This window comes from Pseudomonas sp. B33.4, assembly GCF_034555375.1.
Taxonomy (GTDB): Bacteria; Pseudomonadota; Gammaproteobacteria; order Pseudomonadales; family Pseudomonadaceae; genus Aquipseudomonas.
The window spans coordinates 1665091-2126463 of the sequence record NZ_CP140706.1 but is presented as its reverse complement, the minus strand read 5'-3'; the positions used below and the strand labels follow the sequence as shown (position 1 = coordinate 2126463).

Here is a 461373-nt window from a genome sequence, read left to right as displayed (position 1 = left end):
CGGCGTACGTCACGGCCACCGCTTGCGGTGCGCGGGCGGCCTGGGCTTCGATCAAGTGATGCAGGCACTGCTCGCTCGGGAAATCGGCCACGGCCGGGTTCCATTGCAGCAGGGTCGCTGCGCGTTCGGCGGCGTCGTGCAGCGGCAGTTCAGCGATACGCTGGCCGCTGTCGGTGACGATGCCTTGCAGCAGATTCGTCCAGTGTTGCGACAGGCGCTCGATGGTATCGAGGTCGAACAGGTCGGTGGCGTAAGTCAGCTCGGCCCAGACATTGTCGGTCGATTCAAAGGTGTTCAGGGTCAGATCGAACTGCGCAGTATTCGACGCCCAAGGCAAGCCTTCGATCTGCAGTTGCGGCAGGCGTGTCGCGCCCTGCGCCTGACGCGCCTGGCTCTGGTGGTTATGCATCACCTGGAACAGCGGACTGTGGCTGAGGCTGCGTTCCGGTTGCAGCGCGTCGACCAGTTGCTCGAATGGCAGATCCTGATGGGCCTGAGCGCCGAGCACGGTGCTCTTCACTTGTTGCAACAGGCTGCGGAAGGTTTGCTGACTGTCGAATTCAGCCTTGAGCACTTGGGTGTTGACGAAGAAGCCAATCAGCCCTTCAGTATCGACCCGATTACGGTTGGCCACGGGCACGCCAACACGGATGTCGGCCTGACCGCTGTAGCGGTGCAGCAAGGTCTGGAACGAGGCCAGCAGCAGCGCGAACAGGGTGACGTTTTCACGCTGCGCGACTTGCTTGAGCGCTGAAGCCAGTTCGAGGCTCAGCGGGATGTCGCGACGCGCGCCGCGATAGCTTTGCTCGGCGGGACGTGGACGGTCGGTCGGCAGCTCCAGCAACGGCTGATCACCATCGCCGAGTTGCGCGGTCCAGTAATTCAGCTGACGCTCGCGCTCACCGGCGTCCATCCACTGTTTCTGCCACACGGCGTAGTCGGCGTATTGCACCGGCAGCGCCGGCAATTGCGCGGTCTGGCCCTGGCTGTACGCGGCGTACAACGCCACCAGCTCATCGACCATGATGTTCATCGACCAGCCATCGGAGACGATGTGGTGCAAGGTAATCACCAGCGCATGGTCATCGGCGGCCAGGCGCAGCAATTTGACCCGCAACAACGGGCCTTGCTGCAGGTTGAACAGGTGCAGGGTTTCTTCGGCGACCAGCGCTTGCAACGCGGCATCGTCCAGCCCGGCAACGTCCTGCACTTGCAGATCCAGCGTGCCCTGCGTCTGAATCACTTGCAGGGTTGTGCCCTGCTCTTCGACGAAGCAGGTGCGCAGGGATTCGTGGCGCTCGATCAACGCATTGAAGCTTTGCTGCAATGCCGGCAGATTCAGCTCACCGCGCAGACGCAGCGCAGCCGGGACGTGATAGGCCGTGCTGGTCGGTTCCAGCTGCCAGAGGAACCATTGGCGTTCCTGCGCATAGGAAAGCGCCAACGGTTGCAGACGCGGCAGCGCGACAATCGGCGGTTCCTGAGTGGCCTGGTCGACACCCAATGCAGCAACGAAATCTTCCAGCGTGCTGTGCTCGAACAGCGTGCGCAGCGGCACTTGAACGTTCAGCGTCTGACGCACACGGGAGACCACTTGCGTTACCAGCAAGGAATGGCCGCCGAGTTCGAAGAAGTTGTCACTGAGGCCGACACGCTCAAGCTTGAGCACCGCTTGCCAGATCTCGGCGACGGCGTGTTGAGTAGCGGTTTGTGGCGCGATGTAAGTTGATTGCAACTGGCTGGCGTCGGGGGCCGGCAAGGCTTTGCGGTCGACTTTGCCGTTGGGGGTCAGCGGCAGCTGCGCAAGGAACAGCAGGTGCGCCGGCACCATGTATTCCGGCAGTTCAGCCTTGAGGCTGGCTTTCAATTCAGCACGCAGTTCGACTTCATCAACAGTGCTGGCGGATGGCACCACATAGCCGACCAATTGTGGTCCGGTCGGGCCGTCCTGTGCGACCACAACGGTTTCGCGCACGCTGTCGAATGCGAGCAAGCGCGCTTCGATCTCGCCAAGCTCGATACGGAAACCACGGATTTTCACTTGATGGTCGATGCGCCCGATGTACTCGATCACGCCTTCTGCGCGATAACGGGTCAGGTCGCCGGTGCGGTACAGACGCGCACCGTTTGCCGAGAACGGATCCGGCACAAACCGTTCAGCGGTCAGACTCGGGCGCTGGAAGTAACCACGGGCCAGACCGTCACCGCCAATCAGCAATTCACCGGGTGCGCCGAGCGGATTGAGCTCAAGGTCGCTGCCAAGGATGTACAGCGCGGTGTTGTCGATCGGCGTGCCGAGGAACGGCCGGCTGTGGTCCGCGCTCAGTGCGTGTTGCGCCGACCAGATCGTGGTTTCGGTCGGGCCATACAGGTTCCACACGCTCGGCGTCAGCGCCAGCATGCGCTTGGCCAGTTCCTGCGGCAGCGCTTCACCGCCACAGAGGAATGTGCGGCCATTGAGAATGGCCGAGTGCTCGTTGTCGAGCAGCATGCGCCAGGTCGATGGCGTGGCTTGCAGCACGCTGACGGCGTGACGTTCGATCAACGCCAGCACCGCTTGCGGGTCTTGATGCACGTCCTTGCCGGTCAGCACCACACAGGCGCCGGCGAGCAACGGGCCGTAGATTTCCAGGCCGAAAATATCGAAGGAGAACGTGGTCAGCGACAGCATGCGATCCGCAGCGGCAATCCCCGGCTGCTTGATCATGCTCGCGACAAAGTTGCTCAGCGCCGCGTGGCGCACCATCACGCCTTTCGGTTTGCCGGTGGAGCCGGAGGTGTAGATCGTGTACGCCAAGTGCTCGCCATTGACGGCGACGCTCGGCGCGGTCTGTGGATAAGTCGCCAGCCAGTCACCTGGCTGATCGAGCAACAGGGTTTGCACACCCGCCGGGATCGGCAGCTGCGCTTGCAAATGCGTTTGGGTCAGCAGCAATTGCAGGCCGCTGTCCTCAATCATGTAGGCCAGACGATCTTCTGGATACGCTGGGTCCAGCGGCACATAAGCACCGCCGGCCTTGAGGATCGCCAACAGGCCGACGATCATTTCAACGCTGCGCTCGACCGCGATGCCGACCAGCTGATCCGGGCCGACGCCGGCCTCGATCAGATGACGCGCCAGTTGATTGGCCCGGGCATCCAGTTCGCCATACGTCAGTACGTCGTTGCCGATGATCAGCGCCGTGGCCTGCGGGTTTCGTTGCGCCTGCAAGGCAAAGTCCTGCTGCACGCACTCGGCCTGCGCGCTGTGATCCGCCACACGCAACCAGTCCTGCAACAACACGCCGTGTTCGGCACTTTCCAGCAGCGGCAGTTCGCCAACCCGTTGAGTCGGTGCAGCCACAATACCTTGCAACAGGTTTTGCCAGTGACGCGCCAGACGCTCGACCGTTTCCGGCTTGAACAGATCGGTGGCGTAGGTCAATTCGGCGGCGAAACCGTCATTCGATTCGTAAGTATTGAGGGTCAGATCGAACTGCGCGGTGCGCCCTTCCCACTGCACATCCTCGACGCTCAGCTGCGGCAGTTGCACCGCGCTACGGCCCTGATCACGGCTGGTCTGGTGGTTGAACATCACCTGGAACACCGGGCTGTGGCTCAGGCTGCGTTCCGGTTGCAGCGCTTCGATCAACTGTTCGAACGGCAGATCCTGATGCGCCTGCGCGGCCATCGCCGCTTGCTTGACTTGGGCCAGCAATTGATTGAACGGCAGTTGCCCGTTGACCTCGGCATTGAGTACCTGGGTGTTGACGAAGAAGCCGATCAGGCCTTCGGTCTCAACCCGGTTGCGGTTGGCGGTCGGCACGCCGACACGAATCTGCGCCTGACCGCTGTAGCGATGCAGCAACGCTTGAAACGACGCCAGCAAAACCATGAACAGGCTGGCGCCTTCGCGCTGCGCCAGTTGTTTGAGCGCATCGCCGAGGGTGGCTGGCAGGTCCAGTTGCAGGCGCGCACCGCGCAGGCTTTGCACTGCCGGACGCGGAAAATCGATCGGCAGTTCCAGCACCGGCTGCTCGCCGTCCAGTGTCTTGATCCAGTAAGCCAGTTGTCGCTCACGCTCGCCTGCTTCCAGCCAGTGGCGCTGCCAGATCGCGTAGTCGGCGTATTGCACCTCCAGTTCCGGCAATGCCAGTGGCTGCCCGGCGGTGTCGGCGGCGTAATGCTGGATCAGCTCGTTGACCAGCACTTTGATCGACCAGCCATCGGCGATGATGTGGTGCTGGATCAACACCAGCACATGATCATCATCGGCGACTTTGAGTAATGCCACGCGCAGCAGCGGACCCTGTTGCAGATTGAACGGGCGCGCAGTTTCGCCTTCGACAAACGCCTTGATCGCCGCCTCTTCGCCAGCGCTGTCGAGGCCTGCCGGCAGCGGTGCCAGGGTGATCCGCAGCGGCAATTGCGGGTGAATCACCTGGCAGAAGGTTTCGCCGTGCTCGGCAAACGTGGTGCGCAAACTTTCATGACGCGCCGCCACCGCATTGAAGCTGCGTTCCAGCGCCGCCACATCCAGTTGCCCCTTGAGGCGCAAGGCGCTGGGGATGTGATACGCAGTGCTGTGCGGGTCCATTTGCCAGAGGAACAGTTGGCGTTCCTGAGCGTACGACAGAGGAATCGCTGCAAACCCGGAACGTGTTTCCGGGATCGGCAGGTTGGCCGGAGAGACGCCCTCTTCGAGCATCTTTTCCAGGTACAGCTTACGTTTGTCCAGCGGCAGAGTGATAAAGCGCTTGGCTACCCTCAAAGCAACACTCTTGTCCATCAGACTTCCTCCATATCGTCAAGCAGGGCTTCCAGCTTGCTCAGTTTCTGTTCGTTGATTGCCCCGCCTCCTGTATCGAGGCGAGCGACAAAGTCGCTCAGGACGGGGTGCTGGAATAACAGTTGCGGGGTCAGCGTCAGGCCCAGTTCGAGGGCGATGCGCGACACCACGTTGACCGCCAGCAGCGAGTGCCCGCCCAGTTCGAAGAAGTGATCGTTCAGACCAATGCGTTGAACCTCGAGCACTTGCTGCCAGATCGCCGCGACCTGCTGCTCAAGCTCACTCTGCGGCGCGACGTACGCGGCCTGCATCTGGCTGGCATCCACCGCTGGCAGGGCCTTGCGGTCGAGTTTGCCGTTGGGGGTCAGTGGCAACTGCTCAAGGAACAGCAGGTGCGCGGGAATCATGTAGTCAGGTAACGAAGACTTGAGGCCAGTCTTTAGTCCGTCGCGCAGTTGCCGTTGCGCTTCGCCGTCGTACAGATCCAGTTGCGGGGCGACCACGTAGGCCACCAGTTGCGCACCGCCCTCTCCTTCAACGGCCAGCACCGCCGCTTCGGTGACCGCCGGTTGAGCGAGCAATCGCGCCTCGATCTCGCCCAGTTCGATGCGGAATCCACGAATTTTCACCTGATGGTCGATTCGGCCCATGTACTCCAGCGCGCCCTCTTCGCGTTCACGAATCAGGTCGCCGGTGCGGTACATGCGCTCGCCATTGCCGACGAACGGGTTCGGTACAAAGCGCTCGGCGGTCATCGCCGCACGCCCCAGATAACCGCGCGTGATGCCGGCGCCGGACAAGTAAAGTTCTGCCGAAACCCCATGCGGCACCGCTTGCAGATCGGCATCCAGCAAGTGACTAGCGCTGTGATCGAGGGCACGACCGATGCGCGGCTGGCCACCGGCGATGCGGCGGGTCCAGGTCGAATAGGTGGTGTCTTCCGACGGACCGTAGAGGTCGTAGACGTGCTCTACGGTTGGCTGTTGATACAACGCGTCGACCAAGGCTTGCTTGAGCGGCTCACCGGCCAGATTGATGATGCGCACACTCGGCGGAATCTGCCCGGCGCGTTGCAGCGCAGCAATGGCCGACGGCACGGTGTTGATCAGGCGTACCTGATCACGCGCCGGCAGGTTCGCCAGCTCCAAAGCGTTACGCGCGATGATCAGCGAACCGCCATTGGCCAACGTGACAAACAGCTCCCACACCGACAGATCGAAGCACACCGAAGTCGAAGCCAATACGCCTTGAATATCGTCGCGGCTGTAGACCTTGGCCGACCAGTCGATCAGCGCCATGACATTGCGGTGAGCAATCGCCACGCCTTTCGGCTTGCCAGTGGAACCGGAGGTGTAGATCACGTAGGCGAGGTTGTCCGGCTGCACCTTCGTTTCAGGTGCGACGGCGGAATAGCCGCTCAACGACACCTGATCCATCAGCAGCACTTGCGTATCGCCCGCTACGCTCAGGGTTGCGGCGACCGCTTGCTCGGTAAGCAACACCCGCGCACGGCTGTCTTCGAGCATGTAGGCAACGCGATCCGCCGGGTAATCCGGGTCCAGCGGCACATACGCGCCGCCGGACTTGAGCACCGCCAGCAAGGCAATCAGCAGCTGTTCGGAACGCGGCATCGCCACACCCACGCGCACTTCCGGGCCGACACCCAGCTCGATCAATTTGTGCGCCAGGCGATTGGCCTGCGCATCCAGTTCGGCGTAGGTCAGTTGCGTATTGGCGAAGGTCACCGCCAGCGCATCCGGGGTCGTCGCCACTTGGCGGGCAATGCCCTGATGAATGCACAACTCGGTGACGAAGTCGGCCTCGACGCTCGTGACGTTGTCGATCAGGTTCAAGTCGCTCAACGAGCCTTCAGCCGCTTCGACCATCTGCCCGAGCAGACGCTGCAGACTTTCACCCAACTGCGCCACGCTCGCCGCCGCAAAACTGTCGCGCTGGTAGCTGAAATGCACCGACAGTTGCGCGCCCATGCTCACCAGCAGCGTCAGCGGATAGTTGGTCTGTTCCTGATTGACCACCGCACCGAAACGCAAACCCTGCGGCGCACCGCGCTCCAGCGCTTCGCCAATCGGGTAGTTCTCGAACACCATCAGGCTGTCGAACAACGCGTCACCGCCCTGCCCGGCCCAGCGCTGAATGTCCGCCAGCGGTGTGTGTTCGAACTCGCGTGAAGCGAGGTTCTGCGCCTGCACGGCTTGCAGCCAACTGGCCAGACTTTGCTGCGCTTGCGGCGCGGCCACCACTGGCAAGGTGTTGATGAACAGCCCGATCTGCTCCTCGGCACCCGGCAGATCCGCCGGACGCCCGGCCACGGTCGCGCCGAACGCCACGCAGTCCTTGCCGGTGTAGCGCTGCAACAGCAACAGCCACGCGGCTTGCACCAGGGTGTTGACGGTGACTTTCGAGGCACGGGCGAATTCACCCAGACGCAGACTCAGATCCGCGCCCAGCACTTGGTAATGGTCGCCATAACCGACACTTGGCAAACCGTCGACTGGCCGTGCGATGGCGTTGGCCAGACGCGTCGGCTCTTGCAGATTGACCAGCGTCGTCAGCCAGTAGGCTTCAGCCGCCGTTGCATCCTGACGTTGCAGCCAGCCAATGTAATCGCGATAGCGACCCGCCGAACGCGGCACCGCTTCGCCGCGATAGTGCTGCAACACTTCGCCGAGCAACTGCGCGCTGCTCCAGCCGTCCATCAAAATGTGATGGTTGGTGTAGATCAGGTGATGACGATCAGTCGCCGTGCGCACCAGCACCAGACGCAGCAGCGGCGCACAGGTCAGGTCCAGGCCCAATGCGCGTTCCTCGTCAGCGAGGGTTTGCAGCGCCGTGTCCAGATCAGCTTTGCCGTGCCAGTCGAGCACGCTGAACGGCACGTCCACCTGGCGTTGCACCACTTGCACCGGTTGCGGCAAGTCGCCCTGCCAGAAGAACCCGGTACGCAGAATGTCGTGGGCATCCACCACCGCTTGCCAGGCGGCGCGGAAACGCTGCGGCTCGACGCCCTCGACGTCCAGACGCATCTGGTTGATGTAGTCGCCGTTGCCATGTTCGAGCAGGGTGTGGAACAGCATGCCCTGCTGCATCGGCGACAGCGGGTAGATGTCATCGATGCCTTGCGGTTCCAGCACCAGTGCATCCAGTTGCGCTTGCGACAGTTGCGCCAGCGGGAAGTCCGATGGCGTCACGCCACGGTTGCCGCTGTCGCAACAGTGGCCGATCAGTGCTGTCAGCTCCTGCACATAGTCATCGGCCAGACGCTGGATAGTCGCCGCGTCGAACATGGCGCTGCTGTAGGTCCAGCTCAAATCCAGCTCGCCGCCGAAGACTTTGCCGTTCAAGGCCAGCGGATTGCCCAGCGGGCCTTGCATATTGACTTCTGCGCCGCCGGATTCGCTGGTCGGTGCGAACAACGCCTCATCCGCCTCGGCAAAACTGCCGTCGAACTGGCCTAGATAGTTAAAGGTCAGGCGCGGCGCCGGCAAGCCTTGCAGTGCCTCGCGAGACTGCGCATCGCCCAGATGTGCCAGCGCACCGAAACCGATGCCTTTGTGCGGGATTGCCCGCAGCTGCTCCTTCACTTGCTTGAGCGATGCGCCCAACTCGGTGACCGGCGACAGACGCGCCGGAAACACGCTGGTGAACCAGCCGACGGTGCGGGTCAGGTCGATGCTGTCGAAGAGGTCTTCGCGACCATGGCCCTCCAGCAAAACCAGCGCATGGTCGTCACCGGTCCAGCGCACCATCACCCGCGCCAGTGCCGTCAGCAGCAGATCGTTGACCTGTGTGCGATAGGCGGCCGGCGCATCCTGCAGCAACTGGCGGGTGAGGTTTTTGTCGAGGTTGCGGCGGATCGTCAGCGCCTGATCGTGTTGCTGCCCACCGTGCGGATGGTCATAAGGCAAGGCAGCCGAAGCGCCCTGCAACTGTTGTTGCCAGAAGCCCAGTTCGGCCTGCAATGCAGGGGTTGCTGCGTAGTCCTGCAAGGCTGCCGCCCAGGCTTTGACTGCACTGGTTTTCGCCGGCAATTGCACGGACGCGCCAGCGCTGAGCTGCCGATAAGCGTTCTGCAGATCCTCGAACAGAATCCGCCACGACACGCCATCGACCACCAGGTGATGAACGATCAGCAACAGACGCTGAGTGCCATCCGCCAGGTTCGCCAGCACCGCGCGAATCAGCGAGCCGCCGCTCAGTTGCAAGCTGCGTTGAGCCTTGTCACCCAGCGCCTCAAGAGCAGCAAGATCAGCCACCTCGACGTGCCAGAGAATGGTCTCGCCGGCTTGCGCCGCAACGTCGCGGTACTGCGCGACCCAGTCCTCTGTCTGCTCGACAAACTCCAGACGCAAGCTGTCGTGATGCAGCACCAGCGCATCCAGCGCCTGTTCCAGCCGCTGCGCGTCCAGCGCCTGCATCGGCTTGAGCATCACCGACTGGTTCCAGTGATGACGATCGGGAATCGCCTGCGCGAAAAATTCCTGATGGATCGGCAGCAGCGCCGTGCTGCCGGTGACCGGTTGCTGATCGATCAATTGCAGCGCTTCGCCGGTCTGCGCCACCAACGCCAGTGCGGCGATGGTCTGGTGCTGGAACAGGTCTTTCGGTGTAAAGCGAATCCCGGCCTGCCGCGCGCGGCTGACCACCTGAATCGAAATGATCGAGTCGCCGCCCAGTTCGAAGAAGTTGTCGCTGACGCCCACTTGCTCAAGCTTGAGCACGTCCTGCCAGATCGTCGCCAGTTGCTGTTCCAGCGCGGTTTGCGGTGCAACGTAAGTTTGCTGCAGTTGGCTGACGTCCGGTTTCGGCAGGTTCTTGCGATCCAGTTTGCCGTTCGGCGTCAGCGGCATGCGCTCCAGACGCAGCACATACGCCGGCACCATGTGCGCTGGCAACGTGGCCTTGAGTTGTGCACGCAGTTGATCGGTGAAGTCGGCACGGCTTGCATCGCCGACCACGTACGCCACCAGACGCTTGCCACTGCCGGCGCTACCTTCCTGGGCAACGACCACCGCTTCACGCACGCCGTCGAGGGCTTGCAGCGCCGCTTCGACTTCGCCCAGCTCGATGCGGAAGCCACGAATCTTCACCTGATTATCGATGCGATCCAGGTAGTCGAACGTGCCGTCGACACGCTGGCGAACGAGGTCACCGGTGCGATAGAGCAAGCCACCCGTGGTGCTGAACGGGTCAGCCACAAAACGCTCGGCAGTCAGCCCCGGACGGTTCAGATAACCCCGCGCCAGCCCTGTACCTCCGAGGTACAGCTCGCCGGCCATGCCTTGCGGCAGCAGGTTCAGATCAGCGTCGAGCACATAAGCGCTACGGTCGCCAATGCGGCTGCCGATTGGCGCATACGCGGCGCCACACGGCACCTCGCGCCCGGCCTTCCAGATCAGCGGCGTGACCACGGTTTCGGTCGGGCCGTAACCGTTGATGATGTAGTCCGGATCGAGCGCGCGTTTGACCCGCTCGAAACTGGCGTTCGGCACCGCATCACCGCCGAAGCAATAGATGCGCACTTTGGGCGGATTGCCAACGCGCTCGGCGTGTTCGGCCAGTTGTTGCAGGTACACCGGGGGGAATGCGACCACGGTCACGCCGTGTTCGATCATCGCGTTGTAGGTCTGCTCGGGTGTCCACAAGGTGTCGTCGCGAATCAGCAGCGACGCGCCGTGGGTCAGGCTGGTCAGCCAGCGCTCGTGGGCACCGTCGAAGGCGAACGACATGAAATGGAATTCACAGTCACTGTCGCGCATTTCATAGCGCTGACCGATGGCCTGGCAATGCATGGCCAACGGACCGTGGGCGACGCTGACGCCTTTCGGATTGCCGGTGGAGCCGGAGGTATAGATCACGTAGGCGAGGTTGTGCGGATCGAGTTGCACTTGCGGCGCCTTGATCGGCAACTCGCGCAAATCGAGGCGATCCAGCTCCAGCAGCGGCACCGATTCATCGACCGGCAATTGCGCCGACACCGACGAGTCGCTGATCAACAACGCCAGCCCGGAATCTCCGATCAGATAGGCCAGGCGTTCGCGTGGGTAGCTGGTGTCCAGCGGCACATAAGCGCCGCCCGCCTTGAGCACGGCCAGCAGCGCGACGATCACCGATTCACTGCGCGGCAGGGCTACGCCAACGCGGGTTTCCGCGCCGACGCCACGGGCGATCAGCGCGTGCGCCAGTTGGTTGGCGCGCTGATCGATCTCGCCGTAGCTGAAATGCTCACCGTTGAAGATCACCGCCGTGCGCTGCGGATTTTGCGCAGCCAGCGCGGCAATGCGCTGATGCACGCCGATGTCCACCGGGTAGGGCTGCGGATGGTTTTCGGCTTGCTGGCGGGTTTGTTCGTCAGCGCTGGCTAAGGCGATTTCACCGAGGTTGCGCTCAGCCGATACGGCGAACTGCTCAAGCAATTGCAGCAGGTGCCGGCTGATACCTTCGATGACATCGCCGGCGAACTGGCCGCGATCAAAGCTGTAGTGCAACGCCAGTTGCTGACCGAGGGTGACCGCCACACTCAGCGCGTAATGGGTCTGTTCGAGGTTGCCGACATCACCGAATGTCAGCCCTTGCCCGGCCTGACTCAGCGCCTGGGCAATCGGGTAGTTTTCGAACACCAGAATATTGTCGAACAGTGCTTCACCGCCCTGCCCGGCCCAACGCTGGATGTCCGCCAGTGGCGTGTGCTCGAAGTCGCGCAGGCTGAGGTTTTGCGCCTGTACCGCTTGCAGCCAGCTGCCAACGCTTTGATCCGGACGCGGCGCGCCAATCACCGGCAAGGTGTTGATGAACAGACCGACCTGTTGCTCGATGCCTGGCAGATCCGCCGGACGCCCGGCCACGGTCGCACCGAACGCCACGGTTTCGTGACCGGTATAGCGTTGCAGCAACAGCAGCCACGCCGCTTGCACCAAGGTGTTGACGGTGACTTTTTGCTGGCGGGCAAAGGTTTCCAGCGCCTGGGTGCGTTGCACGTCCAGCGTCAGGTAGTGATCGCCGTGGCCGCTGGCAATCTCGCCAGCGGTGGCCGCGCGCGCCAACCGGGTCGGCTCTTGCAGGGCAGCCAATTGGCCGCTCCAGAAATCTTCACTCAGTTGGCCGTCCTGACGTTGCAGCCAGGCGATGTAATCGCGATAACGTCCGCCGCCAGTTACCGGCGTGCGACCGCTGTAGCGCTGCAAGACTTCACCGAGCAACTGCGAATTGCTCCAGCCGTCCATGAGGATGTGGTGATGGGTGTAAATCAGGTGCCATTGCTCGGCGCCGGTCTGCACCAGCAGCAGTCGCAGCAGTGGCGCACAGGTCAGGTCAAAGCCTTGCTGACGCTCGGCATCGGCCAGCGCAGCGAGCGCTGTTGGCTGATCCTTGCGGTCGCGCCAGTCCAGCGTGCTGAACGGCAGTTGCACGTGCCTGTGGACGATCTGCAGCGGCTGCGCCAGCTCGCCCTGCCAGACGAAACCGCTGCGCAAAATGTCCTGCGCATCGACGGTGGCCTGCCACGCGGCGCGGAAACGTTCGGGATCGAGACCCTCGACGTCGACGCGCAACTGGTTGATGTACTCACCCGCCGCTTGTTCATAAAGGGTATGGAACAGCAGGCCCTGTTGCATCGGCGACAGCGGATAAACATCATCGAGTTGACCTGCCGGCACCGGCAACTCATCCAGTTGAGCCTGGGTCACGCGGGCCAGCGGGAAGTCCGATGGCGTTGCTTGCGCGGCTTGCAACGTGCAGCAATGTTCAATCAGCGCATGCAGTTCCAGCGCGTATTGATCGACCAGGTACTGCACGGTCGCGCTGTCGAACATCTCGCGGCTGAACCCCCAGTTCATCGACAGCTCACCGCCATAGACCTGGCCTTCCAGCGTCAGCCAGTTGGCCAACGGCGCTGCCGGATCCTGCGCAACGCCGCTGGTTTCAGCGGACGGCACGAACAGCGCCGCGTCGTCGAACTGACGGTCGAACTGGCCGAGGTAGTTGAAGGTAATCCGTGGCGGCGCCAACGTTGCCAGTTCGGCACGCACCGATGGCGCAGCCAGATAACGCAGCACGCCGTAGCCCAGACCTTTGTCCGGCACGGCGCGCAGTTGCTCCTTGATCGACTTGATCGACCCGTCGAGATCGTCGGCGGCCGTCAGATTGACCGCGAACAAACTGGTGAACCAGCCCACGGTGCGGGTCAGGTCGATGTCATCGAAGAGGTCTTCGCGACCATGCCCCTCTAGCTCGATCAGCGTGCCGGGCTGACGGGTCCAGCGACTGATGGTGCGCGCCAGTGCGGTCAACAACAGATCATTGACTTGCGTGCGATACGCCGCCGGCGCCTGTTGCAGCAACTGACGGGTACGCTCGGCGTCGAGGCGCCACTCGATTTTCTCGCCATGCAGGTTTTGCAGGCTGCCATCGGGACGTTCGCACGGCAGATCCTGCGCACCTTGATGCTGGGTTTTCCAGTAATCCAGTTGTTCATCGAAGCGTGCAGCAGCGCTTTCCAGACGCGCGGTCCAGCTCTGGAAGGCATTGGTTTTGGCCGGCAACTGAATGCCTCCGCCCGCCGAGCGCTGCTCGTAAGCCTGTTGCAAATCTTCCAGCAGCACGCGCCAGGAAACGCCGTCCACCGCCAAGTGGTGAATGATCAGGTTCAGGCGCTGAGTGCCATCGGTCAGCGTCACCAGCAATGCACGCAACAGCGGACCGTTCTGCAAGTCGAGGCTGCGCTGGGCTTCGTTGCACAGCGCCTGCAATTGCTCAGCAGTCTCGGCGTCACGCAGCCACAGCTCAGCACTGTCGACCAACGGGCCGTGGCTTTGCTGCCACCCTTCGGCGCTTTCGACAAAGCGCAGGCGCAAGGCGTCGTGATGATTGATCACGTGCGCCAGCGCAGCATCAAGCCACTGTGCATTCAAGGTGTCGCGCGGGGTCAGCAGCAGCGACTGGTTCCAGTGCTCACGCAGCGGCATCGCGCGGCTGAAGAAATGCTGCTGGATCGGCCCGAGCACGGCGCCGCCGGTCACCGGCCCTTGATCTACCGAGGTCTGATTATCCAGCGTGGCAACCAGCGCAAGACTGCGCACGGTCTGGTACTGGAACAGGTCGCGCGGGCTGATACGAATCCCGGCCTGTCGCGCACGGCTGACCACTTGAATCGAAATGATCGAGTCGCCGCCCAGTTCGAAAAAGTTGTCCTCCAGGCCCACGCGCTCAAGTCCCAGCACGTCTTGCCAAATCGCCGCCAGCGCTTTTTGCAGCGCATCCTGCGGCGCGACGAACGCTTGTTGTGGCGCCGCATCCGGTTGCGGCAAGGCTTTGCGATCGAGTTTGCCGTTGGCCGTTACCGGCAATTTCGGCAGAGTGATCAGGTAGGTCGGCACCATGAATTCCGGCAGGCTGCCGAGCAGCCACGCCTTGACGTCCTGTTGCCATTGCTCGTCCGGCTGAGCATTTTCCAGCACCAGATAAGCCACCAAATGCTTGCCGCCCTGCACCAGCACCACCGCTTCGCGCACCAGCGGATGCTGCATCAGGCGGGTTTCGATTTCACCCAATTCGATGCGCAGACCGCGCAGTTTCACTTGATGGTCGAGACGACCGAGGTATTCGATCACGCCATCGGCACGCTGGCGCACACGGTCACCGGTGCGGTACAGGCGCTCGCCGTCGTGGAACGGGCACGGCACAAAACGCTCGGCGGTCAGCGCCGGACGCTGGTGATAACTGCGCGCGAGACCGGCGCCGCCCAGATACAGTTCGCCAGCCACGCCACTTGGCACCGGCAGCAACTCGGCGTCGAGGACGTGGGTGCGCAGGTTGGCGATTGGCCGGCCGATCGGCACGCTGTCCGCGCCTTCGTCAACGCAGGTCCAGTGAGTTACGTCGATTGCCGCTTCGGTCGGGCCGTAGAGGTTATAGAGGCCGGCGTTCGGCAGTTTGGCGAAGACTTGCAATTGCGCATCCAGCGGCAAGGCTTCACCGCTGCAGACGATGCGCTTGAGGCCCATGCAGCTTTCGACACCCGCCTCATGAATGAACGCCTGCAACATCGACGGCACAAAGTGCAACGTACTGATGCCGTGGCGGTTGATGATGTCGATCAGTTGCAGCGGATCGCGGTGCGCACCTGGCGCGGCAACCACCAGACGCGCGCCGGTCAGCAGCGGCCAGAAGAATTCCCAGACCGACACGTCGAAGCTGAACGGGGTCTTCTGCAACACCGAATCGCTGGCGTCGATCGCGTACGCTTCCTGCATCCAGCACAAGCGGTTGACCAGCGCCGCGTGGCTGTTGCCGGCGCCTTTCGGTTTGCCGGTGGAACCCGAGGTGTAAATCACATAGGCCAGGTTCAGCGGATCGACGCTGACTTCAACACGACTGTCGCTGTAGCGGTCGAGCAGACCCGGCTGATTCAGCGTGATGACCTGCACGCCGTCAGTCGGCAGCGATGCCAGCAAAGCATCCTGGGTCAGCAGCAAGGTGATGCCGCTGTCCTCGATCATGTACGCCAGACGCTCCTGCGGGTACTCCGGATCCAGTGGCACATAAGCGCCGCCAGCCTTGAGAATCGCCAGCAGCGCGACAACCATTTCCACCGAACGCAGAGCACAAACGCCGACCAGACTGTCGGCCCGCACGCCTTGTTCACCCAGCAAATGCGCGAGGCGGTTGGCCCGCGCATCCAGTTCGGCGTAGCTCAGCGTCTGCTCACCGAACAGCAGCGCAGGCGCATTCGGCGTGCGCGCAACCTGCGCTTCGATCAACTGGTGTATCGGGGTTTGCGTCGGATAAACCGCGTGAACGTTGTTCCAGTCATGCACCAGCGTGTGCTGTTCATCAGCCTCCAGCAGCGGCAGTTCGCCGACCCGTTGCGACGGATCGGCGACCATGGCCGTGAGCAAGCGCAACCAATGGCGCGCCATGCGCTCGATGGTCGCCGGCTCGAACAAGTCGCTGGCGTACGTCAGCGCCGCATGCAGCTTGCCACCCTTCTCGTAGGTATCGAGGGTCAGGTCGAACTGGGTGGTACGGCTCTGCCAGTCGAGGCTGTTCAGCAGTAGACCGGAGGCCGTGCGGATGCTGGCGATGTCCGCCACTTGCGGCTGATGGTTGTACATCACCTGAAACAGCGGCGTGTGACTGAGGCTGCGTTCCAGCTTCAGCGCTTCGACCAGTTGCTCGAACGGCAGATCCTGATGCGCCTGAGCGCCGAGCGCGGTTTCTTTGATCGCGCGCAGCAGGTCATCGACCCGCGTCTGCCCGTCCAGTCGGGTACGCAACACCTGAGTGTTGACGAAGAAGCCGATCAGCCCTTCGATTTCGCCACGGTTGCGATTGGCAATCGGCACGCCGACACGGATGTCGGTCTGGCCGGTGTAGCGATGCAGCAGCGCGTTGAAGGCGCCGAGCAAGAGCATGAACAACGTGACTTGATGCTGCTGAGCGGTGTTGCGCAGTTGCTCGGCCAGTTGTTCATCGACAGCGAACTCATAGCGAGTGCCGCGATAGCTCGGCATCGCCGGACGCGAATGATCCAGCGGCAGCTCCAGCACCGGGTGTTCGTCGCCCAGTTGCGCCTGCCAGTAATCGAGTTGGCGCGCCTGTTCGCCCGCCTCCAGCCAGCGGCGCTGCCACAAGGCGTAGTCGCTGTACTGGATTGGCAGCGCGGCCAGTTGCGGCTGCTGGCCGGCATCGAACGCGTCGTAGCAACGAATGAATTCGTCGATCAACACGTTCATCGACCAGCCATCAGAAACGATGTGGTGCAGAGTCAGCAGCAGCACATGCTCCTGCTCGGCGAGTTTGAGCAACGTCACCCGCAGCAGCGGACCCACGGCCAGATCGAATGGAACCACCGATTGTTGCTCGGCGGCCTGCACCACAGCCTGCTCACGCTCGCTGGCCGGCAGTGTGCTGAAGTCTTCATGGCGGATCACCAACGGCGCGCTGGCCGGCACTTGCAGCAGACTGTCATCGGCCTGGCGCTGGAACACCGTACGCAGGGTTTCGTGGCGCTCGACCAGGCTGGCGAAGGCTTGCTCCAGTGCCGCCAGGTTCAAGCGGCCACTGAGCCGTACCGCGCCTGGCAAGTTATAGGCGCCACCTTGGGGATCCAGCTGCCAGAGAAACCACATGCGTTGCTGTGCGTAAGACAGCGCCTGCCGATCCTCGGCTTCGACGCCGGTCGGAATCGGAAACCGCGAAAAATCCACCCCTTCCCTCTGCAGGGCAGCGAGGAACATCTGGCGCTTTTCCAGGGGCAACCCGATAAACCGGCGAGCGAGTTTCAAGGAGTCTTCAGCATTCATTTCTTAGCATCCGGATCAGTAGGCAGGAAGCACAAAGGCACGTCGTCCCTATAAAACGAATGCAGACCGGAAAAATTAGCGAATGAGAACAACTGTCAGGTGGGAGGTATAACGAAGGTTATCTGTCGTCAACACAACCCCTGTAGGAGCTGACGAGTGAAACGAGGCTGCGATCTTTTGATCCTGTTTTAAAGCTCAGGATCAAAGGATCGCAGCCTGCGGCAGCTCCTACAGGAGGGCACCGCGTAGTGTTCAGGCAGTCGCGGCCATGGCGTGGCGGCGATGATGCACATCGAGCTGATCCTTGATCACCTTCAATACCTTCGCTTCATGCTCATGAATAAAGAAGTGCCCGCCGGCGAGCATGTCCACCGAGAAACTGCCGCGGGTTTCCTTGCTCCAGCCGATCAATTGCTCGGTGGTGGCGCGGTCAGCCTTGCCGCCGAGCACATGCACCGGGCAGTTGAGCAGCGGTCGCGCCAGCGGCTCGAACTTGCCGCACAGTTGAAAATCCGCGCGCAGGATCGGCAGGGTCAGACTCATCAGCTCTTCGTTGGCCAGCACTTCCTCGCTGGTGCCATTGAGCGTGCGCAGTTGCTCGATCAACTCGGCGTCAGTCTTGGGCTCAGCGAAGCCGCGATCGTAATCGGCTCGCAGGGTCGGCGCCGCTGTGCCGGAAGCGAACATCGCCACCGGCTCCGGACAACCCAGCGCACGCAGGGCGTGCGCCATTTCGCAGGCCAGCAACGCGCCCAGACTGTGGCCGAACAGCGCATAAGGGGGGTTGAGTGTCGGTCGCAATTCCTTGGCCAACTGCATTGCCAGCCCACGCATGTCGGTGTGCAGCGGCTCACCAAAACGTGCGCCACGCCCCGGCAGCTCAACCGGTTGCAAGTGCAGCCATTGCGGCAGCTTCGGCCGCCAGCGGCTGTAGACCATGGCACTGGCGCCGGAGTACGGCAGACACAGCAGGGTCAGCTTGGTCACCACGCTTTCCTCGAAAAATTCATCTGTAGAGATAGACGGATCCCGCGCCGGGCAAATTAGTCATCGGCCAGTAAATTCCCCTGCCAGGTGCTCGTTAACTGTTCAGGCCAAAACCAATAACGAGGGATCACCGTGGACCTGCAGAGCATCCTGGGCAAACTGTTCGCCAATGCCGGCGCTGTCGGCATCGAAGGCGTATTTCAATTCGTGTTCGGTCCGCAGCAGGCCTACTGGTCCGAGGTCAAGGCCAGCAGCCGCACCGTGCCCGGACGCCACGTCAGCCCGGACGTGACCATTGAAGTCGCCGAGCGCGATTTCCTCGGGATCATGAGCGGCATGGCCAACGTCGAAGAGCTGTTCGCCAGCGGGCGCCTGAAAATCGGCGGCAACATGGGCCTGGCAACGATGCTGCCGCAGATCATCGAACACGCGATGCACGGTGGCGCCGTGGCGGAAAAGGTCGACATGAACAAGCGCTACCCGACCCCGCCGCGCTTCAGTGAAAAACTCACCGCCAGCCTGCCGATCCAAAGCCGCATCGAACGCCTTGCCCGCAGTGAACTGTCGGTCACCGAGTTCAAAAGCCGCTATCTGCCCAACGGCATTCCCGTGGTGATCAGCAATGCGCTGCAGGACTGGCCACTGTTCAAGCTCAGCCGTGAAGAATCGCTGGTGCATTTCGCCGAACTGCAAGGCATTACCCGCCATGGCGACTACGTGAAGAAGACCTTCTCCACCGAACGTGATTTTCGTTCGACATCGATGGCCGACTTCATCGCCTCGCTGGATCAACCGGCGGTCAAAGGCGCCGATGGCGAGCCGCCAGCGTATATGGGCAACAACATTCTGCCGGCGCAGCTGATGCAGCAAATCAAGTACCCGCCCTACTTCGATACGTCGCTGTTCATCCCGCCACGCATCTGGATCGGCCCCAAAGGCACGCTCACGCCGTTGCATCGCGATGACACCGACAATCTGTTCGCACAGGTATGGGGGCAGAAGACATTCACTCTCGCCGCACCGCATCACCGTGAGGCGCTGGGTACCTGGTCGACTGCGCCCAAGGGTGGTCTGGATGGCTGTGATTTCAACCCGGATGCGCCGGACTACGAACGCTTCCCCGCCGCCCGCGACGTGACATTTCTGCGAGTGACGCTGGAGGCCGGGGATTTGCTGTTTTTGCCAGAGGGCTGGTTCCATCAGGTGGAATCGGTGTCGACTTCACTGTCAGTGAATTTCTGGGTCAACTCGGGACGGGGCTGGTAACACTGCGTCCCCTGTGGGAGCGAGCCTGCTCGCGAAGGCTATTTCACATTCACTATGAGTGTTGAATGACGGACCGCTTTCGCGAGCAGGCTCACTCCCACAATGTCCCCGCTATTTCAGATGGCGGTAGCTCTGTATCGCCGAGCCCAGCACCACCGCCCCGGCCACAATCGCCAGCCAGAACCCGCTACGAGCGCCGAAGGCATCCACCAGCCATCCTGAACCAGCCGCACCGATGGCCACGCCAATACTCAAACCGGTCACGAGCCAAGTCAGGCCCTCGGTCAACTTGGCCGGCGGCACGATGCGCTCAATCAACGCCATTGCGACAATCAGCGTCGGCGCGAAGAACAGCCCGGCGATAAACACCGCCAGCGACAAGCCCAGAATATTGCTCGCCAGCAACAGCGGTAACGTCGTCACCGCCGTCGCCACGCCGCCGTACAGGAACAACTGCGGCAATGGCAATTTCGAGCGCATCGCACCGAAGGCGATGCCGGCCAGGCACGAACCGATCGCGTAAACCGACAAGACGATACTCGCCGCCGCCGGCTGCCCTTGCTGCTGGGCAAACGCGACGCTGACCACATCAATCACACCGACGATGATGCCCATGGCAATCATCAGCGCCAGCAGCAGTTGAATGTCCGTCGAAGCAATGATCGAACCCTGATGATGCGACTCCTGTGGATGCACCGCCGGCTCGGTGCTGCGCTGGGCGACGAACGCCGTGACACCAATAGCGAGCGCCAACAAAGCCGCCAACGGCCCGGCCTCCGGGAACACTGCAACGCACAACCCCACCGACAACGGTGGGCCGACGATGAAACACACTTCATCCAGCACCGACTCCAGCGCATAAGCGGTCTGTAGTTGCGGTTGACCGCGATAGATTTCCGTCCAGCGCGCCCGCACCATCGCCGACATGCTCGGCATGCACCCGGCCAGCGCGGCGAAAATGAACAGCGTCCAGGTCGGTGCCTGCAAGCGGGTGCAGAGCAGCAACATCAACAATGCCCCGCCGCCGAGCAACGCCGATATCGGGAGAATTTTTCGCTGGCCATAACGGTCAACCAGACGCGACACCTGTGGCGCGCAAAACGCCGTGGCCAAGGCAAACGTCGCCGCCACTGCACCGGCCAGTGCATAGCCGCCTTTCAACTGCGAGAGCATGGTGATCACGCCGATACCGGTCATGGAAATCGGCATGCGCGCAATCATCCCGGCCAGCACAAAATTGCGTGCGCCAGGGGCGTTGAATAATTCGCGGTAGGGATTTGCCATGGACTGCAGCCTCATCAAGGGCCGCCAAGTTGCCATAGGGTCGGGTGGCGTGGAAGCGGGGAATTGTTGGTGGAATGTGAAGGAGTGAAGTCCAAGGGCCTTTTGATAAACAGATGACTCAGCCGCCCCGGCGAGCCTGCCGGTGTCAACTGACCAGACCGATGGAAACCTCCGTCGGATGCTGGATCGACGTTGACCATCCGTCGCAAAACGCACAGACCTGTCAGGTATGACAGGTGCCTTTTTTGGTCAATAGGGCTCTGATGACCCTGCGCTCAACCGCGAAGGAATCGTCAATGAAATCGCCCTGGACCGTCCCGCCGCTGTATGGACTTGCGCCCTTTAGAGTCGACCTCTCTCTGGCGGCAGAAGTGGATGATCGCCTCATGCCGTGGATTGAGCAGGTCGGAATTTTTCCAAGACACCATGCAAAAGTGCGCGCCATGGGCTTCGGGCGCTTCGCCATGCTGTGCCATACCGACACCGATGATCCCGATCGCCTGCTACTGGCAGCGCAATGTTTTGCCGCCCTCTTCGCTGTCGATGATTACTACTGTGATGACGAGAGAACCGGATCCGAACCGAAAATGGTCGGCCCGCGCCTGTCAGTGGCGCTGGCGGCGCTGGAACCGGTGTACTTGAGCGAACGTTTCCGCCCCGGCCTTGAACAGGCACTGAGCAGCGATCCGGTACTGGTCGCTCTGCGCGGCTATCTGGCGCGGGTGGAGGCCCTCGCCACACCAGCACAGGTCGCACGCGTACGCCATGAAATCATCGCCATGTTCGTGACCATGAGCGCCGAAGCGACCTGGCGCACCGAAGGTCTCACGCCAGCACTTTGGGAATATCTGGCCCACCGTCAGGTCAACAGTTTCCTGCCGTGCCTGTCGTTGATCGACATCATCGGAGGCTATGAACTGCCCGCGAATGTGTATAGCGCACCCGATGTGCGGCGCGTCACGACACTGGCTGCCAGCGCGACGATCATTGCCAATGATCTTTTTTCGGCGCTGAAGGAGCAGCAAGCCGGGATCGGTGATTTCAACCTGCCCTTGCTGTTGATCCGCGAACAGCAATGCTCGCCTGAACAAGCGATGGCGCAAAGTGCCGCCATTCACGACGAAATCATGCATTTGTACGAGGCGGCAGAATGCACCGTACTGCCGCAGGCCTCGCCGTTACTCAAATGCTATCTGACGGGCCTCAAGTGCTGGCTGGCCGGCAGCGTGGAGTGGCATCGCACCAGTGGGCGTTATCAGGTCTAAAGCTATCGATCTTTTCATGATCGCGAGATGAACTCTCGCCGCCGCCCGTCAGTCAGCTAAATAAGCCCACCGACCCAAGGCGCGACGCTGCATGCATATTTCCCTCGCCCGACAAACAGCCCTGATCACCGGCGCCAGCTCCGGCATCGGGCACGCCGCCGCCAAAGCCCTCGCCGCGGCCGGCGCCGCGGTTGTCATCAACTACAACCGCCAGGCGGAACCGGCCGAAGCACTGGCCCGACAGATCATCGCTGGCGGTGGCCAGGCCATCGCCATCGGCGCGGATGTGTCGAAAGAAGACGAGGTCGAGCGATTATTCGCCCAGACCCTCGACGCCTTCGGCTCGCTGGACATTCTGATCGCCAATTCCGGGATGCAAAAGGACGCCGCCGCTGTGGACATGACCTTGGACGACTGGAACGCGGTGATCGGTGTCAACCTCACCGGCCAGTTCCTCTGCGCCCGTGCCGCCCTGCGGATTTTCACTCGTCAGGGCGTTCGCGAAGGCGTGTCCCGCGCCGCCGGCAAGATCATCCACATGAGTTCGGTGCACCAGCGCATTCCCTGGGCCGGGCACGTCAACTATGCAGCGTCCAAGGGCGGCGTCGATCAGTTGATGCAAACCCTCGCGCAGGAAGTCAGCCATCAACGCATCCGCATCAACGGCATCGCGCCGGGAGCGATTCGCACCGCAATCAACAATGACGCCACCCAAGGCGCTGCCGGCGAAAAGCTGCTGGAGCTGATTCCTTACGGCCGTATCGGCGATGTCGAAGACGTCGCCAACGCGGTGGTATTTCTCGCCTCCGACTCCTCCGACTATATCGTCGGCACCACCCTGTTCATCGACGGCGGCATGAGCCTCTATCCGGAGTTTCGCGGCAATGGCTGAGCATCATCTGGAACGACAAAGCCCGATCGATGCCCACGGCATCATTGGCGATATGCGCAGTGCAGCGCTGGTCAACGATCGCGGTAGCGTGGATTTTTTCTGCTGGCCGGAGTTCGACAGTCCGTCGATTTTCTGTTCGCTGCTGGACACCCCCAACGCGGGGATTTTCCAGTTGGCCCCGGACTTGCCCGATGCGCGCCGCGAGCAGATTTACCTGCCTGACACCAACGTCCTGCAAACCCGCTGGCTGAGTGAGCGTGCGGTGGTCGAAGTCACCGATCTGTTGCCGGTGGCGGACAACGAGGACGATTTGCCGCTGCTGATGCGCCGGGTCCGCGTGGTCAGCGGTGAGGCGACCTTCCACGTGCGTTGCGCGGTGCGCCATGACTACGCGCGCGCCGACACCCGTGCACGGATGGACCAGCAAGCGGTGATTTTCAGTGCCGCTGGGCAGCCATCGATGCGTCTGACTTCGGATCAGCCGTTGCACATCGAAACCGACGCAGCGGTTGCCTCATTTACCTTGAAACAGGATCAGACTGCCGCATTCATGCTCGGTGGCGAAGACGATCCGCGTTTCGCGGCGGGTGCCGCACAACTGTGCATGGAACGCACGCTGAAGTACTGGCGCGACTGGCTCGGTCAGTCGATCTATCGCGGACGCTGGCGCGAAATGGTCAACCGCTCGGCCCTCGCCCTCAAACTGCTGACCTCGCGCAAACACGGCGCGATTCTCGCTGCCGCCACCTTCGGTCTTCCGGAAACGCCGGGCGGTGAACGCAACTGGGATTACCGCTACACGTGGATCCGCGATGCCTCGTTTACGGTGTACGCGTTCATGCGCCTGGGTTTTGTCGGCGAAGCCAACGCCTATATGGGCTGGCTGCGCGGACGGGTCAGCGACTGCCATGGGCAACCGATGAAGCTGAATATTTTGTACGCCATCGACGGGCAACAGGAATTGCCGGAAACCGAACTGACCCATCTCTCCGGACACGGCGGCGCGAAACCGGTGCGCATCGGCAATGGTGCGTACGACCAGATCCAGCTCGACATCTTCGGCGAGCTAATGGACGCGGTCTATCTGGTCAACAAGTACGGCGATGCGATTTCCCATCAAGGCTGGAAACACGTGCGCGAAGTGGTCGATCAAGTCTGTGAGACGTGGCAAACCAAGGATGTAGGCATCTGGGAAATGCGCGGTGAGCAACATCACTTTCTGCACTCGCGGCTGATGTGCTGGGTGGCGCTGGACCGGGCCATCCGACTGGCCTCGAAACGCTCGCTGCCGGCGCCCTTCGCGCAATGGGATCAGACTCGGCAGGCAATTTACGCCGACATCTGGGAGAACTTCTGGAACGAGGAACGCGGGCATTTCGTGCAGTACAAGGGTGGCACGGCGCTGGATGGCTCGATGTTGCTGATGCCGCTGGTGCGCTTTGTCAGCGCCAAGGATCCACGTTGGCTGTCGACGCTTGAGGCGATTGAAAAGCATCTGGTGCGCGACGGCATGGTGTATCGCTATCGCAACGACGACAGCAATATCGATGGTCTGGCCGGCACCGAAGGCGCTTTCGCTGCGTGTTCATTCTGGTACGTCGAATGCCTCGCCCGTGCGGGGCAGGTGGAAAAAGCGCATCTGGAGTTTGAGCAACTGCTGCGTTACGCCAACCCGTTGGGACTGTATGCCGAAGAGTTCGACAGCCATGGCCGGCATTTGGGTAATACGCCGCAAGCGCTGACGCATCTGGCGTTGATCAGCGCGGCGAGCTTTCTGGATCGACGTTTGAGCGGGGAAAAGAGTGAGTGGCAGCCTTGAGCTCGTCCGGCTCTTCGTCAGCGTCTGTCAGATAAATCGCACTTTAAACGCCTTTTGTGAGAAGCCGGCCTACACGCCAGACACATCACCCAGCGCCGAATTTCGGCGCTGCCCCCTGCACCGGTTACCTGCGGCGACACTTTGTGTAAATCAATGCCTGCAAAAAACTCACAAACGCCACGCCAAGCTCCCCTCGTAACTTGCACTTACACCCCGAAATACCTTGTTGCCAGCGGTTACATCCGCCCCTACCATCCACCGCAACGGGCACAGCGGAGCTGTCCAACAAAACCCGAATTCAAGGAACCAGAATGTCCCAGCACGTCCAGCGCAACATCGACGCCCCTCTTCGCACGGGCCTGACCCGCACCCAACTCTGGGAAGCCGCCGACCAAGGCCTGATCAAATGCTGGGAAGTCGGCCGCCAGCGCGCCACCCGTTTCCCCGACCTCGCACAAAAATGCCTCGCCGGCGAACTGCCCGTGCTTGGTTGGAAAGGTGGCGTGAGCCGCAGCCTGAAGAAAACCGAGAAATATGGCTCGTTGAAGTATCTGGCGCAGTGGCAAGGCTTGCGTGGCGAGAATCTGGATATCGATTTGAGCGAAGAGCGTTCGCTGACCTGTTCGCGGACAAAGATGCGGGTGACGTTTACGCCGGATCGGACGAAGTATTTCAATCAGGTGGCGGAAGCCGAGGCTTAGCCATGCGCAAGTCCGGTCGGCAGCAATCCGAGTACAGCGCGCATACGCCGTACCGAGCGTCCAGATCGACCATGTGTTACCTGCGCCCCATCAGTTCGGTGGCCGGCCGTGACGCTCATGGCATTGGCCCGGCGCCGAAAGAGGATGAAGACGCCCAGCACTTCAGCGGCCCTTACGAGCGGCGGGTGCTGGGGGTATCGCGCACAATATACCCAAGGAGGCGCCGAAGGGAAAAACTCAGGGCATTGGGATCTGTTGCAACGTAAATGAAGGCCTCTTGATAACGCATAGCCATGCAAGTGTTTGACTGGCATTTGTAGTAGCACATAGCTACTCTTCTTGGATCCATTCAATCAAATCTTCGCCTTCCCACCGTCGGGCAGGCGCTATGCGCATGACAAGGAACGGTTTACATGGGCGAGAATCCCGGCATCGAAATCGAACTGCCAATCGATCAAGGCGAACAGGCTCATCAGCCGACACCAAAAAACCTGTTGGCGCAGGACGTCTATAAGAAAATTGTCGAGCACCTGAACCACAGTCTGGGAAAAACACCCTCTCTCGACAGTCAGTCTGACGACCTTGATGATTATCGAAGCCATGAAGCGATCCTGATCGACGGCGGTCGAGGCACTGGCAAAAGTTCAGTTCTGGTCAATCTCACGACGTATCTCAAAGATAACAAGAATCTGCTGATCCTCAAGCCAGTGGATCCGACTCTGCTGGAAAACGGCGATGACCTTCTGCTCAACGTGATTGTGGCGGCGCTGATGCGAGACAAGACCGTTCGCGGGGCTCTGGAAAACCGTGAGAAAGAAGCCGAAGCCTTTTACGAGCAGCTGCATAAATTGGGCGCAGCACTGGAGGGTATCCAGAAACAGAAAGAGCAATATGGCTTGGATAAACTTCGAGCATTCATGGGAAACCAGTCTCTCGCAGAACATGTTCACATCCTGCTGAAAAAGACGTTGACGCTGACAGGAAGAAGGCTTGTTGTTCTACCTATTGATGATGTCGACACCTCCCTGCAACTAGCGTTTGAAAACATAGAAGTCGTTCGCAAGTACCTCACATCACCTTTTGTCGTGCCCCTGATCAGCGGCGATCTAAGCCTGTATGACGAAGTTATCTGGCGAGAATTTCACGGAAGGCTGACGCATAAAAAATCGGCCATAGAAAAAAACGCCGAAACCAGAGCAAAGGATCTGGCAGAAGAATATCAACGTAAAATTCTTCCATTGCCTCGCAGGATTAAATTACCCGCGCTGACCAGCTACCTACAAAACCAGAAAATCATACTGACAAACAATAATTCCAAGCTGTTCCCGCTCGCCACCCTCCAACATTGGCTCAACGCCCTGTTAAACGAGCGTGTGAACGGAGAAGAAAACAGTCGCCTGGAACTTCCATTGCAGACTGTACGGGAAATGACTCAGTTCATTAATGGATGCAAGCATCTAATTCCGACACTCCAAGAGCACCTGAACCTCGACCTGAATACCACGTCGCTTCAGATACTTCCGACCATGCTCAAGCGTCTGCTTTTCATGCCCTTGGACGTTGCCATGGCTGTGCAAGACTTTGAAGAGGCCTTCAACAAGGCCACCTTCAGCAGCGAACCCCATCGACGCGACGCGAGAACGGGTAAAGAGCGCGCCTATCGGGCCTTGGGGGCAAGTACTGCTGACCTACCCAACACACTCAAGAGTGACTTCCTCCCCTATATTCAGGAATGGTTCAAGGTCATTTCGGATTATTTCCAGTATCACCGCAAAGGTGGGGCTGCTTACTTCACTGCTTTCACCAATGAAAAATGGCTAACCGCAAATAACGAAAGCAAAAAGGCGTCTGTATTGGCCTATGACATGTTCCAACCTTTGGAACAGAACGTTAAAAAATACGAAAACTTTGAAAGCATCACCGGTGTCAAACAATCGTGGTCCGAAGACTATAAGTCGGTAGTTCCACAAGCCTGGATGGAGCGAATTCCGGAGTCAACGATTTTGCCTTTCCCAGTGCCAGAAAAAGGTCAAAGAATTCCAGTAAAACCATCCTCAAGTTGGTCCTTGAACGCACTTACCCCTGAGCCTCTGCACGGCAAAGCCGAGTTTGCACGACAACTGTTAGTGCACTGGAGCTTCTTTTCGCCTAACCAGCGTGCAAATCTTGTATTTCACGGCCGCATTTTTGAACTTGTGGTCGCCAGCCTGGTTCGAGATATTTCAGAAGTCGAAATCGTCGACATCATTAACCGCCCTCCATTCCACTCTATGGCGTCGCTGGCCCATACCAAGACACTGAACCTCTCGGAAGCCTTCGAAGCGTCTGAAGATGAGTCCAAAGAGGAAGTAAGCACAGAAGAGGCACTTAAGGGCGATCAGAAATCCAAGGATACGATATCCGCCTTCACCGCTGAAATAAACAACTGGCGCCGACAGAACAACATTCAAGTTCCGCACAGTTGGTTGATTTATAACGTCATGACTAAAGCGTTCAATCAAATAAGCATTTCTACGCCTACCAAGAAGCCGGCCAACTATTCCCTATTGGAGATCATCGACTCGGGCATGCGGATGTTTAATTCCGTGTGGTCTGCTTTTGGCAGCTTTGAAAAAGGTGAAACCTTTGGACTACCGAGAATCATTGCCTACATCAACATGTCGAGCTCCAGCCACAACTTCGAACAAAACATGCATTACCGACAAAATATATTGCCTTTCCTGCAAAAAATCAGTGAACGAGGACAGCATCACAACTTCAAAACCGGATCATATACTTACGCACTGGAGTCACACCCACTGCGAAAACTACTACTCGAGCTACTCAACAACGACAAATACAAACCAAAAAACAACAATACTAATAACAAAACCGCCAATTCCCCGACGGTGGAACCCGCATCAACAAGACTGAGACAGACCATCAACGTCACGGCCAAAGAACAAGGCATAACTCTAAACGTCAAAACGATAAAAACACTCGACAATACCGCGATGCTTAATTTTTTAAACGCTGTTCTTGCACGCTGTGAAAAAGCACAGGCTCTAGAGTTCCACAGAATAATAAACGGCGCGAAAGTTATTAGCGGCACCCCTGAGCGCCATCTTCAAGTCATGCATAACCATTACACTCTCGTCCGAAATAATTCTGGCGCGAGTTCCGCCTGATGCTCGACCAAACGCTATTCGAACTCGCCAGCGCCACCTGCTTCTCCAGCACATCGCTGGCGCAGACTCTGCGCGCACGACTTTTGTCCGCACCGGACCTCGGAGATCCGACCCGGCACGACTCGTTCCATGAGACCTGCCTGCGCAATCTGCGGCTTGATCTCGATGCCGACTATCCGCGCCGGTTTCGAATCAATGACATGGATCTGGCGCTCAAGACCCTGTGGCCCAGCAATATCTTTCTGGAGTCACAGAGCGGGCGTCTGGACATGCTTGATGGCTTGTTCGATCAGCTGTTTTTCGAAAACGGTGACGTCATCCAATACCGTGATGACCGTGTGCAGGCGTATGTACGTTGCGCAGCGCGCATCGATCCGGCGTTGCTGGCCGGTTGGCGGATCGCCAAACGTTTGAGAGAACAACCGAGGCTGGGTTGCAGTGATTTGTTGCGCATCGTCGAGGCTCAGCAACCGTTCTTCAGTCCCCGGCCGCAGACAGGCAAAGCCTTTGCGGAAAATCATGTGCACTTGGGGGGTGTTCATTACGACGGACTGGTGTTGATGTCGGGATTGACTGCCCCGCTCAAAGAGTTGGCAAACGAACCGGCACTCAAGGTCCTTCCATCCTTGCAGCGATTGGCGCAAAGGCTGCTGATGGATATTGGCACCACCCCTCTTGAAAACCAGGCTATTCGAAAAATCTGCACGGAGACCTTGGGTAGCGGCTGGAAAATAGAGCCGCCGATTTCCATCAACTGGCGATGGCTTGCCGAAAAACAAATGGAACCGGCAGATGTTCTACACCCGCACTGGCAACGACAAAAAATTGCCCGTGCCCTGGTCAAAGGGGACACCGGCAAGGCCTGGCTATGGTTCGTCATCTGGTGCTGGACCCGGTATCAGGATCCTGAATGCAGCAGCGAACTGCGCATGGCCCTGTTCTTCCTGCTCAACTCGTTGACTCATATGCGCCGCCAACTATTGATGGACGGTCAGGGGTTAACCCGTTTCGTCGACGTCTACAACAATCACGCACGTCGTAATCTCGGTTGGCATCAACAGTACACCGATGCCGCGCGACGGATCTTTCACGGCGATGGCGATGTGGCGGAGATCAAGGTTGTCCATCAACTGTTTACACCTCAAGCGGTTATTCAGTGGTTGAGCCACTTGGGCAAGGCCATCGGTCTTGAGGCCGCTCCGAAACTTCGGCAAGTACCCTTGGCTAAACAACTGGCCATGCGCGATTCCTTTGAGCGCTGGCACTTTTGCATTCATCTCATTCGTGACGAACTCAGCCGTGACAATCCTTCAAATGTCTGGCTGGAGGCGAGCAAGCTCGAAAGTAAGCTTTCCAGTAACGCCTCCTGGGAACGTGAAGAACTCATCAACACTTCATCACTGTGGTCCGGTCGTTTGCAGCCAGCCCGATGGATTAGAGGACTGGACGTCGCAGGTGACGAAAATGCGGTAAAAACCGAAGTGTTCGCGCCCGCTATCAGATGGCTGCGTCAGGGGCTGCAATGCAAACCTTTGCTAGCGGCGCCGACGACGGGTTTGCACCTGAGTGTTCATGCCGGGGAAGATTACGCACACCCTCTCTCGGGAATGCGCCATATCGATGAAACGGTGGTGTTCTGTGGTATGCGTTCGGGGGATCGACTCGGCCATGCCCTTGCCATCGGCGTAGAACCGAAAATGTGGCTGGAACGGCACGGTGAAGCCGTGCTGCCACTCGATGAACATGTCGACAACCTAGTCTGGGCCTGGCATCACGCTTGCGAAATGAGTCCCCACCTGGACCTGGCCGCACAGATTGTTCCGAAACTCGAACGAACGTTGCGTCGACTCATTCCCTACCTTTCCTGGCGAGGTAAAGAACAATCTCACCCGACAATGGAAGCGCTTTTTGACGCATGGCGGATGCGGCGCAACTGCTATCACTATGTGACGCGGAACAAAATTGCCCCTTTTGAAGACGCCAAATTCAACATTGCCGTGCCTGACCGACAGGAGTTCGAGCAATACGCCGAAAAAAACTCTACCCACCCCGTCAAACTCTATCTGCAGCGATGGCGAGCACTTTCGAACCGGCGAAATGGTTTGAATGACGCGCTTTGGCCGCCCATAAATCATGAACAACAAGTGCCTTGCAAGGTTCGAATTCGCCAATCGGATCATGAATTCGACAGCCACTATCGGACGGAAGCCGATTTGAACCTGATTACCGTCACCGAAACTTCGAGCGAAGTTTTGTTCATGCACGCACTTCAAGACTGGCTGTTGGACAGGTACGACCGACTTGGGTTGGTTATTGAAGCCAACCCGACATCGAACGTTTATATCGCCCGCTTGAAATGTCACAGCGAACATCCCGTTTTTCGATGGTATCCACCCGACGAAAGCACGTTGCTCAAGGGTGCCAAAAACAATCTGTTCGGTTTGCGGCGCGGCCCCATCAAGTTCTGCATCAACACCGATGATCCCGGCATCATGCCAACCACATTACGCACCGAGTTTGCACTACTGCGAGAAGCGGCACAGACGCATGATGTCTCTCGCACTCAGGCGGAGAAATGGCTGGAACGCATTCGCCTGTTCGGTCTTGAGCAGTTTCATCAAAAACATGAATCGCTGTGGGGATAGGCCGGCTCATCAACGTTTGACCCGCGTACAAAAACGATCAACAGGGACAGTAAGGACTATAAATGCCAGCGCCAGAAAACGATCAGCAGAAACCAGAGCCCTTCAAGGCATTCCTTGACGCGCTTAAATCGATCCACGGAGCGAAACAAGACAAAGCTTCTCTCAAACGCATCGTCGAAGAAATGAACACGCTCATTCATAACAATGTCGACTATTACGCCAGAGTAGGTAAAAGACATAGTTCAAGAGCAACCATAACGCGTTGGACTGCCATCGTGTTCGGCACAATCGGTGTGCTTGCCCCTTTGTTAGGCGGAATCAATGACTGCTTCAAAGGCCTGGTTGGGTGGGGCTATCCCGCCCTCGCAATCGCAGGTGCGGCAATGTTGGCAGATCGCTCTTTTGGCTACACCCGAGGCCATATTCGCTATGTGATCGCGCGCCTGGAACTAAAGCACCTGATGACCAACTTCCAAGTGCAGTGGTCGTTGTGGCTAGCCAATAACCCTCAAGAACAACTTCAGCCACACCAACTGAAGGAAGTCGAGGCACTTCTGCAAACATTCGTCGACCGTGCTCATGAGATCGTTATGGCCGAAACTGCCGTATGGGGCATCGCTGTAGTGGAAGACATGCAGGAGCTGAAAAACCTGATTGGGCAAAACTCGCAAACCAAGTCCGACGCCTCGAAGGACCCTGTTTGATTTCGCATTACCGCCAAGTACTGAACGCCCTGTTTCCGCAGAGCAAGCGTCATGCCGTAACGGCATGACGCTTTTCCGACTCGCCTCCCCTCGCGGTCTAATCTGCTGCCACAGTGACCGAAAACCGCTCCCGATACGCCTGCGGCGTCACCCCGATGGCGCGCAGGAAACTGCGCCGTAGCGTTTCTTCGCTACCAAACCCGCAATTGGCCGCGATGCGTTTGACTGGCAGGCCAGTGTCGCTGAGCAGGCGCCGCGCCGTCTCGACGCGGATCAGTTCGATCGCTCGCGCCGGGGTCTGCCCCGTGTCGGCTCGGTAGTGGCGGACGAAACTGCGTTCGCTCATGCCCGCCTGCTCGGCGAGGGTCGGAATGCCGAGGTCGCAGGTAAGATTTTCGGCGATCCACGCGTGCAACTCATCAAAGCGATTGCCCTGATTTTGCAACGACAGGGTCACGCTGAACTGCGACTGTCCGCCCGGACGTTTGAGAAACACCACAAGATGCCGGGCGACGTCCAGGGCGATGTCGCTGCCCAGATCTTCTTCAACCATCGCCAACGCCAGATCGATGCCGGCGGTGACACCCGCCGACGTCCACACCGGGCCGTCATTAATGAAAATCGGATTGGCCTCGACGTGCAAATTCGGATGTTGCTGCGCCAGTTGTTCGCAGCGGGTCCAGTGGGTGACCACGCGGCGGCCGTCGAGCCAGCCACTCGCGGCCAACAGAAACGCGCCGGTGCAGACCGAGGCTACCCGTCGACATTTGGCGGCGTGTTCGCGCACCCAATCCACCAACAACACATCTTCAGCCGCCGGATAAATGCCCCAGCCACCGGCGATGATCAAGGTGTCGCTGGGCGCTTCGGGCAACGGCTCGGCCAACACCGCCAAACCCGCCGACGACATCACCGCCCCGCCGCCGCAGGCGATCACGCTCGGCGCGTAAGGCATCGGCAAGCCGCGCTGACGGGCGAGGTCATTGGCCGAGGCAAACACCTGCAAGGGCCCGGTGACGTCGAGGATCTGCATGTTGGCGAACGCGAGTACGTGGATGGCTTTGGGCATTTGGCGTAATTCGTGGGGTGATTGGCGTATGCGCCAGAACCTACGCGCCTACAGTGAACCCGTCCACCCCTTTTCATGGAGCAAGAACGATGACGTTGCAGATCGGTTTTCTGTTGTTTCCGCAGGTTCAGCAACTCGACCTGACCGGCCCTTATGACGTGCTTGCCTCGTTGCCGGACGTACAGGTGCATCTGATCTGGAAGGATCTGATGCCGGTCACCGCCAGCACCGGGCTGCTGCTGAAACCGACCACCACGTTCGAGGATTGCCCGTGTCTGGATGTGATCTGCATCCCCGGTGGCGGTGGCGTCGGCGCGTTGATGGAAGACGAGGTAACGCTGGCCTTCATCAAGCGTCAGGCTGCGCAGGCGAAGTACGTGACATCGGTGTGCACCGGCTCGCTGGTGCTCGGCGCGGCGGGCTTGCTGCAAGGCAAGCGCGCAACCACGCATTGGGCCTATCACGATTTGCTGCCGACGCTGGGGGCGATTGCGGTAAAGGATCGGGTGGTGCGTGACGGCAATCTGTTTACCGGTGGCGGGATAACAGCGGGGATTGATTTTGCCTTGGTGCTGGCGGAAGAGTTGGTGGGTGCCGATACGGCGCAACTGATCCAGTTGCAATTGGAATACGCGCCGGCGCCGCCGTTCAATTCCGGCAGCCCGGAGACTGCGCCGGGAGCGGTTGTCGCTGAAGCCCGTTTGCGTGCAGCGCCATCGCTGAAGCTGCGCACGGAAATCACCGAGCGTGCGGCAGCGAAACTCAACTTGCACTGATTCCTCAGGCAAATACAACACCCTGTGGGAGCTGGCTTGCCAGCGATAGCGGTGGATCAGTCGATGAAGATGTCGGATGTACAGGCCTCATCGCTGGCAAGCCAGCTCCCACAGGTATCTGTGTTGACCACAGGTTTGTCCACTACCCCGATTTGCCGCCACACCTTCACTTGTCCCCACGCCTTCACCCGTGTAGAAAGCCCTTCCACAAATTTGCACAGGGACTTTCGATGAAGGCTTTGCCATGGCTCTATCTGGCGCTTCTCAGCCTCGGTTATGGATGGGCGCTGAGCTACGGCCACCTCGGCTGGCTCGCTTTGATTTCCGTGGGGCTGCTGGTGTTCGCCGGTTTTGCCGTGCGCCAGCAACAGGTGCCAGTCGCGCGTTTTCTTGGTCATGGGCTGTTCATCGTGTTGGCCGTGGCGTTGGCGCTGCACTGGTTACCGGGTTTCGCCAACGGTCGGGCTATCGATCCGCAGCGCTTCACCGACAACGCCGTGCCGTTCTCGATGTACCTGAATCTGGATAAACCGCTGATTGGTTTCTGGCTGCTGCTGGTGTGCCCGTGGATTGTCGGGCGCCGTTCGTTGCGCCTGAGCGTCTACGCCACCGCCCTCGCCCTGACGCTGAGCGCGGTTCTCGCCCTCGGCGGCGCGCTGTTGCTGGGTGTGATTGCCTGGGCGCCGAAGTGGCCGGATCAGGCGTGGCTGTGGGTGCTCAATAATCTGCTGCTGGTGACCTTGGTCGAGGAAGCGCTGTTTCGCGGCTATATACAGGGCGGCCTCAGCCAGCGCCTCAAACCCCTGCCTTACGGTGAAAACCTCGCCCTGCTGCTGGCCTCGCTGCTGTTTGGTCTGGTGCACGCCGGCGCAGGCTGGACCTGGGTGTTGCTGGCAGGGCTGGCCGGGGTCGGCTATGGTCTGGCCTACCGTTTTGGCGGACTCGGCGCGGCCATCGCCACGCATTTCGGCCTGAATCTGCTGCATTTCGGTCTGTTCACCTATCCGATGCTCGCGGGCTGAAGCAAGCGCCGTTTTGCGACGCCGTGCTGATTATTGAAAAAAAACTTCAATAAAAAGCTGTCACCGCCGACAACCTTTCAAAGCCTTGCGGATTGAAAAACCATGCGTAATAACCAGCCCATTACACAACGCGAACGGACTTTCCCGGCTCAGCAGCGGTTGATTTCCACAACCGACGCCAAGGGCGTGATCACCTACTGCAACGACGCTTTCGTCGAAATCAGCGGGTTTTCGCGTGAGGAACTGATCCGTGCGCCGCACAACCTGGTCCGTCACCCCGACGTCCCGGCTGCGGTGTTTTCGCACATGTGGGGCACACTGAAACAAGGCTTGCCATGGATGGGCATTGTCAAGAATCGCTGCAAGACCGGTGACCATTACTGGGTTAACGCCTATGTCACACCGGTGTTCGACGGCAATCAGGTGGTCGGTTACGAGTCAGTGCGGGTCAAACCCACTGCCGAACAGATCCGCCGTGCCGAAGCGCTCTACCAACGCATCAACCAGGGCAAGTCGGCGATCCCTTCCACTGATAAATGGCTGCCGGTGTTGCAGGACTGGCTGCCGTTCATTCTGGTCAGCCAGTTGAGTTTCATAATCGGCGCGACCCTGAACTCGCAGTGGGGTTTTGCCCTCGCCGCCGGTCTGTCGGTGCCATTGGGCCTGATGGGCCTGCAATGGCAGCAACGCGGGCTCAAACGCCTGCTGCGTCTGGCCGAGCAGACCACTTCCGACCCGTTGATCGCACAGATGTACACCGACAGCCGTGGCGCGCAGGCACGTCTGGAAATGTCGATCCTCAGCCAGGAAGCACGCCTGAAAACCTGCCTGACCCGCCTGCAGGACACCGCCGAACACCTGACCGATCAGGCCAAGCAGTCCGACGCCCTGGCGCACAACAGCTCCACCGGTCTGGAACGTCAGCGCGTGGAAACCGAACAGGTCGCCACCGCCGTCAACCAGATGGCCGCCACTACTCAGGAAGTGGCGAGCCACGTACAGCGCACCGCTGACGCGACACAGGAAGCCAATCGCCTGACCGGTCGCGGTCGTGACATCGCCGGGGAAACCCGCGAAGCCATTCAGCGTCTGTCCGTAGTTGTTGGGGAAACCGGTTTGACCGTCACCCAACTGGCCAAGGACAGCGACGAAATCGGCGGTGTGGTGGATGTGATCAAAGGCATCGCCGATCAGACCAACCTGCTGGCACTGAACGCTGCGATTGAAGCAGCGCGTGCCGGTGAGATGGGCCGTGGTTTCGCGGTAGTGGCCGATGAAGTTCGCCAACTGGCGCAACGCACCAGCGAATCGACCGGGCAGATTCACGCCCTGATCGCCAAGTTGCAGCAAACGGCGTCCAGCGCCGTGCAAACCATGGAAGCCGGGCATCGCCAGGCGGAAGAAGGTGTGGCGCGGGTGCTGGAGGCGGATCAGGCGCTGGTCGGGATCAGTGAAGCGGTGGCTAATATCACCGACATGACCACGCAAATCGCTGCCGCGACCGAAGAGCAAAGTGCGGTGGCTGAAGAGATCAGCCGCAACATCAGCAATATTTCGGAGCTGGCGGATCAGACTTCCGAGCAAGCGCATAACTCGGCGTTGTTGAGTGAAGAGCTGACGAAGACGGCGAATACGCAGTACTCGTTGGTGGAGCGGTTTAACCGCTGATTGAACTGGCGATAACAAAAAACCCGGAGAGCGAGAGCTTCCGGGTTTTTTGTTGTGTCAGTGAACATTTCCCCCTCACCCCAGCCCTCCCGAAACGTCGGACCGCCCCCAAGGGGCGAGGGGGAAAGGGAGTCGATCTCTGTGCATTTCAGAATTTGAGTTCGACTCGGAATCTCAAGTCGATGTACCTCGCACATTCACCTCGGTCAGTCCCCTCTACCTCTGGGAGAGGGTTAGGGTGAGGGCTGGCCCCATAACTACTGAGGCAGCTTCAATTTATCCAGCAGCCGATTGACCAACAGCTCGTTGAGCATGATCACCTGTTGCAGCGCCAGCAGCGGTTTGCGCTCCGGGCCGCCGATTGAGTTGGCGATGTTTCCGGCCATGGCATGGGCGTATGAAAGCGACTCGCTCGCCTCGACCAGCAGCGTTTCGTCATCCAGCGTGGGGTCGACGAGATAGACCGGGCGAAACTTGGGCGAGCTTGGCGGAGCACCCAGGGCTTCGGGTCGGAGGTAGTAGTCGAGGGCGCGGTCGGTTGCTTCTTTGATCTTTTGCGGGCTAATCGCGGGGTCGTGTGGGATTGGATCGGTAACGGGCGGGTTTGGTGTGATTTTGAACATAGGTGTAACTCCAGTTTCGAATATTAGGAGCCATCACCCTCGCTACCAAACGAGTGGGTGGTGGCCATACGTGGGTTGGTAGACCGGTCGAAACGGGAAACCCGGCGCTCACGAATGAGCCCCACGCATGCCCACCATAAAAATCTGAGCCCCCAAAAAGGGACTGCATACGGTGACGCCATACGGTTTCGAAGCGGGCTACCAAACCCGATCACTGCTTTTCAGTGACAGGGACACGATACAACCCACCTCATAGCCGCGTAAGCAGGCGGATTCTGGCGTACGCGTAGGTAACGGCGCAAGGTGTTGTAGGCCCCATGGCGTAACGGGCTGTGTACTTTAAACACGCTAACGGAATCATGTTTACGCACAGGAAATGCTGGGTAGTGAGGGCTTCCAGTTTTTTATCGTGTCAGCGAAATCGCCCCTCACCCTAGCCCTCTCCCAGAGGGAGAGGGGACTGATCGAGGTGTTTGGGAGAGGTACGCCGACGTGCAATAGCGCGTTGAACTCAGGCTTTGAAAAGCTCACAAATCGGCTCCCTCTCCCTCGGGAGAGGGCTGGGCGGGCGGCGTTCCGATGAGGGGCAGTCACAACACAAATTAACAGCCGAACACCGCTGGGCCCTTAACCACTCAATAGGCCGAGTGTCAGCTCGCCTGCTTTTGATCTTGATCCACAGGCGACGTCGGAAGGCTGAGTGGAGGGATTGATCCGGGCGTGGGAGCGCAGCGACCGTTTGGCGCAGCCAAACACAGCGAGAGGAGGTGCAGCGAAGCAAACCGTAGGCGCTGCGCCCGGATCGATCCCGGAGCGAAGGAACCCCGAGCTTTAGCGAGCGGGCCGGACGTAGGAGCAAGCCTTTTGGGTTACCTTTTCGGCGTTTGGAAAAGGTGACCCGCCGTAAGGGCGGAACCCTAAGTGGCCGTTACCGCAGCAATGGATATCTACCCAAAAGATATGTCGTAGCTGAAATCGATCCCCCTCACCCCAGCCCTCTCCCCCATGGGGGCGAGGGGAAAGGGAGCAGATCTTCATGCAGTTCAAAATCTCAGCCCGGCTCGGTCACTTGCTGAGAAACACGGACACTTTCTGCGCGGCGCTGGCCAAATGCTGCTCATGGGTAAACCCGGAAACCTTTAATGGCTTGAGGTCATGATCCCCGGCCGCGAGCCACGCCACCTCAATACTCGGTGACAAGGTATAAGCCTCAACCGCCTCCCGATTGCCCAGCGCATCCCGCTCCCCCTGCACAATCAACGTCCGCGCCTGCAAAGAAGCCAAATGCTCAACCCGAGGCTTCTCCGGCTTCCCCACCGCATAAAACGGATAGCCCAGACACACCACCGCATCGGCACCCAATTCGTCAGCCAAAAGACTCGCCATCCGCCCACCCATGGACTTCCCGCCAATGGCCAAAACCCCAGTGACATGACGCCGCACCTCGGCATACACCTCACGCCAACATTCCTGCGATTTCCCCGCAGGATTCGGCGGCCGCTTCACCCCATCCACCCGCCGCTGCGCCATATACGGAAACTCAAACCGCAACACATTCACCCCAAGCCCGGCAAGGCGCCGAGCCATATCGTTCATCCACTCGCTATCCATCGGCGCACCAGCACCGTGGGCAAGGATCAACGTCGCTGAAGCCTCACCACTGGCGGCGTTCCAAAGCCATCCATGATCGAGCACGCACTGCGCCCATTGATCCCCGTCAATACTGGCCTTGTGCTGTTTGTCCATGCTTGCCTCGCTTTTAGTCTGCCTATAACTCCAGACGAAGGATTCGCCGCGTGTCTTGCGCGCGCTCACTTCGGCTGAACCGTGGATGGGGAACCATGAACACTTCTATCAGTACCGCCTACAACTACAAGGTGGTCCGCCAATTCGCCATTATGACGGTGGTGTGGGGCATCGTCGGCATGGGGCTCGGGGTTTTTCTCGCGGCCCAATTGGTCTGGCCCGAACTCAACTTCAATTTGCCCTGGACCAGTTTCGGCCGTCTGCGCCCGCTGCACACCAACGCGGTGATCTTCGCGTTCGGTGGCTGTGCGCTGTTCGCCAGTTCGTTCTACTCGGTGCAACGCACCTGCCAAACCCAGTTGTTTGCACCAAAAATCGCCGCGTTCTGCTTCTGGGGCTGGCAACTGGTGATCCTGCTGGCGGCGATCAGCCTGCCACTGGGTTACACCAGCTCCAAGGAATACGCCGAGCTGGAATGGCCGATCGACATCCTGATCACCATCGTCTGGGTCGCCTACGCCATCGTGTTCTTCGGCACGATCATGCAGCGCAAGACCAAGCACATTTATGTGGGCAACTGGTTCTTCGGCGCGTTCATCATCACCGTGGCGATTCTGCACATCGTCAACAACCTTGAGTTGCCGGTGAGTTTCACCAAGTCCTACTCGGTGTACGCCGGTGCAACCGACGCGATGGTGCAATGGTGGTACGGCCACAACGCCGTAGGCTTTTTCCTCACCGCCGGTTTTCTCGGGATGATGTACTACTTCGTGCCGAAACAGGCCGAACGTCCGGTGTATTCGTATCGCCTGTCGATCGTGCACTTCTGGGCCTTGATCACCCTGTACATCTGGGCCGGCCCGCACCACTTGCACTACACCGCACTGCCGGACTGGGCACAGTCGCTGGGCATGGTGATGTCGCTGATTCTGCTGGCGCCGAGCTGGGGCGGCATGATCAACGGCATGATGACCCTCTCGGGCGCCTGGCATAAGTTGCGCAGCGACCCGATCCTGCGCTTCCTCGTGGTGTCGCTGGCGTTCTACGGCATGTCGACCTTCGAAGGTCCGATGATGGCGATCAAGACTGTAAACGCCCTCTCCCACTACACCGACTGGACCATCGGCCACGTCCACGCTGGCGCCCTCGGCTGGGTGGCGATGATTTCCATCGGTGCGCTGTACCACATGATCCCGAAAATCTTCGGCAAGGCGCAGATGCACAGCGTCGGCCTGATCAACGCGCACTTCTGGCTCGCAACCATCGGCACCGTGCTCTACATCGCCTCGATGTGGGTCAACGGCATCGCCCAGGGCCTGATGTGGCGCGCAGTCAACGAGGACGGCACGCTGACCTACTCCTTCGTCGAAACCCTGGTGGCCAGCCACCCAGGCTTCGTCGTGCGGCTGATTGGTGGGGCGATCTTCCTCAGCGGCATGTTCCTGATGGCTTACAACACCTGGCGCACCGTGCGGGCCTCGCAGCCTGCTGACGTCGTTGCCGCCGCGCAGATGGCCTGAGGAGTTCGCCATGAAACACGAAACGATTGAAAAGAACGTCGGCCTGTTGATGTTGCTCATGGTCTTTGCCGTGAGCATCGGCGGCCTGACCCAGATCGTCCCGCTGTTCTTCCAGGACGTCACCAACAAACCGGTGGAAGGCATGAAGCCCTACACCGCGCTGCAACTGGAAGGCCGCGACATCTATATCCGCGAAGGCTGCGTCGGCTGTCACTCGCAGATGATCCGCCCGTTCCGCGCCGAAACCGAGCGCTACGGGCACTACTCGGTAGCGGGCGAAAGCGTTTGGGATCACCCATTCCTCTGGGGTTCGAAACGTACCGGTCCGGACCTCGCCCGGGTCGGCGCGCGCTACTCGGATGACTGGCACCGCGCGCACTTGTACAACCCGCGCAACGTCGTACCGGAATCGAAAATGCCGGCCTACCCATGGCTGGTCACGCAGGCGGTCGACAGCAGCCACACCGAAACCAAGCTCAAAGTCATGCGCACCCTCGGCGTGCCGTACACCGACGACGACATCAGCGGCGCGGTGGCCAGCCTCAAGGGCAAGACCGAAATGGACGCCCTCGTCTCCTACCTGCAAGTGCTCGGCACTGCGATCAAGAGCAAGAGGTGAGCCATGGTCATTGAAATGAGTGCAGGCCTGATTCGCGGCCTCGGCACGGTCGTGGTGTTCGTCGCCTTCGTTGGTTTGACGCTTTGGGTGTTCAACCGCAAGCGCACCCCGGAGTTTGCCGAAGCACGTCTGCTGCCGTTCGCCGACGAACCGCAAGCCGAAACAACCCAAGCAAATGAGACAAGGAGTACCCGGCCATGACCACCTTCTGGAGTACGTGGATCTGCGTACTGACCATCGGCAGCCTGATCGGCCTGACGTGGCTGCTGATCGGCACCCGCCGGGGCGAGACCAAGGGCAGCGTCGACCAGACCATGGGCCACAGCTTCGACGGCATCGAGGAGTACGACAACCCGCTGCCACAGTGGTGGTTCATGCTGTTCGCCGGCACGCTGGTGTTTTCCGTGGGTTATCTGATCCTCTATCCGGGCCTGGGCAACTGGAAAGGCATCCTGCCGGGTTACGAGGATGGCTGGACCGGCGTGCACGAGTGGGAAAAGGAAATGAACAAGGCCGACGCCAGGTTCGGGCCGATTTTCGCCAAGTTCGCCGCCATGCCGGTGGAAGAAGTGGCGAAGGATCCGCAGGCGCTGAAAATGGGTGGCCGCTTGTTCGCCTCCAACTGCTCGGTGTGCCACGGCTCCGACGCCAAAGGTGCGTTCGGTTTCCCGAACCTCGCCGACAGTGACTGGCGCTGGGGCGGCGATGCCGAGACCATCAAGACCACTATCATGGGTGGCCGGATGGCGGCGATGCCAGCATGGGGCGAAGTGTTGGGCGAGGCCGGGGTGAAAAACGTGGCCGCTTACGTGCGTCATGAACTGGCCGGTCTGCCATTGCCCGCCGACAGCAAGGCCGACCTGCAAGCCGGACAGCAAGCGTTCAGTACCACCTGCGTAGCCTGTCATGGGGCAACCGGCCACGGCACTGAAGCCATGGGTGCGCCGAATCTGACGCACCCGGCCGGGTTTATCTATGGCACCAGCCTGACTCAACTCGAGCAGACCATTCGCCATGGTCGCCAGGGCCACATGCCGGCGCAGAACGAACTGTTGGGTAACGATAAAGTGCAATTGCTGGCCGCTTATGTGTACAGCTTGTCGCACGGATTGAATACAGAAAAACTTATTACTGAAGACAACAATAAGTAGTCATTGCGTACACCTCTGCCGCACCATTCTCGGTGCGGCAGCATCCAGCCCCTTTGCGACGCATTGTCGCACCCCTTCGCACCCTCTCCTTTCGGTTCCTCTGATTCGGGTCTACGCTTGCTCGATGCGGACTGGCTTGTGCCGGTTCCAGGTCAACGCTGACTGCTGTGTTCCGCGAACCGGCTGACTGATGTGGCCGCAAACGCCGGTAGATACCGGCTGTCGTGCCATTCACCGTCCGTCACCCGAACCGAGCGTTTGAACACACCCCGTTACAAGCGACCTGAACCCCTCGCTTTTTTCGTCCGCTGCGACATTTTGTCCGAGGCCGATTTTGTCCTTACGCGGCGCATGGAAAGGCCGCAGAATCAGCGTTGGAAAGCATTGACCCAGGTCATGGCGCGTTGCAATGACCCCCTGCTCTCTGCATACTTGCGGCCGATTTTAATCCTAATAAAACACCCAAACCGTGGAACCTTAGAATGAGCACAGCAATCAGTCCGACTGCTTATAACTATAAGGTAGTCCGCCAGTTCGCCATCATGACGGTGGTCTGGGGGATCCTTGGCATGGGGCTCGGTGTCTTCATCGCCTCGCAACTGGTCTGGCCGGAATTGAACTTCGGTCTGCCGTGGACGAGCTTTGGACGCCTGCGCCCGTTGCACACAAACCTGGTGATTTTCGCCTTCGGTGGTTGTGCACTATTTGCCACTTCCTACTATGTCGTGCAGCGAACCTGCCAGACGCGACTGATCTCCGACAGCCTCGCCGCCTTCACCTTCTGGGGCTGGCAAGCGGTGATCGTCGGCGCAATCATTACCTTGCCGCTGGGTTACACCACCACCAAGGAATACGCGGAACTGGAATGGCCGATCGCCATTTTGCTGGCCATTGTCTGGGTCACCTACGGTCTGGTGTTCTTCGGCACCATCACCAAGCGCAAAACCAAGCACATCTACGTGGGTAACTGGTTCTACGGTGCGTTCATCGTGGTCACGGCGATGCTGCACATCGTCAACCACATGTCGCTGCCGGTGAACCTGTTCAAGTCCTACTCCGCCTACTCGGGCGCGACCGATGCGATGATCCAGTGGTGGTACGGCCACAACGCCGTAGGCTTCTTCCTCACCACCGGTTTCCTCGGGATGATGTACTACTTCGTGCCGAAACAGGCCGAACGTCCGATCTACTCGTATCGCCTGTCGATCGTGCACTTCTGGGCACTGATCACCCTGTACATCTGGGCCGGCCCGCACCACTTGCACTACACCGCCCTGCCGGATTGGGCACAATCGCTGGGCATGGCGATGTCGATCATCCTCCTGGCGCCAAGCTGGGGCGGCATGATCAACGGCATGATGACCCTGTCGGGCGCCTGGCATAAGCTGCGCACCGACCCGATCCTGCGCTTCCTCGTGGTCTCGCTGGCGTTCTACGGCATGTCGACCTTCGAAGGTCCGATGATGGCGATCAAGACCGTCAACTCGCTCTCGCACTACACCGACTGGACCATCGGCCACGTACACGCCGGCGCTCTCGGTTGGGTGGCAATGATTTCGATCGGCGCGATCTACCACATGATCCCGAAACTGTTCGGCCGGGCGCAGATGCACAGTGTCGGTCTGATCAACGCACACTTCTGGCTCGCGACCATCGGCACCGTGCTGTACATCGCGTCGATGTGGGTCAACGGCATCACTCAGGGCCTGATGTGGCGTGCAATCAACGATGACGGCACCCTCACCTACTCGTTCGTTGAGGCGCTGCAAGCCAGCCACCCGGGCTACATCGTTCGTGCGCTGGGCGGTGCATTCTTCGCCAGCGGCATGTTCCTGATGGCTTACAACGTGTGGCGCACCGTGCGCGCCTCGAACCCGGTTGAAGCTGAAGCCGCTGCCCAGATCGCTGTCGTTGGAGCTCACTGATGAAGCATGAAGCTGTCGAGAAGAATATTGGCCTGCTGGCCTTCTTCATGGTCATCGCCGTCAGCGTTGGCGGCCTGACCCAAATCGTTCCGCTGTTTTTCCAGGACGTCACCAACAAGCCGGTCGAAGGCATGAAGCCGCGGTCGGCGCTGGAACTGGAAGGCCGCGACGTTTACATCGCCAACGGTTGCGTCGGCTGCCACTCGCAGATGATCCGTCCGTTCCGTGCTGAAACCGAACGCTACGGCCACTACTCGGTCGCCGGTGAAAGCGTCTGGGATCACCCGTTCCTGTGGGGTTCCAAGCGTACCGGTCCAGACCTTGCTCGCGTGGGCGGTCGTTACTCCGATGACTGGCAACGTGCGCACTTGTACAACCCGCGCAACGTGGTGCCTGAATCGAAAATGCCGGCTTACCCGTTCCTCGTGGAAAACAAGCTCGACGGCAAGGAAACCGCCAAGAAAATGGAGGTTTTGCGCACCCTTGGCGTCCCTTACACCGACGAAGACATCGCCGGTGCACAGGATGCCGTGAAGGGCAAAACCGAAATGGACGCGCTGGTGGCCTACCTGCAAGGCCTGGGCACCATCATCAAAAGCAAACGGTGAATTAGATGGATATCGGGATGATTCGTGGCCTGGGCACCGTTGTTGTGATGGTGGCCTTCATCGGTCTGGCGCTGTGGGTGTTCAGCCCCAAGCGCAAGTCGGAGTTTGAAGACGCGACCTTGCTGCCTTTCGCGGATGATCCCGAAGCCATCAAGCACGTCGAGCAAGCTTCTAGGAGTAACAAAGAATGACTACATTCTGGAGTCTGTACGTCACAGTCCTCAGTCTCGGTACGATCTTTTCCCTGACCTGGCTGCTGCTGTCGACCCGTAAGGGCCAGCGCAGCGAACAGACGGACGAGACGGTCGGGCACTCCTTCGACGGGATCGAGGAGTACGACAACCCACTGCCAAAATGGTGGTTCATGCTGTTTGTCGGCACCATCATTTTTGCCTTGGGTTACCTAGTGCTGTACCCGGGCCTGGGCAACTGGAAAGGCCTGCTGCCGGGCTACAACTACCTCGATAACGACAAGCAGACCGCGTTCGCCAACGGCCAGACCGGCTGGACCGGCGTGCACGAGTGGGAAAAGGAAATGGCTCGCTCGGACGCCAAATTCGGTCCGATCTTCGCCAAGTTCGCTGCCATGCCAATCGAAGAAGTCGCCAAAGATCCGCAAGCCCTGAAAATGGGTGGCCGCCTGTTCGCCTCCAACTGCTCGGTGTGCCACGGTTCCGACGCCAAGGGCGCTTACGGTTTCCCGAACCTGACCGACGCCGACTGGCGCTGGGGTGGCGAGCCGGAAACCATCAAGACCACGATCATGGGCGGTCGTCACGCGGTGATGCCGGCCTGGGCTGAAGTGATTGGCGAGCAAGGCGTTGCCGACGTGGCAGCGTTTGTCGTGACCAACCTGGATGGCCGCAAACTGCCGGAAGGCACCAAGGCTGATCCGGCCAACGGCGGCAAACTGTTCGCCGCCAACTGCGTGGCCTGCCACGGTCCGGCCGGCAAAGGCACTCCCGCCATGGGCGCGCCTGACCTGACCCACCCGGGTGCTTTCATCTACGGTTCGAGCTTCGCGCAACTGCAGCAGACCATCCGTTACGGCCGCCAGGGCCAGATGCCGGCGCAGGAACAACTGCAAGGCAACGACAAGGTTCACCTGCTGGCGGCGTATGTTTACAGCCTGTCCCACGGTGAAAAAGCACCGGAAGCGAACGCCGAGTAAGGCCAACGCTTGAAGCACAAAAGGCCCCGCCAATGTTGATTGGCGGGGCCTTTTTTCATGCCGGCATTCATGACTTGAAACGTTTGCCCAATAGACCTGAACAGCAGCCCCCTGTAGGTTTTTCCCACCCCGATGAGCAGCATCGGGTCAACCTTCAAGGATGAAGCCTACATGCCAAAGAATGACGAAAGCACACTGTCAAAACGTTTGCAGCCCCGCCCTGATCATGATGCGACGCCGGTAAAAACGCCTGAGGCGCCCGCACGCTCACTTTCGGCAGACACCGTGGGCCATCCAGGTAACGGGGGCGGTCTGGACGGTCTCGGCGGCGGACGATTGCCCTGACAGACAGGCCAGCAAAACACAGCGAACATTTGCCCAATACCCTGCGCCCCTGCGGTTTGGCAGGGGCGCTTTCGACGGTGCCGTTATGACAGTGATAAACCGATCGTCCGCAATCCACCTTTTCGATTGCCGCGCAAACTCCAAGGTAGTAACGTTTCTACACCCAAATATCTGGAGGCCAAACATGATGGCCATCACGACCATTTCCAGCCGCGAGTTCAATCAGGACACCAGTGCTGCCAAAAAAGCCGCGCATCAGGGTCCGGTCATCATTACCGATCGTGGCAAGCCTGCTCATGTACTGCTGAGCATCGAGGAGTACCAGAAACTGACCGGCAGCCAGACCAGCATCGTCGATCTTCTGGTCATGCCGAATGCGCCTGACATCGAATTCGAACCTGAGCGCGCCGTCATCAGCCCTCGTAGCGTGGATCTGTCTTGATGTTTCTACTTGATACCAACGTGGTTTCCGAACTGCGAAAACCCCAGGCCGACAAACAGGTGGTGACCTGGGCAAACAGCGTCGCCCCGGCCAGCCTGTATTTATCGGCTATCACCGTGCTGGAGCTGGAAATCGGCATTCTGCGTATCGAACGCCGCGACCCACCGCAAGGAGGGATGCTCCGCCACTGGCTTGAGCGTCATGTCAAACCCGCATTCTCGGGAAGAATCCTCTCGGTCGATACCGTCGTCGCGACCCGATGCGCACAGCTGCATGTGCCTGATCGCAGCAATGAATGCGACGCCTTGATTGCCGCCACCGCACTTGTCCATGGACTGACCTTGGTTACCCGTAACGTTTCGGACTTTCAACTGAGCGGCGTTCCTCTGATCAACCCATGGATCGCGGCCAATAACTGATCGTGAAAGTCCCGCCAGATCACTGACGGGGTTTTTTTATGATGGCGAGCCCCAGCGAGGTGAGCAACCCTGGATTAGCCCTCAGGCCAAAACCGTCCATACTCAACAAGTCAATTGACCTGCATCAGGCTTTGCTGCATTCGCTACACCATTCAGGTTTTTTACCCAACGCGACCAAAGGTCGCACCCTTGAGCCAGAGCGACCGGCGTATCATTGCGCCACTGCAACAGCCCTTTTTGACCTTGGTTGGCACGTATCGACCGAGGCATTTTTCCACTGCCGTGGGATGCAATGATGAGCAACCAGATTCCGGTACACGACGTCACACCACCGAGCAAAAACGCGAACAACAGCGTCGACCTTTACGCCTCTCGAGAAAAAATCTACACCCGTGCCTTCACCGGCCTGTTCCGTAATCTGCGGATGATGGGCGGTGCTGCCTTGTTCCTGCTGTATTTCGGTACGGTGTGGCTGAACTGGAGCGGCCATCAGGCCGTATGGTGGAACTTGCCAGAGCGCAAATTCTTCATTTTCGGCGCCACCTTCTGGCCGCAGGATTTCATCCTGCTTTCCGGCCTGTTGATCATTGCCGCGTTCGGCCTGTTCTTCATTACCGTGTATGCCGGCCGTGTCTGGTGTGGTTATACCTGCCCGCAAAGTGTGTGGACGTGGATTTTCATGTGGTGCGAGAAAGTCACTGAAGGCGACCGCAACCAGCGCATCAAGCTCGACAAGGCGCCGATGAGCGCCAACAAATTCCTGCGCAAAGTCGCCAAACATTCGCTGTGGCTGCTGATCGGTTTTGTCACCGGCATGACCTTTGTCGGTTATTTTTCACCGATCCGCGAACTGGTTTTCGAATTCTTCACCGGCCAGGCTGATGGCTGGTCGTACTTCTGGGTCGGTTTCTTCACCCTCGCCACCTACGGCAACGCCGGCTGGTTGCGCGAGCAAGTGTGCATTTACATGTGTCCGTACGCGCGCTTCCAGAGCGTGATGTTCGACAAGGACACGCTGATCGTTTCCTACGATCCGCGTCGCGGTGAAAGCCGTGGCCCGCGCAAGAAAGGCGTCGACTACAAGGCCCAGGGTCTCGGTGATTGCATCGATTGCACCATGTGCGTGCAGGTCTGCCCGACCGGCATCGACATCCGCGACGGCCTGCAGATCGAGTGCATCGGCTGCGCCGCGTGCATCGACGCCTGCGACAGCATCATGGACAAAATGGACTACCCGCGTGGGTTGATCAGCTACACCACCGAACACAACCTGTCGGGGCAGAAAACCCATAAACTGCGCCCGCGCCTGATCGGCTATGCCGTGGTGTTGCTGGCGATGATCAGCCTATTGGTTACCGCGTTCGTCATGCGTTCACTGGTCGGTTTCGATGTCAGCAAGGACCGTGTGCTGTACCGCGAAAACGCTGAAGGCCGGATCGAAAACGTTTACAGCCTGAAGATCATGAACAAGGACCAGCGCGATCACACTTATGTGCTGGAAGCCGCCGGGTTGCCGGATCTGCGCCTGCAAGGCAAGCGCGAGATCAAAGTCGCGGCCGGCGATATCGTCAGCATGCCGGTCGAATTGTCGAGCGCGCCGGAACAACTGCCATCGAGCACCAACGAGGTGAAATTCATCCTCAAGGATGCCGATGACGACAGCGTCCACGTTGAAGCCAAGAGCCGATTCATCGGCCCACAAATCCGTTGAGAGAACTGAACATGCCCGCAGCAAACGCCGCAAGCCCTTGGTACAAGCACCTTTGGCCATGGATCATCATCGGGATTCTGGCCTGCTCGGTGACCCTGACCCTGTCGATGGTGACCATCGCGGTGAACAACCCGGACAACCTGGTCAACGACAACTATTACGAGGCCGGCAAAGGCATCAACCGTTCGCTGGACCGTGAGCTGTTGGCGCAGAATCTGAAGATGCGTGCGGCGGTGCATCTGGATGATGTTACTGGTGAGGTTGATCTGCGTTTGAGCGGTGACAGTCAGCCGAAGACACTGGAACTGAACCTGATTTCGCCGACGCAACCAGAGAAAGATCGCAAGATTGTGCTGACCCGCAGCGAGACTGAAACGGGCCGCTACATCGGTCAATTGGGTGACAAGGTCGAAGGTCGCCGTTTTGTCGAATTGCTCGGCAGTCAGGATGATCACGTGTGGCGCATGTTCGAAGAAGAGCTGGTCAGCCATGACAAGGATCTGCTGCTCGGTGATGAACCGCTGCAAGGTGCGGAAGACCTGAAGAAGTAAACAACTTCAAAAGCCCCCTCACCCTAGCCCTCCCCCCCAGGAGAGGGAACTGATCTCGAGCGTTTGCACGTTTTGTGTATGACAGTGAAGATCCAGGCTCGCACTGATCGGCTCCCTCTCCTTCCGGGAGAGAGTTGGGGTGAGGGCAAGCGGACAACCCCAATGCAAGGGCTTACCCCCTCAACGATGCCATGACCACCCCAATCCCCTGCTACCACTGCGCCCTGCCCGTCCCGTCCGGCAGCCGCTTCACCGCCGTCGTGCTCGGGCAATCCCGCGAGTTCTGCTGCCCGGGTTGCCAGGCCGTGGCCGAAGCCATCGTCGCCGGCGGCCTGGAAAGCTACTACCAACATCGCAGCGAAGCTTCAGCCAATCCGGAAGCGCTGCCAGTGCAACTGACCGACGAATTGGCACTGTACGACCGCGCCGATGTCCAGCAACCCTTCGTCCGTCACGAAGGCGATCTGGCTGAAACCACGCTGTTGATGGAAGGCATCAGTTGCGCGGCGTGCGGCTGGCTGATCGAGAAACACCTGCGCACGCTGCCCGCCGTGGCCGAAGCACGCTTGAATCTGTCCAACCATCGCTTGCACGTGAGCTGGGCCGATGCGCAATTGCCGCTGAGCCAGATCCTCGCCGAACTGCGCCACATCGGTTACGCCGCCCATCCGTATCAGGCCGACCGTGCCAGCGAACAACTGGCCAGTGAAAACCGTCTGGCCCTGCGCCAGCTCGGCGTGGCCGGACTGCTGTGGTTCCAGGCAATGATGGCGACCATGGCCACTTGGCCGGAATTCAACATCGACCTCAGCCCCGAGCTGCACACGATCCTGCGCTGGGTCGCGCTGTTCCTGACCACGCCGATCGTGTTCTACAGCTGCGCGCCGTTCTTCAAAGGCGCGATGCGCGATCTGCGCACGCGCCACCTGACCATGGATGTCTCGGTATCACTGGCGATCGGCAGCGCTTACATCGCCGGGATCTGGACGTCGATCACCGGGGTCGGTGAGTTGTATTTCGATGCGGTCGGCATGTTTGCGCTGTTCCTGCTCGCCGGGCGTTATCTGGAGCGCCGCGCCCGCGAACGCACCGCCGCCGCCACGGCTCAGTTAGTGAATCTGTTGCCCGCTTCATGTCTGCGTCTGGACAACAACGGCCAGAGCGAGCGCATCCTGCTTAGCGAATTGCGCCTGGGCGACAAGATTCTGGTGCAAGCCGGATCGATCCTCCCGGCCGACGGCAAAATCATCGACGGCCAGTCGAGCATCGATGAATCGCTGCTCACCGGCGAGTACCTGCCGCAACCGCGGACGCGGGGCGATACGGTCACTGCCGGCACGCTCAACGTCGAAGGCGCGTTGACCGTGGAAGTTCAGGCTCTCGGACAAGACACACGCCTGTCGGCCATCGTCCGTCTGCTTGATCGTGCCCAAGCGGAAAAACCGCGCCTGGCGGAAATCGCCGACCGCGCTGCGCAATGGTTCCTGCTGTTATCACTGATCGCCGCAGCGGCCATTGGCCTGTTGTGGTGGGAACTGGATTCGTCGCGCGCGTTCTGGATCGTCCTCGCCATGCTCGTCGCGACCTGCCCGTGCGCGCTGTCGCTGGCGACGCCGACCGCGCTGACGGCCGCCACTGGCACCCTGCACAAACTCGGTTTGCTGCTGACTCGCGGTCACGTGCTGGAAGGTTTGAATCAGATCGACACGGTGATCTTCGACAAAACCGGCACGCTCACCGAAGGTCGGTTGGTGCTGCGCTCGATTCGTCCACTCGCGACGCTCGACAGTGATCAATGCCTGAGCCTCGCCGCCGCTCTGGAAAACCGTTCGGAGCACCCGATTGCCCGCGCCTTCGGCCGTGCGCCGCTGGCCGCTGAAGACGTCCACAGCACGCCGGGGCTTGGCCTCGAAGGGTTGGTCGGCGGACAGCGCTTGCGCATTGGCCAGGCAGAATTCGTCTGCGCCCTCAGCGGCGCGGCTATGCCTGCAATGCCCGACGAGGCGGGTCAATGGCTGCTGCTCGGCGACACTCAAGGGCCGCTGGCGTGGTTCGTCCTCGACGACCGTTTGCGTGACGACGCTCCCGCCCTGCTCGCCGCCTGCAAGGCACGCGGCTGGCGCACTTTGCTGTTGTCCGGCGACAGCTCGCCGATGGTCGCCAGCGTCGCCGCCGAACTCGGTATCGACGAGGCCCGTGGCGGCTTGCGTCCGGACGACAAGCTGCAAGTCTTGCAGCAACTGCACAAGGAAGGCCGTAAAGTGCTGATGCTCGGCGACGGCGTCAATGACGTGCCAGTACTGGCGGCGGCTGACATCAGCGTGGCCATGGGCTCGGCCACCGATCTGGCGAAAACCAGCGCCGATGCGGTGCTGCTGTCCAATCGCCTCGACGCCTTGGTGCAGGCTTTTACGCTGGCACGGCGCACGCGGCGGGTGATCATCGAGAACCTGCTGTGGGCGGCACTGTACAATGGCCTCATGTTGCCGTTCGCCGCGCTCGGCTGGATCACTCCGGTGTGGGCCGCCGTCGGCATGTCGATCAGTTCGTTGACCGTGGTGCTCAATGCTTTGCGCCTGACTCGCCTGCCGAGTCCGCCGCCCGCCAGCACCCGCTCGCAAACCCGTCCGCTGCCGGCCTGAGCCGCGCGGGCCTGGAGTACAGATGCCAGCTCTCTACGTGATGATCCCGGCCGCCCTGCTGATCGTGGCCATCGCCGTGTACATCTTCTTCTGGGCGGTGGACAGCGGTCAGTACGACGACCTCGACGGCCCGGCGCACAGCATCCTGTTCGATGATCAGGATCCGAACCACACCGCGGCGGTGGACGAAGCCCGCGCCAACAAACCGGACGACAAGGCGCCTCCTCATGCTTGAACTGGCGCCATTGCTGGTCTCGGCATTGATCCTCGGCCTGCTCGGTGGCGGTCATTGCCTGGGCATGTGCGGCGGTCTGATGGGCGCGCTGACTCTGGCGATTCCCAAGGAACAGCGCAGCCGACGCTTTCGTTTGCTGCTGGCGTACAACCTTGGGCGAATTCTCAGCTATGCCACGGCCGGACTGCTGATCGGCTTGGCGGGCTGGGCAGTGGCCAACAGTCCGGCGGCGCTGTTCATGCGGGTGCTGGCCGGGTTGCTGCTGATTGCCATGGGTTTGTATCTGGCCGGTTGGTGGAGCGGGCTGACGCGCATTGAACGTTTGGGTCGCGGTCTGTGGCGCTACATTCAGCCGGTGGCCAATCGCTTGTTGCCAGTGTCGAGTTTGCCTCGCGCGTTATTGCTGGGTGCGCTGTGGGGCTGGCTGCCCTGCGGACTGGTTTACAGCACGTTGCTGTGGTCGGCGAGTCAGGGCAACGCGCTGGACAGTGCGTTGTTGATGCTTGCGTTTGGCCTAGGCACCTGGCCGGTGCTGCTCGCCACGGGGCTTGCGGCAGAACGCGTCACCGCCATTTTGCGCAAACGCAGCGTGCGCATGGCCGGTGGATTGCTGGTGATCCTGTTCGGCATCTGGACATTGCCCGGGCCGCATCAACATTGGTTGATGGGCCATTAAGATCAAAAGATCGCAGCCTTCGGCTGCTCCTACAGGGAAACGCATTCCAAAGGTAGGAGCTGCCGAAGGCTGCGATCTTTTGATCTTATGCTGTTGATGCAAATCAAGAGGCCCTCAGCCGCCCCCCGATAGACTCGCCACACTGCCAGCCTATCCGGGGGAATGCCCGCATGCTCGACGCCATTCGTTGGGACTCTGATCTGATCCGCCGCTACGACCTGGCGGGGCCGCGCTACACCTCCTATCCGACGGCCGTGCAATTTCACGGTCAGGTCGGCACCTTTGACCTGTTCCATGCCCTGCGCGACAGCCGCAAGGCTCTACGCCCGCTGTCGCTGTACGTGCATGTGCCGTTCTGCGCGAACATTTGCTACTACTGCGCCTGCAACAAGGTCATCACCAAGGATCGCGGCCGCGCGCTGCCTTACTTGCAGCGGCTGGAGCAGGAAATCCAGCTGATCGCCTGTCATCTCGACCCGGCCCAGAAAGTCGAGCAACTGCACTTTGGCGGCGGCACGCCGACCTTTCTCAGTCATGACGAACTGCGGCAGTTGATGGCGCACCTGCGCAAACATTTCAATCTGCTGGATGACGACTCCGGCGATTACGGTATCGAGATCGACCCGCGCGAAGCCGACTGGTCGACCATGGGCCTGCTGCGCGAACTCGGTTTCAATCGGGTCAGCATCGGTCTGCAAGACCTCGATCCGGCGGTGCAGCGCGCGGTCAATCGCCTGCAAAGCCTGGAAGAAACCCGTGCGGTGATCGATGCCGCGCGCACCCTGCAATTTCGCTCGATCAATATCGATCTGATCTACGGTCTACCCAAGCAGACCCCGGAAAACTTCGCCCGCACCGTCGAGGAAGTCATCAGCCTGCAACCGGACCGGCTCTCGGTGTTCAACTATGCGCACCTGCCGGAACGCTTCATGCCGCAGCGGCGGATCAATGGCAATGAGTTGCCGGCGCCCGCGCAGAAACTGGAAATGCTCGAACGCACCATCGAACAGCTCACCGCCGCTGGCTATCGCTATATCGGCATGGATCACTTCGCCCTGCCCGATGATGAGTTGGCGATTGCTCAGGAAGAAGAAACCCTGCAACGCAACTTCCAGGGTTACACCACTCACGGCCATTGCGATCTGATTGGTCTGGGGGTTTCCGCGATCAGCCAGATCGGCGATCTGTACTGCCAGAACAGCAGCGATCTCAACGAGTACCAGAACACCCTGGCCGCCGCGCAACTGGCGACCAGCCGGGGTTTGCTGTGCAACGCCGATGATCGCTTGCGCCGCGCGGTGATCCAGCAACTGATCTGCAACTTCAGCCTCCAATTCGCCGAGATCGAGCAACAGTTCAACATCGATTTTCAGGGCTATTTCGGCGCGCTTTGGCCGCAGCTGCAAGGCATGGCCAACGATGGCCTGATCGAACTCGATCGTGAGCGGATTGAAGTGTTGCCGGCGGGACGTTTGCTGGTGCGCTCGGTGTGCATGGTGTTCGATGCGTACCTGGAACAGCAGAACCGCCAGCGTTTTTCGCGGGTGATCTAGTTTTTCATCAGCAGCGAACCGACCTTCATATTCTGATCCGCCGTCAGGCCCGACTGCCCCACCACTTTGGACAAGGCCAGGTTGGCGGTGATCAGACCCGTATTCAACGCGGCGATGGCGCCGCGCAGAGCGGCCACCTTGATGATCTTTTCTTCGTTGGAAAGGCGCTTGTCGGCCATGACCGTTTCGATAAGCGCCTTTTTCTCGGCAATCTGTTTTTGCAACTTGCGAATCATTTTCAGCAATTGCTGGATGTTCTCCGGCAATCCGCTGTCTTCGATGTCGCGGTTTTCGCCACCGACACTGGCGGATTTTTCAATCGATGCACCGGACAGCGACACTTTGACGCCTTCGACCAAGGTCGGGGTTGCCTCTTCGGTCAAGTCTGGGTCGCGTGCATTGCCGGACGAAGTTTTAAACGTCTCCGGCAATGCGGCAACGTCGCTGCTACCGGGGCTCAGCGTGCCAATCGAGGCCATCGATTCGTTCCTTGTATGCGTTCTGATACCTGTTTATCGGCTGCTGGCGCTGCGGCTTTATGGCTGTGGGACAAAGTCGCCACGGACTGGCCTGAATGTCCTCCTGTGGGTTACCCTTACGGCTTATGTGTGTTTTCCCACAAGGATTTAAGAAATGTCCGAGCCAGTCAAACTGCGCGCTCACAACCAGGCCCATTGCAAGGATTGCAGCCTGGCCCCTCTCTGCCTGCCACTTTCTCTGAATCTGGAAGACATGGATGCGCTGGACGAAATCGTTAAACGCGGCCGCCCGTTGAAAAAAGGCGAGTTCCTGTTCCGCCAGGGCGACACGTTCGATTCCGTTTATGCAGTACGCTCCGGCGCCCTGAAAACCTTCAGCCTGAGCGACAGCGGCGAAGAACAACTGACCGGCTTCCACCTGCCGAGCGAACTGGTCGGTCTGTCCGGCATGGACACCGAGAAACACCCGGTGTCGGCGCAGGCGCTGGAAACCACCTCGGTCTGCGAAATCCCCTTTGAACGCCTCGACGAACTGGCCCTGCAACTGCCGCAGTTGCGCCGCCAGTTGATGCGCGTGATGAGCCGTGAAATCCGCGATGACCAGCAAATGATGCTGTTGCTGTCGAAGAAAACCGCCGACGAGCGCATCGCCACGTTCCTGGTCAACCTGTCCGCACGCTTCCGCGCCCGCGGCTTCTCGGCCAACCAGTTCCGTCTGGCAATGTCGCGTAACGAAATCGGCAACTACCTCGGCCTGGCCGTGGAAACCGTGTCTCGCGTGTTCACGCGCTTCCAGCAAAACGAGCTGATCGCCGCCGAGGGCAAGGAGATTCACATCCTCGACCCGATCCAGCTCTGCGCGCTGGCCGGTGGCTCGCTCGAAGGTTAATGTCGATCCGCGGTTGAGCGAAGCGTTTCAGCCGCGGGTATACTGCGCCGTTTGCAGCCCTGCCAGGACACCTCGACGATGGTCTTCGACTCCTTCGACATCAAATCGCTTATCCGCCCAGTGATCGACTTCCCGAAACCGGGTGTGATCTTTCGCGACATCACCCCGCTGTTTCAATCGCCCAAGGCCCTGCGTCTGGTGATGGACAGCTTCGCCCACCGCTATGTGGAAGCTGATTTCACCCACATCGGTGCTATGGATGCGCGCGGTTTTCTGATCGGCTCGGTGCTGGCCTATCAGTTGAACAAGCCGCTGGTACTGTTCCGCAAACAGGGCAAGCTGCCGGCGGACGTGCTGGCCGAAGGTTACGCGACCGAGTACGGCGAAGCGTTCCTCGAAGTGCACGCCGACAGCCTGTGTGAAGGCGACTCGGTGGTGATGTTCGATGACTTGATCGCCACGGGCGGCACGCTGATCGCAGCGGCCAACCTGATTCGCCGCATGGGTGCGCGGGTGCATGAGGCAGCGGCGATTATTGACTTGCCGGAGCTGGGTGGGTCGCAGCGCCTGGAAGACATGGGTATCCCTACTTTCTGCCTGACGCAGTTTGCCCTGACTGATAAGTAAGCGGCGATTTCACTGACGCCATCGCTGGCAAGCCAGCTCCCACAGGTGTCTTTGGCGTACACAAAATTTGTGAACGACCGAAATCACTGTGGGAGCTGGCTTGCCAGCGATGACGCCAGTTGCTTCACCAATTATTTAAAGCCCCATCTGCTTGCTGATGATCTCGTTCATCACCTCCCGAGTCCCGCCGCCAATCGACAGAATACGGTTATCCCGATACAGCCGTTCCACCAGACTCTCGCGCATATAACCGAGCCCGCCAAGAATCTGCACCGCTTCGGTGGTGATTCGGTCCGAAGTGTCCGTGGCAAAGTTCTTGGCCATGGAAATCTCCTTGATCACGCTCTGCCCCGCCGCCATCTTCGCCGCTTGCCGGTAAGTGAATTCCCGCGAGACCTCCAGCGCCGTGGCCATCTCGGCGAGGCGATGTTTGATCACTTGAAACTTGCCGATCGGCTTGCCAAACGCCTCACGCTCGCGCGCCCATTTCAGGCTTTGTTCCAGCGCAAGCTGTGAGGTCATGTTGGCCATCAGTGCCAGCGCCAGTCGTTCGCTCTGAAAGTTGCCCATGATGCAGGCGAAGCCCATGTTCTCGGCGCCGATCAGGTTTCCTGCAGGCACGCGGCAATCGTCGAAGAACAATTCGGCGGTGTCCGACGCCCACCAGCCCATTTTCTTCAACTGCCGGCCCACGGTGAAACCGGGCGTGCCCTTCTCGATCAATAACAGACTGATGCCGCCGAAACCCGGCGCACCGGTGCGCACCGCGACGGTGTAGAAATCCGCGCGCACGCCACTGGTGATAAAGGTTTTGCTGCCACTGACCCGATAGAAATCGCCGTCACGCACGGCACGGGTTTGCAGGTTGGCGACGTCGGAACCGCCGCCCGACTCGGTAACCGCCAGGGCGCTGATTTTCTCGCCACTGAGCACCTGGGGCACAACACGCTCACGTACCTCGGGACGCGCCCATTTGACGATCGGCGGCAGGCCGATATCCAGCGAGCCGAGCCCCGCTACCAGCCCGCCAGAGCCACAGCGCATCAACTCCTCACTGGCGGCGACCTTGGCGAACAGATCGCCTTCATGGCTGCCACCCAGCGTTTCCGGGTAGCCAATGCCGAGGATGCCCGCCGCGCCGGCCTTCAGGTACAGCTCGCGGGGGAAGCTTTCGGCTTCTTCCCACTGATCGATGTCCGGCAGGACCTCGCGTTCGACGAAGCGTCGGACGCTGTCACGGACCAATTGGTGGCTGGGGTCGAAGTATTCCTGAAAGGCAGGCATGGGCGAGCTCCACGGAAGGGTTCGCCGAACTTAACCGAGCGCTTGCTTGGTTTTCAACTCAATTGTGTGAATCAGATTGACCGAGGTGCGCCATTCGCGAGCAGGCTCGCTCCCACAGGGGATTTGTGAACGACAAAACCAATGTGGGAGCGAGCCTGCTCGCGAAGGCGTCAGTTCAGACGCCGCAAACTCAGAGAGCGATCGGTTTACGCCCGGCAAACGAATGCGCCAGTGTGCCGCCATCGACCAGCTCCAGCTCGCCACCCAACGGCACGCCGTGGGCGATCCGCGAAGCGATCAGGCCTTTGTTGCTCAGCAATTGCGCGATGTAATGCGCCGTCGCCTCGCCTTCCACGGTCGGGTTGGTCGCAAGAATGACTTCAGCAAAAGTCCCCGCCTCCTCAATCCGTGCCATCAACTGCGGAATGCCGATCGCCTCCGGCCCCAAGCCATCGAGCGGCGACAAATGCCCCTTGAGCACAAAATAACGCCCGCGGAAACCGGTTTGCTCCACCGCATACACATCCATCGGCCCTTCGACCACGCACAGCAACGTGTCGTCGCGGCGGGTATCGGCGCATTGCGGGCACAGGTCGTCTTCGGTCAGCGTGCGGCACTGGCGACAGTGACCGACCCCTTCCATGGCCTGGCTGAGGGCCTGGGCCAGACGCAAACCGCCGCTGCGGTCACGCTCGAGCAACTGCAACGCCATGCGCTGGGCGGTTTTCTGACCCACGCCCGGCAAGGTGCGCAGCGCGTCGATCAGTTGGCGAATCAAAGGGCTGAAGCTCATGGGTAAAAAGTCCGACAAAACAACGAGACGCGGTTTATACCCGCGCCTCTGGCCAGCGTCAAATTCTCAGTCTGCTGCGACCTTAACCACCAGTTTGCCGAAGTTGCGCCCCTCCAGCAGTCCGATAAACGCCTCGGGCGCCTGCTCCAGGCCTTCCACCACGTCCTCGCGGAACTTGACCTTGCCGTCGCGCACCCACGGCACCATGTGGCTGATGAATTCCGGCTGCCGATCACCGTAATCGTCGAACACGATGAAGCCCTGAATACGCACGCGCTTGGTCAGCAATGTGCGCTGCAGCATCGGCAGGCGATCCGGGCCTTGCGGCGCTTCAGAAGCGTTGTAACCGGCGATCAGCCCGCACAGCGGGATTCGCGCCTTGGCGTTAAGCAGCGGCACTACCGCGTCGAACACATGACCACCGACATTTTCGTAATAGATGTCGATGCCGTCGGGGCAGGCCTTGGCCAATTGCTCAGCAAAATCGGGCGCCTTGTGATCGATGCAAGCGTCAAAGCCCAGTTCCTCGACCACGTATTTGCACTTTTCGGCACCGCCGGCCACACCGACCGTACGCAGGCCTTTGATCTTCGCCACTTGGCCGACCACCGAGCCCACCGCACCGGACGCAGCTGCCACCACCAGCGTCTCGCCAGATTTCGGCTGGCCGATATCCATCAAACCCATGTAGGCAGTCATCCCCGGCATGCCCAGCACACCCAGGGCCATCGACGGGCTCGGCAGCCCGGACGGGATTGGAATGATGTTGCGCCCGTCGCTGATGCTGTGGCTCTGCCAACCGGTGGCGCCGACCACCAGATCGCCTTTATGGAATTTCGGATGACGCGAATCCTCGACACGGCTGACAGCACCACCGGTCATCACTTCGCCGATTTGTACCGGGGCGGCGTAGGAAGGGGCGTCGCTCATGCGTCCGCGCATGTAGGGATCGAGGGACAGGTAGAGAGTTTTCAACAATACCTCGCCATCCTGCAGATCCGGCAGCGCTTCGCGTTCGAGGCGGAAGTTTTCCGGGGTCGGCGCGCCGACGGGGCGCGAGGCGAGGACGAAACGTTGGTTGAGCGTGAGAGGGTCGGACATGTCAGCGTCTCCTGTGAATGATGAATTCAGCGGGTATAGGGAGCAGACCGTTGTGGCTTTTGCGCGTTCGATGTTTATTCACTGCACGACCTGTAGGAGCTGCGGCACGCTGCGATCTTTTGATCTTGATTTTTGTTTTAAAGAACAGGATCAAAAGATCGCAGCCTCGTTTCACTCGACAGCTCCTACAGGGTGCGGTGTTAATGAAGCAGAAACAAAAATGCCAGGCGCAATGCCTGGCATTTTGTGTAGCTCATCTGCCGCCGATTGGCGAATCAGAATGGCAGTTTCATACCAGCTGGCAGGTTCATGCCGGCGGTCATGTTGCCCATTTTGTCCTGGCTGTTCTTTTCGATCTTGCGTACAGCGTCATTGACGGCGGAAGCGATCACCGCCTCCAGCATTTCTTTGTCGTCTTCGCTCATGCCTTCAACCAGGCTTGGGTCGATGCTCACGCTCTTGACGTCGTGACGACCGGTCATCACCACGGTGACCATATCGCCGCCGGCCTTACCGGTGACTTCGGCGTTGGCCAGTTCTTCCTGCATCTTGGCCATTTTTTCCTGCATCTGCTGCGCCTGCTTCATCAGGCCGGCCATGCCACCTTTCATCATGGGAATCACCTCAAAGTACTTGGATCAAAACAGCGCCCGGCCAATAAAGCCGAGCGCCTTCAGTTATTAGCCCTGAGTGACCAGGGCCTCGACAGGTTCAATAGTATCGTGTCGCACCACCGCGCCGAACTGCTGAACCATCTGCTGGATGAACGGATCGCCGTGGATCGACTCCTCCGCCTCGCGCTGACGATTGGCACGACGGCGGGACGCGGCCTGGGCCGGGGTTTCCTGCTCGGGCTTGATCAGTTCGATGGTCAGGCCCAGCGTGCGACCGTGGAACTGGTTCAACGCATCGTTCAGACGCCGCTGCTGCGTGGCGTTGAACAGTGCGCTGTGCGCCGGGTCGAGGTGCATCAGCCAATGGTCGCCATCCACCGCGATCAGCGTGCAGTTGGCGGCGATGCTGCCGGTCATGCCGGAGATCGGCAGTTTCGGGAACAGCTCCAGCCATTGCAACGCCAGACCTGTTGCCGGTGCCGCAGCCGGTTCTGGCTCGGGTTCCGGGGCAGGTTCGGCGGCGTGTTCGATGGCCAGTTCGTCGAGGTAGCTGTACGCCGAATCCATGTCCGGCTCGATGTAGTCCTCGTCCAGCGGCGGCTCGTCGTCCATGTCCACGCCTGGTGTAGCGGCATCGACCTCGGCGACCGATGGCTCGGGGATCGGCGCGGCAGCCCACTCAGGCGCTTCCGGGACGACGCTGTCCGGGGTCGGCAACGGCATCGGCGGCAACTCGGGTTGCTCGGCGGTGGTTTCCAGCACTGGCTCGACGGCAGGTTGCTGCGCGGGTTCGGGCTCAGGCTCCGCCTCGGGCTCCACCGGGTCATTCCACGGCAGATCGACGACGGCTTCGGCGACGACAGGCGCAGGTTCTGGTGCGGCAACAGGAGCAACCGGCACAGGCTCAGGAGCCGGTGCGGGGGTTACAGCTGCCGGAGCTGGAGCCGGCGCAGCAGCCGCAGCGACTACCGGCGCAGGCTTGGACGCGGCAGCCACGGAGTTTGCGGAATCAACTGTGGCCTGGCTGATCCCCACTGGCTTTAGCGGTTGCCTCGGGGCGTCCGCCGTATCTGCCGGCCGGAAGGCGAGCATCCGCAGCAGGACCATCTCGAAGCCACCACGCGGGTCCGGCGCCAGCGGCAAATCGCGGCGGCCGATCAGGCCCATCTGGTAATAAAACTGCACGTCTTCAGCGGGCAAAGCCTGAGCCAGCGCCAACACGCGATCGCGGTCGCCATGGCCGTTGTCGACGCCTTCCGGCAACGCCTGAGCGATGGCCACGCGGTGCAGCACGTTGAGAATTTCCGAGAGCACGCCGTTCCAGTCCGGGCCCTGCTCGGCCAGATGACGCACGGCTTCGAGCAACGCCTTCGCGTCGCCTTCGATCAACGAATGCAGGACGTCGTAGACCTGACCGTGATCCAGCGTGCCGAGCATCGCCCGCACGTCGGTAGCCAGAACCTTGCCTTCACCGAAGGCAATCGCCTGATCGGTCAGGCTCATGGCGTCACGCATCGAACCGTCAGCGGCGCGACCGAGCAGCCACAGTGCATCGTCTTCGAATGGCACGTTTTCGGCAGTGAGGACGTGGGTCAAATGCTCGACCACACGCTCGGGCGTCATGTTCTTCAGCGAGAACTGCAGGCAGCGCGACAAAATCGTTGCCGGAAGTTTCTGCGGGTCAGTCGTCGCCAGGATGAACTTGACGTAAGGAGGCGGCTCTTCGAGGGTTTTCAGCAGCGCATTGAAGGAATGGCTGGAAAGCATGTGCACTTCGTCGATCAGGTAGACCTTGAAGCGCCCACGGCTCGGGGCGTACTGCACGTTGTCGAGCAATTCGCGGGTGTCTTCGACCTTAGTGCGGCTCGCGGCGTCGATCTCGATCAGGTCGACGAAGCGCCCCTCATCAATTTCACGGCACACCGAGCACTCGCCGCACGGGCTGGAAGTGATACCTGTCTCACAGTTCAGGCATTTGGCAATAATCCGCGCAATCGTGGTTTTACCCACTCCGCGCGTACCGGTGAACAGGTACGCGTGGTGCAGCCGCTGGCTGTCCAAGGCATTGATCAGAGCTTTGAGCACATGGGTCTGGCCGACCATTTCGCGGAACGAGCGCGGACGCCATTTACGTGCAAGAACCTGATAACTCATCGAAAACCGTCGCAGCGAAGGAAGCAGAAGCGGCTAATGCTAGCGGAGCAGGGGCAAAATTGCATCCGGTGTCCTCGTCTAATATGGCTAAGCTGCATGAGCAGAGGCTTTTATCGGCTCGGGATCGGGAATTACCGGAGCGTTTATGCGGTGGGCCGTGGGGACGTTGCTGGGAATAAGCCTGAACGTGACGGCAGCGGAAACCCCGTTGCGCTTCGCCATGCCCGACAGCTGGGCGATGCCGATGGTGCAATTCGAACGCGGTCGCCCGACCCAAGGCATTCTCTACGACCTGATGCTCAGCCTGGCCACGCAGGTCGGCGTACCGGCCGAGTTTCACGTCCTGCCCCGCGCCCGTGTGCAGACGGCGATGGAGCACGGCGAGATCGACGTGCGCTGCTATGCCGCACAGTCGTGGCTGCCGAATCAGTCGGGGGATTACATCTGGAGTCTGCCGCTGTTGTTTCAGCGTGATCTGTTGATCAGCCGCCAGGATCAACCCGCCAGCGCCGACCCCGCGCTTCTGCCCCGCCAATCCATCGGCACCGTCCTCGGCTACACCTACCCCACCCTGCAACCGCTGTTCGACGCTGATCGGCTGCAACGCGAGGACGCGCGAAATCAGGAGCAGGTGCTGGAGAAACTGCTGGCCGGGCGTTATCGCTATGCGGTGAGCAATCAGTGGACGCTGGACTGGTTTAACCAGCGCTTGATGCCGGAGCAACAACTGCAAGGGGTAGCGGTGTTGCAGGAGCAGAAAGTCGGCTGCTATGTGCGGAATGACCCAAAGGTGCCAGTGCAGCGGATTTTGCGCACGTTGTTGCGGATGAAAATGTCGGGGGAGATTGATGAGATTATCCGGCTCTACACCGGCCACTCCGACAACACCCCATAACCTTGTGGGAGCTGGCTTGCCAGCGATTGCGGATTTTCAGTGAAATAGATGAACCGGACCCACCGCTATCGCTGGCAAGCCAGCTCCCACAGGATCCTCATCAGCAGTGGGATTTGTCTCGGTTTGGTAAATCGCAGGCACAAAAAAACCGCAGTGGGCGAAACCCATGCAGTTCTGGTTGAAGCGTTCGATTGTTCGTTAAGGTGGTAACCCCACCAGCCACACCCCGGCACACAATGTTCCCGCTGTGGCTGCTGCCTTCCGGCTCTGACCAGGTTCACGGGTAATCGTTGCGGGGGGACCGATGGGGTCACCATAACGACGCTTGCCTGTCGGCGAGCCGCGCCATTGTACCTATCTGAGACGAAGTTACAACCGTTGGTTTCAGATTAAAAATATGAACAAGGTCAAAGACATAAAGATCGCAGCCTGCGGCAGCGCCTACAGGGCCAGCACCTCGTCCGCCCTGCCGCCCGCTTGCTGGATCACCAGATGAATGAAGTGCAGCTTGGCAATCGCCGCCGCCGGCAGCACGAACGGGTAGAAATCCGGCTGGCCCATGCTCCGTGACAACTCATTGAGCATGCCCGCCAACTCGATCCACGCGTTGACGAACGACAGAAACGCCGCGCCGCCGGGATGCTCCGGGTCGTACAGCGTGCTGGTGGGAAACGGCTGGTAATCAAAATCCATTTCCCGAGCGCTCATGCCAAATCCCAGCGCTGTGTCCACGGCATCCATCATGTGCAGGTAATGCGCCCAGGTTTCCGCCCAGTCTTCCCACGGGTGCATGGTTGCGTAGGCGCTGACGTAGTGCTGCGGCCAATCGAGCGGTGCGCCTTGTTGGTAGTGGCGATCGAGCGCCTCGGCGTAACTGGCGCGTTCGTCGCCGAACAGGCTACGGAATGAATCGAGCCACGGGCCGTTGGCGATCAGGCGATCCCAGTAATAATGGCCGACCTCATGACGGAAATGCCCAAGCAACGTGCGATAGGGTTCGTGCATCGCCGCCCTCACCTGCTCACGGTGAGCATCGTCGGCTTCTTTGATGTCGAGGGTGATCAGGCCGTTGGCGTGGCCGGTCATCGGCGCGTTGCCTTCGAGGTCGACGCCGATGAAATCGAAAGCCAGCCCGCTGTCATCATCGACGGTTTTCGGGACGACTTGCAGGCCGAGGGTGATCAGTTGCGCGACGAGACGGCGCTTGGCGATTTCGACTTTGCGCCAGCGCTCAGGGTTGTCCGGATCAGACAGGTCGGGGATGGTCCGGTTGAGGCTGCAAGCGATGCACAGGCTGTCGTGATCGTTGGCCGGCAGCAGCCAGTTGCACGCGGCGGCTGTGTCGAGGTTGGCGCAGCGGCGGAACAATCCCGAGTCGGGATCGGCGTCGAGCGTCCAGGTGCCCGCGTATGGCCCCGGTTGCAGCGAGGTCAGGCGACTTTCCTCGGGTTGATAACCGAGCAAGGCATTGCACGCCAGGCACTGGCTGTTGCGAAAGAACAGCGACTGGCCGCAGCGGCACGGCCAGACTTTGCTGTTGCGTGAGGATTCGCCCATGAACGGCGCGATGATGCGGGAACTGAGCTGCTCGAAAAAACGGTGCATGGCGATCTCTCCCTGGGGCTTGCCAAGACTAGATCATTCCCGTGACAACATCGTTCCCGCGCTTTGCTTGGGATAAATCAAAAGATCGCAGCCTTCGGCAGCTCCTACAGGAGTTCAGTGGACACCCGCGCTATCGTGGTGGAACACTAGCCCTGTAGGAGCTGCCGCAGGCTGCGATCTTTTGATCTTAAAAGGCGACGCCGTGAGTTTTTAGGAACGCGATGAAAGTTTCTTCGTCCATCACCTTCACACCCAGCTCATTGGCCTTGGTCAATTTGGAACCGGCACCGGGGCCTGCCACAACGCAATGAGTCTTCGCCGACACCGAACCAGCGACCTTGGCGCCGAGGCTTTCCAGATGCTCCTTGGCCACATCACGGCTCATCAACTCAACTTTGCCGGTCAGCACCCAGGTCTCCCCGGACAGCGGCAAACCTTCGACGACTTTCTTTTCGCTCTGCCAGTGCATGCCGAAATCGCGCAGTTGTTTCTCGGACTCTTCAGCCAACTGTCGATGCTCAGGCAGCGCAAAAAATTCGCGAACCGAATTCGCCTGCTTCTCCGGCAACGCCTGACGCATATCCAGCCAGTCGGCATTCATCACCGCTTCGAGCGAACCAAACTTGTCCGCCAGTTTCTGCGCGCCACCGGGGCCGACCGAAGGAATGTGCAGCTTGTCGAGGAAGCCACCGAGCGTGGTGCTGGCGGCAAACTCGGCGCCCAACTCGCCCTGATCCTGAATCTGCAAACCATGGCCGAGCAACTCGGTAATCACCTGCTGGTTATGCGCATCTTCAAAGAAGCTGTGAATCTCGTGCGCCACTTCCAGCCCTACGTCCGGCAGGTAGGTCAGCACTTGCGGCAACGCCTGCTGCGCGCGCTCCAGCGAACCGAGCGAGCGCGCCAGCACCTTGGCGGTCTCTTCGCCGACATCGGGAATGCCCAGCGCATAGATAAAACGCGCGAGCCCCGGTTTCTTGCTGTCTTCGATGGCCGCGAGCAGCTTGTTGCTGGACACCTCGGCAAAACCTTCCAGATCGACGATGTCGTCAAACTTCAGCGCATACAGATCGGCCGGCGAGCTGACCAGACCTTCGTCGACCAATTGCTCGACGCTCTTGTCGCCCAGGCCTTCAATGTCCATCGCACGACGCGAGACGAAGTGGATGATCGCCTGCTTCAACTGCGCACCGCAGGCCAGACGCCCAACGCAGCGATACACCGCGCCTTCGCTGACGGTTTCCTTGCCTTTGCTGCGCTTGATCAGTTGCGTGCGCTCGACATGCGAGCCGCACACCGGGCAGCTCTCAGGAATCTGCACCGCGCGCGCGTTTTCCGGACGGCGATCCATGACCACTTGCACCACTTGCGGAATCACATCACCGGCGCGGCGGATGATCACGGTGTCGCCGATCATCAGGCCCAGACGCGCGACTTCGTCCATGTTGTGCAGCGTGGCGTTGGCCACGGTGACGCCTGCCACCTTGACCGGTTTCAGACGCGCCACTGGCGTCACGGCGCCAGTGCGGCCAACCTGGAATTCCACGTCGAGCAACTCGGTGAGTTCTTCCATCGCCGGGAATTTGTGCGCGATCGCCCAACGCGGCTCACGAGCACGGAAGCCCAGTTCACGCTGATCGGCAATGCTGTTGACCTTGAACACCACGCCATCGATTTCATACGTCAGCGCGTTACGGCGCGCGCCAATATCGCGGTAGTAATCCAGACACTCATCGATGCCTTTAGCCAATTTCAATTCATGGCTGATCGGCATGCCCCACTTCTGCAACTGCTTGAGGTTGCCGATGTGGGTGTCGGAAATATCGTGAGAAACCTGACCGATGCCGTAGCAGCAGAACTCCAGCGGACGGTTGGCGGTGATCTTCGAATCGAGCTGGCGCAAGCTGCCGGCAGCAGCGTTGCGCGGGTTGGCGAAGGTCTTGCCGCCAACTTCCAGTTGCGAGGCGTTGAGGCGTTCGAAACCTGCCTTGGACATGAACACTTCACCGCGCACCTCCAGCGTCGCCGGCCAGCCTTCGCCGTGCAGCTTCAGCGGAATATTGCGCACGGTGCGCACGTTGACGCTGATGTCTTCGCCAGTGGTGCCGTCGCCACGCGTGGCGCCGCGCACCAGCACGCCGTCCTGATAGAGCAGGCTGACCGCCAGGCCATCGAGTTTCGGCTCGCAGCTGTATTCCACCGCCGCACTGCCGCCGAACAGATCGCCGACCGGTAGATCCAGGCCTTCAGTGACGCGGCGATCGAACTCGCGCATGTCGGTTTCTTCGAAGGCGTTACCGAGGCTGAGCATCGGCACTTCGTGACGCACCTGGGTGAACGCGGTCAGCGCCACGCTGCCGACGCGCTGGGTTGGCGAGTCGCTGGTGATCAGCTCCGGATTGGCCGCTTCCAGCGCCTTGAGTTCGTGGAACAACCGGTCGTACTCAGCGTCCGGAATGCTCGGCTCGTCGAGAACGTGATAACGGTAGTTGTGTTGATCGAGTTCAGCGCGCAGTTCGAGAATGCGGTTTTTGGCGGCGGTCATGGGTGTTCTCTCATAAAGCAAAAGAGCAGCCGAGGCTGCTCTAATTCATCTATCTCTGGCAGCAGAAGCAAAAGATCGCAGCCTTCGGCAGCTCCTACAGACATCGCAATCCTGTAGGAGCTGTCGAGTGAAACGAGGCTGCGATCTTTTGATCTTGGCCTTAGCGCTTCTGGGTCAGGGCGCGACGTTCGAATTCAACGATGCGCTGACGGTAGTGCTCGATGGTCTGCGCGGTCAGAACGCTGCGCTGGTCATCTTTCAGTTCGCCATTCAATTCCTGAGACAGCTTGCGTGCTGCCGCCACCATCACGTCGAAGGCCTGCTTCGGATGACGCGGGCCTGGCAGGCCGAGGAAGAAGCTCACCGCCGGGGTGCTGAAATGGTCGATGTCGTCCAGATCGAAGATACCCGGCTTGACCGCATTGGCCATGGAGAACAGCACTTCACCGTTGCCGGCCATGCTTTCGTGACGGTGGAAAATATCCATCTCGCCAAAACGCAGACCGCTTTCCAGAATGTTCTGCAACAGTGCCGGGCCTTTGAAGCCGGCAGCGTCGCGGCAGATCACGCTGATCACCAGGACTTCTTCAGCTTGCGGCTGGTCTTTGTCGACCACCGCCGGCGAAGGCTTGGTGTCTTCGGCGAAATCGCCGTCACGGCTGCTGAAGCTCGGGCCACCGTCCAGATCCAGGTCGAGGTTCAGGTCGCCCTGAGCCGGGCCATTGCCGCCACGCTTGCCACGTTTCGAGCCGGATTCGCGAGGCTCGCGTGCTTCACGGGCCGGCATGCTCACCGACGGCAGATCGTGTTCATCCAGTTGCGGCTCTTGATGCGTATCCAGTACACGGGCCGGGCCCAACAGCTCAGCGCTGGTGTCCTCGTCCGGCAGGTTGGACAGACTTCGGTCAAGGCGGAATTTCAGTTTTCCCTTGCCGCCGCGCATACGGCGCCAGCCATCGAAAAGAATACCGGCTATCACAATGATGCCGATGACGATCAGCCACTCGCGCAGACCGATTTCCATGTAATCCCGTGCCTCTATAAAAAATGCTGAAAAATAAGGGGTTTACATTGTGCAAACCGCTTTAAAACGTGGCGCCAACTCTATGTTCTGACAGGCGTTTTGCCCACGTATACGAAAAATTGACATTAAACTAGCACGACCAAAGACAACTTTACACCGTCTGTCGAAATCACTGCGCAAATTGTGGGCTCGCTTCGCTCAGGCTTCGAGCCGTAAGCTTCTAGCTTGTAGCTCAAAGCTTGTCGCTCAAAGCTGCGCCGCTAGGCGTCCACCATCGCCATCGCCTCCTCGACATCCACGGCTACCAGTCGCGAACAACCCGGCTCATGCATCGTTACGCCCATCAACTGCTCGGCCATTTCCATGGCGATCTTGTTGTGGGTGATATAGATGAATTGCACGGTTTGCGACATCTCTTTGACCAAGCGTGCGTAGCGTCCAACGTTAGCGTCATCCAGTGGCGCGTCAACCTCATCGAGCATGCAGAACGGCGCCGGGTTCAATTTGAAGATGGCAAACACCAGTGCCAGTGCGGTCAGGGCTTTTTCCCCGCCGGAGAGCAAATGGATGGTGCTGTTCTTCTTCCCTGGCGGCTGCGCCATGATCGTTACCCCTGTATCGAGTAGATCTTCGCCCGTCAGTTCCAAATACGCGCGCCCGCCACCGAAAACTTTTGGAAAAAGTGCCTGTAAACCACCGTTGATCTGATCAAAGGTATCTTTGAAACGGTTACGGGTTTCCTTGTCGATCTTGCGGATTACGTTTTCAAGCGTTTCCAGTGCCTCGACCAGATCGGCGTCCTGGGCATCCAGATAACGTTTACGCTCGGATTGTTGCGTGTATTCGTCGATGGCCGCGAGGTTGATCGCGCCCAGGCGCTGAATCCGCGCGTTGATGCGTTCGAGTTCTTCTTCGGCTTCGCGTTCACTGGCTTGCGCAGTCAATGTCGCGAGCACGCCATTGAGATCGTAGCCATCTTCGAGCAGTTGATCCTGCAAGGCCTTGCGGCGCACGGTCAGCGCTTGCCATTCCATACGCTGCTGTTCGAGCTGACCGCGAATCAGCTGCGATTGCTGCTCGGCCTGATTGCGGCGCTTTTCTGCATCGCGCAATTCGCGGTCGGCGTCTTCGAGGGCGATCTGCGCAGTCTTCAGTTCTTCGTCGACGGTCATGCGCTTGTCGAGCAGCTCTTCGAGTTTCAGGCGCAGCTCTTCCAGCGGTGCCTCGCCCTCCTCCAGATTGAGACTCAACTGTTCGCGCTTCTCAGTGAGACGCTCGGCCTGCATTTCCAGACGCTCCAGCGCCTGACGCGTGGAATCGTGCTGCGCGCGCAACGAGCCAAGACGCACGGCCAATTGATGGGCGTGATCCTTGTGTTGCCGCGCTTCCTGACGCACCTGATCAAGGCGTTCGCGCAAACTGTCGCGCTGGGCCAACAGCAACTCGCGTTGCTCGGTGTCCAGCGCCATGGCATCCAGCGCGTCCTGCAGTTGCATGCGCGCTTCGCCGATTTGTTCGTGCTCAAGCTCGCGCTGTTCGCCGAGTTCGACCAGTTCTTCATCGAGGCGTTTGCGGCGCAAGGTCAGCTGTTCGGCCTTGGCTTTGCCGGCGGACAGCTGTGCTTTCAATTCGCCCTGCTGACGCGCTTCGTCTTGCAGCAAACGACGCAAATGCTCGCGGCCGTTTTCCTGTTGACGCTGTTGCGCGCGCAAGGTTTGCAGACGGGTTTCCATGGCCTCGACCGTGGCTTCTTTCTCTTCGCGCTCAAGGTGCAGCGCTTCGATTTCCTGACCACGAGCGAGCATGCCGCTTTCCGCTTCGCTGGCCCGACGCACACGCAAAAAGTGCCGACCGATCCAGTAACCGTCGCGGCTGATCAGGCTCTCGCCGGCGCTCAATTGCCCACGCAAGGACAACGCCTGCTCGAGGCTGTCGACCGGTTTGACCTGACCGAGCCACGGCGACAGATCGATCTGCGCGTCGACTTTATCCAGCAAGCTGCCCGCCGCTCGCACACCATCATTGCCGGGGCTGAGCAGGCGCAGATCACCTTGGGTGAAACCGGATAAATCGAAACCGCTGAAATCGTCAACCAGCACCGCTTGCAGATCGGCGCCGAGCACGGTTTCCACCGCCAGTTCCCAACCGGCTTCGACCTTCAGGCCTTCGGCCAGACGCGGACGCTCGGCGAGGTTGTGTTCCTTCAGCCATTCGGCGGTGCCGGTGCCTGGATCGAGCGCGGCTTGCTGCAAGGCTTCGAGGGATGCGAGACGACCGTTGAGGCGCTGCAAATCGCCCTGCGCCTGTTGCTGCGCGGTCAGCGCTTGCTGCAATTCCTGACGCAGTTGTTCGAGTTTTTCGACTTGGGCTTCTTCGCTGGTCTGCAAATCTTCGAGGGTCGCTTCGGACTCGGCGAGCTGCTCGTTGAGCTCCATGATCGCCGCGTCTTCCGGATCAGCCGAGAGCAACGCGCGCTCTTCGCCGAGGCGTTTCTGCCGGTCAGCGAGGCGCTCCATGCTGGTTTCCAGCTGCTGAATGCGCGACTGCTGCACTTCGGCCTGACGGCGCGGTTCGGCGGCGGTCAGGTTGAAGGCGTCCCACTGTTCCTGCCAGCCGTGCATGACGGATTCGGAGTCTTCCAGCGCAGCGGCGGCTTCTTCGGCGGCGGCGCTGGTGACTTCCTGCTCGGGGGTGAGCATGTCCAGCTCTTCACCGAGGGTCAGCAGCAAGGTGCGGTCGTGGCCCAGATGCGACTCGGTTTCGAGGCGCGCGCGTTCGGCTTCTTTCAAGTCGTCCTGCAATTGACGCAAACGTTGCTGGCCGTGCTGGATGCTCTGCTCGACCCGGGCAATGTCGCCGCCGACCGAATAGAAGCGCCCCTGCACCAGATTGAAGCGTTCGGACAGGTCATGGTGACCGTCGCGCAAGCGCTCGATGGCCGCGTCAGCGTTTCGCTGCTCGGCGACCAGCGCTTCGAAGCTGATTTCCTGAGTGCCGATGATCGACTCGCGCTGGCCGACCTGATCGTTGAGATCCTGCCAGCGCAGGGCCGACAGTTGCGCCTTGAGCTGGCGCTCTTCGGCTTTGAATTCCTGATATTTCTTCGCCGCTTCGGCCTGGCGGTGCAGCCGTTCGAGTTGCCGCTCCAGCTCTTCGCGCAGGTCGGTCAGACGGGCAAGGTTTTCATGGGTGCGGCGGATACGGTTTTCGGTCTCGCGGCGGCGCTCCTTGTACTTGGAAATGCCCGCTGCCTCTTCGATGAAGTTACGCAGGTCTTCCGGTTTGGATTCGATCAGCTTGGAGATCATCCCCTGCTCGATGATCGAATAGCTGCGCGGGCCGAGGCCGGTGCCGAGGAAGATATCGGTGATGTCGCGACGACGGCATTTGGTGCCGTTGAGGTAATAGGTGGTCTGGCTGTCGCGGGTCACTTTGCGGCGAATCGAGATCTCGGCGTAAGCCGCGTACTCGCCCAGCAGCGTGCCGTCGGAGTTGTCGAAGACCAGCTCGATGCTGGCCTGACTCACCGGTTTGCGGCTGGTCGAACCGTTGAAGATGACGTCGGTCATCGACTCGCCACGGAGGTTCTTCGCCGAACTTTCGCCCATCACCCAGCGCACGGCGTCGATGATGTTCGACTTGCCGCAACCATTCGGCCCGACGACCGCCGCCATGTTACTGGGGAAGTTCACCGTGGTCGGGTCGACGAAGGATTTGAACCCCGCCAGTTTGATGCACTTGAGCCGCACGCTTAGGCAACCGTCAGGGCGGAGACCACCAGATCGCAGCTGCGCTGGGCGTAAGCCGTCAGCACGATGCGGATCTGCGGCAAATCACGGGCGAGCACGGCGGCCAGCAGGCGTTCGAACAGTTCGAGGAACTCGCTCATTGAAGCCTTGCGCTGTTCGAGGGCGAGAAAGTAGGCGCGGCTCATGGCCGGCTGCAGGTTCTCGACGGTTTCTTGCAGGTACGGATTGTTGGCGAACGGATAAGCGGCGCGCATCACCGCGAAGCTGTCATCGACAAAGCTGCGGATGTCCTGACGCTCGAAGCTGGCGGTCAGGCGTTGCTGGATCTGCACGAACGGCGCCATGTCCGACTGCACTTGCCAGCCATTGGCCACCGAATTGCCGAGCAGGATGTACAGCTCGCTCATCAGCGTGCACAGGCTCTGCACCTTGTGCGGCGTCAGCTCGGTGACGTGCGCGCCACGACGCGGCAGGATCGCGATCAGGTGACGGCGTTCGAGGATCAGCAGGGCTTCGCGGACCGAGCCGCGGCTGACATTCAGTGCCAGCGTGACCTTCTGTTCCTGGATGCGCTCTCCCGGCTTCATTTCGCCACGAATGATGCGTTCGGCGAGGTGGTGAGCAATTTGCTCGGCGAGGCTGTCCGGCGCCTTGAACGTCATGGTTGTCCTTCAAACTCTATCGATCTGCACAAGCGGCGCAGTGTAGCGCAAATGCACGGTCATGGCGGAGTGCCCACTCAGCGGTTTTTGGCACGATTCCCGCAAAAAAGCAGGAGATCCATTGAGGGTCAATACTGAATAGACACGTTGTTGATCGACGAAATGCTTTTTCCTGACCTTTAAGTCAGAAAACCATTGACCGAAAAGTCAGACCTGCTAAATTCGGCTCAAGTCGGTTAACAACAATAATGAGTCTGCGAGGCCTTCCGTGATCCAGTTTTTACTTAACCAGGAACTCCGTAGCGAGCACGCCCTGGACCCGAATCTGACTGTGCTCAATTACCTGCGTGAACACGTGGGCAAGTCCGGCACCAAAGAAGGTTGCGCCAGCGGTGACTGCGGCGCCTGCACCGTGGTGGTCGGCGAGTTGCAAACGGATGACGCCGGCCGCGAACACATTCGCTATCGCAGCCTCAATTCGTGCCTGACCTTTGTCTCGTCGCTGCACGGCAAACAACTGATCAGCGTCGAAGACCTCAAACACCAAGGCGAACTGCACAGCGTGCAGAAAGCCATGGTCGAGTGCCATGGCTCGCAGTGCGGTTTCTGCACCCCCGGTTTCGTCATGTCGCTGTTCGCCCTGCAAAAGAACAGCGATGCACCGGATCAGGCCAAGGCCCACGAAGCGCTGGCCGGCAACCTCTGCCGATGCACCGGCTACCGCCCTATTCTGGCGGCTGCCGAGCAATCCTGCTGCGGCAAGCAACCGGATCAGTTCGATGCCCGCGAAGCGGACACCATCGCGCGCCTCAAAGCCATCGCCCCGACCGATATCGGCGAACTGAACAGCGGCGACAAGCGCTGTCTGGTACCGCTGACCGTCGCTGATCTGGCCGATCTTTATGACGCTTATCCACAAGCACGGCTTCTCGCTGGCGGTACTGACCTGGCACTGGAAGTCACCCAGTTCCACCGCACCCTGCCGGTGATGATCTACGTCGGTAACGTTGCGGAAATGAAGCGCATCGAAACCTTCGATGATCGCATCGAAATCGGTGCCGCCACTGCCCTCTCCGACTGCTACGAAGCGTTGAACGCCGAGTACCCGGACTTCGGCGAACTGCTGCACCGCTTCGCCTCGCTGCAAATCCGCAACCAGGGCACCCTCGGCGGCAACATCGGCAACGCCTCGCCGATCGGTGACTCGCCACCGCTGCTGATCGCCCTCGGCGCACAGGTTGTGCTGTGCAAAGGCGAAACCCGCCGCACCCTGAACCTCGACGATTACTTCATCGATTACAAAGTCACTGCCCGTCAGGAAAGTGAGTTCATCGAGAAGATCATCGTCCCGCGTGCCAGCGCCGAGCAGTTGTTCCGCGCCTACAAAGTCTCCAAGCGTCTGGACGACGACATCTCCGCCGTCTGCGCCGCCTTCAATCTGCGAGTGGAAAACGGTGTGATCACCGATGCGCGCATGGCGTTTGGCGGCATGGCCGCGATCCCGAAACGCGCCGCCCACTGCGAGGCTGCGCTGATCGGTGCGCCGTTCAACAACACCGTGGTCGAACGCGCTTGCGCCGCACTCGCCGAAGACTTCACGCCGCTCTCGGACTTCCGCGCCAGCAAGGAATATCGCCTGCTCAGCGCGCAAAACCTGCTGCGCAAATACTTCATCGAACTGCAAACACCGCACATCGAGACTCGGGTGACCGCTTATGTCTAACCATCACGGCGTAGAGAAAACTCAAGCTGAACTGGCTGAATTGTTCGCCCAGGACTTGACCTCCGGCGTCGGCCGCAGCGTCAAACACGACAGCGCCGCCAAGCACGTGTCCGGTGAAGCGCAGTACATCGATGATCGTCTGGAATTTCCCAACCAGTTGCACCTGTATGCACGCATGTCGGACCGCGCCCACGCGAAAATCATCAGCATCGACACTTCGCCGTGCTACGCCTTCGAAGGCGTGCGCATCGCCATCACCCACGAAGACGTGCCGGGCCTGAAAGACATCGGCCCGTTGATGCCGGGCGATCCGCTGCTGGCCATCGATGACGTACAATTCGTCGGTCAACCGGTGCTCGCCGTCGCGGCGAAAGATCTGGAAACCGCGCGCAAAGCCGCCATGGCCGCGATCATCGAATATGAAGACCTTGAGCCGGTGCTGGACGTGGTCGAAGCCCTGCGCAAACGCCACTTCGTGCTCGACAGCCACACCCATCAGCGCGGCGATTCAGTCTCTGCACTGGCGACCGCTGAACACCGCATTCAAGGCACGCTGCACATTGGCGGTCAGGAACACTTCTATCTGGAGACACAAATCTCCTCGGTGATGCCGACTGAAGACGGCGGCATGATCGTCTACTGCTCGACGCAGAACCCGACCGAAGTGCAGAAACTGGTCGCCGAAGTGCTCGACGTGTCGATGAACAAAATCGTCGTCGACATGCGCCGCATGGGCGGTGGTTTCGGCGGCAAGGAAACTCAAGCCGCGAGCCCGGCGTGCTTGTGCGCGGTAGTCGCGCACCTCACCGGCCAGCCGACCAAGATGCGCCTGCCGCGCGTCGAAGACATGCTGATGACCGGCAAGCGTCACCCGTTCTACGTCGAGTACGACGTCGGCTTCGACAGCACCGGGCGCCTGCACGGGATCAACATGGATCTGGCCGGCAACTGCGGCTGCTCGCCGGACCTGTCCGCGTCGATCGTTGACCGGGCGATGTTCCACTCGGACAACTCGTACTACCTGGGCGATGCGACCATCAATGGTCACCGCTGCAAGACCAACACCGCGTCGAACACCGCTTACCGGGGTTTCGGTGGCCCGCAAGGCATGGTCGCGATCGAAGAAGTGATGGACGCGATTGCCCGTCACCTGCAACTCGATCCTCTTGCTGTGCGCAAGGCCAACTATTACGGCAAGACCGAACGCAACGTCACCCACTACTACCAGACTGTCGAGCACAACATGCTCGAGGAAATGACCGCTGAACTGGAAGAAAGCAGCCAGTATCACGAACGCCGTGAAGCGATTCGTCGCTACAACGCCAACAGCCCGATCCTGAAAAAAGGTCTGGCGCTGACCCCGGTGAAATTCGGCATTTCCTTCACCGCGAGCTTCTTGAACCAGGCCGGCGCGCTGATCCACATCTACACCGACGGCAGCATCCACCTGAACCATGGCGGCACGGAAATGGGACAGGGCCTGAACACCAAAGTCGCGCAGGTTGTGGCTGAAGTGTTCCAAGTTGAAATGGACCGCGTGCAGATCACCGCAACCAACACCGACAAGGTGCCAAACACCTCGCCGACCGCAGCGTCCAGCGGTGCTGACCTGAACGGTAAAGCGGCGCAGAACGCGGCGGAAATCATCAAGAAACGTCTGGTCGAATTCGCTGCGCGTCACTTCAAAGTCACTGAAGAAGACGTCGAATTCCACAACGGTCACGTGCGTGTTCGCGACCATATCCTGACCTTCGAAGCGCTGATCCAGCAGGCGTATTTCAATCAGGTGTCGCTGTCGAGCACCGGCTTCTACAAGACCCCGAAAATCTACTACGACCGCAGCCAGGCGCGTGGCCGTCCGTTCTACTACTTCGCCTTCGGCGCGGCGTGCTGCGAAGTGATCGTCGACACCATGACCGGCGAATACAAAATGCTGCGCACCGACATCCTTCACGACGTCGGCGCCTCGCTGAACCCGTCCATCGACATCGGTCAGGTCGAGGGTGGTTTCATTCAGGGCATGGGCTGGCTGACCATGGAAGAGCTGGTCTGGAACAACAAAGGCAAGCTGATGACCAACGGCCCGGCGAGCTACAAGATCCCGGCCGTGGCGGACATGCCGCTCGACCTGCGGGTCAAGCTGGTGGAAAACCGCAAGAACCCGGAAGACACGGTGTTCCATTCCAAGGCTGTCGGTGAGCCGCCGTTCATGCTCGGGATTGCGTCGTGGTGTGCAATCAAGGATGCGGTGGCGAGCCTGGGTGACTACAAGCATCAGCCGCAGATCGATGCGCCGGCGACGCCGGAGCGGGTGTTGTGGGGCTGTGAGCAGATGCGTCAGCTCAAGACCGTGAAAGCGGTTGCAGCTGAAACCGAGTTGGCTCCGCTCTAGGACCGAGGCGCGGCCATCGCGAGCAGGCTCACTCCTACAGGAGAACGCATTCCAAATGTAGGAGTGAGCCTGCTCGCGATGAGGCCCGAACAGACAACGATGTTGTAGGGGTGAACTATGTACAACTGGATCGACGCCCTCGCCGACCTGCAGAACCAGGGCGAACCCTGCGTTCTGGTGACGATCATCGAAGAACTCGGCTCGACGCCACGCAACGCCGGCTCGAAAATGGTCATCAGCGCCAAGCAGAGTTTCGACACCATCGGTGGCGGGCATCTGGAATACAAAGCCATGCAGATCGCCCGCGAGATGCTCGCCAGCGGCAAGCAGGACACCCATCTGGAGCGCTTCAGCCTCGGCGCCAGCCTGGGCCAGTGCTGCGGTGGCGCCACCGTATTGCTGTTCGAACCGATGGGCCAGGTGCAGGCGCAAATCGCCGTGTTCGGTGCCGGTCACGTCGGCCGAGCTTTGGTGCCGCTGCTCGCCAGCCTGCCCTGCCGGGTGCGCTGGATCGATTCGCGCGAGGCCGAATTCCCCGAACAGATGCCCCACGGCGTGCGTAAAATCGTCGCCGAAGAGCCCGTGGATGAAATCGATGAGCTGCCCGCCGGCAGTTACTGCATCGTCATGACCCACAACCATCAGCTCGACCTTGAACTCACTGCCGCGATTCTCAAGCGCAACGACTTCGCGTACTTCGGCCTGATTGGTTCAAAGACAAAACGCGCCAAGTTCGAACACCGTTTGCGTGATCGCGGCTTCGACAGCGGCGTCGTGCAACGCATGCGCTGCCCGATGGGCATCGGCGAAGTCAAAGGCAAACTGCCTGTGGAAATTGCCATCTCCATCGCCGGCGAAATCATCGCCACCTATAACGCCAACTTCGGCCAGCAGACCGCCAGCGCCGAACCGATTGCCAAACTGCTGCCGGTTTCGCGGCGCAGTCAGGCGACCAAACTCAAAGCCTCAAACTGATTAGAGAACCCTCATGCCTCTGACTCGCAAAGCCTACCGCGCCGCCATCCTGCACAGCATCGCCGACCCCGCCGAAGTCGGCATCGAAGCCTCCTACGAGTATTTCGAGGATGGCCTGCTGGTGGTCGATGGCGGCAAGATCAGCGCCCTCGGCCACGCCAGTGATTTGCTGCCGACGCTGCCGGCGGACATCGAAATCGAGCATTACCAAGACGCGCTGATCACCCCGGGCTTCATCGACACCCACATCCACCTGCCGCAAACCGGCATGGTCGGTGCCTACGGTGAACAACTGCTCGACTGGCTCAACACCTATACCTTTCCGTGCGAAAGCCAGTTCGGCGACAAGGCCCACGCCGACGAGGTCGCGGACATCTTCATCAAGGAATTGCTACGTAACGGCACCACCACCGCGCTGGTGTTCGGCAGCGTGCACCCGCAGTCGGTGAACTCGTTCTTCGAAAAGGCCGAGCAGCTCGACCTGCGGATGATCGCCGGCAAGGTGATGATGGACCGCAACGCACCGGACTATCTGACCGATACCGCCGAATCCAGCTACGTCGAAAGCAAGGCGCTGATCGAGCGCTGGCACGGCAAGGGCCGTTTGCACTACGCAGTGACCCCGCGCTTCGCGCCGACCAGCACTCCGGAACAACTGACCCTCGCCGGGCAACTGCTGACCGAATACCCGGATCTGTACATGCAGACCCACATCAGCGAGAACCTCAAGGAAATCGAGTGGGTCAAGGAGCTGTTCCCGGAGCGCAAGGGCTACCTCGACGTTTACGATCACTACCAACTGCTCGGCGAGCGCTCGGTATTCGCTCACGGCGTGCACCTGTGCGACGACGAATGCGCGCGCCTGGCAGAAACCGGCTCGGCGATCTCGTTCTGCCCGACCTCGAACCTGTTCCTCGGCAGCGGGCTGTTCAACCTGCCGATGGCCGAGAAGCACAAGCTGAATGTCGGTCTGGGCACTGACGTCGGCGGCGGCACCAGTTTCTCGCTGCTGCAGACGCTGAACGAAGCGTACAAGGTGATGCAACTGCAAGGTGCGCGACTGAGCCCATTCAAGTCGCTGTACCTGGCGACGCTGGGTGGCGCGCGGGCGCTGCGTCTGGAAGACAAGATCGGTAACCTGCAACCGGGTTCCGACGCCGACTTCCTGGTGCTCGATTACAACGCTACGCCGCTGCTGAGCTATCGTTTGAAGCAGGCCAACAACATTGCCGAGACATTGTTTGTGTTGATGACACTGGGAGATGACCGCACGGTGCAGCAGACGTATGCGGCGGGTGCTTTGGTGCATCAGCGCTGAGTTTTTCCCAAGGCAAAAAAATCCCCCGGCACTTTTCAGTCCGGGGGATTTTTATTGCCTGTCAGATTGCTATCGCTGGCAAGCCAGCTCCCACAGGGATTTGTGGGGTTTACCAAATCTGCGATACGCCGAGAAACCTGTGGGAGCTGGCTTGCCAGCGATTGGGGCGACTCGGTCTTACTTAGAGCTTGGCGCTCGGGCGCCCAGGCTTCTTGGTCTGCAGCAAATGCGAGAACACCGCATGCAGATCATCCGACGCGCCTTCCTCGTCGAGGTTGAGCTTGCTGTCGATGTGATCCATGTGGTGCATCATCAGATTCACCGCCAATTCACCGTCACGCTTCTCGATCGCGTCGATCAACTGGGTATGTTCATCGTACGAGCAGTGCGAGCGGTTGCCGCTTTCATACTGGGCAATGATCAGCGACGTTTGCGACACGAGGCTGCGCTGGAAGCTGATCAACGGTGCGTTCATCGCCGCTTCCGCCAGTTTCAGGTGGAATTCGCCCGACAGACGAATACCGGCGCCACGATCACCACGGGAGAAGCTGTCGCGTTCGTCATTGACCATCTGCCGCAATTCGGCGATCTGCTCGGCGGTGGCGTGTTGCACCGCCAGCTCAGTGATCGCGCGTTCGACCAGACGACGGGCGAGAAACACCTGACGGGCTTCTTCAACACTCGGGCTGGCGACCACGGCGCCACGGTTCGGCCGCAACAGCACGACGCCTTCATGGGCCAGACGCGACAGCGCGCGGCGAATGATGGTGCGACTGACCCCAAAGATTTCCCCCAGCGCTTCTTCGCTCAATTTTGTGCCGGGCGCCAGACGCTGTTCGAGGATGGCCTCGAAGATATGCGCGTAGACAATATCGTCCTGGGTTCCGCTGCGGCCGGCTTTGCCTGCTCGCGGTTGTTTCTTGAGGGGTTGCAACTGTTCGTTCATGGGCACTCGAGTCGGGAGAACTGCGGCGAATAGACCGTGACTGTAATACGGCACAGTAGGTCGCTGGCAAGTATCGCGTAAAAAACAGCGCGATTGTACACAATGAAAGGTGGCAACACGACTGTACGGCTGTTTGTGACTTCGGCTGTATTGCAACGATCCGTTACGTTTGAGTTTAGGCTTGATCGCAGAATCCGCCGAATGACTGTGATCCCCTGTGGGAGCGAGCCTGCTCGCGAAAGCCATTTCACATTCAATATGAATGTTGACTGACACACCGCTTTCGCGAGCAGGCTCGCTCCCACATGGGTTCTTTGTTGTGGCGGACATCTTCATTGGTATAAGGAACACCGTTGTCATGAACGACGCCACCCACACCCGACTCCGCCCACTGGCCGACACTTCGCCTTCAGCCATCGTCGCCGGGTTCATCGCAATGATGACCGGTTACACCAGCTCGCTGGTGCTGATGTTCCAGGCCGGGCAAGCGGCAGGCCTGACCAGCGGGCAGATTTCTTCGTGGATCTGGGCGATTTCGATCGGCATGGCGGTGTGCTCGATCGGCTTGTCGTTGCGTTATCGCACGCCGATCACTATCGCCTGGTCAACACCCGGCGCGGCCTTGCTGATCACCAGTCTGGGCGGCGTCAGTTATGGCGAGGCCATCGGCGCCTACATCACTTGCGCCGTGCTGGTGACGATCTGCGGGCTGACCGGCAGCTTCGAACGGCTGGTGAAAAAGATCCCGGCGTCACTGGCGGCGGCGTTGCTGGCCGGGATTTTGTTCAAGATCGGCAGTGAAATTTTCGTCGCCGCGCAACATCGCACCGGGCTGGTGTTGGGGATGTTCTTCACTTATCTGCTGATCAAACGCCTGTCGCCGCGTTATGCGGTGCTCGCCGCGCTGCTGATCGGCACGGCACTGTCGGGCTTCATGGGGTTGCTGGATTTCAGCGGTTTTCATCTGGAAGTGGCAACACCGGTGTGGACCACGCCGCACTTCTCGCTGGCGGCGACCATCAGCATCGGCATTCCATTGTTTGTGGTGGCGATGACCTCGCAGAACATGCCCGGCATCGCCGTGTTACGCGCCGACGGCTACAACGTCCCGGCCTCGCCGCTGATCACCACCACCGGCATCGCTTCGCTGTTGCTGGCGCCGTTCGGCTCCCACGGCATCAACCTCGCGGCCATCAGCGCGGCGATCTGCACCGGGCCGCACGCCCATGAAGATCGCAACAAGCGCTACACCGCTGCGGTCTGGTGCGGGATTTTCTACGGGATTGCCGGGGTGTTCGGCGCCACGTTGGCGGCATTGTTTGCCGCGTTGCCGAAGGAACTGGTGCTATCGATTGCCGCGCTGGCGCTGTTTGGCTCGATCATCAATGGCTTGAGCATTGCCATGTCCGAGGTGAAGGAACGTGAGGCGGCGTTGATTACCTTTATGGTCACGGCGTCGGGGTTGACGTTGTTTTCCATTGGTTCGGCGTTCTGGGGGATTGTTGCGGGTGTTTTGACGCTGGTGATCTTGAATTGGCGTAAAGCTTAAGGTCAAAAGCCCCTCACCCTAACCCTCTCCCCGGGGGAGAGGGGACTGACCGAGGTGCTTGGAAGAAATACGCCGACGTGGGATACCGAGTCGAACTCAGGTATTGAATAGCTCGCAAATCGGCTCCCTCTCCTCCGGGAGAGGGCTGGGGTGAGGGGCAGACTCACCACAAATCCCAAACCGAACACCCAAACACCCAACCACCAGACGAAAAAAAACGGCGACCCTCAGGTCGCCGTTTTTTTCAGTATCACTTGGCCGCGTTGATCGGCTTTTCCGGATACCACACGTCCAGCAACGGGCTGACTTCATACTTGGTCAGCTCGGAGCGGGTTTTCAGCCAGGCTTCAACGGCAGCACGCTGCTCTTCGTTGACCGAGCCACGTTTCTGCAGGCATACCAGACCGAAGTCGTCGCCGCCAACATAACCCAGACCATTGGCTTCCATGGCTTCTTTGATGAAGGCTTCGAGGAAAGCGTCAATGGCTTCTTCGGACAAGTCTTCTTTGAAGTCCAGGTTCAGTTCGAAACCCAGCTCTTGAAATTCATCAACGCACAGTTTTTTGCGCAGACGCTGGGAACGGTTAGTCGCCATTGGAACAATCCTCTTAAGTAATAACGGCCGGCACTTTACCAGTTTAAGCAATCGATTGCCCGACTCTCTGGACACAGCGACTGACCGCCTGTAAAAAAATAACGTATTGGCCTGCCCGGACAAGGCACAACCTGTTACAGGTTGGGGCATAATGCCGACACTTTCGTGACCACTGAGGACCTTTTCATCCATGTCCTCGTCTTTTTCCCCTCGGCTGTAGGGTTTTATTTCATATGATCAAATCGTTGCGTCCACTGTTTCTCGCCGGCCTTCTTCTGCCTCTGGCCCTGCCTGTTTCCGCTGCCACCATCAATACTTCACTTACCCCGAATGTCGAAAAAGCCCTGAAAGCGAGCAAATTGCAGCCCAGCGCCTTGTCGCTGGTGATGGTGCCGCTCGACGGCCCGGGCACGCCGACCGTGTTCAACGCCGACGTGTCGGTCAACCCGGCCTCGACCATGAAACTGGTCACCACCTACGCGGCGCTGGAAATGCTCGGCCCCAACCACCAGTGGAAAACCGAGTTCTACACTGACGGCGACCTGAGCGGCGGCATCCTCAACGGCAACCTCTACCTCAAGGGGGGCGGCGATCCGAAGCTGAACATGGAGAAGCTCTGGCTGCTGATGCGCGACCTGCGCGCCAACGGCGTGACGCAGATCACCGGTGATCTGGTGCTTGATCGCAATTTCTTCGTGCAACCGGTGCTGCCGGAATTCAACGATGACGGCAATGACGAGAACAAACCGTTCCTGGTCAAACCGGACTCGCTGCTGGTCAACCTCAAGGCCCTGCGCTTCGTTGCGCGCAATGACGGCGGTCGCGTGCTGATCTCGGTAGAACCGCCGATTGCCAGCATCCACATCGAAAACACCGTCAAAGCCCTGCCCTCCAAGCAATGCACCGGTGGCGTGCGCTACAACCCGGTGGCGCAGGCCGATGGCAGCGTCAACGTGACCGTTGCCGGCCAGTTGGGCGAAGGTTGCAGCTCGCAGACGTACCTGTCGCTGCTCGACCACGCGACCTACACCGCTGGCGCCGTACGCGCGATCTGGAAAGAACTGGGCGGCAGCATTCAGGGCAAGGATCGTCTGGCCTCGACGCCAGGCAATGCCAAACTGCTGGCGCGCGCCTATTCGCCTGACTTGGCGGAGATCATCCGCGACATCAACAAGTACAGTAACAACACCATGGCCCAGCAGCTGTTCCTGAGCCTGGGGCAGAAATTCCGTAATGATGCCGACGGTGACGACGCCAAGGCTGCGCAACGCGTCGTACGCCAGTGGCTGGCCAGAAAAGGCATCACCGCGCCACATCTGGTGATGGAGAACGGCTCCGGCCTGTCCCGTGCCGAACGTGTCAGCGCCCGTGAGATGGCCGGCATGTTGCAGGCCGCCTGGCACAGCCCGTATGCCGCGGAATACATCAGCTCGCTGCCGATCGCCGGCACTGACGGCACCATGCGTAAACGCCTGAAGACCACGGCGATGCGCGGTGAAGCCCACGTCAAGACCGGCACGCTGAACACCGTGCGCGCAATTGCCGGTTTCAGCCGTGATGTGAATGGCAACACCTGGGCAGTGGTGGCGATCCTCAACGACAAGGCGCCGTTCGGAGCGTCGTCGGTGCTGGATCAGGTGCTGCTGGATCTGTACAAGCAGCCGAAACTGGCGCAGACCGCTTCGGTCCTCTGATCACCGCGCCTCCTGTAGGAGTGAGCCTGCTCGCGATAGCGTCAGTCCAGATACATCATGTGTGACTGACAGACCACAATCGCGAGCAGGCTCACTCCTACAAGGGAACCGCGTCGCGGTCTAGCTCATCTGTTCGACGCGATCGCGCCCGCGCTGCTTCGCCATATACACACCCGAGTCCGCCCGCAACAACAGCGCATCCGCGCCCTCCCCCGGCCGCCAACTGGCAATACCGAAACTCGCCGTGACCACGCCGACCACATCCACCGGCGCACCACGCAAACCCTGCCACAGCTCAACCGCCAGCATGTACGCGTGCTCGCCGTCGATGTCCGGGCACAGCACCATGAACTCCTCACCGCCCAACCGACAGAACACATCGGTGCGCCGCAAACGATGGCCGATGCGTTCGCACACCGCTTGCAGCACCCGGTCGCCCACGGCATGCCCGTACTGGTCGTTGATGCGTTTGAAATGATCAATGTCGAGCATGATCACCGACAGCTCGCCGCCGCCACGCTCAACCCGGGCCATTTCCGTGGTCAGGCGTTCCTGAAAATAGCGACGGTTATGAATGCCGGTCAGCGAATCGGTCACCGACAGCGCGCGCAGTTCTTCTTCCACGCGTTTCAGGTCGGAAATGTCCGAGATATAGCCATGCCACAGTACACCGCCGCCCGGCAGTTCCTCCGGCGTCGCCTCGCCGCGTACCCAGCGTAAACCGCGTTCGGGCAGTTGCACGCGGTATTCCTCGCGCCACGGGCTGAGGCTGTCGGCCGAGGCGCGAATGGAAGAGCGCACGCGGGTAACGTCCTGTGGATGAATGCGCGTGAAGATCGCCTCGGCGTTGAACAGCAACACGTCCGGCTCCAGCTCGTAGATCTCGCGGATACCGTCACTGGCGTAGATCACACTGAAGCGTCCGTCGAATTCCATCTTGAATTGATAAATGCCGCCGGGCACATGCGCGCTGAGCTTCTTCAGCAACACGTCCCGCGCCGCCAGCACCTCGTGCACGCGCTTGCGCTCGGTGATGTCGATGCAGATCGCCAGATGCCCGACCCACAACCCCTGCTCATCCAGTACCGGGGTGGCCAGCATGTTCACCGGAATATGGCTGCCATCGCTGCGCACCAGCGTCCACTCGCGCGCCTCGTGGCCGCCGACTTCGCCGCCCTCGACCAGCATCGCGTGGCAGGTCGGGATGCTTTTACCGTAGCGCGCACTCAATTCGGCAGCACGGGCCGTCAGCTCGCGGGGCAGGTGCAGGTTTTCCAGGGTCATGTGCCCGACCACCTCGGCGCTGCTGTAACCGAGCATTTGTTCGGCGCCGGGGTTGAAAGTGTTGATCACCCCGCGCAAGTCGGTGGCGATGATCGCCACTTGCGTCGCCGCATTCAGCACGCCGCGCAACTGCCCGTGGGTACCGCGCAGCTCCTGCTCACTGGCGTGCAGCTCCTGCGTGCGCAACTCGACCATGCGCAAAGCGCGCTGACGCTGGCTGACCAGCACGTAGAGCAAGGCGCTGAGTAGCAAACTGAGCAAGCTGCCCAGAATGATCACGCTGGCGACCGACGAATGATTGGCCTGGACGAACGCCTCGCTCGGCAGGATATCGACCTGATAATCGTGATCGGCCATGCGCACCAGGCGCGTGGCGGTCAGGTCGCTCGGCGCCGGTTCATTGGTCGACTCGAACAACACCTCGTGCTGATCATTGGTCGACATGTCGAGAATGCGCACCGACAGATAGTCATGGAAGGCATCCGGCAAACCATCGGCCAGCAGCTGGCGCATGCTGATCACCGCCATCACGTAGCCAAATGACTGGTGCTCGCCGTTGCGGCTCACCGGTGCCACCAGCAACACGCCGCGCGCGTAGGACGGCTCAATGCTGACCAGATGCATGGGTTGCGATACCGCCAGACCTCCGAGCTTGTCAGCACGTTGCAGGGTGTCGCGACGCAAAGGTTGCGCGAGCAGGTCATAACCCAACGGTGAGCCGAGCCGACTCTGCGTCTGGCTGTAGAGCACCGGCACGTAGGCATCGCGCACGCCAGCCAGTTGCAGCTCGCCTTGGGCATTCAATTCACGCAGGGTGAAGTTACTCAGGCCTTCATCACGCACCCGCTGTTCAAACGCCGCGCGCTCGGCTCCATCGACCTTGAGGGCAAACGAGTAGGCCTGGGTACGCATTAATAAGGGTTGGGTGTAACCGTCGAATTCGGCGCGGGACACCGATTCAGAGTTGGCGAAGAAACGGCGCAGCCCATCGAGGCGTTGCTCCTGATCCTGAAAGCGTTCTTCGATGCGGCTGTAACGTTCGTTGGCCAGCAGTTGAAACCGCTGACGGGTTTGTTGCTGATACTGATTGAGGGTAGCCCAGGCGAGCAGCCCCGTGAGAATCCCGCCGGCGAGCAATAACAGCATCGCGACCAGCCAGGCCGAGACGTCTTCGCTGATAAAACCCAGAATCTTTGGGCGCACGGGGTGCAACGACATAAAGACAACTCACACTACGCCAGCATTTACGGGAAAACCCCATTGACCGTGTGTGAGTTATAGCTATTAGCCACTAATTTAGCTAGCGCGGGCAGATCCACGGAGCCTTTAAAAATCAAGGCTCTGTGGATCCAATTCCGCCAAGCGTCAACGAGCCGTGATTTTCCAGGCGCGGTGAATCTTGGTGTTGCGGGCAAAATCCGGATCGATGGTTTGCGCGCTGATTTCCTCGACCGCATAACGCTCGGCGAGGTTTTCTTCCAACTGGAACTTGCGGAAGTTGTTGGAGAAATACAGCACACCACCCGGCGCCAGACGCGCCATGGCCAGGTCAATCAACTGCACCTGATCACGCTGCACGTCGAAGATGCCTTCCATGCGCTTGGAGTTGGAGAACGTCGGCGGATCGATGAAGATCAGGTCGTACTCGTCACGGCTGCTTTCCAGCCACGCCATCACATCGCCCTGCTCCAGACGGTTCTTGTCCGAGTAGCCGTTCAGCGACAGGTTGCGGCGTGCCCAATCAAGGTAGGTCTTCGACAGGTCGACGCTGGTGGTGCTGCGCGCGCCGCCCTTGGCCGCGTGCACGCTGGCGGTCGCGGTGTAGCAGAACAGATTGAGGAAGCGCTTGCCGGCGGCCTCTTTCTGAATGCGCATGCGCATCGGACGGTGATCGAGGAACAGACCGGTGTCGAGGTAGTCGGTGAGGTTGACCAGCAACTTCACGCCACCCTCGCTGACTTCATTGAACTTGCCTTGCGCAGCCTGACGCTCGTACTGCTTGGTGCCGCTCTGGCGCTCGCGGCGTTTGACCACCACGCGGCTCTTATCGACGTTCAAGGCCTGCGGAATCGCCGCCAGGGCGTCAAACATGCGCGCCGAGGCTTTTTCCGGGTCGATCGACTTCGGTGCGGCGTATTCCTGGACGTGCACCCAGTCGTGATACAGATCGATCGCCATCGCGTACTCAGGCATGTCGGCATCGTAGACACGGTAGCAATCGATGCCTTCGCGCTTGACCCACTTGCCCATGGCCTTGAGGTTCTTTTGCAGACGGTTGGCAAACATCTGCCCGCCTTCGCTCAAGCGCGGTTGCTCGATCACCGGTGCCGGGGCTGGCGTCGGCTTGATCGGGTTGCCGTTCTTGTTGAACTTGCGCTCTTGCGGCTCGTCCGGGGTTTGATCGTAAGCCGCTTGCTCGCGCTCGGCCTGACGCTGTTCCGGCGTACGCCGCTCGCCAGTGACGAACTGATCCGGCAGCACCTTGATCAACAGCAGTTTGCACGGCAACGCGCCGTTCCAGAACGAATACTGTTTGTGGCTGCGGATGCCCATGCGCTTGCCCAGATCCGGCGCGCCGGTGAACACCGCCGCTTCCCAGTTCAGGCAGGCCTGACGCAGGCGCTCGCCGAGGTTCTGGTAGAGATACAGCAGGCTGGCTTCATCGCCGAGACGCTCACCGTACGGCGGGTTGCAGATGACCAGACCTTTCTGGTTCTGATCCGGGCGCGGCTCGAAGGTCGCGACTTCGCCCTGGTAGATCTTGATCCACTCGCTCAGGCCGGCACGTTCAACGTTGTTGCGGCCCGGCTGAATCAGCCGTGGGTCGGCTTCGTAACCGCGAATCCACAGCGGTGGCCTGGCCAGACCGGCAGCGGCGCGTTCAACGGCTTCTTCGTGGAGTTTTTTCCACAACGCCGGAACATGACCGAGCCAGGCAGTGAAGCCCCACTGCTCACGACGCAGGTTCGGCGCCATATCGGCGGCGATCATCGCTGCTTCGACGAGGAACGTACCAACACCGCACATCGGGTCAGCCAGCGCGCCGCCTTCAGCGGCAATACGTGGCCAGCCGGAACGGATCAGAATCGCCGCCGCGAGGTTTTCTTTCAGCGGCGCTGCGCCTTGCTGCAAGCGATAACCGCGCTGGTGCAGGCTATGGCCGGAGAGGTCGAGGGAGAGAATCGCTTCGCCGCGATCCAGACGCAGGTGAATGCGCAGATCCGGGTTGAGTTTGTCGATCGACGGACGGTCGCCCTGCGGCGTGCGCAGTTTGTCGACGATGGCGTCTTTGACTTTCAAGGCGCCGAAGTGGGTGTTGTCGATGCCAGAACCGTGGCCACTGAATTCAACGGCCAGGGTGCCGTCGCTGAGCATGTGATCCTGCCAGTCGATGTCGAGCACGCCGTGGTACAGGTCTTCAGCGTCTTTCATCGGGAAGCGCTTGAGCACCAGCAGCACACGGTTGGCCAGACGCGACCAGAGGCACAGGCGATAAGCGGTTTCCATGGTCGCCATGCCACGCACGGCGGAAGTGTGCTCGCGCGCTTCTTCAAGGCCAAGCCCGACGGCTTCCTCGATGAGCAGGCCTTCAAGGCCTTTAGGGCAAGTGAGGAAGAGTTCGAAACGGTCGGACATGGTATTTCCAGAGCCTTTGGCTAGTGAATCGGCAACGCATTGCCGATCCGGTTTTCAATCAGGCGCTTTTCTAAAAGAACGCCCGCGTGGCACGAAGGTGTGCCGTTCCATCTCCGCTGCTCGGGTTAAAAGAGCTTAGATGCCGGAACAGATAAAAAAGTTGATGAAACAAAAAGTCTTGAAGCGACCCTTCGTCGCTTTATACCCCAGCGCAAACGTGGGTCATTCTCACTAAAGAATTAACCCCATCATGCAGCGCGGGGCCGATCATACCGGGGTTTGCTGAAAAACCGTGCATGAAACCCGTCGTTACTTATGGCTGTAGCACTAATTTCGTTACGTCCTTATGACAAAACGATCATTCCCTCGGTGTGACTCATTGGTTAGAACTGAACACAGGTTGACGTCGCAACGGCGTCAACACCTTGGCTCGCCACGCCGGCAGCGAGCCGCACCATGGCAGGTTTCTTCTGCCAGACCTCAGTTGAGGTCAACGCGACACAAAACAGTCAACAAGTGAGGGAAACACCCTATGAGAAGACTTAAGCGTGATCCGTTGGAAAGAGCATTTTTGCGCGGATATCAATATGGCGTTGGTGGCAAATCCCGTGAGCTTTGCCCATTTACTCTACCGTCGGTACGTCAAGCCTGGATTAACGGCTGGCGAGAAGGACGCGGCGACAACTGGGACGGTATGACCGGCACTGCGGGAATCCACAGACTCAACGAACTTCACGCCGTCGGCTGACACAGGGCATTAATTCCGACACGACAATCTGAATTTGTAACGACTTACCATGCACGTCCTTCCCGGACGGCGGGCTACGGCCCAGGGGCTCCTTCGAGGAGCCCTTTTTATTGCATGGATTTTTGTGCCGAGCGCATAACCTGTAGGAGTGAGCCTGCTCGCGATAGCGGTCTGTCAGTCGCTGATGAAGTGACCGAAAGAAAGCTATCGCGAGCAGGCTCACTCCTACAAGGGAACAGTGGTGTCTATGGATCAGCGCAGGGCGGCGATCGCGTCTACCGATTCACGGATCAGCGCCGGGCCTTTATAGATGAAGCCGGAATAGATCTGCACCAGGCTCGCACCGGCCAGAATCTTCTCGGCCGCATGCTTGCCTTCAGTGATGCCACCCGCTGCAATGATCGGCAACCGCCCAGCCAGCTCACCCGCCAGCACCTTCACGGTATGGGTGCTCTTCTCCCGCACCGGCGCGCCGGACAAACCGCCAGCCTCGTCGCCATGCTCCATGCCTTCAACGCCGACACGACTGAGCGTGGTGTTGGTCGCGATCACCGCGTCCATGCCGGTTTCGATCAGCGCCTGAGCCACCTGCGCGGTTTCTTCATCGGTCATGTCCGGTGCGATCTTGATCGCCAGCGGCACATGTTTGCCATGACGCAGGGCCAGTTCGGCGCGGCGAGTAGCCAGATCCGCGAGCAGTTGCTTGAGCGAGTCGCCGAACTGCAGGCTGCGCAGGCCCGGGGTGTTTGGCGAGCTGACGTTGACCGTCACATAGCTGGCGTGGGCGTAAACCTTGTCGAGGCAGATCAGGTAATCGTCGACCGCGCGCTCGACCGGCGTATCGAAGTTCTTGCCGATGTTGATGCCCAGCACGCCTTTGTACTTAGCGGCGGCAACGCGCGCCAAAAGGTTATCGACACCGAGGTTGTTGAAACCCATGCGGTTGATGATCGCTTCGGCTTCCGGCAGGCGGAAGATCCGTGGCTTTGGATTGCCCGGCTGTGGACGCGGGGTCACGGTGCCGATTTCGACAAAACCGAAACCCAGTTGCGCGAAGCCGTCGATGGCCGCGCCGTTCTTGTCCAGACCGGCCGCCAGACCCACCGGGTTAGGGAATTCCAGACCCATGACCGTCACCGGCACTTTCGCTGGCGCTTTGCACAGCAAGCCATTGAGGCCCAAACGTCCGCCCGCGCCGATCAGATCCAGCGACAGATCGTGGGAGGTTTCCGGGGAAAGTTTGAACAACAGCTGACGGGCCAGGGTGTACATGGGCGGCGATGACTCGGGCGGCGAAAAGAGGCGGCGATTATAGCCGGGCATCGACCTGCCGCGCGAGGCGCACGCGCAAATCACTGCCGCTGGCATATGCCTTGCACCTTCACCGTTATCAGCTGGCAGGCCAATGGCGGCGTGCGGGCAAGGACAATGGCGTCGTCCCGGGTTTTGCCTGTGCAAAGTCTGCGGCGGCGCTTTTTTTCGAGGTAGCGTTGGATGAATGAACCTTCGGTAGGGCCGCTGGCCTGGGTCAACGGCAGCGATGCCCCGGAAAAAACCGCGATCAACCTCGGCTTCATGGCCCTGAGCGATTGCGCCTCGGTGGTGGTCGCGGCCACGCAAGGCTTTGCTCAGCCTTACGGATTGACCCTGAACCTCAAGCGCCAGACCTCTTGGGCAGGATTGCGCGACAAACTGGTCAGCGGCGAACTCGATGCCGCGCACAGTTTGTATGGGCTGATTTACGCGGTGCATCTGGGCATCGGCGGCGTTGCCCCGACCGATATGGCAGTGCTGATGGGCCTGAATCAGAATGGCCAGAGCCTCAACCTCTCCCACGGCTTGCAGCAACTCGGCGTGACCAGTCCTGAAGCACTGGATCGGCATGTGCACCAAAGCCGCGCAAAACTCACCTTCGCCCAGACCTTTCCCACCGGCACTCACGCGATGTGGCTGTATTACTGGCTGGCGAGTCAGGGCATTCATCCGCTGCAGGACGTCGACAGCGTGGTGGTGCCGCCGCCGCAAATGGTCGCGCACTTGCAGGCCGGGCGTATCGACGGTTTTTGCGTCGGCGAGCCTTGGGCCGCCAGCGCGGTGCAGCAGGATCTCGGTTTTACTTTGGCTACCAGCCAGACCATCTGGCCCGATCACCCGGAAAAAGTCCTCGGCTGCACGCGTGAGTTTGTCGAGCAATACCCGAACACTGCGCGGGCGTTGGTGATGGCGATTCTTGAAGCCAGCCGCTTTATCGAGGAAAGCCCGGAAAACCGTCGCAGCACCGCGCAATTGCTCAGTGCGTCGGAGTATCTGGACGCGCCGCTTGCGTGCATCGAACCGCGTTTTCTCGGGGATTATGCCGATGGCCTCGGCAACCGCTGGCAGGATCCGCACGCGCTGCGCTTTCACGGCAATGGCCAAGTGAATTTGCCGTACTTGTCCGACGGCATGTGGTTCATGACCCAGTTCCGTCGCTGGGGTTTGCTGCGCGAAGACCCGGATTACCTGGCCGTCGCCCGTCAGGTTCAGCAGCTCGATCTGTATCGCGACGCCGCCACCGCAGTCGGCGTGGCCGCGTGGGGCACCGACATGCGCTGCAGCCAGTTGCTCGACGGCAAAATCTGGGACGGCAGCGATCCCGCCGCTTACGCGCGCAGTTTCAAGCTGCACGCGTTGAACGACGACACTCCCCTTCTCGCCCGCCGCTGACAGGAGACCGCGAACATGTTGCGCATTCTGTTGATCAACGACACGGCGAAAAAAGTCGGTCGCCTGAAAGCGGCACTGACTGAAGCCGGTTTCGAAGTCATCGACGAATCCGGTCTGACCATCGACCTGCCCGCGCGCGTCGAAACGGTGCGCCCGGACGTGATCCTGATCGATACCGAGTCACCGAGCCGCGATGTCATGGAACAAGTTGTGCTGGTCAGCCGCGACCAGCCACGGCCAATCGTGATGTTTACCGACGAGCATGACCCTGGCGTGATGCGTCAGGCGATCAAGTCCGGGGTCAGTGCCTACATCGTTGAAGGTATTCACGCACAGCGTTTACAGCCGATTCTCGATGTGGCGATGGCGCGATTCGAGAGTGATCAGGCGTTGCGCGCGCAGTTGCAGGCCCGTGATCAGCAGTTGGCCGAGCGCAAGCGCATCGAACTGGCCAAAGGGTTGCTGATGAAGATGAAGGACTGCAATGAGGAAGAGGCTTACACCCTGATGCGGCGCCAGGCGATGAGCCGGCAGCAGAAATTGATTCAGGTGGCGGAGCAGATTATTGCCATGAGTGAGTTGCTTGGCTGAGGTGTTCTAACCACTGAAAGCCCCTCACCCTAGCCCTCTCCCAGAGGGAGAGGGGACTGATTGGGGGATGCTCGGGAAATAGGCCGGCCTGTAGCTTTCTGCTGTGAATCCGTAATCGACTCGGTTTCTCAGGTCGATGTTTGGCGCCAGACACCTCGGTCAGTCCCCTCGCGAAGTACGCCGGCCTGTAGCTTTCTGCTGTGAATCCGTAATCGACTCGGTTTCTCAGGTCGATGTTTGGCGCCAGACACCTCGGTCAGTCCCCTCGCGAAGTACGCCGGCCTGTAGCTTTCTGCTGTGAATCCGGAATCGACTCGGTTTCCCAAGTCGATGTCTGGCGCCAGACACCTCGGTCAGTCCCCTCTCCCTCCGGGAGAGGGCTAGGGTGAGGGGCTTTTGATTTTCCGGCTGTTGGCACAAATCTCGCTAAGCATCCCCTCAGGTAACCAACGGCGGTTGCCCCACCCACGACAAAGACGTCGCTCACCCCGTTCGCCCCTCCGGCGAATCAGGTAGCGGCGTTTTTGCGTTTTGGCCCCACAGACCGGGGCCGGTGGTGCGGCCGTGGCGGCGCTCCACCTGCTGTTGCATGACTCCTTTCGAGACTCTTTTCAGCTGAGGTGCGCGATGAATTCAAGCTTCTGGAAATCCGGCCACACCCCGACATTGTTCGCGGCCTTCCTCTATTTCGACCTGAGCTTCATGGTCTGGTATCTGCTCGGCCCGCTGGCGGTGCAGATCGCTGCTGACCTGCACCTGACCACGCAACAACGTGGCCTGGTCGTCGCCACGCCGATCCTTGCTGGCGCCGTGTTGCGCTTCATCATGGGCATGCTCGCCGATCGGCTGTCGCCGAAAACCGCCGGGCTGATCGGTCAGGTCATTGTGATTTTCGCGCTGTTCGGCGCCTGGAAAATCGGCATTCATAGCTACGAGCAGGCGTTGATACTCGGCCTGTTCCTCGGCATGGCCGGCGCATCGTTTGCGGTCGCCCTGCCCTTGGCCTCGCAATGGTATCCACCGCAGCATCAGGGCAAAGCCATGGGCATTGCCGGTGCGGGCAACTCCGGCACCGTATTCGCCGCGCTGCTCGCGCCGGTACTCGCCGCCGCGTTCGGCTGGAGCAATGTGTTCGGTTTCGCTTTGATTCCGCTGATCCTGACTTTGGTGCTGTTCGCCTGGCTGGCGAAAAACGCGCCACAACGGCCGAAAGCCAAAGCCATGGCCGACTACTTCAAGGCGCTGGGCGACCGTGACAGCTGGTGGTTCATGTTTTTCTACAGCGTGACCTTCGGCGGCTTCATCGGTCTGGCCAGCGCCCTGCCCGGCTACTTCAACGATCAATACGGTTTGAGCCCGGTGACTGCCGGTTACTACACCGCTGCCTGCGTGTTCGGCGGCAGCTTGATGCGGCCGCTGGGTGGTGCGCTGGCGGATCGCTTCGGTGGCATTCGCACGCTGCTGGCGATGTACACCGTCGCCGCCGTATGCATAGCCGCGGTCGGTTTCAACTTGCCGAGTTCCTACGCGGCGCTGGCACTTTTCGTCTGCACTATGCTCGGTTTAGGGGCAGGCAACGGCGCGGTTTTCCAACTGGTACCGCAGCGTTTTCGTCTGGAGATCGGCGTGATGACCGGACTGATCGGCATGGCCGGAGGCATCGGTGGTTTTGCCTTGGCCGCCGGCATGGGCGCGATCAAACAGAGCACCGGCAGCTATCAACTGGCCCTGTGGTTGTTCGCCAGTCTCGGCGTGTTGGCATGGTTTGGCCTGCACGGCGTCAAGCGTCGCTGGAGAACCACCTGGGGTTCGGCAGCGGTGACGGCGGCGCGGGTCTGAGCCGTCGATGGCCCTGCAACTGAGCTTTGCCGAAGCCAGCGCCACCGGTCCGCGCGCGGAGAATCAGGACGCCTTGCGTTCGGTGACACCGGCTCCGGCACTGGCGGCGAGCAAAGGTTATCTGTTCGCCATCGCCGACGGCGTCAGTCAGTGCGCCGATGGCGGACTCGCCGCCCGTTCGACGGTGCAGGCCCTGGCGCTCGACTACTACGCCACGCCAGAAACCTGGAGCGTGGCGCAGGCGCTGGACCGCCTGCTGCTCGCGCAAAATCGCTGGTTGCAGGCCAATGGCGGTGGTCAACCGTTGCTCACCACGGTCAGTGCTTTGGTCATGCGCGGTCGGCGTTTCACCCTCGCCCACGTCGGCGATTGTCGGGTGTATCGCTGGCACGCCGACAGTTTGCAGCGGATCAGTGAAGATCACGTTTGGGATCAGCCGGGCATGCAGCATGTGCTCAAGCGTGCGCTGGGACTGGATCAGCATCTGGTGCTGGATTTTCTCGACGGCGAACTGCGTGACGGCGAAAGCTTTGTGCTGCTCAGTGACGGTGTCTGGTCGACATTGGGCGATACCGCGATTGCGGCAATTCTGCGTGATCAGCCGGATCTGAGCAGTACTGCTCAGACACTTGTTAACGCGGCACATCTGGCGGGCAGTCAGGACAACGCCAGCGCTTTGCTGGTGCGCGTCGATGCGGTGGGTGAAGCGAATATCGGCGATGCATTGATTCATTTGCAGCAATGGCCCTTGCCACCGCCGCTGAAACCCGGCCAGTCGTTCGAAGGCTGGCAGGTGCTGGATGTTGTCGCTCAGAGCCAGCAATCACTGCTGTATCGGGCGGTCGACGGACAAGGTCAGACGTGGTTGCTGAAAACCTTGCCCTCGCGTTCCAACGACGATTCCCACGCCGGACAGGCGTTGCTGTCCGAGGAATGGTTCCTGAAACGCGTGGCCGGCCGCCACTTTCCTGAAGTCCATGCCTGCCAACAGCGTCAGCATTTGTACTACGTGATGCGCGAATATTCCGGGACGACGCTGGCGCAACTCGGGCATCTCCCCTTGGCTCAATGGCGAGACATCGCCGAGCGTCTGCTACGCGCGGTAGGGCTGCTGCATCGTCGGCAGATCTTGCACCGGGACATCAAACCGGAAAACCTGCACATGGGCGACGACGGCGAATTGCGTCTGCTGGATTTTGGCTTGGCGTATTGCCCGGGTTTGTCCGAAGACGCGCCGTCAATGTTGCCCGGGACCCCAAGTTACATCGCCCCGGAAGCGTTTCGAGGTGCTCCGCCGAGTGCGCAGCAGGATTTGTATGCGGTCGGCGTGACCCTGTATTTCCTGCTGACCGGGCATTTTCCCTATGGCGAGATTGAAGCGTTTCAACGGCCGCGCTTTGGCCTGCCAGTGAATGCCAGTCGCTATCGGCCGGATTTGCCGGAATGGTTGGCGCAGAGTCTGGAGCGTGGCGTGGCGGCTGATCCGCAACAACGGTTTGAGACGGCTGAGGAATGGCTGCTGGTGCTGGAACAGGGCGAGCGGCGGAGTTTGAGCGTGCGGCCTCGGCCGTTACTGGAGCGTGAGCCCTTGAAGGTCTGGCGGACGATGGCGTTGGTGGCTCTGTTGGGGAATCTGTTGCTGCTGATTTTGTTGTTTCACAGTTGAACCGCATCGCGTCATTCGCGAGCAAGCTCGCGAAGGCGCCCGCCTGATCACCACAAATCTTCCTGTTTGAACGCTCCACGAACGGGCAGTCCGCTTCGATACGGTGCAGAAAAACCTTAATTAGCACTGACGAAACCCAGTAAAACCGCGCTTCTCGTAGTTGGCACAACCACTGCATTACCCCATTCAACATACACATAAAGCCCAACCTTCAACGACGAAGGCTGCGCTTCCCGAGAGAACGGGACCAGGACAAAGGCGTCCTCGCTAGGCAACTAGCGGGACGCCTTTTTTTGTTTGCGCAAAATTTCTCGAGCAAGGCCTGACTGCCCACAAGAGGCCAGCCGCAGCTCCCCGGAGAACCTGATGAAAAAACTCAAACTGGTGATGATCGGCAATGGCATGGCCGGGGTTCGTACCCTCGAAGAGCTGCTCAAACTGAGCAACGAGCTGTACGACATCACCGTCTTCGGCGCCGAACCGCACACCAACTACAACCGCATCCTGCTGTCGCCGGTGCTGGCTGGTGAGCAGACCTTCGAAGAGATCGTGCTCAACGACCTCGACTGGTACCTGGAAAACAACATCAAGTTACTGCTCAATCGCAAAGTAGTGCAGATCGACCGGGTCAAACGCCGGGTGATCGCCGAGGACGGCAGCGAAGCGGAATACGATCGCCTGCTGATCGCCACCGGTTCGACGCCATTCATCCTGCCGATCCCCGGCAACACCCTGCACGGCGTGATCGGTTACCGCGACATCGCTGACACCCAGGCGATGATCGACACCGCCAAAACCCATAAACACGCGGTGGTCATCGGCGGTGGCCTGCTCGGCCTCGAAGCCGCCAACGGCCTGATGCTTCGCGGCATGCACGTCACGGTGGTGCACATCGGCGAATGGCTGCTGGAACGGCAACTGGACAAAACCAGCGGCCAACTGCTGCAAAGCGCCCTCGAATCCCGTGGTCTGCATTTCCGTCTGTGCGAACAGACCCAGGCCTTGCATGACGCCGGCAATGGCCGGGTCGGCTCGGTGCAATTCAAGAACGGCGACATCATCCCCGCTGATCTGGTGGTGATGGCGGCCGGCATTCGCCCTAACACCGAATTGGCGGAAAAGGCCGGCATCCCGTGCAATCGCGGGATTCTGGTCAATGACACCCTGCAAACCTACGATCCGCGCATCTACGCGATCGGCGAGTGCGCCAGCCATCGCGGCATTGCCTACGGTCTGGTCGCGCCATTGTTCGAGCAGGCCAAGGTCTGCGCCAACCATCTCGCACAACTGGGGTTCGCCCGTTATCAGGGGTCGGTGACGTCGACCAAATTGAAAGTCACCGGGATCGACCTGTTTTCCGCTGGCGACTTCATGGGCGGCGAAGGCACCGAGACGATCACCCTCTCCGATCCGATTGGCGGCGTGTACAAAAAACTGGTGATCAAGGATGACGTGCTGGTCGGCGCCTGTCTGTACGGCGATACGGCAGATGGCGGTTGGTATTTCCGCCAGATTCGTGAGAATCACGCCATCGGCGAGATCCGCGATCACCTGATGTTTGGAGAAAATGCGTTAGGCGACGTAGGACATCAAGGCCAGGACAAAGCCATGGTCATGGCCGACACCGCCGAAGTCTGCGGCTGCAACGGCGTGTGCAAAGGCACCATCGTCAAAGCCATTCAGGAACACGGCCTGTTCAGCGTCGATGAAGTGAAGAAACACACCAAGGCTGCCAGCTCGTGCGGTTCCTGTGCCGGGCTGGTCGAACAGATCCTGATCAACACCGTTGGCGGCGCGGCCGACGTCAAACCGAAAAGCGAAAAAGCCATCTGCGGATGCAGCGATCTCAACCACGGGCAGATTCGCCAAGCGATTCGCGAACAGCATCTGCTGACCATCGCCGGCACCATGAGCTACCTCAACTGGCGCACGCCGAACGGCTGCGCCACCTGCCGCCCTGCCCTCAACTATTACCTGATTTCCACCTGGCCCGGCGAAGCCAAGGACGACCCGCAATCGCGCCTGATCAACGAGCGTGCGCACGCCAACATCCAGAAGGACGGTACCTATTCGGTGGTACCACGCATGTGGGGCGGCGTGACCAACCCTTCGGAACTGCGGCGAATTGCCGATGTGGCTGACAAGTATCAGGTGCCGATGGTCAAGGTCACCGGCGGCCAGCGCATCGACTTGCTCGGCATCAAGAAGCAGGACTTGCCCGGCGTCTGGAAAGACCTCGACATGCCCTCCGGCCACGCCTACGGCAAATCCATCCGCACGGTGAAAACCTGCGTCGGCAGCGAGTTCTGCCGCTTCGGCACGCAAAATTCGACACAACTGGGTATCGAACTCGAGCACGACCTGTTCAACATGTGGTCGCCGCACAAAGTGAAACTCGCGGTCTCCGGATGCCCACGCAACTGCTCGGAAGCGGGGATCAAGGACGTAGGCATTATCGGCGTCGACTCCGGCTGGGAAATGTACATCGGCGGTAACGGCGGGATCAAAACCGAAGTCGCCGAATTCTTCGTCAAGCTGAAAACCGCCGAAGAAGTGCGCGAGTACAACGGTGCCTTCCTGCAGCTCTACCGCGAAGAAGCCTTTTACCTCGAACGCACCGTGCACTACCTGCAACGGGTCGGTATGGAGCACATCAAGAAGGCTGTTCTGGAAGACCCGGAACGCCGCAAAACCCTGAACGAACGCCTGCAATTTTCCCTGTCATTCGAACAGGACCCGTGGAAAGAACGCCTGGCGCAGCCGCAACTGAAGAAAGAATTCGACGTAATCCCGGTGAAAAATCTGGAGGTGCCTGCATGAACTGGCTCGATATCTGTGCCCTCGACGAGATCAATGCCCTCGGCTCGCGGATCATTGCCGGGCCGAAAGGCGACATCGCGATTTTTCGTACAAGCGACGACGAAGTTTTCGCCCTCGACGACCGCTGCCCACACAAGGGCGGACCACTGTCACAAGGGTTGATCTACGGCAAACGCGTGGCCTGTCCCCTGCACAACTGGCAAATCGACCTCGAATCCGGCGAAGCTCAGGCGCCGGACATCGGTTGCGCGCACCATCACCCGGCGCGGGTCGAAAACGGTCGTGTGCAACTGGCCCTGCGGGACGCCGTCTGATGAACCGCCAGACGACCGCCTCGACCTGCTGTTATTGCGGGGTCGGCTGCGGCGTGCTGATCGAGCATGACGGCGAGCGCATCCTCGGCGTCAGCGGCGATCCGGCACATCCGGCCAACTTCGGCAAACTGTGCAGCAAAGGCTCGACCCTGCACCTGACCGGCGACCTCGCTGCTCGCGCGCTGTACCCGGAACTGCGCCTGGGCAAAGGCCTGGCCCGCAGCCGCACGGACTGGGACACCGCACTGGAACACGCCGCAAACGTGTTCGCCGAGACCATCGCCGAGCATGGCCCGGACAGTGTGGCGTTCTATATTTCCGGGCAGTTGCTGACCGAGGACTACTACGCCTTCAACAAACTGGCGCGGGCGCTGGTCGGCACCAACAACATCGATAGCAATTCACGCCTGTGCATGTCCTCAGCCGTGGTCGGCTACAAGCGCAGCCTTGGTGCCGACGCCCCGCCTTGCAGTTATGAGGATCTGGAACTCAGCGATTGCGTGATGATTGTCGGCAGTAACATGGCCTACGCCCACCCGGTACTTTTCCGTCGGCTGGAAGAGGCAAAATCCCGCCGCCCGCAGATGAAAGTCATCGTCATTGATCCACGGCGCACTGACACTTGCGACCTCGCCGACCTGCATCTGGCGATTCTGCCCGGCACCGACGTCGCCTTGTTCCATGGGATTTTGCATCTGTTGTTGTGGGAAGACTGGATTGATCGCGACTTCGTCAAGGCGCACACCGATGGCCTCGCCGAACTGAAAAGTCTGGTGCGTGATTACACCCCACAAATGGTTTCGCAGTTGTGCGGCATCAGCGTTGAGCAATTGCAGCAGTGCGCCGAATGGGTGGGCACTTCGCCAGGTTTTCTGTCGCTGTGGTGCATGGGGCTGAACCAGTCCACAGCCGGCAGCGCGAAGAACAGCGCGCTGATCAATCTGCACTTGGCCACCGGGCAAATTGGCCGTCCGGGTGCAGGACCTTTCTCTCTCACCGGTCAGCCAAATGCCATGGGCGGACGGGAAACTGGCAGTTTGTCGAACCTGTTGCCGGGTCATCGTGACGCGGCCAACCCGGAACACCGCGCCGAAGTTGCGGCTTATTGGGGTGTGGATCAACTGCCGGAAAGCACTGGTCTCAGCGCCATCGAACTGTTCGAGCAAGTGCGCAGCGGCAAGATCAAGGCGTTGTGGATTGCCTGCACCAACCCTGCGCAATCGATGCCGGATCAGAGTGCGGTGCGCGCGGCGCTGGAAGCTTGCCCGTTTGTGGTTCTGCAGGAAGCCTTCCGAACCACCGAAACCGCAGCATTCGCAGATCTCCTGCTACCCGCCGCCAGTTGGGGCGAGAAAGAAGGTTCAGTCACTAACTCCGAGCGACGCATTTCCCACGTGCGCAAAGCCATTCTCCCACCGGGCGAGGCACGACCGGACTGGGCGATCACGGTAGATTTCGCACAACGACTGGAGAAACGTCTGCGCCCCGCCGAGCCAAGCCTGTTTACGTTCAACCAACCTGCGCAGTTGTTCGATGAATTTAAAGGGCTAACGCATGGCCGCGATCTGGATATGTCCGGGATCAGTCACGCGCTGATCGACGAGATCGGACCGCAGCAATGGCCCTTCCCTGTCGGTGCGCGGCAAGGAACAACACGACTGTACGAAGACGGAATTTTCCCAACCGCCAACGGACGCGCGCAATTCATAGCCGACCCTTATCGCGCCGCCAAAGAACAGCGTGATGCACGCTTTCCCCTGACATTGATCACTGGCCGCCTGCGCGATCAATGGCACGGTATGAGCCGCACCGGCACGGCGGCGCAACTGTTCGGGCATGTCAGCGAAGCGGTGTTGAGCCTGCATCCGGACGAAATGCGCCGGCATCGCTTGCAGCCGGGCGATCTGGTCAATCTGAAGAGTCGTCGCGGCGCGGTAATTATTGCGGTCGGCAGTGATGACAGCGTCCGTCCAGGACAAGCGTTTCTACCGATGCACTGGGGCGACCGCTTTCTCAAGGGCGGCGTGAACAGCCTGACCCTGCCGGCCTTCGATCCGCTGTCGAAACAACCGGAACTGAAACACAGCGGTGTGCGCCTGGAGCCGGTCAATCTGCCGTGGCAGCTTTTCGCACTCATTGAGGGTGATGTTCAACGGCATTTCGAGACGCTACGACCGCTTTGCGAGGCATTTTCCTACGTGAGTCTCAGCCTTGTCGGACGTGAACGATCGGCATTGCTGATACGCGCTGCCAACAGCGAGGCACCGGATGCGCAATTGCTCGGTGAAATCGATCATTGCTTGTCGCTGATCGACGGCCCGGTTTTGGCCTACGACGATCCGCGCCGGGCCATTGGCAAGCGCGTGCGTATTGAAAATGGCCGTATCACCGCCATCCGCCTGGCCGGTGAAACCCTTGCCCAGCATTGGCTACAGGGGTTGTGGCTGGAAGGTCGTGCGGACGAACAACTGCGGCGCTGGCTTCTGGCGCCGATGAGTGCGCCGCCGGGCAGTGTCGGGGCGCAAATTGCTGCGGATAAAACCCTGTGCAACTGCAACAACGTCAGCCTCAACACGGTCTGCGCCGGCATTCGCCAGGGTCTGGATCTGCAAGGGTTGAAAAACAATTTGGGCTGCGGCACGCAATGCGGCTCGTGCGTCCCGGAAATAAAGCGTTTGCTGGCTGCCGATGTGCAGCCGGTCGCCGTTATCTGATGAGGAAAACACCATGAACGCAAAAGTCTGGCTGGTGGGTGCAGGTCCCGGTGATCCCGAATTGCTGACCCTAAAAGCGGTACGCGCCTTGCGCGAGGCCGATGTGGTGCTGATCGATGATCTGGTCAACGACGCGGTGCTGGAACACTGTCCTGGCGCCCGCATCATTGCGGTGGGTAAACGCGGTGGTTGCCGGTCGACACCACAGGCGTTCATTCATCGTCTGATGCTGCGCTACGCGCGTCACGGCAAGTGTGTGGTGCGACTCAAGGGTGGCGATCCATGCATTTTCGGCCGTGGCGGTGAAGAGGCGCAGTGGTTGCGTGAACGTGGCGTTGAAGTGGAGTTGGTCAATGGCATTACCGCCGGACTGGCCGGGGCGACGCAGTGCGATATTCCGCTGACGTTGCGCGGTGTGTCACGTGGGGTGACGTTGGTGACAGCGCACACCCAGGACGACAGCCAATTGAACTGGCAGGCGCTGGCGCAAGGCGGCACGACGCTGGTGATTTACATGGGCGTGGCGAAGCTGGGCGAGATTCGCGATCAGTTGTTGGCGGGTGGGATGGCGGCGGATACGCCGGTGGCGATGATCGAGAATGCATCGTTACCAGAGCAACGAGAATGCCGGAGCGATCTCACGGCAATGAACGAAGCAGCCTACAGATTTCAATTGAAGAGCCCTGCGATACTGGTGATCGGCGCCGTGGCTGGTTATGCGCAGGAAGCCAGCGAGACGCGTATAGCCGCCATGTAGCAGCCTGGTTTCAAAGCTTCAATCTCAAATCGCAGGCAAAGAAAAGCCCGGCCTAAGCCGGGCTTTTCTCAGAGCGGCAGCTAATTACTTAGCTTGAGCTTCAACCTGCGCTTCTACGCGACGGTTTACAGCGCGGCCAGCGTCAGTTTTGTTGTCAGCAACTGGGCGGGATTCGCCGTAGCCAACAGACTGAACGCGGGACGATTCAACACCGTACTGGTTGGTCAGAACTTGCTTAACGGCGTTTGCACGACGCTCGGACAGTTTCTGGTTGTAAGCGTCAGGACCGACGGAGTCAGTGTGACCTTCAACAGTAGTGGTGGTGGATGGGTACTGCTTCATGAAGTCAGCCAGGTTCTTGATGTCGCCGTAGCTGTTTGGCTTCACAACCGACTTGTCGAAGTCGAACTTGACGTCCAGCTCAACACGAACAACTTCAGCAACTGCTGGGCAGCCGTCAGCGTCAACAGTTACGTTGGCTGGGGTGTCCGGGCACTTGTCAACGTTGTCGCAAACGCCATCGTTGTCGCTGTCGGAGCAGACTTCAGCTGGTGCTGGAACTGGAGCAGCAGCAGGCTTGGAGCCGCCACCGAAGTTCACACCGATACCAACGCTAGGAGCCCACTCGGTGTCGCCCTGGTCGATGTTGTACTGAGCTTCAACGCCGGCACGGGCGTAGAAGTTCTCGGTGAAGTACAGCTTGGCACCGCCGCCAACGTTGGCGAAGGTGGAACGGTTACGACCGTTCGAACCGTTCTGGTCGATGCTCTGGTCAGAGAAACCGGCCGAAACGTATGGACGAATCATGTCGCCTGGGTTGTTGAAGTGGTACAGAGCGTCCAGAGCGGTGTTAGCGCCTTTAACGTTCTTGCCATCGTCGGCACGTACGTTGTGCACTTCGTCGTAGCCCAGACGCAGTTCAACGTCGTCGGTCAGGAAGTAACCGATCGAGCCGCCGAACAGGTTGCCGTTGTTCTTGAAGTTACGAGCGCTGTCGAATTGTTCTTTCTTTGCGAAGCCTTCGATTTCAACTGCGCCTTGGCCTTGTGCCAGAGCGCCGAACGAAGTGGCGGCAATCAGAGAACCAATGGCCAAGCCCAAGGTGTTTTTCAGTTTCATCCGTTAAATCCCCATCTGGTGATTGTGAAGCAGTCCCGCAAACCGGGGGACAACTCGGCGGCAAGTCTATCAGAACTTGCCTACACGTAAGAGATATTTGCGCTGAACTAAGTTTCAGCAATGCCTGCAAATTTCTCACGCAATTTATCTAGAGCACGTTTGTAACGCATTTTTGTCGCACTCAAACCCATGTGCATGATGTCTGCGATCTCCTGAAATTCCAGCTCTGCGACAAATCGTAGCACCAGAATTTCACGGTCAATCGGGTTCACATACACCAGCCAGCGATCAAGCCCGCCCTTCTCCTCGGGTTTCGGCGCCTTTTCTTCGGACGCTTCCTCGAGGGGGTCAAGACTCAATGCGTCCATCAAGCGACGCTTTCGCCGTTCCTTCCGATACTGCGTAATACATTCGTTGTACGTGATGCTGTAGAGCCACGTTTTGAACTTCGATTTCCCCTCGAAGTTCTTCAGGCCATACAGCACCTTCAACATGACTTCCTGACAGACATCGTCTGCGTCGCGATCGTTCCCAAGATATCTCGCACAAACGTTAAATAATGTTCGCTGGTAACGCCGCATCAGTTCTTCATAAGCGCGCGTTACGTGAAAAAGCTCGGTATGCGAGCGCGCGACCAACTCCTCATCAGAGAGCTCGCGGGGGTCGTAGCGCGTGGATAGCGTTTGGGCTTTATTCAAAACAAGTCGTGCCGACAGTCAGGTCAATGTCCACCGCGACCAGCATCAGCTGGCATTTTGCGGCGGCATACATTAGCAGGGTTTGCCGGATTAGCGGCTACTCACATGCTGTTCCAGCAGGATCCGATTGGAAAGAGAGACTAGCTCACCCTCATCGGTCAGCAATGTGGTTTTAACCGTGCCGATCTCCTCGATCTGGCCTTCGACCTCGCCAACACGCACTTGTTGCCCAACCTGATACAACTCACGCACATAGATTCCCGCAAGAATCTGACCGGCAATTTCCCGGCTTCCCAAACCCATGGCCAGCGCAACGGCCAGACCAACGGTAATCAAAACGATGACAATCACATGGTTCAGCAGGTCGGTCTTGACCTCGAGCTGACTGATCGCAACCGAGATACTGATGATAATCACCAGCCCCTGAGCAATTCGCCCAAGCCCCGAAGCGTAGTCCAGGCCCACACCTTCTGCCGCCCCGCGCACCAGCCCGTTGGCCAGTTGCGCCAGCAAAACACCTACCAGCAACACCAGGGCTGCGCCGAATACTTTTGGCAAATAGAGCGCCAACATATCCAGCGTAGCTGAAACTCGCTCAAGGCCAAGGGATTCTGCTGCAGAAACAAGAAAAATCAGCAGAACGAACCAGTAAACGATTTTGCCGATCAGGGTCGAGATCGGCACTTGCAGCCCGGCTCGCGACATCAATTTGGTCAGGCCGGTGCCACCCATCAGGCGATCAAGGCCCAGTTTGGCAAGCAGCTTGGACAGCAAGGTATCGAGCAACTTGGCCACGACGAAACCCAACAGCAGCACGACCAGTGCGCCGAACAGGTTCGGAATGAAGTTGGCTACTTTGGTCCACAACGCAGTCATTGCAGTGACGAGGCTCTGAGTCCAGAGGTCGAGTTCCATATTCAATCAGCCTTATCAGCAGTGCGAGCGGTAGGTTTACGAAGACGGGAAACCGGCGAGACATGGGCCGATCCGTTATTCAGGGCGATCATCAGCGCGGGCAGCCAGCGGCCCAGCAGGCTGAACAGATCACCGGCGCCAACCTGGCGGTTGGCGGTTTTGAGTACGCGGCCCAGACAGGCATCGTCGTCGCGGCTGGACGGCGAGGCGTTGAGCATGTCGCGCAAAGACTGTTCAAACGGATCGTGCATACGCACCTCTCGTGATGTCTGTGAAAGACGCGGGCAGATTTGGTCGGGTCACATGTGCCATTTTCAGACCCAGCGCAAACGACGGAATAACCACCACTGACCGAAGGCCAGAGCGAGCACCGTCAAGCAGGCGATCAGGAAGCCATAAGGGCTGCTGGAGAATGGAATTCCGCCAACGTTGATGCCCAGCAGACCGGTGATGAAACTCATCGGCAAAAAGATGCAGGTGATGATCCCGAAGCGGTACATCGTGCGATTCATACGCTCGCTGAGGCGCCGGTCTTCAGCCTCCAGCACAAGCCCCACGCGCTCTCGGGTCAATTCGAGCTCTTCGAGATAGCGGGTCAGACTGTTGTTCAGTTCGTTCCAGTAATCGGCATCGTCATCGACAAACCAAGGCAGTTTTATCCGCGTGAGTTGTCCGAAAATATCCCGCTGCGGTGCAAGAAAACGCTTTAGTCCGGCCGCCCGGCGACGGATGTGCAAAATGGCACCATGCTCGGGAGTATACCGTTCGTCGGCATCCATCTTTTCTTCTTCCTCATCGGCGATTTCCGAGAGGCAAGTGACCAGATCCTGCACCTTGTTGGTGAGGAACTGCGCCAGATAAAGGATCAGTTCGGAGGAGGTTTTCGGGCCGTTGCCGTCGGCCAATTGCGCCAGCAGCTCATCGGTGGCGCGCAACGGGCGCAAACGCAGGGAAATCACCCGTTGGGCAGAAGCGAAAATCCGCACCGAGACCATGTCTTCCGGCTCGGCGCCCGGGTTGAGATTGACCCCGCGCAGAAACAGCAGCAGTTCGGCATCCGGCAGCGGCAACAGACGCGGCCGGGTGTTCTCTTCCAGCAGCAGATCGCAGGTGAATTCATTGAGCCCGCTGGATTTGCGCAACCAGGTCTGGGTCTGCGGATGGCTGCGATCCCAATGCAGCCACAGGCTTTCATGGGCCTGCAGCTGCAAATCGTCGAGCTCAGTCCGGGCTATCGAACGCGCGCCACCTTTTCCGTCCAGCACCAGGGCATGCACCAGCCCCCATTGCGCGTTTTCTTCCTCGAACATCCGCATCCCTTTGTCGAAGCCTTATTCAGGCATTTTCAGCGGGCTCGGCGAGATGATCACGCCGTTGTTGTCCGCATAAATGTAGTGGCCCGGGTGGAACGTCACACCGGCGAACGTCACCGGGACGTTGAGGTCACCGAGACCGCGTTTTTCGGTTTTCATCGGATGACTGGCCAAGGCCTGTACGCCCAGATCAGTCTGGGCAATGACGTCGACGTCACGGATGCAACCGTAGATCACCAGCCCTTCCCAGCCGTTTTTTGCGGCCTTCTCGGCAATCATGTCACCGAGCAACGCACGGCGCAGAGAACCGCCGCCATCCACTACCAACACTTTACCGCTGCCCTTGAGCTCGGCTTGTTCCTTGACCAGCGAGTTGTCTTCGAAGCATTTGATGGTCACGATTTCGCCGCCGAATGAATCACGGCCACCGAAATTGCTGAACATCGGTTCCAGCACCTGCACCAGCTCCGGGTAGGCGTCGCACAGGTCAGGCGTAAGGTAATGGTTCATCGAAAAACTCCTGTAAAAAGCAAGACGATCAAGGATGCCGCGTTCTGAAGAGACGAGTTCCGGTGGTCGCTGTTTACCTTAGCTCATTGAATGTTCGCTGAATGAACCTGAACAAACGCTGAAACGTAATCGCTAAACTGCCACCGAATATGACCAGAACCGCACAATTCGTCATATCTTAGCCGCAAGCCGATCTGAACGAAATGCCCTTCACCCAGACCCCGTCTCAGACTGCAGCAGCCAGATCAGGCTTCTCACCCAGTAACGGCGCCTGCTGATCGTTCAACCAGCGCGCTACCAGCGGCCACACCTCAATCTGCGCCGCTTTGCTCACCAACATTTCGACATGACCGAAATTATCGGTGAAACCCTGCTCGCGCCCCAGATTGATGAACTGCTTGTGCTCGGTGCCGATCTGCTCGAACAGTTTGCGACAGGCCCACGCCGGATCCTGATGATCCCCCGCCGCCGTCACTGCCAGCACCGGCACCTTGACGTCGACAAGACCCGCCCACCAATCCTTGTCCTTGTCACCAAACCGGCCGAACAAGCCGTACCAGCGCATGCTTTCCAGCGCCAGACCGATCGGTTCATCTTCCGGGCCACGCTTGAGGCGCGAACCGGACAGTTGCGCGAAGCGCTTGAGAATGAAGCGGCTGCTCCACTCCACTGGCGGAATTTTCAGCGGCCAGTAAGTACGGCTGACCTGGGTGCCGAAAAATGCCGCCGAAGCCACCGCCGGCTCGCCCAGGTACTCGCCACCGAGCGCGGCAGCCAAGGTGATGCCGCCTAGCGAATGGCCGATCCAGTGCGGAATCTGCCCACTCTGCTCACGCACGAATGCGGCGATCGCCGGCAGATCGTAACGGGCATAGTCGGCCACGCGATTGCGCCGGTACTCCTCGTTGCGCTGCGACAGGCCGTGGCCGCGCATCTCCGGAATCCACACGTCGAAACCCAGTCGCGTCAGATACGCGCCCAGGCCCAGGCCTTTCGGTGAAAACCAGAAGCGTCGATTGGAAAAACTGCCGTGCAGCAAGATGACCGGCACACCGCGAGGCGCCGCGTCATCGGCCATGCCCAAACGGGTGACGGCGATCTCCACGGACCAGTCGGGACTGTTGCCGGGTTTGAGTCGGTAAACGTCTTCGCTCAGATCGCCGCGCCGTTCGGCGCTGATCAGGGCGACAGGAAACAGGTTGCTGCTGCTTTGCATAATGCTCTTGCACAAAAAAGGGCGGCATCTACAGGAGCCCGCCCTACTTGAATCTCAAAGCCCGCCCCCACAAAGGGAGCGGGCCGTTCACCTACTGATCAGGCCGGCGCTTGGCCTTCCGCGAGGAAGAACCAGGTTTCCAGCACGGTGTCCGGGTTCAGCGACACGCTTTCGATGCCCTGCTCCATCAGCCACTTGGCCAGATCCGGGTGGTCCGAAGGACCCTGACCGCAGATACCGATGTACTTGCCGGCCTTGTTGCACGCGGCAATCGCGTTGGCCAAGAGCTTCTTGACCGCCGGATTACGCTCGTCGAACAGGTGCGCGATGATACCGGAATCGCGGTCCAGCCCCAGGGTCAGCTGCGTCAGGTCGTTGGAACCGATCGAGAAACCGTCGAAGAATTCAAGGAACTCTTCAGCAAGAATCGCGTTGGAAGGCAGTTCGCACATCATGATCACGCGCAGACCGTTTTCGCCGCGCTTCAAGCCGTTTTCGGCGAGCAGATCGACGACCTGGCTGGCTTCGCCGAGGGTACGGACGAACGGCACCATGATTTCGACGTTGGTCAGGCCCATCTCGTTGCGCACACGTTTCAGCGCGCGGCACTCAAGTTCGAAGCAATCACGGAACGATTCGCTGATGTAACGCGAAGCGCCACGGAATCCCAGCATCGGGTTTTCTTCTTCCGGCTCGTAGAGCTTGCCGCCGATCAGGTTGGCGTATTCGTTGGACTTGAAGTCCGACAGACGCACGATGACTTTTTTCGGCGTGAACGCTGCAGCGAGGGTGCTGATGCCTTCCACCAGTTTGTCGACATAGAAACCGACCGGATCGTCGTAACCGGCGATGCGCTTGTCGACGCTGTCCTTGATTTCCTGCGGCAGACCGTCGTAGTTCAGCAGTGCTTTGGGGTGCACACCGATCATGCGGTTGATGATGAATTCCAGACGGGCCAGGCCCACACCGGCGTTCGGCAGTTGCGCGAAATCGAAAGCGCGGTCCGGGTTGCCGACGTTCATCATGATCTTGAACGGCAGCTCCGGCATGGCGTCGACGGAGTTCTTCTTGATGTCGAAGCCCAGCTCGCCTTCGAAGATGTAACCGGTATCGCCTTCGGCGCAGCTCACGGTCACACCCTGGCCATCCTTGAGCAGTTGGGTGGCGTTGCCGCAACCGACCACTGCCGGAATGCCCAGCTCACGCGCGATGATCGCCGCGTGGCAGGTACGGCCGCCACGGTTGGTGACGATGGCGCTGGCGCGTTTCATCACCGGTTCCCAGTCCGGGTCGGTCATGTCGGAAACCAGTACGTCGCCCGGCTGGACTTTGTCCATCTCAGAGACGTCCTTGATGATCCGCACTTTGCCGGCGCCGATGCGCTGGCCAATCGCGCGACCTTCAACCAGCACGGTGCCGGTTTCTTTCAACAGGTAACGTTCCATGACGTTGGCCTGGGTGCGGCTTTTCACGGTTTCCGGACGCGCCTGCACGATGTACAGCTGGCCGTCGTCACCGTCCTTGGCCCACTCGATGTCCATCGGGCAGCCGTAGTGCTTTTCGATGATCATCGCTTGCTTGGCCAGTTCGCTGACTTCAGCGTCGCTCAGGCAGAAACGCGCGCGCTCAGCCTTGTCGACATCGACGGTCTTGACCGAACGACCGGCCTTGGCCTCGTCGCCGTAGATCATCTTGATGGCTTTGCTGCCCAGGTTGCGACGCAGGATCGCCGGACGACCGGCCTCCAGCGTGCCCTTGTGCACGTAGAACTCATCCGGGTTGACCGCGCCTTGTACAACGGTTTCGCCCAGACCGTAAGCGCCGGTGATAAACACCACGTCACGGAAACCCGATTCGGTATCGAGGGTGAACATCACGCCGGCGGTGCCGGTTTCCGAACGCACCATGCGCTGCACGCCAGCCGACAGGGCGACCAGTTTGTGGTCGAAGCCCTGGTGCACGCGGTAGGAAATCGCACGGTCGTTGAACAGCGAAGCGAACACCTCTTTGGCGGCGCGGATAACGTTTTCCACACCGCGGATGTTCAGGAAGGTTTCCTGCTGACCGGCGAACGAAGCGTCCGGCAAGTCTTCGGCGGTGGCAGAAGAACGCACAGCCACGGCCACGTCAGGGTTGCCGGCCGACAGCGCGGCGAACGCGGTGCGGATCTCGGCATTCAGTTTTTCAGGGAATTCGGCTTCCATGATCCATTGACGGATCTGTGCGCCGGTTTTGGCCAGGGCGTTGACGTCGTCGACGTCGAGCGCGTCGAGGGCCGCGTGGATCTGGTCGTTGAGGCCGCTCAGTTCGAGGAAATCACGATAGGCCTGAGCCGTCGTGGCGAAGCCGCCGGGGACCGAAACACCGGCGCCTGCCAGGTTACTGATCATCTCGCCCAGGGATGCGTTCTTGCCCCCCACATGCTCAACATCGTGTTTGCCGAGCTTATCGAGGGAAACTACGTACTCTACCAAGGTGATCTCTCCACTAACTGTGTTGGAAAAGCTCAGAAACCGGCGGCCCGGGGGAGCCTCGGCCGGTTGTATGGCCTGGACCTGGAAAATAAGTGAGAATGCTGGCCAATCGCGGCCGACAAATCGCGCCTATCATATCCAGAAATGCTCATTAGCTTAAGGCCCAAGGTGCAAATGAAACGATCTGCTTTCTTCATCTCCGATGGCACCGGCATCACTGCCGAAACCCTGGGTCAAAGCCTTCTGGCGCAGTTCGAAAACATTACCTTCAGCAAATTCACGCGACCGTACATCGACAGCGTTGAAAAAGCGCGAGCCATGGTACAACAAATCAACAAAGCCGCTGAAACCGACGGCTTCCGTCCGATCATCTTCGACACCATCGTCAATCAGGACATCCGTGAGATTCTCGCAACGTCCAATGGTTTCATGATCGACATTTTCTCGACCTTCCTCGCCCCGCTGGAGCAGGAACTGACCGAGCATTCTTCCTACACCGTCGGCAAGTCGCATTCGATCGGGCACAACTCCAATTACATGGAGCGCATCGAGGCGGTCAACTTCGCTCTCGACAACGATGACGGCGCGCGCACCCACTATTACGACAAAGCCGATCTGATACTAGTGGGCGTGTCGCGATGCGGCAAAACGCCGACGTGTCTGTACATGGCCATGCAGTTCGGTATCCGCGCGGCCAACTATCCGCTGACCGAAGACGACATGGAGCGCCTGACCCTGCCGAACGCCCTGCGCGCCCATCAGCACAAGTTGTTTGGCCTGACCATCGACCCGGATCGCCTCACCGCGATCCGCAACGAGCGCAAGCCCAATAGCCGTTATTCGAGTTACGCGCAGTGCGAATTCGAAGTGCGTGAAGTAGAGAATCTGTTCCGCCGCGAGAACATCCCGCACATCAACTCCACTCATTTTTCGGTGGAAGAGATTTCGGCGAAGATTCTGGTGGAGAAAGGTGTGGAGCGGCGTTTCAAATAGTTCTGCATTGCCTGATCCGACGCCTTCGCGAGCAGGTTCGCTCCCACAGGGTTCTCGAGTGTTTGTACATTTTGCATTCACCCCTCCCTTGTGGGAGCAAGCCTGCTCGCGAAGAACGATTACACGGTCTCTGTCAGCGCCCGATTTAGAGCTTCAAAGCCTGCGAGCAGCAAGCGATCATCCCCCACCGCATTGCACACACTTACCCGAATAAATTGCGGCACTGCTGCATGTCCCACCGCAAACGCCTCAGCGGTGGCGACGAGATAGTTGTTCTCCTTCAATTCCACCGCAATCTGCGACGCCCGCCACAGCTCAGGCACTTCCACCCAGAAATGCGGACTGTAAGGGTGAGTCTTGTAGTTCAAGCCCTGCAGAACAGGCGCCACCAAGGCCTTGCGCCGAGCGATCTCGCTGATCTGTTCGTCCAGCAAACGCTCAGCCATACCGCTTTCGATCCACAGACTGGCCACTTCCATCGAGAGTGGATTGGCCATCCAGCACGTTGCGCGGATGGCGGCACTCAAACGGCCGATCAACGCTTGCGGCGCGTGCAAATAACCGATGCGCAAACCCGCTGAAACGGCCTTGCTCAGACTGCCGATCAATACCGAACGCTCCGGCGCGAAATAACTCAGCGGCAACGGGCGCTGCCGATCCAGCACTGCATGGGCTTCATCTTCAATGATCAGCAGGTTGTGCTGGCGACAGAGCTCGGCAATTGTCTCGCGCCGTGAGATCGACATGACCGCAGCCGTAGGATTCTGGATCGTCGGCGTGCAATACACGGCCGAAACCCGATGCTGACGGCAGATTTCCTCCAGTGCCGACGGCAACAGTCCTTCGTCATCCATCGCAGCGCCAACAAGTTTTATCCCAAGCTGGCGTGCGACGCCGATCAATCCCGGGTAGGACAAATGCTCGGTGACCACTGTGTCGCCGGCCTTGAGCAAGCCCATCAGCGCGCACAACAAACCATGCTGACCACCGTTGACGCACAACACCTGATCGGCATGCGGCACGAACGCCGCATGCTGCAACCAGACCGCCCCCGCCACACGATGCCGCGCCAGCCCGGCTTCGGCGGTGTAGCCGGTCAATTGCTGCAAAACGCGCGGATCGCTGGCCAGCTCCTGCAGGCTCTGGCTCATGAATGCGGCTTCCTGGCCTGGCATCGGTTGATTGCGGCTCATGTCGAAACAGGCTGACGGCTCATCGCTGACATTGCGAAAGCCTTTGTCCTGCGGCCGCTCCATCCCGCGCTGACAGGCATAAGTGCCATCTCCGACGCGGGCGACGACCAATCCCACGCGTTCCAATTCACCGTAGGCACGACTGATCGTACCGATGGTCACACCCAGGCTGTCGGCCAGCAATCGGTGCGGCGGCAACTTGCATCCCGCATCGATCACCCCTTCCTCAATGGCCTGTGCGACCGCATCGGCCAAGCGTTTGTATTTCACACCGACGCCATTGGCGAGGCCATCGCGGAGGATTGACACCATGGCAATACTTACTTTGACAGTCATTCTCGCCCCGAATAGCGTACTGAAAACAGGTTCAATCACAAATAGACTGTTTCAGCGATCAGGTCAATTCCACCGCTCGGAGAACGCACATGTCGAACGCCGTCAGCACACCGATGAATCTCAGCAAACCCTGGCTCGCCGGCCTGATCACCAGCACGCTGTTTCTGATCGTCTGTCTGAGCTGGGGCACGACGTGGCTGGGGATCAAGATTGCCGTGGAAAGCGTGCCGCCACTGACGGCCGCCGGGCTGCGTTTTCTGATTGCCTTTCCGCTGTTCCTCAGCTTCGCGCTGTTGCGCAAGGAAAGGCTGTTGTTTCCCCGGCAAAGTCGCTGGTTTTTTGTGTTCGTCACGCTGTCGTATTTCAGCCTGCCTTACTACCTGCTCAACTACGGTGAGATGCACGTATCGTCCGGCCTGACCGCACTGCTGTTCAGTTGCATGCCGGTGTTTATCCTGCTGTTTTCCGCGCTGTTTCTGCGCGAAAAAATCTATCCGTCACAAATGCTCGGCATCGCCATTGGTTTTGGCAGTCTGTTCATGATTATTCGCAGTCAGGGCCTGCATCTGGATCAGGCCGAATGGCTGGGAGTATTGGCGATTCTCTGTGCGGCGGTGATGCATGCGCTGTGCTACGTCGTGACGAAAAAACACGGCAGCGCGATCAGCGTGATCACCTACAACACGTTGCCGATCGGCATTGCCGGACTGATGTTATTTATTGTCGGACTGAGCGTCGAGACGCCGGTATTCAGTGACGTCAGCGCCCGCTCGTGGGGCGCCCTGCTGTATCTGGGACTGGTGGCATCGGTGGGCGGATTCATCGTTTACTTTTTGCTGCTTAAACGCTTGAGCCCGATCATTCTGTCGTTCGTGTTTATCATTTTCCCGGTGTTCGCCGTGATCATCGGCGCCTGGTACGAGGGGCAAACCCTGTCCCGGGAGCTGATGATCTATTCGGCGGTTTTGTTGAGCGGCTTTGCGATCACCAAATTGCCTGTGGAAAAGTGGTTCAGATAACGAACATATCCACAAAGCGGTTGACCGGGGTGGCTTCGAGCTGCGCCGGATCCTTGCACAACGCGAAGATTTCGCCGCTGCGCTGGCCGGTGAAACGTGTTGCCAGATTGGCCTTGAACTTGTCTTCCAGTAATGGAATGCCCTCGGCGCGACGTCGACGATGGCCGATCGGGTATTCCACCACGACGTTTTCAGTGCTGCTGCCGTCCTTGAAAAACACCTGCACGGCGTTGGCAATCGAGCGTTTGTCGGCCTCGAGGTATTCGCGCGTGAAACGTGGCTCTTCGACGATGACCATTTTTTCGCGCAGCACATCGATGATTGGATGCGCCCGGTGGAAATCGTCTTCGTATTGCTCGGCGACCAGATTGCCGAACGCCAGTGGCACGGCGGTCATGTACTGGATGCAGTGGTCGCGGTCGGCGGCATTGGCCAGCGGCCCGACCTTGGAAATGATGCGGATCGCCGACTCGTGGGTTGTGATGACGATTTTGTCGATTTCGTGCAAGCGATTGCGCACCTGCGGATGCAGCGTCACCGCCGCTTCGCACGCGGTTTGCGCATGAAATTCAGCGGGGAAGCTGATCTTGAACAGGACGTTTTCCATCACATAACTGCCGAATCGCCGCGAGAAACTGAAGGCGCGTTTATCTTCCGGTTTCAGCGCCAGATCGCTATTGGTATGGCTGAACAGCACGTCATAAAAGCCCCACTGTTTCGCAGTCAGCACCCCGGGAATGCCCATCTCGCCGCGCAGGGCAATGTCAGCCAGACGTACACCGCGACTCGATGCATCCCCCGCTGCCCAGGATTTTCGTGAACCGGCGTTCGGCGCATGACGATAGGTGCGCAGGGCCTGACCGTCGGCAAACGCATGGGACAACGCCGACAACAGTTGCTCGCGATTGGCGCCCATCAGTTTGGCGGTAACGGCGGTTGAGGCGACTTTCACGAGAATGACGTGATCGAGTCCTACACGGTTGAAGGAGTTTTCCAAGGCGATCACGCCTTGGATCTCGTGGGCCATGATCATCGCTTCCAGCACATCGCGAATGGTCAGCGGCGCTTCAGCGTTGGCCAGACGCTTCTGCGAAAGATGATCGGCCACCGCGAGAATCCCGCCAAGATTGTCCGAGGGATGGCCCCACTCGGCGGCGAGCCAGGTGTCGTTGTAGTCGAGCCAGCGGACGATACAGCCGATGTCCCACGCGGCTTTCACCGGGTCGAGGCGATAGGAGGTGCCGGGAACGCGTGCGCCAAACGGCACGACGGTGCCCTCGACGATTGGCCCGAGATGCTTGGTGCATTCGGGGAAACGCAGCGCCAGCAGACCGCAGCCCAGTGTGTCCATCAGGCAGTTGCGGGCGGTGTCGAGGGCTTCGGCAGAGGTGACTTTGAAGGTAAGGACGTAATCGGCGATGTCCTGCAGGACACGGTCGTAGTCGGGGCGGTTGTTCAGGTCGACGTTGGCGCTCATTGCGGTTCTCCTGTGCGGGAATGATGAGTGGGTGCGGTCTTCCTCAGAGCTTGGCGGGTTTGGATGATTGCAGGTCTGGGGTGCCTGCTCTTTTTGTGTTGTTTCAGTGAGTAGCCCCTCACCCTAGCCCTCTCCCGAGGGAGAGGGAACCGATTGGGGGATGCTGTAGAGGTTCACCGACGTGAACGATCTGCGCTGAATCCATAATCGATCTGGTCAATGCACAATCTCAAACACTTCGGTCGGCCCCTGAATCCATAATCGACTCGATCTTTCAGGTCGATGTACATCTCCAGACACCTCGGTCGGCCCCCTCTACCTCCGGGAGAGGGCTGGGGTGAGGGAAAAGGTTCGCTAGTCAGAAAGAATCTCCGGGGACGCGTACATAGCCTTCCATCAGGACACGCGCGCTACGGCTCATGATGGCTTTTTTGACGATCCACTCGCCGTTTTCCAGGCTGGCTTCGGCGCCAACGCGCAACGTCCCGGACGGATGCCCGAAGCGCACGGCATTACGTTCAACGCCACCGGCCGCGAGGTTTACCAAGGTGCCGGAGATTGCTGCAGCAGTCCCAATCGCCACCGCCGCCGTGCCCATCATCGCGTGGTGCAACTTGCCCATCGACAACGCGCGCACCAGCAAATCGACATCGCCGGCGCCAACCGCTTTGCCACTCGACGCCACGTAATCCGCAGGCCTGGCGACAAACGCGACTTTCGGCGTGTGCTGGCGTTTCGCTGCTTCATCGAGATTGGCAATCAAGCCCATGCGCAATGCGCCGTAAGCCCGAATCGTCTCAAACATCTGCAACGCTTTCGAATCACTGTTGATCGCGCTTTGCAGCTCAGTGCCGGTGTAACCGATGTCTTCGGCGTTGACGAAAATCGTCGGGATGCCGGCATTGATCATGGTTGCCTTAAAGGTGCCGATACCCGGCACTTCCAGCTCATCTACCAGGTTGCCGGTGGGGAACATCGAGCCACCGCCGCCCTCTTCCTCCGCCGCCGGATCCATGAATTCAACCTGCACTTCGGCCGCCGGAAAGGTCACGCCGTCGAGTTCGAAATCACCGGTTTCCTGCACTTCGCCGTTGGTGATCGGCACGTGGGCAATAATCGTTTTGCCGATGTTGGCCTGCCACACGCGCACCACCGCAACACCGTTGTGCGGAATGCGGCTGGCGTCGACCAGACCGTTGCTGATGGCAAACGAACCGACCGCTGCCGAGAGGTTGCCGCAATTGCCGCTCCAATCGACGAAGGGCTTGTCGATGGAGACCTGACCAAACAGGTAATCAACGTCGTGATCAGCCTTTATGCTTTTCGACAGGATCACGGTTTTGCTGGTGCTCGAAGTGGCGCCGCCCATGCCGTCGATCTGCTTGTCGTATGGATCGGGGCTGCCAATCACACGCAGCAGTAATGCGTCGCGAGCCGGGCCGGGAATCTGTGCGGCTGCGGGCAGATCCTTGAGGCTGAAAAACACGCCTTTGCTGGTACCGCCGCGCATGTAGGTGGCGGGGATCTTTATTTGTGGTGCGTGAGCCATGATGCTCCTTACCGAGGGCGCGGGACTTAAAATCCCCTGCCCACATCAGTTGATTTAAACGGCAACCGCCGACTCTTCAAGGAAGTCCTGCGCGAAGCGCTGCAACACGCCGCCGGCCTCGTAGATCGACACTTCTTCAGCGGTATCGAGACGGCAAGTCACCGGCACCTCAACGCGCTCGCCGTTCTTGCGATGGATCACCAGCGTCAGGTCCGCGCGCGGTTTGCGCTCGCCGATCACGTCGTAGGTTTCGCTGCCGTCGATGGCCAGGGTGTGACGGTCGGTGCCCGCCTTGAACTCCAGCGGCAACACGCCCATGCCCACCAGGTTGGTGCGGTGAATGCGTTCGAAACCTTCAGCGGCAATCGCTTCGACACCGGCCAGACGCACACCTTTCGCCGCCCAGTCGCGGGACGAGCCCTGACCGTAATCGGCGCCGGCGATGATGATCAGCGGCTGCTTGCGTTCCATGTAGGTTTCGATGGCTTCCCACATGCGCATCACTTTGCCTTCCGGCTCGACACGCGCCAGCGAACCCTGTTTGACCTTGCCGTTTTCCACGACCATTTCGTTGAACAGTTTCGGGTTGGCGAACGTCGCGCGTTGTGCGGTCAAGTGGTCGCCACGGTGGGTGGCGTAAGAGTTGAAGTCCTCTTCCGGCAGGCCCATTTTCGCCAGGTATTCGCCAGCGGCGCTGTCGAGCATGATCGCGTTGGATGGCGACAGGTGATCGGTGGTGATGTTGTCCGGCAGCACGGCCAGCGGGCGCATGCCTTTGAGCGGACGGGCGCCGGCCAGTGCACCTTCCCAATACGGCGGACGGCGAATGTAGGTGCTCATCTCGCGCCAGTCGTACAACGGCGTGACTTTCGGGCCGGTGTCTTCGTGGACGGCGAACATCGGAATATAGACCTGACGGAACTGCTCAGGCTTGACCGAAGACTTCACCACGGCGTCGATTTCTTCATCGCTCGGCCAGATGTCTTTGAGGCGAATTTCCTTGCCGTCGACCACGCCCAACACATCTTTTTCGATGTCGAAACGGATAGTCCCGGCGATGGCGTAGGCGACCACCAGCGGCGGCGAAGCGAGGAACGCTTGCTTGGCATACGGGTGAATGCGGCCGTCGAAGTTGCGGTTGCCCGAAAGCACGGCGGTGGCATACAGGTCGCGGTCGATGATCTCTTGCTGGATCAGCGGATCGAGCGCGCCGGACATGCCGTTGCAGGTCGTGCAGGCGAAGGCGACGACGCCGAAACCAAGCTGTTCCAGCTCTGTGGTCAGCCCCGCTTCATCGAGGTACAGCGCCACGGTTTTCGAACCCGGCGCCAGCGAAGATTTCACCCACGGCTTGCGGGTCAGACCGAGTTTGTTGGCGTTGCGCGCGAGCAGGCCGGCAGCGATGACATTGCGCGGGTTGCTGGTGTTGGTGCAACTGGTGATGGCGGCGATGATCACTGCACCGTCGGGCATTTGCCCCGGCACGTCTTCCCACTGACCGGAGATGCCTTTGGCCGCCAGATCCGCCACCGCAACGCGGGCGTGCGGGTTGCTCGGGCCGGCCATGTTGCGCACCACCGAGGACAGATCGAAGGTCAGGCCGCGCTCGTATTGCGCGCCTTTCAAGCTGTCAGCCCAGAGGCCGGTGAGCTTGGCGTATTGCTCGACCAACTGCACTTGCTGGTCTTCACGACCGGTGAGTTTCAGGTAGTCGATGGTTTGTTGGTCGATGTAGAACATCGCTGCGGTGGCGCCGTATTCCGGGGCCATGTTGGAGATGGTCGCGCGGTCGCCGAGGGTCAGCGCAGCGGCGCCTTCGCCGAAGAACTCCAGCCATGCGCCAACGACCTTTTGTTTGCGCAGGTATTCGGTCAGCGCCAGCACCATGTCGGTGGCGGTGATACCCGGTTGCAGCTTGCCGGTCAGTTCAACACCGACGCTCTCCGGCAGACGCATCCACGACGCGCGACCAAGCATTACGCTCTCGGCTTCGAGGCCGCCAACGCCGATGGCGATCACGCCCAGCGCATCGACATGCGGTGTGTGGCTGTCGGTACCAACGCAGGTGTCCGGGAACGCTACGCCTTCACGCACTTGGATCACCGGAGACATTTTCTCCAGGTTGATCTGGTGCATGATGCCGTTGCCCGGCGGTATCACATCAACGTTCTTGAAGGCCTTTTTGGTCCAGTTGATGAAGTGGAAACGGTCTTCGTTGCGCCGGTCTTCGATGGCGCGGTTTTTCTCGAATGCTTGCTTGTCGAAACCACCCGCCTCCACCGCCAGCGAGTGGTCGACGATCAGTTGCGTCGGCACCACCGGGTTGACTTGCGCCGGGTCACCGCCCTGCAAAGCGATGGCGTCGCGCAGGCCGGCGAGGTCGACCAGCGCGGTCTGGCCGAGGATGTCGTGGCAGACCACACGGGCCGGGAACCACGGGAAGTCGAGGTCGCGTTTGCGCTCGATCAATTGCTTGAGGGAGTCGGTGAGCGTGGCCGGGTCGCAGCGACGCACGAGGTTTTCCGCCAGCACGCGGGAGGTGTACGGCAGAGTGTCGTAACTGCCGGGCTGAATCGCTTCGACTGCCGCGCGGGCGTCGAAATAATCCAGAGGGCTGCCGGGCAGGGTTTTGCGGAATTCTGTGTTCATCGGGTCAGGACTCGGGTCACGATGGTTTCAAAGGGTGGGCAGACGCCAGACTCAAGATTCACACCGTCCCTTGTAGGAGTGAGCCTGCTCGCGATAGCGGTAGATCAGTCGACATCGATGGTGAATGTCAGTCCGTCATCGCGAGCAGGCTCACTCCTACAGGGATTTGCGGTGGTTTCAAGGATCGGGTCAGCTCACCATTTCAGCGACGTTCGATTGGCACGAACTTGCGCTGTTCAACGCCGATGTACTCGGCGCTCGGACGGATGATGCGGTTGTTGGCGCGCTGTTCGAACACGTGCGCAGCCCAGCCGGTCAGGCGCGAGCAGACGAAGATCGGCGTGAACAGCTTGGTCGGGATGCCCATGAAGTGGTACGCCGAGGCATGGTAGAAATCGGCGTTGGGGAACAACTTTTTCTGCTCCCACATGGTCTTGTCGATGGCTTCCGAGACCGGAAACAACACCTTGTCACCGACTTCGTCCGCGAGCTTTTTCGACCAGCCCTTGATCACCTCGTTGCGCGGATCGCTGTCCTTATAGATCGCGTGGCCGAAGCCCATGATCTTGTCCTTGCGCTCAAGCATGCCGAGGGTGCCTTTGATCGCCTCTTCCGGCGACGAGAAGCGCTCGATCATTTCCATCGCTGCTTCATTGGCGCCGCCGTGCAGCGGGCCACGCAGCGAACCGATGGCTGCGGTGACGCAGGAATACAGATCGGACAGGGTCGAAGCGCAAACGCGCGCAGTGAAGGTCGAGGCATTGAATTCGTGCTCGGCGTAAAGGATCAGCGAGACGTTCATCACTTTGACGTGCAGCTCGCTTGGCTTCTTGTCGTGCAGCAAGTGCAGGAAGTGGCCGCCGAGGGTCGGCTCGTCGCTCACGCAATTGATGCGTTTGCCATCGTGGCTGAAGCGATACCAGTAACACATGATCGCCGGGAACGCGGCGAGCAGGCGGTCAGTCTTGTCGCGCTGTTCGGAGAAATCTTTCTCCGGCTCAATGTTGCCGAGGAACGAGCAACCGGTGCGCATCACGTCCATCGGGTGGGCGTCGGCGGGGATGCGTTCGAGCACTTCTTTCAGCGCTTGCGGCAGGTCGCGCAGCTTGCTCAGTTTGCCTTGGTATTCGTCGAGTTGCGCCTTCGTCGGCAGTTCGCCGTAGAGCAGCAGGTACGCGACTTCTTCAAATTGCGCATCGGCTGCCAGTTCGCGCACGTCGTAGCCGCGATAGGTCAGCCCGGCACCGGCCTGGCCCACGGTGGACAATGCGGTTTGCCCGGCGACCTGGCCACGGAGCCCGGCGCCACTGAGTACTTTTGCTTCGGCCATTGTTTTCTCCAATCTTGAATTTATTAGGGAGTGTGGCTGCGGCTTACTTCTTCGCCGCAAACAACGCATCGAGCTTCTGCTCGAAGGTGTGGTAATCGATGCGATCGTAAAGCTCCATGCGAGTCTGCATGGTGTCGATGACATTCTGTTGCGTGCCGTCGCGGCGGATCGCGGTGTAGACGTTTTCCGCCGCCTTGTTCATCGCGCGGAACGCCGACAGTGGATAGAGCACCAGCGACACGTCAGCGCCGGCCAATTGCTCGGTGGTGTACAGCGGCGTCGCGCCGAACTCGGTGATGTTGGCCAGGATCGGCGCTTTCACACGGTTGGCGAACAGCTTGTACATCTCCAGTTCAGTGATGGCTTCCGGGAAGATCATGTCGGCGCCAGCCTCGATACACGCCGCTGCGCGATCGAGTGCCGATTCCAGACCTTCCACCGCCAGCGCATCGGTACGCGCCATGATCACGAAGCTGTCATCGGTGCGGGCATCGACGGCAGCTTTGATGCGGTCGACCATTTCCTGCTGACTGACGATCTCTTTATTAGGACGGTGGCCGCAGCGTTTGGCGCCGACCTGATCCTCGATGTGAATCGCCGCCGCGCCGAACTTGATCATCGACTTGACGGTGCGCGCCACATTGAACGCCGACGAGCCGAAACCGGTGTCGACGTCGACCAGCAACGGCAGATCGCAAACGTCAGTGATGCGGCGTACGTCGGTCAGCACGTCATCCAGACCGGTGATGCCCAGGTCCGGCACGCCGAGCGAGCCTGCGGCCACCCCGCCACCGGACAGGTAGATCGCCTTGAAACCGGCGCGCTTGGCCAGCAGCGCGTGGTTGGCGTTGATCGCGCCGACCACTTGCAATGGGTGCTCGCTGGCGACCGCATCGCGGAAACGCTGGCCTGGAGTGCTGTGCTTGGAACTCATGACTCACCTCGTTCAGTGGCTGTCTTATTGTGGGCGCCGTCCTGGTAATGACGGGCGATGTTGCGTTTCGAGGCGCCGATGTGACGGCGCATCAACAATTCCGCGAGCTCGCCGTCACGGTCGGCGATGGCATCGAGAATCCGGTGGTGTTCGGCAAACGCCTGACGCGGACGGTTCGGCGTGGTCGAGAACTGGATGCGGTACATGCGCACCAGTTGATAGAGCTCGCCGCAGAGCATCTGCGTCAGCGTGCGGTTGCCGCTGCCCTGGATGATCCGGTAGTGGAAGTCGAAATCGCCTTCCTGCTGGTAGTAGCCGACGCCGGCCTGAAACGCGGCGTCGCGCTCGTGGGTTTCCAGCACCCGGCGCAGTTCGTCGATTTCTTCGACGCTCATGCGTTCGGCTGCAAGACGGCAGGCCATGCCTTCGAGGGATTCGCGGATTTCGTAGAGCTCGAGCAATTCGGCATGGCTGAGCGAGACCACCCGCGCGCCGACGTGCGGCACGCGCACCAGCAAGCGCTGGCCTTCCAGGCGATGAATCGCCTCACGCAATGGCCCACGGCTGATGCCGTAGGTGCGCGCCAGCTCCGGCTCGGAGATTTTGCTGCCCGGGGCGATCTCGCCTTTGACGATAGCCGCCTGTATGCGCCGGAAGACGTTTTCCGAGAGTGTCTCGGAATCGTCGCCGTTGATGACCGGGGGATCGAGTTGATCCAGCATGATTGTCGACACCTTTAAATCCAATGCGGCAAAAACTAGCCAATTCGCCCGCATCAGTCAAAGGATAAATAGGTATTGTCGACAATCGTCTAATAACCTTAAAAGATCGCAGCCTTCGGCAGCTCCTACAGGGATCAGTGTAGGAGCTGCCGCAGGCTGCGATCTTCTGATCTTCTATAGACCGCCCCCAGCGCTGGCGCCATAAAACCACCGTGCTAGAATGCCGCCCGCATTTGCTGGCCATTTGTACGGCTTGTCATAAAAAGCTGATAGGCACACGAAGGGCCTTGCGCAAGTTTTGCCAAGGACCTGAACCGAAAACGGAACGCTGCGCACCAGGATTTATGAGACTCAAGCCTTTTCCCACATTCTTTGCCCTGTTTTGCCTGCCCGGCCTCGCCGCAGCGGGGGAAAAAACCGTGTACGGCCTCAACGAATACGCTTCGCTTGACGGCATCAATCTCGAAGTCGCGGCCAAACTCGATACCGGCGCGAAAACCGCCTCGCTGAGTGCCCGCGACATCAAACGCTTTAAACGCAACGGTGAGTCCTGGGTACGTTTCTACCTGGCGATCGACGCCGCGCATTCGCACCCGATCGAACGGCCGCTGGCCCGGGTCAGCAAAATCAAGCGCCGTGCCGGCGACTACGACCCGGAAGAAGGCAAGAAGTACACCGCCCGTCCGGTGATCGAGCTGGATATCTGCATGGGATCGGCAATGCGCAGCATCGAAGTGAACCTGACCGACCGAAGTGCGTTCCAATATCCGCTTTTGATTGGCTCCGAAGCGCTGAAACGCTTCGATGCGCTGGTCGATCCAAGCCTTAAATACGCTGCCGGCAAACCCGCCTGCACCATCGCCGCTCATACCGCCGAGTAATTTCCATGCGTTCTCTAACCTTCCACCTGAAAATCCTGATCACCATTCTGGTGCTCCTGGGCGTTTCGGTTACGGCCTATCAGATTTTCGTGCTCGGCATCCCGGTGACCGAAGATGCAACCGACGACTTGTGGAACATCGACGCCAAGGTCGAGTTCGTCGCCAGCACCAAGGATCCGGTGAAGATCCAGATGTTCGTGCCACCGTTGAGCCGCGATTACGTCAGCCTCAACGAAAGCTTTATCTCCAACAACTACGGCGTCGCCGTGAACCGCGTCGACGGCAACCGCAAAGTCACCTGGTCAGCGCGCCGGGCGAAGGGCAATCAGACTCTTTATTACCGCCTGGTGCTGACCAAGCGTTACACCGCTGAAAAATCCAAAGTCAAAGGCCCGACCTTCCGCGACAGCATGGCCATCGAAGGCCCTGAGAAAATCGCCGCCGAAGCCCTGCTTGCACCGATCCGCCAGCACTCGGCCGACGTCGAAACCTTTATTGGCGAGGCGATCAAACGCGTCAACAACCTCAACGATGACAACGTGAAACTGCTGCTGGCCGGCGATCCATCGACCGCGCACAAAGCCAAAATCGTCGAACTGCTGCTGTCCATCGCCCACGTCCCGGTGGAAAAAGTCCACACCATCCGCCTCGTCGCCGATCAGCCGCAAACGCCTGAACTGTGGCTGCGCAGCTTCAACGGCAACGACTGGCTGTACTTCAACCCGGAAACCGGCGAGCAAGGTCTGCCAACCGATCGCCTGCTGTGGTGGACTGGCGATGAAAACCTGATCACCGTCGACGGCGGCAAGAAAGCCAATGTGACCTTCAGCCTCAACAACAGCGAGATGAACGCCATTCGTCTGGCCAAGCTGACCGACGAAAACACCGACGCCAACTTCCTCGAATACTCGCTGTACGGCTTGCCGCTACAGACCCAGCAGACCTTCATGATCATGGTGATGATCCCGATCGGCGTGCTGGTGATCCTGATCCTGCGCAACCTGATCGGCCTGCAGACCCTCGGCACGTTTACCCCGGTACTGATCGCCCTCGCCTTCCGCGAAACGCAGCTGGGCTTCGGCATTCTGCTGTTTACCGTGATCACGGCGCTGGGCCTGTCATTACGTTCGTATCTGGAACACCTGAAGCTGCAAATGCTGCCGCGACTCTCGGTGGTGTTGACCTTTGTCGTGGTGCTGATCGCGGCGATCAGTCTGTTCAGCCATAAACTCGGTCTGGAGCGTGGCTTGTCTGTAGCGCTGTTCCCGATGGTGATTCTGACCATGACTATCGAACGCCTGTCGATCACCTGGGAAGAACGCGGCGCCAACCATGCGCTGAAAGTCGCGATCGGCACGCTGTTCGCCGCGTCCCTGGCGCACCTGATCATGACCGTGCCGGAGCTGGTTTACTTCGTGTTCACCTTCCCGGCGATCCTGCTGATTCTGGTCGGTTTCATGCTGGCGATGGGTCGCTATCGCGGCTATCGCCTGACCGAACTGGTGCGCTTCAAGGCTTTCCTGAAGAAGGCTGACGCCTGATGTTCGGTTTCTGGAAGACCTGGAAGGCGCTGGAGGCGCGGGGCATCATGGGCATCAATCGGCGTAACGCCGATTACGTGCTCAAGTACAACAAGCGCAGTCTGTACCCGATCGTCGATGACAAGATCATCACCAAGGAGCGCGCCATCGAGGCTGGCATCCATGTGCCGGAACTGTATGGCGTGATCTCCACCGAGAAGGAAATCGACAAGCTCGACGAGATCATCGGCGGGCGCAACGATTTCGTGATCAAACCGGCGCAGGGCGCGGGCGGTGACGGCATCATCGTGATTGCCGACCGCTTCGAGGGCCGCTATCGCACGGTATCGGGCAAGATCCTCGCCCACGAAGAGCTTGAGCATCACATCTCGAGCATCCTCACCGGCCTGTATTCGCTGGGTGGTCACCGTGATCGGGCGCTGATCGAATACCGCGTGACCCCGGATCAGATCTTCAAAAGCATCAGCTACGAAGGCGTGCCGGATATCCGCATCATCGTGTTGATGGGCTATCCGGTGATGGCGATGTTGCGTTTGCCGACCCGGCAGTCCGGCGGCAAGGCCAACCTGCACCAGGGCGCCATCGGTGTCGGCGTCGATCTGGCGACCGGGCTTACTTTGCGCGGCACCTGGCTGAACAACATCATCACCAAACACCCCGACACCACCAACGCGGTGGACGGCGTGCAACTGCCCTACTGGGACGGTTTCATGAAACTCGCGGCGGGCTGTTATGAGCTGTGCGGGTTGGGCTATATCGGCGTTGATATGGTGCTGGATCAGGAAAAAGGTCCGCTGATTCTTGAGTTGAATGCGCGGCCGGGGCTGAATATTCAGATCGCTAACGACTGTGGGCTGACGTTGCGTACCCATGCCGTCGAGGCGCGTCTGGAAGAGCTGAAGGCGCGTGGAGTGACGGAGTCGGTTGAAGAGCGCGTGGCGTTTACTCAGGAAATGTTTGGGCATATTCCGGCCGTCGAAGGCTAAAAGCTCAAGAGCTGAAAAGCTAAAAGCCCCTCACCCTAGCCCTCTCCCGGAGGGAGAGGGGACTGACCGAGGTGGATGTTGGAGGTACGCCGACCTGAACGTCTTGAGTCGAACTCAAGCCTTGAAAAGCATGAAGATCGGCTCCCTCCCCCAAGATATCAAGCCGAACCCTGGCCTTGAAAAGCATGCAGATCGGCTCCTCCCCCAAGATATCGAGTCGAACTCTGGCCTTGAAAAGCATGCAGATCGGCTCCTCCCCCAAGATATCGAGCCGAACCCAAGTTTTGAAAAGCCCCCGATCTGCTCCCTTTCCCCCTCGCCCCCTTGGGGGAGAGGGTTGGGGTGAGGGGGAGGCTTTTGACTTTGATCTGGCATCGGAGAGGACTACAATCCCCACCCCGCCTCAACGGCCGATCTGCCCCGCCCATGTTGACCTGTTCCGTACATCCCCTGCCCTATCGCGCCAATCCCGCCGGCTATTTCGCGGCCATCCGCAACGCGCCCGGCGCCGTGCTGCTCGACAGTGGCCGCCCGAGCGCTGACCGTGGCCGTTATGACCTGCTCAGCGCCTGGCCGCTGGAACAACTGGCGGTGTTGCCGGACGAGAGCGGCGAGCACTTCCTGCAACGTCTGCGGAACAATCTGAGTCGCCTGGGCGAGGCTGATTTGCCAGCAGGTTTCGAGCTGCCATTCGCGGGCGGCTTGATCGGCTACCTGAGCTACGACTTCGGCCGGCATCTGGAAAACCTGCCGAGCCAGTCCCGCGATGATCTGCAGCTGCCGGATGCACGTTTTGGCCTGTACCACTGGGCACTGATCAGCGATCACCAGGCGGCCACCAGCCAATTGGTCTTCCACCCGTCGGTGATCGATAGCGAGAAACAGCGGCTGATTGCGTTGTTCACGCAGCCAGTCGCCAGTGCACTGACCCCGTTCAAACTGAACCAGCCGATGGCCGCCGATCTCTCGGCCGACGATTACCGTCAGGCGTTCGAACGCATTCAGCATTACATCCAGGCCGGCGACTGCTATCAGGTCAATTTCGCTCAGCGTTTCCGTGCGTCGTGTCAGGGCGACCCGTGGCTGGCGTACTGCAAATTGCGCGAAGCCTGCCCGACGCCGTTTTCCGGTTTCCAGAGCCTGCCCGACGGCGGCGCCGTGTTGAGCCTGTCACCCGAGCGCTTCGTCAAAGTCAGCGAACGTCAGGTGGAAACCCGCCCGATCAAAGGCACCCGTCCGCGTGGCCTGACACCCGCCGAAGACGCTGCCAACGCCGCCGAACTGCTGGCCAGCCCCAAGGATCGCGCGGAAAACCTGATGATCGTTGATCTGCTGCGCAACGACCTCGGCCGCACCTGCCGCATTGGTTCGGTGCGGGTGCCGGAGTTGTTTAGCCTGGAAAGCTATCCGAACGTGCATCACCTGGTCAGCAGCGTGACCGGTGAACTGGCGGATGACCGCGACGCGCTGGATTTGATTGCCGGCAGCTTCCCCGGCGGCTCGATTACCGGCGCACCAAAGATTCGCGCAATGCAGATCATCGATGAGCTGGAACCGACCCGGCGCGGCTTGTATTGCGGTTCGTTGCTGTACCTGGACGTGCGCGGCGAAATGGACAGTTCCATCGCGATCCGCAGTCTGCTGGTCAAGGATGGTCAGGTGTGCTGCTGGGGCGGTGGCGGGATTGTTGCGGATTCGGACTGGCAGGCTGAGTATCAGGAGTCGATCACCAAAGTCAGAATCCTCCTCGACACCCTGCAGAACCTCTGAATGACACAACCCGTGTAGGAGCTGCCGAAGGCTGCGATCTTTTGATCTTGATCCTGAAAAACCAGATCAAAAGATCGCAGCCTTCGGCAGCTCCTACAGGGGTATTCATTACAAACTCAATTCTCTGTTAGAAGCTTTGATGAACTCCTGCTTCAACTCGGCAAAGGTATGCACCGCCGGGAACTGCGGAAACTCGCGAATCACATTCTCCGGCGCATGAAACAGAATCCCGGCATCCGCCTCGCCCAGCATCGTCGTGTCGTTATACGAATCCCCCGCCGCGATCACCCGGTAATACAGGCTCTTGAACGCCAGCACCGACTGGCGCTTCGGATCTTTCTGACGCAACTGATAGCTGGTCACTCGCCCGGTTTCATCCGTTATCAGACGATGGCAAAGCAAGGTCGGGAAACCCAGTTGACGCATCAGCGGCTGTGAGAACTCGTAAAACGTGTCTGACAGAATCACCACCTGAAAGCGTTCGCGCAGCCAATTGACGAACTCCACTGCGCCGTCCAGCGGCTTCAATGTGGCGATCACTTCCTGAATGTCCGACAGCTTCAAGCCGTGCTCATCGAGGATGCGCAGACGCTGCTTCATCAGCACGTCGTAATCGGGAATGTCCCGGGTGGTAGCCTTGAGGGAGTCGATTCCGGTTTTTTCGGCGAAGGCGATCCAGATTTCCGGCACCAACACCCCTTCAAGATCCAGGCAAGCAATTTCCACAAGACACTCCCGTTTGTATTGATTATTTGAGTCGAGCGAGGCCGAACTCTAGCGACTCACATCCACACGCGCAACGCACAGCGCGCCCCGAGCCTCGCAGCTTTTTGTTAACATCGGCCCCATATAGAGCGCCCAGCGCCACCGACCTGTAGGAAGCCGCCCTGATGAGCCCAACGTTCGACGTCGTGGAACTCGCCACGACCTATGCCAACAAATCCGCCCAAGACATCCTCAAACTCGCGTTTGCCGAGTTCGGCGACGATCTGTGGATATCTTTCAGCGGCGCCGAGGATGTGGTGCTGGTGGACATGGCCTGGAAGCTCAACAAGAACGTCAAGGTGTTCAGCCTCGACACCGGTCGCCTGCACCCGGAGACCTATCGCTTCATCGATCAAGTGCGCGAGCACTACAAGATCGACATCGAACTGGTGTCCCCGGACTACACGAAACTGGAACCGTTCGTGAAGGAAAAAGGCCTGTTCAGTTTCTACAAGGACGGCCACGGCGAATGCTGTGGCATCCGCAAGATCGAACCACTGCGCCGCAAGCTGTCCGGCGTCAAAGCCTGGGCCACCGGCCAGCGCCGCGACCAGAGCCCAGGCACTCGCAGCGCCGTGGCAGCGATGGAAATCGACACCGCGTTCTCCACGCCGGAGCGCACCCTGTACAAGTTCAACCCGTTGGCACAGATGACCAGCGAAGAGATCTGGGGTTACATCCGCATGCTCGAACTGCCGTACAACAGCCTGCATGAGCGCGGCTTCATCAGCATCGGCTGCGAACCATGCACCCGCCCGGTGTTGCCGAACCAACATGAGCGCGAGGGGCGTTGGTGGTGGGAAGAAGCGACGCAGAAAGAATGCGGGTTGCATGCGGGCAATATCATTAGCAAGGCCTGATCTCCAATTCCAGTGACATCCCCTGTGGGAGCGAGCCTACCCGCGAATGCGTAGTGTCAATCGACATATTCGTTGACTGACACTACGCATTCGCGAGCAGGCTCGCTCCCACATTTCGCACCTGCGCGACCTTAAAAACGTGTACACACGAATGTCACCATCGGTGCCATTTATGTGTGCACTTTTTTGTTTACGCGCCCTGAAAAGTTACATCCCGCCTGAATAATCCTCGCTCACGTCTGCCGACAAAATCCCCCGCCTAAAATAAATACCTGTTCGAACGGTCAATTTTTAACCAATTATTTTCAACCACTTAGCCTTCATCGATAACTTTTCGAAATGAACACGGCTGCGCATAGATCTCTAACTGGCACAAATCTGGCTTTAGTGCATACATGTTTTGTATACAAAACTGCAAAACATACACACTTTCGATCCGCAAGCCTGAAGCGCCCTATCCCGTACAGGCTGCAGATGCCCCGTAACCAGTGATGTTTTCACTGCCGCGACGAAGATTTGTCGAGCCTGACGGCTTATGCACAGTCATCGCGGCCTTGAACATCAGGAGCCTGCCGGAATGCGTACAAGTCTCTCCAACAACATCGCGCTGAATCTGCCCGCCTCTGCCCTCGACCAACCGTTACCCGATGACGGTCTGAGCGAACCATTACAACTCAGTCCTCGCCTGCACAACAGCGACCTCGCGCCGACCAAGGCCGAAGGTCGGCGCTGGGGCAAGTACAGCATCTTCGCCCTCTGGACAAACGATGTGCACAACATCGCCAACTATTCCTTCGCCATTGGGCTGTATGCCTTGGGCCTGGGTGGCTGGCAGATTCTGCTGTCGCTGGGGATTGGCGCGGCGCTGGTGTATTTCTTCATGAACCTGTCCGGCTACATGGGGCAGAAAACCGGTGTGCCGTTTCCTGTCATCAGCCGGATCAGTTTCGGCATCCACGGTGCGCAGATTCCCGCACTGATCCGGGCGGTTATCGCCATTGCCTGGTTCGGTATTCAGACGTATCTGGCGTCGGTAGTGTTCCGGGTTCTGCTCACCGCTGTGCATCCAGGCTTCGCCGAATACGACCACAATTCGACTCTCGGCCTGTCGACGCTGGGCTGGGTGTGCTTCGTGGCGATCTGGTTCGTGCAACTGGCGATTCTTGCCTATGGCATGGAAATGGTGCGCCGTTACGAAGCGTTTGCCGGACCAGTGATTTTGCTGACCGTGGCCGCCCTCGCTGCGTGGATGTACTTCCAGGCCAACGCGACTATCGCCTGGTCGACTCGCGAGCCGCTGACCGGTGGCGAGATGTGGCGCAACATTTTTGCCGGCGGCGCCTTGTGGCTGGCGATCTACGGCACGCTGATTCTCAACTTCTGCGATTTCGCCCGTTCTTCGCCGTGCCGCAAGACCATCAAGGTAGGAAACTTCTGGGGTTTGCCGGTGAATATTCTGGTGTTCGCCGCGATTACTGTCCTGCTCTGCGGTGCGCAATTTCAGATCAATGGCCGGATCATTGAAAGCCCGACCGAGATCATCGCTTCGATTCCCAACACCTTCTTCCTGGTGCTCGGTTGCCTGGCGTTCCTGATCGTCACCGTCGCGGTGAACATCATGGCCAACTTCGTCGCCCCGGCCTTCGTGTTGAGTAACCTGGCGCCGAAGTACCTGACCTTCCGCCGCGCCGGACTGATCAGTGCCACCATCGCGGTGCTGATCCTGCCGTGGAATCTCTACAACAGCCCTCTGGTAATCGTGTATTTCCTGTCCGGCCTCGGCGCCCTGCTCGGCCCGTTGTACGGGGTGATCATGGTCGACTACTGGCTGATCCGCAAAGGCCGGATCAACGTACCGCAACTCTACAGCGAAGATCCCAACGGCGCTTATTACTACAGCCGAGGCGTCAATTTCCGTGCGGTGGCGGCGTTTATTCCTGCGGCGCTGATCGCCATCGTCCTGGCACTGGTACCGGGTTTCCACAGCGTCTCGCCGTTCTCCTGGCTGATCGGTGCCGGCATCGCCGGAATGCTCTATCTGATCATCGCCAAGCGCCAGCCGCACTACGCCGACGTCAGCGGCGAATCGATCGCTGTCGACAACGTCTGCCATTAACTCCCTCGCGGCCCGGTTTCGGGCCGCAGAACTGCCCGCTATAAGGATTTCCCCATGCGTATTCTCGTGGTCAACGTCAACACCACCGAATCCATCACCGAGGCCATTGCCCGTTCGGCGCAGGCCGTAGCTTCACCCGGAACGGAAATCGTCGGTTTGACGCCGTACTTCGGCGCCGATTCGATTGAAGGAAATTTTGAAAGCTACCTCGCGGCCATCGCGGTGATGGATCGGGTGATGGCCTACGATCAGCCGTTCGATGCAGTGATTCAGGCCGGCTACGGCGAGCATGGCCGGGAAGGCTTGCAAGAATTGCTCAATGTGCCGGTGGTGGATATCACCGATGCGGCAGCGAGTACGGCGATGTTTCTCGGCCACGCGTATTCAGTGGTGACCACGCTGGATCGCACCGTGCCATTGATTGAGGATCGGCTGAAACTCTCCGGGCTGTGGGATCGTTGTGCATCGGTGCGAGCCAGTGGCTTGGCCGTTCTGGAGCTGGAACACGAGCCGCAGCGTGCGCTGGAAGCGATCGTGCATCAGGCTGAACTGGCGGTGACGCAGGATAAAGCCGAGGTGATCTGCCTGGGGTGCGGCGGCATGGCCGGGCTGGATGAGCAAATTCGTCGGCGTACGGGTGTGCCAGTGGTGGATGGCGTGACGGCGGCGGTGACGATTGCCGAATCGCTGGTGCGGTTGCGCTTGTCGACGTCGAAAGTACGGACTTATGCAACGCCACGGCCGAAGAACATCATTGGCTGGCCGGGGCGGTTTGCCCGGTAGACCGCGTTATCGTTCAGCGCGGGCAAGCCACGCTCCCACAGGTTCTGAGTTGCCCACAGATTTTGTGCACAACACAAAAACCTGTGGGAGCGGGCTTGCCCGCGATGGCCGCACCGCGGTCTAAAACCATACTCAAATCGCACTGAACCGTCGCGCCAACCCCTGCTCCGCAAACTGCTCAATCACAAAATCCACAAACGCCCGAGTCTTCCCCGGCAACAACTTATGTTCGGCGTAATAGATCGAGATATTTCCATCATCAACAAACCAGTCCGGCAACACCCGCTGCAATGTCCCCGCCTGCAGATAGCCCACCGCAAACGGCATACTCACCAGCGCAATCCCCAAGCCTTGTGCCGCCGTCACGCATGCCGCTTCGGAATCGCTCAGGGTCATTCGCGCCTTGAGCATCAACGGCCGACAGTTCTGTGGATTGCGCCCGGTCAATTGCCAGGAACGCACGCGTCCGGTTTGTGGCGAGCGAATCAGAATGCCGTCGTGATGGCTGAGGTCATCCGGCTCGATGATTTCGGGATTGGCCTGTAAATAGTCGGTGGACGCGACCAATATCCGGTGCGCCGGGCTCAGTTTGCGTGCGATCACGCCTTGCGGCAGTTCGAAGCCGCCACCGATGGCCGCATCAAAGCCCTGGGCGATTAGATCGACCTGTCGATTATCGAAATGCCAGTCCGGATTGATCGCCGGATATCGTCGTAGGAACTCACCGAGCATCGGCACGATATGCAGACAGCCAAATGCTGCGCCCATGCTGACTTTCAGCGTTCCCGCCGGCAGCCCTTCGACACTGGACAGATTGGCCACGGCATTTTGAATGGTGGTCAGGCTACCGCTGACTTGATCCAGAAACAGTTGTCCGGCCTCAGTCAGCGTCAGGCTGCGTGTACTACGCTGGAACAGCCGCACACCGAGCCGCACTTCGAGTTTGGCCACACTTTTGCCGACGGCTGCCGGGGTCAGGCTCAAGCGCCGTGCGGCCTCGGCAAAGCTGCCGACTTCGGCACTGCGCACGAAGCATTCAATGCTGCTGAAGGTTTCCATGATCACCACTATAAACTTCTGGTTTACACAGACTATAGCAATCATGGTCTACACAGTTGTCGATACCACGCCGATACTCGGCACCAATACCAAGGCATTCCCGCCTTGATCACTCTGGAGATCGAACATGACCACTCAACACCTCAGCGGTAAAGTTGCTCTGATTCAAGGCGGTTCCCGTGGTATCGGCGCAGCCATCGTCAAACGCCTGGCCGCTGAAGGCGCTGCAGTAGCCTTCACCTACGTCAGCTCCACCGCCAAAGCCGAAGAATTGCAGAACAGCATCACCGCCAACGGCGGCAAAGCCTTGGCGATCAAAGCTGACAGCGCTGATGCCGCCGCCATTCGCCACGCCGTCAGCGCTACCGTCGAAGCCTTTGGCCGAGTCGACATTCTGGTCAACAACGCTGGCGTACTGGCCGTCGCACCGCTGGAAGACTTCAAACTCGAAGACTTCGACCAGACCGTGGCGATCAACATTCGCAGCGTCTTCATCGCCTCGCAGGAAGCCGCCAAGCACATGGGCGAAGGCGCGCGCATCATCAACATCGGCAGCACCAACGCCGACCGCATGCCCTTCGCCGGCGGCGGTGTGTATGCGATGAGCAAATCAGCACTGGTCGGCCTGACCAAAGGCCTGGCCCGCGACCTCGGCCCACGCGGTATCACCGTCAACAACGTGCAGCCAGGCCCGGTCGACACCGACATGAACCCGGCCCACGGTGACTTCGCCGAAAGCCTGATCCCGCTGATGGCAGTGGGTCGTTACGGTAAAGCCGAAGAAATCGCCAGCTTCGTCGCTTATCTGGCAGGCCCGGAAGCCGGTTACATTACCGGTGCCAGCCTGACCATCGACGGTGGTTTCGGCGCCTGATTTATCTGAGTCGACTGAACGAAAAACGCCGCCCCTTTTTTTACAGAGAGGCGGCGTTTTTTTGTCTCAGATGTTTACGCCCAGTCCAGCGCGGGCAAGCCACAGGCACTTGGCGTGAACGCTTTCAGGGTACGAAGAATCCCGTCAGCGTGCGCGTACTTTTCATCGGCCATGGCAGCATCGGGGATGGCGATCGCGGTCATGCCTGCGGCTTTCGCTGCGGTCACGCCAAACGGCGAATCCTCGAACACCAGACAATCTTCAGGCGCGACACCCAAACGACGGGCAGCGGTCAGGAAGATATCCGGCGCCGGTTTGGCCGCGCCGACTTCCGGGTCGTCTGCCGTGACGATGAAGTCGAACAACGCAAACCAGTCGCGGTGCAGCGTGGTTTTCTGGCCGAACGATTGACGCGACGAACTGGTGCCCACTGCGATTGGAATATTGTGCGCCTTGAGGTGGCGAATCAGCTCCTCGGCACCCGGCATCGCTTGCGCTGTTGGGAAACGCTCACGCATCAGTGGTTCGCGGATCACCAGAAATTCTTCGGCGGTGATCGGCAGATCCAGCGCCTGCACCACATAGTTCGCCAGATCATTGGCGCCCCGACCAATGATGTTCTGCTTGATACTCCAGTCGAAGGTTCGCCCATAGCGCCCGGCAATCAGCGAGGTGACTTCGGTGTAAATGCCCTCGGTGTCCAGCAGCAAACCGTCCATATCGAAAATCACGGCCTTGATCGGGCCGAACGCCTTCAGCGGTGCATTCATCATCGGATCCGTTAACAAAGACATCCCAGGCGGCAGGTGATGCCGCTGCTCGGATCTGATTAAAGGGTTCAGCAGCATAACGAGCGTGACGGACATTGAGCAACGGCCAATGTTCTTTGAGCCGATGAACTACTCGCGAGCATTTAGCGAAACATCCTACAGATAACGCCTACTCGCCCGACTTCTTTCCCGATTGATCCCCCGCAAAGTCCGCGCACCTTTTTGATGTGCGCGAGAACTGCGAATGCTTCCAACCGATCGGCTTCTGGCCCTGAACAACAGCATCGGCCTGCTCGTTGTTGCTGCTTTGAATCCCGACGAGCCGGATTTTGACAACCTGATCCGCGAGTTCCGCCTGTGCCTGAACCACTACGACGCCTGGGCCGAGCAGTTCTGGACCGGGACCGCGCTGGATGTCGAGCAGGTCTTCACCATCGGCAACGACGTGCGCCTCAGCGCGCCGATCACGTCGCGCCAACTCAGTTCATCGGTGGTCATGTGCTCGGCCAGCGGGGCGTTGACGCTGGTGCACATGTTCGAGGCCGCGCGGTTCGTGCCGATCGGCGACACGCCGGTGACGCTCGAACCGGTGCTTGCCGATGTCGGCGGCGTGCTGACTTTCGGCGAAGCGCTGCATTACACCATCGGCCCCAGCGGCATTCTGCAGGTGACCGATTGCGATCGGGGCCAGCGTTATCGCATCACCTTCTTTCCCGATGTGTCCACCGACCATGTGCGCGCTCTGTATGCCTCTTATGAAGGTGTCATTGCAGGCCTGGAAGGCTGGCTGCGCGGTGAATGGCGCGAATTTCAGCCGCAGTGGACAGAGTTCTCCAGCGCCGGATTTCTCGATCGTTACGGTCAGTTGCAACAGGCCGACTGGCGCGGGTTCGAGAAAGCCCTGAACGGCGTCTGGGATGACATCAAACAGGTATTCGCGCTGCTCGCCGACTTGCAGGCCAACAGTGAAAAATTGCTGGAATACCTCAGCGAGGCCGAGCTTGAGGCGTTATTGAATGCCTCCAGCGAGGCCATCGCCAACGGTCTGCTGATCCTCAGTGACGAGCCACTGCTGTTCATTCATCTGGCCGCGTTCACCAGTTGGCTGAAGATGCTGCCGCCGCAGTATCTGGCTGAAGTGGTGGCCGAGGTGCGGGTCGAACTGCTGATCAGTTTTCTGCTGATGGGGTTGTCGGGCGGCGTCGGCGTGCCGGTGTGCTTGAGCAGCAAGGTGCTGGCGAAGGTCAAGTCGCCCCGCGCGCGGGAATGGCTGGCGGCGTCGGCGTTGCGCTTGGCCGAACTGACGTCCTCAGCGGATTTGACGCAGCATGCCAGCGCTTTGAAGCCGCTGATGCTCAATGTGCGTGACATTGAGTTGAAACCGACACCGTCGATACCGCTGAACATTCGTCAGGCTGATTCTGTGGTGTTGACGGTGCCGAATCCGGCGCCTGTTGTGCGAGACAAGTCTGGCGGTTCGAGCCGGATCGAGCGGCATGAGCCTCACGACGATTCGCCGGATCAGGCGAAAAATCCCAACGGTGACAGCGCCGATTGTGTGCCCTTTACCTGCACCAATGGTTGTCCGGTGTCGATGGTCACCGGCGAGGAACTGCTGACCCTGACTGATGCGGTGCTCGATGGGGTGTTGGCGTTTGAGTTCACCCGGTTGTATCGCTCGAGCGCCGTCGAGATTGATCTTGGGTTGGGGTTTGGCTGGAGCCATTCGCTGGCGCATCGGCTGGTCTTTGAAGGCGACTTTGTTGTCTGGGTTGACCATGAAAACCGGCGTACTCGCTTCCCGTTGCCCAGTGTTGTACGACCGGCGATTCACAACAGCCTGTCGCGGGCGGCGATTTTTCTGGGTGATGAGCCGGAAGAGCTGATCCTGGCGCTGGCCGGGGACACGGCGCGGTTTTATCACTTTCGTGCGGGACGGCTGACGGCGATCAGTGATGCGTACGACAACCGTTTGCGCGTTATTCGTGATCGGTCAGACCGCGTGCAGCGCCTGGACAACGGCGCCGGGCGTTCGCTGTTGTTGCGTTATGACCGGGCGCAGTTGCTGGGTGTCGATTATCAGGTGTTTCGCGACGGTGCCTGGGGCACCGAACAGGCGCTGGTCAGTTACCGCTACGACGCCTACCGGCACCTGATCGAAGCGACCAACGCCGTCGGTGACAGCGAGCGTTACGACTACGACGACGCCCACGTAATCCTGCAGCGGCAACTGGCCGGCGGCGCGAGTTTCTTCTGGGAGTGGGAGCGGTCAGGCAAGGCTGCCCGTTGCGTGCGCCACTGGGCGTCGTTCTCGCAGATGAACACGCGTTACGTCTGGGCGGACGACGGCAGTGTCGCGGTGCATTACGTCGATGGCACTGAAGAAACGTACGTCCACGACGAGCGTGCGCGACTCGTACGTAAAGCCTCGGCGGACGGTGGTGAGCAGCTCAAGGCGTATGACGATGCCGGGCGCTTGATCGCCGAGCAAGATGCGTTAGGCGCCGTCACCGAATACCGCTACGACGAGGTCGGACGGCTGATTGCGCTGGTTCCTGCTGCTGACGCGCCCACGTCCTACGAGTATCGCAACGGTTTCCTGCACAAACGCACTCGCGGCGACGCGGTGTGGATCTACCGGCGCAATGCCGAAGGCGATGTCACCGAAGCGGTCGACCCCGATGGCCAGGTTACGCATTACTACTACGACACCCGTGGTCAGTTGCTGTCGATTCGTTATCCGGACAGCAGCCGCCATCGTCTGGTCTGGAACAACCTCGGCCAGTTGACCGAAGAAACCTTGCCCGGCGGCGGCGTGCGGCGCTTTTCCTACGACGCGCTGGGGCGACGGACCACCACCGCCGACGAACACGCTGCAGTCACCCGTCAGCATTGGGACGCCGTCGGCCGACTGATCCAGACGACATTTCCTGACGGTGCGACCCGCGCCTACAGCTACGGCGCCTACGGTCAGGTCACCGCCGAGCGCGATGAACTGGGGCGCATCACCCGCTACGAATACGACGATGACCTGCACCTGGTCTCGCGGCGGATCAACCCCGACGGCACGCGAGTGCAGTACCGCTACGACCATGCGCAGTTATTGCTCACCGAGATTGAAAACGAATCGGGTGAAAAGTACCGGCTGGATTACACGCCGACCGGGCTGATTCGTCAGGAAAGCGGTTTTGACGGCCGGCGTACGGCGTACGCCTATGACCTCAACGGCCATCTGCTGGAGAAGACCGAGTTCGGCGATGACGGCTCGCAACTGGTCACCGCTTATGAGCGCGATGCTGCCGGCCGTCTGCTGGTCAAAAACCTGCCCGACGGCATCAAGGTCACTTACCAATACGACCGACTCGGTCGTTTGATTGGGGTCGACGACGGCCAGCAACACCCGTTGGCCTTCGAGTACGACCGTCAGGACCGCTTGATCACCGAGCATCAGGGCTGGGGCACTTTGCGTTACCGCTACGACGCCTGCGGCCAGCTCAAGCGCATGCGTCTGCCGGACAACAGCGTGCTCGACTACCACCACGCCAAGGGCGGCGCGCTGACCGGCATCGACCTCAATGGCGCGGAGCTGAGCCGTCACGTCTACCAGTCAGGTCGTGAACAACGACGTCAGCAAGGCCTGCTGCTCAGCGAATATACCTACGACGATCAGGGACGATTACTCGCTCACGCCGTAGGCCATCAGCACGATTCGCTGTATCGCCGCGATTATGCCTACAGCGCCAACGGCAATCTCGCGCACATCGCCGACAGCCGCCACGGCCAGCGCACCTACGGCTACGACGCCCTCGACCGCCTCATCCGCGTGCGCCACTCACGCGACGAACTGCCGGAAAGCTTCGCCCACGACCCGGCCGGCAACCTGCTGATGCAGGACCGCCCCGGCCCCAGCCAGATCAAAGGCAATCGCCTGCTGATGCAGGGCGACCGCCACTACGACTACGACGCCTTTGGCAACCTGATCCGCGAACGCCGTGGTCGCGCGCAAACCCTCGTCACCGAATACCGTTACGACAGCCAGCACCGCCTGATTGGCCTGACCCGCCCCGACGGCCAGACCGCCAGTTACCAATACGACGCCTTTGGCCGACGCATCCGCAAAACCGTCGGCGACGTCATCACCGAATTCTTCTGGCAAGGCGACCACCTCGTCGCCGAAAGCAGCGAACACGAATACCGCAGCTACGTCTACGAACCCGGCACCTTCCGCCCGCTGGCGCTGCTCGACGGCAAAGGCCCGAAAAAAGCCTGCCCGTTCTACTACCAACTCGATCACCTCGGCACCCCGCTGGAACTCACCGACTACAGCGGCGACATCGTCTGGTCCGCGCAATACGACGCCTACGGCAAAGTCGCCGCACTGACCCTGGCCGGCGAGGACTACCTGAACCAGCCGTTGCGCTTTCAGGGGCAGTACTTCGATGGTGAAAGCGGCCTGCATTACAACCGGCATCGGTATTACGACCCGAGGCTGGGGCGGTATCTGACGCCGGATCCGATCAAATTGGCCGGGGGGTTGAATCAGTACCAGTACGTGCCGAATCCAACGGGGTGGGTGGATCCGTTGGGGTTGAGTTCGAATTGTCCGTCGCCGAATAAGTCGGGATGTGAGGTTCCCGGTGGAAGTGATGGGGTTAAGGTTGATGAAGGAGGGCCGATCCTCCCGGCCATCGCTCACAATATAGATCCAAAAACTTTGAAGCGAGTACATACGATAGAGGGAAAGAACTCGACCAAGACAGTTGAGGATTATAAAAATAAAATGCGCAACGGGTACGATCCAACAGATCCTATCGATGTCATAGAACATAACAGCAACCTATATATTCTGGATGGGCACCATCGTGCAGCAGCTGCACGGCAAACTTCGACAAATGTGACAATCAAACTCATAACCGACCTCCAAGCGTATAACGGAGCTCTAAGAAGTATTGAAGATGTACTAGAGTCAGCAAACAACGTGGGCTTGGACAGATTGGAGCACAAGAGAAGAAGATGAGCGATCAAAATGAAACTTTGGAGACACTGATAAATGATTTTATCTCCACTGTGGAGTCCAGCACCTTGTCACTGGAGCTTAAGTTTGGCACTCGTGACATTCGAAGGCTTTGGTACACCAAGGAAATAGAGCGGTGCGGGAGAGTCACTCGAGGCGTTAAATATCAACTGCATGGTATTGGCTGCCGCATCAATTCATCGACAGGAAGCGTTGATTTTGACTATGGCCCGAACGGGGAAATTAATGGTTTTGACACTTGGCGCCTATACAACTTTGCCCGTGACAGACCATCTAAACATAAGAAATATTGCGATGAAGAAACCATTAAAAAAGAACTCGAAGAATATATAAAACTAAAAAAAATCAAAAAAATGTCAGCCATGAGGAACCTGTATGTATGGGCTGACTCAGAAGAAACCGAATAGACGCGACCACAAAAAGGGCCTGTTCACTCAGGCCCTCAAAACCAATTTCAAACTTTTAAAACACCCTAATCTCCCTCACTGCTTATCCTCATCCTCCTCATACTCCATATCCGCCTCATCCGAATCATTCAACGGCACTGTCGCATCATCCATCAGCGACCCCGGATCCTCATTCCCCGGATCATTGATAAACGGCAGTCCACTCGGGCCTTTCTCTTCCTTGCCTTCGGTTTCGGGAGTCATGGCATACCTCATCATTTCGGGGGAGTGTATGAAGTTCGAAAAGTCCAACGGCCAATCGTTCCTGAGTCTGACCGGCAAAAACGAAAAACCCGGCACGAGGCCGGGTTTCTGCTGAACCACTTGTCAATGATGGCGGTTCTTGTGTTTGTTCTTGTGTTTGTGGCCACCACCGGAGTGAGATCCGCCATCGTCGCCCAGGTTATTGCCGACCGCACCACCTGCTGCGCCGCCCAGTCCTGCACCGACGGCCGAACCGGTTGATCCGCCGAGGCTATTACCGACCACTGAGCCACCCGCAGCACCTAGACCACCACCAATGGCAGCCTCGGTGCGATTGCGCTTATTCGCACCAACAGCACTACCCGCCGCGCCACCTACACCAGCACCAACCGCTGCACCGGTGCTGCCGCCAAGCTGACCGCCGACTACGTTGCCCAGTACGCCACCCAATCCACCGCCCACGGCAGCCGAACCATCCCCGGCGGCCATCGCACCTTGGGCGACCAGCAAACCGAAAAACAGTGCAGATAATGACAAGCGCATATGAACCTCACAGTTCCCGAAGCGGGACAGTCGGCCCAGACATAGGCCTATGTGAGATTGGAGAGTCGAATGGGGAAAACGTTCAGCCATGAAAAAGCCCGACATCGAGCCGGGCTTTTTCTGACAAGGGATTAGTCTCAGTGACGCTTGTGACCTTTGGACAAGTTGCTGCCCACTGCGCCGCCAGCTGCGCCACCCAGGCCTGCACCAATCGTGGCGCCGGTTCTGCCGCCCAGGCTGTTGCCGATCACCGAACCACCGGCTGCACCGACACCGCCGCCAATCGCCGCTTTGGTCCGGCTACCCTTGCGCGCCGCCATTGCGCTGCCCGCCGCGCCTGCTACGCCGGCACCAATGGCCGCGCCAGTGCTGCCGCCCATTTTCTGGCCGACGACATTACCCAGCGCGCCACCCAGACCACCGCCCAACGCAGCAGTGCCATCACCGGCAGCCATTGCACCTTGAGCAACCAGAAGCCCCAAAACCAGAGCAGGCAGTGTTAAACGCATGACGAAAACCTCAACAATTGGGATGACAAAAGGGCCGGGATTTAATGTCGCCGCTGCGCAAAAGTCCAGTCGAAATCATAGGTCTTCGCGCACTTGGCGCCGATTGGACAGCGATTCCGGAAAAGGTTTTATGACAGGCAAAAAAAAGCCCGCTGGGGAGACGGGCTGGAGACTTGCTTTCTAACGGATGGCTTCACCCTACTGAGGTAGACGTGAAAAGTTTGTGAAAGCCCACTGCATTCATCGCCAAAATGCGTAGGACATTTCCTCAATCGATCAGCCATAAAAAACCCCGTTCAATGACGGGGTTATACAGAGGCAGATTATTTTCTGGCTCGCGTGCTGACCTTGGGCAGAAATTTTGCCTTCGGCCCTTTCGGTGCTGTGGATTTGATCTTGCCGGTCTGCACCGGATCCTCGCCAAAGCCTGCCTGGTACTCGGTCTGGCCGCACCGTACGCAGTTGTTGAAGGAAAATTCAGCGCCATCGTCTTCGATATACGGATCAGTCATACCATCGCCCCTTCGCCACTGGTCGACACCGGCAAAAACCCATTCGCCTGAAAAAATATCGACCTTCAAGGCTTTTGAGACTAGCCGGTCATTCCTGGACTTGTTATTCAGATTTCCTGACGCCCGACGAATGGCCTACAAGAAATCAACGCGATGAAGTGCCATTGGTACTCCGCCGCGAAAGAATTCCGGAGACAGGCCGTTGCCCTTTTTCATACAAATGAATCTGAAGGAGAAGATCGCTTCCGGTGAAATCACCATCAAGTATCCGGGTCCGGATACACCGGTTCTGCAACCAGGGGGCATTTACCATCCCAGCAAGCCAGTCGAACCCAACACACCTTCTGATACCCCCCTCTCGTCGCCATCGATACACCACTGACCTATGACGACAGAGGCACCGTGATCCTCAAGCCACAAGGCTGATTACACAGAAAGATTGAGCCCATTCAACCTCTGAATGGGCTCGCACACCCGTCAAGCAAATTCAGCGCAACTTCACCGCTGTACCCGTCGCAAACACCACAACCATCCCGCCCTTGCCGCCGGGCATGCTGATCTCGAAATCCACCCCGACCACCGCATCAGCCTGTAGAGCACGCGCACGCTCCCGTATTTCTTCGGTCGCCTGAATACGCGCCTCCTTCAAAGCCCGCTCCAGCGTCTGCGAACGCCCGCCGAAAAAGTCGCGCATACCGGCAAACATGTCACGGATCACATTGACGCCCTGCACCGATTCGGCACTGACGATATCCAGGTACGCAGTGATCTGTCGGCCTTCAATGGCGTGCGTGGTGGAAATGATCATGGATGTCGTCCCTATACGGATGAATAAACTCGCGATTGTAATGGCTCGAAGCGGCTTTTTCTTACAGACCCTTTCATACGTTTGCGGTAGCCTCCCCCGAACCAACACGACGCTGGTTCGTGAACAGGGATGAATGACTCAAGGATGATAAATGATTGCTTCTGCTCGCCTGGGTGACAAGCACGTCTGCCCAATGCCAGGTCACGGCACCACCCCGATTGCCTCCGCCAGTGGTGACGTAAACATCAACACGATGGGCTCTGCCCGTGTCGGTGATACCTGTGGATGTGGCGCCGTCATCACGACGGGTTTTCCCTCTATCCAGGTGAATGGCCGCCCGATGGCCCACTTGGGCAGTCCCACCAGCCATGGCGGGACGATCATCACCGGATCAGGCGATGTCGGTGGTGGCTTTGTCATGGGAGATGCTGGTGGTGCAACAATCATCAACTTCATGGCGCTCGGGGCCTTCCGCCCCGATGGCTCCGTGGACGATGAGAAGATGGCGACCTTGTTGGCCGATCCAAAGCTCACTGAAAAGGCCACTGCTGCGAATGCTCTGGTAGCACCGAAGCCCGCAGCCAAGCCACCCGTAAAAAAGCCGGAAAAGAAACCCGAGCCAAAAGCTGAACCTGCTCTCTGTAAAGACCCTGACATGATGGAAAAGCTGGCGAGCTACATCGCGGCCGAGATGAACACCAACATCAGTAGCCCAGCCGTTCGCCAGATGAAGGAATTGAACAGCTACGACGCCCATGCAAAAACCAAGGAATACATGGCGCAGCCCTTCTGGCTTCAACTCGGTCCAAAGCCTGATTTCTATAGTATGGCGCTTGGGATGAAAGCCAGAGCATTGGCCATTTGGACTGAGCGTGTCGGTCAGAATCGCCCTTGGGACCACAAACCGATCATCCGCAAGACCATCGGGGGCGTTTGGCACAAGCAAGGAAAGTACGAGTATTTCTATGACATTTGGTCGAACGTTCATTACGGCTATGTGGGCAGAGCTGGAGGTCTATCCGAGAGTGTGCTGCTGGATGGTGCCGGTGGTGAGCAAATCATTTCAGATGCCCTACGCAAAGCCCAAGAAGTCGTAACAAAGCCGAAAGAGCAATGGGAATTACCTGGCCCAAACCGCTCAGCCAATGTCGACGGTCTGAGGGCGTGGGATGATGCGCCCGATCGAATATCCATAAGTATCGGTGTGAATCTCTATCGCCAACATCCCAATGGGGGCATCACAGCCAAAATGATCATGGATCAAGTCCTTGCAGTACCACCTAAGGAATGGGGAAAAGGAATCAAACTACATGAATGCAAATAAAACCGCTCGCCGGTATGGGCGCTGGATCCTTCTGATACTCGTCGGCCTTCCAATCGCTTTTTGGTATTTCGGCTCCCCAGTCATAGCGGTGAATTTTTCCCCGAACAGCGAGGGAGAATTTCACTACGTTTGGAACACTCAAGACAGGATTCATAGAGGCGATATCAAGCACGGTGGCTCGGCCGTTGAGTTCGGCTACCTATTCCCAGATGACGACTTTTTCATGATGTTCGATTGGTGGACTGATAAAGGTTTTCAGAGGTGCATCGACATCACTCCCAAATGGGGTCGAACCATTGACATCTATCTGGATGAAACAGGCAGGATCGATATCGCTAAAACAGGCCCGGACGTTATTGCTCGATTGAAGCAATGCACCGGCGAGCCTGACCCTTTCCGGTCATAGGTGAGCTTTCACGCTTGGAATGCAGATACGATTTGGCGATCTGAGGCTTACCAACCTGAAAAAACACGCAGCCCTCGAGAAAGCTACCCAAGCCAAAAAATCAGAACATTCCCATATCGGTCCCATATGACCATTTTCCAGACGCCAAAAACCACAAACCCCCGACTTTCTCTAGGAAAATCAGGGGTTTGTGTTTACTAAATGTGGCGGTGAAGGAGAGATTCGAACTCTCGATACAGTTTCCTGTATACACACTTTCCAGGCGTGCTCCTTAAGCCACTCGGACACTTCACCGTATCTCTTCAAACATGTTCTGTCTGTCGAGGCGCGCTAATGTAGTCGAAAGCTTTTGCGATGGCAAACTTTTTTTCAGAATTTTCATGCGGTTAAGAGAAAAAGTCGTTTCGCGGCCTGTCGTGCCATGGCAAACCTGCCAATCTTCGGTGGAGGTGACCCTTCTATATAGAAGCAGAATGCCTCGCCACGCTGGCTGCGTCGGGAAACGGTGACTGGCGGGTCAGTCACGGCGCTTTACCTGGCTTGCGGCGGTGGGTAACGTCTGCCCATCTTTCTTACAAGGAATAGCGTCATGAGTGAGTTGATTTCTTACCACCTCGAAGACGGTATCGCGACCCTGACCTTGAGCAACGGCAAGGTCAATGCCATTTCCCCGGACGTGATTGCGGCATTCAACGCGGCGCTGGATCAGGCTGTGACTGATCGTGCCATAGTGATCATTACCGGCCAGCCAGGGATTCTGTCTGGCGGCTACGATCTGAAAGTGATGACCGCCGGCCCTAAAGAAGCTGTGGCGCTGGTCACCGCCGGTTCGACGTTGGCGCGTCGCCTGCTCTCTCACCCGTTCCCGGTCATCGTCGCTTGCCCGGGTCACGCTGTGGCGAAAGGCGCTTTCATTCTGTTGTCTGCCGACTACCGTATCGGTGTCGACGGCCCGTTCAGCATCGGTCTGAACGAAGTGCAGATCGGCATGACCATGCATCACGCGGGTATCGAACTGGCGCGTGATCGTCTGCGTCGTTCCGCGTTCCACCGCTCGGTGATCAATGGCGAGATGTTCGATCCGCAAAGTGCGGTGGATGCCGGTTTCCTCGACAAAGTGGTTTCCGCCGAGGAGTTGCAAGGTGCCGCCCTCGCCGCTGCGCGTCAGCTGAAGAAGATCAACATGCTCGCGCACAAAAACACCAAGTTGAAAGTGCGCAAGGCGCTGCTCGAAACCCTGGATAACGCGATCATCCAGGACCAAGAGCATCTCGGTTAACCCCAGGCACATGCAGTAAAGAAAAGCCCGACCAGCGTGTCGGGCTTTTTCCTGCACGCTCGGTTGAAAATGCCATGGCGGCTCTAGGACGGGTCTGACAAGCCATTCTGAAACATGCGCTTAAACATCGGCTATCTCCGCACTCTATAGCGGCAATTGCCGAAAACAGTGCACATCCGTACACTGCGCCACCTTTTGTCCCGGTGGGGCCTGAAAATGCTGTTCGTGTTTCGTATGTTATTGATGGGCCTGCACTTTATTCTGGCAGGCGTGCTCGGGGTGATCCTCGGGATCTGCCGCCCCTTCAATCCGGACAACAGCCGTCTGTGCGCCCGCCTCTACGCATTGCCAGCCATGTGCATTTTGCGCCTGCGGGTGAAAACGGACGTCAGCGGCCTGATGAACAAGCCTGACAGCTGCGTGATCATCGCCAACCATCAGTCCAACTACGATCTGTTCGTGTTCGGCAACGTTGTGCCCCGTCGTACCGTGTGCATCGGCAAGAAAAGCCTGAAGTGGGTGCCGTTGTTCGGGCAACTGTTCTGGCTCGCCGGCAATGTGCTGATCGATCGCGGCAATGCGCACAAGGCGCGCCAGTCGATGCTGACCACCACCAACACCCTGCAGAACGAAGACACTTCGATCTGGGTATTCCCGGAAGGTACACGCAACCTCGGCGAAGAATTGCTGCCGTTCAAAAAAGGTGCGTTCCAGATGGCGATTGCCGCCGGTGTGCCAATCGTTCCGGTTTGCGTGAGCAGTTACATCAAGCACATGCGTCTTAACCGCTGGCGCAGCGGGAAAATACTCATACGCTCGCTACCGGCGATTCCTACAACCGGACTGACCATGGACGACATGCCCATGCTCATCAATCAATGCCGTGAGCAGATGCGCGAGTGCATCGATTCGATGGATCGACAGCTACAAGCCGCGTGAGGAGCCAACCCGCCCTGTGCGGGTTTTCTTTTGCCCGGTGAACTGTGCAGATTTCACTGACTCTCAAGCAGCGACACGGCTAAGCTGAAGCCTTGCATTCCCTGCCACCTGCCAAGAAGAAGTGAATCACCACCATGGGTCGAGTTGTTGCTGCTGCGGTGTACAGCGCAGGCAAGAAAGTCACCAATATTAGCCTCGACGAAGGCGCTGCCTGGGCTGCGAAAACCGGACATTTTGTCTGGATCGGTCTGGAGGAGCCGGACGCTCAAGAGCTGTCCAACCTGCAACGTCAGTTCAACCTGCACGAACTGGCCATAGAAGATGCCCTGGAAAAACACAGCCGACCAAAGCTGGAAACCTTTGGCGACGCTTTGTTTATCGTCACCTACTCGCCCATCCGCGAAAACGGCATTCTGCAGTTCATCGAAACGCACATCTTCGCGGGCAAGGGCTACATCATCACGGCACGCAACGGTCACTCGGCGTCCTACGCCCATGTCCGCCAACGCTGCGAGGCGCGTCCGCTGTTGCTGGAGCATGGGGAGGATTTCGTACTCTATGCACTGCTCGACTTTGTCATCGAAAACTACCAGCCGGTCGGGGAAGCGATCCATGCCGAAATCGATGAACTGGAGCGCAACGTACTGTGTAGCGCGCTGAATGAGCGTGACATTCAGAAGCTGCATGGCTTGCGCCGCGATGTCGTGCGCCTGCGCCGATACGCGGCGCCGATGGTGGAAATTGGCGAGGAACTGCAGAAGCTGAGCTTCCCGTTTATCGACAAGAATATGCGCCCGTACTTCCGCGATGTGCAGATCCACGTAACGCGGCAGATGGAAGACCTGAGCACTTTGGCCGACATCGCCAGCCAGACCATCGAGATCGGTGTGTTGCTCGAGGCTTCACGGCAAAGTGTGGTACAGCGCAAGTTTGCTGCCTGGGCGGCGATCCTGGCGTTTCCGACGGCGGTGGCGGGGATTTACGGGATGAACTTCCAGAACATGCCGGAGTTGAGCTGGCACTACGGCTATTTCGGTGTACTGGGGTTTATTACGGTGGGATGTGTAAGTTTGTGGGCGAGTTTCAAAAAGTCCGGGTGGTTATAGAGCAGACCGAGTTGTCTGGAACATTCGCGAGCAGGCTCGCTCCCACATTGATCGGTGGCGCACCGAAAATTCAATGTGGGAGCGAGCCTGCTCGCGAAGCTTTTGGCCTTAGACAGTTTCTGGCTTATGCGCCACAAACCGCATCATCCATTCCGCTACCGTAGCGCCATGGTGTTCCTGCTCCAGACTCGCCACGCCTTTGCTATAGATCTGCGGCCCCAACGCTTCCTGACGCAGATCCAGCAGCGCCCGCGAATAATCGTGGATGAATTCCGGGTGGCCCTGGAAGCACAAAACCTGATCGTTGATGTGATACGCCGCGAACGGGCAGAAATCGCTGGAAGCGATGACCGTAGCGTTTTCCGGCAGCGCAGTGACCTGATCCTGGTGACTGATCAGCAGCGTCAGTTCCTCACGCACAGGACTCATCCACGGCGCCTTGGCCGCGAGTTTGTAATGGTGGGTGCCAACACCCCAACCTTGAGTGGCGCGCTCGCTCTTGCCGCCGAGCAACAGCGCCAGCAGTTGATGGCCGAAGCACACGCCGAGCAGTTTGTCGCCACGCTCGTAACGGGTCAGCAGGTATTCCTTGAGCGTCTGGATCCACGGGTCAGTGCCGAAAGAGTCGGCCTTGCTGCCGGTGACCAGGTACGCGTCGAAGCTCAGGTCGTCGGTCGGGTATTCGCCCTGCATCACGTTGTAGACGCTGAACTCGGCGGCAATCGGTTGCTGCGAGAACAGACGCTGGAACATCTGCCCGTAACCCTGATATTGATCGACCAGTTCCGGACGCAGGATGTCGGTTTCCAGAATGCAGATGCGTAGCGACATAAAAAATACCTGACACGTGATGGGAATAATGAACACCCCAGAGCCTGCCCTGAAACACCCAAGCAAGGCAAGCCCCGGAATGCTCGGCCCGTTAGAACATTTCACCTTTCGCCGCTTTATCCAGCAGCAACGCCGGCGGGGCGAAACGCTCGCCGTACTGCTCAGCCAGATACTGCGCGCGAGCGACGAAGTCCTTCACGCCATATTGATTGATGAACTGCAACGCACCGCCCGTCCACGCGGCAAAACCGATGCCGAAGATCGAACCAACGTTGGCGTCCGCCGTCGAGGTCAGCACACCCTCCTCTACGCAACGCACGGTTTCGATGGCTTGCACGAACAACAAACGGTCACGCACATCCTTGGGTGAAATCTGCCCGTCGGCTTTCTCGAAGCGCGTTTTCAGTTCCGGCCACAAATGCTTCTGGCCACCGGCCGGGTATTCATAGAAACCACCGCCAGCACCCTTGCCCGGACGCTTGTATTCATTGAGCAGCAAGTCAATCACGGCGAACGCCGGGTGCTCAATCAGCGGTTTCCCTTCTGCCTGTAGGTCCTTGGCGGTTTGCTGACGGATATGGCTCATCAGGCTGAGGGAAACTTCGTCGGAGATCGCCAGAGGCCCGACCGGCATCCCGGCCTTGCGCGCCTCGGTCTCGATCATCGGTGCGTTGACGCCTTCGCCGAGCATGGCGATGCCTTCGTTGGTGAAGGTGCCGAACACACGTGAGGTGAAGAAACCGCGGCTGTCGTTGACCACAATCGGGGTTTTCTTGATTTGCAGGACGAAATCGAACCCACGAGCCAGGGTCTCGTCACTGGTTTGCGCGCCTTTGATGATTTCCACCAGCGGCATTTTTTCTACCGGGCTGAAGAAGTGCAGACCGATGAACTTGCTTTGATCCGGCACCGCAGCCGCCAGCCCGGTGATTGGCAGAGTCGAGGTATTGGAAGCGATGACGGCCTCGGCACCCACCACCCGCTGGGCTGCAGCAGAGACCTTGGCCTTGAGTTCGCGGTCTTCGAACACCGCTTCGATGATCAGATCGCACCCTGCCAGATCGGCATCGCTCTCGGATGGCTTGATCCGCGCCAGCACAGTCTCACGCTGTAAGGCGGTCATCTGCCCACGGGCGACTTTCTTGTCCAGCAACGCCGCCGAATGCGCCTTGCCCTTCTCGGCGGCCGCGAGATTGATGTCCTTGAGCACCACTTCGATGCCCGCCGAAGCGCTGACAAACGCGATCCCGGCGCCCATCATTCCGGCACCCAGTACGCCGACCTTCTGCGTCTTGTAAGGCGCAAAACCTTGTGGCCGCGAACCACCAGCATTGATCTCGTTGAGCTGAAACCAGAATGTGCCAATCAGGTTCTTCGAGATTTGCCCGGTGGTCAGCTCGGTGAAGTAGCGGGTTTCGATCAAATGCGCGGTGTCGAAATCGACCTGAGCACCCTCCACCGCCGCGCAAAGGATCTTCTCTGGTGCCGGCATCGTCCCTTGGGTCCTGCTGCGCAGAATCGACGGCGCAATCGCCAGCATCTGCGCGACTTTCGGGTTCGACGGTGTACCGCCCGGAATCTGATAACCCTTCACATCCCAGCGCTGCACTGCCGTCGGATTGCCAACGATCCAGGCCCGTGCCTTGGCCAGCAACTCATCGCGATCTGCTGCGAGTTCATCGATCAACCCCGCTTGCAACGCCTGTTGCGGACGCACCTTCTTGCCTTCAAGCAAATACGGCAGCGCTTTTTCGATACCGAGCATGCGCACCATGCGCACCACCCCGCCGCCGCCCGGCAACAGGCCGAGGGTCACTTCCGGCAGACCGAGTTGCACCGCTGCATCATCCAAAGCCACGCGGTGATGACAGGCGAGGCAGATTTCCCACCCGCCGCCCAGTGCTGCGCCGTTGATCGCCGCGACCACCGGTTTGCCGAGGGTTTCCAGAGTGCGCAATTGCCCCTTGAGGGTCAGCACCATGTCATAGAAGGCTTTGGCTTCAGGCTTGCCGACCTTGATCAGTTCATTGAGGTCGCCGCCGGCAAAGAAGGTTTTCTTCGCCGACGTGATGATGACTCCGGCGATGTTGTCTTTATCTGCCACTAACCGGGCGACGCAAGTGGCCATGGCCTCGCGGTACACGGCGTTCATGGTGTTGGCGCTCTGGCCCGGCATATCGATGGTCAGCACGACGATAGCGTCCTGGCCTTTTTCGTAACGAATGGCTTCGCTCATAACAAGGTTCCTTGAATTCGGGGCTCAGAGGCGTTCGATGATGGTGGCAATGCCCATGCCGCCGCCGACGCACAGCGTCGCCAGGCCATAGCGCAGGCGTCGCACTTCCAATTCATCGAGCAAGGTGCCGAGGATCGCGCAGCCGGTGGCGCCCAGCGGGTGGCCCATGGCGATCGAGCCGCCATTGACGTTGACCTTGCCCGGATCGACAGCCATGTCCTTGATGAACTTCAGCACCACCGAAGCGAACGCTTCGTTGACCTCGAACAGGTCGATGTCCTCTACGCGCAATCCAGCCTTGGCCAACGCCTTGCGGGTGGCCGGCGCGGGACCGGTGAGCATGATGGTCGGGTCGGTACTGGTGACCGCTGTGGCGACAATGCGCGCCCGAGGTTGCAAGCCCAGCGCGCGGCCCTTGGCTTCGGAGCCGATCAACATCAGCGCCGCACCGTCGACAATCCCGGAACTGTTGCCCGGCGTGTGCACGTGATTGATCCTCTCGACATGGCTGTAGACCCGCAATGCCGTGGCGTCGAAGCCCATCTGGCCGATCATTTCGAAACTCGGCTTGAGCTTGCCCAAGCCTTCGAGGGTCGACTCGGCACGAATGAATTCATCGTGATCAAGGAGGAGGATGCCGTTCTGGTCCTGCACCGGCACCAGCGACTTGTTGAACGAGCCGTCAGCCCGCGCCCGTGCGGCTTTCTGTTGCGAGTGCAAGGCGTAGGTATCGACGTCCTGACGGCTGAAGCCCTCGATCGTCGCGATGAGGTCCGCGCCGACGCCCTGCGGAGTGAAATGACTGTGCAGATTGGTCTGCGGATCCAGCGCCCAGGCCCCACCATCGCTGCCCATCGGTACCCGCGACATCGACTCGACGCCGCCGACCACCACCAGATCTTCGAAACCCGAGCGCACTTTCATCGCGCCGAGGTTCACCGCTTCGAGTCCCGAGGCGCAGAAGCGGTTGATCTGCACGCCCGCGACACTGACATCCCAATCGGCCACTTGCACGGCGGTTTTGGCGATGTCCGAGCCTTGATCACCAATCGGCGTCACGCAGCCGAGCACCACGTCATCGACCTGGCTGGTATCCAGCGACGTGCGCGCTTGCAGCGCGGTCAGCAATCCCGCCAACAGATTTACCGGTTTGACACTGTGCAAGGCGCCATCGGCCTTGCCTTTGCCGCGTGGCGTGCGTAACGCATCGAATATCAAAGCTTGGGTCATGACGCCCTCGAACCTGTGCGGTGAGTGATTTCTTGTGGCCCCACTCTTGCCCCGAGCGGCCATTGGTTCAATGACCACAGCGCTCAATGCGCTTGACGTACACGCTCAGACGGACGGTCATCGGCGGCTGGGTGAACCGGTTCAGGTCGGCGAGTTGTCTAGCAAGCGGGCGACGAAGAAGCTGGCAATACGCCTCATGCCGTTTTAATCGCAAATTACAACGACTCCATATGAAATGGATCTAAGCCAAGCGTGACGCGGGCCCTAAGGTAGTACTTGTACGTCAGAGTCGTCGGGTTTTGCCGAGGCCGGCGTCCTTCAACAGGAAGTGCAGCGCTTGCCGTCATGGATATGCAGGCAGGCATCAGGAAATAACAATAAAGGCGGTCAAGCCATGTTCAAACAACCGAAAGTTCGTCAAGCAGGGCTCATTCTTTTCGCCACGACGCTGTTGTTGATTTTGCCGAATTTGACCAAGGTAATCGGCTGAATCGAGCGGCAGGTGCTATCTATCGCCACTGAAAATATGACTGGCCCGCTACCCGGGCCAGCGTGGCTGTGCCAACCTTTGCGCACTCCCACGACATGGACGGCGATCATTTTAAAGCGCTCATCGTATTCGGGGCCATGCTGCTGAGCATGCCCTTGTCTGCCGCACAGTTGGATCTGCAACTGGGCGCAAACAGCCGCACCTGGCAGACCGAGGAATTACTCAAGCATCCTCAGGTACAAACACTCACAGTCAAAAACGATGTGTCCTACAAGAAGGACATGACCTATCGCGCCGTGCCCGTGGCTGCGCTGCTGACCGGGATCAAACCGCAAGATCACCTGCAAGCGGTGGCACTGGACGGGTTTGCCGCAGAACTGGCTGCAGCACCGCTGCTCAATACACAAGGCGCACGGGCCTGGCTGGCCATTGAGGATCCGGCTCAGCCGTGGCCAGCGCTGTCAGAAGGCAAGCACAGTGCCGGGCCGTTTTATCTGGTGTGGACTGATCCGCAGGCTGGCAATATCAGCCCGGAGCAGTGGCCGTTCGAAGTCGCGAGCATCAAGCGCATGGCGCCGGTGGCCGAGCGCTTCCCTGCCCTGTTGCCAGACCCTGCGTTGAAGGCGGATGACCCGGTGAATCGCGGGTTTGCGCTGTTTCAGAAGAATTGCCTGGCGTGTCACCGCTTGAACGGCGCGGGGGATGCGCAGTTCGGACCGGATCTGAATATTCCGTACAATCCGACCGAGTATTTCGGTGCGGACTTCCTCAAGCGTTACATTCGCGATCCGCAGAGCTTGCGTCAGTGGCCGCAGGCGAAGATGCCGGGGTTTTCGGTGGAGGTGTTGCCGGATGGCGATCTGGAATTGCTGGTGGGATATCTCAAGCACATGGCCGGACGCAAAGTTAAGCCCTGAACATATTTCCTTGTAGGAGTGAGCCTGCTCGCGATAGCGGTGTATCAGTCAGGACATTTGTAACTGTCAGACCGCTATCGCGAGCAGGCTCACTCCTACAAGGGTTTTGTGTTAGCCCGTTACTGTTGTTGCACGGAGATAACCGGCGTCGGCGAGACGAACACTTTCGCATGCATCTGCTCGCACCCGCCGCCACGGCGCATGCCACGCACCGGGCAGGCGTCGAGGTAATCCAGACCCACCGCCAGCTTCAGATGCCGTTCCGGCCGTGCCAGTTCGTTGGTCACGTCAAAGCTGTACCAGGCGTCATCCAGCCAGGCTTCTGCCCACGCGTGGCTGGCCAGATGCTCGCAATCTTCGCTATACAAATAGCCCGACACATAACGCGACGGCACGCCCAGACTGCGCGCGCAGGCCAGAAACGCGTGGGCGTGATCCTGGCAAACCCCGGCGCGCCCGGCGAAAGCTTCAGCGGCGCTGGTATCAACTTCCGTCGAGCCCGGCGTGTAGGTCATGTGCTGATTCAAACCGTGCATCAAATCGATCAACGCCGTGCGATCCCGGCGCTGTTTGCAAGATTTCTCGGCGAACGCTCGCAGTGCTTCGTCGGCTTCGGTCAGCCGGGTAAAGCGCAGGAACGGCAGCGCTGACTGGCTTTCGTGTTCAGCCTCGCGCAACTCATCGATATCGACCTGTCCGCGCGCGCCAATGATGATCGCCTCGTGCGGTTCATCCATGGTCAACACGTGCAGGATATTGCCGAACGGATCGAGTTGCGCGCGCACCGGGCGCGGCAGGTCGAGCTGCCAGCTCAGTACGTGTTGGCGCTCGCTGTCGTGGGGTGTGAGTCGCAGGTACTGGATGCTCGCGCGCACCTGATCTTCGTAGTGATAGGTGGTCTCGTGGCTAATGGAGAGTCTCATGCAGCCTCCAGGTAAGAACTGTGAATGGCGTTACCCAACTGGCGCACCAGCGGGATGAATTCGGTCAGCCAGGCGTGCAGGCCTTCCTCGAGAATTTCATTGATACCGGTGTAGCGCAGACGTGCGTCCATTTCCGCCGCCAAGCGCTGTGCGGGGCGGCCGTTAGCGCCCGGCAGTTGCGCAAGAATCTGGTCGATCTCCTCAGTGCAGGCCCTTAGCGAACGCGGTACATCGGCACGCAACAACAGCAACTCGGCAACATGCCGGGCGCCGGGCGCATCGCGATAGATTTCGGTGTAAGCCTCGAATGACGACAGCGCGCGCAGCAATGCACTCCACTGGTAATAGGCGTGGGCCGTGCCATCGCTGACCGCTTCGGCCTGATCACCGGCCATCTCATAACGCGCATCAAGCAGTCGCAGCGTGTTGTCGGCGCGCTCGATAAAGGTGCCGAGGCGAATAAAGCGAAAGGCATCGTTGCGCATGATCGTGCCGTAGGACGCACCACGGAACAGGTGCGAACGTTCCTTGATCCACTCGCAGAAACGGCTCATGCCGTAGCGGCTGAGGCCCTGTTCGGCGATCCCGCGAATCTCCAGCCACGTCGAATTGATGTTTTCCCACATGTCCGCCGTGATGCGCCCGCGCACAGCGTGTGCACTGGCTCGCGCCGCGCCGAGGCAGCTGTAGATGCTCGCCGGGTTGGCCGCATCAAGGGCGAAAAAATGCAGCAGGCGCTCGGCATGCAGTGCGCCGTGACGTTCCAGATAATCGTCGAGGGTGCCGGTGATCAGCAGCGGCATGGCCAGCTCGTGCAAACCATCGCCGCGACCGTCCTGCGGCATCAGCGACAGCGAATAACTGATGTCGAGCATCCGCGCGAGGTTTTCCGCCCGCTCCAGGTAACGCGACATCCAATACAGATCCGAGGCAGTTCTACTTAACATGGCAAGCTTCCTTCAATCCTCGACCACCCAGGTGTCCTTGGTCCCACCGCCCTGTGATGAGTTCACCACCAGAGAGCCTTCACGCAGCGCCACACGGGTCAAACCGCCAGGCACCACACGGGTTTCGCGACCGGACAAGACAAACGGACGCAAGTCGATATGGCGCGGCGCGATGCCGTTTTCGACAAAGGTCGGACAGGTCGACAGCGACAGCGTCGGCTGTGCGATGTACGCGTGGGGCTTGGCCTTGATCCGCTCGCGGAACGCGTCGATTTCCGCCGTCGTCGACGCCGGACCCACCAGCATTCCGTACCCGCCGGAGCCTTGGGTTTCCTTGACCACCAGATCTGGAAGATTGGCCAGCACATGGGAAAGTTCAGACGGATTGCGGCACTGCCAGGTCGGCACGTTCTTCAGGATCGGTTCTTCGTCGAGATAAAAACGGATCATGTCAGTGACAAACGGATACACCGATTTGTCGTCCGCTACGCCGGTACCGATGGCGTTGGCCAGCACCACATTGCCCGAGCGATAGGACGACAGCAGCCCCGGCACGCCGAGCATCGAGTCCGGGTTGAACGCCAACGGATCGAGGAATGCATCGTCGAGGCGGCGGTAAATCACGTCCACCGCTTTCGGGCCGTCGGTGGTGCGCATGAAGACTTTGTCGTCACGCACGAACAGATCCGCGCCTTCGACCAGTTCCACGCCCATTTCCCGCGCGAGAAACGCGTGCTCGAAGAACGCACTGTTGAAGCGCCCCGGCGTCAGCACCACCACGCTTGGGTCATCTATCGGACTTGAGCTTTTCAGGGTATCGAGCAACAGGTTCGGGTAGTGATCGATCGGGGCGATACGTTGCGCGGCAAACAGCTCCGGAAACAGGCGCATCATCATTTTGCGGTCTTCGAGCATGTAGCTCACGCCGCTCGGTGTACGCAGGTTGTCTTCGAGTACGTAATAAGTGCCGTCGCCATCACGCACCAGATCGACGCCGGAAATATGCGAATAGATATCGCGGTGCAGATCCAGCCCCTGCATCGCCAACTGATATTGCTCGTTGGCCAGCACCTGTTCGGCGGGAATGATCCCGGCCTTGATGATGCGCTGCTCGTGATAGAGGTCGGCGAGGAACATGTTCAGCGCCTTGACCCGCTGGATGCAGCCGCGCTCGACGATCCGCCATTCACTGGCGGGGATGCTGCGCGGAATGGTGTCGAAAGGAATCAGCCGCTCTGTGCCCTGCTCGTCCCCATAGAGCGTGAAAGTAATCCCGGCGCGATGGAACAGCAGATCGGCCTCGCGTCGCCGTTGGGCCAACAGCTCGTCAGGCGTGTCGGCCAGCCATCGGGCGAACTCCCGGTAATGCGGACGAACCTGGCCGCCGGCATCGTACATCTCATCAAAATAGGTGCGGATCATGCCGTACTCCTTGTCACCCGGACCTACAGGCCTTCGCAAGGCCCGTGCCATCGGCATAAACGCTTTGATTTCAATCGGTTGGATATTCACGCCACAGGCGCCGCACCATTCCTGTGCGGCAAATGCCCCAACCGGATTGCCCCCGCTTCATTGCGACGCACTGCATCGCCTATCACCAGCATAGTCAGAGTTGATTTCACTGCCCGGCGCTGCCTGCGGATAATCCGCGCATTCGCTGCAAAACTTCACCGCGGACAGCGCCGCGAAGTCGCCAGCTCAACTGACCTGGACTGCTCCCGCAGCCCGCCCCGCTGTAACCCTGACCGGTTTCCTCTCCTTATCGGTCTTCCCTTTTAGCCACCCTCTCCGGTGGCTTTTTTTTGCCCTGGATTCTTGTTTCAGGGTTTTGCCGCAGCGTTTATGGACACCAGAAACGACAACGGCCAACCCGAAGGTCAGCCGTTGCTCGATTGTCGCTGCAAGAGATCAATTCAAACGGTGGCGGTTGCGCACCTCCTGTTTCACACCCCAGCCTTCGATAATGCCGCCCAGCGGTTCGACCACGGCAGAGAAACCCTGCTCAAAGTCGCCGATATCGTCATACGTCGCATACATCACCTTGCTCAATTCCAGCGCCCACGCACCGTCATCACGCACGCTGACCTGGGCATTGATGGATTCACCGCGAAATTTGCCTGCCGCCCTGCGCGCCCGCTCCTCGTCCGGGAAAATGGCGTAGAACTCGATGGGATGGAATCGGGAAAAATCGAAACCGCCTTCTTTCATGCGGCGCAGAACATTGCTGCTGATGTCTTCTTGATAGGCTGTGCTCATGAATCGTCCCCCTCGCATAGATGGATAGACTTTCCGTATTCCCGCCCCGGGCCTCTGGCCTAAGTACTACGGCAACGTGGTTGCACGCGGGAAACAAGCATGTAGCTGACAAGACCAGACCTTAGCGATCCGTTCGCTGATCTCGCTTGCAGAGTAGCCCCAAGTTAGAGCTGCTGCCAAGGCCTGGTGTTAAAGGTGACAGGAAGAATGTCAGATGGGAGTGATGCTGCGGATTTCAATGCTGTTCTGGGTTTTCAGGCTTTTCACGCCCGCATCGGCGGTGCGCCCTTCCAGATCGTTCAGGTCCAGTTCGGCGGCGACGGGCAGAAGCCGAGCCTTGATCAATCGAGCGGCCTCATCGTCGCTGGGGCATTCCGCGCGCTCGAACACCTCATCGACAATTTCACCATGATCGTCCACGAAAGTGACTTTCCACTTTTGCATCGGTGCCTCCTCGATCAAACCCGCAAATGGGCTTACACCTATCTCGACTGTGTACGCCGAAAGTTGGTTCAAAAGGATTACAGCGCACGAACATGAATAAAACGACATCTACTGTAGGAGTGAGCCTGCTCGCGATGTCGATTTCCCATCCAACGGTGATGTTGGTAGACAGACCGTAATCGCGAGCAGGCTCACTCCTACAAGTTTTGCAGCGATTATTTAATCGTTGCTTGGCTTGTTGATCGCTTGCAGCACGTACTGCGGCAAGGCGAAGGCGCCGATGTGGATTTCCGGGTTGTAGTAGCGCGTGACGATGCCGCTGCCGATGAAGCGCTGCTGCAGGGTTTCACGGCTGAGCTTGCGGTAGGCCGGGTTGGTCGAGCCCCAGGCGAAGGTCATCGAACCGCCGATGTAGGTCGGCACGGCCGCCTGATAGAAGTGCCAGTCCGGAAACAGGCTGTTGAGGCGACCGGCGGTGGTTTTCACTTCGTCGATCTGCATGAACGGCGTGCCGTTCTGGGTCACGAGGATGCCGCCCTCGTTCAGGCAGCGGTGGCAGGCCTGATAGAAGTTTTCCGAGAACAGCACTTCGCCCGGGCCGATCGGGTCGGTGGAGTCGGAGATGATCACGTCGAATTTTTCCGTGGTGGTGGCGACGAAACGCATGCCGTCGTCGATCACCAGGTTCAGACGCGGATCGTCGTAGGCGCCGCTGGAGTGGTTCGGCAGGAACTCTTTGCACATGTCGACCACGGTGCCGTCGATCTCGACCATGGTGATGTGTTCAACGCCGGCGTGCTTGGTCACTTCGCGCAACATGCCACCGTCACCGCCGCCAATGATCAGCACGCGTTTGGCGCTGCCATGGGCGAGGATTGGCACATGCGTGAGCATTTCGTGGTAGATGAATTCGTCGGCTTCGGTGGTCTGGATCACGCCGTCCAGCGCCATCACCCGGCCCATGCGCGGATTCTGGAAGATCACCAGGTGCTGGTGTTCGGTGCGCACTTCGTGCAGCAGTTTTTCCATGCGAAAACGCTGGCCGTAGCCTTCGTAGAGGGTTTCCAGGTACTCGCTGGTTTTGGTGACGGTCATGGTGAAGTGCTCCGATGAATGCGCGGGCGCCGATCGTGGGGACGATCGCCCGGGAAAGGCGCGCATTCTACGTTGCCGAAGATGACAGGTCGAACCTCACTTCATCAGCAACCCACAATCCTTGTAGGAGCTGCCGAAGGCTGCGATCTTTTGACGTTGATTTTTAAAAGCAAGATCAAAAGATCGCAGCCTTCGGCAGCTCCTACAGGGGTATTGCGGTGTTAGCTGATTCAGATCCGCACGTTGCCCCGCGGTCCGGCAATCGCCCAGATGATCAGGCCCAGCACTGGCAGGAGGATGATCAGCAGCACCCAGACGATTTTCATCCCGGTGGTTGCGCCGCTTTTCAACACGTTGATGATGGCCCAGATGTCGAGGGCAAGGATGATCAGGCCGATCAGACCGTTGAACGTGGAACCCATGGTGTCGCTCCAGAATAGTGGCATGCACTTTTAGGATAGACGGTCGCGCGCAGGGTTCCCTTTTATTGCGCTCAGACGTGAACGGCGACCTTCAAGGCTTCCAGCGAAGGAGCGGCGGTGATGCCGACTTCGGCGCACAACTCCAGCACGCGTGGCACGTCGTTGCCGAAGACCAGCACCATTTGCAGCTCATCGTCGAGCAACTGACTGAAGTTCATCAGCGTGTAACCGCCGTTTTCCTTGTTCATGCTGCTCATCTGCACCTGAATGCGATTAAGCGCGGTCAGCGCTTCGGTCTTGGCCAGTTGCTTGGGCTTGAGGTTGAAATCCACGCCCGGGCCAAACGAGGCGACGATCTGCGCGAACAGGTCAACGTAGGTGTCGGCCTGAAACAGCACGGTTTCCGGCAGGCTGCCGACCACCACCCACTCGCCCAACGGAATCGGGAAGGTGTCGTCGTAGTTGATGTCGGGGTTGGCGGTCAGAAAGGCGTCGGCATCGGCGTAGGCTTGCGCCGCTTCGTCGGCCACGTTCAGGATCTCGTCCTCGCCCATGCAGCCGGAGCTGATTTTGCTGATGAGTTCGACGAGTGCGGCTTTCATGAGGGCGGATCCTGTGGGAGGTGAAATTTGAGGGCGCGGAGGATAACGCAGAAAGCAAAAGATCGCAGCCTGCGGCAGCTCCTACAGGTAAAGCGTTCGTCCGCGAAATGGGCGGCAAACGCAATCATTGTAGGAGCTGCCGGAGGCTGCGATCTTTTGATCTTATCAGCCCAACAATGTTTCCAGTTGCGCGGTGGTATCGACCGCGCCCATGGTGCGCGCCGCGTCCAGCGCGGTCACGCCATTGGCGTCCTTGGCTTGAGCGTTGGCACCTTTGCTGATCAGGTAATCAACGATTTCAACACGGTTGAACATCGCCGCCATCATCAACGCCGTACGTCCATCGAACGACGAGCCTTCGATCTCGGCCCCGGCCTCGACGAGCGCCTTGACCACCGCCAGATCACCTTTGAATGCCGCACCAGCAATCGGGCTCTGACCGTTGCCATTGCGCATTTCCGGGTCAGCCTTGTGTTTAAGCAGTACGTTCACCGCATCGACATGGCCGTAATAGCTGGCCAACATCAGCAGCGTGTCACCCTTGCTGTTCTTCAGGTTCACCGGCAAACCAGCGGTGACCAGGCGATCGAGCATCTCGGCATCACCGTCACGCGCCTTGTTGAAAACCTGCTCGGTGAATTCGGCAGCTTCTTCAGGGGTCATCTGGCGGCTTTGGTCGGACATGGGGCAACTCCACTTTCGGTCAATCGGAAAGCCGACAGTTTCCCGAGCGAGACGGTGGCTGTCACCCCCTTTTTCTCAAGCTGTCTCATAGCCAGATTCAATAACGATGTTTGCCCTGATGAATTTCCGCCAGCACCTCATCGGTCACCCGAACGTAAGTCTGCGTGCCGGGCAGCCAGGCGTAGATCGGATCATCGCCCGTCTGGCCCGGGTCGAAGCCTTCATTTTTTAGTCGGGTTTTCTGGTATTTGAAGGTGCCTGTGGTTTCCATTTTCACCTTCACCCGCAGAAATAACGGCACCGCGTAGGCCGGCATGCGTTCGCGGGCGAAGGTCAGCAACTCGGCGAAATCCAGCGTCGCGAGGGACTCCGCCGGCGTGATTGCCGCCATGCCGGCGCGGCCGTTGGTATTGCGGATTTCCACGCCATACGCCACCGCTTCGGAGATGTGCGGATGTTGCAGCAACAGGTTTTCGACTTCAGTGGTTGAAACGTTTTCGCCCTTCCAGCGATAGGTATCGCCGAGCCGATCAACGAATTGTGCATGGCCGAACCCGATGTTGCGCAGCAGGTCACCGGTGTTGAAGAAGCGGTCGCCCTTGGTAAATACGTCGTGCAGCACAACCTTGGCGGTTTTCTGCGGATCGGTGTAGCCGTCCAGCGGCGCCTTCTCGTCGATTCGCGCCAGCAACAGGCCCTGCTCGCCCTTGCCGACCTTGCGCATGAAACCGTCGGAACTGCGCAGCGGCTCACCGCTGTCATGGTCGTAGGCCACCAACTCCCAGGCCATCAGGGAAAAACCGATGGTGTTGTCGAAGTTGAGAATGTTGGTGAAGCCGATGTTGCCGTCGCTCGCCGCGTACAACTCACAGATGTGATCGACCGCAAAGCGCGTTTTGAACTCGGCCCAGGCGCCGGGGCGCAAGCCGTTGCCAATCATCTTGCGCACGTCGTGGCGGCTGTCATCGGCGCTGGCCGGTTGATCGACCAGATAACGGCACAGCTCGCCGACATAGCCGATGGTAGTCGCGCGGTAGCGGCGCACGTCAGTCCAGAACTGGCTGGCGCTGAATTTGCGCCGTATCGCGAAGCCCGAGGCGCCATTGACCGCCGAGCCCCAGCACACGCAAAGACCGGTGGCGTGATACAGCGGCAAGGTGCAGTAGACGACATCGTCGGGGCCCATGTTGAGGGCGATCATGCCGAAACTGGCGGAGCTGCGCATCCAGCGCCCGTGCTTGAACACGCCAGCCTTGGGCAGGCCGGTGGTGCCGGAGGTGTAGATGTAGAAACATGGATCGTCGAAAAACACCTGCTGACTGCTCGGCGGATTCTCGCTGGAAGCATCGGCACTGGCGCTGATCAGGTTCACGTAGCCTTCGGGCGCAATGCCCGGATGGCTATAGGTGTCCTGATCGGCGACAAACCAGGTGCGCGGCGCGGTAATCGCCACTTGGTCGCGAATCGCCGCATAAGCCGGAACCAGTTCTTCACCCACGACAATCGCCACCGGCGCCACCAGATTCACACTGTGGATCAGCGTGTCGCGAGTCTGCGAGGTATTGAGCAGCGCGCTGACCGCGCCGACCTTGGCCAGCGCCAGAATGGTCACCAGCAATTCCGGGCGGTTTTCAATAAACACCGCGACTACATCGCCCTTGCCGATGCCCTGTCCATTCAGATAGTGAGCGATGCGGTTGGCCCAGTGGTTGACCTGCGCATAGGTCAGCAGCACATCGCCCTGCAATAACGCCGGGCCCTCGGGATTGCGCAGCGTCGCTTGTTCGAATGTCCAGCCAAGGCCACAGCTTTGGGTCGGATCCGTGACTTTGGCCACCTTCATACCTTTGACCACCCGTGGGATGGCTTTGGCAATCATCGGCAGTTTGCGGAGCATCATGCCCCAGGTAATCGTGTCGCTTGGCGCGTGACTCATGGAAGCTCCCCGTTCGACCTTGGCGTGCAGGCCGATGTTTTTATTTTTCGGGCTTTGGCTTGAAGCAACCCGCGCATTCGAGTGCGGGTCGAGATCGAAAATACGTCAGCGCTTCTCGCGCTGTACACGCGGTTTTTGCAATGTTTTGTATCCACTGATGGGGGGAACGGCCGCGATGATCGCCGGGCAATCTATTGGTTCCGTCAATTCGACAACGATCCCGCAAAATGCAGGATGCACGATGGCCATTCATGCAGATTGCACGACCCCTGCAAATTGCATTGTTTTTAAGTTGTTGATTTATAAGAATTTTTTATTTAACAAATGCTGGCACAATCGCTGCAACCTCCTCTGCATGCTTGCCATTCAAGTGCATACGGAGCTGAAAGACATGAGCCTGATCCAAGAAAAATTTACCTCCCTGTTCTCCAACTTCGACGTCACCACTGCGCCACGTCCCGATGGCGGGATTCTGCTGACTCTGCGCAGCAGCGACGGCAAAGTGTTTAAACGCGCACTGACTTATCAACAACTGCATGCCGGCGACCAACTGTCGTGGGCGATCAGCGCGATTCGCCGTGACCTGGCCGAGCAAGCCAGTGAGCTGCCGCAGATCGCGATGCTGCAGAGCCAGCAGCGTTTTGCGCTGCCGACGTATCACTCGCTCTAACGCATAAACCGCTTTAAACAAAACAGGCCGTGGAGCTCTCGCTTCACGGCCTGTTTTTTTTGTGCGCGATTTATCGCGATCGCGATCTCAACTGCGATCGCTAACTCTTTGTAGGAGCTGCGGAACGCTGCGATCTTTTGATCCTGATTCTAAAAACAAGATCAAAAGATCGCAGCGTTCCGCAGCTCCTACAGGGATTGCGTGGGTTAGAAGGCTTCGGGTTCGATGCCGGTGAAGGTGTCGACGGTGATGTGGCTGCCCAGCTCGCCGCCTTCTCGGGCCAGGCCGCAGGTTTGCAGGCCGGCTGCTTGCGCGGCGTCGAGTTCTTCGACGATGTCTGAGAGGAATAGAATTTCCTCAGGCGCGACGCCAATCGCTTGCTGAATATTGGTGTACGACTGCGCCTCACGCTTGGGCCCCGACGTGGTGTCGAAATACCCGCTGAACAGCGGCGTCAAATCCCCCGCCTCGGAACAACCGAAAATCAGCTTCTGCGCCTGAATCGACCCCGATGAATACACAAACAGTTGATAACCCGCCGCATGCCAGCGTTGCAGCGCTTCGACCGCGTCCGGGTAAACGTGCCCTTTCAACTGCCCGGCGTGATAACCCTGGGCCCAGACCATACCTTGCAAGGCCTTGAGTGGCGTGGCTTTGCGATCCTCCTCGATCCAGCTCAAGAGAATTTCAACAACCCGTTCAACATCCGCCTGCGGTGCATTGCTGTCACGGCGCACGGCGTCGAGTTGCTCAGCAACATCGGCACGTTCGGCGTTCTGCCGAACGAAATCCGGCAGATGTCTGGCCGCATACGGAAACAGCACGTCAAACACGAAACTCACCGCGCTGGTAGTGCCTTCGATGTCAGTGACAATGGCTTTGATCGACATCGAATCAGTCCTCCAGACGCGGGAAACGGCCGGCGATGTCTTCGCCGGTGAAGTTGGCAACCCAGCCTTCAGGGTTGTTGAACAGGCGGATCGCCACGAAGTGCGGGTGCTCGCCCATGTCGAACCAGTGCTTGGTGCCGGCCGGTACCGAGATCAGGTCGTTCTTTTCGCACAGCACGGCGTAGACGTAATCGTCGATATGCAGGGTAAACAGGCCACGACCAGCGACGAAAAATCGTACTTCGTCTTCGCCATGGCGATGTTCTTCGAGGAACTTGGCGCGCAATTCGGCTTTTTGCGGGTGATCGCTGTTCAGGCTGATCACGTCGACGGTGATGTAACCGCGCTCGGTCATCAGCTTGTCGATCTGTTCCTTATAAGCGCTGATCACTTCTTCCTGGGTGGCGCCGGGCTGGATCTTCGCAGCGGCTTGCCAGCGGTCGAAACGCACGCCCTGCTCGGCCAGGGTCGAGGCGATGTCTTCGAAGTGGGTCAGCACCTTGTTCGGAATGTCAGGGCTGGATACGTGATAGACGGACAGGCTGCTCATTGGGGCAATTCCTCGGTATCGGCCTTGCCGTCCGGTTCTTGCAGACCGGTCGGGCACAGCATTTCATCAGGCAAATGGGCTGCTTCTGGTGAAGTCAGCCTTGGCGGTTCATGACGCTGCGGGTTTTCAACTCGCATTCAAACAGAAATTCAAAGGCCTCGATCTGCCGCAGCGCGTCGTTCATCTGCGCGCCCCAGGTGTAGAGGCCGTGGCCGCGAATCAGATAACCGACGCAATCGGGATGGGCGTCGAGCCAAGGCTGCACCTTGGCGGCGAGGCGTGCAATGTCCTGATCGTTGTCGAAAATCGGCACACGCACTCGCGATTCGTGGGTCGAGATGCCGCTGAAGGCTTTTTGCAGCTCGTAGTCTTCGAACTCGATGAAGTCTTCCGGGGTCAGGCGCGACAGCACCGTGGCATTCACCGAGTGGGTGTGCAGCACCGCGCCGATCTCCGACCGCCAGCTATACAGCTGAGTGTGCAACAGGGTTTCGGCGGACGGCTTTTTGCCTGGTTCCAGGCTGTTGCCCGACAGATCGGTGGCGAGCACATCGTCCAGGCCCAACTGGCCCTTGTGCTTGCCCGACACAGTCAGCAGCGCTTCGCTCGGCGACAGGCGCGTCGAGTAATTGCTGCTGGTGGCCGGCGACCAGCCGCGGCCATACAGAAAACGCCCGGCGTCGACGATTTGCTGGGCGAGTTGTTCACGCGTAAGGCTCATGGCCTGTCCTCTTGCATACGTGTGGCAATGATAACGGCAGCAGCGAGCGCCGCGAGACTGGCAATACTAAAGGTCAATGTTGCGCCGAGTGCATTCCAGCTGTACCCGGAATACAACGCGCCGAGCGCACCGCCGGTGCCGGCGAGTGCGGCGTACAGCGCCTGGCCCTGCCCTTGCTGACGCGCACCGAAGCTACGTTGCACGAAGGCGATGGCAGCGGCGTGAAAACTGCCAAAGGTTGCCGCGTGCAGAATCTGCGCGAACAACAGCACCCACAGGAACTCGGCGAACGAACCTAGCAGCAACCAGCGCAGCGCCGCCAGCAGAAAACTCGCCAGCAATACGCGGCGCAGGGAAAACCGCGCAAGAATCCGGCTCATGGCCATGAACATCAACACTTCGGCGACCACACCCACGGCCCAGAGCATGCCGATCGTGCCGCGTGTGTAGCCGAGTCGTTCCAGGTGCAAGGTGAGAAAGGTGTAATACGGGCCGTGGCTCATCTGCATCAGCGCCACGCAAGCGTAAAACGCCAGCACGCCGGGATTGCGCAGCTGTTTGAGAAAGCCATCGCCGCTCGGCCGATTGCCTTGCGGCGGTTGCGCGTTCGGCACCCACAAACTGCTAAGGACGATGCCGGCCATGATCAGCACCAGCGCCGCCGGGTAGATATCGAGGCTGAGCCATTCGAACAGCCGCCCCAGCGCGACCACGGTGATGATGAAACCGATCGAGCCCCACAGGCGAATCTGACTGTAGCGCGAGGTCTGCCCCTGCAAATGCGCCAGGGTGATGACTTCAAACTGCGGCAGCACCGCGTGCCAGAAAAACGCATGCAGCGCCATGACCATCGCCAGCCAGGCGTAGGTTTTGCTGACGAAAATCAGCGAGAAGGTCAGCAGCGTACACACCGCGCCGAAACGCACAATGGCCAAGCGTTTGCCGGTGTAATCACCGAGCCAGCCCCAGATGTTCGGCGCCACACAGCGCATCAACATCGGGATGGCGACCAGTTCACCGATCCGCGCAGGACTGAAGCCGAGGTGATCGAAGTACAGCGCCAGAAACGGCGCTGTCGAACCGAGCAAGGCGAAATAGAACAGATAGAAACTGGACAGCCGCCAGTACGGGAGCGCCGTCACGGTTATGCCGCGACGGCTTCAGAGCCTGCCATCAAAGCTGACCCAGCACCGGCGTGCTCACACGCACATCGGCGTTCTGACCACGGTGGCGCAGCAGATGATCCATCAGCACGATGGCCATCATCGCCTCGGCAATCGGCGTGGCGCGGATGCCGACGCACGGGTCGTGACGGCCCTTGGTGATGACGTCGACCGGATTGCCGTGAATGTCGATCGAACGACCCGGGGTGGTGATACTCGATGTCGGCTTCAACGCCAGATGGGCAACGATCGGCTGACCGGAAGAGATGCCACCGAGGATGCCGCCCGCGTTGTTGCTAAGGAAACCTTGCGGGGTCAATTCATCGCGGTGTTCGGTACCGCGCTGGGCGACCGAAGCGAAACCAGCGCCGATTTCCACGCCTTTGACGGCGTTGATGCTCATCAGCGCATGGGCCAGCTCAGCGTCGAGACGGTCGAAAATCGGCTCGCCCAGACCGGGCATCACGCCTTCGGCGACGACGGTGATCTTCGCCCCGACCGAGTCCTGGTCGCGACGCAATTGATCCATGTAGGCCTCAAGCTCAGGAACCTTGTCCGGGTCAGGGCTGAAGAAAGCGTTCTCTTCCACCGAATCCCAGGTCTTGAACGGGATTTCGATCGGGCCGAGCTGGCTCATGTAACCACGAATCACGATGCCCTGGGTGGCCAGGTATTTCTTCGCAATCGCACCGGCCGCCACGCGCATCGCGGTTTCGCGCGCCGAGCTACGGCCACCGCCACGGTAGTCGCGCTCACCGTATTTATGGTGGTAGGTGTAGTCGGCGTGGGCCGGGCGAAACAGGTCCTTGATCGCCGAGTAGTCCTTGGACTTCTGGTCGGTGTTGCGAATCAGCAGGCCGATCGAGCAACCGGTGGTGCGCCCTTCGAACACGCCGGAAAGGATTTCGACTTCGTCGGCTTCCTGACGCTGGGTGGTGTGGCGGCTGGTGCCCGGCTTGCGACGATCGAGGTCGCGCTGCAGGTCTTCGAGGGAAATCTCCAGGCCCGGCGGGCAGCCGTCGACAATGGCGACCAACGCCGGACCATGGCTTTCGCCAGCGGTGGTGACAGTGAACAACTTGCCGTAGGTATTGCCGGACATGCAGGACGCTCCGTGAAATCAAACCCAAATTCGTGATGCGCGCCAGTATACGCAGGCTAACCGAGTAGTTCATCCTCGAACCTTAGTGGTGCGGGTGAGTCCAACCGGCATCTTGGCGAATGATGGCGTGATGATGCTGCGAGTTTTGATCTTGAGTCTTACCCTCTTTACAGGCTTTGCCCAAGCGACGGTCCTACAACGCCCGGTCACTTTGGATACCGGCACTGGCGAACTTTTCGGCTCGCTGCTGCTGCCAAAATCCGACAACCCGGTGCCGGTTGTCCTGATTATTTCTGGCTCGGGTCCTACGGATCGTGACGGAAACAACCCTGACGGCGGACGCAACGATAGCCTCAAGCGTCTGGCCTGGGTGCTGGCCAAACACAACATCGCCAGCGTGCGTTACGACAAGCGCGGGGTGGCCGCGAGCCTGGCAGCGACGCCGGATGAGCGCAATTTGTCGATCGAAGCCTATGCGGCAGACGCGGTAGCGTGGGGGCAGAAGCTCAAGGCCGATCGGCGTTTCGGCAAGTTGATTCTGCTCGGCCACAGCGAAGGCGCACTGATTGCCAGCCTTGCCGCGCCAAAAGTCGATGCGGCGGCGGTGATTTCTCTGTCCGGCAGCGCCCGCCCAGTCGATCAGGTGATCCGCGAACAATTGGCCCGCAGCCTGCCGCCGCCACTGATGCTGCGCAGTAACGAACTGCTCGACAGCCTCAAGGCCGGTCACACCGACGACAATGTGCCACAGCCGTTGCAGGTGATTTTCCGCCCGAGTGTGCAGCCGTATCTGATTTCGCTGTTCCGTCAGGATCCGGCAAAAGCCTTCGCGCAATTGAAGATGCCGGCACTGATTGTTCAGGGCAGCAACGATATCCAGGTGGGCACCGAGGACGCGAAACGCCTCAAAGCCGTCAAACCGGACGCCGAGCTGGTGGTGATCGAAGGCATGAACCACGTCATGCGCATCGTGCACAACGATATGAAGCGGCAATTGGCTTCGTACAAGGATCCGAATTTGCCGCTGGCAGCGGAACTGGGCAGCAAAATCATCGAATTTATTGACGGACTTCGCGCCAGTTGAGCGTTGTTTGCCCTCTAGTCCTGCAAAAAACGGCCGATAAGCCTTTGTCGCCAGCGCAATGGCTGGCGACAAGCAGGGCTTGGACAGGATCTCGCCGTTATGACTGATACCCAGACTTCACCCGACACCACCGCTGAAAAAGACGCACCGCCAGCGGTCGAGCTGCCGTGGGCGGATGTCCACGTCGAGCACCACAAGATGCTCCGCCTGGCCCCGCTGCAGACCGACCGCAACACCGGCGGCCGTCCCTTGCGCTTCGTCGAATTCGGCTATGCCGAGCGCAACAGCAAAGAAAAAAGCCTGATGCGCATGGCGATCAAACTGCCGGGCCAGCGTGTGCGCAAAGAGCAGAATCAGCTGGATGTGTGGGTGGATCACACCACCAAGCGTGTGCACTTCGGCCCGGACAGCGGCCTGCAAATCGAACCGATGAACCGTGGCATTGGCCGCTATCTGGCCGCGCAGGGCATCAATTGGGCGAAAAAACGCTGGCCCACCTACACCGTCGACGGTATGGACTTGAACAACAAGGACGCGCTCAACGAAGACACACGTCTGCGTCGCGATCACTTTTTGCGGGTGCACGGTTTTGATGTGGTGTACGCCGATGCCCAACATTTGAAGGGCAGCGTCAAGGAAGTACAGGTCGGTGATCTGCTCGGCGACTGGAACAGCGAAAAGCTGCAGATCGTCGAAATTCTTGAAGCGGCGCAGATGCTCCAGCAGGCCGAGCAGAATCTGGCCGAGCAGGAAGTGAAGCTGAAGAAGCAGGAAGAGAAAGTCAGCAAGTTCAAGCGTGAGGACGCGGGGTTGCGCTTTACCATTACCTGTCTGGTGGCGTTTGCGGTGTTTCAGGCGGGGCTGTTGATCTGGATTGCTACGCACCGGTAGATCAAAAGATCGCAGCCTTCGGCAGCTCCTACATTGGAATGCGGTAATCCCTGTAGGAGCTGCCGAAGGCTGCGATCTTTTGCTTTTAACGGGTCAGACGCGGGAAGCGAACAAGGCCTGATGATCGCGGCACTGTTCCGCCGTCAGCATGAACACCCCATGCCCGCCGCGCTCGAATTCGAGCCAGGCGAAATCGACTTCCGGGTACAGCGCGTCAACGTGCACCTGGCTGTTGCCCACTTCAACGATCAACAAGCCCTTCTCGGTCAGATGATCGGCCGCTTCAGCGAGCATGCGTCGAACCAGATTCAGACCATCATCGCCACACGCCAGACCCAGCTCGGGCTCATGCTGATATTCGTCCGGCATGTCGGCGAAATCTTCCGCATCCACGTAAGGCGGGTTCGACACGATCAGGTCGAAGCGCTGACCCGGCAACCCATCAAAACCATCGCCCTGCACGGTGTACACGCGCTCATCGACACCATGACGCTCGATGTTCTGATTGGCCACTTCCAGCGCTTCGAACGACAGATCCGCCAGCACCACTTCGGCATTCTGGAACTCGTAGGCACAGGCGATACCGATGCAACCGGAGCCGGTGCACAGGTCGAGGATGCGCGCAGGTTCGGTGCCGATCCACGGGGCGAAGCGGCTTTCGATCAGCTCGCCAATCGGCGAACGCGGGATCAACACGCGCTCATCGACGATAAACGACATGCCGCAGAACCACGCTTCGCCCAACAGGTAAGCGGTGGGAATGCGCTCTTCGATGCGGCGCTTGAGCAGGCGTTGCAGGTTGACCAGTTCGTCGTCTTCCAGCGCGCAATCGAGGTAGCTGTCGGCAATTTCCCACGGCAGGTGCAACGCTCCCAGCACAAGCTGCCGGGCTTCGTCCCAGGCATTGTCGGTGCCATGGCCGAAAAACAGATCCTCCCCATGGAAGCGGCTGACGGCCCAACGGATATGGTCACGCAGGGTACGAAGTCGGGAAGTGATCACGGGGCAGAACTCCAGAAAAAACGACTGGCGATTCTACCAGCCAAAACGCGTGACGACGACGCAGGAAAATCATCCGGGCGACGGTAGGAGTTTTCTGTTTTTTGCACCGGCTATTGAACAGAACGTGTAACTTGACAAGGCTGCAGGCCAGTAACGACGGTGCCTACGATGGTAGCGATTCACAGAACCGCTCAGCCAGAGGACAATGTCGCAAAAGCCCCACCCCAAGGAGCCCCAGAATGTCCGTTCCAAAAACGATGTTTCAACTCAGCGGTCGCGGTTACGCAGCGGCCACACTGAGCCATGCCACCGTGGTCATCATCGATGCCCAGAAAGAGTACCTCAGTGGCCCGCTGGCCCTGAGCGGCATGGACGCGGCCGTCGCGAACATCAAACAAGTGGTTGCCGCAGCCCGTGCAGCCGGTCGGCCGATCGTGCACGTGCGTCACCTCGGCACCGTCGGTGGCCTGTTCGACCCGCAGGGCGAACGCGGCGAATTCATCCCCGGCCTTGAGCCACAAGGTGATGAAACCATCATTGGCAAACTGCTGCCGAGCGCGTTCCATGGCACCGAGTTGCTCGATCGTCTGCAAAACCTTGGCTCGCTGGATTTGATCGTTTGCGGTTTCATGAGCCACTCCAGCGTCAGCACCACGGTGCGCGCGGCGAAGAACCTCGGTTTCCGTTGCACTCTGGTGGAAGACGCCTGCGCCACTCGCGACTTGCCGTTCAAGGGCCGCGTCCTCAGCGCCGCCGTGGTGCAGGAAGCGGAAATGGCGATCATGGCCGACAACTTCGCCACCCTCGCGTTGACGCAAGACCTGATCTGATCTGCTCGGATGAGCGGCTCAGCGCGCCGCTCATCCGCAAAGTCCTCTCATTTGCCGCAAATGCCATAGCCTCAGGAACAACCCGGTCAACTCCCGGTCGAAGGGCCGATACCCATTGAGGAAGGTCGGAATGAAGTTATCCGATGGATTTGACGCACGCCGCTTGCGGCCCAAAGGCCAAAGCAACTGGCGTTTTCGATTCGGCGCAGCGATCGCCGCCATTCTGGCGACGTTCGGTGTGCTGCTGGCAATGGCCGGGGCGGCCAGCCTGCTCGGGCGCCCACCAGCGCTCGGTGACTTGAACGCCACGCCGATGGGCTCGGCGATCATTCTGGCGGTCGGTTTACTGTTTCTGTATTTCGGTGTTGCCCTGTGGCGCCGCTGCCGCCGTCGCGCACGGCAATCGCGGGAACTGAACATGTCCCCGCACTTGATGAAAAAACACGACTGAATCACCGGCCTGGCTTTTTGCCGGGCCGTTTTGTTTCGACTTGGGTAAACTGGCCGCCCTTCGCGGAGGCTGACATGCAAGACGACGATTTTTCCCTGTTCAAAAGTGCGATCCAAGGCGTCAAGCCGATCAAGCACGACCGCGCCGACACCGGCAAACCCAAGGCTGACCGCGCACAGATTGCCAAGCTGCGTCAGTCGGCCACCGTGCGCACTGACACCGCTACCGTTGATGGTCTGTCCGATCAGTTTGTGATCGACGTCGGCCCGGAAGACGAGTTGATGTGGGCGCGTGACGGCGTGCAGGAAAGTCAGATGCGCAAGCTCAAGGTCGGCCAGATCCCGTTCGAAGGCAGCCTCGACCTGCATGGCATGAGCGTCGAGAAAGCCCGCGAAACCCTCTGGGCCTTTCTCGCTGAAGCGACCAGGTTCGAAATCCGCTGCGTGCGCGTCACCCACGGCAAGGCTGTGCGCCTGGACGGCAAGCGGCCGATGATCAAAAGCCACGTCAACACCTGGCTGCGTCAACATGCGCAGGTCCTGGGTTTCTGCTCATGCCAGGCCAAACACGGCGGGGCCGGTGCGGTTTACGTGATGCTTAAACGCACCATGATGGAAGGTCGCGACGAATAATCCCGTTACACCGAACTTGCAGGGTTGTGTCCGCCACCGTACCCTTGCCCTTTGCGAAAATCCCCACAGGTAGTTTCATGTCCCTGGAACAGAATTACACCGCGATTCTCGGCCAATTGGGCGAGGACGTTTCCCGCGAGGGCCTGCTCGACACGCCAAAGCGTGCCGCCAAAGCCATGCAGTACCTCTGCCGCGGTTATGAACAGACGCTCGAAGAGGTCACCAACGGTGCCCTGTTCAGCTCCGACAACAGCGAAATGGTGCTGGTCAAGGACATCGAGTTGTACTCGTTGTGCGAGCACCACCTGCTGCCGTTCATCGGCAAGGCGCACGTTGCGTACATCCCGAGCGGCAAAGTGCTGGGCCTGTCGAAAGTCGCGCGGATCGTTGATATGTACGCCCGCCGTCTGCAGATTCAGGAAAACCTCAGCCGTCAGATCGCCGATGCTGTGCAACAAGTCACCGGCGCGCTGGGCGTTGCCGTGGTGATCGAGGCCAAGCACATGTGCATGATGATGCGCGGTGTCGAGAAACAGAATTCGTCGATGATCACCTCGGTGATGCTCGGTGAGTTCCGTGAAAACGCAGCGACCCGCAGCGAGTTTCTCAGCCTCATCAAGTAATTTGCAGCACGAAGAAAACCGGCATTCATCGCCGGTTTTTTTTCGTCCGTGAAAAATCGGGTAAGCTGCGCGCCTTTCTCAATCTGCACCGTGAGGCTTCAACGTGTTCGTCAAAGCGCTTCGTGTCGGCCTCGGCCAACTGGTTATCTTCATCGACTTCATCACCCGTCCGGGCAAGAAAAAACGCCCCGCCGCTGCTCAGGCGCAAGTGGATGCTGCCGCGAAAGATCTGACTTTGTATCAGTTCCACGCTTGCCCGTTCTGCGTGAAAACCCGCCGCACCTTGCGTCGTTTGAATGTGCCGGTGACGCTGAAGGATGCGAAGAACAACGAGCAGGATCGTCAGGCCCTGCTGGATCAGGGTGGCCGGATCAAGGTGCCTTGCCTGCGCATTGAAGAGAATGGCCAGACCACCTGGATGTACGAGTCCAAGGTGATTATTGATTATCTGGATAAGCGATTTGCGACGGTCTGATGATTATGTGGTGATGCTGATGGCCTCATCGCTGGCAAGCCAGCTCCCACAGGTTTTGTGAACGCCACAGATCACTGTGGGAGCTGGCTTGCCAGCGATGAAGCTCTCTCAGCCACTGTAAATCCCAGACAAAAACAAACCGGCCCTTGAGCCGGTTTTTTTGCTTTTCAGGCCGCTTTTTCCAGCTGCGCCTGGCGCACCACCGCCGCCAGTCGCTTCAAACCTTCATCCAACCGCGCCGGATCGATGTGGCTGAAATTCAGACGCAAATGTCCGTAATGATTTTCCGGTTCCGGAAAAAACGGCTCCCCCGGCATGAACGCCACGTCATTGGCCAACGCCTCATTGAGCAACGTTCGCGTATCCAGCGGTTGCTTGAGCGTCAGCCAGAAAAACAGCCCGCCTTGCGGCGTATTCCAATCCGCCAGATCAGAAAAATGCGTTTCCAGCGCCGCTTGAAAGGCATCGCGCCGCTGCCGATAAAACCCACGCAATTCGCTCAAATGCTGTTGATATTGCTCAGTGCCGATCCATTGCAGCGCCTGCCACTGCCCAATGCGGTTAGTGTGCAGATCCGCCGATTGCTTGAGCTTGAGCAGGTGCGGAAACAGGTCCGGGCTGGCAATCAGATAGCCAACACGCAGACCAGGCAGCAAAGTTTTCGACACGGTGCCGGTGTAGATCCAGCTGGATTTCTTCAGGCGCCCGGCAATCGGTTTGGCGCTGCCGCCATCGAACGTCAGTTCACGGTAAGGCTCATCTTCGATCAGCGTGACGCCAAACTCGTCAAGCAAAGCCGCTACCGCTGCACGTTTTTCTTCGCTATAGCGCACGGCGGACGGGTTCTGGAATGTTGGAATCAGATAGATGAACGCTGGACGATGCTGCTCCAGTCGCTCGCGCAATTGCGCCAGATTCAGGCCGTCGGACTCCTGCGCCACGGTCAGGCAATCGGCGCCGAACAGCTGAAAAATCTGCAACGCAGCCAGATAGGTCGGCGCCTCCAACAGAATCTCGGTGCCCTTGTCGATGTACAACTTGGCCGCCAGATCGAGGGTTTGTTGCGAACCGCTGACCACCAATACCTGACTCGCCGCGCATTCCAGCCCGAGCGCCCTCGCCTCCGCCGCCAACGCTTCGCGCAATGCCGGCTCGCCTTCACTCATGCCGTATTGGCCGAGCGCCAGCGGCATGTCGGCCCACTCGACCTTGGGCAGCATGGCTTCGGCCGGCAAACCGCCTGCGAACGACATGACCTCCGGACGCTGAGCGGCGGCAAGGATTTCACGGATCAAAGAACTTTTAAGGCGCGAGACACGTTCGGAAAAAGCCATGGCGGTCACCGGTAGCAAGGAATGCGAAAAATGAGTCAAACTTATTGACTGAAATTACGACAGCTTGAGCGAGTACGTCAACATGCTTGACCTTAAAAATCCGTCCAGTCAGCAGCAGGCGATGGAAGCGTTTTTCTTCGGCTATCAGGCGTTCACCGCCAAGGCTGACGAAATGCTCGAGCGGCGCGGCCTCTCCCGAGTGCATCAGCGCATTGTGTTTTTCATCGCGCGCTATCCGAATTTGAGTGTGAAGGAATTACTGGAGTTGCTCGGGGTGAGCAAACAGGCGCTGAACATGCCATTGCGGCAGTTGCAGGAAATGCATCTGGTCGACAGCGTGGCGTCGCAAGCTGACAAGCGTAAGCGGCTGCTGGAGCTGACGACCGAGGGGGCGAAATTTGAACAGGCCCTGCGGCGTGAGCAGGTGAAGCTGCTGGAGCGGGTGTTTGCAGAGGCTGGGGAAGCGGCAGTGAATGGCTGGTTGGCGGTGAATCTGGCACTGGGGAAAAGTCAGACGGCTCTCGATTGAGGGGCCCGCACAGGCGATATATCGCTATCGACGGAACTTTCGTAAACAAAACCAAAAACAATATTTGCTTTATTTGTACACAAAAGCATAATCCACAGCGTGCGAGTTCCTGACCGCATGGTCAACAAATTCGCAAGTGCCTCAAAGGGCCGCTGCCACCCCTCATGGGTCCGGCCCTGGAAATAACAATAAAACTCTTGAGGAGTACTCGCTGTGGAAAGCCGCAAATCCGAAGCATCGACGCTGGATCTCTCGCCACCATTACGCACTGGCCTGCTGGAGCGCTTGTTCAAACTCAGCTTGCATGGCACCACGGTGAAGACCGAGCTGATTGCCGGTCTGACAACCTTCATCACCATGGCTTACATCATCTTCGTCAACCCGAACATCATGGCCGATGCCGGGATTGACCACGGTGCAGCCTTCGTCGCCACCTGTATCGCCGCTGCGCTGGGCTGCCTGTTGATGGGCCTATACGCCAACTGGCCAGTGGGTCTGGCGCCGGGCATGGGCCTCAACGCGTTCTTTACCTACACCGTGGTCGGCACCATGGGCTACAACTGGGAAACTGCGCTGGGTGCGGTGTTCGTCTCCGGTGTGCTGTTCATGATCCTGACCTTCTCGCGGATTCGCGAGTGGCTGCTCAACAGCATTCCGGTCAGCCTGCGTTTTGCGATGGGTGCCGGTGTCGGTCTGTTCCTTGGCCTGATCGGTCTGAAAACTGCGGGCATCGTCGTCGATAGCCCGGCAACCCTGATCAAGCTCGGCTCCCTGCGCGAACCTGGCCCGCTGCTCGCCGCCATCTGCTTTCTGATGATTGCGATCCTCAGCTACCACAAAGTCTTCGGCGCGATCCTCATCAGCATCATCACCGTGACCCTCGCCGGTTGGGGCCTGGGCATCGTGCACTACGAAGGAATCATGTCGACTCCGCCAAGCCTTGCGCCGACCTTCATGGCGATGAACGTGGCCGGCGTGTTCAACGTCAGCATGATCAGCGTGGTCCTGGCCTTCCTCTTTGTGCACATGTTTGACACCGCCGGCACCCTGATGGGCGTGGCCCAGCGCGCCAATCTGGTCAACGCTGACGGCCGTATCGAAAACCTCTCCCGCGCCATGAAAGCCGACAGTGCTTCCAGCGTTTTCGGCGCCGTAGTCGGTGTTCCACCCGTTACCAGCTATGTGGAAAGTGCTGCCGGCGTCGCCGCTGGTGGTCGGACTGGTCTTACCGCAGTCACCGTAGGTGTGCTATTTATAGCGGCGATGTTTTTCGCACCGCTGGCTGGCATGATTCCCGCTTACGCCACCGCCGGTGCACTGATCTACGTCGCGATGCTGATGATGGGCGGCATGGCCCACATCGAGTGGGACGAAGCCACTGACGCGATCCCGGCCATCGTTACCGCGATCATGATGCCGCTGACCTTTTCGGTCGCCGACGGTATCGCGCTGGGCTTCATCACCTATGTGGCGTTGAAGGCCGGGACCGGCAAGTACAAGGAAATTTCCGTGAGCCTGTGGGTGCTCTGCGCGATCTTCATCGCCAAGTTCATCTTCTTGTAAGCGTTACGCGGTTCAAGCGTCAAAACGGCCTCACCCTCGCGGGTGGGGCTTTTGCACATTCTTGAGTACAACAAAAAAAGGAGGAAAGTGATGAGTCTGGAAACCTGGCTGCTGTTCAGCGGTGCTGCGCTGGTGGTGATTCTGATTCCGGGACCACTGTCGTTGTTGATGATCAGCAACAGTCTTAATTATGGTTTGCGCCGCTCGTATCCGGCATTTCTCGGCGGCGTATTTGCCTCGATCTGCTTGCTCAGTGCTTCGGCGCTGGGGCTGGGTGCCTTATTACTGGCGTCGGAGCAACTGTTCAGTGCCCTGAAAATCGTCGGCGGCCTGTATCTGTTCTATCTCGCCTGGCAGAGCTGGCAGCAATCGCGCCAGCCTTCGGTAGGCGCCGTCGTGCCACAAGCGGCAGCCGTTCCACGTTTTCGCGCACTGTTCGGCCGCGCTTTCGTACTCGGCGCGAGTAACCCGAAAGACATCCTGTTTTTTGCCGCCTTCCTGCCGCAATTCCTCAGCGCCGAACAGCCGTTTCTGCCGCAATTACTGATGATGATCGCCACCTGGACCCTGCTGGACCTGCTGTGCAAATTGGCCTACGGACTGGGTGCCCACGGCGCAGCGCGTTATCTGCGCAGTGGCAAAGGCCAGAGCTGGTTCAACCGGATCAGTGCCGGGCTGTTCGGCGGCGCAGGGGCTGCGTCGTTGCTCAGTAGCCATTGAGTGGTTTTTATCGTTACTTCACTGACTGAGCGTTAGTTATCCCCAGCCATTCTGACTTGGAACAGTCCACTCAGAATGGCTTTCTCGGCAACCATTCGTGTTGCCGATTGTTAATCCCTTCCGGCGATTAATTCATCCCTTCATATGCAATACATCGCAACAACACGTTTATGTACAACCTTTGAAAGGCAACCGTACTATCGCGTCTCGTTTTAACAACAACCGCCTGAACAAGGAAGTTCAAATGGCCACCCTGATACGCAAAGCCTCAACTGAAAACATTCCAGTAAGCCCCGACCCGATAACGATCAAGGATCCGGTGATCATTACGGACATGAACTTTGAAGCCAATGAACGCAATGCTTCCACCCTTGACTTTTATAACGATGCCAAGACAGACACGGACGTGCAGAGCCGCCGAAAAACAGATCAATTGAATGTTGTCGACAGTTTGTTTGGCCCCATTCAGATAGGCGAAATCTCGGTAACACGTGTGTCCCTGGATGCACTGGGCGCGACGATTGACGGTCAACCCTTAAACGGGAGAAACACATTCTTCAGGGTTCCAAAACGATCCTTTATCAACTCGCTACAGTTCAGCGCTATTGATATCGAGCGTCACTTAAAGGCGTCGACTGGCTCCGACAGTTACCTGTTGTCAACGCTGCTTTTCGAAATGGCCAGTCGACGGCCATTGACCGCACCGTCGATGATCAAAGAACATCCGGATGCCGTTACTGATCCAGGCAACTACCGCAGCAAACTTGTAAAGTTATTAAACTCCGCACAAAAGCTCGATTTGGGTCATGCCAATCTGCCAAAAGGCAATCCCCGCTGGGTATCGTTAAAGAGCTACACAACCCTAGGCTCAAGTGTGGGTATCCAGGCTTTCGGAATATTCATGGGTTTGCGGGGCGTCATCGACGCCATCAAAGTCGACAACAAAGCCGAGATTGCAATCAACAGCGCAGGCATTGCTTCGGAGTTCGCCTCCATCGCGGCGGACGTTGCCGTGAACAAAATCGCCTCTCAAATGCTCACAGCCGGGCAAAACGCATACAAGGATTTTGCTAAAACCCGCTTCGCCCTGCGACTCGGCCGTTCCGGTGGTTTGATCGGCGGAGCACTGACTTTGCCGTTCGATGTGTTCACTGCTATCAGATCGCTCAACGCTGCTGACCGAGCAATCGGTAAAGAAGCCCTCGATCACTACGTGAGTGCAGGCCTGAGTATCACCAGTGCGGCCATGACCGTCATCCTGGGTGCCGCAGCAATGGCGGGGTTTACGGCTGCCGGGCCGGTTGGGCTTGCAGCCGGTGCGATCCTCGCGATCGGCTCACAGGTCTACGGTGCAGTACGAATTGTTGATGACATCGATGATTACATCGAACTCACCCTCGAAGAGCGTTGGCGCACAGGATGGTTTTCGTTCTGCATGGCGAGTCCAGATCAGGATGTTCAGGATCGTTATACCCAGGCAAAAGCCAGGGTCGAACACTCGAAACAATTAAAGGAAACGGCCAGGAGACTGCTGGACGGTAAATTGAAGGACGTCACTGAAGCCATCGTGAATGGCAAATTTGAAGTTCATCTCAAGCCCACGCAAGTCTGGAAGCGTAATTGGTGGACCAAACAAGATGCCTGGGAAACGGTAAACGTTCCCGAGATAAAGGGCAGCGATGACACCATTGACGCCCGCGACGGGGTGAACAAGGACATCCCTGGCGCGGAACTGGGAGTGGCCGCAGAGAACAAGAGTGTCCTGTGGTTTATCAGTAATGGTCGTGACTCGATCAAGGGCGTTGAAAACAAATCGAACGCCTTCCATTACCGCTCAGGAAGAAAGGAGCTGACCGGCGGCAAGAAGGACGACCGATTCGTCTTCGAGGGCGCGGCAGATCTGATCAATAAAGACGCTGATGTTACGGAATACTCAAAGTTGAAAGGTGGCGAAGGCACCGACACGCTGGTGCTGAGCGGACGTTACGTCAAAGGCCATAAACATAAACCTGGCTATGACATCGATTTGCCGGCAGGCACGCTGCACGCGAGAAAAGCGGTACCTCCGACCGAAGACGGCACAGACTATGTATTCCACAGCCTTATAGAAAGCATCGAAAATATAGAAACCGTGGAGGGTGCTGCCAGCGTTGTGACAGGCACTGAACAAAGCAACATCATCAAATCACACGGCGAGGACACGATAAAAGCCGGGGCCGGAAACGACCAGATCCATCTGCTGCACGAAGGCGCGACGGCGTCGGGCGAAGCCGGTGCCGACGAATACTACATTGCCCACGAAGCAGGTCGTATCTCCGTCATCGAAGACGGTGAACAAGAGAGTTTTATTGTTTTGAACTGGAGAATGGATCTGATCGAGAGTTGGGTGATCGAAAACAACTCGCTGATCATCACCTCAAGATTCGACTTTTACGACAGGCCCAGAAGCGTGGTAACCATCCACGATGTCTACAAACAAAACGAAAAAGAGTGCCACCTGAAGAACAGCAAGTTGACCTTTATTACCAAGGACGGCTTCTTTCTGGTGCCTGAACTGTCTGAGAAAATAGACAGCGGAAAAACTATCGATGTTGAAGCCACGATCATAAAAAAGGGACAAGCACCGAAACCGCTCATCCTCTATACCCCCGAGTGCATGATTTTGCATAAAAGCGATGCGCGTTACTACCTGCCACGCTCCGGACAAAGCACCACAATCCATTCAGGGGATCGTGCCGACGCCGTCACCAGCCTGCACCTGGATTACGCCAGCCATGAATTGAGCAAAGTCGAAGCACACTTTTTTGCAAGGCAGTCGGACAAGGCCAATAGTAATGAGCTACTCGCGGGGTGTGACCTCACCTATCACTTTGGCGAAAAAACACTGACATTGAAAAATTTTTCCGCTGCAGGAGGCGGCTTGGATCCTCGGAACATGGTCAAGATCCTGCGAACCATGGCTGTTCGCGACTATCTTAAATTTGTTCTTATATTCAATGATGGAGTCGCTCTGAACGCCGGACTTCGCCCGGAAACAGATGTCGCCCCTGACGATGATAACTATGAGAGGTACTCTTTCAGGCGCTGGACAACACAATTCAACTTGCCATTGAAATTTCGAACGGGTCAATTCCTCTATGAACTGCCCACTAACGAAGCCTACAAGCTGAGCGCGAAAAACGGCTGCGCGACGCTCACGTCTTCACCCGGTCAAACTGCCATGGAAAGTCTGGAAGGTGAAGGTTCCACGTACTTGATCCATCTGGTCGCCGATATGACCATCAAACTCTCGACCCCGGGTGCGTTGGCCAACGCCAACGTCAGACTGCCTTATTCCTCCACATGGGAACTGGATGCGACAACACTGGGCGACGTCGAAATCAAACTGCAAAACAATCAACTGCACATTGGCACCTGCATTATTCATCTGCCCAATTACGAAAGTGAAGACCTGATCGATCAGGTACGCGTTATCAAAGCACATGGCGTCATCCACACGGTCGATCTTTCCTTCGACAGGATCTACCTCGATGGCCTTGACGCTCGGTTCTTCGAAGAGCCCGACGCGACAAAAGCCCTGCCTGAAACCCTGGCCGCGCTGACAGATAAAGTGCTCAAGGTGAGAAATATCGCCTTTACCGACAACTGGCCCGAGGCGATCGACTACAGTTTTCCAGCACACGGCTGGATTTCGCGCACAGACAAATCCCGCATCGAGTATTCAGAGTTACGCGTGACCAACCGCTGCAGTCACCAGGATCCCTACACCTTCACGCCACTTCCCTTGATCAATGTGCCTCCCGCCTGACACTTCACTTGTCAGTCAAGACTGATTGACGCGCGCACTCCGAAGTTGAAATTACCCAACACCTCTTTGAACTTCACTGCTGTGGGAGTCCCGGGGGTGTAAACGAGTGCGCCTGAAAAATGCGGCGAGACGCTTTCGTGCGTCTCGATGTTGAAACCCCTATGAGTTAATCCGTATGGCCAAGCCACCAAAAAAAGTTCCTGTGACAGCAACAGCCGATGCAAACGTTACAACAAGACCCACGACGGCAAGTTCCGGCAGCCACATCCATGGCAGTACTCCTGACGTTTCGTTATCTGGCGCCGATATTTCGACACACGCCTTGGGTTCCGCAGCAGACACAACCACCCGCCAGCCCGCCATTACCGTCAGCGTGCTGCCCGGTCTTGGCCGCGATAACTACAGCGCCGCTCGCAGTACGATTGCCTGGCCGCAAAATCGATTGGGCGAGTTGACGCCGCTTGGGGAAAAAACCGGACTGTTCACCGGACCGGATCAGCGAACCTACGCGCAAATTGGCAGCGAAGGCCGGTTCGTAGTCGAACAGGATCTGCAGGGGAACTACTACGTTCCCCTGACTTTTGCGCCGGGTGTTCCCGGCCCGTTACTGAGTAAAACCGAAGGTCAGGCAAACTGGCACATCCAGCGACCCGGCTGGCAATCAACACAGGACAGGGCGGCGCAAGCGCCCTCCTACCTTCTGCCGGAGGACGCAATCACACTGACCAAAGCCGAACTCTCAACCGACGCAATCCGTTACAACAAGCTCAAACAAACCTTCGTCGATACGGCGGAAGGTACGGTCATGGTGCGCAAAAACAAAGAGGGGGAATATCAGCAAGCCTCTGCGACAACCAGTGACGTGCCCGGGATATTTTTTGAACAGATTCCCGGCACGCTACTCTGGCGCCGAAAAGTTCTGCAAACGCCAAGCCGCGAACATTCTGCATCGCTCGGTTCTCGTCTTGTTCCTGCACCGGATGAGTCACAGCCCGGCCCAAGCAAGCGGCCGCGCCTTCAGCCATCCAGAGATCCGTTACCACCGGCCCCTGTCGAGAGTGGCACGCCTGCCGAACAAACACCGTTTTTCTGGCTACCGTGGGGCTACCTGAACAAGCCACCCATGGTGGAATCCGTTCAGCTCGGCTGGCTTCACTACCCCATCGTACCTAGCGGCTCCAACCCGCAGCCAACCGTGTTTTTCGTCCAACATCCTGAATTTACGCCCTCACGCTTTGAGACTTTTGAGCACATGTTGCAAACAGCGCCCTCATTGCAACCGGTGGCAACGTACCGCATCGGTAGCGATCCGGGAGAAATACATGCAGGAAAACGCTTTTTTGAAGAACCGCTGTCGCAATCCGTTGCCAATACATTCCCCGACTTTTCTGACGCCACCGCACGGACCGTCGCCCGACGATTGTTCGAACTCGCGGATAACTCCCCGGTGATCACCGGAACGGGACTGGTCAACATTCAAGCAGTCCTGCATCAGTGGAAACAAAGCCCCTTCCCGACGACACCCGCGTATGCAGACCCGCTGAACATGCTCGCGGTGGCACCCTCCATTGATGTCGGAGGAAAGAAACTCATCCCGATGCCTTCCCAGGTCGACAGCGAACTGCAACGGCTCACCTTCGACCCACAGCGCTTTGCCGTCGAGTGGAATCACTACAAGACTTATCCGACAGATCTGAACCTCAGAAGGCTACTCGGCGCCCTGTTGATTCGCAGCGGCTACGACCTCTTCCCGCTGACTCATGAACATCGCATGCCCACACTGGTGTTCAAACGAGCCAACCAAGAGCAGGTTTATTTTCTGAAACTGGGGGCGGTGGAACAGGTCGGCCTGTCCCACACCCCGGGTAATGAGCTGGTCGACCCGAACCTGCAAGAGAGAATTGGCAAGGACGCATTTCTCGCGCTCATGAGTTCTCACGCCCGCAACAAAGTGGTGTGGTTGATAGGCGGCGTGCTGAAGGTCGATTCGAATCCGGATTCGGTGTTCATTATCAGGGAGCGCTGATCATTGAAACTCTCGCAGGCGCCACCTGCGGGAGTTGGCGCGTTTGAGGAGTGCGCAACATCGTGCACCAATTGCGGGTTGCTCAAGACATATGTACCGCACCGGGCCGCGATCTTTGACTGACCATTGCCCTTCGAAATCAGTGGCCAGGCCCAGCGCAATTGCGACCTGTTCATCTGCTCCTCTAAATCGAATGAATCAGCACTCCACGGAGTCATCCAATGGCTAAACCACCCAAGAAGATCACGCGCCCGCTTTCACCCGACTCGTCCGTGACTTCGACCGACCCTTTACAGAATCCGCTGGGAATTTCTCCCGACGATGTGGCACATCCTGGTGGCGACGCTACCCACATCAACCCGGCGCCAGGAGCCTCTTCTACACATCCCGGGCTGGCTACAATCGAACCACAGCCCACCGTCACCATCCACCACCGGCCCGCTGCAACCGTCGAGCGGCCCACTGTCATCATCCACCACCTTCCTGAGGGGGCAGGCACATCGCGCGCTGCAAGCTGGGTTTCCCGGCACTTCGCAGAAAACCAGCCTGCAGCCAGCGCAGGCACAGCCACCCGACAACGAGTGCTCCACCCTGTTTTTATCGATCCCGAATCGGCCGTGAAACTCAAGAGCAAACCCAGCACCGAAGACGGATTACGCTATGACAAACACAAAAAAGCATATGTCGAAATGTCTGCCGGAATGGTCATGGTGGGTAAAACCCCCGACGGCTGGCGACAGACCCACAGCGGCGAATCAACCCCAACCGGTGAATGGGTTGAACAGATTCCAGGTTCCAGGCTTTGGCGTGAAATCGACGCACCACGACAAGGCGCGCAATCTGATTCGGTATCCGTCGAAGCGACGGATGCCACACCAGGTCCGAGCAAACGCCCACGCCTGGACGAACAATCCAATGTGACGATCGATGCAAGCACGCTGGTAGAGAATATTTTCCTGCAGCAGAACGTCGCACTGGATCTGTCCACAGGGCAATGGAAAAACTGGGGGAAAACCACAAAGCCGGAATCAGGTGAGTCGATCGAAATAGACGGACTGCACTACCCGATCGTCAAACAAGGGGTGCAAGCCGATACCGGTCTGGTCTATTTGCAGCACCCGGGATTTTCGCCGGATAGCTTTGACACCTTCGAACACATGTTACGTCATGAACCTTCGCGCCAGCCAAAATGGGCGCTGAAACGCGAAGGGCAATGGAAGGTACTGGATACCCACCCGCCATTCGAAATGCCCACAACCGCATATGTTTCTACCGCGTTCCGCTCTCTGTCGGATCACTCGACAAACCTCCTCGCCAGGGCTGTATTCGATCGAGTCGCTTTGCCTCAGGGAGTGACCGCGCATGGACTTTCGGTGATGGCGCTGACATTTCGTCACTGGATAGATCGGGTGAGTAACGAAGCCCCCATGCACAGCTTGTCGGACCCATTGGTAATGCTTCCAAAATTGCCAACGTCGCACGGCAGCGTTGCCGACGGCGGATTACTCACCTTGCCTTCCTACACCTCAAACCAGTTGCAGCGTCTGGATTTCGATCCAAAACGATTCCCTCTGGAATGGCTCACTTACGCAGCGCAGCCCACTGCAGCCAGCCTGCGCGTGTTACTCACGAGCATCCTGCAGCACAGCGGTTACAGCATCAATAACACGCCGCGCCAGCTTCGAGAAAACGCGTTGATCTTTCATCGTGAAGGCGTTGCCGCAGTATTCGTACTGAAGCTGCCGCCCATCACGGGAAATCATATTCCTCGGTACACCGCACCAGGATCCGGCCTCCTCGAACCGGGCTTTTTGAACATGCTCAGCCCGGCGCAAAAACAGCAACTCGGCAGCCTTCTCCCTCATACCGAACTGATCTATCTGGTCGGCGGCATACAACACGTCTCCTCCGACAATCCGACGCTCTTCATCGTGAGAGAAGGCTGAACAACCACCGCGCCCGTCAGCGGATCGTTCGCAAGATTCTGGCTGCTAGCCGCCATCAGAACACCGCTACCTTTCCAACAGCGAGATTGAATTAATGGTCAAACCACCGAAGCGCAGGGTCGGGATTGCTCCCTCCGATACCCCGGACACTACCACTCCCCCTTTACCCGGGGGGGCAGAAAGCAGCCACCCACACCTCGCAAACACCTCTCCAAGGCCTCAGGGCGAGATTACAGCGTCTGCAGACTCTACAGAATTGCCAGGCGTGACACCGCGCCAACCTGCGGTGCAGGTCAACGCAATACCTGAAACTTACCCACTATCAGTTCAGGCGGCTCTTCGATCAATTACCTGGCCTGCCGATCAAGTGCACCTGTTACACCGTCTGGATGCCGACAGCGGACTATTCACCAGCCCCGATGGCAGGTTGTATGCCCATGTTGAAAATGAAGGACACCTGCTGGTCGAACACCTTAGCGATGGGCGGTATCAAATCCCTTTCAGTTTTACACCGCTGCTGCCTGGCCCCTTCCTGACCAAAACAGAACGTCAACCCATCTGGACTTTTGAACGACCCAATTGGCTTGCCCATAGCTCAGAGAGTGACAGACCCAATGCCACTGCAGAGAGCACTGTCTCGGAACAACCGCTTTACCTTGCGCCTAACGATGCGGCCCTGCTCTCCCCGGCGCTGCATTCACCTGACGGAATCCGATATGACAAGCACCGCAAAACCTATATCGATACGCCGGATGGAACGGTCATGGTGCGCAAAAACGCGACCGGCCAGTACGAGCAAACCTCCGCGACAGCTCGCAACATTTCAACTCTATTGTTTGAACAGATTCCGGGGACGAAACTGTGGCGACGCAAAACCAGAGAATCAGCCGATTCAAGGGAAAGTTCGCACCAGGAAAAACGCAAGGCCTCATCTGACAGACCGGAAAACAAGCAGGGCTCGAGCAAACGACCGCACCTGGAAGAAGGCGCAGATACTCACCTGGCGCTTACCCAAAGTTTGCTGTCAGACAATCCTGACGCGATTAACCTGAGTTATAGCCTCTGGCGAAACTGGGGACGCAGTATTCAACCGCCGTTGGGTCAGCACATCGAAATAGACGGACAGTATTACCGGATAGTGCCACAAGACTTGAGTGACAACCCGCGCCTGGTCTATCTGCAACATCCGTTGTTTTCCCCAGCTTTATACGACGCTTTCGAATTCATGCTGCGAGACAACCCGTCTTTGCAGCCGAAGTGGGCAGTTAAAAGAAATAACCAATGGACGGTTCTGGACAACATCGCTCCCCTTGAAATGCCAATCACACAGTACATCGCCAGAACCTTCAAATATCTGTCGGATCAATCCGTCAGTTCCCTGGCCCGGGCGATGTTTAATCAGGCAAACCACTCCGAAATCATTCAGGGCCGTGGGCTGGCGCTTATGACCCAGATATTTCGTTACTGGGGCGACAGGGATCTGCGCAGAGCGTCGCAACGAGAACTGGTTGATCCGCTGTTGATGTTACGCAATCTTGCAACCCGCTCGGCCAGTCCTCGTGAGACCACGCTGGAAATTCCTTCAACACTGGGAGAGGGGCTGATGCGACTGGACCTGGATCCTGGTCGTTTCCCTCAACACTGGAACGAGTACGCAGCAGAGCCGACAGTGCCCCGCTTGCGCTGGCTGTTCAGCAACGTGCTGGAAGATGACGGGTACGTGATAGACCTCATGGACGCCGCACTCTGGAAGGACGGACTACTGTTTCATCGGGAAAAAATCGATTACATGTTTATGCTGAAACTGCCTTCCATTATCAACGGCAGAATTCAGCGCTCTCCAGACACGGCTTCCGAGCTGAGTCATGCCATGTGGCAACTCCGGGTCGGAGAACAAAAGAAACCACTTTCCACTTATAGGGATGAACAGAAAATCATCTACCTGCTCGGTGGAACTCAAACAGATGCGCTGCGGCAGACAACTTTATTTATTGTCAGGGATAAATAGTCGACGGCTCCACAAAATTAACTGTATTGATTTTTTAGAGCACCCTCTAGAGATAACTCCAATGGTTAAACCGCCCAAAACAACCACACATTCTATTTCGTCGGAAATAGCGAGCAGAGTCGACTCCGACAGTGTTTCAAGTAACCGCGTACTGCCCAGCAACATCGACACACCGGCACCGGCATCGCATCGATTACCCGACACTCCCAATCCCGCTGAACCACAGCTTGATGCCATTAACGAGCCGCATGTCGTCATGAGCTACATAACGGACCCGATCATTACGCAAGCGAATGCCAGACTGGCGGAGATCACCCTTCCCGGACTACAGACTCATCTCTTGAAGCCGCACGAATCTGTCGACGGTTTGTACATAAACGTAGACGGTCAGACCTATGCACAGCTTGAAGAAGGTGGTCATTACCGAGTCGAACCCAATTCAGCCGGCGAGTACCAGATACCCTGGCCTGTAGCGCCGGGAGTAACGCCTCCAATCGTGAAAAAAGTGCAGGGGCAAGCCCATTGGCGCATCGAAGCGCCGTGGTACGTGGCCCAGGCGGCCCAGGTAAATTTGTCAATGTCGCTGATGAATGCCGAGCAGCCGCATGCGGCTATTTTTATCGATCCGAACCTGGCCACTCTACTTCCGGCTGCCAATCAATCCCGGGACGGAATCCGCCAGGGGCCGCGCGGAAAAATCTATGTCGATATCGCCAATGGCACCATCATGGTTCGCAGAAACGACCAGGGCGAATACAAACTGGCCTCTGCAACAACTACCAAAGTGCCTGATATAACGGTCGAACAGATTCCTGGACAATTCGTCTGGCGCCGCAAATCACAGCCCTTCACAGGTACGCAACAAGATCCGCAGCCCGGTAGTTCCCGCGCCCTCGGCCAGGCAGAAGATTCAGGACCTGGCCCGACTAAACGTGCGCGCCTGCCGGCGGACAGCGCATTGCTCACTCCAGACGTTCCCGTACGGCACAATGACGAGTGGAAAACCTGGGGCAGTGCGACAAAACCGCTTGTCGGTGACTCCATCGAAATCGACGCTCAGCACTTTCCCGTACTCCCCCAACCGAACCTTGCCGGTGACTCACTGGCGTTTATTAAACCCCCGCAGTTTTCCTCCTTACGCTTCGATGCTTTCGAGCACATGATGCTCACCAGTCCCGAGTTACAACCCCGGGGGGTGGTGAAACTGGCGGAGCCGTGGGCAGGCCATACCGGTGATACATGGAGAATCATCGACGGTCTGCCATTTTCGAAATGCCTGACTCAGTACGTCAGCGATCAGTTCCCCTATCTTGCGTATCACTCCGCCAACAAGGTGGCGCGGGAAATATTCAATCGAGCTAACTACGCCGAGGAACTGAACGGTCCCGGGACGCATGCGCTGTTCGAAACAATCAAGTACTGGGAAAAACGCGCCACATCAATTGACGAAAAAAGAACCGTGCGTCAGGACTTGAGCGACCCCTTGATGCTGCTTACTCCGCTTCCTGTAGACGTGAACGGCTACATTCATATGCCGCCACCGTCCGCCGACGGCCTGCAAAGAATCGATTTCAATCCGCAGTTGTTTTTTGGCTCGCGCCATCAGGTCAATCGGCAATCAGCGCGAGATCTGTTCATCGGTATTCTTGGAGGGCATGGTTATCGTGTTTCTCGTAATTTTCGCCATATCGCAGGGGACGCGCTACTGATCCAGCGAACAGGCGTCGACACTGTATTCATCATGTTCCTTGACAAACTTCACTATGACACCACGGTTTCTACGGACCCAACTATATGGCTCAAGAAAAGAGCCCTCATCAACAAGATCGAGCCTTCTCATAAAATATTGCTGCAAGACCATCTCGCTATCGACAAGATAATTTACCTGGCTGGCAACAACAAACCCCTGCCATCCGGGGAAAACAACCTGATCATCACCAGAATCAAGTAACACTCGACAAGCAGAAATCAAACAGGCCGCCAGGCGAACTTCGATCAACCACAACAACTATAAAGTTCAACGGCGGTCTGGGTTGATTTTGCGACCCTCTTAGCGAAAAAAATTCACCCTTTGAACAAGGAAGTTCACGTGTCCACGACCCTGTCTGTTGAAAACCCGACGACATCTGTTGATGCCATTGAAATATCCGACATTGGTACTCATGCCAATCAACGCACGGCCTCGACGATTGATTTTGGGTCCGATATCGATAACAACCTGGAAAACGCCAAGCCAGAGAGCAAGCGGCGCAAACCGGGCCAACTGAAAATGCTCGATGACCTGTACGGACCGTTTAAAATCGGTCCTTATACTGTGACTCGCCGAGGGCTTGACGCGCTGGGGGCGACCATTGCCGGGCAACCGCTGACCGGCCACAACACTAACTTTAGAACACCCAGGCGATCTTTCTTGAACGCCTTGCAACTCAGCTACAGCGAAATCGAGAAACGCATGAAAGCATCGACTTTCGGCGATGATTATTTGCTGCCTTCCCTGCTCTTCGAAATGTCGACAGTACGCCCCCTGTCTGCCCCTCCGCTACTTAGAGAAGAGGCGGTAGCGCCACTCGATGAAGGTGGCTACCGCAAAAAAATGACGCAGCTTTTGAGTTCGGCACAGAGGCTGGATCTGCGCTTGGGCTACTCATCAAAAAAGAGCAATCCGAGCTGGCTCGCGATCAAAAGCTATTCCACGGTCGGTGCAAGCGTCGGCATCCAGTCATTCGGCATACTGATGGGCATTCGCGGGGTTTACGACGCCGTCAAAAAGGATGACACGGATGAAATCATCTTCAACAGCATTGGTATCGGCACCGAGTTAGGGTCGATTGCTGTCGACATCACGATCACAAAGATGGGCCAACGCATGATTGAAGCCGCCAACGGTGCGATGAAGGATTTCGTCAAAACCAGTGCCGGGATCAAACTCAGTCGTTCAGGCGGACTGATCGGAGGCGCACTGACCCTGCCCTTCGATATTTACAGTGCTGTCAGAGAGTTCAGCGCAGCCAGCAATAAAACCGGCAAAGAAGCGATGGACCACTTTGTCAGCGGCGGCTTGAACATTGCCAGTGCCGCCATGACCGTCATCCTGGGGGCTGCCGCCTTGGCCGGTTTCTCGCTTGCAGGCCCGGTCGGTCTGGCAGCGGGAGCGATCATGGCCATCGGCTCGCAAATCTACGGGGCCGTGCGTATGGTCGATGACATCGACGATTACATCGAACTCACCCTCGAAGAGCGTTGGCGCACCGGTTGGTTTTCGTTCGTTTTTTTCCTCGATATCGATCAGAACATCAAGAACCGCTACGCACTCGCCAGGGCCAGGATCGAAACGGCTAAACAACTACAGGCGAGCGCCAGAAAAATACTCGACGAGACGCACAAGGACAGCGCCGAAGCGGTGGTACACGGTCGCTATGAAGACAGGCTCAATAAGCGGAGGGAACGCGTAACGCACTGGTCGGGCCTGGAAACAACGCCCATCGTCTACGTTCCGGAAGTGGTCGCACTTGACGACACGCTTGACGCTCGAGACGGCGTGACGGCAGATACCCCCTGAGCAGTGCTTGGCACACCGGGCGAAAACAAAGGCGTGTTATGGATGATCGGCGATGGTAACGATTCGATTGTCGGCGTTCAGAAAAAACCGAACTCGTTCTATTTCGGCAGCGGAACAAAAGACCTGACCGGTGGAGAAAAGGACGACAGGTTCATTGCCCAATATGCTGCCGGCCTGATCGAAGGCTTTTACGAGAAGACTGAACTTTCCAGACTGAAAGGCGGTGCAGGCAGCGATACGTTAGTCATGGATGGCAAACAGATTTTTCGCGCCCAGGGTCGCAAATACAGCATCGATCTAGCGGCTGGTACGCTGGAAATTCTCTCTGTGGAACCCTCTTACTCCGAAACGGAGTACGTCCATAAGACACAGTTGGAAAGCATCGAAAACGTTTACACCCTGGTTGGCGGATCAAGCATTGTTACAGGCAATCAAGACTCGAACGTCATCATGGCAAGGGGCAGCGATACGATCAGCGCCGGTGCCGGTGACGACACCCTTTATCTGTTAAAGAACAACACAAAGGCGTCTGGTGAATCCGGGAAGGATTTCTATCATGTAGCACTGCCGGACGGCTGGGTCTCCATTACCGAAGATGGCGCTGACGAGAGCCATATTTCGCTGGGTTGGCGAATGGACCAAATCCTAAGCTGGAAAGTAGTACGCAACGCCCTTGAAATCACATTGGAGTTCGACTTCCATTGGGGTCGGAAGAGTACGATTTTCATCCAGCATGTTTATAAAAAAACCGACAATCACCGGCAACTTATCAACAACAAGTTAACCTTCACCACCCGAGATGGCTTTCACTTGAGGGCTGACTTGCCAGAGGTATTTGAGCATGATGAGCCTGCTGATATAAAAGCTGAAATCATCAAACACGGGCACCCTGAAAAAACCATCATCCTCCACAACGCCATTTGCAAAGTCCCTTCGAATCAGAACAGCCACTATTATGTCCAGCGTTTCAACAAGCACACGCAATTCATTACCGGGGGCAACCCGGACTCTTTTTTCGGTACTCGACTATTTCTCGACTTCGACAGCTCCGAACTGACGAGCGCTCAGGTGGCTTTCGCTACAAGTCCGTCTATCGCAACCAACAAATCGGCAAAAAAAGACAAAATCAATGTTTCCTGCGATTTTCTGTTTTACTTTGGTGAGCATCTTTTGCAAATCGTCGGATACGGTCAACACCTGGAAACAACCCTTGAAGCTGCGCTGAAGAAAATCAGAGGCAACCATTCGACCCATGGCTATATGCTGGTGTACAGAGACGGCAAGTCCCACACCCTGATCCTTGAAGAGGAGTACGCCAAGCCTCCAGCAGGGTATAAACACCGTACCGACAAAAACACCCTGACCAGCCATGAACTTCGTTTTCCGCTACGAATTAATCACAAGGCAACTTTTGAAGTCCCCGACTCTCGCGCACTGCAACTGGATCATGTCTCGTCTTGCTGCAATATCTTGCCCGTTGCCGAACAAACTGCGATTGATAACATCGAAGGCGCGGGGGCAACCTATCTTGTTCATCTGCGAGAAAACCGTGTCTTGCGCCTCTCCACCCCCGGCGGACTGGAAAACGCGTCGCACCGATTGAACAACTCTTCCACGTGGGAACTTGACGCGAGCAGACTCGGCTCATTCAAAGTCGTCCTTGCGGGAAGCCGGTTGTACATCGGTACCGTCACGATTCATTTACCCGAATACGGGCCAGAAGACCTTGTTGATCAAATTTTCGTCATCGGACCCAAAGGTGTCGTTCACACCGTTGATCTGACCTTTGAAAATGTTCGTACGGACAGTCTGGACGCCCGCTACTTCACCCCTCCCACTGGCGCAGACCTGGCCAAGGAATTCGTCCCCTTCGCGCGCCTGCAACTCCTGGTGAGAAATGCCGTCATGAAGGATGGCTGCAAGGGGACGTTGCGATACAGCCTGGCAAACCGCAAGTGGATGCTTGCGGAAAAAGGCAGTGCGCGAGAGGTCAGTGACTCAGAGTTGCAAGTGTTGGGTCGTTGCAAGCACCAAGTGCCCGGTATGCACAGTGTTTCATTGCCTGACAATTAACAGACAGCCGAACACTGTTCACTGCGCTCCGAATCTTCCTGGAGCGCCGCGCCTGTAGATCGTCATAAAACGCTGAAATAAAAAAAGCCCGCAGTGTGAGCGGGCGAAAGACCAAAGAAGCTATATGCGCAGTCGCTTCCCGGTGGGGGCAGCTGCTTGGGGGTCAGCTGCCCCGGTACGTGGAATAGCTGTACGGCGAAATCAGCAATGGCACGTGGTAGTGATCCTGTTCGGCAGAGATGCCGAAGCGCAGCACAACCACGTCCAGAAATGCCGGCTCCGGCAACTGCACGCCACGAGCGCGGTAGTAATCGCCCGCGTGGAACTGAACCTGATAAACGCCGGTACGATAATCATCGCCTTGCAGCAGCGGCGCATCGACCCGGCCATCGCTGTTGGTTACAGCACTGGCGACCAATTCCAGTTGAGAACCTTCAACGCGGTACAGCTCGACCTTGATCGAACTGCCCGGGCAACCGTGTGCAGCGTCCAAAACGTGTGTTGTCAAACGTCCCATTGATTCTGCGCGCCTGCCTGCGTGGAGCAGTCAGACTTCGCGCCTCCCGAAGTCAGTTGAAAAGGAGACCGCACCGATTCGGAGCACGAAAAGCTGCGGCGAGCGATTGATTAAGACACTTTTAAAAAAAATTGTACACAATAAAAACGACATTTTTCACATCACCCCCGCCATTCGGGGGTTTCCTGCGGATAAGCCAGCAATACGCCTATTCATTGAACCTCCTATCCATTAGCTGACTGGTCAGGCAGGTTTCTTGCAGGCTCAGGCCAATAGCAGTAAAAGATGACAGTCGGTGAAAAATGCGAAAATTCAGGCTTACAAATTGCGAATAAAGTTGTATACAATCAGCCCATCGCTGTGACGCCAGCCTGCCAGGCCGCCACACCCATCTGTCAACGAATAAGAAGGAAGACTGCAGTGAGCGCTGACTACCCACGCGACCTGATCGGTTACGGCAGTAACCCTCCTCACCCACACTGGCCGGGCAATGCCCGCATCGCCCTGTCCTTCGTACTCAATTACGAAGAAGGCGGCGAGCGCAACATTCTGCACGGCGACAAAGAATCCGAAGCATTCCTGTCCGAAATGGTTGCCGCTCAGCCGTTGCAAGGCGCGCGCAACATGAGCATGGAATCGCTTTACGAGTATGGCAGCCGCGCCGGCGTCTGGCGGATCCTGAAACTGTTCAAGGAATTCGACATTCCGCTGACCATCTTCGCCGTTGCGATGGCCGCGCAGCGCCACCCGGATGTGATCCGCGCGATGGTCGATGCCGGCCACGAGATCTGCAGCCACGGCTACCGCTGGATCGACTACCAGTACATGGACGAAGCGCAGGAACGCGAGCACATGCTCGAAGCGATCCGCATCCTCACCGAAATCACCGGCGAGCGCCCACTGGGCTGGTACACCGGCCGCACCGGCCCGAACACCCGTCGTCTGGTCATGGAAGAAGGTGGTTTCCTCTACGACTGCGACACCTACGACGACGACCTGCCCTACTGGGAACCGAACAACCCGACCGGCAAGCCGCATCTGGTGATCCCGTACACCCTCGACACCAACGACATGCGCTTCACCCAAGTGCAGGGTTTCAACAAGGGTGACGATTTCTTCGAATACCTCAAAGACGCGTTCGACGTGCTCTACGCCGAAGGCGCCGAAGCACCGAAGATGCTCTCGATCGGTCTGCACTGCCGCCTGATCGGCCGTCCGGGTCGCATCGCTTCGCTCAAACGCTTTATCGAATACGCCAAAAGTCATGAACAGGTGTGGTTCAGCCGTCGCGTCGACATCGCGCGTCACTGGCACGAAACCCAGCCGTACCAAGGGGCCGCCAAATGAGCCGCTTTCAAACCCTGCAACCGTCGACCCTGAGCCGCGACGCTTTCGTCAACGCTTTCGCCGACATCTACGAACATTCGCCATGGGTGGCCGAAAAGGCCTACGACCTGGGCGTGGACGCTTCGATCGACGAGATCGAAACCCTGCACCAGCGCATGAGCGACATCCTGTTGAGCGCCGATCACGCCAGTCAACTGGCACTGATCAACGCTCACCCGGACCTGGCCGGCAAAGCGGCCGTCCAGGGCCAACTGACCGAAGCCAGCACCAATGAACAAGCTGGCGCCGGTATTCACCAATGCACGGCCGAAGAGTTCCAGCGCTTCACCGAGCTGAACGACGCCTACAAAGCCAAGTTCAAGTTTCCCTTCATCATGGCGGTAAAAGGCAGCAACCGGCATCAGATCCTCGCGGCGTTCGAAACGCGCATTCACAATTCGCAAGACACCGAATTCAAATGCGCGCTGGCGGAGATCAACAAGATCGCCCTGTTCCGTTTACTGACTCTTTAGCAAGCCTGACCCGAGTACATCAAACGCGGAGAGTACCCAGGGTCTTGCAAGCATCCCCAGCCACTTATTTAAAGGCAGACAAGAAGAATGAAAGCTTACGCCGTACCTTTCGAAAAATTCGTCAACCTGGCCGATGCCCGCTTGGGCACCAAAATCATCTCGGTCACCGATGACTGGTTCGCAGACGCCAACCGTCTGTTCCAACCGACCCCGGCCGTATGGAAGGAGGGCGTGTTCGATGACAACGGCAAGTGGATGGACGGCTGGGAATCGCGCCGCAAGCGCTTCGAAGGCTTCGACAGCGCAGTGATCCGTCTGGGCGTACCGGGCTCGATCAAAGGCGTGGACATCGACACTTCATTCTTCACCGGCAACTTCCCGCCATCGGCTTCTCTGGAAGCCTGCTTCCTGGCCTCGGGCGAGCCTGATGAAAACACTCAGTGGACTGAAGTGCTGTCGGCCGTCGAGCTGCAGGGCAACAGCCACCACTACCATGAAATCAGCAACGTCCAAGCGTTCAGCCACCTGCGCTTCAACATCTACCCGGACGGCGGTGTAGCCCGTCTGCGCGTGTACGGCATTCCGTTCCGCGACTGGTCGGCGGTTGGCGACAACGAGCAAGTCGATTTGGCAGCAGCACTGAATGGTGGCCGCGCCCTCGCCTGCTCCGACGAACACTTCGGCCGCATGAGCAACATCCTCAACCCGGGCCGTGGCATCAACATGGGCGACGGCTGGGAAACTGCACGTCGTCGCACGCCCGGCAATGACTGGGTGATCGTCGCGCTGGGTCACCCGGGCGAGATCGAGAAGATCGTCGTCGACACCCTGCACTTCAAAGGCAACTACCCGGACACTTGCTCGATTCAGGGCGCATTCGTGAAAGGCGGTACTGACAGCCAGATCGAAACCCAGTCGCTGTTCTGGCGTGAACTGCTGCCAAGCCAGAAGCTGGAAATGCACGCCGAACACACCTTCGTCGAGCAGATCAAAGCGCTGGGCCCGATCACCCACATCCGCCTGAACGTGTTCCCGGATGGTGGTGTGAGTCGCCTGCGTGTATTGGGCAAGGTCGCTAAATAAGCCGTGAGGCCATTCGCGAGCAGGCTCGCTCCCACAGGAGACTGCATTCCAAATGTGGGAGCGAGCCTGCTCGCGAAAGCAATAGAACCAACAACACAGAATTCGGACAAGAAGAACAGCATGCGCACACTAACGATTGAACCGCTGACCAAAGAAGCCTTCGCCCCTTTCGGTGACGTGATCGAAACCGACGGCAGCGATCACTTCATGATCAACAACGGTTCGACCATGCGCTTCCATAAACTGGCGACGGTCGAAACCGCTCAGCCTGAGGACAACGCGATCATCAGCATTTTCCGCGCCGACGCGCAGGACATGCCGCTGACCGTTTGCATGCTGGAACGCCATCCGCTGGGCAGCCAGGCTTTCATACCGCTGCTCGGCAACCCCTTTCTGATCGTGGTCGCGCCAATTGGCGATAAACCTGTATCAGGCTTGGTCCGCGCCTTCGTCACCAACGGCAGGCAGGGCATTAATTACCATCGCGGCGTCTGGCACCACCCGGTGCTGACGATCGAAAAGCGGGATGACTTCCTGGTGGTTGATCGCAGTGGCACAGGCAATAACTGCGATGAGCATTTTTTCAAAGAGGATGAGCGTTTGATCCTCGCCCCCCACCAATAAGAGAAGGTCTGATCACTCGACAACAAGAGTGACAGGCGAGAGGTAAAGACTGTGGAAGCACATCTGTTGGAATGGCTGAACCTGAGCGTGCGCTGGGTTCACATGATTACTGGCGTGGCCTGGATCGGTGCGTCGTTCTACTTCGTCTGGCTGGAGAACAACCTCAACCGCGTCAACCCGAAAACCGGTCTGGCCGGTGACCTGTGGGCGATCCACGGTGGCGGTATCTATCACCTGGAAAAATACAAACTGGCCCCGCCCGCAATGCCGGAGAACCTGCACTGGTTCAAATGGGAAGCCTACTTCACCTGGATGTCGGGTATCGCGCTGCTGTGCGTGGTGTTCTACTCCAATCCAACGCTGTACCTGCTGGCTCCGGGCAGCACACTGAGCGGCCCTGAAGGCGTGGCCATCGGTATCGGCTCGCTGTTTATCGGCTGGTTCATCTACTCCTTCCTCTGTGATTCGGCCCTGGGCAAACGCCCTGCTCTGCTCGGCTTCATTCTGTTCGTGCTGATCATCGGTGCGGCGTATGGCTTCAGCAAAGTGTTCAGCGGTCGTGGTGCGTACCTGCACGTCGGCGCGATTATCGGCACCATCATGGTCGGTAACGTGTTCCGCATCATCATGCCGGCGCAACGGGCACTGGTGGCGGCGATTGCCGAGAACCGCACGCCGGATCCGGCACTGCCGGCCAAAGGCTTGCTGCGTTCGCGTCACAACAACTACTTCACCCTGCCGGTGCTGTTCATCATGATCAGCAACCACTTCCCGAGCACCTATGGCAGCCAGTACAACTGGTTGATCCTCGCCGGGATCGCCGTGTTGGCGGTGTTGGTGCGTCACTACTTCAACACCCGTCACGACAGCCACAAGTTTGCCTGGACTCTGCCAGTGGCAGCGGTGGGCATGATCACTCTGGCCTACGTCACCGGCCCAACGCCGATGTCGACCGCGCCGGAAGTGGCCAAGGCGCCAGCAAAAATCGAGTACCAACCGCTGCCGGAAACGGCACTGGGTGGTGGCGCGAAACCCGCTGAAGCGGCACCGGCAGCCCCTGCCGAACCTGCAGCAGCACCGGCACAGGCGTCGAATGCTGGCCCGGGTTTCGACAAAGTGCACACCGTGATTCAAGAACGTTGCGCAGTTTGCCACTCGGCCAAGCCAACCAGCCCGTTGTTCAGCGCAGCGCCCGCGGGTGTGATGTTCGACACCCCTGAGCAAATTCGCCAGAACGCGGCGCGCATCCAGGCGCAAGCCATTACCACGCAGATCATGCCACTGGGCAACATCACTCAGATGACCCAGCAGGAACGTGACCTGATCGGTGCATGGATCGCCCAGGGAGCGCAGACCAACTAAGCAACAAAGCTTCGCGAGCAGGCTCGCTCCCACAGAGATCGCGCATTTCCTGTGGGAGCGAGCCTGCTCGCGAATCGCCGCAACGCGGTTTTACCTGATGCAAAGAAACAGCTGTGAGCAACCCAACAGCTGTTAATCACAAGAATAAAAAGATCCGAGGTGTTGCATGTCCGAGCTGTCCAAAGCGCGCATCCCCGACGCACCCGCCATTCAGCGATTGCCCCTTTTGCAACTGATCCTGGTCGGTTTGCAACATGTTCTGCTGATGTACGGTGGCGCCATCGCGGTGCCGCTGATCATTGGACAGGCCGCTGGCCTGAGTCGTGAAGAAATTGCCTTCCTGATCAACGCCGACCTGCTGGTCGCCGGTGTCGCCACCATCGTGCAATCCATGGGCATCGGCCCGATGGGCATTCGCATGCCGGTGATGATGGGCGCCAGTTTCGCTGCGGTCGGCAGCATGGTCGCCATGGCCGGCATGCCCGGTATCGGCCTGCAAGGCATCTTCGGTGCAACGATCGCCGCCGGTTTCTTCGGCATGCTCATCGCGCCGTTCATGTCCAAGGTTGTGCGCTTCTTCCCGCCGCTGGTGACCGGCACGGTCATCACCTCGATCGGTTTGTCGCTGTTCCCCGTGGCCGTGAATTGGGCTGGCGGCGGCGTCGATGCCGCGCAATTCGGCTCACCGATTTATCTGGCCATCGCCGCACTGGTGTTGGGCACTATTCTGCTGGTCCACCGCTTCATGCGCGGTTTCTGGGTCAACATTTCCGTACTGATCGGCATGTGCTTCGGCTACATCCTGTGCGGCGCGATCGGCATGGTCGACCTGAGCGGCATGGCCAACGCGCCATGGATTCAGTTCGTCACCCCGCTGCATTTCGGCATGCCAAAGTTCGAACTCGCGCCGATCCTGTCGATGTGTCTGGTGGTGGTGATCATCTTTGTTGAATCCACCGGGATGTTCCTCGCGCTGGGCAAGATCACCGGCCAGGAAGTCTGCCCGCGCATGCTGCGTCGCGGCTTGCTGTGTGATGCCGGCGCCTCGTTCGTGGCCGGTTTCTTCAACACGTTTACCCACTCCTCGTTCGCCCAGAACATCGGCCTGGTGCAGATGACCGGCGTGCGTTGCCGCTCGGTGACCATCGTTGCCGGTGGCTTGCTGATCGTCCTGAGCCTGTTGCCGAAAGCGGCATTCCTGGTGGCGTCGATTCCACCGGCGGTACTCGGCGGTGCAGCGATTGCGATGTTCGGCATGGTTGCCGCGACCGGCATCAAGATTCTCCAGGAAGCCGACATCGGTGACCGTCGCAACCAGTTGCTGGTCGCGGTGAGCATCGGCATGGGCCTGATCCCGGTGGTGCGTCCGGAGTTCTTCGCGCATCTGCCGTTGTGGATGAGCCCGATTACCCACAGTGGTATCGCCATGGCCACGCTCAGCGCGCTGACGCTGAACCTGCTGTTCAACATTCTTGGCGGTAAAGAGCGCGCAGCGATCAACGACTGTCACGCGCACCAGCACTGACAGCAACACCGATGCCCCCCTGTAGGAGTGAGCCTGCTCGCGATAGCGTTTTTTCAGTCAACTGATGTGTTGAATGTCACACCGCGATCGCGAGCAGGCTCACTCCTACAAAGGGCAAAAAAAGCTCTGCGCCTCAAACAATAAAAACAAGAGGGAGCAACAGATGATTCGCACGCAAACCAACGTTCTGTTGAGTGGCGGCCTGTTGGCCGCGAGTCAGGCCATGGCCGGCGATCTACTGCTGTGGCAGACCAACAGCCTCAGCTATCTGTACGGCAAGAATTTCGCGATCAACCCGTCGATCCAGCAGACGCTGACCTTCGAGCACGCCGACAAGTGGAAGTACGGCGACAACTTCCTGTTCGTCGACAAGATCTTCTACAACGGCAAAGAAGACGCGAACAAAGGCCCCCACGCCTTCTACGGCGAATTCACCCCGCGCTTCTCGTTTGGCAAGATCTTCGACCAGAAGCTCGAGTTCGGCCCGATCAAAGACGTGCTGCTGGCGATGACTTACGAGTACGGCGAAGGCGACAGCGAGGCCTACCTGATCGGCCCCGGCTTCGACCTCAAGGTGCCCGGTTTCAATTACGTCACCCTGAACATCTTCCGCCGCCAGACCGAAGGCCCGCGCCCCGGCGACGGCGTCTGGCAGATCACTCCCGGCTGGTCCTACAGCTTTCCTTTAGGCAATTCCGATGTGCTGATCGACGGCTACCTCGATTGGGTGGTCGACAACGACGAGAACTCGCGCGGCACCTACCACGCCAACCTGCACATCAATCCGCAGATCAAATATGACTTGGGCAAAGCCTTGGGCTGGAGTCACAAGCAACTGTATGTCGGCACCGAATACAGCTATTGGAAAAACAAATACGGAGTCGAAAACACCCACAACTTCGACACCAATCAGAACACCGCCAGCCTGCTGGTAAAGGTGCATTTCTAAGATGGCCCGCAACCGTGCCCCATGCCTGTCGTCGGTGCTCTGTTGCGGGGCACTTGAGAGCTGGCCGTTGAGTCAGTATTCTCCGCGGCCTCTTGAATTCGGTCTAAAAAAAAGCCCGGATTTAATTCCTGACCGAAAAGCCAACTTATCCCGGCCCCGGTCAGTACCGAGGCATCCCGAAAACACACTCAATCGACTGTTTTTCAGCAGCCGAGCGGGTGTTTTTTTGCTTTTCGAAAGCCTTGGCTCGGCTCTTGCTAACAGCAACGAAGCTGACCGATCGGATGACTTTTGCAGCAACGAAAAAAGGCGCCACACCAGAGCGCCGATCTTAAAAAAAATAAACGTGGAACACCTACTTTGGGAGCAACCGAATGAAACGTATGTGCACCAGCCTGATGCTCGCGGGATCGATGTTGGCCGGCGGCCAAGCCATGGCCGAAGGCCTGCTACAGTGGCAGAACAACAGCCTGACCTACCTTTATGGCAAGGACTTCCAGGTCAACCCGCGCATCCAGCAGACCGTCACCTTCGAGCACGCCGACGCGTGGACTTATGGGGATAACTTCTTTTTCTTCGACAAGATCTTCTACAACGGTGGCAAGGACTTCAGCAACGGTCCGAACACCTACTACGGTGAGTTCAGCCCGCGCATCTCGCTGGGCAAAGTGCTCGACCAGAAGATCGAGTTCGGCCCGATCAAAGACGTCCTGGTGGCGATGACTTACGAGTTCGGCGAAGGTGACACCGAGTCGTACCTGATCGGTCCAGGCTTCGACCTGGCGATCCCGGGCTTCGACTACTTCCAGTTGAACTTCTACCAGCGTCACACCCAAGGTGCTCGCGCCGGTGACAATGTCTGGCAGATCACTCCGGTCTGGTCCTACACCATCCCGGTCGGCAAGTCGGACATCCTGATCGACGGCTTCATGGACTGGGTCACCGACAACGACTCCAACTCCAAAGGCGATTACCACGCCAACCTGCACTTCAACCCACAGATCAAATATGACTTGGGCAAGGCGCTGAGTTTTGGCGAGAAGCAGTTGTATGTCGGTGTGGAATACGACTACTGGAAAGACAAGTACGGCATCGACGACACCGGTGCGTTCAAGACCAATCAGAGCACCACGAGCTTCCTGGTGAAGTTCCACTTCTGATTCTAAGAGCTTCGCGAGCAGGCTCGCTCCCACATTCGGCCAAGTTCCAATGTGGGAGCGAGCCTGCTCGCGAAGGCCTCCCCGCAGATTTCAGGCCCGGACCACCGCCTCGGATATGCCCAAAAATCGGCAAAGCTCCTCGCGCTTGGCCAACGCATCCCTGCGCCCCAGATCAATCAACTCGCTGCAATACCCCGCCTCGAACAGCAGATAACTCAACACCCCTGCCCCACTCGTCTTGGTCGCACCCGGCCCACGCAGAAACAAACGCAACGCCGCCGGCAATTCCTGACGATGCCGCGCTGCAATTTCATCGATCGGCTGACTCGGCGAAATCACCAGCACCTCCACCGGCGCCACTCCTAACTCACGGGTCGGCGTTCCGGCAGGCATCAAGTGGCTGAACTGGTTGAGACGCTGCAGCAACTCGATGTCGCTTTCCAGGCTGTCAATAAACGTGCTGTTGAGCATGTGCCCGCCGATCTGCGCGAGTGTCGGCTGCTGCCCCGTGTAAGCGCGCTCCAGCGGCTGCTGCGGATCAATGCCGCGCGGGTTGCCGCTGACACCGACCACCAGCACCCGACTGGCGCCCAGGTGCAACGCCGGACTGATCGGCGCTGATTGCCGCACCGCACCGTCGCCAAAATATTCATCGCCGATTTTCACCGGCGCGAACAGCAACGGAATCGCCGAGCTGGCCAGCAAGTGATCCACCGACAGTTGCGTCGGCACACCAATGCGCCGATGACGCAGCCATGAATCGATCGTGCCGCCGCCCTGATAGAACGTCACCGCTTGCCCCGACTCATAGCCGAACGCGGTCACCGCCACCGCATGCAATTGCTTGCGTGCAATCGATTCGGCGATGCCGGGCATGTGCAGTTTTTCATTGAGCAGATCGCGCAGCGGCGAACTGTTGAGCAGCGCCACCGGCAATTGTCGCCCCACGCCGAGCAAGCTGTGGCTGACAAAGCGGCTGGCCTGACGGATAACCCCGGGCCAGTCACTGCGCAGCACGCGATGGCTGCGAAAGCCCTGCCAGAACAAGGTGAGACGTTCGATGGCGGCGCGAAAGTCCGTAGCGCCACTGGCGAGGCTGACCGCGTTGATCGCCCCGGCCGAGGTGCCGACGATCACCGGAAACGGATTGTCCGCGCCCAACGGCAGCAATTCGGCAATCGCCGCCAGCACCCCCACCTGATACGCCGCCCGAGCCCCGCCGCCGGAAAGAATCAAACCTGTGACCGGTTCAGCTGGGCTCATCGCAACACTCCATGGTGCTTGAAAGGATGGGTGAATCAACCGCGTTTGGCGTACAGCTTCGGCTCGCCCGGTGGGCGACTCTTGAAGCGACGGTGCGCCCACAGATACTGCTCGGGGCAGGCACGCAAGGCGCTCTCGACCCACTGATTGATGCGGATGCAGTCGGCCTCTTCGGTTTCGCCGGGGAAATCTTCCAGCGGCGGGTGAATCACCAAGCGATAACCGCTGCCGTCGGCCAGACGTTCTTGGGTAAACGGCACCACCAACGCCTTGCCGAGACGGGCGAATTTGGTCGTCGCCGTCACGGTCGCCGCCTGAATGCCGAACAACGGCACAAAGATGCTCTGCTTGGCGCCATAATCCTGATCCGGTGCGTACCAGATCGCACGACCGGAACGCAGCAACTTGAGCATGCCACGCACGTCGTCACGCTCCACCGCCAGCGAGTCAAGGTTGTGCCGCTCACGGCCCTGGCGTTGAACGAAGTCGAACAGCGGATTTTTGTGTTCGCGGTACATGCCGTCGATGGTGTGCTGCTGACCGAGCAACGCCGCGCCGATTTCCAGCGTGGTGAAATGCGCCGCCATCAGAATCACGCCTTTGCCTTCGCGCCGGGCCTTTTGCAAATGCTCCAGGCCTTCAACGTGGGCCAGCTTGGCCAGACGTTCACGCGACCACCACCAGCTCATGGCCATTTCAAAAAAGGCGATGCCGGTGGAGGCGAAGTTTTCTTTGAGCAGACGTTTGCGCTCGGCGGCGGATTTTTCCGGGAAGCACAGCTCAAGATTGCGCTTGGCAATGCGCCGCCGGTCGCCGGCCACGCGATACATCAAGGCGCCCAAAACTCGACCGATGGTCAGCAAGGCCGGGTACGGCAACTGAACGATCAGCCACAGAAGCCCCAGACCGCACCAGAGCGGCCAGAAGCGTGGCGATAAAAATGCTTTTCGAAAACGCGGGCGATCCATTAAAGCTTCCGTAAATACAGTGGCCGCGCATTCTACATCGTTCGACCCGGCTTGCGGCCCGCGGGCGTTCTCGTTATAAGTCTCGGCACTTTTAGTGACAAGCCGTTGTATGCCGACATGAGCCAAACCGAACCGTTAGACCAAGATCCCGTATTCCAGCTCAAGGGCAGCATGCTGGCCATTACTGTGCTGGAACTGGCCCGTAACGACCTCGAAAGCCTCGATCGGCAATTGGCCGCCAAAGTCGCCCAGGCGCCGAACTTCTTCAGCAACGCGCCGCTGGTTCTGGCGCTGGACAAACTGCCGCCGAGCGAAGGTGCCGTCGATCTGCCGGGGCTGATGCGCGTCTGCCGTCAACATGGCCTGCGCACCCTGGCGATTCGCGCCAGCCGCATCGAAGACATCGCCGCCGCCATCGCCATCGACATTCCGGTGTTGCCGCCGTCGGGCGCCCGTGAGCGACCGCTGGAAACGCCGGAAGCCGAAGTCAAAAAGAAGCCGGAAAAGCCACCTGAGCCCACCGTCAAACCGACCCGTGTCATCACCACGCCAGTACGTGGTGGCCAACAGATATACGCCCAGGGTGGCGATCTGGTCGTGGTGTCTTCGGTCAGTCCGGGGGCGGAACTTCTCGCCGATGGCAACATCCATGTATACGGCCCGATGCGCGGTCGGGCGCTGGCCGGCGTGAAGGGTGATACCAAGGCACGGATTTTCTGTCAGCAATTGAGCGCTGAACTGATCTCCATCGCCGGTCATTACAAGGTTTCCGAAGATTTGCGCCGCGACCCTATGTGGGGCTCAGGCGTACAGGTCAGCCTGTCGGGCGACGTGTTGAACATCATTCGGCTTTAACGGATACTGCCGCATTTTCCAAGCATCTCTAAAACGTAGCGAAAACGGCTCAAACGAAGTAGGAAAAAGGCTCAACGCCGAATTCCAGCCAAGGCTGTCCGACTGCAGTAGTTTTCAAGAGATGTTTTTCAGGGGCTAAAAAGTCCTTCTTCCTTAGGGGTGAAACACCTTGGCCAAGATTCTCGTGGTTACATCCGGCAAGGGTGGTGTGGGTAAGACCACCACCAGCGCCGCTATCGGTACCGGCCTCGCTCTGCGCGGCCACAAAACAGTGATCGTCGACTTCGACGTGGGCTTGCGTAACCTTGACCTGATCATGGGTTGCGAGCGCCGCGTGGTGTATGACTTCGTCAACGTGGTCAACGGCGAAGCCAACCTGCAACAGGCATTGATCAAAGACAAGCGTCTGGAAAACCTCTACGTACTGGCCGCCAGTCAGACCCGCGACAAAGACGCGCTGACTGTCGAAGGCGTGGAAAAAGTGCTGATGGAGCTCAAGGAACAATTCGAGTTCGTCGTCTGCGACTCCCCGGCCGGCATCGAGAAAGGTGCACACCTGGCCATGTACTTCGCTGACGAAGCGATCGTCGTGACCAACCCGGAAGTGTCTTCGGTACGAGATTCGGACCGCATGCTCGGCCTGCTGGCGAGCAAATCGCGTCGCGCCGAACGTGGCGAAGACCCGATCAAGGAACACTTGCTGATCACTCGCTACCATCCAGAGCGTGTTGAAAAGGGCGAGATGCTTGGCGTTGAAGACGTCAAGGAAATCCTCTCGGTCACCCTGCTCGGCGTGATCCCGGAATCCCAGGCGGTGCTTAAAGCCTCCAACCAGGGCGTCCCGGTGATTCTCGACGACCAGAGCGATGCCGGTCAGGCTTACAGCGATACCGTCGACCGTTTGCTGGGCAAAGAAAAAGCCCACCGTTTCCTCGATGTCGAGAAGAAGGGATTCTTCGAGCGCCTGTTTGGAGGTAGGTAATGAACCTTTTTGACTTCTTTCGTGCCAACAAAAAGCCAAGTACCGCCTCGGTAGCGAAAGAGCGTCTACAGATCATCGTGGCGCATGAGCGCGGCCAGCGCAGCACGCCGGATTACTTGCCTGCCTTGCAGAAGGAACTGGTCGACGTGATCCGCAAGTACGTCAACATCGGCAACGACGACGTACATGTTGCACTGGAAAGCCAAGGCAGTTGCTCGATTCTGGAACTCAACATCACCCTGCCTGATCGCTGAGTCGATCCGGCAGGTACGACGGCGGTTCAGGGTCATTCCCTCGTTGGAATGATCCTGAACCGCCGTTGGCATTTGTTACGAGGCTGTTTTAATGCCGCTGTCCAACATCCGCATCATCCATCAGGACGCCGCCGTGCTGGTGGTCGACAAACCGACGCTGCTGCTCTCGGTGCCCGGTCGCGCTGACGACAACAAGGACTGCCTGATTACCCGTTTGCAGGAAAACGGCTACCCGGAAGCGCGCATCGTCCATCGTCTGGACTGGGAAACCTCCGGCATCATTTTGCTTGCACGTGACGCCGACACGCACCGCGAACTGTCGCGGCAGTTTCACGACCGCGAAACCGAAAAGGCCTACACCGCGTTGGCCTGGGGTCAGCCGGAACTGGACAGCGGCAGCATCGATTTACCGCTGCGTTACGACCCGCCGACCAAACCACGCCACATGGTCGACCATGAATTCGGCAAACACGCGCTGACCTTCTGGCGCGTGCTGGAGCGTTGTGGCGACTGGTGTCGCGTTGAGCTGACACCGATCACTGGTCGTTCGCACCAGTTGCGCGTGCACATGCTGTCGATCGGGCATCCGCTGCTCGGCGACGGGCTCTACGCCCACGAACAGGCGCTGGCAGCATGGCCACGCCTGTGCCTGCACGCGAGCATGCTCAGCTTCACCCATCCGCAAACCGGCGAACGCCTGCGCTTCGAGTGCCCGGCCCCATTCTGACAGACCACACTGCCCCCCTGTGGGAGCGAGCCTGCTCGCGAAAGCGGTATCACATTCAGCATTGATGTTGACTGATCAATCGCTTTCGCGAGCAGGCTCGCTCCCACAGGGGATCCGGTGCAGATTCAATTCCCCGGCCGATGCGTTAAACTCCCGCCCATTGCTGTCTGGAGTTTCTTATGCGCGAAGAGTTGAACCAAGGCCTGATCGACTTTCTCAAGGCCTCCCCTACCCCGTTCCACGCCACCGCCAGTCTGGTGCAGCGTCTGGAGGCCGCCGGTTTCGTGCGCCTCGACGAGCGCGAGCCATGGACCACCGAGCCGAACGGCCGCTATTACGTCACCCGTAACGACTCCTCGATCGTCGCGATCAAAATGGGCCGCACCTCACCCCTGCACGGCGGAATCCGCCTGGTCGGCGCGCACACCGACAGCCCGTGCCTGCGGGTCAAACCACAGCCGGAACTGCAGCGTCAGGGCTTCTGGCAACTGGGCGTTGAAGTCTACGGCGGTGCCCTCCTGGCACCGTGGTTCGACCGTGATCTGTCGCTGGCCGGCCGCGTGACTTTCCGCCGCGACGGCAAGGTCGAAAGCCAGTTGATCGACTTCAAGGCACCGATCGCCATCATTCCCAACCTGGCCATTCACCTCAACCGTGAAGCCAATCAAGGCTGGGCGATCAATGCGCAGACCGAACTGCCGCCAATCCTCGCGCAATTTGCCGGTGACGAGCGCGTCGACTTCCGCGCCGTGCTCACCGATCAACTGGCCCGCGAACACGGCTTGAACGCCGACGTCGTGCTCGATTACGAGTTGAGTTTCTACGACACGCAAAGCGCTGCTGTGATTGGCCTGAACGGTGACTTCATCGCTGGCGCGCGCCTCGACAACCTGTTGTCGTGCTACGCCGGCCTGCAAGCCTTGCTCACCGCCGAAACCGACGAAACCTGCGTGCTGGTGTGCAACGACCACGAAGAAGTCGGCTCCTGCTCGGCCTGCGGCGCCGATGGCCCGATGCTCGAACAGACCTTGCGCCGTCTGCTGCCGGAAGGTGACGAATTCGTCCGCACCATCCAGAAATCCCTGCTGGTCTCGGCCGACAACGCCCACGGCGTGCACCCCAACTACGCAGAAAAGCACGACGCCAACCACGGCCCGAAACTCAATGCCGGCCCGGTGATCAAGGTCAACAGCAACCAGCGCTACGCCACCAACAGCGAAACCGCTGGGTTCTTCCGCCATCTGTGCATGGCCGAAGAAGTGCCAGTGCAAAGTTTCGTGGTGCGCAGCGATATGGGCTGTGGCTCGACCATCGGCCCGATCACCGCCAGCCACCTCGGTGTGCGTACTGTCGATATCGGCCTGCCGACTTTCGCCATGCACTCGATCCGCGAACTGTGCGGCAGCCACGACCTGGCGCATCTGGTCAAAGTGCTGAGCGCGTTCTACGCCTGCCGCGAGTTGCCGTAACAACGCGGGACCACCAGGTCCCTGTAGGAGCTGCCGAAGGCTGCGATCTTTTGATTCTGTTTTTAAGATCAAAAGATCGCAGCCTTCGGCAGCTCCTACTCAGATCAACACCGGTCGGCAGAAATCGACCTAGACTTACATCACTCATTTCGACAAGGCAGTCTCCATGATCACGATGTCTTCCTTTCACGCCATGCTCGTGCCGATCCTCACCGGGATGATCCTGCTGGCCATCGGCTTCAACTTCCGTGACAAGAACGCCGGCGTGTTCGCCATGTGGATCGGCATGCTCACGATCCTCGCCACCGTGGTCTACAAGATCCTCGCCAAACTCAACGAATAAATCCGCGCCCGGCTCGCATTGCTTTAGTGGGCCTCGTACACTCCAGCGAATCCGCCCCTTGCGAGGTTGACCGCCTAGTGTTCGCTCGTCTTTTTGCTTTGCCCAGTCTGTTTCTCGTCTGCCTGATGACGCTGCTGCCGCTGGCGCCCGCCCACGCGGTCGGTTTGCCTGGTCTGCTCAACACCAACAAAGCGCAGCCCGAAGCTCAGGAACCGCTCGGCCAGTCCCTCGACGAAGTCATCAAGTCGCTGGAAAACGACAAGCAACGCGCACAGTTGCTGACCGACCTGAAGAAGCTGCGCGACGCCACCAAAAAGGCTCAGGCCAGCCCCGAAGAAGGCGTGCTCGGCCTGATCGGCGGGACCCTCGCCAATTTCGAAAAACAATTCACCGGCGCCGACAGTCCGCTCAACCGCTGGGGCAGTGAGTTCGATCTGGCCAAGGACGAACTGAGCGCGATGATGCTGCCGGCCAACGAGTGGCTGCCGATCATCTTCGGCTTCGCCATGATCCTCGCGGTGTGGAGCCTGCTCGCTGCCGCGCTGATCTGGCTCGGCCATCGGGTGCGCATGCGCTTCGGCCTCACCGAAGAACTGCCGCAACACCCCAAGGCCCTCGACATGCTGCGCTTTGCATTACGCAAGCTCGGGCCGTGGCTGATTGCTTTGGTGATGACCGTTTACATGAGCTACGCGCTGCCGTCGTCACTGGGTAAAAGCCTGGCGATGGTGCTGGCCTATGCGCTGGTGGTCGGCACCTGTTTCTCGGCGATCTGCGTGATCGCGTTTTCCCTGCTCGATGGCCCGCACCGCCATCGTGCGCTGTACATCCTGCGTCATCAGGCGTTCCGGCCGCTGTGGCTGATCGGCAGCTTCGCCGCGTTCGGTGAAGCGCTGAATGATCCGCGCCTGATCGAAAGCCTGGGCGTGCATCTGGCCCACACCGCCGCGACTATCGCCAACGTCCTCGCGGCATTGTCGACCGGTCTGTTCATCCTGCGTTTCCGTCGACCGATCGCGCATCTGATCCGCAACCAGCCGCTGTCCCGACGCCTGACCCGCCGCGCCCTCAGCGACACCATCGAAATCCTTGGCACCTTCTGGTACGTGCCGGCGCTGGTGCTGGTCGGTATCTCGCTGTTCGCCACCTTCGTTTCCGCCGGCGACACCAGCACCGCCTTGCGCCAGTCGCTGATCTGCACCGTATTGCTGGTGTTGTGCATGGTGATCAACGGCCTCGTGCGCCGTCATTCACTCAAACCGCAACGCGGGCCGAAACGCCATGCGCTCTACTCCGAACGTCTGAAAAGCTTCTTCTACACCCTCGCACACCTGGTGGTCTGGCTGGTCTTTATCGAACTCGGCCTGCGCGTCTGGGGCCAGTCGCTGATCGGTTTCGCCGAGGGTGAAGGGCATGACGTCAGCGTCAAACTGTTCAGTCTGATCGGCACGCTGATTTTCTCCTGGTTGATCTGGATCCTCGCCGACACCGCCGTGCACCACGCCCTCACCCGTTCTCGCAAAGGCCTGGCGAATGCCCGCGCACAAACGATGATGCCGCTGATCCGCAACGTGCTGTTCGTGGCGATTTTCATCATCGCGTTGATCGTCGCGCTGGCGAACATGGGCATGAACGTCACGCCACTGCTGGCCGGTGCCGGTGTGATCGGTCTGGCCATCGGTTTCGGTGCGCAGTCGCTGGTCGCTGACCTGATCACCGGCCTGTTCATCATCATCGAAGACTCGCTGGCCATCGATGACTACGTCGATGTCGGCGGCCACCTCGGCACCGTCGAAGGCCTGACCATCCGCACCGTACGCCTGCGCGACATCGACGGCATCGTCCACACCATCCCGTTCAGCGAAATCAAAAGCATCAAGAACTACTCGCGGGAATTCGGCTACGCAATCTTCCGCGTCGCGGTGCCGTACAACATGGAAATCGATGACGCGATCAAACTGATGCGCGAAGTCGGCCAGAAGATGCGTACCGATCCATTGCAGCGGCGCAACATCTGGTCACCACTGGAAATTCAGGGTGTCGAAAGTTTCGAATCCGGCAGCGCGATCCTGCGCGCGCGGTTCAAGACCGCGCCGATCAAACAATGGGAAGTTTCTCGAGCCTTCAACCTGTCGCTCAAACGCCACCTCGACGAAGCCGGACTCGATCTGGCAACGCCGCGCATGAGCGTGCAAGTGATCACTGCCGGTGGCGGTCAGCCGAAGGAATAGCACTCAGGCGCGCGGTTGCAGTCACAGGCAGGGAAGCCCGACAACAATAATCAAGGAGTAACCGATGCAACTGACGCGCATTGCCCAAGCCGTTCTACTCGGCCTGTTCGCCAGCCACGCCGGCGCCGCGACGCTGGAAAGCACCCGCACCACAATTGCCGAACAGGCGCAAAAGCTCGAACCGGAACTGCTGGAAACCCGCCGCGACATCCACGCTCATCCGGAGCTCGGCAACACGGAAAAACGCACCGCCGAGCTGGTCGCCAAACAACTCAAAGCCATGGGCCTGGAAGTGAAAACCGGCGTCGCCCGTACCGGCGTGGTCGCCATCCTCAAGGGTGGCTTGCCCGGCCCGACCGTGGCCTTGCGCGCCGACATGGACGCGCTGCCGGTCAAGGAAGTCGCCGACCTGCCGTTCGCCTCAAAAGCCAAAGGCACCTACCTCGACAAAGAAGTCGACGTCATGCACGCCTGCGGCCACGACGCCCACACCGCGATCCTGCTCAGCACGGCGAAAATTCTCTCAGGTATGCGCGACACATTACCCGGCACCGTGGTGTTCTACTTCCAGCCTGCCGAAGAAGGCCCAAGCGACTTCATCCCCGACGGCAAAAACACCTGGGGCGCAAAAATGATGGTCGAGGAAGGCGTGATGAAATCACCGAAACCCGACGCCGTCTTCGGCCTGCACGTCTGGGCCGGCGTCCCCGCCGGCCAGATCGCCTACCGCCCCGGCGCCACCCTCGCCAGCTCCGACGACCTGCGCATCAAAATCCTCGGCAAACAAACCCACGCCGGCCGCCCATGGGACGGCATCGACCCGATCACCGTCGGCGCACAAACCATCGTCGGCCTGCAGACTGTGGTCAGCCGCCGCACCGATATCTCTTCCTATCCGTCAGTCGTAAGCATTGGCACCATCAACGGCGGCACGCGCTACAACATCATTCCCGAATCCGTCGACATGACCGGAACGATCCGCTCCTACGACTATGGCATTCGCCAGAAACTGCATGCCGACGTCCGCCAGACCGTGGAAAAAATCGCCGAGAGTGGTGGCGCGAAAGCGGATGTCACCATCATCGAAAAATACGACCCGACCATCAACAACCCGGCGCTGACGGAAAAGATGCTGCCGACGCTGAAGTGGGCGGCGAAGGATGATGTGGTGAATGCACCGCTGGTGGGGGGCGCGGAAGACTTTTCGTTTTTTGCCAAGGAAGTGCCGGGGCTGTTTGTGTTTCTCGGCGTGACCCCGAGGGACCAGGACATGAGCAAGGCTGCGCCGAATCACAATCCGGGGTTCTTTGTGGATGAGTCGGCGTTGGTGGTCGGCGTGAGGACATTGGCGTCGCTGGCGACGGATTATTTGTATGCCAATGCGGGGGCAGGCAAATAGGGATGAGGTGACTGTGGGGGCGCTTTCGCGAGCAGGCTCGCTCCCACATTTGGATTGCGTGCAGCCTGTCAGAAACAGGTCGGCTGTCAGGCCGCCATCGCGAGCAGGCTCACTCCTACAAGGAATTGTGTACATCCGCAAGAAACAGGTCGGCTGTCAGGCCGCCATCGCTGGCAAGCCAGCTCCCACAAGGATTGAGCCCACCCGGTCAACCTAGTTCGCTTCGGCTTCTCACCACTCAACACAATGAGCGCAAGCTCGAGTACCGCTCTTGATCTTGCCGTGCTGGCCCCTTCGGCAGGCTGAGTGGAGGGATTGATCTGGGTGTGGGAGCGTAGCGACCGTTCGACGAAGTCGAACACATCGAGAGGAGGTGCAGCGAAGCAAACCGGAGGCGATGCGCCCGGATCGATCCCGTAACGAAGGAACCCCGAGCTCCAGCGAGCGGGCCGAACGCCGGGGCCCAGCCTTTTGCTTACTTTTCGGCGTCTGGAAAAGTGAGTCGCTGTAAGAGCGAAACCGCCAGCGGCAGCACCCGAAGCAACGGATATACACCTAAAACCCAAGAACCTGGTCGGCCCACAGGCCGCCAAGGCCAAAACGATCAAACCACATCAACCCCAACGTGAATCGCATCATGCCGCCAAAACTCCAGATCACAATCAATCAACCGCTCATGCTGATCATAATTAACCCGAGCAATCCGCAACCCCGGGCTCCCCACAGAAACCCGCAAAGCCGCCGCAGCATCCACAGACAGTGACGTAGGCACAATCTCAAACCGCACCCGCCCATAGTGCAAATCGTAATGCCGCGCATACAACTCGGTAATCGACTGATTCAAATCAAACTCGAGAATCCCCGGAAAAAACTGCGGATTCAAATAGTGCTCCACATACAACACCAACCGCCCATCAATGCGCCGTGACCGGCAAATCTGAATCACACTCGACAACGCAGGCAACTGCAACCACGCACACACCGCCGCCGACGCCGGCTGCAAACGTGCCGAAATCACCTCGGTCGACGGCACCCGCCCCTGCGCACTGACCATTGCGTGAAAGTGACTGCGCTGCATCAGGTTGTACGCCAGACGCGGCGGCGAAACGAACCAGCCCCGTCGCTCCTCGCGATAAATCTGCCCCTGCGCCTCCAGCTGCAACAACGCCTCACGCACGGTAATCCGCGTCGTACCGAACAACTCACTGAGCTTGCGCTCGGCCGGCAACTTGCTGCCCGCCGCCAGCAACCCGTGATCGAGTTGTTCCTGCAGCACTTGGCCAATCGCTGTCACCGCTTTTGTTGCCTCATCGCGCATCAACGTTACCTATCTGGACTAGACCAGCACTGTTTCAGGGCAAAATCGCACGGCAATCGAGCCGTTGCGTGATATTGCAAGCCTAGGCAGTGCAGATGACCGAGAGATGACAAAACTACCGAACGGTCGTCCTCATGACTTGCAATACATCGGCCAAATCCCTTGTCCGCCGGGGTTTGGGCATGGTCTACGCTTATCTGGCAACCGCTGATACCGAACAAACAAAAGACCTGCCGCAGGGCCGCCGACATCAAAGTGTCATCCAGCCCGCCTAAATTGGCTCAGGTATTGCTGACCTAGACCAACACACACCGCAATCGCAGCGTTGAACACGACCAAGGAGCTTCGGAATGAAACAGCTTTTCCTGGCAACACTGTTAGGCTCGACCATTGCAATGTGCACCTCCGCCATGGCGGCCGGCACCGATCTGAAAACCCTCGAAGCCGCTGCGAAAGCGGAAGGCGCCGTCAACAGCGTCGGCATGCCCGATGACTGGGCCAACTGGAAAGGCACTTGGGAAGACCTGGCCAAGACCTACGGCTTGAAGCACATCGACACCGACATGAGCTCGGCCCAGGAAATCGCCAAGTTTGCTGCCGAAAAAGACAATGCCACCGCCGACATCGGCGACGTCGGTGCCGCCTTCGGCCCGATCGCGGTCAAGCAAGGTGTGGTGCAGCCGTACAAGCCAAGCACCTGGGATCAAGTCCCGGACTGGGCGAAGGACAAGGACGGCAACTGGGCACTGGCCTACACCGGCACCATCGCGTTCATCGTCAACAAAAAGCTGCTGCACGGCTCCGAAGTACCGACCAAGTGGGCTGATCTCAAGGGTGGCAAATACAAGGTCTCCATCGGTGACGTGAGCACCGCTGCACAAGCGGCCAACGGTGTACTTGCTGCGGCACTGGCCAACGGTGGCGACGAGAAAAACATCAAGCCGGCGCTGCTGCTGTTCGCTGATATCGCCAAGCAAGGTCGCCTGTCGATGGCCAATCCGACCATCGCCACCATGGAAAAAGGCGAGATCGAAGTCGGCGTAGTCTGGGACTTCAACGGCCTCAGCTACAAAGCCAAGATGGCCAACCCGGATGACTACGTCGTGCTGATCCCATCCGACGGTTCGGTGATTTCCGGCTACACCACGATCATCAACAAGTACGCGAAAAACCCGAACGCCGCCAAGCTGACCCGCGAATACATCTTCAGCGACGCCGGCCAGACCAACCTCGCTCGTGGCAATGCGCGTCCGATCCGCGCCGAACACCTGCAACTGCCGGAAGACGTGAAAGCCAAACTGCTGCCGAACGAGCAGTACAAGAAGGTCACCCCGATCAAAGATGCCGATGCATGGGAAAAGACCTCCAAAGCCCTGCCACAGCAGTGGAACGAGGAAGTCATCGTCGAGATGAAATAAGCGGCTGATCACCACTTTTTGATCTGAAACAAATCTCCATGTAGGAGTGAGCCTGCTCGCGATAGCGGTCAAACTTTCAACGACAATGTTGACTGGATCACCGCTATCGCGAGCAGGCTCACTCCTACAAGGGATCCAGGTTGAATCTGAAATTTCCTGTTTCGCGGAGTTTTTGCCCCTATGAAGCACAACGTCATCCTTGTCGTGCTCGACGGCCTCAACTATGAAGTCGCGCGTCACGCCATGGGGCATCTGCAGGCTTATGTTGGCGCAGGACGCGCCGCGCTCTATCAACTGGAGTGCGAACTGCCGGCCCTGTCCCGCCCCCTCTATGAATGCATCCTCACCGGCGTGCCGCCGATCGACAGCGGCATCGTCCACAACAATGTTTCGCGCCTGTCCAACCAGCGCAGCATTTATCACTACGCCCGCGATGCCGGTTTGAAAACTGCAGCGGCGGCGTATCACTGGGTCAGCGAGTTGTACAACCGCTCACCGTTCGTAGCCGCGCGCGACCGGCACACCGACAATCTGTCGCTGCCGATCCAGCACGGGCATTTCTACTGGAGCGATCACTACCCGGATTCGCACCTGTTCGCCGACGCGGAAAACCTGCGCCTGCGCCACGATCCGGATTTCCTGCTGATCCATCCGATGAACATCGACGACGCCGGGCACAAACACGGCCTCGACTCTTCGCAATACCGCAACAGCGCGCGCTTCGCCGACATCATCCTCGCCGACTATCTGCAGAAATGGCTCGACGCTGGCTATCAGGTATTGGTGACCGCCGACCACGGCATGAACAACGATCGCTCGCACAACGGCCTGCTGCCGGAAGAGCGTCAGGTGCCGCTGTTTGTCCTCGGTGACGCGTTCAGCCTCGACGCTGACGCCGCACCGAAGCAGACCGAAATCTGCGGCACGGTCTGCGAACTGCTCGGCGTGCCCCATGACAAACCGGTGTGCCGGGAGTTGCTCAAGTGAACTCAATGACTCGCGGTAAATGGCTGGCAGCCCTGTGCGTGGTGCCCTTCGCGCTGTTCTTTATCGTCTTCGAAATCGCTCCGCTGACCTGGGTGATGATCAGCAGCCTGCAATCAGAAGAATTCGGCTGGGGCTTGGCCAACTTCAGCAAGATCTTCAGCTCGAAGTTTTATTTGCAGGCGATCCAGTACAGCCTCGAAATCAGTTTCTGGTCGAGCGTGTTCGGCATCATCATTGCCGTACTGGGTGCGTATTCCCTGCGCCGGGTCGATTCGAAACTGCGCAATTTCGTGAATGCCTTCGCCAACATGACCAGCAATTTTTCCGGCGTACCCTTGGCCTTCGCGTTCATCATCCTGCTCGGTTTCAACGGCAGCATCACGATCATGCTGAAGCAGTCGGGGATCATTCAGGATTTCAACCTGTACTCGAAAACCGGGCTGATCATCCTCTACACCTACTTCCAGATTCCCCTTGGTGTGCTGCTGCTCTATCCCGCCTTCGACGCCTTGCGTGAAGACTGGCGCGAATCTGCCGCACTGCTTGGCGCCAATGGCTGGCAATTCTGGCGGCATATCGGCTTGCCGGTGCTGACACCGGCGCTGCTCGGTACATTCGTGATCCTGCTGGCCAACGCCCTCGGTGCCTACGCCACGGTGTACGCGTTGACGACGGGCAACTTCAACGTCCTGCCGATCCGGATTGCGGCGATGGTCTCCGGTGACATTTCCCTTGACCCGAATCTGGCCAGCGCTTTGGCCGTGGTGCTGGTGGCGCTGATGACCATCGTCACCGTCGTGCATCAACTGCTGTTGAAGAGGAGCTACCATGTCTCGCGCTGAATCCGGCCCGGCCGGCCTCTACCACCGCGTCGTGGTTTATCTGCTGTTCGCCATCCTCTTGCTGCCACTCGTGGGCACACTGGTCTATTCGATCGCCAGCAGTTGGTCGGCGACCATCCTGCCCAGTGGTTTCACCTTCAAGTGGTACATCCAGCTGTGGAGCGATCCGCGTTTCCTTCATGCGTTCGGCCAGTCGCTGCTGGTGTGCGTCGGCGCGCTGGTGTTGTCGGTGGTGCTGATCCTGCCGCTGCTGTTCGTCGTGCATTACCACTTCCCGAAACTCGATGCGCTGATGAACATCCTGATCCTGCTGCCTTTCGCGGTGCCGCCGGTGGTGTCGTCGGTGGGTCTGTTGCAGCTCTACGGTTCCGGGCCGATGGCCATGGTCGGTACACCGTGGATCCTGATCGGTTGCTACTTCACCGTGGCCCTGCCGTTCATGTACCGGGCGATCACCAACAACCTGCAAGCGATCAACCTGCGCGACCTGATGGACGCCGCGCAACTGCTCGGTGCCAGCACCTTTCAGGCGGCGTTTCTGGTGGTGCTGCCGAATCTGCGCAAAGGCTTGATGGTCGCGTTGCTGCTGTCGTTTTCGTTCCTCTTCGGTGAGTTCGTCTTTGCCAACATTCTGGTCGGCACGCGCTACGAAACCTTGCAGGTTTACCTGAACAACATGCGCAACAGCAGCGGCCACTTCACCAGTGCGCTGGTCATTTCGTACTTCTTTTTCGTGCTGGTCCTGACCTGGATCGCCAACATCTTGAACAAGGACAAAAGCGAATGAGCTATGTCAGCGTCCAACACCTGCAGAAAAACTACGCGGGCACCACGGTGTTCAGCGACATCAACTGCGAAATCAACAAAGCCGAATTCGTCACCCTCCTCGGCCCGTCCGGTTGCGGCAAGTCGACTCTGCTGCGTTGTATCGCCGGGCTGACCCCGGTCGATGGCGGCAAGATCCTGCTCGATGGCGTCGATATCGTGCCGTTGAGCCCGCAGAAACGCGGGATCGGCATGGTGTTCCAAAGCTACGCGCTGTTTCCCAACATGACCGTCGAGCAGAACGTTGCCTTCGGTTTGCGCATGCAGAAGGTCAACGCCGATGACAGTCATAAACGCGTTTCCGAAGTGTTGAAACTGGTTGAACTGAACGACTTCGCCAGCCGCTACCCACATCAGTTATCCGGCGGCCAATGTCAGCGTGTGGCCCTCGCCCGTTCGCTGGTGACCCGCCCGCGCTTGCTGCTGCTGGATGAGCCGCTGTCGGCCCTCGATGCACGGATTCGTAAACACCTGCGTGAACAGATCCGCCAGATTCAGCGCGAACTCGGCCTGACGACAATTTTCGTCACCCACGATCAGGAAGAAGCGCTGACCATGTCTGACCGGATTTTCCTGATGAATCAGGGAAAAATCGTACAAAGCGGCGATGCCGAAACCTTGTACACCGCGCCGGTCGATGTGTTCGCCGCCGGCTTCATCGGCAACTACAACCTGCTTGATGCCGACGACGCATCAAAGCTGTTGCAGCGCCCGATCAACCACCGCATCGCCATTCGCCCGGAAGCCATCGAGCTGAGCCTGGAAGGCGAACTCGATGCGCAGATCCGCAGCCACAGCCTGCTCGGCAACGTCATCCGTTACCGGATCGAGGCGCGCGGCGTGGAACTGGTAGTGGATGTGCTCAACCGCTCGGCCGCCGATCTGCATCCCGACGGTCAGCGTCTGGCGCTTTCCATCGATCCGACGGCCCTGTGTGAAGTAGCTTAAAAGCAGCTGCAAGCTTCGAGCTACAAGCTTCAAGTTGTAGACTGCGGCGCAGCTGATTCCAATTCTTGCAGCTCGAAGCTTGTAGCTCGTAGCTGTTCTCGGAGAGAACTGATGGCCCTGGCAATTTTTGATCTGGACGAAACGTTGATCCACGGCGACTGCGCCACCCTCTGGAGCGAGCAGATGGGGCGCCTCGGCTGGGTCGATCCCGAGTCGTTCATGCGCAAGAACAACGAGCTGATGGACGCCTACAGCCATGGCAAATTGCGCATGGAAGAGTACATGGAGTTCAGCCTGGAGCCGCTGATCGGGCGTACCCCAGAAGAAGTCGAGCACTTGGTCGGGCCGTGGGTGGAAGACTTTATCGAACCGATCATCTTCAGCGACGCGACCAAAACCATCGCCGCTCACCGCAAGGCCGGCGACCGGATTCTGGTGATCTCGGCGTCGGGCACGCACCTGGTCAAACCGATTGCCGATCGACTGGGCATTGATGAAGTTCTCGGTATCGAACTGGAAGTCGCGCATGGCGTGTACAGCGGCCACACCGTTGGCACCCTGACCTACCGCGAAGGCAAGATCACCCGTTTGCTGGAGTGGCTGGATGCTGAAGAAGAAAACCTGGAGGGTGCGAGCTTCTATTCCGACTCGCGCAATGATTTGCCGCTGTTACTGAAGGTGGACTTTCCGCATGTGGTCAACCCGGACCCGGTGCTGCTTGAGCACGCCGAAAAGTCCGGGTGGCCGATCCACCTCTGGAAATGACAAAGATTTAATCTGCAATTGCAGGCTGACATCCCGAACCTGAGTTCGACACCATGTGTCAGGTCGATGTACCTCGACAAAACAACTCGGTCAGTCCCCTCTCCCTATGGGAGAGGGTTAGGGTGAGGGGCTTCTCCTGCAAATCAGCTCAGACTGTCGTCAATCACCAACACCAGTTTGCCCGCTACCGTATTACTCGCCAGCTCCGCAAACGCCGCCTCGGCATCCTTCACCGCAAACGCCTTGGCCAACTGCGGACTCAACCGCCCTTCAGCAAACAACGGCCACACCTGCTGGCCCAGATCACTCAACAGATCTGCCTTGAACTGATCATCACGGCTGCGCAATGTCGAGCCGAGCAACTGCACACGCTTGGCCAATACCTGCGCCAGATCCAGTTTCGCCTCACGGCCGCCCATCAAACCGATCAACACCCAACGCCCATCCAGCGCCATCAGCTTGAGATTCAACGCCGAATAATTGCCACCCACTGGATCGAGAATCACATTGAACGGCCCGAAATCACGCAGGCTCTCCAGATCATCGGTGCGCACCACTCCGCCTTGCGCGCCCAACGACTCGCAATACGCCAAACGCTCGGCCGAACCGACGCTGACCCAACACGGATTGCCAAACGCCTTGCACAACTGAATGGCGGCTGAACCGATTCCACTTGCGCCAGCGTGCAAGAGAACTTTCTCACCCGGTTTGAGCGCCGCAAGTTGAAACACATTCAGCCAGACTGTTGCGTAAACCTCGGGCAATGCCGCCGCCTCGATCAGCGAGACGCCTTCGGGAACCGGCAACACATGCCGCCCGTCGACGACCACCTCTTCGGCCATGCCGCCCCCGGCCAGCAAGGCGCACACCCGATCCCCGACCTGCCAGGCACTGCCCGCGCCGACCTCGCTGATGACCCCGGAGCATTCAAGACCGAGCACTTGGCTGGCCCCTGGTGGCGGCGGATAGAGCCCTGCTTTCTGTAATAAATCGGCGCGATTAAGGCCAGCTGCCGCCACTCGAATGCGGACTTGTCCTACATCACACGTAGGACTCGGCTCTTCAACCCATGCCACTTGACCGTCAACGCCTTGCAATGCCTTCACAGTGCCTCCATAGTGAGTCTGGACTGAGCCCGAAGCTGTAGCGCCGGGCTTTTTGCATTATGCGACCGGCTCTCGTAGAACCGGCGACTTCAAAGACGGCCTAATATGCGTTATCAATTGTCCCCGCGTCGAATCAGCATGAAGCATTTGCTCCCCAGCACCGCCCTCGCTCTTTTCATCGGTATCGGTTTGTTGCCGGTGTCGGGCAATACATTCGCAGCCAACAGCTGGGACAAATTGCAGCCTGATCGCGATGAAGTCATCGCCAGCCTGAACGTCGTCGAGTTGCTCAAGCGTCACCACTACAGCAAGCCGCCGCTCGACGATGCGCGCTCGGTGATCATCTATGACAGCTACATCAAGCTGCTGGATCCGTCGCGCAGCTACTTCATGGCCAGCGACATCGCCGAATTCGACAAGTGGAAGACCCAGTTCGACGACTTCCTCAAAAGCGGCGACCTCAACGCCGGGTTCACCATCTACAAGCGCTATCTGGACCGCGTCAAGGCGCGTCTGGACTTCGCCCTTGCCGAGCTGAACAAAGGCGTCGACAAGATGGACTTCACCACCAAGGAGACCTTGCTGATCGATCGCAAGGACGCCCCTTGGCTCAAATCCACCGCTGAGCTCGACGACCTGTGGCGCAAACGCGTCAAGGACGAAGTGCTGCGGATGAAGATCGCCGGCAAAGAGCCGAAGCAGATCCAGGAAACCCTGACCAAGCGCTACAAGAACCAGTTGGCGCGCCTGGACCAGACCCGTCCGGAAGACATCTTCCAGGCGTACATCAACACCTTCGCCATGTCCTACGATCCGCACACCAACTATCTGTCGCCGGATAACGCGGAAAACTTCGACATCAACATGAGCCTGTCCCTCGAGGGTATCGGTGCCGTGTTGCAAAGCGACAACGACCAGGTGAAGGTCGTGCGTCTGGTGCCTGCTGGCCCGGCTGACAAGACCAAGCAGGTCGCCCCGGCCGACAAGATCATCGGCGTTGCCCAAGGCAACAAAGAGATGGTCGACGTGGTCGGCTGGCGTCTGGACGAAGTGGTCAAGCTGATCCGTGGTCCGAAAGGCACCGTGGTGCGTCTGGAAGTGATTCCGGCGAGCAACGCGCCGAACGACCAGACCACCAAGATCGTGCCGATCACCCGGGAAGCGGTGAAGCTCGAAGATCAGGCGGTGAAGAAGTCCATCCTCAGCCTGAAACAGGACGGCAAGGACTACAAACTCGGCGTCATCGAGATTCCAGCCTTCTACCTCGACTTCAAGGCGTTCCGTGCCGGTGATCCGGACTACAAGAGCACCACTCGCGACGTCAAGAAGCTGCTGACCGAACTGCAGAAAGACAAAGTCGACGGCGTGGTCATCGACCTACGCAACAACGGCGGCGGTTCCCTGCAGGAAGCCACCGAGCTGACCAGTCTGTTCATCGACAAAGGCCCGACCGTACTCGTGCGTAACGCCGATGGCCGTGTCGACGTACTCGAAGATGAAAACCCGGGCGCGTTCTACAAAGGTCCGATGGCGTTGCTGGTCAACCGCTTGTCCGCTTCGGCTTCGGAGATTTTCGCCGGCGCCATGCAGGACTACCACCGCGCGCTGATCATCGGTGGCCAGACCTTCGGTAAAGGCACCGTGCAGACCATTCAGCCGCTGAACCATGGCGAACTGAAACTGACCCTGGCCAAGTTCTACCGGGTATCCGGGCAGAGCACCCAGCATCAGGGCGTGTTGCCGGACATCGACTACCCGTCGCTGATCGACACCAAGGAAATCGGCGAGAGCGCTCTGCCGGAAGCCATGCCGTGGGACACCATCCGCGCGGCAATCAAACCGGCGGCCGATCCGTTCAAGCCGTTCCTGGCCCAGCTCAAGTCCGAACATGACACCCGCACCGCCAAGGATGCCGAGTTCGTGTTCATCCGGGACAAACTGGCCCTGGCGCAGAAACTGATGGAAGAAAAAACCGTCAGCCTCAACGAAGCCGAACGCCGTGCCCAGCACAACGACATCGACGCCAAGCAACTGGCGATGGAAAACATCCGTCGCAAGGCCAAAGGCGAAGAACCGCTCAAAGAGCTGAAGAAAGAAGACGACGACGCCCTCGCGGCTGCCGACCCTGACAAGGTCAAGCCAGAAGACGATGCCTACCTGAGCGAAACCGGGCGCGTGCTGCTGGATTACCTGAAGCTGAGCAATCAGGTGGCCAAGAAGTAAGATGATGGCAATTTAATGCTGACGATCCCCGGATCGTCATCAAACAGTCATCATTCTGTCGTGCAATAAAGGACTGGGAGCCACTCTCTTCATCGAGAGCGCTCCCAGTCCTTTTTTTATCGCCAGAGATTGCCATGACCACGACCGAACAGCTGAGTGCCTTGAGCTCGATCCTGACTCAAAGCGGTTTACACAGCCTGTTCCAGCCGATCATCAGCCTCTCCGAACGGCGTATTCTCGGCTACGAAGCCCTCACCCGTGGCCCGTCCAACAGCCCTCTTCACTCGCCGATCGCACTGTTCGCCGTAGCGCGTCAGGCCGGACGTTTGAGCGAGCTGGAAATTGCCTGCCGTCAAAGCGCTTGCCGTCGCTTCAACGAGCAGCAACTGCCGGGCAAACTGTTTCTCAACGTCTCGCCGGAATCCTTGCTTGAAGCCGCGCATCAACCGGGGCGCACGTTGCAGCTGCTGCAGGATTTCGGCATTCCACCCAGTCAGGTCGTCATCGAGCTGACTGAGCAAACACCGATCGACGATTTTCAGTTACTGCAAACGGCCTTGCATCACTATCGGGCGATGGGTTTTTCCATTGCGCTGGATGATCTCGGGGCCGGTTATTCGAGCCTGCGGTTATGGTCCGAACTGCGCCCGGACTACGTGAAGATCGACCGGCACTTCATCGACGGCATTCATCAGGATGCGCTGAAACGTGAGTTTGTCGGCTCGATCCTGCAAATCGCCAAAGCTTCGCGCGCGCAAGTCATCGCCGAAGGCATCGAACTGCCGGAAGAACTCGCGGTACTGACTGAAATGGGCGTCGATCTGGTGCAGGGTTACTTGCTCGGTCGCCCCCAGGAACACCCACCCCGCGACGCCCGCGCCTTGATGCCCAAACACGACAGCAGCAGCGTTGCGCTGAACGAAGAAGGCAGCGACCTCAGCGCCCTGCTCAACGACCAACCGGCCGTGCATCGCGACACACCCACCGCCAACGTACTGGAAGCCTTCCGTCGCCAGGCCAACCTCAACTCACTGGCAGTACTCGACGAACAAGGCCAACCCTGCGGCATCGTCCACCGCCATTCCTTGTCGGATGCCCTGCTGAAACCCTTCGCCACCGACCTGTTCGCGCGCAAACCGATCAGCCGTCTGATGAACGACGACTTTCTCGCCGTGGAAATGAGCCAGTCGCTGCAACAAGTCAGCCGCTTGATCACCAGCCGCGCCCGGCAACGCATCGAAGAAGACTTCATCATCACCCTCAACGGCGGATATCTTGGCCTTGGCAGGGTGATCGACGTGCTTAAACTGATTACCGAACTGAAGATCCAGCAGGCTCGCTACGCTAACCCACTGACTCTGCTGCCCGGCAATGTGCCGATCCAGCAATGCCTGACGCGGTTGCTGCAGCAGGGGCGCGAGTCGGTCATCTGCTATGTCGACATCGACAGTTTCAAACCCTTCAACGATATCTACGGCTACGGGCGTGGTGATGAAGTTCTGCTGTGCCTGGCGCAATGCCTCAACGAGCGGGTAGACCCGAGCCGCGACTTCGTAGGTCATATTGGCGGCGACGACTTCCTTCTTGTCCTCGGACCGGACGAATGGCGCAAGCGCCTAAATCAACTGCTTGATGACTTTCAGAGCCAATGCCGACGCTTCTATCGCCCCGAACACCTTGAGGCGGGATGTTTTATTGCACCGAATCGCCAAGGGGTGCGGCAGGAGTTTCCGTTGTTGTCACTTTCTATTGGCGTGGTGCATTTACATCCCGAGGCTTGTGCACACCTGGATGCCAGTCAGCTTGCGGAGCTGGCATCGCAGGCGAAGCATCATGCGAAGAATGTTCCGGGGTATAGCGTGCATGTGATTGATAGTCTTTCCATGTCTAACCTCCATCAATCACAGTTAATTGGGCAACGCTAACTCCTGCACGAACGCCGAAACCTATGGACGTACGAAGTTACCGCTCAACCAAATTGTTTTTTAGTTAACCTGTAGGACTTCGATTTGATACCTCAACAAACAACTTAACAAAACCTGCATAAACTGACGTTGATCCTCTACATCATCATCGAAATAGGTGGTGATTTTTGTAAACACTGCATCAAAATTATCACCGACGCCCAAATAGTGCTTCAACGTATCAACACACCACTCGCGCTCATCAATACTATAAGAGAGAAACTCTGGCCGAATAAAAATATCAAAAAGTTCCGCAAGCTCGTTCTTATCGTTGACGTCCTTCGAAACAATGATCTTTTCACGAGCATCGTCGTCAGTATTTTCTATATCAAATATAAACAGCAGACCGCGCAAAACAAAATACTCAGGTTTACGTTTCATTCCATAAATTCCGTATAAGAGGTTATCGGCTTTCCGGCTCTATCAAGGATCACTATCGCATGTGTTTGCTGCCCGTAATCTACTCCCCCCCTTTTGTACCCCTCACCTACAATCTTGCCCATATTCATCGGCTCCTTCGACGCGATTTGTCCGTTCCGCCTAAAAATAAGCTGGGCACGATGTATGGCGTTCAGTTGGTCTCGATTACTAAAAAAGTGAGTGGCTGCACTGGGAATTTTTGGCTGCCCTGCTCGCCTTCCGTTGGTGTAAAGCTCTATGACTCCGGTCGATGGATTTCTTCCCGTCACTGAACGTTCTTGCTGAGAGGCCAATGTGGTTTGTTTGCCATGTTTTTCCACGAAGTGTGCGCCTGGTGTGGCTTTCTCCATTTCATCCAAACGCCTAAAAGCATTTTCCTCCGCCAACTCATCAATCCTCGCCCTCCGCTCCTGCGCCGTCATCTTCGGCAGCGCTGGCTCACCCTCATCAACCTTAGCGCCACCAATCCCACCCGGCGCCTCACAACCCGGCTTCTTCGGCGGCGGACAATTGGAGCTCAACCCCAACGGATCCACCCACCCCGTTGGATTCGGCACGTACTGGTACTGATTCAACCCACCGGCCAGCTTGATCGGATCCGGCGTCAGATACCGCCCCAGCCTCGGGTCGTAATACCGGTGGCGGTTGTAATGCAGGCCGCTTTCCCCGTCGAAATACTGCCCCTGAAAGCGCAGCGGCTGGTTCAGGTAGTCGTCGCCGGCGAGGGTCAGCGTGGCGACTTTGCCGTAGGCGTCGTATTGCGCGGACCAGACGATGTCGCCGCTGTAGTCAGTGAGTTCTTGCGGGGTGCCGAGGTGGTCGAGTTGGTAGTAGAACGGGCAGGCTTTTTTCGGGCCTTTGCCGTCGAGCAGCGCCAGCGGGCGGAAGGTGCCGGGTTCGTAGACGTAGCTGCGGTATTCGTGTTCGCTGCTTTCGGCGACGAGGTGGTCGCCTTGCCAGAAGAATTCGGTGGTGACGTCGCCGACGGTTTTGCGGATGCGCCGGCCAAAGGCGTCGTATTGATAGGACGCGGTCTGGCCGTCGGGGCGGGTCAGGCCGATCAGGCGGTGCTGGCTGTCGTAACGGTATTCGGTGACGAGGGTTTGCGCGCGACCACGGCGTTCGCGGATCAGGTTGCCAAAGGCGTCGTAGTCGTAGTGGCGGTCGCCCTGCATCAGCAGGCGATTGCCTTTGATCTGGCTGGGGCCGGGGCGGTCCTGCATCAGCAGGTTGCCGGCCGGGTCGTGGGCGAAGCTTTCCGGCAGTTCGTCGCGTGAGTGGCGCACGCGGATGAGGCGGTCGAGGGCGTCGTAGCCGTAGGTGCGCTGGCCGTGGCGGCTGTCGGCGATGTGCGCGAGATTGCCGTTGGCGCTGTAGGCATAATCGCGGCGGTACAACGCATCGCGCTGATGGCCTACGGCGTGGGCGAGTAATCGTCCCTGATCGTCGTAGGTATATTCGCTGAGCAGCAGGCCTTGCTGACGTCGTTGTTCACGACCTGACTGGTAGACGTGACGGCTCAGCTCCGCGCCATTGAGGTCGATGCCGGTCAGCGCGCCGCCCTTGGCGTGGTGGTAGTCGAGCACGCTGTTGTCCGGCAGACGCAGGCGCTTGAGCTGGCCGCAGGCGTCGTAGCGGTAACGCAAAGTGCCCCAGCCCTGATGTTCGGTGATCAAGCGGTCCTGGCGGTCGTACTCGAAGGCCAACGGGTGTTGCTGGCCGTCGTCGACCCCAATCAAACGACCGAGTCGGTCGTATTGGTAAGTGACCTTGATGCCGTCGGGCAGGTTTTTGACCAGCAGACGCCCGGCCGCATCGCGCTCATAAGTGGTGAGCAAACAAGAGCGGTCATCACCGAACTCGGTCTTCTCCAGCAGATGCCCGTTAAGGTCGTAGGCGTACGCTGTACGGCGGCCATCAAAACCGCTTTCCTGACGAATCAGCCCGGTCGGCGTGTAATCCAGCCGGTACTTTTCACCCGATTCGTTTTCAATCTCGGTGAGCAATAACTGCGCATGGTCGTAGCGGTACTGCACTCGCGTGCCGTCGGGGTTGATCCGCCGCGAGACCAGGTGCAGGTCATCGTCGTATTCGTAGCGGGTGATGCGCCCCAGTTCATCGCGCTCGGCGGTGACCTGACCGTAGGCGCCGTAGCTGTAGGCGCGGGTCGCACCGTCAGGAAATGTCGTCTGGATCAGTCGGCCGACGGCGTCCCAATGCTGACGGGTGACTGCAGCGTGTTCGTCGGCGGTGGTGGTCCGTCGCCCCAGCGCGTCGTAGGAAAAGCGCCGCACGCCGCCGCCGGGCAAGGTTTCTTCGGTCAACTGGCCGAGGCTGTTCCAGACCAGACGATGGCGGCTGCTGTCCGGATAACGGATCGACAGCAACTGACCCCGGGTGTCGTAGTAGTAATGGGTGACCTGGCCATCGGGGTCGACCGCTTCAGTGACATCGCCCTCGGCATTGCGCCGGTAGATCCACACCGCGTCGCCGCGAGTGCGTTTGTGCAGGAAACCGTTGCGATACTCGTAGGACGTGGGCGCGTCAGCAGCAGGAATCAGCGCAATCAGCCGTCCGACCTCGTCGTAGCGGTATTCGGTGACGGCGCCTAACGCATCTTGCTCGGCGATCAAGCGCCCGGCATCGTCATAGGCCTTGAGCTGCTCGCCACCGTCCGCCGAGGCTTTACGTACGAGTCGCGCACGCTCGTCGTGGACGTACGTTTCTTCAGTGCCATCGACGTAATGCACCGCGACACTGCCGTCGTCGCTCCAGACGTAACGCGTGTTCATCTGCGAGAACGACGCCCAGTGGCGCACGCAACGGGCAGCCTTGCCTGACCGCTCCCACTCCCAGAAAAAACTCGCGCCGCCGGCCAGTTGCCGCTGCAGGATTACGTGGGCGTCGTCGTAGTCGTAACGCTCGCTGTCACCGACGGCGTTGCTGGCTTCGATCAGGTGCTGATAGGCGTCGTAGCGGTAACTGACCAGCGTCTGTTCAGTGAGCCAAGGCTCGGCAAGGTTCTGAGCCGAATCAAAACGCTGGTAATCAATACCGATCAGGTGCGCACGGTCGTAACGCAACAACAGCGAACGCCCGGCGCCGTTATCCAGTCGCTGCACCCGATCAGACCGATCGCGCTGCACGGTCAGACGATTGCCATAGACATCGCTGATCGCCGTGAGCCGTCCCGCACGAAAGTGATAAAACCGCGCCGTATCCCCGGCCAGCGCGAGAATCAGCTCTTCCGGCTCATCACCCAGAAAGATCGCTGCCCGCGACAAGCTGTTGTGAATCGCCGGCCGCTCGACACTTGGCAACGGAAACCGTGTTCGCCGGTTCTCGTGGTCAACCCAAACAACAGAGTCGCCTTCAAAGACCAGCCGATGCGCCAGCGAATGACTCCAGCCAAAGCACAGCCCGGCATCAATCTCGACGGCGCTCGAGCGATACAAGCGGGTGAACTCAAACGGCAACACGCCATCGAGCACCGCATCGGTGAGGGTCAGCAGTTCTTCGCCAGTGACCATCGACACCGGACAACCATTGGTGCAGGTGCGTGGCACGCAATCAGCGCTGTCACCGTTGGGGTTTTTCGCCTGATCCGGCGAGTCGTCGTGATGCTCGTCTTTCTTCAACAAGGTGTTGCGCTGCGCATTCCAGCGCAATTGCATCTGGCCCTTCTTCACCCCGGCGGCGATGCCCCGGGCGGCAACGGTTTTGTATTGATCGACGTATTTGATGAACCCTTCGACGATGCCGAACATCGCCTTCACCAAACGCTTCACCGCCGACAGCAACTGCACGGCGCGATCCGCCAGACGCAACGTCAGATAAGCGATGCCTGCGCCACCACTGACGAACGTCAAAACGACACTGATCAGCACGTCGATGAGCAACTGCACGATCATCATCGACGCAGCTTCTGCGGTTTTCCCGGCGATTTCACTGGGCGGCAACATCTCGAGCCAAAGGCTGCCAGTGCGTAGCAACAAACACAGTGCAGCTTCATCACTGACCAGCAATTGAAGCTTTTCCATGACGTCAGGGGCTGTCGCTGCCAGCTCCATCAACTGCGTGGCGCCCTCACCCAACCGCTCGGCGAACGCCCCGGGGTCCTTGAGAATGTCCGAGAGCATGCCAATGCTGTCCCACACACCCTCGATCGCCGCCCAACTCCCGGCGAGCATGCCGTTACCCGCCGCCGTCGCCACCGACTGCGACCACTGCGGTTTGAAAACCTGCCACTCGCTGCGTAACCAGCCGCCCAGCTCAGCAGTCAGGCCGTCATAGGCTTTGAACAGGTCCTCGACCTGACTCTCAGTGACCTCGCTGTGCACCTGCACCCGGTAGAACTTGCCCGCTGTTCCCTTGAACGAGCCCTTGCCTTGCGCGTCGAGGGTCACGGGGGTGGTTTTGCCACCGTCCATGGCGATCACATCGACCACGATGTTGCCGAGCGGGATGTCGTACACCGACTCGAATTTGCTTTCGATCAGCATCGGGCCGCTTTCCGGGCACTGGACGACGCCGGAGAAAAACTCTTTGTCGGAGCTGCTGACGGCAGTGCTGTCGGAACCGAAGCGAATGATCCGCTCCATGCCCATCAGCGACGGCAGATCTGCGGCGTGGCTGATCTCGTCCGCCGCTCGACTGGCCCAATGCTTGAGCTGCTCGCGGTAAAGGCTGAGGGTGGCGGGAAAGCTGTCGAGTGCTTGCTCGATGCGGGTGACGGCTTCCATCAGCGCACGCGGATGTGCGAAGTGGACTGAATAAGCGGATCAAACATGAGCGTTCCCTCGCAAAAAAAATCAGGCGCGGGAACTGTGCGGGGGATCAATCGGGAAAGAAGTCAGGCAAGTAGGTGATGACTGTAGGACTTGTCTGTAAAAAATCACTCACAGATAAACGGGCACGCAAAAACGCAAACGCGGCATGAGGAAAACCTCACGCCGCGTTTATTTGAGCAGACATAAATCGATTTACAGTGTTGAATCCCGAGCGCTCAGCTCTTTCAATTTGAGCTCCGCCAAGGGGTGCCCGGCCTTGGCGGCCATGCCCCACCAGCGTGCGGCTTCGGCAGGATCCGGCGGCTTGCTCGGGGTTCCGGCCAGACTGATCACGCCGATCTGATAAGCCGCCTTGCCATCGCCCGCGAGCGCCGCCAGCCGCAACAGGCGCACACCTTCTTCACGTGCCCCCAGGCCGACGCCACGAAAAGTCAGAATGTGCCCATAAAAGCTTTGCGCACCGACATCGCCGAGGTTGGCCATGCGCGCAAACTGACCTTCAAGCCAACGCAAGCCGCGCGGTTGGCGGACAAACCATGCCCAATGAAACAACCTGCGGGCCAGCCAGTAACTGGCCCGCGCCTTGAGTCGTAAAAACACTCAGGCCTCCGCCGATTCCGGGTACTCGTACTCGAAGACTCTGACCACTTCCGACGCATGCCAGGAGGCGGCTGCTACACCGTCGGACGGCCCGGAAAAACGCCCCAAACGCTCGACACACTCAAAAAAACCGGTGCGTGGCAGGCGACTCGCGCCCTGGCTGATCACCAGCGAACTGCGCAACGGTTGTTCGGCCTTTGCGTCCAGCGCGGCCAGATGTTCGAGTGCGGCGGTCAGGGTCTGCATCGCCGGTGTCGGCAGCTGCAACCGCTCCAGCAAGGCCCGATAAGTCAGCAGATGGCGCTGGCGCCGCGCCTGATCCAGTTCACCCAGCAATCCGTCCCAATGTTGACGACTGATGCGCACGCTCACGATTCATCCCTCCACCCTGGCACCGTCAATTCCCAGGCCAGGCTGCGGCGAATCGCGGCGTCGGGCTGACGCTCGCCACTTTCGATCATGGCCAGATATGACGGGCTGATGCCTACCGTGCGGGCCAGCGCCTCAATGGCGATGCCCTTCCCTTCGCGCAAACTGCGTAGTTGATCCAGACCTGGAAGAATCGTGTCTGGTGTAGCCGCGAGCGGCGTAGGGGCCGGACGCGACGGTGTTTCATTGATGCCTGCTGCTTTTAGTAGAGCCTGATACTGAGCCCACGGCAGAACCGCATATTCGGGTTCGCCATCGCGTGCAATTATCTGAATATCCATGACTACCCCGTAGGACAACAACACTTAGCGAGTCGGCACTTTTCCCTAGAAGTGTAATCCTAACAGCGGCCAAGGTCGCGGGGGGTATCTATCTGTAGAGGGGTTTGATAATCAGGACTTTTTCGGTCCCTGGAGTTGCAATTGTTCGGGGGTATCCGGCAGACGTTCGACGACTGCCAGTTTTTCCGGCTGCTGGCGGTTGCGCCAGAGGCGGAAGGCATTGAGTTCATCGTCGAGGGTTTTCATCAGCCAAGCGAGGACGGCGATGTCGTCAAGCATGCCGAATACGGGAATGAAATCCGGAATCGCATCAACCGGGCTGAGGAAGTACATCAAACCCGCCACCACCGAAACCAGGGCTTTGCCGCTGATGGCCCGATACTCGCCGCGCCAATAGGCCAGGCACAATGCCTGGAGTAAACGTAAATCGTCTTTGAGTTTGCCGAGGCGATTGCCTTGCGCGGCGCCTTTGCTGGCGACTGCAAACAACAAGGTTGGCAAACGTCCACGGGCCAACAAGCGGCCGGCCAGGGGCAGGAATCGAGCGAAATTCCACGGAGCTTTCATCTATTCCTCCCGTTGAAATGTTATCCACACAAATTGTGGATAACCTTGTGAACAGAGCTGCATTTCAGCGCTGAAAGCCCCGTTTCATAAGGGCTGCGCTCAGATCGGGCGTTTTTTACTCACATAAAAAACCCCAATATTTCATTGACTTGGCTGCTCAGGGCGGCTAGCGCGAGCAGCCTCAATGGCTATGACTCTCGCGACCGCCATCGGTTCGCTCTGTTTACCCCTGCCAGACGCCAGATGCAACAACGCCCCGCATAAGCGAGGCGTTGTTGTTGAAGCCTTTGCCAATTACTTGGCAGCAGCAGCTTCTTTGGCTGGATCCTTGATGGCCAGCAATTCCAGGTCGAAGACCAGAACCGAGTTGGCCGGGATTGCCGGGCTTGGCGACTGGGCGCCGTAAGCCAGATCGCTAGGGATGTACAGTTTGTACTTCTCGCCAACGTGCATCAGTTGCAGACCTTCAACCCAACCCGGAATCACGCCGCTCACTGGCAGATCGATCGGGCTACCGCGCTCGACGGAGCTGTCGAATACGGTGCCGTTGGTCAGCTTGCCGGTGTAGTGAACAGTCACTACGTCAGTCGGCTTAGGCTGTGGGCCGTCGGCTTTCTTGACCACTTCGTACTGCAGGCCCGAAGCAGTGGTTGTTACACCCGCCTTCTTGCCGTTTTCTTCGAGGAATTTCTTGCCGGCGGCTGCCGACTCTTCGCTCATCTTGGCCATGCGTTCTTCAGCACGCTTTTGCAACGCGGCGAAGGCCTCGACCAGTTCTTCATCTTTCAGCTTCTGTTCTTTCTTGCCGACGGCATCTTCGATGCCCTGGGCTACCGCTTTGGAGTCCAGATCATCCATGCCTTCCTGAGCCAGGCTCTTGCCCATGTTCAGGCCGATACCGTAGGAAGCTTTTTGCGCCGGGGTTTTCAGCTCTACGCTGGTCTGCGAATCACAACCCGCGAGGACCAGGCTAACCAGGGCTACCGCCGCCGCCAACCGATGCTGTTTCATGCTATTTCCTTGTTCATGCGCCGAAAGGGCAATCGAGTAAAGCCGCGAGCTTATCAGGCCGCCACGACCAATGGCTACCGGCATGAGAGCAGTAAAGCGACGATAAGTTCAGGGATTAAAACGCATTTGGGCAAAGGCACGATGAAGCTTCTGTCATCTTGTCCCGACAATGCCCGGCGACTCTGCTTGCATCATCTGGCGTAATGGCCACTTGCCGCACGGGGTCCGGCTCAGGCATAACAGCGCAACAATTCGACAAGGATGTTTATCTTGCGCCTCTTATTCCGTGTGCTGACCCTGATCGTCGTGCTGCTGGTGCTCGTTCTCGCCGTGGTGCTGTATTACGTCGCTAACCCGAAATTGCCCTTCTACACCCCCGCCGAGCAGGTGCATTACCTGAATCAGTGGAGTGACGAAGAGCGGCAAACCTACTATTTCACGCCTCAGGGTACGCAGGTCAAAGGCCTGCGCTATGAGTGGTTCCAGGCGCTGGAATTGCCCTTCTCGGAGCAACGTTTCGCCGCGCCCGATTACCTCGCACGCTTCGGTTTTCTGATCGACCCGCAGCAAAAAGCCACGCCGAACAACCCCGGCAACCTTCCCGTCGGTTTTGCCCGGCATCAAAATCCGGGCAGCTCCGAGCAATATCTGGACATCACTTGCGCCGCTTGCCATACCGGCGAATTGCGCTTCAAAGGCCAGGCCGTGCGAATTGACGGCGGTACCGCGCAACACGTACTGCCTTCCAGTGTTCCTACTTTGCGCGGCGGAAGTTTCGGACAAGCCTTGGTGGCAAGTCTGACCTCGACTTACTACAACCCATGGAAATTCGAACGCTTTGCCAGAAACGTTTTGGGCAACGATTACGACACGCATCATGAGCAATTGCGCAAAGACTTCAAAACTTCTTTGAACACATTCCTTAAGGTCGCCTGGAACGATACCCATCGCGGCCTCTATCCGACCGAAGAAGGCCCCGGACGCACCGATGCCTTTGGCCGCATTGCCAATGCGACGTTCGGCGATGCGATATCCCCGACCAATTACCGCGTAGCCAATGCGCCAGTGGATTACCCGCAACTGTGGGACATGTGGACATTTGACTGGGTGCAGTGGAACGGCTCGGCGCAGCAGCCGATGGCGCGCAACATCGGCGAGGCGCTGGGCGTCGGCGCCACTCTGAATTTCTTTGATGCCAACGGCCAGCCGCTGCAAGGCAATGCGCGTTATGCCTCGAGTGTGCGCGTGCGAGATTTGCACAAGATCGAAGAAACCCTGCAAAAGCTCAAGCCGCCCGCCTGGCCAGAAGAACTGTTTGGCAGCATCGACAAGCCGCTGGCGGCAAAGGGACGCACGCTGTTCAGCGAAAACTGCGCCGGCTGCCACGTCCCGCGCCAGACCCAGGAAGGTGAGCGCTGGGTGCAGCATTTGCACATGCTGCCGGTCGCTGTCATCGGCACCGATCCGAATGCCGCCAACAATATCGCCAGTCACCGTTTCGATCTGACGGCCCTGCAATGGGACCTGAAGGAACTCGACACCATGGACGTCAAACTGCACCCGTCCCTCAAGGAGCCGCTGGACCTGAGCCAGCTTTCAGTGGCCAAGGGCCTGGCTTACGTCACCGCTTTCGTCGAAGACCGCGCCTACCGCGACGCCAGGATCACACCGCTGGAAAAACCACGCATGGACGGTTTCGGCCTGCCCATCGGCGTACGCGAAAAGGTCGCCTACAAGGCGCGCCCGCTGGCCGGTGTCTGGGCCACCGCGCCGTTTCTGCACAACGGTTCGGTGCCGAGCATTTATCAGTTGCTGTCGCCACAAGACGAGCGCGCCACGATCTTCTTCAAAGGCACGCTCGAATACGATCCCCGACATCTGGGGTATCGCACCGAAGCATTTGCCAATGGCTTCATGTTTGACACGCGGATCACCGGCAATCACAACAGCGGCCATGAATTCCGTGCCGGCGAGCGCGGTAACGGCGTTATTGGCCGGTTGTTGCAGCCGGAAGAACGTTGGGCGCTGCTCGAATACCTGAAAGTCCTTGGCGGTCCACTGGAGGCGCAATTGCCATGATCTCGACCTTCAAGAAAGAACAGTCGCTGCTGACCAGAATCTGGTTATGGCTTGGCCGTCTGCTTGGCAAAGCGCTGCTGATAGCGCTTGCCATTGGCCTGCTCGGCTGGGCCGTCGCCACGGCATGGTTTGCCTGGCAACACCGCGGCCCGGTGTCGGCGCTGGAACAGATTCCACCCGGCGAAGCGGCAATGACCCAGGACGTGATCCAGACCGCCGTGCGCATCGTCGATCAACACCGCGAAAGCACACGGTATCTGCGCGACGCCCATGCCAAGGCTCATGGTTGTGTAAAAGCCCAGGTGCAGGTGTTGCCGGAACTCGCGCAGTCGCTGCGACAGGGCGTGTTCAGTGAGCCAGGCAAAACCTGGCAAGCGATGATCCGCCTGTCCAACGGCAATGCCTACCCGCAGTTCGACAGCATTCGCGATGCCAGAGGCATGGCGATCAAACTGCTGGACGTTTCGGGAAAACAGTTGCTCGGCACCCGCCAGGCACAGCCTGAACAGGATTTCGTGATGTTCAGCCATCCGAACTTCTTTGTCAGCGATGTCGCCGAATATCGTCAGAATGTGGCGGCCCAGGCTGATGGCAAGAAGGTCATGGCGTTTTTCCCCGGATGGGATCCGCGCACCTGGCAGATCCGCCATTTGTTTATTGCCCTGGCTACCTTGTCGCCGCCGCCGGACAGTCCGACCGGGACTACCTACTTTTCAGTTTCGCCCTACAAATTCGGTGAAGCGAATGCAAAGTTCCGGGTCGCGCCGGATCCGGACAATTGCCCCGCGTACACATTGCCCAAGCAAAACCACGACCTGCCGAACTTTCTGCGCAGCGCGTTGAATCAGCAGCTGTCGACGGATCGCGTGCCGGCCTGTTTCGTACTGCAGATCCAGCGTCAGGATGCCCATAAATACATGCCGATCGAGGACACCAGTATCGAATGGCACGAGCAGGATTCGCCCTTCGAAACCGTCGCGCGGATCACTCTGCCGCCGCAGGATTTCGATACTCCGGCGCTGAATCTGCAATGCGACAATCTGTCGTTCAACCCGTGGTTCGGAATTGAGGCGCATCGACCGATCGGCGGGATCAACCGGTTGCGCAAAGCGGTTTACGAGGCCGTCAGCGACTATCGCCATCAGCGCAATGGCGAGTGATCATCGCGTAATGGCAGTGGCTGATGCGCTGATCCTTCCAGTGTTGGGCCAGGTTTTGCTGGCCAACAGGACGCTGAGAATGCCGGCGCTCGCCACTTTATCGATCAACCTCTGCGGTGTGATCGCGCCTGAGATTATTTTTTGCTCGAGATTCTCCGCCAGCTCAACGAGCAACGCCCGGACCTTGGGCATTATTGGCTTGGCAAAACGCAGCACCGCCCCGTCGGGCGTGACGACAAATAAACGTTGATGCGGTGCCACGATGACACGTTCCAGACCGATTTCGAGATCGGCTACAGAAAAGAAATTCTGCTGAAGGTCGGCCTCACGAGTCGCCAAAAGTGCCGCAGGCAGAGGCTGGATTGAATGGTAAAGGCCATGCATCCGAAATTCACGAGGGATCAATGGGTTGCCCTGCCAATCCTTGGGAAACAGGCGCTCTTGGTCAAAGCTGGCGTAATCACTGGAAACCGGCTCGGTGACGATAAAGAAGTCACTGACGTTATGCTTGAGAATGAAACCTGCGTTCGGCAGAACAGCGGTCGGCGCAGGCAACTGGTTTCGCAGGTAAAGTGCAACGTCCTTGGCATCGCGAAAAATCGGCCCGAAAATCGGCATTGATTCGATTTTGACCGGCACCTGCAGAAGCTCGGCCCTCCAACTGGCTTTGAGCTGACCCCGGCGTCGCCAAAGATCACCGTTTACCACAACCCTTACATCCCCCGCGGCCAAAGCCAGCAAGATCCACAGACTGCTGGGAATCGAACCATTTTCATACAACGTCTCGAATTGTCGTGGCTGACCATCATTTTTCCTGGTCAGCCGGGGCGACAGTTCCTGTTCGTAAGACCGATTTTTCGATGTGTAGGAAAGCAGGCCACCGTTACGTGCGGACAGATAACATTTCGCATATTTACGATGCGAACTCATCACGGCTGACAAATCCGCTATCGCGAAAAAACGCGTGCGCTGAATCCACTCGGCTGTCGCCTCATCAATACCTTGAGCTTTGACAGGACGGGCGTGAAAACTTGCTTCGAGTGTGAGGCCGCTCGGGATAATCAACTCGCCTGCCACGCTGACTGTCACAACCGGTATGCCGCGCTGAACGGATGCCGTGTCGCCCGGATGGTTTTCGGCACCGGTTATGGGCGCTTCGAGCAGCTGCGCGCAAATGAATCGCGCATCGCGGGTTTTCAGAATGAACCCGTTGAACTCGCTGTTTCGCGGATGCTTCAACAGAGCGTGCAGACACGCAGCGGCGTCATCGCTCGAAAGAAAAGCTGGGCTTGACGACAGAAAGGACAACGCCTGCGCATCATCGGCGACGGGGGGAGCAAGGGTTTCAGCAGGATTTGCAGACATTGGGGCAGCTCTCGTCAGGCAATGGGTTGATTTCATGACGGTAGAGAGTCATGAAAAACATTGCCCATTCTGCGAAAGCGGCACACCTGGCAGGCACTACATAGATATATGCAGCGAAAAACACTCAAACGCCAGACAGCAAAAAGCCCGCACTTGGCGGGCTTTCTGTGGAATCTGGCGTTCAGTGTTCCAGACTCCGAATATGGCGCAGCGGACGGGACTCGAACCCGCGACCCCCGGCGTGACAGGCCGGTATTCTAACCGACTGAACTACCGCTGCTCGAAACGCTTGAAACGAATGGTGGGTGATGACGGGATCGAACCGCCGACATTCTGCTTGTAAGGCAGACGCTCTCCCAGCTGAGCTAATCACCCTTCGCTTCGTTACGGGACGCATTATGCCACAAGTTTTCGTAAAGTGTTGATTTAATTGAAGTTTTTTTCAAATAAATCCGAAAACCAGTAAAACGACACATCCCGCGGGTACAACCTTGGAGCAGAAAAAAACCCGCCTTGGCGGGTTTTTCCGTTGTGACCTGGCGTTCAGTGGTCCAGGTTACCGAATATGGCGCAGCGGACGGGACTCGAACCCGCGACCCCCGGCGTGACAGGCCGGTATTCTAACCGACTGAACTACCGCTGCGCTAAACACTTGAAACGAATGGTGGGTGATGACGGGATCGAACCGCCGACATTCTGCTTGTAAGGCAGACGCTCTCCCAGCTGAGCTAATCACCCTTCGCTTCGGTGTGGCGCGCATTCTACGGAGCGACCCAACCTCTGGCAAGCACTTTTTTAAATAATTTTCTCAGGCCTTCCAAAGGCTTAGAGAAGGGTTGGCCTATTAGACGGCGAAGACAATAATGCCCCCCTTTGTATAAAGGAGAGACTCACCCCATGTGGTTCAAAAACCTGCTTATCTATCGCCTGACCCAAGACCTGCCTGTCGATGCCGAGGCGCTGGAAACTGCACTGGCCACCAAACTGGCGCGTCCATGTGCAAGCCAGGAGTTGACCACCTACGGTTTCGTCGCGCCGTTCGGCAAAGGCGAAGATGCTCCACTGGTGCACGTCAGCGGTGACTTCCTGCTGATTTCCGCGCGTAAAGAAGAACGCATCCTGCCGGGCAGCGTCGTGCGCGACGCGGTCAAGGAAAAGGTCGAAGAGATCGAAGCCGAGCAGATGCGCAAGGTCTATAAGAAGGAACGCGATCAGATCAAGGATGAAATCATCCAGGCGTTCCTGCCGCGCGCCTTCATTCGTCGCTCGTCGACCTTTGCCGCCATCGCGCCGAAACAGGGCCTGATCCTGGTCAACTCGGCCAGCCCGAAACGCGCCGAAGACCTGCTGTCGACCCTGCGTGAAGTGATCGGCACCCTGCCCGTCCGTCCGCTGACCGTGAAAATGTCGCCAACCGCGACCATGACCGAATGGGTCACCACGCAGAAAGCTGCCGACGACTTCTATGTGCTGGACGAGTGCGAACTGCGCGACACCCACGAAGACGGCGGGATCGTCCGTTGCAAGCGTCAGGATCTGACCAGCGAAGAAATCCAGCTGCACCTGAGCACCGGCAAAGTGGTTACTCAGTTGTCGCTGGCCTGGCAGGACAAATTGTCGTTCATGCTCGACGACAAGATGACCGTCAAACGTCTGAAGTTCGAAGATCTGCTGCAGGATCAGGCGGAGCAGGACGGTGGTGATGAGGCATTGGGACAACTGGATGCCAGTTTCACCCTGATGATGCTGACCTTTGGCGACTTCCTGCCGGCGCTGGTGGAAGCGTTGGGTGGGGAAGAGACTCCGCAGGGGATCTAAAGCCTTGTGATGTCCAAACTGTAGGAGTGAGCCTGCTCGCGATGAGGGACTGACATTCAACTAATGTGTTGATTGAAAGACCGCTATCGCGAGCAGGCTCACTCCTACATTTGTTTTGTGTTGTTCATTTAATAATAAGGATCAGGCCATGCGCGCACTGGCTGCACTGAGCCGCTTTGTCGGCAATACCTTCGCTTACTGGGTTCTGATTTTCGCGGTGATTGCGTTCCTGCAACCTGCATGGTTCCTCGGCCTGAAAAGCGCGATCGTACCGTTGCTCGGGCTTGTCATGTTCGGCATGGGCCTGACCCTCAAACTCGACGACTTCGCTGCCGTTGCTCGCCATCCGTGGCGTGTGGCGCTGGGCGTGGTTGCCCATTTCGTGATCATGCCCGGCGTGGCGTGGTTGCTCTGCCAAATGTTTCACCTGCCGCCGGAAATCGCCGTCGGGGTGATTCTGGTCGGTTGCTGCCCGAGCGGTACGTCGTCCAATGTGATGACGTGGCTGGCTCGCGGTGACCTGGCGTTGTCGGTGGCCATCGCCGCTGTCACCACCCTCCTCGCCCCGCTGCTGACCCCGGCGCTGATCTGGCTGCTGGCTTCAGCGTGGTTGCCGGTGTCGTTCATGGAGCTGTTCTGGTCGATCCTGCAAGTGGTGTTGTTGCCGATCATTCTTGGCGTGGTTGCCCAGCGCTTGCTTGGCGACAAGGTTCGTCACGCCGTCGATGTGTTGCCACTGGTGTCGGTGGTCAGCATCGTGATCATCGTGACTGCCGTAGTGGCTGCCAGTCAGGCGAAAATCGCCGAATCCGGCCTGCTGATCATGGCCGTGGTCATGCTGCACAACAGCTTCGGTTATCTGCTGGGCTACTTCACCGGGCGTCTGTTCAAGTTGCCGTTGGCCCAGCGCAAGTCGCTGGCGCTGGAAGTCGGCATGCAGAATTCGGGCTTGGGCGCCGCGTTGGCCAGCGCGCATTTTTCGCCATTGGCGGCGGTGCCGAGTGCGTTGTTCAGCGTCTGGCACAATATTTCCGGCGCACTGCTGTCGACGTACTTCCGGCGCATGAGTGAAAAAGAAGATCGCGCGGCTGTGGCGCAACAAGCGGCCGACTGACCCGCAAGCTTGATCCCCGGATTAATGCTGGTCACACTATCGCGCAACGCGGGGACGACCCTGCGGCTCGATCGAGTCATTAATCTGGGGACGACCCCGTCAATCGATGGAGGTCTTTCATGTCCTGGATCATTCTGTTTTTCGCCGGCCTGTTCGAAGTCGGCTGGGCCGTCGGCCTGAAATACACCGACGGTTTCAGCCGTCCACTTCCTACTGCGCTGACCGTTGCGGCCATGGCCATCAGCCTTGGCTTGCTTGGCCTTGCGATGAAGGAATTGCCGCTGGGCACGGCTTATGCGATCTGGACCGGTGTTGGTGCCGTGGGCACGGTGATTGCCGGGATCATCCTGTTTGGCGAGTCGATGGCGTTGATTCGGCTGGCCAGTGTGGCGTTGATCATTACCGGGTTGATCGGGCTTAAGGTCAGCGCTTAGGCCACAACCGCTTTCGCGAGCAGGCTCACTCCTACAGGGGAACGCGTTTCAAATGTAGGAGTGAGCCTGCTCGCGAAGAGGCCCTTAGAATCGCCGACTATCTGACTGTCCCGCGCAACTCCCCCACCACCCCCTGCAACTTCGCCGGCTCAGCCGCGCCCACGTCCACCGGCGAACCCGCCACCAACGTCACCCGCGACCACAACCGATGAAACAAGCCTTTGTTCGGGTCGCGACTGAAGAAACTCCCCCAAAGACCCTGCAACGCCAGCGGAATCACCGGCACCGGCGTCTCCTCGAGAATCCGCGTCAGCCCGCCTCGAAATTCGTTCATCTCGCCGTCGGCGGTCAACTTGCCTTCCGGAAAGATGCACACCAACTCGCCGTCCTTCAGATACTGGGCAATCCGGGTGAAGGCCTTTTCGTAAATCTGGATGTCCTCGTTGCGGCCGGCAATCGGAATCGTCCCCGCCGTGCGAAAGATAAAGTTCAGCACCGGCAAGTTGTAGATCTTGTAGTACATGACAAAGCGAATCGGCCGACGCACCGCGCCGCCAATCAGCAAGGCATCGACAAACGACACGTGGTTGCACACCAGCAATGCCGCACCTTCATCCGGAATCACCTCTAAGTTGCGGTGCTCGACGCGGTACATGGAATGGCTGAGCAGCCAGATCATGAACCGCATGCTGAACTCGGGGACGATCTTGAAGATGTAGGCGTTAACACCAATGTTCAGCAGCGACACCACGAGGAACAACTGCGGGATCGACAGCTTGGCCACACTCAGCAGCACGATTGATACGATGGCCGAGACCACCATAAACAACGCGTTGAGAATGTTGTTGGCGGCAATCACCCGCGCCCGCTCGTTCTCGGCGGTGCGCGACTGGATCAAGGCATACAGCGGCACGATATAGAAACCACCGAAAATGCCGAGCCCGAGGATGTCGATCAACACCGCCCAGGTGTGCACGAAGCCCAGCACTTCAATCCAGCTGTGGTCAGTGACGCTGTCGGGAATCCCCCCGGAATGCCACCACAGCAGCAGACCGAACACGGTCAGACCGAACGAGCCGAACGGCACCAGACCGATCTCGACCTTACGCCCGGAAAGCTTCTCGCAAAGCATCGAACCCAGCGCGATACCCACCGAGAACACCGTGAGAATCAGCGTTACGACGGTTTCATCACCGTGCATCCACTCTTTGGCATAGGCCGGAATCTGCGTCAGGTAAATCGCCCCGACAAACCAGAACCACGAGTTGCCGACAATCGAGCGCGACACCGCCGGGGTCTGGCCCAAACCGAGTTTCAGGGTGGCCCACGACTGGCTGAAGATATTCCAGTTCAGGCGCATTTCCGGGGAGGACGCCGCCGCACGCGGAATGCTGCGGCTGGCCAGATAACCCAACACGGCAATCCCGACGATGGCGCAGGACACCAGCGGCGCATAGTGCGAGGAAGACATGATGACCCCGGCGCCGATCGTCCCGGCGAGAATCGCCAGAAAGGTGCCCATCTCCACCAGTCCGTTGCCACCGACCAGCTCATCCTCGCGCAGTGCCTGCGGCAGGATCGAATATTTCACCGGCCCGAACAGCGCCGAGTGGGTGCCCATGGCGAACAGCGCCACCAGCATCAGCGATAAGTGATCGAAGAGAAAACCGACCGATCCTACGGCCATGATCGCGATTTCCGCGAGCTTGATCAGACGGATCAGCGCGTCCTTGGCGAATTTTTCCCCGAACTGCCCGGCCAGCGCCGAGAACAGGAAGAACGGCAGGATAAACAGCAATGCACACAAGTTGACCCAGATCGAACGGTCACCTTCGATGGTCAGCCGATAGAGAATGGCGAGGATCAGCGACTGCTTGAACACGTTGTCGTTAAACGCGCCGAGCGACTGCGTGATGAAAAACGGCAGGAAGCGCCGGGTACGCAGCAGGTTGAACTGTGAGGGATGACTCATCTTCCGTGTTTCCCTGATGTTTAAGGTAGAGAGGCCTGGATACTGCTTATTGGATTCTCGAACCGCGATCCAGGCCACACCTTACCTAAACTTTTCAGGTTATTTCTTCAAACCTGCAATGCACGGCGAGACAAACAGCTCACCTCGCCAGGCGCCTTGCACGGTGCGTTTGCCGACAATCAGCCACATCACCGCCAGTAAAATCACCAACAGCGTGCCGACGACGCTGAAAAACGTCAGGTTCAACGTGCTCGCCAGCTTCAAGGTTGCCAACGAATACACCCCCAGCGGAAAGGTAAATCCCCACCAGCCAAGGTTGAACGGGATGCCGTCACGCAGATACCGCACGGTGATCAACAGCGCCATCAACATCCACCACAGCCCAAAGCCCCACAGCGTAATACCGGCCACCAGACCCAGACCCGCAGCGATTTCACCCATACCTGGCAGACCGTTTGCCGCGAAGATCGCTGGCGCATCACCGCCCAGCAGCAACATGCCCAGCGCACCGGTGCCGATCGGACCGAGGGCGAGCCAGCTCGAAGCGGCCATGTTTTCGTGGGGCAGTTTGTGCAGGGCCATGCGCAGCAGCAGGATCGTCAGAATGCTGAACGCTACCGGCAGGGAAAAGGCCCAGAGCACGTAACTTGTCGTCAGCACCACCAGTTGCGAGTGGGCATCGCTGAGATGCGGCGCGAGCAAACCGCCACTGGCCGCTGCCACTTCGGCGGCGACTACCGGCAGCAGCCAAACGGCGGTCATCTGATCGATGCTGTGCTCCTGGCGGGTAAACATCATGTACGGAATCAACACGCCGCAAGCCAGCGACATGGCCACATCAATCCACCACAGCACTTCGGCGAGATGAATCACACCGTCGCCCCAACGCGGCAGGCCAAACAGCAGAAAGCCATTGATAATCGTGGCCAGCCCCATGGGAATGGTGCCGAAGAACATCGACACGGTGGAATGGCCGAAAATCCGCCGTGCCTCATCGAAGAACAGAACCCAGCGGGCGGCGTAGGCAGCGGTAAACAGGCTGAACAACAGAATGTTGAACAACCACAAACCTTCGGCGATGGCGTGCAGGCCGGGAATGGCCAAGGGCAGTTGCGCCAGCGCCAATGCCAGCACACCGGTGCCCATGGTGGCGGCGAACCAGTTGGGGGTGAACTGGCGAATCACTTCACGCGGATGCTGAAGCTGGCTGAACGGCTTGATGCCGGGTTTGGCGCTGTTGGGACAAATCATCATGAACTCCTGTCCTCTGGTGAGGTTGAGTCCATGGTAGAACCGAATCGAATATCTATATAACGGGTAATATCTCTAACTGTTATCTATTTTACCAATAAGTATTCAGACGCTGCCTTCGCTCTCGATCACCAGAATCCTCGCCGCGCCTTGTGGATGGGCGACGTGCTCGGTGCCGACGCTCGCATAGAAGATGTCACCGACATCCAGCTGCACCTGCTTTTCTTCGCCCTGCTCACGGTAATGCATGACCACTTGGCCATCGAGCACCACAAACACTTCCTCGCCATCGTTGACGTGCCATTTGTACGGCTGATCAGTCCAGTGCAGGCGCGTGGTGATGCCGTTCATGTTGGCGATGTCCAGCGCGCCCCAGGCGCGCTCGGCGGTGAAGGTCTTGCTGCGAATAATCTTCATGAGTCGATCCGTGAGAACTGGGCTGGACAAGGCTAACCGAAACCGCAACGGTTATGGAGCGCTGCACGCCTTGGCTGCCACTGGACGCAGGCTGAGCAACAGTGCAGCGATGGCCAACACAATCAACACCACCCCATAACCATCGGTGGTCGCCAGCAAACCGTAATTGCGTGACAAGTGCCCGGCGAGCAATGCCGGCAGGCAGAACGCCAGATAACTGAGCACGTAATAGGCCGCCATCAAGCCCGCGCGCTCATGGGCCAAGGCCAGCGGCACGAGGCTGCGCACCGCCCCGAGAAATCCAGAACCAAAGCCGCAGCCGGCCACCAGCGTGCCGAGGAAGAACAGCAACAGACTGGCGCTGTGCACGCCCAGCAGAATCAGCACCAGGCCGATCGGCAACAGGCTCGCGCCCAACTGCAATGCACGCGCGGCGGGACGATTGCGCATGGTGAAGATCATCAGTGCACCGGTCACCGTCAGGGCGGCTACGGTTGCGCCGCCGATCAGATTGGAAGTCGAACCGGTGGCGGTGCGCACCAGCGAAGGCGCCAATGACGCGTAAAAACCACCGAGCGCCCACGTTGCCGTGTTCAGCGGCAACACGCGCCACAGCGTCGAACGCGCCTGCACCGGCACGTGCAAGGTTGGGCGCAACGAGGCCCACGCTCCGGCTTGCCGGGTAACGCTTTCCGGCAGGCGCCAGACATACAACGCCTGCAATACAAACAGGCCGAGCAATAACCAGTACGTCAGTTGCAACGGCGCCGGCGCAAACTCCGCCAACAAACCGCAACCCATGCCGCCCAAGGCCATGCCGAGCAACGGCGCCACACTGTTGATCAGCGGCCCTTGCTGACGATCAGTATCGAGCAATGTCGCACTTAAAACAGCGGTGGCCATGCCCGTGGCAAAACCTTGCAGGACTCGCGCGCTGATCAGCCACGCCACGCTGTCGGCGTAGATAAACAGCAGCATCGCCAACGCGTTGAGCAGCACGGCGGTGAAGATCACCGGTTTGCGGCCGAGGTGATCGGACAGCGAGCCGACGGTTAACAAGGCCGCCAGCAGACTGAGCGCATACACGCCAAAGATCAGCGTTAGCACCGCTGCCGAGAAGTGCAGTTGATCCTGATACAGGTGATACAACGGCGTCGGCGCGGTGGAAGCGGCGAGAAAACTGAGTAAGGTGATCGCCAGAAACCACAGGCTGGATCGATGAGAAGCAAGGCTGGTCATGTGCACACTCCGCAAAAGCTAATTTTTTGCTTTTGCGGAGTGTGCTACCGCTTCGCGCTTAAAGCAAATTCTTTGTGTTAAGGTCTGCCGCATGGCTATTAAAGAAGGTTTACGCCCCGGTGGCCGCAGTGCCCGGGTGCAAGATGCAATTCATTCGGCAGTTCGCGCACTTCTGCAGGAGCAGGAGCGTTCGAGCGTGACCGTTCCGCAGATCGCCGCACGTGCGGGGGTTACGCCGTCGACGATTTATCGGCGCTGGGGTGATCTGGCGGCGCTGCTCGCCGACGTCGCCCTCGCCCGCATGCGCCCGGACAGCGAGCCGGCGCAAACCGGCAGCTTGCGCAGCGATATTCGTGCATGGGCCGAGCAGTATCTCGACGAGATGAGTTCCGAGCCTGGGCGCAATATGATGCGCGATGTGCAGGCCAGTGCTACGCCGGGGTATTGCGTGACGATCATTGGTGCGCAGTTGCAGACGATCATTGAGCGGCACCCGGATGAAGCGGCGCCGAGTGTTGATCGGCTGATCAATCTGGTGGTGGCGCCGGTGGTGTTCCGGATTCTGTTTTCGGCGGCGGCGCTTGAAGTGGAAGAATTGCATTATCTGATCGATATCGCGCTGCGGCTGGACTGACGCCATCGCGAGCAGGCTCACTCCTACAGGGGAATGCATTTCAAATGTAGGAGTGAGCCTGCTCGCGATGAGGCCTCAAGAGTCACCACCAAAACCACCCGGTTCCACCCCTGCGACACCCCGCCACGCCACGACCTTGGTCGACACTGACGAACCGCCCCGCGCATGCGAGACTGTCCGCCCGGGCAGGAGTGCCGGGGAGTCTTTTGTCGGGAGTGTTGCATGTCGTTGTCCACCGGGCTGATCGCCGCCGTCGCCCTGGCCTATATGGCCATCATGTTCGCCATCGCCTTTTACGGCGACCGACGCAGCGCGCCCTTGCCGCCGCGCATGCGTGCCTGGGTGTACAGCCTGTCGCTGGCGGTTTACTGCACCAGTTGGACGTTCTTCGGCGCAGTCGGTCAGGCGGCGGAACAACTGTGGTCATTCCTGCCGATTTACCTTGGGCCGATCCTGCTTTTGGTGGGCGCGCCGTGGGTTCTGCAGAAGATGGTGATGATCAGCAAACAGGAGAACATCACCTCCATCGCTGACTTTATCGCTGCGCGCTACGGCAAATCGCAATCGCTGGCGGTGGTCGTCGCGCTGATCTGTCTGGTTGGCGTCCTTCCTTATATTGCCCTGCAGCTCAAAGGCATCGTCCTCGGCGTGAACTTGTTGATCGGCGCCGGTGCCGACGCCATGGGCACCCGCGCCCAGGACACCGCACTGATCGTGTCGCTGGTGCTGGCGCTGTTCACCATTGTTTTCGGTACGCGCAACCTCGATGCCACCGAGCACCACCGTGGCATGGTGTTGGCGATTGCCTTCGAATCGCTGGTCAAACTGTTCGCCTTTCTCGCCGTCGGCGCCTTCGTCACCTATGGCCTGTATGACGGTTTTGATGATCTGTTCAACCAGGCCATGCTCGCCCCGCGTCTTGAGGAGTACTGGAAAGAAACCATCAACTGGCCGTCGATGGTGGTACAGACCGGCGTGGCGATGATGGCGATCATCTGCCTGCCTCGGCAGTTCCACGTCACGGTGGTGGAGAACATCGACCCGCAGGATCTGCGTCTGGCCAAATGGGTGTTTCCTGCCTATCTCGCCTTGGCCGCGCTGTTTGTAGTGCCGATCGCCCTGGCCGGTCAGATGCTGCTGCCCAGCGACGTACTCCCCGACTCCTTCGTGATCAGCCTGCCCTTGGCACAGGCGCATCCGGCGCTGGCGATGCTGGCGTTTATTGGCGGTGCGTCGGCGGCCACGGGCATGGTGATTGTCGCCAGTGTGGCGTTGTCGACCATGGTTTCCAACGACATGCTGTTGCCGTGGCTGCTGCGCCGAAATAACGCCGAGCGGCCGTTTGAAGTGTTCCGCCAGTGGATGCTGTCGGTGCGGCGCGTGAGCATTGTGGTGATTCTGTTGCTGGCGTACGTCAGCTACCGCTTGCTCGGTTCCACCGCGAGTCTGGCGACCATCGGCCAGATTGCCTTCGCTGCGGTGACCCAACTGGCGCCAGCGATGCTCGGCGCGCTGTACTGGAAACAAGCCAACCGTCGCGGCGTTTTCGCCGGTTTGGCCGCCGGTACTTTTCTGTGGTTTTACACGCTGATCCTGCCGATTGCCGCGCACAGTCTGGGCTGGTCGCTGAACAGTTTTCCGGGGCTGGCGTGGCTGCACAGCAATCCGCTGAATTTGCCGATCACCCCGCTGACCCAAGGTGTGGTGCTGTCGCTGGCCGGCAACTTCACTTTGTTCGCCTGGGTTTCGGTGCTGTCCCGCACACGGGTATCCGAACATTGGCAGGCCGGGCGTTTCATCGGTCAGGAAATCAGCGCGCGACCGAGCGCACGCTCGATGCTGGCCGTGCAGATCGACGATTTACTGCAATTGGCCGCGCGCTTTGTCGGTGAGGAACGTGCGCGCCAGAGCTTCATCCGTTTCGCCTATCGCCAAGGCAAGGGCTTCAACCCGAACCAGAATGCCGACGGCGAATGGATTGCTCACACCGAGCGTTTGTTGGCCGGTGTGCTCGGCGCTTCTTCGACGCGTGCTGTAGTAAAAGCCGCCATCGAAGGTCGGGAAATGCAACTGGAGGACGTAGTCCGCATCGCCGATGAAGCCTCGGAAGTGCTGCAGTTCAACCGTGCGCTGTTGCAAGGCGCGATCGAAAACATCACCCAAGGCATCAGCGTGGTCGACCAGTCGCTGAAATTGGTGGCCTGGAACCGGCGATATCTCGAGCTGTTCAATTACCCGGACGGTTTGATCAGCGTCGGCCGTCCGATTGCCGACATTATTCGCTACAACGCCGAACGTGGTCTGTGCGGCCCCGGTGAAGCCGAAGTGCACGTCGCCCGCCGTTTGCACTGGATGCGTCAGGGCCGCGCGCACACGTCTGAGCGGCTGTTCCCCAATGGCCGAGTCATCGAGCTGATCGGCAACCCCATGCCGGGTGGTGGTTTCGTCATGAGTTTCACCGACATCACCGCGTTCCGCGAGGCCGAGCAGGCACTGACCGAAGCCAACGAAGGGCTGGAGCAACGGGTCAGCGAGCGCACCCAGGAACTGTCGCAGCTCAACGTCGCGTTGACCGAAGCCAAGGGCACCGCCGAAGCCGCCAACCAGTCGAAAACCCGCTTCCTCGCAGCGGTCAGCCATGACTTGATGCAGCCGTTGAACGCCGCCCGACTGTTCTCCGCCGCCCTCTCCCATCAGGACGATGGCTTGAGCAGCGAGGCGCAGAAACTGGTGCAGCACCTCGACAGCTCGTTGCGCTCGGCCGAGGATTTGATCAGTGATCTGCTGGATATTTCCCGACTGGAAAACGGCAAGATCAATCCGGATCGCAAGCCGTTTGCCGTCAACGAGCTATTCGACATCCTCGGTGCCGAGTTCAAGGCACTGGCGCAAGAACAGGGTTTGACCTTCCGAGTGCGCGGCAGCCATTTGCGCATCGATAGCGACAGCAAACTGCTGCGACGGATTTTGCAGAATTTCCTCACCAACGCCTTTCGCTACGCCAAGGGTCCGGTGCTGCTGGGTGTACGCCGGCGTGGCGGCGAGCTGTGCCTGGAAGTGTGGGATCGCGGGCCGGGGATTCCGGAAGATAAACAGCAGGTGATTTTCGAGGAATTCAAACGCCTCGACAGTCATCAGACCCGCGCCGAAAAAGGCCTTGGCCTGGGTTTGGCGATTGCCGATGGATTGTGCCGCGTACTCGGCCACACCCTGCGCGTGCGTTCGTGGCCGGGGCGTGGCAGTGTGTTCAGTGTCTGCGTGCCGCTGGCCCGCTCACAAGCCGTGCCGGCCAGCGCTGCCGTCGAATTGAATGGCAAGTTGTTGAGCGGCGCACAGGTGCTGTGCATCGACAATGAAGACAGCATTCTGATCGGCATGAACAGCCTGTTGAGCCGTTGGGGCTGTCAGGTGTGGACCGCGCGCAATCGTGAGGAATGTGCGGCGCTGCTGAGTGAAGGCGTGCGACCGCAACTGGCGCTGGTCGACTATCACCTCGATCACGGCGACACCGGCACTGAGCTGATGGCGTGGTTGCGCACCCGCCTGGGCGAGCCGGTGCCAGGGGTGGTGATCAGTGCTGACGGGCGACCGGAGATGGTTGCGCAGGTGCATGCAGCGGGGCTGGATTATCTGCCGAAACCGGTGAAACCGGCGGCGTTGCGGGCGTTGTTGAGTCGGTATTTGCCGCTGTAGGTGATGACCGTACTGACGCCTTCGCGAGCAAGCTCGCTCCCACAAGGTTTAGGTGATTCCTGTGGGAGCGAGTTTGCTCCGGGCGGCGATCCGACGAAGCTTTTCGGGTTATTCCGGGAGTTCGACGAGACCATCGACATCGGTCATCGCCCGTTCCAGCAAATCCGCCGGCAAACTCTTGCTCGCCCGCGCGCCGAGCAATTTGAGCTGCTCACTGCGACTGACCAGATTGCCGCGCCCCTCGGTCAGCTTGTTGCGCGCTGAACTGTAGGCTTTATCCAGCTGTTGCAGACGATTGCCGACCTCGTCCAGATCCTGAATGAACAGCACGAACTTGTCGTACAGCCAGCCGGCGCGCTCGGCGATTTCCCGGGCGTTCTGACTCTGGCGCTCCTGCTTCCAGAGACTGTCGATCACGCGCAAAGTCGCCAGCAAGGTGGTCGGGCTGACGATGACGATGTTGCGGTCGAAGGCTTCCTGAAACAGCGCTGGCTCAGCCTGCAATGCCGCCGAAAACGCCGCCTCGATCGGCACGAACAGCAAAACGAAATCGAGGCTGTGCAGGCCTTCCAGACGTTTGTAATCCTTGCCGGCCAGACCTTTGACGTGATTGCGCAGTGACAGGACGTGTTGCTTGATCGCGATCTGCCCGAGGGTGTCGTCGTCGGCAGCCACGTATTGCTGATACGCGGTGAGACTCACCTTGGAGTCCACCACCACTTGCTTGTCGCCAGGCAGGTAAATGATCACGTCAGGCTGAAAGCGCTCGCCGTCCGGGCCTTTGAGGTTGACCTGGGTCTGATACTCGCGGCCCTTCTCCAGACCGGCGTGTTCGAGCACCCGCTCGAGAATCAGCTCACCCCAGTTGCCCTGGGTTTTTTGACCTTTGAGAGCACGGGTCAGGTTGGTGGCCTCGTCGCTCAGCCGCAGATTGAGCGCCTGCAAACGCTCCAGCTCCTTGACCAGCGAGAAGCGCTCGCGGGCCTCGGCCTGATAACTTTCTTCCACGCGTTTTTCAAACGATTGAATGCGCTCCTTGAGCGGATCGAGCAACTGACCAAGCCGTTGCTGGCTGGTCTCGGCAAAACGCTGCTCGCGCTCATCGAAGATCTTGCCGGCCAGTTCGGCAAACTGCGCACGCAGTTCATCGCGTGAGCCTTGCAGGTCGCTGAGGCGTTGCTGGTGGCTTTCCTGCTGCTCACGCAGTTCGGCGTTCAGCGACGCGGCCTGGGCGTCGAGGCGGCGCAGCTCGGCTTCCTTGTTCGCGCGTTCGAGGTTCCAGGCGTGAGAGGCATCGCGGGCGTCATCACGTTCGATCTGCAGCAGTTCGACTTCCCGGCGCAGCGCCGCCAGGTCAGCCTGTTTGGCGGCGTTGGCCTGGCCAAGATCGGCGATTTCATCGCGGCTGGCGTCGAGCTGTGCGTTGAGTCCGTCCTGTGCCAGTTGCGCCATGGCCAGCCGTTCTTCGAGCAAAGCGACCTCGGCCTGGCCGTTGCTTGCCCGGCGTTGCAGTTGCCAGGCCAGCGCCAGCAGCGGCAGTCCCGCCCCTGCAAGCCCCAGCAATACGCTGGTCAAGTCCATAGCCATAGCCACTCCCGCCGATCTTATAAAGCCTGAAGGTTAACCAAGGTGTCAGGTCTTGGACAGCTCAGTCTTCGAGCAGACCGAGCTCTTGCTGCGCGCGACGGTCGCCGGCACGGGCGGCCTGACGCAGCAGATCCTGACCGATGCGCCGGTCACGGGCGTTACCGCACTCGCGGCACATCAATTGACCAAGACGGCTTTGCGCAGCCACCACACCCTCGCGTGCCGGTTGCTTGAGCAGGCGGCCAGCGAGGTGTTTGGCATTATGACTGTCGCTCAGGCGCGGGCTGTCGAGCAGCCACTCAGCAACGCGAACGGAAAATCGCTTGGGCGGGGTAACAGGAGAAGGTTGTGAGGTAACAGAGTCTGATACTGAGCGAAACTTCATAAAGCACTGTGGGACGAATCGGAAGGCGCGCCACTCTACTCTCTTTTTCTTACAGGTAAAGTCGAAAAACAACCCGGCACGCCCGTCCTAGAGCAAGCGCTCGGGACAATCCACAGAAGCTGTGGATAACTCAGTGGACAACCGTCCTCCAACCCTCGCAAAGCCTTATGGAATGGGGCTCGCAGTCAAACTGACGATTTTTTCACCAACAAAAAAAAGCGATGTTTTTCATTGACTTAAACTTTCGATGCAGGCAGCCATCAGGGTCAGGATTGATGTGACAGCGCCGTTACAGCTTGCGCAACTAATGTGCACAAGTACCTGTTACCCGGTTATATCGCTGCGCTTTTTCGGGTCGTTTTGGCAGTCGGTCTGGGGATAAGCCAGTCTGGCGCACGTTTTGATGAAGATATCTTCACCGACCGGCGGTCAAAAAATGCGCCAATTACGAGCAATCGAGGACGTGGTAAAGCAGACCCGATCAGTCACTGCAATCTTTTTTCACAGGAAGTTTGCGTTACTTGATTCGATCCGTTAGTATCCGCGGCGTTAGTACCAAGCTGAAAGTCAATTCCGGTCGAACACATCCCCACGGTCAGCCTTCTACCAAGAAGCCCTACCGAAAAAAGCGGGAACGACCCCTCGATGGTTTCCAGGTAAATCTTGCGACAACACTGCCTTCCAATGATGCGAAGGGTGTTGCGAAGACCCCTTACTCTGACCGAACCAACCTGCAAATTGATCAGGATCTTCACCCCGGGCCCAGAACCTTTGCCCTTGTTGTGATGCCTGCCCTCCTAAGTACCTACCTGCCAGCCCAAGCGCGCCAACTTATCAGCGCTTCAAACTGGCTGCTTTGTTCCAGTCGGGTTCTTCGTTCGATCAATGGTGATCGACGTTACTGGAACGTTTTAACGTTGCACGGTTCTTATCCGTGTCATTTGTAGGAACACCTAATAACTATGTCTACTCAAATCCATACTCAGGATGCCATTCGCACCCTAACCAACGCTTTTGCACCAATGAACTGCCTGATCATGGCCGCTCGCAAAGGCTGCTTCAGTTTCACACTGGTCAACGAACACGGTATCGCCCGCCACAGCGAGCGTCTGTACCCCGATCAGTACTCCAGCGCGGAACCGCTGCAGGCCGTGATCGATCGTACCCGTCAGGCATTGATTGCCTGAGAGCCGAAAAGGCTGCAAAAGCAAAAGCCTCGCACAAAAATGCGGGGCTTTTTATTGCCCGATGTTTCACTTTTAGCCCTTGGCGCCTAAGCACCAACGGGTATAACGGTTATAACTCGAAGCCGGAAATATTTTAAAAACAGGCCTTTACGTCGCGAATATGACACTACACTTCAACTCAAGCGGCGTGATCCGCTTGCGGCGAGCCTGAACCGATCCACAGCTGCCAAGCCCCCCTTCAGGACTCGCCATTCATAACAAGATCCGAGGGTTTTATGGGTATCGCTGCCAGCGATCTGTGTCGATACGTGATCCGTCCAACGCTGATCTATCTGGGACGTCACTGCGCCACCGCCGAATCATTGCTGCTGGGCATCGCCGCCAGTCAGTCAGCCCTCGGATCTGCCCTGCATGACCGCCGTGGCCACGGCCTCTACCGCATCGGCGAACATCGTCATCAAGCCCTGTGGGATGACTATCTGGCGCTCGATCCGGAACGCGCCAGCCTGGTTCGCGGCCTCGCCAGTCAGCATGCCTTCCTGACCGGCCCACATCTGGAATTGACAGTAAATCTGCGTTACGCCACCGCCATCGCCTGGCTGTTGGTCGAAGAGCAAAACCCCACCCTCCCCGATTCCAACGATTTGCTGGGAATGGCACGTATCTGGCGCCAGACCTTTCAACCCCAAGGTCGTCTGCGCGACTTCACTTATGCCTGGCACACCTGTGTTTCACCGGTGAATCAGGTCGCTTGCTGACCGCCCGATTTCAAAAGATCTGCCAACAGGTCGGGAATCTGGTCGGATTGTCCTACAAAACCGCTCTAACTCAAGGCATACGGACTATAGCGCTGGAACGAAAATGTTGGTAATTTTCGCCCCGGTGATCACCAGGAGTTCTAATAATGAAAAAAGTCATGCTCAAAACCACCCTTAGCCTCGCCGTTACCATGGCATCCACCCAGATCTTCGCAGCTGGCTTTGCCATCAACGAACACAGTATCAGCGGGATGGGCACTGGTTACGCTGGGCGATCTTCTTCTGCCGACGACGCAAGCACTGTTTATGGCAACCCTGCCGGCATGTCGCGCCTCAAGCGCGAACAAGTGACTGGCGGTGTTGCATTCCTCGATGCAAAAACCGATATCAGCGACGCCAGCTCCAGCCCTAACCGTGGCAGCAACAAAGGCGACATGGTGCCCTTCACCTCCGTACCTATGGGCTTCTACGTCAAACCAATCGATGATCATTGGGCATTCGGCCTCGGCGTCTACGTGCCGTTCGGCCTGATTACCGACTACGAAAACAACTTTGCCGGCCGCTACTTCGGCAGCAAGTCCGAAGTACAAGTCATCACTTTCCAGCCAACTGTCAGCTACGCCTTCAACGACAAGGTGTCGATCGGTTTCGGTCCGACCATCAACCGCATCGACGGCACGCTGGAATCCAACCTGTCGATCTCTCCGGCGTTCCCGGACGGCAAGGTCAAGATCAAGGGTGACGACACCGCACTGGGCTACAACATCGGCGTGCTGGTACAAGCCACTGACACCACTCGCGTGGGTCTGACTTACCACTCGAAAGTCGACTACAAGCTCGAAGGCAACACCAAGGTCAACTATGGCGTGCTGGGTGCAATCGGTCTGGGCGCCAACCAGAAGTACGACGCATCGCTGAAGATCACTACACCTGAATCGGTCGACCTCTCGGTTACCCAGGCGATCAACGACCGCTGGAACGTGTATGCCGGTACCACCTGGACCCGCTGGAGCCAGCTGGAAAAAATCACCGTCAAGAACTCCGGTGTGCAGCCATTGCTGGCCGGTCAGTTCGGTGAAATCACCGAAGACCAGAACTGGCACGACTCCTGGGCTTACGCCGTGGGTACTTCGTACCAGTTGAACAAGGAATGGGTACTGCGTACCGGTCTGACCTTCGACCAGTCGCCGACCAACAACGTTGACCGCTCGCCACGCATTCCTACCGGCGACCGGACCATCTTCAGCATCGGTGCCGGCTGGAGCCCGACCGAAGACCTGACCATCGACGTTGCTTACTCGTACCTGAAGGAAGAGTCGGTCAAGATCCGCAACGAAAACAACCGTGGCCAGACCTACGATGCCAAGTATGAAAACTCGGCAAACGGTTTCGGTGTCGGCGCGACCTACCGCTTCTGATACGGTGTGGCGAGGCTAATCCCTCGCCCACAAAAAGCCCCGCTCTCTTTGCAGAGGCGGGGCTTTTTAGTGCCTGAAATTTGTGCGACCTGCAGGCGCTGTCGAGTGCAACGAGGCTGCGATCTTTTGATCTGTTTTTTTAAAATCAAAAGATCGCAGCGTGCCGAAACCCCTACAGATCAGGGCTTCAGGGGTTTCGAGGCGATCGCCTTTTCGATCGCGGCAATAAACTCCGGATCATCCGGTTTGGTCAGGCTGGAGAAATTGGCGATGACCTTGCCTTGGCGATCGACCACATATTTGTAGAAATTCCACTTCGGTGCGCTGCTCTGTGCCGCCAGCACCTGAAACAGATGCGTCGCGTCATCACCACGAACCTTCTGCGGCTCGGTCATGGCGAACGTCACGCCGTAATTGGCGTAACAGACCTTGGCGGTCTCGGCGCTGTCCTTGGACTCCTGCTTGAAGTCATTGGAAGGCACACCGAGCATTTCCAGCCCTTGACCTTCGTAACGCTTATGCAGCGCCTCGAGGCCTTCGAACTGCGGCGCGAATCCGCAGAAGCTGGCGGTATTGACCACCACCAACGGCTTGTCGGCGTACTGTTTGCACAGATCGATGGAGTCCTTGGCTCGCAGCTTGGGCAGCGAGCCTTGCAGCAATTCGGGACAGTCAGCGGCCTGGGCCAAACCGGTCAGCGCCATCAGCAACGCGGGAACAGCACACCAGCGCATCAGCATGTCGAACATCCTTGAGCAGTCGTCAGAGTTTGACGTTACTCGCCATGCCTGTTTCTAGCAAATGCTCATGCCCAACTGCATCAGGGCCAGACCACCCTGATGCCAGCCCCACCACACCAGCGCCAGCAAGGCGGCGCCGAGTGCGCTGATGACGATTCGCGGCCAGAGTTGACTCATACGGCGCTCGCAGCGGCTTGCAGACGTGCGACCGGACGTTCGCGCACCGGCCAGTTCAGCGCGGCCGCCAGCAGGCTGAGAAGAATCGCCACTTGCCAGATCAAGTCGTAACTCCCGGTTCGGTCATACACCACCCCGCCCAGCCAGCCGCCCAGGAACGAGCCGAGCTGATGGAACAGGAACACGATGCCACCGAGCATGGACAGATTGCGCACGCCAAACAAGGTCGCCACCGTACCGTTGGTCAACGGCACCGTCGACAGCCACAGGAAACCCATGGCCATGCCAAACAGATAGGCCGAGGTAGTCGTCACCGGCAGCCACAGGAACAGCACGATCACCACTGCGCGCAGCAGATACAGCGCCGTCAGCAAGCGCGGCTTGGACATGCGTCCGCCGAGCCAGCCGGCGGTATAAGTGCCGAAGATATTGAACAGACCGATCAACGCCAGCACCGTAGTGCCAACACTGGCGGGCAGATGCTGATCGACCAGGTAGGCCGGCAGGTGCACGCCGATGAACACCACCTGAAAACCGCAGACGAAAAAACCGAACGCCAGCAACCAGAAGCCGGAATGCGAGCAAGCTTCGCGCAGGGCCTCGGACAGCGTTTGTTCATGACCGAGTACCGGCAGCGGCTTGTCCTTGAGCATGCTCACCAGCGGCACGATCAGCGCCACCAGCAGGCCGAGCACCAACAGCGCTGCCGACCAGCCGAGCCAGCCGATCAACCCGAGCGTGCCCGGCAACATGGCGAACTGGCCGAACGAACCGGCGGCGCTGGCAATGCCCATGCCCATGCTGCGTTTTTCCGGTGGCACGGCACGACCCACCACGCCGAGGATCACCGAAAACGAAGTGCCAGACAGGCCGATACCGATCAGCAGACCAGCGCTCAACGACAGCGTCACCGCCGAGTCCGACAGGCCCATGCACACCAGGCCCAACGCATACAGCACACCACCAATCAGCACCACTTTGGCCGCGCCGAAGCGGTCAGCCAATGCACCGGTAAACGGTTGCGCCAGGCCCCAGATCAGGTTCTGCAAGGCAATGGCGAAGGCAAACACCTCGCGCCCCCAGCCGAACTGCGCGCTCATTGGTGACAGGAACAAGCCAAAACCGTGTCGCACGCCCAATGACAACGCCAGGATCAGCGCACTCCCCACCAATACCCAACCGCACGTACGCCACATCGATGTCATTGTTATTCTCCGCTTGCGGGTATATACCCGCTTGAGTTTGGAAAAAACCGGCCTCAGGCCAGTTCATCCAGCAATCTGAGCAAGGTTTCGCGCTTTTCGGCACCCAGCCTGTCGATCAACCGCTGTTGCGCCGCTTCCCAGGCCGGCAGTGCCGCTGCCAGGCGTTGCACGCCGCTTTCGGTGAGTTTGACGATGCGGTTACGCATGTCCTCGCCCTCGGCCAACGCCACCAGACCCTCGCCTTCCAGCACCCGCAAGTTGCGCCCGAGGGTGCTGCGATCCAGGCCCATGGCTTCGGCGAGTTCCGAGATGCTTGGTTGATCGAGACGCTGCAGGTTGCACAGCAAAGAATACTGGGCAACGTTGATCCCGAAGCCGTCGAGAGCGCCGTCGTAATGCCTGCTGACGCCACGAGCGGCGCGACGCAGGTTGGTGCACAAACACTGAGAAGGAAGCATGATGCGTGTATATACCCGCGACTGTGTTAAATCAAGTTACAGATGAGTTTACCCATAACATTTGTGGCGCCTGACACACCGCTATCGCGAGCAGGCTCACTCCTACAGGGGAATGAATTTCAAATTGTAGGAGTGAGCCTGCTCGCGATGGGGCCAGCCCATCCAGCAATAATCTCTTAGACCAAAACCAATCCCACCAGCACCACCATCTCCAGCAATTCCAGCAACGCCCCCGCCGTATCGCCTGTCGTCCCGCCCAACCGCCGCATCATCACCTGCCGTAGCCAGACAAACACAACGACAGCAATTACCAGCGCAACGACCGCACTGAATCCGGCAATCAGCACGCAGACCAATGCACTGACGCCCAACCCCCACCACCCGGCCTTGCGCGGCAAATGATCAGCCAGCGCCTGCCCCAACCCGCCTGCGCGTACATATGGCGTGGTCAGAAACAACCCTAACAACGCCGCCCGCCCGAGCAACGGCACGATGATCAACGCCAGACCATGCCCCTGCTCGATCAACGCCAGCAACGCGGCGAACTTGAGCAACAACACCAACACCAGCGTGACCACCGCAATCGGCCCGCTGCGCGGATCTTTCATGATCGTCAGCGTGCGCTCGCGATCACCAAAACCGCCGAGCCAGGCATCGGCGCTGTCAGCCAGACCATCCAGGTGCAGTGCACCGCTGAGCAACACCCAAACCGTCAACAGCAATGCCGCATGCAGCAACAACGGCGCGCCGCTCAAGGCGAGATGCAGCGCCCACAGGATCACGCCGAACAGCAATCCCACCAGCGGATAAAACAGCAACGACCGCCCAAGTTGCTCCGGCTCGGGCATCCCCGGCAAACGAATCGGCAGGCTGCTGAGAAATTGCAGGGCGATCCACAGCGGCAACATGTCAGTGACCTTCCTTGAGCGAACCATCGGGCTCAACCGTCAGCGCAAACAACGCGCCGTGAGCGACTTCGACATTGAGCAGTTGTTCGCGCGGCAACCCCCGTGCTTGCGCCAGCAACAGGCGCATTACCCCGCCGTGACTGATCAGCAGAACCCGCTCACCCGCGTAGGCGCTGTGCAGGCGCGCAACAGCCGCCAGCACCCGCGCCGCGAACTCGCTGACCGGCTCACCCTGCGGTGGAGTGAAGGAATACGGATCGGCCCAGAACAACCCCAGCGCTTCAGCATCGGTCTCCATCAACGCTGCCGCGCTCTGCCCTTCCCACGCACCGAAATGCAGCTCCTGCAGATCCTTGTCCAGATGCACGGACAGACTCAGTTGCTCACCCAGTTCGGCGGCAAACCGCGCACAGCGTTGCAACGGCGAACTGACGATCCGATCCCACGGCCCGCCCTCGACCACCGCCGCACGCATCTGCACCCAGCCGTTTTCGGTCAGCGCATCATCGAGGCTGCCACGCAAACCACCGCCCAATTCAGTCTCGCCATGGCGTAGCAGATCCAGGCGCAGGGTCATGCCGGCCGATCCGCCACCGCTGCTTCAGCGAACGTCGCCATTTGCCCGTGCAGATCGCAGGCCAGACGTAACAGCGGCACCGCCAACGCGGCACCACTACCCTCACCCAGGCGCAGACCGAGTTCCAGCAATGGTTCAGCCTGCAAGGTTTCCAGTACATGACGATGACCCGGTTCGGCACCGCGATGACCGAACAACAACCACTCGCGACAAGACGGATTCAAACGCACCGCGACCAGCGCGGCGACCGTACAGATAAAGCCGTCGACCAGCACCGCAACGCCTTCTTGCGCCGCCGCCAGATACGCACCGACCAACGCCGCGATTTCAAAACCGCCGAGATTGAACAGCGTTTGCAACGCATCGCCACGCTGCGCAGCATGCAATGCCAATGCGCGCTCGATCACTTGTGCTTTATGGCTGACGCCTTCGGCATTCAACCCGGTACCGGGGCCAGTCAGGTGCGCCACCGGGCAATCGAGCAAGGCACAGGCCAGCGCACTGGCGGCCGTGGTGTTGCCGATGCCCATTTCGCCACCGATGAACAACTGCGCACCCGCCGCTTTAGCCCGCAACAAACTGTCGCGACCAGCCTGCAACGCCAGATCGCCCTGGGTTTGAGTCATCGCCGCACCCTCGACGAAGTTCGCCGTGCCCGCGCCGATGTTCAAATGACGCACACCCGGCAGGTTCAGCGCGGGATTCACGGTGCCCAGATCGACCACTTCCAGTTGCGCGCCAAGCTGACGCGCCAACACACTGATCGCCGCGCCGCCGCTGACAAAGTTGAGCAGCATCTGCCCGGTGACTTCCTGCGGGAACGCCGAAACACCTTCTGCGACCACGCCGTGATCACCGGCAAAAATCGCGATCCATACTTGCGAGAGCGTCGGTTTGACCTGGCCTTGCAGACCGGCCAGTTGCACTGCCACCGATTCCAGACGCCCCAGCGAACCCGCCGGTTTGGTCAGTTGCTGCTGCCGTGCCGTCGCTTGTTCAACGACGTTGAGATCGACCGGTTTGCACGGGTTCAGCCACCAGGTTTGAGTCATAACGCAGGTCCTTTCAGAGTCAGGGGCAGGCCGGCGACGGTCAGGACAACACGCTGACAGCGCTCGGCCAGAGCTTGATGCAGCCAACCGGCTTCATCGACGTAGCGGCGAGTCAATTCGCCCAGCGGCACGACACCCATTCCGGTCTCGTTGCTGACAAAAATGATTTCACCCGGCAAAGACGCCAGGCAGTCGAGCAAGGCTTCGCGCTCGGCGGCGAGGCGTTCGGCGTCGTCGAGCATCAACAGATTGGTCAGCCACAGGGTCAGGCAATCAACCAGCAGGCAATGCTTGGCGCTGGCGGATTCGCGCAGGACGCGGGCCAGTTCCAGGGGTTCTTCGATGAGCGCCCATTCGGCGGGACGGCGGGCGCGATGATGGGCGACGCGATCGCTCATCTCGCCATCGAGCGGCTGGCTGGTGGCGATGTAGGTGACCGCAAGATTGCTTTCGCTGGCGAGTTTTTCCGCGAGGCGGCTTTTGCCGGAGCGGGCGCCGCCGAGGATCAGTTGGAGCATGGTTTTATCCACAGAATTATGTGTTGAGGCAACTGGCCCCTTCGCGAGCAAGCTCGCTCCCACAGGGTTATGGGGTGGAAACAGAATCTAAGACCAACAGGTCCATAGTGGGAGCGAGCCTGCTCGCGAAGAGGCCCGCACAGGCACCTCAAATCCCGCAGAGCCGACGCAACAGATCAGTATCGAGATGCTTCTCCACCAGATCCGCCAACCGCTCGATATCCCGCTCGCGCAAGCCGTGGTAATCCACCGCCTGCACATCGCACAATCCGGCCCAGCGCAACAAAGCGGCACTCGCCGCCGGCGATTCAAACAGGCCATGCAGGTAGGTGCCAAACACTTGTCCATCAGCACTCTGTGCACCGTCGCAACGGCCATCATCCAGATGCACCGCCGCACTCTCCAGCGCCGGTCCGCTGGTCACACCAGCATGAATTTCATAGCCGCTGACTTCGGCATCTTCCAGCGCCAGCCGCCCGCGCACATTGCGCAATTGCTTCTCGGCTTCAAGCGTCGTTTCAAACTCCAGCAAGCCCAAACCGGCACTCGAACCGGGTGCACCTTCCAAGCCGAGCGGATCATGCACCTGCTCGCCAAGCATCTGCAGACCACCGCAAATCCCCAGCACTTTGCCGCCGTAACGCAAATGCCGACTGATCGCCGTGTCCCAGCCATTGGCGCGCAAATACGCCAGATCGCTGCGCACACTTTTCGAACCCGGCAGAATGATCAGATCAGCGGGAGGGATCGCCCGCCCCGGCCCGATAAATTGCAGATCGACCTGCGGATGCAAACGCAGCGGATCGAAGTCGGTGTGGTTGCTGATGCGCGGCAGCACCGGCACCACTACTTTCAGCACCTGTTCGGCCTTGTCGGTCTGGCGTTGATCGATGCCGTCCTCGGCTTCCAGATGCAGATCCATCACGTAGGGCAACACGCCCACCACCGGTTTGCCGGTGCGCTGTTCCAGCCAGTCGAGGCCCGGTTGCAGCAAGGCGATGTCGCCGCGAAAACGGTTGATGATGAAACCCTTGACCCGCGCCTGCTCACTCGGCGACAGCAACTCCAACGTGCCAACCAGATGCGCGAAAACCCCGCCACGGTTGATGTCGGCAATCAGCAGCACCGGGCAATCCACTGCTTCGGCAAAGCCCATGTTGGCGATGTCGCCGGCGCGCAGATTGATCTCGGCCGGCGAACCCGCGCCTTCGACCATCACCAGCGGATACGCAGCGCTGAGCCGCTGGTGGGACGAGAGCACCGCTTTCATGGCGATGGCCTTGTAGTCGTGATACGCCACGGCATTCATCGACGTTACCGCGCGGCCATGAATGATCACTTGTGCGCCGGTGTCGCTGTTGGGCTTGAGCAGCACCGGGTTCATGTCGGTGTGCGGCTCGAGATTCGCTGCTTGCGCCTGAACCGCTTGCGCACGGCCGATCTCACCGCCGTCGGCAGTCACCGCACTGTTGAGCGCCATGTTCTGCGGCTTGAACGGGACGACCGCGACACCTTGCCGGGTCGCCCAGCGGCACAGTGCCGTCACCAGTGTGCTTTTACCGGCGTCGGAAGTGGTGCCCTGCACCATCAGGGTGGTCATGCGTGATCCTTGGCAAAAGCGCTTAAAGCGTGTTCGAGACGCGCCTCTTCAGCCGCATCGGCAGGCAGGCCAAAGCGCAAACTGCTGTTGTGGGTAAAGATGCGCAGGAGGATGCCGCGACGGGCCATGAATGCGTGCAGCGTTTCGGCATGCTCGGTGATCAGCCACTGGAACAGCGCGCAACCACCCTGCGGCTTGAAGCCGTAGCGTTCAAGCAGCGCTGCCAGTCGTTCACTGGCTTCATCGCTGCGAATCCGTTGGCGTGTGTGCCCTTCGGTGTCTTGCAGACACGCTTGCCCGAGCACACGCGTCGGCCCGCTCACGGCCCAAGGCCCGACCTGTTCGGCGAGCAGCTTGAGCAACTTGCGCTCGGCCAGGACAAAGCCCAGACGCACCCCGGCCAGACCGAAAAACTTGCCGAACGAACGCAGCACGATCAGCCCTACTTGATGAGCATGCGGCGCCAGACTCAATTGCGGCGTGTTGTCCATGAAGGCTTCATCGACCACCAGCCAGCCACCACGCCGGGCGAGCCGCGCGTGCCAGTCGAGCAATCGTGCCGGAGTCAGGCTCAGGCCGGTCGGATTGTTCGGGTTGACCACCACCAGCACGTCGAGGCTGTCGAGAAAGAACTCGACTTCCTGCTCCAGCACTTCGCGCACGATGTAACCGCTGCGCCGCCAGGCTTCGGCATGTTCGGCATAACACGGCGACAACACACCGACCTTGCCAGCACGGCGCAAACGCGGCAGCAACTGGATAGCCATCTGCGAACCGGCCACCGGCAGCACTTGCGCGGCACCGTAGTAATCGCACGCGGCTTGCTCCAGGCCGTCATCGGTTTCCGGCAAACGCGCCCAGGCGCGCAGCGGGACTTCCGGGATCGGGAATGGCCATGGCGCGAGGCCGCTGGACAGGTCGAGCCAGTCAGCCTCGGCGATGCCGTAATCGAGTGCAGCCTTGCGCAGCCGGCCACCGTGCTCAAGCATAGAATTCAGCCCCCACGCAGAGAATCAGCAGCCATAACCATACGCCGCGCTGGACCAATTGCCAGCCACGGTCAATGGAATCTGCATCGGCGGGAACGCCTTCACCCAGTTGCGGACGGTCGTGAAGTTCGCCGTGGTAAATCGCCGACCCACCCAATTCCACGCCCAGCGCACCGGCGCCGGCCGCCATCACCGGACCGGCGTTGGGGCTGTCCCACTTCGGTGCCTGTGTACGCCAGCACTTAAGCGCGAGTCGGGTTTTGCCCAGCAGCGCGTAGGTCAACGCCACCAGACGCGCAGGAATGTAGTTCAACACGTCGTCGATTTTCGCCGCTGCCCAACCGAAACGCTCAAAGCGTTCGTTGCGATAGCCCCACATCGCATCGAGCGTGTTGCTCAAGCGATAGAGCACCACGCCCGGCGCACCCGCCACGACAAACCAGAACAGCGCGGCAAACACCGCGTCACTGCCGTTTTCCAACACCGACTCAGTGGCAGCGCGAGCGACAGCGGTGCTGTCGAGCTCATCGGTCTGACGACTGACCAGATAGCCGACTCGCTTGCGCGCCTCATCCAGATCATCCGCGCGCAAGGCTGCGGCTACCGGCGCGACATGTTCGCCGAGGCTGCGCATGCCAAGGGCGCAATACAGCGCGAGAATCTCGACGACCCAGCCCACGTACGGCGCCCAGGAAAACGCGGTGGCAAGCAAGGTTAGCGGCAGCACCGCGATCACCCACGCGGTGACGCCATGGCTGCGCCAGCCACGGCCACCGGCGTTGAAACGTTGCTCGATGCGCCCGGCGAAATTGCCGAATGCCACCAGCGGATGCCAGCGTTTCGGTTCACCGAGCAGCGCATCCACCGCCACTGCGGCGACACTCAACAACGCCACACTCATTGACTCACTCCCCAATAATTTTCGTACAGCAACTCATTGAGCGGACGCGCCTGCGCCCACCCTTCGAGTACCAGCATCGGCGCCGGATAGAATTCCTTGACCGGGCCCAGACACAAAACAGCCAGGGGTTTGGCGCCTGCCGGCAATTTCAGCAGATCGGCGAGTGCCTGTGGCTCGAACAGCGAGACCCAGCCCATGCCCAAGCCTTCGGAACGCGAGGCCAGCCAGAGGTTTTGAATCGCGCAGGACAATGACGCCATGTCCATTTCCGGCAGCGTGCGGCGCCCGAAAATGTGCTTGTCGCGATCATCCATCAGCGCGGCGACCAGCACTTCAGCGCAGTCGTTGATGCCTTCGACCTTGAGTTTCATGAACTCGTCACTGCGCTCGCCGAGGGCAATGGCTGTGCGGATGCGTTCTGCTTCGACGAGGCTCTGGATCTGGCCGCGCAGGGTGCGATCACTGATGCGGATAAAGCGCCAAGGCTGCATCAGGCCGACGCTTGGGGCCTGGTGGGCGGCTTCCAAAAGTCGGCGCAACAGCTCTGGCTCGACGCTGCCACCGGTGAAGTGGCGCATGTCGCGGCGTTCGGCGATGGCTCTGTAAACCGCTTCGCGCTCGGCTTCGGAGAATGCGTTGTCGGTCATGGCCCCATCGCTGGCAAGCCAGCTCCCACAGGGGATTGCATTTCTTCAGGAAGCTCACCGTCCACTGTGGGAGCTGGCTTGCCAGCGATGGCGGCCTGGAGGCCAGGCGCAAACAATGCAGCGACAGCCGCAGGATTCGACGGAAAATAGAAGTGCACATAAGAAGCCGTCATCCGCCCTTCCCGATAAACCGCCTCGGCCCCACGTCCACCATTCGGGCTCAGCCCTCGAGCAATCGGCGTCAGCTCGGTGGTGGTCAGCGAATGATGATAAGTGTGCCCACGCAGCGAACCTTCCGGCAGATCCACAGCTTGCAGCGCCAGTGCCGCCAGACGCTTTTGCATCACCGCATCGCCCTTGAGCAACCCGACCAGTTCAGCACGCGTACCTTCAACATCGGTCAGCGAGTCGAGCAAATAAAGCATCCCGCCACATTCAGCGAGCAGAGGTTTGCCCGCCGCATGATGCGCACGAATCGCCTCCAGCATCGCGGTGTTCTGCGCCAACGCGACGTGATGCAACTCCGGATAACCACCGGGCAGATACACGCTGTCCGCTTCAGGTAATTGCGAATCACGGATCGGCGAGAAGAAACTCAACTCAGCGCCCATCGCACGCAGCAGATCCAGACTCGCGCCATAAGTGAAGGCAAACGCCTCATCACGGGCAACGGCAATGCGCACATCCTTCAGCAGCGGCTCGACAGCGCTGACGTCAGGCGCGGCGAACTCAACCGCTGGTGGCAGCGCTACCTCGCAACTACTGGCCAGCGCGTTGGCAGCGGCGTCGAGACGCACATCGAGGTCATTCAATTCGCTGGCCTGCACCAGGCCGAGATGGCGGCTCGGCAGTTCGATACCAGTCTCTCGCGACAACGCGCCGTACCAGCGCAGCCCTTCCGTGAGGCTGCCTTCGAGCAACTGCGCATGGCGCAAGGTGCCGACACGATTGGCCAATACGCCGGCAAACGGCAAGTCTGGCTGATACTTTGCCAAGCCCAGCGCCAACGCACCAAAGGTCTGCGCCATCGCCGTGCCGTCGATCACACCGAGCACCGGTACACCAAAATGCCGCGCCAGATCGGCGCTGGACGGCGTACCGTCAAACAGGCCCATCACGCCTTCGATCAGAATCAGATCCGCCTCGGCAGCGGCTTCCCACAACAGCCGACGACTTTCCTGCTCGCCGACCATCCACATGTCCAGTTGATACACCGGCGCACCGCTGGCGCGCTCGAGGATCATCGGGTCGAGAAAGTCCGGGCCGCATTTGAACACGCGCACCTTGCGCCCCTGATTGCGATGCAAACGGGCGAGTGCAGCGGTGACGGTGGTCTTGCCCTGACCGGAGGCCGGCGCGGCGATAAGTACCGCCGGGCAGTGACGTGGTTGATTCAAAGTTCGACGCCTTTCTGCGCTTTGATACCAGCCTGGAAGGCGTGTTTGAGCATGCCCATTTCGGTAACCGTGTCGCCCATTTCGATCATTTCCGGCTTGGCCGCGCGACCGGTGACAATCACGTGCTGCATCGGCGGACGCGCCTGCAAATCGCTGAGTACCTGATCGAGATCGAGATAACCGTGCTTGAGGGCGATGTTCAATTCATCGAGCACCACCAGACCGATCGACGGATCACGCAGCAGTTCGCGCGAGACTGCCCACGCGGCTTCGGCGGCGGCGATGTCGCGCTGACGATCCTGGGTTTCCCAAGTGAAACCTTCGCCCATCACGTGGAAACGTACCTGCTCGGGGAAACGGCGGAAAAACAACTCTTCGCCGGTGCTGTTGCGGCCCTTGATGAACTGCACAACACCGCATTGCATGCCGTGGCCCATGGCGCGGGCGAGCATGCCGAAGGCCGAGCTGCTTTTACCTTTGCCGTTGCCGGTCAGCACCAGCACCAGACCGCACTCGTCGGGCGAGTTGGCGATGCGTTCGTCGATCACGGCTTTTTTGCGCTGCATACGCGCCAGATGGCGTTCGTCGCGCTCGGGGGAATCAGTCATGGGGAGCTCTCCGTTGGGGCTGGATAACGGCGGGCAGGCACAAGAATAGACGGCAAAAAGCCTGGCATCGCCCACCGTGATGCCGCTGGATGGATCAGGCCGGTCTCCGGGCTCATGAGCGGCGTTTCGCCTGACTGCGCGCCTTCCCGCTTCTGTCGAGGCAGTGGCTCAAGGCGCAGCTTTTACTCATTTACCGTTGCGGGGGCAGCGCCGGGATCGTGGTGGTTCTTCGCGTGAAGACAACCCTCACCGGCTTCCCTGTTTCACTCTGTCGACGCAGGTCACAGAGCACCTGAAACAAGCCGCGAAGGTTAGAGGGTTGGGGGTGGAGCGTCAATTAAAGAGGCGGCCATCGGGCGAATAACTGCCGCCGATCAATTATCTGACGCCAATCTTGTGCCACACTGATACAAATGATATCAAAGAGCCATGCTTTTCTTGAAAAGCCCACCACAACAATAAAGGATGATGACGATGCAAGGCATGATCATCAGCAACCCGCGCCTGGAATTCCTGCGCCCGGTGCTTGAACGCTGGTTTGACTGTATCGACCGTTACAACGCCGTGCGCGGCGACAGCGACACGCCTTACTGGCATGACGAGAAAGCCAATCTCGGATTGCTCTCGGCCGCAGCCTGGATGGCCGAGCTGGTCACTTTGAACGACACTGCCACGCGCAAACAGAACGAAGAAGGCGAGCGCAACGCCCACGCCGATCTGTTTCTGGCCGGCGCCGAAGACCGCGCCTTTATCCAGGCCACTCAGCGCTGGCCGAAGGTTACCAACTTGAATCTGACCCAAGCCCTGCTGGACATCACCAACGACGCCAAGCGAATCAGCTATGCCAGCGATCTCAAGCTTGGCTGCCTGTTTGTCGCGCCACAAAAAGCCCAGCACAGCGCCAGCCCCGAAGAGCTGCAGGACATGGTCGACGATTTGCAAAAAGAGCACACCTGCGCTGTCGCCTGGTATTTCCCCTATGCCTACCGCAAATTGCGCAGCGAAGCTGGCAACTATCACCCGGGCATCGCCGTGCTGTTCAAGGAAGCCCGCGGCTGAGCAGTTGAACCATCGGGCTTGCGCCCTCCTCTATGATTAGGAATGCATTCATAGGGAAGATCAGCAATGCGCAAGCCCCAGCTCGTTTTTGTCATCGCCTTCGCCGGAGGGCTCGCCGCCTGCGGTGAATCCTCCAGCCTGCAAGTCTCCGACGGCACCGGCCCGTCACCCAAGCTGCCCGAACCAAACAAGACCCTGATTCCGACGGTGAACATCGCCCCGGCAGTCGGCTGGCCCGAGGGTGGCAAACCGACCGCAGCGGCCGGCACTCAGGTCGCAGCGTTCGCCGAAGGCCTCGATCACCCGCGCTGGCTCTATGTGCTGCCCAACGGCGATGTGCTGGTGGCGGAAACCAATGCCCCACCCAAGCCGGATGACAGCAGCGGCATTCGTGGCTGGGTAATGAAGAAGGTCATGGGCAAGGCCGGCGCTGGCGTGCCGAGTCCGAACCGCATCACCCTGCTGCGTGACGCCGATCACGATGGCGTCGCCGAAACCCGCACTGTGTTCCTGCAAAACCTCAACTCGCCATTCGGCATGACCCTGGTCGGCAACGACCTGTACGTCGCCGATACCGATCGCCTGCTGCGCTTCAACTACGAACCCGGCGCGACCGAGATCAAGTCGCAGCCGATCAAGGTGGTCGATCTGCCCGGCGGCACGCTGAATCATCACTGGACCAAAAACGTCATCGCCAGCAAGGACGGCAGCAAGCTGTACGTCACGGTCGGCTCGAACAGCAACGTCGGCGAAAATGGTCTGGATAAGGAAGAAGGCCGCGCAGCGATCTGGGAAGTCGATCGGGCGACCGGTAATCACCGCATCTTCGCCTCGGGCATCCGCAACCCCAATGGCCTGGCCTGGGAGCCCACCAGCGGGGCGCTGTGGACAGCCGTCAACGAGCGTGACGAAATCGGCAGTGATCTGGTGCCGGACTACATCACTTCAGTGAAGGACGGCGGATTCTATGGCTGGCCGTTCAGTTACTACGGTCAGCATGTCGATGTCCGTGTTTCCCCGCAAAACCCGGACCTGGTGGCCAAAGCCATCGCCCCGGATTACGCGATCGGGCCGCACACTGCCTCGTTGGGCCTGAGTTTTGCCGAGGGCAACACCTTGCCGGCGCAGTTCAAGGAAGGCGCATTCATCGGCCAACACGGCTCATGGAACCGCAAACCGCACAGTGGCTACAAAGTGATTTTCGTGCCGTTTACCGGCGGCAAGCCGAGCGGCACACCGGTGGATGTGCTGACCGGCTTCCTCGATAAGGACGAGAATGCATTGGGCCGGCCGGTGGGCGTGGTGATCGATCAGCAGGGTGGCTTGCTGGTGGCGGATGATGTCGGCAATAAGGTGTGGCGAGTCTCAGCCAGCAAATAATTTTCGCCATGCACAAACAACTGTAGGAGTGAGCCTGCTCGCGATAGCGCCATATCAGTCGACATCATCGTTAACTGAATGACCGTTATCGCGAGCAGGCTCACTCCTACATTATTGGATTGTGTGTGGCTTGAATTAAGGGTTATGCGCCAGATGCTCCGGCTGTAATACGCGCTTGGCGCTCAGATATGCCTTCTGCCAATACGCCTTTGACAGGCTGTCCAGCTTCACCGTGCCACCTGTGGCCGGCGCATGCACGAAGCGCCCTTCGCCAACGTAAATCCCCGCGTGACTGACCTGCGAACCGCCATTGGTGGCGAAGAAGATCAGGTCGCCGGTCTGCAAGCCTTCCTTGCCGACGTTCGGCGCCTGCATGACGATCAGCTCACGCGTCGAACGCGGCAGCGAAATCCCCGCCGCGTCGCGGTAGACAAAACCGATCAGCCCACTGCAATCAAAACCCGAGTCCGGCGTGTTGCCGCCCCAACGATAAGGCGTGCCAACCAGACCAAGTGCGCGAAACAGCACATCTTCAGCGGCGGGCGAGAAAGATTGCGAGGGGCCAAACACGACCGGCGCGCGAACCACTGGCGCAGGCGGCGGTGTGCGACTGGCGCAGGCGCTGAGCAGCGCTGCGAAGAAGAGCAAAGTGAGGCGGGCCGACATCGTCATAAGCAGAACATCCTGATCTGGCTGCGGCTTTTTCTGCCGATGGACAGAAAACAAAACCGCCTGCGGAGCACGCAGGCGGTTTGCCATCAATATAGATTCAGGATTCTAGCGGCTACGCGGCAAACTTCAAGTAAGACTTTAACTTCACCTTGTAAAGTCTAGGTCTACTCCGTTGCCGGGAGCCTGATTGTCGCCGCGAACGCAGCGACAACGGGGATTACTTGCGAGCGGTGACTACAGTCGGAGCGTTGGCCAGAGCGCGTTTCGCTTCGATGAAGGTCTTGCTCCAGTAGCTGTCACCCAGGCTGTCGATGCGAACACCGCCGCTGCGACGACTGCTGGAGTGGATGAACTGGTTGTCACCGAGGTAGATCCCGGCGTGACTGACACGACCGCGACGACCATTGGTGGCGAAGAACAGCAGATCGCCCGGCTCAAGGTTGCTGCGCGAGACCAGCGGTGCATCGACGTTGATCATTTCGCGAGTCGAGCGTGGCAGGTTCATGCCGGCTTCTTCGCGGAACAGATAGCCGATGAAACCGCTGCAATCGAAACCGGCTTCAGAGGTACCGCCGAAACGGTAACGGGTACCGATCAGGGACATGCCGCGCTCAAGGATGCTGTCGGCCAGAACAGGAAGCTGATAAGGCTTCTTGCCGTTGAATTCGTTGAGTTCTTTTTCGGTGTCCAGCTCTTCCTGATAAATAACGGAAGACTGGGCCGTGGCAGAATTTTTAACCTGTTGAGGCTGCTCTTGAACTGGAGAATGAGCAGCGCAACCGTACAACAGGGTGACGAGTGCGAGAGGCACGAGGGGTGCGAAGCGCTTTAGCATGGGCACGACCGTGGCTGATAGTTGTAAAGAAGCCGAGACTATGCCCGCTATCAGCCTCATTTGCAAATTCAATCGATCTTTTTGTGACTTCTCGGTTTCTCGTTTACATCTAAGCGCTTAAGCCCATTTGAACCGATACGCGGCCTGCACATTGTGCAGGAAAGCGGATTTTCTGGCGCCTGAAATATGCCGAAACACGCTGAAAGCCGCGCCGTTACCAGCCTAGCGTTTCTTTCAGGAAGGGAATGGTCAGCTTGCGCTGAGCCTGCAAAGAGGCCTGATCGAGCTGTTCAAGCAAGTCAAACAGCGCACTCATGCTGCGGGTGCCGCGAGTCAGAATAAAATGCCCGACTTCATCGGTCAGGTGCAGACCGCGGCGCGATGCACGCAATTGCAGGGCGCGCAATTTGTCTTCATCGGAGAGCGGACGCATCTGGAAAATCAGCGCCAGCGTCAGGCGGGATTTCAAGTCAGCCAGTTTGACCGGCAATTCACGCGGAGAAGTGGAGGCGGCAATCAGCAAACGCCGACCGCTGTCACGCAGACGATTGAACAGATGAAACATCGCCTCTTCCCAGTCAGCCTTGCCGGCAATCACCTGCAAGTCGTCCAGGCAAACCAGTTCGTACTGTTCGAGGTTATCGAGGATTTCGACGCCGCGATCCATCAACTCGGCCAACGGCAAGTACACCGCCGGCTCGCCCATCTGCTCGAATCGCAGACACGCCGCCTGCAACAGATGCGTACGCCCTACGCCGTGCTTGCCCCACAGGTAGATCAGGCTTTCTGTCCAGCCGGCGTCGGCTTCGCATAGACGCTCGACATAGCCGAGTGCAGCGGCATTGGCGCCTGGGTAGTAGTTGATGAAGGTGGCGTCGTCACGCAGACGCACACCTAGGGGCAGCTGAATCGGTTTCATGCTGACTGAACAGTTCTCAAGGAACCGTTAGTGGCCTCTGTGTAAAGTTTGCGAAGTTTATACCCGTGAAGCTGAGCGCACAATGCGACAGACTCCAAGCAAAATCAAAGGTTTGCGTTAACACACTGGTTTTATGACAGATTCTTTGGCGCCAGCACCTGCAGGACACGGGCCAACCCGGCGATTCGCCGGGTTGGCCCGCACCATTACAACTGCGGATCGTCCACACCACTATAGATGTCGGAATCCTTGTACAAGTCGTGCACATGGCGCACCAGCACCATGATCACTGCCGCCACCGGCAACGCCAGCAACACGCCGGTGAAACCGAACAGTTCGCCGCCGGCCAGAATCGCAAAGATCACGGCCACCGGATGCAGACCGATACGATCGCCCACCAGCAATGGTGTCAGCACCATGCCCTCCAGCGCCTGACCGATCATGAACACCGCAACAATTCCGAACATCGGATACAGATCACCGCCGAACTGGAACAACCCGGCAATCAGCGCCGCGCCAATACCGATCACGAAGCCCATGTAAGGCACGATCGCCGCCAGACCAGCAATCAGGCCGATCAACAGCCCCAGCTCCAGCCCGACGATCATCAGGCCCGCTGCGTAGATCACGCCTAACGCCACCATCACCAGCAACTGACCGCGAACAAATGCGCCCAGTACCTCATGACATTCACCGGCCAGCGATACGATGGTCTCTTCCCGATCACGCGGCAGCAGGCTGCGGATCTTGGCCATCATCACGTCCCAATCGCGCAGCAGGTAGAAACTCACCACCGGGATCAGCACCAGATTCGCCAGCCAGCCGATCAGCGCCAGGCTCGATGCCGTGGCCTGACTCAGCACCACACTGACGATGTCGGTGGTCTGACCCATGTGTTCGCTGATCGCCGCTTTGACTTTGTCGAATTTCCAGAAACCATCCGACAGACCCAGCTTCGCCTGTGCCCACGGCAATGCCGTGTGCTGCAGCCAGTCGAGCATTTGCGGCGCCAGTTCGTACAAGCGCAGCAGTTGCTTGGCGAGCATCGGCACCAACACCAGCAGCAACGCCGTGACGATCAAGGTGAACAAGGCAAACACCGCGATCACGCCCCAGGTTCGCGACAAACCGAGCCGCTCCAGACGATCCACCAGCGGATCGAACAGATAAGCCAGCAGCAGCGCCACCAGGAACGGCGTGAGGATCGGATGCAGCAACCATACAAACGCGCAAAGCAGGACTACCCCACCGAGCCAGAACCAACGCCGCGTATCGGCCATGTACCACTCCAGTTGCTTCTATATAAGGAAAGACTTACCAGCGAAACCGCAACGATGGCGCTGCCGGTGTCGGGGCCGGCGTTGCAACAGGTGCTGCACCCGCCCCTGCTGGCTGCGGCGCTGCCACCGGGGCAGGCGCTTCTGCCGGCAACTCCTGCAACTTCGCCAGCGACAACTGCGCGCGCATCTGATCGGCACTGCCATTGACCCGATAGACAATGCGATCGCCATCAACACTTTGCAGACGCACGCCAAACGGTTCGAGTAACCGCAACAGCGCCGCGTAGTGTTCAAGATTCATGCCCTGCACTTCCAGAGTCTGCTGCCCCGAAGCGCCGGATTTGGCCGCAAAACGTGGCGCCAGACGCTCAGCCACCGCCAGCATCACCGCATCAGCCACAGCGGCCTGATCGGCACCCTGCACGCTGCCTGCCTCTTTCTGATCGCCCAGCCACAAGTGCCACTTGGCTTGCCACTGCCCGCCTTCTTCGCGCGCATGCACCGCCAGCAAAGCGTCAGCGTTGTAGCGTTCGGAAGCGCCGCGCAACGGTGCCGGATCCGTGCCTTCCAGCGCTGGCGCCGTGGCAACCAATTGCTCGCTCAGGTCCGCCAGCGGCAAGCGCAATGGCAAGCCGCGATGTTGCGCGGCTGTACGCAAAGGCGCGGCGGCGGCTTGACCATCACCGACCAGACTCGACCCTTCAGTTGAATCGTTCAGCCACCAGCTCAAAATCGACGGGCGACTGGCACCCCACAACGACAACCCGGCACGACGCAACGCCTGCTCGGTGGTCGACGGATCGAAATCGACCTTCAACACTTCCGGCGGCCCGGCGTCAAAACCGAACTGACTGATAATTTGCTGCGGATCCTTGCGAATCGCCGCCAGCCCCGGGTTTTGTGGGGCTTTCGGATCGCCAGTCAGGCGCAATATCAGGGTGTCGAGCGCCGCTTGCGTGGCGCGATCACGTTCTTCCGGCGCCTGGCCATTGACCGGCTCGCGCACTTGGTAAAGGCCTCTGAGATTTTCGGCGTGACTCGCCAGGCTGATCAGGGACAAACAACCCACAAACAACAATTTACAAAAACGCATGGAGAATTCCCGTCGACAGGAGCGGCTGGAACACGCCGCGTGAACCGGTTGAGCAAGGCTGTGACACTTGGCCGTTGCAAAACATTCACACGGCGGCGGTAAGTTTTTGCACAGTGATAACGATAGACGGTTAATCGCCACACCTTATACAGGCACCCACAGGTCTTAATTGCAAAAAATTTCCCGAGATATCGCCCTGCCCGTCGGTGCGAGGATGGCCGCTGCCCCTCAAGCCTGATAAAATCGCGCGCCTTCGCAGACCGGCAACAGCCGGGCACCTCGAAACTCGCGTGAGGCCATCGCCCCGCCGATTTCGAAGTTCCCGCTGAACTCGGTCGTTACCCCTGAATCCCCTCCCCTAAAGGCCTGGATCATGAGCAAGCAACCCTCCCTGAGCTACAAGGACGCCGGTGTAGACATCGACGCCGGTGAAGCATTGGTCGAACGCATCAAGAGCGTCGCCAAGCGCACTGCGCGCCCGGAAGTCATGGGCGGCCTGGGCGGTTTCGGCGCCCTCTGCGAAATCCCGGCCGGCTACAAGCAGCCAGTGCTGGTTTCCGGCACCGACGGCGTCGGCACCAAGCTGCGTCTGGCACTGAACCTGAACAAGCACGACAGCATCGGCATCGACCTGGTTGCCATGTGCGTCAACGACCTCGTGGTTTGCGGCGCCGAGCCACTGTTCTTCCTCGACTACTACGCCACCGGCAAACTCAATGTCGACACCGCTGCCCAGGTTGTAACCGGCATCGGCGCTGGCTGCGAACTGTCCGGTTGCTCGCTGGTTGGCGGCGAAACCGCTGAAATGCCAGGCATGTACGAAGGCGAAGATTACGATCTGGCCGGTTTCTGCGTCGGCGTCGTGGAAAAATCGGAAATCATCGACGGCTCGAAAGTTGCCACCGGTGACGCACTGATCGCCCTGCCATCGTCCGGCCCGCACTCCAACGGTTACTCGCTGATCCGCAAGATCATCGAAGTCTCCGGTGCCGACATCGAAAACATCCAGCTCGACGGCAAACCACTGACCGACCTGCTGATGGCCCCGACCCGCATCTATGTGAAGCCGCTGCTCAAGCTGATCAAAGACACCGGCGCCGTCAAAGCCATGGCCCACATCACCGGTGGCGGCCTGCTCGACAACATCCCGCGCGTGCTGCCAAAAGGCGCTCAGGCCGTGGTTGACGTAGCAAGCTGGACTCGCCCTGCCGTGTTCGACTGGCTGCAGGAAAAAGGCAACGTTGACGAGACCGAGATGCACCGCGTGCTGAACTGCGGCGTTGGCATGGTCATCTGCGTGGCTCAGGAACACGTTGAAGTGGCGCTGAACACCCTGCGTGACGCCGGCGAGCAGCCATGGGTCATCGGCCAGATCGCTGCCGCTGCCGAAGGCGCTGCTCAGGTTGATCTGCAGAACCTTAAGGCTCATTAATGTCCGCACCCTGTGATGTCGTGGTGCTGTTGTCCGGCACCGGCAGTAACTTGCAGGCTCTGATCGACAGCACGCGGACCGGCGACAGCCCGGTCCGCATCGCTGCAGTGATTTCCAATCGCGCCGACGCTTACGGCCTGCAACGCGCCAGTGACGCGGGTATCGCTACCCGCTCGCTGGATCACAAGGCATTCGAAGGTCGCGAGGCCTTCGATGCTGCCCTGATCGAACTGATCGACGAATTCCAACCGAAACTCGTGGTGCTGGCCGGCTTCATGCGCATTCTCAGCGCTGATTTCGTTCGCCACTACCAGGGTCGCCTGCTCAACATCCACCCGTCGCTGCTGCCCAAATACAAAGGGTTACACACTCATCAGCGCGCGCTGGAGGCCGGCGACAATGAGCACGGCTGCTCCGTGCACTTCGTCACCGAGGAACTCGATGGCGGACCACTGGTCGTACAGGCAGTATTACCGGTAGAGTTGCATGACACGCCGCAGAGTCTCGCGCAGCGAGTCCACGTTCAGGAACACCTGATTTACCCGATGGCGGTTCGCTGGTTTGCCGAAGGCAGACTGGCACTCGGCGAACACGGTGCTTTACTGGATGGCCAGTTACTCGCGGCCAGCGGCCACTTGATTCGACACTAGGAGATATTATGCGTCGCGCCCTGCTCTTCGCTTGCGCTCTGCTCGCCCTGCCCTTCGCGCAGGCAGCGGACCTTCAACCGTTCTCCGCCAGCTACACCGCCGACTGGAAACAGTTGCCCATGAGCGGCACTGCCGAGCGCAGCCTGGTCAAGGAAGCCAACGGCGTCTGGAAGCTCAGCTTCAAGGCCTCGATGATGATCGCCAGCCTGACAGAAGAAAGCACTCTGACCCTGGACAAGGACACCTTGCTGCCACAGTCCTACCACTTTGAACGTGGCGGTCTGGGCAAAGCGAAAAAGGCTGATCTGGATTTTGACTGGAACAGCAAGATGGTTACTGGCACCGACCGTGGCGACGCGGTGAAAATCCCGCTGAACCGTGGCATGGTCGACAAGTCCACCTATCAACTGGCGCTGCAGCATGACGTCGCTGCTGGCAAGAAGACCATGAGCTATCAAGTGGTCGACGACGGCGAAGTTGATACCTATGACTTCCGCGTGCTGGGTTCGGAAAAAGTCGAGACCAAGGCTGGCAAGATCGATGCGATCAAGGTCGAGCGCGTGCGCGACCCGACGCAAAGCAAGCGCACCACCGTGCTGTGGTTCGCCAAGGATTGGGATTACTTGCTGGTTCGCTTGCAACAAGTCGAAACTGACGGCAAGGAGTACAACATCATGCTCCAGGACGGCACGGTCAACGGCAAAACCGTTAAAGGCAGCTGATCCGCCGCCACAACAAAAAGCCCTGCGAAATGCGGGGCTTTTTTCGTCTGCCGGATTGGAGATTGTGCCTGGCTCGCCCCTTACCCCAGCCCTCTCCCGAGGGAGAGGGAGCTGACCGAGATGTCTGGCGCTATGCATCGACCTGAAAGATCGAGTCGATTATGGATTCAGCCAAGCAGTTTCAGGTCGACTTATATACAAAGCATCGCACGGTCAGTCCCCTCTCCCCCTGGGAGAGGGCTAGGGTGAGGGGCTTTTGAAGGCGAAACTCAAACCGAAAACTTCGCCACCATACTGTTCAGATCCACCGCCAACCGCGACAGCTCCTGACTCGCCGCACTGGTCTGATTCGCCCCCGCCGATGTCTGCATCGCCAGATCACGAATATTCATCAGATTACGATCCACCTCCCGCGCCACCGCTGCCTGCTCCTCCGAGGCACTGGCGATCACCAGATTGCGCTCATTGATCAGCGTGAACGCCGAGGCGATCTCTTCAAGTGCAGTCCCGGCAGCCTTGGCCAACTCGAGCGTCGAACGCGCCCGCACATTGCTTTGCTGCATCGAGCTGACCGCCGAATCGGTGCCCTGCTGAATGCCGCCAATCATCTGCTCGATCTCTTGCGTCGACTGCTGCGTACGATGCGCCAGCGCCCGCACCTCATCGGCTACCACCGCAAACCCGCGCCCGGCATCACCGGCCCGCGCCGCCTCGATCGCAGCATTCAAAGCGAGCAGATTGGTCTGCTCGGCAATCGAACGGATCACGTCCAGCACCTTGCTGATGCTGTAGACCTTCTGCGCCAGATCTTCCACCTGACTCGCATTGGCTGTTACATCATCGGCCAGCGACTCGATGGACAGCACCGTTTGATGCACCTGCTCGCGGCCATGCTGGGCTATGCGATCAGATTCACGAGAAGCCTCGGAAGTGGCCACCGCATTGCTCGCCACCTCCTCCACTGCCGCCGTCATCTGATTGACCGCCGTGGCAGCCTGCTCAATTTCCAGACTCTGTTGGTGCAACCCGCGCGTAGCGTCTTCCGTGACGCAACTCAGCTCCTCCGACGCCGAGGCCAATTGGCTGGAGGACTCGGAGATTTGCCGAATCGTGTCGCGCAGGTTGTGTTGCATGCTCTTGAGCGCGTGCAACAGTCGCGCCGGTTCGTCCTTGCCGCTGATGTTGATATCGCCGGTCAGATCACCACCGGCCACCACCTCGGCGACACCCAACGATTGCGCCAGCGGCAACACGATGCTGCGCGTCAGCAGCAGGGCCAGGCCGATGGTGATCAACGCAGTAACACCGATCATCACCCCGACCCACACCCGCGAGTTGGTAAACACCAGCCGCGCTGCTTCGGTGGCAAGGTTGGCATTGTGTTTGTTCAGCTCGACCAGTTCGCGCAAAAGCACTGCGATTTGATCGGCCAAAGGACTCATCTGACCGTTAAGAATGGTCGCTGCCTCCTCGACCCGATTCTGCGCCGACAACTGCATGACCTGCGCCTGAAGCTCCAGATACTGATGCTCGGCAACCTTGAAGCGATCAAACAGCTTGCGCTCTTCGGGTAACACGATCAGCACGTCATAACGCAGCTGGGCCTCACTGAGCACACCGCGTAATTCATTGAGCTTGGCAACATTCTGCTCCAGCGCCTGCGGATCACGATTGAGCAACAGGCGCATGGTCAACGCGCGCAGGCGCAGCATGTCCTGACTCATCTCACCGACCGCCATCACGCTCGGCAGCCAATTGTTATCGACCTCGTCAGATTGGGCGCGCATGTTCGACATTTGCAGCAGGGCGAACGCGCCCAAGGCAAATACCATCAACGCCAACAAGCCAAAACCGAGGCCCGCGCGCGGGGCAATATTGAGACTTCGGATACTCATTGCTCTGGTTCCTTCCAAAAGCGCTGCATCAACCCTGCAGCTGGTTGCTTTAGAAGGTATCGGCCCGGCGAAAAATTGCGTAAGACGAAAAGGCGATATCAAAAGGCCTTGATCCTTCGAACCGTCGGCATTAACGATTCAGCGCAATTTTGCCGGACTTGAGCACCGTTCGTGGCAGGATCGCCAGAAAGTTATCTCGAGCGACTTTTTCAGCGACGTCTTCGGGTAATGCATCAAGGAACGGTTTGAAGCTGTGCATTTCCTGACCGAGTTTGTTGAACCGCCCGACCACGTCCGAACCGAGCATAAAGCGCTCCGGGTATTTCTCGACCAGCGCCAGCCATTCCGCGCGCGGCGCGCCCTGTTCGTCCAGCAGATATGGCGTGAGCATGCTCCAGGACAGGTCGATAAACAGGTTGGGATACGCCTCAAGCATGCGCGTCAGCGTGGGCAGCAAAAACTTCAGTTGCGTCTGATGCCGATGGATTTCAGCGCTGGTGCCGGCGTGAGCCCAGATGAATCGCGTGTGCGGGTGATTGCGTAGCGGCTCTTCGATTTCCTTCAGGTAGAGCGGATTCTTCTCACGCTTGGAAGTGATGTTGGAATGCAGCATCACCGGCAGATCGTTCTCGGCCGCCAGGTGATAAATCTTGGTCATCGCTTCGTTGTTGGCCCGCGGCGTATCGCCGGACGTCAGCGCTGTGAGGTCGTCATGGCGAGTGAACACTTCGCCAATGCCCTGCCACAGCCCTGGGTACAGATCGAGCATGCGCTGGATGTGCGCGGCGGAGTTCTTGTCGTTCGGGTTGAAGCCCGACAGAAACGGATGAAAGTACGGGCGCTGCTCGGGCGACAACTTTTGCACCGCATCAGCAACGATCACATCGGTCGCGCTATACCAATAAGCGTCGGCGTCATCACCGGCGTAATAGCGCGGACGCTTGGGTTCGTCCTCATGCCACTTTTTCGCCACCGGAATGCCAGAAATCATCACATGCTCGACGGAACCGTCCTTCATCGCCGTCAGCAATTTCGCCATGCCTGCGCTTTCCTGGAAAAAATCCACGTAATGCAGGTGCGCATCGCTGTAGGTGTATTCGCGGGCGCTGACGTTGCCGGCAAATACCAACAAACAGGCAAGACTCAAACGATACAGGGACACAAGTAATCTCCGGCAAGTAGGCATAGCCTAGACCTCGCCCTGACGACAAGGGTTCATCCCGCAGGAAAGTGGAACGCGTGCCGGTGGGAATGCTCTATAACTGCAAGGTCTTTTTTGATCGAACGACTTTTCCTACTGCCAGTGAGGTTCCCATGACCGTTACCGTCAATACCGTCTCCGCTGAAGGTTTTCGTCACACCGTACAGATTGATGACCACGAACTGTTTGCCGATGTGCCGAAGTCGGCCGGCGGCGAAGGCTCGGCGCCTGAGCCGCACGACTACTTTGATGCGGCCCTCGGCGCCTGCAAAGCGCTGACCCTGAAGATGTACGCGAAGAAGAAAGACATCCCGCTGACCGGCGTTGGGGTCGACGTCAAACGCGACAACAGTGAAGAGCAGAAAGGCAAATACGTCCTGCACGTCACCCTCACTCTCAAAGGCGTGCTCACCGACGCCCAGCGCGAGGAACTGCTGCGCGTCGCCGACCGCTGCCCGATCCACAAGCTGATGACCACCAGCGAAGTGACGATCGAAACCCACGCCCCGCAAGGCTTCGACAGCCAGTAATCCTCCTCACGCCAGCGGCGGGTTATGCTTCTGGCATCGCCCGCTCAGCCTGGAATGCACCATGGACACGCAACCTCTGATCATCCGCCCGCGCGCCGAAGACGTCGAAGGCCAGCCGATTCTGCGTCCGCTGCCGTCAGCCAAATGCCGCAGCGTCGGGCCTTTCGTGTTTTTTGACCACATGCTCGAGACGGTTTATCCGACGGGCAAAGGCATGAACATCCGACAGCATCCGCACATCGGTCTGTCGACCCTCACCTATTTGTTTGAAGGCCAACTCCTGCACAAGGACAGCCTCGGCTCCGATCAGGTGGTCGGCGCTGGCGATGTCAGCTGGATGACCGCCGGCAGCGCGATTGCTCATGTCGAGCGCACGCCTGAGCCGTTGTGGGATCAGAGCTTCACGATGCACGGTTTGCAGATCTGGCTGGCGTCGCCCAAGGATCATGAACAGGGTCCTGGGCATTACAGCCATCACCCGGCTGCGACGTTGCCGGTCAGCGATAACCTTGGTGTACAGATCCGCATGATTGCGGGGTCAGGCTTTTGCCTGGAATCGCCGGTGCCGGTGCTTTCTCCTACGTTGTATGCGGAAGTGAAGATGCAAACGGCGACCACCCTGCTGATTCCGACCGAGCACGAAGAACGGGCGGTTTATGTGCTGAGTGGGGATGCGCAACTAAACGGTGATGCGCTTGAACCGCATGCGCTGGTAGTGCTGCCGGCCGGGGAAGAGATGAGCCTGTTTGCCGAAGGCGATGTGCACGCGGTGGTGTTCGGCGGCGCGCCGTTGGACGGGCCTCGGCGGATCAACTGGAATTTTGTTGCGAGCGATCCGGCGGCGATTGATGAAGCACGGCGTAAATGGGCGGCCGGGGATTGGCCGACGGTGCTGGGGGAAGTTGAGCGGATTGAATTGCCGCGTTAAGCCTTTACCCTCACCCCAGCCCTCTCCCAGAGGGAGAGGGGGCCGACCGAGGTGTCTCAGGTTATACGCCGACCTGAAAGACCTTATCGATTATGGATTCGGTAATGCCCTATCAGGGTCGGTGCATTGGTTGAGCGCCCACCATCAGCACCCTCACCCCAGCCCTCTCCCGGAGGGAGAGGGGGCCGACCGAGGTGTCTTGCTTCATACGCCGACCTGAAAAGTCTTGGCGATTATGGATTCAGCACAGCCCTTTCAAGTCGGTGTAACTCCCAAGCATCCCCCATTCAGTCCCCTCTCCCTCTGGGAGAGGGTTAGGGTGAGGGGCTTTTCGCTTTTCAGCCTTTGAACACTTCATCCAGCAAATCATGCATCGACTTGAACGCGCGCTTCGCGGTCTTCGCGTCGTACATCATCTTGCCCGGCACATTCGCATGCGGATCAGTGAACGAGTGCACCGCACCGCCGTAGCTCAGCAACTGCCAATCGACATTCGCCGCGTTCATTTCATCCTCAAACGCCGGCAGTTGTTCCTTCGGCACCAACGGGTCGGAAGCACCATGCAATACCAACACCGAACCCTTGATGTTCTGCGCGTCCGCCGGGTTCGGCGAATCCAGCGTGCCATGGAATGACACCGCCGCCTTCACCGGCGCACCGGTGCGTGCCAGGTCCAGCGCGCAGCAACCGCCGAAGCAGAACCCGAACACCGCCAGCTTCGACGTATCAACCGCTGCTTCGCCTTGTTTCTGCAACTGCTCGAAAGCCGCCTGCATCCGCGTGCGCAGCAGCGCGCGGTCATTCTTCAACGGCATCATTGCCGCGCCAGCCTGGTCAGCATTCTGCGGACGTACAGCCTGACCGTAGACGTCAGCGATCAACACCACGTAGCCCTCGGCCGCGACCGACTTGGCGATCTCTTCAGCGCCAGCGCTGACACCCATCCAGTTCGGCGCCATCAACAAACCCGGACGCGCGCCTTTGTGCTCGGCGTCGAACGCCAGACGACCTTCATAAGGCTGGCCGTCAATCTGATAGACCACGGAACGTACTGTGACTTGGCTCATTTCTGACTCCTGATTTGTTAAACACCAGAATGAAAAAACCCGCCGAAGCGGGTTTTTCTGCAACTTGGTTAAACCGACAGTTCAACCAGCAGCTTGTTCAGACGGCGCACGTAAGCCGCCGGATCTTTCAAGCTGTCGCCGGCAGCCAGGGCGGCCTGATCGAAGAGAATGTGCGACAGGTCGCCAAAACGCTCTTCGCTCTGCTCGCCGTCGAGTTTCTCGATCAGCGGGTGGCTTGGGTTGAATTCGAAGATCGGCTTCGAATCCGGCACTTTCTGCCCGCTGGCTTCGAGGATCTGACGCATTTGCAGACCCAGATCCTGCTCGCCGATGGCCAGGATGGCCGGCGAATCGGTCAGACGATGCGACACGCGGACTTCAGCCACGGAATCGCCCAGCGCGGTTTTCAGACGCTCAACCAGACCTTCTTTGGACTTGGCGACTTCTTCTGCGGCTTTCTTGTCCTCTTCAGAGTCCAGATTGCCCAGATCGAGGTCACCGCGTGCCACGTCGACAAAGGTCTTGCCGTCGAACTCGCTGAGGTAGCTCATCAGCCACTCGTCGATACGGTCGGTCAGCAGCAGCACTTCGATGCCTTTCTTGCGGAAGACTTCCAGGTGCGGGCTGTTCTTGACCTGCGCGTAGGTTTCGCCGGTGAGGTAGTAGATCTTGTCCTGACCTTCCTTGGCGCGGGCCAGGTAGTCGGCCAGACCGACGATCTGCTCGCCGTCGTCGCCGTTGGTCGATGCGAAACGCAGCAGACCGGCAATTTTTTCCTTGTTGGCGAAGTCTTCTGCCGGGCCTTCTTTCATGACCTGACCGAAGTTCTTCCAGAAGCCTTTGTATTGCTCAGGCTCGTTCTTCGCCAGTTTTTCCAGCATGTCGAGCACGCGCTTGGTCAGCGCGGTTTTCATCGAATCGATGATCGGGTCTTTCTGCAGGATCTCACGCGACACGTTCAGCGACAGGTCGTTGGAATCGACCACGCCTTTGATGAAGCGCAGGTACAGAGGCAGGAACGACTCGGCCTGATCCATCACGAACACGCGTTGCACGTACAGCTTCAGGCCTTTCGGCGCTTCACGCTGGTACAGGTCGAACGGCGCGCGGGCCGGCACGTACAGCAGCGAGCTGTATTCGAGTTTGCCTTCGACTTTGTTGTGGCTCCAGGCCAGCGGGTTTTCAAAGTCGTGAGCGATGTGCTTGTAGAACTCCTGGTATTCCTCGTCCTTCACTTCAGTGCGCGGACGGGTCCACAGGGCGCTGGCGCGGTTGACGGTTTCCCATTCAACGACAGGAGCCTCTTCGCCTTCAGCTGCGGTTGCTTCTTTCGGCAGCTCGATCGGCAAAGCGATGTGGTCAGAGTACTTCTTGATAATGTTGCGCAGACGCCAGCCATCGGCGAATTCGTCTTCTGCAGCTTTCAGATGCAGGACGATGCGGGTGCCGCGTTCTGGTTTATCGATGGTGGCGACTTCGAACTCGCCCTCGCCTTTCGACGACCAGTGCACGCCTTCGCTGGCCGGAGTGCCGGCGCGGCGGGAGTACACATCAACCTGGTCGGCAACGATGAAGGCAGAGTAGAAGCCGACACCGAACTGGCCGATCAGGTGCGAATCTTTCTTCTGATCGCCCGAAAGGTTTTTCATGAAATCGGCAGTGCCGGATTTGGCGATGGTCCCCAGGTGGGTGATCACATCGTCGCGGTTCATGCCGATACCGTTGTCTTCGAGGGTGACGGTCTTGGCGTCCTTGTCGAAGCTCACACGGATTTTCAGATCAGCACCACCCTCGAGCAACTCTGGCTTGGCCAGGGCTTCGAAGCGCAATTTATCTACAGCGTCAGAGGCGTTCGAGATCAATTCGCGAAGGAAGATTTCCTTGTTGGAATACAGCGAATGGATCATGAGGTGCAGCAGCTGCTTTACCTCGGTCTGGAAGCCCAGGGTTTCCTTTTGAGTTTCCACACTCATGGTCATCAAACTCCAATCAGATGGCAGTGGCCGCGACCCGAAATGGTCGGCGGCGGGTTGTCTTGTGAGTTTGGGGCGCTGTTCAGGATTTCAAGGGCTCATCGATTTTGAAGTGTGCTCGGGCGGTGGCAATCGGTTCGCTTTCGGTACTTTGCCAGGCCGTGACGGCGACGTTGGCGACCCGCCGGCCTTGGCGACAGACCTGACACTTGGCCCATGTGTCGCGAAACTGCCCGGCGCGCAGGTAATCGAGGGAGAAGTCGATAATCTTTGGCACGCCCGGCGTTTCGGTAAAAATCAGCAAATGAAGCGCCGCCGCCAGTTCCATGAATCCGGCGATCACCCCGCCATGAATTGCCGGCAATAAAGGGTTACCAATGTTGTCCTTGTTCGCTGGCAGCTTGAACAGCAAGTCATCACCGACGCGCGAGCATTCGATGCCGATCAAACCGGCGTAAGGGATCAGTTTCAACAACGGCGCGTAGTCGCCCTGCTGGTGGGCCTGCTGCAGTTGCTGCTTGAGGTCATCGCTCATTGACCTGCTCCCTTGATCACACCACCAAAACCTTTGGTGCCTTTGAGGCCTTTGCCCATCCGCATGAAGGTGCCGACGACGTGGGCGATCGGCTGTTCGGGATCGTCCTGATAGGCGAAACCACGGGCGAAGATGACATCCGTGGTGACTCGATAGCACTGGGCGAAGCCATAGACGTCTTTGTTCGGTTTGGCGGCATGCATATAGTCGATGCGTAGATCGAGGGTCGGACAGACTTCGAATTCCGGCAGCACGCACAGAGTCGACATCCCGCATGCAGTGTCCATTAGTGAAGTAATCGCCCCACCGTGGATGACACCTGTCTGGGGGTTGCCGACGATTTTTTCGCTGTACGGCAAGATCACCGTGAGCCCTTCGACAGAGGCGCTGTGCACCGCTAAGCCCAGCACTTGGCAATGACGCAGCGCCGATAAAAATCGCGTCGCGCGCTCAAAAACGGGGTTTTCGGACATTTGATAATTACTCTCGTTAGAGCCAATTGCCAGTAGTGAGCAATACAGCAAAAGTTCCCGTTGAAAACAAACTTATATATCTGAAAGAAATGAGGAACTTAACCCTCAGCGCCAAGCTCTTAAGGCCAGTAGTTATTTTCCATAAGGAGAAACACCCCATGCGTAAGACTTTAGCTATTGCCTTGATGTTGACCGCTTCCCTCGGTCTCGCTGCCTGCGATAAAAAATCCGAGGACAAAGCTCAAGATGCAAACCAACATGCTGAACAAGCTCAGCAAGACATGAACAAAGCTCAGGATAAAGTGAACGACGCTGCGAAAGAAAACGCCGAAGCTGCCAAAGCTCAGGCTGAATCGAACGCTGCCGCGCAAGACGAAGCTGCCAAGAAGCAATAATTTGCTTTTTGCTGCAGAAAAAAGAAAACCCGCCAAGTGCGGGTTTTCTTTTGCCTGTCATTTAGCGCCAATGTCGCTTAGAGCAAGACAGTTCTAAAAGTCGGACTAATCATCAGCAGCAGCGAGCAGACCAAGCCAACTAGCCAGACCAGACTGCGGAGCTTGGGCAGATCGGCCAGATAGAACCACAAGTAGAGGATCCGCGCGATCACGAAGATGATCGCCAATGTATCGATCAGCCAGCCCGCCGTTTGTGTGGTGTGCGCCATCAGCACACCGACCGCAAACAATATGAACGCTTCGATACTGTTCTGGTGAGCCGCCAGCGCTCGTGCGCCGTAGCCGGTCAATTGCGCCTGTTGCTGACGCGGCAGGTGATTGTTGTAACCGCCCTGCTCTTTCATGGCCTTGGCCACGGGCATACGCGCGACGTAGATCAGCAACGCACTAATAAACACACACCAGAACGGAATACTCATCAAGCGGCCTCTTTGTTCGCCTCGGGAATGGGCGCCTCTGTAGGGGTATAGACCATGACATCGAGAACGTCGGAATGAAACTCGCGGCGGTACAAGACCAATACCACCCCGGCGCTCATCAGCATGAACAACCACGGGCTGACAAACCAGGCCAGCATGGTCATGCCGAAGTAGTAGGAGCGCAGCCCGAAGTTGAACTGGTTGGCCGCCATCGAAATTACCCGCGCCGCCCGTGCAGCGAAGGCCTTGCGCTCCTGTTCGGAAACATGTCGTTCACCGATCATCGGCGCCGAGCCAACCAACACGGCCGCAAAGTTGTACTGACGCATGCACCAACTGAAGGTGAAAAACGCATAGACGAACACCATCGCCAGACACAGCAACTTGATTTCCGACATGCCCTGCGACGCCTGTTGCACCATCGGGATGTCTGCCAGCAACGACACCGCGCGCTCTGACGCGCCAAGCACGGTGAGAATACCGGCGAGGATGATCAGTGTGCTCGAAGCGAAGAACGAGGCGTTGCGCTCAAGATTACCGATCACGCTGGCGTCGGCAATGCGGTTGTCACGCAGCAGCATGCGGCGCATCCAGTCCTCGCGGTACAGGTGCAGCACGCTGGCCAGACACGCTGTATCGCGGCCCTTCCAGGACGCATAACGGGTATAACCACCCCAGCAGATGACAAACCAGATGGCGGCGAGCAAGTGGATCAGGTTGGCTTGGATGAACGACATGCAATTCCCTGTGGAGTATGGATGCTACCTGTGGGAGCGAGCAGGCTCGCTCCCACATTAAGATTTCGGCACCCCTTCGACGTTAGCTCAGGGAAAAAGACACTGCCTGACGCGCATAAAAAATGCCCCGTATCGATTGATACGGGGCATTTCTGTTTAAGCGTTGAAGACCCGCTTATGACGGGTCATGCAACGTCAGGCAACCGCTTCGCTGCGCTTGCCCAGCAGGCGGTCGCAAACCACTGCAACCACCAGGGTCATCACGCACGGCACCAGCCACGCCAGGCCCTGCTCGCTCAGCGGCAGGTGGGACAACTGCGACGGCATCCAGCCAGCCAGGCCGGCGCCTTTCAGCGCATCGATAGTGCCAAAGATGAACGACACCAGCATCACCGGACCGAGAATACGGCCATGCTCATGCCAGAAGTCTTTGCAGAAGCTCAACGCGACCAACACGATGCACGGTGGATAGATCGCGGTCAGCACCGGAATCGAAAACGCAATCAGCTTGGTCAGGCCCAGGTTGGACACCAGCAGCGAGAACGCCGCCAGAATGATCACCAGAGTCTTGTAGGACAGTGGCAGCACACGGCTGAAGTACTCAGCGCAGGCACAGGTCAGACCGACCGCCGTTACCAGACACGCCAGCGAGATCAGCACTGCAAGGAAACCGCTGCCCAGCGAACCGAACGTGTGTTGCACATACGCGTGCAGTACCGCCGCGCCGTTGGTAGCGCCGACGGCCACTTCGTGGCTGCCGGAGCCGAGACGGAACAGGCTGACATATACCAGCGCCAGACCGACACCGGCGATCAGGCCCGCGATGATCGCGTAACGGGTGATCAGCTTCGGCGACTCGACACCACGCGAGCGGATCGCGTTAACGATAACGATGCCGAACACCAGTGCACCCAAGGTATCCATGGTCAGATAACCATTGATGAAGCCTTGGGAGAACGGTGCCGCCACGTACTCCGGAGTACCGTGGCCGATATCACCCGCCGGCAAGGCGAATGCAGCGATACCGAGCACTGCCAGTGCGATGATCTTCAACGGCGCGAGGAAGCGGCCAACGGTGTCCAGCAAACGCCCTGGGTAGAGCGAGATGAAGAACACCAGCAGGAAGTACACCGAGCTGTAGAGGAACAGTGCCAGCGGGCTTTCGCCAGTCAGCGGCGCCAAACCTACTTCAAAGGATACGGTGGCGGTACGCGGAGTCGCGAACAGCGGCCCGACCGCCAGATAGCAGGCAGCCGCCAGAATGCCGCCAGCCAGCTTGCCAATCGGGCTGCTCAGCGCGTCCATCGCCCCACCGACCTTGGCCAGTGCAACGACGGTGATCACCGGCAGACCCACCGCGGTGATCAGGAAGCCCAGCGCGGCCATCCAGACGTGGGGTCCGGCCTGCAAGCCCACGATAGGCGGGAAAATGATGTTGCCAGCCCCGACGAACAGGGCAAACGTCATAAAACCAAGTGCCAGGATGTCCTGACCTTTCAAAACTTTCATTAAGGAAATACCACACTACTGAATCGGAATTTAGAGGGGGATTGCCCTGTGTAATTAGGGAAATGCTGTCGATCCGTATGGGACTGACCCTTAAAGCGCGTTGCATGCCTTGTGGGCGGCAGACGCAAAAATGGCTGCTAGCCTAACGAATTTGCTTTGCAAACGCACTGTTAGAGGGCGAACTATCCGATACGCGACGTTTCCGTGTCGCGTTTTTGCATGTAATTGGGGGCAAGCCTATAAATCATCGAACGCCAGAAACGACAAAGGCCACCCGAAGGTGGCCTTTGTTTGGTAAAGCGTCAGCTAAGCGCGAGGCTTACTTGACAGCCCAACCGGTCAGCTCGGCCAGGGCCTTGCCGATGTCTGCCAGCGAACGCACGGTTTTAACGCCTGCGTCTTGCAGCGCAGCGAATTTCTCGTCTGCAGTACCTTTGCCGCCAGAGATGATTGCGCCAGCATGGCCCATGCGCTTGCCCGGAGGAGCAGTCACACCAGCGATGTAGGAAACAACCGGCTTGGTCACGTGTGCCTTGATGTAGGCAGCCGCTTCTTCTTCAGCCGAACCGCCGATCTCACCGATCATGACGATCGCTTCGGTCTTCGGGTCTTCCTGGAACAGCTTCAGGATGTCGATGAAGTTCGAACCCGGGATCGGGTCACCACCGATGCCGACGCAAGTCGACTGACCGAAACCGGCGTCAGTAGTCTGCTTCACAGCTTCGTAGGTCAGGGTGCCGGAACGCGAAACGATACCGACCTTGCCTGGCAAGTGAATGTGACCTGGCATGATGCCGATCTTGCACTCGCCCGGAGTGATAACGCCTGGGCAGTTAGGGCCGATCAGGACTACGCCCAGCTCGTCGCACTTAACTTTAGCGTCCAGCATGTCCAGGGTAGGAATGCCTTCGGTGATGCAGACGATCAGCTTGATGCCGCCGAATGCCGCTTCCAGGATCGAATCTTTGCAGAAAGGAGCCGGAACGTAGATCACGGAAGCGGTAGCGCCAGTGGCTTCTACTGCGTCTTTAACGGTGTTGAACACTGGCAGACCCAGGTGCTCGGTGCCGCCTTTGCCAGGAGTAACGCCACCCACCATTTTGGTGCCGTATTCGATGGCTTGCTGGGTGTGGAAACTACCTTGCGAACCGGTAATACCCTGGCAGATAACTTTGGTGTCTTTATTGATCAGGACGCTCATTATTTGCCCTCCGCAGCTTTGACAACTTGTTGAGCAGCGTCGGTCAGGCTGGTAGCAGCGATGATGTTCAAACCGCTTTCTGCCAGTACTTTAGCGCCCAGCTCAGCGTTGTTGCCTTCAAGGCGAACAACAACCGGGATTTTCACGCCGACTTCTTTCACAGCGCCGATGATGCCTTCGGCAATCATGTCGCAACGAACGATGCCGCCGAAGATGTTGACCAGTACTGCAGCGACGTTGGTGTCGGACAGAATGATCTTGAACGCTTCAGTTACGCGTTCTTTGGTAGCGCCACCACCTACGTCGAGGAAGTTGGCTGGCTTGCCGCCATGCAGGTTGACGATGTCCATGGTACCCATGGCCAGGCCAGCACCGTTGACCATGCAGCCGATGTTGCCTTCCAGTGCCACGTAGTTCAGTTCGAACTTGGCAGCGTGCGCTTCGCGCGGATCGTCTTGCGACGGATCGTGGAAAGTCTTCAGCTTAGGCTGACGGTACATGGCGTTGGCGTCGATGTTGATCTTGGCGTCCAGGCAGTGCAGATCGCCGTCAGCCTTGATCACCAGCGGGTTCACTTCCAGCAGAGCCAGGTCGTGATCCTTGAACAGCTTGGCCAGACCTACGAAGATCTTGGCGAACTGAGCAACCTGCTTGCCTTCCAGACCCAGCTGGAATGCCAGCTCGCGACCCTGGAATGGCTGAGCGCCAACCAGTGGATCGATAGTGGCCTTGAGAATTTTTTCTGGCGTGTCGTGAGCGATTTTCTCGATGTCCACGCCACCTTCGGTGGAAGCCATGAACACGATGCAACGGCTCGAACGGTCAACGACAGCGCCCAGGTACAGCTCTTTAGCGATATCAGTGCACGATTCAACCAGGATCTTGGTGACTGGCTGGCCATTGGCGTCAGTCTGGTAAGTCACCAGACGCTTGCCCAGCCACTGCTGTGCGAAGGCTTTGGCGTCTTCTTTGCTGCGAACCAGCTTGACGCCGCCCGCTTTACCGCGACCACCGGCGTGGACCTGGGCTTTGACAACCCACTCGCTGCCGCCGATTTTGTCGCAAGCTTCTGCTGCTGCTTCCGGGGTGTCTACTGCGTAACCAGTGGAAACTGGCAGGCCGTATTCAGCGAACAGCTGCTTACCCTGATACTCGTGAAGATTCATGCTTTTTACCGTCTTCGTTAGGTACTGCGCATTCGGCGCTGCGCTCGTTTGAGTGCCGCGCCACCTGTGACTGCTGCTTGCGTAGCTGAGCTACGCAAGACTGCGTCCAGCGGACATTCCGCGGTGAGACTTGCTCGCAAGGCTCACGACGGGCCGTTACCGCCGTGGTTTCTTATTGTCTGTTAACGCTTTTTGCGGTTGGCAATGTGGATGGCGCCGCCATTCACCGCCAGAGCAGCTTCGTGCAAGGCTTCAGACAGGGTCGGATGGGAGAAAACCATCATGCCCAGGTCTTCAGCGCTGGTGCCGAATTCCATACCGATCGCGCCCTGCTGAACCAGTTCTGCAGCGCTCGGACCAATCACGTGCACGCCCAATACGCGGTCAGTCTTGGCATCAGCGATGACCTTGACGAAACCACCGGTATCGTTGGCGGCCATGGCACGGCCAGAAGCGGCGAACGGGAAGGTGCCGACGTTAACTTCAACGCCTTCAGCTTTCAAGGCCTGCTCGGTTTTGCCAACCCACGCGATTTCCGGGTGAGTATAAATAACCGAAGGGATCAGGTCATAGTTCATCTGGGCTTTGTGGCCCTTGATGCGCTCGACAACCATGATGCCTTCTTCGGAAGCCTTGTGAGCCAGCATCATGCCGCGAACCACGTCACCGATGGCGAAAACGCCCGGTACGGTGGTCGCGCAGTGATCGTCAACGTGCACGAAACCGCGCTCGTCGAGGGTCACGCCGCTGTCAGAAGCCAGCAGATCAGTGGTCACTGGACGGCGACCAACGGCTACGATCAGCTTGTCGAAAGTGATGGTCTGTTCGCCGTTGGCATCGGTGTAGTTCACAACGACTTCGTCGCCGTTGACTTTCGAACCGGTTACGCGAGCGCCCAGTTTGATGTCCAGACCTTGTTTGGTCAGGGTTTTCAGCGCTTCCTTGGAAACAGCGGTGTCCGCTGCCATCAGGAAAGTGTCCAGAGCTTCCAGAACAACAACTTCGGAGCCCAGACGCGACCATACCGAACCCAGTTCCAGACCGATCACGCCAGCGCCGATCACGCCCAGACGCTTAGGTACGGTCTGGAATTCCAGTGCGCCAGTCGAATCAACGATGACTTTCTGATCAACCGGAGCCGGTGGAATGTCGATCGGACGCGAGCCTGGAGCCAGGATCACGTTTTCAGCTTCGATGACTTCAACCGAGCCGTCTGGCTTGGTGACTTCGACTTTCTTGCCAGCCAGCAGTTTGCCGTGGCCCTGGATCGAAGTAACCCCGTTGGCCTTGAACAGGGTGGCAACGCCGCCGGTCAGGTTCTTGACGATGCCAGCCTTGCGGCCAACCATCGCAGCGACGTCCATTTTGACTTCGCCGGTCGAGATACCGTGAACGTTGAAGCTTTCTTTCGCTTCCTTGTATTTCCAGGAGCTGTCGAGCAGCGCCTTGGAAGGAATGCAGCCCACGTTCAGGCAGGTGCCGCCCAGGGCTTGCTTGCCTTCTGCGTCGGTGTACTTCTCGATGCAGGCAGTGGTCAGACCCAGCTGCGCGGCCTTGATGGCAGCCACGTAGCCACCAGGGCCAGCACCGATCACTACTACGTCAAATTTCTGCGACATTCAAAAAATCCTCTTTAGCAATAAAGCTACAAGCCGCAAGCTACAAGTTCCCAGCCACCCCGCTCGCTTTGAGCTTGTGGCTTGAAACTTGAAACTTGCAGCTGTTTTTTAGATATCCAGCAACAGACGAGCCGGATCTTCCAGCAGGTTCTTGATGGTCACCAGGAAGGTCACAGCTTCTTTGCCATCGATCAGACGGTGATCGTAGGACAGTGCCAGGTACATCATCGGACGGATAACGACCTGACCGTTGATGGCCATAGGACGCTGGATGATGTTGTGCATGCCCAGAATCGCTGCCTGCGGCGGGTTGACGATCGGGGTCGACATCATCGAACCGAAGGTACCACCGTTGGTGATGGTGAAGGTACCACCGGTCATCTCGTCCATCGACAGTTTGCCGTCACGGGCTTTTTTGCCGAATGTTGCGATGCCGCCTTCGATTTCAGCCAGGCTCATCAGTTCGGCGTTACGCAGAACCGGAACAACCAGGCCACGGTCGCTGGAAACGGCAACGCCGATGTCCGCGTAACCGTGGTAAACGATGTCGCCGCCGTCGATCGACGCGTTGACAGCCGGGAAGCGTTTCAGCGCTTCGGTAGCAGCCTTGACGAAGAACGACATGAAGCCCAGGCGTACGCCGTTGTGGGACTTCTCGAACAGGTCCTTGTACTTCGAACGCAGGGCCATGACTTCAGTCATGTCGACTTCGTTGAAAGTGGTCAGCATCGCCATGTTCGACTGAGCTTCAACCAGACGCTTGGCCACGGTGGCGCGAACGCGGGTCATCGGTACGCGCTTCTCGATGCGGTCGCCAGCGGCGAACACAGGAGCGGCGGCCGAAGGAGCAGCAGCCTTGGCAGGCGCGGCAGCCGGAGCGGCTTTCTTGGCAGCAACAGCAGCGACTACGTCTTCCTTGGTCACACGACCGCCCTTGCCGGTGCCGGCAACGGAAGCGATGTTGATGCCGTTTTCTTCAGCCAGCTTGCGCGCAGCAGGAGCAGCAACAGGATCGTCTTCGCCTTCAGCAGCAGCTGGAGCAGCGGCAGCGGCCGGAGCAGCAGCGGCGGCTGGAGCAGCGGCAGCAGCGCCGCCCGCTTCGATGGAGCCCAGCACTTCGTCGGACAGAACGGTGTCGCCTTCGTTCTTGACGATTGCGCCCAGCACGCCGTCGGCGGTAGCCAGAACTTCCAGTACGACTTTGTCAGTTTCGATGTCGACGATCAGGTCGTCACGCTTGACGGCGTCGCCCGGTTGTTTGTGCCAGGTGGCAACGGTGCCATCGGCAACCGATTCCGGGAAAGTGGGGGCTTTGATCTCGATAGCCATTATCTGTAGTTCCTTAAATTCGGTTTCAGGTGCGCGAAGGCGTTAAATGGTAAACGCGTCTTGCAGGAGTTTTTCCTGCTGCTCGGCGTGCATCGATGCGTAACCACAAGCAGGTGCAGCAGAAGCCTCACGGCCCGCGTACTCAAGTACGAGAGACTTGTCGAGGTTCCCGATGCTGCGACGCAAGTGGTGTTGGCTGCAGTACCAGGCGCCCTGGTTCATCGGCTCTTCCTGACACCAAACGGCATTCTTGACGTTGGTGTACGGAGCCAGGACTTCTTTCAAGTCGTCCTCAGGGAATGGGTACAGCTGCTCGATACGCACGATGGCAATATCTTCACGGCCTTCGGCACGGCGTTTTTCCAGCAGGTCGTAGTAGACCTTGCCGCTACACAGAACAACACGCTCGACCTTTTTCGGGTCCAGGGTATCGATTTCCGGGATCACGGTCTGGAACGAACCTTCGGCCAGATCTTCCAGGGTCGAGATGGCCAGCTTGTGGCGCAGCAGCGACTTCGGCGTCAGCACGATCAACGGTTTGCGCAGCGGACGAATCACCTGACGACGCAGCAAGTGGTAGATCTGCGCTGGCGTGGTCGGTACGGCAACCTGAATATTGTGCTCGGCGCACAGTTGCAGGTAACGCTCAAGACGTGCCGAGCTGTGCTCAGGGCCCTGACCTTCGTAACCGTGTGGCAGCAACATGGTCAGACCGCAGAGACGGCCCCACTTGTGCTCGCCGCTGGTGATGAACTGGTCGATCACAACCTGTGCACCGTTGGCGAAGTCGCCGAACTGGGCTTCCCAGATCACCAGCGCATCCGGCGTGGTGGTCGAGTAACCGTATTCGAACGCCAGTACCGCTTCTTCCGACAGGAACGAGTCGTACAGATCAAAGCGTGGCTGACCGTCGTACAGGTGCTGCAAAGGAATGTAGGTGCCCGCGTCTTTCTGGTTGTGCAACACAGCGTGACGGTGCGAGAACGTACCGCGGCCGATGTCCTGACCAGTCATGCGGATCGGATGACCTTCGAACGCCAGGGTCGCGTACGCCATGGTTTCAGCGTAACCCCAGTTGATCGGCAGGCCGCCGGCTTGCATCTTCTGACGGTCTTCGTAGATCTTCGAAACCTGACGCTGAACCACGAAGCCTTCCGGAATTTCCAGCAGCTTGGCGGACAGTTCCTGCAGGGTCTTCAGATCGAAGCGAGTGTCGTGACGCGCAGTCCAGGCGTGGCCCAGATACGGACGCCAGTCCACGAACAGCTCTTTGTTCGGCTCTTTGACCAGCGATTTCACTACGTGCAGACCGTTGTCCAGCGCGTTGCGGTATTCGTCGACCTTGGCCTGAACACGTTCAGCGTCCAGAACACCGCCCTGGGTCAGACGATCAGCGTACAGCTCACGGGTGGTGCGCTGCTTGGTGATCTGCTGATACATCAGAGGCTGGGTGCCGCTTGGCTCGTCGGCTTCGTTGTGGCCGCGACGACGGTAGCAGACCAGGTCGATCACCACGTCACGCTTGAATTGCATGCGGTAGTCGATGGCCAACTGGGTCACGAACAACACGGCTTCCGGATCATCACCATTCACATGGAGGATCGGCGCCTGGATCATCTTGGCAACGTCGGTGGCGTACTCGGTGGAACGCGAGTCCAGCGGGTTGCTGATGGTGAAACCCACCTGGTTGTTGATCACGATGTGCACGGTACCGCCGGTCTTGAAACCGCGGGTCTGCGACATCTGGAAGGTTTCCATGACCACGCCCTGACCTGCGAATGCAGCATCACCGTGGATGGAGATCGGCAGAACCTTTTCACCGGTCGGGTCGTTACGACGATCCTGACGGGCGCGAACCGAACCTTCTACCACCGGGGAAACGATTTCCAGGTGGGACGGGTTGAACGCCATGGCCAGGTGAACTTCACCGCCGGCGGTCATCACGTTGGACGAGAAGCCCTGGTGGTATTTAACGTCACCGGAACCCAGCTCGACCTTCTTCTTGCCTTCGAACTCGTCGAACAGCTCGCGCGGGTTCTTGCCGAAGGTGTTGACCAGCACGTTCAGACGGCCACGGTGGGCCATGCCGATGACGACTTCCTTGGTGCCGTAGGAACCGGAACGCTGGATCAGTTCGTCGAGCATCGGAATCAGGCTTTCGCCGCCTTCCAGACCGAAACGCTTGGTGCCCGGGTATTTGGTGCCCAGGTATTTTTCCAGGCCTTCACCGGCGGTCACGCGCTCAAGCAGGTGGCTCTTGATGTCGGCGGAGTACGTCGGACGACCACGCACGCTTTCCAGACGCTGCTGGAACCACTGGCGCTGCTCGGAATCGGTGATGTGCGTAAATTCAGCGCCGATGGTGCGGCAATATGTCTGCTGCAACGCTTCGTGAATTTCGCGTAGGCTCGCTTCCTCTTTGCCGATGAACAGGTCGCCGGCACGGAAGGTCGTATCAAGATCGGCATTGGTCAAGCCGTAATGATTGATCGACAGGTCTGCAGGTGCAGGACGCTGCCACAGCCCCAGCGGGTCAAGCTGGGCTGCCTGGTGGCCACGCATACGGTAGGCCTGGATCAATCGCAGCACTTCAACTTGCTTCTTCTCGTGCTCACTGCTCACGCTGCCGGCGGAAACCGGTTGAGCGCGGCGCTGGTTCTTTGCCAGCAGCACGAAATGGTCGCGAATTGTCGAGTGCGAAACATCAGTGGCAGAGTTGCCGTCGGCAGGCAACTTCTGAAAGTAGGTGCGCCACTCTTCTGGCACAGCGTTAGGGTCGTGCAGGTAGAGCTCATAAAGCTCTTCCACATAGGCAGCGTTTCCACCTGAAAGGTAGGCGCTGTTCCACATGCGCTGCATCACGCTTTCTTGCATGCTTGGTCACCCTCGGTTAGGGGAACACCATCGATGTCGACACCGAGCAAACTTGCAGAAGTCCGAATGCAGCGACTAAAACAAGCCACTTAGGATCACACTGATAGTCCGGGTACCAGCCCGGATGCCCCTGCTTGTCTCATTTCTTCAAAATAAGAGCCGCAGCTTATGGCTACTGCTCTGGTTATAGCCATGACGCGGGTTGAAGCCCGCGCCACAGCCTCTACGGTACAGCGGTTACAGCAGCTGAATCACACGCCGCTCGAAAGCAGCATGTTACGGATGTGACCGATGGCCTTAGTCGGGTTCAGGCCTTTCGGACATACGTTGACGCAGTTCATGATGCCCCGGCAGCGGAAAACGCTGAACGGGTCATCGAGCGAAGCCAGACGCTCGGATGTCTTGGTGTCACGGCTGTCTGCCAGGAAGCGATAAGCTTGCAGCAGCGCAGCTGGACCCAGGAACTTGTCCGGGTTCCACCAGAAGGACGGGCAAGAGGTCGAGCAGCAGGCGCACAGGATGCACTCGTACAGACCGTCGAGCTTTTCACGCTCTTCTGGCGACTGCAGACGCTCGATGGCCGGAGCCGGCGTGTCGTTCTGCAGGTAAGGTTTCACCTTCTCGTATTGCTTGTAGAAGATGCTCATATCGACGACCAGGTCACGGATAACCGGCAAACCTGGCAGCGGACGAACGATCAACTTGTTACCTTTTACAACGGCAGACAGCGGCGTGATGCACGCCAGACCGTTCTTGCCGTTGATGTTCATGCCGTCGGAACCGCAAACGCCTTCACGGCAAGAGCGACGATAGGAGAAACCTTCGTCCTGCTCTTTGATCAGGGCCAGTACGTCCAGCACCATCAGGTCTTTACCACCGGTATCGACCTGGAATTCCTGCATGAACGGCGCGGCGTCCTGATCAGGGTTGTAACGATATACGCTGACTTGCAACATGGCGGCCACCCTTAATAAGTCCGAATCTTAGGTTCAAAAGTCGGAACAGTCTTCGGCGAGAAGTTCACGGCACGCTTGGTGACGCGCTTGTCACCCGGGAAGTACAGGGTGTGGCACAGCCAGTTTTCGTCGTCACGGTCTTCGAAGTCTTCACGGGCGTGAGCACCGCGCGACTCTTTGCGGACTTCAGCGGCGATGGCGGTAGCTTCAGCCACTTCCAGCAGGTTTTGCAGTTCCAGCGCTTCGATACGGGCAGTGTTGAACGCCTGCGACTTATCGTTGATCTTCACGTTGGCGATGCGGGTACGCAGATCAGCAAGCTGAGCGATACCTTTCTGCATGTATTCGCCGGTACGGAATACACCGAAGTAGTTCTGCATGCAGTTTTGCAGTTCGCGACGCAGGGTAGCCACGTCTTCGCCATCCGTACGGCTGTTCAGCGCGTTCAGACGCGACAAGGCAGCTTCGATGTCGGCTTCGGTAGCGTCGTCGTATTCGATGCCGTCGGTCAGGGCTTTTTCCAGGTGCAGGCCGGCAGCGCGGCCGAATACCACCAGGTCGAGCAGCGAGTTGCCGCCCAGACGGTTGGCACCGTGAACCGATACGCAAGCCACTTCACCTACAGCGAACAGACCCGGGATGATCTTGTCGACGCCTTCAGCGTCCTGGGTGATCGCCTGGCCATGAATGTTGGTGGCAACGCCGCCCATCATATAGTGGCAAGTCGGAACAACCGGAACCGGTGCAACAACCGGGTCAACGTGCGCGAAAGTCTTCGACAGTTCGCAGATGCCTGGCAGACGGCTGTGCAGTACTTCCTCGCCCAGATGGTCGAGCTTGAGCAGTACGTGGTCGCCATTCGGACCGCAACCGTTGCCGGCGATGATTTCTTTAACCATCGAGCGAGCAACCACGTCACGACCGGCAAGGTCTTTGGCGTTCGGAGCGTAACGCTCCATGAAACGCTCGCCGTGCTTGTTGATCAGGTAACCACCTTCACCACGGCAACCTTCAGTTACCAGTACACCGGCGCCGGCGATGCCGGTCGGGTGGAACTGCCACATTTCGATGTCTTGTACCGGCACGCCAGCACGCAGAGCCATGCCGACGCCGTCACCGGTGTTGATCAGGGCGTTGGTGGTGGATGCGTAGATACGACCTGCACCGCCGGTAGCCAGTACGGTGGCCTTAGCGCGGATGTAGGTGGTTTCGCCGGTTTCGATGCAGATTGCGATCACACCGACGAAGTCGCCTTCCTGGTTCTTCACCAGATCGACAGCGTAGTACTCGTTCAGGAACGTGGTACCGGCTTTCAGATTGCCCTGATAAAGGGTGTGCAGCAGCGCGTGACCGGTACGGTCGGAAGCGGCGCAGGTACGTGCAGCCTGACCGCCCTTGCCGTAGTCCTTGGACTGGCCACCGAATGGACGCTGGTAGATGCGGCCTTGTTCGGTACGCGAGAACGGCATGCCCATGTGGTCCAGCTCGTAAACAGCAGCAGGGCCTTCCTGACACATGTATTCGATAGCGTCCTGATCACCGATGTAGTCGGAGCCCTTGACGGTATCGTACATGTGCCAGCGCCAGTCATCGTTCGGGTCAGCGGACGCGATTGCGCAGGTGATGCCGCCCTGAGCGGATACAGTGTGCGAACGGGTCGGGAAAACCTTGGTGATCACGGCAGTCTTGTGACCGCCCTGTGCCAGTTGCAGCGCAGCGCGCATGCCGGCACCGCCACCACCAATAATGATGGCGTCGAAAGAAATCGTTGGAATGTTAGCCATGACTCAGATACCCCAGAGAATCTGCACACCCCAGACGAAGTAAGCGAACATCGCAACGCCGCATACTGCCTGGAAAAGGAAACGTATCGCCGTTGCGGACTTGCCGAACGCCATTGGCGTCAGGTAGTCAGTCGCGATGGTCCACATGCCGACCCAGGCGTGAGCGCCGAGGGCAACAAGGGCCAGGAGGCTGAAAATACGCATCCCGTTGTGGGCGAACAGTTCATGCCACTGGGCATACTCGAGGCCAGGGTGGGCCACGACGTATCCGATCAGAAAGATGAAGTAAGCCGCGAGAACGACCGCAGACACACGTTGCGCCATCCAGTCATAGAGGCCCGAACGCGACAGGTTCGTGACGTTAGTTACCATATCCAAACTCCTGCCAGAACGATTACCACCACGGAAACGGCGATAACGATTTTCGAGCCCAGCTTGCCGCCTTCCAGCGTCTCACCGATGCCCATGTCCATGATCAAATGGCGCACACCGGCTACCAGGTGATACAGCAGAGCGGACAGGATGCCCCAAATCACTAGCTTGGCTAGCGGACTGGTCAGACACGCTTTCACCTGACCGAAGCCTTCCTCGGAGCTCAGCGACTTGTCCAATGCATAAAGCATGATGGCAAGGCACACGAAGAGGATGACACCGGAGATACGGTGAAGAATGGACGTGTAAGCAGTGACTGGGAGTTTGATGGTCCTTAGGTCTAGGTTTACAGGTCGTTGGCTTTTCACGGCTTTTTTTTCACACTGAAGAGCCCCTAACAATCAGGGCAAAGTTGTTGGGGAGTGCACTGGTCAGGTAACCACCACCCAGGGATGCGACCCCCAATGAAAGCAAGCCCAAAAGCCCTTGGCGGTCGGTGGCCGAGTATAGACAGTTAGGCTACTAATGACAACGCAATCACCTACCCCCAATAGCTGATTGCACAAGTTGCATAAAAGGCGTAAATGGCAGTCAATTTCGAGGAAAAAGTGCGCTTAAAGCCTTCTGGAGCAAGACTTTAGGCAAATTGACATTCGAATTTATCTCACTATAGTGGTGCGGGCCCTGCGTGGGGGGTCTGTCTGATGGTTCAAGCATAAATAGGAGGCCACATGGCTGACAAAAAAGCGCAGTTGATCATCGAGGGCGCAGCCCCCGTCGAGCTGCCCATTTTAACCGGCACCGTTGGTCCCGATGTAATCGATGTTCGGGGCCTGACGGCCACGGGCCGCTTCACTTTCGACCCGGGTTTCATGTCGACCGCCTCGTGCGAATCGAAGATTACCTATATTGACGGCGACAACGGCATTCTGTTGCACCGCGGCTACCCGATCGAACAGCTGGCTGAAAAGTCGGACTACCTGGAAACCTGCTACCTGCTGCTCAACGGCGAATTGCCGACCGCAGAACAGAAGGCCCAGTTCGTCAGCACCGTGAAAAACCACACCATGGTTCACGAGCAGCTGAAAACCTTCTTCAACGGTTTCCGTCGCGACGCTCACCCAATGGCCGTCATGTGCGGTGTAGTCGGCGCCCTCTCGGCCTTCTACCACGACTCCCTCGACATCAATAACCCGCAGCATCGCGAAATCTCCGCGATCCGTCTGGTTGCCAAGATGCCGACCCTGGCAGCGATGGTTTACAAGTACTCCATGGGCCAACCCATGATGTACCCGCGCAACGACCTGACGTACGCGGAAAACTTCCTGCACATGATGTTCAACACCCCGTGCGAGATCAAACCGATCAGCCCGGTACTCGCCAAGGCCATGGACCGGATCTTCATCCTCCACGCCGACCACGAGCAGAACGCTTCGACTTCTACCGTACGCCTGGCAGGTTCTTCGGGGGCCAACCCGTTCGCCTGTATCGCCGCCGGTATCGCCGCACTGTGGGGCCCTGCCCACGGCGGTGCGAACGAAGCCGTGTTGACCATGCTTGACGAGATTGGCGATGTGTCGAACATCGACAAGTTCATCGCCAAGGCCAAGGACAAGAACGATCCGTTCAAACTGATGGGCTTCGGTCACCGCGTTTACAAGAACCGCGATCCTCGCGCGACTGTAATGAAGCAGACCTGTGACGAAGTACTGAAGGAACTGGGCATCAACAACGATCCGCAACTCGAACTGGCCATGCGCCTGGAAGAGATCGCGCTGACCGACCCGTACTTCATCGAGCGCTCGCTGTACCCGAACGTCGACTTCTACTCGGGGATCATCCTCAAGGCGATCGGCATTCCGACCAGCATGTTCACCGTGATTTTTGCGTTGGCACGTACTGTTGGCTGGATCTCCCACTGGAAAGAAATGCTCTCCAGCCCGTACAAGATTGGCCGTCCGCGCCAGCTGTACACCGGCTACGAGTCGCGTGATATCACCAAGCTGGAAGACCGCAAATAAGACCTGTCTTGCGATGAAGTCTTAGTTGTACCGGGAACGGCCTCTATTTATATAGAGGCCGTTTTTGTTTGTGCTTTCGCGGTTTTTTTGGTGATTGGGGACATATCCGTTGCTGCGGGTGTTGCCGCTGGCGGTTTCGCTCTTACAGCGACTCACTTTTCCAGACGCCGAAAAGTAAGCAAAAGGCTTTGCCCCTGGCGTACGGCACTTCGCTGAGGCTCAGTGTTCCCTCGCTACGGTGTCCATCCGGGGGCATCGCCTACGGTTTGCTTCGCTGCACCTCCTCTCGATGTATGCGGCTACGCCGCACGGCGCTGCGCGCCTACCCCCGGATGAACACCTCCGCTCGGCCTGCCGAAGGGGCTTGAGATCAAAAGCCGAAGCCAAAGCCAAAGCCAAAGCAAGATCACAAGCCAGATCAAGAGCCCCTCACCCTAGCCCTCTCCCCGAGAGAGAGGGAACTGACCGCGGTGTTTGGGGGAGGTACGCCGACGTGAAACACCGAGTCGAACTCAGGTTCTGAAAGGCTCACAAATCGGCTCCCTCTCCTTAGGGAGAGGGCTGGGGTGAGGGGCGAATCCAACACCGAACCAAAGCCGAACACACGCTTTTCACCACTCAATAGGCCGAGTGTCAGCTCGCCTGCTCTTGATCTTGCTCCACGAGCGACGTCGAAAGGCTGAGCGGAGGGATTGATCCGGGCGTGGGAGCGCAGCGACCGTTTGGCGCAGCCAAACACAGCGAGAGGAGGTGCAGCGAAGCAAACCGTAGGCGCTGCGCCCGGAACAATCCCGGAGCGAAGGGACCCCGAGCCCCAGCGAGCGGGCCGGACGTAGGAGCAAGCCTTTTGGGTTACCTTTTCGGCGTTTGGAAAAGGTGACCCGCCGTAAGGGCGGAACCCTAAGCAGCCGTTACCGCAGCAACGGATATGCACACGACCCACACAAAAAACACAGCCCGCCCGATAACCGCCCAATAAAAATGCCCCGATCTCTCAACCGGGGCATTCAGCAAAACATTTACAAAACCATCAAACCATCAATGCGAAACCGCCCCACTCGCCCCCAACCCAGTCTGCGAACGCACAAATTGAGGGAAGAACAGCGCCCGTTCTTTATCCGCTGCCGCCGACTTGTCAGTGATCGAAAAGAACCAGATCCCCACGAACGCAATGATCATCGAAAACAGCGCCGGATACTCGTAAGGGAAGATCGCCTTCTCATGATGCAGAATCTGCACCCAGATGGTCGGGCCAAGGATCATCAAACCAACGGCACTGACCAAACCCAGCCAGCCGCCAATCATCGCACCGCGAGTGGTCAGCTTCTTCCAGTACATCGAAAGCAGCAGCACCGGGAAGTTGCAACTCGCCGCGATCGAGAACGCCAAGCCAACCATGAACGCAATGTTCTGGCTTTCGAACAGGATACCCAAGCCAATCGCCAACACTGCCAAGGCAATAGTGGTGATCTTCGAAACCCGAATCTCGTCCTTCTCGTTCGCCTTGCCCTTCTTGATCACACTGGCATACAGGTCGTGAGACACCGCCGAAGCACCCGCCAGAGTCAGACCGGCGACAACCGCCAGAATGGTCGCGAACGCCACCGCCGAGATAAAGCCGAGGAAAATACTGCCACCGACCGCGTTGGCCAGGTGCACCGCCGCCATGTTGTTGCCGCCCAACAGCGCGCCAGCAGCATCTTTGAAGGCCGGGTTAGTGCTGACCAGCAGGATCGCGCCGAAGCCGATGATGAAAGTCAGGATATAGAAGTAGCCAATGAAGCCGGTTGCGTAGAGCACGCTCTTGCGGGCTTCTTTTGCATCACTCACGGTGAAGAAGCGCATCAGAATGTGTGGCAGGCCAGCCGTACCGAACATCAGCGCCAGACCCAGCGAGAAGGCCGAAATCGGATCCTTGACCAGACCGCCCGGGCTCATGATCGCTTCGCCTTTGGCGTGAACCTTGATCGCCTCGGAGAACAGCGTGTTGAAGTCGAAGCCTACGTGCTTCATTACCATCAGCGCCATGAACGAGGCACCGGACAGCAACAGCACAGCCTTGATGATCTGCACCCAGGTGGTCGCCAGCATGCCGCCGAACAGCACGTACATGCACATCAGCACACCGACCAGAATCACCGCGACGTGATAGTCCAGACCGAACAGCAGCTGAATCAGCTTGCCGGCACCGACCATTTGCGCGATCAGGTAGAACGCCACGACCACCAGCGAACCGCAGGCCGACAGCGTGCGGATCTGGGTTTGCCCGAGGCGGTAGGACGCCACGTCGGCAAACGTGTATTTACCCAGGTTACGCAGACGCTCGGCGATCAGGAACAGGATGATCGGCCAGCCCACCAGGAAGCCGATCGAGTAGATCAGGCCATCGTAGCCGGAGGTGAACACCAGCGCGGAAATCCCCAGGAAAGACGCCGCCGACATGTAGTCACCGGCAATCGCCAGACCGTTCTGGAAACCGGTGATCTTGCCGCCCGCTGCATAGTAGTCGGCCGCCGAGTTGTTTTTCTTCGAGGCCCAGTAGGTGATGTAGAGCGTCGCACCCACGAACGCCACGAACATCAGGATCGCAGGAATGTTCAGCGGCTGCTTGGCCACTTCACCCGTCAATGCATCCGCCGCCCAGACACTCGGCGCGAAAGCGGCAACACTCAATAAAGCCAGTAGACGCCGGATCATTGCTGAGCCTCCTTGAGAATCGCATTGTTCAGGTCGTCAAACTCGCCATTGGCGCGGCGCACGTAGATAGCGGTGAGGATGAATGCCGAAAGAATCAGTCCGACACCGATCGGAATACCCCAGGTAATCGAGGACTCAGGACTGAGTTTCGCGCCCAGAATATGCGGCCCGTAAGCGATCAGAAGAATGAAGCCAGAGTAAAGCCCGAGCATGATCGCCGAGAGTATCCAGGCGAACTTTTCCCTTTTTCGCACCAGCTCCTTGAATCGGGGACTGTTTTGAATCGAGAGGTAAATGCTGTCGTTCATTGTTTTTATCCTCGCAGCACAGATTATTGTTGGAACATAGCTAATGTATGCGGCTGCGAGCGCGGTAACAGACGACCTTAGTAGTAGAACGCCATGACACTTTTGCCAATTTCCGGTACGCCACAAAACAACTGTGGGAGCGAGCCTGCTCGCGAAGGCGTCGGTTCAGTCGATATTTGTATCAACTGACAGATCGCTTTCGCGAGCAGGCTCGCTCCCACAGGGTTAGGCGGTGAAGCTTTTATTTAGTCCAGTCAGCCACGCGATCCGGGTGTTTGGCTACCCAATCCTTGGCCGCCGCCTCAGGCTTGGCACCGTCCTGTATCGCCAGCATGACTTCGCCGATTTCGTCTTTCGACGCCCACTGGAAGTTCTTCAGGAACTTGGCCACTTCCGGCGCTTTGGTCGCCAGTTCTTTGCTGCCGATGCTGTTCACGGTTTCAGCCGCGCCGTACACGCCTTTCGGATCGTCGAGGAAGCGCAGTTTCCACTTGGCGAACATCCAGTGCGGCACCCAACCGGTGACGGCGATGGATTCGTTTTTCTTCTCGGCACGGGTCAGTTCGGCGATCATGCCAGCGCCGGAACTGGCCTTGAGCGAGTACTTGTCGAGGCCATAATCCTTGATAGCCTGATCGGTCTTGAGCATCACGCCTGAACCGGCGTCGATGCCGACGATACGATTCTTGAAGGTGTCGTCGGTTTTCAGGTCTTCGATCGACTTGGCTTTGACGTACTCGGGCACGATCAGGCCGATTTTCGCATCCTTGAAGTTCGGGCCGTAATCGACGACCAGATCCTTGTTCTTCGTCCAGTATTCGCCGTGGGTCACGGGCAGCCAGGCCGAGAGCATGGCGTCGAGCTTGCCGGTGGCAACACCCTGCCACATGATCCCGGTGGCAACGGCTTGCAGTTTCACGTCGTAGCCGAGTTTCTGTTTGATCACTTCGGCGGCCACGTGGGTGGTCGCGACGCTGTCGGACCAGCCATCAACGTAACCGATGTTCAGGGTCTGTTTTTCTGCGCTGGCGAAAGTGGAACTCATCGCAAGCACCAGAGCGGCACCTGCGCCTAAAAGTCGTCGCATCTTCATCGTTACTTCCCCGAAATGCTGCGCCCGACGGATGCCGGGCATCGTCAACGTATTGTTATGGTGCACAGCGCCCCCATCACGCCTGACCGCAAACCAACTCGAACATCAGCGGAGTACTGATGCCTTGATCATCAACCTGACGCCGCAGGCGACCTGCTCTGTCAGCGACCTCAAGGCAACGAGAAACGACATCAGAAGGCCATTAATCGCGGCTATATAAATGACGCCAAATAATCCGCCCGAACTTTGCATGTGCAAATCATGCAGGTCACCAACCCCACTATAAATGCAGGTAACATGCCTCGCTTTGCAGCCACTCGGCCTGACCATGTCCGCGACTTCCCGCTTCCCCTTTCTGCCTTATCTCTTCGCCTGCCTGCTCGGGCTGTTTGCCCTCGGCGGCTTCTGGTACGGCCTCGGTCAACCGGTAATCCTGCCGGATGCCGCGACCCCGACGCATAAATTGCAATGCGCCTCCTACACCCCGTTCGATAAAGACCAATCGCCATTCGACGTGCCGTTCAAGCTGCGCCCGGAACGCATGGACGCTGACCTCGCGTTACTGGCGACACGCTTTGAATGCATTCGTACCTATTCGATGACGGGCCTTGAGGCGCTGCCCGATCTGGCGCGCAAACACGGCTTGAAATTGATGATCGGCGCGTGGGTCAACAGCAACCCGGTGGACACCGAGAAAGAAGTCGACCTGCTGATCAAATCGGCCAATGCCAACCCGGACGTGGTCAGTGCAGTGATCGTCGGTAACGAAGCCTTGCTGCGCAAGGAAGTCACCGGTGCGCAACTGGCGAAGCTGATCAACAAGGTCAAAAGCCAGATCAAGCAACCGGTCACCTACGCCGATGTCTGGGAGTTCTGGCTCAAGCATCCGGAAGTCGCGCCGGCAGTGGATTTCCTGACCATCCATTTGCTGCCGTACTGGGAAGATGATCCATCGAACATCGATGTCGCCCTGCAACACGTCGCAGATGTGCGCCAAGTGTTCGGCAATAAATTTGCGCCGAAAGACGTGATGATCGGCGAAACCGGCTGGCCGAGCGAAGGCCGCCAGCGCGAGACCGCCCTGCCGAGCCGGGTCAACGAGGCCAAATTCATTCGTGGCTTTGTCGCGATGGCCGAGAAGGAAGGCTGGCATTACAACCTGATCGAAGCGTTTGACCAGCCGTGGAAGCGCGGCAGTGAAGGCGCGGTCGGCGGTTACTGGGGGTTGTTTGATGCCGATCGCCAGGACAAGGGCGTGCTCGCCGGGCCGGTGACCAACGTGCCGTACTGGAAGGAATGGCTGGCGGTCGGTGGTTTGATTTTTCTTGGCACGCTGATCCTTGGCGGTCGCGTTCGCACTACGCGCTCGGCGCTGGTGTTGCCACTTCTGGGCGCCCTCGCCGCCTGCTCGACTGGCGCCTGGGGTGATCTGGCGCGAGTGACCACGCGGTTTGCCAGTGAGTGGCTGTGGGTCGGCTTGCTGACGGCGCTGAATCTTTTGGTGTTGGCGCACGCTGCATTGACGCTGAGTGCGCGCACGGGCTGGCGCGAACGTGCGTTCAATGTGCTTGAGCGTCGCGCTGGCTGGCTGGTCGCGGCGGCAGGTTTTGCGGCGGCGGTGATGATGCTCGAGATGGTCTTCGATCCGCGTTATCGCAGCTTTGCGAGCATGGCGTTTGTGCTGCCGGCACTGGTGTATCTGTGCCGCCCGGTCAGCGTGCCACGTCGCGAGATTGCTCTGCTGACGTTTATTGTCGGTGCAGGGATTGCGCCGCAGTTGTATCAGGAAGGTTTGCAGAATCAGCAGGCGTGGGGTTGGGCGTTGGCGAGTTTGTTGATGGTTGCTGCACTGTGGCGCTGCCTGCGCGTTCACAAGATTTAATATTCATCGACTGAAATGCCCAATCGCGAGCAGGCTCACTCCTACAGTTTGGAATGCGTTCCCCTTGTAGGAGTGAGCCTGCTCGCGATAGCTGACGATCAGACGCTACGGGACTCGCGGACCAGACGCAACCCGGCAATCACCAACGCAAACACCGCCAACGTCGTGTTGTACAACGCCAGTGCCGGCACCCCAAACACCAGCGCCAGCACTGCCAGCCACCATCCTGCCCGCCCGGGCAACACGAAACCGACCAGCGCCGCGCCGAGCGCCGTCCAGCCCAATACCTTGAAATGAATCATCAACCCAAGGTTCGAACGCACCTGGCATTCCCAGCGACTGGCCTCGTCCACGCAGATACCGACCCACTGCCCGTCCTCCATAAAGCCATAACGCACGCCATAGCTGGCGGCCAGCCACAACGGCAACAGAACGAGCAGCAGAATCACGGGCAAGCGGCGAGACATGAAACACTCCAATCTTCGGAAATCGGCGGCCAGCTTAATCTGCCGCCAGCCGTGTGCAAGAACTAACAACTGTTAACTGTTCATTCAGTCGGTGCAAAGTGTATCGTCCAGCTACTATTACTCCGAATTCTGCCTGTTTGGTGCCGCAGCATGGCACTTTGGCGCAAACCCGGTGGTCATAGCCTGCGAACTTCATTCGGCACCTTCCTCTAAGGGATCTAGTCATGCTCCGTTCCTTGCGCTTCGCCGCGCTGTTCAGCGGCCTTATTTTGAGTGCGTCCGCACTGGCGGTGGATATCGATGCCGCCAGTTATGGCTACCCGCTGACCAACCCGTTCGAGGCGACCATTGCCACGACCCCGCCCGATTTACGCCCGGAACTGCCGCTGGACGATGACATCAATCAGACGGACCGCAGCCTGACGTTGCGCCCGGAGCGCGAGTTCATCCTGCCAGACAACTTCTGGGCAGTGAAAAAGCTCACCTACCGCATCGCCACCCAGGACAAGCCGGCTCCGCTGATTTTCCTGATCGCCGGCACCGGCGCACGCTATGACAGCACGCTCAACGAATACCTGAAAAAGCTCTATTACAAAGCCGGTTACCACGTCGTGCAGTTGTCGTCGCCGACCAGTTTCGACTTCATCAGCGCCGCCTCCCGCTTCGCGACCCCGGGCGTGACCAAGGAAGACGCCGAAGACATGTACCGGGTGATGCAGGCCGTGCGGGCGCAGAATCCGAAGCTGCCGGTCACCGAGTATTATCTGACCGGCTACAGCCTCGGCGCCCTTGATGCTGCGTTCGTCGCGCATTTGGACGAGACGCGCCGCAGCTTCAACTTCAAGAAAGTCCTGCTGCTCAACCCGCCAGTCAACCTTTACACCTCGGTCACCAACCTCGACAAACTGGTGCAGACCGAAGTCAAAGGCATCAACAGCAGCACCACGTTCTATGAACTGGTGCTGGGCAAGCTGACCCGCTACTTCCAGCAGAAAGGCTACATTGACCTCAACGATGCGTTGCTCTACGACTTCCAGCAGTCCAAGCAACACCTGACCAATGAACAGATGGCGATGCTGATCGGCACCTCGTTCCGCTTCTCGGCGGCCGACATCGCGTTCACCTCGGACCTGATCAACCGTCGGGGCCTGATCACCCCGCCGAAATTCCCGATCACCGAAGGCACCAGCCTCACGCCGTTCCTCAAGCGTGCGCTGCAGTGCGACTTCGACTGCTACCTGACCGATCAGGTGATCCCGATGTGGCGCGCGCGCACCGACGGCGGCAGCCTGCTGCAACTGATCGATCAGGTCAGCCTGTATGCACTCAAGGATTACCTGCACGACAGCCCGAAAATCGCCGTGATGCACAACGCCGACGACGTGATCCTCGGCCCGGGCGACCTCGGTTTCCTGCGCAAGACCTTCGGTGATCGCCTGACCGTTTATCCACTGGGCGGCCACTGCGGCAACCTTAACTACCGCGTCAACAGCGACGCCATGCTGGAGTTCTTCCGTGGCTAAATATCTCCTGCTGATTGCAGCGCTTCTCTGCGCAGGCGTGGCCCAGGCCGACAACAGTAAAGCCAACGCGCCCGTCGTGGTCGACAGCGACGGCTTCAAAGAGCCGCTGTCCAAACTCAAGTTCAACCCGGGGCTGGATCAACGCGAGTTCGAGCGCTCGACGCTCAACGCGCTGAACGTCTACGACCCGCTGGAATCGTGGAACCGCCGGGTCTACCACTTCAACTACCGCTTCGACCAATGGGTGTTTCTGCCGGTGGTCGACGGCTACCGTTACATCACGCCAAGCTTCGTGCGTACGGGTGTGAGCAACTTCTTCAACAACCTCGGTGACGTGCCGAACCTGGTCAACAGCCTGCTGCAGTTCAAGGGCCAGCGCTCGATGGAAACCACCGCGCGGCTGCTGCTCAACACCACCATCGGCATTGCCGGATTGTGGGACCCAGCCACCGCCATGGGCCTGCCGCGTCAGAGCGAAGACTTCGGTCAGACGTTGGGCTTCTATGGTGTGCCGGGAGGAGCCTACTTCGTACTGCCGATCTTCGGCCCGTCGAACATCCGCGACACCGCAGGCCTGGCTGTGGATTACACCGCCGAATCGGCGATCAACTTCCTCAATGTCTCGGAAGTCAGCTCCAACCACCCGGAAATCTGGGCCTTGCGTGCGGTCGACAAGCGCTACCAGACCAGCTTCCGTTATGGCCAGATGAATTCGCCGTTCGAGTACGAGAAAGTGCGTTACGTGTACACCGAGGCGCGCAAGTTGCAGATCGCCGAGTAGTTTTCGGCAGGTACAAAAAAGGGCCATTCGATGCGAGTCGAATGGCCCTTTTTTCATGGCACAACAAAGATCAAACTGTAGGAGTGAGCCTGCTCGCGATAGCGGTGTGTCAGGCGAAACTTGTGAGGCTGATACACCGCTATCGCGAGCAGGCTCACTCCTACAAGGGTTTGTGTTGAATGTCAGTTTTTCACGGTTTTCCAGATCTTGCTGACGACGGAAACCACCGCCAATACCACCGCACCAGCGATGATCCCCGCGACACCGTTGAGCAACATTGGCACGGCAAACCCGGCACTCCCGGCCGCTGCGCCAACACCTTCAATCCAGTGATGCACTACCGGTACGCCGTGGGTGAGGATGCCGCCGCCGACCAAAAACATCGCCGCCGTACCGACCACCGACAGGGTTTTCATCATGTACGGTGCCGCGCTCAGGATGCCGCTGCCGATTTTTTTCGCAAACTGCCCTGGTTTCTGGGTGAGCCACAACCCGAGGTCGTCGAGTTTGACGATACCGGCCACCAGACCGTAAACACCGACGGTCATGACGATGGCGATGCCGGACATCACAATCACTTGCTGGGTAAGCGAGGCATCCGCCACAGTGCCCAAGGTGATGGCGATAATTTCTGCCGACAGGATGAAGTCAGTGCGAATCGCGCCCTTGATCTTGTCTTTCTCATACGCCACCAGATCGGTCGCCGGATCGGCTACCGCCTCAGTCAACTCCGCATGCTCAGCCTCATCCTCAGCCGCGCTGTGCAAAAACTTGTGCGCGAGCTTCTCGAAGCCCTCGAAACACAGGTACGCACCACCGACCATCAATAACGGCGTCACCAGCCACGGCACGAACGCACTGATAGCCAGCGCCGATGGCACCAGAATCAGTTTGTTGACGAACGAGCCCTTGGCCACGGCCCAGACCACAGGAATTTCCCGCTCGGCACGCACGCCGGAGACCTGCTGGGCATTGAGCGCCAGGTCGTCGCCGAGCACGCCGGCAGTCTTCTTGGCGGCCATTTTGCTCATCAACGCCACGTCGTCCAGCACGGTGGCAATATCGTCGACCAGCACCAGCAAACTGCTTCCTGCCATGAATCCTGTTTCCTTTTATGTATGAATGTTGCGAAGCATAACGCGACCTTAGACCACGCGGGGCATTCTTGAGCGCCGCGCGAGGCCGGTGCTACCATGCGCAACCGCCAGAACAGGCAAGGAACCACCGGGTTTATGAGCACAATCCGCGAGCGCAACAAAGAACTGATCCTGCGTGCCGCCAGTGAGGAGTTTGCCGACAAGGGCTTCGCTGCGACCAAAACCAGCGACATCGCCGCCAAGGCGGGATTGCCCAAGCCCAACGTCTACTACTACTTCAAGTCCAAGGAAAACCTTTACCGCGAGGTATTGGAAAGCATCATCGTGCCGATTTTGCAGGCTTCGACCCCGTTCAATCCGGACGGCGTACCGAGCGAAGTGCTGAGCGGCTATATCCGCTCGAAGATCCGCATCTCCCGCGACCTGCCCTTCGCCTCGAAAGTATTTGCCAGCGAAATCATGCACGGCGCCCCACACCTGAGCGCCGACCTGGTCGAGCAGCTCAACGGTCAGGCCAAGCACAACATCGACTGCATCCAGAGCTGGATCGATCGCGGCCAGATCGCCCCGATCGACCCCAACCACCTGATGTTCAGCATCTGGGCCGCGACCCAGACCTACGCCGACTTCGACTGGCAGATTTCTGCGGTCACGGGTAAGGACAAGCTGGACGAGGCAGATTATGAAGCGGCGGCGCAGACGATTATCCGGTTGGTGTTGAAGGGGTGTGAGCCGGACTGATAGACCGCAGTGACTGCTTCGCGAGCAGGCTCGCTCCCACATTGGATCTGTGGTGTTCACAAATCCCCTGTGGGAGCGAGCCTGCTCGCGAATGGCGGCAACACAGAATAACGCTCAAACCCAAATCGCATCCCACAGCGGATAGTCGCCAAGCTTCTTAACCAAACCAGCCCGCAACGGGTTAGCCACGACATACCGAGCCAGCTTCACCAGATCTTCTTCTCTGCGCAATGCACGATCATGAAATCCTGATTGCCAAAGGCTGGTCTGGCGACCCGTCGAGAGATTCACGGCTTTGGTGCTGAGGGATTTTGTACGCTGCATCAACTCGCCGAGCGAACCGCGCTTCAATTCAATCAGCCAATGAAAATGATCTGGCATGACTACCCAGGCCAACGTACTGGCAATGCCCATTTCCTCTGCGACGTGAAATTGGCTGGCGACCAATCGACCCAGTGCAAAGTCGCTGAAAACAGGCTGCCTTCCCGCCGTATTGGTTGTCAGCAGGTAGATGCGGTTGTGTTCGGAGTAACGACCAATGCGCAAACGATTTGAAGCAGATAGATCCCGCATTCCTTTGCCTTTTCATATCCTGATCAAGAAAAGGTTAGTTCTGTGAATGTGGGAGCAAGTGTCAGGTTTTTAGCAAGATGTGTTTTTGAGATCGTATTCGCGAGCAGGCTCGCTCCCACAGGGGGCTTGGGGTATTCAGACATTTTGTGTCCGAGCACAAATCCAATGTGGGAGCGAGCCTGCTCGCGAAGGCAGTTAATCAGCCGCTACAAAATCAAGCCGCCACCCCCGCATCCGCCCGCAACTCCAACGCCTCCACCGCTTTAATCGCCACTTGCTCATCGATATCCGACAGATCGCCGCTGATCCCGATCGCGCCCAGCACATTCCCCGCCTGATCCCGAATCAACACACCACCCGGTGCCGGCACGACGCTGCCCTGGCCCATGCTGTTCAGCGCGGCAATAAAGGCTGGGCGTTGTTGGGCGTCGAGTGCCAGCAGGCGTGAGCCTTTGCCCAGCGCGATGGCGCCCCAGGCTTTGCCGATGGCGATGTTCGGGCGCAGCAGGCTGGCGCCGTCTTCGCGTTGCAGCGCGATCAGGTGGCCGCCGGTATCGAGTACCGCGATGGTCAGCGGCGCGGCGTTGATGCCGCGCCCTGCGTTGATGGCCTCGTTGACCAGGTTGACTGCGACTTTCAAGGTTAAAGCGCTCATGGTGCCGTCCTCATTTTGTTATAGGGAAAGTCGTGGACCTGCGGTTTTCTGCCGCAGGCCGATGCAACAAATAGAACACAATGAGTTATTTTTTTGTATACAATAATTCTCGAAAAGCGCCACATGCGACGAAAAGCCACAGTCAGACAGGCTTCCGACGAATGAAACAGGCGCTTGAGAAAATGGATTGACCTGCGCCGTCCGCCGTGAATACACTCTGCGCAAAGCCACTTGTATACAATTACAAAACGTAAAGAGGCACAAAACCATGAGCAAAATGAGAGCAATCGAAGCCGCCGTTCTGGTGATGCGCCGTGAAGGGGTTGATACCGCTTTTGGCATCCCGGGCGCTGCCATCAACCCGCTGTACTCCGCCTTGCAGAAAGTCGGTGGCATCGATCACGTCCTTGCTCGCCACGTGGAAGGCGCCTCGCACATGGCCGAGGGCTACACCCGCACCAAGGCCGGCAACATCGGCGTGTGCATCGGTACTTCCGGCCCTGCCGGCACCGACATGGTCACCGGGCTCTACAGCGCTTCGGCCGACTCGATTCCAATCCTCTGCATTACCGGCCAGGCACCCCGCGCCCGTATGCACAAGGAAGACTTCCAGGCTGTCGACATCACCAGCATCGTCAAGCCAGTGACCAAGTGGGCGACCACTGTTCTGGAGCCGGGCCAAGTGCCTTACGCGTTCCAGAAAGCGTTCTTTGAAATGCGCTCCGGCCGTCCAGGCCCCGTGCTGATCGATCTGCCGTTCGACGTGCAGATGGCCGAGATCGAATTCGACATCGACGCTTACCAGCCGCTGCCATTGGCCAAACCGACCGCTACCCGCGTGCAGGTCGAAAAGGCTCTGGCTTTGCTGGATCAGGCTGAACGTCCATTGCTGGTGGCCGGCGGCGGCATCATCAACGCCGACGCCAGCGATCTGCTGGTTGAATTCGCTGAACTGACCGGCATCCCGGTGATCCCGACCCTGATGGGCTGGGGCACCATCCCTGACGATCACCCATTGATGGTCGGCATGGTTGGTCTGCAGACTTCGCACCGTTACGGCAACGCGACCATGCTGAAATCCGACGTGGTATTGGGGATCGGCAACCGCTGGGCCAACCGTCACACCGGTTCGGTTGACGTTTACACCGAAGGTCGCAAGTTCATTCACGTCGACATCGAAGGCACGCAGATCGGTCGTGTGTTCACGCCGGATCTGGGCATCGTTTCCGACGCCGCTGCAGCACTGACCGTGTTCATCGAAGTGGCCCGTGAATGGCAAGCCGCCGGCAAGCTGAAAAACCGCAGTGCCTGGCTGCAAGACTGCCAGCAGCGCAAAGCCAGCCTGCATCGCAAAACCCACTTCGATAACGTGCCGGTCAAACCACAGCGCGTTTACGAAGAAATGAACCAGGTGTTCGGCAAGGACACCTGCTACGTCAGCACCATTGGTCTGTCGCAGATTGCCGGCGCGCAGTTCCTGCACGTCTACAAGCCGCGTCACTGGATCAACTGTGGCCAGGCAGGCCCGTTGGGCTGGACCATTCCGGCAGCGCTGGGCGTGGTGAAGGCCGATCCGAACCGTAAAGTCGTGGCCCTGTCGGGGGACTATGACTTCCAGTTCATGATCGAAGAACTGGCGGTCGGCGCTCAGTTCAAACTGCCGTACATCCACGTCGTGGTGAACAACTCGTACCTGGGTCTGATCCGTCAGGCACAGCGCGGGTTCGAAATGGACTACTGCGTGCAGCTGTCCTTCGATAACCTGAACGCGCCGGAACTCAACGGTTACGGTGTTGACCACGTCGCAGTGGCTGAAGGCCTCGGCTGTAAGGCACTGCGTGTGTTCGAACCCTCGGAAATCGCCCCTGCCCTGCGCAAGGCCGAACAGATGATCGAAGAGTTCAAGGTGCCGGTGATCGTCGAGATCATTCTGGAGCGTGTAACCAACATCTCCATGGGTACCGAGATCAACGCCGTAAACGAATTCGAAGACCTGGCGCTGGTCGGCAACGATGCGCCAACGGCGATTTCGCTGCTTGATTGATCGCTTTTAGCCCCCTCTCCCTATGGGAGAGGGCTGGGGTGAGGGAAAGGTTTTGCGGTGATCGCAAGATTCGGATCAGACTCAGGATCCCCCTCACCCTAACCCTCTCCCCCAGGAGAGGGGACTGATCGCGAACAATCTGACCAACCGTGTCACATCCGTTTTTTAGGAGACCACCATGCCGCGTTTCGCAGCCAACCTGTCCATGCTGTTCACCGAACAGGATTTCCTTGCCCGTTTCGACGCCGCCGCCAAGGCTGGTTTCAGCGGTGTCGAGTACCTGTTCCCGTACGATTTCAGCTCTGCCGAAATCAAGGCCAGGCTCGACGCCAACGGTCTGACCCAAGTGCTGTTCAACCTGCCGGCCGGTGACTGGGCCAAGGGCGAGCGCGGTATCGCGTGTCTGCCGGATCGGGTTGAAGAGTTCCGTGCCGGTGTCGATCTGGCCATCGCTTACGCACAAGTGCTGGGCAACACCCAGATCAACTGCCTGGCCGGTATCCGTCCGCAAGGCGTAGACGATGCCACCGTGGAAAAGACCTTCGTCGCCAACCTGAAATACGCCGCCGACAAGCTGCAGGCAGCGGGCATCAAACTGGTGATGGAAGCGATCAACACCCGCGACATCCCGGGCTTCTACCTGAACAACACGGCGCAAGCCCTGTCGATTCGCGAACAGGTCGGCAGCGCCAATCTGTTCCTGCAATACGACATCTATCACATGCAGATCATGGAAGGCGATCTGGCCCGCACCCTGCAATCGCACCTGGGCGAGATCAACCATGTGCAGCTCGCGGACAACCCAGGGCGCAACGAACCAGGCACCGGTGAGATCAACTACCGCTTCCTGTTCGAACACCTGGACCGCATCGGTTATCAGGGTTGGGTGGGTTGCGAATACAAGCCGCTGACCACCACTGAAGCAGGCCTCGGCTGGCTGAAAACCCACAACGCAATCTGACGCAGATCCCCTGTAGGAGTGAGCCTGCTCGCGATGAATTCACCTCGGTACACCTGATGTACCTCAGCGCCTGAATCGCGAGCAGGCTCACTCCTACATAAAAGCAACAGCTTCCCCCTATTTGCTTGAGCAAGACAAAAACAAGAGGATTTTCTCATGGCTAAAATCGGATTTATCGGCACCGGCATCATGGGCCACCCAATGGCTTCGAACCTGCAGAAAGCCGGTCACAGCCTGTTCCTGTCGGCGCACCACGACGCCGCCCCTGCCGACCTGGTCGCCGCTGGCGCCGTCGCCCTGGCCAACCCGCGCGAAGTCGCGCAGGAAGCTGAATTCATCATCGTCATGGTCCCGGATACCCCACAGGTCGACGACGTACTGTTCCGCGCCGACGGCGTTGCCGCTGGCCTGAGCAAAGGCAAAATCGTCATCGACATGAGCTCGATCTCGCCGACCGCCACCAAGGCCTTCGCTGCGAAGATCAATGAGAAAGGCGCGCAATACCTCGACGCACCGGTTTCCGGCGGTGAAGTCGGCGCCAAAGCCGCGACCCTGAGCATCATGATCGGTGGCGACGCCGATGCTTTCGAACGTGCCCTGCCGCTGTTCCAGGCCATGGGCAAGAACATCACCCTGGTCGGTGGCAATGGCGACGGTCAAACCGCCAAAGTCGCCAACCAGATCATCGTTGCCCTGAACATTCAGGCCGTCGCTGAAGCCCTGCTGTTCGCTTCGAAAAACGGTGCTGATCCGGCCAAGGTGCGTGAAGCACTGATGGGCGGTTTCGCCTCCTCGAAGATTCTTGAAGTGCACGGCGAGCGCATGATCAAAGGCACTTTCGACCCAGGCTTCCGCATCAGCCTGCACCAGAAGGATCTGAACCTGGCCCTGCAAGGCGCCAAGGAGCTGAACATCAACCTGCCGAACACCGCCAACGCCCAGCAAGTGTTCAGCACCTGCGCCGCGATCGGTGGCAGCAACTGGGATCACTCGGCGCTGATCAAAGGTCTGGAACACATGGCCAACTTCTCGATTCGCGACAACAAATAAGCCTTCATCAAACCTGTAGGAGTGAGCCTGCTCGCGATGAAGTCACCGCGGTGAGTCAGATTTACCGCGGCGCCTGAATCGCGAGCAGGCTCACTCCTACAGTGATCTGAGTTGCCCTTTCGAATAACAAGAATTCCGGGAGCCCGCCATGTCGGTCGATCCGCAACAACTGCTGCGCGAGCTGTTTGCCACAGCCATCGACGCGGCCCATCCGAACCAGGTCCTCGAAGCTCATTTGCCTGCCGACCGCAGCGGCCGGGTGATCGTCATTGGTGCCGGCAAAGCCGCTGCCGCCATGGCGCAAGTGGTCGAGCGCTGCTGGGAAGGTGAGGTGTCTGGCCTGGTTGTGACCCGCTACGGTCACGGCGCCCCGTGCGAAAAAATCGAAGTGGTCGAAGCCGCGCATCCCGTCCCCGACGCAGCCGGTTTGGCCGTGGCCAAACGCGTGCTCGAGCTGGTCAGCAACCTGAGCGAAGACGACCGCGTGATCTTTCTGCTCTCCGGTGGCGGCTCGGCCCTGCTGGCGTTGCCGGCCGAAGGCATCACCCTCGCCGACAAGCAGTCGATCAACAAAGCCCTGCTGAAATCCGGCGCGACCATCGGCGAGATGAACTGCGTACGCAAGCACCTCTCGGCGATCAAGGGTGGCCGCTTGGGCAAGGCCTGCTGGCCTGCCACTGTTTACACTTACGCGATTTCCGATGTACCGGGCGACCTCGCCACGGTCATCGCTTCCGGCCCGACCGTGGCCGACCCAAGCACTTCCGCCGAAGCGCTGGCAATCATCAAACGCTACGGCATCGAGATCCCTGCTTCGGTGCGCACCTGGCTGCAAAGCCCTGAGTCGGAAACCGTCAAACCCGGCGACCCAAGCCTCGCGCGCAGCCACTTCCAGTTGATCGCCCGTCCTCAGCAATCGCTGGACGCGGCGGCAGTGAAATGCCGTCAGGCCGGTTTCAGCACGCTGATCCTCGGCGACCTCGAAGGTGAGTCGCGCGAAGTGGCGAAAGTCCACGCCGGCATCGCCCGCCAGATCATCAATCACGGCCAGCCACTGGCAGCACCGTGCGTGATTCTTTCCGGCGGCGAAACCACCGTGACCGTGCGCGGCAATGGCCGTGGCGGGCGCAACGCCGAATTCCTTTTGAGCCTCACCGACAACCTCAAAGGCCAGCCCGGCGTTTATGCCCTGGCCGGTGACACCGACGGCATCGACGGCTCGGAAGACAACGCCGGCGCGATTATGACCCCGGACAGCTACGCCCGCGCCGCCGCCCTCGGTTTGAGCGCCAGCGACGAGCTGGATAACAACAACGGCTACGGCTATTTCGAGGCGCTCGATGCGCTGATCGTCACCGAGCCGACCCGCACCAACGTCAACGACTTCCGCGCCATTCTGATCCTTGAGAGCTGCAAATCATGACGCCTGATAAAAAGGTAAAAATCCTCGCCACCCTCGGGCCTGCTGTCGACGGCATCGAAGAGATCCGCGAACTGGTCGAGGCCGGGGTCAATATCTTCCGCCTGAACTTCAGCCACGGCGATCACGCCGACCACGCCAAGCGCTATCAGTGGATCCGCGAAGTCGAGCGCCAGCTCAACTATCCGCTGGGCATTCTGATGGACTTGCAAGGGCCGAAACTGCGCGTCGGCAAGTTCGCTGACGGCAAGGTGCAACTGCATCGCGGTCAGGCCTTCCGTCTCGATCTGGACGCGACACCGGGCGATGAGCGCCGAGTGAATCTGCCGCATCCGGAAATCATCGAAGCGCTGGAAGCGGGTATGGATCTGTTGCTCGACGACGGCAAGCTGCGTCTGCGCGTAGTCAGCAAATACGCCGATGCGATCGACACCACCGTGCTCAACGGCGGCGAGTTGTCGGATCGCAAAGGCGTCAACGTGCCGCAAGCGGTGCTCGACCTCAGCCCGCTGACTGCCAAGGATCGCCGCGATTTGAGCTTCGGTCTGGAACTGGGTGTGGACTGGGTCGCGCTGTCGTTTGTGCAGCGTCCGCAAGACATCATCGAAGCCCGCGCATTGATCGGCGACAAAGCCTTTCTGATGGCGAAAATCGAGAAGCCTTCCGCCGTTGAACAGCTGCGCGAAATCGCTGAATTGAGCGACGCGATCATGGTGGCTCGCGGCGACCTCGGCGTCGAAGTGCCGGCCGAAAGCGTGCCGCAGATTCAGAAAAACATCATCACCACCTGCCGCGAACTGGGCAAACCGGTGGTGGTAGCGACGCAAATGCTCGAGTCGATGCGCTTCTCCCCTGCCCCGACCCGCGCCGAAGTGACCGACGTTGCCAACGCCGTGGCCGAAGGTGCCGATGCGGTGATGCTGTCGGCAGAAACTGCGTCCGGCGAATACCCGCTGGAAGCCGTGCAGATGATGAGCAAGATCATTCGTCAGGTTGAGAACGGCCCGGATTATCAGACTCAGCTCGACGTCAGCCGACCGAAAGCAGAAGCGACCGTGTCCGATGCGATCAGCTGTGCGATCCGTCGCATCAGTAACGTGCTGCCGGTGGCGGTGCTGGTCAACTACAGCGAGTCGGGATCGTCGAGTTTGCGTGCAGCGCGGGAACGGCCGAAAGCGCCGATCCTCAACCTCACGCCGAACCTGCAAACCGCGCGGCGTTTGAGCGTGGCGTGGGGGATTCATTCGGTGGTCAACGATCGCCTGCGTCAGGTCGACGAAGTCTGCTCGACCGCGCTGGAAATCGCCCAGGCGCAGGGCATGGCCGAGCGTGGTGACACGTTGTTGATCACTGCTGGTGTGCCGTTCGGGCAGCCTGGGTCGACTAACTCGCTGCGGATCGAGACATTGATCTGAGCATGCTCAAAAAGCTGTTGTGGGAATAGCGGTTATTCCTTCAATCAAAATGCTTGAGCGCTACAACTGGCCTCTTCGCGAGCAGGCTCGCTCCCACAGTTGATTTGTGTGCATCACAAACTCAATGACTGAACAAAGATTCAATGTGGGAGCCAGCCTGCTGGCGAAACAGGCGCCTCGGTTTCACTGACTTTCAGAACTGCCCATGCCTGCCAATCATTTCAACACCCACTGCCCCGACTGGGCCGAGGCATTGCTCAACGGTTTCAGTCAAATATTCCTCCAGCGCCATCCGCTGTGCGGCCTGCTGTGCCTGTTGGCGATCCTGCTGACGGCACCGGTGCTGTTCGCCGGTGCGCTGCTCGGTGCCGTCGCCGGTTTGCTCACCGCACAACGGCGCAACTACGCCAAGGCTGATCGCCAGGCCGGGCTGTTCAGTTACAACGGCATCTTGCTCGGCCTGTTGCTGAGCCTGTATTTCCCGTGGTCGCCGCTGCTGCCGCCGCTGATTCTTGCCGCCGGCGGACTGAGCGCGATGGCCACGCAGCAATGGCTCAAACATGTGTACCGCAGCCGATCGATTCCGGCCTACACCTCGCCGTTTGTGGCGCTGAGTTGGATCCTGCTGTTGTTCGCCGAACCGTCAGCGCCGATGGCGCACATCGAGATGAACACGCTGAACCTGCTCGCCGCTGAACTGCGTGGTTTGGGCCAGGTGATGTTCCTTGGTCATCCACTGGCCGGCGCGTTGATCGCCATCGGTCTGTTGATCGCTGATCGACGGGCGTTTTGCTGGGCAATGCTCGCCTCGGCGATCGGTCTCGGCTCCAGCCTGCTGCATCACGAAACCGGCTCCGCTTTGCTCGGCCTCGGCAGCTATAACGCCGTGCTCGCCGCCCTCGCCTTCTGCGCGCAACGCCAACAACCGTGGCTGCCCCTGCTCGGCATCGTCCTCGCGCTGCTGGTCACTCCGCTATTTGCTGCCGTCGGCCTCGCTACTCTGACCGCGCCGTTCATCCTCGCCGCCTGGCTGATCCGCGCCGGTATTCAGATGCTCGGCAAAACGCCGGTCGAGCGTGCGCCTTGCGCTCATGGGGAGAATCAACCTAGGCTGCGCTGATCTTCGATTCAGGCGTTTTCCATGGACAGCAGCAACAGTTGGCGTGAACGGCTCTACGTCATGATTTTCCAGAGCGACACCCTCGCCGGGCGTCGCTTCGACGGCATCCTGCTGTTGATCATCCTCGCCAGTCTGGTGATCGTGATGCTCGACAGCATCGACAGCATTCACCAGAATTACGCCGACGTGCTGGCCTACATCGAGTGGGGCTTCACGATCATCTTTCTCGGCGAGTACATCCTGCGTCTGTACTGCTCGCCCAAGCCGTTGCGCTATGCTTTCAGCTTTTACGGGCTGGTGGATTTGCTGGCGATCGTGCCCGGTATCCTCGCCCTGTATTACAGCGATGCGCAGTACCTGCTGATCATTCGGATCATCCGCATGTTGCGGATTTTCCGCGTGCTCAAGCTCAGCCCGTACCTCAAGCAAGCCAACTATCTGATGTCGGCGCTGCGCGGCAGCAAACAGAAAATCGTCGTGTTTCTGGTCAGCGTCTGCACGCTGGTGACGGTGTTCGGCACTTTGATGTACGTGATCGAAGGCCCCGAGCATGGCTTCACCAGCATTCCCAAAGGCATCTATTGGGCTATCGTCACGTTGACCACCGTGGGCTTCGGCGACATCGTGCCGAAGACGCCGCTGGGCCAAGTGATTTCGTCGCTGGTGATGATCACCGGTTACTCGATCATCGCTGTGCCGACGGGGATTTTTACCGCCGAACTGGCCAACGCCATGCGCGGCGAACAGCTGCAACACGACTGCCCGGTGTGCAAGAAAAACAGCCATGAACACGGCGCAGCGTTCTGCTCGCGATGTGGCAACGCACTGTTTAAGAAACTGGAATAAGCAAAGAGCTTTTTAATCTTTAAACGACTATGCGTGCCCCGTTATAGTCAGTGGCAATTGAACATCACCTCCTGCTTCTACATAGATAAAACAAGGAATGCGCAGTGAAAAAACTCTTTGGCGCCTCACTTCTCGCCGCCGGCCTGGCCTTGGCCAACATCGCCCAGGCAGCCCCGACGCTGCTCAACGTTTCCTACGACGTGATGCGCGATTTCTACAAGGACTACAACACTGCGTTCCAGAAACACTGGCAAGCCGAGCACAACGAAAACATCACCGTGCAGATGTCCTTCGGCGGTTCGAGCAAGCAAGCGCGCTCGGTCATCGATGGCCTGCCGGCTGACGTCATCACCATGAACATGGCCACCGACATCAACGCCCTCGCCGACAACGGCAAACTGGTGCCGGAAAACTGGGTCACGCGTCTGCCGAACAACAGCGCGCCGTTCACCTCGGCCACTGTGTTCATCGTCCGCAAAGGCAACCCGAAAGCCCTGAAAGACTGGCCGGACCTGCTCAAGGACGGCGTGCAAGTGATCGTGCCAAACCCGAAAACCTCGGGTAATGGCCGCTACACCTACCTGTCGGCCTGGGGCTATGTGCTGAAGAATGGCGGCGACGAGAACAAGGCCAAGGATTTCGTCGGCAAACTGTTCAAACAAGCGCCGGTACTCGATACCGGTGGCCGCGCGGCGACTACCACGTTCATGACCAACCAGATCGGCGACGTGCTGGTGACCTTCGAAAACGAGGCGGAAATGATTGCCCGCGAGTTTGGTCGTGATCAGTTTGAAGTGATTTATCCGAGTGTTTCGGCTGAGGCTGAGCCACCGGTGTCGGTGGTCGATAAAGTGGTCGACAAGAAAGGTTCGCGTGCGGCGGCGGATGAGTACCTGAAGTACCTGTGGTCGCCGGAAGGTCAGGAGATTGCGGCGGCGAACTACCTGCGTCCGCGTGATCCGGCGGTACTGGCGAAGTACACCGATCGTTTCCCGAAAGTTGATTTCCTCTCGGTGGAGAAGACCTTTGGTGACTGGCGTACGGTGCAGAAGACCCACTTCAATGATGGTGGGGTTTTTGATCAGATCTATAGCGGGCAGTAAGGTTTAAGCAGGCGTGAAAAAGGCGACCCACAGTGGTCGCCTTTTTTTGTGGCCGCTTTACCCTCACCCCAGCCCTCTCCCAGAGGGAGAGGGGGCCGACCGAGGTGTCTGGCGAGTTACATCGAATTGAAAGATTTCGTCGATTATGGATTCACCACAGCACGTTCAGGTCGGCGTAATTCACATGCATCCCCCAATCAGTCCCCTCTCCCTCTGGGAGAGGGCTAGGGTGAGGGGCCTCTACATCGGTGGCGTCACCCCATCCTTACCCGCAGAAATCGATTGCGCGGTCAGCGTGCCATCCGCACTTTGCGTGACGAACGTCACAATCTTCACCCCAACCTTCAGCAAACTCCGATCCCCCGGCATCAGATTCACAATCGGCACATCCTCCGGCACCAGAATCTTCTGCTGCCCGCCCTTGTAGTTCACCGTCAGCACCCGCCCGTTGCTCACCACCAGATCACCGACACTGCCATTGGTCATGCTGCTGCCCTTGGCCAGATCGAAAGGTCGATGACCATCGCCGCTGCCCGCCAGCTCCGGCGGAAACACATGCACTTCCAGCGCCTTGAGCGTGCCATCTTCCTGCGGCATCGCCGCCGAACCGATGTAGCTGCCGGGTTTGATGTCTTCGATATTGGCCAGGGTGACGGCGCGTACCTTGGTGTCACCGGTCAACTGAATAACCACATTCTCGCCGCTGTTGACGTGGACTTTCAGGCTGTCGGTGCTGACCCCGGTGATCTCGCCGCGCACGCCGAGGCGCATCCCCGGAGCATCGGCGGCCTGCACGCTTGTCGCGGCCAGCAGGCTGATCAGGACAATCGTTGCGCTAAGGCGAATCCTCATTGCAATCCTCCGGTCATCAATGTTGAACAAGCCAATGCAAACATAAGCACGCTATCGAACAGGATGTAAGTGAATGTATCATCGACCCCCAACGGCCGGACGCAAGGTTCGCCGATGGATGACAAACCGCTAGCACCCGGTCATTCCGCAACGGAATAACTGATATCAGCCGAGGGCGTCTTCTGCTCGTCGGGTTTGTCCCATAGCCTCACCGCATTCCCCTTTCGCTGGATCGAGAAACCTTATGACCACCACCACTCACGCAATGACCCGAGGCATGGTGCTGCTGTTCGCCTTCTGCTGCGGCGCCATCGTTGCCAACATTTACTACGCGCAGCCGATCATCGGCCTGATCGCGCCGGACATCGGCCTCTCCGACACCATGGCCAGTTTCATCGTCTCGCTGACGCAGATTGGCTATGCGCTGGGCCTGTTCTTTCTGGTGCCGCTGGGCGATCTGCTGGAAAACCGCCGGTTGATGATCATCACCACCGTGGTGGCAATTGCCAGCCTGCTGGCGGCGGCGTTTACCGATCAGCCGAACGTGTTCCTGCTGATCTCGTTGCTGGTGGGCTTCAGTTCGGTGTCGGTGCAGATCCTGATTCCATTGGCTGCGCATCTGGCACCGGAAGAATCCCGTGGCCGGGTGGTCGGCGGGATCATGGGCGGCTTGTTGCTGGGCATTTTGTTGGCGCGGCCGGTGTCGAGTGTGGTCGCCGACCACTTGGGCTGGCGCGCGATGTTCATGATTGCCGCTGCGTTGATGGCGGCGATCAGCGTGGTGCTGGCGCTGACCGTGCCCAAGCGCCAACCGGATCACAGCGCCACGTATGGCCAACTGATCGGTTCGCTGTGGACACTCCTGCGCCAGCAACCGGTATTGCGTCAGCGGGCGTTTTATCAGGGCTGCATGTTCGCCACCTTCAGCCTGTTCTGGACCGCCGTACCGCTGGAACTGGCGCGCAACCATGGCCTGTCGCAAAGCGAAATTGCGATCTTCGCTCTGGTCGGTGCCATCGGTGCCATCGCCGCGCCGATCAGCGGACGCCTGGCCGACGCCGGCCACACCCGCATCGCCTCGCTGCTGGCGATGATATTTGCCAGCCTGAGCTTCCTGCCGGCGTTCATTCACCCCGCCTACAGCGTCATCGGCCTGGCCGTGACCGGCGTGGTGCTCGACTTCTGCGTGCAGATGAACATGGTCCTCGGCCAGCGCGCGGTCTACTCGCTGGACGCGAAAAGCCGTGGTCGTTTGAACGCGCTGTACATGACCAGCATCTTCATCGGCGGCGCCTTCGGCTCGTCGGTGGCCAGTGCGGTGTACGAACATGGCGGCTGGTTGTGGATCGTGATTGTCGGGAGTGTGTTTCCGCTGTTGGCGTTGTTGCGGTTTTTGAGTGCTTCGCAGCGCGGTTCATTGGCAACGGCGTAAGGCGTCAAAAGCTTCGCGAGCAGGCTCGCTCCCACAGGTTATTCACTGAGCCCGTGGGAGCGATGACGTTCAATATCGAACCAGTTTTTCCATCGCCGCGTCCGCCAGAAAGGAGGAGCGGCTTTTGACGTTGTGCTCGCGCACATAACGGTCGATTCGCTGGATCACGTAACCAGGCAGCGTCACGTTGACCTTCTCGGTCTTGCCGAGATACGGCGAGATATCCAGTTCCAGCATGCCCCAGCCCATATCGGCGAATTCCGGATTACTGCGATGAGCAGATGCCGATGTCGGCATAGGAATCGACTCACCGTCCGCCGCAATTTCTTGCAGCATGATGTGGGCGATTTCAACCGCCGCATTGTAGGCATCTTCAAAGCTATCCCCTGCCGTAACGGCGCCGGGAATATCGGGGATCTGGATACCAATGGCGGTATTTTCGTCACCCCATTCGATGCAGATTGGATATTGCATTATGGATCTCCTTGGTAACTGGCTGGCGGGTTATACAACCCGGCACGCCTCCTGATGCTTTTGACCGTCCCCAGTGGCAAATCCTTTTTCGGGTGAGGGACGGGAATCGTGTACGGGTTATATCGGTGAGTGAAGATGTGATGACTGCCGGTGATCCGATCCAGCACCCACCCCGCCTCCTCCAACTCCTTGATCAATTGCCTGCTCTGCACCAATGGCCTCCTTGGCTTGGTCTGTTAAAAATAACCCTAGAGTTATATTTATTCAAGCACAGGAAACCGCAAAGCGACGTCCGGTTGTTTTACAGAGTGTGAGTTTTGATTCATTCCCCTCGAGCATGAATGCTATGCCCCGCAACGGCGTTCCCCTGCGCAAGCCTGACGGTCACTCTTGAATCCAGCCACTACCGGCGCTTCTTCAGGACCTTCGACCATGACCCTGCAAGCAAAACTCGATGCCTTCAAAGCCGACTTCAAGGCCGGCAAACCACCTTACAACGCCCCGGCCGACATCCACCCGGTGATGGAGCGCGCCACCGCCGAACTGATCGCCTCCGGCGCCGCCGGTCGTGCCTTGAAGGTCGGCGATACGGCGCCGCTGTTCACCCTGAAAGACCCTGAGGGCAACCCGGTCTCGTCCGCCGATCGGCTGGCACAAGGACCTTTGGTGCTGACGTTTTATCGTGGCGTCTGGTGCCCTTACTGCAACATGGAGTTGCAGGCATTACAGGCTTTTCTGCCGGCGATTCGGGACGCCGGGGCGAGTCTGCTAGCGCTTTCACCGCAGATCGCCGCCAACAGTCGCAAGTCGCAACGCATCAACGAACTGCAATTCCCGATCCTCAGCGATCCGCGCAATGACGTCGCCGCAGCCTTTGGTTTGCGCTTCGAATTGCCGGACTACCTGATCGAACTGTACAAGAACCTGCGCAATGACCTGCCGAGCTTCAACGATGATCCCGCGTGGACCTTGCCGATGCCGGCGCGTTATGTGATCGGTCAGGATGGCGTGATTCGTTACGCCGAGGTCAACCCGGATTACACTCAGCGTCCCGAGCCCGAAGCGATGCTGGATGCATTGCGCGGCTGAATCGATGATCCATGCCCTGGAGTTGCCATGACCCGACGTACTTTCCTCATCACCGGCGCCAGCAAAGGCATTGGCCGGGCGCTGGCCGAGCATCTGGATCGCGCCGGGCATCGCGTGGTGGGCATTGCTCGCCAGCCGGATTTGAGCTTTCCGGGGATTCTGTTTCCGCTGGACCTGAGTGATCGCAAGTTGACCGGTGAGGTGCTGGCGGAGCTCGCGCGCACTTACGAGTTCGACGGTTTGGTGAACAACGTCGGGCTGGTGCGACCGCAGGCGTTGGGCGAAATCGAACTGGACGCCTTCGACGACGTGATGCGGTTGAATCTACATTCAGCGTTGCAGGCGACCCAGGCGTTGTTGCCGGGAATGCGCACGCGAGGTTGGGGCCGGGTGGTGAATATCTCCAGCCTGACGGTGTTGGGCATCACCCAGCGCACGGCGTATGCAGCGGCGAAAGCGGCGCTGATCAGTTTCACCCGCTCGTGGGCACTGGAGCTGGCGCAGACCGGGATCACCGTGAACGCCGTAGCACCGGGGCCGACCGAGACCGAACTGTTTCGCGCCAACAATCCGCCGGGCAGCGAGGGTGAGGCGCGCTATCTGGCCGGGGTGCCGATGGGGCGGCTGGGGCAGCCGGAAGAGATTGCCTCGGCGATTGCGTTTCTGCTTTCGGAGCAAAGCGGCTTCATCACCGGGCAGACGCTGTTTGTCGATGGCGGCGCCTCGGTCGGCAAAGCCGCAATCTAATCAACAACAAAAATCCCCTGTAGGCCTTCGCCTGCTCGCGATAGCGTTCGTCCAGCCGACATTGATTTGACTGACACACCGCTATCGCGAGCAGGCTCACTCCTACAGGGGTTCCAAGATGACTTCGAGATTTTAGTAAGGAACGCAGATGGACCGCCTCGCCGCCATGGAAACCTTCGTCTGCGTCGTCGAAACCGGCTCGTTTTCCGCTGCGGCCCGACGCCTGAATATCGGTCAGCCCGCCGTATCGAAAACCATCGCTCATCTGGAAAAACGTCTGGCCGTCAGCCTGCTCCTGCGCTCTACCCGAGGCCTGACCCCGACCGAAGCCGGGCTCGCGTTTTTCGAGCGGGCCAAACGCGCCCTCGAAGAAGCCGACGAGGCCGACAACGCTGCGCGAGGCATCGCCAGCGGCCTGAGCGGCAATCTGCGCATCAGCGCCGCCGTGACCTTCGGCCGCCTGCACATCGTGCCGCAACTGGGGTCGTTCCTGGATCAGCACCCCCAACTGAACATCGACCTGATGCTTGACGACCGCAACATCAATCTGGTCGAAGAAGGCATCGACGTTGCCTTGCGCATGGGCGCACTCACCGACTCGGGACTCACCGCCCGCAAGATCGCCGACTGCCGCCGCGTGGTGCTTGGCACACCGGCCTACTTTGCCAAGCACGGCGAACCGGGCTGTCCTGCCGAACTGAGTAAACACCAAGCAGTCGTCTACAACCTCGGAGGGGGCAACACTTGGGAGTTCGCCAAAGGCTCGGAACAACAATCGGTGATCCTCAGCGGACGTTTGCGCGTCAGCGCGGCTGAGGGCGTACGCGAAGCCGTGCTGGCCGATCAGGGCCTGACGCTGGCCTCCGAATGGATGTTCGCCCCGGAACTGGCCAGCGGCGCAGTGAAAACCGTCATGCACGACTGGACACTGCCCGATCTGGATTTATGGGCGGTGTTTCCAACGGGAAGAATGGCCAGTGCCAAAGCGCGGGCGTTTGTGGAGTTTGTGCAGGGGGTGTTGGCCAGTTGAACAGCAAGATCAAAAGATCGCAGGCTTCGCCAGCTCCTACAGTACGGCAAGTGCTAAGCCTCTAAAAAAAACGGCGATCCGAAGATCGCCGTTTACATTTACTGCCCGAACCGCTTGCCCAACCCCGGTGGCACGCCGTGGATGTTGGTGTCTTCCCACGGGCCGTTGGGGCTGATCGAGCGGCTCCAGCCGTTGTTCCAGCGGTAGTAGGTGCGTTGGCGGTAGAAGGTGTTGGTCTGGTCGTCGAGGACGTAGACGCCGAGTTTTTGATCCCAGTGGCTGTTGCCGCCCGGTGGCGGGGCGAAGCTGGCCGAGGTGCGCGGGACTGGTTTGGCCGGTTTTGCCGGGATGCTTTTGCCTGGCGTCGGCGAGGTCGATGGGGTCGGGCTCGGTTGTGACGGCGGAATCGGCGGCAGGTTGGTGGTCGGTTCCGGTCGTTGCACCGCACATGCACTCAAGCCCAGGGCCAGTGTGAGGACTGTGATTCGGGCGATGGTGTGCATGGCGGTGCTTTCCTGTTGTGCCCCGGCTATTTGTCCGGGCTGTCGATGGTCAGTTTTTGTAGCGCAGTGGTGCTGCTGGCCAGAGGGCCGCTGCGACCGACCCACTCGCCGGCGGTCGGTTGACCAGCCCGCGAGATGCGCGCAACCAGTTGGACTTCAGGGAAGTTCGACAGTTTCAACTGCGGCATCATCGCGTCGGCATCGCCCAGTTCGACGGTCACCGGTAGATCGGCCACGGTTAGACGCTTGGCGGCCAGCGGTGCCGGCGGGCCGGAAGTCGCGCGGGCAAAGATGAACACACTGTCGCCCGGTTGCACTTTGCTTCTGAGTTCGCTGGAAAGATCGACGCTGACTTTCAACAGCGCAGCTTTCGCGGCTTGCGGTGCTTGAGCAACTTTGCCGCCGCTGGCTTCCAGACGTTCGGCGGCGCGTTTGATCCCGCCTTGCAGCGCGGCGCGGGAACTGTCCTCCGGCGGCAATTGCGCGAGCAAGCGGTTCCAGTAATCGATGGCCTCCTGATAACGCTCGCCTTCAAACGCAGCGATGCCGAGCAGACCAAGGCTGGTGACTTCTTTCGGATCAGCCTTCAGTGCTTCGTCAGTCAGGGCCTGAATCTTCGCTGACCACTTCTTGCCATCAGCAAAGTACTGCGCCTGCGCCCACTGGCCGAGCAGTTCCGGCTGACGACCGGCAAGGTTGGCAGCGCGTTCGAACATCTTCGCCGCGTCCGCCGGACGCTCTTGCGCCATATAGGTCCGGCCGAGGAAATACAGACCTTCGGCAGAATCCGGTTGCGCCGCGACGGCACGCTCCAGACGCTGGGTCATCTCTTCCATCGACTGCGGTGCCTGGGCGAATTCGCGGGTCAGCTCGACCTTGTCGGCAGCACCGAAGTGCATATACAGGCCCAGGCCCAACACCGGCACCAGGACCGCTGCCAGCAGCGGCAATGGTTTACCCAGTTTCGACACGCGCGGCGCGGCAACACCTTCGGTATCCGCCAGCAACTCACGCGCCGCCTCGGCACGACCGCTGTCCATTTGCGCGGCGTCGAGCACACCTTCAGCCTGCTGCGATTGCAGCTCGGCGACACGCTCCTGATACAACGCGACGTTCAGGGCAGTCCGATCCTCTTCACGCTGGGCGCGACGTTCACGTAACACCGGGATCAGCAGAAAACTCAGGGCGACCAGAAGCAACAGCCCTGCGGCAAGCCAGAAATCAATCATTCTTGGTTTTTATCCAACAGTTGGTCGAGGCGCTGACGCTCTTCGCTGGACAGCGCTTGCGGAGTCTCGGCACGCTGGCCGCGACGACGGCGGACAATCACCGCGATCACCACAACACCACCGAGCAGCAGCCCGGCCGGGCCGAACCACAGCAGTGCGGTCTTGGCATTGAGCGCCGGTTTGTAGCGGACGAAATCACCGTAGCGATCAACCATGAAATCGATGATCTGCTGGTTGTCCTTGCCCTCGCCGAGCATGCGGAAAATCTCTTTGCGCAGGTCCGCGGCAATCGGCGCGTTGGAGTCGGCGATGTCCTGGTTCTGGCACTTGGGGCAGCGCAGCTCCTTGGTCAACTCGCGAAAACGCTCACGGTCGCCTTCTTTGGCGAACTCGTAGGTGTCGATGGCGGCATGGGCGACACCGGCCAGACTCAAGCCCAATACCAGCGCCGCTAAAAAGCGCTTCATGGCTTGGCCTCATCCACCAGCGCCTGATACTTGGCGGCGAGTTTTTCGCGCCAGACCTGTTCATCGATCACGCCAACGTACTTATCGCGGATGATGCCCTTGGCGTCGATGAAGAAGGTTTCCGGCGCGCCGTACACACCGAGGTTCAAGCCCAGCGAGCCTTCGTCGTCGCGGATGTCCAGCACATACGGATTGTGGAATTCGGCCAGCCACTTCAAGGCATCGGCGTTGGTGTCCTTGTAATTGATGCCGTAGATCACCACGCCGCGCTCGGCGAGTTTGTTCAGCACCGGATGCTCGACCCGGCAGGAAATGCACCAGGTGCCCCAGACGTTGACCAGCGCCGGTTTGCCGAGAATGTCAGCCTTGGTCAGGCTCTTGTCGCCCTGCACGTTTGGCAGGGAAAACTCCGGGAACGGCTTGTTGATCATCGCCGACGGCAACTCCGCCGGATCGAGGTACAGACCGCGATAAAGAAATACCGCCACCAGCAGGAAAATCGCCAATGGCACCAGCATCAACCAACGTCTCATGCAGCCGCTCCCGTCATGCCCAGCGCTTCACGCACCTTGGCTTTTACCTTGACCCGATAACGTCGATCCAGCGCTGCCAGCAAACCACCGAACCCGGTGAGCAAACCGCCGAACCAGATCCAGCGCACGAACGGTTTGACGTGCACCCGCACGGCCCACGCGCCGTTGTCCAGCGGTTCGCCGAGGGCAACGTAGAGGTCGCGGGTGAAACCGGCGTCGATCCCGGCTTCGGTCATCACCGAGTTCTGCACGGTGTACAAACGTTTTTCCGGGTGCAGAACACTGATTTCCTTGCCGTCGCGGATCACCCGAATGGTGCCTTTATCAGAGGTGAAGTTCGGCCCTTCGAAGTGCTTGGCGCCTTCGAAGACGAAGTGATAACCGGCCAGGTCCATCGACTCGCCCGGCGCCAGACGCAGGTCGCGTTCGGCACTGTTCTGGCTCGACAAGACCACGCCCAGCGCACACACGGCGATGCCGAGGTGGGCGATCTGCATGCCCCAATAGCTGCGGGTCAGGGTTGGAAGGCCTTTGATCAAACCTTTGTGGCGAGTCTTGTCGACGATGTCGCGCACGCCCGCGAGCAACACCCACCCGGCCAGCAGGAAGGTCGCGATCACTGCCCAGTTGAAATCGCCGTAAGCGACACCGGCCACCACGGCCAGCGCGACGCTGCCGAGCAGCACTGGCGTCAGCATGCTGGCCAGCCATTTCACCGGGGTGTCTTTCCAGCGCACGATAACGCCGACCGCCATCACCATCATCAGCAACGCCATCAACGGAATGAACAGCGCATTGAAGTACGGCGGGCCCACCGACATCTTCGCGCCGCTGAGGGCATCGAGAATCAGCGGGTACAGCGTGCCGAGCAGAATCATCGACGCGGCCACCACCAGCACCAGGTTGTTGCCCAGCAGCAGGGTTTCCCGCGACCACAGGTTGAAGCCGACCTGACTTTTCACCACTGGCGCACGCAGGGCGAACAGCGTCAGCGAGCCGCCAACCACGAACAACAGGAAGATCAGGATGAACACGCCGCGCTCAGGATCGGAGGCAAATGCGTGCACCGAAGTCAGCACGCCGGAGCGCACCAGGAACGTACCGAGCAGGCTCAGCGAGAACGCGGCAATCGCCAGCAACACCGTCCAGCTCTTGAACACGCCACGTTTTTCCGTGACCGCCAGCGAGTGAATCAGCGCGGTGCCGACCAGCCAAGGCATGAAGGAGGCGTTTTCCACCGGGTCCCAGAACCACCAGCCACCCCAGCCGAGTTCGTAGTAAGCCCACCACGAACCGAGGGTGATGCCGATGCCGAGGAAGGCCCAGGCGACGATGGTCCACGGGCGCGACCAGCGCGCCCACGCGGCATCAAGACGACCGCCCATCAACGCCGCAATGGCGAAGGCAAACGCCACCGAAAAACCGACGTAACCCATGTACAACATCGGCGGGTGAACGATCAGGCCAATGTCTTGCAGCAGTGGATTGAGGTCAGCGCCATTGCTCGGCATTTGCGGCAGGATACGTTTGAACGGGTTGGACGTGAGAATCAGGAACAGCAGGAAACCGGTGCTGATCATGCCCATCACCGCCAGCACCCGTGCCAGCATGACTTGCGGCAATTGCCGGGAGAACACCGACACCGCGAACGTCCAGCCACCGAGAATCAGCGCCCACAGCAGCAACGACCCTTCGTGGGCACCCCACACTGCGCTGAATTTGTAATACCACGGCAACGCGGTGTTGGAGTTGTTCGCCACATACGCGACGGAGAAGTCATCGGTCATGAACGCGTAGGTCAGAATGCCGAACGCAAACAGCAAAAAGGCAAACTGCCCCCATGCGGCGGGCTGGGCCAGACTCATCCAGAAACGATCACCGCGCCAGGCGCCAATCAATGGCACCACGGCCTGCACCAGCGCAAAACACAGCGCCAGAATCATCGCCAGATGGCCCAGCTCGGGAATAAAAATCGCCGAGGTCATCGATCAACCCTCCTTCGCAGGTGTTGGTGCCGATTGACCACTGTCTTTCAAGGCTTTGGTCACTTCCGGCGGCATGTACTTCTCGTCGTGCTTGGCCAGCACTTCATCGGCCACCACCACACCGTCGGCGTTGAGCTTGCCGAGGGCGACGATGCCCTGCCCTTCGCGGAACAGATCCGGGAGGATGCCGCGATAGGCGATGGTCACAGACTTGTTGAAGTCGGTGACAACGAATTTGACGTCCAGCGAATCCTTCGAGCGCTGCAGCGAACCGGCCTCAACCATGCCGCCGGCGCGAATGCGCGTGTCTTGCGGCGCTTCGCCGTTGGCGATCTGGGTCGGGGTGTAGAACAGATTGATGTTCTGCTGCAGGGCGCTGAGGGCCAGGCCGACGGCAGCGCCGACCCCGACCAGAATGGCCAGAATGATGATCAGACGTTTCTTGCGCAGCGGATTCACTTGCCGTTCTCCCGGCGCAGACGACGCGCCTCTTGTTGCAGATAGCGCTTGCGGGCCGCGATCGGCGCCACCACGTTGAGGATCAGCACCGCCAGACAGATGCCGTAAGCCGACCAGACATACAGGCCATGATGACCCATGGCGAGGAAGTCGCCGAATGAAGCAAAACTCATCGAGCGGCCTCCAGACTGTGCTGCACTTCTTCTTTTACCCAACTGGCGCGGGCTTCGCGCTTGAGCACTTCAAGACGCATGCGCAGCAACAGCACGGCGCCGAAGAAACAGTAGAAACCCAGCACCGTCAGCAACAGCGGCAGCCACATTTCCGCCGGCATCGCCGGTTTTTCCGTGAGGGTGAAGGTCGCACCCTGGTGCAGGGTGTTCCACCACTCCACCGAGTATTTGATGATCGGAATGTTGATCACACCGACGATGGCCAGCACCGCGCAGGCCTTGGCGGCGCTGTCGCGGTTGCTGATGGCATTGCCCAGCGCGATCACGCCGAAATACAGGAACAGCAGAATCAGCATCGAGGTCAGGCGCGCGTCCCAGACCCACCACGAACCCCACGTCGGTTTGCCCCAGATCGCCCCGGTAACCAGCGCCACGGCGGTCATCCACGCGCCGATCGGTGCGGCGCATTGCAGGGCGACGTCGGCCAGTTTCATCTTCCACACCAGCCCGACCACACCGCACACCGCTAGCATCACGTAGATCGACTGAGCGAGCATCGCGGCAGGTACGTGGATATAGATGATGCGAAAGCTGTTGCCTTGCTGATAATCCGGTGGCGCGAAGGCCAGGCCCCAAATGACGCCGACGCCGATCAGCAGCAACGCTGCGATGCTCAGCCACGGCAAGAATTTGCTGCTGATGCCGTAGAACCACTTGGGCGAGCCGAGCTTGTGAAACCAGGTCCAGTTCATACTGTTTCCATCACGGGTGCCGCTCATCGGTGTGAGCAGTCTCAGGGTCTTTGCTGGTTAAATTTTAACCAGACCTCATTATTCGCCGACGCTGATCTTCAGGCCAGCAGCTATTGCAAACGGTGTCAGGGTGATCGCCAGAGCGGTCAGGCTACCAAGCCACAGCAGATACCCGGTCGCCGGCATGCCTTGGAGGGCTGCCTGCAAAGCGCCACTGCCGAGGATCAACACCGGGATGTACAACGGCAGAATCAGCAGCGCCAGCAACAGGCCGCCACGTTTCAAACCGACCGTCAGTGCCGCGCCCACCGCGCCGAGCAAGCTCAGCACCGGTGTTCCCAGCAGCAACGAAAACAGCAAAACCGGCAGGCAGGCGGCAGGCAAACCGAGCATCAACGCCAGCAAGGGTGAGAGCAAAACCAGCGCCAGACCGGAGAAAAGCCAGTGTGCCAGCACCTTGGCCAAGACCAGAAGTGGCAGCGGGTGCGACGAAAGGACCCACTGTTCCAGGGACCCGTCTTCGAAATCACTGCGGAAAAGCCCGTCCAGCGAGAGCAGGACCGACAACAGCGCCGCCACCCAGACTAACCCGGGGGACAGGTTTTGCAACACTTGAGTTTCCGGGCCGACGGCCAGCGGGAACAGAGCGATGACGATGGCGAAGAAAATCAGCGGATTGGCCAGCTCCGCCGGGCGGCGAAACAGCAGTCGGGATTCACGGGCAACCAGCAGGCCAAACACACTCATACTGCCCAGTTCCCCAGATCGATGTCGCGATAACCGGCCGGCATCCGGCTCAGCGTGTGGTGCGTCGTAAGCACCACCAGACCACCACGTTCGCAGTGCCCGGCCAAGTGTTCTTCGAGCTGCGCCACGCCTTGTTTGTCGAGGGCAGTGAACGGCTCATCGAGAATCCACAACGGCGGGCTGTCCAGATACAAACGCGCCAGCGCCACGCGGCGTTGCTGACCGGCGGACAGGCTGTGGCAGGGAACATCTTCGAAACCGCGCAATCCTACTGCTGCCAGCGCTTGCCAGATGGCCTCGCGTTCGGCGGGATGATGCAGGGCGCAGAGCCACGAGAGGTTTTCTTCCGGGGTCAGCAAATCCTTGATCCCGGCGGCGTGGCCGATCCACAGCAGGTTGCGTGCGAGTTCGCTGCGTTGTTCGGTCAGCGGCTGGCCATTGAGCAGGACGTGCCCGGCGGTCGGCTGCATCAGCCCCGACAGTAAACGTAACAGGCTGGTTTTACCGCTGCCGTTGGGGCCGCTGATCTGCACCATATCGCCACTGGCCAGTCTCAATTCGAGATTTTCGAAGAGCAGCCGCAGATCACGTTCACACGCGAGGGCAACGGTTTGCAGGACAGGACTGGTCAAGGGATCACGGGCCTTATACGGTTCAAGTCGGCTCTGGCGCGGCCGTTAAAGAGATGCAGCATAGATGCATTGACGGCTCGATCTAGAGAGCTGGGTCAAACAATTGCTATGTTTTTTGAACGAAGCGCAAGACGGGCGGCATTATACATGCCGTGCCTTACTCTCAAGAGTGCAATTTCCTCAGGTTGTGTCCGCGTATGACAGGCGAAATGAACATCCTCCCGCTCCCGCCCACTACCCCGGCGACCGCTCGCCCGCAGGTCGGTGAGCTACTCAAGCTGCTGACCCCGGTCGAAGGCCTGATTGCCGCCGGGCAAAGCGCCAAGGCCGAGGTGTTGTCGCTCAAGCAGGCGGATCAGACTTTTCAGTTATTGCTCAAGGTGACCGTCGACGGCGGACGCCAGACCACCGTGCAAGCGACCAGCAATCTGCCGCTGCCGCAAGGCACCAGTCTGGCGATCACTCAGCCCTCGGCGGGCAACCTGGCGATAACCGTGCAGCAGGCCATCGCCAGCAGCGTCGCCGCCCTCACCCGCATCGATACCGCGCAGTTGCCGGTCGGCACGCTGCTGCAAGGCAAGGTGCTGACCTCGCAAATACTGCCGCAGACGCCGGGGCAAGCCGCGGTATTCCGTTCGCTGGTCACGCTGCTCAACACTGCGCAGAGCGGCAGCACTCTGACCATCGACAGCCCGCAGCCGCTGCGCATTGGCACCTTGCTTTCGGCGCTGGTGGAAGACGCTCAAACCCTCAAGTTCTTGCCGATGAGCAGTCGTCAGGAACAACTCGCCGTGAGTCAGCAACTGGTCGGCCAGCAAAGTCGGCAGGCTTCGCTCAACGGGCTGCTGAACGCACTACAGAATCTGCCGCCAGCCGATGACTCGACCTCTGCAGATTTGCGCGCAGTGGTCGACAAATTGCTCGCCGGCCTTCCGGACGTGCAACAGCTGAGCACCGCCAAAGGCGTGGCGCTGGCCTTGGCCAACAGCGGCGTGTTCCTCGAAGCCAAACTGCTGAGCGGACAGAACCCGACGCTGGCCCAGGACATGAAGGCCGATCTGCTCAAGCTGATCGCACAACTGACGCCGGGCCTGCCGAACAGCACCAGTTTCAACGCGATCATCGCCGCCAACACCCTGGCGCAAGCGCTGCCTAGTTTCGTGCGCAACGCCCTCGGCATGCTCGGCCAGGTCAGCGCGAAACCGGTACCCAGCAGTTTCCCGCTGCCCGAGCGTTTGCTGCAAAGCCTGGACGGCGAAGGCGATCTGGAACAGTTGCTTCGCCTCGCCGCCGCCGCCGTTTCGCGCCTGCAAAGCCATCAACTGTCGAGCCTGGAACAAACCGGCGTTACTGATGACGGACGCCTGCTCAGCACCTGGCAGCTGGAAATTCCCATGCGCAATCTGCAGGACATCGTGCCGCTGCAGGTCAAGTTTCAGCGTGAAGAAGCGCCGGAGCGAGAGCCGCAACCGAATGAACGTCGCGACGAGCGCGAGCCCAAACAGCAACTGTGGCGCGTCGATCTGGCATTCGACATGGAACCGCTCGGGCCGATGCAGATTCAGGCGCAACTGATCGCCGGCAGCCTGTCCAGCCAACTGTGGGCCGAACGGCCGTACACGGCGGACCTGATCGAAAACAACCTGTTCGCCTTGCGCCAGCGCCTGCTTGATCGCGGGCTCAACGTCGGCGACATCGACTGCCACCTCGGCACCCCGCCGCAAGGCAACCAAACCCGTCTCGAACACCGCTGGGTCGACGAAACCGCATGAACGATTCCACTGCCCCACGCCAGGCCATCGCCCTCAAGTACGACGGCAACCACGCCCCGACACTCACCGCCAAGGGTGATGACGAACTGGCCGAAGAAATCCTGCGCATCGCTCGCGATTGCGAGGTGCCGATCTATGAAAATGCCGAATTGGTGCGCTTGTTGGCGCGGATGGAACTGGGCGACAGCATTCCAGAGGAGCTTTACCGGACGATCGCCGAGATCATTGCGTTTGCGTGGAATCTGAAGGGCAAATTCCCCGAAGGGCAGGACCCGAATGCGCCGATGGTCGAGAAGGATGTGACCCTGCGCGGCGATGATTACTAAGCCTTAAAAGCAAAAGATCGCAGCCTTCGGCAGCTCCTACATTGGAATGCGTTTCCCTGTAGGAGCTGCCGAAGGCTGCGATCTTTTGATCTTGCTTCTAGTTCTTGTGCAACTTGCGCATCAACTCCGCCTCAGCCTGGGTCAACCCGCAGGACTGAGTCAGTTCATCAACGCTCGCACCCATGCCCACCAGTTTCGCCGCCTGGGCGAATGACAGGCTGGATGGATCGCGCTGTTCCAGCTGAACGATTTTGTCCGGCAATGGACCGACGACCGCGCGCAGCTCATGCAGGGCTTCGCCCATGCGCACGTTGCCGTTCTGGTAATCGTCGACACGCTTGGCCAGGTCCTTGATGCGCTGATCACGCAGCGCATCGCCCTGAGCCTGTTGCGCAGCGATCACCCGCTGCGCCTTGATGTACGACACAAACATTGCCAGCGTGCCTGCCCAGAAGAGGAACAGGACAATGACCGCAACCTCGAGAATCAATCAGATGTTCTCCAGATCCGACCATTCTTCTTCGCTCATCATCTTGTCGAGTTCGACGAGGATCAGCAGTTCGTTGTTCTTGTTGCACACGCCCTGGATGAACTTGGCCGACTCTTCGTTGCCGACGTTCGGCGCCGTCTCGATTTCCGACTGACGCAGATAAACCACTTCGGCCACGCTGTCGACCATGATGCCGACGACTTGTTTGTCGGCTTCGATGATGACGATACGGGTGTTGTCGCTGATCTCGCCGCTGTTCAGGCCGAAGCGCTGACGGGTGTCGATCACGGTGACCACGTTACCGCGCAGGTTGATGATGCCCAGCACGTAGCTCGGCGCACCCGGCACCGGAGCGATCTCGGTGTAGCGCAACACTTCCTGAACGCGCATCACGTTGATGCCGTAGGTTTCGTTGTCCAGTTTGAAGGTTACCCATTGCAGGATCGGATCTTCAGAACCTTTTGCATTCGTCGCCTGACTACTCATACCCTGACCCCTCGAAAAAACCGCTCTGGGCGGTGTGTGTTCTGTGTGGCGGCATTCAACAATACCGTCGCCTGATTGTTATGTCGGCTGCTATGTCGGTTTATGTAGCGGCTTGTGGCCGCTCAGGTGCTTTGCCCCACCGCTGGCGATCAATTCGGCCAGTGCGGAAACGTCAAGCAATGCACACATGTGCTCAATCACCGTGCCGGCGAGCCATGGCCGCTGACCCCGGTGACTTCTCCATTTGATTTCATTCGGGTCCAGACGCAACGAGCGGCTGACCTGATGCACCGCCAGGCCCCACTCGTAACCTTGTACCGAAATCACGTACTGCAGGCCCTGACGGAAGTCATCGCGGTAGCGATCCGGCATGACCCAGCGTGCGGTGTCCAAGACTTTCAGGTTGCCGGCCTGGCTCGGCAGGATCCCGAGGAACCATTCCGGCTGACCGAACAGCGGCGTCAGCTCGTGGCCGGCCAGCGAGTAGATCGAGCCGAGGCACACCAGCGGCACGGCTAGCGTCAGGCCGGCGACGTCGAACAGCAGGCATTCGAACGCCTCCGAGGCCCAGGCCGGACGGCCATCGGTTTCCACCGGTGGCGGCGTGTTGCTCGGCGGCAGATGCACTTCCACCAGCGGCGGGACCAATGTCTGCTCGACGGGTGCGGGTGCGACCGGAGCTGGAACTGGAGCAGGTTCGACCACAGTCGGTTGCGGTGCGGTTTTCAGCAACTGTGTTTGCAGCAGCGGAGCGAGCGTCGAGACCGATGCACGGACTGGCGCTGCTTCCTCGATCAAAGCCACCGGCGCTTTGGCAACCGCTGCAACGGCAGGCGCGGCAACCGGCGCAGCAGGCCTGGCCGCTTTCTGCGCGTCACGGGCCTGCTCTTCCAGCACCGCGGCCTGGAACTCGTCCAGCGCCTCGGTACTTTCTTCGACAACTTCGACTGGCGTCGGCAACGCGTCAGGAATCTCCTGCAGCAGACTGTCCAGATACGACTGCAAGGCCAACTGCGGCTTCGACGTCAACTTCAAAGGCCGATTCATGCACAGTCCCCTGTAGGAGCTGCCGCAGGCTGCGATCTTTTGATCTTTTCAGGAACGCCACAAAGCAAGATCAAAAGATCGCAGCCTTCGGCAGCTCCTACACAAGTCAAAATCATTCAAGCCACCTGCGGAACAAGTTGTTGCGCCAACAGGTGCTTGAGCAGCGCGCGGTAGGCCAGTACGCCACGGCTCTTGCCGTCGAATTGCGAAGGCGTGACACCGGCACGGCTGGCGTCGCGCAGACGAGTATCGACCGGGATATAACCCTGCCAGATCTCGTCGGGGAATTTGTCGCGCAGCACGCGCAAGGTATGCATCGATGCTTGTGTGCGGCGATCGAACAGGGTCGGCACGATGCTGAACGGCAGCGCCTGTTTGCGCGAGCGGTTGATCATCGCCAAGGTGTTGACCATGCGTTCCAGGCCTTTGACGGCCAAGTGTTCGGTCTGCACCGGGATCACCAGTTGCTGGCTCGCCGCGAGGGCGTTGACCATCAGCACGCCGAGCAACGGCGGGCTGTCGATCACCGCGTAATCGAAGTCCTGCCACAGCTGCGCCAGACTCTTGGCGATCACCAGGCCCAGACCACTCTGCCCCGGCGACTGACGCTCAAGGGTCGCCAGTGCGGTGCTCGATGGCAGCAGGGAAATACGTTCGTCACTGGTCGACAACAACAACTGCCCCGGCAGGCCTTGCGGCACGCTGCCCTTGTGCAGAAACAGGTCGTAGTTGCTGTGTTCCAGGCTGTCGGGGTCGTAACCGAAATAACTGGTCATCGAGCCGTGCGGGTCGAGATCGACCACAACCACGCGCTTGCCCGCCTCGGCCAGCAACCCGGCTAAAGCGATGGAAGATGTGGTTTTACCGACACCACCCTTTTGATTGGCGACTGCCCAGACTCTCATTCAGTTCGTTCCTCCCGGCCGATATGCTCGACCGAGACATAGCTCAGCGTGTTAATGCGGGTGACGGAGAATTGACGGCACTCTCGCGTCCCGGCGTCTTGACCGGGGTCGGTGCAGTTTGTGTGCCAGCACGCTTCAACGCAGCGTCCGGTTGCGCGTTAGCGGTTCCAGTGCCCGTCAGGCTGCGGCGCACATCGAGGTTTCGCGAGACCACCAGAACCACCCGGCGGTTTTTCCCCCGGCCTTCAGCGGTAGCGTTGTTGGCCACCGGTTGAAACTCGCCGTAACCCACCGATGCCAATCGGCCAGGGTTCACACCCTGCATGGCCAGCATGCGCACGATGCTCGCCGAGCGCGCCGAGGAGAGTTCCCAGTTGGTCGGGTACTGCGCAGTGCGGATCGGTTGATCGTCGGTGAAACCCTCGACGTGAATCGGGTTATCGAACGGTTTCAGAATCGCCGCCACCTTGTCGATGATGTTGAAGGCGATGTCGCTCGGCATGGCATCGCCGCTGCCGAACAACAGGCTGGAGTTGAGTTCGATCTCGACCCACAACTCGTTGCCGCGCACAGTCATCTGGTTGGAGCTGATCAGGTCACCGAACGCAGCGCTGATGTCATCGGCGATGCTTTTCAGCGGATCGCTGGCGCCGGCGATACCGGCGTCGATCTGCTCGGCGTCCTTGACCAGTGGCTTGGCCGGGGTCACGGTTTTCGGCCGTTCGTCGCCGATCTGGATCGGTTTGAGCGCGCGGTCGGAGTCTTTGAAAACGCCGACCAGCGCTTCGGAAATTTCCTTGTACTTGCCTTCGTTGATCGACGAAATCGAGTACATCACCACGAAGAACGCGAACAGCAACGTGATGAAATCCGCGTAGGACACGAGCCAGCGTTCGTGATTGACGTGTTCTTCCTGATGCCTGCGACGAGCCATGAGGTTATTCCCTTAATCCATGAAGCCTTGCAGCTTCAACTCAATGGAGCGAGGGTTTTCACCTTCGGCGATCGACAGGATCCCTTCCAACAACATTTCGCGATAACGCGACTGCCGCAACGCGATTGACTTCAGCTTGGCGGCGATTGGCAGCAACACCAGGTTGGCACTGGCCACGCCGTAAATGGTCGCGACGAAAGCCACGGCGATGCCGCTGCCCAGTTGCGTCGGATCAGCGAGGTTGCCCATCACGTGGATCAGGCCCATCACCGCACCGATGATGCCGATGGTTGGCGCGTAGCCGCCCATGCTTTCAAAGACTTTTGCCGCCTCGATATCGCGGGCTTCCTGGGTGTAGAAATCCACCTCGAGGATGCTGCGGATCGCTTCTGGCTCGGCGCCGTCGACCAGCAGTTGCAGGCCTTTGCGCGAGTAGTTGTCGGGTTCGGCATCGGCCACGCCTTCCAGGCCCAGCAGGCCTTCCTTGCGCGCGGTGAGGCTCCAGTTGACGACGCGATCGATGCCACCGGCCAGATCGACCCGTGGCGGAAACAGAATCCAGGCGAGGATCTGCATGGCGCGTTTGAACGCGCTCATCGGCGATTGCAGCAGTGCGGCACCGATGGTGCCGCCCAGTACGATCAATGCCGCCGGGCCGTTGGCCAGCGCACCGAGGTGACCACCTTCAAGGTAGTTACCACCGATGATGGCGACGAACGCCATGATGATCCCGATAAGGCTTAAAACATCCATCAGATACACGCCTCGACAATGTGTTTGCCGATGTCGTCGAGGCTGTATACCGCGTCGGCGAGGTCGGCTTTAACGATGGCCATCGGCATGCCGTAAATCACGCAACTTGCCTCATCTTGTGCCCAGACCGCGCTGCCGCCCTGCTTGAGCAGACGCGCGCCTTCACGGCCATCGGCGCCCATGCCGGTGAGCACGACCGCCAGAACTTTGTCACCGTAGGACTTGGCTGCGGAACCGAAGGTGATGTCCACGCACGGCTTGTAATTCAGACGCTCGTCGCCCGGGAGGATCTTCACCGCGCCACGACCATCGATCATCATTTGCTTGCCACCCGGCGCCAGCAACGCCAGGCCCGGACGCAGGATGTCGCCGTCCTCGGCTTCCTTGACGCTGATGCGGCAGAGCTTGTCGAGACGTTCGGCAAAAGCCTTGGTGAACGCCGCCGGCATGTGCTGGATCAGTACGATCGGCGCCGGGAAATTCGCCGGCAACTGCGTCAACACACGTTGCAGGGCAACCGGGCCGCCAGTCGACGTACCAATGGCAACCAGTTTGTAGGCTTTGCGTTTCGGCGCTGGCGACGAAGCGCTGGCGGCCGGGGCGCGAGTCGGTGCCGGCGCTGGAGCCGGACGCGCCGGCGCGCTGGTGCTGTGACTGCTGCTGTGGCTGCCGAAACTCGACGGCGCCGGAGCAGGCGTCGGTGCTGGTGCAGCCACTGGCGCTGGAGCGCTATAAGCACTGAAACGACGATTACTGCGCGAGATGCTATGGACCTTTTCGCACAGCAGTTGCTTGACCTTCTCGGGATTACGCGAGATGTCTTCGAAATTCTTCGGCAGGAAATCCACCGCGCCGGCGTCCAGCGCGTCCAGCGTTACCCGGGCGCCTTCGTGGGTCAGCGAAGAGAACATCAACACCGGGGTCGGGCAGCGCTGCATGATGTGCCGCACCGCCGTGATGCCGTCCATCATCGGCATCTCGTAGTCCATGGTGATCACGTCCGGCTTGAGTGCCAGCGCCTGATCAATCGCCTCTTTACCGTTGGTTGCAGTGCCGACCACCTGAATGCTCGGATCCGCAGAAAGAATTTCCGAGACGCGGCGGCGGAAAAAACCCGAATCGTCCACCACCAGGACTTTGACTGCCATAAACACTCCATTAGGTGCAGCGGGACGTTATCGCCCCGCCGCCCCGGATTCAAATACGCCGTGCGGCGTAACGCTTGAGCATGCTTGGAACATCGAGAATCAGCGCGATGCGGCCGTCACCGGTGATGGTGGCGCCGGACATGCCCGGAGTGCCCTGCAGCATTTTGCCCAACGGCTTGATGACCACTTCTTCCTGGCCGACCAGTTGATCGACGACGAAGCCGATCCGCTGAGTGCCCACCGAAAGGATCACCACGTGGCCTTCACGCTGCTCTTCGTGAGCGGCGGAACTGACCAGCCAGCGCTTGAGGTAGAACAACGGCAGCGCCTTGTCCCGCACGATCACCACTTCCTGACCGTCGACGACGTTGGTGGTCGACAGGTCGAGGTGGAAGATTTCGTTGACGTTGACCAACGGGAACGCAAACGCCTGGTTGCCGAGCATGACCATCAGGGTTGGCATGATCGCGAGGGTCAGCGGCACCTTGATGACGATTTTCGAGCCCTGGCCCTTGGTCGAGTAGATGTTGATCGAACCGTTGAGCTGGGAAATCTTGGTCTTCACCACGTCCATGCCGACGCCGCGGCCGGACACGTCGGAGATCTCGGTCTTGGTCGAGAAACCCGGGGCGAAAATCAGGTTGTAGCACTCGGTATCGCTGAGACGATCGGCCGCGTCCTTGTCCATCACGCCGCGTTTTACCGCGATGGCGCGCAGCACGTTCGGGTCCATGCCTTTGCCGTCATCGGAAATCGACAGCAGGATATGGTCACCCTCTTGCTCGGCAGCCAAAACAACACGACCGCCACGGGCCTTGCCCGAAGCTTCGCGTTCTTCCGGCGACTCGATGCCGTGGTCGACAGCGTTGCGCACCAAGTGGACCAGCGGGTCGGCCAGGGCCTCGACAAGGTTTTTGTCGAGGTCGGTTTCTTCACCCACCAGTTCCAGGTTGATCTCTTTCTTCAGCTGACGCGCCAGATCTCGAACCAGACGCGGGAAGCGCCCGAAGACCTTCTTGATCGGCTGCATCCGCGTCTTCATCACGGCGGTCTGCAAGTCAGCCGTGACCACGTCGAGGTTCGACACGGCCTTTTGCATGGCTTCATCGCCGCTGTTCAGTCCCAGACGCACCAGACGGTTACGCACCAGCACCAGCTCGCCGACCATGTTCATGATTTCGTCGAGACGTGCCGTGTCGACGCGCACGGTGGTTTCGGCTTCGCTCGCCGGTTTTTCCGGTGGCGGTGTCGCCGGCGCACGGGCCGGAGCCGGTGCAGCAGCGGCGGCCGGTTTCGGCGCTTCGGCTTTCGGCTCAGGCTTGGCGGCAGGCTTGGGCGCTGCAGCAGCGGCCGGTGCCTTGGCAGCAGGCGTGGCGACGCTCGAAGCACTGCCAGCAGCAGCGGTGCCGACTTCGGAGAACTTGCCTTTGCCGTGCAATTCGTCGAGCAGCGATTCGAACTCGTGATCGCTGATCAGATCGCTGCCGGCCGCCGCAGCAACCGGTGCGGCTGGCGCAGGTGCCGAGGCAATCGCCGACTCCAGCGCATCCACGGCAAAGTTGCCCTTGCCATGCAACTGATCGAGCAATGCTTCGAATTCGTCGTCGGTGATGTCGGAGCTGTCGCCCGCGGCCGGAGCAGCCGGAGCCGCCGCCGCTGGTGCAACCGCGTCCACCGCGAACTGGCCCTTGCCGTGCAACTGATCGAGCAACGACTCGAACTCGGCATCGGTGATTTCATCGCTCGCTGCTTCATTGGCCGTTTGCGCAGGTGCAGCAGCGGCCGGGGCTTCGGCTTCGGCCTTGACGGCGTTCAGCGAATCCAGCAGTTGTTCGAATTCGTTATCGGTGATGTCGCCCGACGAGTCGCCTTCAACGACCAGTTCTTCGATCATCTCGGCCACCGGCGAAGCCGGGGTGGCGTCCGCCGATTGCGGTTCGGCCAGACGCGCCAGAGCGGCCAGCAGTTGCGGGGTGGCAGCGGTGATCGGAGCACGCTCGCGGACTTCGCTGAACATACTGTTCACCGCGTCCAGCGCTTCGAGGACAACGTCCATCAGTTCTGCATCAACGCGACGCTCACCCTTGCGCAGGATGTCGAACACGTTTTCGGCGATGTGACAGCACTCCACCAGCTCATTGAGCTGAAGGAAGCCGGCGCCCCCTTTTACAGTGTGGAAACCGCGAAAAATTGCGTTGAGCAGATCTGCGTCATCCGGACGGCTTTCCAGCTCGACCAGTTGTTCGGACAGTTGCTCAAGAATCTCGCCGGCCTCAACCAGGAAATCCTGAAGGATCTCTTCATCGGCGCCGAAGCTCATTAATGGGGTGCTCCTACAGGTCTAAAAACCCAAAAAACCTAAAATTCCAAAACTCTAGAACCCGAGGCTGGATAACAAATCGTCCACATCGTCCTGACCGGACACAACGTCTTCTCGTTTATCGGCATGAATCTGCGGACCTTCACCCTGCGAGAGATGTTTTTGTGGATCTTTTTCTGCAAGCATCGCGGCGCGGTCATGTTCGATGCCCGCAAAGCGGTCGACCTGACTGGCCATGAGCACAAGTTTGAGCAAATTGCTTTCGACTTCGGTGACCAGTTGGGTCACACGCTTGATCACCTGACCGGTCAGGTCCTGGTAATCCTGGGCCAGCAGGATGTCGTTGAGATTGCTCGACACCGCACGGTTGTCCGTGCTGCTGCGTGACAGAAAACCGTCGACCCGGCGCGCCAGTTCACGGAATTCTTCAGCCCCGACCTCGCGACGCATGAAACGACCCCAATCGGCGCTCAAGGTCTGCGCTTCATCAGCCAGACTGTTGACCACCGGCGTGGCGCTTTCCACCAGATCCATGGTGCGGTTGGCCGCGGCCTCTGTCAGCTTGACCACATAGCCCAGGCGTTCGGTGGCGTCGGTGATTTGCGACACTTCCTCGGCCTGCGGCATGTTCGGGTCGATCTGGAAGTTGACGATCGCACTGTGCAGTTCACGTGTGAGCTTGCCGACTTCCTGGTACAGGCCACGGTCACGGGTCTGATTGAGCTCATGGATCAGTTGCACAGCGTCGCCGAACCTGCCTTTTTCAAGGCTTTCGACCAGTTCGACCGCGTGTTTTTTCAGGGTCGACTCGAAATCGCCCTGTGAAGATTCGTTATGCTCCATAGCTCCCCCGCGCGTTCATCAGCCGATGCGTTCGAAAATCTTCTCGATTTTGTCTTTCAACGCCTGAGCCGTGAAAGGTTTGACTACGTAGCCGTTTACACCGGCCTGAGCGGCTTCAATGATCTGCTCGCGCTTGGCTTCTGCAGTCACCATCAGCACTGGCAAGTGCTTGAGCTTTTCATCGGCACGCACGTGACGCAGCAGGTCGATACCGGTCATGCCCGGCATGTTCCAGTCCGTTACCAGAAAGTCGATGCTGCCGCTGTTGAGCACTGGAATGGCAGTCACGCCATCGTCAGCCTCGACGGTGTTGGTGAACCCAAGATCACGCAGCAGGTTCTTGATGATCCGCCGCATCGTTGAGAAGTCATCAACGATGAGGATTTTCATGTCTTTGTTCAATTCGACCTCCAAGCAGTCTTAAACGCGCCCAGCACCTGGACGCGCCACTTCAATCAATCGGCGCAGCACTCGAAGACTGTCTGGAGCACAACAGAGCAAGACCGGTGCCGTTCATCACCGCACCAGCCTCGTTCGCAGTGTCCCCACACTGCCTTCAGCGCGCTCGCCACTCCCCCAAACGCCCCCGCAAACGGGCCGCGCACTGGCTGTGTAACTGGCTGACCCGCGATTCACTGACGCCAAGGACTTCACCGATCTCCTTGAGGTTCAGCTCTTCGTCGTAGTACAGCGCCAACACCAGTCGCTCACGCTCCGGCAAATTGGCAATCGCGTCCGCCAACGCTGCCTGGAAACGTTCATCTTCCAGATCGCGTGACGGCTCAAGATGAGCACTCGCGCCATCCTCGTGCAGCCCTTCGTGTTCGCCGTCCTGCAGCAGGTCGTCGAAACTGAACAGGCGGCTGCCCAAGGTGTCATTCAAAATCCCGTAGTAATCGTCGAGACTCAATTGGAGTTCGGCCGCAACCTCGTGATCTTTAGCATCACGGCCGGTTTTAGCTTCAATTGAGCGAATTGCGTCGCTGACCATACGGGTATTGCGATGAACCGAGCGTGGCGCCCAGTCCCCTTTGCGTACTTCGTCGAGCATCGCGCCGCGGATTCGAATGCCCGCGTACGTTTCGAAACTGGCGCCTTTGCTGGCGTCATATTTGGTCGAGACTTCGAGCAGGCCGATCATCCCGGCCTGGATCAGGTCTTCGACCTGCACACTCGCCGGCAAGCGTGCCAGCAAGTGGTAGGCAATGCGTTTGACCAGCGGCGCGTAACGCTCGATCAGCTCGTACTGAGCGTCGCGTGCCGACTTCTTGTAGTAGTTCATACCGCTAGCGGTCATAGCACGGGCCCTGCCGTTTGCTGCACGAGGCGCTCGACGAAAAACTCAAGGTGGCCACGCGGGTTGGCGGGCAGCGGCCAGGTATCGACCTTCTGCGCGATCGCCTTGAACGCCAGTGCGCACTTGGAACGCGGGAAGGCTTCGTACACCGCACGCTGCTTCTGCACCGCTTTACGCACGCTTTCGTCGTAAGGCACGGCGCCGACGTATTGTAGGGCGACGTCGAGGAAACGATCCGTGACCTTGGTCAACTTGGCGAACAGGTTGCGCCCTTCCTGCGGGCTCTGCGCCATGTTGGCGAGAACGCGGAAGCGGTTCATGCCGTAATCGCGGTTGAGCAACTTGATCAGCGCGTAAGCGTCAGTGATCGAGGTCGGCTCATCGCAGACCACCAGCAACACTTCCTGGGCGGCGCGGACGAAACTGACTACCGAGTCACCAATACCCGCAGCGGTGTCGATCACCAGTACGTCGAGATTGTCGCCGATGTCGCTGAACGCCTGAATCAGACCGGCATGTTGCGCCGGGCTCAGGTGCACCATGCTCTGAGTGCCGGACGCGGCCGGGACGATGCGGATGCCACCGGGGCCTTGCAACAGCACGTCGCGCAATTCGCAACGGCCTTCGATCACGTCGGCCAATGTGCGTTTAGGGGTCAGACCCAACAAAACGTCGACGTTCGCCAGTCCCAGATCGGCGTCCAGCAGCATGACCCGACGGCCAAGCTCTGCCAGCGCCAGAGACAAGTTCACTGACACGTTAGTCTTGCCGACGCCACCTTTGCCGCCGGTCACCGCGATCACCTGTACGGGATGCATGCTGCCCATGTTATTTCTTTACCTTGTCTTGCATAGACGGAGGCCACATTACTGGCTGCGCGTTCACAACCGGAACAATGCATGGCAGACCATCGATGTAGGTACAAAAACTGTTCATGAATACCTCAGCCTACCTGCTTGGTCGGGCTGTGATAGATATCAGCGAACATGTCAGCCATGGCTTCTTCGCTGGGTTCTTCCTGCATTTGCACGCTGACGGCGCGGCTGACCAGTTGATGACGGCGCGGCAGATGCAAATCATCCGGAATCCGTGGGCCATCGGTCAGGTACGCGACCGGCAATTCATGACTGATCGCCAGGCTCAACACTTCGCCAAGGCTGGCCGTTTCATCCAGTTTAGTCAGGATGCACCCGGCTAGCCCGCAACGCTTGTAACTGTGATAAGCGGCGGTTAGAACCTGTTTCTGGCTGGTGGTTGCCAGCACGAGATAATTTTTTGAACGGATGCCACGCCCGGCCAGACTTTCGAGCTGCATGCGCAGGGCCGGATCGCTGGCCTGCAGGCCGGCAGTATCGATCAATACCACGCGTTTGCGCAGCAGTGGATCCAGCGCTTGCACCAGCGATTGGCCTGGGTCAACGTGCGTCACCGGCACATTGAGAATGCGCCCCAGCGTCTTCAGTTGTTCCTGCGCACCGATGCGGAAGCTGTCCATGCTCACCAGCGCGACATTCTGCGCGCCGTACTTGAGCACATAACGCGCGGCCAGCTTGGCCAGCGTGGTGGTCTTGCCCATGCCGGCAGGGCCGACCATGGCAATCACACCACCCTCTTCCAGCGGCTCGACTTCCGGTACGGCAATCATCCGCGCCAGGTGCGCGAGCAGCATGCGCCAGGCCTGACGCGGCTCTTCGATATCAGTGATCATCGCCAGCAGATCGCGCGACAACGGGCCGGACAGACCGATACGTTGCAGACGACGATACAGGTTGGCTTGCGCCGGACGGCTGCCTTGCAGCTGATTCCAGGCCAGGGTGCCGAGCTGGACTTCCATCAGCTCGCGCAGGCTGTTCAATTCAAAACGCATCGAATCCAGTGCACGCGGATCCACGCCCCCGGAGGACTGCGCAGGTGCCGGGGCTGGACGCGCCGGAGCGGCGTACGTCGGCTCGGTCAGCGGTTCAGCAGCGGTCAGCGGCAGGCCGGCCGTCAATGGCAGACCGGCGAAAATCTGGCGATTGCTATTGCCGTCGGCTTCGCCCCGCAGGCTCAACTCGGCCTGAGCGGTGACGATGCGCGACTGAGTCTTGCGCAGCTCGTCTTCGAGTTCCATGTTCGGAACCCGTGGCGCCAGCGCCGACAGTTTGTAATCCAGTGCCGCCGTCAGCTCGACACCGCCGGCAATGCGGCGGTTGCCAATGATGGCGGCATCAGCGCCCAGCTCATCACGAACCAGCTTCATGGCCTGACGCATATCGGCGGCAAAGAAACGCTTAACTTGCATAAACCACTACCTCAGCCGTTGGGCCCTACTGTCGCAACGATGGTCACTTGCTTGTTGTCCGGTATTTCCTGGTAGGCCAGCACATGCAGCCCAGGGACTGCGAGGCGGCCAAAGCGCGAGAGCATCGCGCGGATCGGGCCTGCGACCAAAAGGATCACCGGCTGACCTTGCATTTCCTGACGCTGCGCCGCTTCGATGAGCGAACGCTGCAGCTTCTCGGCCATGCTTGGCTCCAGCAGAACGCCCTCTTCCGAGCCTTGTCCTGCCTTCTGCAGACTATTGAGCAATATTTGTTCCAACCTTGGTTCCAAGGTGATCACAGGCAGCTCGGACTCAGTGCCTACAATGCTTTGGACGATGGCGCGGGATACGCCGACGCGCACCGCAGCCACCAGCGCGGCGGTATCTTGACTCTTGGCGGCGTTGTTGGCGATGGCTTCGGCGATGCTGCGAATATCGCGCACCGGCACGTGTTCGGCCAACAGCGCTTGGAGAACCTTGAGCAGTTGCGACAACGAGACCACGCCCGGCACCAGCTCTTCTGCCAGTTTCGGCGAGCTTTTGGCCAGCAATTGCATGAGTTGCTGCACTTCTTCGTGGCCAATCAGCTCACTGGAGTGTTTGTACAGAATCTGGTTCAAGTGCGTCGCGACCACGGTGCTGGCATCGACCACGGTGTAACCGAGCGATTGTGCCTGCGCACGCTGGCTGATTTCGATCCACACCGCCTCCAGGCCGAAAGCCGGATCTTTGGCGTTGATACCGTTGAGCGTGCCGTAGACCTGGCCCGGGTTGATCGCCAGCTCGCGGTCCGGATAGATCTCGGCTTCGGCGAGGATCACGCCCATCAGGGTCAGGCGATAAGCGCTCGGCGCCAGATCGAGGTTGTCGCGGATGTGCACGGTCGGCATCAGGAAGCCCAGATCCTGCGAGAGCTTCTTGCGCACGCCCTTGATCCGCGCCAGCAATTGCCCGCCCTGGTTGCGATCCACCAGCGGAATCAGGCGATAACCGACTTCCAGGCCGATCATGTCGATCGGCGTCACGTCGTCCCAGCCCAGCTCTTTGGTTTCCATGGCGCGGGCCGGCGACGGCAGCAAATCCTGCTGGCGCTTGACCTCTTCCAACGCCACGACCTTGGCCACGTTCTGCTTCTTCCAGAACAGGTACGCGCCACCGGCGGCCAGCGCAGCCATGCTCAGGAACGAGAAGTGCGGCATGCCCGGCACCAGGCCCATGACTGCCATCAGACCGGCCGCCACCGCCAACGCTTTCGGCGAGGCGAACATCTGACGGTTGATCTGCTTGCCCATGTCTTCCGAACCGGAAGCACGGGTCACCATGATCGCTGCTGCTGTCGATAACAACAGTGATGGCAATTGCGCCACTAAACCGTCACCGATGGTCAGCAAGGCGTAAACCCGACCGGCATCGCCGAAGCTCATGTTGTGCTGGAAGATACCGACAGCCATGCCGCCAATGAGGTTGATGAACAGAATCAGCAGGCCGGCGATGGCGTCACCACGGACGAACTTGCTGGCACCGTCCATCGAACCGTAGAACTCGGCCTCTTGGGCGACTTCCTGACGGCGCGCCTTGGCCTGGTTCTGGTCGATCAGACCGGCGTTGAGGTCGGCGTCAATCGCCATTTGTTTGCCGGGCATCGCATCGAGGGTGAAACGCGCGCTCACCTCGGAAATCCGCCCGGCACCTTTGGTTACCACGACGAAGTTGATGATCATCAGAATCGCGAAGACCACGATACCAACCACGTAGTTACCGCCGATCACCACCTCACCGAAGGCCTGAATCACCTTACCGGCAGCGGCGTGACCATCCTGACCGTGGAGCATCACCACCCGCGTCGAGGCCACGTTCAACGCCAGCCGCAGCAGCGTCGCCACCAGCAGAATCGTCGGGAACACGGCAAAATCCAGCGGTCGCAGCGCATACACGCAGACCAACAGGACGACGATCGACAGGGCAATGTTGAAGGTAAAAAACACGTCGAGCAGGAACGGCGGCACCGGCAGCATCATCATCGCCAGCATCACCAGCAACAGCAACGGCACGCCCAGATTGCCTCGACTGAGGTCGGCAACGTTTGTGCGAGCAGTGTTGAATAACTGAGAGCGATCCACCGGTTTTCCCCGTTCCTTTAAAGCAAACTTTTGACGCCCAGAGCGGGCTCACGGCGGGTACTGCAAGAAGCTTTCCAACTTTTGCAGCGAAATGAGATACAGAGGGTTAAGCGGGGTGGGGGAGCAGTATTTTCAGGTAAGGCGGAGTCAGCAGAATCTCATCAAAAAATTGCCAACCCCGCTGCGCTTTAAATTAAAAGCGGAGATTGGTCACTTCCTTCGAACCTTTTTTCACCAGATCACATACGACCCTCCTACCGACTTTGAAGTTGAATTGGTGCTTTAGGCTTTCAGGGACCAGAAAGAAAAAACACCTTTCGTCAGGGTTAATCGGAGGTTCCGGGTGAGGTGAGGAAATTTGCCCGGTAAGTATCTTTTTTATTTCGACGTATTCATCGTACGTTCCCGGAAAGATAGTGCCCCTACCAGTTTTTTCGTCGTAGCTTACGAATGCACCCACGTCATCTTTATCTTGCAATTCCATTTCCTTTCTCCTTTGCCATCGCATATGCAGGCGCACCCAATGTGCGACACCACCCATCAATCAAAACGCAAAGGCACGCGTCACACACCTGTAAAACCTGACAGGTTGAACGCGCTTTCAGACGAAAGGTAAGCCTCAGAAATCGAGCCGCAGATCTGGCGAATCTCGACAAAGCGCAGGGAGCTTTCAGGGACAGTCCACGTATTCACTCAGACAGTCGCCCAATCTTTCACCTCTTAAACCCCTGTATTTAAAAGACACCTCATGACACGCGTTCGAGGATACAAATCCTTGCGCCATTGCCTACAGCCAAGCCAGAATCCGCCGGCTTGTACGCCTTGGGGTCGGGTTCTATTGTGGGTCGGTCGCTGACACATCAGCGATCGGGTCTCGCAGCCCGTCGATCTCTGGACGCACAACATCCGCTTTGCTTGTGGCGGCTGTACGTGGGAGACCTTCGGGTCTGCCGGTTCTAGAGTCCCGGTCTGCGACCCGCGTATAGCTGCCACCCTCATTCGTCTCGCAGCGAACGTTGGCAGCTCCAATGACTCTAGGAGCTTCACCATGATCAAACCAACACCCAACCCACCCGAAACCGACCCCACCTCCCCGTAAAGCTCGCCGGATGTATGCCGTCACCGCAGACTTCAAAAACGAGGAACTGCTGGCCGACGCCAGCGAAACACTCGCCTCAGCCAGAACTATCGCTCATGACTTCGCTCATCTAATCCCCGCGTCGCAACGCAGGACGCTGCTGGGCATCGCGTAATTGATCATGCTCGGCGAGCTGGCGGTGAATCGAGTGATGGATAATCTGGAGTTGCCGTAGTAAAGCGCCACTACTGATGATCCCTGGGGGAGTGAGCTTGCTCACGAAGTCTGTCTTCCAGGCAACACATCTTTCCAGCCAAAAAAACCGCCATTCCGGATCAACCGGGACGGCGGTTTTCATAGAGTAAGCGACCACTCGTCGTTTAACCGTCGTCACCTGTCAGATCTGACAGGTGCGCTTTTCTCGATTCCGCGTCCTAATCACTCCATCGCCCAAACCCTCGGCAGGAGTGCCCGTCATGCTCATCCAACCGCGCAAGGAAATCTCGCTCCTGGCCCTGCTCGACCCGGAAATCTCCGGCGGTCGAGATCTCGGCGACGGCACCTGGGGCGTCAATCTCGCGGCCGCACGACTCACCTACCCCGACTTGGGGATGAAGATCCAGTGTCCGGCCTGGTCCAACATGAATGTGGGCGATAACTGCAAGTTGTTGCTGAACACCATCATGGTGGCGCAAAAGACCATCACCGATCAGGTCGAAATCGGTGAGCGCGTCACCCTGTTCGTCCCGCCGCAGCGCTTGCTCAGCGGCGACTGGGATCTGTCCTACGAGGTCAAGCGTGTCAGTCAGGCCGCGGAACCCGGGCCGACGCTCAAGCTTGTCGTCAAACTCGAACTGCCCGGCGGTCAGGATACCAACCCCGAGTATGGCCACTCCGAACTGAGCATGACCTTCGATCCGCCGGATGTGGTACGCGACGGTGTCGACAAGGTCACTGCCAAGCAAGGCGTGCTGGTTTACGCCAAACCCAAACCCGGCGATGGCCTGCTCTACGAGAATGTCGCCGTCGGTGACGTGATCATCCTGGCCTGGGCCGGGAAAAACGTGGAGTCCGAGCCCGTCACCCAGGAACAGCTCGACGATCCAGAGGGTAATCCCATTGTGGTTCTGGCCGACGAAGCCACCATCCTTTCAGCCGGAGACTCCGACGGGGTGTCGGTCAACTACAAGATCCGCGACCGCGTGTACAACGAGTCCGCAGACTGGTGCGAGGCCGTTTATATTGCCGTCGACACCCAGGGCTTGCGCCTGGGGGCGCCCATCCTCAAACAGGCCGACGGTCTCATCGTGGATCTGGAGATGCTGGGGGACGATGATCCGCTGGTGGAGGTCTGGGCGGATGACGTGAACATCTTCAAAAAGAACGACGAGATCTACCTCAGCGTTATCGGTACCGACGACGAAGGTAAAGAGATCAGTGAAACGGCGATCCAGCGTATTGAAACCACGCCGCCGGTGCGAGTCTCGATCGCGCACAAGAACAGCACCCTGCGCGCCTTGGCCAAACGCACGGTGGTGTATTCCTATCATGTACGCCGCGGCGGCGTCGTGGTCGACAACTCCAGATCCAAGTCTCGCGCCTACAGCGTTATCGGCGAACCGACACGCCTGGCCGCGCCCATCGCAATCGACCAGATCAGCGGCGCGCTCGACCCCGACGCGCCCGAATACCGCATCCGCATTCCCCACGATCCATTGATCACCACGGACAAAGCCATCGAGCTCAAATGGTTCGGCATCCGGGCCGACCTGACGACTTACGACCCGGAACTGGAGTGGTATTTCCCCAGCGATGACGAGGCCAATGACCTCAAGGGGTTCATCGTCACCGTCGCCGGCAAACACGGCAAAACCCTGGAGGGCGGCACGCTGGATCTGTCGTACAACCTGCTGAGCGACGAAAACGGCACCATCACCCGTCGCGCCTCTTTGCACGCCTCGCTGTTGAACATTGGCGAGCCGCAGCGGGAGCTGGTCAAACCCATCGTGCTGGGTGAAAAGGATGGCGTGCTGGACCCCGAGGACCTTCCGGGCGGAGCCAGCAAAATCACCGCCCCACGGCCGGTGGCCAATCCGACCAAAGCCAAGGACATCGTAACTTACACTTGGAAAGTAGAAGGTCAGACGCCTGTCACGGACTCCAAAACGCACAATGAGCTGTCCAAGGACAAGGACGTCGATTTCCCACTGAACGCCGCGTTTGTGGCGCAGCACATCGAGCCTAATCGCGGAAAGACTGTGCAAGTGAGCTACGAAATTCTCCGGGCAGTCGGCAACAAGACCAGCTATTCGAATGTGCTGGAGTTTGTGATCGGTGAACCGGTGGCACTCGATCCGCCAACCATCGACTCGGTCAAGGGATCGCCGAGCGGCAAGGATATTCTCGAGGGTGGCACGACCGTTGAAACCAGCGTGGTGCTCAGCGGCACGGGCGCCAAGGGCAAGAACGTCGAAATACGCGATGGCGCTACCTTCGTTGTTGAGGTCACGGCCGATCCGGTCTCCGGAATCTGGACCTACACCATGTCGGGGCTGACTGTGACGAAACACAGTTTTACCGCGACAGGAAAGTATGGTGACGATCCCGCCTCGGCTGCTTACAACCTCACTGTCACGGCCCTCATTGTGCCGACGCTGGACAATGTGCTGGATGACAAAGGTGCGGAGGTGCCTGATGAGCAAACGACTATCAGCACATCGCTGACACTCAAAGGCACTGCCAGCAAGGGTCAGGATGTCGAGATCTACGATGGCAACGGTGCAAGCGCGGTGCTCAAGGGAACCGCGACCGCGGATGAAATCACAGGCCTGTGGGAATGCACGATCACGGTTGTAGTCGGCGCGCGCCGGTTGTTTGCCAAATCCCTTTATCACCCCACATCGACCTATTCCAATGTACGACTCCTGACGGTGGAAGCCCTCAGGGCGCCGACATTGACATCAGTCAAAGGCTCGTCGAGCGATAACGAAATCTCCGAGGATGGCTTCACCGTGGAAACGGCCGTCATTTTGAGCGGCGTTGCCGCAGCCGGGCGGGACGTTGAAGTGCTCGACGGTACGGTTATCAAAGGTCAAGAGGTCGCCGATGGAGTAACCGGCATCTGGAGTCTGTCGGTTTCAGACCTGAGCAAAGCCAGGCACAGCTTTACCGCCAGAGACCTGAGGCAACCGAGTCTGGTGTCGGCAGCGAGAACAATGACGGTCACGGAAGACGTCGCCCCTACGATGACGTCAGTCAAAGGCTCTCCCAGCGATATCGAAATCCCCCAAGGCGGGGTCACCGTGGAAACTGCCGTAATCCTGAGCGGCGTCGCGGCCAAGGGTCAGCAGATCGAAGTATTCGACGGTGCAACTTCAAAAGGTAAAGCGACTGCCGATCCCGCAACGGGCAAATGGGAACTGCCGGTGACAGGCCTGAGTGTTGCTGCGCACAGCTTTACCGCCAAAGCGTTGTATGGCTCCGGTGCCGTGTCGGCCGCTCGAACTTTTCGCGTCGTCCGTAAGCTATCAATCGACCAATCGCTAATGACCCTGAATGGAGTTAAGTTGCTTCAGTCCTACGGATGGAACAGTAAAGAAGTTTCGGGAAATACGATGACTCGAGTACCAACAGGCGGAATTCCTGAAGTCACGTTCACCTCATCAATTCCTTCAATCGCAGCTGTAGACAGGACTACCGGCAAAGTGACTGGCCTTAAAAATGGATCCGCAGTTATTACTGTCAGAGATGGATCTAACAATCAGCTTTCATATCAGGTCATCGTCTCAAACGTTTTTAAAATGATAATCTCCGCAGCTACTGACAGGCTCTCATTTGATCAAATTCATGCATGGGGATTAGCACAAGGTGGAGTGCAACTGCCCGGAGCTACGGACGCAAAGCCAATAATCAAAGCATTCCTCGAAAATTTCACTGAACTTAATGTTTTTTTGAGACGCATCGATCCGGGCATGGATCCTCGTTATAAAGTGCGATGGCAGGCACCGACGAAAAACAATATAGTTGCCGGTCATTACCTAAAAGAAAACGGCACTCCCAATGCGATCGCATATGGACCAACAGGAGTTGGTGGGTTTGAGGGGCCAGCTTTCACTTTTGTGCCGACATCCTGAGAGAAAAGTGCGCGTTATCAGGGACAGACCACGGTTTCCCCTGATCTTCGTCCGACTTTTTGCCTTTTAAACTGAAGTGTTTAAAAGACACCTCCAGACACGCCTTTCAGGCTACAAATTCTTGCGCCATTGCCTACAGCTACGCCAGAATCCGCCGGCTTGTGCGCTTTGGGGTCGGGTTCTATTGTGGGTCGGTCGCTGACGAATCAGCGATCGGGTTTAGCGACTCGGACCATCTCAGTGCATCAGCGTTCGTGGCTTCGTTGTGGGACTTTTCGCCCGCAATTACGTTATGGCGGCTGTATGCGGGAGACCTTTGGGTCTACCGGGGTGCCTGTGACCGGTTCGCTAACCTGCGTACAGCTGCCACCTTCACTTGTTTAGCGACAGGGAAAGAGTGGCTCCATAACCTCAGGAGCTTCACCATGATCAAACCAACACCCAACCCACCCGAAACCGACCCCACCTCCCCCTACGAATCCCTCGATTCAAAAAAACTCCACGACGCCGCCGACCGCGCGCTCGATCACTACCTCTGCCCACCCGGCTCCACGCCGCCGCCACGTAAAACCCGCCGGATGTACGCGGTCACTGCGGACTTCAAAAACGAGGAACTGCTGGCGGATGCCTGCGAAACCCTCGCCTCAGCCAGAACCATCGCCCATGACTTCGCCCATCTCATACCGGCGTCGCAGCGCAGGACTTTGCTGGGGATTGCGCAATTGATCATGCTCGGCGAGCTGGCGGTGAATCGGGTGATGGATAATCTGGAGTTGCCGCAGTAGCGAGAATCCGCGACAAGCCCTGAGTAAGGCGTAGTGGCTGCTGACGTCTTCGTCGGATCGCCGCCCGGAGCAAGCCCGCTCCCACAGGGATCTGCGCCGTTCACAGATCCCTGATACACCGCCGAACCTCTGGGAGCGGGCTTGCCCGCGAAGGCGACCTCACAGCCAAAACAAGTCTTCAGGCATAAAAAACGCCGCACCGTGCAATCGGGACGGCGTTTTTTAACGCTGGTTACTGCGCAGTCAGTATCTGCTTGGGCGCAATGTTGCCGAAGCCCAGTTGCTTGCCATTGACGTAGCGCGTACCCCGCAAAATCTGCTCACCTTCGACCTCAACGAAGTCCTCATCCATGTACATCAGCACGACCTTGGTCACTGGCGCAATGACTCCAGGGATCATCAGATCGGTTTGCAGCAGATTGAGCGCCCAATGAAACTGGATGACCGGCAAATCTCCGATTTCGATCTGACCCGTGTCATCCAGCGATCTGAAGTCTCTGCGTGCTGTCACGCGGAATTTTCGCCCGACCTGCACAAACTCCGGTTTGCCATAACGCACCTGCAGATGAGGGCCGGTCGCCCATTGATCGTTGTAATAACCAGGCGAGGTGAAGAGTTCGAACAGCGCCTGATTATCGCGGATGCTTCCCGCTGCACTGAACAGGTAGTTGTAGGAATAGTGGTAAGCCAGGCCGTCCAGTTCAGGCCTGATCGCGTTGATCGGGTTGTCGAGATAATCCGGGATATAAGCATTGGCCATCTGTTTGAAATGGGTGAAATCCAGATCCATGTCGAAAGTGATGGTGTAACGGATGGCCCGCTCCTTGGGGTTCTGTTCCAGTCGCCCTGAAACATATTCCAGGCCCATGCCCTCGAGTTTTCGGTAAATGCGCTCTGCCATGATCGTACGCTCCTGGGTCGGTAAACTTGCGCCCCTATTTCGACGTCATGGCCAGCCGTCCGTCTACTGTAAGAGTTGACAGGTGGATGGCATTTCCAGACCAACGGTCTCTCTGGAAAAGGCGACGGATTTATTTAACCAGTGATTTAACATCGGGGTTTGATCGAGATTTTTCTGCTGACCGGGATGGCCCTTTCGCGAGCAAGCTCGCTCCCACAGGGAAATGTATTGCAAATGTGGGAGCGAGCTTGCTCGCGAAGGGGCCACTGAAGTCAGTGCAAATCGCCTTTTAAACTCAGGCGTTTAAAAGACACCTTCAGACACGTCTCACAGGCTACAAATTCTTGCGCCATTGCCTACAGCTACGCCAGAATCCGCCGGCTTGTGCGCTGTGGGGTCGGGTTCTATTGTGGGTCGGTCGCTGACGAATCAGCGATCGGGTTTAGCGATCCGATACCTTACAGATGCTCAATCCCCTGTCTCAATTGCAGCTTTGTCTATCTGCACTTGGCGTCATGGTGGCTGTGCGTGGGAGACCTTCGGGTCTACCCGGGGTTTCTGTGACCCGGATCGCTAACCTGCGTACAGCCGCCACCTTTACTTGTTTAGCGATGAGCCGTGGCGGCTAAATCAACCACGGAGTCTCACCATGATCAAACCAACACCCAACCCACCCGAAACCGACCCCACCTCCCCCTACGAATCCGTCGATTCAAAAAAGCGAAGGCGACCTCACGGCCAGCACATGTCTTCAGGTATAAAAAAACCGCCACCCCGTTGAATCGGGCCGGCGGTTTTTTCGTTTCAGCGGCTTTGCGATCGATTGCTCAATACCGGAGGATTTTCACTTTTCCATTCTTGCTTCTGGGCAATTCGAACTCGACTTCGCCGCCCACTTTGACGTTCGCCTGCTGAGCATTAACCAATGGAATACTGAATCGGTATTCTTTGGCGGTCAGAAAAAAAACCGTGGCTTCGGCAAAGGAAAGGGATCGTCCCGAGGCCTTCGGCGTGATGGTGCCCCTTCCGGTTTTTTCATCGTAGCTGCTGAAAATACCTTTCATTGCCTTGCTCCTTTGCACTCGCCCGCATGACCGCGCCAGGTTCGCGGCAGCACCTTGCATCAAACCGCAAAATCACAGCGAGCGCACCTGTCAGAGTTGACAGTAATGGGGGATCGCAGACCAATGGCTGTACAGCAATGTCAGGAATCGCGGCGCAAGTCCGGCGGAATCGGCAAGTCGTCCTTGAGCGGATCCGGGCGCTTGCCCTTGCCGGCGCGGAACTGGCGGATCTGGTAGACGTAAGCCAAGACCTGGGCAACCGCCAGATACAGCCCGCCGGGGATTTCCTGCTCAAGCTCAGTGGAGTAATAGATCGAACGCGCCAGCCCCGGCGACTCGAGGAGCATGACGTTGTTGGCCACGGCGATTTCGCGGATTTTCAACGCCAAGAAGTCGCTGCCCTTGGCCAGCAGTATCGGCGCCCCGCCCTTCTCCGAGTCGTACTTGAGCGCGACGGCGTAGTGGGTCGGGTTGGTGATGACCACGTCGGCGTCGGGAATCGCCGCCATCATCCGGCGCTGGGACATTTCGCGCTGGGTCTGGCGGATGCGCTGTTTGACCTCCGGGCGCCCCTCCTGATCCTTGTGTTCGTCGCGCACTTCCTGCTTGGTCATCAGCAGTTTCTTGTGCGCCTCCCAGAGCTGCACCGGCACGTCGACGGCAGCGATGATGATCAGGCCGCAGGCCAGCCACAAGGTGCTCCAGCCGACCAGAGTAACGCTGTGAATGATCGCCATTTCAAGCGGTTCATGGGCGATCCGCAAAAAGTCATCGACGTCTGATAACAACACCACCAACGCCACACCCAGGGTGATCAAAAACTTGGCCAGTGCCTTGAGCAACTCAACCACTGACTTGAACGAAAACATCCGTTTCAGGCCTGCAGCGGGATTCATCCGGCTGAACTTAGGGGCCAGGGAACCGGCCGCAAACAGCCAGCCACCGAGGGAAATCGGCCCGATCAACGCCGCGAGCAACAGGGTGATCATGATCGGCTGGATCGCCAACAGCGCCATCTGGCCCGACTGCAACAGAAACGCACCCATGGAGCCCTGATCCATGATCACTTCGCGTGACAGCGTGAAGTTCAGGCGCATCAGCTCCATCAGGTCTTCGGCCAGCATGCCGCCGAACACCAGCAGCGCACCGGCACCGGCCATGGTCACGGCCAGGGTATTGAGTTCTTTGGAACGGGCAATCTCGCCCTTCTCACGGGAGTCCTTTTTACGTTTCTCCGTGGGGTCTTCTGTTTTGTCCTGACCGCTTTCGCTCTCTGCCATGAGTCAGCGCGCCCGTGCCAGTTCGCGTAACAGCTGCAAGGCCTCGGTGGCCAGCGGCTGGTACTGATTGAGAATGTCCGCCAGCCCGACCCAGACGATGAACAGACCGAGCACCAAGGTCAGCGGAAAACCGATGGAGAAAATGTTCAGTTGTGGCGCCGCGCGGGTCATCACGCCAAACGCGATGTTGACCACCAGCAACGCCGTCACCGCCGGCAGCACCAGCAACAACGCCGCACCGAGGACCCAGCCGAGTTTGCCGGCCAGCTCCCAGTAATGCGCGGTCATCAGACCGCTGCCGACCGGTAGCGTGGTGAAGCTTTCGGTGAGCACTTCGAAGACCACCAGGTGGCCGTTCATCGACAGGAACAGCAACGTCACGAGCATGGTGAAAAACTGCCCGATCACCGCCACCGACACGCCGTTGGCCGGGTCGACCATCGAGGCGAAGCCCATGCCCATCTGGATCGCCACGATCTGCCCCGCGACGGCAAAGGCCTGGAAAAACAGCTGCAGGGAAAACCCGAGTACCGCACCGACGAGAATCTGCTCGGCAATCATCAGCAAACCGCTGAGATCCAGCGGGCTCACCGCTGGCATCGGCGGCAGGCTCGGCGCAATGCACACGGTGATCGCTACGGCGAAATACAGGCGGATCCGCCGCGACACCAGCGTGGTGCCGAACACCGGCATCACCATCAGCATCGACGCGACGCGAAACAGCGGCAACATGAACGAGGCCACCCAGGTACTGATCTGGGTGTCGGTCAGCTGAAGCAGCGATTGCATGGCTTAGCCGATGACCATCGGGATGTTTTTGTACAACTGAATGATGTACTCCATGAACGTCTGCACGATCCACGGACCGCCGATGATGAGGGTCACCAGCATCACCAGCAGACGCGGCAGGAAGCTCAGGGTCTGTTCGTTGATCTGCGTCGCAGCCTGGAACATCGCCACCAGCAAACCTACCAACAGGCTCGGCACCACCAGAATCGCGACCATCAATGTGGTCAGCCAAAGGGCTTCACGAAAGATATCGACCGCAACTTCCGGCGTCATGGCGAGACACCTCCAAAACTGCTGGCCAGGGTGCCGATGATCAGCGCCCAGCCATCGACCAGCACGAACAGCATGATTTTGAACGGCAGCGAGATGATCAGCGGCGAGAGCATCATCATACCCATCGCCATCAGCACACTGGCCACGACGAGGTCGATGATCAGGAACGGAATGAAGATCATGAAGCCGATCTGGAACGCGGTTTTAAGCTCGGAGGTGACGAACGCCGGCACCAGAATGGTCAGTGGCGCCTGATCCGGGGTGGCGATGTCGGTGCGCTTGGACAGACGCATGAACAGCTCCAGATCGCTGGTGCGGGTCTGGGCGAGCATGAAGTCCTTGATCGGCACCTGGGCTTTTTCTACCGCTTGCTGAGCGGTGAGTTTTTCCGCCAGATACGGTTGCAGCGCATCATTGTTCACCCGGTCGAACACCGGGGCCATGATGAACAGGGTCAGGAACAGCGCCATGCCGGTGAGGATCTGGTTCGACGGCGTCTGCTGCAGGCCGAGGGCCTGACGCAGGATCGAGAAGACGATGATGATCCGGGTGAAACTGGTCATCAGAATCACGGCCGCCGGAATGAAGCTCAGGGCGGTCATGATCAGCAGGATCTGCAGACTGACCGAATATTCCTGCGCGCCATCGGCGTTGGTGCCCAGCGTGATCGCCGGGATCGACAACGGATCGGCGGCGAACGCCAGCGGCGCGGCCAGCAACAGGGCCAGCGTCAAGACGATGCGTAACGCACCCATTACTTCTTATCCTTCTGATCCTTGCCGAGAATCTTCAGCAGTTGCTGGGCAAATTCCGGCGTCGCTTTCTCACTGGCGCTGGGCACCTCGACCGGCTCCTTGAGCACATGCAGCGCGGTGATGGTGCCGGGGCTGAGGCCGAGCAGAATCTGCTCGTTGCCGACCTGCACCAACAGCAATCGGTCACGCGTACTGAGTGCGCGCGAACCGATCAGCTCGATCACCTGGCCCTTGCCCGCTGGACCGGCCTGCTGCACTCGGCGCAATAGCCAGGCGAGGAAGAAGATCAACCCCAGCACCAGCAACAGGCCGAACACCAGTTGCGTCAGTTGCCCGGCCACGCCGCTGTTGACCATCGGCGCGGTGGCAGCCGGCACGGTCGTGGCTGTCGACGGCTCGGCGGCCAGCACGCTCAATGGCAATGCCAGCAAAGCCCAGAGAAACCGTTTCACTCAGCGCAGCTTCTTGATGCGTTCGCTCGGGCTGATCACGTCAGTCAGGCGGATGCCGAACTTTTCGTTGACCACCACCACTTCACCGTGCGCGATCAGCGTGCCGTTGACCAGCACATCGAGCGGCTCGCCAGCGAGACGATCAAGCTCGATCACCGAACCTTGGTTGAGTTGCAGCAGGTTGCGGATGTTGATGTCGGTGCTGCCGACTTCCATCGAGATCGACACCGGGATATCGAGGATCACGTCGAGGTTCGGGCCGTCGAGGGTCACCGGATCGTTGTTCTTCGGCACGCTGCCGAACTCTTCCATCGGCAGACGCGAGCCGCTGGCTGCGTCGGCGGCCAGCAGGGCGTCGATGTCAGCTTGACCGTCACCGGTTTCTTCCAGGGCCGCAGCCCATTCGTCAGCCAGTGCCTGGTCGTCCTGGGCGTTCATATCGTCGTTCATCATGTGTCCTCGGCGGGCAACAATTCAGCTAAATGTGTGGGGGTAAAAGCGCCGCTTCAGCGACGCTCGATCGGCTCGATCACCTGCAACGCGAGGTTGCCTTTGTGCGAGCCCATCTTGACCTTGAAGGCCGGCACGCCGTTGGCGCGCATGATCATTTCGTCCGGCATTTCGACCGGGATCACATCCCCCGGCTGCATGTGCAGGATGTCGCGCAGCTTCAACTGGCGGCGCGCGACGGTGGCGCCAATCGGCACGTCGACATCGAGCACGTCCTGGCGCAGGGCGTTGACCCAGCGCTCGTCCTGATCGTCGAGGTCCGACTGGAAACCGGCGTCGAGCATTTCGCGCACCGGCTCGATCATCGAGTACGGCATGGTCACGTGCAGGTCGCCGCCACCGCCGTCGAGTTCGATGTGGAAGGTGGAGACCACGATCGCTTCGCTCGGGCCGACGATGTTAGCCATGGCCGGGTTCACTTCCGAGTTGATGTACTCGAAATTGACTTCCATGATCGCCTGCCAGGCTTCTTTCAAATCGACGAAGGCCTGCTCCAGCACCATGCGCACCACGCGCAGTTCGGTCGGGGTGAATTCACGCCCTTCGATCTTGGCGTGACGGCCGTCGCCGCCGAAGAAGTTGTCCACCAGTTTGAACACCAGTTTGGCGTCGAGGATGAACAGCGCGGTACCGCGCAACGGTTTGATCTTGACCAGATTGAGGCTGGTCGGCACGTACAGCGAGTGCACGTATTCACCGAACTTCATCACCTGTACGCCACCGACGGCAACGTCCGCCGAGCGGCGCAGCATGTTGAACATGCTGATGCGGGTGTAACGGGCAAAACGCTCGTTGATCATTTCCAGAGTCGGCATGCGTCCACGGACGATGCGATCCTGGCTGGTCAGGTCGTAGCTTTTGACACTGCCGGGTTCGGCAGCGTTATCGGTCTGTACCAGACCATCGTCGACGCCATGCAACAGCGCGTCGATTTCATCCTGGGACAGCAGATCCTGCACGGCCATGTCGTGTTCCTACTGCAGTACGAAATTAGTGAAAAGCAACTGTTCGATCACCACTTTGCCCAGCTCTTTCTGCGCCACTTCCTGGACGCTGGCGGTGGCCTTCTGGCGCAACATCTCTTGGCCGACCGGGGTCGCCAAAGTGGCGAAATCCTGACCGGAGAAGAGCATCACCAGGTTGTTGCGGATCACCGGCATGTGCACTTTGAGCGCTTCCAGATCGGCCTGATTACGCGCCAGCATGGTAATGCTCACCTGCATGTAGCGCTGACGGCCGTTCTGGTTGTAGTTGGCGACAAACGCCGGCGCCATCGGCTCGAAAATCGCTGGCTGCTTGCCGACGGGCGCCGCATCGGCGGCCTCAGCAGGCTTGCTCTGGGCACTGTGCATGAAGAACCAGGTCGCCCCCACGGATGCACCAATGGCCAGTAGCAACGCCAGCACGATCACAATGATCAGCTTGAGTTTGCCTTTGGTTGCGGGGTCTTTCACTGCTGCTGTTTCGCTCTTCGCCATGCCAATAATCCGTCACTAATCGGGTTTTCACAGTCGCACGGCAAGGCAAGAGCAAGTGTTATGCCAGAAGTGTCGGTGGTAGTGGAGACAACGCTAAAGTCAAAGGCACCCTCACCCCAGCCCTCTCCCGGAGGGAGAGGGGGCCGACCGAGTTGTTTTGTCGTGATACATCGACCTGAAAGACCGAGTCGAATATGGATTCGGCGCAAGATAATCAGGTCGGCGCACGTCCCGAGCATCCCCCAATCAGTCCCCTCTCCCTCCGGGAGAGGGCCAGGGTGAGGGTGTTCAGGGGCCGACTGAACTGTCAGACGTCAAACATCGACCTGAAAGACCCAGTCGATTATGGATTCACAGCAGAATTAACCGGTCGGCGCACGTCCCGAGCATCCCCCGATCAGTCCCCTCTCCCTCCGGGAGAGGGCCAGGGTGAGGGTGTTCAGGGGCCGACTGAAGTGTCAGACGTCAAACATCGACCTGAAAGACCCAGTCGATTATGGATTCACAGCAGAATTAACCGGTCGGCGCACGTCCCGAGCATCCCCCGATCAGTCCCCTCTCCCTCCGGGAGAGGGCTAGGGTGAGGGGCTCTTGATTTTGATCAGGCGTAATAGTCGACAGCGCTGCTGCCAATCACGCTGGTGGTTTGCGCAGCAACTTCAGCAATAGCGGCAGGCGCCAACTCTTCATCCGCCGAATCGAGGCGACCGCCAGCAGCGCTGGTGCGGCCATTCTGCCCCTGCTGAGCCTGCTCCTGACCTTGCTGGCCCTGCCAGCCACGACTCTGGTCGGAGACATTGACGTCGACCTGGCCCATGCCCTGCTGGTTGAACATGTCGCGCAAGCGATGCATCTGACCATCCAGCGCCTCACGCACACTCGGGTGCGCACTCATGAACGTGACCTGGGTCTGTTGATCCGGGACCATGTTCACGCGAATGTCCAGACGCCCCAGCTCCGCTGGCTGCAACTGAATGTCCGCCGCCTTGAGATTGGCGCTCGACAGATACATGACGCGGTTGACGATTTCTTCGGTCCAGCCACTCTGATGCATGGCGATCGGTTGATTCACCGGCACCGCGTTCGCGGTCTTCGGGGTGGCGGCCTGAGTCAGTGCCGCCAGACGGTTGGCGAAGTCATCGACGCGGGTATCGCTGGTCGCTGTCTTGAGATCTTTGAGGCCATCGTCGATCAAGCCGCTGAACGCTTTGTCGCCGCCCTGACTGGTGCTGTCCTTGTCGGCTTGCACGTCGAGCATGCTGGCCATGCCAGCAGCGAAGTTCTGCGCCGCAGTCAATTCGCCGTCGGCTTGAGCCTGAGCCGGCGAAGCCTTCGGTTGCGCCTGGCTGGCGGCGGAAATGTGGCCGCCCTGCTCCATCGCCATGCGCACGGCCGGCATCGAGTCGAGGGGATCAGCCGAAGGGTCGAAATCGCTATCGGTGGTCGGTGCCGGATCTTTGACCACTCCCGGCAAAACGGCAAGCGCGGGGGTTTCGGCTTCGGGCTGGGCGGCGGCCGGGGCTTGCACTACTGGCGCGCTGACAACCGGCTGCACAGCAACGACCAAGGCCGGATCAAGTGTCGGGTCAACCGGTGCCGCATCAACCACCGGCGTCTGGGCAGTGTTGCTGCTGTCGTCGCTGCTGGCGGTAGTGTCATCGGTCGCCGTGGTTTTATCGGCAGGCAAGTCGTTGCCGCTATCGGCAACCGCCGGTTGCGCAGCGGCAGACTGATCCTTGCCGACATCCTTTTTACCGCTGTTGTCAGCGACCTTGTCACGCGAGGATTTGGGCGAATTGTCTGCGCTGGCAACCGGCTTGCTCGATCCCTGATCGGCGAACACTTTCGCGAAGCTTGAGGCTTTATCCCCGGTATCTACGGCCATGGCCGACGTTTTGGCCGAGGCGGCTTGCGCCTTGGCCTGAGCGGCATTCTGAAGAAGGATGTTGGGGGTCGCAGGCATGAAACGGTCTCCGCTGCACTGGGATCGTAGGTACAGTTGGGGGAGATAACTGCAAGTGCCGGGCCAGTTTTGCCCGGCGCTCGTGAAAAGCGCCGGACGGCGGGATCAATGGGTCAATGCGTGCTGTCGTTCATCTTCGTAAACCGGGCGAACTTCAGCAAATTCGCCACTGATCTCAGCGACCAGCTTGACGATTTCCGCCGGGCTCTTGTCTTTGGCGTCCGACTCCAGTTCCTGGCAGAGCGCCGCCAACCGCACAGCGCCCATGTTACTGGCGCTGCCCTTGAAGCTATGGGCAACCTCCGACAACACTTTGGCATCCGCTGTTTTTCGCAACTCAACCAAGCGACTTTCGGAATCCGCCAGAAAGGTATCCAGCAGCTCCGGATAACCCTCCTCCATGACTTCGCGCAGCACGCTCAGCGCCTCGCGATCAATATGTGTGTCAGCCACTTGCTCACTCCTTGATCAAGAATTGCGCGGATTATGCCTCAACCTCCCAGGAAAACTCCACGCGGGCACTACGACCTTCGTCCGACCAACTGGCGTTGCGCCCCAATTGCCGGACCAGACTGACGCCACGCCCCGACAAACGGACACCGTCCAGCGGCCGCTCCATGACCCGCGCCACATCAAAACCCTTGCCGCTGTCTTCCACGCAAATCACCAGACAACCGCCCTCGCCCCGTGGCTGCACCTGCAAATGCACGCGCACGAAACCGGCCTGCAGCGCTTCCAGCCGCTCATTGCGCTGCTGGTAGTAGCGCGCGAAACCCGCCGCATCGCGCTTGAGACTGGAATCCAGACCGAGCACGCCATGCTCCAGTGCGTTGGAATACAACTCGGCGAGCACGCTGTACAAAGCACCACTCTGCGCCCGCAACCCATGCACCTCAAGCAACAACTGCAACAGGTACGGCAACGGATTGAAACGTTTGAGCGTGGCGCCACGGAATTCGAAGCTCACCGACCAGTCCAGCGGACAGGACTGGCCGCTGTCGGAATACACCGGCGCCGACGGCTTGACCTGCGCCAGTTCCAGCAGGCTGACCTCGACCATGCTGACATCGTCGCGGGCCTCGCCGCGAAAATCCCGTAGCGCCTGCTCGATATCCTCGAACAAGCGGTCCGGCTCGCGATTGGCGGCAAACACCTGCTGCAAACGCTCGACACCGAACAGTTGATCAGTGGCGTCACTGGTGTCGATCACGCCGTCGGACAACAGGAACACCCGATCACCGGCGGTCATCGGATGCACCTCCGTACAGTCGTCGAACGCCTGCGCGCTCAACACCCCCAACGGCAAATGTCGCGCCGCCAGCGGCACACGCTCACCCGTGGCGATGCGATGCAGATAACCGTCGGGCATCCCGCCGTTCCACACCTCGACCGAACGTCGCTGAAAACTCAGACAGAGCAGCGTCGCGCAACAGAACATGTCCACCGGCAGGATGCGTTTGAGTTTGGCGTTCATTTCGCGCAGGGTTTCCGCCAGGCCGTAACCCTTGGCGGTCATGCCATAAAACACTTCGGCCAAGGGCATCGCCCCGACCGCTGCCGGCAGGCCATGACCGGTGAAATCCCCGAGCAATACATGCATGTCACCCGCCGGCGTGTAGGCCGCCAGCAGTAAATCGCCGTTGAACAACGCATAGGGAGATTGCAGGTAACGAATGTTCGGCGCGCTCAGGCAGCCGGAGTGCGCGACCTTGTCGAACACGGCTTTGGCCACGCGCTGTTCGTTGAGCAGGTAATCATGGTGTTTGGCGATCAGGTCGCGCTGTTGCAGCACCGTTGCCTGCAAGCGGCGCAAGCGATCCATCGCCTTGATTTTGGCGGCGAGGATCACGGGGTTGTAGGGCTTCGCCAGAAAATCGTCACCACCCGCCTCCAGACAACGGGCCAGCGCTTCGCTTTCGGTCAGCGACGTGAGGAAGATGATCGGCACCAGCGTTTCGCCCGCCAGCGCCTTGATCTGCCGCGCAGCTTCGAAGCCGTCCATGACCGGCATCATCGCGTCCATCAAGACCAGATCGGGTTGCTGGCGGCGAAACAGGTCAACCGCTTCGGCACCGTTGGCCGCCGTCAGAACCTGGTGACCCTGGCGGCGGACGATGGTCGACAGCAATAAGCGATCGGCGGCGCTGTCTTCGGCGATCAGAATGGTCAGCGGCTCTTGCGCCTGCATGGCCGTCAACTGATGTCGAAGAGTTTGTCGAAATTGGAGATGGCGAGGATCTTGCGCACGTCGGAGTTGCTGTTGACCACTCGCACGTCCGACTCGTCGCCGCCAGCGTGATCACGCAGCAGGAGCAGCATGCCCAGTGCGGAGCTGTCGAGGTAAGTGGCTTTCTTCAGGTCCACCACTATGGACTCAGGCTTCTCATTGAGTCGCTCATAAGACTCACGAAACTCCTGATGCCGACCGAAATCGAATCGCCCCTCGATCGAAATCGTCAGCTTTTTCCCATCTGAAGACACTTCTGTAACGACTGACATTGACTGGCTTCCTTGTCATTGACGAACCTGTACAAGGTTTAGCACTTGCACAGGGTTGCAGCAAGGTCAGAAGCCAGATCAAAAGATCGCAGCCTTCGGCAGCTCCTACACTGATCCCCCTGTAGGAGCTGCCGAAGGCTGCGATCTTTTGATCTTGTTCTAAAACGGATTCTGCCGTGGCAAGCGCTGCGACAACTCGTCGAGCAATTTCTGCTCGCGCTTGTCCTCAAGGCGTTGCGCCTCTTCGCGATAACGCTGCACCAGTTTGCGCAGCCCTTCGACCTTGGCGAATGCCTGTTGCCATTCCTCACGCGCCTTGTCGAGCTTGTTCTGGTGCCAGACCAGGCTTTGGCGCTGCTGATCAACCGCAGTGTCGAGTTGCGCCAGAAAACCCTGAAAGCCCAGCAACCATTGCCCGGTCACGCCGGTGGCGCCACGCACGATCCATTGTTCGGAGTAGTCCAGACGGAAGGCATTGAGGTCGGCGAGTTTGCTTTCGGCGACCTTCACCTGCCCCTGAAAATAGCCCAGGCGTTGCACGGCGGTTTTCTCGGCCTGTTCGGCCATGTCCACCACCGGCGCCAGACGCGCGGCTCGACTGACGGCGGCCATGACCGGTTAGCCGCCCGCCGCTGGGGCGAACAGGGTTTCGAGGTAAGCCTGGCTTTCGCCCATGTTGATTTTGTCGTTGAGGCCCTGACGCTGATAGCGCACCAACTGCGGTTGCAGGGAAATCGCCAGATCGGTCTCGCGGTCGCCACCGGCAACGTAGGCACCGACGCTGATCAGATCGCGGCTCTGCTGATAGCGCGACCACAACTGCTTGAAGTACTGCGCGCGCTGCATATGTTCGGGCGAGACCACCGCCGGCATCACCCGGCTGATCGACGCTTCGATGTCGATCGCTGGATAGTGCCCTTCCTCGGCCAGACGCCGCGACAGCACGATGTGGCCGTCGAGTACGCCTCGGGCCGAGTCGGCAATCGGGTCCTGCTGGTCATCGCCTTCGGACAACACGGTATAGAACGCGGTAATCGAACCGCCGCCCTTCTCTGCGTTACCGGCACGTTCAACGAGTTTCGGCAATTTGGCGAACACCGATGGCGGATAACCCTTGGTCGCCGGCGGCTCGCCGATTGCCAGGGCGATTTCCCGCTGCGCCTGAGCGAAACGGGTCAGCGAATCCATCAGCAACAGGACGTTCTTGCCCTTGTCGCGGAAATATTCGGCGATGCGCGTGCAGTACATCGCTGCGCGCAGACGCATCAGCGGCGCATCGTCCGCTGGCGAGGCAACCACGACGGAGCGTTTGAGGCCTTCTTCACCGAGGCTGTGCTCGATGAATTCCTTAACTTCCCGACCCCGCTCACCGATCAGACCAACGACGATAATGTCGGCCTCGGTGAAGCGCGTCATCATGCCCAGCAATACCGATTTACCGACACCGGTACCGGCAAACAGACCCAGACGCTGGCCACGCCCGACCGTCAGCAAACCGTTGATGCAACGGATGCCGACGTCGAGCGGCACGCTGATCGGGTCACGGTTGAGCGGGTTGATCGTCGGGCCGTCCATCGGCACCCAATCTTCGGCTTTCATGCCGCCCTTGCCGTCCAGCGCACGGCCGGCGCCGTCAAGCACGCGACCGAGCATGCTCATGCCCATCGGCAAACGCCCGGTATCAGCCAGTGGCACCACACGGGCACCCGGGGCGATGCCGGCGACGCTGCCGACCGGCATCAGAAAGACTTTGCTGCCGGAAAACCCCATGACTTCCGCTTCCACCTGGGACGGGTGATAGCTGTCGTCATTGATCACCAGGCAACGTGTGCCCATGGCGGCGCGCAGGCCTTCGGCTTCGAGGGTGAGGCCGACCATGCGCAGCAGGCGACCTTCAAGAATCGGCGCGCCGGCAATCTCGGTGGCCTCAGCGTAAGTGCTCAGGCGCTTGGCGAAACTGGTGCGTTCAAGGCGCATCGGGGTTGTCCGCGAGCGGCTCGTCAGGGACAGCCGCCGGTTTTACGTCTTCTGGAATGTCCAGGCTCAGATCCGCTTCAGCCGGGTGCAAAGCCTGTTCGTGCAACTGATCGAACAGCTTGGCCATAACCTGACCAACGCGGGTTTCAATGCTGGCATCGATGCGGCTGTGCTCGGTTTCAACCCGGCAGCCGCCCGGCAACAGCGCTTCGTCCTCGACGATGCGCCAGGTTTCCTCATGACGCTCGCGCAGGGCCTTGGCCTGCTCGAAATCCTGCGGATTGACGTACAGGCGCACGTTGTCGACGCCCAGCGGCAACAGCTTGAGCGCATCGCGCATGACGTGTTCGATCTGGCTGGAATCGATGGCCAGCTCGCGCTTGATCACCTGTTTGGTGATGTGCTGCACGAGGTCGACCAGCGACTTTTCGATCTGCGTGTCTTGCTCAGCGATCGGTTCGAACAGGTTCGCCATCAGTTGCTCAAGGCTGGCGAGTTTGGCGCTTAGCGCTACCTCGGCTTCTTGGCGCACCTTGAGCGTGGCGCTGTGAAAACCCTCTTTCTCGCCGATGCCGAAGCCTTCGTTGTAAGCCTCCTGACGGATACTTTCGAGTTCTTCCAAAGTCAGTGGCTGGACTTCTTCCAGCGGCACTTCTTCCATTTCCGGCGGTTCGGGTTCCGGCTCAGGCTCGGGTTCCGGCTTCGGCGGATCGAAGCTGGGCATGGCCCAGGATTCGAAACCACGGACATCGCGGGCACGGATCAGATCCGTCACATCGTCGTCGTGCTTGTCCATGGGCTTAGATCATTTCCTCGCCACCCTTGCCGCCGAGTACGATCTCGCCGGCTTCGGCCATACGACGGGCAATGGTGAGGATTTCCTTCTGCGCGGTTTCGACGTCGCTGACGCGTACCGGGCCTTTGGCCTCGAGGTCGTCGCGCAACAGTTCGGCGGCACGTTTGGACATGTTCTTGAAGATCTTTTCTTTGACGCCTTCGTCGGAACCCTTGAGGGCCAGCACCAGCACGTCGGAAGACACTTCGCGCAACAATGCCTGAATGCCTCGGTCGTCGACATCGGCGAGGTTGTTGAACACGAACATGAGGTCTTCGATCTGACCGGACAGGTCTTCGTCGACTTCGCGGATCGAGTCCATGAGCTGGCCTTCGATCGAGCTGTCGAGGAAGTTCATGATGTCGGCCGCGCGCTTGATGCCACCCAGGGTGGTGCGCGAAGCATTCGAGTTGCCGGAGAACTGCTTCTCGAGAATCTGGTTCAGCTCTTTCAGTGCCGCAGGCTGCACGGTGTTCAACGACGAGACGCGCAGGATGATGTCCAGACGCACCTTGTGGTCGAAGTTGCCGAGCACTTCACCGGCCTGATCCGGATCGAGGTACGCGACCACGATCGCCTGAATCTGCGGGTGTTCGTAACGGATCACGTCGGCAACGGCGCGCGGCTCCATCCATTTCAGGCTGTCGAGGCCACTGGTGTTGCCACCGAGCAGGATGCGGTCGATCAGGCCGTTGGCCTTGTCTTCACCCAGTGCCTGGGTGAGCATTTTGCGCACGTAGTCGTCGGAACCAACGCCGAGGCTGGTCTGGTCGCCGACGATGTCGACGAACTCGCTCATGACCTGCTCGACCTGTTCGCGATGGACGTTGCCCATCTGCGCCATGGCCACGCCGACGCGCTGAACCTCTTTGGGGCCCATGTGGCGCAGCACTTGTGCGGCATCGGTCGAACCCAGGGACAGCAGCAGAATCGCGGCTTTGTCGACCTTGTTCAGTTTGACGGTTGCGGCTCGGTTATCACTCATCTGCGTTAATCCACTCTTTCACGACCTGAGCCACGCGACCCGGATCCTCGGCCACCAGACTCTTGATTGCATTCAGTTGTGCGTCATAACCCTCACTTGGGCTCGGCAACAGAATGCTCTGCGGACCACCGAGGCTCACGCGGTCGTTGGAAAGTTCGCCGTCCAGGCCGCCCATCCCGCCGAGTTCCACGTCGCTGCCAAGACCGGCCAGCTCCTTGCCTTTGCCGCCACCGGTGATGTTGTTGAGCACCGGACGCAGCACACCAAACACCAGCACCAGGATGAACAACACACCCAGCACTTGTTTGACGATGTCCCAAAACCATGGCTGGGAGTAGAACGGAATATCGGCAATCACTTCGCCGCGCTCGGCGGAGAACGGCATGTTGATCACGCTGACGCTGTCGCCACGGCTGGCGTCGAAACCGACGGCGTCCTGGACCAGACGGGTGAAGCGCGCCAATTCGTCGGCACTCCACGGCGCACGGGTGGTTTCACCGTTGGCGGCGTTAACCTTGACCTGATCGTCGACCACCACCGACACCGACAGACGATTCAGGCGACCCTGCTGCTGTTTGGTGTGGCTGATGGAACGGTCGAGTTCGAAGTTCTTCGTCGATTGCTGACGCTTGTCGGCCGGGTACGGCGCGAGCATCGGCTGGCCGGTGGCCGGGTCCATGATCTGCTGACCGTTGGCATCAACCAACGGCTGTCCTGGCTGCACCATCGCGGCCGGCGCTGCGGTGCCACCGGTGGTTTGCGGCGCCGAAGCTGGCGCGGGCGGCTGGTTGCTCAGGGCACCCGGCACACCTTGCGGGCCATTGCTGGCGGTGCGTTGTTCGTTGACCGACTGCTCGCTGCGCAACGCCGGTTGATCCGGGTTGAACTGCTCGGCCGTCGACTCGACGGCATTGAAGTCGATATCGGCCGAGACTTCCGCCTTGTAGCGATCGTTGCCCAGTACCGGTTGCAGAATGTTGTGCACGCGCTGGGTGAGCATGCTTTCCATGCGACGGCTGTAATCGAACTGCTTGCCGGCCATGGTCATTTCGGAGTTCTCCGCCTGATCAGAGAGCAAGGTGCCCTTCTGGTCGACGACGGTGATCTGCGATTTGCTCAGCTCGGGAACAGAAGTCGCCACCAGATTGATGATCGCAATCACCTGGCCTGGCTCCAGCGAACGACCGGAGTACAGCTCAACCAATACCGAAGCACTTGGCTTGCGCTCATCACGCACGAACACCGAGCTCTTTGGAATCGCCAGGTGCACGCGGGCACCCTTGACGTTGTTCAGGCTGGAGATGGTCCGCGCCAGTTCACCTTCGAGGCCGCGACGATAACGCGTCGCTTCCATGAACTGGCTGGTGCCCAGACCTTGTTCCTTGTCGAGGATTTCGAAACCGATGTTGCCGTCGCTGGGAGTGACACCAGCTGCGGCGAGTTTCATCCGCGCACGGGACAAATCGTCGGCCTTGACCAGCAAGGCACCGGAGTTCGGTTCGACGTTGTAAGGAATGTCGGCGGCGGCCAGGGTGTCCATGACCTGCTTGGCGTCCATGCCGGCAAGGCTGCCGTACAACGGACGATAATCCGGCTGCTGCGACCACAGCACCACGGCAAAGCCAATCGCCACGCTCGCAGCCAGGCCGACCAACAGGCCCACCTGACGCAGCATGGTCATCTCGGAGAGGTTTTCCAGGAAGGACAGGCCGAACAGCGGCGGTTTGCCGTCTATCGGGGTGGCCTTGGCCGGAACGTTATCGGCGACTGCTTCTGCCATGACTCAATCTCGTCCTTAAACCGGCATCTGCATGATGTCTTGATAAGCCTGAACCAGCTTGTTGCGCACCTGGGTCAGAGCCTGGAACGACACGCTGGCTTTTTGCGAAGCGATCATCACGTCCGTCAGATCGACGCCGCTCTTGCCCACTTCAAATGCGTTGGCCAACTGAGTCGACGCGGTCTGGGTATCGCTGACCTTATTGATCGCCTGACCGAGCATGTCGGAAAAGCTGCTGCCCGCCAGTTCAGGGACAGCGGTCGTCGATTTCGGTGCAGACATGGCATCCAGCTTCATGGCCTTCATGTCTGTCATCAACCGATTAAATTCAATACCTTGGCTCATGGTCTACTCTCTTGGGCGGCCCGCAATTTTTTGACACTCACTCGGCGGGTACACAGGTATTAGCAACAAGGGTGCCAGCTCATGGGCAGCCCTTTCAGAAAAGCATTTTCAATTTTTTGCGGCACGTCTCAGGTGGCGAACAGATAACCTTCGACGTCCATCCCGGCATCACGCATTTGCGCCAGTTTGTAGCGCAGGGTGCGCGGGCTGATGCCGAGTTTTTCCGCCGCCTCCTTGCGCCGTCCACGCTCGGTGCGCAGGGTGTCGATGATCATCTGAAACTCCCGGCGGCGCAGGTCATCGCCCAGTGCACCGGCAGAATCCGCTTCGATCTCTACCTCGCGAATCACCGCAGAAACCGCAGCGGCGACGGGTATCGCGGTGTACGTCACGGGACCGGCCAGACAGAAATCCTGCGGCTGAATCAAGCCGCCCTGCTGCAGAATCAGCGCACGCTGAATGGCGTTATCCAGTTCACGCACATTGCCCGGCCACGGGTAAGCGGTCAGGCAGGCTTGTGCGTCAGGCGAGAGTTTCGCCGCCGCATGCTTCATTTTATTGACGTGTTTGGCCAACAACCTTTCGGCCAGCGGCAGGATATCGGCAGTGCGCTCGCGAAGTGGACGCCAGGCGAGAGGGAAAACCGACAAACGGTAATAAAGGTCTTCACGGAAACGCCCCGCCGCCACTTCGCCCGCCAAGTCGCGGTTGGTGGTGGCGACCACGCGAATATCCAGAGCGATCGGCTTGCGCGCGCCCACCCGCTCGACTTCACGCTCCTGCAGCACGCGCAGCAGTTTGGCTTGCAGGCCAAGGGGCATTTCAGATATTTCGTCGAGCAGTAATGTACCGCCGTCCGCCTGTTCGAATTTGCCGGCTTGCGCCGCGATGGCACCGGTAAACGAACCCTTCTCGTGACCGAACAGCGTCGCCTCGAGCATGTTGTCCGGGATCGCCGCGCAGTTGATCGCAATGAACGGCTGGCTGGCGCGATGGGATTGCTGGTGAATGTAACGCGCCAGCACCTCTTTACCGGTACCGGACTCGCCGGAAATCAACACGGTGGAATCACTGCGCGCCACTCGTGCGGCCAATTCGAGAAGCTGCGCACTGGCCGGTTCAACGGCAATCGGGCCTTCACTTTCGCTCGCGCCAATAATAGTGCCCAGTGCATGCCGCGCCACCAGGTCAAGCAAAGCCCTGGGCTCAAAAGGCTTGACCAGATAGTCCGCCGCGCCTTGACGCATCGCATCGACTGCGCGCTCGACCGCGCCGTGCGCCGTCATCAGCAACACCGGCAATTGCGGCTGGCGGGCACGCAGCAGGGCGAGCAATTGATGACCGTCCATGCCCGGCATATTGACGTCACTGACCACCAGACTGAACGCCTCGCGCCCTACCGCCGTCAGCGCATCTTCAGCGCAACCGACCGCGTGGTAATCGTGGCCGGCCAGCAGCAACGTATCGGCCAGTGCCTCGCGCAACGAGCGGTCATCCTCGACCAGCAAAACCTTGATGCCCATGGCTCTCACTCAGCTCCCTGTACAGCGGAAAACAGCGGCAGGATCACCTGCGCGCACGTGCCGCGCCCGACCCGCGAACGCAGCAGCAATTCTCCCTGATGCGCACGGGCCACAGCCTTGACCACGGTCAGGCCCAGGCCGGTGCCAGTAACTTTGGTAGTAAAAAATGGCTCGCCGAGCCGTGCCAGAACAGCTGGCTCGATCCCGCTGCCGCTGTCGCTGATGCACAGGCGCAGACTGTTGCCGCGCCTGTAGCAATGCACTTTCAGGCGAACGTCGCCGGCACTGGCCTGAATCGCGTTTTCAATCAGATTCAACAGCGCCCCGACCAGCGTGTCGCGATTGCATAGCAGCTCGCCGGCATGACTGTCGCACTGCCAGCGGATTGGCAGATCCTGCACATGCGTCAGCGCTGCCGCTTGCAGGGCCTGCATCAAGGCATTCGGGGTCAGGCGATCGGTCAGCGGCAATTCACCGCGCGCAAACACCAGCATGTCGCGCACTTGATGCTCGAGCTCATGCAAACGTTCTTTCAGACGCCCGGCGAAACGCTGCTGAGTAGCGACAGGCAGCTCTTGCTCAGTCAAATGACTGGCGTAGAGCAAAGCGGCAGACAGTGGCGTGCGGATCTGATGCGCCAGCGACGCGACCATGCGCCCCAGCGAGGACAAACGCTCATGGCGCGCCAGCTGGTCTTGCAGATGACGGGTTTCTGTCAGGTCGTTGAGCAGCACCAATTGCCCCGGCTCGGCGTCCAGCGAGCGGGTGGCAATCGACAGGCGCCGACCGTTTTTCAGGGAGATTTCGTGACCGTCGTCTTCACGCGGGGCAAAGCAGCGGGCAATGACGTGGCGCCACAATTCGCCCTCAAGCGGCAGGCCGAGCAACTCGATGGCAGCCGGGTTGGCCTCATGCACCATGCCGTGGCCGTCGATGACGATGACACCACCGGGCAACAGATCAAGAAGGTTTTGCAGACGATTGGCCAAGCGCTCTTTTTCCGCCAGCTCTTGCATGCGCTGAGCGCTGACCACTGCCAGCTCACCCTTGAGCTCGGTTACCCGCGCCTCAAGCATGCTGTAGGAGTCTGTCAGTTGGCTGGACATATGGCTGAACAGCTCGAAAGCCTGCTCAAGACCCTGTCGGCTTGCCTGTTCTACGGAGGACGGTTGCCCCTCGGGACTGGAGGCAGAAGACATCTGGGCGGCTTGGGGCATTGTGCTTCTCGCTTGGCTGACCGTCAGTTAAACGGAACGTTGCGAGGGCTGTAGCAATACCCGTGCCTAAAAAAAATCGCTTACAAATGAAGCGGTTGAAAAACAGGCGTCAATCATCCGCCTGTTCATCACCATCGCGTCGGCTCATGCCGTACTTGCGCATTTTCTCGACCAGCGTGGTACGGCGAATGCGCAGGCGCTCAGCGGCACGCGCCACAATGCCATTGGCATCGTCCAGCGCCTGCTGAATCAGGCCTTGCTCCAGACCACCGAGGTAGTCTTTCAAGTCCAGTCCTTCCGGCGGCAGCATGGCGTTGGCGGTGAAGTCCGGCGTATGGCCGTTGATCGCCACGCGCTCTTCGAGATCGCTGCGCAGGCTGTCGACCATTTGCTCGTCTTCGTCGTCGACATAGCGGAATTTCTTCGGCAACTCGACCACGCCGATCACCCCGTACGGGTGCATGATCGCCATACGCTCGACCAGGTTGGCCAGTTCGCGGACGTTGCCCGGCCAGCCGTGACGGCACAGCGACATGATCGCTGCCGAGTTGAAACGGATCGAACCACGCTTTTCGTGCTCCATGCGCGAGATCAGTTCGTTCATCAGCAGCGGGATGTCTTCGACACGCTCACGCAGCGGCGCCATTTCGATCGGGAACACGTTCAAGCGATAGTAAAGGTCTTCGCGGAAAGTGCCGATCTCGATCATGCTTTCGAGATTCTTGTGGGTCGCGGCAATGATGCGCACGTCGACGCTTTGGGTCTTGTTGCTGCCCACGCGCTCGAAGGTGCGTTCCTGCAGGACGCGCAGCAGCTTGACCTGCATCGGCAGCGGCATGTCGCCGATTTCGTCGAGGAACAGCGTACCGCCATTGGCCAACTCAAAGCGGCCGGCACGGCTGGTGATGGCGCCAGTGAAGGCGCCCTTCTCATGGCCGAACAATTCGCTTTCGAGCAGCTCTGCCGGGATCGCCCCGCAGTTGACCGGAACGAATGGCGCATCGCGACGCTTGGAATGGTAGTGCAGGTTACGCGCAACCACTTCCTTGCCGGTGCCGGACTCGCCGAGGATCAGCACGCTGGCGTCGGTGTCGGCGACCTGCTGCATCATCTGGCGCACGTGCTGGATCGCACGGCTGGTGCCGACGAGACTGCGGAAAAGATTGGGTTCGCGATGACGACCGCGCTCGCGGGCCTGGTCATACATCTCGCGATAGACCTGGGCACGGTGCAGGGAGTCGAGCAATTTGCTGTAGCTGGGTGGCATTTCGAGGGTCGAAAGCACTCGGCGACGTTGGTCTTCAGGCAAGTCAACGGAAGAATTATCGCCCATCAACAAAACCGGAAGGAACTCATCCCAGGTTGAGAGTGTCTTTAGCAAGCCCAAAAGCGCGCCAGGAGCATTAACGGTCCCGATCAGTACGCAAATGACTTCACGACTAGACGACAAAGAGCCGACTGCCTGCTGCCAGTCATGGCTGCCGCAGGGTAAATTTTCTTCGCCAAGAAAATTTAGAATCACCGCCAGGTCGCGGCGGCGGACGCTATCGTCATCGATCAGCAGAATTTTGGTTTCACGCCACATGCAATAGCAACTTCCCTAGTCAACTCAATGCCCGAAAAATGGGGCAAGCGAGACGCTTGCAGGACACCATGTGCCTGTAGACGCCTGAAATCTGAAAACAGCCACTAGTTAAGTCAAAAAACCGTGCACAGTCAAATTTATGGCGCACATGTCTGGATTAACTGGGGGTTAATTAACCAAACAGATGGTAAACCTTTGCCGCCTTTTGCGCTTGGGTGATCTGCGACATCTCGTTGGCTATCGCCTGCCGCTCACCCATGGCCACCTCAAGAAGCTCCTTGTAGACGTGCAGCAGCTCCTCGAGATTGTTGCGCAACGCGTCCTCATCCAGCGCCGCTTCAGCCATGACGTCTTCCATGCAGGAACGGCAAGCCAGATCCAGCTCGCCAATGGCTTCCCAATTGCGCTCGGCCAGGGCAGTGACCAAGGCTTCACGGGTATCGGCAATTCGCTGCAATACAAGACTCATGACGATCTCCTTAAAACTGGGGGCCTGGTGGAGCGATGCCGTCCCAGCCTTCCTTTACGGTGCGCAGCAGGCCGGCCACTTCATCGAGGATCTTCGGATCACTCTTGATGTTGGCCTCGGCCAGTCGCTTCATCATGTAGATGTAGAGCTGGTTGAGTTCAGCCACCGAATCGGCGCTGTTTTCCAGGTCCAGACCTTCACACAAGCCGCCAATGATGCCAACAGCTTTGCTGATGGCCGTGCACTTGGCAGCAATATCCTTGCGCTCAATGGCGCCCTTGGCCTCGGCGATACGCCCCAGACCACCTTCCATCAACATTTGCACCAGACGGTGCGGGCTCGCTTCGGACGTCTGTGCATGTGCGCCGACTTTCTGGTATTGCCGAAGGGCTAACATCGGATTCATGTTCTACCTCATTGCCACATTGACTCGTATAACCAGTGTATCGCCAACGAATCAGAGAACTTTAGATCAAAAGACAAAAACCCGGCACACGCCGATAAAGCGTAGCCGGGTTTTTGTCGTGCCTGTCTGTTACTTCGCGGACTGCTGAGCGTTCAGCGAGCTGAAGAACGACGTGATGTTGCTCGCCGTCGCCTTCATCTGGCCTACCAACAAGTCCATGGCGTTGTACTTGGCGGTCAACGTCTTGGTCAGGTTCTCGACACGCAGGTCCAGCGCCGATTGCTGGTCAGTCAGGTTTCTGGTGTTTTTTGTCAGAATGGCCATGCGCTGATCAAGCAAGCCGACGCCGTTAAGGCTACCCGCTGGCGGCTTGAGATACGGATCAACCACCTTGCTCATGCGCGTCAGCAGGCCATTGGTGTCGTCGGTGCCGGTAAACAACTGCTGAACCTGGCCGGTCATGCCTGGCTGCGCCATGGTTTTGGTGAAAGCAGCGGTATCAAACTTCAGGTTACCGGTGTCACGGTCGGTCATCACACCCAACTGCGACAGCACCGACAACGGGCCGCCAGCGCCTGTTGCCGTCAACTGCTCACGAATATCGGCAATCAGTGCGCGCGGCATCGCGTCGCCGGTGAACGCCGCCTGCACGGTCAGCTTGCCATCGGCATCCGGCGTCGCCTTGGACAGCGTATCGATGGTGGTCTTCAACGTGTTGTAAGCGTCGACGAACGACTGAATCGATGTCTGCAGACCTTTGGTGTTGGCGTCCACGGTGACAACAGTCGGCGTCGCAACGTTACCCACGACAGGACTGACCGTCGTCAGGTTCAGGGTCAAGCCACTGATTGCACCGGTCACCGTGTTGCTTTTGCTGGTGACTTCAAGACCGTCGATGGTCAGCTTGGCGTTTCCCGCAACGTCGTTGACCGCGCCTGAAGCGCCTGCAGCCGGGCTAGGGCCCATCTTCTGGGTGCCATCGATTTCCAGACCGGCAATACCGCTGACTTTGAGGTCAGAGCCTTCGCCGGTCTTGCTCGAACTGATCACCAAGCGCGAAGAACCGGAGCTGTCGGTCACGATGTTGGCGGAAATCCCGTTGGCGCCCTGAGCCTTGTTGATGGCGTCGCGGGTGGTTTGCAACGTGGCATTTGCCGGAATGTCGACATTGTAATCAGTGCCATTCTGACTGATTTTCAGGGTACCACTCGGAATGGCACTGGCGGCACCGCCGGCGAAAGAGGCGCTGGCGATTTTCGAGCCAGTGGCCAATTGACTGACAACGACGTTGTAATTGCCCGTCACTGCGGTGCTGTCGGACGTCGCGCTCAGATTGGTATTGCTCGAAGTCGCGGTGAAGCCGGCAAAGGCAGGATTGGTCTTGCTGCCCAGATTGGTCATCGCCGTCTGGAACGTGGTCAATGCACTCTTGAGCGAACCGACGCCGGAAATCTTCAGCGTGTTGGCTTTGGTCGCGGTGTCGATCTGTGTCTGCTTCGGCGCCTTGTCAGCGTTGACCAGCGCAGTGACGATCGCACCGATGTCCAGGCCGGAACCCAGTCCGGAACCCGGTAGAATTGGACTTGCCATGTGCATCTCCCTTCAGATTGTTGCCATTCTTTTGACCGTTACAGGCGTCCTGAGAACAGACAAACATTATTCATGCCAGCTATCAGACTTTGGCGTCGAACAACACGTGGCTTGCATTGGCCAGGCTGTCTGCCAGCTTGAGAGCTTCTGCGGAGGGAATCTGTCGAACGACCTCACCCGTCTCGCTTGCGATCACCTTGACGATGACCTTCCCGGAATGCTCGTCGATCGAGAACTCCAGATTGCGCTTGATCGATTGAACAAACTTCTCGATCTCCTGCACCGCCAGCTTCAACTTGGCGTCGTCCGTAACCTGACTCTTGGCAGCGACCGGCGCTTCAGCCTTGACAACTTTAGGCGTCTCTGACGGTTTGTCAGCGACCGGCGTGACTGGCTTGGGAGCCGGATAAGACTGGTTAAGCTTGACGCTCATGTCCATGCTCATCACCTCCTAACGTAAAAAGGCGAGAGAGCGCGACCAGCGCACCCTCCCGCCCAAACTTGTTCCGAAATTACTGAAGCAGCTTCAGTACAGCGGAAGGCAGTTGGTTGGCTTGAGCCAGAACGGAGGTCGAAGCCTGCTGCAGAGTTTGCTGCTTGGTCAGGTTAGCAGTTTCTGCGGCGAAGTCGGTGTCTTGTACACGACCCTGTGCAGCGGTGGTGTTCTCAACGATGTTCTGCAGGTTGGAGATGGTGCTGGTCAGACGGTTTTGCGAAGCACCCAGGCTCGAACGAGTGCTGTTGATCGTTGCAATTGCAGCGTCGATCGCGGTGATTGCGTTGTCGATGTTGGCAGCAGCGCCCGATACGCTTGCACCGGTCAGAACTACAGTACCGCTACCTACGGACAGGCTGACGGCGTCGAACTTGGAGCTCAGTACCAGGTCGATGTGGTTAGCCGAACCGGTGTTTGCGCCCACTTGCAGGGTCACAGTACCAGCCGAACCGTCCAGCAGATTTTTGCCGTTCAGGTTGGTCGAAGCAGAGATACGGGTCAGTTCGTCCGACATCTGGGCGAATTCGTCGTTCGTTGCTTTCTGGTCGATGCTGCCGTTGGTACCGGTACGGGCTTTAACAGCCAGTTCACGCATACGCTGCAGAATGTCGGTCGAAGCTTGCAGAGCGCCTTCAGCGGTCTGAGCAACGGAGATACCGTCGTTGGCGTTCTGGATCGCCTGGTTGCCACCACGGATCTGGGAAGTCATACGGGTAGCGATCTGCAGGCCAGCGGCGTCGTCTTTAGCGCTGTTGATTTTCAGGCCGGAAGACAGGCGCTGCATCGAAGTCGACAGAGCGTCGGAAGCGCGGTTCAGGTTTTTCTGAACGTTCAACGACGTGGTGTTGGTGTTTACTGTTAAAGCCATGACGAATTCCTCGTTGGTTGGGTACTGCGGCTTCCGGCCCTGGCAACCGCCGGGTATGGCCTAGAGAACCTTCGTAATAGTTATCGTCGGGTTTGCAGGTTGCTTGAGGGCTTTTTGAAAAAATTTTGCCATCACCCTGCCACTCCCAAAAAAACAAGGGCTTAGCACGCCCCCACCCACGAAAAAATGACGCCATAAAACTGCCCGCACCATCAACCCCTGTGCCAGAGCCGTCGGTCCCCCTTCAGCGCTGCGCGCTTTCCAGCAATTCAATCAGTTCATACTCGATGAAATCGGCAAGCCCCAACCAATCCTGGCGTTCCTGACACGCCAGAATGTCGGTCAGGACCTGTGTCCACGACTGCTGGACATCCTCACTCGCGAGCGAAACCAAGCGCTGCGCCTCGTCGAACACCTCGACCATGATCAGCGCCGCTTCAACATCCCGCCCCAAACGAAACAAGCCGGCGCATTGCCGACATGCGCTGATGCACGTCACCTGCGCACTCATTGCACAAACTCCGGATTGAACTGCGCGCCCACGATCATCGCCCCTGCCCGACTGCTGTTAAAGAAGCTGACCTCTGGATGCCGCGCGATATAACGTTCCAGCACGCACAGGTAGCCACGAAAATTCAGCTGCGTCCTGACCCGTTCGCCATTGCCGTCATGGACCCAATGCCGCGCCTGCTCCAGGGCCGGGCCCAGGTCGCCATCGTCCCATCCGGCATGTGTCTTGTTCATCGGAAAGGCAAAGTCGGCGCCGAACAGGGTGATGCGCGTGCCGCCCATTTTCACCGCCAGGTCCACGGCGGGGTGAATCACGCTGCCGCCGGCATGCAATTCGGCGCGAGGGTGCTGCTCACGCAACGTGGCGTAGACCGGACTGGCGGTATACGCGCCATAGCGCTTGCCCTTCCAGGCCTTCAACACCTGGGGGGAACTCATGGGCAGGTACACCAGCGGGATGCCATCAGAGGCCTCGAAAGGCAGATGGCGAAAGCTGATGAGCTGGTCGATCGTCACCACCAGATCGGGGATGATCCCGTGCTGACGTAAAGGCCGATAAGCCGTGTCGACACAAATGAACAGCGGCCGCTCGGCCTGAGCGCGCACCGCCGCCAGCCGTTCAAAATGGCTTTCCAGGCTCGGGCCGGTGCCGATCACATAGATTTCGCGGCCGCTGCAGGTGCCAAACAATTGCGCCACGTCATCATCGGCAAGCAGCACCTCCTGGCTATCGCGCAGGCGCTGCTGGATCGCCGGCAATTGCGGATCGAACTCGCGATTGTTGAAACTCAGGTGAACTTCATTGACCAGCCGATCACGAATCTTCGCGCTGAAGTCATCGGCCAGGAGCATTTCGGCGGGCAGCGCAAAAAACGGCGTATAGATATCCGCATGATCGCCGGCATACATCAGTTCCACTCTTGGGTCTTCCAGCCATTGCCGCTGGTCGAGCAACTGCAGAACCAACGCAAATAGCGCGCCATTAAGGATGTGCACGTACAACCGCTCAAGATCGGCCCGCTCAAGCAACACCAACGGCAAGTCCCCAAGGCCGGTGCCGTAGACGTGCAACCGGGGCTTTTGCGGCAGACTGGCCGCCTGGACGCGGGCCTCGTGGATACGGCCGTGGCGACTGGTCAGTTGAATCCCGTCCACGCTCAGCGTAGAGCCCAGGCCTTGCACCAGTTCGGCTTGAATGGCCGAACTGTCTTCAGCCACCAATCGTGCAAACAGCGTCGGCCAGCGTTGCTGGATCACCTGGGCGTTGGCTTGGAAAAACTCGCTCATGTCGCCTCACACTCCCTTTCAGGCAAAAAAATAGCGCTCAAAGGTTAACCTTTGAGCGCTATTTTTGTATCTATAGCTTTTAAACCGGGTTCAAGGACGATAAATAATCGCCGAGCCCCACGACAGACCGACACCAAAACCGCTCAGCGCAATACGCTGCCAGTCGGAATCGAGCACGTGTTTTTCCAGCAGCAACGGAATGCTCGACGACACGGTGTTGCCGGTCTCGACCATGTCCTTGATGAACTTTTCCGGCTCGCCTTCGAAACGTCGCGCCACGGCATCGACAATTGCCGCGCTGCCCTGGTGAATGCAAAACGCATCAATGTCGTCAGCCTTGAGGCCCGAATCATCGAGCAGCTCATGCAGGTGCGCCGGTACTTTCAGCAATGCAAAGTTGAACACCTGACGACCGTTCATGAAGAACACGCCATCGGTGACTTTCAGGTGCGGAGCGCCGGAGCCGTCAGTGCCGAACTTGGCCTTGCCCAGCGCCCAGCTCGGATCTTCACCCATCCACGTTGCGGTGGCGGCATCGCCGAACAGCATGGTGGTGTTGCGGTCTTCCGGATCGACGATTTTCGAATACGGGTCAGCGGTGATCAGCAGGCCGTTCTTCAGGCCGGCGGCTTCCATGAAGCCCTTGATCGCATAGATGCCGTAGACGTAACCGGAGCAGCCCAGGGAAATGTCGAACGCCGCAACGTTGGTCGGCAGACCGAGTTTGTCCTGCACGATGGCGGCGGTGTGTGGCAGGCCTTCTTCATCACCGTTCTGGGTGACGACAATCAAGGCGTCGATCGATTCACGTTTCAGTCCAGGGTTGCTGGCAAACAGCGCATTGGCCGCTTCCACGCACAGATCGGAGGTTTCCTGTTCAGCGTCTTTGCGTGGCAGAAACGCCGAACCGATCTTGCCAAGGATGAATTCTTCATCCTTCTCGAATTTTGCACCTTGTGCGTAATTGTCCACGCCGGCTACAGGAACGTAGCTCGCAATGCTTTTTATGCCAATCATTACGGCTTCCCAATAAAAAACAGCCCAAGACCACCGCTCGCAAGGATTTCGAGGGGCGCCGACAAACAGAAAACGGCCGCCACAACGGGCAGCCACGGGGAGCGCAAAGGGCTATCACTGGAATCGAAAACGAGCCAGGCGCCATCTCCCCGATCAATACAATACAGTGAAGATGCGCGTTATGACTCGCAGGTCACGCTATTTTGCCGAATCGGTGCAGATCGGCTTATTCGACCAACGACCAGTCCAGCGGCGTGCCGCGCTTGATCGGCGCGCGGGCGCGGCGGCCGAGAACCGCGTCGGTGTGCTTGGGCGGCAGACCGAGGCCCGGGCGAATGGCGCGCAGATTGTCCCCGGTAAAGGTGTCACCGGCGGCCATGTCGGCGGTGACATACAGCGAGCGGCGATAGACCAGCGACTTGCGTTCGGCCTCTGTCACACCGTAATGCACCTGGCCCATGGCTTGCCAGGCGCGTTCGGTTTCCACCACCAGGCTGGCCATTTCCGCCGGCTCCAGAGAGAAACTGGCATCGACGCCGCCTGCTGAACGGTCGAGGGTGAAGTGCTTTTCCACCACCGTCGCACCGAGCGCCACGGCGGCCACCGATACGCCAACGCCCATCGAGTGATCCGACAGCCCCACTTCGCAGCCGAACAATTCGCGCAGATGGGGGATGGTTCTCACGTTGCTGTTGAGCGGCGTGGCCGGGTACGTGCTGGTGCACTTGAGCAGCACCAGATCCTTGCAACCGGCTTCGCGCGCGGCGCGCACGGCTTCATCCAGCTCGGCAATGCTGGCCATGCCGGTGGAAATGATCAGAGGTTTGCCAGTGGCGGCCACGCGGCGGATCAACGGCAAGTCAGTGTTTTCGAAACTGGCGATCTTGTAGGCCGGTACATCAAGGCTTTCGAGAAAGTCGACTGCGGTGTCATCGAACGGCGTGGAGAACGCAAGCATGCCCAACTCTTTGGCCCGGGCGAAAATCGGCGCATGCCATTCCCACGGCGTATGGGCCTTTTCATACAGATCATAAAGCGAAGTACCCGCCCACAGACTGCCCGGATCCTTGATGAAGAATTCGCCTTCCGACAAATCCAGCGTCATGGTTTCGGCGGTGTAGGTTTGCAGCTTCAGCGCATGCGCCCCGGCCTTGGCCGCCGCCTCGACAATTTGCAGGGCAACGTCCAGTGACTGGTTATGGTTGCCACTCATCTCGGCAATGATGAAGGGCGGCGCGTCGGCGCCGATCAAGCGGTTGCCGATCTTGAAACTAGTCATGCGGGTGGTCCTTCAAAACACGGGTGAACGCACAGGCACTCTGGGTGAACCCGGCGTCACGAAACACATTCAACGAGGGACGATTGTCCGGCAATACCTGAGCGGTGATGACCGTCAGTTGCGGCCAGTGCGCGGCAACAAATGCCTCGCCACGGGCCAATAGCGCCCTGCCCCACCCCAGCCCCATCCGCCGTTCGAGCAGGTAGATCGAGACTTCGGCTGCAAACCCGCGCAGGTCATACCGCACAACGCCGACCGCGCCGTCGTCCGCCTCGGCGATCAGCAGCAGGCGCTGTGGATTGCGTAAACTCGCCGTCAGCCAGTTCAGGTGCTGCGGCCAGTCGATCACGCCGCTGTCCAGCGACCAGCGCCGTACCGCTTCGGCATTGCGTCCATCGAACAGCAACTGCGCATCGTCCAGGGTCGCCGCACGCACCTTGAGCACCGCACCGGCCAGTGCCGCCGCGACACGCTCGGCACCGCGGCCGTCGACCAGTTGTCGCGAGCGCTCCGCCAGACTATGGCGCAAATAATGATTGCCGGTGACAAAGCCGATGGCATCGCGCAACTGCTCGACACTGACCTGCTCACGAGCGCCCATGAACACATGCGCGCCGGCTGCCGCCATGACTTCGCCGTTGCGCTGCTGATTGTTCGACACGGCAATACAGATCGTCGGCAGCCCCATTGCCGCCCGTTCCCAACTGGTGCCGCCCCCGGCGCCGATAAACAGATCAGCCTCGGTCATGCGCTGGTAGAAGTCGCTGACAAAACTGTGCAGACGCCAGTTCGGCCGTGTCTCGGCCAGGGCCTGCATCTGCGCCCATGCCGGATTGTCGGCGCCAGCGACGAAGTCCACCTGCAACTCGGTAAAATCGGCCAGCGCGAGCATCGCGTGATGGGTTTGCCGCGCGGCATCGAAACCGCCGAAGTTGACCAATACGCGCTGGGCCCGGGGTTTGATCTCGATGGCCGGGCAGCGGAATTCTTCACGCAACAGGGCATAGCGTGGGCCGAGCAAGGTACGGCACCCGTCAGGCAACAGCGGCTGATAATGTTCGTGCAGCCCCGAGAGATTCTGATTGAGCAACAGATCGACGCTGTAGCGCCGCGTGGCAAGATCATCCACTGCCGCAATCCGTGGCGCCCACTGCCGAGCAGCCGTTTGCCAATGGTGATCGAGGCCGTAGTGGTCAACGATAATCCAGTCAAACTCGGCCTGACCTCCAAGCTGCATGCCCAACGCGTCAATGTCGGCCTGCCACGGCAGCATCGATTCGATGGCTTGCTGCGGGTCTTCAGCGGCATAGCGCTCGGGCAGCGCAAATGTCTCGAAGCCTTCGGCGCGCAAGGCATCCAGGCGATGGCCTGGCAGACAGCGGCAGGCAAACGCGACGTGGCTGCCCTGCCCGCGCAACACGCGCGCCAGTGTCAGACAGCGGGCAATGTGGCCGCTGCCGATGGTGGGCGAGGCGTCGGCACGAATCAAAACTCTCATTGCAACTCTCCACCGGCCTTGAGCGCGGCGTAAAGGTATTCGGCGCGTTTCCAGTCTTCAAGGGTGTCGATGTCCTGCACCAGATGACGGGGCAGAATCACCGGCAGGCTGGCGGGCGAATAGAGCACTTCGCCACGCAACCACGCCTCACTGCGCCCCCAGTAAAACTGGCCGGCGTCCTGAAAGGCTTCGGGCAGGTCCTGGGAGCGGGTCTGGCGAAATTCGGGATACAAAGCAGTCAAGGCGCCCTGCGCATCCAGTGTCAGTGCACGCTGTACCGGAAAACCAAAACCGCACACGGAGAACGCGAAGGACTTGTCCGGGCGTTGCTCCAGCAACTCGATGCCGTGGCGCAGATAACGTGCCTGCAACAGCGGCGCCGTGGCGTACACGCAACAGGCGTACTCGAAGGCCGGCAGCTGCTGCAAGGCGTGCACGATCACCGCCGCGGTGCCGGTGAAGTCATCGGCCAGCGCCGCCGGACGCATGAAGGGCACCTGCGCACCGTGCGCTCGCGCCACCTCAGCAATCTCGGCATCGTCGGTGCTGACCACCACCTGCTCGAACAAACCTGAATCCAGCGCCGTGCGGATCGAACGGACCAGCATCGGCACGCCATCAAACGGCAAGAGATTCTTGCGCGCAATGCGTTTGCTGCCACCACGGGCCGGGATAATTGCGACGTTGCTCAAGGGCGTTTTTCCAGCAGAAACCAGGTGATATCGTCCACAGGAAACTGCGGATCGCGGTGATAGACAAAACCATAATCCAGCAACTGCAGATCGGCATAACGATCAAGCATTTCGCCGGCGAAATCACGCTTGAACAGCTTGCCGCTGTTGCCACGATAAGACACTTCCACCGGCACCGGATTGTAATACTCGGCGATCAGGATGTAGCGCTGGCTCAACTCATACAACTGCGCATAAGCCGTCGGCAACAGCTCCGGAGCCAGGTGGATCAGCACGCCTTTGCTCAACGTCAGGTCGTAACGGCGTTCACGCGGAAAATCGAACAGCGAGCCCTGCCAGATCCGGGCAGTGCCCAACGTCCGTGCCTGCGCACAGGCGTTGTCGTTGATCTCGACACCGAACAGCTCGCAGCGTGGCAGCAGTTGATGCAACGCCTGCAAATTGTTGCCGGCGCTGGTGCCCAGCTCTAGCAGACTCTCGATGCCTGCGGCGCGGCTCAGCGCTTTGGCAAACAACGCCAGGTTGGCCGCCACCAGCGGTTGCCCGACATTGCGCTCGACGTACCGGTTACCGAAGTCGCCCTGCCAGAACTGTTCCTGCTCACTCAAAGGACGCATTGCAGATACTCATCCGGTGCCACCGCGGCAGTTATTCGGTCAGCCGACGCAATTGCTCGACCACGTAATCCTGTTGTTCATCGCTCAACAGTGGAAACAGCGGCAGGCTGATCGCCTCGGCGTAATACCGCTCGGCTTCGGGGAAATCGCCCTCGGCGAATCCCAGGTCGCGATAATAAGGCTGCAGATGCACAGGAATGTAGTGCAGATTCACGCCAATACCGGCACTGCGCAAGCCTTCAAACACCTGACGGTGACTGAGGCTGATGCGATCGGTCTGCAAGCGAATCACATACAGATGCCAGGCCGACTCTGCCTCAGGCTGAAGGCTGGGCAACGTCACCGGCAAATACGCCAGCAGACGATCGTAACGCGCCGCCAGTTCGCGACGCCGGGCGATGAAGTCGTCGAGTTTGCCCAGTTGCGACAAACCCAGCGCAGCCTGCAGATCGGTGATCCGGTAATTGAAACCCAGCTCGATCTGCTCGTAGTACCACGGACCGTGGCTCGGCTCGCTCATCTGCTGCGGATCGCGGGTCATGCCGTGGCAGCGCAGGCGTCGCAGGCGCTCGGCCAGCTCCGGGCGATGGGTCAAGACCATACCGCCCTCGGCGCTGGTGATGATCTTCACCGGGTGGAAACTGAACACCGTCATCGCCGCGAATTGGCCACAGCCCACCGGACGTCCGGCATAGGACGCACCGACCGCGTGCGACGCATCTTCGATCACCGTGAAGTTGTAGCGCTCGGCCAGCTCGGCAATTCTGCGCATGTCGCAGCTCTGCCCGGAGAACGCCACCGCCACCAGCACTTTCGGCAAGGCGCCGTCCTGCTCGGCCTGCTCGAGTTTCGCGGCGAGGGCGAAGGCATCGAGGTTCCAGGTCAGCGGATCGATGTCGACAAAATCAACCTCGGCACCGCAATAACGTCCACAGTTGGCCGAGGCGAGAAAGGTGTTGGGCGTCGTCCACAACCGATCACCCGGCCCCAGGCCTGCCGCCAGGCAAGCAATGTGCAGCGCCGCCGTGGCGTTGCACACCGCGACGGCGAAGTCGGCCTGGCAACGCTCGGCCATCGCCTGCTCGAAACGCTCGATGCTCGGCCCCTGGGTCAGCCAGTCCGACTGCAGCACGTCGACGACGGCGTCGATGTCTGCCTGATCGACGCTTTGCCGACCGTAGGGAATCATACCGAGAGCTTCGCGTGCAGGTCGGCGATCTGCCCGACCGAGAGGAAATGCGGATTGGTGTCGGAGCGGTATTCGAAATCTTCGCTCACGGCGCGCCCCTGCTCGCCAAGATTGTCGACGGCAAAATCGACATCGACGCTGGTAAAGCGAATCGACGGCTGGATGGTGTAGTGATCCGCAAACTCGAGGGTCATCCGCGCATCGTCCAGCGGCACCATCAGCTCATGCAGTTTTTCACCGGGACGAATGCCGACGTTCTTGTGCGGCAGATGTTCAGCCATGCCACGCGCCAGATCGACGATGCGGATCGACGGAATCTTCGGCACGAACACTTCACCACCGTGCATGCGCGCAAAGCTGTCGAGCACAAATTGCACGCCGTGGTCGAGGGTGATCCAGAAGCGTGTCATGCGCGCGTCGGTGATCGGCAACTCCTGCGCGCCGTCGGCGATCATCTGGCTGAAGAACGGCACCACGGAACCGCGCGAACCGGCCACATTGCCGTAACGCACCACGGCAAACCGGGTTGGCTGCTCGCCGGCAATGTTGTTGGCGGCGACGAACAACTTGTCCGAGAGCAACTTGGTCGCGCCGTACAGGTTGATCGGGCTGGCTGCCTTGTCAGTGGACAACGCGACGACTTTTTTCACGCCGTTGTCGATGGCGGCGGCGATGATGTTCTCCGCGCCATTGACGTTGGTGCGAATGCATTCGGTCGGGTTGTATTCCGCCGCCGGCACTTGCTTCAGCGCGGCGGCATGCACGACGTAGTCGATGCCGCGCATGGCCTGACGCAGACGATCGGCATCGCGCACGTCACCGATGAAGTAACGCATGCACGGCGCGTTGAACGTCTGCTGCATTTCATACTGCTTCAGTTCATCACGGGAAAACACCACCACGCGCTTGGGCTGGTATTGCTCCAGCAGGCGGGCGATGAATTTGCGCCCGAACGAGCCGGTGCCGCCGGAGATGAAAATCGATTTACCGTTGAACATGTCTGAATTCCTGTGTCCTGTTCGCCAGGCTTAGCCGAGCAATTGCGCCCAATTGATCGGGGCACTTTCACCCAGGGTAAAACCTTTGCCGGTCAGCGCCAGGTTGGCGTTATACGCCGGATCCTGGGCAAACGCCGCGCTCCACTTCTCACGCAATGCCGCCAAGGCTTCAGGGGCTTGCGGCAACTCGCCGGTGTGCAAGACCTGCACCAGCGGCGTCCACACGGTGAGGTAACCGGCCTGCCCGGCCTTGAGGCACAGATCGACATCGCTGAAGCCAGCGGCGAAGGTCACGTCGTCCAGGCCGCCCAGCGCGTCGAACAAGTCCTTGCGCACCATCAGGCACGCCTTCGACACCGCCGAATAGTTCTGCTCGACCGCCAGGCGCTGCATGTAACCCTCGTTAGCGTGTTTCTCACCGATGAAGGCCGAAGCCACCCCGTCGTTCAACCCGAGAATCAAACCTGCCTGAGAGATCTTGCCATCGCGGTCCACCAGTTTGGCACCGACGATGCCGACTTCAGGACGCTGGGCGTGATTGAGCAACGACTCGATCCAGTTCGGGTTGACCACTTCGCTGTCGGTGGCCAGCAGCACCAGATATTCGCCCTGCGCCTGCTCGCTGGCCGCGTTGCACAGTGCCACTTGATCGAGCGGGCGATCAGCATGCAGTACCCGCACTTTGCCGTTGTGCAGCGTTGCCAACCAGTCGTTGACCTCGGCCGACGAGTTCGGGTTGACCGCAATCAACAGCTCATAGCGGGTGTAACGGGTTCTGAGCAGCACGCCATCCAGGCAGCGTTTCAAGGCGGCAAGATCGTCGCCAGCGGCGACAATCACCGAGACCAGCGGCCGCTCGGCATGACGATAGTCAATCTGCCAGGTGCCAGGCTGCGTCGAAGTGACCTGAGCCTTGTAACCACGATTGCCCAAGTGGCGCAGCAGCGCCTGACGTTCGTGAGGGTTTTCTTCCAGCACCGGCGCCCGGGTGATCAGCAAGGGCTCATCGAGATGGGCCAGACCGTCGAGGCCACCCTCCTCGATGATGCGCAGCAGCACATCCAGCTCCAGCGCCTTGCTGAAATCGGCCTGATAACCGCCGAGCCCTGTCAGCACTTCGCGACGAATCAACCAGTGCCGAGCCATCAGTGACGGAACGCTTTGCAGCAGGTCCAGGTTGAAGCCCGGGCGGAACATATCCACCAGCGCCCCGTTTTCCTGGCGCTGGATTTCATCGGTGGCAACCGCCCGCACACCTGGCGCAGCCATCAGTTCCAGGCCGGCACGCAACAGGCCGGCAGCCGTGAATTCTTCACCCGCCTCAACCAGCAGCAGCCAGTCGCAGGTCGATTGATTAACGCTCTGGTTGAGCTTGTCGACGAAGTTGCCTTGGGTCACTCGCACAAAGTGCAGGGTATTTTGTGCCGTGGTTGCAGCCGGCGGCTCACCCGTGGTGAATACCACGACCTTGAAGGCTTTGCTGTGGCCTTCGAGCAAGCTGTCCAGAGAGATTTGCAACTTGTCGATGTCGTTGTCCAGATCGAGCAGAAAGATGCCGAACTGCGGACCACCGGCATTGTCTGCCAGGTGACGGGCAATCGCCGCGGCCTGCTCGGTATCCGGCGCACGCGCGGCGAGCCACTCGAGCAGGCGGCCGGTGAGCATTTTGGCGAATGTCGGCTGATGCCCTTCGAGCAACACCGCGTCCAGACGCGCGACCCAATCGCGCAGCACTGGCGCGTCGTCTTCCTCGTCCAGCGGTTGCAATTGCACGAGCAGTTGCTTGATCACCGCGCGATTGAACACGTTGGCGTCGTGCGCCTGCCACAAGCGGTCGAGCACGCTTTCCGGGGTGTCATTGTTGCGTGCCAGCATCAGGCTCTGCTGGCGAGCCCAAATGCCTTCCAGCTCTTTGAGCTGAACGCGTCCGGCCGGCATCGCGTGCAACAGAAATTCGAATTGCGTCAGTTGATCGAAAAACACCTGGTTATAGAAAGGCATTTCCACGTATTGCTTCGGCCCGAACCGACGCTGCGGGCCGGTCTCGATATCGATCCAGGTCGACTCGAAGATCAACTCGGCGGTGAGTGCCCGGTAGGTCCGCAGGCTTTCGGCCAGCGTGGCAAAACTCTTCAGCGCAAACTGTTTGCCCTGCTCTGGATCCTGATGCTGGAGCTGGGTCGGCAATGACACGAGGAACTCGGCAAACGCTTCGCGCCCGGCCACGCTCTTGCCATCCATATAGGCCAGGGTGTGATAGATCTCGGTGTTGTGATCGGACTGCTCGTAGTTGATTTCGCGCACGACATACGGGATCGGCAGAATCCGCACCTTGCCCCGGGCCAGCATGTAAAAGGTGTGACCGACTTCCTGCCACTGGAAGATCGTGTCTTGCGGCATGGCCGCATACCAGTCGCGCAAGATCGCCGTACGCTGCACGGCATAGAACGGCGGCAGGTACTGTTGCATGTAATCGAGCAAGCGCTCCTCGGCCTGATCGGCCGAGTAGTCTTCGCAGACTTTCTTGTCACGGCGGTAGTAATTGACGCTGTTGGCCAATGCCAGATACATCAGGCTGTAGCCATGACACAGGCTGTAATCAGGGTTGGCATCCATGAATGCCACGGCTTCGTACAAGGCATCATGCACAAGGAAGTCATCGTCGGCGGCAAACACCATGTAAGGCGTTTGCAGCTGCTCGACACCGTAAGCCAGCTTGGCGCGAATCCCCCAGTAGCCGAACTGCGGCAAGTGCTGATAATCCACGCGGGTGAATTCCTCGGGAATGCCCTTCAGCGCCACCGCCGATGAATCGAGCACCAGAATTCTGCACGGCAGGCTGCTGTAAAAGCGAATGGCTCTAAGCAGAAACGCCGGGCGTTCGTGAGAGATCAGCACAACGGTCAACTGTTCGTTGAGTGCCAGATCGGTTCCTGAAGTGTTCTTGCCTTGCATATATTCCCCACAAACGGCGCGTCGCCGAAAACTCATCGTTGTTTGTCGATTAACGCACGCGACGCAGATAACCATCCGGCGCGACTGTGATCAGCAATTTGCTGTGGATCGACTGATCGATCTCGAAATCGCGGTTCTCTTCCAGATAGGCCCATACCGCTGTTTTCGGGTTGTCACCCTTGCCCCATGGACGATCCGGGAACGCATCGGCCGGCATGTCTTCAACGACGGTGTCCATGACCACGCAATAGCTGCCCACCGACACCAGTGGTGCGTACAGGCGCAGCTCTTCGAGGACGTGCTCGTGGGTGTGGTTGGAGTCCAGCACCACCAGCACTTTTTTGCCCTGCACGCGCTCGCGCACTTGATCGACGATGCTGCTATCGATGCTCGAACCCTGGATCATGCTGATGCGTTTGAACATCGGGTGCGCTTCGATGGCTTCGCGGTTGTGCTCGCGGATATCGATGTCGATGCCCAGTACTTCGCCGTGACCGATCAGTTCCAGGATCGAGGCATAAAACACCAGCGAACCGCCGTGAGCGATGCCCGTCTCGACGATCACGTCCGGACGCAGGTTCCAGATGATTTCCTGCATCGCGACCATGTCCTGCGGGAACTGAATGATCGGCCGGCCCATCCAGCTGAAGTTGTAGGTGTACTTGTGTCTGGCCGTGGTGCCAACCCAGTCCAGGGACTCGGTTTGCAGGGCCTTGTCGTTCTGCAGGCCTTCGATGTTGGCTTTTACTTCTTCGCGAAACTGTTCATGCGGATTCATTGCAACTCTCCAAAAATTCGGGAAACGACTTACCTGAACACCCTGGCGTCCGGGTAAGGCACTGCGTTGGTCTTGATGATCCTGGCGGGATTGCCCACCACGACCGAAAAATCCGGAACATCTTTGGTCACGACCGCACCGGCACCGATGGTCACCCAGCGACCGATGCGCAGGCGCGGCAGGATCGTGGCGTTGGTGCCGATAAAGGTCCCGTCACCGATTTCCACGCAACCGGCGATACACACCCCCGGCGCCATGAACACCGAGTGGCCGATCTGCCCTTCATGCCCCACGACACTGCCGGCGCTGATGCTGGTGTTGTCGCCCAGTGTCACCTCGGCCTGCAGCAGCACGCCTTCCTGCAGATAACTGCCCTGCCCCATGCGAATCATGCTGAGGTCGATACCCGGATGAACGAACTGGCCAAGACGTGCACCGGCGTCCACCAGCTGACAGGTGGTTTCGTAGCGTAACCGGGTACTGCCGGTGATCAGATTGACGAAGCGCACATCCTCGCCATTGAGTTCGCCGACACGTTCGCAACCACCGAGCACCGGCACTCCGTAGAACAGCGTGCCGTGCTTGCGCGGATCGTTGTCGAGGAAGGCGAATTCGACGTTCGGCGTACTGCGCTTGACGGCGTGCAGCATGCGCACCGCTTCCGGGTTGGCAGCCCCCAGCAGATACAGCTTCACACTGTGTGCCCGCGAGCCAGCAGATCCAGCACCACTTGCACCACACGCTGTTGGTCAGCGTCGGTCATGTCGTGATAGCTCGGCAGGTTGAAGGCGCGCTCGGGCAAGGCAAACGCCAGCGGCGTGTCGACCTCGTATTCGCTGAACATCGGCAGCGACGACAGCGGCCAGAAAAACACCCGGGCATCGATGTCGGCGGCCTGGAAGGCGGCAATCATTTGCTCGCGGTGGATGCCAGTGTCGGCATCAAACACCACGGTCGGCATCCAGTAACCATTGCGCGCATGGCCCGGTTCGGGATTGAGCGACACACCCGGTACGCCTTCGAGTGCCCGCGCGTAGTTGGCAAAAATCGCCCGTTTGCGCTCAATCAACTCGTCGATTCGCTCGACCTGGGCGCAGCCGACGGCGGCCTGCAGGTTGCTCATCTTGTATTTGAAACCGACAAACTCCGGCCAGAACTGCTTGGTGCAACCCGCCACACGGCCATGGTTGGACAGGGTCAGAACACGCTCATACAAGGCCTTGTCCGAGGTGACGAACATGCCGCCCTCACCGGTGGTCATGGTCTTGGTGCCATGAAACGAAAAAGCGCCGAAAGCCCCCAGCGAGCCGGCCGCTTTGCCGCGCCATTGCGAGCCAATGGCTTCCGCCGCGTCTTCGATCACCGGGATGCCGAACTCGTTGCCGATGGCGAGCAGCGCGTCCATGTCGCACAGGTTGCCGTACAAATGCACGGCGAGAATCGCCTTGGTGCGCGGGGTGATCGCTTTTCTGACCTGTTGCGGATCCAGGCACCAGCTGTCCGCCAGGACATCGACGAACACCGGCGTAGCGCCCAGGTAAGTGATCGGTGCCGCCGAGGCGATCCAGTTGGTGTTGGCCAGGATAACTTCGTCGCCAGCGCCGACACCCAGCGCGGCCATGCCCATGTGCAGCGCGCCGGTGCAACTGGACGTGGCAATGGCGTAGGTGGCGCCCAGATGCTCGGCAAAGCCGTGCTCGAAACGTGTCAGGTATTCGTAGCAACGCGCGCCCCAACCGTTCTGCACGGCGTCCAGGGCGTATTGCGCTTCGAGTTCGCCAACGCTGGGTTTGGTGTAATGAATTCTGCTCATTGGATGATCAACTCCGGAACGGCGACGACAAAGCGTGCGCCCCATGCCTTGGCCGCAGACAGCTGCTGCTTCACTTCGCTCAACAGGTTCCACGGCAACACCAGAATGTAGTCCGGCTGCTCCTGGGCAATCCGCTCAGGCGCAACAATCGGAATGCGGCTGCCCGGCAAACACTTGCCCTGTTTGTGCGGGTTGGCATCGGCTACCCAGGCCAACAGGTCCGGTTTGACCCCGGCGTAGTTGAGCAAGGTATTGCCCTTGGCCGCCGCGCCGTAACCGACCACACGTTTGCCGTCAGCCTTGGCCTGCAACAAAAAGCGCAGCAGCTGATGCTTGATGCGTTCAGCGGCGGGCGCGAGGGTCGTGTAGTACTCGGCGGTTTTCACCCCGGCATCCAGTTCGGCCTGCAACTGTTGCTGCACCGCAGCCTGCACCGGGCGACGCTCGCCGTCCCTGCGCTGCACGAACACGCGCAACGATCCGCCGTGGGTGCTCAACTGGCTGACGTCGAACACTTCCAGGCCATTGCGCTCGCACAGCGTCTGCACGGCAGTCAGCGACAGGTAGGAATAATGTTCGTGGTAGAGCGTGTCGAACTGCGCGCCCGCCATCAGCGTCAGCAGTTGCGGGAATTCGAAAGTGGCCACGCCGGTTGGCTTGAGCAACGTCGCGAAGCCACCGAGGAAATCGTTGATGTCCGGTACATGCGCGAGCACGTTGTTGGCCGCCATCAAATCGGCGCCCCAACCTTCGCTTTTCAATTGCGCAGCCGTGTTGCGACCGAAGAACAACTCACGAATCTGCAGACCTTTCGCGCGCGCCGCTTGCGCGGTGCTGCGCGTCGGCTCGACGCCCAGGCACGGAATGCCGCGAGCGGCCACGTACTGCAGCAGATAACCGTCGTTGGCGGCGACTTCAACCACACGGCTGTCAGCGGTCAGGCCAAAGCGCTCGACCATCTCGGCAACATAGCACTCGGCATGGGCCAGCCAGGTGCTGGAGAACGAACTGAAGTAGGCGTATTCAGCATCGAACAAACTGTCGGCGCTGGTGTAATCCTCGGTCTGTACCAGCCAGCATTGCTGACACACCGCAACCTTCAACGGCACCCATTGCTCGGCCTGTTCCAGGCGATCGGCGTGCACGTAGGCGTTGGACGGCGGCGAGGTGCCGAGGTCGATCAGCGGCAGGCTCAGCGGTGCGGCGCACCCACGGCAGTTCATAGACGCACTCCAGCAAAGTGTTGATCGAGCGCGGGATGGCTGGAATCACGCGCTGACAAATTATTGACAGGCAACGGCCAGGCAATCGCCAGCCGTGGATCGTTCACCGACAGACCGCCCTCATGCTCCGGCGCGTAATCGGCGCTGTGCAGGTAGAGCAATTCGGCGTCTTCGGTCAGGGTCTGGAAACCGTGGGCGAAGCCGGCCGGAATCAGCAGGCTGCGTCCGTCGCCAGCCTTGAGGTGCTCGGCGTGCCAGTGCAAAAACGTTTCTGAATCGGGGCGCAAATCCACCGCCACATCCCACACTTCACCGCGCAGGCAGGTGATCAGTTTGGCTTCCGGGGCGTTGCCATTCTGATAATGCAGACCGCGCACACTGCCCTTCTCGCGGGTGCAGGAATGGTTGATCTGACGGATATGGAATTCGCTGCCAAACGCACTCAGGCTGCCTTCGCAAAACAGCCGAGCGAAGTGCCCGCGCTGATCTTCGAAACGTTTGTGCTGGACGCTGAACAACCCGGCCAGCGGCAACGCCTTCAGGGAAAACTCGCTCACAGCGCGCCTCGGTACAGGTTCAGTTGGCCGAGGGTGACGCTGCGCATGTCATCGCCGTTCTGCCACGCCAGGTGCCAGTCGAGGGTCTGGGTCAGGCATGCCTGCAAGGTCCAGCGTGGCTGCCAGCCAAGCACTTGGCGCGCGCGACTGCTGTCCAGGCGCAACAGGCCAGCCTCGTGCAATTCGCTTTTTTCGATGCGCAGACCACGCGCTTGCGGCCAGCGGCTGGCGAGCAATTCGACCACTTCGCCAACGCTGCACATGTCCGCTTCACCAGGACCGAAGTTCCACGCCCCGGCGTATTCCGGGCCTTGCTCGTAGAGGCCGGCGGCCAGTTGCAGGTAACCGGCCAGCGGTTCCAGCGCGTGCTGCCATGGGCGCACGGCTTGCGGATAGCGCAGGGTCACCGGTTCGTCTGCGGTCCAGGCTTTGAGCACGTCGGGAATCAGTCGCTCAGGGGCAAAATCACCGCCGCCCAGGACGTTGCCGGCACGCGCGGTGGCCAAGGCCAGACCGTGCTCGGCGTACTTGTCGGCCGGGAAGAACGACGCGGCATACGACTGTGCGAGCAGTTCACAGCAGGCCTTGCTGCTGCTGTAAGGATCGTGGCCACCGAGCGCTTCGTCTTCGCGGTAGGGCCACAGCCATTCCTTGTTGGCGTAGACCTTGTCGGTGGTCACCAGCACGCAGGCGCGCACGCAACCGACCTGACGAATCGCTTCGAGCAGGTTCAGCGTGCCCATGACGTTGCTGGAATAAGTGCCGAGTGGGTCGCGATAGCCTTCGCGCACCAGTGGCTGAGCGGCCAGGTGCAGAACGATTTCCGGCTCGGTGTCGGCGATGATTTCCAGGAGAGCGCCAAGATCACGCAGATCACCGCGCTGATCGTTGATGCCTTCGTGCACACGCGCCAGTTCGAACAGGCTCGGCTCGGTCGACGGATCCAGGGAAAAGCCGCTGACTTGCGCGCCGAGGCTTTGCAGCCACAGGGTCAGCCAACTGCCTTTGAAACCGGTGTGTCCGGTAACGAGGACGCGTTTGCCGCGCCAGAAATCCGCACTCAGTCCCATTGCTTCCATGGGGCCTCCCCGCTCTGCCACAGGGCTTCGAGATGGTTCTTGTCGCGCAGGGTGTCCATGGGCTGCCAGAAACCGTCGTGCTGAAACGCCATCAACTCACCGCGTGCGGCCAAGCCGTCCAGCGGGCCGGACTCCCACGACGTCGAATCGCCTTCGATCAGCGGCAGGACCTTGGGCGACAGCACGAAAAAGCCGCCGTTGATCCAGCCACCGTCGCCGCGTGGCTTCTCGGTGAAACCCAGCACCCGGTCACCTTCGCGATCCAGCGCGCCGTAGCGGCCCGGCGGTTGCACGGCGGTGACGGTGGCCAGTTTGCCGTGAGTCAGGTGGAAATCGACCAACGCGCTGATGTTCAAATCGGAAACGCCGTCGCCATAGGTGAAGCAGAAGGCTTCTTCATTTTCCAGATAGCGCGCGGCTCGCCCCAGGCGGCCACCGGTCATGGTCTCTTCACCGGTATCGATCAGCGTCACGCGCCATGGCTCGCTGTAATTCTGGTGAACGTCCATGCGGTTTTCGCGCATGTCGAAGGTCACGTCGGAGGTGTGCAGGAAGTAGTTGGCGAAGAAGTCCTTGATCGCGTACCCCTTGTAGCCCAGGCAAATCACGAAGTCGTGAATCCCGTGGGCGGAGTACTGCTTCATGATGTGCCAGAGAATTGGCTTGCCGCCAATCTCGATCATCGGCTTGGGCTTGAGGTGCGACTCTTCACTGATGCGCGTGCCCAGACCACCCGCCAAAATAACTGCCTTCATCCTCTCCCCTCTCGTTCGTCACAGGGCTGCGCGTCGCTTTCTTGAGCGTTGCGGCCTTCTGGCTAAACCTTTCTGCCGTTTCGGGCGCGGGGGCAATGACCGCGAGCGCTCGTTTTATGGCGATTTGAGGGGGACTTGCAGGAAACGCGCCAGCTCGGTGCGCTACGTGTCGCAGGACGTGCAGCCATGAAAAAAGGGATGAATCCGTCACGGACTCATCCCTTTCATCGAGCTGTTTCAACCATTGGAACCTGTCAGTCCGCCAGCCAGCCATTTTCCCAGTAGCGCAGGTTATCGCCACGCAGCACGTAATCGCGCAGCACCACCTCACGCAACTCGTCGCCCATGCGGTAGCTGGCATCAGGATCGGCCAGGTGCATGCGAATCGCCTGCAGCCACTCATCGGTGGTGTTGGTCTTGACCCGCGTGCACGGCAGGTAGCCGCGATAGGCTTCGGTGTCAGTGCAGATCACCGGGTATCCGCAAGCGCCGTACTCGAGCAGCCGCAGGTTGCTCTTGCAGTCATTGAAGATGTGGAACTCCAGCGGTGCGAGGGCCAGATCGAGGTTGAGGCTGGCCAGTTTCGCCGGATACACGTCGAGCGGGATCACACCGTGGAACTCGTGCATGTACGGACGCAAGTCATCCGGGCACATGCCGAAAAACACCCAGTCGACTTCATTGGCCAGTTCGCGAACCACCTCGGCGATCACCGCCAGGTCGCCGTGGTGGCTGGTGCCACCGCCCCAGCCGACCCGTGGTTTCTTCGACGTGCGCCGCTGGCTGCGCAGGTGGCTCCAGAGGTTTTTCGCGAGCATGTTCGGCACCACACGAATGTCGTGGTGCATGTCCGACAACGCATTGGCCAGGGGTTGAGTCGACACGACCACCCGATCACAGAGGCCGATCGCTCGACGCACCATACGTTCCATGTCCTGCTTGCTCGGCATGTTGCGGATGTGGGCATTGCGATGAGGAACGTCGATGACATAGTCATCCAGTTCAAAAATACGCCGGGCGCTGAAGTACTTCTTCAGCGGCGGAATTTCATCGATGGCGTGCTCCGAGTAGCGGCCCTGCAGCACGATCACGTCGGGGGCCTGACGCTCGATTTCGACGATCGACGGCAAGCCGTAGCAGATGCGCCCCTCGACCCGGTTGGCCGCCTCCAGTTCGATCATCGGCTGGCTCATGCGGTAATGGCCGATGGCAGAAGCGTTGATCGGCACCACGAGCACGTTGGGCAGACTCGACCTGGAAAACGCACTCCAGCCGGTCAGCAGACCCGGTTCGAGGCTAAAGTTGCTGGCCCCGATCCCTTGTAGCGCAAGGTTGACGTTGTAGGCCGGATCGCGCGCAATCTGCGGCAGCCAGCGCTGGTAAAACGCATCCTGCTCGCGCTCGTGCTGTTGTTGCTCTTCGCTGGTTGCCACGGCGACCGGGCGCGTGCCCACCGCCAGCCGGGCATGCGGATTCCACACCACCAGATAACCTTCGCGACCGACCCGCAGGCACAGATCGACGACGTTGTACGCGACCTTCAAGTGCTGCTCGTCGAGCCCCGCGACTTCCTCGAAGACCGACTTGCGAACCATCAGGCAGTCACCGCCGACAGCGCTCAGATCCTGCACCGCCTGCAGCCGGAACATATAGCCCTCCGATTGCATCGGTTGACCAAAGAACGGCAACCCGGCCGGCCCCTGCAAACCGAGAATCAGGCCGGCATGCAACACCCCGCCGTCCGGGTCGTACAACTTGGCGCCGACCACCCCGACTTCGGGGCGCTGCGCATGATTGAGCAATTCGTCGAGCCAATCGGCTTGAGTGATCACCGCAAAGGCATTGAGCAGCAAGACATACTCGCCGCGCGCCTGGCTCACGGCAAAGTTGTGAATGGCGGCGGGGTTGTGCTTTTGCGGGTAGCGCAACACACGAATCAGGTCACTGCCCAACTGTTCCATGCCGTCGAGCCAGGTCAGCGCCTCGGCGCTTTCGCTGCCGCTGTCGACCAAGAGAATTTCGTACTCGGTATAAGCGGTCTTTTCCAGCAGCGTTTCGACACAACGCTGCAAGGCCGCCGTCTGATCCTGAGCGACGATGATCACCGACACCAACGGGCGTCGGGCATGGCGATAATCGACCCGATTGAGCAGCTCACTGCCCTCGCGTCGCGTCTCGTAGGCAATCCCCAAGCGCTGCAGATGCGCATCGAGCACCCGCGGATTCTGTTCCAGGACACCCGGGTCGGTGAGCCATTGGGACAGATCGAATTTCGATTCAAGCAACACTTCGGCGATGTGCCCGATCACTTGAGTGCCATCGCTCTCGACCATGCGCCAGAGCAGGTCGTGAGGCGCCAGTTGTGCAAAGTCAGACGTCAGGCCGCCCAGTGCCAGCGCCCGCTCGCGCTTGAACGCCAGCGCCCGCCCGACGTAGGGATAGCTGCGCATGAGGTCGAGGTTGAAATCCGGCTTGAACGCAGGCTCTGCCGACTCACCACTGCGCAGACTGCCTTCGTCGCTGTACAGGCAGGTGAACGACCGCGAATGCGCGATACGGTCCGCCATGATCAGCAACGCCGTGGCCACCGGCCGATCACCCGGTTGCAGCAGGTAGAACCAGTCGGCGCCTTCCAGTTGCGGCAGCAAGCTATTGAGCTGCGCAAGACCGTCGTCTTGCAGCGGCAGGCGGAACACGCGCCCATCCAGCTCCGCTTCAGCACAGGACGCGGACAGGACCAGCACCAGTTCCGCCGGGTAATCCTGATTGGCGAGGGCCTCCAGGGTGCGCTCGACACCATCGCGACTGCCTTTGGCATCGATGATGATCGGCACGATCCGCGGCTGGTGCGACCAACCGGCGATGGTTTCCGGCAGCAACTTGCGCTGGCCTTCGGTCAGCACCCGGCACGCCAGCCATTGCGCATAGAGTTCGCCAAAACTCAGGCTATCGACCCCGACGCCACACTCCTGACGGCTCTGCCGGGAACCCAGGGTACGGCTCAGCGGCAGTTCTTCCCAGATTCTCGGCGACTCATCAGCCCTTGCCAACGGGATATAGCGTACCCAGCCTGGCGCGGGCGCCGACTCACCGTTGCGGACCTTGAGCATTTGCGAGAGCCACTCGCGCTCGATATCCATTGCGTCCTTCATCGGTTGCTGCGCACTCAGCCGCTCTGGATAAAGACGCTCGGCGCTCAGCACGTTGTTGGACACCGCCAGGTTGCCGCGTCGCAGCAGGCAGATATACAAGGCGAAATCCAGGCTCGCGACGAAGCCGCCGCCCTCCTCCGTCAATGCCGGCAGCAGCTCGGCGACGTCCGCGCGGCGAAACAGCGCGTTGCTGAATCCGCCCAGAACATTGACCGGGAATTTTTCAAAGATCGCCAGTAAATCGTCGCCCTTGAACAGACCACTGACCGGCGACAGCGAGGTGTTTTCCAGACGCGCAGGCAGGATGATGTCGTTCGCGTCCCAGAGCAGTCGCTGCGCCAGCACCAGGCTGACTTCTGCACGACGCATCTCTTGCGCCTGCTGCTCGATACAGGCGGAATAGAGCAAATCATCGTCACACAGAAACTTGATGAACTCGCCCTGCGCATGATCCAGGCAGGCTTTCAGATTGCCGACCAGGCCCAACGTGCGCGGGTTACGCACATAGCGCACGGCAACGCCTGTCTGCGCGCTGACATTCGAGACAGTGCTTTCGATCTCGACGCCACGACTGTCATCGCAAACGATGACCTCCAGATGGCCATAGCCCTGGCCGACAGCGCTACGCAAGGCTCGCTCGAAAAAGCGTGGGTTGAAGGCGGGAATGACAAGGCTAACGAGAGGGAGTGAATTCACGGCGGGCTCACAGGCGGTACGAGCCCGCTCGGTAAAGCGAGCCCTGGAAACCGCTAAAAAACATTACTTGAAGGATGGAGCAAACGGGCGCTCACGCGCCCGTTAACCGTCAGATCTTGTTGAACAGACCCAACTGGCTGATCTTGCTGAACGCCAGTTGCGCGGCTTGCAACATGGTCTGCTGCAGGGTCAGGCGGGTCATGACTTCGGCGGGATCCGAATCACGGATCGAGCCCTGGGTCGTGGTGTTCGCCGTACTCAGGCTCAGGTTAGTCGCGGTTTGCATTTCCAGCGCTTGGCCACGGGCACCAATGGTGGTGACAGAGGCGCCAATCTGGTTGGTAGCGGCGTCGATGTTGCCGAGCCCCGACTCCATGACACCCTGAAACTTCTGCTTGGCAACATCATCACCGTCGATCGGCGTATTCAATGCCGTAATCATCTGGCCCAGCGTGTCGAGCACGTTCTGGGTCTGGTGATTGTTCGGCTGGATCGAGAACTGATCGCCAGCGGCCGGAGTGTTGCCCAGCGCGAAAGTCACGCCCGCAGCGGTCGCGTTGCCGCCAGCCACGGTGCCGGACGACACGGGTTTGCTGTCCGCAGTGACTGGCGCCGCATACAGATCGAACGCCGTCGCGCTGGTGAACTTGAGCACCGCGCCGCCTTGCGGGAAGGCGTTTGTATAGGCCGACTGGTCGGTGATGGTCGAACCGGTAATCACCGCAGTAGACGGGTTACCCGGGCTGCGCGCGGTGGTGAACGAGTCAGGCTGGGTCGACAGCTGGAAGCTGTGCCCGGCAATGACCGCGTCCGGGTTGGTGTCCCCCGCTTTCAGGTTGATGTTCAGCTTCAGGTCGACGCCACGGAAACTGACCGACTGGTTGGTGCCGGTGGTGTTGACGATCGCGCCATTCTGGCTGGCTTCGGCCGTCACGTCGTTACCCAGCGCATCGGTGATTTGCAGTTGGGTGCTGCTGACGAAGCTGACGGTGTACGGCTGACCACCGGAGAACTTGGAGTTGTAGGTGGCAACATTGCCAACGGTACCGCTGGACAGCACGACACGGCCGTCATCCACTGCTGGAGCCGTCATATTGGTGCTGGTGCGGCCGGTGTTGATGGTCTGCTGAAAGGCATCCCAACCGGTGGTGTTGGTACCGACCGTCATACCGTCGCCGATGCCCAGGTTGATCGTGGTCTGGTCACCGTTGTAGGTGTAAGTGCCGTCGGCATTCTGCGAGTACGGCGCGGTATCGGTCTTCGAACCGGAGAACATGTAGTTGCCGTTGGCATCCTTGGAGTTCATCAGGCCCAGCACTTGTTGCTGGATCTGACTCAGTTCCGAAGCGTAAGCCTGGCGATCCTTGTCGGTGCGCGTGCCGGTGTTGGCGGCCAGGGCGAGCTCCTTGGCACGCGCCAGTGCGGTGGTGATGGAATCCAGCGTGGACTCCTGCACATTCAACGAATTTGTGGTGGAGTCGACGTTGGTCTTGTACTGATCCAGCATCGCGGCCTGCTGGCCCAGTTGCAGCAAACGCCCGGCGCCGATCGGATCATCGGACGCATTGGTGATGCGTTGCAGGCTGCTCGCCTCACTGGCGGTAGCGACCGCCTTGTTGAAGTTACGCTGATAGTCCGACGCTTGCGTGCCGTAATACTGGGCGGTGGAAATGCGCATGAATTACGACTCCTTAAAGGCTGTTGATCAGCGTGGCGAAAGTTTCCTGCGCAGCTTTGATGATCTGCGAAGACGCTGTGTAGTACTGCTGATATTTGACCAGGTTGCCGGTTTCTTCATCCAGGTTGACCCCGGACAGCGAATCGCGCGCGCCTTTGGCGTTATCCAGGATCGCCGACGTCGCGGCGCTGTCGGACTTGCCTTGGGCGGTCTTGGTGCCGACGTTGGTCACCAGCTTGTTGTAGGCGTCAGTCAGGCTGATGCCTTTACTGGCCGAACCGGTGTCAACGGTCTGCGCAGTTTGCAGGGCGACCAGCGATTGTGCGTTGCGGTTGTCCGAAGACGCCGCACCGGTCAGGTTCATGGTGAAGGTTTCGCCTGGCTTCGGCGTGCCGCCAATGGTGGTCTGCACGGAGAAGGTTTTCTGTACGTTCGGCGTAACGCTGGTATCCAGCACCGGATTGCCGCTGGCATCGACGATGCCGACCTTCAGGTCCAGCGTGTTCGATTGACCGGGAACGACTGTGCCGCTGCTGATCACGCCGCCCTTGGCATCCACAAAGGAGTAAGACTGGCTGCCGCCGCTGACCGCACCAAACACCAGTTTGACCGGCGTCGAGTTCTTCAGCGCCGCCTGCATGTCAGCCTGGGCCGTCGGGTTGTAGATATCGATCTTGCTGCTGAGTGTCGGCTGAGTGTAAGTGCCCAGACCGGCAGCGCTGGCGACACCGGTCAACGGACCGGCCGCAGCGATTTTCTTCGGATCGGTGAGCACTGTCTGAATGCTCGCCGCCGCATTACGGGTCGGAGTGATTTTGAAGCTGTCACCGGCGCTCAACGCACCACCCTTGAGTGCAAGGGTGAAACCGTCGATCACTGGCGGTGGATTGGTCGTGGTGCTGAAGGCGCCCATATCGGTGCCGTCGGAACGCTTGACGGTGTAGTCAGTGGCGCTGGTGAACGTCACTTGATAATCGCTGGTGGTCAGCTTGCCGGTGTCCTTGATGGTGACATCGAGGTTACCCGAACCGGTGCTGTTGCCTGACTGCGCGATGCTGCGCGAACTGACCAGCGCGGCACTGTTGATGTTGTTGAAAATCGCCGCGCCGAAGTCACCGTTCTTGTCGATGCCCTGTGCTTGCTGGCTGTTGACCTGATCCGCGATCACCAGCGCTACTCGGCCCAGCTCGTTGAGCGACGGGTCGAGGACTTCTTTGCGGTAAGTCAACAGGCCGCCGATTTCACCGCCGGTCATCGCCGAGGTGATGTCGATGGTGCTCGAACCGCGATCCATCTGAATGGCCATGCGCGACGGATCGTCTTTGCTCGCGACCATGCTCAGCGTGTTGGTGGTGTTGCCGATCACCAGCGGCTGACCACTGCCAATGTAGACGTCGAAACTGGTGCCACGCTCGACGACCTGTGCACCGGTCAGCTCGGAGAGCTGGCGTACAGCTTCGTTACGGCTGTCGAGCAGATCGTTCGGCGCCCCACCGCTGGTGGAGATCTCGCCGATCTTCTGGTTCAAATTGGCAATCGAGGTAGCCAGCTTGTTCACCTGGGACGTCATGTCTCCCAGGCTGCCATTGATGGTGGTGTTCTGATCGTTGAGCTGTTTGGCGATGGTGTTGAAACGACTGGTCAGCGCCTGTGCGCCGGTCAGCACCGATTGACGGGAAGTGTCATCGGTCGCCGAGGTCGAAACGCCCTGCATCGTGGTGAAGAATTTCTGCAGCACGCCGGTCAGGCCGGTGTTGGTGTCCGACAGCATGGAGTCCAGCGGCGTGGCCTGCGCCAGGTAAGCAGCCGATTCGCTGTCGAGCGAAGTAGCGGTGTGCAACTGGCTTTCCAGGTACGAGTTGTACACCCGGCGCACGTCAGCCAGGGTGGTGCCCGTACCGATGAACACGGTGCCGAACTGCTGCGAGGATTTGGTGCCCTGCACGGTTTGCTGACGTGAATAACCGGCGGTGTCGACGTTGGCAATGTTGTTGCCTGTCGTAGCCAAAGAGGACTGGCTGGCCGACAGTCCCGACATCCCGATATTGAGCAAACTCATGGTTCAGACCTTATACCTTGTGCCTTAGAAAGGCGTGGTGGATACACCCGCCGCAGCGTAGTTTTGGAAACTGTTCATCTGCTTGGCTATCTGCGAAATCTTTGTCGCGTAGTTCGGGTCGGTGGCGTAACCGGCCTTTTGCAACTCGCGTACAAACTGTTCTGGGTTATCGGCAGACTTCACGACATCTTGATAGCGATTATTGCTCTGCAGCAAAGTCACCAGATCGTGGAAGCTGTCTTTGTACGAGGCGTACGAACGGAACTCGGCCGTCTCCTTGACCATCTCGCCATTGCGGAACTCGCTGGTGATCGCCCGGGCCGAATCGCCCTTCCAGTTGCTGCTCGCCTTGATGCCGAACAGGTTGTGGCTGCTGCTGCCATCCTGGGCACGCATGACCGATTTGCCCCAACCGGTTTCCAGCGCAGCCTGTGCCACCAGATAACGCGGATCGACGCCGATACGGTCGGCCGCTTCCTTGGCCATCGGCAGCATGGTGTTGACGAATTCGTCGGCGGAACTGAAGGCTTTCTTCGCCGGCGCCAGCGGAATCTGCGCCATCGCACGACCATAAATCTGCATCTGCCCGCCAGAGGCTTTTTCGCTCTCGGCACGCGCCAGCCAGTCGCCGTTGTACAGCGGGCCGGCGCCAGTGGTGGCCGCCGTGGTCGCGCGTTGCGGCAATTGCGTGGCCGCTGCCGGCGTAGCCGATGGCACCAGGCCTGCGAGCAAACGATCGGCCAGTTTCGGTGGCAGAGCCAGACGACGCTGATTGATCAGTTCCATGTCGTTGCGATGGGCCAGTTGCGTATTCGGTGCATTCACCGAACGCGACGCCCACAACGGACGCTCACCATTGAGGCGCGACAACGGGCCGTTGGTGGCCACGGTGCCGGCGGCAATCGGCGTGGCCACTGCAGCGGCTTTTGCCTTGGCTTCTTCCTGCTTGGCGGCGGACGCGGCAGCGGCCTCGCCCGGCGCCATCGGTTTGTTCTTCGACATCTGGCGCATCAGCACGTCGGCCAGACCGATACCACCGCCCTCGCGGGACATGGAAACGGCCAACTGCTGGTCGTACATTTCCTGGTACTGCTTGGCCGCCGGCGTGTTGAGGGGGTTGTCCTGGCCCAGCGCTTCGGTGGCTGAACGCATCGACTTGAGCATTTCGCCAAGGAACAGCGATTCGAACTCCTGCGCCACCTTGCGCATGTTCGCATCGCTGTTCTTGTCGCCGACCTTGAGCTGGTTCAGGCGATTGAGGTCCGAGTAAGAACCCGAATCGCTGCTGTTGACCAGACCGCTTTTGCGCATATCCATAAAGGTCGGCCTCAGATCACGATCAGGTCGGCTTGCAACGCGCCGGCCTGCTTCAGAGCTTCGAGGATCGCCATCAAGTCACCCGGTGCCGCGCCGACCTGGTTCACCGCCCGCACGATCTCGTCGAGGGTAGTGCCCGGGCCGAACTTGAACATCGGCTTGGCTTCCTGCTCGGCATTCACCCGCGAACGCGGCACAACAGCCGTCTGACCATTGGACAGAGGGCCGGGCTGGCTGACGATCGGGTCTTCGGTGATGGTCACGGTCAGGCTGCCGTGGGTCACGGCGGCTGGCGACACTTTGACGTTCTGGCCGATGACGATGGTGCCGGTACGCGAGTTGATGATGACTTTCGCCACCGCCTGACCCGGATCGACTTCGAGGTTTTCGAGGATCGACAGGTAGTCGACGCGCTGGCTCGGATCGAGTGGCGCGGTGACACGAATCGAACCACCGTCGATCGCTTGCGCGACGCCAGGACCGAGCATGTCGTTGATCTTGTCGACGATACGCTTGGCGGTGGTGAAGTCGGAGCGGTTGAGGTTCAGCGTCAGGCTGTTGCCCTGGTTGAAACCGCTCGGCACCGAACGCTCCACCGAGGCACCGCCAGGGATGCGACCGGCCGACGGAACGTTGACGGTGATCTTCGATCCGTCACGGCCCTCGGCGTCGAAACCGCCGACGACAAGATTGCCCTGAGCGACCGCGTAGACGTTGCCGTCGATACCCTTGAGCGGGGTCAGCAGCAGTGTGCCGCCACGCAAGCTCTTGGAGTTACCGATCGAAGACACCGTGATATCGACCTGCTGACCGGGCTTGGCGAACGCCGGCAAATCAGCACTGATCGACACCGCCGCGACGTTCTTCAATTGCACGTTGCCCGATCCCGGCGGCACCTTGATGCCGAACTGCGAGAGCATGTTGTTGAAGGTCTGCAGGGTGAACGGGGTCTGCGTCGTCTGGTCACCGGTGCCGTTAAGCCCGACCACCAGGCCGTAACCGATCAACTGGTTGGAGCGCACGCCGGAAATGCTGGCGATATCTTTCAGCCGCTCGGCGTGTGCACCAAAGGCTGCGGACATCAGCGCCGCAGCCAGCATGAGGCTCTTGAAATTCAACGTAGCCACCTAGAAAGGGAACAGCGGGCTGAGGAAGAAACGGTCGAACCAGCCTGGCTGACTCGTATCGGCAAACGCGCCGGTACCCGAGTAGGTGATGCGTGCATCGGCGACCCGGGTCGACGACACGGTGTTGTCCGTGGCGATATCATCGGCGCGCACCAGGCCGGCGATACGCACCAGCTCATCACCGGTGTTCAGCGTCAGCCACTTCTCGCCACGCACGGCGATGATGCCGTTGGGCAGCACGTCAGCGACGGTCACGGTGATCGAACCGGTGAGGCTGTTGCTCTGCCCGGACTTGGCGTCACCCTTGGTCGAGCGGTCGGCACTGTAGCCAGCGTTCAGACTCAGGTCGTTGCCGCCGATCGGGTTGTTGGTGGTCAGGCTGGAGCCGAACAACGAGGTCAGACCGACCTTGTTGTCGCTGTTCTTGTCCATCTGCGAGTTGGCGTTCTTGCTCGCCTGCGTGCGCTCGTTCAGGGTGATGGTGATGATGTCACCGACCCGGAAAGCCTTGCGGTCGCTGTACAGGTTCTGCTCGAAGCCGGCCTGATAGATCGAGCCATTATTGGCGGCAGCCGGTAACGGCGTGCGCGGCAACACCGGGGCGTAGTAAGGGTCATTGGGCTTGGGCGTCGGGGCGACGCAGCCCGCGAGCGAGACGACCCCACTCAATGCCAGAACAGATACAAAGCGATTCATGACCCTACCTCACGGTGTTGCAGGCGACCTCATGGCCGCCTCATAGACTTGATTACAGATTCTGCGTTACGAACGAGAGCATCTGGTCAGCGGTGGAGATCACCTTGGAGTTCATCTCGTAAGCGCGCTGAGTGGTGATCATGTTGACCATCTCTTCAACGGTGCTGACGTTGGACGTTTCCAGGGTGTTCTGCAGGGTGGTACCGAAACCGGCCAGACCCGGGGTGCCGACTTGCGGCGCGCCGGAGGCGGCAGTTTCCAGGAACAGGTTGTTGCCCACGGCTTGCAGACCGGCCGGGTTGATGAAGTCGGCGGTTTGCAGATTGCCGATCACCTGAGACGCAGCGTTGCCAGCAACCGTGATGGACACGGTGCCGTCACGGCCGACGGTGAAGGTCTGGGCATCGTTCGGAATGACGATGGCCGGTTCCAGAGCGAAACCGCTGGCGTTGACGATCTGGCCGTTGGAGTCGAGGTGGAAGGTACCGTCACGGGTGTAGGACGTGGTGCCATCCGGCTGCAGAATCTGGAAGAAACCGCGACCGTCGATGGCCATGTCCAGCGGCTGCTCGGTGGTTTGCAGGCTGCCAGCGGTGAAGTTTTTCTGGGTGCCGACAATGCGCACACCGGTACCCAGTTGCAGACCCGACGGCAGTTCGCTGTCCTGAGTCGACTGGGCGCCTGGCTGACGCTTGATCTGATAGAGCAAGTCCTGGAACTCGGCGCGATCACGTTTGAAGCCCGTGGTCGACACGTTCGCCAGGTTGTTGGAAATGGTGGTCAGGTTGGTGTCCTGGGCGGACAGACCGGTTTTGGCAACCCATAGAGCCGGAAGCATTCGATTCTCCTCGTGCGCCTGTTTTTCGGCGCGACGTTCTGATAATTAGCTGATCTGCAAGACCCGAGCCATGGCCTGGTCGTCGTCTTTGGCGGTGTTCATCATCTTGACGTGCAACTCGAACTGCTTGGCCAGGGCCAGCACCGAGGTCATCTCTTCGACGGCGTTGACGTTGCTCGATTCAAGGAAACCCGACACCAGTTTGACGTTGGCATCGGCCGGCGCCGGCTGGCCGTCCTTGGTGTAGATCGAGCCGTCGAGGCCCTTGTTCATGTTCTTGATGTCCGGGTTGACCAGTTTGATCCGGTCGACTTCCGCCATGACACGCGGGCCTTCGCCCATCGCACGAATACTGATGGTGCCGTCTTCACCGACTTCGATCTGCTGCTCGGGCGGCACGGCGATCGGACCGCCATTGCCGATCACCGGCATGCCGTTGCCGGCACGCAGCACGCCGAGGGCGTCAACGTTGAGGCTGCCGGTGCGCACGTAGCTTTCGCCGCCATTGGGGTTCTGTACGGCAATGAAACCGTTGCCGGTCACCGCGACGTCGAGGTCACGACCGGTCTGCACCAGCGAGCCCGGGGTGAAGTCGGTGGCAGGCCGTTCGCTCATGGCAAACGCACGCGCCGGAAAGCTGTCACCGAACACCGGCATCGAACGCGCCTGCTCCAGGTCGCGCTGAAAACCGTTGGTGGAGATGTTCGCCAGGTTGTTGGCATGCGCCTTTTGCGCCAGTGCATTCTGGCTGGCGCCGGTCATTGCCACATAAAGGTACTTGTCCACACTCATTCCTCTGCATGCCGGACGTTTGCCGCCCACCGCTGTACTGCTGAGCCATAAGCAATTTGCAGACCAACTTTTTTCTGGCGGACGAAGACCCGGCAAACAAAGGACTTGGGGAGTGATGAGGGAAAATTTGAAATGTATCGAAGTCGAAAAACCGGCGGTGTTATGCCGCTTGGCGGCAAAAGATCAAAAGATCGCAGCGTGCCGCAGCTCCTACATTTGAAATGCGTATTCCTGTAGGAGCTGCGGCACGCTGCGATCTTTTGATCTTAAGCTTCGGGATTTTTGCCGACCTCATATTCACGCAGCTTGTTAGCAATCGTCGTATGTGAAACCCCCAACCGCTTACCCAGCTGCCGACTGCTCGGATGCTCGGAATACAACCGTTCCAGCACCGCCTTCTCGAACCGTCCGACAATCTCGTCCAGCCCGCCTTCCAGCGAGAAATCGCCAAGCGGCTGACGCACGCCGTAATCCGGCAGACGAATATGCTCCGCCTTCACCGTGCCGCCATCACACAGCGAAACCGCCTGGAACAACACGTTCTCCAGTTGCCGCACGTTGCCCGGCCAATGGTAATGACTGAGCCGATCCATCGCCGCCGGCGCCAGTTTCGGTAGCGGACAGCCAATTTGCCGACTGGCCTGATCGAGGAAATGCTCGACTAGCGGGGTCAAGCCGTCGAGGCATTCGCGCAGCGGCGGGATGTGCAAGGACAGTACATTCAAGCGGTGATACAAATCCTGGCGAAACTCGCCGCGCGCGCACAGCTCGGACAGGTCCACCTGGGTGGCGCAGATCACCCGCACATCCAGGTAAACCTCTTCATCGCTGCCAACGCGACGGAAGCAACCGTCCTGAAGAAAGCGCAGCAGTTTCACCTGCAAGCGCGGGCTCATCTCACCGACGCCATCAAGAAACAGCGTACCGCCCGCCGTCAACTCCAGCAGCCCGAGCTTGCCTTCGGCCCGCGCCCCTTCGAAGGCGCCGGGGCCGTAGCCGAACAGCTCGGTCTCGGCCATCGACTCGGGCAGGCCGGCGCAGTTGAGCGCCATCAGCGGCGACTGCCCGCGCGGACTGGCAAGGTGACAGGCGCGCGCCAGCAGTTCCTTACCGGTACCGGTTTCGCCTTCAATCAATAGCGGCGCATCCAGTGGCGCCATACGCCGCGCTTCACGCACGACGGCAGCCATGACTTTCGAGCTCTGAAAGATGCTGTCAAAGCCACGCAACTCCTGCTTGCGCACGTTATAGATGCGCTCGCCGACACGGTCGGCGCGATGCAAGGTCAGCACCGCACCGGCCATCGCTTCACTGTCGTCGTGCTCCGATTGCAGCGGCGCAATGTCGGCCAGAAAGATGTCGCCCTTGACCTTGACCCGCATGCCATTGATTCGTGATTTATTCGCGCGCACCAGTTCCGGCAGGTCGAAATCTTCAGCGTAACGCGACAGCGGAATGCCCGGGACCTCATCGACCCGTACACCGAGCAACTGCGCCGCCGCGCGATTGGCCGCGACGATCGAGCCGCCCATGTCGATCGACAGCACCGGAAACTCCAGCGCGCCGAGCAAGGCATTCAACTCCATGTGCCGTCGTTCGCTGGGCATCAGCCCTACTCGCTTGACGCCGAACACCCCGGCGATCGCCTCGAACTTCGGGCGCAGCGCTTGAAACTGAATATTGATCAGGTTCGGACAGTGCAAGTAGATCGCATTGCCATGCTCGCCACCGACCTCACCGCGCGCCACGTTGATGCCGTAGGCGACCAGCAGGTTGAGAATGTCGCGCAGGATGCCGATGCGGTTCTGGCAGTGGACTTTGATGCGCATAGGAGAAAACCCGCCAAACCAGTCATTAAGTTAAATACAGAACCTGTGGGAGCGAGCCTGCTCGCGAAGACGGCGGCACATTCAACATTAATGTGTCAGGTAGATCGCATTCGCGAGCAGGCTCGCTCCCACAAGGGTAAGCACCACGACTTTTCTGTCGAGGCACGCAGATAGTTGTCAAGATTATGTGACAGCCACCAGGCTTTTCAAACCTGAAAATCACCGAAAATGCGCGACAGCGGACAAACCGTAACGATAACTTTACGAATTAAACAGAAATTTCCTACGCGCAGGCCATTCAACCTGCTGCACATCAACCCGCTCTCAGGTAATTCTGAATCCATCGCTGGACATAACAAGAACGAATTCCCCTAGCAGGAGAGCAGTATGAAGCAGACGCAATACGTGGCCCGCGAGCCCGATGCGCAAGGTTTTATCGACTACCCCGCCGAAGAACACGCGGTGTGGAACACGCTGATCACTCGCCAGTTGAAAGTGATTGAAGGGCGTGCCTGCCAGGAGTACCTGGACGGTATCGAAAAACTCGGTCTGCCCCACGACCGCATTCCGCAACTCGGCGAGATCAACAAGGTGCTCGGCGAGACCACCGGCTGGCAGGTCGCCCGTGTGCCGGCACTGATCCCCTTCCAGACCTTTTTCGAACTGCTGGCCAGCAAGCAATTTCCGGTCGCTACGTTTATCCGTACCCGCGAAGAGCTGGACTACCTGCAAGAGCCGGACATTTTCCACGAGATCTTTGGTCACTGCCCGCTGCTGACCAACCCGTATTTCGCCGAATTCACCCACACCTACGGCAAACTCGGCTTGCAGGCGACCAAGGAAGAACGTGTGTACCTGGCGCGTCTGTACTGGATGACCATCGAGTTTGGTCTGGTCGACACCCCACAAGGCCAACGCATCTACGGCGGCGGCATTCTGTCTTCACCGAAAGAAACCGTTTATTCGCTGTCGGACGAGCCTGAGCATCAGGCGTTCGATCCGCTCGAAGCCATGCGCACGCCGTATCGCATCGACATCCTGCAACCGCTGTACTTTGTCCTGCCGAACCTCAAGCGTCTGTTCGACGTGGCTCATGAAGACATCATGGCCATGGTTCGCCAAGGCATGCAGCTGGGTCTGCACGCACCGAAATTTCCGCCGAAACCGAAAGCCGCGTGAACCGCGACTTTTGCTGACAATTGAGCCTGTCAGTTGCCGCCACTTTGGTTTAGCGTGACGGCATTGACGACTCACAAGCCTTTATAAAAAAAACACACTCGATTTCAGGAATACACCATGTCCACTTTGAACCAAGCCCACTGCGAAGCCTGCCGCGCCGATGCGCCACAAGTCAGCGACGAAGAACTGCCGATCCTGATCAAGCAGATCCCTGACTGGAACATCGAAGTACGCGACAGCATCATGCAATTGGAGAAGGTCTTCCTGTTCAAGAACTTCAAGCACGCACTGGCGTTCACTAACGCTGTCGGCGAGATCTCCGAGGCCGAAGGTCACCACCCGGGCCTGCTGACCGAGTGGGGCAAAGTCACCGTGACCTGGTGGAGCCACTCGATCAAAGGCCTGCACCGCAACGACTTCATCATGGCCGCGCGCACTGACGAAGTGGCCAAGACTGCCGAAGGACGCAAGTAATGCACTTCGACGCCATCGGCCGGGTTCCCGGCGACCCGATCCTCGGCTTGATGGAGGCGTATGCGCAGGACAGTAATCCGCGCAAATTCGACCTGGGCGTTGGCGTCTACAAGGACGCCCAAGGCCTGACGCCGATCCCGGAAGCGGTGAAAATCGCCGAAGCGCGACTGGTCGAAAGCCAGGACACCAAGACCTACATCGGCGGCCACGGCAACCCGCTGTTCGGCAAAGTCATCAACGAGCTGGTGCTGGGCACCGACTCGAAGCTGATCGCCGAGCAACGTGCCGGTGCCACCCAGACGCCGGGCGGTACCGGTGCGCTGCGTCTGGCCGCCGACTTCATCGCCCAGTGCCTGCCGGGCAAAGGCGTGTGGCTGAGCAAACCGACCTGGCCGATCCACGAAACCATTTTCGCCGCGGCCGGGGTCAAGGTCAGTCACTACCCGTACGTGGGCAGCGACAACCGCCTCGATGTCGAAGTCATGCTCGCCGTGCTCAATGAAGTGCCGAACGGTGATGTGGTGCTGCTGCACGCGTGCTGCCACAACCCGACCGGTTTCGACTTGAACCACGACGACTGGCAGCGCGTGCTCGACGTGGTGCGCGCGCGCAATCTGCTGCCGCTGATCGACTTTGCCTACCAGGGCTTTGGCGACGGTCTGGAACAGGATGCCTGGTCGACCCGCTTGTTCGCGGCAGAATTGCCCGAACTGCTGATCACCAGCTCCTGCTCGAAGAACTTCGGCCTGTACCGCGATCGCACCGGTGCGCTGATCGTCTGCGCGAAAAGCGCCGACAAGCTCATCGACATCCGCAGCCAACTGGCCAACATCGCCCGCAACCTGTGGTCGACGCCGCCGGATCACGGTGCAGCGGTGGTCGCGACCATCCTCGCCGATCCGGAACTGAAAGCCCGTTGGGCCGATGAAGTGGAAGCGATGCGTCTGCGCATTGCGCAACTGCGCAGCGGCTTGGTTGAAGCACTGGAACCGCATGGCCTGCGCGAGCGCTTTGCGCACATTGGCGTGCAGCGCGGCATGTTCTCATACACCGGGCTGTCGCCGGAGCAAGTGAAACAACTGCGTGAGCATCACAGCGTGTACATGGTCAGTTCAGGCCGGGCGAACGTCGCCGGTATCGACTCCACCCGCCTCGCGTTGCTGGCCGAAGCCATCGCCAGCGTCTGCAAATAGTTACTGCAACACAAAACCCTGTGGGAGCGAGCCTGCTCGCGAAAGCGGCGTGTCATTCAACGAAAATGTTGCCTGACACACTGCCTTCGCGAGCAGGCTCGCTCGCACATTTGTTTGTGGTGACCTTCAGGTTTTGCCCTCCCCTGCGGCCATCTGTCGCATTAACTTGAATTAAAAGTCTGATTGTCATTTTTCCTGCTGTATCCTGCGCAGGCTTTCCAAAAGCGCGGATCTACCAGATCTATCAACAGACTTAGCGAGGAGCGCAACCATGCACGAGATTCCTAATCTCCCCTTCCCAAGCCTGCACGTACCTGAGCAGACGACCACGCAGCAAGCCGGCGCCCAACAGCCCGAGCCGAAAGAAGCCGTTGAGAGCCGCCCGGCCGACAACGAAGAGTAAGACCTGTCGTACAGACCGTGTGGAAAGCGCTAACATGCGCTTTCCACACTGCCTGAACCCGAGCCCGCCATGACCGACGAATTCTCTGAAAGCCAAGCTGCCGTCCTGATCGGCGCGACCGAGAAAATGATCGAGATCTGGAATCGCCTCTCGCCCGAGAAACAAGCCGCCCTGCTCGCCCGTTTCGGCACAGAGGAAAACGCCCTGGCCGCTCTGGTCACCACGCAGCTGGTTGCCCCGGACAAACCTTGAAGCCGCCGCCGAGCAAATAGTTTTACTTTTCCCGCCCCAGAGGCGTCCGCGCCGGTATCATAAGCAGCCTATCTAATCTGCCGCTCCCGTGGATCGTTACCCATGTCGTCCTCTATATCCGAGCCCCAGCGCCCCCTGGCGGTTACGCTGCAAGTCGTTTCCATCGTCCTGTTCACCTTTATCGGCTATCTGAACATCGGCATTCCGCTCGCGGTGTTGCCCGGTTATGTCCACAGTGACCTCGGCTTTGGCGCGGTGATCGCCGGTCTGGTGATCAGCGTGCAATACCTCGCGACCCTGCTCAGCCGCCCGTATGCCGGCAAGATAATCGACAACCAGGGCAGCAAACGCGCGGTGATGATTGGTCTGGCCGGGTGTGGCTTGAGCGGTGTGTTCATGCTGATTTCGGCGTGGACACCGAGCATGCCGATGCTCAGTTTGATCAGTCTGTTGATCGGTCGACTGGTGCTGGGCAGCGCGGAAAGCCTTGTCGGCTCCGGTTCGATTGGCTGGGGCATCGGCCGGGTCGGCGCAGCGAACACGGCCAAGGTGATTTCCTGGAACGGCATCGCCAGTTATGGCGCACTGGCGGTTGGCGCCCCGTTCGGCGTGTGGCTGGTTGGGCAGTTGGGGCTGTGGAGCATGGGCGTCAGCATTATCCTGCTCGCCGCGTTGGGCCTATTGCTCGCCTGGCCAAAAACACCGGCACCGATTGTCGCCGGCGAGCGTCTGCCGTTCATGCATGTGCTCGGCAAAGTGTTTCCCCACGGCTGCGGTCTGGCGCTGGGCTCGATCGGCTTCGGCACCATCGCCACCTTCATCACCCTGTATTACGCGACCCAGCATTGGGACAACGCGGTGCTGTGCCTGAGCCTGTTCGGCGCCAGCTTCATCGGTGCGCGGCTGCTGTTCGGCAACCTCATCAACCGTCTCGGCGGCTTTCGCGTGGCGATTGCCTGTTTGTCGGTGGAAACCCTTGGCCTGTTACTGCTGTGGCTGGCACCCGACGCGCATTGGGCGCTGGCCGGTGCGGCGCTGAGCGGTTTCGGTTTCTCGCTGGTGTTCCCGGCGCTGGGCGTGGAAGCGGTGAATCTGGTGCCGGCGTCGAGCCGTGGCGCAGCGGTCGGCGCCTATTCACTGTTCATCGATTTGTCGCTGGGGATCACCGGGCCACTGGCCGGGGCGATTGCGGCAGGCTTTGGTTTTGCCTCGATCTTCCTCTTCGCTGCCCTCGCCTCGCTAAGCGGATTGGCGCTGAGCGTGTACCTGTACAAACACACCGCCAAGTATCGCGAAGACTAGAAATCCACCTTGCCGCGCCCGGCCTTGATGCTGCCGCGCTTGGTTTTCGATTCAAGCCGACGTTTTTTTGAACCGAGAGTCGGCTTGGTCGGGCGGCGTTTCTTTTCCACCTTGGTCGCGCTGAGGATCAGCTCGACCAGACGCTCCAGCGCATCCGCGCGATTGGCTTCCTGTGTGCGGTATTGCTGGGCCTTGATGATCAACACGCCATCGCTGGTGATGCGACTGTCGCGCAGCGCCAGCAGCCGCTCCTTGTAGAACTCGGGCAAGGACGAGGCCGGAATGTCGAAGCGCAGGTGCATGGCGCTGGAGACCTTGTTGACGTTCTGCCCACCGGCGCCTTGCGCGCGAATGGCCGTCAGTTCGATCTCGGCATCCGGCAGATGCACATTGTTGGAAATCACCAGCATGGAAAAACGCCCTTAATCGGAACGCACAGGATACCGCGATTAGCCGCAGAGTGACCGGCTGCCCGCTGGCACAACTTCCTGCGCACTTATGTCGAGCGTCATTTCGAGTTACCATTGCCGACTTTTAACTTACCCGATCAATGCAGGAAGCAGACTTATGAGCAACAAGGCAGTTATCGTGTTTAGTGGTGGTCAGGACTCTACGACCTGCCTGATTCATGCGCTGACCCACTATGACGAAGTCCACTGCATCACCTTTGACTATGGTCAACGCCATCACGCCGAAATTGAAGTTGCACAGCAACTTTGCAAAAAACTCGGCGTGACCGTGCACAAGGTCATGGATGTCTCGCTGCTTAATGAACTCGCCATCAGCAGCCTGACACGCGACAACATTCCGGTGCCGACCGTGAACAGCTCCGGAGAAAGCCTGCCCAGCACTTTCGTACCGGGAAGAAACATTCTGTTTTTGACCCTCGCTTCCATTTACGCCTATCAAGTACAAGCCAGAACGGTCATTACCGGCGTATGCGAAACCGATTTCTCCGGTTATCCGGATTGCCGAGACGAGTTTGTCAAAGCATTGAACAATGCTCTTGAGTTAGGCATGGATTACCAGTTACGCCTCGAAACACCACTGATGTGGTTGAACAAGGCAGAAACCTGGGCCTTGGCTGATTATCACAACCAGCTGGATCTGATCCGCCATCAGACGCTGACTTGCTATAACGGTATTGCCGGAAGCGGATGCGCTGACTGTGATGCTTGCAATCTTCGCGCAAAAGGACTCAACGAGTTCCTGGAGAACAAAGAGCAGGTCACCAATAGCTTGAAAACGAAACTCAAGTTGAATTAAGGCACAAAATAACGCTCGCCTGGACAGCCCGGGCGAGCGATATTTTTATTCGATCAAGCCTGACTGCCCGTCAGGTATTTCTTGAACAGTGACCGCGCGCCATAGGCCGGCATGATATTAAAGAAAGCAAAGCCCACTTTAATTGCGATCTGAACATAGATCATGCTCAGGATCGCGCTGTTTTCCATCGTTCCGTAAAAGGCGATGTAGCAAAACAGAAAGCTGTCGATGATCACCGCAAACAATGTGCTCAAGAACACGCGCAAGAACAGGAATCTGGAGTTGGTCAGCTCCTTGATCTTGCACAATAGATACGAATTTATATTCTCGGACACCAGAAAAGAAATGGAAGATGCCACCAGAACTGAAGACAACTGACTGATCACGTCATTGTAGGGCCCATCGAGCTTCCAACCCGGCAGCCCCGGAAGATGGGTGGTAATCGCCAATAGAATGATAATCGCCGCATTGCTGATAAACGCGAAGAGTATCGCTCGGCGTGCAAGCCTGAGGCCGAAGGTCTCGTTCAACAAGTCAACGATCAGAAAGGTCAGCGGATACAGGAACGTTCCCGGAGTGACGACAATGTCGAAATAATCCAGGTAAATAGGTTTTGTCGCGGCAATACTGGTGAAGATATACAGCGTGAACAGCATCAGGTTCAGAATGATGTAGATCATCCAGGAACTCTCATGACGGTCATTTATTTCGTAAGCGGTGAGCGCTCCGCCCTGCGAGTAAAACTTCTTGTAGAGGTTTTTTACTTCGATTTTATTCAGATTATCCATAATCTCACTATTCAACACTTCACTCAGCTTTATTTTAATTATTTTGCCTGTCGCAATGACCATGATCACGGCCAGGCTTTTTCCATTCTCGAATCCCAGCAACTTGTACTTGCTGTTTTCCATTTCAACACTGCATTCCATTAAATCGTTCCTCGATTACATCTCCGATCACGCATACACGATCCGTATCAAAGCTGCCTTCATGGCTTATAGATAACTTCGCTGTGATTTTGTCATACAGCAGTTTTTCCCTGTCGCTGGTCGACGCTCCTTTCTGTACGATCAACAAATCACCGGGTTCATTCATGCCACTGATTTCGTTTTCCAGAAGCACGCCAATCAGGTTGAAAGACGCGCCAAAATAGTAAGTCAGCGGATAAATCGTGGCCAACTCACCAATTCTTTTATCCAGACTTTGCAAGAGCAAGCTTTCCTTGATGACAGGCACAGCGGCCGGGTTCATATTCCCCTGCGGAGAGATACTGCTCTCGATTATTTCCTTCTCTTCAAAATCGATCGTCTCGATTTCTTCATAAGACACCCCGAAGAAATCAGAGATCTTGCGAACAGTGGACTGCTGTACGTTGACCACCTTGCCTTCGAGAATGTTATAGATGGTCGTTCGGGTCAAACCACTGGAGTGACACAAGGACAGTTGCGTCTCCCCGCGACTCTTGATCAGGTACTTGATATTGTTTTTCAGATTCTCCGATCTTTCTCTTCTGTGCATCACATGCTTATCATCCATTTTTAACTGCAATCAATGTCACGTCGGGAATGATCATTCCGGACATACACAAGTGAGGTAGGAAATTGCAGTTATATCCCTGTCAGTGCCGCGCAGGATCATAGCATTCTCCCTCCCTGGGTTCGGTATAAAAAGTCAGCTTTCACAGGCTGCTTCCGCCAACGTGCGGGGTCATTTCAGCCTCGCTAATGACTCGTCAGTTCCTGTCGTCTTCCATCCCAGGTCTGAAAATCGGCCCGGGCAATGTCAGTTTTACACCCGACGCGACTACAAAAAGAATCATTTTCTTTGAAGAATGTTCATTTTTTTGATTAATTCTGTAGCGTTCCTCACTGAAAAATCTATGATGCGTCAATCCGGCGTCTCATTCTCGAGAGTGAAAGAACGAAAAACCGGGGGCCTGTACAGGGTTTAGTTTTGCGCGCACAGCGGTCAAAACACGGATTCGCCTGTACAGATCTGGCAGCAAGGACATGCGCAAATCACGCAAAACCAAGGAAGGAATCAAGCAATGGCAGTCATTACTGAACCGCTCAAGAACCAGACTGACTTGCTGCGACGCGGCCTGGCAGATCTTCGCGTAGAAGACGCCGAACTGGCGGCAATTCTCGACGCTGAAGTTACGCGTCAACAGCACACGCTTTCACTGGTCTCGTCCTCCTGCGCAGTCCAGCCGCGAACCTTGGTGGCTTCTGCTTCAGTGCTGGTCAACGTGAGCGCAGAAGGCATGTCCGGCAAACGTCACAGCGCAGGGTGCGAGAACGTCGAGCTGGTCGAGTCACTGGCCATCCGCAGGGCGCGGGAACTGTTCGCGGCCCAATACGCCAACGTCCAGCCACACTCGGCGTCGAACGCCGTTTACCAGGTGCTCACGGCTTTGCTGGAGCCGGGTGACACCTTGCTGGGCATGGCAGTGGAACACGGTGGTCATCTGACTCATGGCAGCCTCGCTGCGTTTTCGGGTGCCTACTACAAGGCAATCCAGTACGGCACGACCGCAGACGGCCTCATCGATTACGACAAGGTACGCCTGCTGGCACTCGCCCATCGGCCACGCGTCATCCTCTGCGGCGCCACCGCCTATTCGCGAGTGGTGGACTTCAAGCGGTTTCGCGAAATTGCCGATGAAGCCGGTGCCATCCTGCTCGCCGACATTTCGCACATCGCCGGGCTTGTCGCCACCGGCAGGCACCCAAGCCCGATCGACGCCGCACAGGTCACCGTCACTTGCACGCACAAGCAACTCGCCGGGCCTCGGGGTGGCGTGATCCTCAGCGGGCGTGACGCGAACACCAAGATTCCCGGTTTGAGGACCACTTTCAGCCGCCTCCTCGATCAAGCCGTGTACCCGCGAATGCAGGGCTCGCCAGCCGCCAACATGATCGCGGCAAAGGCTGCAGCGCTGGGCTACGCAATGTCTGCCGAATTCGATGCCTGCATGGCGCAGATCCGCAGTACGGCGGATGAGATGGCCAAGGCGTTTCAGGCACAGGACTATGAAGTGGTCGGCGGCTGCAGTGAAAACCACACGGTGCTGGTTCACTTGCGTGGCGGCGTCACGGGCGCCATCGCGGAGGCGGCGCTGGGGCACTGCGGGATCATTGTCAGCAAATATCGCGTACCCGACGATCACCGCTCGGCACTGGTTACCAGCGGATTGCGCATCGGCACGGCTGCTCTGGCGCAACGCCGGATCGATGTCCACGGCAGCCGCCAGATCGTCGATTTGATCGTGCGGATTCTGAATACCGTGGCACCGCTCGGCGAACAGGATTACACCCTGGAACCCCTGCTCCTCGCGCAGTTTCGCTCAGAAGTCGAAACCTTGTGCAGGGACTATCCTCTCGCCGACTATCAATAGCGCCCCAATATTTGCAGTCATAAAAAAACCCGGCACTCAGGCCGGGTTTGGTGTTTCTGCGTCAACGCTTACTTGGCAGCACCTGCCGCGTGCACGGCCTGCTGCGCACCGCGCTTGTTCTTGATCACGTAGCAGACCCACATGAATACGACCCACACCGGAATCGCGTAGACCGAGATCTGAATGCCCGGGATCAGCAGCATCACGCCAAGAATGAATGCGACGAACGCCAGGCAGATGAAGTTGCCGTACGGGTACCACAGCGCCTTGAACAGCGGCGTCTGCCGGGTCTTGTTCATGTGCTGACGGAACTTGAAGTGCGAGAAGCTGATCATCGCCCAGTTGATCACCAGCGTTGCAACCACCAGCGACATCAGCAGTTCCAGCGCGTGTTGCGGGATCAGGTAATTAAGCAGCACGGCGACCAGCGTCACCGCTGCGGAAGCCAGAATCGAGCGCACCGGCACGCCGCGCTTGTCGATCTTCGCCAGACCTTTTGGCGCATCACCCTGCTCGGCCATGCCCAGCAGCATGCGGCTGTTGCAGTAGGTGCCGCTGTTGTACACCGACAACGCAGCGGTCAGGACCACGAAGTTGAGGATGTGCGCGGCGGTGTTGCTGCCGAGCATCGAGAACACTTGCACGAACGGGCTGCCGCTGTACGAATCGCCGGACGCGTTAAGGGTTTCCAGCAGGCTGTCCCACGGCGTCAGCGACAGCAGGATCACCAGTGCGCCGATGTAGAAAATCAGGATCCGATAGATCACCTGGTTGATCGCTTTCGGGATCACGGTTTTCGGCTTGTCGGCTTCAGCTGCGGTGAAACCGAGCATTTCCAGACCGCCAAAGGAGAACATGATGATCGCCATGGCCATCACCAGACCGCTCACACCATTCGGGAAGAAACCACCGTGCGACCACAGGTTACTTACCGAGGCTTGCGGGCCGCCGTTGCCGCTGACCAGCAGGTAGCTGCCGAGCGCAATCATGCCGACGATCGCCACGACCTTGATGATCGCGAACCAGAATTCGGCCTCACCAAAGACTTTGACGTTGGCCAGGTTGATCGCGTTGATCAGCACGAAGAAGGCTGCCGCAGAGACCCAGGTCGGAATGTCCGGGGCCCAGTAGTGGATGTATTTGCCGACCGCGGTCAGCTCCGACATGCCCACCAGAATGTACAGAATCCAGCAGTTCCAGCCCGACAGGAAACCGGCAAAGCCGCCCCAGTACTTGTGCGCGAAATGGCTGAAGGAACCGGCCACCGGCTCTTCGACGATCATCTCGCCGAGCTGGCGCATGATCATGAAGGCGATGAAGCCGCAGATGGCATAGCCGAGGATCATCGACGGGCCGGCGGATTTCAGTACCCCGGCCGAGCCGAGGAACAATCCGGTACCGATCGCGCCACCAAGGGCGATCAGTTGAATGTGGCGATTTTTCAGGCCGCGTTTCAGCTCGCCTGATTGCGAGGGTTGTCCACTCATGAAAAAGGTCTCACGCAAGGTTTGATGATGTTCAGTAGACGTTGCTGCAAGGTTGCGATTTCAGGCAGCCCCGATCAAACCCCAGCGCAGGCACCAGGAGTTCAGCTTATTTACAACGGTCATGCGTCACCTGTTTGTTTTTATCTGTGACGAAATCGAACCCGAAACGCTTGTGGCGCCACGGAGTGAACAAGGCGGATAGCCTTGATATTTGCGCGATTACGCAGAGGGTCACAGTTAAAACGCGGCGCATTGTACACCGCTAACCCCCTGCTGCCAGACCCCGCTGGATCAGCGTGATGGTTGCCGGGATTGCGTGTGTCCGCCTCGAGACACTCGAGCGGCTGCAAAAATTGAGTCAGGCCTTTGCAGGCCATCGGCGTGGACGAGGAAAAAACCGTCCCACGGAGAAAGGTGGAGATCAGTCACGGCGTTCATTGCGCCTCCTTCTTGTTATGCACCTGCACGACAGGCATGGGGCGCATCTCACCCTGCAAACGCCACTGAAACAAGCGCGCCAGAGCCTTGCGCAGCCCGCGGCGGAGCAGGCTTCGGCAGCTTTTCCTTACAGACTCCATGGAGGGTTGGATTCACTCGGCTTTTCCGGCTTTTTCGTAACTATTTCTTTACGACGTGTAACGCAGAGTTTCCATTTCAGAAATTTCTGTCAGACGTCTGCAAATTGACGGTAGCTAGCTTGCTAATGAAAAACGCGACTTAGTTTTTTGTTTTCAAATAAGAAAACCGCCGCTTAAAAACAGAATAAAAAGTCTATTTAAAAATTAAATGAATAATTTTTTGCATTACAAAAAACCCTGAACTAGGTTCTTCACGTCTTGCCGGCCACCTCGACCGGCCAGTCACAACCGTGAAAGTCATCTAGGAGATCGACCATGCAAGCACTGGAAAAAGACTTGGATACCGAACTGCAACTGGACCAATGGTTTGAAGCACCGACCCACGAGGCGGCTGTGGAAATGATGCAAGCCGACGCGGTAGTTCCGTTCGGCACGGCGATGTGGCCTCTGTAAGACATCTCCGGGCAGGCACGATCCGGCCGGTCGTGCCTGCCATTTTCTTCACGGTCAGTCAGGGAGGACTCATGGATAAGCCCCGCGCGATCTCGCATTTCCTTTACTACCTCGAACACCACCCTGCCCTTGCCGGCCTCGACTCGGCGAAGGTATTGCTCGGCCACACGGCTGATTACCAAGCGCTGACCGGCGCCATCGCCGAACAGGCAGGCGATCATCCTCGTTTCCAGTTCAGCGCCCGACGTCTGGACCTGGAAAGCACCGCAGCGCTGACTTCGGCAATCACCGACAGCGATCTGTACATTTTCTTCTACGACTCTTCCACCCTGCCCAACCCGCGCCCCGACGGCCCGGAGTTTGTCCGCGCACTGCAAAGTGTGATGGCGGAAAACTGGAAGAAGTCGCTGCTGTTCAAAGATTACGGCGAGTATTTCTACGACACCTTCAGCGTCACCCCGCAGAGGATTGCCGGGCTCAACAGTCACTTGATCCAGCGCATGTCCCAGGCGACCACGCTGAGTTTCAAGGACGATGACGGTTCATGGTTTGAAACGCCGCTGAGCAGCATCAAGAAGTGGACCGACATCAACGGCGTCGGCAACTTCGACCTGGCCCCCGGCGAAATCGCCACCCACAGCGAAGCGATCAACGGCCACGTGAAGTTCAAGGGTACGTTCCTCAGCACCATCCCGTTTGCGCGCAAATACGGCGTGCTGGAATCACCGCTGGAACTGTGGATCGAGAACTCGACCATCAGCCGCATCGCCACGGACGTGCCGGGGCTGGAGCATGATTTCAACAAGTATCTGGATGCGAATCCGTCGAACCGGCGGATTGAAGAGTTGGGGATTGGCACCAACGAAGGCGTGAAGGAACTGTATGCGCGCAATGCCGGGTTTGAAGAGCGTCATTGTGGGCTGCATCTTGGGCTGGGCGGTGGCGCCAAGGGCAGTCATCACCTCGACCTGATCTTCTCAGGCGGAGTGTTGGCACTGGATGACAAGCCGGTGTTTGACGGGCGCTTTGTGTTCTGATCCTGCAAATTAGGTGGCTGCATTGGCCTCATCGCTGGCAAGCCAGCTCCCACAGTTTTTTGTTGCGCTGCATAAATCCTGTGAACACCGCAGATCCATGTGGGAGCTGGCTTGCCAGCGATGAGGCCCTCAAAAGCACCACATACCTTTCGCCAAACAAAAAAAACGCCAACCCTAAGGTTGGCGTTTCTGCTTTAGCTTGCAGCTTGCCGCTGGAAGCTCACAACTGCCTTATTCCGGCTTTTTGCGACCAAACCCCGGACGCTGACCGGAACCGGCCGGTGCACCACGACGCTTGCCCGACGGCTTGTCGCCATCAACCAGCTTGATCCCCGGACGCTTCGGCGCAGGCTTGGCCGGGCGCTTGTTGGTGGTGTCCGCTGGACGATCCGCCACTGGCGTACCACGACCGCTCGGAGCACCACGCTCGCCACGCTCAGTGCGACCGTTGGCCGGACGCGGAGCGCGCTCGCCGTCACGGGTGGCAACTGGCTTGCGACCTGGACGCTCGCCTTCGATCTGCGGCTCGCGGCTTGGGCGTGGGCCGGTCGGCGCGCCAGCGGCTGGACGCAGCGTGCGCACGCGCTCGGTCTTACCCATTGGGCGCGACGATTTGCGCTGCATACGCTCAAGCTTGTCTTTGCTCTTGGCGTTCAGCTGCGGCATCGCTACTGGGGTCAGGCCGACTTCGGCACTGAGGATGTCGACTTCGTACTGGCTCATTTCGCGCCAGCGGCCCATCGGCAGGTCGGAGTTGAGGAACACCGGACCGAAACGCACGCGCTTCAGACGGCTGACCACCAGTCCTTGCGATTCCCACAGACGACGAACCTCACGGTTACGGCCTTCCATCACCACGCAGTGATACCAGTGGTTGAAGCCTTCGCCACCTGGCGCCTGTTTGATGTCGGTGAACTTGGCCGGGCCGTCTTCCAGCACCACGCCGGCCTTCAGGCGCTCGATCATTTCGTCATCGACTTCACCGCGTACACGCACAGCGTACTCACGGTCCATCTCGTAGGACGGGTGCATCAGGCGGTTGGCCAGCTCACCGTCGGTGGTGAACATCAGCAGACCGGTGGTGTTGATGTCGAGACGACCGATGTTGATCCAGCGACCTTCTTTCGGACGCGGCAGCTTGTCGAACACGGTCGGACGGCCTTCCGGGTCGTCACGGGTGCAGATCTCGCCATCGGGTTTGTTGTACATGATCACGCGGCGCACCGATTCGGCAGCCTCTTCGCGCTTGATCACCTTGCCATCAATGGTGATGGCGTCGTGCATGTCGACGCGCAGGCCGAGGGTGGCGTCTTTGCCATTGACCTTGATCCGGCCCTGGCTGATCCAGGATTCCACGTCACGGCGCGAGCCGACGCCGATACGGGCGAGGACTTTCTGCAGCTTTTCGCCTGCTGGGCCGATTTCCTGGTCGTCTTTCTGATTGATGTCACTCATCTGGGCACCTCCCGGTGTGGTCTGTTCAAGCGCTCTGAATTGGACGCCTGAAGCATTGAAATCTGGGTTCTAGGCCGAAGGGATCGGCGAAGGGTCGCGAATCATACGCGGATGTGCGCCGTCGCGCATCAGAGACTAGCTGATCGATCGACAGTTATTTCTTTTTCCGCCGACCGGCGCCACCCAGTTTGATCAGGCGCAGTGCGGCTTCGGCCAGTACGGTGCGCTTGTCGTCCTTGTCGAGTTTCTTCCAGGCTTTGATTTCACGCTTGCTGCGGCCGCAGCCGAGGCAGATGTCGTCGGTGAACTTGCAGAGGCTGATGCACGGGTCTTTTGTCGAACTCATACCTACTCCAGAAACACACAAATCTCCTGTAGGAGTGAGCCTGCTCGCGATTGCGGTGTGTCAGTCGACATCTTCTTGGCAGATACACCGCAATCGCGAGCAGGCTCACTCCTACAGGGGATCGCGGTGGTTTTGAGGGCGGATCAGTCTTCGAACTCGCGGCGTTCGGCTTCGATGGCTTCGGCCAGCGCGCGGGCTTCGGCTTCTTCTTCGCTTAGCTCCGGCTCGGGCGCTGGCGCCGGTTGTTCGAGGGCGGCGACGGCGGCCAACAGCTTTTCGCGGGCTTCGGCGACGCCAAGAATGTCCTCTTCCGGTTCGGCTTCTGGCTCTGCTTCAAGTTCAACTTCGATCTTGGGTTCGGCGACTTCGGTTTCAGGCTCGGTCGTCGGCGCGTCACTGTCGGCCGCTTCACCATCCACCGCATCCCGCAACAAATCGTCGAAGTCAGTCTTGATCCCCTCCTCCATGCTGTCCAGCTCCAGCAACAACGTATGGAAACTGGTCTCTTCCTTCTCTTCCTCCGGCTCGGCGCTGGCGTCGGCCAGTTCCTGCAAGCCCGGCGGCACCGGCGCATCGTCGAAATCGAGCACCGGGTCGGTTTCCATCTCGCGCAGTTCGGCCAGCGGCGGCAGGTCTTCGAGGTTCTTCAGGTTGAAGTGATCGAGAAACATCTTGGTCGTGGCAAACATTGCTGGTTTGCCCGGCACATCGCGGTAACCCACAACACGAATCCACTCGCGCTCCAGCAAGGTTTTGACGATGTTGCTGTTCACCGCCACACCGCGCACGTCTTCAATTTCGCCACGAGTGATGGGCTGGCGATAGGCGATCAGCGCGATGGTTTCCAGCAAGGCACGGGAATAGCGCTGCGGGCGTTCTTCCCAGAGCCGGCCGACCCACGGCGAAAATTTCTCGCGGATCTGCAAGCGATAACCCGACGAGACTTCCTTGAGCTCGAAGGCGCGGCCCTCGCAGGACTTGCCGAGCAGGGTCAGGGCTTTCTTGAAGACCGCAGGCTCAGGGCGTTCGCCCTCTTCGAACAGTTCAAAGAGACGATCAAGGGATTGCGGCTTTCCCGAGGCCAACAGAAAGGCTTCAAGCAGGGGCGCCAGCTCGCGGGGTTCAGTCAGGTTCATGTTTCGACTCGTTATTCGGCTCGGGCTCGCACGTGGATCGCGGCGAACGGCTCATTCTGCACCAGCTCGACCAAGGATTCCTTGACCAGTTCAAGGATCGCCATAAAAGTCACTACCACACCCAGCCGGCCTTCTTCAGCGGTGAACAGCTCGACGAACGGCACGAAACCGCCGCCCTTGAGGCGTTCCAGCACATCGCTCATGCGCTCGCGGGTGGACAGTGCTTCGCGGCTGACCTGATGGTTTTCAAACATATCGCCACGGCGCAGTACTTCGGCCATGCACATCAAAATCTCTTCCAGCGCGACATCCGGCAACAGCTTGCGCGCTCGGGCTTCCGGGGCGTCGAGCTTGGGCACGATGACGTCGCGGCCAACGCGGCTCAAGCCGTCGATGCCTTCGGCGGCAGCCTTGAAGCGCTCGTATTCCTGCAAGCGGCGGATCAGTTCGGCGCGCGGGTCGTCTTCTTCGTCTTCGATGGTTTCAGCGCGCGGCAGGAGCATCCGCGACTTGATCTCGGCGAGCATCGCGGCCATCACCAGGTACTCGGCGGCCAGTTCCAGACGCACCGACTGCATCAACTCGACATAGCCCATGTACTGACGGGTGATTTCCGCCACCGGGATGTCGAGGATGTTGATGTTCTGTTTGCGAATCAGGTACAGCAGCAAGTCGAGCGGGCCTTCGAAGGCTTCAAGAAACACCTCGAGCGCATCCGGCGGGATGTACAGGTCGAGCGGCATTTCCATGACCGCCTGGCCATAGACCATGGCAAACGGCAGTTCCTGCTGGGCGCCGGCCTGGGGATCGACAACGGTTTCCACTGCGGACATTCAGGCCTCGACCATGAACGGCGTCGGATCGCCGCAACCGACGCGGACCACTTCCGGGTCATCGCCGGTCAGGTCGATCACGGTGGAGGCTTTGATGCCGCCGAAGCCGCCGTCGATGATCAAGTCCACCTGGTGTTCGAGCAATTGGCGCATTTCGTAGGGATCGCTGAGCGGATCTTCATCGCCGGGCATGATCAGGGTCACGCTCATCAGCGGCTCGCCAAGTTCGGCCAGCAGTGCCAGCGCGATCGGATGGCTTGGCACGCGCAGGCCGATAGTGCGCTTCTTCGGATGCAGCAAAAGACGCGGCACTTCGCGGGTGGCGTTGAGAATGAAGGTGTACGGCCCCGGCAGATGCGCCTTGAGAATGCGGAAGGTGCCGGTGTCGATTTTCGCGTAGTTGCCCAGTTGCGACAGATCGCAGCAGATCAGCGCGAAGTTGTGCTTTTCATCGAGCTGACGCAGGCGGCGCACGCGCTCGATCGCAGTCTTGTCGCCGATCTGGCAGCCGATGGCGTAGGAAGAGTCCGTGGGATAAATCACCACCCCGCCCTTGCGGATGATTTCGACCGCCTGTTTTATCAGGCGCGCTTGTGGGTTCTCCGGATGTATCTGGAAAAATTGACTCACATTCTCTACCTGTTCAGACGGCGGCAATATCTGTGTCATGTTTGAACCGACACCACAGGGGTGGAAGGTCCTCGGGAACCGGCCGGTACTGGCCGATCTCGGACCAGCCGCCAGGGCCATGGAAGTCACTGCCGGCGCTGACCAGCAGACCGAACTCACGGGCAAGGATTGCCAGGCTGCCCACCTGTTCCGCAGGCTGGTGGCCATTGACCACCTCGATTGCATGCCCGCCTGCTTGAATATAGTCGGCAATCAGCTTTCGGCGCTTGCTGCGGGTGAAATCGTAGTGCCATGGATGCGCCAGACTGACCCAGGCATTGGCGGCGCGCAGCGTACCGACGGTGTCTTCCAGCGTCGGCCAGTGCAGCTTGACGTCACCGAGCTTGCCGGCGCCGAGCCATTTGCGGAAGGCTTCGGCGCGATCCTTTACAAAACCTTCACGCACCATCCAGTCGGCGAAATGCGGACGGGCCGGCGCGTTGCCGCTGTCGCCCAGCTCCTGCTGGATTTTCCGCGCGCCGTCGAGGGCGCCGGGCATGCCCTTGAGGGCGAGCTTGCGGCTTATTTCTTCCGATCGCAGCCAGCGGCCATCGTGCAATTTGGCGATCGCCTCGACCAACGGCGCGGCGTTGACGTCGAAACCGTAGCCCAGCACATGAATGGTCGCGCCGCCCCAGGTGCAGGACAATTCGACGCCGTTGACCAGTTGCATCCCCAGTTCATTGGCGGCGGTGCGCGCTTCGGCGAGGCCTTCAAGGGTGTCGTGGTCGGTCAACGCCAGGACTCGCACGCCGTTCTCGAACGCACGCGCAACCAGAACCGCAGGCGCCAGGGCGCCATCGGAGGCCGTGCTATGGCAGTGCAAATCAACATTCACGGGGAGTTGTAACCTCAAATCAGCTGGCGCTATCGCGCGCCCATATGTTTGTTATTATGCCGCCACATCCAGCTTCTGGCTCTCACTGTGAAACAATTCATCGATTTCATCCCGCTTCTGCTGTTCTTCATCGTTTACAAACTTGATCCTCGGGTCGTCGACATCGCTGGCCATGAAGTGACTGTAGGCGGTATTTACAGCGCCACGGCGATGCTGATCATCAGTTCCCTGGTGGTGTACGGCGCCTTGTTCATCAAACAGCGCAAGCTGGAAAAGAGCCAATGGCTGACACTGATCGCCTGCCTGGTGTTCGGCAGTCTGACACTGGCGTTCCACAGTGAGACCTTCCTCAAGTGGAAAGCGCCGGTGGTCAACTGGCTGTTCGCCGTCGCCTTCATCGGCAGCCACTTCATCGGTGACCGACTGCTGATCAAACGCATCATGGGCCACGCGCTGACCTTGCCGGACCCGGTCTGGACCCGCCTGAACATCGCCTGGATCGCTTTTTTCCTGTTCTGCGGCGCTGCCAACCTGTTCGTCGCCTTCACCTTCCAGAGCATCTGGGTCGACTTCAAGGTGTTCGGCAGTCTGGGCATGACCGTATTGTTCCTGGTCGCACAGGGCATTTACCTGTCGCGTCACCTGCACGACGCCGATACCACAACAACACCAAAAACCGAGGACTGACATGCTCTACGCAATCATTGCCACCGACGTCGCCAACTCGCTGGAAGCACGCATGGCCGCGCGCCCTGCGCATCTGGAACGCCTGCAAGCGCTCAAGGGTGAAGGCCGCATTGTACTGGCCGGCCCGCACCCGGCCGTCGACAGCAATGATCCGGGCGCAGCGGGTTTCACCGGCAGCCTGATCGTCGCCGAATTCGACTCCCTGAGCGCCGCGCAAGCATGGGCTGACGCCGATCCGTACATCGCCGCTGGCGTCTACGCCAACGTGGTCGTCAAGCCGTTCAAGCAAGTCCTGCCGTAACTTTCCTGCGCAAGTCTCTCCCACGCGATGAACCTTGTCGGTTCATCGCGTTCTCAATCGCTCATTATTCTCGTTTGCCTGCCGACAACCTGCCCAATATCCATTTGGAAGCAGGTGTTGCGATGCGCAAGGGTCCGTTGTGTCTGATGTTGGTCACGTTGTCGATCATGGCGCCCGCCCATGGTGAGGAATCCACCGAAGGCGGCAGCTCCACGCCATTGTCGTTAAGCGCCGGCAGTCAGATCACCGAGTTGCAGCAGCGCCTCAAGGCCAGCGAGCAGCAGCGGGAAGAACTGAGCAAACAACTGCAAAATGCCGACAATACCCGCGAGAGCGCCCAGCTTGCCCGGTTGCGCCAGGAGAACCAGCGTCTCAAGCTGCAACTCAAGGAAGCCCAGGCAAGTCCCTTGCCGCGCCTGCTGACCGATCAGCAGCAGTGGTTCGTCACGGGAGCCGGAGTAGCGCTATTGGCGCTGCTCTGCGGTATCTTTGCCAGTGGAGCAAGCCGAAAACGTCGGCAATGGCTAAATTGAGTGAGTCATGAGCGAGCTGTTACTGATTGATGATGACCAGGAGTTGTGCGAACTCCTGAGTAGCTGGCTGAGCCAGGAAGGCTTCCACGTGCGTGCCTGCCACGATGGCCACAGCGCCCGCAAGGCACTGGCTGAAACGGCCCCGGCGGCTGTGGTGCTGGACGTGATGCTGCCCGACGGCAGCGGTCTGGAGCTGCTCAAGCAGCTGCGCCACGATCACGCCGACCTGCCGGTGCTGATGCTCTCGGCCCGTGGTGAACCGCTGGACCGTATCCTCGGCCTGGAACTGGGCGCCGACGATTATCTGGCCAAACCCTGTGACCCACGCGAATTGACCGCCCGCCTGCGCGCTGTATTGCGCCGCAGTCACCCGGCAGCGGTGTCGACGCAACTTGAGTTGGGCGACCTGAGTTTCAGCCCGGTGCGCGGCGTGGTCAGCATTGACGAAAAAGAACTGACCCTGACCGTGTCCGAAAGCCGTCTGCTCGAAGCCCTGCTCAAACAGCCTGGCGAGCCGCTGGACAAACAGGAACTGGCGCAAATCGCCCTCGGCCGCAAGCTGACCCTGTACGACCGCAGCCTCGACATGCACGTCAGCAACCTGCGCAAAAAGATCGGCCCGCATCCGGACGGCCGCCCGCGCATCGTCGCCCTGCGCAGTCGCGGTTACTTCTATAGCCTGTAGGTTTTGTCAGGTCAGCGCTTGAGCGTCTTTACCGAAGCTTTACGCAGCGCTGACCGCCGCTGACCTTGATCTCCGTAATCTGTACTCATCCGGAACGTACCGGGAACGAGACAAGGAGATACACCATGCGCAAGACTCTTATCGCTCTGATGTTCGCTGCCGCTCTGCCAACCGTCGCCATGGCCATGCCGCAAGACGGCGGTCCGATGGGTGGCCCGATGGATGGCGCTCGCCACGGCGGTCAGATGCACGGCATGCACGGCAAAGGCCCGTACAGCCAACTCGACCTGTCCCGCGAACAGCGCGAGCAGATCCGCAAGATCATGGGCGAGCAGATGCACGAGCGTAAGCAAGTGGTCGACAAGTACCTGGAAAAACTCTCGCCGGCTGACCAGAAAGCCATGAAGGACGAGATGGCGGCCAACCACAAGAAAGCCGAGACCGATGTGCGTGCGGTGCTGAAACCGGATCAACAGAAGAAATTCGACGAGATCCAGAAGAAACAGGCCGAGCGTCGCGCCGAATGGGCCGAGTTCAAGGCGTGGAAAGCGCAGCAGGCGCAAAAGGCGCAATAATGTTCTGACCCGGACCCGACGGTTAACCCGTCGGGTCTTTTGCAACCCGGAACCTGTAGGAGCTGCCGAAGGCTGCGATCTTTTGATCTTGATCTTAAAAAACAAAGTCAAAAGATCGCAGCCTTCGGCAGCTCCTACAGGGATTTGTGTTTGATTGAGGATTTTCTGTGCGTTCACTGTTCTGGCGTATTCTTGCGAGCTTCTGGCTGGCGATTGCTCTGGTGGCCGGGCTGTCCATTCTGCTCGGGCACATGCTCAACCAGGACACGTGGATCCTCAGCCGCCACCCGGGGCTCAATACCCTCGCTGCCGAGTGGACGCAAACCTACGAAGCCCAAGGCGAAGACGCCGCTCAAGACATCCTCCAGCAGCGCAAACGCCAATATCACATTGATGTTCAGGTGCTCAACGAAAGCGGTGACCCGGTCGTGCGCGGCACCTTCCCGCGTCGCGCGGCTGCCTTCGAAGCACGGCAGAACAACGATGACCGCCGCCTGCCCTGGCGGCGCCTGACCGATGAGTTCACCAGTGAAAAAACCGGGGACACTTACCTCTTTATCTACCGTATCCCGCACCCGGAACTCGACGCCTGGCATCGCGAAAGCCTGCTCTGGCCGCTGAGCGCACTGGGCATCGCGTTGGTGGTGCTGACCTTGTTCAGTCTGCTGGTGACCTTCTCCATCACCCGCCCGCTCAGCCGTTTGCGCGGCGCAGTGCATGATCTCGGGCAGACCACCTACCAACAGAACAGTCTGGCGAAACTGGCCAACCGTCGCGATGAATTCGGCGTACTGGCCACCGATTTCAACCGCATGGGTGCGCGCCTGCAAAGCCTGATCGGCAGTCAACGCCAGTTGCTGCGTGACGTGTCCCACGAACTGCGCTCACCACTGGCACGGCTGCGCATTGCTTTGGCGCTGGCGGAACGGGCCAATCCCGAGGAACGGGAAAAACTCTGGCCACGGCTGACCCGCGAATGCGATCGACTGGAAGCCTTGATCAGTGAAATTCTGGTGCTGGCCCGGGTCGATGCCGACAACGCCAGCGCTGAAGAAGTGGATCTGAACGCGTTGCTCGGCACTTTGCAAAAAGACGCCAAACTGGGATCGCCCGAGCAGACTGTGCGTCTGGACGTCGAGCAACACCTGCACCTCAAGGGCTGGCCAACGATGATCGAGCGCGCAGTCGACAATTTGCTGCGCAATGCCCAGCGTTTCAACCCGCAAGGTCAGGCGATTGAATTGCAGGCCTCGCGTCAGGGCGAGCGGATTGTGGTGAGCGTGCGCGACCATGGGCCAGGGGTGCAGGCCGAACATTTGAGTCAGTTGGGCGAGCCGTTCTATCGCGCTCCGGGGCAGACGGCGGCAGGGCATGGCTTGGGGCTGGCGATTGCGCGGCGAGCGGCGGAGCGTCATGGTGGGAGTTTGATGTTGGCCAATCATCCGCAGGGAGGGTTTATTGCCAGTCTGGAATTGCCGCTTGTCCCCGGAGCGGTGGTGCAACTCTAAAAGCCGCCCTCACCCCAGAAAGCCCCTCACCCCAGCCCTCTCCCAGAGGGAGAGGGGGCCGACCGAGGTGTCTTGCGTCATACATCGACCTGAAGAACCGAGTTGATTATGGATTCGGAAGCCTGATCAACTTTGAATTCGACTCAAACCGAAGCCGATTCTGGATTCCACGAAATCAACTCAAACCAAAGCCGATTCTGGATTCCATGAAAATCGCCCACGTCGGCGTACTTCTACAGCATCCCCCAATCAGTCCCCTCTCCCTCTGGGAGAGGGCTAGGGTGAGGGGCTCTTCGCTTTACGCCTTACCAGGCCAGGCACTAACAAACTCGGCCAGATCAACCTTCTCCGCCACACGCGGTTCTTTCTGCGGCGTGCCGAGGTAAAGAAACGCAATCACCTCTTCACCGTCCGCCAGCCCCAAACCTTTGGCCACATGCGGCGAATACGCCAGATCACCCGTACGCCACACCGCACCAATCCCCTGCGCATACGCCGCCAGCAAAATCCCGTGGGCCGCACACCCGGCCGCCAGCAACTGCTCGGCCTTCGGGTACTTGACGTGTTCCTGCAATTTGGCGATCACCACAACCACCAGCGGCGCCCGCAGCGGACCGTTGCGCGCCTTGTCGATCATAGCCTCGGTGACTTCGCCTTCCTGCTGTTGTGCAGCTTCAGCCAGCAACTCACCCATCTGCTCGCGCGCCGCACCTTCGACGGTCAGGAAACGATACGGCTGTAAATGCCCGTGATCCGGCGCGCGCAATGCGGCGCCAAACAGAGCTTCGCGCTGCTCGGCAGTGGGGGCCGGTTCGACCAGTCGTGGAACGGAAACACGGTTGAGCAACGCGTCGAGAGCCTGCATCGGCCACCTCCTGAAAAATATGTGCGGCTATTCTAGCTTTATCTGCCAACAGGATGCCGGTTTACATGCCCTGCCCCACGGGTAGAATGGCGCCCTTCCCACATCAGCCCGAGCGGACTTCATGGCGTTGCCGACCTTACGGATCATTGGTTTCATCATCGGCATCTTCCTGATCACCCTGGCCGTGGCCATGGTCGTGCCGATGGCCACCCTGGTGATTTTCGAGCGCACCAGCGACCTGCCGTCGTTCCTCTGGGCGAGCATGATCACCTTTGTCGCCGGCCTCGCGCTGGTGATTCCCGGGCGCCCGGAACACATACACCTGCGCCCGCGCGACATGTACCTGCTAACCGTGAGCAGTTGGCTGGTGGTGTGCATTTTCGCCGCGCTGCCGTTTCTGCTCACCCAGCACATCAGCTACACCGACTCTTTTTTCGAAAGCATGTCCGGCATCACCGCGACGGGCTCGACCGTACTTAACGGCCTCGACACCATGTCCCCCGGCATTCTGATGTGGCGCTCGCTGCTGCACTGGATCGGCGGCATCGGCTTTATCGGTATGGCGGTGGCGATTCTGCCGTTGCTGCGCATCGGTGGCATGCGCCTGTTCCAGACAGAATCCTCGGACCGCTCGGAAAAGGTCATGCCGCGCTCGCACATGGTGGCGCGGCTGATTGTGGCCGCTTACGTCGGCATCACTATCCTCGGCAGCCTCGCGTTCTGGTGGGCCGGGATGAGCCCGTTCGACGCGATCAACCATGCAATGTCGGCAATTTCCACCGGTGGATTTTCAACTTCCGACCAATCCCTGGCCAAGTGGACGCAACCAGCGGTGCACTGGGTTGCGGTGGTCATCATGATTCTCGGCAGCCTGCCGTTCACCCTTTACGTCGCGACATTGCGCGGCAATCGTAAAGCGCTGATCAAAGATCAGCAGGTGCAGGGGTTGCTCGGGATGTTGCTGGTGACCTGGCTGGTGCTCGGCACCTGGTACTGGTGGACGACCAACCTGCACTGGCTGGACGCCTTGCGCCACGTGGCGCTGAACGTGACATCGGTGGTCACCACTACCGGTTTCGCCCTTGGCGATTACAGCCTGTGGGGCAACTTCTCGTTGATGCTGTTTTTCTATCTGGGTTTTGTCGGCGGGTGTTCAGGGTCGACGGCGGGCGGGATCAAGATTTTCCGCTTCCAGGTCGCCTACATCCTGCTCAAGGCCAACCTTAACCAGCTGATTCACCCGCGCGCGGTGATCAAACAGAAGTACAACGGCCACCGTCTCGACGAAGAGATCGTCCGCTCGATTCTGACGTTTTCGTTCTTCTTCGCCATCACCATCTGCGTGATCGCCCTGTTGCTGTCGCTGCTCGGCGTCGACTGGATGACTGCGCTGACCGGCGCCGCCAGTACCGTGTCCGGCGTCGGCCCAGGCCTTGGCGAGACCATTGGCCCTGCGGGCAACTTCGCCACCCTGCCGGATGCGGCCAAATGGATCCTGTCGTTCGGCATGCTGCTCGGCCGACTTGAGATCATTACGGTGTTTGTACTGTGTATTCCGGCCTTTTGGCGTCACTGATCGCACTCGGCGCCTGCAACAACCGCGTCCGGTAATCGCCGGGCGTGGTGTCGAACCAGCGGCGGAACGCGCGAAAGAAGTTGCTCGGGTCGGCAAAGCCCAACAGATAGGCAATCTCCAGCAAAGTCATGCTCGGTTGCGCCAGATACTGCTCGGCCAGTTCGCGGCGCGTGTCATCGAGCAGTTGCTGAAAACTCGTACCCTCCTCCTGCAAGCGACGCTGCAAAGTACGCTGCGACAAATGCAGGGTCTGCGCGACGGTATCGCGCTTCGGCTCGCCTTGTGGCAGCAACCGGCACAGCACCTGCCGCGCCTTGTGGGTCACGCGACTCTCGGAAAACCGCGCCAGATATTCCCCGGCAAACCGGTCATGCAACAGCGCCATCGCCTCGTTGGCGGTGGGCAGCGGCGCCTCCATGTCGGCGCGTTCGAAGATCAGCGCATCGTACGGCGCGTTGAACACCAACGGCGCGTGGAAGGCTTGTTTGTAGGGTTGCAGATTTTCCGGCTGATCACCCTGCACCAGCACTTTGACCGGATGCAGCGTGCGCCCGGTCAGCCAGCCGCACAGGCCCAGTGCACAGGCCAGCGAGGCTTCGGCGCTTTGCCGGGTCGGCGGCAGATGGTCGCCGTGCACGGTCAGGATCAGCGCGTAACCTTCTTCCAGCAGACGGAAGCTCAGGTCGGCACTTTCGGCGATGATCCGCTGATAGCGCACCAGTCGCTGGAAGCCTTCGGCCAGGGTATTGCTCGACATCAATGCGTAGCCGGCGACATGAAACGACGCCGGTCGCACCACTTTGCCCATGTTCAGACCGATCGCCGGATTACCGGACAACTCGACCGCCCGTTGCCAGAGGCGGGTCATGGAATCTTGCGGAAAGCGCGCATCCGGATCATCCAGAGCCGTGTAATCGAGCCCCAGTTGCTTGAACAGAACCCGGCAATCCAGGCCGTCCATCTCCAATGCTTTGACAATCCCCATCGCCCAGCTTGCAGAAGTCGTTCGTTCGCTCATGGCGTTATTCTTTTACATGATGGGCCGCATGCTACGGCCTGATTTGCGAAGGATACTAAAGTGGCGCCGATTGTCACTGGCCCACGCCAATGATCACTCTAGACTCAAATAAGCTACCCGCCGAACAACTCGTCGCCAGAACAATAACCACAGAGAACGCGGTCGTGGAAAACATCAAGCAATTCAACAGCTTCGCTGAGTTCTATCCGTATTACCTCAGCGAACACAACAACAGCACCTGCCGGCGCCTGCACTTCATCGGCACGACGCTGGTTATTTTCATTCTGGCGATGACCATCGCCAAAGGTGCCTGGCTGCTTCTATTGGCGGTGCCATTGGCTGGCTACAGCTTTGCCTGGGTCGGGCATTTCTTTTTCGAGAAGAACCGACCGGCGACTTTTCAGCATCCGCTGTACAGCCTGCTCGGTGACTTTGTCATGTACCGCGACATGATTCTGGGTCGCGTGGCGTTCTGAATAACAAGAAAGAGGATGGCCGATGAACGCCAATGCCCGCTTCACCCATATGAAGGACGGTACGCAGGAAGACTGGGCGATCATCGCCGCGGATTTCAGTGCCTACGCCAAACAACTGCCCTCGCGGATCATGACCCACCTGAAATTGCTCGAAGGCGATTTCGGCGGTTTTCCCGTGGATCGCCTGACCCATTCGTTGCAAACCGCGACCCGCGCCTTTCGTGATGGACGCGACGAGGAATACGTGGTTTGTGCGTTGCTGCATGACATTGGCGACACGCTCGGCTCGTATAACCATCCGGACATTGCTGCGGCGATTCTCAAGCCGTTCGTCAGTGCCGAGAATCTGTGGATGGTCGAGAAGCATGGTGTGTTTCAGGGTTACTACTTCTTTCATCACCTGGGCATGGATAGGCATCTGCGCGAGCAGTTCAAGGAGCATCCGCAGTTTCAGGCAACCGCCGAGTTTTGCGCCAAATACGATGCGGCGGCGTTTGATCCGGGCTATGACACGCTGCCTTTGTGTTTCTTCGAGCCGATGATGGAGCGGTTGTTTGCGCAGCCGAAGAACTCGATTTACAAAGCCGCGATGGAGGAACACTCGCCAGCGTAATCATCCTCGGGAACCGCTGGGCGGTTCATCGCGAGCAGGCTCACTCCTACAGTTGAAATGCGTACCCCTGTAGGAGTGAGCCTGCTCGCGATGAGGCCCTCTCAATCACCAGAGCATTAGGCGAGTTCGGCGACTTTGGCCGCCTTGAGCTCCGCCTCCCGCGCCTGCGCATCTGCCAGTCGATACAACTCGATCGTGCCGTCCCAATGCTCGATCAGCGCTGTGCACGACTCCACCCAATCACCGCAATTGAGGTAGTCCACCTCGCCCACCTTGCGGATCTCGGCGTGGTGAATGTGCCCGCAGACCACACCATGCAACTTGCGCTTCACACACTCATGGGCGATGGCTTCTTCAAAATCGCTGATAAAACTCACCGCCGTTTTCACCTTGTGCTTCAGGTACGCCGACAACGACCAGTAGCCGTAGCCATAGCGCGCACGCCAATGATTGAGCCAGCGATTGAGGGTCAGGGTGAATTCGTAGGCGGAGTCACCGAGGAACGCCAGCCAGCGGTGATAACGGGTGATCACATCAAACTGATCGCCGTGAATCACCAGCAGATGTCGACCATCGGCCGTGACATGCACCGCCTCGTCAACCAACTGGATGTTGCCCAGAATCAGCTTCGAATAACGGCGTAAAAACTCGTCATGATTACCGGTGACGTAGATCACTTCGGTGCCGCGCTTGCTCATGGTCAGCAATCGACGAATCACATTGGTGTGCGCCTGCGGCCAGTACATGCCACCGCGCAGTTTCCAGCCATCAATGATGTCGCCGACCAGGTAAATCTTGTCGGCGTGATAGCCCTTGAGAAATTTCGACAAGTGCTCGGCCTGGCAATCGCGCGTGCCCAGATGCACGTCGGAGATCCACAAGGTGCGCACGCGTTGTTTACGGCTGGGTCTGGCGAGCTCGGCGCTGGTCATGGGCAACCCTCTGCGATGTTTTCGCCACTCTGCGCCTGCCCGGTTAATCGACCATGACAAGCGCGAGTCAGTCCTGTGACAACGCAGGCTGCGCGCGGCGGTGTAGACTGGCGATCACTTCGGAGACGACCCTGCCATGCGACCGATCCTCACCCTGCGCCAGTACACCCGCGATTTGATCGTCCACAGCCACGACCACGCACAATTGGTGTTCGGGCTGTCCGGTGCGCTGGACTTCGAGGTCGATGGGTGTGGCAGTCAGGTGCGTCAGCAGAGTTTTGTGGTGATTCCTTCCGGTGCGCATCACACTTGCGGCAGTCCCGACGGCAGCCGCTGTCTGGTGCTGGATATCCCGGATGAGCAATGGGTGAAGGACTCGCTGGGCGAGCATGCCGAGGCCAGTCGCCGCTTGCTCGATCAGCCCGCGCGCTTGTCGCTGGATTCAGGACAAAGCCAGTTGGTCAGCTGGCTGGCGAACAGTCCGGTGAGCGATCCGTTGATCGCGCAGCAAGGCGCGGTGTTGCTGCTGGCCAGCCTCAATCATGCGCAACCGGCCGAACTCGCCGCCCGCCGTTTGCCGTATGCAGCGCTGGATGCACACATCGAGCAGAACGCCGCTTACCCTTTGCAGGTTGCCGATCTGGCGAGGGTCGCCGGGCTCTCGAGCGCACGTTTGCATGCACGGTTCATGGCCGAATGCGGGCAGACGCCAATGGATTACATCCGTAGCCGGCGGCTGCATCTGGCGGTGCAACTGCTGCGCGACACAGGTCTGCCGATCGGCGAAGTGGCCAGTCGCGTCGGCTACAGCTCGCAGAGTGCCTTCTCGGCTGCCGTCCTGCGCGAGTTCGGTTCGTCGCCCGGCCAGCTTCGACGCGATTCCTGCGACAAAAGACGATAGCCTGCCGACAGACGCTCGGCCCTCACCCAGTCAATATGTAGGTGAATGGCGTTTTGATTAAGGATTGCAATGACTCCGCGTACCGCCCTCGGCGCCCTGCACATTGGTGCTTTGATGTTTGGCCTGACCGGTGTGTTCGGCAAACTCGCTGCCGCCTCCCCCGCTGTTATCGTCTTCGGTCGCGCAGCTTTCGCCGTTGTCGCCCTGGCGTTCTTCGCCCGCTTCGCCAGCCAGAGCGGCTGGCAGAAACTGCAGGCCGTGGACTGGCGGCGTCTGGCCCTCAGCGGCGTATTGCTGGCCGGGCACTGGGTGAGTTTCTTTGTTTCGGTGAAGATCGCCGGCGTCGCCATCGCGACGTTGGGCTTTGCCAGTTTCCCGGCCTTTACGGTGATTCTTGAAGGGCTGATTTTCCGCGAACGCATCCGCGCCAATGAAATCGTGCTGGTGGTTCTGGTGAGCGTCGGTCTGATTCTGGTGACCCCGGCATTCGATCTGGGCAGCGGCGCGACCATCGGCTTACTCTGGTCGGTATTGTCCGGGCTGCTGTTTTCCTTGCTGTCGCTGACCAATCGCGCCAGCTCCGGGCGGATTCCGGCGGTGCAGGCGGCGTTGTGTCAAAACGTGGTGGTGGCGCTGTGTCTGCTGCCGGTTGCCGCGCCGCAACTGAGCGAGGTGCGCGCACTGGACTGGTTGTGGATCGGCTTGCTCGGGGTGTTCTGCACCGGCGTCGCTCATAGCCTGTTCGTCGCCAGTCTGGCGGTGATCAAGGCGCGCACGGCGGCAGTGGTATTTGCGATGGAACCGGTTTACGGCATTACCGTGGCCTGGCTGCTGTTCAATGAAGACCCGACGCCGAAGATGCTGATCGGCGGCGCGTTGATCATTGTCGCCATCGTCGTGTCAGCGCGGATGTCCGGCCATGCGGACAAGAAAACCGTAGCCGCCGAGGCCGCATCTCACTGAGTGCGGTCGTTGTGACCGAGGTCGCGGTCAGGATCGATCTGATCGCGAACTCGCTGCTTCAGCACCTTGGCCTCCGGAAAGCCGCCGTCAGCCTTGCGTTCCCAGATCTGCACACCATCGCAGGTGATGTGAAATACCCCGCCGGTGCCCGGCACCAGAGACACTTTGCCAAGGTCATCGCCAAAGGTGCTGAGCAGTTCCTGCGCCAGCCACGCGGCGCGCAGCAGCCACTGGCATTGGGTGCAATAGGTGATGACAACTTCTGCTTTTGCGACAGTCATGTTTGCTGAAACTCCTGAGACAGAGGGCGCCGCTATAATAGCCGGCTTTATCGCTTGCCCCGAGACTCACAATGCGCCGTCTGCTGTTCTGCCTGCTGCTTGGTTTTCTCCCTTTAATCGCTCACGCCAGCGTCGATACCAGTGACGCGACGCGACCGAAAGTCGGCCTCGTGCTGTCTGGCGGTGCCGCGCGCGGACTGGCGCACATCGGTGTGCTCAAGGCCCTGGAAGAACAAGGCATCAAGATCGATGCGATCGCCGGCACCAGCATGGGCGCGGTGGTCGGCGGTCTGTACGCCTCGGGTTACAAGATCGATGAGCTGGAAAAACTCGCACTGAACATCGACTGGCAAGCGGCGTTGTCCGACGCGCCACCGCGCGAAGACGTGCCGTTCCGGCGCAAACAGGATGACCGCGACTTTCTGGTGAAACAGAAACTCAGCTTCCGCGACGACGGCAGTCTCGGCCTGCCACTGGGCGTGATTCAGGGCCAGAACCTCGCGCTGCTGCTGGAAAGCCTGTTGGCCCACACCAGCGACACCCGGGATTTCGACAAACTGCCGATCCCGTTCCGCGCCGTCGCCACCGACATCGCCAACGGCGAAAAAGTGGTGTTCCGCAAAGGCCACTTGCCCCAGGTGATCCGCGCGAGCATGTCGATCCCGGCGGTATTCGCCCCGGTCGAACTCGATGGTCGGCTGTTGGTGGACGGTGGCATGACCGACAACATCCCCCTTGATGTGGCGCGGGAAATGGGCGTTGACGTGGCCATCGTCGTCGACATCGGCACGCCTCTGCGCAACCGCAAGCAATTGACCACCGTGGTCGATGTGCTGAACCAGTCGATCACCCTGATGACCCGCAGTAATTCCGAAGAACAACTGGCGGCCCTGAAGCCTTCCGATGTGCTGATCCAGCCAGCGCTGGCGGCGTTCGGCGTCACCGATTTCGGCAAGGCACAGGAGATGATCGACGCCGGTTACCGCGCCACCCGAATCCTCGATGCGCGCCTCGCCGCCCTCAAACCCAAAGAATCCCAGGACGCCGAACTCAACGCCGCGCGTTCGCCGGGTCAGCGCACGCCGATCATTACCGCGATCCGCGTCGAGAACGACTCGAAAGTCGACGACGATGTGATTCGCTACTACATCCGCCAGCACATCGGCGAGCCGCTGGATCTGGCGCGCTTGCATTCGGACATGGGCACCTTGTACGGCCTCGACTACTTCGAGCAGGTGCAATACCGCGTGGTGCACAAGGGCCAGGATCACACGCTGGTGATCAGCGCCCGGGGCAAACGCAGCGGCACCGATTACTTGCGGGTCGGCCTCAATCTGTCGGACGACATGCGCGGCGACAGCGCCTTCAACCTTGGCGCCAGTTACCGCATCAACGGCATCAACCGCCTCGGCGCGGAATGGCTGACCCGTGCGCAGATTGGCGATAAACAAGAGCTGTACAGCGAGTTCTATCAACCGCTCGACGTTGGTTCACGCTACTTCGTCGCGCCGTACGCATCGTTTGAAGCGCAGAACGTCGACTCGGTACTGGACAACGATCCGATCGCGCAGTATCGCGTCGAGCGCTACGGGTTCGGCCTCAACTTCGGTCGACAGATCGGCAACAACGGCGAAGTGCGTTTCGGTGTCGGCGAGGCCTGGGGCAAGGCCGATGTGCGAATTGGCGATCAGGATTTGCCGAGTGAGAACTTCAACGAAGGTTTCTACGCGCTGAAGTATTCGTACGACTCGCTGGATAACGTGTACTTCCCTCACGAAGGCAAGGACGTCAGCCTGACACTGATGCAGTTCGAACCGGGTCTCGGTTCGGACACGCGTTACCGACAGTGGGATCTGAAAATCGACAAAGCCATGAGCCGCGGACCGGATACGTTGATTCTCGGCGGACGATACGGGCGCACGCTGGATGATGCCAACGTGGTGACCTCAAGCTTCCTGCTCGGCGGTGCGCGGCAGTTGTCGGGCTTTCGTGAAGACGCGATTTCCGGGCAGAACATCAGCCTGATGCGCGCGGTGTACTACCGCCGCCTGACGCCGCGCTCGTACCTGCCGCTGGACTTCCCGTTGTACGCCGGTGCCTCGCTGGAGCGTGGTCGGGCGTGGAACAACGACAATGAGTTCGACAGTGGCTATATCAACGCCGCGAGCGTGTTCATTGGTTTTGACACACCGCTGGGGCCGTTGAATTTCAGTTATGGGTTGAATGATGCGAATGAGCAGGCGGTTTATCTGAATCTGGGGCAGACCTTCTGATCAGGTCGCCTGACAAATCGCTATCGCGAGCAGGCGAAGGCCTACAGGGGAACGCGTTCCAATTGTGGGAGCGAGCCTGCTCGCGAAAGCGATATAGGATCCACCGCAAATCGATCGGGGCTTCAGCGAATCCCCGCCAGCAACGTCCGCGCCGTTTGCTTCAAAGGTTCGTCGCCCTCTTTGAGCAACTCATTGAGCAACGCAATCGCACTGTCGATGTCACCGTCGTCAATGCACGTTTGCGCCTGTTCGAGCTTTCCGGAGTTTTCGTCGTGTACCGGCTCCGGTCCCTGCAAATCCAGCGGTTGCAACGCCAGTGACGGCTCGGCATCGGCAAACTCATTGAGAAAATCGTCATCCAGCGGTTCGGCGTCCGGTTCAGGGATCCACTCAAGCTCAGGATCTTCGCTGGACGCTTGCGGCAATTCAAAGTCCTGAGGCAGCACTTGCAGATCGGAGCCGAGCGCCGAGGTGTGAGCCAGCAGTTCAGGCGTGGCCGAGCGACTGTCTTCAAGATCCCAGCTGGAATCCATCGACAGCTCGCCCAGATTCAGCTCGAAATCGGCTTCAGGCGCCGATTGAGCTGCGACAACAGGAGCTGCTGCCACAATCGGCGGCACAGCGGCCAACGCTGCAGTGCCTCGCAATTTCGGGTGTCGGGAGCGAACATCCTGCAAAGTCTGGGTATCCACGCCCTGCTCACGCAAATGACTTTCCTGTTGTTCATACGCGGTGCTATCACCCTGACGCCCCAGTACTTCAAGCAACTGCAAACCGATATCAGTGCGCTCCGGCTCCTTGTGCAAGGCATCGCGCAGTAATCCGGCGGCTTCGCCCAGTCGGCCGTACGCCAGATAGATGCCGACCGCCTCCAGCACATCGCCAGCCGCCGGTTCTTCGCGGTGATCGGCTGAGGCGTGAACACTGACCGGTTCTACAGACTCGGCCTCGGCTATGTCCGGTTCATGGCTCTGCACCAATAGCGGTGCCTCTGGCTGCAGTTGTTGTTGCCGTCGACGGTGTGTGAACAACCCGGCCAATGCCCCCAGCAACAGCAACAAGCCACCGAGCAACGGCCAGTTCAAGCCTTCATCCGTGGATTCGACCGGCGTCACCACCGGTGCCGGAGCTGTTACCGGTGTCCCCACGGCCGGCGGCGGTGCTTGCTGAAGTTCGACCAGCCGTGTTTGCAGGTCAGTGATCTGCTTTTTGCCATCGGCAATCTGTACATCCTGTGTCTGCAGTTTTGCGCTCAGTTCGTCGACGCTCTTCTGCAATTGCTGATTCAGCAACACACTGGCCGCCAACTGCTCGGCCAGTGCATCGTTGGCGGGCGGAGTCACTGGCGTGGGGGTTGGCGCGGTATCGCGCTTGGCTTGAGGCGCCTGCGGTGCAGCCACGGCAGGTTCAACGGTGGGAAACGCAGAGGATTGCGCACGCGGATCCGGCTCATCAGTGGCCGGTACGATACCCGGTGAACCCGGGGGATCGATCAATACCGTGTACTCACGCAGCAACCGGCCATTGGGCTGATTGAGCTGCACAAGAAAATTCACAAAGGGTTCGTTGACCGGTTTGCTCGACGTCACCCGGATCATCTGGCGATTGCCGTGCAGGATCGGGACGAACTTGAGGTCGTTGAGGAAAAACACTCGTTCGACCCCGGCCTGAGCAAACTCGTCTGCCGTGGCCAGGCTCACCGAAAGATCGTTTTGCGTCAGGCCACCGACATCGACCAGTGCGATGTCGGCCTTGAGCGGCTGGTTGAGACCTGAATGAACAGTGATATCGCCCAGCCCCAAGGCCATCGACCCGGCCGAATAGCTGAAAATGCCAGCGACCAGCAACCATTTGGCGCCACTGCGCAGTACCACGTGCCGACTTGCGAGCATGAGCATCCCTTAAATAAGCAAAACCGACTTCTATGCGTTCGCACATCCGGTACGAACACGATATTGCCCAGTAGTTCTTATAGTCGGCTCAGCGCGATCTCTCAAAGATCTGGCAGGTGGATGTGCCTCAAGATTTTTCCAGGTTGCCCAGAATGTGCCCGTGAACCCGCATGCACACCTTTAAATCCGCTTCGTCGACACCTTCGAACAATTCGTGGCGCAGTTGCGTGGCAATGGTTTCGATTTGTTCGATCAACGGCAGGGCTGGCGCGCAGAGGACGATCTTTTTCGCCCGGCGGTCTTCCATCACGGACTGGCGTTGCACCAGGCCCTGGCTTTCCAGACTATCGAGCAAGCGCGCAAGGGTCGGACCTTCGACGCCGACGCTCTGCGCCAGCTCTCGTTGGGTCGGTGCTTCTTCAAAACGCGCCAGATGCAGCAGCACCAGCCAGCGCGCCTGAGAAAGCCCCAACCCGGCGAGGCGTCGATCCAGTTCGGCACGCCAGCCACGGGACATCTGGGCCAGTTGCATGCCAAAGCGGTGTTGATCGGTTAACGGCATAAAACACTCACGGTTAGACTGAAAATAAAGAATTTCTAATTATTAGCCAGCTAAGCATGAGCTGCAGTTATAGGCAAGTGGCGGTCTGTACTGAATCGTTACATCTTGAGGCCCCCTCACCCGACCCTCTCCCAAAGGGAGGACTGAATGGGGGATGCTTTAGATATTCAGCGACTTGGGAGTGCTTTGCTGAATCCAGAATTGGAAGGCCCTCACCCTAGCCCTCTCCCAGAGGGAGAGGGGACTGATTGGGGGATATTTGGGAATTACGCCGACGTGGCAGATCGGCGCTGAATCCATAATCGACTCGGGTTTTCAGGTCGATGTATAGCGCGAGACACCTCGGTCGGCCACCTCTCCCTCTCCCTCTGGGAGAGGGCTGGGGTGAGGGTGCTCAGGCGAATTACATTTCGAATTCCGACTGCAACGCAGCCCGCACGCAATACAGCACGCCTTCCGGTACACGCCCGGCAAACAACTCGGCCACTTCGGCGACCGACGGCAACTCGCCTTCGCCATCGAGGAACGCGTCCTGCACTTCGCCCATCAACTCTTCCGGCAAATCCAGCGCCTGCTCAAGTGACAACTGCTGCTTGCCAATCGCCTCGGCAAGCATGGTGTACACATTCTTTTCCGAACACTGCAACTGACCGGCGATCTGTAGCGGGGTCATGCCCGCGCGAGCCAGGGTGATCAGTTCGTGGCGCACGTCGGCCACCGCTTTCGGTGCCTCGACTTCGCCGCCAAGCACTTCGAGGAAGGCATCGCCGTAGCGCTCCAGCTTGCGCGCACCGACGCCGCTGACCCGGGCCATTTCCGCCAGCGAAGTCGGTTGGCTGCGGAGCATTTCCAGCAGCGTCGAGTCGGGGAAGATGACGTACGGCGGCACACCATGTTCTTCGGCCAGTTTGCGTCGCAGCGCGCGCAAGGCTTCCCACTGTTCGCGCTCTTCGCCGCGCACCAGCTGACTGGCCGGGCTCTTGCTGTTGCTCTTGGCGGCGACCTGCGGTTTGAGGTCGCGGCGCAGCTCCAGGCTCACTTCGCCCTTGAGCAGCGGTCGGCAACTGTCATTCAGACGCAGACCGCCATAACCTTCGTGGTCGACATCCGCCAGACCGCGCGCGACCAATTGGCGGAACAGCGAGCGCCACTCGCTTTCGCTCAACGCCTTGCCGACGCCATACACCGACAGATGCTGATGACCGAAGCTGCGGACTTTTTCGTTGTCCTTGCCCAGCAGCACATCAACCAGATGACCAACGCCATAACGCTGACCTGTGCGGAAAATCGCCGACAACGCCTGTCGTGCAGGCTCGGTGGCGTCCCAGGTCTGCACGCCATCGACGCAGTTGTCGCAATGGCCGCAGGGTTCGGGCATGTCTTCATCGAAGTACGCCAGCAGAGTCTGGCGACGGCAACGGGTCTCTTCACACAGCGAAAGCATGGCGTCGAGCTTGTGTTGCTCCAGACGCTTGTGCCGCTCGTCGCCTTCGGAGTTCTGCAGCATCTGCTTGAGCATCACCACGTCTTGCAGACCGTAGGCCATCCACGCATCCGCCGGCAGGCCGTCACGACCGCCGCGACCGGTTTCCTGGTAATACGCTTCGAGGGATTTCGGCAGGTCGAGGTGCGCGACAAAACGTACGTTGGGCTTGTCGATGCCCATGCCGAACGCCACCGTGGCGACCATGATCAGACCTTCCTCATTGAGGAAGCGCTTCTGGTTGAAGGCACGCAGATCGTTGGGCAGACCGGCGTGATACGGCAGTGCCGGGAAACCCTGCTCGCTCAAAAACGTTGCGACTTCTTCGACTTTCTTGCGTGACAGGCAGTAGACAATGCCCGCGTCGCTACGGCGTTCGGCCAGAAACGCCAGCAACTGCTTGCGCGGCTGCTCTTTGGGCACGATGCGATAGAAAATGTTCGGTCGATCAAAACTCGACAGGAAGCGCTCGGCGTTCTGCAGATGCAAGCGTGTGACGATTTCTTCGCGGGTACGCTTGTCGGCGGTGGCCGTCAGGGCAATGCGCGGTACGTCGGGGAACAGCTCGGCCAACTGGCCCAATTGCAGGTATTCCGGACGGAAATCGTGACCCCATTGCGATACGCAGTGCGCTTCATCAATGGCGAACAAGGCAATGTTCAAGCCTTGCAGGAACGACAGCATGCGCGGCTGCACCAGACGCTCGGGCGCCAGATACAACATCTTTACTTCACCGCGCTTGATTTGCGCCGCCAGATCACGCTGCTGCTCGGCGCTCAAAGTGGAATTCAATGCGGCGGCGGCCACACCCAGTTCTTCAAGGGTGGCAACCTGATCGTCCATCAGCGCGATCAGCGGGGACACCACGACCGCAAGGCCATCGCGCAGCAGCGCCGGCACTTGGAAGCACAACGACTTACCGCCACCGGTAGGCATCAATACCAGCGCATCACCGCCGCTGGCCACGCGCTCAATGATTGCACCCTGACGGCCACGAAAACTGTCGTAGCCGAAGATGTCCTTGAGGACGCGTTGAGCCTGTTCGAGCATAAAAACTCCAAAAATCTACCAATACATCCCTGCTCAGGCTGGTTCAGAACAGCCAGGGCTGCTTAAACAAAACGTAAGAGCGCATTGCACGACAGCCGCAAGGCGGGCAGGGATCGCAAAACGCGGCAGTATACCCGAGGCCTTCCCTGCGCAGGGTGCCGCTGATAAGACTCACTCTGCAATTGACCTCACACCGAACCCTGTGGGAGCGGGCTTGCCCGCGAAGAGGCCGGCGCTGACAACTTCTTCATCGACTGATACACCGCCATCGCGGGCAAGCCCGCTCCCACAGGTTTTGCGCCCTACCCGGCATTTGCGTGCGTCCGTGCGGGCAAATCTGCCTTGCGGCTGGCTTGAGCGCGCAAGAAGGCCTAGAATTCCCGCATTGTTTATTCCCCCAAGGTAGCCCCGTAATGTCCTTCGCTGAGCAACTAACCCGCCTGCAAGTCTTTCTCGACGCCGACGAGCTGCACGACGAGGCGTTGGATTACGTGGCCGCCCACGGTTACCTGACCGCCCTGTCGATCTGCGCCGAAGACGTGCCGGATCGCGAGTGGATCGACGCCCTGTTCGCCGAAGAGCCGCATTACAGCAGCGACGCCCAGCGCGAAGAGATCGAAGCCACCCTGATCGGCCTCAAGGCCCACATCGCCCGCCAACTGGCCTCGGATGAAGAATTCGAGCTGCCATGCGAACTGGACCTGGGCGACGAGCCGGACGATTCCGAGCTGCGCGGCTGGTGCATCGGTTTCATGGAAGGTGTGTTCCTGCGTGAAGCGGCCTGGTTCGAAACCGCCGAAGAAGAAGTCAGCGAAATGCTCCTGCCGATCATGGTCGGTTCGGGCCTGTTCGACGAACAGCCGGAATTCGAAGACATCGCCAAGGACGCCAACCTGATGGACGACATGATCGTGCAGATCCCGGAAGCCCTGACCGCGCTGTATCTGCTGTGCCAGGCGCCCGACGAAAAACCGGCCATCCTCAAGCCACGTCACCACTAAGATACGGCCTATGGACAATCCCATAGGCAACCGATCCCTGATGTTGCGCTACATCCTGCTGGCCGTCGGCTGGCTCAGCGTGGCATTGGGGGTGATCGGGATTTTCCTGCCCGTCCTGCCCACCACCCCTTTCCTTCTGCTCGCCGCAGCCTGCTTCGCGCGCAGCTCTCCGCGTTTTTATCAATGGCTGGTCGAGCATCCTCGGCTCGGGCCATGGATCCGCGATTACCTCGATGGCAACGGCATACCGCTCAAGGGCAAGGTCTACGCGATCGGGCTGATGTGGGCGAGCATTCTGTTCTCGTGCTACCTGGTGCCAATGCCGTGGGCGCGGGGGTTCATGTTGACGAGCGCGGTGCTGGTGACGGTTTATATCCTGCGGCAGAAGACTTTGCGACCTTAGGGTCTGCCGGTTCTAGAGTCCCGGTCTGCGACCCGCGTATAGCTGCCCCCCTCATTCGTCTCGGAGTGAACGTTGGCAGCTCCGATGACTGGGGGAGACAGGCATCGGGCACACCCGTTGATCAATGGATTGCCCTTTCTGCCCCTTCGCGAGCAAGCTCGCTCCCACAGGGATCTGCGCCGATCACAAATCTCGGTGACAACCTCAAGACCTGTGGGAGCTAAGTTGCTCGCGAAGGCTGATGGACACGCCACATCTGTCTTCAGGCAGAAGAAACCCGCCGTCCCGGTTGTACGGGACGGCGGGTTTTGTCGTTTCAGCCCTCAGTTCAAACCGTATCCACCTTCAACGAATGATCATTCAGCATCCCGCTGATGATCGTCGCCGTGTCATGCCCACCGGCAACCACCCCACCCGCCCCCGGCGTTACGCCGTAGTGGCTGGCGAGGTTGACGCCGGCCAGGTCGATGGTCTGGTTCGGCGTGGCGCCGGCCATGGCGCTGACGTCGATGCTGGTGAGCACCGAGGCGCCGCTGCCGGTGACGGTGAAGTGCAGGTAGTCGTCCAGCGAGGCGGTGGTGCCGTTCTCGCCTTGCAGCAGTTGCGACAGGTCGAGCTTGTCGGTGCCGGGGGTGAAGTCGGTGATCAGGTCATGGCCACTGTTGCCCTTGAGCCACTGGAAGGTGTCGGCCCCTGAGCCACCGGTCATGGTGTTGTTACCCATGCCGCCGATCAACAGGTCGTCACCGCCGCCACCGTTGAGGATGTCGTTACCCAGACCACCGTTGATCACGTTGTTATTGTTGTCGCCGGTCAGGGTGTCGTTGAAGTTCGAGCCGACCAGATTTTCGATGCCGGTCAGGGTATCGGTGCCGGCGCCAATGGTGTTTTGCGCACCGAGCAGGCCGAGGTTGACGGTTACACCGGCGGTAGCGTGGGCGTAGCTGGCGGTGTCGATACCCGCGCCGCCGTCGAGCAGGTCATTGCCCGGGCCGCTGTAGAGCAAGTCATTGCCGGCGCCGCCGTGCAGTTCGTTGTTACCTGAACCGGCGGTGAGCACGTCGTTGCCGTCGCCGGCGTTGATGATGTTGTCGCCGCTGCCGGCAACCAGCACGTCATCTCCCGAGGTGCCGGTGAGGGTGTGGCCGTCCTGATAGCTGATGGTCACGTTGGCCGTGTCGCTGCCGCCATGATTGTCATTGGCGGTGTAAGTGCCGTGGAAGTCCGGGGTGATGTCGTGGGCCCCGGCGTAGTTGACCGTCATGGTCAGTTGATAGTTTTCCGCCGCGTTGGGGTTACCGCCGCCGCTGGGATTGGCGATGTTGGTGACGTGGATCTGGTAGGTGCCATCGGCGCTGGCGGTGATGGTGCCGCCATCGGCAATGGTCACGAACGCGCCGCCATTGAGCGAGTACTCCAGGGTGATGTGCCCGGCCGCCAGGTTGTGGTCCAGGTTCAGCGTTTCGCCCTGTTTCAGTTTGACCGTGATCAGGTCCTCATCGTTGGCATTGGCGTTGGTCACCGCGCCGAGGTAGCCGCTGATCACCAGCACCGCAGTCATCGCTGCCGTGTTTGCCGCGAACGCGTTGCGCACATCGGCCAGGGTCTGGTTGGCGGCGGTGTTGCTGTTGCCGTTGAACGTGATCGCGCCGGTGCCGGTGAAATCCGCGCCCTTCGCTATCCAACCAGTGTTGAAGGTAGTCGGAGTGGCATTAAGCGTATCGCCATTCGGATCGGTATCGTTGGCCAGCAACAGCTCACCCGGCACCACGATGTTCCCCGACAGCACGTTGGTGATGACGTGATCGTCCACCGCCACTGGCGGCGCGTTGGGGATCACTTTCACGGTCAGCGTCGAACTGGCGAGGTCGCCGTCGTTGTCGCTGACGGTGAAGCCGATGTTCTCGGTGATCACCACCGCCGTGGTTTTCTGCGAGGTGTAGGTGTAGTCGCCGCTGTCGAGGTTGATCACCAATGTGCCGCCATTATTGGTGGCGATGCTCAACGTGTTGTTGGCGGTGTTGAAAGTACCGTGATTGGTGCCGCCGCTTGGCGTCAACGAGCCTTGGCCACTGAGGGCTTTCGGGTCGTAGGTGTAAGTGGTGCCGTCGACCACGATGGACTTGATGAAACCGCCATCGGCGCCGAAGGTGCCGCCCTCGCCCAGCAACGAACCAGTGACCGGCGCGCCCTGCACAGTGCCCGACAGCACCGAGTTGAGTTGATTGAGGTCGGTGACCACCACTGCATTGGTATTGGTGTGGCTGATGCCGTCATAGGCCAGCGGATCGAGGTTGGCGTTGCTCACGCCGCTGCCCAGGCCAATCGCGTAGTTCTTGATGTTGTTGGCATCGAGGAAGTT

General features: G+C 59.2%; 397 protein-coding genes, 5 tRNA genes, 1 other RNA gene, 1 pseudogene and 1 riboswitch (2 of these 405 cut by a window edge). Of the genes and pseudogenes, 169 read left to right on the top strand and 235 right to left on the bottom strand.

Annotated features, from left to right (window positions below):
* From U6037_RS09415 to U6037_RS09405, 3 genes are all read right to left on the bottom strand, one after another.
* Window positions 1–4768 carry the 5' end (the start) of a non-ribosomal peptide synthase/polyketide synthase gene (locus tag U6037_RS09415; protein WP_322846531.1) on the bottom strand. 8759 nt of this gene lie to the left of the window's left edge, so the window shows 4768 of its 13527 coding nt (coding positions 1–4768); the start codon lies at window positions 4766–4768; its stop codon lies off the left edge, out of view.
* Entirely contained in the window at window positions 4768–17088 is a 12321-nt protein-coding gene (locus tag U6037_RS09410) for a non-ribosomal peptide synthase/polyketide synthase (RefSeq protein ID WP_322846530.1), read from the bottom strand. Before U6037_RS09410 ends, U6037_RS09415 begins: the two co-directional genes overlap by 1 nt.
* A 252-nt stretch (window positions 17089–17340) precedes the next feature.
* The gene (locus U6037_RS09405; RefSeq protein WP_322846529.1) at window positions 17341–18078 is read right to left on the bottom strand and encodes a thioesterase II family protein; all 738 of its coding nucleotides are present in this window, start codon (window positions 18076–18078) and stop codon (window positions 17341–17343) included.
* Window positions 18079–18207: 129 nt separating this feature from the next.
* On the opposite strand from U6037_RS09405, the gene U6037_RS09400 reads away from it, so the two are divergent.
* Window positions 18208–19341, top strand: a complete 1134-nt coding sequence (locus tag U6037_RS09400) for a cupin-like domain-containing protein (RefSeq protein WP_322846528.1) — start codon at window positions 18208–18210, stop codon at window positions 19339–19341.
* 111 nt (window positions 19342–19452) lie between these two features.
* Here U6037_RS09400 and U6037_RS09395 read toward each other — a convergent pair whose 3' ends face one another.
* The gene (locus U6037_RS09395; protein ID WP_322846527.1) at window positions 19453–20625 is read right to left on the bottom strand and encodes an MFS transporter; all 1173 of its coding nucleotides are present in this window, start codon (window positions 20623–20625) and stop codon (window positions 19453–19455) included.
* Between the two features lie 296 nt (window positions 20626–20921).
* Between U6037_RS09395 and U6037_RS09390 the strand changes: the two genes are divergently transcribed.
* From U6037_RS09390 to U6037_RS09355, 7 genes are all read left to right on the top strand, one after another.
* A complete protein-coding gene (locus U6037_RS09390) occupies window positions 20922–21890 on the top strand; it encodes a family 2 encapsulin nanocompartment cargo protein terpene cyclase (protein ID WP_322846526.1) in 969 nt (322 codons plus the stop codon).
* 91 nt (window positions 21891–21981) lie between these two features.
* Window positions 21982–22782 (top strand): SDR family oxidoreductase, encoded by an 801-nt coding sequence (locus U6037_RS09385; protein WP_322846525.1) that lies wholly within the window; start codon window positions 21982–21984, stop codon window positions 22780–22782.
* On the top strand, window positions 22775–24601 hold the full coding sequence (locus tag U6037_RS09380) for a glycoside hydrolase family 15 protein (RefSeq protein WP_322846524.1): 1827 nt from the start codon (window positions 22775–22777) through the stop codon (window positions 24599–24601). The genes U6037_RS09385 and U6037_RS09380 overlap by 8 nt, the downstream gene beginning before the upstream one ends.
* Before the next feature lie 311 nt (window positions 24602–24912).
* On the top strand, window positions 24913–25302 hold the full coding sequence (locus U6037_RS09375; protein ID WP_322846523.1) for a hypothetical protein: 390 nt from the start codon (window positions 24913–24915) through the stop codon (window positions 25300–25302).
* 413 nt (window positions 25303–25715) lie between these two features.
* Window positions 25716–28469: an antiviral RADAR system adenosine triphosphatase RdrA gene (gene rdrA / locus U6037_RS09365; RefSeq protein WP_322846522.1), complete on the top strand. Its 2754-nt coding sequence runs from the start codon at window positions 25716–25718 to the stop codon at window positions 28467–28469.
* A complete protein-coding gene (gene rdrB, locus U6037_RS09360; RefSeq protein WP_322846521.1) occupies window positions 28469–31114 on the top strand; it encodes an antiviral RADAR system adenosine deaminase RdrB in 2646 nt (881 codons plus the stop codon). The genes rdrA and rdrB overlap by 1 nt, the downstream gene beginning before the upstream one ends.
* Window positions 31115–31176: 62 nt before the next feature.
* A complete protein-coding gene (locus tag U6037_RS09355) occupies window positions 31177–31818 on the top strand; it encodes an SLATT domain-containing protein (RefSeq protein ID WP_322846520.1) in 642 nt (213 codons plus the stop codon).
* 97 nt (window positions 31819–31915) lie between these two features.
* Here the strand turns inward: U6037_RS09355 and U6037_RS09350 are convergent, their stop codons facing one another.
* Entirely contained in the window at window positions 31916–32887 is a 972-nt protein-coding gene (locus tag U6037_RS09350) for a GlxA family transcriptional regulator (RefSeq protein ID WP_322846519.1), read from the bottom strand.
* A gap of 89 nt (window positions 32888–32976) precedes the next feature.
* On the opposite strand from U6037_RS09350, the gene inhA reads away from it, so the two are divergent.
* The 3 genes from inhA (at window position 32977) to U6037_RS09335 (ending at window position 36353) form a co-directional block, all read left to right on the top strand.
* Window positions 32977–33663 (top strand): isonitrile hydratase, encoded by a 687-nt coding sequence (gene inhA, locus U6037_RS09345; protein WP_322846518.1) that lies wholly within the window; start codon window positions 32977–32979, stop codon window positions 33661–33663.
* A 230-nt stretch (window positions 33664–33893) separates the two neighbouring features.
* Window positions 33894–34685, top strand: coding sequence for a CPBP family intramembrane glutamic endopeptidase (locus U6037_RS09340; RefSeq protein ID WP_322846517.1), 792 nt, complete (start codon window positions 33894–33896; stop codon window positions 34683–34685).
* 102 nt (window positions 34686–34787) lie between these two features.
* Window positions 34788–36353: a PAS domain-containing methyl-accepting chemotaxis protein gene (locus U6037_RS09335; RefSeq protein WP_322846516.1), complete on the top strand. Its 1566-nt coding sequence runs from the start codon at window positions 34788–34790 to the stop codon at window positions 36351–36353.
* Window positions 36354–36610: 257 nt separating this feature from the next.
* Here the strand turns inward: U6037_RS09335 and U6037_RS09330 are convergent, their stop codons facing one another.
* Both U6037_RS09330 and U6037_RS09325 read right to left on the bottom strand, forming a co-directional pair.
* Window positions 36611–36976 (bottom strand): DUF6124 family protein, encoded by a 366-nt coding sequence (locus U6037_RS09330; protein WP_134174955.1) that lies wholly within the window; start codon window positions 36974–36976, stop codon window positions 36611–36613.
* A gap of 1065 nt (window positions 36977–38041) precedes the next feature.
* Window positions 38042–38722 (bottom strand): alpha/beta family hydrolase, encoded by a 681-nt coding sequence (locus U6037_RS09325; RefSeq protein ID WP_322846515.1) that lies wholly within the window; start codon window positions 38720–38722, stop codon window positions 38042–38044.
* 95 nt (window positions 38723–38817) lie between these two features.
* Between U6037_RS09325 and ccoN (U6037_RS09320) the strand changes: the two genes are divergently transcribed.
* From ccoN (U6037_RS09320) to hemN, 16 genes are all read left to right on the top strand, one after another.
* The gene (gene ccoN, locus U6037_RS09320) at window positions 38818–40242 is read left to right on the top strand and encodes a cytochrome-c oxidase, cbb3-type subunit I (RefSeq protein WP_008082029.1); all 1425 of its coding nucleotides are present in this window, start codon (window positions 38818–38820) and stop codon (window positions 40240–40242) included.
* 10 nt (window positions 40243–40252) lie between these two features.
* Window positions 40253–40861 (top strand): cytochrome-c oxidase, cbb3-type subunit II, encoded by a 609-nt coding sequence (gene ccoO / locus U6037_RS09315; protein ID WP_008082031.1) that lies wholly within the window; start codon window positions 40253–40255, stop codon window positions 40859–40861.
* A 3-nt stretch (window positions 40862–40864) separates the two neighbouring features.
* Window positions 40865–41062, top strand: coding sequence for a cbb3-type cytochrome oxidase subunit 3 (locus tag U6037_RS09310; protein ID WP_008082033.1), 198 nt, complete (start codon window positions 40865–40867; stop codon window positions 41060–41062).
* The gene (ccoP, locus tag U6037_RS09305; RefSeq protein ID WP_322846514.1) at window positions 41059–42012 is read left to right on the top strand and encodes a cytochrome-c oxidase, cbb3-type subunit III; all 954 of its coding nucleotides are present in this window, start codon (window positions 41059–41061) and stop codon (window positions 42010–42012) included. The genes U6037_RS09310 and ccoP (U6037_RS09305) overlap by 4 nt, the downstream gene beginning before the upstream one ends.
* 482 nt (window positions 42013–42494) lie before the next feature.
* Complete coding sequence (ccoN, locus tag U6037_RS09300) at window positions 42495–43937, top strand: cytochrome-c oxidase, cbb3-type subunit I (RefSeq protein ID WP_322846513.1); 1443 nt, start codon at window positions 42495–42497, stop codon at window positions 43935–43937.
* Window positions 43937–44545, top strand: coding sequence for a cytochrome-c oxidase, cbb3-type subunit II (ccoO, locus tag U6037_RS09295; RefSeq protein WP_007917161.1), 609 nt, complete (start codon window positions 43937–43939; stop codon window positions 44543–44545). The genes ccoN (U6037_RS09300) and ccoO (U6037_RS09295) overlap by 1 nt, the downstream gene beginning before the upstream one ends.
* A gap of 5 nt (window positions 44546–44550) precedes the next feature.
* The gene (locus tag U6037_RS09290; RefSeq protein ID WP_003175465.1) at window positions 44551–44736 is read left to right on the top strand and encodes a CcoQ/FixQ family Cbb3-type cytochrome c oxidase assembly chaperone; all 186 of its coding nucleotides are present in this window, start codon (window positions 44551–44553) and stop codon (window positions 44734–44736) included.
* Window positions 44733–45716, top strand: a complete 984-nt coding sequence (ccoP, locus tag U6037_RS09285) for a cytochrome-c oxidase, cbb3-type subunit III (protein ID WP_093431872.1) — start codon at window positions 44733–44735, stop codon at window positions 45714–45716. The genes U6037_RS09290 and ccoP (U6037_RS09285) overlap by 4 nt, the downstream gene beginning before the upstream one ends.
* 532 nt (window positions 45717–46248) lie before the next feature.
* Complete coding sequence (locus U6037_RS09280; RefSeq protein WP_322847300.1) at window positions 46249–46503, top strand: type II toxin-antitoxin system Phd/YefM family antitoxin; 255 nt, start codon at window positions 46249–46251, stop codon at window positions 46501–46503.
* The gene (locus tag U6037_RS09275) at window positions 46503–46922 is read left to right on the top strand and encodes a type II toxin-antitoxin system VapC family toxin (RefSeq protein WP_322846512.1); all 420 of its coding nucleotides are present in this window, start codon (window positions 46503–46505) and stop codon (window positions 46920–46922) included. The genes U6037_RS09280 and U6037_RS09275 overlap by 1 nt, the downstream gene beginning before the upstream one ends.
* 295 nt (window positions 46923–47217) lie before the next feature.
* Complete coding sequence (gene ccoG / locus U6037_RS09270) at window positions 47218–48633, top strand: cytochrome c oxidase accessory protein CcoG (protein WP_322846511.1); 1416 nt, start codon at window positions 47218–47220, stop codon at window positions 48631–48633.
* A gap of 11 nt (window positions 48634–48644) precedes the next feature.
* Window positions 48645–49184 carry a FixH family protein gene (locus U6037_RS09265; protein WP_242209532.1) on the top strand — a complete coding sequence of 180 codons (540 nt, stop codon included), beginning with the start codon at window positions 48645–48647 and terminating at the stop codon, window positions 49182–49184.
* Between the two features lie 191 nt (window positions 49185–49375).
* Window positions 49376–51826: a heavy metal translocating P-type ATPase gene (locus tag U6037_RS09260; RefSeq protein WP_322846510.1), complete on the top strand. Its 2451-nt coding sequence runs from the start codon at window positions 49376–49378 to the stop codon at window positions 51824–51826.
* A gap of 22 nt (window positions 51827–51848) precedes the next feature.
* Window positions 51849–52061: a cbb3-type cytochrome oxidase assembly protein CcoS gene (ccoS, locus tag U6037_RS09255; protein ID WP_322846509.1), complete on the top strand. Its 213-nt coding sequence runs from the start codon at window positions 51849–51851 to the stop codon at window positions 52059–52061.
* Window positions 52054–52737: a sulfite exporter TauE/SafE family protein gene (locus tag U6037_RS09250; RefSeq protein WP_322846508.1), complete on the top strand. Its 684-nt coding sequence runs from the start codon at window positions 52054–52056 to the stop codon at window positions 52735–52737. The genes ccoS and U6037_RS09250 overlap by 8 nt, the downstream gene beginning before the upstream one ends.
* A 170-nt stretch (window positions 52738–52907) precedes the next feature.
* Window positions 52908–54290: an oxygen-independent coproporphyrinogen III oxidase gene (hemN, locus tag U6037_RS09245; RefSeq protein ID WP_322846507.1), complete on the top strand. Its 1383-nt coding sequence runs from the start codon at window positions 52908–52910 to the stop codon at window positions 54288–54290.
* On the opposite strand, the gene U6037_RS09240 is transcribed toward hemN, so the two are convergent.
* Window positions 54287–54769 (bottom strand): hypothetical protein, encoded by a 483-nt coding sequence (locus U6037_RS09240; protein WP_322846506.1) that lies wholly within the window; start codon window positions 54767–54769, stop codon window positions 54287–54289. The two genes, hemN and U6037_RS09240, sit on opposite strands and share 4 nt — an antisense overlap.
* Window positions 54770–54923: 154 nt before the next feature.
* Between U6037_RS09240 and fnr the strand changes: the two genes are divergently transcribed.
* Together fnr and U6037_RS09230 are read left to right on the top strand one after the other, a co-directional pair.
* Window positions 54924–55658 (top strand): fumarate/nitrate reduction transcriptional regulator Fnr, encoded by a 735-nt coding sequence (gene fnr, locus U6037_RS09235; protein WP_141129035.1) that lies wholly within the window; start codon window positions 54924–54926, stop codon window positions 55656–55658.
* A gap of 78 nt (window positions 55659–55736) precedes the next feature.
* Entirely contained in the window at window positions 55737–56285 is a 549-nt protein-coding gene (locus tag U6037_RS09230) for an adenine phosphoribosyltransferase (RefSeq protein ID WP_003223345.1), read from the top strand.
* A gap of 135 nt (window positions 56286–56420) precedes the next feature.
* Here the strand turns inward: U6037_RS09230 and U6037_RS09225 are convergent, their stop codons facing one another.
* The 5 genes from U6037_RS09225 to dnaX form a co-directional block, all read right to left on the bottom strand.
* Entirely contained in the window at window positions 56421–57569 is a 1149-nt protein-coding gene (locus tag U6037_RS09225) for an acyl-CoA dehydrogenase family protein (protein WP_322846505.1), read from the bottom strand.
* A 190-nt stretch (window positions 57570–57759) separates the two neighbouring features.
* Window positions 57760–58362 (bottom strand): recombination mediator RecR, encoded by a 603-nt coding sequence (gene recR / locus U6037_RS09220; protein WP_322846504.1) that lies wholly within the window; start codon window positions 58360–58362, stop codon window positions 57760–57762.
* Window positions 58363–58428: 66 nt separating this feature from the next.
* Complete coding sequence (locus tag U6037_RS09215) at window positions 58429–59463, bottom strand: NADP-dependent oxidoreductase (RefSeq protein ID WP_322846503.1); 1035 nt, start codon at window positions 59461–59463, stop codon at window positions 58429–58431.
* Between the two features lie 275 nt (window positions 59464–59738).
* On the bottom strand, window positions 59739–60077 hold the full coding sequence (locus U6037_RS09210; protein WP_016984747.1) for a YbaB/EbfC family nucleoid-associated protein: 339 nt from the start codon (window positions 60075–60077) through the stop codon (window positions 59739–59741).
* 66 nt (window positions 60078–60143) lie between these two features.
* Complete coding sequence (dnaX, locus tag U6037_RS09205) at window positions 60144–62231, bottom strand: DNA polymerase III subunit gamma/tau (RefSeq protein WP_322846502.1); 2088 nt, start codon at window positions 62229–62231, stop codon at window positions 60144–60146.
* Between the two features lie 145 nt (window positions 62232–62376).
* Between dnaX and U6037_RS09200 the strand changes: the two genes are divergently transcribed.
* Window positions 62377–63126, top strand: a complete 750-nt coding sequence (locus U6037_RS09200) for a transporter substrate-binding domain-containing protein (protein WP_322846501.1) — start codon at window positions 62377–62379, stop codon at window positions 63124–63126.
* 210 nt (window positions 63127–63336) lie between these two features.
* Here U6037_RS09200 and ffs read toward each other — a convergent pair.
* The 6 genes from ffs to U6037_RS09170 all read right to left on the bottom strand — a co-directional run bounded on the left by ffs (window position 63337) and on the right by U6037_RS09170 (window position 72711).
* Window positions 63337–63433, bottom strand: an RNA gene (ffs, locus tag U6037_RS09195) — signal recognition particle sRNA small type.
* 134 nt (window positions 63434–63567) lie between these two features.
* Complete coding sequence (locus U6037_RS09190; protein WP_322846500.1) at window positions 63568–64731, bottom strand: zinc-binding metallopeptidase family protein; 1164 nt, start codon at window positions 64729–64731, stop codon at window positions 63568–63570.
* Between the two features lie 187 nt (window positions 64732–64918).
* On the bottom strand, window positions 64919–67276 hold the full coding sequence (gene ligA / locus U6037_RS09185) for an NAD-dependent DNA ligase LigA (protein WP_322846499.1): 2358 nt from the start codon (window positions 67274–67276) through the stop codon (window positions 64919–64921).
* A gap of 160 nt (window positions 67277–67436) precedes the next feature.
* A complete protein-coding gene (zipA, locus tag U6037_RS09180; RefSeq protein ID WP_242209521.1) occupies window positions 67437–68300 on the bottom strand; it encodes a cell division protein ZipA in 864 nt (287 codons plus the stop codon).
* Between the two features lie 260 nt (window positions 68301–68560).
* Window positions 68561–72049 carry a chromosome segregation protein SMC gene (gene smc, locus U6037_RS09175; RefSeq protein WP_322846498.1) on the bottom strand — a complete coding sequence of 1163 codons (3489 nt, stop codon included), beginning with the start codon at window positions 72047–72049 and terminating at the stop codon, window positions 68561–68563.
* Between the two features lie 2 nt (window positions 72050–72051).
* Window positions 72052–72711 carry a GntR family transcriptional regulator gene (locus tag U6037_RS09170; RefSeq protein ID WP_322846497.1) on the bottom strand — a complete coding sequence of 220 codons (660 nt, stop codon included), beginning with the start codon at window positions 72709–72711 and terminating at the stop codon, window positions 72052–72054.
* A 268-nt stretch (window positions 72712–72979) separates the two neighbouring features.
* Between U6037_RS09170 and xdhA the strand changes: the two genes are divergently transcribed.
* From xdhA to guaD, 4 genes are all read left to right on the top strand, one after another.
* Window positions 72980–74434 carry a xanthine dehydrogenase small subunit gene (xdhA, locus tag U6037_RS09165; protein ID WP_322846496.1) on the top strand — a complete coding sequence of 485 codons (1455 nt, stop codon included), beginning with the start codon at window positions 72980–72982 and terminating at the stop codon, window positions 74432–74434.
* A complete protein-coding gene (xdhB, locus tag U6037_RS09160) occupies window positions 74427–76826 on the top strand; it encodes a xanthine dehydrogenase molybdopterin binding subunit (RefSeq protein ID WP_322846495.1) in 2400 nt (799 codons plus the stop codon). The genes xdhA and xdhB overlap by 8 nt, the downstream gene beginning before the upstream one ends.
* Before the next feature lie 117 nt (window positions 76827–76943).
* Entirely contained in the window at window positions 76944–77801 is an 858-nt protein-coding gene (gene xdhC, locus U6037_RS09155; RefSeq protein ID WP_322846494.1) for a xanthine dehydrogenase accessory protein XdhC, read from the top strand.
* A gap of 13 nt (window positions 77802–77814) precedes the next feature.
* Window positions 77815–79119: a guanine deaminase gene (gene guaD, locus U6037_RS09150; protein WP_322846493.1), complete on the top strand. Its 1305-nt coding sequence runs from the start codon at window positions 77815–77817 to the stop codon at window positions 79117–79119.
* Between the two features lie 181 nt (window positions 79120–79300).
* On the opposite strand, the gene U6037_RS09145 is transcribed toward guaD, so the two are convergent.
* A complete protein-coding gene (locus U6037_RS09145) occupies window positions 79301–80065 on the bottom strand; it encodes a GntR family transcriptional regulator (RefSeq protein WP_038365431.1) in 765 nt (254 codons plus the stop codon).
* Between the two features lie 358 nt (window positions 80066–80423).
* On the opposite strand from U6037_RS09145, the gene U6037_RS09140 reads away from it, so the two are divergent.
* Window positions 80424–81614, top strand: a complete 1191-nt coding sequence (locus U6037_RS09140) for a benzoate/H(+) symporter BenE family transporter (RefSeq protein WP_322846492.1) — start codon at window positions 80424–80426, stop codon at window positions 81612–81614.
* Window positions 81615–81864: 250 nt separating this feature from the next.
* Here the strand turns inward: U6037_RS09140 and U6037_RS09135 are convergent, their stop codons facing one another.
* Window positions 81865–82209: a YggL family protein gene (locus U6037_RS09135; RefSeq protein WP_007916365.1), complete on the bottom strand. Its 345-nt coding sequence runs from the start codon at window positions 82207–82209 to the stop codon at window positions 81865–81867.
* A 233-nt stretch (window positions 82210–82442) separates the two neighbouring features.
* Between U6037_RS09135 and dacB the strand changes: the two genes are divergently transcribed.
* Complete coding sequence (gene dacB / locus U6037_RS09130) at window positions 82443–83903, top strand: D-alanyl-D-alanine carboxypeptidase/D-alanyl-D-alanine-endopeptidase (protein WP_322846491.1); 1461 nt, start codon at window positions 82443–82445, stop codon at window positions 83901–83903.
* Window positions 83904–84023: 120 nt separating this feature from the next.
* Here dacB and U6037_RS09125 read toward each other — a convergent pair whose 3' ends face one another.
* Together U6037_RS09125 and rlmKL are read right to left on the bottom strand one after the other, a co-directional pair.
* Window positions 84024–86405 (bottom strand): diguanylate cyclase, encoded by a 2382-nt coding sequence (locus tag U6037_RS09125; protein WP_322846490.1) that lies wholly within the window; start codon window positions 86403–86405, stop codon window positions 84024–84026.
* 147 nt (window positions 86406–86552) lie between these two features.
* Window positions 86553–88823 (bottom strand): bifunctional 23S rRNA (guanine(2069)-N(7))-methyltransferase RlmK/23S rRNA (guanine(2445)-N(2))-methyltransferase RlmL, encoded by a 2271-nt coding sequence (gene rlmKL, locus U6037_RS09120; protein ID WP_322846489.1) that lies wholly within the window; start codon window positions 88821–88823, stop codon window positions 86553–86555.
* A 532-nt stretch (window positions 88824–89355) separates the two neighbouring features.
* Here rlmKL and rmf point away from each other — a divergent pair.
* Window positions 89356–89571, top strand: a complete 216-nt coding sequence (gene rmf, locus U6037_RS09115; RefSeq protein WP_003223300.1) for a ribosome modulation factor — start codon at window positions 89356–89358, stop codon at window positions 89569–89571.
* Between the two features lie 252 nt (window positions 89572–89823).
* Here rmf and U6037_RS09110 read toward each other — a convergent pair whose 3' ends face one another.
* A complete protein-coding gene (locus tag U6037_RS09110; protein ID WP_322846488.1) occupies window positions 89824–90843 on the bottom strand; it encodes a quinone-dependent dihydroorotate dehydrogenase in 1020 nt (339 codons plus the stop codon).
* Window positions 90844–91065: 222 nt separating this feature from the next.
* Between U6037_RS09110 and U6037_RS09105 the strand changes: the two genes are divergently transcribed.
* The 8 genes from U6037_RS09105 (at window position 91066) to cobA (ending at window position 102978) form a co-directional block, all read left to right on the top strand.
* Window positions 91066–92277 carry a CmpA/NrtA family ABC transporter substrate-binding protein gene (locus U6037_RS09105; RefSeq protein ID WP_322846487.1) on the top strand — a complete coding sequence of 404 codons (1212 nt, stop codon included), beginning with the start codon at window positions 91066–91068 and terminating at the stop codon, window positions 92275–92277.
* A 15-nt stretch (window positions 92278–92292) separates the two neighbouring features.
* Window positions 92293–92868, top strand: a complete 576-nt coding sequence (locus U6037_RS09100) for an ANTAR domain-containing response regulator (protein WP_007916390.1) — start codon at window positions 92293–92295, stop codon at window positions 92866–92868.
* A 627-nt stretch (window positions 92869–93495) separates the two neighbouring features.
* Complete coding sequence (locus U6037_RS09095) at window positions 93496–94707, top strand: nitrate/nitrite transporter (protein ID WP_322846486.1); 1212 nt, start codon at window positions 93496–93498, stop codon at window positions 94705–94707.
* Between the two features lie 7 nt (window positions 94708–94714).
* Window positions 94715–96373, top strand: a complete 1659-nt coding sequence (locus U6037_RS09090) for a bifunctional protein-serine/threonine kinase/phosphatase (protein WP_322846485.1) — start codon at window positions 94715–94717, stop codon at window positions 96371–96373.
* A gap of 366 nt (window positions 96374–96739) precedes the next feature.
* A complete protein-coding gene (gene nirB / locus U6037_RS09085; protein ID WP_322846484.1) occupies window positions 96740–99193 on the top strand; it encodes a nitrite reductase large subunit NirB in 2454 nt (817 codons plus the stop codon).
* Window positions 99190–99507 carry a nitrite reductase small subunit NirD gene (nirD, locus tag U6037_RS09080; protein WP_034152866.1) on the top strand — a complete coding sequence of 106 codons (318 nt, stop codon included), beginning with the start codon at window positions 99190–99192 and terminating at the stop codon, window positions 99505–99507. The genes nirB and nirD overlap by 4 nt, the downstream gene beginning before the upstream one ends.
* Window positions 99507–102221 carry a molybdopterin-dependent oxidoreductase gene (locus U6037_RS09075; RefSeq protein ID WP_322846483.1) on the top strand — a complete coding sequence of 905 codons (2715 nt, stop codon included), beginning with the start codon at window positions 99507–99509 and terminating at the stop codon, window positions 102219–102221. Before nirD ends, U6037_RS09075 begins: the two co-directional genes overlap by 1 nt.
* Window positions 102222–102234: 13 nt before the next feature.
* The gene (cobA, locus tag U6037_RS09070; protein ID WP_322846482.1) at window positions 102235–102978 is read left to right on the top strand and encodes a uroporphyrinogen-III C-methyltransferase; all 744 of its coding nucleotides are present in this window, start codon (window positions 102235–102237) and stop codon (window positions 102976–102978) included.
* Window positions 102979–103062: 84 nt separating this feature from the next.
* Here cobA and U6037_RS09065 read toward each other — a convergent pair whose 3' ends face one another.
* From U6037_RS09065 to ppsA, 8 genes are all read right to left on the bottom strand, one after another.
* Window positions 103063–104097, bottom strand: coding sequence for an OmpA family protein (locus U6037_RS09065; RefSeq protein ID WP_016773833.1), 1035 nt, complete (start codon window positions 104095–104097; stop codon window positions 103063–103065).
* 107 nt (window positions 104098–104204) lie between these two features.
* A complete protein-coding gene (sigX, locus tag U6037_RS09060; protein WP_011333251.1) occupies window positions 104205–104795 on the bottom strand; it encodes an RNA polymerase sigma factor SigX in 591 nt (196 codons plus the stop codon).
* A 90-nt stretch (window positions 104796–104885) separates the two neighbouring features.
* Window positions 104886–105710: a mechanosensitive ion channel family protein gene (locus U6037_RS09055; RefSeq protein WP_007916401.1), complete on the bottom strand. Its 825-nt coding sequence runs from the start codon at window positions 105708–105710 to the stop codon at window positions 104886–104888.
* 2 nt (window positions 105711–105712) lie between these two features.
* Window positions 105713–105961 carry a hypothetical protein gene (locus U6037_RS09050; RefSeq protein WP_008076827.1) on the bottom strand — a complete coding sequence of 83 codons (249 nt, stop codon included), beginning with the start codon at window positions 105959–105961 and terminating at the stop codon, window positions 105713–105715.
* Window positions 105962–106024: 63 nt separating this feature from the next.
* Window positions 106025–107020, bottom strand: a complete 996-nt coding sequence (locus tag U6037_RS09045) for a zinc transporter ZntB (RefSeq protein ID WP_093431779.1) — start codon at window positions 107018–107020, stop codon at window positions 106025–106027.
* A 21-nt stretch (window positions 107021–107041) separates the two neighbouring features.
* Window positions 107042–107533, bottom strand: a complete 492-nt coding sequence (gene rraA, locus U6037_RS09040) for a ribonuclease E activity regulator RraA (RefSeq protein WP_322846481.1) — start codon at window positions 107531–107533, stop codon at window positions 107042–107044.
* 226 nt (window positions 107534–107759) lie between these two features.
* Window positions 107760–108749 carry an alpha/beta fold hydrolase gene (locus U6037_RS09035; protein WP_322846480.1) on the bottom strand — a complete coding sequence of 330 codons (990 nt, stop codon included), beginning with the start codon at window positions 108747–108749 and terminating at the stop codon, window positions 107760–107762.
* A 98-nt stretch (window positions 108750–108847) separates the two neighbouring features.
* The gene (gene ppsA / locus U6037_RS09030; RefSeq protein ID WP_322846479.1) at window positions 108848–111223 is read right to left on the bottom strand and encodes a phosphoenolpyruvate synthase; all 2376 of its coding nucleotides are present in this window, start codon (window positions 111221–111223) and stop codon (window positions 108848–108850) included.
* A gap of 174 nt (window positions 111224–111397) precedes the next feature.
* On the opposite strand from ppsA, the gene U6037_RS09025 reads away from it, so the two are divergent.
* Window positions 111398–112216 (top strand): pyruvate, water dikinase regulatory protein, encoded by an 819-nt coding sequence (locus tag U6037_RS09025; protein WP_242209488.1) that lies wholly within the window; start codon window positions 111398–111400, stop codon window positions 112214–112216.
* 119 nt (window positions 112217–112335) lie between these two features.
* Here U6037_RS09025 and U6037_RS09020 read toward each other — a convergent pair whose 3' ends face one another.
* Window positions 112336–113745, bottom strand: a complete 1410-nt coding sequence (locus U6037_RS09020; protein ID WP_322846478.1) for a PLP-dependent aminotransferase family protein — start codon at window positions 113743–113745, stop codon at window positions 112336–112338.
* 113 nt (window positions 113746–113858) lie between these two features.
* Between U6037_RS09020 and U6037_RS09015 the strand changes: the two genes are divergently transcribed.
* Window positions 113859–114764, top strand: a complete 906-nt coding sequence (locus tag U6037_RS09015) for a DMT family transporter (RefSeq protein ID WP_322847299.1) — start codon at window positions 113859–113861, stop codon at window positions 114762–114764.
* Here U6037_RS09015 and prpD read toward each other — a convergent pair.
* From prpD to U6037_RS08985, 6 genes are all read right to left on the bottom strand, one after another.
* On the bottom strand, window positions 114757–116241 hold the full coding sequence (gene prpD / locus U6037_RS09010) for a 2-methylcitrate dehydratase (RefSeq protein WP_322846477.1): 1485 nt from the start codon (window positions 116239–116241) through the stop codon (window positions 114757–114759). The two genes, U6037_RS09015 and prpD, sit on opposite strands and share 8 nt — an antisense overlap.
* A gap of 358 nt (window positions 116242–116599) precedes the next feature.
* The gene (gene prpF / locus U6037_RS09005) at window positions 116600–117790 is read right to left on the bottom strand and encodes a 2-methylaconitate cis-trans isomerase PrpF (protein ID WP_322846476.1); all 1191 of its coding nucleotides are present in this window, start codon (window positions 117788–117790) and stop codon (window positions 116600–116602) included.
* Window positions 117791–117844: 54 nt separating this feature from the next.
* A complete protein-coding gene (acnD, locus tag U6037_RS09000) occupies window positions 117845–120439 on the bottom strand; it encodes a Fe/S-dependent 2-methylisocitrate dehydratase AcnD (RefSeq protein ID WP_322846475.1) in 2595 nt (864 codons plus the stop codon).
* A gap of 202 nt (window positions 120440–120641) precedes the next feature.
* On the bottom strand, window positions 120642–121769 hold the full coding sequence (gene prpC / locus U6037_RS08995; protein ID WP_322846474.1) for a 2-methylcitrate synthase: 1128 nt from the start codon (window positions 121767–121769) through the stop codon (window positions 120642–120644).
* A gap of 43 nt (window positions 121770–121812) precedes the next feature.
* Window positions 121813–122703, bottom strand: coding sequence for a methylisocitrate lyase (gene prpB, locus U6037_RS08990; RefSeq protein ID WP_034152882.1), 891 nt, complete (start codon window positions 122701–122703; stop codon window positions 121813–121815).
* Window positions 122700–123422 carry a GntR family transcriptional regulator gene (locus U6037_RS08985; RefSeq protein ID WP_181429361.1) on the bottom strand — a complete coding sequence of 241 codons (723 nt, stop codon included), beginning with the start codon at window positions 123420–123422 and terminating at the stop codon, window positions 122700–122702. Before U6037_RS08985 ends, prpB begins: the two co-directional genes overlap by 4 nt.
* Before the next feature lie 347 nt (window positions 123423–123769).
* On the opposite strand from U6037_RS08985, the gene U6037_RS08980 reads away from it, so the two are divergent.
* The 4 genes from U6037_RS08980 to pabB all read left to right on the top strand — a co-directional run bounded on the left by U6037_RS08980 (window position 123770) and on the right by pabB (window position 128603).
* Window positions 123770–124306: an ATP-dependent zinc protease gene (locus U6037_RS08980; protein WP_016983749.1), complete on the top strand. Its 537-nt coding sequence runs from the start codon at window positions 123770–123772 to the stop codon at window positions 124304–124306.
* A gap of 5 nt (window positions 124307–124311) precedes the next feature.
* Window positions 124312–125847 (top strand): inactive transglutaminase family protein, encoded by a 1536-nt coding sequence (locus U6037_RS08975; protein ID WP_242210107.1) that lies wholly within the window; start codon window positions 124312–124314, stop codon window positions 125845–125847.
* Complete coding sequence (locus U6037_RS08970; RefSeq protein ID WP_322846473.1) at window positions 125847–126833, top strand: alpha-L-glutamate ligase-like protein; 987 nt, start codon at window positions 125847–125849, stop codon at window positions 126831–126833. Before U6037_RS08975 ends, U6037_RS08970 begins: the two co-directional genes overlap by 1 nt.
* A 426-nt stretch (window positions 126834–127259) precedes the next feature.
* Window positions 127260–128603 carry an aminodeoxychorismate synthase component I gene (pabB, locus tag U6037_RS08965; protein ID WP_322846472.1) on the top strand — a complete coding sequence of 448 codons (1344 nt, stop codon included), beginning with the start codon at window positions 127260–127262 and terminating at the stop codon, window positions 128601–128603.
* A gap of 108 nt (window positions 128604–128711) precedes the next feature.
* On the opposite strand, the gene thrH is transcribed toward pabB, so the two are convergent.
* Window positions 128712–129329, bottom strand: coding sequence for a bifunctional phosphoserine phosphatase/homoserine phosphotransferase ThrH (gene thrH, locus U6037_RS08960; protein ID WP_322846471.1), 618 nt, complete (start codon window positions 129327–129329; stop codon window positions 128712–128714).
* A 164-nt stretch (window positions 129330–129493) separates the two neighbouring features.
* On the opposite strand from thrH, the gene U6037_RS08955 reads away from it, so the two are divergent.
* From U6037_RS08955 to U6037_RS08945, 3 genes are all read left to right on the top strand, one after another.
* Entirely contained in the window at window positions 129494–130228 is a 735-nt protein-coding gene (locus U6037_RS08955; RefSeq protein WP_322846470.1) for a phosphoadenylyl-sulfate reductase, read from the top strand.
* Between the two features lie 577 nt (window positions 130229–130805).
* Complete coding sequence (locus tag U6037_RS08950; RefSeq protein WP_322846469.1) at window positions 130806–132344, top strand: NCS1 family nucleobase:cation symporter-1; 1539 nt, start codon at window positions 130806–130808, stop codon at window positions 132342–132344.
* Between the two features lie 54 nt (window positions 132345–132398).
* Window positions 132399–133127, top strand: a complete 729-nt coding sequence (locus tag U6037_RS08945) for an aspartate/glutamate racemase family protein (RefSeq protein WP_095047763.1) — start codon at window positions 132399–132401, stop codon at window positions 133125–133127.
* A gap of 132 nt (window positions 133128–133259) precedes the next feature.
* On the opposite strand, the gene U6037_RS08940 is transcribed toward U6037_RS08945, so the two are convergent.
* The gene (locus U6037_RS08940; RefSeq protein WP_322846468.1) at window positions 133260–134186 is read right to left on the bottom strand and encodes a LysR family transcriptional regulator; all 927 of its coding nucleotides are present in this window, start codon (window positions 134184–134186) and stop codon (window positions 133260–133262) included.
* A 127-nt stretch (window positions 134187–134313) separates the two neighbouring features.
* Between U6037_RS08940 and U6037_RS08935 the strand changes: the two genes are divergently transcribed.
* The gene (locus U6037_RS08935) at window positions 134314–135060 is read left to right on the top strand and encodes a 3-oxoacyl-ACP reductase family protein (RefSeq protein ID WP_053116857.1); all 747 of its coding nucleotides are present in this window, start codon (window positions 134314–134316) and stop codon (window positions 135058–135060) included.
* Window positions 135061–135134: 74 nt separating this feature from the next.
* Here U6037_RS08935 and U6037_RS08930 read toward each other — a convergent pair whose 3' ends face one another.
* Entirely contained in the window at window positions 135135–135830 is a 696-nt protein-coding gene (locus U6037_RS08930; protein WP_322846467.1) for an HAD-IA family hydrolase, read from the bottom strand.
* A gap of 244 nt (window positions 135831–136074) precedes the next feature.
* On the opposite strand from U6037_RS08930, the gene U6037_RS29410 reads away from it, so the two are divergent.
* Window positions 136075–140847, top strand: coding sequence for an RHS repeat-associated core domain-containing protein (locus U6037_RS29410; RefSeq protein ID WP_416221707.1), 4773 nt, complete (start codon window positions 136075–136077; stop codon window positions 140845–140847).
* The gene (locus tag U6037_RS08910) at window positions 140844–141272 is read left to right on the top strand and encodes a DUF6896 domain-containing protein (RefSeq protein WP_322846466.1); all 429 of its coding nucleotides are present in this window, start codon (window positions 140844–140846) and stop codon (window positions 141270–141272) included. The genes U6037_RS29410 and U6037_RS08910 overlap by 4 nt, the downstream gene beginning before the upstream one ends.
* 75 nt (window positions 141273–141347) lie before the next feature.
* Here U6037_RS08910 and U6037_RS08905 read toward each other — a convergent pair whose 3' ends face one another.
* The 5 genes from U6037_RS08905 to U6037_RS08885 all read right to left on the bottom strand — a co-directional run bounded on the left by U6037_RS08905 (window position 141348) and on the right by U6037_RS08885 (window position 143887).
* The gene (locus U6037_RS08905; RefSeq protein ID WP_322846465.1) at window positions 141348–141515 is read right to left on the bottom strand and encodes a hypothetical protein; all 168 of its coding nucleotides are present in this window, start codon (window positions 141513–141515) and stop codon (window positions 141348–141350) included.
* Between the two features lie 123 nt (window positions 141516–141638).
* The gene (locus tag U6037_RS08900; RefSeq protein ID WP_322846464.1) at window positions 141639–142058 is read right to left on the bottom strand and encodes a YMGG-like glycine zipper-containing protein; all 420 of its coding nucleotides are present in this window, start codon (window positions 142056–142058) and stop codon (window positions 141639–141641) included.
* 137 nt (window positions 142059–142195) lie between these two features.
* The gene (locus tag U6037_RS08895; protein WP_016983669.1) at window positions 142196–142567 is read right to left on the bottom strand and encodes a glycine zipper domain-containing protein; all 372 of its coding nucleotides are present in this window, start codon (window positions 142565–142567) and stop codon (window positions 142196–142198) included.
* Window positions 142568–142890: 323 nt separating this feature from the next.
* Window positions 142891–143079, bottom strand: a complete 189-nt coding sequence (locus U6037_RS08890; protein WP_242210124.1) for a hypothetical protein — start codon at window positions 143077–143079, stop codon at window positions 142891–142893.
* Window positions 143080–143566: 487 nt separating this feature from the next.
* Complete coding sequence (locus U6037_RS08885; protein WP_016985528.1) at window positions 143567–143887, bottom strand: YbjQ family protein; 321 nt, start codon at window positions 143885–143887, stop codon at window positions 143567–143569.
* Between the two features lie 151 nt (window positions 143888–144038).
* Here U6037_RS08885 and U6037_RS08880 point away from each other — a divergent pair, with 151 nt between their 5' ends.
* Both U6037_RS08880 and U6037_RS08875 read left to right on the top strand, forming a co-directional pair.
* Window positions 144039–145211 carry a polymorphic toxin type 44 domain-containing protein gene (locus U6037_RS08880; protein ID WP_322846463.1) on the top strand — a complete coding sequence of 391 codons (1173 nt, stop codon included), beginning with the start codon at window positions 144039–144041 and terminating at the stop codon, window positions 145209–145211.
* Window positions 145198–145617: a hypothetical protein gene (locus U6037_RS08875; protein WP_322846462.1), complete on the top strand. Its 420-nt coding sequence runs from the start codon at window positions 145198–145200 to the stop codon at window positions 145615–145617. The genes U6037_RS08880 and U6037_RS08875 overlap by 14 nt, the downstream gene beginning before the upstream one ends.
* A gap of 204 nt (window positions 145618–145821) precedes the next feature.
* Here the strand turns inward: U6037_RS08875 and U6037_RS08870 are convergent.
* Window positions 145822–145911: transfer RNA gene (locus tag U6037_RS08870), tRNA-Ser, on the bottom strand.
* 295 nt (window positions 145912–146206) lie between these two features.
* Between U6037_RS08870 and U6037_RS08865 the strand changes: the two genes are divergently transcribed.
* The 3 genes from U6037_RS08865 to U6037_RS08855 all read left to right on the top strand — a co-directional run bounded on the left by U6037_RS08865 (window position 146207) and on the right by U6037_RS08855 (window position 148941).
* The gene (locus U6037_RS08865) at window positions 146207–146896 is read left to right on the top strand and encodes a crotonase/enoyl-CoA hydratase family protein (RefSeq protein ID WP_016985527.1); all 690 of its coding nucleotides are present in this window, start codon (window positions 146207–146209) and stop codon (window positions 146894–146896) included.
* A gap of 216 nt (window positions 146897–147112) precedes the next feature.
* Entirely contained in the window at window positions 147113–147835 is a 723-nt protein-coding gene (locus U6037_RS08860) for a 1-acylglycerol-3-phosphate O-acyltransferase (RefSeq protein WP_322846461.1), read from the top strand.
* Window positions 147836–147969: 134 nt separating this feature from the next.
* On the top strand, window positions 147970–148941 hold the full coding sequence (locus U6037_RS08855) for a magnesium and cobalt transport protein CorA (protein WP_322846460.1): 972 nt from the start codon (window positions 147970–147972) through the stop codon (window positions 148939–148941).
* A 108-nt stretch (window positions 148942–149049) separates the two neighbouring features.
* Here the strand turns inward: U6037_RS08855 and U6037_RS08850 are convergent, their stop codons facing one another.
* From U6037_RS08850 to U6037_RS08840, 3 genes are all read right to left on the bottom strand, one after another.
* Window positions 149050–149772 (bottom strand): amidotransferase, encoded by a 723-nt coding sequence (locus U6037_RS08850; protein ID WP_322846459.1) that lies wholly within the window; start codon window positions 149770–149772, stop codon window positions 149050–149052.
* Window positions 149773–149863: 91 nt separating this feature from the next.
* Entirely contained in the window at window positions 149864–152008 is a 2145-nt protein-coding gene (locus U6037_RS08845) for a 3-hydroxyacyl-CoA dehydrogenase NAD-binding domain-containing protein (RefSeq protein WP_322846458.1), read from the bottom strand.
* 24 nt (window positions 152009–152032) lie between these two features.
* Window positions 152033–153238 (bottom strand): acetyl-CoA C-acetyltransferase, encoded by a 1206-nt coding sequence (locus U6037_RS08840; protein WP_322846457.1) that lies wholly within the window; start codon window positions 153236–153238, stop codon window positions 152033–152035.
* 585 nt (window positions 153239–153823) lie between these two features.
* Here U6037_RS08840 and U6037_RS08835 point away from each other — a divergent pair.
* The gene (locus tag U6037_RS08835; protein WP_322847297.1) at window positions 153824–154645 is read left to right on the top strand and encodes a cytochrome c; all 822 of its coding nucleotides are present in this window, start codon (window positions 153824–153826) and stop codon (window positions 154643–154645) included.
* 119 nt (window positions 154646–154764) lie between these two features.
* Here the strand turns inward: U6037_RS08835 and U6037_RS08830 are convergent, their stop codons facing one another.
* The 10 genes from U6037_RS08830 to U6037_RS08785 form a co-directional block, all read right to left on the bottom strand.
* Window positions 154765–155568 (bottom strand): transglutaminase family protein, encoded by an 804-nt coding sequence (locus U6037_RS08830; protein WP_322846456.1) that lies wholly within the window; start codon window positions 155566–155568, stop codon window positions 154765–154767.
* Window positions 155565–156515 (bottom strand): alpha-E domain-containing protein, encoded by a 951-nt coding sequence (locus tag U6037_RS08825; RefSeq protein ID WP_016982907.1) that lies wholly within the window; start codon window positions 156513–156515, stop codon window positions 155565–155567. Before U6037_RS08825 ends, U6037_RS08830 begins: the two co-directional genes overlap by 4 nt.
* Window positions 156516–156527: 12 nt before the next feature.
* A complete protein-coding gene (locus U6037_RS08820; RefSeq protein WP_016982906.1) occupies window positions 156528–157937 on the bottom strand; it encodes a circularly permuted type 2 ATP-grasp protein in 1410 nt (469 codons plus the stop codon).
* 486 nt (window positions 157938–158423) lie between these two features.
* Complete coding sequence (locus U6037_RS08815) at window positions 158424–158771, bottom strand: ribonuclease E inhibitor RraB (RefSeq protein WP_007914059.1); 348 nt, start codon at window positions 158769–158771, stop codon at window positions 158424–158426.
* Window positions 158772–158981: 210 nt separating this feature from the next.
* On the bottom strand, window positions 158982–159215 hold the full coding sequence (locus U6037_RS08810) for a hypothetical protein (protein ID WP_007914057.1): 234 nt from the start codon (window positions 159213–159215) through the stop codon (window positions 158982–158984).
* 219 nt (window positions 159216–159434) lie between these two features.
* Entirely contained in the window at window positions 159435–160310 is an 876-nt protein-coding gene (gene speE / locus U6037_RS08805; protein WP_016982904.1) for a polyamine aminopropyltransferase, read from the bottom strand.
* Window positions 160311–160540: 230 nt separating this feature from the next.
* Window positions 160541–160732 (bottom strand): PLDc N-terminal domain-containing protein, encoded by a 192-nt coding sequence (locus U6037_RS08800; RefSeq protein ID WP_007914053.1) that lies wholly within the window; start codon window positions 160730–160732, stop codon window positions 160541–160543.
* Window positions 160733–160803: 71 nt separating this feature from the next.
* Window positions 160804–161334, bottom strand: coding sequence for a hypothetical protein (locus U6037_RS08795; protein ID WP_322846455.1), 531 nt, complete (start codon window positions 161332–161334; stop codon window positions 160804–160806).
* Window positions 161335–161499: 165 nt separating this feature from the next.
* Window positions 161500–162018 carry an ankyrin repeat domain-containing protein gene (locus tag U6037_RS08790; protein ID WP_322846454.1) on the bottom strand — a complete coding sequence of 173 codons (519 nt, stop codon included), beginning with the start codon at window positions 162016–162018 and terminating at the stop codon, window positions 161500–161502.
* 97 nt (window positions 162019–162115) lie between these two features.
* Window positions 162116–163954, bottom strand: a complete 1839-nt coding sequence (locus U6037_RS08785) for a long-chain-acyl-CoA synthetase (RefSeq protein ID WP_322846453.1) — start codon at window positions 163952–163954, stop codon at window positions 162116–162118.
* 391 nt (window positions 163955–164345) lie between these two features.
* On the opposite strand from U6037_RS08785, the gene U6037_RS08780 reads away from it, so the two are divergent.
* Complete coding sequence (locus U6037_RS08780) at window positions 164346–164624, top strand: DUF3509 domain-containing protein (protein WP_008080936.1); 279 nt, start codon at window positions 164346–164348, stop codon at window positions 164622–164624.
* 206 nt (window positions 164625–164830) lie between these two features.
* Here the strand turns inward: U6037_RS08780 and mtnC are convergent, their stop codons facing one another.
* The 5 genes from mtnC to aroC form a co-directional block, all read right to left on the bottom strand.
* Window positions 164831–165514 (bottom strand): acireductone synthase, encoded by a 684-nt coding sequence (mtnC, locus tag U6037_RS08775; protein WP_322846452.1) that lies wholly within the window; start codon window positions 165512–165514, stop codon window positions 164831–164833.
* 4 nt (window positions 165515–165518) lie between these two features.
* Window positions 165519–166064, bottom strand: coding sequence for a 1,2-dihydroxy-3-keto-5-methylthiopentene dioxygenase (locus U6037_RS08770; RefSeq protein WP_007914042.1), 546 nt, complete (start codon window positions 166062–166064; stop codon window positions 165519–165521).
* A gap of 94 nt (window positions 166065–166158) precedes the next feature.
* Window positions 166159–166785: a methylthioribulose 1-phosphate dehydratase gene (locus U6037_RS08765; RefSeq protein WP_122605423.1), complete on the bottom strand. Its 627-nt coding sequence runs from the start codon at window positions 166783–166785 to the stop codon at window positions 166159–166161.
* Window positions 166782–167927, bottom strand: a complete 1146-nt coding sequence (locus tag U6037_RS08760; protein WP_322846451.1) for an MFS transporter — start codon at window positions 167925–167927, stop codon at window positions 166782–166784. The genes U6037_RS08765 and U6037_RS08760 overlap by 4 nt, the downstream gene beginning before the upstream one ends.
* Before the next feature lie 31 nt (window positions 167928–167958).
* Window positions 167959–169050 (bottom strand): chorismate synthase, encoded by a 1092-nt coding sequence (gene aroC / locus U6037_RS08755; protein ID WP_322846450.1) that lies wholly within the window; start codon window positions 169048–169050, stop codon window positions 167959–167961.
* Window positions 169051–169180: 130 nt separating this feature from the next.
* Between aroC and U6037_RS08750 the strand changes: the two genes are divergently transcribed.
* Together U6037_RS08750 and U6037_RS08745 are read left to right on the top strand one after the other, a co-directional pair.
* Window positions 169181–170134: an alpha/beta hydrolase gene (locus tag U6037_RS08750; RefSeq protein WP_322846449.1), complete on the top strand. Its 954-nt coding sequence runs from the start codon at window positions 169181–169183 to the stop codon at window positions 170132–170134.
* Window positions 170135–170233: 99 nt separating this feature from the next.
* A complete protein-coding gene (locus U6037_RS08745) occupies window positions 170234–171025 on the top strand; it encodes a hypothetical protein (RefSeq protein WP_322846448.1) in 792 nt (263 codons plus the stop codon).
* 93 nt (window positions 171026–171118) lie between these two features.
* On the opposite strand, the gene prmB is transcribed toward U6037_RS08745, so the two are convergent.
* Complete coding sequence (gene prmB, locus U6037_RS08740; protein ID WP_322846447.1) at window positions 171119–172027, bottom strand: 50S ribosomal protein L3 N(5)-glutamine methyltransferase; 909 nt, start codon at window positions 172025–172027, stop codon at window positions 171119–171121.
* A gap of 239 nt (window positions 172028–172266) precedes the next feature.
* On the opposite strand from prmB, the gene U6037_RS08735 reads away from it, so the two are divergent.
* The 5 genes from U6037_RS08735 (at window position 172267) to U6037_RS08715 (ending at window position 175038) form a co-directional block, all read left to right on the top strand.
* The gene (locus U6037_RS08735) at window positions 172267–172857 is read left to right on the top strand and encodes a cysteine hydrolase family protein (protein WP_007914026.1); all 591 of its coding nucleotides are present in this window, start codon (window positions 172267–172269) and stop codon (window positions 172855–172857) included.
* 130 nt (window positions 172858–172987) lie between these two features.
* Window positions 172988–173308: a hypothetical protein gene (locus tag U6037_RS08730; protein WP_007914024.1), complete on the top strand. Its 321-nt coding sequence runs from the start codon at window positions 172988–172990 to the stop codon at window positions 173306–173308.
* 74 nt (window positions 173309–173382) lie between these two features.
* Window positions 173383–173940, top strand: coding sequence for a Smr/MutS family protein (locus U6037_RS08725; protein WP_122605431.1), 558 nt, complete (start codon window positions 173383–173385; stop codon window positions 173938–173940).
* Between the two features lie 77 nt (window positions 173941–174017).
* Entirely contained in the window at window positions 174018–174563 is a 546-nt protein-coding gene (gene folE, locus U6037_RS08720) for a GTP cyclohydrolase I FolE (protein WP_003204506.1), read from the top strand.
* Window positions 174564–174666: 103 nt separating this feature from the next.
* A complete protein-coding gene (locus tag U6037_RS08715; protein ID WP_322846446.1) occupies window positions 174667–175038 on the top strand; it encodes a glutaredoxin family protein in 372 nt (123 codons plus the stop codon).
* A gap of 167 nt (window positions 175039–175205) precedes the next feature.
* Here U6037_RS08715 and U6037_RS08710 read toward each other — a convergent pair whose 3' ends face one another.
* Window positions 175206–176372: a PLP-dependent aminotransferase family protein gene (locus U6037_RS08710; RefSeq protein WP_322846445.1), complete on the bottom strand. Its 1167-nt coding sequence runs from the start codon at window positions 176370–176372 to the stop codon at window positions 175206–175208.
* A gap of 82 nt (window positions 176373–176454) precedes the next feature.
* Between U6037_RS08710 and U6037_RS08705 the strand changes: the two genes are divergently transcribed.
* From U6037_RS08705 to U6037_RS08660, 10 genes are all read left to right on the top strand, one after another.
* Complete coding sequence (locus tag U6037_RS08705; protein ID WP_322846444.1) at window positions 176455–176901, top strand: MarR family winged helix-turn-helix transcriptional regulator; 447 nt, start codon at window positions 176455–176457, stop codon at window positions 176899–176901.
* A gap of 213 nt (window positions 176902–177114) precedes the next feature.
* Window positions 177115–178464, top strand: a complete 1350-nt coding sequence (locus tag U6037_RS08700; protein WP_123533277.1) for an NCS2 family permease — start codon at window positions 177115–177117, stop codon at window positions 178462–178464.
* Between the two features lie 90 nt (window positions 178465–178554).
* The gene (locus U6037_RS08695; protein WP_322846443.1) at window positions 178555–179184 is read left to right on the top strand and encodes a LysE family translocator; all 630 of its coding nucleotides are present in this window, start codon (window positions 178555–178557) and stop codon (window positions 179182–179184) included.
* Between the two features lie 244 nt (window positions 179185–179428).
* Window positions 179429–182992 (top strand): calcium-binding protein, encoded by a 3564-nt coding sequence (locus U6037_RS08690; RefSeq protein WP_322846442.1) that lies wholly within the window; start codon window positions 179429–179431, stop codon window positions 182990–182992.
* A gap of 175 nt (window positions 182993–183167) precedes the next feature.
* On the top strand, window positions 183168–185018 hold the full coding sequence (locus tag U6037_RS08685; RefSeq protein ID WP_322846441.1) for a hypothetical protein: 1851 nt from the start codon (window positions 183168–183170) through the stop codon (window positions 185016–185018).
* Window positions 185019–185239: 221 nt separating this feature from the next.
* A complete protein-coding gene (locus U6037_RS08680) occupies window positions 185240–186964 on the top strand; it encodes a hypothetical protein (RefSeq protein WP_322846440.1) in 1725 nt (574 codons plus the stop codon).
* A 265-nt stretch (window positions 186965–187229) separates the two neighbouring features.
* Complete coding sequence (locus U6037_RS08675) at window positions 187230–188972, top strand: hypothetical protein (protein ID WP_322846439.1); 1743 nt, start codon at window positions 187230–187232, stop codon at window positions 188970–188972.
* 61 nt (window positions 188973–189033) lie between these two features.
* Window positions 189034–190923, top strand: a complete 1890-nt coding sequence (locus U6037_RS08670; RefSeq protein WP_322846438.1) for a hypothetical protein — start codon at window positions 189034–189036, stop codon at window positions 190921–190923.
* Between the two features lie 138 nt (window positions 190924–191061).
* A complete protein-coding gene (locus U6037_RS08665) occupies window positions 191062–192531 on the top strand; it encodes a hypothetical protein (protein ID WP_322846437.1) in 1470 nt (489 codons plus the stop codon).
* 42 nt (window positions 192532–192573) lie between these two features.
* Complete coding sequence (locus U6037_RS08660) at window positions 192574–194604, top strand: hypothetical protein (RefSeq protein WP_322846436.1); 2031 nt, start codon at window positions 192574–192576, stop codon at window positions 194602–194604.
* Window positions 194605–194767: 163 nt separating this feature from the next.
* Here U6037_RS08660 and uraH read toward each other — a convergent pair whose 3' ends face one another.
* Window positions 194768–195121, bottom strand: a complete 354-nt coding sequence (gene uraH, locus U6037_RS08655; protein WP_008080901.1) for a hydroxyisourate hydrolase — start codon at window positions 195119–195121, stop codon at window positions 194768–194770.
* 420 nt (window positions 195122–195541) lie between these two features.
* On the opposite strand from uraH, the gene puuE reads away from it, so the two are divergent.
* From puuE to U6037_RS08615, 8 genes are all read left to right on the top strand, one after another.
* Window positions 195542–196468, top strand: coding sequence for an allantoinase PuuE (gene puuE, locus U6037_RS08650; protein ID WP_034151757.1), 927 nt, complete (start codon window positions 195542–195544; stop codon window positions 196466–196468).
* Window positions 196465–196980, top strand: a complete 516-nt coding sequence (uraD, locus tag U6037_RS08645; protein ID WP_093441657.1) for a 2-oxo-4-hydroxy-4-carboxy-5-ureidoimidazoline decarboxylase — start codon at window positions 196465–196467, stop codon at window positions 196978–196980. The genes puuE and uraD overlap by 4 nt, the downstream gene beginning before the upstream one ends.
* A gap of 87 nt (window positions 196981–197067) precedes the next feature.
* Window positions 197068–198063 (top strand): allantoicase, encoded by a 996-nt coding sequence (gene alc, locus U6037_RS08640; protein WP_322846435.1) that lies wholly within the window; start codon window positions 197068–197070, stop codon window positions 198061–198063.
* Between the two features lie 120 nt (window positions 198064–198183).
* Window positions 198184–198687, top strand: a complete 504-nt coding sequence (locus U6037_RS08635; RefSeq protein WP_322847296.1) for an ureidoglycolate lyase — start codon at window positions 198184–198186, stop codon at window positions 198685–198687.
* A gap of 51 nt (window positions 198688–198738) precedes the next feature.
* On the top strand, window positions 198739–200049 hold the full coding sequence (locus U6037_RS08630) for a urate hydroxylase PuuD (RefSeq protein ID WP_116032901.1): 1311 nt from the start codon (window positions 198739–198741) through the stop codon (window positions 200047–200049).
* Window positions 200050–200215: 166 nt separating this feature from the next.
* Window positions 200216–201574, top strand: a complete 1359-nt coding sequence (locus U6037_RS08625) for a nucleobase:cation symporter-2 family protein (protein WP_322846434.1) — start codon at window positions 200216–200218, stop codon at window positions 201572–201574.
* Between the two features lie 163 nt (window positions 201575–201737).
* On the top strand, window positions 201738–202523 hold the full coding sequence (locus tag U6037_RS08620) for an outer membrane protein OmpK (protein WP_016982869.1): 786 nt from the start codon (window positions 201738–201740) through the stop codon (window positions 202521–202523).
* A gap of 374 nt (window positions 202524–202897) precedes the next feature.
* On the top strand, window positions 202898–203683 hold the full coding sequence (locus U6037_RS08615) for an outer membrane protein OmpK (RefSeq protein ID WP_322846433.1): 786 nt from the start codon (window positions 202898–202900) through the stop codon (window positions 203681–203683).
* A 90-nt stretch (window positions 203684–203773) separates the two neighbouring features.
* Here U6037_RS08615 and U6037_RS08610 read toward each other — a convergent pair whose 3' ends face one another.
* Entirely contained in the window at window positions 203774–204946 is a 1173-nt protein-coding gene (locus U6037_RS08610; protein ID WP_322846432.1) for a patatin-like phospholipase family protein, read from the bottom strand.
* Window positions 204947–204981: 35 nt separating this feature from the next.
* Entirely contained in the window at window positions 204982–205914 is a 933-nt protein-coding gene (locus U6037_RS08605; protein ID WP_322846431.1) for a lipid A biosynthesis lauroyl acyltransferase, read from the bottom strand.
* A gap of 117 nt (window positions 205915–206031) precedes the next feature.
* On the opposite strand from U6037_RS08605, the gene minC reads away from it, so the two are divergent.
* From minC to U6037_RS08565, 8 genes are all read left to right on the top strand, one after another.
* A complete protein-coding gene (minC, locus tag U6037_RS08600) occupies window positions 206032–206769 on the top strand; it encodes a septum site-determining protein MinC (RefSeq protein WP_026000431.1) in 738 nt (245 codons plus the stop codon).
* A 169-nt stretch (window positions 206770–206938) separates the two neighbouring features.
* Window positions 206939–207751 carry a septum site-determining protein MinD gene (gene minD, locus U6037_RS08595; protein WP_007913953.1) on the top strand — a complete coding sequence of 271 codons (813 nt, stop codon included), beginning with the start codon at window positions 206939–206941 and terminating at the stop codon, window positions 207749–207751.
* On the top strand, window positions 207751–208005 hold the full coding sequence (gene minE, locus U6037_RS08590; protein ID WP_003223146.1) for a cell division topological specificity factor MinE: 255 nt from the start codon (window positions 207751–207753) through the stop codon (window positions 208003–208005). The genes minD and minE overlap by 1 nt, the downstream gene beginning before the upstream one ends.
* 91 nt (window positions 208006–208096) lie before the next feature.
* Complete coding sequence (locus tag U6037_RS08585) at window positions 208097–208732, top strand: RluA family pseudouridine synthase (RefSeq protein ID WP_322846430.1); 636 nt, start codon at window positions 208097–208099, stop codon at window positions 208730–208732.
* A gap of 179 nt (window positions 208733–208911) precedes the next feature.
* Window positions 208912–210201 (top strand): M18 family aminopeptidase, encoded by a 1290-nt coding sequence (locus U6037_RS08580; protein ID WP_007919200.1) that lies wholly within the window; start codon window positions 208912–208914, stop codon window positions 210199–210201.
* Between the two features lie 166 nt (window positions 210202–210367).
* Window positions 210368–210544, top strand: a complete 177-nt coding sequence (locus U6037_RS08575) for a hypothetical protein (RefSeq protein WP_322846429.1) — start codon at window positions 210368–210370, stop codon at window positions 210542–210544.
* Window positions 210545–210621: 77 nt separating this feature from the next.
* Window positions 210622–212775 (top strand): mechanosensitive ion channel family protein, encoded by a 2154-nt coding sequence (locus tag U6037_RS08570; protein WP_322846428.1) that lies wholly within the window; start codon window positions 210622–210624, stop codon window positions 212773–212775.
* 64 nt (window positions 212776–212839) lie between these two features.
* Complete coding sequence (locus U6037_RS08565; RefSeq protein ID WP_322846427.1) at window positions 212840–214174, top strand: amidohydrolase; 1335 nt, start codon at window positions 212840–212842, stop codon at window positions 214172–214174.
* Between the two features lie 604 nt (window positions 214175–214778).
* Here U6037_RS08565 and U6037_RS08560 read toward each other — a convergent pair.
* Window positions 214779–215492 (bottom strand): UTRA domain-containing protein, encoded by a 714-nt coding sequence (locus U6037_RS08560; RefSeq protein ID WP_064121017.1) that lies wholly within the window; start codon window positions 215490–215492, stop codon window positions 214779–214781.
* A 350-nt stretch (window positions 215493–215842) separates the two neighbouring features.
* On the opposite strand from U6037_RS08560, the gene U6037_RS08555 reads away from it, so the two are divergent.
* From U6037_RS08555 to U6037_RS08530, 6 genes are all read left to right on the top strand, one after another.
* On the top strand, window positions 215843–216910 hold the full coding sequence (locus U6037_RS08555; protein WP_007916337.1) for an ABC transporter substrate-binding protein: 1068 nt from the start codon (window positions 215843–215845) through the stop codon (window positions 216908–216910).
* 180 nt (window positions 216911–217090) lie between these two features.
* A complete protein-coding gene (locus U6037_RS08550) occupies window positions 217091–217897 on the top strand; it encodes an alkaline phosphatase family protein (RefSeq protein WP_322846426.1) in 807 nt (268 codons plus the stop codon).
* 5 nt (window positions 217898–217902) lie between these two features.
* Window positions 217903–218739, top strand: coding sequence for an ABC transporter permease (locus U6037_RS08545; RefSeq protein ID WP_410479219.1), 837 nt, complete (start codon window positions 217903–217905; stop codon window positions 218737–218739).
* Window positions 218726–219526 (top strand): ABC transporter permease, encoded by an 801-nt coding sequence (locus U6037_RS08540; protein ID WP_007916333.1) that lies wholly within the window; start codon window positions 218726–218728, stop codon window positions 219524–219526. Before U6037_RS08545 ends, U6037_RS08540 begins: the two co-directional genes overlap by 14 nt.
* The gene (locus U6037_RS08535; protein WP_322846425.1) at window positions 219523–220512 is read left to right on the top strand and encodes an ABC transporter ATP-binding protein; all 990 of its coding nucleotides are present in this window, start codon (window positions 219523–219525) and stop codon (window positions 220510–220512) included. Before U6037_RS08540 ends, U6037_RS08535 begins: the two co-directional genes overlap by 4 nt.
* Window positions 220513–220623: 111 nt before the next feature.
* A complete protein-coding gene (locus tag U6037_RS08530) occupies window positions 220624–221277 on the top strand; it encodes an HAD family hydrolase (RefSeq protein WP_322846424.1) in 654 nt (217 codons plus the stop codon).
* A 143-nt stretch (window positions 221278–221420) separates the two neighbouring features.
* On the opposite strand, the gene U6037_RS08525 is transcribed toward U6037_RS08530, so the two are convergent.
* Complete coding sequence (locus U6037_RS08525) at window positions 221421–222383, bottom strand: zinc-binding dehydrogenase (protein ID WP_322846423.1); 963 nt, start codon at window positions 222381–222383, stop codon at window positions 221421–221423.
* Window positions 222384–222521: 138 nt separating this feature from the next.
* Between U6037_RS08525 and U6037_RS08520 the strand changes: the two genes are divergently transcribed.
* A complete protein-coding gene (locus U6037_RS08520) occupies window positions 222522–224606 on the top strand; it encodes a carboxy terminal-processing peptidase (RefSeq protein WP_322846422.1) in 2085 nt (694 codons plus the stop codon).
* Between the two features lie 134 nt (window positions 224607–224740).
* On the top strand, window positions 224741–226531 hold the full coding sequence (locus tag U6037_RS08515) for a bifunctional diguanylate cyclase/phosphodiesterase (RefSeq protein WP_322846421.1): 1791 nt from the start codon (window positions 224741–224743) through the stop codon (window positions 226529–226531).
* 60 nt (window positions 226532–226591) lie between these two features.
* Here the strand turns inward: U6037_RS08515 and U6037_RS08510 are convergent, their stop codons facing one another.
* The 7 genes from U6037_RS08510 to U6037_RS08480 all read right to left on the bottom strand — a co-directional run bounded on the left by U6037_RS08510 (window position 226592) and on the right by U6037_RS08480 (window position 234668).
* Entirely contained in the window at window positions 226592–226951 is a 360-nt protein-coding gene (locus tag U6037_RS08510) for a hypothetical protein (RefSeq protein ID WP_322846420.1), read from the bottom strand.
* Complete coding sequence (locus U6037_RS08505; protein ID WP_322846419.1) at window positions 226948–231732, bottom strand: RHS repeat-associated core domain-containing protein; 4785 nt, start codon at window positions 231730–231732, stop codon at window positions 226948–226950. The genes U6037_RS08510 and U6037_RS08505 overlap by 4 nt, the downstream gene beginning before the upstream one ends.
* Before the next feature lie 240 nt (window positions 231733–231972).
* Window positions 231973–232380: a sel1 repeat family protein gene (locus U6037_RS08500; RefSeq protein ID WP_322846418.1), complete on the bottom strand. Its 408-nt coding sequence runs from the start codon at window positions 232378–232380 to the stop codon at window positions 231973–231975.
* The gene (locus U6037_RS08495; protein WP_003223109.1) at window positions 232381–232752 is read right to left on the bottom strand and encodes a hypothetical protein; all 372 of its coding nucleotides are present in this window, start codon (window positions 232750–232752) and stop codon (window positions 232381–232383) included.
* Window positions 232749–233090 (bottom strand): helix-turn-helix transcriptional regulator, encoded by a 342-nt coding sequence (locus U6037_RS08490; protein ID WP_322846417.1) that lies wholly within the window; start codon window positions 233088–233090, stop codon window positions 232749–232751. The genes U6037_RS08495 and U6037_RS08490 overlap by 4 nt, the downstream gene beginning before the upstream one ends.
* Before the next feature lie 111 nt (window positions 233091–233201).
* Complete coding sequence (locus U6037_RS08485; protein ID WP_122608401.1) at window positions 233202–233657, bottom strand: YkvA family protein; 456 nt, start codon at window positions 233655–233657, stop codon at window positions 233202–233204.
* 294 nt (window positions 233658–233951) lie between these two features.
* Entirely contained in the window at window positions 233952–234668 is a 717-nt protein-coding gene (locus U6037_RS08480) for an FKBP-type peptidyl-prolyl cis-trans isomerase (RefSeq protein WP_007919751.1), read from the bottom strand.
* Between the two features lie 270 nt (window positions 234669–234938).
* Between U6037_RS08480 and U6037_RS08475 the strand changes: the two genes are divergently transcribed.
* Entirely contained in the window at window positions 234939–236747 is a 1809-nt protein-coding gene (locus U6037_RS08475) for a di-heme-cytochrome C peroxidase (RefSeq protein ID WP_322846416.1), read from the top strand.
* A gap of 26 nt (window positions 236748–236773) precedes the next feature.
* On the top strand, window positions 236774–237907 hold the full coding sequence (locus U6037_RS08470) for a catalase family protein (protein ID WP_322847295.1): 1134 nt from the start codon (window positions 236774–236776) through the stop codon (window positions 237905–237907).
* Here U6037_RS08470 and U6037_RS08465 read toward each other — a convergent pair whose 3' ends face one another.
* From U6037_RS08465 to U6037_RS08445, 5 genes are all read right to left on the bottom strand, one after another.
* Window positions 237908–239272: a hypothetical protein gene (locus U6037_RS08465; RefSeq protein ID WP_322846415.1), complete on the bottom strand. Its 1365-nt coding sequence runs from the start codon at window positions 239270–239272 to the stop codon at window positions 237908–237910.
* A 203-nt stretch (window positions 239273–239475) separates the two neighbouring features.
* A tRNA-Asp gene (locus U6037_RS08460) sits at window positions 239476–239552 on the bottom strand.
* A gap of 19 nt (window positions 239553–239571) precedes the next feature.
* Window positions 239572–239647, bottom strand: a tRNA-Val gene (locus U6037_RS08455).
* 191 nt (window positions 239648–239838) lie between these two features.
* Window positions 239839–239915 (bottom strand) — tRNA-Asp (locus tag U6037_RS08450).
* A gap of 19 nt (window positions 239916–239934) precedes the next feature.
* Window positions 239935–240010: transfer RNA gene (locus U6037_RS08445), tRNA-Val, on the bottom strand.
* 159 nt (window positions 240011–240169) lie between these two features.
* On the opposite strand from U6037_RS08445, the gene rdgC reads away from it, so the two are divergent.
* From rdgC to sugE, 3 genes are all read left to right on the top strand, one after another.
* Window positions 240170–241090, top strand: coding sequence for a recombination-associated protein RdgC (gene rdgC / locus U6037_RS08440; protein WP_007919763.1), 921 nt, complete (start codon window positions 240170–240172; stop codon window positions 241088–241090).
* A 148-nt stretch (window positions 241091–241238) separates the two neighbouring features.
* Entirely contained in the window at window positions 241239–242204 is a 966-nt protein-coding gene (locus U6037_RS08435; protein ID WP_322846414.1) for a bile acid:sodium symporter family protein, read from the top strand.
* A gap of 119 nt (window positions 242205–242323) precedes the next feature.
* A complete protein-coding gene (sugE, locus tag U6037_RS08430; RefSeq protein ID WP_008077894.1) occupies window positions 242324–242638 on the top strand; it encodes a quaternary ammonium compound efflux SMR transporter SugE in 315 nt (104 codons plus the stop codon).
* Window positions 242639–242735: 97 nt separating this feature from the next.
* Here the strand turns inward: sugE and U6037_RS08425 are convergent, their stop codons facing one another.
* From U6037_RS08425 to U6037_RS08410, 4 genes are all read right to left on the bottom strand, one after another.
* On the bottom strand, window positions 242736–244610 hold the full coding sequence (locus U6037_RS08425) for an MFS transporter (protein WP_322846413.1): 1875 nt from the start codon (window positions 244608–244610) through the stop codon (window positions 242736–242738).
* Window positions 244611–244709: 99 nt separating this feature from the next.
* The gene (locus tag U6037_RS08420) at window positions 244710–245861 is read right to left on the bottom strand and encodes a TDT family transporter (RefSeq protein ID WP_322846412.1); all 1152 of its coding nucleotides are present in this window, start codon (window positions 245859–245861) and stop codon (window positions 244710–244712) included.
* A gap of 105 nt (window positions 245862–245966) precedes the next feature.
* Complete coding sequence (locus U6037_RS08415; protein ID WP_322846411.1) at window positions 245967–246278, bottom strand: cupin domain-containing protein; 312 nt, start codon at window positions 246276–246278, stop codon at window positions 245967–245969.
* A gap of 51 nt (window positions 246279–246329) precedes the next feature.
* Window positions 246330–247517 (bottom strand): MFS transporter, encoded by a 1188-nt coding sequence (locus tag U6037_RS08410; protein ID WP_322846410.1) that lies wholly within the window; start codon window positions 247515–247517, stop codon window positions 246330–246332.
* Between the two features lie 91 nt (window positions 247518–247608).
* On the opposite strand from U6037_RS08410, the gene U6037_RS08405 reads away from it, so the two are divergent.
* Together U6037_RS08405 and U6037_RS08400 are read left to right on the top strand one after the other, a co-directional pair.
* Window positions 247609–248151 carry a TetR/AcrR family transcriptional regulator gene (locus U6037_RS08405; protein ID WP_322846409.1) on the top strand — a complete coding sequence of 181 codons (543 nt, stop codon included), beginning with the start codon at window positions 247609–247611 and terminating at the stop codon, window positions 248149–248151.
* A gap of 222 nt (window positions 248152–248373) precedes the next feature.
* Window positions 248374–251844, top strand: a complete 3471-nt coding sequence (locus U6037_RS08400) for a NahK/ErcS family hybrid sensor histidine kinase/response regulator (protein WP_322846408.1) — start codon at window positions 248374–248376, stop codon at window positions 251842–251844.
* Window positions 251845–251952: 108 nt separating this feature from the next.
* On the opposite strand, the gene rmuC is transcribed toward U6037_RS08400, so the two are convergent.
* Both rmuC and U6037_RS08390 read right to left on the bottom strand, forming a co-directional pair.
* The gene (gene rmuC, locus U6037_RS08395) at window positions 251953–253317 is read right to left on the bottom strand and encodes a DNA recombination protein RmuC (protein WP_322847294.1); all 1365 of its coding nucleotides are present in this window, start codon (window positions 253315–253317) and stop codon (window positions 251953–251955) included.
* A gap of 175 nt (window positions 253318–253492) precedes the next feature.
* The gene (locus tag U6037_RS08390) at window positions 253493–253816 is read right to left on the bottom strand and encodes a sel1 repeat family protein (RefSeq protein ID WP_242209317.1); all 324 of its coding nucleotides are present in this window, start codon (window positions 253814–253816) and stop codon (window positions 253493–253495) included.
* Between the two features lie 962 nt (window positions 253817–254778).
* Between U6037_RS08390 and U6037_RS08385 the strand changes: the two genes are divergently transcribed.
* The 3 genes from U6037_RS08385 (at window position 254779) to U6037_RS08375 (ending at window position 257179) form a co-directional block, all read left to right on the top strand.
* Window positions 254779–255003: a hypothetical protein gene (locus U6037_RS08385; protein WP_034156218.1), complete on the top strand. Its 225-nt coding sequence runs from the start codon at window positions 254779–254781 to the stop codon at window positions 255001–255003.
* A 275-nt stretch (window positions 255004–255278) separates the two neighbouring features.
* A complete protein-coding gene (locus U6037_RS08380; protein WP_322846407.1) occupies window positions 255279–255761 on the top strand; it encodes a hypothetical protein in 483 nt (160 codons plus the stop codon).
* 146 nt (window positions 255762–255907) lie between these two features.
* Window positions 255908–257179, top strand: a complete 1272-nt coding sequence (locus U6037_RS08375; RefSeq protein ID WP_322846406.1) for an OmpP1/FadL family transporter — start codon at window positions 255908–255910, stop codon at window positions 257177–257179.
* A gap of 179 nt (window positions 257180–257358) precedes the next feature.
* On the opposite strand, the gene U6037_RS08370 is transcribed toward U6037_RS08375, so the two are convergent.
* The 14 genes from U6037_RS08370 to cobO form a co-directional block, all read right to left on the bottom strand.
* Window positions 257359–257919: a glutathione peroxidase gene (locus U6037_RS08370; protein ID WP_242209311.1), complete on the bottom strand. Its 561-nt coding sequence runs from the start codon at window positions 257917–257919 to the stop codon at window positions 257359–257361.
* Between the two features lie 54 nt (window positions 257920–257973).
* Window positions 257974–258096: a hypothetical protein gene (locus U6037_RS08365; protein ID WP_277930546.1), complete on the bottom strand. Its 123-nt coding sequence runs from the start codon at window positions 258094–258096 to the stop codon at window positions 257974–257976.
* Window positions 258093–259301 (bottom strand): MFS transporter, encoded by a 1209-nt coding sequence (locus U6037_RS08360; RefSeq protein WP_322846405.1) that lies wholly within the window; start codon window positions 259299–259301, stop codon window positions 258093–258095. The genes U6037_RS08365 and U6037_RS08360 overlap by 4 nt, the downstream gene beginning before the upstream one ends.
* 53 nt (window positions 259302–259354) lie before the next feature.
* Window positions 259355–259759: a MarR family winged helix-turn-helix transcriptional regulator gene (locus tag U6037_RS08355; RefSeq protein WP_322846404.1), complete on the bottom strand. Its 405-nt coding sequence runs from the start codon at window positions 259757–259759 to the stop codon at window positions 259355–259357.
* 176 nt (window positions 259760–259935) lie between these two features.
* Window positions 259936–260667: an adenosylcobinamide-GDP ribazoletransferase gene (locus U6037_RS08350; protein WP_322846403.1), complete on the bottom strand. Its 732-nt coding sequence runs from the start codon at window positions 260665–260667 to the stop codon at window positions 259936–259938.
* A 1-nt stretch (window position 260668) separates the two neighbouring features.
* The gene (gene cobC / locus U6037_RS08345) at window positions 260669–261244 is read right to left on the bottom strand and encodes an alpha-ribazole phosphatase family protein (protein ID WP_322846402.1); all 576 of its coding nucleotides are present in this window, start codon (window positions 261242–261244) and stop codon (window positions 260669–260671) included.
* The gene (cobT, locus tag U6037_RS08340) at window positions 261241–262296 is read right to left on the bottom strand and encodes a nicotinate-nucleotide--dimethylbenzimidazole phosphoribosyltransferase (RefSeq protein WP_322846401.1); all 1056 of its coding nucleotides are present in this window, start codon (window positions 262294–262296) and stop codon (window positions 261241–261243) included. The genes cobC and cobT overlap by 4 nt, the downstream gene beginning before the upstream one ends.
* Window positions 262293–262814: a bifunctional adenosylcobinamide kinase/adenosylcobinamide-phosphate guanylyltransferase gene (gene cobU, locus U6037_RS08335; protein WP_322846400.1), complete on the bottom strand. Its 522-nt coding sequence runs from the start codon at window positions 262812–262814 to the stop codon at window positions 262293–262295. The genes cobT and cobU overlap by 4 nt, the downstream gene beginning before the upstream one ends.
* Before the next feature lie 148 nt (window positions 262815–262962).
* Complete coding sequence (locus U6037_RS08330) at window positions 262963–264414, bottom strand: cobyric acid synthase (protein WP_322846399.1); 1452 nt, start codon at window positions 264412–264414, stop codon at window positions 262963–262965.
* Window positions 264411–265403 (bottom strand): threonine-phosphate decarboxylase CobD, encoded by a 993-nt coding sequence (gene cobD / locus U6037_RS08325; RefSeq protein ID WP_322846398.1) that lies wholly within the window; start codon window positions 265401–265403, stop codon window positions 264411–264413. The genes U6037_RS08330 and cobD overlap by 4 nt, the downstream gene beginning before the upstream one ends.
* Complete coding sequence (gene cbiB / locus U6037_RS08320) at window positions 265396–266304, bottom strand: adenosylcobinamide-phosphate synthase CbiB (RefSeq protein ID WP_322846397.1); 909 nt, start codon at window positions 266302–266304, stop codon at window positions 265396–265398. The genes cobD and cbiB overlap by 8 nt, the downstream gene beginning before the upstream one ends.
* Window positions 266301–266951 carry a 5,6-dimethylbenzimidazole synthase gene (bluB, locus tag U6037_RS08315; protein WP_322846396.1) on the bottom strand — a complete coding sequence of 217 codons (651 nt, stop codon included), beginning with the start codon at window positions 266949–266951 and terminating at the stop codon, window positions 266301–266303. Before bluB ends, cbiB begins: the two co-directional genes overlap by 4 nt.
* A complete protein-coding gene (locus U6037_RS08310) occupies window positions 266948–268348 on the bottom strand; it encodes a cobyrinate a,c-diamide synthase (RefSeq protein WP_322846395.1) in 1401 nt (466 codons plus the stop codon). Before U6037_RS08310 ends, bluB begins: the two co-directional genes overlap by 4 nt.
* A complete protein-coding gene (cobO, locus tag U6037_RS08305; protein WP_003223053.1) occupies window positions 268345–268956 on the bottom strand; it encodes a cob(I)yrinic acid a,c-diamide adenosyltransferase in 612 nt (203 codons plus the stop codon). The genes U6037_RS08310 and cobO overlap by 4 nt, the downstream gene beginning before the upstream one ends.
* 79 nt (window positions 268957–269035) lie before the next feature.
* Window positions 269036–269267: riboswitch (cobalamin riboswitch) on the bottom strand.
* Window positions 269268–269430: 163 nt separating this feature from the next.
* Here cobO and U6037_RS08300 point away from each other — a divergent pair.
* The gene (locus tag U6037_RS08300; RefSeq protein WP_322846394.1) at window positions 269431–270015 is read left to right on the top strand and encodes a hypothetical protein; all 585 of its coding nucleotides are present in this window, start codon (window positions 269431–269433) and stop codon (window positions 270013–270015) included.
* A gap of 66 nt (window positions 270016–270081) precedes the next feature.
* Window positions 270082–271395 carry a sorbosone dehydrogenase family protein gene (locus U6037_RS08295; protein WP_322846393.1) on the top strand — a complete coding sequence of 438 codons (1314 nt, stop codon included), beginning with the start codon at window positions 270082–270084 and terminating at the stop codon, window positions 271393–271395.
* A gap of 135 nt (window positions 271396–271530) precedes the next feature.
* Here U6037_RS08295 and U6037_RS08290 read toward each other — a convergent pair whose 3' ends face one another.
* From U6037_RS08290 to U6037_RS08270, 5 genes are all read right to left on the bottom strand, one after another.
* Window positions 271531–272067: a C40 family peptidase gene (locus U6037_RS08290; protein WP_322846392.1), complete on the bottom strand. Its 537-nt coding sequence runs from the start codon at window positions 272065–272067 to the stop codon at window positions 271531–271533.
* 217 nt (window positions 272068–272284) lie between these two features.
* Window positions 272285–272902, bottom strand: coding sequence for a C40 family peptidase (locus U6037_RS08285; RefSeq protein WP_007919826.1), 618 nt, complete (start codon window positions 272900–272902; stop codon window positions 272285–272287).
* 214 nt (window positions 272903–273116) lie between these two features.
* Window positions 273117–273821 carry a DnaA regulatory inactivator Hda gene (hda, locus tag U6037_RS08280; RefSeq protein WP_007919828.1) on the bottom strand — a complete coding sequence of 235 codons (705 nt, stop codon included), beginning with the start codon at window positions 273819–273821 and terminating at the stop codon, window positions 273117–273119.
* A 206-nt stretch (window positions 273822–274027) separates the two neighbouring features.
* A complete protein-coding gene (locus tag U6037_RS08275; RefSeq protein ID WP_322846391.1) occupies window positions 274028–275101 on the bottom strand; it encodes an AI-2E family transporter in 1074 nt (357 codons plus the stop codon).
* 34 nt (window positions 275102–275135) lie between these two features.
* Complete coding sequence (locus U6037_RS08270; protein ID WP_322846390.1) at window positions 275136–276194, bottom strand: DUF2066 domain-containing protein; 1059 nt, start codon at window positions 276192–276194, stop codon at window positions 275136–275138.
* 373 nt (window positions 276195–276567) lie between these two features.
* Here U6037_RS08270 and purM point away from each other — a divergent pair, with 373 nt between their 5' ends.
* From purM to U6037_RS08255, 3 genes are read left to right on the top strand one after another with little or no spacing between them, the layout of a single operon-like run.
* Window positions 276568–277626, top strand: a complete 1059-nt coding sequence (gene purM / locus U6037_RS08265) for a phosphoribosylformylglycinamidine cyclo-ligase (protein ID WP_007919839.1) — start codon at window positions 276568–276570, stop codon at window positions 277624–277626.
* Window positions 277626–278276: a phosphoribosylglycinamide formyltransferase gene (gene purN, locus U6037_RS08260; RefSeq protein ID WP_322846389.1), complete on the top strand. Its 651-nt coding sequence runs from the start codon at window positions 277626–277628 to the stop codon at window positions 278274–278276. The genes purM and purN overlap by 1 nt, the downstream gene beginning before the upstream one ends.
* An 8-nt stretch (window positions 278277–278284) precedes the next feature.
* Window positions 278285–278998, top strand: a complete 714-nt coding sequence (locus U6037_RS08255) for a DUF3108 domain-containing protein (protein ID WP_127926356.1) — start codon at window positions 278285–278287, stop codon at window positions 278996–278998.
* 269 nt (window positions 278999–279267) lie between these two features.
* Here U6037_RS08255 and U6037_RS08250 read toward each other — a convergent pair whose 3' ends face one another.
* Window positions 279268–280893 carry a methyl-accepting chemotaxis protein gene (locus tag U6037_RS08250; RefSeq protein ID WP_322846388.1) on the bottom strand — a complete coding sequence of 542 codons (1626 nt, stop codon included), beginning with the start codon at window positions 280891–280893 and terminating at the stop codon, window positions 279268–279270.
* Window positions 280894–281023: 130 nt separating this feature from the next.
* Window positions 281024–282079 (bottom strand): amidohydrolase family protein, encoded by a 1056-nt coding sequence (locus U6037_RS08245; RefSeq protein WP_416221706.1) that lies wholly within the window; start codon window positions 282077–282079, stop codon window positions 281024–281026.
* Between the two features lie 128 nt (window positions 282080–282207).
* On the opposite strand from U6037_RS08245, the gene U6037_RS08240 reads away from it, so the two are divergent.
* Both U6037_RS08240 and U6037_RS08235 read left to right on the top strand, forming a co-directional pair.
* Entirely contained in the window at window positions 282208–282624 is a 417-nt protein-coding gene (locus U6037_RS08240; protein ID WP_008082948.1) for an OsmC family protein, read from the top strand.
* 61 nt (window positions 282625–282685) lie between these two features.
* Window positions 282686–283552, top strand: a complete 867-nt coding sequence (locus U6037_RS08235; RefSeq protein WP_322846386.1) for a pirin family protein — start codon at window positions 282686–282688, stop codon at window positions 283550–283552.
* A 338-nt stretch (window positions 283553–283890) separates the two neighbouring features.
* Here the strand turns inward: U6037_RS08235 and U6037_RS08230 are convergent, their stop codons facing one another.
* The 4 genes from U6037_RS08230 to U6037_RS08215 form a co-directional block, all read right to left on the bottom strand.
* Entirely contained in the window at window positions 283891–284619 is a 729-nt protein-coding gene (locus tag U6037_RS08230) for a dienelactone hydrolase family protein (RefSeq protein WP_322846385.1), read from the bottom strand.
* Between the two features lie 68 nt (window positions 284620–284687).
* The gene (htpG, locus tag U6037_RS08225; RefSeq protein ID WP_322846384.1) at window positions 284688–286592 is read right to left on the bottom strand and encodes a molecular chaperone HtpG; all 1905 of its coding nucleotides are present in this window, start codon (window positions 286590–286592) and stop codon (window positions 284688–284690) included.
* An 82-nt stretch (window positions 286593–286674) separates the two neighbouring features.
* Window positions 286675–287127, bottom strand: a complete 453-nt coding sequence (locus U6037_RS08220) for a PaaI family thioesterase (protein ID WP_322846383.1) — start codon at window positions 287125–287127, stop codon at window positions 286675–286677.
* Window positions 287124–287600 (bottom strand): PaaI family thioesterase, encoded by a 477-nt coding sequence (locus U6037_RS08215; RefSeq protein ID WP_322846382.1) that lies wholly within the window; start codon window positions 287598–287600, stop codon window positions 287124–287126. The genes U6037_RS08220 and U6037_RS08215 overlap by 4 nt, the downstream gene beginning before the upstream one ends.
* A gap of 158 nt (window positions 287601–287758) precedes the next feature.
* Between U6037_RS08215 and U6037_RS08210 the strand changes: the two genes are divergently transcribed.
* On the top strand, window positions 287759–287995 hold the full coding sequence (locus U6037_RS08210) for a hypothetical protein (protein WP_008082962.1): 237 nt from the start codon (window positions 287759–287761) through the stop codon (window positions 287993–287995).
* 77 nt (window positions 287996–288072) lie between these two features.
* Here the strand turns inward: U6037_RS08210 and U6037_RS08205 are convergent, their stop codons facing one another.
* The 12 genes from U6037_RS08205 to sdhC form a co-directional block, all read right to left on the bottom strand.
* Window positions 288073–288474 carry an MAPEG family protein gene (locus tag U6037_RS08205; RefSeq protein WP_322846381.1) on the bottom strand — a complete coding sequence of 134 codons (402 nt, stop codon included), beginning with the start codon at window positions 288472–288474 and terminating at the stop codon, window positions 288073–288075.
* The gene (locus tag U6037_RS08200) at window positions 288474–289211 is read right to left on the bottom strand and encodes a DUF599 domain-containing protein (RefSeq protein WP_064117359.1); all 738 of its coding nucleotides are present in this window, start codon (window positions 289209–289211) and stop codon (window positions 288474–288476) included. Before U6037_RS08200 ends, U6037_RS08205 begins: the two co-directional genes overlap by 1 nt.
* Window positions 289212–289406: 195 nt before the next feature.
* A complete protein-coding gene (brnQ, locus tag U6037_RS08195) occupies window positions 289407–290720 on the bottom strand; it encodes a branched-chain amino acid transport system II carrier protein (protein ID WP_322846380.1) in 1314 nt (437 codons plus the stop codon).
* Window positions 290721–291039: 319 nt separating this feature from the next.
* Window positions 291040–291921 carry a succinate--CoA ligase subunit alpha gene (gene sucD / locus U6037_RS08190; protein ID WP_008082972.1) on the bottom strand — a complete coding sequence of 294 codons (882 nt, stop codon included), beginning with the start codon at window positions 291919–291921 and terminating at the stop codon, window positions 291040–291042.
* Window positions 291921–293087: an ADP-forming succinate--CoA ligase subunit beta gene (sucC, locus tag U6037_RS08185; RefSeq protein WP_322846379.1), complete on the bottom strand. Its 1167-nt coding sequence runs from the start codon at window positions 293085–293087 to the stop codon at window positions 291921–291923. Before sucC ends, sucD begins: the two co-directional genes overlap by 1 nt.
* Window positions 293088–293269: 182 nt before the next feature.
* Entirely contained in the window at window positions 293270–294706 is a 1437-nt protein-coding gene (lpdA, locus tag U6037_RS08180) for a dihydrolipoyl dehydrogenase (protein WP_034156249.1), read from the bottom strand.
* 108 nt (window positions 294707–294814) lie between these two features.
* On the bottom strand, window positions 294815–296035 hold the full coding sequence (odhB, locus tag U6037_RS08175) for a 2-oxoglutarate dehydrogenase complex dihydrolipoyllysine-residue succinyltransferase (protein WP_099758392.1): 1221 nt from the start codon (window positions 296033–296035) through the stop codon (window positions 294815–294817).
* A gap of 42 nt (window positions 296036–296077) precedes the next feature.
* Window positions 296078–298909 (bottom strand): 2-oxoglutarate dehydrogenase E1 component, encoded by a 2832-nt coding sequence (locus U6037_RS08170; RefSeq protein WP_077571705.1) that lies wholly within the window; start codon window positions 298907–298909, stop codon window positions 296078–296080.
* 251 nt (window positions 298910–299160) lie between these two features.
* Window positions 299161–299865, bottom strand: coding sequence for a succinate dehydrogenase iron-sulfur subunit (locus U6037_RS08165; RefSeq protein WP_003223007.1), 705 nt, complete (start codon window positions 299863–299865; stop codon window positions 299161–299163).
* Window positions 299866–299876: 11 nt separating this feature from the next.
* A complete protein-coding gene (sdhA, locus tag U6037_RS08160; RefSeq protein WP_008077944.1) occupies window positions 299877–301649 on the bottom strand; it encodes a succinate dehydrogenase flavoprotein subunit in 1773 nt (590 codons plus the stop codon).
* 3 nt (window positions 301650–301652) lie between these two features.
* The gene (sdhD, locus tag U6037_RS08155; RefSeq protein ID WP_003222999.1) at window positions 301653–302021 is read right to left on the bottom strand and encodes a succinate dehydrogenase, hydrophobic membrane anchor protein; all 369 of its coding nucleotides are present in this window, start codon (window positions 302019–302021) and stop codon (window positions 301653–301655) included.
* Window positions 302015–302389 (bottom strand): succinate dehydrogenase, cytochrome b556 subunit, encoded by a 375-nt coding sequence (gene sdhC / locus U6037_RS08150; protein ID WP_016773673.1) that lies wholly within the window; start codon window positions 302387–302389, stop codon window positions 302015–302017. Before sdhC ends, sdhD begins: the two co-directional genes overlap by 7 nt.
* Before the next feature lie 363 nt (window positions 302390–302752).
* Here sdhC and gltA point away from each other — a divergent pair, with 363 nt between their 5' ends.
* On the top strand, window positions 302753–304042 hold the full coding sequence (gltA, locus tag U6037_RS08145; RefSeq protein ID WP_003222994.1) for a citrate synthase: 1290 nt from the start codon (window positions 302753–302755) through the stop codon (window positions 304040–304042).
* 1038 nt (window positions 304043–305080) lie between these two features.
* Here the strand turns inward: gltA and U6037_RS08140 are convergent.
* The 3 genes from U6037_RS08140 to U6037_RS08130 form a co-directional block, all read right to left on the bottom strand.
* Window positions 305081–306739: a cation acetate symporter gene (locus U6037_RS08140; protein ID WP_016987517.1), complete on the bottom strand. Its 1659-nt coding sequence runs from the start codon at window positions 306737–306739 to the stop codon at window positions 305081–305083.
* On the bottom strand, window positions 306736–307047 hold the full coding sequence (locus U6037_RS08135) for a DUF485 domain-containing protein (RefSeq protein WP_007919908.1): 312 nt from the start codon (window positions 307045–307047) through the stop codon (window positions 306736–306738). The genes U6037_RS08140 and U6037_RS08135 overlap by 4 nt, the downstream gene beginning before the upstream one ends.
* Window positions 307048–307288: 241 nt before the next feature.
* Complete coding sequence (locus U6037_RS08130; protein WP_122661512.1) at window positions 307289–308140, bottom strand: glycine betaine ABC transporter substrate-binding protein; 852 nt, start codon at window positions 308138–308140, stop codon at window positions 307289–307291.
* A 286-nt stretch (window positions 308141–308426) separates the two neighbouring features.
* On the opposite strand from U6037_RS08130, the gene U6037_RS08125 reads away from it, so the two are divergent.
* The gene (locus U6037_RS08125; protein ID WP_322846378.1) at window positions 308427–310022 is read left to right on the top strand and encodes a beta (1-6) glucans synthase; all 1596 of its coding nucleotides are present in this window, start codon (window positions 308427–308429) and stop codon (window positions 310020–310022) included.
* A 98-nt stretch (window positions 310023–310120) separates the two neighbouring features.
* Here U6037_RS08125 and U6037_RS08120 read toward each other — a convergent pair whose 3' ends face one another.
* On the bottom strand, window positions 310121–310489 hold the full coding sequence (locus tag U6037_RS08120) for a hypothetical protein (RefSeq protein ID WP_322846377.1): 369 nt from the start codon (window positions 310487–310489) through the stop codon (window positions 310121–310123).
* 224 nt (window positions 310490–310713) lie between these two features.
* On the opposite strand from U6037_RS08120, the gene U6037_RS08115 reads away from it, so the two are divergent.
* The gene (locus tag U6037_RS08115; RefSeq protein ID WP_242209278.1) at window positions 310714–312012 is read left to right on the top strand and encodes a serine/threonine protein kinase; all 1299 of its coding nucleotides are present in this window, start codon (window positions 310714–310716) and stop codon (window positions 312010–312012) included.
* Window positions 312005–312793: a VacJ family lipoprotein gene (locus U6037_RS08110; protein ID WP_242209277.1), complete on the top strand. Its 789-nt coding sequence runs from the start codon at window positions 312005–312007 to the stop codon at window positions 312791–312793. Before U6037_RS08115 ends, U6037_RS08110 begins: the two co-directional genes overlap by 8 nt.
* 182 nt (window positions 312794–312975) lie before the next feature.
* On the opposite strand, the gene U6037_RS08105 is transcribed toward U6037_RS08110, so the two are convergent.
* Complete coding sequence (locus tag U6037_RS08105; protein ID WP_322846376.1) at window positions 312976–313890, bottom strand: DUF808 domain-containing protein; 915 nt, start codon at window positions 313888–313890, stop codon at window positions 312976–312978.
* A 135-nt stretch (window positions 313891–314025) separates the two neighbouring features.
* Between U6037_RS08105 and U6037_RS08100 the strand changes: the two genes are divergently transcribed.
* A complete protein-coding gene (locus U6037_RS08100; protein WP_007919931.1) occupies window positions 314026–314631 on the top strand; it encodes a TetR/AcrR family transcriptional regulator in 606 nt (201 codons plus the stop codon).
* A gap of 114 nt (window positions 314632–314745) precedes the next feature.
* On the opposite strand, the gene U6037_RS08095 is transcribed toward U6037_RS08100, so the two are convergent.
* On the bottom strand, window positions 314746–315204 hold the full coding sequence (locus U6037_RS08095; RefSeq protein ID WP_322846375.1) for an REP-associated tyrosine transposase: 459 nt from the start codon (window positions 315202–315204) through the stop codon (window positions 314746–314748).
* Window positions 315205–315418: 214 nt separating this feature from the next.
* Complete coding sequence (locus U6037_RS08090) at window positions 315419–315859, bottom strand: heme-binding protein (protein ID WP_322846374.1); 441 nt, start codon at window positions 315857–315859, stop codon at window positions 315419–315421.
* A 268-nt stretch (window positions 315860–316127) separates the two neighbouring features.
* Here U6037_RS08090 and gcl point away from each other — a divergent pair, with 268 nt between their 5' ends.
* The 8 genes from gcl (at window position 316128) to U6037_RS08050 (ending at window position 325818) form a co-directional block, all read left to right on the top strand.
* On the top strand, window positions 316128–317903 hold the full coding sequence (gcl, locus tag U6037_RS08085) for a glyoxylate carboligase (protein ID WP_008083509.1): 1776 nt from the start codon (window positions 316128–316130) through the stop codon (window positions 317901–317903).
* Window positions 317904–318081: 178 nt separating this feature from the next.
* Window positions 318082–318864: a hydroxypyruvate isomerase gene (gene hyi / locus U6037_RS08080; protein WP_016987505.1), complete on the top strand. Its 783-nt coding sequence runs from the start codon at window positions 318082–318084 to the stop codon at window positions 318862–318864.
* Between the two features lie 156 nt (window positions 318865–319020).
* A complete protein-coding gene (locus U6037_RS08075; protein ID WP_007919937.1) occupies window positions 319021–319914 on the top strand; it encodes a 2-hydroxy-3-oxopropionate reductase in 894 nt (297 codons plus the stop codon).
* A gap of 148 nt (window positions 319915–320062) precedes the next feature.
* Window positions 320063–321337: a glycerate kinase gene (locus U6037_RS08070; protein ID WP_322846373.1), complete on the top strand. Its 1275-nt coding sequence runs from the start codon at window positions 320063–320065 to the stop codon at window positions 321335–321337.
* Window positions 321334–322749, top strand: a complete 1416-nt coding sequence (gene pyk, locus U6037_RS08065) for a pyruvate kinase (protein WP_322846372.1) — start codon at window positions 321334–321336, stop codon at window positions 322747–322749. The genes U6037_RS08070 and pyk overlap by 4 nt, the downstream gene beginning before the upstream one ends.
* A 205-nt stretch (window positions 322750–322954) precedes the next feature.
* Complete coding sequence (locus U6037_RS08060) at window positions 322955–323869, top strand: urea transporter (RefSeq protein ID WP_322846371.1); 915 nt, start codon at window positions 322955–322957, stop codon at window positions 323867–323869.
* Window positions 323870–323890: 21 nt separating this feature from the next.
* Window positions 323891–324715, top strand: coding sequence for an ion transporter (locus tag U6037_RS08055; RefSeq protein ID WP_016987501.1), 825 nt, complete (start codon window positions 323891–323893; stop codon window positions 324713–324715).
* 104 nt (window positions 324716–324819) lie between these two features.
* The gene (locus tag U6037_RS08050) at window positions 324820–325818 is read left to right on the top strand and encodes a sulfate ABC transporter substrate-binding protein (RefSeq protein ID WP_034151535.1); all 999 of its coding nucleotides are present in this window, start codon (window positions 324820–324822) and stop codon (window positions 325816–325818) included.
* A gap of 240 nt (window positions 325819–326058) precedes the next feature.
* Here the strand turns inward: U6037_RS08050 and U6037_RS08045 are convergent, their stop codons facing one another.
* A complete protein-coding gene (locus U6037_RS08045; protein WP_322846370.1) occupies window positions 326059–326670 on the bottom strand; it encodes a DUF5666 domain-containing protein in 612 nt (203 codons plus the stop codon).
* A 244-nt stretch (window positions 326671–326914) separates the two neighbouring features.
* On the opposite strand from U6037_RS08045, the gene U6037_RS08040 reads away from it, so the two are divergent.
* Window positions 326915–328102, top strand: a complete 1188-nt coding sequence (locus tag U6037_RS08040) for an MFS transporter (RefSeq protein ID WP_123596049.1) — start codon at window positions 326915–326917, stop codon at window positions 328100–328102.
* 69 nt (window positions 328103–328171) lie between these two features.
* Here U6037_RS08040 and U6037_RS08035 read toward each other — a convergent pair whose 3' ends face one another.
* Both U6037_RS08035 and U6037_RS08030 read right to left on the bottom strand, forming a co-directional pair.
* Complete coding sequence (locus tag U6037_RS08035) at window positions 328172–328576, bottom strand: type II toxin-antitoxin system HicB family antitoxin (RefSeq protein ID WP_122844880.1); 405 nt, start codon at window positions 328574–328576, stop codon at window positions 328172–328174.
* Window positions 328576–328788: a type II toxin-antitoxin system HicA family toxin gene (locus U6037_RS08030; RefSeq protein ID WP_108226823.1), complete on the bottom strand. Its 213-nt coding sequence runs from the start codon at window positions 328786–328788 to the stop codon at window positions 328576–328578. Before U6037_RS08030 ends, U6037_RS08035 begins: the two co-directional genes overlap by 1 nt.
* Window positions 328789–329008: 220 nt before the next feature.
* Here U6037_RS08030 and U6037_RS08025 point away from each other — a divergent pair, with 220 nt between their 5' ends.
* From U6037_RS08025 to U6037_RS08015, 3 genes are all read left to right on the top strand, one after another.
* Complete coding sequence (locus U6037_RS08025; protein WP_322846369.1) at window positions 329009–329665, top strand: peroxiredoxin-like family protein; 657 nt, start codon at window positions 329009–329011, stop codon at window positions 329663–329665.
* 27 nt (window positions 329666–329692) lie between these two features.
* Window positions 329693–330412: an SDR family oxidoreductase gene (locus tag U6037_RS08020; protein ID WP_322846368.1), complete on the top strand. Its 720-nt coding sequence runs from the start codon at window positions 329693–329695 to the stop codon at window positions 330410–330412.
* Between the two features lie 148 nt (window positions 330413–330560).
* Entirely contained in the window at window positions 330561–331442 is an 882-nt protein-coding gene (locus U6037_RS08015; protein WP_322846367.1) for a LysR family transcriptional regulator, read from the top strand.
* 98 nt (window positions 331443–331540) lie between these two features.
* On the opposite strand, the gene U6037_RS08010 is transcribed toward U6037_RS08015, so the two are convergent.
* The 10 genes from U6037_RS08010 to ccmA all read right to left on the bottom strand — a co-directional run bounded on the left by U6037_RS08010 (window position 331541) and on the right by ccmA (window position 338922).
* Window positions 331541–331945, bottom strand: a complete 405-nt coding sequence (locus tag U6037_RS08010) for a hypothetical protein (protein WP_322846366.1) — start codon at window positions 331943–331945, stop codon at window positions 331541–331543.
* 26 nt (window positions 331946–331971) lie between these two features.
* Entirely contained in the window at window positions 331972–333174 is a 1203-nt protein-coding gene (gene ccmI, locus U6037_RS08005; RefSeq protein ID WP_322846365.1) for a c-type cytochrome biogenesis protein CcmI, read from the bottom strand.
* Window positions 333171–333641 (bottom strand): cytochrome c-type biogenesis protein, encoded by a 471-nt coding sequence (locus U6037_RS08000; protein ID WP_322846364.1) that lies wholly within the window; start codon window positions 333639–333641, stop codon window positions 333171–333173. The genes ccmI and U6037_RS08000 overlap by 4 nt, the downstream gene beginning before the upstream one ends.
* Window positions 333638–334174 (bottom strand): DsbE family thiol:disulfide interchange protein, encoded by a 537-nt coding sequence (locus U6037_RS07995; RefSeq protein WP_016987490.1) that lies wholly within the window; start codon window positions 334172–334174, stop codon window positions 333638–333640. Before U6037_RS07995 ends, U6037_RS08000 begins: the two co-directional genes overlap by 4 nt.
* Window positions 334171–336159, bottom strand: coding sequence for a heme lyase CcmF/NrfE family subunit (locus tag U6037_RS07990; RefSeq protein WP_322846363.1), 1989 nt, complete (start codon window positions 336157–336159; stop codon window positions 334171–334173). Before U6037_RS07990 ends, U6037_RS07995 begins: the two co-directional genes overlap by 4 nt.
* A 3-nt stretch (window positions 336160–336162) precedes the next feature.
* On the bottom strand, window positions 336163–336618 hold the full coding sequence (gene ccmE, locus U6037_RS07985) for a cytochrome c maturation protein CcmE (protein ID WP_007919964.1): 456 nt from the start codon (window positions 336616–336618) through the stop codon (window positions 336163–336165).
* Complete coding sequence (gene ccmD, locus U6037_RS07980) at window positions 336615–336791, bottom strand: heme exporter protein CcmD (RefSeq protein WP_003222944.1); 177 nt, start codon at window positions 336789–336791, stop codon at window positions 336615–336617. The genes ccmE and ccmD overlap by 4 nt, the downstream gene beginning before the upstream one ends.
* Window positions 336788–337543, bottom strand: a complete 756-nt coding sequence (ccmC, locus tag U6037_RS07975) for a heme ABC transporter permease (protein ID WP_095050201.1) — start codon at window positions 337541–337543, stop codon at window positions 336788–336790. Before ccmC ends, ccmD begins: the two co-directional genes overlap by 4 nt.
* A gap of 78 nt (window positions 337544–337621) precedes the next feature.
* Complete coding sequence (gene ccmB, locus U6037_RS07970; protein ID WP_008083427.1) at window positions 337622–338290, bottom strand: heme exporter protein CcmB; 669 nt, start codon at window positions 338288–338290, stop codon at window positions 337622–337624.
* Window positions 338287–338922: a cytochrome c biogenesis heme-transporting ATPase CcmA gene (ccmA, locus tag U6037_RS07965; protein WP_095050200.1), complete on the bottom strand. Its 636-nt coding sequence runs from the start codon at window positions 338920–338922 to the stop codon at window positions 338287–338289. The genes ccmB and ccmA overlap by 4 nt, the downstream gene beginning before the upstream one ends.
* Before the next feature lie 197 nt (window positions 338923–339119).
* Between ccmA and U6037_RS07960 the strand changes: the two genes are divergently transcribed.
* On the top strand, window positions 339120–340694 hold the full coding sequence (locus U6037_RS07960) for a flagellar hook-length control protein FliK (RefSeq protein WP_322846362.1): 1575 nt from the start codon (window positions 339120–339122) through the stop codon (window positions 340692–340694).
* A complete protein-coding gene (locus U6037_RS07955; RefSeq protein WP_141128997.1) occupies window positions 340691–341020 on the top strand; it encodes an EscU/YscU/HrcU family type III secretion system export apparatus switch protein in 330 nt (109 codons plus the stop codon). The genes U6037_RS07960 and U6037_RS07955 overlap by 4 nt, the downstream gene beginning before the upstream one ends.
* 97 nt (window positions 341021–341117) lie before the next feature.
* Here the strand turns inward: U6037_RS07955 and U6037_RS07950 are convergent, their stop codons facing one another.
* The 15 genes from U6037_RS07950 to U6037_RS07880 all read right to left on the bottom strand — a co-directional run bounded on the left by U6037_RS07950 (window position 341118) and on the right by U6037_RS07880 (window position 356152).
* Window positions 341118–341510: a DUF2802 domain-containing protein gene (locus tag U6037_RS07950; RefSeq protein WP_322846361.1), complete on the bottom strand. Its 393-nt coding sequence runs from the start codon at window positions 341508–341510 to the stop codon at window positions 341118–341120.
* Entirely contained in the window at window positions 341511–341996 is a 486-nt protein-coding gene (locus U6037_RS07945) for a chemotaxis protein CheW (protein WP_007919980.1), read from the bottom strand.
* A 90-nt stretch (window positions 341997–342086) separates the two neighbouring features.
* Complete coding sequence (locus U6037_RS07940) at window positions 342087–343043, bottom strand: CheW domain-containing protein (protein WP_322846360.1); 957 nt, start codon at window positions 343041–343043, stop codon at window positions 342087–342089.
* 116 nt (window positions 343044–343159) lie between these two features.
* Window positions 343160–343948 carry a ParA family protein gene (locus U6037_RS07935; RefSeq protein WP_008077691.1) on the bottom strand — a complete coding sequence of 263 codons (789 nt, stop codon included), beginning with the start codon at window positions 343946–343948 and terminating at the stop codon, window positions 343160–343162.
* Window positions 343949–343991: 43 nt separating this feature from the next.
* Window positions 343992–344882: a flagellar motor protein MotD gene (gene motD, locus U6037_RS07930; protein ID WP_064390875.1), complete on the bottom strand. Its 891-nt coding sequence runs from the start codon at window positions 344880–344882 to the stop codon at window positions 343992–343994.
* A 12-nt stretch (window positions 344883–344894) separates the two neighbouring features.
* Entirely contained in the window at window positions 344895–345635 is a 741-nt protein-coding gene (locus U6037_RS07925) for a flagellar motor protein (protein WP_016987476.1), read from the bottom strand.
* The gene (locus tag U6037_RS07920; RefSeq protein ID WP_150752210.1) at window positions 345635–346783 is read right to left on the bottom strand and encodes a protein-glutamate methylesterase/protein-glutamine glutaminase; all 1149 of its coding nucleotides are present in this window, start codon (window positions 346781–346783) and stop codon (window positions 345635–345637) included. Before U6037_RS07920 ends, U6037_RS07925 begins: the two co-directional genes overlap by 1 nt.
* A gap of 49 nt (window positions 346784–346832) precedes the next feature.
* A complete protein-coding gene (locus U6037_RS07915; RefSeq protein ID WP_322846359.1) occupies window positions 346833–349103 on the bottom strand; it encodes a chemotaxis protein CheA in 2271 nt (756 codons plus the stop codon).
* 54 nt (window positions 349104–349157) lie between these two features.
* Window positions 349158–349946 carry a protein phosphatase CheZ gene (locus tag U6037_RS07910; RefSeq protein ID WP_007920000.1) on the bottom strand — a complete coding sequence of 263 codons (789 nt, stop codon included), beginning with the start codon at window positions 349944–349946 and terminating at the stop codon, window positions 349158–349160.
* A gap of 18 nt (window positions 349947–349964) precedes the next feature.
* Window positions 349965–350336, bottom strand: coding sequence for a chemotaxis response regulator CheY (locus tag U6037_RS07905; RefSeq protein ID WP_161986607.1), 372 nt, complete (start codon window positions 350334–350336; stop codon window positions 349965–349967).
* 166 nt (window positions 350337–350502) lie between these two features.
* Window positions 350503–351243: an RNA polymerase sigma factor FliA gene (gene fliA, locus U6037_RS07900; RefSeq protein WP_007920004.1), complete on the bottom strand. Its 741-nt coding sequence runs from the start codon at window positions 351241–351243 to the stop codon at window positions 350503–350505.
* Window positions 351240–352070, bottom strand: coding sequence for a flagellar synthesis regulator FleN (gene fleN / locus U6037_RS07895; RefSeq protein ID WP_003222917.1), 831 nt, complete (start codon window positions 352068–352070; stop codon window positions 351240–351242). The genes fliA and fleN overlap by 4 nt, the downstream gene beginning before the upstream one ends.
* A 116-nt stretch (window positions 352071–352186) precedes the next feature.
* Window positions 352187–353527 (bottom strand): flagellar biosynthesis protein FlhF, encoded by a 1341-nt coding sequence (flhF, locus tag U6037_RS07890; protein WP_007920012.1) that lies wholly within the window; start codon window positions 353525–353527, stop codon window positions 352187–352189.
* 11 nt (window positions 353528–353538) lie between these two features.
* Window positions 353539–355668, bottom strand: coding sequence for a flagellar biosynthesis protein FlhA (gene flhA, locus U6037_RS07885; RefSeq protein ID WP_064120994.1), 2130 nt, complete (start codon window positions 355666–355668; stop codon window positions 353539–353541).
* A 193-nt stretch (window positions 355669–355861) separates the two neighbouring features.
* Window positions 355862–356152: a hypothetical protein gene (locus tag U6037_RS07880; protein ID WP_322846358.1), complete on the bottom strand. Its 291-nt coding sequence runs from the start codon at window positions 356150–356152 to the stop codon at window positions 355862–355864.
* Between the two features lie 589 nt (window positions 356153–356741).
* On the opposite strand from U6037_RS07880, the pseudogene U6037_RS07875 reads away from it, so the two are divergent.
* The 3 genes and pseudogenes from U6037_RS07875 to U6037_RS07865 all read left to right on the top strand — a co-directional run.
* Window positions 356742–356918, top strand: a pseudogene (locus tag U6037_RS07875) (DUF6124 family protein); the annotation flags it as partial.
* A 304-nt stretch (window positions 356919–357222) separates the two neighbouring features.
* The gene (locus tag U6037_RS07870; protein WP_322846357.1) at window positions 357223–360879 is read left to right on the top strand and encodes an Ig-like domain-containing protein; all 3657 of its coding nucleotides are present in this window, start codon (window positions 357223–357225) and stop codon (window positions 360877–360879) included.
* Between the two features lie 425 nt (window positions 360880–361304).
* Window positions 361305–361664: a DUF6124 family protein gene (locus U6037_RS07865; protein ID WP_322846356.1), complete on the top strand. Its 360-nt coding sequence runs from the start codon at window positions 361305–361307 to the stop codon at window positions 361662–361664.
* 232 nt (window positions 361665–361896) lie between these two features.
* Here U6037_RS07865 and U6037_RS07860 read toward each other — a convergent pair whose 3' ends face one another.
* From U6037_RS07860 to U6037_RS07595, 54 genes are all read right to left on the bottom strand, one after another.
* Window positions 361897–362565 (bottom strand): hypothetical protein, encoded by a 669-nt coding sequence (locus U6037_RS07860; RefSeq protein ID WP_322846355.1) that lies wholly within the window; start codon window positions 362563–362565, stop codon window positions 361897–361899.
* A gap of 827 nt (window positions 362566–363392) precedes the next feature.
* On the bottom strand, window positions 363393–363629 hold the full coding sequence (locus U6037_RS07855; RefSeq protein ID WP_322846354.1) for a hypothetical protein: 237 nt from the start codon (window positions 363627–363629) through the stop codon (window positions 363393–363395).
* A gap of 140 nt (window positions 363630–363769) precedes the next feature.
* Window positions 363770–364909 (bottom strand): flagellar biosynthesis protein FlhB, encoded by a 1140-nt coding sequence (gene flhB, locus U6037_RS07850; RefSeq protein WP_322846353.1) that lies wholly within the window; start codon window positions 364907–364909, stop codon window positions 363770–363772.
* A 3-nt stretch (window positions 364910–364912) separates the two neighbouring features.
* Window positions 364913–365698 carry a flagellar biosynthetic protein FliR gene (gene fliR / locus U6037_RS07845; protein ID WP_095114145.1) on the bottom strand — a complete coding sequence of 262 codons (786 nt, stop codon included), beginning with the start codon at window positions 365696–365698 and terminating at the stop codon, window positions 364913–364915.
* Window positions 365699–365701: 3 nt separating this feature from the next.
* Window positions 365702–365971 (bottom strand): flagellar biosynthesis protein FliQ, encoded by a 270-nt coding sequence (fliQ, locus tag U6037_RS07840; RefSeq protein WP_038363854.1) that lies wholly within the window; start codon window positions 365969–365971, stop codon window positions 365702–365704.
* On the bottom strand, window positions 365968–366726 hold the full coding sequence (fliP, locus tag U6037_RS07835; protein ID WP_007920027.1) for a flagellar type III secretion system pore protein FliP: 759 nt from the start codon (window positions 366724–366726) through the stop codon (window positions 365968–365970). Before fliP ends, fliQ begins: the two co-directional genes overlap by 4 nt.
* The gene (fliO, locus tag U6037_RS07830) at window positions 366726–367178 is read right to left on the bottom strand and encodes a flagellar biosynthetic protein FliO (RefSeq protein WP_322846352.1); all 453 of its coding nucleotides are present in this window, start codon (window positions 367176–367178) and stop codon (window positions 366726–366728) included. The genes fliP and fliO overlap by 1 nt, the downstream gene beginning before the upstream one ends.
* Window positions 367179–367628: a flagellar motor switch protein FliN gene (gene fliN, locus U6037_RS07825; RefSeq protein WP_007920031.1), complete on the bottom strand. Its 450-nt coding sequence runs from the start codon at window positions 367626–367628 to the stop codon at window positions 367179–367181.
* A gap of 56 nt (window positions 367629–367684) precedes the next feature.
* Window positions 367685–368653 carry a flagellar motor switch protein FliM gene (fliM, locus tag U6037_RS07820; RefSeq protein ID WP_007920032.1) on the bottom strand — a complete coding sequence of 323 codons (969 nt, stop codon included), beginning with the start codon at window positions 368651–368653 and terminating at the stop codon, window positions 367685–367687.
* A gap of 9 nt (window positions 368654–368662) precedes the next feature.
* Window positions 368663–369166: a flagellar basal body-associated protein FliL gene (fliL, locus tag U6037_RS07815; protein ID WP_007920033.1), complete on the bottom strand. Its 504-nt coding sequence runs from the start codon at window positions 369164–369166 to the stop codon at window positions 368663–368665.
* A gap of 601 nt (window positions 369167–369767) precedes the next feature.
* Window positions 369768–371129 (bottom strand): flagellar hook-length control protein FliK, encoded by a 1362-nt coding sequence (locus U6037_RS07810; protein ID WP_322846351.1) that lies wholly within the window; start codon window positions 371127–371129, stop codon window positions 369768–369770.
* 105 nt (window positions 371130–371234) lie between these two features.
* The gene (locus U6037_RS07805; RefSeq protein ID WP_322846350.1) at window positions 371235–371582 is read right to left on the bottom strand and encodes an Hpt domain-containing protein; all 348 of its coding nucleotides are present in this window, start codon (window positions 371580–371582) and stop codon (window positions 371235–371237) included.
* Between the two features lie 31 nt (window positions 371583–371613).
* A complete protein-coding gene (locus U6037_RS07800; RefSeq protein WP_322846349.1) occupies window positions 371614–373317 on the bottom strand; it encodes a fused response regulator/phosphatase in 1704 nt (567 codons plus the stop codon).
* 5 nt (window positions 373318–373322) lie between these two features.
* Window positions 373323–373628: an STAS domain-containing protein gene (locus tag U6037_RS07795; protein WP_322846348.1), complete on the bottom strand. Its 306-nt coding sequence runs from the start codon at window positions 373626–373628 to the stop codon at window positions 373323–373325.
* A gap of 159 nt (window positions 373629–373787) precedes the next feature.
* Entirely contained in the window at window positions 373788–374240 is a 453-nt protein-coding gene (gene fliJ, locus U6037_RS07790) for a flagellar export protein FliJ (protein WP_322846347.1), read from the bottom strand.
* A 6-nt stretch (window positions 374241–374246) separates the two neighbouring features.
* Entirely contained in the window at window positions 374247–375605 is a 1359-nt protein-coding gene (fliI, locus tag U6037_RS07785; protein ID WP_064119534.1) for a flagellar protein export ATPase FliI, read from the bottom strand.
* The gene (gene fliH / locus U6037_RS07780) at window positions 375595–376401 is read right to left on the bottom strand and encodes a flagellar assembly protein FliH (protein ID WP_322846346.1); all 807 of its coding nucleotides are present in this window, start codon (window positions 376399–376401) and stop codon (window positions 375595–375597) included. The genes fliI and fliH overlap by 11 nt, the downstream gene beginning before the upstream one ends.
* Before the next feature lie 4 nt (window positions 376402–376405).
* Window positions 376406–377425: a flagellar motor switch protein FliG gene (fliG, locus tag U6037_RS07775; RefSeq protein WP_007920042.1), complete on the bottom strand. Its 1020-nt coding sequence runs from the start codon at window positions 377423–377425 to the stop codon at window positions 376406–376408.
* Entirely contained in the window at window positions 377418–379205 is a 1788-nt protein-coding gene (fliF, locus tag U6037_RS07770) for a flagellar basal-body MS-ring/collar protein FliF (RefSeq protein ID WP_322846345.1), read from the bottom strand. The genes fliG and fliF overlap by 8 nt, the downstream gene beginning before the upstream one ends.
* Window positions 379206–379220: 15 nt before the next feature.
* Window positions 379221–379550 (bottom strand): flagellar hook-basal body complex protein FliE, encoded by a 330-nt coding sequence (gene fliE / locus U6037_RS07765; RefSeq protein WP_064119537.1) that lies wholly within the window; start codon window positions 379548–379550, stop codon window positions 379221–379223.
* A gap of 128 nt (window positions 379551–379678) precedes the next feature.
* Window positions 379679–381073, bottom strand: a complete 1395-nt coding sequence (locus U6037_RS07760) for a sigma-54 dependent transcriptional regulator (protein WP_322846344.1) — start codon at window positions 381071–381073, stop codon at window positions 379679–379681.
* 5 nt (window positions 381074–381078) lie between these two features.
* The gene (locus U6037_RS07755) at window positions 381079–382290 is read right to left on the bottom strand and encodes a sensor histidine kinase (protein ID WP_416221705.1); all 1212 of its coding nucleotides are present in this window, start codon (window positions 382288–382290) and stop codon (window positions 381079–381081) included.
* A 109-nt stretch (window positions 382291–382399) separates the two neighbouring features.
* Window positions 382400–383875, bottom strand: a complete 1476-nt coding sequence (locus tag U6037_RS07750; protein ID WP_016984300.1) for a sigma-54 dependent transcriptional regulator — start codon at window positions 383873–383875, stop codon at window positions 382400–382402.
* Between the two features lie 172 nt (window positions 383876–384047).
* Window positions 384048–384344: a hypothetical protein gene (locus tag U6037_RS07745; RefSeq protein ID WP_007920054.1), complete on the bottom strand. Its 297-nt coding sequence runs from the start codon at window positions 384342–384344 to the stop codon at window positions 384048–384050.
* 10 nt (window positions 384345–384354) lie between these two features.
* The gene (fliS, locus tag U6037_RS07740) at window positions 384355–384750 is read right to left on the bottom strand and encodes a flagellar export chaperone FliS (protein ID WP_064119541.1); all 396 of its coding nucleotides are present in this window, start codon (window positions 384748–384750) and stop codon (window positions 384355–384357) included.
* 129 nt (window positions 384751–384879) lie between these two features.
* Window positions 384880–386340: a flagellar filament capping protein FliD gene (fliD, locus tag U6037_RS07735; protein WP_322846343.1), complete on the bottom strand. Its 1461-nt coding sequence runs from the start codon at window positions 386338–386340 to the stop codon at window positions 384880–384882.
* An 82-nt stretch (window positions 386341–386422) separates the two neighbouring features.
* The gene (locus tag U6037_RS07730; RefSeq protein WP_322846342.1) at window positions 386423–386779 is read right to left on the bottom strand and encodes a flagellar protein FlaG; all 357 of its coding nucleotides are present in this window, start codon (window positions 386777–386779) and stop codon (window positions 386423–386425) included.
* A gap of 73 nt (window positions 386780–386852) precedes the next feature.
* Window positions 386853–387704 carry a flagellin domain-containing protein gene (locus U6037_RS07725; RefSeq protein WP_016984295.1) on the bottom strand — a complete coding sequence of 284 codons (852 nt, stop codon included), beginning with the start codon at window positions 387702–387704 and terminating at the stop codon, window positions 386853–386855.
* A 244-nt stretch (window positions 387705–387948) separates the two neighbouring features.
* Entirely contained in the window at window positions 387949–388215 is a 267-nt protein-coding gene (locus U6037_RS07720; protein ID WP_322846341.1) for a hypothetical protein, read from the bottom strand.
* On the bottom strand, window positions 388212–389501 hold the full coding sequence (locus U6037_RS07715) for a motility associated factor glycosyltransferase family protein (RefSeq protein WP_322846340.1): 1290 nt from the start codon (window positions 389499–389501) through the stop codon (window positions 388212–388214). The genes U6037_RS07720 and U6037_RS07715 overlap by 4 nt, the downstream gene beginning before the upstream one ends.
* 90 nt (window positions 389502–389591) lie before the next feature.
* Window positions 389592–390518 carry a ketoacyl-ACP synthase III gene (locus U6037_RS07710; protein WP_322846339.1) on the bottom strand — a complete coding sequence of 309 codons (927 nt, stop codon included), beginning with the start codon at window positions 390516–390518 and terminating at the stop codon, window positions 389592–389594.
* A 226-nt stretch (window positions 390519–390744) separates the two neighbouring features.
* Entirely contained in the window at window positions 390745–391797 is a 1053-nt protein-coding gene (pseI, locus tag U6037_RS07705) for a pseudaminic acid synthase (protein WP_322846338.1), read from the bottom strand.
* Complete coding sequence (pseG, locus tag U6037_RS07700; RefSeq protein ID WP_322846337.1) at window positions 391790–393295, bottom strand: UDP-2,4-diacetamido-2,4,6-trideoxy-beta-L-altropyranose hydrolase; 1506 nt, start codon at window positions 393293–393295, stop codon at window positions 391790–391792. Before pseG ends, pseI begins: the two co-directional genes overlap by 8 nt.
* The gene (gene pseF, locus U6037_RS07695) at window positions 393292–393987 is read right to left on the bottom strand and encodes a pseudaminic acid cytidylyltransferase (RefSeq protein WP_322846336.1); all 696 of its coding nucleotides are present in this window, start codon (window positions 393985–393987) and stop codon (window positions 393292–393294) included. Before pseF ends, pseG begins: the two co-directional genes overlap by 4 nt.
* Entirely contained in the window at window positions 393984–394604 is a 621-nt protein-coding gene (locus tag U6037_RS07690) for a pseudaminic acid biosynthesis-associated methylase (RefSeq protein WP_322846335.1), read from the bottom strand. Before U6037_RS07690 ends, pseF begins: the two co-directional genes overlap by 4 nt.
* 31 nt (window positions 394605–394635) lie before the next feature.
* Window positions 394636–395793, bottom strand: coding sequence for a UDP-4-amino-4,6-dideoxy-N-acetyl-beta-L-altrosamine transaminase (gene pseC / locus U6037_RS07685; protein WP_322846334.1), 1158 nt, complete (start codon window positions 395791–395793; stop codon window positions 394636–394638).
* On the bottom strand, window positions 395790–396791 hold the full coding sequence (gene pseB, locus U6037_RS07680) for a UDP-N-acetylglucosamine 4,6-dehydratase (inverting) (protein ID WP_322846333.1): 1002 nt from the start codon (window positions 396789–396791) through the stop codon (window positions 395790–395792). Before pseB ends, pseC begins: the two co-directional genes overlap by 4 nt.
* A 30-nt stretch (window positions 396792–396821) precedes the next feature.
* Window positions 396822–399746 carry a TIGR00180 family glycosyltransferase gene (locus tag U6037_RS07675; protein ID WP_322846332.1) on the bottom strand — a complete coding sequence of 975 codons (2925 nt, stop codon included), beginning with the start codon at window positions 399744–399746 and terminating at the stop codon, window positions 396822–396824.
* Window positions 399747–399795: 49 nt separating this feature from the next.
* On the bottom strand, window positions 399796–400524 hold the full coding sequence (locus U6037_RS07670) for a cephalosporin hydroxylase family protein (protein WP_322846331.1): 729 nt from the start codon (window positions 400522–400524) through the stop codon (window positions 399796–399798).
* A 29-nt stretch (window positions 400525–400553) separates the two neighbouring features.
* Window positions 400554–401219 (bottom strand): NeuD/PglB/VioB family sugar acetyltransferase, encoded by a 666-nt coding sequence (locus U6037_RS07665; RefSeq protein WP_322846330.1) that lies wholly within the window; start codon window positions 401217–401219, stop codon window positions 400554–400556.
* The gene (locus tag U6037_RS07660) at window positions 401216–402337 is read right to left on the bottom strand and encodes a DegT/DnrJ/EryC1/StrS family aminotransferase (RefSeq protein ID WP_322846329.1); all 1122 of its coding nucleotides are present in this window, start codon (window positions 402335–402337) and stop codon (window positions 401216–401218) included. Before U6037_RS07660 ends, U6037_RS07665 begins: the two co-directional genes overlap by 4 nt.
* A complete protein-coding gene (locus tag U6037_RS07655) occupies window positions 402334–403560 on the bottom strand; it encodes a class I SAM-dependent methyltransferase (RefSeq protein WP_322846328.1) in 1227 nt (408 codons plus the stop codon). Before U6037_RS07655 ends, U6037_RS07660 begins: the two co-directional genes overlap by 4 nt.
* The gene (locus U6037_RS07650) at window positions 403557–404117 is read right to left on the bottom strand and encodes a dTDP-4-dehydrorhamnose 3,5-epimerase family protein (RefSeq protein ID WP_116033117.1); all 561 of its coding nucleotides are present in this window, start codon (window positions 404115–404117) and stop codon (window positions 403557–403559) included. The genes U6037_RS07655 and U6037_RS07650 overlap by 4 nt, the downstream gene beginning before the upstream one ends.
* Entirely contained in the window at window positions 404114–405196 is a 1083-nt protein-coding gene (rfbG, locus tag U6037_RS07645; RefSeq protein WP_322846327.1) for a CDP-glucose 4,6-dehydratase, read from the bottom strand. Before rfbG ends, U6037_RS07650 begins: the two co-directional genes overlap by 4 nt.
* Window positions 405178–405951 carry a glucose-1-phosphate cytidylyltransferase gene (gene rfbF, locus U6037_RS07640; protein ID WP_016984278.1) on the bottom strand — a complete coding sequence of 258 codons (774 nt, stop codon included), beginning with the start codon at window positions 405949–405951 and terminating at the stop codon, window positions 405178–405180. Before rfbF ends, rfbG begins: the two co-directional genes overlap by 19 nt.
* 254 nt (window positions 405952–406205) lie before the next feature.
* Window positions 406206–409799 (bottom strand): glycosyltransferase, encoded by a 3594-nt coding sequence (locus U6037_RS07635; RefSeq protein ID WP_322846326.1) that lies wholly within the window; start codon window positions 409797–409799, stop codon window positions 406206–406208.
* A 109-nt stretch (window positions 409800–409908) separates the two neighbouring features.
* Window positions 409909–411477: a flagellar hook-associated protein 3 gene (locus tag U6037_RS07630; protein WP_322846325.1), complete on the bottom strand. Its 1569-nt coding sequence runs from the start codon at window positions 411475–411477 to the stop codon at window positions 409909–409911.
* 13 nt (window positions 411478–411490) lie between these two features.
* The gene (flgK, locus tag U6037_RS07625) at window positions 411491–413536 is read right to left on the bottom strand and encodes a flagellar hook-associated protein FlgK (RefSeq protein WP_322846324.1); all 2046 of its coding nucleotides are present in this window, start codon (window positions 413534–413536) and stop codon (window positions 411491–411493) included.
* Window positions 413537–413560: 24 nt separating this feature from the next.
* Window positions 413561–414853, bottom strand: a complete 1293-nt coding sequence (gene flgJ / locus U6037_RS07620) for a flagellar assembly peptidoglycan hydrolase FlgJ (RefSeq protein ID WP_322846323.1) — start codon at window positions 414851–414853, stop codon at window positions 413561–413563.
* An 11-nt stretch (window positions 414854–414864) separates the two neighbouring features.
* A complete protein-coding gene (locus U6037_RS07615; RefSeq protein WP_176091703.1) occupies window positions 414865–415953 on the bottom strand; it encodes a flagellar basal body P-ring protein FlgI in 1089 nt (362 codons plus the stop codon).
* 27 nt (window positions 415954–415980) lie between these two features.
* Window positions 415981–416676 (bottom strand): flagellar basal body L-ring protein FlgH, encoded by a 696-nt coding sequence (gene flgH, locus U6037_RS07610; protein WP_038363773.1) that lies wholly within the window; start codon window positions 416674–416676, stop codon window positions 415981–415983.
* Window positions 416677–416728: 52 nt separating this feature from the next.
* Window positions 416729–417514: a flagellar basal-body rod protein FlgG gene (gene flgG, locus U6037_RS07605; RefSeq protein ID WP_007920118.1), complete on the bottom strand. Its 786-nt coding sequence runs from the start codon at window positions 417512–417514 to the stop codon at window positions 416729–416731.
* A 45-nt stretch (window positions 417515–417559) separates the two neighbouring features.
* Window positions 417560–418300: a flagellar basal body rod protein FlgF gene (locus U6037_RS07600; RefSeq protein WP_007920119.1), complete on the bottom strand. Its 741-nt coding sequence runs from the start codon at window positions 418298–418300 to the stop codon at window positions 417560–417562.
* A gap of 272 nt (window positions 418301–418572) precedes the next feature.
* Window positions 418573–420135 (bottom strand): sigma-54-dependent transcriptional regulator, encoded by a 1563-nt coding sequence (locus tag U6037_RS07595; protein ID WP_322846322.1) that lies wholly within the window; start codon window positions 420133–420135, stop codon window positions 418573–418575.
* 387 nt (window positions 420136–420522) lie between these two features.
* On the opposite strand from U6037_RS07595, the gene phhA reads away from it, so the two are divergent.
* The 6 genes from phhA to U6037_RS07565 all read left to right on the top strand — a co-directional run bounded on the left by phhA (window position 420523) and on the right by U6037_RS07565 (window position 424938).
* On the top strand, window positions 420523–421314 hold the full coding sequence (gene phhA, locus U6037_RS07590; RefSeq protein WP_322846321.1) for a phenylalanine 4-monooxygenase: 792 nt from the start codon (window positions 420523–420525) through the stop codon (window positions 421312–421314).
* 117 nt (window positions 421315–421431) lie between these two features.
* Window positions 421432–421788 (top strand): 4a-hydroxytetrahydrobiopterin dehydratase, encoded by a 357-nt coding sequence (locus U6037_RS07585; protein WP_003222798.1) that lies wholly within the window; start codon window positions 421432–421434, stop codon window positions 421786–421788.
* The gene (locus tag U6037_RS07580; protein ID WP_322846320.1) at window positions 421788–422981 is read left to right on the top strand and encodes an amino acid aminotransferase; all 1194 of its coding nucleotides are present in this window, start codon (window positions 421788–421790) and stop codon (window positions 422979–422981) included. Before U6037_RS07585 ends, U6037_RS07580 begins: the two co-directional genes overlap by 1 nt.
* A 271-nt stretch (window positions 422982–423252) precedes the next feature.
* Entirely contained in the window at window positions 423253–423384 is a 132-nt protein-coding gene (locus U6037_RS07575) for a hypothetical protein (protein ID WP_008088845.1), read from the top strand.
* Window positions 423385–423453: 69 nt separating this feature from the next.
* Window positions 423454–423636: a hypothetical protein gene (locus tag U6037_RS07570; RefSeq protein ID WP_242204356.1), complete on the top strand. Its 183-nt coding sequence runs from the start codon at window positions 423454–423456 to the stop codon at window positions 423634–423636.
* A gap of 102 nt (window positions 423637–423738) precedes the next feature.
* Window positions 423739–424938: an MFS transporter gene (locus U6037_RS07565; RefSeq protein WP_322846319.1), complete on the top strand. Its 1200-nt coding sequence runs from the start codon at window positions 423739–423741 to the stop codon at window positions 424936–424938.
* Here U6037_RS07565 and arfB read toward each other — a convergent pair.
* On the bottom strand, window positions 424935–425348 hold the full coding sequence (gene arfB, locus U6037_RS07560) for an alternative ribosome rescue aminoacyl-tRNA hydrolase ArfB (RefSeq protein WP_007920134.1): 414 nt from the start codon (window positions 425346–425348) through the stop codon (window positions 424935–424937). The genes U6037_RS07565 and arfB overlap by 4 nt on opposite strands.
* A 157-nt stretch (window positions 425349–425505) precedes the next feature.
* Between arfB and queC the strand changes: the two genes are divergently transcribed.
* Window positions 425506–426204, top strand: coding sequence for a 7-cyano-7-deazaguanine synthase QueC (queC, locus tag U6037_RS07555; RefSeq protein WP_322846318.1), 699 nt, complete (start codon window positions 425506–425508; stop codon window positions 426202–426204).
* A gap of 53 nt (window positions 426205–426257) precedes the next feature.
* Here the strand turns inward: queC and U6037_RS07550 are convergent, their stop codons facing one another.
* Both U6037_RS07550 and U6037_RS07545 read right to left on the bottom strand, forming a co-directional pair.
* Window positions 426258–427133, bottom strand: a complete 876-nt coding sequence (locus tag U6037_RS07550; RefSeq protein ID WP_322846317.1) for a queuosine precursor transporter — start codon at window positions 427131–427133, stop codon at window positions 426258–426260.
* Window positions 427117–427722 carry a helix-turn-helix transcriptional regulator gene (locus U6037_RS07545; RefSeq protein WP_322847292.1) on the bottom strand — a complete coding sequence of 202 codons (606 nt, stop codon included), beginning with the start codon at window positions 427720–427722 and terminating at the stop codon, window positions 427117–427119. The genes U6037_RS07550 and U6037_RS07545 overlap by 17 nt, the downstream gene beginning before the upstream one ends.
* A 529-nt stretch (window positions 427723–428251) precedes the next feature.
* On the opposite strand from U6037_RS07545, the gene glyA reads away from it, so the two are divergent.
* On the top strand, window positions 428252–429601 hold the full coding sequence (glyA, locus tag U6037_RS07540; RefSeq protein ID WP_322846316.1) for a serine hydroxymethyltransferase: 1350 nt from the start codon (window positions 428252–428254) through the stop codon (window positions 429599–429601).
* A 68-nt stretch (window positions 429602–429669) separates the two neighbouring features.
* Here glyA and U6037_RS07535 read toward each other — a convergent pair whose 3' ends face one another.
* On the bottom strand, window positions 429670–431088 hold the full coding sequence (locus U6037_RS07535; RefSeq protein ID WP_322846315.1) for an amino acid permease: 1419 nt from the start codon (window positions 431086–431088) through the stop codon (window positions 429670–429672).
* 893 nt (window positions 431089–431981) lie between these two features.
* Here U6037_RS07535 and U6037_RS07530 point away from each other — a divergent pair.
* Window positions 431982–432119, top strand: a complete 138-nt coding sequence (locus U6037_RS07530) for a hypothetical protein (RefSeq protein WP_322846314.1) — start codon at window positions 431982–431984, stop codon at window positions 432117–432119.
* Between the two features lie 71 nt (window positions 432120–432190).
* The gene (locus U6037_RS07525; RefSeq protein WP_322846313.1) at window positions 432191–433156 is read left to right on the top strand and encodes a leucyl aminopeptidase; all 966 of its coding nucleotides are present in this window, start codon (window positions 432191–432193) and stop codon (window positions 433154–433156) included.
* A 231-nt stretch (window positions 433157–433387) separates the two neighbouring features.
* Here U6037_RS07525 and rluB read toward each other — a convergent pair whose 3' ends face one another.
* From rluB to U6037_RS07495, 6 genes are all read right to left on the bottom strand, one after another.
* Window positions 433388–434611 carry a 23S rRNA pseudouridine(2605) synthase RluB gene (rluB, locus tag U6037_RS07520; protein ID WP_322846312.1) on the bottom strand — a complete coding sequence of 408 codons (1224 nt, stop codon included), beginning with the start codon at window positions 434609–434611 and terminating at the stop codon, window positions 433388–433390.
* 154 nt (window positions 434612–434765) lie between these two features.
* Window positions 434766–434957: a DUF1289 domain-containing protein gene (locus U6037_RS07515; protein ID WP_007919669.1), complete on the bottom strand. Its 192-nt coding sequence runs from the start codon at window positions 434955–434957 to the stop codon at window positions 434766–434768.
* Between the two features lie 143 nt (window positions 434958–435100).
* Window positions 435101–436093: an SMC-Scp complex subunit ScpB gene (scpB, locus tag U6037_RS07510; RefSeq protein ID WP_322846311.1), complete on the bottom strand. Its 993-nt coding sequence runs from the start codon at window positions 436091–436093 to the stop codon at window positions 435101–435103.
* An 11-nt stretch (window positions 436094–436104) separates the two neighbouring features.
* Window positions 436105–436926, bottom strand: coding sequence for a ScpA family protein (locus tag U6037_RS07505; protein ID WP_322846310.1), 822 nt, complete (start codon window positions 436924–436926; stop codon window positions 436105–436107).
* Window positions 436927–437556 (bottom strand): L-threonylcarbamoyladenylate synthase, encoded by a 630-nt coding sequence (locus U6037_RS07500; protein WP_322846309.1) that lies wholly within the window; start codon window positions 437554–437556, stop codon window positions 436927–436929.
* A gap of 13 nt (window positions 437557–437569) precedes the next feature.
* Complete coding sequence (locus tag U6037_RS07495) at window positions 437570–438433, bottom strand: PHP domain-containing protein (protein ID WP_034153247.1); 864 nt, start codon at window positions 438431–438433, stop codon at window positions 437570–437572.
* An 87-nt stretch (window positions 438434–438520) separates the two neighbouring features.
* Here U6037_RS07495 and U6037_RS07490 point away from each other — a divergent pair, with 87 nt between their 5' ends.
* From U6037_RS07490 to U6037_RS07465, 6 genes are all read left to right on the top strand, one after another.
* Window positions 438521–439120, top strand: coding sequence for a septation protein A (locus U6037_RS07490; RefSeq protein WP_122608964.1), 600 nt, complete (start codon window positions 438521–438523; stop codon window positions 439118–439120).
* A 1-nt stretch (window position 439121) separates the two neighbouring features.
* On the top strand, window positions 439122–439421 hold the full coding sequence (locus U6037_RS07485) for a YciI family protein (RefSeq protein WP_322846308.1): 300 nt from the start codon (window positions 439122–439124) through the stop codon (window positions 439419–439421).
* Window positions 439422–439543: 122 nt separating this feature from the next.
* Window positions 439544–439954, top strand: coding sequence for a translation initiation factor 2 (locus U6037_RS07480; protein ID WP_322846307.1), 411 nt, complete (start codon window positions 439544–439546; stop codon window positions 439952–439954).
* Window positions 439955–439961: 7 nt separating this feature from the next.
* Entirely contained in the window at window positions 439962–440639 is a 678-nt protein-coding gene (locus U6037_RS07475) for a response regulator transcription factor (RefSeq protein ID WP_242204377.1), read from the top strand.
* A gap of 125 nt (window positions 440640–440764) precedes the next feature.
* Window positions 440765–441214: an LTXXQ domain protein gene (locus U6037_RS07470; protein ID WP_242204379.1), complete on the top strand. Its 450-nt coding sequence runs from the start codon at window positions 440765–440767 to the stop codon at window positions 441212–441214.
* Window positions 441215–441381: 167 nt separating this feature from the next.
* A complete protein-coding gene (locus U6037_RS07465; RefSeq protein WP_322846306.1) occupies window positions 441382–442722 on the top strand; it encodes a HAMP domain-containing sensor histidine kinase in 1341 nt (446 codons plus the stop codon).
* A gap of 298 nt (window positions 442723–443020) precedes the next feature.
* On the opposite strand, the gene U6037_RS07460 is transcribed toward U6037_RS07465, so the two are convergent.
* Window positions 443021–443587, bottom strand: a complete 567-nt coding sequence (locus U6037_RS07460) for a nitroreductase family protein (protein WP_322846305.1) — start codon at window positions 443585–443587, stop codon at window positions 443021–443023.
* A gap of 121 nt (window positions 443588–443708) precedes the next feature.
* On the opposite strand from U6037_RS07460, the gene U6037_RS07455 reads away from it, so the two are divergent.
* Window positions 443709–445163, top strand: coding sequence for a TrkH family potassium uptake protein (locus tag U6037_RS07455; protein ID WP_277761141.1), 1455 nt, complete (start codon window positions 443709–443711; stop codon window positions 445161–445163).
* Here the strand turns inward: U6037_RS07455 and U6037_RS07450 are convergent.
* Complete coding sequence (locus tag U6037_RS07450) at window positions 445120–446181, bottom strand: AraC family transcriptional regulator (protein ID WP_242204387.1); 1062 nt, start codon at window positions 446179–446181, stop codon at window positions 445120–445122. The two genes, U6037_RS07455 and U6037_RS07450, sit on opposite strands and share 44 nt — an antisense overlap.
* A 164-nt stretch (window positions 446182–446345) precedes the next feature.
* Here U6037_RS07450 and U6037_RS07445 point away from each other — a divergent pair, with 164 nt between their 5' ends.
* Entirely contained in the window at window positions 446346–446657 is a 312-nt protein-coding gene (locus U6037_RS07445) for a DUF962 domain-containing protein (protein WP_064390809.1), read from the top strand.
* A gap of 22 nt (window positions 446658–446679) precedes the next feature.
* On the top strand, window positions 446680–447270 hold the full coding sequence (locus U6037_RS07440; protein ID WP_322846304.1) for an HD domain-containing protein: 591 nt from the start codon (window positions 446680–446682) through the stop codon (window positions 447268–447270).
* A 116-nt stretch (window positions 447271–447386) separates the two neighbouring features.
* Here the strand turns inward: U6037_RS07440 and U6037_RS07435 are convergent, their stop codons facing one another.
* Entirely contained in the window at window positions 447387–448202 is an 816-nt protein-coding gene (locus U6037_RS07435) for a UDP-2,3-diacylglucosamine diphosphatase (protein WP_322846303.1), read from the bottom strand.
* A 136-nt stretch (window positions 448203–448338) separates the two neighbouring features.
* Between U6037_RS07435 and U6037_RS07430 the strand changes: the two genes are divergently transcribed.
* Together U6037_RS07430 and U6037_RS07425 are read left to right on the top strand one after the other, a co-directional pair.
* A complete protein-coding gene (locus U6037_RS07430) occupies window positions 448339–449103 on the top strand; it encodes an AraC family transcriptional regulator (protein WP_322846302.1) in 765 nt (254 codons plus the stop codon).
* 69 nt (window positions 449104–449172) lie between these two features.
* Window positions 449173–450066, top strand: a complete 894-nt coding sequence (locus U6037_RS07425; protein ID WP_322846301.1) for a DMT family transporter — start codon at window positions 449173–449175, stop codon at window positions 450064–450066.
* On the opposite strand, the gene U6037_RS07420 is transcribed toward U6037_RS07425, so the two are convergent.
* Window positions 450060–450347, bottom strand: a complete 288-nt coding sequence (locus U6037_RS07420) for a SelT/SelW/SelH family protein (RefSeq protein ID WP_093442622.1) — start codon at window positions 450345–450347, stop codon at window positions 450060–450062. The genes U6037_RS07425 and U6037_RS07420 overlap by 7 nt on opposite strands.
* Before the next feature lie 71 nt (window positions 450348–450418).
* Here U6037_RS07420 and U6037_RS07415 point away from each other — a divergent pair, with 71 nt between their 5' ends.
* On the top strand, window positions 450419–452620 hold the full coding sequence (locus U6037_RS07415; protein WP_322846300.1) for a patatin-like phospholipase family protein: 2202 nt from the start codon (window positions 450419–450421) through the stop codon (window positions 452618–452620).
* A 122-nt stretch (window positions 452621–452742) separates the two neighbouring features.
* Here the strand turns inward: U6037_RS07415 and U6037_RS07410 are convergent, their stop codons facing one another.
* The 3 genes from U6037_RS07410 to recQ form a co-directional block, all read right to left on the bottom strand.
* On the bottom strand, window positions 452743–454512 hold the full coding sequence (locus U6037_RS07410; protein ID WP_322846299.1) for a FimV/HubP family polar landmark protein: 1770 nt from the start codon (window positions 454510–454512) through the stop codon (window positions 452743–452745).
* A 127-nt stretch (window positions 454513–454639) separates the two neighbouring features.
* Window positions 454640–455074: a MarR family transcriptional regulator gene (locus U6037_RS07405; protein WP_016984207.1), complete on the bottom strand. Its 435-nt coding sequence runs from the start codon at window positions 455072–455074 to the stop codon at window positions 454640–454642.
* 403 nt (window positions 455075–455477) lie between these two features.
* Window positions 455478–457607 (bottom strand): DNA helicase RecQ, encoded by a 2130-nt coding sequence (recQ, locus tag U6037_RS07400; protein ID WP_322846298.1) that lies wholly within the window; start codon window positions 457605–457607, stop codon window positions 455478–455480.
* Between the two features lie 413 nt (window positions 457608–458020).
* Between recQ and U6037_RS07395 the strand changes: the two genes are divergently transcribed.
* Together U6037_RS07395 and U6037_RS07390 are read left to right on the top strand one after the other, a co-directional pair.
* Window positions 458021–458608 (top strand): YecA family protein, encoded by a 588-nt coding sequence (locus tag U6037_RS07395; protein WP_322846297.1) that lies wholly within the window; start codon window positions 458021–458023, stop codon window positions 458606–458608.
* Between the two features lie 10 nt (window positions 458609–458618).
* Window positions 458619–459011, top strand: a complete 393-nt coding sequence (locus U6037_RS07390; protein ID WP_322846296.1) for a YbaN family protein — start codon at window positions 458619–458621, stop codon at window positions 459009–459011.
* A 328-nt stretch (window positions 459012–459339) separates the two neighbouring features.
* On the opposite strand, the gene U6037_RS07385 is transcribed toward U6037_RS07390, so the two are convergent.
* Window positions 459340–461373 carry the 3' end of a retention module-containing protein gene (locus tag U6037_RS07385; protein ID WP_322846295.1) on the bottom strand. It continues 6567 nt past the right edge of the window, so only the last 2034 of its 8601 coding nucleotides appear in the window; the start codon falls outside the window, past its right edge — the gene reads right to left on this strand; its stop codon occupies window positions 459340–459342.

What these genes read in the sequence shown, in the direction of transcription:
- U6037_RS08795 (WP_322846455.1), bottom strand. Translation starts at nt 161,334, where the DNA reads ATGAAAGCCGCACTCGTCGAACTCATCAGCAAAATCAGCTCCGGCTGC.
- sdhA (WP_008077944.1), bottom strand. Translation starts at nt 301,649, where the DNA reads ATGGCTAACATTCCAACGATTTCTTTCGACGCCATCATTATTGGTGGT.
- U6037_RS08890 (WP_242210124.1), bottom strand. Translation starts at nt 143,079, where the DNA reads ATGACTGATCCGTATATCGAAGACGATGGCGCTGAATTTTCCTTCAAC.
- U6037_RS09250 (WP_322846508.1), top strand. Translation starts at nt 52,054, where the DNA reads ATGCTTGAACTGGCGCCATTGCTGGTCTCGGCATTGATCCTCGGCCTG.
- flgK (WP_322846324.1), bottom strand. Translation starts at nt 413,536, where the DNA reads ATGAGTTTGCTCAATATCGGGATGTCGGGACTGTCGGCCAGCCAGTCC.
- fliF (WP_322846345.1), bottom strand. Translation starts at nt 379,205, where the DNA reads ATGGCAGAAGCAGTCGCCGATAACGTTCCGGCCAAGGCCACCCCGATA.
- U6037_RS08930 (WP_322846467.1), bottom strand. Translation starts at nt 135,830, where the DNA reads ATGAATGCACCGCTGAAGGCGTTCGGCCCGATCAAGGCCGTGATTTTC.
- U6037_RS08695 (WP_322846443.1), top strand. Translation starts at nt 178,555, where the DNA reads ATGAGTCTGGAAACCTGGCTGCTGTTCAGCGGTGCTGCGCTGGTGGTG.
- U6037_RS08010 (WP_322846366.1), bottom strand. Translation starts at nt 331,945, where the DNA reads ATGCACACCATCGCCCGAATCACAGTCCTCACACTGGCCCTGGGCTTG.
- sucC (WP_322846379.1), bottom strand. Translation starts at nt 293,087, where the DNA reads ATGAATCTTCACGAGTATCAGGGTAAGCAGCTGTTCGCTGAATACGGC.
- cobC (WP_322846402.1), bottom strand. Translation starts at nt 261,244, where the DNA reads ATGACCCTGCGCCTGGATCTGCTACGCCATGGCGAGACTGAATTGGGC.
- U6037_RS07855 (WP_322846354.1), bottom strand. Translation starts at nt 363,629, where the DNA reads ATGAAAGGTATTTTCAGCAGCTACGATGAAAAAACCGGAAGGGGCACC.
- pyk (WP_322846372.1), top strand. Translation starts at nt 321,334, where the DNA reads ATGACGCCTGATAAAAAGGTAAAAATCCTCGCCACCCTCGGGCCTGCT.
- prpF (WP_322846476.1), bottom strand. Translation starts at nt 117,790, where the DNA reads ATGGCTCACGCACCACAAATAAAGATCCCCGCCACCTACATGCGCGGC.
- U6037_RS07760 (WP_322846344.1), bottom strand. Translation starts at nt 381,073, where the DNA reads ATGGGCATCAAGGTTTTGCTGGTCGAGGATGACCGCTCGTTGCGCGAG.
- phhA (WP_322846321.1), top strand. Translation starts at nt 420,523, where the DNA reads ATGAAGCAGACGCAATACGTGGCCCGCGAGCCCGATGCGCAAGGTTTT.
- U6037_RS08200 (WP_064117359.1), bottom strand. Translation starts at nt 289,211, where the DNA reads ATGTCGTTCATCCAAGCCAACCTGATCCACTTGCTCGCCGCCATCTGG.
- U6037_RS09260 (WP_322846510.1), top strand. Translation starts at nt 49,376, where the DNA reads ATGACCACCCCAATCCCCTGCTACCACTGCGCCCTGCCCGTCCCGTCC.
- U6037_RS09105 (WP_322846487.1), top strand. Translation starts at nt 91,066, where the DNA reads ATGAATGAACCTTCGGTAGGGCCGCTGGCCTGGGTCAACGGCAGCGAT.
- U6037_RS08530 (WP_322846424.1), top strand. Translation starts at nt 220,624, where the DNA reads ATGGCCCTGGCAATTTTTGATCTGGACGAAACGTTGATCCACGGCGAC.
- rmf (WP_003223300.1), top strand. Translation starts at nt 89,356, where the DNA reads ATGAGAAGACTTAAGCGTGATCCGTTGGAAAGAGCATTTTTGCGCGGA.
- U6037_RS07690 (WP_322846335.1), bottom strand. Translation starts at nt 394,604, where the DNA reads ATGCGTCCTTTGAGTGAGCAGGAACAGTTCTGGCAGGGCGACTTCGGT.
- U6037_RS08435 (WP_322846414.1), top strand. Translation starts at nt 241,239, where the DNA reads ATGCGCGCACTGGCTGCACTGAGCCGCTTTGTCGGCAATACCTTCGCT.
- pseG (WP_322846337.1), bottom strand. Translation starts at nt 393,295, where the DNA reads ATGAGAGTTTTGATTCGTGCCGACGCCTCGCCCACCATCGGCAGCGGC.
- U6037_RS08490 (WP_322846417.1), bottom strand. Translation starts at nt 233,090, where the DNA reads ATGGATATTCAGATAATTGCACGCGATGGCGAACCCGAATATGCGGTT.
- fliN (WP_007920031.1), bottom strand. Translation starts at nt 367,628, where the DNA reads ATGAACGACGATATGAACGCCCAGGACGACCAGGCACTGGCTGACGAA.
- U6037_RS08410 (WP_322846410.1), bottom strand. Translation starts at nt 247,517, where the DNA reads ATGACCAGCCTTGCTTCTCATCGATCCAGCCTGTGGTTTCTGGCGATC.
- U6037_RS07545 (WP_322847292.1), bottom strand. Translation starts at nt 427,722, where the DNA reads ATGCACAGAAGAGAAAGATCGGAGAATCTGAAAAACAATATCAAGTAC.
- ligA (WP_322846499.1), bottom strand. Translation starts at nt 67,276, where the DNA reads ATGACCGCCGCCAAAAACCGCATTCTCGAACTGCGCGCTGAACTCGAT.
- U6037_RS08385 (WP_034156218.1), top strand. Translation starts at nt 254,779, where the DNA reads ATGTCTACTCAAATCCATACTCAGGATGCCATTCGCACCCTAACCAAC.
- cobT (WP_322846401.1), bottom strand. Translation starts at nt 262,296, where the DNA reads ATGACTCAAACCTGGTGGCTGAACCCGTGCAAACCGGTCGATCTCAAC.
- U6037_RS08565 (WP_322846427.1), top strand. Translation starts at nt 212,840, where the DNA reads ATGCAACTGACGCGCATTGCCCAAGCCGTTCTACTCGGCCTGTTCGCC.
- U6037_RS07420 (WP_093442622.1), bottom strand. Translation starts at nt 450,347, where the DNA reads ATGACTGTCGCAAAAGCAGAAGTTGTCATCACCTATTGCACCCAATGC.
- fleN (WP_003222917.1), bottom strand. Translation starts at nt 352,070, where the DNA reads ATGGGCAGCATGCATCCCGTACAGGTGATCGCGGTGACCGGCGGCAAA.
- U6037_RS07535 (WP_322846315.1), bottom strand. Translation starts at nt 431,088, where the DNA reads ATGAGTGGACAACCCTCGCAATCAGGCGAGCTGAAACGCGGCCTGAAA.
- U6037_RS07725 (WP_016984295.1), bottom strand. Translation starts at nt 387,704, where the DNA reads ATGGCTTTAACAGTAAACACCAACACCACGTCGTTGAACGTTCAGAAA.
- U6037_RS08875 (WP_322846462.1), top strand. Translation starts at nt 145,198, where the DNA reads ATGAATGCAAATAAAACCGCTCGCCGGTATGGGCGCTGGATCCTTCTG.
- U6037_RS08505 (WP_322846419.1), bottom strand. Translation starts at nt 231,732, where the DNA reads ATGGAAGCCGTCACCCGCATCGAGCAAGCACTCGACAGCTTTCCCGCC.
- U6037_RS07630 (WP_322846325.1), bottom strand. Translation starts at nt 411,477, where the DNA reads ATGCGCATTTCCACCGCCCAGTATTACGGCACGCAAGCGTCGGACTAT.
- U6037_RS07880 (WP_322846358.1), bottom strand. Translation starts at nt 356,152, where the DNA reads ATGGAATTGCAAGATAAAGATGACGTGGGTGCATTCGTAAGCTACGAC.
- ccoP (WP_093431872.1), top strand. Translation starts at nt 44,733, where the DNA reads ATGACTACATTCTGGAGTCTGTACGTCACAGTCCTCAGTCTCGGTACG.
- flhB (WP_322846353.1), bottom strand. Translation starts at nt 364,909, where the DNA reads ATGGCAGAGAGCGAAAGCGGTCAGGACAAAACAGAAGACCCCACGGAG.
- U6037_RS09110 (WP_322846488.1), bottom strand. Translation starts at nt 90,843, where the DNA reads ATGTACACCCTGGCCCGTCAGCTGTTGTTCAAACTTTCCCCGGAAACC.
- U6037_RS08090 (WP_322846374.1), bottom strand. Translation starts at nt 315,859, where the DNA reads ATGAGCGCTTTAACCTTGAAAGTCGCAGTCAACCTGGTCAACGAGGCC.
- U6037_RS09310 (WP_008082033.1), top strand. Translation starts at nt 40,865, where the DNA reads ATGGTCATTGAAATGAGTGCAGGCCTGATTCGCGGCCTCGGCACGGTC.
- U6037_RS07585 (WP_003222798.1), top strand. Translation starts at nt 421,432, where the DNA reads ATGTCCACTTTGAACCAAGCCCACTGCGAAGCCTGCCGCGCCGATGCG.
- U6037_RS07525 (WP_322846313.1), top strand. Translation starts at nt 432,191, where the DNA reads ATGGATAAGCCCCGCGCGATCTCGCATTTCCTTTACTACCTCGAACAC.
- rfbG (WP_322846327.1), bottom strand. Translation starts at nt 405,196, where the DNA reads ATGGAAGCAATGGGACTGAGTGCGGATTTCTGGCGCGGCAAACGCGTC.
- hyi (WP_016987505.1), top strand. Translation starts at nt 318,082, where the DNA reads ATGCCGCGTTTCGCAGCCAACCTGTCCATGCTGTTCACCGAACAGGAT.
- U6037_RS09275 (WP_322846512.1), top strand. Translation starts at nt 46,503, where the DNA reads ATGTTTCTACTTGATACCAACGTGGTTTCCGAACTGCGAAAACCCCAG.
- U6037_RS09125 (WP_322846490.1), bottom strand. Translation starts at nt 86,405, where the DNA reads ATGTCGTTGCACCCCGTGCGCCCAAAGATTCTGGGTTTTATCAGCGAA.
- flgG (WP_007920118.1), bottom strand. Translation starts at nt 417,514, where the DNA reads ATGCTTCCGGCTCTATGGGTTGCCAAAACCGGTCTGTCCGCCCAGGAC.
- ccoO (WP_008082031.1), top strand. Translation starts at nt 40,253, where the DNA reads ATGAAACACGAAACGATTGAAAAGAACGTCGGCCTGTTGATGTTGCTC.
- gltA (WP_003222994.1), top strand. Translation starts at nt 302,753, where the DNA reads ATGGCTGACAAAAAAGCGCAGTTGATCATCGAGGGCGCAGCCCCCGTC.
- U6037_RS08255 (WP_127926356.1), top strand. Translation starts at nt 278,285, where the DNA reads ATGCGTCGCGCCCTGCTCTTCGCTTGCGCTCTGCTCGCCCTGCCCTTC.
- U6037_RS08605 (WP_322846431.1), bottom strand. Translation starts at nt 205,914, where the DNA reads ATGGATCGCCCGCGTTTTCGAAAAGCATTTTTATCGCCACGCTTCTGG.
- U6037_RS08520 (WP_322846422.1), top strand. Translation starts at nt 222,522, where the DNA reads ATGAAGCATTTGCTCCCCAGCACCGCCCTCGCTCTTTTCATCGGTATC.
- fliI (WP_064119534.1), bottom strand. Translation starts at nt 375,605, where the DNA reads ATGCGCCTTGAACGCACCAGTTTCGCCAAGCGCCTGAGCACTTACGCT.
- U6037_RS07800 (WP_322846349.1), bottom strand. Translation starts at nt 373,317, where the DNA reads ATGCAGGCGCAAGAGCCGCTGACCATTCTGATCGCCGAAGACAGCGCC.
- U6037_RS08015 (WP_322846367.1), top strand. Translation starts at nt 330,561, where the DNA reads ATGGACCGCCTCGCCGCCATGGAAACCTTCGTCTGCGTCGTCGAAACC.
- U6037_RS09045 (WP_093431779.1), bottom strand. Translation starts at nt 107,020, where the DNA reads ATGTTCGAGGAAGAAAACGCGCAATGGGGGCTGGTGCATGCCCTGGTG.
- U6037_RS08415 (WP_322846411.1), bottom strand. Translation starts at nt 246,278, where the DNA reads ATGAAGATTATTCGCAGCAAGACCTTCACCGCCGAGCGCGCCTGGGGC.
- U6037_RS08895 (WP_016983669.1), bottom strand. Translation starts at nt 142,567, where the DNA reads ATGCGTTTAACACTGCCTGCTCTGGTTTTGGGGCTTCTGGTTGCTCAA.
- U6037_RS08515 (WP_322846421.1), top strand. Translation starts at nt 224,741, where the DNA reads ATGACCACGACCGAACAGCTGAGTGCCTTGAGCTCGATCCTGACTCAA.
- gcl (WP_008083509.1), top strand. Translation starts at nt 316,128, where the DNA reads ATGAGCAAAATGAGAGCAATCGAAGCCGCCGTTCTGGTGATGCGCCGT.
- U6037_RS07660 (WP_322846329.1), bottom strand. Translation starts at nt 402,337, where the DNA reads ATGAGCAGAATTCATTACACCAAACCCAGCGTTGGCGAACTCGAAGCG.
- U6037_RS08220 (WP_322846383.1), bottom strand. Translation starts at nt 287,127, where the DNA reads ATGAGCGATGACCTCAAGCAGCAACTGCAGCAGGCCCACCAGCAGGGC.
- U6037_RS08790 (WP_322846454.1), bottom strand. Translation starts at nt 162,018, where the DNA reads ATGTCCGACCAAAGCCGCCAGATGACCCCTGAAGAAGCTGCCGAATTC.
- U6037_RS07710 (WP_322846339.1), bottom strand. Translation starts at nt 390,518, where the DNA reads ATGATTGGCATAAAAAGCATTGCGAGCTACGTTCCTGTAGCCGGCGTG.
- U6037_RS07910 (WP_007920000.1), bottom strand. Translation starts at nt 349,946, where the DNA reads ATGGAGCATAACGAATCTTCACAGGGCGATTTCGAGTCGACCCTGAAA.
- scpB (WP_322846311.1), bottom strand. Translation starts at nt 436,093, where the DNA reads ATGAACCTGACTGAACCCCGCGAGCTGGCGCCCCTGCTTGAAGCCTTT.
- U6037_RS09035 (WP_322846480.1), bottom strand. Translation starts at nt 108,749, where the DNA reads ATGCAAAGCAGCAGCAACCTGTTTCCTGTCGCCCTGATCAGCGCCGAA.
- U6037_RS07410 (WP_322846299.1), bottom strand. Translation starts at nt 454,512, where the DNA reads ATGCTCGCAAGTCGGCACGTGGTACTGCGCAGTGGCGCCAAATGGTTG.
- U6037_RS08205 (WP_322846381.1), bottom strand. Translation starts at nt 288,474, where the DNA reads ATGAGTATTCCGTTCTGGTGTGTGTTTATTAGTGCGTTGCTGATCTAC.
- U6037_RS09395 (WP_322846527.1), bottom strand. Translation starts at nt 20,625, where the DNA reads ATGGCAAATCCCTACCGCGAATTATTCAACGCCCCTGGCGCACGCAAT.
- U6037_RS07485 (WP_322846308.1), top strand. Translation starts at nt 439,122, where the DNA reads ATGCTCTACGCAATCATTGCCACCGACGTCGCCAACTCGCTGGAAGCA.
- U6037_RS08405 (WP_322846409.1), top strand. Translation starts at nt 247,609, where the DNA reads ATGGCTATTAAAGAAGGTTTACGCCCCGGTGGCCGCAGTGCCCGGGTG.
- flgJ (WP_322846323.1), bottom strand. Translation starts at nt 414,853, where the DNA reads ATGGATATGCGCAAAAGCGGTCTGGTCAACAGCAGCGATTCGGGTTCT.
- U6037_RS08735 (WP_007914026.1), top strand. Translation starts at nt 172,267, where the DNA reads ATGTCCGTTCCAAAAACGATGTTTCAACTCAGCGGTCGCGGTTACGCA.
- U6037_RS07460 (WP_322846305.1), bottom strand. Translation starts at nt 443,587, where the DNA reads ATGCAGGCTCTCGACGCGTTGCTCAACCGTGTTTCCGTTCCACGACTG.
- U6037_RS09375 (WP_322846523.1), top strand. Translation starts at nt 24,913, where the DNA reads ATGTCCCAGCACGTCCAGCGCAACATCGACGCCCCTCTTCGCACGGGC.
- U6037_RS08540 (WP_007916333.1), top strand. Translation starts at nt 218,726, where the DNA reads ATGTCTCGCGCTGAATCCGGCCCGGCCGGCCTCTACCACCGCGTCGTG.
- rdrB (WP_322846521.1), top strand. Translation starts at nt 28,469, where the DNA reads ATGCTCGACCAAACGCTATTCGAACTCGCCAGCGCCACCTGCTTCTCC.
- fliG (WP_007920042.1), bottom strand. Translation starts at nt 377,425, where the DNA reads ATGAGTGATAACCGAGCCGCAACCGTCAAACTGAACAAGGTCGACAAA.
- U6037_RS08950 (WP_322846469.1), top strand. Translation starts at nt 130,806, where the DNA reads ATGCGTACAAGTCTCTCCAACAACATCGCGCTGAATCTGCCCGCCTCT.
- U6037_RS09280 (WP_322847300.1), top strand. Translation starts at nt 46,249, where the DNA reads ATGGCCATCACGACCATTTCCAGCCGCGAGTTCAATCAGGACACCAGT.
- U6037_RS09015 (WP_322847299.1), top strand. Translation starts at nt 113,859, where the DNA reads ATGAATCTCAGCAAACCCTGGCTCGCCGGCCTGATCACCAGCACGCTG.
- arfB (WP_007920134.1), bottom strand. Translation starts at nt 425,348, where the DNA reads ATGCTGGTGATTTCCAACAATGTGCATCTGCCGGATGCCGAGATCGAA.
- U6037_RS07960 (WP_322846362.1), top strand. Translation starts at nt 339,120, where the DNA reads ATGACAGGCGAAATGAACATCCTCCCGCTCCCGCCCACTACCCCGGCG.
- U6037_RS08105 (WP_322846376.1), bottom strand. Translation starts at nt 313,890, where the DNA reads ATGGCAGGAAGCAGTTTGCTGGTGCTGGTCGACGATATTGCCACCGTG.
- U6037_RS08215 (WP_322846382.1), bottom strand. Translation starts at nt 287,600, where the DNA reads ATGTCCGAAAACCCCGTTTTTGAGCGCGCGACGCGATTTTTATCGGCG.
- U6037_RS08535 (WP_322846425.1), top strand. Translation starts at nt 219,523, where the DNA reads ATGAGCTATGTCAGCGTCCAACACCTGCAGAAAAACTACGCGGGCACC.
- U6037_RS08620 (WP_016982869.1), top strand. Translation starts at nt 201,738, where the DNA reads ATGATTCGCACGCAAACCAACGTTCTGTTGAGTGGCGGCCTGTTGGCC.
- rdrA (WP_322846522.1), top strand. Translation starts at nt 25,716, where the DNA reads ATGGGCGAGAATCCCGGCATCGAAATCGAACTGCCAATCGATCAAGGC.
- U6037_RS08660 (WP_322846436.1), top strand. Translation starts at nt 192,574, where the DNA reads ATGATCGGCGATGGTAACGATTCGATTGTCGGCGTTCAGAAAAAACCG.
- U6037_RS08270 (WP_322846390.1), bottom strand. Translation starts at nt 276,194, where the DNA reads ATGCGTTTTTGTAAATTGTTGTTTGTGGGTTGTTTGTCCCTGATCAGC.
- U6037_RS07615 (WP_176091703.1), bottom strand. Translation starts at nt 415,953, where the DNA reads ATGCTGGCTGCGGCGCTGATGTCCGCAGCCTTTGGTGCACACGCCGAG.
- U6037_RS09230 (WP_003223345.1), top strand. Translation starts at nt 55,737, where the DNA reads ATGGTCTTCGACTCCTTCGACATCAAATCGCTTATCCGCCCAGTGATC.
- U6037_RS07505 (WP_322846310.1), bottom strand. Translation starts at nt 436,926, where the DNA reads ATGTCCGCAGTGGAAACCGTTGTCGATCCCCAGGCCGGCGCCCAGCAG.
- U6037_RS08820 (WP_016982906.1), bottom strand. Translation starts at nt 157,937, where the DNA reads ATGATCCGCACCTATTTTGATGAGATGTACGATGCCGGCGGCCAGGTT.
- U6037_RS09240 (WP_322846506.1), bottom strand. Translation starts at nt 54,769, where the DNA reads ATGGCCTCGATTGGCACGCTGAGCCCCGGTAGCAGCGACGTTGCCGCA.
- U6037_RS08825 (WP_016982907.1), bottom strand. Translation starts at nt 156,515, where the DNA reads ATGTTAAGTAGAACTGCCTCGGATCTGTATTGGATGTCGCGTTACCTG.
- U6037_RS07655 (WP_322846328.1), bottom strand. Translation starts at nt 403,560, where the DNA reads ATGAACTGCCGTGGGTGCGCCGCACCGCTGAGCCTGCCGCTGATCGAC.
- U6037_RS07390 (WP_322846296.1), top strand. Translation starts at nt 458,619, where the DNA reads ATGGACAATCCCATAGGCAACCGATCCCTGATGTTGCGCTACATCCTG.
- U6037_RS07435 (WP_322846303.1), bottom strand. Translation starts at nt 448,202, where the DNA reads ATGACCAGCGCCGAGCTCGCCAGACCCAGCCGTAAACAACGCGTGCGC.
- cobO (WP_003223053.1), bottom strand. Translation starts at nt 268,956, where the DNA reads ATGACTGATTCCCCCGAGCGCGACGAACGCCATCTGGCGCGTATGCAG.
- U6037_RS08585 (WP_322846430.1), top strand. Translation starts at nt 208,097, where the DNA reads ATGCCGCTGTCCAACATCCGCATCATCCATCAGGACGCCGCCGTGCTG.
- U6037_RS08555 (WP_007916337.1), top strand. Translation starts at nt 215,843, where the DNA reads ATGAAACAGCTTTTCCTGGCAACACTGTTAGGCTCGACCATTGCAATG.
- U6037_RS08815 (WP_007914059.1), bottom strand. Translation starts at nt 158,771, where the DNA reads ATGAGCACAGCCTATCAAGAAGACATCAGCAGCAATGTTCTGCGCCGC.
- U6037_RS09410 (WP_322846530.1), bottom strand. Translation starts at nt 17,088, where the DNA reads ATGAATGCTGAAGACTCCTTGAAACTCGCTCGCCGGTTTATCGGGTTG.
- U6037_RS09065 (WP_016773833.1), bottom strand. Translation starts at nt 104,097, where the DNA reads ATGAAACTGAAAAACACCTTGGGCTTGGCCATTGGTTCTCTGATTGCC.
- flhF (WP_007920012.1), bottom strand. Translation starts at nt 353,527, where the DNA reads ATGCAAGTTAAGCGTTTCTTTGCCGCCGATATGCGTCAGGCCATGAAG.
- U6037_RS07715 (WP_322846340.1), bottom strand. Translation starts at nt 389,501, where the DNA reads ATGAGCGAGTTTTTCCAAGCCAACGCCCAGGTGATCCAGCAACGCTGG.
- U6037_RS08020 (WP_322846368.1), top strand. Translation starts at nt 329,693, where the DNA reads ATGACCCGACGTACTTTCCTCATCACCGGCGCCAGCAAAGGCATTGGC.
- U6037_RS07475 (WP_242204377.1), top strand. Translation starts at nt 439,962, where the DNA reads ATGAGCGAGCTGTTACTGATTGATGATGACCAGGAGTTGTGCGAACTC.
- rluB (WP_322846312.1), bottom strand. Translation starts at nt 434,611, where the DNA reads ATGAGTGACATCAATCAGAAAGACGACCAGGAAATCGGCCCAGCAGGC.
- U6037_RS07550 (WP_322846317.1), bottom strand. Translation starts at nt 427,133, where the DNA reads ATGGAATGCAGTGTTGAAATGGAAAACAGCAAGTACAAGTTGCTGGGA.
- U6037_RS07925 (WP_016987476.1), bottom strand. Translation starts at nt 345,635, where the DNA reads ATGGATGTTTTAAGCCTTATCGGGATCATCATGGCGTTCGTCGCCATC.
- ccoP (WP_322846514.1), top strand. Translation starts at nt 41,059, where the DNA reads ATGACCACCTTCTGGAGTACGTGGATCTGCGTACTGACCATCGGCAGC.
- U6037_RS09215 (WP_322846503.1), bottom strand. Translation starts at nt 59,463, where the DNA reads ATGTCCGACCCTCTCACGCTCAACCAACGTTTCGTCCTCGCCTCGCGC.
- recQ (WP_322846298.1), bottom strand. Translation starts at nt 457,607, where the DNA reads ATGCTCGAACAGGCTCAACGCGTCCTCAAGGACATCTTCGGCTACGAC.
- U6037_RS09140 (WP_322846492.1), top strand. Translation starts at nt 80,424, where the DNA reads ATGAACGACGCCACCCACACCCGACTCCGCCCACTGGCCGACACTTCG.
- aroC (WP_322846450.1), bottom strand. Translation starts at nt 169,050, where the DNA reads ATGTCCGGCAATACCTACGGCAAGTTGTTCACTGTCACCACCGCTGGC.
- U6037_RS09135 (WP_007916365.1), bottom strand. Translation starts at nt 82,209, where the DNA reads ATGGCGACTAACCGTTCCCAGCGTCTGCGCAAAAAACTGTGCGTTGAT.
- ccoO (WP_007917161.1), top strand. Translation starts at nt 43,937, where the DNA reads ATGAAGCATGAAGCTGTCGAGAAGAATATTGGCCTGCTGGCCTTCTTC.
- U6037_RS09340 (WP_322846517.1), top strand. Translation starts at nt 33,894, where the DNA reads ATGAAGGCTTTGCCATGGCTCTATCTGGCGCTTCTCAGCCTCGGTTAT.
- U6037_RS07860 (WP_322846355.1), bottom strand. Translation starts at nt 362,565, where the DNA reads ATGGCAGAGCGCATTTACCGAAAACTCGAGGGCATGGGCCTGGAATAT.
- U6037_RS08635 (WP_322847296.1), top strand. Translation starts at nt 198,184, where the DNA reads ATGCGCACACTAACGATTGAACCGCTGACCAAAGAAGCCTTCGCCCCT.
- U6037_RS07750 (WP_016984300.1), bottom strand. Translation starts at nt 383,875, where the DNA reads ATGTGGCGTGAAACCAAAATTCTGCTGATCGATGACGATAGCGTCCGC.
- U6037_RS09355 (WP_322846520.1), top strand. Translation starts at nt 31,177, where the DNA reads ATGCCAGCGCCAGAAAACGATCAGCAGAAACCAGAGCCCTTCAAGGCA.
- U6037_RS07675 (WP_322846332.1), bottom strand. Translation starts at nt 399,746, where the DNA reads ATGCAAGGCAAGAACACTTCAGGAACCGATCTGGCACTCAACGAACAG.
- U6037_RS08730 (WP_007914024.1), top strand. Translation starts at nt 172,988, where the DNA reads ATGAAGTTATCCGATGGATTTGACGCACGCCGCTTGCGGCCCAAAGGC.
- U6037_RS08375 (WP_322846406.1), top strand. Translation starts at nt 255,908, where the DNA reads ATGAAAAAAGTCATGCTCAAAACCACCCTTAGCCTCGCCGTTACCATG.
- ccoG (WP_322846511.1), top strand. Translation starts at nt 47,218, where the DNA reads ATGAGCAACCAGATTCCGGTACACGACGTCACACCACCGAGCAAAAAC.
- U6037_RS07810 (WP_322846351.1), bottom strand. Translation starts at nt 371,129, where the DNA reads ATGCCTGCGACCCCCAACATCCTTCTTCAGAATGCCGCTCAGGCCAAG.
- ccmI (WP_322846365.1), bottom strand. Translation starts at nt 333,174, where the DNA reads ATGATTGATTTCTGGCTTGCCGCAGGGCTGTTGCTTCTGGTCGCCCTG.
- U6037_RS08625 (WP_322846434.1), top strand. Translation starts at nt 200,216, where the DNA reads ATGTCCGAGCTGTCCAAAGCGCGCATCCCCGACGCACCCGCCATTCAG.
- U6037_RS07580 (WP_322846320.1), top strand. Translation starts at nt 421,788, where the DNA reads ATGCACTTCGACGCCATCGGCCGGGTTCCCGGCGACCCGATCCTCGGC.
- U6037_RS07570 (WP_242204356.1), top strand. Translation starts at nt 423,454, where the DNA reads ATGACCGACGAATTCTCTGAAAGCCAAGCTGCCGTCCTGATCGGCGCG.
- rfbF (WP_016984278.1), bottom strand. Translation starts at nt 405,951, where the DNA reads ATGAAGGCAGTTATTTTGGCGGGTGGTCTGGGCACGCGCATCAGTGAA.
- U6037_RS08765 (WP_122605423.1), bottom strand. Translation starts at nt 166,785, where the DNA reads ATGAGCCTTACGCGTGAACAACTCGCCCAGCAAATCGTCGACGCCGGG.
- U6037_RS08800 (WP_007914053.1), bottom strand. Translation starts at nt 160,732, where the DNA reads ATGGGTTCCACGTTCAACGGTCTGATCGGCCTGATCATCCTTGCCCTC.
- pseI (WP_322846338.1), bottom strand. Translation starts at nt 391,797, where the DNA reads ATGACTAGTTTCAAGATCGGCAACCGCTTGATCGGCGCCGACGCGCCG.
- U6037_RS09025 (WP_242209488.1), top strand. Translation starts at nt 111,398, where the DNA reads ATGAAACGATCTGCTTTCTTCATCTCCGATGGCACCGGCATCACTGCC.
- U6037_RS08060 (WP_322846371.1), top strand. Translation starts at nt 322,955, where the DNA reads ATGCCTGCCAATCATTTCAACACCCACTGCCCCGACTGGGCCGAGGCA.
- flgH (WP_038363773.1), bottom strand. Translation starts at nt 416,676, where the DNA reads ATGAATCGCTTTGTATCTGTTCTGGCATTGAGTGGGGTCGTCTCGCTC.
- queC (WP_322846318.1), top strand. Translation starts at nt 425,506, where the DNA reads ATGAGCAACAAGGCAGTTATCGTGTTTAGTGGTGGTCAGGACTCTACG.
- U6037_RS29410 (WP_416221707.1), top strand. Translation starts at nt 136,075, where the DNA reads ATGCTTCCAACCGATCGGCTTCTGGCCCTGAACAACAGCATCGGCCTG.
- U6037_RS08685 (WP_322846441.1), top strand. Translation starts at nt 183,168, where the DNA reads ATGGCCAAGCCACCAAAAAAAGTTCCTGTGACAGCAACAGCCGATGCA.
- pseC (WP_322846334.1), bottom strand. Translation starts at nt 395,793, where the DNA reads ATGATTCCCTACGGTCGGCAAAGCGTCGATCAGGCAGACATCGACGCC.
- U6037_RS08355 (WP_322846404.1), bottom strand. Translation starts at nt 259,759, where the DNA reads ATGCTTCCTTCTCAGTGTTTGTGCACCAACCTGCGTCGCGCCGCTCGT.
- dnaX (WP_322846502.1), bottom strand. Translation starts at nt 62,231, where the DNA reads ATGAGTTATCAGGTTCTTGCACGTAAATGGCGTCCGCGCTCGTTCCGC.
- U6037_RS07720 (WP_322846341.1), bottom strand. Translation starts at nt 388,215, where the DNA reads ATGAGTGCGCAGGTGACGTGCATCAGCGCATGTCGGCAATGCGCCGGC.
- U6037_RS08285 (WP_007919826.1), bottom strand. Translation starts at nt 272,902, where the DNA reads ATGCTAAAGCGCTTCGCACCCCTCGTGCCTCTCGCACTCGTCACCCTG.
- rdgC (WP_007919763.1), top strand. Translation starts at nt 240,170, where the DNA reads ATGTGGTTCAAAAACCTGCTTATCTATCGCCTGACCCAAGACCTGCCT.
- U6037_RS09350 (WP_322846519.1), bottom strand. Translation starts at nt 32,887, where the DNA reads ATGCCCAAAGCCATCCACGTACTCGCGTTCGCCAACATGCAGATCCTC.
- U6037_RS08560 (WP_064121017.1), bottom strand. Translation starts at nt 215,492, where the DNA reads ATGCGCGATGAGGCAACAAAAGCGGTGACAGCGATTGGCCAAGTGCTG.
- U6037_RS07480 (WP_322846307.1), top strand. Translation starts at nt 439,544, where the DNA reads ATGCGCAAGGGTCCGTTGTGTCTGATGTTGGTCACGTTGTCGATCATG.
- U6037_RS08465 (WP_322846415.1), bottom strand. Translation starts at nt 239,272, where the DNA reads ATGTCTGCAAATCCTGCTGAAACCCTTGCTCCCCCCGTCGCCGATGAT.
- U6037_RS08750 (WP_322846449.1), top strand. Translation starts at nt 169,181, where the DNA reads ATGATGCTGCGAGTTTTGATCTTGAGTCTTACCCTCTTTACAGGCTTT.
- U6037_RS08710 (WP_322846445.1), bottom strand. Translation starts at nt 176,372, where the DNA reads ATGGCTTTTTCCGAACGTGTCTCGCGCCTTAAAAGTTCTTTGATCCGT.
- U6037_RS09100 (WP_007916390.1), top strand. Translation starts at nt 92,293, where the DNA reads ATGTTGCGCATTCTGTTGATCAACGACACGGCGAAAAAAGTCGGTCGC.
- U6037_RS07865 (WP_322846356.1), top strand. Translation starts at nt 361,305, where the DNA reads ATGATCAAACCAACACCCAACCCACCCGAAACCGACCCCACCTCCCCC.
- U6037_RS08725 (WP_122605431.1), top strand. Translation starts at nt 173,383, where the DNA reads ATGCAAGACGACGATTTTTCCCTGTTCAAAAGTGCGATCCAAGGCGTC.
- xdhC (WP_322846494.1), top strand. Translation starts at nt 76,944, where the DNA reads ATGTACAACTGGATCGACGCCCTCGCCGACCTGCAGAACCAGGGCGAA.
- U6037_RS07995 (WP_016987490.1), bottom strand. Translation starts at nt 334,174, where the DNA reads ATGAGACGTTGGTTGATGCTGGTGCCATTGGCGATTTTCCTGCTGGTG.
- mtnC (WP_322846452.1), bottom strand. Translation starts at nt 165,514, where the DNA reads ATGTCGATCAAAGCCATTGTCACTGACATCGAAGGCACTACCAGCGCG.
- minC (WP_026000431.1), top strand. Translation starts at nt 206,032, where the DNA reads ATGAGCCAAACCGAACCGTTAGACCAAGATCCCGTATTCCAGCTCAAG.
- U6037_RS08955 (WP_322846470.1), top strand. Translation starts at nt 129,494, where the DNA reads ATGAGCCCAACGTTCGACGTCGTGGAACTCGCCACGACCTATGCCAAC.
- U6037_RS09145 (WP_038365431.1), bottom strand. Translation starts at nt 80,065, where the DNA reads ATGAACGAACAGTTGCAACCCCTCAAGAAACAACCGCGAGCAGGCAAA.
- U6037_RS08670 (WP_322846438.1), top strand. Translation starts at nt 189,034, where the DNA reads ATGGTTAAACCGCCCAAAACAACCACACATTCTATTTCGTCGGAAATA.
- U6037_RS08940 (WP_322846468.1), bottom strand. Translation starts at nt 134,186, where the DNA reads ATGGAAACCTTCAGCAGCATTGAATGCTTCGTGCGCAGTGCCGAAGTC.
- U6037_RS08360 (WP_322846405.1), bottom strand. Translation starts at nt 259,301, where the DNA reads ATGACATCGATGTGGCGTACGTGCGGTTGGGTATTGGTGGGGAGTGCG.
- fliL (WP_007920033.1), bottom strand. Translation starts at nt 369,166, where the DNA reads ATGGCGAAGAGCGAAACAGCAGCAGTGAAAGACCCCGCAACCAAAGGC.
- U6037_RS07470 (WP_242204379.1), top strand. Translation starts at nt 440,765, where the DNA reads ATGCGCAAGACTCTTATCGCTCTGATGTTCGCTGCCGCTCTGCCAACC.
- U6037_RS08025 (WP_322846369.1), top strand. Translation starts at nt 329,009, where the DNA reads ATGACCCTGCAAGCAAAACTCGATGCCTTCAAAGCCGACTTCAAGGCC.
- U6037_RS08840 (WP_322846457.1), bottom strand. Translation starts at nt 153,238, where the DNA reads ATGACCCAAGCTTTGATATTCGATGCGTTACGCACGCCACGCGGCAAA.
- U6037_RS07755 (WP_416221705.1), bottom strand. Translation starts at nt 382,290, where the DNA reads ATGCCCCAAGCCGCCCAGATGTCTTCTGCCTCCAGTCCCGAGGGGCAA.
- U6037_RS08250 (WP_322846388.1), bottom strand. Translation starts at nt 280,893, where the DNA reads ATGAGTATCCGAAGTCTCAATATTGCCCCGCGCGCGGGCCTCGGTTTT.
- fliQ (WP_038363854.1), bottom strand. Translation starts at nt 365,971, where the DNA reads ATGACGCCGGAAGTTGCGGTCGATATCTTTCGTGAAGCCCTTTGGCTG.
- U6037_RS07730 (WP_322846342.1), bottom strand. Translation starts at nt 386,779, where the DNA reads ATGGACATGAGCGTCAAGCTTAACCAGTCTTATCCGGCTCCCAAGCCA.
- U6037_RS08575 (WP_322846429.1), top strand. Translation starts at nt 210,368, where the DNA reads ATGATCACGATGTCTTCCTTTCACGCCATGCTCGTGCCGATCCTCACC.
- U6037_RS09190 (WP_322846500.1), bottom strand. Translation starts at nt 64,731, where the DNA reads ATGCACCGTTTTTTCGAGCAGCTCAGTTCCCGCATCATCGCGCCGTTC.
- U6037_RS08835 (WP_322847297.1), top strand. Translation starts at nt 153,824, where the DNA reads ATGGACGGCGATCATTTTAAAGCGCTCATCGTATTCGGGGCCATGCTG.
- U6037_RS08140 (WP_016987517.1), bottom strand. Translation starts at nt 306,739, where the DNA reads ATGATCCGGCGTCTACTGGCTTTATTGAGTGTTGCCGCTTTCGCGCCG.
- U6037_RS08830 (WP_322846456.1), bottom strand. Translation starts at nt 155,568, where the DNA reads ATGAGACTCTCCATTAGCCACGAGACCACCTATCACTACGAAGATCAG.
- U6037_RS08885 (WP_016985528.1), bottom strand. Translation starts at nt 143,887, where the DNA reads ATGATCATTTCCACCACGCACGCCATTGAAGGCCGACAGATCACTGCG.
- cobD (WP_322846398.1), bottom strand. Translation starts at nt 265,403, where the DNA reads ATGCTTGAGCACGGTGGCCGGCTGCGCAAGGCTGCACTCGATTACGGC.
- U6037_RS07905 (WP_161986607.1), bottom strand. Translation starts at nt 350,336, where the DNA reads ATGAAAATCCTCATCGTTGATGACTTCTCAACGATGCGGCGGATCATC.
- U6037_RS08390 (WP_242209317.1), bottom strand. Translation starts at nt 253,816, where the DNA reads ATGAAGTTTCGCTCAGTATCAGACTCTGTTACCTCACAACCTTCTCCT.
- U6037_RS07565 (WP_322846319.1), top strand. Translation starts at nt 423,739, where the DNA reads ATGTCGTCCTCTATATCCGAGCCCCAGCGCCCCCTGGCGGTTACGCTG.
- U6037_RS08580 (WP_007919200.1), top strand. Translation starts at nt 208,912, where the DNA reads ATGCGCGAAGAGTTGAACCAAGGCCTGATCGACTTTCTCAAGGCCTCC.
- U6037_RS07425 (WP_322846301.1), top strand. Translation starts at nt 449,173, where the DNA reads ATGACTCCGCGTACCGCCCTCGGCGCCCTGCACATTGGTGCTTTGATG.
- cbiB (WP_322846397.1), bottom strand. Translation starts at nt 266,304, where the DNA reads ATGAGTGTGGCGTTGTTGAGTGTCGCCGCAGTGGCGGTGGATGCGCTG.
- purM (WP_007919839.1), top strand. Translation starts at nt 276,568, where the DNA reads ATGAGCAAGCAACCCTCCCTGAGCTACAAGGACGCCGGTGTAGACATC.
- sucD (WP_008082972.1), bottom strand. Translation starts at nt 291,921, where the DNA reads ATGAGCGTCCTGATCAATAAAGACACCAAAGTTATCTGCCAGGGTATT.
- U6037_RS08480 (WP_007919751.1), bottom strand. Translation starts at nt 234,668, where the DNA reads ATGAAACAGCATCGGTTGGCGGCGGCGGTAGCCCTGGTTAGCCTGGTC.
- U6037_RS09390 (WP_322846526.1), top strand. Translation starts at nt 20,922, where the DNA reads ATGAAATCGCCCTGGACCGTCCCGCCGCTGTATGGACTTGCGCCCTTT.
- U6037_RS08370 (WP_242209311.1), bottom strand. Translation starts at nt 257,919, where the DNA reads ATGCTGATGCGCTGGTGTGCTGTTCCCGCGTTGCTGATGGCGCTGACC.
- U6037_RS08935 (WP_053116857.1), top strand. Translation starts at nt 134,314, where the DNA reads ATGACCACTCAACACCTCAGCGGTAAAGTTGCTCTGATTCAAGGCGGT.
- ccmD (WP_003222944.1), bottom strand. Translation starts at nt 336,791, where the DNA reads ATGAGTTTTGCTTCATTCGGCGACTTCCTCGCCATGGGTCATCATGGC.
- U6037_RS07745 (WP_007920054.1), bottom strand. Translation starts at nt 384,344, where the DNA reads ATGAGTCTTGTATTGCAGCGAATTGCCGATACCCGTGAAGCCTTGGTC.
- xdhB (WP_322846495.1), top strand. Translation starts at nt 74,427, where the DNA reads ATGTCTAACCATCACGGCGTAGAGAAAACTCAAGCTGAACTGGCTGAA.
- cobA (WP_322846482.1), top strand. Translation starts at nt 102,235, where the DNA reads ATGAACGCAAAAGTCTGGCTGGTGGGTGCAGGTCCCGGTGATCCCGAA.
- U6037_RS09095 (WP_322846486.1), top strand. Translation starts at nt 93,496, where the DNA reads ATGAATTCAAGCTTCTGGAAATCCGGCCACACCCCGACATTGTTCGCG.
- U6037_RS08610 (WP_322846432.1), bottom strand. Translation starts at nt 204,946, where the DNA reads ATGAGCCCAGCTGAACCGGTCACAGGTTTGATTCTTTCCGGCGGCGGG.
- fliM (WP_007920032.1), bottom strand. Translation starts at nt 368,653, where the DNA reads ATGGCCGTGCAGGATCTGCTGTCCCAGGATGAAATCGACGCGCTGTTG.
- ccoN (WP_008082029.1), top strand. Translation starts at nt 38,818, where the DNA reads ATGAACACTTCTATCAGTACCGCCTACAACTACAAGGTGGTCCGCCAA.
- nirB (WP_322846484.1), top strand. Translation starts at nt 96,740, where the DNA reads ATGAAAAAACTCAAACTGGTGATGATCGGCAATGGCATGGCCGGGGTT.
- U6037_RS09090 (WP_322846485.1), top strand. Translation starts at nt 94,715, where the DNA reads ATGGCCCTGCAACTGAGCTTTGCCGAAGCCAGCGCCACCGGTCCGCGC.
- ccmC (WP_095050201.1), bottom strand. Translation starts at nt 337,543, where the DNA reads ATGAACTGGACCTGGTTTCACAAGCTCGGCTCGCCCAAGTGGTTCTAC.
- fliP (WP_007920027.1), bottom strand. Translation starts at nt 366,726, where the DNA reads ATGGGTGCGTTACGCATCGTCTTGACGCTGGCCCTGTTGCTGGCCGCG.
- fliS (WP_064119541.1), bottom strand. Translation starts at nt 384,750, where the DNA reads ATGAATCCGATGTTAGCCCTTCGGCAATACCAGAAAGTCGGCGCACAT.
- sdhD (WP_003222999.1), bottom strand. Translation starts at nt 302,021, where the DNA reads ATGGTAACTAACGTCACGAACCTGTCGCGTTCGGGCCTCTATGACTGG.
- fliD (WP_322846343.1), bottom strand. Translation starts at nt 386,340, where the DNA reads ATGGCAAGTCCAATTCTACCGGGTTCCGGACTGGGTTCCGGCCTGGAC.
- acnD (WP_322846475.1), bottom strand. Translation starts at nt 120,439, where the DNA reads ATGAACACAGAATTCCGCAAAACCCTGCCCGGCAGCCCTCTGGATTAT.
- U6037_RS08680 (WP_322846440.1), top strand. Translation starts at nt 185,240, where the DNA reads ATGGCTAAACCACCCAAGAAGATCACGCGCCCGCTTTCACCCGACTCG.
- U6037_RS08130 (WP_122661512.1), bottom strand. Translation starts at nt 308,140, where the DNA reads ATGAAGATGCGACGACTTTTAGGCGCAGGTGCCGCTCTGGTGCTTGCG.
- U6037_RS09200 (WP_322846501.1), top strand. Translation starts at nt 62,377, where the DNA reads ATGCGGTGGGCCGTGGGGACGTTGCTGGGAATAAGCCTGAACGTGACG.
- U6037_RS08045 (WP_322846370.1), bottom strand. Translation starts at nt 326,670, where the DNA reads ATGAGGATTCGCCTTAGCGCAACGATTGTCCTGATCAGCCTGCTGGCC.
- U6037_RS07935 (WP_008077691.1), bottom strand. Translation starts at nt 343,948, where the DNA reads ATGAGAGTCTGGGCAGTCGCCAATCAAAAGGGTGGTGTCGGTAAAACC.
- U6037_RS07955 (WP_141128997.1), top strand. Translation starts at nt 340,691, where the DNA reads ATGAACGATTCCACTGCCCCACGCCAGGCCATCGCCCTCAAGTACGAC.
- nirD (WP_034152866.1), top strand. Translation starts at nt 99,190, where the DNA reads ATGAACTGGCTCGATATCTGTGCCCTCGACGAGATCAATGCCCTCGGC.
- folE (WP_003204506.1), top strand. Translation starts at nt 174,018, where the DNA reads ATGTCCCTGGAACAGAATTACACCGCGATTCTCGGCCAATTGGGCGAG.
- U6037_RS09385 (WP_322846525.1), top strand. Translation starts at nt 21,982, where the DNA reads ATGCATATTTCCCTCGCCCGACAAACAGCCCTGATCACCGGCGCCAGC.
- uraH (WP_008080901.1), bottom strand. Translation starts at nt 195,121, where the DNA reads ATGGGACGTTTGACAACACACGTTTTGGACGCTGCACACGGTTGCCCG.
- U6037_RS08975 (WP_242210107.1), top strand. Translation starts at nt 124,312, where the DNA reads ATGCGTTCTCTAACCTTCCACCTGAAAATCCTGATCACCATTCTGGTG.
- U6037_RS07455 (WP_277761141.1), top strand. Translation starts at nt 443,709, where the DNA reads ATGGCGTTGCCGACCTTACGGATCATTGGTTTCATCATCGGCATCTTC.
- U6037_RS07915 (WP_322846359.1), bottom strand. Translation starts at nt 349,103, where the DNA reads ATGAGCTTCGGCGCCGATGAAGAGATCCTTCAGGATTTCCTGGTTGAG.
- U6037_RS08425 (WP_322846413.1), bottom strand. Translation starts at nt 244,610, where the DNA reads ATGAGTCATCCCTCACAGTTCAACCTGCTGCGTACCCGGCGCTTCCTG.
- U6037_RS07670 (WP_322846331.1), bottom strand. Translation starts at nt 400,524, where the DNA reads ATGAATCCGCATGAACAGTTTCGCGAAGAAGTAAAAGCCAACATCGAA.
- U6037_RS08055 (WP_016987501.1), top strand. Translation starts at nt 323,891, where the DNA reads ATGGACAGCAGCAACAGTTGGCGTGAACGGCTCTACGTCATGATTTTC.
- U6037_RS07945 (WP_007919980.1), bottom strand. Translation starts at nt 341,996, where the DNA reads ATGAGTAGTCAGGCGACGAATGCAAAAGGTTCTGAAGATCCGATCCTG.
- U6037_RS08170 (WP_077571705.1), bottom strand. Translation starts at nt 298,909, where the DNA reads ATGCAAGAAAGCGTGATGCAGCGCATGTGGAACAGCGCCTACCTTTCA.
- U6037_RS08485 (WP_122608401.1), bottom strand. Translation starts at nt 233,657, where the DNA reads ATGAAAGCTCCGTGGAATTTCGCTCGATTCCTGCCCCTGGCCGGCCGC.
- U6037_RS08275 (WP_322846391.1), bottom strand. Translation starts at nt 275,101, where the DNA reads ATGGCCGATACGCGGCGTTGGTTCTGGCTCGGTGGGGTAGTCCTGCTT.
- fliH (WP_322846346.1), bottom strand. Translation starts at nt 376,401, where the DNA reads ATGGACAAGCACGACGACGATGTGACGGATCTGATCCGTGCCCGCGAT.
- U6037_RS08615 (WP_322846433.1), top strand. Translation starts at nt 202,898, where the DNA reads ATGAAACGTATGTGCACCAGCCTGATGCTCGCGGGATCGATGTTGGCC.
- ccmB (WP_008083427.1), bottom strand. Translation starts at nt 338,290, where the DNA reads ATGAGTGTGTTTGGCCTGCTGGTTGCCCGTGAATCCCGACTGCTGTTT.
- U6037_RS07415 (WP_322846300.1), top strand. Translation starts at nt 450,419, where the DNA reads ATGCGCCGTCTGCTGTTCTGCCTGCTGCTTGGTTTTCTCCCTTTAATC.
- uraD (WP_093441657.1), top strand. Translation starts at nt 196,465, where the DNA reads ATGAGCCGCTTTCAAACCCTGCAACCGTCGACCCTGAGCCGCGACGCT.
- fliJ (WP_322846347.1), bottom strand. Translation starts at nt 374,240, where the DNA reads ATGGCCGCCGTCAGTCGAGCCGCGCGTCTGGCGCCGGTGGTGGACATG.
- U6037_RS09050 (WP_008076827.1), bottom strand. Translation starts at nt 105,961, where the DNA reads ATGCACGATCCGTTTGAACAGTCTTTGCGCGACATGCTCAACGCCTCG.
- pseB (WP_322846333.1), bottom strand. Translation starts at nt 396,791, where the DNA reads ATGTTCAACGGTAAATCGATTTTCATCTCCGGCGGCACCGGCTCGTTC.
- U6037_RS08905 (WP_322846465.1), bottom strand. Translation starts at nt 141,515, where the DNA reads ATGACTCCCGAAACCGAAGGCAAGGAAGAGAAAGGCCCGAGTGGACTG.
- U6037_RS08245 (WP_416221706.1), bottom strand. Translation starts at nt 282,079, where the DNA reads ATGCCTACTTGCCGGAGATTACTTGTGTCCCTGTATCGTTTGAGTCTT.
- pabB (WP_322846472.1), top strand. Translation starts at nt 127,260, where the DNA reads ATGTTGACCTGTTCCGTACATCCCCTGCCCTATCGCGCCAATCCCGCC.
- U6037_RS08210 (WP_008082962.1), top strand. Translation starts at nt 287,759, where the DNA reads ATGCGTAAGACTTTAGCTATTGCCTTGATGTTGACCGCTTCCCTCGGT.
- lpdA (WP_034156249.1), bottom strand. Translation starts at nt 294,706, where the DNA reads ATGTCGCAGAAATTTGACGTAGTAGTGATCGGTGCTGGCCCTGGTGGC.
- odhB (WP_099758392.1), bottom strand. Translation starts at nt 296,035, where the DNA reads ATGGCTATCGAGATCAAAGCCCCCACTTTCCCGGAATCGGTTGCCGAT.
- fliR (WP_095114145.1), bottom strand. Translation starts at nt 365,698, where the DNA reads ATGCAATCGCTGCTTCAGCTGACCGACACCCAGATCAGTACCTGGGTG.
- U6037_RS08350 (WP_322846403.1), bottom strand. Translation starts at nt 260,667, where the DNA reads ATGTTGCCGCTGTGGATCGCCCTGCAATTTCTCAGCAGCCTGCCGATT.
- U6037_RS08860 (WP_322846461.1), top strand. Translation starts at nt 147,113, where the DNA reads ATGCTGTTCGTGTTTCGTATGTTATTGATGGGCCTGCACTTTATTCTG.
- U6037_RS08850 (WP_322846459.1), bottom strand. Translation starts at nt 149,772, where the DNA reads ATGTCGCTACGCATCTGCATTCTGGAAACCGACATCCTGCGTCCGGAA.
- hemN (WP_322846507.1), top strand. Translation starts at nt 52,908, where the DNA reads ATGCTCGACGCCATTCGTTGGGACTCTGATCTGATCCGCCGCTACGAC.
- ccoS (WP_322846509.1), top strand. Translation starts at nt 51,849, where the DNA reads ATGCCAGCTCTCTACGTGATGATCCCGGCCGCCCTGCTGATCGTGGCC.
- U6037_RS08035 (WP_122844880.1), bottom strand. Translation starts at nt 328,576, where the DNA reads ATGCAATATCCAATCTGCATCGAATGGGGTGACGAAAATACCGCCATT.
- U6037_RS09325 (WP_322846515.1), bottom strand. Translation starts at nt 38,722, where the DNA reads ATGGACAAACAGCACAAGGCCAGTATTGACGGGGATCAATGGGCGCAG.
- U6037_RS08095 (WP_322846375.1), bottom strand. Translation starts at nt 315,204, where the DNA reads ATGCGGGATCTATCTGCTTCAAATCGTTTGCGCATTGGTCGTTACTCC.
- U6037_RS08690 (WP_322846442.1), top strand. Translation starts at nt 179,429, where the DNA reads ATGGCCACCCTGATACGCAAAGCCTCAACTGAAAACATTCCAGTAAGC.
- inhA (WP_322846518.1), top strand. Translation starts at nt 32,977, where the DNA reads ATGACGTTGCAGATCGGTTTTCTGTTGTTTCCGCAGGTTCAGCAACTC.
- U6037_RS09075 (WP_322846483.1), top strand. Translation starts at nt 99,507, where the DNA reads ATGAACCGCCAGACGACCGCCTCGACCTGCTGTTATTGCGGGGTCGGC.
- zipA (WP_242209521.1), bottom strand. Translation starts at nt 68,300, where the DNA reads ATGGAAATCGGTCTGCGCGAGTGGCTGATCGTCATCGGCATCATTGTG.
- U6037_RS07515 (WP_007919669.1), bottom strand. Translation starts at nt 434,957, where the DNA reads ATGAGTTCGACAAAAGACCCGTGCATCAGCCTCTGCAAGTTCACCGAC.
- cobU (WP_322846400.1), bottom strand. Translation starts at nt 262,814, where the DNA reads ATGCTCCAACTGATCCTCGGCGGCGCCCGCTCCGGCAAAAGCCGCCTC.
- U6037_RS08040 (WP_123596049.1), top strand. Translation starts at nt 326,915, where the DNA reads ATGACCACCACCACTCACGCAATGACCCGAGGCATGGTGCTGCTGTTC.
- U6037_RS08000 (WP_322846364.1), bottom strand. Translation starts at nt 333,641, where the DNA reads ATGAAGCGCTTTTTAGCGGCGCTGGTATTGGGCTTGAGTCTGGCCGGT.
- U6037_RS07530 (WP_322846314.1), top strand. Translation starts at nt 431,982, where the DNA reads ATGCAAGCACTGGAAAAAGACTTGGATACCGAACTGCAACTGGACCAA.
- brnQ (WP_322846380.1), bottom strand. Translation starts at nt 290,720, where the DNA reads ATGAAAGTTTTGAAAGGTCAGGACATCCTGGCACTTGGTTTTATGACG.
- prpD (WP_322846477.1), bottom strand. Translation starts at nt 116,241, where the DNA reads ATGAGCGCCAACGTCGACCTGAACAACCGCCCCGACTACGACCGTGTC.
- U6037_RS07990 (WP_322846363.1), bottom strand. Translation starts at nt 336,159, where the DNA reads ATGACCTCGGCGATTTTTATTCCCGAGCTGGGCCATCTGGCGATGATT.
- U6037_RS08165 (WP_003223007.1), bottom strand. Translation starts at nt 299,865, where the DNA reads ATGTTGCAAGTCAGCGTATATCGTTACAACCCTGATCAGGACGCCGCG.
- U6037_RS08550 (WP_322846426.1), top strand. Translation starts at nt 217,091, where the DNA reads ATGAAGCACAACGTCATCCTTGTCGTGCTCGACGGCCTCAACTATGAA.
- U6037_RS08100 (WP_007919931.1), top strand. Translation starts at nt 314,026, where the DNA reads ATGAGCACAATCCGCGAGCGCAACAAAGAACTGATCCTGCGTGCCGCC.
- U6037_RS08705 (WP_322846444.1), top strand. Translation starts at nt 176,455, where the DNA reads ATGCTTGACCTTAAAAATCCGTCCAGTCAGCAGCAGGCGATGGAAGCG.
- rlmKL (WP_322846489.1), bottom strand. Translation starts at nt 88,823, where the DNA reads ATGTCCGACCGTTTCGAACTCTTCCTCACTTGCCCTAAAGGCCTTGAA.
- U6037_RS07795 (WP_322846348.1), bottom strand. Translation starts at nt 373,628, where the DNA reads ATGTCAGTCGTTACAGAAGTGTCTTCAGATGGGAAAAAGCTGACGATT.
- U6037_RS09380 (WP_322846524.1), top strand. Translation starts at nt 22,775, where the DNA reads ATGGCTGAGCATCATCTGGAACGACAAAGCCCGATCGATGCCCACGGC.
- U6037_RS07940 (WP_322846360.1), bottom strand. Translation starts at nt 343,043, where the DNA reads ATGAATCGGCCTTTGAAGTTGACGTCGAAGCCGCAGTTGGCCTTGCAG.
- U6037_RS08780 (WP_008080936.1), top strand. Translation starts at nt 164,346, where the DNA reads ATGAGCCTGATCCAAGAAAAATTTACCTCCCTGTTCTCCAACTTCGAC.
- U6037_RS07870 (WP_322846357.1), top strand. Translation starts at nt 357,223, where the DNA reads ATGCTCATCCAACCGCGCAAGGAAATCTCGCTCCTGGCCCTGCTCGAC.
- prpC (WP_322846474.1), bottom strand. Translation starts at nt 121,769, where the DNA reads ATGGCCGAAGCAAAAGTACTCAGTGGCGCCGGGCTCCGTGGCCAGGTC.
- U6037_RS09265 (WP_242209532.1), top strand. Translation starts at nt 48,645, where the DNA reads ATGCCCGCAGCAAACGCCGCAAGCCCTTGGTACAAGCACCTTTGGCCA.
- U6037_RS07395 (WP_322846297.1), top strand. Translation starts at nt 458,021, where the DNA reads ATGTCCTTCGCTGAGCAACTAACCCGCCTGCAAGTCTTTCTCGACGCC.
- U6037_RS09225 (WP_322846505.1), bottom strand. Translation starts at nt 57,569, where the DNA reads ATGCCTGCCTTTCAGGAATACTTCGACCCCAGCCACCAATTGGTCCGT.
- U6037_RS08135 (WP_007919908.1), bottom strand. Translation starts at nt 307,047, where the DNA reads ATGAACGACAGCATTTACCTCTCGATTCAAAACAGTCCCCGATTCAAG.
- U6037_RS07405 (WP_016984207.1), bottom strand. Translation starts at nt 455,074, where the DNA reads ATGCCGTTAACCGATCAACACCGCTTTGGCATGCAACTGGCCCAGATG.
- U6037_RS08545 (WP_410479219.1), top strand. Translation starts at nt 217,903, where the DNA reads ATGACTCGCGGTAAATGGCTGGCAGCCCTGTGCGTGGTGCCCTTCGCG.
- U6037_RS08120 (WP_322846377.1), bottom strand. Translation starts at nt 310,489, where the DNA reads ATGTCTCGCCGCTTGCCCGTGATTCTGCTGCTCGTTCTGTTGCCGTTG.
- minE (WP_003223146.1), top strand. Translation starts at nt 207,751, where the DNA reads ATGAACCTTTTTGACTTCTTTCGTGCCAACAAAAAGCCAAGTACCGCC.
- U6037_RS08330 (WP_322846399.1), bottom strand. Translation starts at nt 264,414, where the DNA reads ATGACCACCCTGATGGTGCAGGGCACCACTTCCGACGCCGGTAAAAGC.
- U6037_RS08980 (WP_016983749.1), top strand. Translation starts at nt 123,770, where the DNA reads ATGAGACTCAAGCCTTTTCCCACATTCTTTGCCCTGTTTTGCCTGCCC.
- U6037_RS09055 (WP_007916401.1), bottom strand. Translation starts at nt 105,710, where the DNA reads ATGGAACTCGACCTCTGGACTCAGAGCCTCGTCACTGCAATGACTGCG.
- U6037_RS09330 (WP_134174955.1), bottom strand. Translation starts at nt 36,976, where the DNA reads ATGTTCAAAATCACACCAAACCCGCCCGTTACCGATCCAATCCCACAC.
- U6037_RS08880 (WP_322846463.1), top strand. Translation starts at nt 144,039, where the DNA reads ATGATTGCTTCTGCTCGCCTGGGTGACAAGCACGTCTGCCCAATGCCA.
- motD (WP_064390875.1), bottom strand. Translation starts at nt 344,882, where the DNA reads ATGGCTCGTCGCAGGCATCAGGAAGAACACGTCAATCACGAACGCTGG.
- U6037_RS08300 (WP_322846394.1), top strand. Translation starts at nt 269,431, where the DNA reads ATGCAAGGCATGATCATCAGCAACCCGCGCCTGGAATTCCTGCGCCCG.
- U6037_RS09210 (WP_016984747.1), bottom strand. Translation starts at nt 60,077, where the DNA reads ATGATGAAAGGTGGCATGGCCGGCCTGATGAAGCAGGCGCAGCAGATG.
- U6037_RS08510 (WP_322846420.1), bottom strand. Translation starts at nt 226,951, where the DNA reads ATGAAACGTAAACCTGAGTATTTTGTTTTGCGCGGTCTGCTGTTTATA.
- U6037_RS09020 (WP_322846478.1), bottom strand. Translation starts at nt 113,745, where the DNA reads ATGACTGTCAAAGTAAGTATTGCCATGGTGTCAATCCTCCGCGATGGC.
- htpG (WP_322846384.1), bottom strand. Translation starts at nt 286,592, where the DNA reads ATGAGTGTGGAAACTCAAAAGGAAACCCTGGGCTTCCAGACCGAGGTA.
- U6037_RS07440 (WP_322846304.1), top strand. Translation starts at nt 446,680, where the DNA reads ATGAACGCCAATGCCCGCTTCACCCATATGAAGGACGGTACGCAGGAA.
- glyA (WP_322846316.1), top strand. Translation starts at nt 428,252, where the DNA reads ATGGCAGTCATTACTGAACCGCTCAAGAACCAGACTGACTTGCTGCGA.
- U6037_RS08970 (WP_322846473.1), top strand. Translation starts at nt 125,847, where the DNA reads ATGTTCGGTTTCTGGAAGACCTGGAAGGCGCTGGAGGCGCGGGGCATC.
- alc (WP_322846435.1), top strand. Translation starts at nt 197,068, where the DNA reads ATGAAAGCTTACGCCGTACCTTTCGAAAAATTCGTCAACCTGGCCGAT.
- guaD (WP_322846493.1), top strand. Translation starts at nt 77,815, where the DNA reads ATGCCTCTGACTCGCAAAGCCTACCGCGCCGCCATCCTGCACAGCATC.
- bluB (WP_322846396.1), bottom strand. Translation starts at nt 266,951, where the DNA reads ATGACCGACAACGCATTCTCCGAAGCCGAGCGCGAAGCGGTTTACAGA.
- speE (WP_016982904.1), bottom strand. Translation starts at nt 160,310, where the DNA reads ATGACCGTCACCAAAACCAGCGAGTACCTGGAAACCCTCTACGAAGGC.
- U6037_RS07575 (WP_008088845.1), top strand. Translation starts at nt 423,253, where the DNA reads ATGCACGAGATTCCTAATCTCCCCTTCCCAAGCCTGCACGTACCTGAG.
- U6037_RS08910 (WP_322846466.1), top strand. Translation starts at nt 140,844, where the DNA reads ATGAGCGATCAAAATGAAACTTTGGAGACACTGATAAATGATTTTATC.
- U6037_RS08810 (WP_007914057.1), bottom strand. Translation starts at nt 159,215, where the DNA reads ATGCAAAAGTGGAAAGTCACTTTCGTGGACGATCATGGTGAAATTGTC.
- prpB (WP_034152882.1), bottom strand. Translation starts at nt 122,703, where the DNA reads ATGAGTTCCAAGCACAGCACTCCAGGCCAGCGTTTCCGCGATGCGGTC.
- recR (WP_322846504.1), bottom strand. Translation starts at nt 58,362, where the DNA reads ATGAGCTTCAGCCCTTTGATTCGCCAACTGATCGACGCGCTGCGCACC.
- U6037_RS09170 (WP_322846497.1), bottom strand. Translation starts at nt 72,711, where the DNA reads ATGACGTTCAAGGCGCCGGACAGCCTCGCCGAGCAAATTGCTCACCAC.
- U6037_RS08945 (WP_095047763.1), top strand. Translation starts at nt 132,399, where the DNA reads ATGCGTATTCTCGTGGTCAACGTCAACACCACCGAATCCATCACCGAG.
- fliE (WP_064119537.1), bottom strand. Translation starts at nt 379,550, where the DNA reads ATGAGCCAAGGTATTGAATTTAATCGGTTGATGACAGACATGAAGGCC.
- fnr (WP_141129035.1), top strand. Translation starts at nt 54,924, where the DNA reads ATGTCCGAGCCAGTCAAACTGCGCGCTCACAACCAGGCCCATTGCAAG.
- rraA (WP_322846481.1), bottom strand. Translation starts at nt 107,533, where the DNA reads ATGAACCATTACCTTACGCCTGACCTGTGCGACGCCTACCCGGAGCTG.
- U6037_RS08365 (WP_277930546.1), bottom strand. Translation starts at nt 258,096, where the DNA reads ATGAGTCAACTCTGGCCGCGAATCGTCATCAGCGCACTCGGCGCCGCC.
- fliA (WP_007920004.1), bottom strand. Translation starts at nt 351,243, where the DNA reads ATGACCGCTAGCGGTATGAACTACTACAAGAAGTCGGCACGCGACGCT.
- U6037_RS08380 (WP_322846407.1), top strand. Translation starts at nt 255,279, where the DNA reads ATGGGTATCGCTGCCAGCGATCTGTGTCGATACGTGATCCGTCCAACG.
- U6037_RS08290 (WP_322846392.1), bottom strand. Translation starts at nt 272,067, where the DNA reads ATGACGATGTCGGCCCGCCTCACTTTGCTCTTCTTCGCAGCGCTGCTC.
- U6037_RS07430 (WP_322846302.1), top strand. Translation starts at nt 448,339, where the DNA reads ATGCGACCGATCCTCACCCTGCGCCAGTACACCCGCGATTTGATCGTC.
- ccoN (WP_322846513.1), top strand. Translation starts at nt 42,495, where the DNA reads ATGAGCACAGCAATCAGTCCGACTGCTTATAACTATAAGGTAGTCCGC.
- U6037_RS08125 (WP_322846378.1), top strand. Translation starts at nt 308,427, where the DNA reads ATGCAGGTAACATGCCTCGCTTTGCAGCCACTCGGCCTGACCATGTCC.
- U6037_RS08865 (WP_016985527.1), top strand. Translation starts at nt 146,207, where the DNA reads ATGAGTGAGTTGATTTCTTACCACCTCGAAGACGGTATCGCGACCCTG.
- U6037_RS09335 (WP_322846516.1), top strand. Translation starts at nt 34,788, where the DNA reads ATGCGTAATAACCAGCCCATTACACAACGCGAACGGACTTTCCCGGCT.
- U6037_RS08070 (WP_322846373.1), top strand. Translation starts at nt 320,063, where the DNA reads ATGTCGGTCGATCCGCAACAACTGCTGCGCGAGCTGTTTGCCACAGCC.
- purN (WP_322846389.1), top strand. Translation starts at nt 277,626, where the DNA reads ATGTCCGCACCCTGTGATGTCGTGGTGCTGTTGTCCGGCACCGGCAGT.
- U6037_RS08400 (WP_322846408.1), top strand. Translation starts at nt 248,374, where the DNA reads ATGTCGTTGTCCACCGGGCTGATCGCCGCCGTCGCCCTGGCCTATATG.
- U6037_RS08770 (WP_007914042.1), bottom strand. Translation starts at nt 166,064, where the DNA reads ATGAGCAGCCTGTCCGTCTATCACGTATCCAGCCCTGACATTCCGAAC.
- U6037_RS07920 (WP_150752210.1), bottom strand. Translation starts at nt 346,783, where the DNA reads ATGGCAGTCAAAGTCCTGGTGGTGGACGATTCGGGTTTTTTCCGCCGC.
- U6037_RS08420 (WP_322846412.1), bottom strand. Translation starts at nt 245,861, where the DNA reads ATGATTTGTCCCAACAGCGCCAAACCCGGCATCAAGCCGTTCAGCCAG.
- U6037_RS07595 (WP_322846322.1), bottom strand. Translation starts at nt 420,135, where the DNA reads ATGCGCATCAAAGTCCACTGCCAGAACCGCATCGGCATCCTGCGCGAC.
- U6037_RS07450 (WP_242204387.1), bottom strand. Translation starts at nt 446,181, where the DNA reads ATGAGCGAACGAACGACTTCTGCAAGCTGGGCGATGGGGATTGTCAAA.
- U6037_RS09290 (WP_003175465.1), top strand. Translation starts at nt 44,551, where the DNA reads ATGGATATCGGGATGATTCGTGGCCTGGGCACCGTTGTTGTGATGGTG.
- U6037_RS08845 (WP_322846458.1), bottom strand. Translation starts at nt 152,008, where the DNA reads ATGAGCGAAGCCATTCGTTACGAAAAAGGCCAGGACGCTATCGTCGTG.
- U6037_RS08240 (WP_008082948.1), top strand. Translation starts at nt 282,208, where the DNA reads ATGACCGTTACCGTCAATACCGTCTCCGCTGAAGGTTTTCGTCACACC.
- U6037_RS08900 (WP_322846464.1), bottom strand. Translation starts at nt 142,058, where the DNA reads ATGCGCTTGTCATTATCTGCACTGTTTTTCGGTTTGCTGGTCGCCCAA.
- U6037_RS08745 (WP_322846448.1), top strand. Translation starts at nt 170,234, where the DNA reads ATGACTGATACCCAGACTTCACCCGACACCACCGCTGAAAAAGACGCA.
- sugE (WP_008077894.1), top strand. Translation starts at nt 242,324, where the DNA reads ATGTCCTGGATCATTCTGTTTTTCGCCGGCCTGTTCGAAGTCGGCTGG.
- dacB (WP_322846491.1), top strand. Translation starts at nt 82,443, where the DNA reads ATGATCAAATCGTTGCGTCCACTGTTTCTCGCCGGCCTTCTTCTGCCT.
- U6037_RS08235 (WP_322846386.1), top strand. Translation starts at nt 282,686, where the DNA reads ATGGACACGCAACCTCTGATCATCCGCCCGCGCGCCGAAGACGTCGAA.
- hda (WP_007919828.1), bottom strand. Translation starts at nt 273,821, where the DNA reads ATGAAACCGATTCAGCTGCCCCTAGGTGTGCGTCTGCGTGACGACGCC.
- U6037_RS08295 (WP_322846393.1), top strand. Translation starts at nt 270,082, where the DNA reads ATGCGCAAGCCCCAGCTCGTTTTTGTCATCGCCTTCGCCGGAGGGCTC.
- U6037_RS08855 (WP_322846460.1), top strand. Translation starts at nt 147,970, where the DNA reads ATGGGTCGAGTTGTTGCTGCTGCGGTGTACAGCGCAGGCAAGAAAGTC.
- U6037_RS08230 (WP_322846385.1), bottom strand. Translation starts at nt 284,619, where the DNA reads ATGAGCCAAGTCACAGTACGTTCCGTGGTCTATCAGATTGACGGCCAG.
- U6037_RS08115 (WP_242209278.1), top strand. Translation starts at nt 310,714, where the DNA reads ATGCTCCGTTCCTTGCGCTTCGCCGCGCTGTTCAGCGGCCTTATTTTG.
- U6037_RS08075 (WP_007919937.1), top strand. Translation starts at nt 319,021, where the DNA reads ATGGCTAAAATCGGATTTATCGGCACCGGCATCATGGGCCACCCAATG.
- U6037_RS08785 (WP_322846453.1), bottom strand. Translation starts at nt 163,954, where the DNA reads ATGAGTCACGCGCCAAGCGACACGATTACCTGGGGCATGATGCTCCGC.